Below are 451,818 nucleotides of genomic sequence, written 5' to 3' on the forward strand. Positions count from 1 at the left end.
GACACCACAAAACACGGACGAACTGGCCAGCCCCGGTAAGAACATCGTCTTCACCGATCCGGCCGAAGCCGTTCAAGGCGAAGTCGACAAGCTGACTGCCGAAGGCGTGAACAAGATCATCGTCCTGTCCCACTCTGGCTATGCTGTCGATCAGGCAGTTGCGGCGAACACCACGGGCGTTGACGTTATCGTTGGTGGCCACACGAATACCTTGCTGTCCAACACCTCGGACCGCGCGGAAGGGCCGTACCCGACAATGGTTGGCGATACAGCCATCGTTTCGGCCTATGCCTATGGTAAGTTCTTGGGCGAGCTGAACGTGACCTTCAACGACGAAGGCGTGATCACCGAAGCCGTGGGCGAGCCGATCATCATGGACGCCGCCGTGACCGAAGATGAAGGCACCGTTTCGCGGATCAGTGAACTGGCCGCGCCGCTGGAAGAAATCCGCCAGAAGGTTGTTGCCGAAACTGCCGAAGCCATCGAAGGCGACCGTTCTGTTTGCCGCGCGCAGGAATGCCCAATGGGTAACCTTGTGGCAGACGCGATGCTGGCCCGCGTAAAGGATCAGGGTATTCAGGTTGCCATCCAAAACGGTGGTGGCCTTCGGGCCTCCATCGACGCGGGTGAGGTGACGATGGGCGAGGTGCTGACCGTGCTTCCGTTCCAGAACACGCTTTCCACGTTCCAGACAACTGGCCAAACCATCATCGACGCGCTTGAAAACGGCGTTAGCCAAGTGGAAGAGGGCGCAGGCCGTTTCCCACAGGTTGCCGGTATCAAATTCACATGGACTGCCGATGCTGAACCCGGTTCCCGCGTGAAAGAGGTTATGGTGATGGAAGGCGACAGCTTTGTCGCAATCGACCCTGCCAAAACTTACGGCGTTGTGACCAACAACTATGTTCGTAACGGTGGCGACGGTTACAAGATGTTCTCGACCGACGCGACAAATGTCTATGACTTCGGTCCGGACCTTGCCGACGTGACGGCAGAATTTCTGGCCGCTGATGGCCCTTATACACCGTACACCGACGGTCGTATCAGCCAGTAATGGCAGCGTAATATGATGACAGGCCGGGTGTTTCGCCCGGCCTGTTTTCGTTAAGCCATGGGCCAAAACTCAGGGTGCTATGATCAAGCCAGCGTTCAAACGCACAGCAGAAATTTTGCGTGCTACGCCGGACAGCCCCACTTGACGCTCCGCGGGGCATGGCTTAGGTCATCTTCACTGCGCGGGTATGGTGAAATGGTATCATAAGACCCTTCCAAGGTTAAGGCGCGGGTTCGATTCCCGCTACCCGCTCCAGTCCTTCCTCAGACAGCGACGAACTGTTCCTTGTTCCAACGCGCCCAAGGTTCTATGACGGGCCAAAATGGTGGGGAGCGCTGACATGGCAGGACGAAACAGCCAATCTGTTGAAGAACGCGAAAAGTCCAAACGTGTGGGTGCCCTGCGCGGATTGGCGCCGTTCGTTTTTCCTTATCGTCTGCTTGTCGTCCTTTCCGGTATGGCGCTGGTCCTTACGGCCTGTGTGTCGCTTGTTCTGCCGCTGGCGGTGCGCCGCGTGGTGGATGGGTTCGAAACCGAAAACGCCGAACTTCTTGATAGCTATTTTATGGCCGCGCTGGGCATTGCTGCGCTTTTGGCGGTTGGCACGGGGCTTAGATATTACCTTGTGACGCGACTGGGCGAACGGGTGGTGGCAGACATTCGCAAGGCCGTGTTCAACCGCATGATCGGGATGAGCCCCGCGTTCTACGAAAAAGTCATGACTGGCGAAGTGCTTAGCCGGATTACCACCGACACCACGCTGATCCTTTCGGTCATCGGATCGTCCGTTTCTGTGGCGCTGCGTAATGTGCTGATCTTCTTTGGCGGTATGGTCCTTATGCTGCTGACCTCGGCCAAGTTAAGCGGGCTGGTTTTGCTGCTGGTGCCGGCGGTCGTTGTGCCGATCATCGTGTTGGGGCGCCGTCTGCGTGCGCTTTCGCGCGAGAACCAGGATTGGATCGCCGCGTCGTCTGGGTCCGCGTCCGAAGCCCTGCTTTCAGTTCAAACCGTCCAGGCCTTCACGCACGAGACGCAAAGCCGTGACAGTTTCGGCACCGTGACAGAGCGCGCCTATACCTCGGCCAAAAAACGGATCGGTACGCGCGCGGTGATGACGGTTATTGTGATTGCCTTGGTCTTTTCCGGGGTTGTGGGCGTGCTGTGGATCGGCGCCCGCGATGTTCGCGCTGACCTGATGAGCGTGGGCGAACTGGTACAGTTTGTGATCTATTCGGTGATGGTCGCAGGGGCCGTTGGCGCGCTGTCGGAAATCTGGGGCGAACTGCAACGCGCCGCTGGCGCGACAGAGCGTTTGGTCGAACTGCTGAACGCCGAGGACAGCGTCCGTGACCCAGATCAGCCTCAGTCCCTGCCAGCGCCTGTCGCGGGCGCGATCAACTTTGAAGGGGTGACGTTCCATTATCCCACACGGCCTGACCAATCGGCGTTGGAAGATATCAACCTAAGCATCGAAGCGGGCGAAACCATTGCGTTGGTCGGCCCTTCGGGTGCTGGCAAGTCGACAATCATCCAACTGCTTTTGCGGTTCTATGACCCGCAGTCCGGCAGCATCACGCTGGACGGTGTGCGGTTGGACAGCGTCCTACGCTCTGATTTCCGCCAGCACGTGGCGCTTGTGCCGCAAGACCCGGTGATCTTTGCCGACACGGCGCGTGAAAACATTCGTTTTGGCCGCCCCGGTGCCACAGATGCAGAGGTCGAAGAGGCCGCAATTGCCGCCGCCGCGCATGAATTCTTGGTCAAACTGCCGGATGGGTACGACAGTTATGTTGGTGAGCGTGGCGTGATGCTGTCTGGCGGGCAGAAGCAGCGTATCGCGATTGCGCGTGCGATTCTGCGCGATGCGCCGGTTCTGTTGCTGGACGAGGCGACATCGGCGCTTGACGCTGAAAGTGAGCGCGCGGTTCAGGGGGCCGTGGACGAGATGTCGGCAAACCGCACCACAATCATCGTGGCGCACCGTTTGGCGACCGTGAAAAAGGCCGATCGGATCATCGTATTTGAAGATGGTCGCATCGTTGCAGAAGGCACGCATGATGCGCTGGTCGCCGAAGGCGGCCTTTACGCACGGCTTGCGCGTTTGCAATTCACCGCTGGGGTGGAAGAAGCGGCGTGAATTCCCCCTAACGGACCGTTTGACATAGGGCTAACCTCCGGTACGCACTGATATTTTATTCGGAGGAACCGAAATGGGTTTGTGGAGTTTCATCAAGGGTTCGGGCAAAAAGCTCGTTGGCGCGGCAGAAGCATCTGAGGCACCGCCCGAAGATGCACTCAAAAAAGAAATTGATGATCTGGGGCTGGATCTAAGCGGGCTGGATATTTCAGTTGAAGGTGACACGGTCAAAGTAAGCGGTGCCGCCATTAGCCAAGAAATGAAAGAAAAGGTCATTCTGGCCGTCGGTAACGTCGAAGGCGTTGCATCGGTTGATGACAGTTCTACGGGCAACGAACCGGTGTTCCACACCGTCGAAAAGGGCGACACGCTTTGGGCGATTTCGTCAAAGACGCTGGGCAGCGGCGCACGCTATAATGAGATTTTTGAGGCCAATAAGCCGATGCTATCCCATCCAGACAAAATTTATCCTGGTCAGGTTCTACGTATTCCGCAGGGCTGATTTCTGTTAATTTACTTGGGGAAGGGCGCTTTGGTGCCCTCCCGCACCCAGTTACGTTGCGTTTTTGTCTTCGCGTAAAGCTTGCGCCCAAAGTCATTTCTTCTCATTTTTCAAAGAAGCCTAGCCCGGGAGAGGCTAGCGGGGAGGAGACACAATGGGGACCACCACACCGAATAATACCCACCGCCAAGTTGAAGCGGAAGGGCCATGGGAGGGTAGAGACCTTCCTGAAACGATTTACCAAATGCTGTCGGGAACGGCCGACAAGTTCGGGTCGCGCAACGCGCTGACCTTTCAGATGTTCTCGGGGCCGCAAGACAAGGCCGAGACGCTGAGTTGGAACCAGCTTCGTGCCAGCGTGACACAAGCAGCCAATATGTTCCGTTCGCTTGGGATCGGCGACGATGATGTTGTCGCCTATGTTCTTCCGAACTGTAATGAAACCGCGATCACGCTTCTTGGTGGTGCGACGGCGGGTATCGTTAACCCGATCAACCCATTGCTAGAGCCAGAACAGATTGGCGCGATCCTTCGCGAAACGAAGGCCAAAGTCGTCGTCACGCTGAAGAGCTTTCCCAAAACCGACGTCGCGCAAAAGGTGGCCGAGGCTGTAAAGCACGCGCCCAAGGTCGATACCGTGCTTGAGGTTGATCTGCTGCGTTATCTGACGCCGCCTAAGAAATGGATCGTTCCCTTCATCCGTCCGAAAAACCCGGGCGGGCATCACGCGGACCTGATGGATTTCGCGACCGAAATGGCCAAGCACCGTTCAGACGCGCTTGATTTCGTTGAACCCGGCGATCGTGTATCGGCCTTTTTCCACACCGGCGGTACAACCGGTATGCCGAAAGTGGCGCAGCACAAGCATTCGGGCATGATCTATAACGGCTGGCTTGGGCAGCGCCTGTTGTTCACCGAAGAAGATACGCTGATCTGCCCGCTGCCGCTGTTCCACGTGTTCGCGGCCTATCCGACGCTTATGTCGGTGCTGGCATCCGGCGCACATGTCGTGTTCCCGACGCCCGCGGGGTATCGCGGTGATGGTGTGTTCGACAATTTCTGGAAGCTGATCGAACGTTGGAAAGTTACCTTCGTTATCACCGTGCCAACAGCGATTGCCGCCTTGATGCAGCGCCCTGTCGATGCGGATGTGTCGTCATTGCGTATCGCGTTTTCGGGCTCTGCCCCGTTGCCTGTTGAGCTTTACAACCGCTTTGAAAAAGCAACCGGGGTTACGATCTGCGAAGGCTATGGCCTGACAGAGGCGACATGTCTGGTTTCGATCAACCCGCCGGATGACGAAAAGAAAATCGGCTCTGTCGGGATTCCGTTCCCTCATACAGATGTGCGCATTCTGCATTGTGATGCCGATGGCAACGTGAACCGTGAATGCGGTGTCGATGAGGTGGGCGAGATTTGCGTGTCCAACCCCGGCGTTTTTGACGGTTCGACCTATACGGAAGAAGCCAAAAACCTTGGTCTGTTCGCCGAAGGTAAATACCTTCGCACGGGCGATCTGGGTCGTTTGGATGCAGACGGTTACCTGTACATCACGGGTCGCGCAAAAGACCTGATTATTCGGGGCGGTCATAACATTGACCCTGCCGAAATCGAAGAAGCGTTGGCCGGTCACCCCGCCATTGCATTCGTCGGTGCCATCGGTCAGCCCGACAGCTTCGCAGGCGAACTGCCTTGCGCCTATGTTGAACTGGTGGACGGGGCCGAGGTTACAACCGACGCGCTGATGGAGCATGCAAAGGTTCACATCCACGAACGCGCAGCATTCCCGAAATACATCGAGGTTCTGGACGAATTGCCCAAAACCGCCGTGGGCAAAGTGTTCAAGCCAGAGCTGCGGAAGAAGGCGATCACTCGCATTTACAACGATGCGTTGGCGAAGGCCGGGCACGCCGTTCACGTTGGCGAAGTTGCTGAGGATAAGAAACGCGGCCTCGTCGCGCGCCTTGTTCGCGACGGGGATGTCGATGAAGAGGCGGTCAGCCACGTCTTGGGCGAATTCACGCGCCCTTGGGAATGGGCCGACGACTAAGACACGTTGAACGACGAAGAGAACGGAGCGGGGCGGTTGCCTCGCTCTTTTCGTTTCTGAAACCTTTATCTATTTGAGACGTATTAGGGCGTTCGCTGAAATGATGGCAGTTTCTAAGCGGGTTACCGTAGTTCTGGGAACGTATAGCTGTCGCAAAATTCCCAGTTAAGGGTTAGCCCCTCTTCCAAGAACTCAAAAAGCGCGGGGTCATAGCTCTGCGCGGATGAAAAATCTGTCACACCGCGTTTTTGTGCCTCGGTCTTGGCAGCCTCGTAGAGAGCGCCTTGCTTGCGATGCTCGGTCAGAAGGGTCGGCTCGGTCGAAGGGTACAAAAGGCCGACATTGTAGTGATACACCGGTATGCCAAATTTATATCGCGCGGTCGTATTGCAGAACTGCTTGGTTTCCGCGCCGCCAAAGGGTGGTTCGATGACCTCAACATCCAGAATTGAGCCGTTGTCGACCTTAGTGTTGTACTGATGCTTGAAGGCACCATCCGTCACATGGGTAAATACCTCTCCGTCCACGCGTGCGCGTTGGATTGCGTGATACGCGAGGCCATCCTTATCAAGGTTCGCAACTTCTATCTGCGATACCACGACCTTCAAATTGCCGAACTGATAGACCTGAGAGCTGATCGTATTTGCGGATGAACGCAGCCCTAGTTTGATCATGAGGCTGTCAAAGTTTTCCGCCCCTGTCAGAAACACGAGCAACGACAGCAAGCCCCCGATTGATATTGCACTGACCCACGAAAAGAATGGTATTCTACGTTTTCGGGTGGTCTCGCTCATATAAACTCTCAGTGTTCGTGGTCTTGCTGAAGATGCAACTTTAGCGGTGCGTGTAATCGGTGTAAATGACGGAAAAGTATGAAGGAATTGATTGCATGGGCCGTTAACCCAACGCGAAAAGTGACACTTTTACCGCCTCTGCAAACCGTGCGCCGGTGCCCACGAAAAGGGTGTTGTTCACCCACGCGTAACGCGGATCGCCCGTTTCAAGCCGCGCGTGGGTGCGCATGTAATAGGCGTCCGGTGCCACGTCTTGCCCGGCGGCGACTGCGGCCATCACATCGGCGGGGCCGTGGCGAAAGCCGTAGTTCTGAATCTCAATCAACGCGCCGTCGTCGGTTTCGAAGGCATAGCGTGTGTCAAGTTCGGCCAACCCATCGTCAAAAATCGTCTGCCAATCCGCGCCTAGGTTCAGGATGCGGCCGTTCAGCCGTGGCCCTGCGACGGTACCGCCCACGATCGGAATGATGCGCCGCTTTCCAGCACGCCCCGCCCCCATTTCACGAATGGGGGCCAGTTCAACGGTCAGGTCGCAGACATGGGTCAGTGTTGGTGCGGTTAGTGTGGTCATTGTTCCCTCGGTTGGCTGGCATTTGGTGGTTGATAAAACTATTTAGTCAGCAGTATTGTTCGGAGTTAGAACTATCCAGCTCCACTTGGCAAGTGCCCCGCCAAGGCAACTCAGAAGGATTAGAACATGAGCGTGCCGCAAAACAAGCGACGGGCCAATGATGAAGATCGTGTCGTAAAGCAAACCGACCTGTACGGGCTGATCGGCTACAACATCAAGCGAAGCTACATGCATATCCACAAGGATTTCAAAGCAACGCTGGATGAATTCAACCTGACGCAACGCACGTTTTCCGTTTTGTCGGTGGTGATCGAAAACCCGAATATCAGCCAAAGCGATGTTGGTCGTGCGTTAGCGATTGAACGTTCGGGAACGGTCGTGATTGTCGACGAATTGGAACAGCGCGACCTTATCAGCCGCGACAAGGCCCCCGGCGACCGGCGGGTTCACGCGCTGAATGCCACGGACAAAGGTCGCGCGTTTTACGCCAAAACGCTTGAGGCCGTGTACGGGCACGAAAAACGGGTTTCAAAACGGCTGAGCAAGGAAGAGCGCCTGACGCTCATCTCATTACTTGAAAAGATCCAAGGGGAGGAAATCTGATTATGGAAATCAACACATCGCGCGTGGCGATTGTTACTGGGGGCGCGTCTGGCCTAGGCGCGGCTGTCGCAAAAGAGCTGTCTTCAGCCGGTGCCAAGGTCACGATCTTTGACATGAACGCCGAACAGGGCGCCGCGATGGCCGAAAGCATCGGGGGGGCTTTTCAACAGGTCGACGTAAGTGACCCGGCAAGCGTGGCAAGCGGCGTGGCGGCCGTAAAAGATGCGCAGGGCGGGATCAACATTCTGGTCAATTGCGCGGGCATCGGCCCTGCGGCGAAAACCGTTTCGCGCGGCGAAGCACATGATCCGGCGATGTTTGACAAGACTATTCGCGTGAACCTGATCGGGACATTCAACTGCGCCTCGCAAGTGGCAGCGGTGATGGCCGAAGGGGACCCTGTCACGGCTGATGGAGAGCGTGGAGTTATTGTGAACACGGCGTCGGTCGCTGCCTATGATGGGCAGGTCGGGCAGGTGGCCTATGCGGCGTCTAAGGGGGGTATCGTTGGGATGACCCTTCCAATGGCGCGGGATTTGTCGCAAATCGGTATTCGCGTCTGCACCATCGCGCCGGGCATTTTCATGACACCACTTTTGGCTGGCCTGCCGGAAGAGGTTCAAACCTCTTTGGGGCAACAGGTGCCGTTTCCGTCGCGCCTTGGCGATCCGGGCGAATTCGCTTCTCTCGCTCGCCACATCGTCGAAAACGCGATGCTGAACGGCGAGGTTATTCGCCTTGATGGCGCCATTCGGATGGCACCGCGGTAAACCATGATGCAGCAAAGCGGAGGCGCAAAGTTCTGGACGCCGACGTTCCAGACCGAACGGCGCGACGACGGAACGATCATCATGCAACAGGAAGGCGCGTTGAGCGATGTCGCGCGCAGCCTTCCTGACCGCTTGGTGCATTGGGCAAGCGAAAGGCCGGATACTGTGTATCTGGCCGAACGCGATGAAAACGGTGACTGGCGCAAGCTGACTTATGCGCAGGTCCTGAGCACGGTGCGTGCCATTGGGGCTGCGTTGTTGTCGCATGGTCTGGGGCCGGATCGCCCTGTGTTGATCCTATCTGAAAACAGCATTGATCACGCGCTTCTTGGCTTGGCCTCGCAATATGTGGGCGTACCGTATTCGCCAATCTCGACCGCGTACTCTTTGGTTTCAACGGACCACGCGAAGTTGAAAGATATCGTGGCGTTGCTGAAGCCGGGGCTGATCTATGCGTCGGACGGTGCGGCCTATGGCAGGGCGTTGGATGCGGTTGGGGGGGCTGGGCACGCCGTCGCGGTCAGCCGTAACCCGCGTGCGGGTGACGTTCTGTTTACCGACATGATGAACGCAGCACCTTCGGACGACGCTGAGGCTGCGTTCGCTGGGCTAACGCCGCAAAGTGTTGGGAAATACTTGTTCACGTCAGGCTCCACCGGGAAGCCGAAGGCAGTCATAAATACCCAAGAGATGATGATGGCCAATCAGGCGATGATTGCGGACTGTTTTCGCTTTCTTGCCGATCACCCGCCTGTGGTGGTCGAATGGGCCCCATGGAACCACACGGCGGGCGGGAACAAGGTCTTTAACATGGTGCTGAACAACGGTGGCACCTTTTACATCGACGAAGGGCGGCCAACGCCAAAAGGCATGGCGGCCAGCATTCGCAACCTGAAAGAGGTTGCGCCGACGTGGTACTTCAACGTGCCGGTCGCTTATGAAATGCTGGTCAGCGCGTTTGAGGCTGACGATGCTCTGCGCCAATCCTTTTTCAGCAGGCTTGATATGATGATGTATGCGGGGGCCGGGATGGCCCAGCATACGTGGGACGCGCTGTTGCGCCTGTCGCGCGAAACAATAGGGCGCGAGGTGTTGCTGACGACGGGCCTTGGCGCGACTGAAACCGGGCCGTTTACGCTGATGTGTACCGAACAACAGGCGCAGGCGGGGAATATCGGTGTGCCAGCCAAGGGCGTCACGTTGAAACTTGTCCCCAACGGCGGCAAGCTAGAGGCGCGCATCAAAAGCCCGTCGATCAAGCAGGGGTATTACGGGGACCCGGACCTTACGGCGGCTTCGCGCGACGAAGAGGGGTTTTACCGCCTTGGCGATGCCTTGCGTCCGGCGGACCCCGACGACCTGAGCAAGGGCTTTTTCTTTGATGGTCGCACGGCTGAAAACTTTAAGCTGGCAACTGGAACTTGGGTGGCCGTCGGTGCGCTGCGCGCGGCCATGGTGAACCATTTTGGCGGCTTGATCCGCGATGTGGTGATCGTTGGCGAAAACCGGGATTACCTTGGCGCGATCGTTCTGTTGAACGCCGACACAGGGCAGGGCAGTGCAGACACCCTGCAAGAAAGGCTGAACAGCTTTGCTGCGGGCGCGACGGGGTCTTCCAACAGGGTGCGGCGAATGGTGGTGATGCAATCGCCACCCGACCTCGATAAGGGAGAGATGACAGACAAAGGCTCTATCAACCAACGGGCGGTGATTGCGAACCGGCCAGAGTTGGTAGAAGCGATTTATGCTGGGGAGGCTGGGGTCTTCGAAGCGCGCTAAGACGCGGGCGATACGGAGACCTGAAAGAGGTGCCAGGGCAAATGCCCCGGCACCTTTTTTGTTAGTAGATGAGCCAGACCAGACCAAGGGTCAGGGCAGGGAACATCGTAAGCAGAACAACCCGCACCAGATCGGCCAACACAAAGGGGAAGGTGCCCTTGAACGTTTGGCTGATTGGGATGTCCTTAGCCATGGAGTTGATGACGAACAGGTTCATCCCCACGGGCGGTGTTATCAATCCAACCTCGACCACGATCAGAACGAGGATACCGAACCACAGACCAAACTCGGTCGGGGTAAGGCCGAAATCCAGTGCCGACATGATCGGAAAGAAGATTGGAACCGTCAGAAGGACCATGGAAAGGCTGTCCATCACGCAGCCGAACACAAGGTACAGCAGCAGCACGACGGTCAACACGAACCACGGGCTGTACCCTTGTTCCGACACCCATTGAGCAGAGGTCTGCGGAAGCTGCGTCAGCGCAAGGAAGCTGTTGAACAGGCCCGCACCCAGCACGATCAGAAAGATCATCGCGGTAGAGCTGGCCGTGGTCAGGATGGCCTCGCCCGTCTTTTTCCACGTTAGCCCACGAGAGATCAGCGCCACAATACCGGTACCCGCTGCACCAACGGCGGCAGCTTCTGTCGGGGTGAAGATACCCAGATAGATACCACCAACCACCATCAGGAAGATGACGATAACAGGCCAAACCGCAATTAATGCCCGGAAACGTTCGCCATAAGGTTTGCGTTCCAGCACGCCGCCGGATTCAGGGACGATCCGCACGTAAATCGCGATGGTGATCATATAGCCGATAGCGGCCAAGATGCCGGGAATGAACGCCGCAGCGAAAAGCTTGGCGATGTTTTGTTCCGTCAGGATGGCGTAGATCACCAGAATGACCGACGGCGGGATCAAGATGCCCAGCGTACCGCCCGCTGCCAAAGCCCCCGTGGCCAGTGGCCCCGAATAGCCATAGCGGCGCAGCTCTGGCAAGGCGACCTGACCCATGGTGGCTGCCGTTGCAAGGGATGAGCCGCAGATCGCGCCAAAGCCCGCACAGGCACCGATGGCCGACATTGCGACGCCGCCCTTACGGTGACCCAGCCATGCCTCTGCTGCTTTGAACAGGCCCGCAGACATGCCGCTTAGCGTGGCGAACTGGCCCATCAGCAGGAACAGCGGAATAATCGACAACGAGTAGTTAGAGAATGTGCCGAAAACCAGATGCTTTAGCTGCCCCATCGTCATGAGGGTAGAGCCGTTTACGATATAGGTTCCGCCAAAGCCCACGGCCAGCATCGCCAGCCCAATTGGGATGCGCAAAAAGATGATCGCAAGCAGGACAGGAAAGGACCACAGTCCAATTTCAATATTGGTCACTTGTGGAACCTCGTAGATTGCGCGCAGAGCGTAGAATGCAGAACGCCGATACGATGACAAAGGCCACCGCGCCCAAAAGGCCTGCGGCGTATGCGATCCATGTCGGGAACTGCAGGATGAATGTGGTTTCGGTATAGGATTTCTTATCCAGCATCCCCAGCCACAGCCGCCATGCGATGATGGACGACGCCGCAAACATCATAAGGTCAGCGATCAAGTCGATCATGCGGTTCATGGTTTTGCCAAATGCCGGTGTGAACAAATCCACACGGGCATGGCCGCGCGCGTATTGCGCCCATGGCAGGAAGCTGAAGATCGCAAATCCGACGCCAAGTTCCATCCATTCGAAGTCACCCTTTACGGGGGACAATCCAAGCGGAACCAGTGTCCGCCCGATAATGCTGATACACGTCATCGCGATCAGCGCAATTAACACCGTGCCGCCAAGCAAGGCCATCGCCTTTGCCAGCCACCCGATGCTGTTATCTATGTGTCGGTACAAGTCACCCACCCCTGCTCAGTCGTTATTTTCGCCCTGGGGACATTGGTCATATGGAAAGGCCCCGAAGCATCTTTGCCCGGGGCCTCCATACTTACATCGCAGATTTTTCCGCGATCAGTGCTTTGGCTTGATCGATCAGCGCTTGGCCGTCGATGTCGCGTTTTGCCATGTCATCAACCCAGCGGCCAATGACGGGCTGTGCAGCCTCTTTCCAACGGGCCACTTCTGCTTCGTCCAGAACGGTGATCTCATTGCCGTTCTTTACAGCGATCTCACGGCCAGGCGCATCATAGTCATACATGACTTTGGCGGCGAAACCGGAAAGCTTGGCACCGGATTCCGCATCGATGGCTGCTTTCACATCGTCAGGAAGCGCGTCGTACTTGGCCTTGTTCATGACCAGAACGATCGTGGCGGTATAAAGCGCCTCGTCACCCGAAAATTCGGTGTGCTTGCCAACCAGTTCGGACAGTTTGATCGCTGGGGTAACTTCCCATGGGATCACTGTTCCGTTGATCACGCCCTTGGACAGACCTTCGGGAATCGCAGGAAGTGGCATGCCAACTGGGGTCGCGCCCAGTTCGGTCAGCATGTCGTTGATGACACGAGTCGGGCCGCGCATCTTTTTGCCAGCCATATCTTCCAGTTTGGACACACCGTCTTTGGTGTGAACAACGCCGGGGCCGTGGACCCATGCACCCAGAACCTTCAGGTCTTTGTATTCGTTGGACTGAAAGTCATCTTCGACCATCTGCCAGAACGCCAGCGATGTGCCGACCGGGTCGGTCATCATGAACGGCAGTTCGAACACCTCGGTGCGTGGAAAGCGGCCAGGGGTGTAGCCAACAACCGTCATCGAAATATCGACAACGCCGTCACGTGCTTGGTCCATCAGTTCTGGTGGGCGGCCACCAAGGGACATGGCATCAAAATGGTCGATCTTGACCTTGCCGCCAGATGCTTCTTCCACGGCTGTCGCCCATGGCTTCAGGATGTGCTTTGGCACTGTTGCCACAGGCGGCAGGAACTGGTGCAGACGCAGTGTTACGTCTTGCGCAGATGCTGCGACGCCGGAAAGGCCCAGCGATGTCGCTGCAACCAGACCGGCTGCTGCGAAGTTGATAAGTGAACGTCTTTTCATGTTTCCTCCCAAAAAAGTTTCAAGCAGGCTCCCTCCCGCTTGTAACATCCCCGACGTGTCAGGGGTTTCCGCCAATACTCCGCTTAACGGAATACCGGCGCACGCTTTTCAAGGAAAGCCTTTAGGCCTTCCTCGGCATCTGGTGTCGACTGCGAGATAGCAGCGCTCAGACTCTCGACGAACAGTCCGTCAGAACGGCTCATGTCGTCAATCCTGCTTAAGCTGTTTATCATCAAATAGTTGGAAAGCGGAGCGTTACGCGCAATCTTGCCCGCAAGTTCCATTGCCAGCGGCAGGGCCTCGCCTTCGCCGACACTGTAATGGGCAAGGCCAAGCTGCTTACCTTCGTCAGCATCGAACTTGCGCCCGGTTAGCATCATTTCCGTCATTCGGTCCGCCCCAAGGATGCGCCCAACACGCACCGTCGCGCCACCGCCAACAAAAATACCGCGCCGCCCCTCGGGCAGTTGGAAAATTGTCGATGGTTCGGCAATGCGCACATGCGTTGACGTCGCAAGTTCTAGCCCGCCACCGATAACGGCACCAAACATCGCGGAAATCACCGGGACGCCGCCATGCTGGATCGAATCCATGATGCGGTGCCAGTTGCGCGAATGATGCAGCGTTTCTTCGGTTGAACGTTTCACATGCTCGCTCAGATCAAGGCCCGAACAATAGTGACCGGCAGTCCCGGTCAACACGGCAACGCGGACGTCTTTCGGCGGCTTGGCAAAGAATGCATCAAGCGCATTAAGCAGCCCGTCATTCATTGCATTTCGTTTGTCAGGGCGGTTCATGGTCAGAATGGCAATCTGACCCTCCACCCGGATCTGAAGCTCGTCCGAAATTGCCGTGCCGTCGTTCATTTCGCCTGTCCATTCCCGTCATGTGCAGAGATATGTCTGCAATATGATTGTTCTGTAACATAGCAATATTGTTTGCCGACGAAGAGTCAAGCTGTTCAGGCGGGCAGGGGCGGTTTGGGGAACGTGCGAATCGAAACAGTTCGCCCTGCGCAACGCCGTCGGGCATGCACATTAGGCAGGTTTGATGATTTTGGTGGATGGTGCTGCTGGAGAGAATCGAACTCTCGACCTCTCCCTTACCAAGGGAGTGCTCTACCTCTGAGCTACAGCAGCTAACTGTGGGCGGCTGATTAGACCCAATTGACCTAGGACGCAAGCGCTATCTGGACGGTTTTTTACTCCTGCGTTAGAGAAGGGGGCATGGATAACAAACCCCATAAATCAAAAGCTGAAAAACCGGCGAAAAGCCGTGAAGATCGGTTGAAACAGGCGTTGAAGGCAAACCTTAGCCGCCGTAAGGCACAGGCAAGGGCGCGTAAGACAGGCGAAAGCCAGGATTGAAAGGCAGAGCAGATGGATTCGATTATTGTACGGGGCAATGGCCCGCTTAACGGTGAAATTCCGATTGCTGGCGCGAAAAACGCCGCTTTGACCTTGATGCCTGCGACGCTGCTGAGTGAAGAGCCGCTAACGCTGACCAACGCGCCGCGCCTGTCTGACATCCGCACGATGACGACCCTGCTGCAATCCCTAGGGGCCGAGGTATCGAGCCTGCAAGACGGTCAGGTGTTGGCGTTGTCGTCGCACAATATCCACAACCACACTGCCGATTATGACATCGTGCGCAAAATGCGCGCGTCGATTTTGGTGCTTGGCCCGATGTTGGCCCGTGACGGTCATGCGATCGTTTCGCTTCCCGGCGGCTGTGCAATTGGGGCCCGCCCGGTCGACCTGCACCTTAAGGGGCTAGAGGCGCTGGGCGCTGATCTGGAACTGAAAGACGGATATGTGCATGCCGAAGCACGTGGCGGCCTGAAGGGCGCGGTTTACGAATTCCCGTTCGTTTCAGTTGGTGCGACAGAAAACATTCTGATGGCCGCGACTTTGGCCAAGGGCACAACAGTTCTGAAAAACGCGGCGCGTGAACCAGAGATTGTCGATCTGGCCGAATGCCTGCGCAAAATGGGCGCACAGATCGAAGGCGAGGGTACCAGCACGATCACCATCCAAGGTGTCGATCGTTTGCACGGGGCGACGCATCCGGTCGTAACGGACCGGATTGAACTGGGCACGTATATGCTGGTTCCGGCGATCACCGGCGGCACGATTGAGTGCATTGGCGGGCGGATGAACTTGGTCTCTGCCTTCGCGGAAAAGCTGGACGCGGCAGGTGTCAGCGTCGAAGAAACAAAGCGGGGCCTGAAGGTTTCCCGCCGTAATGGCCGGGTGAATGCGGTGGATGTGGTCACAGAACCCTTCCCAGGTTTTCCAACCGACCTTCAGGCGCAGATGATGGCCCTGCTTTGCACGGCAGAGGGCACCAGCGTTCTGGAAGAGAAGATCTTTGAAAACCGGTTCATGCACGCGCCAGAACTGATCCGCATGGGCGCGAACATTGACGTTCATGGCGGCACAGCCACGGTGACGGGTGTTGATCAGCTGAAGGGCGCGCCGGTTATGGCAACGGACCTTCGCGCGTCGGTTTCGCTTATTCTTGCTGCGCTGGCAGCAGAAGGTGAAACCATGGTCAGCCGCGTTTATCACCTTGATCGTGGGTATGAGCGGGTTGAAGATAAGCTTAGCGCGTGTGGTGCACATATCGAACGGGTTCAGGAATAATGACCGGTGACGCAACCTACGAAGACGGAGGGGAGAAACCTCTCTTCTTGAAGGCAATGGATGGTGAAGGGCTGGAAGTGATTTCCAGCCTTTCCCAAGATTCCGTATTTCCGGTCACCGAAATGGTCTGGAAACGTCGTGAACGTCGTTTTGCGATTTTGCTGAACCGTTTTCGCTGGGAAGATAAGCTGGCGGCAGAGCGTCGTGGCCGCCCATTTGAACGGGTTCAGGCGCTGTTGGCGTTTGACGACGTCCACGGGGTTTCCACACAAGGCGTCGACCGCAGCGATAAGGATACGGTTCTGTCATTGCTGGCCGTGACGTTTGAGCCCGGCGAAGATGGAACCGGACGGGTGATTTTGACGCTGGCGGGCGACGGAGCAATCGCGCTGGATGTTGAATGCCTTGATGCGACGCTGAAGGATGTCACGCGCCCCTATGTCGCGCCGTCCAGAAAGGCGCCACAGCACCCATAGGTGCTGGCTTTCTGGGGGAACTCTCTTTTTTGATATGGATATCATTCTTAAGGGTTCTTCACCCTTCCGGGAAATGGGATTAAACAGGGCCTAATGCGCAACAAGGGGCTGTTATGCCAAGTTTCCTGGATACCACCGACGCCGATTTCGAAGCCAGTTTTTCGGCGCTTTTAACGGCCAAGCGCGAAGACAGCCCCGATGTCGATGACACCGTAGCCGCAATTATTGCCGATGTGCGTGCGCGCGGCGACGAAGCTGTGATTGAGCTGACGTCGAAATTCGACCGGCTTGACCTGACCCCTGAAACATTGGCCTTTTCGCCCGACGAAATTGATGCCGAATGCGCGAAGGTCGATGCCGAAGATCGCGCCGCCTTGGAATTGGCGGCAGAGCGTATTCGCGCCTATCACGTGCGTCAAATCCCCGAAGATCAAAGCTGGACCGATCCAGAAGGCGCAACACTTGGCTGGCGCTGGACCCCGGTTTCCGCGGCAGGCCTGTATGTGCCGGGCGGTCTGGCCTCTTACCCGTCATCGGTTTTGATGAACGCTATTCCCGCGAAGGTCGCTGGCGTTGAACGTTTGGCGATTTGCGCGCCGACGCCTGATGGCGTTTGCAACCCGCTGGTTCTGTTGGCTGCGCGCCTGTCCGGTGTCGAGACGATTTACCGGATCGGCGGCGCGCAGGCGATTGCGGCGCTGGCCTATGGGACCGCTACGATCAAGCCGGTCGATAAGATCACGGGGCCGGGCAATGCTTTTGTCGCGGCTGCCAAACGGCGCGTGTTCGGTAAGGTCGGTATCGACATGATCGCTGGCCCGTCCGAGATTTTGGTGATCGCAGACAAGAACAATGACCCAGACTGGATCGCGGTTGATTTGCTAAGCCAAGCTGAACATGACGAAAGCGCGCAGTCGCTGCTTATCACCGATGATGCGGCCTTTGGTCGTGCGGTTGCAGACGCCGTTGAAAAGCGTCTTGAAACGCTTGAACGCCGTGCGATTGCGGGGGCCAGCTGGCGCGATTTTGGTGCTGTTATCACGGTGCGCGATCTGGACGAAGCCGCAGAGCTTTCGAACCGTATCGCGCCTGAGCATCTTGAATTGTGCGTGGATGACCCTGACGCGTTGTCGGAAAAGATCACCCATGCTGGCGCCATTTTCCTTGGCCAATGGACGCCCGAGGCCATCGGCGACTACATCGGTGGGCCCAACCACGTTCTGCCGACGGCGCGTTCGGCGCGGTTCTCATCCGGGCTTTCGGTGATGGACTTTGTTAAGCGCACCACGCTTGCCAAGATGACGCCGCAAGCGTTGCGCGCCATCGGCCCTGCGGCCGAACGGCTGGCGATTTCCGAAAGCCTAGAGGCACACGGCCTGTCCGTTCGCGCCCGGCTTGACCGTCTGAACGAGGGGGCAGAATGACCCTATCCCGCTTAACTCAAGTCGATATCGACGACAGTGGCCTTGCGGCCCCAACGCCCGAAATCGAACAAGAGCGTAAAGTCGCTATCTTTGACCTGCTTGAGGAAAACTCTTTCGGGTTGCCGCCGCGCGAGGGGCGTGCTGCCCCGGATGGGCCATATCACCTGCACCTTGCCATTCGTGAAAAGCGGCTGGTGTTCAGCGTATCGACCGAAGCCGGTGAACTGGTTGCCGAATTCCACCTGTCGCTTGGTCCGTTCCGTCAGGTCGTAAAAGACTATTTCCAGATCTGCGAAAGCTATTTCGACGCGGTGAAAAAGCTGCCTCCCGCCAAGATCGAGGCCATCGATATGGCCCGGCGCGGTATTCACAACGAAGGGGCGCGCGTGCTGCAAGAGCGGTTGGAAGGCAAAGCCGAACTTGACTACGACACCGCCCGCCGCTTGTTTACGCTTATCTGCGTATTGCATTTCGGGGGCTGAGCGCGTGGACAAGAGCCTTCCTAGTTCAGTGCTCTTTTGTTGCGACCATAATTCCGTGCGCTCGCCTATGGCCGAAGGGATTGCAAAGCAGCTTTATGGCCACAAGTTTTATGTGCAATCCGTTGGCGTGCGTAATGATCGCGAGATTGACGGGTTTGCCATCGCTACCTGTGCTGAAATTGGTGTGCCGCTTGAACGCCACCGTTCCCGATCATTCGATGAGATGGAACAATGGGGCGACGATTTATCCAGCTTTGATCTGGTGATTGCGCTGTCCCCGGCCAGCCAGCGCCGCGCGCTTGATCTGACGAGGTTCTATCATCTGGATGTTGAATACTGGCCGATCCTTGATCCGACCGGCCTTGGCGAAACCCGCCCAGCAAAGCTTGACGCCTATCGCCAGACGCGGTCCCAAATACGGGACCGGCTGATTGAACGTTTCGGCCCCCCGACGGAGAAAATATAAGATGTCGATTGATGTAATCACCCGGTATTTTGCAGCCTTCAACGCGGGTGACGTGGATGGGATGTTGGCAGAATTGTCCGACGACATCGCGCACCATGTAAACGAAGGCAATGTGCGCCATGGCAAAGAGCTGTTCCGCGCGTTTTGCGATCATATGAATGAAAGCTACCGTGAAAACCTGACCGACATCGTGGCCTTTGCCACCCCCGACGGAACGCGGGGCGCGGCGGAATTCACGGTGAACGGCACCTATCTGAAAACCGATGAAGGCCTGCCAGAGGCGAAGGGGCAGACCTATGTGTTGCCGGCAGGGTCTTTCTTCACGCTCAAAGATGGCAAGATCTGCCGGGTCACGACCTATTACAACCTTGCGGACTGGGTGCGGCAGGTTTCATGACCCTCACGCTGCGCCCACTGACCGGACAGGCCGTGGACGACGCGCTGGATGATCTGGCGCAGCTTCGCATCATGGTGTTTCGTGCGTGGCCCTACCTTTACGACGGCGATCTGGATTACGAGCGGCGCTATATGGCCAGCTACCGCGACAGCGCGGATGCCATTCTGGTTGGGGCTTATGACGGCGACACGCTGGTCGGCGCGGCCACCGGCACGCCGATGGCCGACCACGCGGATGATTTCACCGAAGCGTTTGCCAGCACCAACTATCCGCTGGAACAGGTGTTTTATTGCGCCGAAAGCGTTTTGTTGCCCGCCTACAGGGGGCAGGGTGCTGGCCATGGCTTTTTCGACGCGCGTGAGGCGCACGCCCGCGCGCTTGGGTTCAATTACTGTGCTTTCTGCTCTGTTATGCGGGCTGATGATCACCCAATGCGCCCCGATGGATATCGCCCGCTGGATGCGTTTTGGCGCAAGCGCGGGTATGCACCACTGCCGGGTGTGATTGCCACGTTCGAATGGAAAGATGTTGATGAGGCTGGGCAGTCCCAAAAGCGGCTTCAATTCTGGATCAAAGCCCTATGAAAATCGCCGCAGCCGCATATCCGATTGATTGGCACGATACGTGGGACAGCTATGAAGAAAAGCTGACCCGCTGGGTGGTGGATGCGGCAGGGCAGGGTGCCGATTTGTTGGTCTTTCCCGAATATGGCGCGATGGAGCTTTCCTCCCTTGCCGGGGCAAAGGTGGCTGGCGATCTAGAAGAGTCGCTTCATGCCGTTTCGGGGGTGATGGACCGCGTCGATGCCCTGCATCAGACATTGGCGTGCGAACATTCACTGCACATCCTTGGCGCGTCTGCCCCGATTTGGCACGGCGATCGGCCGGTAAACCGCGCAAGGTTCTTTGCCCCGGATGGCAAAAGCGGCTTCCAAGACAAGCAAATCATGACCCGGTTTGAGCGCGAGGAGTGGGATGTTCACTCTGGCGGTCCGCTAACCCTGTTCGACACTGCACTGGGTAAGATCGGCGTACTGATCTGTTATGACAGCGAATTTCCATTACTGGCACGCGCATTGATCGACGCGGGGGCGGAAATCATTCTGGTGCCATCGTGCACCGATGCCTTGGCCGGTTATTGGCGTGTTCGCATTGGTGCAATGGCACGCGCGTTGGAAGGGCAGTGCATTGTCGTGCAGTCCCCAACCGTCGGCGATGCATCGTGGTGCCCCGCCGTTGACGAAAACGTAGGTGCCGCAGCGATATTTGGCCCGCCAGATCTGGGTTTCCCCGCAACCGGAGTTTTTGCCGAAGGTGACCTAAACGTCCCCGGCTGGACCTTCGCAGAGGTCGAAACAGACGCGGTTCGAACCGTCCGTTCCAAGGGCCAAGTGTTGAATTTGACCCACTGGTCAGAGCAGCCAGAAAAGGCTCTTCAGGTAACTGAAACGTGCTTGCGCTGATTTAACCCTTGAAAATCAGCGAAACCGGGCGCATTTAAGGCCACGCTCGCGTTCTGGCGGGCAAAACAACTCAGGAGTGACCATGGCCAAGGAAGAACTGCTCGAATTCCCCGGCGTCGTGAAGGAACTCCTGCCGAACGCGACATTCCGGGTCGAGCTTGAAAACGGCCATGAAATCATCGCGCACACGGCAGGAAAAATGCGTAAGAACCGTATCCGGGTTCTCGCAGGTGACCGCGTACAAGTCGAAATGACGCCGTATGATCTGACCAAGGGTCGGATCAACTACCGCTTTAAGTAATCAGCTGATGAGGCTGATTCTGGGCTCTGCCAGCCCGCGCCGGAAGGAACTTCTGGCGCAAATCGGAGTCGTGCCAGACGATATCCGCCCGCCCGATATCAACGAAGATCCGGCAAAGGGGGAGCTTCCGCGCCCCTATTGCGCGCGGATGGCCATTGAAAAAGCGCGGGCTGTCCAAGCCAGTGACGATGAATTGGTGCTGTGCGCTGATACCACCGTCGCGCTTGGGCGCCGCATCCTTGGCAAACCCCGCGACGCTGGCGAAGCTGCAGAGTTTTTGCTGGCCCTCGCCGGGCGTCGTCACAACGTAATCACCGCTGTCGCCCTGCGTTTGGGGGATCGCGTGTGGGAACGTGATGTTGTGACGGCTGTGAAATTCAAGCGCCTGTCCGATGAAGAACTGAACGCCTACCTCCGTTCCGGCGAATGGGACGGAAAGGCGGGCGGTTACGGCATTCAGGGCATGGCGGGCGCATTCGTGCCGTGGATAAGCGGCTCATTCTCGGCTGTGGTCGGGTTGCCCTTGGCGGAAACGGCCGGGCTTTTGCAAGGGGCCGGTTTCCCCGTCTATCAGGAGGCACCATGAAAGGTCGCATCGTTATTCTGGACCATTTGGCCGGCCGCCCCGCGGCTGCGCTTATGGTTGACGGAAAGCTGGAAGATCTGTTGATCGACCCGCCCGAAGATGTCGTTGCCCCGGGTGCGATCTACCGCGCTGTGGTGGATCGTCAGGTCAAAGGGCAGGGCGGGGTTTTCCTTAAGCTGCCAAATGGCAAAGGATTCCTAAAACAGGCGAAGGGCCTTGCGCCGGGCCAAGCGTTGCTTGTTCAGGCCTCGGGGTTCTCCGAGCCGGGCAAGGCGGTTCCGGTAACGCCCAAGTTCCTGTTCAAAAGCCGCTATGCCATCGTAACGCCTGGCGCGCCTGGCCTGAATATTTCCCGTTCGATCCGTGACGACGATGAGCGAGACCGCCTGTTGGAAATCGCCCACGAAGCGATGGGCGAGGCTGACGATTCCTTGGGTCTGATCCTGCGCTCTGCCGCTGAGTCGGTGGAGGAGGAGGCGATCCTTGAAGACATCGCAGCCATGTACGAGCTTGCCGTTGGGGTGATGTCCGAAACCACTGGCGAGCCTGAACTGCTGCTGGATGCGCCCGATGCCCATACGCTTGCGTGGCGCGATTGGTCAGACCCTGACCCGGACGAAGTCGTTTCGCATGACGGCGCGTTCGAAGAGTTGGGTGTTCTGGATGCAATCGATGCGCTTGATGGCCCCACCGCGCTGTCAGGTGGTGGTTCGATCCACGTAGAACCGACGCGCGCCTTGGTGGCTGTGGACGTTAATACAGGCGCCGATACCTCGCCTGCTGCGGGGCTGAAAGCCAACATCGCAGCGGCACGTGATTTGCCGCGCCAGCTGCGCCTGCGCGGCCTCGGTGGCCAGATCACCATCGATTTCGCGCCTATGCCCAAAAAGGATCGCCGCCAGTTAGAGCAGGTGCTGAAGGCCGCGTTCCGCTATGACGCTGTCGATACGACACATGCGGGCTGGACGCCGCTTGGCAATTTTGAACTTCAGCGCAAGCGAGAGCGTTTGCCGCTTAGCGAAAGTCTGAAAACATGAGCTGCCCAATGTGCGGTAAAGACGCCGTTCAGAAATACCGCCCGTTCTGTTCGGGCCGTTGCGCGGACCTTGATTTGGGCAAGTGGCTGACAGGCGAATACGCCATTCCCGCCGACGATGCAGAGTCGATGGAAGAAGCCGCAGAAGAAAGCGCGCGGCAGGAACAGAAGCCAAACTAGAACCGATACGGGTGAGAATTCAGAGGTTTGTAAAAAGAGGTGAAAAATATCCCCTCCCCCTCTGGACACCGCCCCGCCCCGCGTCTAGAAGTTCGCAGCCCGAACGGAAGCGGCCTCATGGCCAACAACCCGTTCACCCGTGCCCGGGTAGCTCAGGGGTAGAGCAGTGGATTGAAAATCCTCGTGTCGGTGGTTCGATTCCGCCCCCGGGCACCACTTTTACCAAGTGAACTCAACGCATTGTCAGTTAGCCAACTGGCATGACCGACCTGATTTTCGTTTTCTGTTGTTTAGCAAAATCCGACAGTCTTGGCCTGACCTAACTTCTGCATAGGCGCGGTGCGGCAGACGGCGTCACCACTCTTATTCTCGTGGTGCTTTGTGGCGGTTCCGCGTGGGATTGTTTGAAAGCTGTACGCCCTTGGGGCCAAAATGACGCCGCCGCCAAGAATGGCGGCGGGTTCTAGGTATTGTGGACAATAGCGGGCGGCCCCGACCGTGTTGTCCTAGATAACCTCGTTGTGGAGGCGGGTTACGACGCGGTAGGGCGCGAGTTGCGTCTTTCGGCCTCGGATATAAAAGCCGGTACCTGCAGATATTTTTAGCGTCGAGGTCCCCCCGACAAGCGCCTCAAGTTCTGGCAACGCGTTCTGTGAGCCCAGCTGCGCGCCAAGCGATCCATCGTCAATCATATTTCCGGATTCGGACTTCACCGAGAAATTGATCTTCCAATCAGATAGCTTGAACGGAAGTTTGGCCTCTTTGGCCACCTTCATGACGTTCGCGCAGCGTTTTTCGATTTCGTTCTTGTGAAGCTCAAGCGCGGCGGCTTTGTTGTCAGCAGCCGCGATCTTGTGGAACATTTGGTCGATTTCGTAAGACAGCAATCGGACTTCGTCAGACCGCTTCCGTTTGAACTCTAGCACGTCGTCAAGTTTGGCATCTTCCGTCGGGATCGGTATCGCGCGGTAAAGCTCCATCAAGACACCTTTGCCGACCGAAAAATGCTGATCTTTAAGCAGCATTGAGTAGGGGCCTTCAGACATGCACCACAAGCCCGGTTCGCCGCTCTCTCGCTTCAGGAAGGTCTTGATGTGGCCCTCAGCGATCAAGTGGCCAAGGGTATTGGCGTTCTTGGTCACCTTACCAGGCGACAGGGTAAGCATCTTTTCCTTGACCAGAAATTTGATGTCGGGGTGGCTCTCTCCACCCTCGGCAAGGTTGTTTTTGGGGTATGCGATGCGATCCCAGAACAAAACGGCGCGACGCAGTTCTGTGGGGTCCATCATGCCTTTTGTTGTTAGCGAATCCCCTGCCACGCTTACCGGATTACTGATAACCAGCCCGCGCCCTGCCTTGGGCATTTTGCCGTATAGGGGGTCGGTTTGTTTGCGGCGCTTTGCTTCACCCATCGTGTCACTGTACTCTTACTGTTGTTTTTTGTCGGTCCACTGCGGAAGGGGCACCCGTTTCAGAAGATGCCTTCCACCACTAATTTTTATCCGCACTACTTTGGCGTTTAGTCGCCGGGAACTTCGAACGCATAGTCGTTCTAAGTGCCAGAACTAGGCTGCCAAAGGCGTCGGTTGGCGGCGGCTAACATGCATTCATGGCGAAATGTGGGTGAACCACGTCACTGCTGTGTTGACGTTGCGGCACTTATGGGGCCGACCTGTTTTAGAACTTTTTCGACACCGTCGCCTGACACTCTGTCGTACTGTAGTCGTAGAAGGCTACGTTTGAGTGGTTGGCAATGAACGAGCAGGAAAGGCGGGGGGTGAAACCTTTGACCTCGATGCGTGTGTTGTAGATGGTCGCGCTAATTCCATGGAACGTGTCTTTCCTTGGCGCGGTCGTCAGAGGAAAGTCCCCAACAAAGCCCCGCGCGCCGGCTTCGATGCCTACGACCGTGTTCAGCCCACCTTCCCATGCTTTCGAAACGCCGGCGAAAATTCGGTTGCCGTGGTATTGCAGGTGGGGCGAGGATGGGCGGCCCTGTTCCAGCCCCAGCCCAACGTTTAGCGATAGGCTTGGATCCACCTGATGGATCAAGCTAATGGCAGCGGCCTCAAAGTTGCCGTTGTTATAGCTTTGGTTTGGATAGTGGCGGTATTCATGGCTGACCGAGAAGCCCAGTTGGTTCTTATCGGAAAGCCGCCGCGCGATGCTGAACGAAAGGCCCGTAACATCGCTGTCGGCATCATCCTCGCGCCATGTTGAGCGAAGATAGGGGCTTATGGACCACTTCGTATTTGTGCTGCTCCGCTCATAGGCAAGCGAAAGCGAACCTGTCGCGTAGTTATAGATGGTTTCCTCGTACTGCGTGCCAGAAAGGTTCCAGTTCACGCTGACGCGACTTTTGGGGCCGGTTTGTTTGCGGAAGTACCCAGCAATGCCAACCTGCGCACCAACGCCCGAGTTCGCCTTGGAACTGGGGTCGATCACATAGACGCCGCTTGTTGTGTCAAAGATGGCGTTCGTCGTGCCACGGTTGATATTGCTTGATGGGATCAGCGAAAAATACCCGCTCAGCCCAACGGGCTTATTCCGATCAATCACGTTCAGAAAATCGCGATAACCCTCTCGAAGCTGCGGGTTTGGATCAATGTCGAGGAGGGCGTTGAAGTGATATTCGGCCACGTCGAACTGTTGATCCAATAGCAGCGTGTGTGCCAGTTCGCGCCGTGCCTGAATATATTCGGGGTCGATCTGAAGCGCGGTCCGAAACGCCTTTATTGCTTCGGCCAGGCGGCCCTGAACCTTCAACGTGCGCCCTTCAAAAAAAGCGTATTCCGCTTCGGATGGGTTCTGCGTTTCAAACAGGGTACGGGCGGCTTCAAACTGGCCCGCGTTGATCAAGCGCAGAACCTCGTCTTCGGATGTGCCTTGGGCTGATGCGGCGGTTCCAACAGACAGAAACAACACGCATGCGCATCGTGAAAGGGTGGTCGCGGCAATGCGCGGCGCCGTTGCCAATTTCATCATATCGCTGCCAGAAAACACCATGCCGCCGTACGCCCCCGCACTCATAATCGCTTAAGATAGGGCTGCACCTTCCGCAGTCGGCGCGTCGAAAGCAAGGGGGCATATACCGCACCTGTTGACGCAGTGGGCGTGTGTGTCTGGCAAGTCAGCCAGAAAATTGACCCTGCCCAAGGTGATATTGTTGAAGATTTGCGCGGCCGAAGCGTTGCTATTTGATCACGTATATTCGGGTCTGCCTGTTCGCATAGATGTGCGTTTTTCGGCGCGAATTGTCGCCTACTCAGACCCAGTGTCCGGGCGTGCAAATGCGCGCGGATCCATTTTTTCGAAATATTTTAAGAAATTGATCCGGATCAACCCCCGTGTGCCGCGAACGTATTACGAATGATGAATGCAACCGCATTGTGAGGAACTTTTTGCCCACAATCCTGATCGCATTTGGAGGACTAGGTAAATGGCAACACCAATCGACATTAATAACACGCAAGACTTTGATCAGCCGCTGAACACGGATCCCGATTTTTCGGCGACCCACGTTTTCAGCACGGCTGACATCACCGGCACGTTCAGCGGCACCACCCAAGGCACCGATGGCGGAGTAATTGATTTCAGCGGTGCAAGCGGGATCAAAGAAACCAAAGAAGGGGTCACCCTTTACCCGATCGACAGTGAATTCGGCTTTGTCGTTTCCGACTTTGAGGGTGCGGTCGAAAAAGAGGTCGACGGTATTTATGCCGAAGGTTGGGCAGGCGATTTGTTGATCGCTGGCCAACAGGCGGGGCTTGTCGTCTCGGACGCGCCGACGGACACATTCAAGACACCTGCAGTTCTGGGAACATGGCTGTCAGGGTTGGGTGGGAACACCGTAAAGGCGTCAACCGAACATTACGTTGTGATGCAGCACGTGCTGTCGGATCAAAAGTTCCCCGGCGACCCGGATGCGCTGTATCCGCTGGATGATGACCTGATCCTACTAAGCTTAAACCCAGCCTATGATGGGCAGTATGTTTCTGATCTGGTGAACGGAACGGCGATGTATGATGGCGAGCTTGTCGTCGTGCCAGACGTCAACCAAGATGGCGTTATCGACATCAAAGATTTGCTGAACCCGAACGAAAGCTCGATCGAATACGACATCGCGTATAGTTCGGATTATTCGGTCACGATGAAAGATGACGGTAAGCTGCTTTATCGTTGGGGCAACTCCGTCAAGCGGCCGAACGATGTGCGCATCGAAACGCATATCGACACGCCGGATGAGTGGAAAGAACTGGATCCATATAGCTCTCTCAAGTCGCTTTATGAAATCACGTCGGCGGAACTGGTGGTGCACCACACGATCACCAACAACCCGAACGATCAGATTCGCCCCGAAGATCTGGAAAACGAATCCGCGATCGGCACATTGCCGACCTACGAAGTGATCGAAAACTATAACGGCGACATTGGCCGCACTGTTTGGGCCAGCACCGATGATTACTATGCGGGTGACGGCACGCTGTATCCAGCAGGAACCATTCTGCGCGATACGATGCTGGCGGACGCTGTAACGGGTACGATCCCCGATGAGATCGGTACGATTTCCGAAGACTTGGAGCTTGGCTTTACGAATGCGTGGTACACCACCATGGATCGTGAACCTTTCGAACCGGTCTTGAACGAAGACGGCACCGAATACATCACCGGTCCGCGCTGGCGCCTACAGCCCGATAAATACGGGCAAGACCTGCCAAGCGTTACAATCCCGATCGACCCAAGTGACGAGCTTCCTGTGACGCAGGGCGAAGAAAAGTACGAAGTTGGTGCAGAAACCCAAACTGTCATCAACCTGCTTGACTGGGAAACAGAGATTTCCCCGCTGTCGATCAGCGCAGGCTGGCAGGACGGCGCAGGGACTGTGTCCGCGAACGGCCTGAACATGACCGACGATCTTGATGTGGCCTTCTACATCAAGGGCGATATCAAACCGGCCACGATCTACAGTGCGGAACTACTTGTCGATTACGAAGAAATCCCAATTCACGACGAAGGGGACACCATCACCGGTACAGCCGAAGATGATTATCTGGTTGGCGTTGGTAACAACGAATTCACCGGCGGCGACGGTGCAGATTTGTTCGTTGTGTCCTACGGCACCTCGGTCACAGATGTGATCACGCAAAGTGTCATCACGGACTTCGAGGTTGGGAAAGACAAGATCGGCCTTATCGGCTTTGACTCTCTCGTTGATTTCGATGCCGACACCGTGGAAGCACTTGATCTGATTACCCAAGGCGTGGATGGCGATGATCTTACCATCTACGTTGATGATCAGCTTGTGGCGACTTTGACAGGCGTCGCGGCTGAGCTGGGTATCGGCACAGAGGTTGACCCCGGCGAGGGGCTTAGCTTGCTTCACAGCTTCATCGTTTCCAACCCATCGCCAGGCGTGGATCCCGGGCCGGTCGAACCCAACTTGATTGTTGGCACCAACGCGTCCGAGACACTTGAGGGCACTGTGGGTGATGACATCATCACAGCCTTGGGAGGTGATGACTATCTCTATGGTCTTGCTGGGAATGATGTTCTGGACGGTGGTGCAGGGCTTGACCGGATGTACGGCGGGATGGGCGAGGACACGTTTGTCTTTGCGACCAACACTGGCTTGGACTTTGTCTATGACTTTGAAGACGGCATTGACCAGATCCAGCTTGATGGCATCGACTTTGCTGACGTCGAAATCACGGCTTATCGGACAAAGGATGTCCTGATCTCTGCTGGCGAAGACTTGATGATCCTGCGTGGGGTCAATGTTGCCGACATTACAGAAGAAGACTTCAGCGTCGACAGCGGGCTTATGGTCGCCTGATGGCGTCGCAGTATATTGAATTGAAAGAGAAAACCATGAAACACTATGCAACACTTACAATGTGCGCTGCGTCGCTGGCGCTTGCGGGATGCGGCGGCGGTTCTTCTTCGCCGACCGCGGCACCGCCAACCGGTGTGACCCCTGCATCTTACGCAACTGTCGATGCAGCTGCGGTGGCAATGCAAGATACTTATACCGATGCAAACGGTGACGTTCTTGCCGGCGTAACGGTTGCCAGCGAGACTGAGGTGATGAACGCCGCGAATGCGACCTATTCGGGGTATGTTGGCGGTGACCTGACGAGCGGCGGCAGATTAGTTGGTGAGCTTAGTATCGCCGCTGATTTCGCCAGTGAAACAGCCACCAGCACGGCAACCAATTTCTTCCATGATACGGATGGAGCTTACGCGGGAACGCTGTCGGGGGCTGGCATCATTGTGCCGGGGGCCCCAGGTGCTGTTCCACAGCTCTCCACCACGATTGCGGGTGACCTGACAAACGGCGGGTCCACACACGCAACCTCAATTGGCTTGGAGGGTGATTTCATCGCCAGCGGTGGCGATGTGGTCGCTGTTGCGGGTCTTGCTGACGGAACGGTGGGTGCGGGCGTGTTGTTCACCGGCACGTTTGCTGCCGAAAAATAACACTCAGACTGTTCTCGAACATGACGCCAGCGCTCAATTGAGCGCTGGCGTTTTGCGTTAGAGGTAGCCCGCGCTGTTGGGCCATCCGATAAGTGGCACAAGGGGAATGGTTCAAGCCCCGCATCATCACAGCCCCAAACGATCCCCTCCGAGCCAAGCCGCTGATTGTCGGTGCAACCTTTCCTCACCTTTGGTGTGCGTGCAGGTTCCATTTGGCGCAAACCGACATCCCCAAATACGTGATGGCACGGAGCAAAAGCTCCGCGCCATCACAGCGATAACTAGTTCTGTGCCGAGGGCCATGGTGGCCCCCGTGCTTAGGTTTTGAACACCCGATAGATCGCCGGGATGACAAGCACCGTCAGCAACGTCGATGACAACAGCCCGAACAGAAGCGATATCGCCAAGCCTTGGAAGATCGGGTCGCTTAAGATCACGACCGCGCCGATCATGGCGGCGATTGCGGTCAGCAGGATCGGTTTGAACCGGATCGCGCCAGCCTCGATCAGAATATCGACCTTTGACTTACCAGTTTCGTCCGCATGCCGGATGAAGTCCACCAACAGGATAGAGTTGCGCACGATGATCCCGGCCAGCGCGATGAACCCAATCATCGATGTCGCCGAAAACGGCGCGCCCCACAGCCAGTGTCCGAACATGATGCCAAGGAAGGTCAGCGGCACCGGTGTTAGCACCACCAGCGGCAATCTGAACGACCCGAACTGGGCCACGACCAGAATATAGATGCCGACCAAGGCAATGCCAAAAGCCGCGCCCATATCGCGGAAGGTGATCCATGTGACCTCCCACTCTCCGTCCCACAGCAGGGTAACGGTGCTTTCATCCTCGGGCTGGCCGTTCATGCGGATTGTCGGTTTTGTGCCGTCTTCCCATTCCATCGCATCAAGCGCATCAGCGACGGCAAGCATGCCATACAGCGGTGCTTCGAATGTGCCGGCAAGTTCGGCCATCACCATTTCAGCGTCCCGCCCGTTGTGCCGGAATATCGGGAACGAGGCGCGCTCTTCCTCAATACGGATCACATCGCCCAGTTCAACGACGCCGCGCGCGCCCGGCAACACGTTGGCCGGGATCGGGGTGGACAGGAACCGTTCGTCCAACAGCTTGTCACCATCCGCGCGTTCCACGGTGATCGGGATTGGATTGCGCCCATCGCCGCGATGGGAATAGCCGACTGTTTGCCCGGCATTCAGAAGGGACAGCGTGTCAAACACATCGCTTTCCTCAACGCTGAAAAATTCCAGATCATCGGTCGAGATGGTGGCCCGCAGCCTGCGTGGTTGAGTGCCGAAACTGTCATCCACATCCACGATGAAGGGCACGCCCTCAAATGCCTCGCGGATTTTGGCGGCAGCGGCGCGGCGCGTATCCGCGTCGGGGCCGTAAACCTCGGCCAGAAGGGTCGCGATAACCGGGGGGCCGGGGGGCGGTTCGACCGTTTTCAGGTTCGTGCCGACGGGTGTTTCAACCTGTTCTAGAAGCGTGCGTATTTCCAACGCGATTTCGTGGCTGGGGCGGTCGCGATGGGTTTTGGGTGTCAGGTTGATCTGAACTTCACCCAAATTCGGTTCGTTGCGCAGGTAATAGTGGCGTACAAGCCCGTTGAAGTTAAACGGCGCGGCCGTTCCCGCGTGGGTCTGGGCCGATACGACCTCTGGCAGGTCCATCACCACCTGAGCAACCTGTTGCGCGACGGCGTCTGTTGCCTCTACCGGTGCGCCTTCGGGTAGGTCGATGATCACAGCAAGCTCTGACTTGTTGTCGAAGGGCAGCAGTTTGACGGTCACGTCCTTGGTATAAAGCAAGGTGAGAGAGCCAAAGGAAAGCACGGCCGTGACCAGCAGGAACACAAGGCTGATGCCTTTGCTTGCCAATAAAGGGCGGGCGACGGCGGAATAGATGCGCCCAAGGGTGCCCCCCTGTGTATCGCCATGGGCATGGTCACTAACCGGCGCACGGCCCGCAATTTTGATCATCAGCCAAGGTGTGATGATCACCGCCACGAAGAACGAAAAGATCATCGCGGCGGATGCGTTGGCCGGGATCGGGCTCATATACGGGCCCATAAGCCCCGAAACGAACAGCATCGGCAGCAGCGCAACAACAACCGTAAGGGTCGCGACGATGGTGGGGTTGCCCACTTCGGCGACGGCCTCAATCGCACTGGCGACGCGGCTTTTCTTTGGGTCCAACGCCCAGTGTCGCGCGATGTTTTCGATGACCACAATCGCGTCATCCACCAAGATACCGATGGAGAAAATCAGCGCGAACAGGGACACCCGGTTCAGGGTGTAACCCATGATCCACGCAGCAAAGAGGGTCAGCAAAATCGTGACCGGGATCACGATGGCCACCACGATGCTTTCGCGCCAGCCGATGGCGATCAGCACAAGCCCGATGATGGAAACCGTCGCAAGACCAAGGTGGAACAGCAGCTCGTTCGCCTTTTCATCTGCGGTTTCGCCATAGTCACGCGTGATTTCAACGTGGATGGTTTCGGGGATCAGGTCGCCCTCTAACGCGTGGACCTTGTGAATAATTTCTTCGGCCACAAGAACGGCATTGGCGCCCGCGCGTTTGGCGACGGCAAGCGTTACGGCAGGTGCGCGGTGCACCGTTCCATCCGCGGCGCGGGTGACGTTAGCGACGAAATGATCGCTGGTGTCATCAATGAACGCGATGTCGGCCACGTCAGACACATACACCGCACGTTCATCGCGCGAGGTCAGCAAAAGGTTGGCGATTTCGGCGGGGGCCGTCAGCGTTTCACCGGCGACAAGGTCGATCTGTTCGCGCCCGTCGCGCAACTTTCCGGTGTTGAATGCGCGGTTCGCATTGGCCACTTTCCCGGCAAGCTGCTGCAAGGTGACACCAAACAACGCCAGCTTTTCAGGGTCAGGCGCGATGCGCAAAGCCTCGGGTGCTTCGCCGACCAGATAGGTCAGCCCGACATTGTTGATCTTGGCGACCTCGGCGCGGACCTGACGTGCGACGCGGGTCAGATCGTTGGCGGAAACGCCGCTTTCATGTTCGGCGGCAAAGGTAAGCGAAACAATCGCGACATCGTCGATCCCACGCCCGACAATCAGCGGTTCGGGGATCCCGATGGGGATGCGGTCAAGATTGGCGCGCACCTTGTCATGCACGCGCAGGATGGCCGTGTCGGCGGGTGTGCCAACGACAAACCGTGCCGTGACCATCGCCGCATCATCGCGGGTGGAGGAATACACATGTTCCACCCCATTGATGCCTTTGACGATGGTTTCCATCGGTTCCGTGACCAACTTCACGGCATCTTCGGCCTTTAGGCCCGCGGCCTGAATGTGAATATCAACCAAGGGCACCGATATCTGCGGCTCTTCTTCCCGAGGGAGGGAGACCAGCGCGATCATACCCACGGCCAGAGCCGCCAAAATGAACAGTGGGGTCAGCGCCGACGATACAAACGCCTTGGTCAAGCCGCCCGCAATTCCCAGCGGGGTGGGGGTCTTGGGATCAGTCATGGTGCTGCACAACGCTTTCGCCGGCCGTTACGCCAGCAACAATTTCAACCATGTCCACGCCGTCGATCATATGGTGTTGACCAAGCAGGACAGTGCGATGCGCCACGTCCTCGCCCGCGCCGACCCAGATGAAATCAAGGCCCGATTGGGTGGTGACGTAGGACGCTGGCACAAGCAGTGCGTCGCGTTCCCGGATGGGCAAACGCACCAGCACGCGGGCGTCTACGAACGCATCGCTCAGGCCCGCGACTTCGACATCGGCGATCACGCGGCCGTTTTCGATCTGTGGGTAAACCCGCGCCAAACGCCCTTCTTTCAACGCGCCGCCTTCTTCGATCTGAATGACCGCCCCTTCGCTAAGGGTGCTTGCGTGACGTTCAGGAACGGCCAACCGCAGGAAAAAGCCACCGCCACCGATCATGGCAATGACCTCGCCCGGCATGACCACCGCGCCAGCCGCGACCGGGACATCAAGGACGCGCCCGCCAATGGGGGCCAGCACCGCACCTTCGGCGCTTTGTTGTTCCACCACCCTGCGTTCAGCGCGCACAGACTCGATCTGGTTGGTCATCACGTCCACTTGCGTGCGCAACCCATCAAGCCGCTGAACGGTCGTCACGCCCCGTTGAAGCAACTCTTCGCCGCGCGTCAGTTCCGTCTGCGCGTTTTCCAGCTGCGAGTTCAACGCTTGAAGCTGCGCGTCCAGCGCGGCCAGTTGAAAGGCCAGTTTTTCATCGATGACCTCGGCCAGCACCTGCCCGGCGTCAACCTGCGCGCCTTCGGTTATGGTTAAGGACGTCATGGTGCCGCCCAGCCGCGCCCGTGCGGGGATGCGGTCACGCGCTTCGATCCGGCCATAGACCGCTTTCCATTCGGTCAGCGGAACCAGTTCTGCGGCGAACGGTTCCTGTGCGTGCAGCGGAGTCAGCGATAAAAGGGTGGCGACAAGGGCCCAGCGAAGCATGGCGTGCTCCTTTCATAAGGATACCTTCACCTCTGACGAACCAGATGTGACAGGCGTGTTCGATGCGCAATTGGCGCGGCGTTTTGGGGCATTTAGCGGAAAAAAATCGGCTGGGGCCTTGATATGCGTCAAGGCTGGGCCGCGTTGCTAACGCAGGCGCCGGGTCAGTTCTTTGTCCAATAGATCGAAGACCAGGCGGACGCGGCGGCTGGTTTTCAGTTCGCGATGGGCGATCAACCAAATCGGGAATGTGATTGATGGAAAGTCGGGCAGGGCGCGTTGCACCAGCGGTTCTGCGTCACCGACATGTGTCGGGACAACGCCAATTCCGATGCCGTGTTTCACCATTTCCCATTGGACCAAATGATTGGCGCTGATTACCGGGAAATTGCGGCGGGTCAGGTTTAGCCCGTGCGCGTTCAGACCGTTAATCAAAACGTCATTCTGATCAAAGCCAATGAAATCGGCGTCGGACGGATCGCCCATTTTGCGGATATATTGCGGCGTCGCGTAAAGCTGCGCCTCGTCATCGACGATCTTCTTCGCGATCAGGTCAGGATGCGTGGGGCGGGCGCTGCGGAGCGCGATGTCAGCCTCGCGGCGGCGCAGGTCGCGCACGTCGTTGGTGGCGACGACCTCTACGTCAATTCCGGGCGCGATTTGGCGAAGTTTGGCGATGATGGGCGGCAACAGGAAGGCGGAATAAACCTCGCTTGCTGTGATGCAGATCGACCCTTCGATGGATTGCGCTTGCCCCGAAGCCGTAAGCGAAACACTGGCCGCCGCCGCGCCCATTTCGCGCACATGTTCCACCAGTTCAAACCCACTTGGGGTTAGCTGCAACCCGCGCCCAACCCGTTCGAACAGGACCACGCCCAGTTCTTGTTCCAGCGCGCTGACTTGGCGGCCCAAGGTCGGTTGCGCAACGCCAAGCGCACGAGCGGCAGCGGAAAGCGAGCCCTCTTCGGCGGTGACAAGGAAAGCCCGCGCGCGGTTCCAGTCAAATTTAACAGAACGCCAATCCATGCTAAAATGCATACCAATACTGCGATTTTGGTCAATTTATTTAATAAACCCGCATGGGTATCACGCCGCTGAATTGGAAAAGGACATAGACCATGAAAGCGATTGTATATGAAAACTACGGCCCAGCGGATGTGCTGGCCGTGAAAGAACTTAGCACGCCCACCCCGAAAGACGGAGAGGTCTTGGTTCAAGTTCGCGCAACATCGGTGACGACGGCCGATTGGCGAATAAGGGCGGCGGCGTTCCCCGGAATTTTCGCGATCTTCGGGCGTTTGATGTTTGGGGTCTTTAAGCCCAAGGTCAAAGTGCTTGGCAGGGATTTCGCCGGCGTGGTCGCGGCCGTCGGTGGCGGCGTTGCGAATTTCGCCGTTGGAGATCAGGTATTCGGTGTCAGCGACATGGGGTCCCACGCTGAATACGTGGTGGCGCCAGCAGATGGGGCGGTCGTAACCTTGCCCAAAGATCTGACGTTTGAACAAGCCGCGGCCCTGCCGTTCGGCGCACTTTCGGCGCTGGTGTTCTTGCGGGACTTCGCGAAGGTGACAAAGGGGCAAAAGGTTCTGATCATCGGCGCGTCTGGCGGGGTGGGGGCCTATGCAACGCAGATCGCGCGTGTTCTTGGTGCGCAGGTGACTGGGGTAAGCAGTGCCGCCAATATTGATCTGGTCAAGTCGCTGGGGGCCAGTCAGGCCATCGATTATGCGACCGAGGATTTCACCCAATCCCAACAGCAATTCGATGTGATCCTTGATACGGTCGGGGTCACCAATTTTCGGCGCAGCAGGCGGGTTCTTTCGAAGAACGGGGTGTTCATCCCGCTGAACTTTGGCCTGCGAGAGGTGTTCCAATCCGTGTGGACGCGGGCATTTGGCGCGCAAAAGGTGCTTGTGGGTGTCAGCGGCGATACCAAAGCTGACCTTGAGGAGTTGAAGCAGATGATAGCGCAGGGCCAAGTTGCCCCAATCATCGACCGGGTCTTCCCGTTGGATGAGGTGCCAGCCGCCCATCGATATGTCGAAGGGCGGCACCGGAAGGGAAGCGTTGTCGTTTCAGTGCCTTAGCTAAACGCGTCTTTGTACTGGTCGCGCAGGATGTTTTTCTGGACCTTGCCCATCGTGTTGCGCGGCAACTCGTCTGCGATCACCAGCTTTCGCGGGTGTTTGAAACGCGCAAGGGACGTGCTGATGGCGGCCGCGATGGCGTCCAGATCAGGGGTTGCGCCGGTTTCCGGCACGACAACGCCAACGACTGTTTCACCAAAGTCGGGGTGCGGCACGCCGATCACAGCGCTTTCAAGGATGCCGGGTTGGTCATCCAGCACCAGCTCAACCTCTTTGGGATAGATGTTGTAGCCGCCGGAAATGATCAGGTCTTTGTTGCGGCCCACGATCTGGACGTAGCCATCAGGGTCGATCACGCCAAGATCGCCGGTGATAAAGAACCCATCCTCGCGCAGCTCTTCACGCGTTTTTTCGGGCATCTGCCAATAACCTTTGAAGACGTTGGGGCCGCGCACTTCGATTTGGCCGATCTCTCCGTCCGGAAGGGTCGCGCCGGTGGCTGGGTTGGTGATCTTCAGCTCAACACCGGGCAGTGGGAAGCCAACCGTCCCCGCGCGGCGTTCGCCGTCATAGGGGTTGGACGTGTTCATGTTGGTTTCGGTCATACCATAGCGTTCAAGGATGCGGTGGCCTGTGCGTTGTTCGAACTGAACGTGGGTGTCGGCCAGCAAAGGCGCGCTGCCAGATACGAACAGCCGCATGTGGCGGGTCAGTTCGGGCGTAAACCGGGCATCGCTAAGCAGCCGGGTATAGAAGGTCGGCACGCCCATCATCGTTGTCGCCCGCGGCATGAAATGCACAATCGCATCCTGATCGAACTTGGGCAAAAAGATCATCGCAGCACCGCAGTGCAGGCAGACATTGGTTGCCACAAAAAGCCCATGCGTGTGGAAGATCGGCAGGGCGTGCAGCAGCACATCGTCTTTGGTGAACCGCCAGTGTTCGACCAGGGTTTCTGCGTTCGACAACAGGTTGCCCTGCGTCAGCATCGCCCCCTTGGATCGCCCCGTGGTGCCAGAGGTGTAAAGGAACGCGGCCAGATCGTCGGCCGAACGTTCGACGGTATCGAACACGTCAGGCTGACCCGCGGCCTTGTCGCTTAGCGTGCCGGAGCCATCGGCGTTCAGCGTTTCCAACATCGCGTTACAGGCGGCTGCCACCGGCTCTAACGCCGTGCGCTTTGCGCCGTCGCAGACAAACACGCGCGCGCCGCTGTTTTCCACGAAATAGCTGACCTCATCCGCCGTGTAGGCGGTGTTCAGCGGCAAGAAAACAAAACCTGCTTGGGCGCAAGCGGCGTAGATGGCCAATGACCCTGCCGATTTTTCCACCTGAACGGCAACGCGGTCGCCCGCTGTCAGGCCAAGCCCTGAAAGGACATTCGCAAATCGTGCGGCCATTTTCAGGAACGCATCATGCGTTATCGTCTTTTCATCCGCCGTAATCAGGAATGGCGTGGTCTGCCCAGCATGGCGACCAAACAGGGTGTCATAAAGTGGATTTGCCATTGTCAAAAAAGCCCTTACGCGTCTGATTTCACAGCCGATTTGCTTAGGTTACGCACCTCGGTCGAGGCGGCGATTTTCTGAGCATCGGCAAATTGTTCGTGGTTTTGCGAGATTTTGGGAAGGTCGTAAAGATAGTTCACCATCGCCCCGCCTGACTGCGCCATTCCGTTTTCGGAAAGATCAGCGCCCGCATGAACCGCTTTGATCTGCGCGCCGTTGCCAAGGTGGAACCGCGCGACCGGGTCATAGGGGCTGCCATCTGGGCGCTTGGCGTTCAAAAGGTAATGGGCGGCCAGTTTTTGCAGGGCAGTGTCATTGTCTGCTTGTTGCCCTGTTTCAGCCATCCAGCGTTTCAATCCGGGTATCGGAGAGAGGGTGACAAAGGTCTTCAGCCCCGGCATCTCGCGCGACAAATCGGCGACCACCTGTTTGATAAGCGAGTTGCCAAAAGAAATCCCCGCAAGCCCCGATTGACAGTTCGAGATGGAATAAAACACAGCGGTGTCCGCCTGATCGGCCGCGATTACATCACGTTCTTCCGCCAGCACCGATTGGATGGAGCCGGGGATGCCTTTGGTCAGCGCCACCTCGACAAAGATCAGCGGCTCGTTCGGCATTGAGGGGTGGAAAAACGCGAAACAGCGCCGGTCTGATGGTCGCAGCCGCGCCCTTAGGTCATCCCAGCTTTCAATGGCATGGACGGCCTCATAGGCAATGATCTTTTCTAGCAAATGCGCCGGGGTTTCCCAACTGACAGGTCGCAGGACAAGAAAGCCGCGATTGAACCACGATGCGAACAGGTGGCGGAAATCCAGATCAACGGCTGCAAGTTCTGGGTGGTCCTTGGTGAACCGCAAAAGATCGCGACGCATTGCCACCAACTGGGCGGTTGCGCCGGGCACTTGGTTCAGGCGGCGTGCCAGTTCCTGACGTTGGGGTTCGGATGCGGCCATAAACGCGCGATAGGTTTGCTTGGACGGCTGCTGTTCATATGCCGAAAGGGTTTCGCGAACCTGTTCAGGGTCAATGCCCATGCGGCTGAACAGATACTCGAAAAATGCCAGCTTTTCGTCGTCCTCCATCGCGCCGTAGCGGTCCAGAATCTGACGCGCCAGAGCCGCGCCAGAAACTTCGCCTTTGCTGCCCAGCAGGTCACTGGACAGCGCTTCGATAGAGCGCCGTTCCCACGCGCCGCTTTCAGCGCGTTTATAGCGCCGGTCGAAAACGGTCGACAGAAGGTCGGCCAGTACGCTCATATGCTTGCCCCCATAACTGCGTTGGGCAACCACGTAGCCAGGCCCGGAAACAGGCACAGCAAGACGATCGCCAACACCATGCAGGCCACGAATGGAAGCGAACCCGCCAGAATGGTTTTCAGCGAAATGTCAGGCGCGATACCGTTGATCACATACAGGTTCAGCCCGACCGGCGGAGAGATCAGGCCGATCTCCATGTTGATGGTCAGGACAACCGCGAACCAGATCGGGTCGAACCCTGCCGAGGTGATGATCGGCAGCAGGATTGGCGCTGCCATCAGGATCACCGCAACCGGTGGCAAGAAGAAGCCAGCGACCAGCAGAAACAGGTTGATGGCGATCATCAACCACCAACGGTTTACATCCAGCGTGCCGATCCATTCCGCAATGGATTGGGTGATGAACAGGCTGGACAACATGTAGGAAAACACCCCGGCCGCCGCGATGATGAACAGGATCATCACGCTTTCTTTGGTGCTGTCGCGCAAGACGGCCCACAGGTCACGCGGGTTCCACAGTTTGTAGATGACCATCGCGATAATCAGGCACAGCAGGGCACCCACAGCCGCGGTTTCCGATGGCGTCGCGATGCCGCCGTACATGGCGTAAAGCACGCCCAGAATGATCGCGAGGAAGGGTAGAACGCGCGGCAAAATCTCAAACTTTTCGCGCCAAGTGTAGCTGCCGGAATTCAACAGCGCCGTATCGCCCGAACGCCATGTCGAATAAAGTGACCAGATCATAAACAGCACCACCAACAGCAGGCCGGGAATGACGCCCGCCAAGAACAGCCGCCCGATCGAAGTTTCGGTCGCGATGCCATAGACGATCATCGTGACAGAGGGGGGGATCAGAATACCCAAGGTACCGCCCGCCGCGATGGAACCGGCAGCAACCCCATCAGGATAGCCACGCTTGCGCATTTCCGGGATGCCCATTTTGCCAATCGCTGCACAGGTTGCCGGGCTGGACCCCGACATCGCAGCGAACAGGGCGCAAGCCCCAAGGTTTGAAATGACCAGCCCACCGGGAACGCGTGTTAGCCAACGCTCCAACGCTTCGTAAAGGTCCGCGCCAGCACGGGTTGAGGAAATGGAGGACCCCATGATGATGAACATCGGGATCGACAGAAGGGCAAAGTTATCAAGTTTTCCGAACAGGATTTCGGGCATCAGCTCCAGTGAACGCATGCCGTCAAACACCATCAGGAACCCGGCAGAGACGATCAGCAAACCAATCGCCACAGAGACACCGGAAAACAGCACGATGATCGTGGCCATCGCCACAAGGGCACCAAGAAGAAGCGGGTCCATTATACGTCCTCCAGCCCGAAGGGCGCGTCAATTTTCAGAATGACGGCAACAAGGTCAGCGATCAGTTGCAGCAGCAAAAGGGCAAGGCCCACGGGGATTGAAAGGTACGGAATCCACAGCTTTACGCCCCATACGGTGTCAGACCGCCACCCGCGATCCCACGCGAAATGCCAGTATTCGTAACCGTACCAAAGCATCACAGCGATGATCAGGGATGACATGCTGAGCGTGAAAATTGCCATGTAGTAACGCGCACGTGGTTTCAGCATCAGCGGGATCAGGTCAACATTCACGTGCCCGCGCAGGCGTTGAACATAGGACAGCCCGATCAGCGTGGCAGAGATCACCAGATAGATCACGGCCTCTGTCTGCCAAACGGTGGAGCCATTCAGGACAAAGCGGATAAAAATCATCTGACATGTAATCGCGACGGCGATCACGATCATTGCGGATGCGCACCATCCAGCGACTGTCGAAATTGCGGCGACGGCGCGCAGAAAGGGGTTGTTCCCCACATGCGCGACGGCGGCGGAGCTGTGGCTCGCCATTTGGTATTCCTTTGGTAGAGCGTTTGGTCAGTAAGGGGGCGGCGATGGTTTTCGCCGCCCCGACAGGATCATTCGACGGCAAGAGCCATATCAAGCAGCGCCTGACCATCTGGCACTTCTTCGACGAACGCTTTGTACGATGTATCCTGCGCAATCGCGCGCCAAGCGGCGAAATCTTCGGGCGACATCTCGGCAATCTCGACGCCTGCTTCGCTGAATACGGCTACGGATGCCGCGTCCTGCTTCTTGGCTTCTTCAAGATAATAGGCTTCGGCCTTTGCAGCACCTGCGCGCAGGGCGGCCTGTTGATCGGCTGTCAGACCGTCGAACGTGGATTTGTTCATCAAAAGAGGCTGATACATGAACCACAGCGCAACATCGCCCGCCGGGGTATAGCATTTCGCCTGCTCGTAAATCCGGTACGAAACGAACGACGAGGATGACGTGTTCGCCGCGTTCAAAACGCCGGTCTGCATCGCGTTATAGATTTCGGACGACGCCATGGATGCGATGGATGCACCTGCGCCTGCGAGCATTTGTTCAAATGCCTTACCTGCTGCGCGGGTTTGCAGGCCCACAACGTCTTCTGGCTTAGTGATACACTTCTCTTTGCCGACGAAACCGCCCGCCAGATAGCCGTGCACCAGAACCATCACGTCGTCATCCGCCATCTTCGCTTCAAGCGCTTCCATGAACGGTGATGCGCTTAGACGTGCTGCGTGGTCGTGGTTTTTCACCAGACCGGGCATCAATGTCAGGTTAAACGCGGGCTGCTGCCCACCAGCATAGCTAAGCGGCAGAACAGTCATATCCAACTGGCCGCGGCTAAGGGGTTTGTATTGCTCACGTGGTTTGAAAAGTGATTTTGAGCCGAAAATCTTGATCTCAAGATCTACGTCAGCGGCAGCGACTTCGTTCGCGACGATCTCTGCCACTTTGTGGCGGACATCTTGGTTCGACCACTGGTGTGACAGACGCAATTCGGTCGCGTGGGCCATCGTGCCCGCGGCGGCAATCGCGATCGCAGCTGCTGCGCTCAGCAATTTATGTTTCATGAATTCCTCCCAATTCATTTGTTCCCGAATTGATTCCGGGTGACGTGGGGGAGCTTCGCGATGAGTGCATCCAGAGTCAATGTTTTTGTATACAAGAATTGCGTGATTGCACATAAGGGGGCTGGGCGTTAGGACAGTAGTATGGAAATTCGTCGCGCAGATCACATCGCTGACCAGTTGGAAGAGTTCATCTTTACCGGTGCATTCGGTGACGGTGATCGCTTGGATGAAATCCGTTTGGCCGAACGGTTCGGCGTGTCGCGTACACCTGTCCGCGAAGCGTTGCAGAAACTTGTCGTTTCCGGCTTGGCCGAACAAATCCCACGTCGCGGTGTGTTTGTGCGTCAGCCCGGCCCGGTCGAACTGGTCGAAATGTTTGAAGTCATGGCCGAGATCGAAGCGATATGCGGCAGCCTTGCTGCGCGTCGTATTTCGGACACCGCGCTTGAGGCGCTGAAAAAGGCGAACGCGAATTGCCAAGCCGCCGTCGATTGCGGGGATTCAGACGCGTATTACCGCGAAAACGAAAAGTTCCATCACCTAATCTATAAGCATTCTGGCAATGGCTTTCTTGAACAAGAAGCTTTGCGCCTTCACCGCCGGCTAAAGCCGTTTCGCCGTTTGCAGCTACGCTTGCGGGGGCGCTTGGCGCAGTCGATGGCTGAACACGAGGCGATTGTTCAGGCGTTGCAAGCGGGCGATCAGGCGGGCGCCGCGGATGCGCTGCGTGGGCATGTGGCGGTTCAGGGGGAAAAGTTCCACCACCTGATGGCAAGCATTAAGACCGCAGCGGAATAAGACGGATGGCGCGGCAAGAAAGAACGCCGCGCCCCATCTTTCACAACTGCGCCTTTAGGATCATTGCTGAACTAGGCGTACCTACACTAGTTTCCGAGGATGATTAACTCTCTCAGAGTGCGCCTTGCCCTTGGCGCGGGGCTTACTGCCGTGGTTGCCGTGATCGCCAGCCTGCTGACGATCTATGGGGCGCAAGTTACGCAATCACGTTTAGGCACCGCGTTAGAAGCGCAGGCCCGCCTAGAACAGTATTCAGCGCTTTCCGTTGAACTTAGCCGGTTTGGGCTGGTTGCCACGGCGGCCGCGCAACCGGATGCGGACCCCGCACTGTGGGAAGAGCGCCTGAACGCGCAGATCGGGCTGGTGCAAGCCGCGTTTAACCGTATCGAGGCCGGGTTGGAACGTGATGTGGCGCAGGCCGAAGGGCTTGGCCTGAACGAACAATCCCGCCGCGCAAGCCGCGGCATCGTTGTGGCGCGGATGCGGGCCATCTTTGGTCCTGTCGCGAATGCGTTTTCTGATGAAAGTACAAACCGTGATCCGGCGCGTTTGCAGGCGGAACTTAACGTGTTCTCCAGCCGGTTCGCGCCGTTGTTGGGCGAACTGATTTCCGAAGACAACCGCGTGCGCCTGAATGCGTTCGAAGAGGTGGAGCAACTTCGCGGGCGGCTTGTCGGTTGGGCGGTTGGGGTGGCAGCTGCGGCGCTGGCCATTTTCGCGCTGTTCTACGTCAAAGGCGTGCGCCCCCTGTTCGCGCGGCTTGATCTGTTGCGCCGGGCCTCTCGTCAGATCGCAGAAGAAGATTTCAAGATTTCCTTGCCCGAGGGACGCCCTGACGAGGTTGACCAGCTGTTCGCCGAAACGCGGCGCATGGCGGATGCATTGGCGCAACGCAAAGCCACCGTTGAAAGCGATTGGGCCCGACTGAATGACATTATCAAAGAACGGACCGGTGAACTTGTCGAAGCCAACAACCGGCTGGCCCAAGTTGACGAAGATCGCCAAAGCTTTTTCGCGGGTTTCAGCCACGAGTTACGCACGCCCCTAACCGTTATCTTGATCGAAGCTGAACTGGGCATCAAACGCGGCGAGGCCGTCGAAGGGTTCGAAGTAATCCGGACGCGCGCCGAACGGCTGAACCGAAAGATCGACGATCTGCTGCGGTTGGCGCGGTCGGAAAACGGGCAAATCACGATCACGCCCTCCCGCTTTGATTTGGCAGAAGCCGCGAAAGAGGCAGTGACCGATATTCGCCGAATGGCTGAACGGGCCGAAATGAGCGTGGATGTTGTTGCCGATGACAATGTCTTCGTCTGCGCCGATCGCAACTGGACCCGGCAAGTGATCGAAGGGCTGATTGAAAACGCACTGCGTCACGCCAAAGTTGGCGGCAAGATCGCCGTGCGCGTGCAAGCCGACGGCGAGGTGGCGCGCTTTATGGTTATCGACAATGGCCCCGGCCTTGGCGACCTGCAGCCCCAAGAACTGTTTCGCCGGTTTGAACAGGGCCGCGATGCGACCCGCCGGGGCGGGTTTGGCTTGGGGCTTGCGTTGGCGAAGTGGGTTGTAGAAGAGCAGGGCGGTGAAATCGCTGTTCTTAGTCCGGTCCCAAGCCCACTGGCGCTAGGGGATAATCCGGGAATGCTGGCCGACGTGCGAATTCCGATGTGGAAGGAAAATTCAGATGGCTGATACAGGCCGCCCAACGGTACTGGTCGTCGATGATGACCCTGATATTGCCTCTGTCATTGTGCGGGGTTTGGAACTGCACGGGTATGACGCAATTGTCGAAGATCGCCCCGCCCAAGCGCGCGAAGCTTTCCGCCGCCCAGACATTCGTGCGGCGATTGTTGATGTGATGATCGGTATGGACAACGGGCTTGATCTGGTGCGCAAGATCAGGGCCGACGGAAACCGCAAACCCATTCTGGTGCTCAGCGCTTTGTCCGAGGTTGATGACCGCGCAAAGGGCCTGAAGGCGGGCGCGGACGATTATGTGGTGAAGCCTTTCGTGTTGGATGAGTTGGTCGCACGATTGAAGGTTCAGGAAAGCCGCATGGATGACCGTGGCGCGCTTAGTATCGTTCTTGAACGCGATACGCGCACGGTGCGGGCGGGGGAACTTTCCGTTGCGCTGACAGAACGCGAATGCGGTGTTCTTGAAATCCTGATGGAAAACGCCGGCCACACGGTGACGCGGGGCGAATTGTTCGACCGACTTTGGACAAGCGATGGGACCACATCTGAAAATATCGTTGATGTTTACGTGGGTTACCTGCGTAAAAAGCTTGCCCCCGCAGAGGCGTTCGGGGTGGAGATTAAGACCATTCGCAGCCGTGGTTTTGTGCTTTCGCCGATCGGTTCTTAGAATCTTCTTATGACATAGGTTTTGACGAAACGCGGTTAGCGCAGTCTACTCTATCTACTGACTTAACGTGAGGAGGACACGATTATGGCTTGGAAGAAACCAACACTGCGCGAAGTGAACTGCGGCATGGAAATCAACATGTATGGCCCTGCTGACGATCAGGACGGCACGCTGTTTTAATAATACCTGCGCGGAGGGTCATAGATGGCGTTCCGCGCGATCGTTTTAGGGGCTGCGGCCGGTGGCGGACTTCCCCAGTGGAATTGTGGGTGCCCGAATTGTTGTTTGGCGCGCGCAGGTAAAATACCATCACTGACGCAGTCATCACTTGCTGTTAGTGCGGATGGTCAGAACTGGGCGGTTCTAAACGCCTCACCCGATATACGAATGCAGATCGCGGCAACGCCGCAATTGCACCCGACTGATTTGCGCGAAAGCCCAATCAAGTCGGTGTTGGTCACCAATGGCGATATTGACCACGTCGCGGGCTTGCTAAGCTTGCGGGAACAACAGCCCTTTGATCTGTTCGCAACTGGAGAGATTCATTCGGTTCTGGCAGACAACCCGCTTTTTGCAGCGCTTGCCGCTGACAAAGTGCCGCGTGCGCAAGTTACGCTTGGTGCAGCCGTGGAAATCGTTCCAGGTTTGACCGCAGAGTTGTTTCCAGTGCCGGGCAAAGTTCCGCTGTACCTGGAAGGGGAAACCGTTCAGACCGATCTGGAAGGCGAGCAAACCGTTGGCGTTCATCTACGGTGCGATGGGCAGGATATCTATTACATCCCCGGCTGCGCGACTGTGACAGATCGCTTGGCCAAGCGCATCAAGGGGGCCGCGATGGTGTTCTTTGATGGCACGCTTTGGCAGGATGATGAAATGGTCTTGGCCGGGCTGGGATCGAAAACCGGGCGGCGTATGGGCCACATTTCGATGAGCGGGCCGGAGGGATCCATCGCTGTATTTGAAACCTTGGACATCGGCGAAAAGATTTTTGTTCACATGAACAACACCAACCCGGTACTGCGCCCAGACTCGCAAGAGCGCGCGGATGCTCAGGCCGCCGGGTGGCGGATCGCACAAGACGGAATGGAGATTGCGCTATGACTGCGTCGCGTGAAGAATTCGAAGCCCGCCTGCGCCAGATCGGCGCTGAGCGGTATCACGACAAGCATCCGTTCCATCACTTGTTGCATTCGGGCGGTTGCACGCCTGATCAGGTGCGCGCGTGGGTTATCAACCGATACTACTACCAATCGCGCATCCCGATGAAAGACGCCGCTTTTATGAGCCGCGTGGAAGATCCGGCGCTGCGCCGTGCGTGGCGTTCGCGCATCGAAGACCATGACGGTCGGGATGGGAATGAGGGCGGCATCCGCCGCTGGTTGCGTTTGGCCGAAGCCGTGGGGCTGAATGCGGACTATGTTGCCAGTGCCCAAGGGGTGCTGCCTGCTACACGGTTTGCTGTTGATGCTTATGTGCGCTTCGTGCGCGACAAGACGTTGCTAGAGGCGGTGGCGGCCTCGCTTACTGAACTCTTCGCGCCCAAAATTCATGCGGCGCGGATTGAGGGGTTGCTGGCCAACTATGCCTTCGCGGATGACAGCAGCCTGTCTTATTTTCGCAACCGCCTGACCGAAGCACCAAAGGATGTAGCCTTCGGTTTGGAATGGGTGCTGGATCATGCCGACACCGCCGAAAAGCAAGACGCGGCCGCCAATGCGTTGATCTTTAAGACCGATGTCTTGTGGTCACAGCTTGATGCGCTGCACAGTGCCTATGTCGACCCGGCGCGGATTCCCCCTGGTGCGTGGCAGCCTGGCACCGGCCTGATGGCGCAGGCCGCGGAATGAGCGTGGACCCAAACGAAAAACCCTTTCTTCCGCGCGGTGTCCGTTTGCATTTCGACAAGGTGCGCGATGACTGGGTGCTTTTGGCCCCTGAGCGCGCCATTCGGTTGGATGACATTGGCCTTGCCATTCTGAATGAACTGGATGGCGAACGCAGCCTGTCCATGATCGCCACTTCGCTTGCCGAAAAATACGGTGCCCCTGCAGATCAGGTGGCGACGGACTGCGTTGAATTTCTGCAGTCCCTTGTTGATCGACGTTTCGTGGAGCTGCGCCAATGACCGCAAATCCCCCCATCGCGATGTTGGCAGAATTGACGCACCGGTGCCCATTGTCATGCCCCTATTGTTCGAACCCGGTTGAACTGGCGCGGATCGATAGCGAGCTTTCGACCGAAGAGTGGGTTTCCGTTTTCCAACAGGCCGCGGCGCTGGGCGTGTTGCAGTTGCACCTGTCAGGGGGCGAACCCGCATCACGGCGCGATCTGACGGATCTGGTGAAAGCCGCGCGGGATGCTGGGCTTTACACAAACCTTATCACGTCAGGCATTGGCCTGAACGAACGGCGCTTGAAAGAGCTGGACGCCGCCGGGTTGGACCATGTGCAGCTATCGCTGCAGGGGACCGATGCGGAAATGGCCGATCGGATTGGCGGGTATAAGCGCGGGTTCGAACGAAAGATGGCCGTATCTGAATGGATCAGCGCGATCGGCTTTCCGCTGACGCTGAACTTTGTGATGCACCGCCAGAACCTTCACCAACTGGAAACGGCCATTCAGATGGCTGTTGATATGGGCGCCCGGCGGATTGAGGTAGCGACCGTTCAGTTCCACGGCTGGGCCATGCAAAACCGTAACGCCCTGATGCCAAGCCGCGATCAGGCCCGCGAAGCCAGCCGCATCGTGGCAGAGGCCCGCGCGCGCCTTAAGGGCACCCTTGTGATCGACTATGTGCCGGCGGATTATCACGCGAATTACCCCAAGCCTTGTATGGGCGGGTGGGCAAGCACCGGCATCAACGTCGCCCCCGATGGTATCGTGCTGCCGTGCCACGCGGCGCAGACCATTCCACACCTAAAGTTTGATAATGTCCGTGACCTGCCACTGGCCGAGATTTGGCACAACGGTTCTGCGTTCAATGCTTATCGTGGGACAGATTGGATGCCAGAGCCGTGCCAGTCGTGCGACCGCAAGGAAATCGACTTTGGCGGGTGCCGCTGTCAGGCGATGGCGCTTCTTGGCGACCCTGCGGCCACCGACCCTGTTTGCGTGAAATCCCCCCGCCACGAAGTTGTCGCGCAACTGGCCGAGGGGTTTTCGTCTAGCGGGTCAGACGAACTGAGCTATCGCGCGCAGCCTCCGAAACTGGAACCAACGACGCAGTAAGACGGTTCAGGGCTGTTGGCATGACGGGTTGATCAGCAGCGCCTTCAGCCCGGCGGGGAAAAGCTCAGGGCCATCATCCCGGTCCAGATCATTCAGATCGTACCAATGTGCGACACAGGCAGCGCCACTGTCTTCGTAGAATTCGACACGCTCTTGCCCATCGAATGCGCCGGCGGGAAAGGTTACCTCGAAAATGAACAGGACTTCGTGACCGGCGGAACCTTCGTGGGCGTAAAGGTTCTCCATCACCAATGGCTGGCCACGAATGACGACATCTAGCCCCAGCTCTTCTTTGAACTCGCGCAGGACGGCGACGTGCGCTGGTTCGCCAAACTCAACACTGCCGCCAAGCGGGCGCACGCCCTTAAGCTTGCCAGCGTCGTCGTAGACTTCGGATGCCAGTAACCTGCCGTTGCGCCAATGCAGGCCCAACGCCTTTACGCGGATCATCGAAGCAGGGCGCCATGTGTTCATTCGGCAGATATACCGCTGGGTCCGGCGGGGCACAATTGGCGCGCAGTTGCCTTCAAAAGTCACAGTTGCGACGGCTTGGCGCAGTTGCCTCACGAAAATGTGGGCACCTGAATGGGAAAACTTTGGGTTATGCTGTGTCGCAACTTTAGTAGGCTAAAGGCAGTGTACGTGTGACGAGTGTTTTGGGACTGAGGAAATGGCGGCGGGCCTTGCTGGCAGTCTGTTGTGCTGCCTTGGGTTTTGCGCAGCCCATTTGGGCAGAGCCGACTAAAACCGACTTTTTGGCTTTGGCGCAAAAAGGCTGGGTCTATGAGTTGCGCAACTCGGTGAAACGGCGTGACGCATCCATGCCGGCTGTACGTATCGACAGCAAGGAAATGGCCAAAGGCTCCATCTGCGTCATTGGTGAACAGCCCCACGCCATCACCCAAGGCGTACTGAGGGCATTTCAGAACTTGATCGCATCGGTCTATGGGCCGGTTGGTACGGTCACGTGGGGCGGGGCGACGGCGGCCAGCTGCCATGGGCCGCACCGGACCTATATCCGGTTGTACAGCGGGCGCCCGCCACATCACGCCTATAATCGCGATCTGCGGATGCTGGATCAGATATACCACATTGGCCTGCCGAAAGATCGGGATCAGTTCGTGCGGTCCCCGGCGCAGGCGTCTACGTTTTTTGGCCGCGAAGGGCTGGCCTCGCATTTGCTGATCAAACAACCCAGTGCGATGCCGCTTTCACCGTTAGAGCGGGGGTTCTATGCCTCCATTCTGATCGAAGAGCTGTATCAAGCTTTTTCGTTCGGCATGGATGTCTTGCACTTTGATCGTCAGAAGGCGTTCCTTTCAAAGATCGAGGAGTATCCGGTAAACCTTCGCAACCTTGATTGGGACTCTCCGCGGTTCATGCAGGGGCTGCTAACGTCGAACCCGCGTGGGCTGTGTGCATTTGATGTGTTCATGCTGCATGCCCTTGCGACGTCTGAGTTAGAGAACGTCAATTCAAACGCATTTCTAGAGTATCTGGATCACCACTTTGATGAACTGGTTCAGCAGACCCGCGCCACCGTTCAAGAACCCGAATTCGCGGGTATCATCGATAGAAACTGCATGGATGCCCCCTGATCGGCGACCAGAAAAGGTACCAAAAACTGAGTCTAATGGCTGAATTGCCTAAGCCGCCTCAACAGGCGAGCATTTGACCCACTACAGGCAAATCTGAATTTCATAATAATTGCCTTGGGAGGATCAAAAAATGGGACTTTTTTCTAGCTTGTTTGGGGGCGGCTCAACTGCCACTGCGGCCCCATCGTATAGTTCGGTTAAAATTCATCCATCAGTGGATGGCGGTGTAAAGCCCGGCGCGCCTGGATTTTCGGGCGGAACACTTAAATGCAAATGCGCGACCAATCCGGTCACGGTTGAAGTGTCGGCACAGACGGCACACAATCACGTCTGTGGATGCACCAAATGCTGGAAGCCTAAAGGCGCAATCTTTTCGCAGGTCGCCGTTGTTGGCCGTGACAGCGTCAAGGTGACATCGAACGGTGAAAAACTTGATATCGTTGACCCAAGTGCCGCGATTCAGCGCCATGCCTGCAAGGATTGCGGCGTTCATATGTATGGGCGCATCGAAAACAAAGACCACCCGTTCCACGGGCTTGATTTCGTTCATACGGAACTGTCCGATACATCCGGTTGGTCGGGCGCAGAGTTTGCAGCTTTCGTTTCTTCGATCATCGAATCCGGTGTCGATCCATCGCGGATGGATGGCATTCGGGGCCGTCTGCGCGAACTGGGGCTAGAGCCTTATGATTGCTTGTCGCCACCTTTGATGGACGCCATCGCGACGCATATCGCAAAAAGCACTGGCGCGCTGAAAGCCTAAGCTTTTCTGTGCGACAAATCGCATGATTGTGCTTGCGGTAAAAAACTGACGGCTCCGAACTTGCGAAACACTCGGATTGGTTGTTAACTCAACAACGGGAGGCAATCTGGATGTTAATGAACGCAGAATCGCAAGGTTCGGTGCCTATAAGGTCGATTCTCGTGATCGATGATCACCCGCTTTATTGTGACGCACTGGCATCGACGCTTGAACATATCTTCGAAGCGAAAACCATCAAAACAGCGACCACCCTCAGCGAAGGGTTAAAGCTGATCGGAGCACGGTTTTCGCCAGATTTGGTCATGCTTGATCTAAAGCTGCCTGATGTCACAGGAATTAGTGGTTTCTTGCGATTGAAAAGCAAAATTCCAGACGTTCCGGTCTTGGTCATTTCGGCGCTAACCTCGGTTGAGGTTATTCAGACGCTGATGACAGCTGGGGCGGCTGGGTTCATTCCAAAGGATGTTTCTGCCAAGGTGCTGCAATCTGCGCTGATTGATGTGCGCGAAGGCCGCAAATTCCTGCCGCCGGGTTACAAACAGTCCAGCCGCGAACCAACGGATGAACCGACAGCACAACAGATCGCCCAGAAAATCGCGGATCTTACACCGCAGCAAAGCCGGATCATGAAACTGATCTGTGCAGGCAAGCCCAACAAACAGATCGCCTATGAGCTTTCGCTGGCCGAGGCGACCGTGAAGGCACATATCACGGCGCTGCTGCGTCGTCTGGGTGTGCAGAACCGCACTCAGGCGGCTGTGTTGGTGGAAAGTGCCAGCCTTGAAGGGGCAGCCGGTATTTCTGACGCGGATGCTCGCGCCTTTCTAAGTCAATAATCGTGAAGGATCTGGCGCCAAACCTTCCTCAATCCGTTGGCGTTGCCGTGTCCTACGCGGCAGACGCAGCCACAGCGGTAGAGGAGGCCGTTTCCCAACTTGATGTGGATGGAACCCGGTTCATTCTGGTGTTCGTTCCCGACTGTCTGCCGCTTGACGATGTTGGGCCGGCTTTGACGCAGCACTTGTCTGCCACGTCTGTATTTGGCTGCACCACGGCGGGCCAAATCACGCCGGAAGGTTACGAAAACAACGCTCTGTTGATGATCGCCTTCCCGAAAGAGCATTTTCGCTGCTCTTCCATGTTGATCCACCCGCTTAAGCCGGTTTCGATCGAAGAAACGGCAACAAATGCGCGGCGGTTGGCGACTCAATTTCAGCGGACGGCGGAATGGAACCGGCTGGCGCTGATCTTTGCTGATGGGCTGTCCAAACAAGAAGACGTTCTTGTTGCCGCGTTAGAGGCGGGGCTGGACGATCTGCCGGTGTTTGGCGGCTCTGCCGGGAATGGGCTGAACTTTGACGAAACCTTCGTGCTGCACGCGGGCGAATTTCACACGGATGCGGCGCTTCTGATCCTGATGGAAACCGACCTGATGTTCGCGGGCATTGGGTTCGATCATTTCCTACCCACAGAAAAGCGGATGGTCGTGACGCGCACGGTTCCCGATGAACGGTTGGTGCTGGAAATCAACGGTGCACCTGCGGCGGCGGAATATGCACGGTTGATTGGCCGCGACATAGAGGACCTGTCCCCACGTGTCTTTGCCGAAAACCCGGTGCTTGTGCGCAATAACACAACCTACCACGTGCGCGGCATTCAGCAGGTGGCCGAAAACCAAGCGCTTTCGTTCCTGTCCGCGATTGATGACGGCCTGCTGCTGACCCTTGGCCGCGGGAAAGAGATTTTGCGAACGCTGGATCAGGGCCTGACCATGCCCGAGGATTTCGGCGAACAGCCTGATTTCATCCTTGGGTTCGACTGTTTCTTGCGCAAACTAGAGATTGAACAAAACCAGCTTGTCGCCCCGGCGTCTGAAATCTTGCGGGATCGGCGGGTGCTGGGGTTCAATACCTATGGCGAACAGCACTGCGGCGTTCACGTCAACCAAACCTTCGTCGGCGTGGCGTTCTTCCGGCCAAAAGAGAGGAAGTTGTTTTGATCGACCCGAGCGATCCGCTTGAACTTCAGGTCGAAAAACAGGCCAAGATAATCGAGGCCCTTCTTAAACGTGCCAACCGCGAACATGACGTTGGTGGCTCGGCCTATACGTTGTTCCAATCTGCCATCGCTTTGCAGGGCGAAGTTTGGGAAAAGACCCGCGATCTTGAACGTGCCTTGGATACGCTTGGCCAAGCGTCACACGAACTTGAAGTGGCGCGTTTCGCACGCGAGCAGACCCAGAAAAACCTAGCCGTCGCTCTGGACGTTATGGAAGGCGGCTTTGCGCTGTTCGTCGAAGAAAAGATGCAGGTCTGTAACGACCTTTTCAAAAACCTGCTGCCCGATATCGCCGAGAAGATCACGCCGGGCCTAGAGCTTGAAGAGTATTTTGACGTGCTGGATCACAGTACGTGGCTCGAAGACAACGGCGAAGGCGTGCGTCGCCCGGTTAGTGACGCGGGGCCAACGCAGGCTTCCGGGGCTGGGGCTTCCTTTGTTTTGGAGCTGCGAAATGACCGTTGGTTCCAGATCAGCCAACAGCGTACCAGCCCAGACAATATCATCGTTCTCCAGACCGAAATCACCGAAATCGTTCGCAAAAACCGAAGCGAAAAAGATCAGCTGATTGATCAGCAGGCGCATTTTTTGCAGGCCGCCTTCGACCACATGAGCCTTGGGATTTGCACCTTTTCGGCCGACGGGCGGCTGCTGTTGCATAACGCCCGTTTCGGAGAGCTTTTGGCCCTGCCGTACACGCTTGTTCAGAAGGGCACGACATTTCGGCAAATCCTTCAGTTCATTAAGAAAAATCAGCTTCTTGTGAATTTCGCCACCTATTCAGACATCGACGGCTGGATGGATCGCCTTCGCTATGACGGGTCGTTGCAAGAACGTATCCGGCACGCAAACGGGGCGGTGGTTGATTTGCATGTTCACTGGCTGCCGGACGGTGGGTTTCTGGTCAACATCATGGATGTGACTGTCGAATCCCAAACCACTGAAATGCTGGAAAAGCGCGTTGAAGAACGGACCTTCGAACTGACCGAAGCCAACAAACGCCTGCGCGCTCAGTACGAAGAACAGGCCAAAGTCGAAGAGGAACTGCGCCTTGCAAAGGAAGAGGCTGAATCAGCAGTGTCTTCCAAGACCCGCTTTTTGGCCGCGGCCAGCCACGATCTGTTGCAGCCGATCAATGCGGCCAAGCTGTTCATTTCGACCCTGATGGAGTTTTCACGCGGCACCAACCTGTCCGAAACGGTGGAACGGTTGGATGGCTCGTTCACGTCGATTGAATCGTTGCTGCACGCCTTGCTAGACATTTCGCGCCTTGATTCCACCGGGACCGAGATTTCGGTATCCGAGTTCGGGATCGGAGAGTTGCTGCACTCGGTCAAAGAAGACTACGCGCCGCTGGCCGAAAAGAAGGGTATCCGGCTGGATATTGTGCGGTCTTCGATTTGGGTGCGCAGTGATCAGCGGTATTTGCTGCGGTCGGTTCAAAACCTGATCGTCAACGCGATTCAATACACCGACACCGGTCGTGTTCTGGTTGGGTGCCGACGGCGCGGTGATGTGGTCGTGTTAGAGGTTTGGGACACCGGGATTGGGATATCGCGCAAAGATCAGAAGCGTGTGTTCAACGAATTCACACGTGCCGATAACGTTCAGTCCGGTACCGGTATGGGGCTTGGCCTTTCGATCGTGGAGCGGGCCTGTCGGCATTTGGGGCATAAGATCCACCTGCGTTCTAAGCCGAAGGTCGGTTCAGTGTTTTCCATCGAAATGCCCATCGCCGCGCGGCCCGCTGATTTGGCGGCCCCTGAACCCGCCGATGCGCGCTACACGGCCGAAGCGGAAATGGATCTGATCGTGGTGATCGTCGAAAATGATGCGGACGTTCTTTTCGCGACGACGCAGCGGCTTGAAAATTGGGGGGCCAGCGTTCTTGGCGCGTCTTCCACGTTGGAGGCGGTCGCTTTGGTGCGCGATATCGGAATGGCACCCGATATCATCCTTGCTGATTATCAGCTGGATGATGATGACACCGGAATAAAGGCGATCACGGCCCTGCGGCAAGTCACGGGGGCGGATATTCCCGCGATTATGATCACCGCCGACCGGGGCGAGTCATTGATAAGCGCCGGGGTGGAGCATGGTTTCACGGTGCTGACCAAGCCTGTGCAACTGTCCCGATTACGCCCCTTGATCGATTGGAAAACCCGGCCCGGCCCGCGCGAAGCGATACCGACTACAGACAAAAGTATCGAATGACAGGTGCCGTGGTTGCAATAGGCTTTGCTTGAATTGGGAGGGACCACCACATGCGATTTTTCGTCTATTTTCTGCTATGCGCTGGATTGTTGTTCCATGCGCCAGCGCACGCGCAGGAAACCTATGATCTGATTTTCAAAACCGGGACACTGGATGAACTTCAGCGCGATAGTAAACTGACTTATGAGCGGGCAGTGGAAACCCCCACCAAGCCCGAAGTGGCCGAGGCCGCGAATGGCAAGGTTGAGATGGTGTTCGACAGCGACGAGCTGGTGAACCTGAAATTCCTGCAAGGCGAAAAATACCGCAAAATCGGAGAGTTTCCGGCGAATGTTGGCAATCCGGTAATCATGTATTTCGTCGAAACGGTTGTGCGCGACATGGCGCAGACCGCAGGCGGAAGCCCGTTTTACATCCGCAATCGGGTGAAGGATTCGCTTGTTCAATTTGCCGAAATCGAAAGTGGCACTGCCACGTTCGATGGCGCAGAGGTTGCAGTTCAGGAAATAACCCTGCGCCCCTTCCTGAAAGACCCAAACAAGGACCGTATGAAGGGGTTTGGCGAGCTCGCGCTGACGATCACGATGTCAGATGATGTACCGGGCTGGTACCATTCGCTAAGCGCCTATGTGGATGCCGCCCCGGGTGCCGAACCGGTTTATTCCAACACGCTGACCCTGATGCCGCTGGAGCAGGTGGAATGAGCGGGCGCAAAACCCTTTGGGCTGCTTTGATGCTGCCGCTTATGGCGCTTGGCCTGAACGCGCAAAGCGTTCAGGACCGGCTGAATGACTACCCGACCGCGGCGCGGGCCGATTACGTGTTTGGGTGTATGGCCACGAACGGGCAGGGGCGCGACGTGCTGAACAAATGCGCCTGTTCGATTGATGTGATCGCCTCCATCCTACCTTACGAGAAATATGTAGAGGCAGAGACCGTGCTGTCGATGCAGCTGGTCGGCGGAGAGAGAATGGCGATCTTTCGCACGGCCCAAGCCGCAAAAGTTCTTGTCGCCGACCTGCGCCGCGCGCAGGCCGAGGCTGAAATTCTGTGCTTCTAGCTTAGCTTTGGGCGTTCTTAGGCAGGGTCTGTTCGAACACATTCCCTTCTGTGTCTTGCGCGCGAACCCTAAACGCCGGGTCGCCGTTGTCGGTGTAATCAAACCGGAAAACCGGATTTTCACTTACCGAAATCCCGCCCTCTAGGGTGAACAGCATTTCATCCCCTTGGAAGACTTCAAGCTTGTCGATGAAATGCGCAGAAATAAACAGCTGCGTTATCTGATCGCGTTGCAGCCCGGAATAGTTCGGGTGGCGGATCATGATTTGAGCCTCGCGCCGGGGCGTCGACATTTGCGGCGTGTCGCCAAAGTGCTTTAGCCGCATCTGCCCCATCGAATTCAGTGCAAGTGACGGGTCTTTCGTGGCGGGCGCGGAACACCCGCCCGATGCTTTGACAAAACGACCGTTCATGAAGTCGCCGTCAGTCGTGGTCGCGATGACGCGGACATTGGAGTATTGGTTCACGCGCACGCGCAGCTCAAAATTCAGCGGGGCCATCGCCGGGCCAAAGGTCATGTCTGCGGCCATCGGGGCGGGGTTTTCATCGATCACGACCATTGCTGACGTGATAGGCGCGGCCGTCAAATCGGTCTGCCGGATAACAATCGGAACCGTTGCAGCATCATGGGCGCGATAGGGTGCGTCGACCGTGAAAAGCGTGGCCCCGTCGGCGAGTGTGACATCCCCGATCAGATCTTCGCGCAGTTCGGTCCAACTGCCCGTATCGGTAAGTGGGTTGTCGATCACTTCCGTGGCAAAGACGGGCTGTGAAATCAGCGCGGCAAAGGTAGCGGCAACAAGGATTTTCATATTCCCAGGCTCCAATAACAACCAATATGCGGACTGCGTATGCCACAAAAATGGGCAAAAATACACTAATCCCTATGTATCTATGGTTCACGAAATCGTTGGCGCTAGCTTATTGGCGGCGGAAAGGCGGGGGACGACATGTTCGAAGCGGTGATACTTTTGTGTCTTGAAGCGGCCCCTGATAGCTGCCGTCAGGTGATGGTGCCGGGGTATGAGGCGGCCCAGCTTGCGACCTGCCAAAGCCATCTTGCGACCGCTGAGGCGCTTCGGTTCAATGGCCCGGCTGACTGCGCAGATCAGGGGCCGGTTGCTGAATTCCACGAAATTGCGGACGGCGTTTTTGCCCATCGTGGGATCATCAGTGATGCCGACAGGGCGAACAAAGGTGATGTTGCTAACATCGCCTTTGTTCTTGGCGACACCGCAATCGCGGTGATCGACAGTGGTGGTTCCCGTTTGGTTGGTGAAAAGGTGTACCGTGCGATCCGCGCAAAAAGTGGGCTGCCGATCACGCATGCCATCCTGACACATATGCACCCGGATCATATGCTTGGTGCCACGGTATTTGAGGATGCCGGCGCGCAGGTGGTGGGGCATACCAATCTTGGGCGGGCCTTGGCGGACCGTCAGGAAAGCTATCTTTCCAGTTTCGGCGGCCTGATCGGGCCGGACTTTATCGGCACGCAGGTTCCCGCAACGGATATCGAAGTTGCGCAAACCCTTTCTGTTGATCTGGGCGGGCGCACTCTGGAACTGACAGCGTGGCGGCAGGCACATACCAGCACCGATCTAACAGTGCGCGACAGTAAGACGGGTGTGCTATTTTCAGGTGATCTGGTCTTTGCGGAACACGCGCCAGCGCTGGATGGGTCATTGGTTGGCTGGCAAAGTGTCTTGGATGAACTGGTGTCGCAACCGGCGTCGGGTGTGGTGCCCGGGCATGGTGGCCCGTATCTGCCCTGGCCCCAAGCAGCGGCGATGTTGCAGCATTATTTGGATGTGTTGGCGCAGGAAACGCGCGCCGCAATCGCGGCCGGTGAAAGCCTTGGGAATGCGGTTGAGCATATCGCAGAGGGCGAAGCGGAAAATTGGCAGTTGTTCGACCTGTTCAATCCCCGAAACGCAACGGTCGCCTACACCGAGCTTGAGTGGGAATAGCTATTGCGGGGCGACCTGCAAAAGCGATTGGGCAATCGCATAGATGCGTTTTTCCAACAGAACCGGGGTTTCACAGACATAGGTAAGCGATTTGGCGCGATCCCGATAAATCCGTTCGTCCCAGTCCAGCTTTTCTTCCAGTTCGTCGACCTTGTCGAAGTCCGGTTCGCTGGCGGCCATCAGTGTGGTCATCTGACTGCGCGTGTCGTCGATCTGTTGCGACAGCGCGAGCTGCGAGATCGAGTATTTTCCGATTCCCTGAATAATCGCCTTACGGTCTTGGCCAAGTTTGTCGAACACGCGTTTGAAAACATTGCCCAGCAAATCGATCGTCAGATCTGGCGTATCGGCGGCGAAGTCCCGGATCAGCTGATCCGCTTCTTCCAACGTGACGCGGCGAAGTGAAAGCCGGTCAACAAGGTCGTTGACCTGCGCGGCTTGATCGCCCGACAATTTGATATCTGGCACCGGGTGTGGCCACATAATGCCAAGGGAAAGATCCTCGACCTTGCGCTGAATGCACGGCCAAGTCGGGTCCGAAAAGTCAGCCGCTTGGGCCGGCGCCGCAAGGGCGGCACAGGATATAGCCAGACAGATGGCGGTCTTTCGCAGCATGATGTTCCTCCCGCATACCATTGTATTCACAATGCACGCAGAGTCCACGAAGCCGAACACAGCCTAATGTCTTAATTGTGCGTTTGAGGTCGGCATTTATAGTTTTCTTAATCGCCGCTATGAGCGTGGAAGATTTACTTATTTAGGGAGGACGCCAATGCGCACACGCGCTGCAGTGGCTGTTGAAGCTGGTAAACCGCTAGAGGTGATGGAAGTTAATCTTGAAGGGCCGCGCGAAGGTGAGGTTCTGGTAGAGATCAAGGCGACAGGCCTTTGCCACACTGATGAATTCACACGTTCCGGTGCTGACCCCGAAGGGTTGTTTCCTGCGATTCTGGGCCACGAAGGTGCCGGCGTCGTTCTGGAATGCGGGCCGGGTGTGACCACGTTGAAGCCAGGCGATCACGTGATTCCGCTTTACACGCCAGAGTGTCGGGAATGCGAATACTGTCTGAACCCGAAAACCAACCTGTGTCAGTCGATCCGCACGACGCAGGGGCAGGGGCTTATGCCCGACGGGACCAGCCGTTTTTCGATGTTGGATGGCACGCCGATCCTGCACTACATGGGCTGTTCGACCTTTGCGAACCACACCGTGATGCCAGAAATCGCATTGGCAAAAGTGCGCGATGACGCGCCGTTCGACAAGATTTGCTATATCGGTTGTGGCGTGACCACCGGCATTGGCGCAGTGATCAACACGGCTAAGGTCGAAATCGGGTCGCGCGGTATCGTGTTTGGCCTTGGCGGCATTGGTCTGAACGTTATTCAGGGGCTCCGCCTTGCTGGTGCGGATCAGATCGTTGGTGTCGACCTGAACGACGAAAAGATCCCGATGGCTAAGCATTTCGGCATGACCGATTTTGTGAACCCCAGCAAAGTAGATGGCGACCTTGTGGCCCATCTGGTTGAGCTGACGAACGGCGGCGCGGATTACACGTTTGATGCGACAGGCAACGTTGGCGTCATGCGGACTGCACTGGAAGCAGCACACAAAGGGTGGGGCGAAAGCATCATCATCGGTGTGGCTCCCGCTGGCGCAGAAATCAGCACGCGGCCCTTCCAACTGGTCACCGGCCGCAGCTGGCGCGGCACCGCGTTTGGCGGCGCACGCGGGCGCACAGACGTACCCAAGATCGTTGACTGGTACATGGACGGCAAGATCGAGATCGATCCGATGATCACGCACACGCTTACGCTGGACGAGATCAATAAAGGTTTCGACCTGATGCACGAAGGCAAAAGCATCAGAGCGGTCGTGGTGTATTAAGGGGTTGAACATGGAAATCGTGTCGCAAAACAAATGTTTCGGAGGGGTGCAGACAGTGTACTCGCATCCGTCTGAAACCTGTGGCGTCGACATGACGTTCGCTGTGTTCATGCCTCCGCAGGCGCGCAAGCAGTCGGTCCCGCTTCTTTGGTATCTGTCGGGGCTGACCTGTAACCACGAAAACGCCATGACGAAGGGCGGTTTTCAGCGCTACGCGGCAGAGCACGGTCTGGCCGTTGTTTTCCCGGACACCTCTCCGCGAGGAGAGGGCGTTTCGGATGATAACGCTTACGACCTTGGGCAAGGTGCTGGGTTTTACGTCAATGCCACACGTGCGCCTTGGAAGCCGCATTTCCAGATGTACGATTACATCGTCAACGAACTGCGCGAGAAGCTGCAAGAAGCTTTGCCCATCAATGGCCGTCACGGAATTACCGGTCATTCGATGGGCGGGCACGGGGCGCTGACAATCGCACTGCGCAACCCATCGCTTTATGAATCGGTTTCAGCGTTTGCACCGATTGCGAACCCCACGCAGTCAGATTGGGGGCGCAAACAACTAAGCGCTTACCTGGGCGATGATGAGGCAAGCTGGGCCAGCTACGACGCGTCCATTTTGCTGAATGATCTGGGGTGGAAGGGCGACATTCTGATTGATCAAGGGGCCGACGACCAATTCCTTGATCTGCTGCGCCCCGAAGCGCTGACAGATGTCATCGCGAAGAAACGCCAACCTGCAATGATCCGAATGCAGGATGGATATGACCATAGCTACTTTTTCGTTTCGTCGTTCGCCGAAGATCATGTCGCTTGGCATGCGGAACGGCTGCACGGAAACGGAAACTAAGAAAGGTACATGATGAAGTTTAAGGTTCTGGGATCTGCTTGCGCCCTGATCGTAACGGCGAACATGGCGATGGCCACGGATGCAACTGCCACCGAAGAGGCCGCAGCGGCCGAAGAGGTGACGTTTGAAATTACGGGTGACGCTGCCGCCGGTGAAAAGGTTTTCCGCAAATGTAAGGCATGCCATGCCGTTGGCCCTGATGCGAAACCCAAAGCTGGCCCTGTGTTGAACGGCATTGTCGGCCGCGTCGCTGGCAGCATCGAAGGCTTTGGCTATTCCGATGCGATGGTGGCCGCTGGTGCGGACGAGGGCGTGATCTGGTCGCCTGAGAGCCTGGATGCATTCCTTCTTAAGCCCAAAGAGTTTGTCGAGGGCACCAAGATGTCATTCGCGGGTCTTCGTAAAGAGGACGATCGCGTCAACCTGATCGCTTATCTGGCGAGCTTTGAAACCGAATAAGGAGGCTGAATTACTGAACCTGCATCCGTCCGGGGGAGAGCTGTGGGGGGATGCACGTCGGCGATACCAAGTGCGTGAAGTTGCAAAGAGTCTTTTTAAAAGTCCGTCGTGTGCTTGGAAATTTTAAACTATCCAAAAGGGAGTTGGAAATGAAGAAGCTACTTGCTTTGACCTCTGCACTTGCCTTGTTCTCGGCCGGATCGGCCATGGCGAACTCGGAACTGCAGACAATGATGGAAGACCCAAATCAGTGGGTCATTCAGACCGGTGACTACAAGAACCAACGGTATTCTGCCCTAGATCAGATCAACAAAGACAATGTCGGCGACTTGCAGGTTGCTTGGACATTCTCGACAGGTGTTCTGCGCGGGCATGAAGGTTCGCCACTTGTTATCGGCAATGTGATGTATGTGCATACACCGTTCCCGAACATCGTCTACGCGCTGGACCTTGCCAACGAGGGCAAGATCATCTGGAAGTACGAGCCTAAGCAGGATCCGGACGTTATTCCGGTGATGTGCTGTGACACCGTGAACCGTGGTGTCGCTTATTCCGATGGCAAAATCTATCTGCATCAGGCTGACACGACTGTTGTTGCCCTGAACGCCGACACCGGCGCAGTAGAGTGGAGCGTCAAGAACGGCGACCCAGCAATCGGTGAAACCAACACTGCAACCGTTCTTCCGGTGAAAGACAAAGTGATTGTCGGCATCTCGGGCGGTGAATTCGGTGTTCGTGGTTCGGTTACGGCCTATAACTCGGCTGACGGTTCGCTTGCATGGCGCGCCTATTCCATGGGCCCAGACAGCGACATCCTGGTTGATCCAGCAACAACGACCCACCTGGGTACGCCTGTTGGTGAAAACTCTGGTACGAACACCTGGGAAGGTGACCAGTGGATGATCGGTGGCGGTACGACTTGGGGTTGGTATTCCTATGATGCCGAAGAAAACCTCATCTACTACGGCACTGGTAACCCATCCACTTGGAACCCTGCACAGCGCCCTGGTGACAACCGTTGGTCCATGACCATCATGGCCCGCGATGCGGACACTGGTATGGCGAAATGGTTCTATCAGATGACCCCTCATGATGAGTGGGACTATGATGGCATCAACGAGATGATCCTGACCGAGCAAGACATCGACGGGACATCGCGCAAACTGCTGACACACTTCGACCGTAACGGTTTCGGCTATACGCTGGATCGTGTGTCGGGTGAGCTGTTGGTTGCTGAAAAGTTCGACCCAAAGGTCAACTGGGCAACCGAGGTGAACATGGATCCAAACTCGGATCAGTATGGTCGCCCACAGGTCGTAGCTGACTATTCGACCGAGCAGAATGGCGAAGACGTAAACTCTACCAACATCTGCCCGGCCGCTCTTGGCTCTAAAGACCAACAGCCAGCTGCATACTCGCCTGAAACTGAACTGTTCTACGTTCCTACAAACCACGTTTGCATGGACTACGAGCCGTTCCGCGTCAGCTATACCGCTGGTCAGCCTTACGTTGGTGCAACGCTTGCGATGTACCCAGCTGGCGACAGCCACGGTGGCATGGGTAACTTCATCGCTTGGGACAACGTCGCAGGTGAGATCAAGTGGTCCATCCCCGAGCAGTTCTCGGTATGGTCCGGTGCTCTGGCAACTGCTGGTGACGTCGTATTCTACGGCACACTGGAAGGTTACCTGAAGGCTGTTGATGCAGCGACGGGCGAAGAACTTTACAAGTTCAAAACCCCATCCGGCATCATCGGTAACGTGATGACCTACACCCAAGGCGACAAGCAGTACGTTGCCATCCTGTCGGGTGTTGGCGGTTGGGCCGGTATCGGTCTGGCAGCTGGTCTTACAAACCCGAACGACGGTCTGGGTGCTGTGGGCGGTTACGCCGCGCTTAGCGACTATACCGCGCTTGGTGGTCAACTGACTGTGTTCGCCCTGCCGAACTAATCGGTAATACTTGAACCAAAGCTAAGGATTGGCGCAGTTTCGACTGTGCCAATCCGATCTTTGAACTCCAGAGGAAAGTCGATGCGGAAACTGGGAATTCTGTTGGCAGCAGGCGCGATTGTTGGGTTTGGTGAAGCCACATATGCGCAGGACAACAGTGAAGAGAAACCTGACAACATAACGGTCGCGTACAGCGAAGACGGTCGTTATTTCACCGAAGATGATATCCCGACATACAACATTGCCGAAGATGGCACGATCGACTGGCTGACTTATTCGGGCTTCCGTCGTTACCATTCGGAATGTCATGTTTGTCATGGGCCCGAGGGCGAAGGTTCAACCTATGCGCCCGCCCTTAAGAATTCGGCGCTGGAAATGGATTATTACGACTTCTACGATGTCGTAACCAATGGGCGCAAAGTGATCAGCAACTCGGAAAATTCGGTGATGCCGGCCTTTGGCGATAACCCGAATGTCATGTGCTATCTCGACGATATCTACGTCTATCTAAAGGCGCGCGGTACCGAAGCTGTGCCACGCGGTCGCCCACGCAAGAAAGAGGCGAAATCAGACGTGATCCGCGAGGATGAAAATGCGTGCTTGGGCTAAAAAGGCCCTTCTGCCAATAGGCACAGTCATGCTTGCCCTTGTGGTGGGGGCAGCATCGGCGCAGACGTCGGACCTCGTTTCTAAAGCGGCGTTCCGCGTCTGCGCCGACCCGGCCAACCTTCCGATGTCTGACAAGGATGGGAACGGGTTTGAAAACAAGCTGGCGCAGATGTTCGCCGCCAAGCTTGAACTGCCATTGGAATACACGTGGTATCCGATGGCGACGGGGTTCATCCGCAACTCTCTCAGGGCCAATAAATGCGATGTCGTGATCGGCTATGCACAAGGCCACGAGATGGTGCTGAACACCAACCACTACTTCACCTCTGCCTATACGTTGATCGTGCCAAAGGATGGCCCATTGGCCGATGTTGAGGCGTTGAACGATGAACGCTTGCAGGGCACCAAGCTGGGCATTATCGCGGGCAGCCCGCCTGCGACCCACATGGCGCGTAACCGGCTTTTGCCGCGCGCCAAGGCGTATAATTTGGTGGTTGATCGCCGCCATGAATCGCCCGCGGTGGATATGCTGAACGACCTGCGTGACGGTGAAATCGACGGCGCCCTATTGTGGGGCCCGATCGGTGGGCCGCTGGTGAAAGCTGATTACCCAGAGTTCAGGGTGATACCCCTGCTGAAAGAAACCCTTCCGCCGCGCCTTCACTTCCGCATCACAATGGGCGTGCGTCAGGGTGAAAAGGTCTGGGCGCGCAAGCTAAACTCCCTCATTCGTCGCAATCAGGGGGAGATCAACGCCATCCTAGAGGAGGCAGGCGTTCCCCTTATGAACGACATGGGGACCGGCCTGCTGGGTGAGCCGAATTGATACGCGCGGCGGCAATAGCACTTTGTCTGTTGCCGCCGGCGGCCTTTGGCCAATCGATCACTGAACCTGATGACTACCGCCACCAAGAATACCGCGCCCCTGTGCCGGTGTCCTTGAAAGGCGGGATCGTGGTGAACACTGAAACGGCCTTTGCGCTTTGGAAAACGGGCCGCGTAGCGTTCGTTGACGTGCTGCCGCGTCCGCCCAAGCCAAAGAACCTGCCCGAAGGTACGATCTGGCGCGATCAGCCGCGCCATTCGATACCGGGCTCCATCTGGCTGCCCAATGTCGGCTACGGCGCGCTGGCAGAGATCACGCATCAGTATTTCAAGGACGGGCTGGTCAAGGCCACGGGTGGGGATACAGATTACCCGGTGGTTTTCTTCTGTCTTGATGAGTGCTGGATGTCGTGGAACGCCGCGCGTCGTGCGCTGGAATATGGGTACCAGCGCGTCTATTGGTTCCCCGAAGGCACCGACGGGTGGGAATTTGAAGATTACCCCACAGAGGTTCTGGAAGCGGAGCCCGAACCTTAGAACCCCGAAAGCGCGCGGCTGGCGTGAGTTACCGTGCCATCGGTGTCGGTCATCGTCACATCGACGGATCGTGTTTCATTGGGAACTGACAGGCTGATTTGTGGGTTCTCGCTTAGCGAAATACTGCCTGTGACATCAACATAGCCTTCGCCGTTCAGGTCCACCTCTACGTTCTCGACGTAGCGCATGGGGATGAACAAAAGCGAGATCTGATCCATTTGCATGCCGGAATGGCTGGGATGGCTGATATCAAGATCAAGTTGCTTGTCCCGCGCCGCCAACGTGCCCAGCTGATCAGAAAGCGACGCCGTGCGCGCGCCCTCCTGTATGCCGATCAGCATCTCGCCAAGGGATTCCAGCGCCAGCTTGGGGTCCGTCCCTGGCGGAGCAGAACACGCCCCCTGACCAGAGGTTTTCACGTAACCTTCGGCCACATACAGCTGCCCGTCGGTGGTTTCAGCGATCACATGCAGTGGTGTTGGCCCGTTGATCCGCATCGTGACATCGAAAAAGAAGCGCGGCAGCGGTTGGTCGAATTTGAAAACTGCGGAAACCGGCATCGGGTTTTCATCAAGGATAAGCGTCACGCTGTCCAACATGCGCCCACCGGGGGGCTGGATGCGCGCAGCAACCTGTGTGCGGGCGTCATCGGGGGTGCGATAGGGCGCGTCGATCAGAATAGAGTTTTGGGCCTCTATCAGTTCGCGTTCACCGTAAAGCGCGTCGCGCAGGTCCGGCCAACTTGGCTCGGCTGCAAAAACCGGTGCGGTGCTGCTTAGCAGGATGGACGTGATTAGTGCCGTAATACGCATTAGTCGCTCCTCTCAGCCGTGATGAATTTCCCGAAAGCTCTGGGGCCATCGCCTGTCTCGATCTCTCCCACGACTTCCAAAGTCTGGGCATCGATCACGCTGACGGAATTTGAAAACCAGTTCGCCACGACAACAAAGGCGCCGTCTGTGGTGGCATCAATCCCTTCGGGGTATTCGCCGACATCAACCGACGATATCACCTTCAGCGTCTTTGCGTCAAAAACACTGACGGTATCTGCGTATTGGTTGGTCACAAAACCGCGATCCATCGCGAAGGCAATGCCATAAGGGCGCGCGCCGACGGGGATGGTGGCCAGTACCGCGCCTGTTTCAGGTGACACAACGGTTACGTCGTCGCTTCCGACGTTGCCGACGAACAGACGCCCATCGGACGAAAAGCTAAGGCCGAACGGGCGGACGCCAACGCCGATGCGCCGACGCAACTGCAAACTGTCCAGATCGAAGATGGAAACCTGATCGGCGTCGCGATCCGCCGAGGCCAGCGTTTGCCCGTCAGACGAAATGGCAATGCCCGCTGGGGCGCTTCCGCTTTCAAGGGTGCCGATCAATGCCATGGTCGCGCTGTCGATCACCCAGATACGCGCGTTGTACCAATCGGACACAAACAGACGTTTGCCAGAGGGTTCGACCGCGATGCCGATTGGGCCACCATCAAGCGCAAGCGCGTGTTCCATGTCGCCGGTTTTCAGCGCATAGCGGCGCACGGTTTTGCTGTCTGGGCTGACGGTGAAAAATTTGCCGGACCCGGCGTGAACGGCGACCCCGGCAGGCTTGCCGGGAACAGAGACGCGCCGTTCCTCCGCCCCTGTCGCGATGTTCAAGATGCTAAGATCGTCGCTATTCTGGTTGGTTACAAAAGCAAAATCCCCTGCTGCGGCCGAAGCCGCAACAAGGGCTGGGAAGACCCAATGAAGAAGATGCCTAGTTGCTGGCAAACCGCGCGACCAAGGCGTCCAAACCCGCTTGATAAACGCCAGTTACGGCAGCAATAGCGGCTTCGTCGCTTAGTTCTGCGGGGGGATCATTGTTTGGGTAGCCGCGATAAAACGCGCCGCGCCATTCAACCGTGGAACCGCCATTGTCCGCAGGCTTTACCGTCAGGTGGGACGAGTAGTTGGTGACCGGAAGAACCTCTACCAAGACATCGGTGATGCGGTAGGAATAGCTCATCTTTTCGTCGCTGAACTTGTACAGAATTTCGGCGATGGTCGGCCCGTCCTCGGCACCAAGAACCAACAGGCGCGTGGCGTCGATGTCGTTGCCGCCTTCACCCGTGGATGAATGAACAGCCGGGTGCCAGCTCATATCTTGGAAATTGCCGACAACGGCCCAAACTTCTGCGGGGGGCGCTGCGACGTCGGCTGTTAGGGTTACTTTTTGACGGGTCGGCCCGTGGGCAAAAGCCAAGGCCGGCGCAATCATCGCAACGATGGTGATCAGGTTTCTTAGAAGGCGCATAAGGCTCCTCATATTTTGAAGAAGTGGTTCTTTAGATTGTAGCGCGATGCCCTGAGCCACGTTTCATCAGTGTTTGTTCGAAGCTCGACAGATTGCCCTTGCCCCAGAGACTTGGTCGGTTGCGTGGTGAAAGCCAAAGTCACGGGCAGGGCAAAAAACACGAAGATTAGGGATATCAAAAGCCGCATAGTGGAACCATGGTATGGCAGGGGCATGTTCGCGCAATTGATCCATAAGTATCGGTTCCAATTGCATGGGGAACATTGGCAAGCTTCGCATGATCCTTCAGGGAGGAGGGAGCAACAATTGCTTAGTCTGCAAAGAATTTTGACCGCGGCACTGACCTTTACGGTTTGGGCCGGGCAAGCGCATGCGCTTGAAGTGAAGACGGCCGTTTTGCGCGTTGATTACCCCAAGGTTTTGCCGATCTCGCGGCTGGATCATCCGGTTGATGATCTGGGTTTTGCCGGGGCGGTTCTGGCGAACGAAGACAACCGGACCACGGGTTCGTTCCTAGGGATGGAGTTCAGCGCCGAGTTCGTTGCGGCCCCTGCGGGCGAAGCGTCTGACGCGATGGCCAAGCTGCTGGCCGATGGTTACGATCAGGTCATTGTGATGGCCAACGCCGAAGATACGCTTTCACTGGCAGATCAGGCTGGTGATGGCGTACTGGTCGTGAATGCCTTGGCGCGCGAAACCGCGTTGCGTGATGACCAGTGCCGCGCAAACCTGCTGCACGTGGTGCCAAGCAACGCAATGCTGGCCGACACGGTCACGCAGTTCGCGATGTGGAAAAAGTGGGACCGATGGTTCCTGATCTATGGGTCAAACCCCGAAGATACGGCCCTTGCAGAAGATTATCGTCGTTCGGCCAAGAAATTCGGTGCCAAGCTGGTTGAAGAACGCGAGTTTGAGGACACTGGCGGATCGCGCCGCACCGACACGGGGCATGTGTTGGTTCAGCGTCAGATTCCGGTGTTCACCCAAGACGCGCGCGCCCATGACGTGGTGATCGCCGCAGACGCATCAGAGGTATTTGCGAACTATCTTCCGTTTCACACATGGGAACCGCGCCCGGTAATGGGCTCCGGCGGATTGCGCCCGGTTACGATACATCCCGCCCACGAAGCCTGGGGCGCAACCCAGTTTCACACCCGATTTGAAAAACTGACCAAGCGGTTCGTGCGCGAACAGGATTACCAAGCGTGGCTTGCCCTGCGCGTAATCGGAGAGGCCGTCATTCGGACCAGCAGCAACGACGTTGCGGTGCTGCGCAATTACATCCTTGGGGACGCTTTCGAATTGGCGGCGTTCAAGGGGCAAAAGGTTACGTTTCGCGATTGGAACGGACAGTTACGCCAACCAGTCCTTCTAAGTGATGGGCGCATTACGATTAGCGTTTCACCGCAAGAGGGCTATCTTCACCAACGCTCGCTTCTGGATAGTCTGGGACTTGATAAGCCAGAATCCAGATGCACCGCATTTAACTAGGGGGTTTTACATGAAGACCATTGTCACGGCTCTTGGGCTTAGTTGTCTCATGGCTCCGGCTGCGATGGCCAACAAGGTCTATGTCAGCAACGAAAAGGGCAACACGATCTCTGTGATCGACAGTGAGACTTGGGACGTGGTGGATACCTTTCATGGGGGTAATCGCCCGCGTGGTATCACCATCAGCCCCGACGGCAAGCACCTGTATGTCTGCGCGTCGGACGACGACACCGTACGCGTCTTTGATGCCGTAACCTATGAAGAGCTGTGGACCCTTCCATCTGGCCCTGATCCGGAGCTGTTCGTGCTGCACCCATCGGGAAACCCGCTTTATATCGCGAACGAGGATGACAACCTAGTGACGGTCGTCGATACGGCCAGCCACACGGTTGTGGCCGAAATTCCGGTTGGGGTTGAACCCGAAGGGATGGCGATTAGCCCCGATACCAAATACGTCGTGAACACGTCAGAAACGACGAATATGGCGCATTTCATCGACACGTCTGATTACAAGATCAAACACAACGTACTGGTTGATCAGCGCCCGCGTTACGCGCTTTACACGGATGATGGCAGCAAGCTGTTTATCAGTTCGGAAATTGGCGGGACGATCAGTGTGATCGACCCAAATGCCGAAGGCGGACCGAAAACCACCACGAAAATCACCTTTGAAGTGCCGGGGGTGCAGCCGGAATGGCTTCAGCCTGTGGGTATGAAGGTGACGTCAGACAACAAGTGGTTGTTTGTAGCGCTTGGCCCGGCAAACCGGATTGCGGTGATCGACGTCGACCAGAACGAAGTCGTTGATTACATTCTTGTGGGGCAGCGGGTTTGGCAACTTGCCTTCACGCCGGATCAGAAGTTCCTGATCACCACCAACGGTAATTCCAACGACATCACGATCATCGATGTTGATGCGAAAAAGGCGATCAAATCGGTTCAGGTGGGGGAACAGCCGTGGGGCGTTGTCGTTGCGCCGGACTAACGTGCCCCTTTGGTCGCGCTTGATCGACCCGGAGCATAGAATAAGCTTCTAAAAAATCGTCAAGCTGCCAGGTCTTCGCGCCCAGCTAGAGGCTGACAAAACTCTGCGGTGGCCGCGCCGCGCAGACCTATGAATGACTGTTTGGGAGGATAGTATGAAACACGGTTTTAAGATTGCCTTGGCATTTGCGGGCGCATTGGCCGCCGCACCAAGTTTTGCCCATGATCTGGGCTTTGCCGGCCTTTTATCCAACACCAATATGGAAGAACTGCCAGAGATTACATTGTCGGTTGGCAAGCCCTTGGCCGACGGCCCGCTGGTGCTGAAATCTGGTTCTGGATACGAGATTGAGATTACATCGGACGGTTCCGGCGAGCTGGCTTTGGAAGGGCCGGGTTTTTTCCGCGCGATTTGGGTGAACGAGGTGGTCGTGAACGACCTTGAAATCCGCCCCTATGGCTTGGAAAGCCTAGAGTTTGACGACGAAGGCACGATGGAAATCGAATTCATCGCCATCAAGCCCGGCAACTATTTTCTGCGCATTCCTGGATCAACCGGCGAAGGGCAGCGGTTGGATATCACCATTCAATAAGGCGAACCCGATTGCCGCTGAAACAAAGAAGCGCCGCCTTTCTGGGCGGCGCATTTGTGTTTGAGGGCGTTATACGGACACCGCCGCCATCAGCGCGTCCTCAGAAATGTCGGTCTTTTCACCGCTTAGCGTCACCCGGCCTTGGTTCAGCACATAGAAGCTGTCGGCAAGGCCATAGGCGAAGCTAAAGAACTGTTCGACCAGAACGATTGCCATGGTGTTTTGATCGCGTAGGTATTCGATCACGCGGCCGATTTGCTGAATGATGTTGGGCTGAATGCCTTCGGTCGGTTCGTCCAACAGCAACAGCTTGGGCTTGGTGATCATCGCACGGGCAATCGCTAGCTGTTGCTGTTGCCCGCCCGATAAATCGCCACCGCGCCGGTTCTGCATTTCCTTCAGGACCGGGAACAACTCATAGATCTCATCGGGTACCATATGTTCGCTGCGTGGAAGGCAGGCATAGGCGGTTTCCATATTCTCTTTCACCGTCAGCAGGGGAAAGATCATGCGCCCCTGCGGCACGTAACCAACGCCCTTGTGCGCCAATACATGTGCCGGTGGTTTGGACAGGCTTTCCCCGTTCAACAGCACGCTGCCAGCTGTGCGATGATGCGTGCCCGACAGCGCCTTTAGCAGGCTTGTTTTGCCCACGCCGTTGGTGCCCATCACACAGGTGATCTTGCCCGCAGCGGCCTCCATATCGATCCCGTACAGGATTTGAGAGCCACCATAGTGAAGCGTAAGGTCTTTTGTTTCCAGCATCTTAGCGCCCCAAATATACGTCGATGACTTCTTGGTTGGCGGTCACGTGGTCAAGACTGCCCTCGGCCAGAACGGACCCTTCGTGGAATACGGTCACTTTGCAGTCCAACCGCCGCACGAATTCCATATCGTGTTCCACCACGACAACGGCGCGGGTCTTGGCGGCCTCTTTCAGCAGGTTGGTGGTGTGCTCCCTTTCCGCAGGGCTCATCCCGGCGGCGGGTTCATCGACCAGCAAAAGGCGCGGTTCCTGCGCCAGCAACATCCCGATTTCCAGCCATTGCTTTTGCCCATGCGCCAGCTCGCCCGCCTTGCGGGGAAGTTCGGCGCTTAGCCCGATTTCATCCGCCAAGGCATGCACCTTGTCCCGATCCTGTGCGGACCGGCGGTACAACAGCACGTCAAACGGCCCGCGCTCTTTCTTCAGTGCCATCAGCAGGTTGTCGAAGACCGACTGATCCTCGAACACGGTGGGGCGCTGGAATTTGCGCCCGACACCGGCGCGCGCGATCTGACTTTCCGACATTTTCAGAAGCGAGATGTTCTTTTCGCCCCAAATCACGCGCCCCTCGTCGGGGCGGGTTTTGCCGGTGACAATGTCCATGAACGTGGTCTTGCCCGCGCCGTTCGGCCCGATGATCGCCCGCAACTCGGCGTTGCCGATATTGAAGCTAAGGTTGTTGATCGCACGGAACCCGTCGAACGTGACCGAGATGCCGGATACCTCTAACAGGGTGCTCATTGCTCGGCCTCCTTTTCGCGGAACGAACCTTGGTCGGGGCCAAGATCGGCACCGTGGCGTTGTGGGGCCAAGCGGCCCGACAGCATGTCGAACAGCCCGCCGATGCCTTTGGGAGCGAACAGGGTGACGGCGACAAAGCTTAGACCCAGCAGAACCAGCCACCAATCGACCCATTTGACCGTGTAGAACCCAAGCGGGATGTCGGGGGCCTGACCGCCGGTGAACCAAGTGGACACAAGGCTAACAAAGGCCGCGCCGATCACCGCGCCATAAAGCCGCCCACGCCCGCCAATGGCCACCCAAACCGCCAAGTAGATGGAGGCAATGGGCGCAATTTCGGCAGGGTTGATGATGCCCGCCTGTGGGTAATACAGCGCCCCGGCGATGGCGGCGATAATGGCCGTGACGGTAAAGACGAACAGCTTGTACCCTTCGACGTGATAGCCAAGGAACCGTACGCGCGCCTCGTCATCGCGAATGCCGCGGATCACGCTGCCGAACTTGCCGCCCACGATCCATGCCGCCAGCAAATACCCCAGCGCAAGCGCGGCCGCCGATGCCCACAGGAAGTAGATAGAGATCAGCGATTGCGGAACGTTTTCCGCACCGGGCAGGTTTTGCAGGCCAGACAGGCCGTTATTGCCGCGCAGGCCGCTGTCGTTCTGGAACAGGTACAGCGACAGGGCCAACGTCATCGCCTGTGTCAGGATGGACAGGTACACGCCCGTCACGCGGCTGCGGAACGCGAGCCAGCCAAAGACCAGCGCCAACAGGCCGGGGATCAGCACGACCAGCGCCAGCTGCGCAAACAGGCTGTCAGCGAAGTACCAGATCGGCGGAATTTCAGCCCCGCCAACGACGCCGAAAATCTGTGTGCCGATACCGTCGCGAATTTCCTGTGGGGTGGGGGGCAATGGTGCGCCCGCCGTGGCAGAGACGACAATCGCTTTGGTGCGTTCGTACATCAGCCACATGCCGATCATATAGCCGCCCAAGCCGAAGAACGCGAAATGCCCAAGGCTTAGGATGCCGCAATAGCCCCAGACCAGATCCATCGCGATGGCGATCAGGCACAGGCACAGCGTTTTGCCCAATGTCTTGACCATCGAGGTAGAGATGACATCGACGCCCAAACCTTCGCTTAGCAGGGTCACGCCAAGGGTGAACACCGCAAGGATCGTGATGAAGATCAGTGTGGATGGGTTGCGTGCGAAAAAGCTTCGTTCCATCGATCAATCCCCCGCCGCGCGGCCTTTAAGGGCAATGATGCCCTTTGGCCGGAATTGAATGAATATGATGATGAAGATGATCATATAGGTCTGCGCGGCCAGCGTGTTGGACGGGTTCAACCACTCGATCCCTTTTTGCAGCGACCCGATCATGGTGGCGCCCAGTAGCGTGCCCCAGATGTTGCCGACGCCGCCCACGACCACGGTCATGAAGCTTTGCACGATGTAATCCGCGCCCAGTTCCGACGTGACCTTGGCATAAAGCCCGATAGCCACCCCAGCAATCCCGGCGATGCCTGAACCAAGCCCGAAGGTCAGCATGTTGATGCGGTCGGGATTGATGCCCATCGATGCCGCCATGCGTGGGTTTTGCGTCACTGCGCGTACCTCTAACCCCAGCCGGGTTTTGTTCAGCACGAACAGCAGCAGGAACAGGAAGATCACGCTTAGCACGAAGATGGCGATACGGATGTAGCTGATCGATACCACGTCGTTGAACACCAGCGCACCGTCCAGCCACGCTGGGGAGGTCAGCGGGCGGGCCTGTGTGCCGAAGATGTTCTTGGCCAACTGTTGCAGCGCGATAGAGATGCCGAAGGTCGCCAGCAAGGTTTCCAGTGGTCGGTTATAGAGCCAGCGGATCACCAAGCGTTCCATCGCCACACCGGCTGCGAAGGTGATGGCGAAGGCCAGCGGCAGCGCCACGATGATCGACACGGTGTAGTCGGGGATCACCTGTTGCACGACATAGCCGGTGTAGGCGCCCATCATGATGAATTCGCCGTGGGCCATGTTGATAACGCCCATCACGCCAAAGGTAATGGCAAGCCCGATTGCAGCCAGAAAATAGATAGATGCAAGCGACAGGCCGTCCAGCGCAAGGTCGAACATTTGGTTCACGCCAACCTTGGTGGAAATTGATGTCAGCGCCTCTTGCGCGGCGTCTGTCACGTTCGCGTCGGGTTCGTCGTATTGGTCAAAGAACACATGTGCGGCAAGCGCGGCATCCACGTCAGCGGCCGTAACCTCGGCCGGGACGGTGCCTGCGGCGGCCAGCGTGGCATATGCCTGCGTGCGTGCCGCATCCGTATCAAGCGTGTGGATGGGGGTGCCAGCCACGCTGCCTTCGACGATATTTGCGATAAGGGCGTCTTTCTTTTCCGCAGCCGTGATGCGGGCGGGCGCAAGCTCAGCCGCCACCAAAAGGGCGTATGCCTGATCGCGTGACAGGCGCGCGGTGCCGGGTTTGATCACCGCTTTGATATTCGCATTCGTGGGAAGTTCAGCCGCTGCTTTGCGCGTGGTGCTGGTCAGCGGGTTCAGCGCGGCGCGGGCGTCTACGCCAAGGTCGCCAGTGAAGCTTTCAATCGCGGCCACACGGGCGGCGCTGTCTTCGTCGTAAGAAATGGTCAGCAACCGCTCCAACCGCTGCTTACGGGCCAGCAGGGCAGGGTCATCCTCTCCCTCAAACGCGGCGCGTAGGGCGGCAAGGTGGGATGCCTCTGGCCCGCGTTCAATCGCGCGCAATCCTTCGGCGCGCTTGCGCGGGTCGGGGTCGGTCAGTTGATACCGAACCAACGCGGTTGCAATCACGCTGCGCACGCCGCTGTTGGGTTTAAGCTGTTTCACGGCTTTCTTATCGAATTCGCCAACGGGATCGCCCGTTTCGATATCGAAAAGCTGAATATTCTTGTTGGGCAGCGGCTTGGCGAAAAAGAACAACCCATCCTCTTTGCGCTGCCAAATCTCTTTCTCGCGCCACTTGGCCAGAACTTCGCGCGTTTGCGGAAGGCCCGAGGCAAGCAGTTCGTCGATCACCCCATCGATCGTCTTGCGAGAGGCCTTTTCGACCGCCGCGCGGTTTTCTTGAAGAAGATCTTGGATGGGGCTCTGGGCGTTCACGGCTATCGCAGCCATCAGCCAGAAAAGTGCCGCGCGAAGCGCGAGTATAACGGTGCGTGTCATTCCTGCCCGAACCGGAGGGGGCGCGGGGCCCCCTCCTTTTTTAGTGTCATTGGGAACTAAGCCAAGATCGGCTTAGTAGTTCGATTTGATCTGAACACAGGTGCTGGTGTCTGTGTTGTACATACCGCAATCGAGGTCTTTCCAATCGGACTTCAGTACGGCGGATTCAGCCAAGAAGTCTGTCCAAGCGTCGCCCGCTACTTCTTCGGTTTGGCTGATGATGTCGAACTGACCGTCTTCTTGGATTTCACCGATCAGAACCGGCTTGGCCAAGTGGTGGTTCGGCAGCATCACTGCTGTACCGCCTGTCAGGTTCGGCGTTTCAAGGCCGTACATTGCTTCGCGAACGGCATCCACATCGGTTGTACCTGCTTTTTCAACGGCCTGTACCCACATGTTAAAGCCGATAACGTGTGCTTCCATCGGGTCGTTGGTCACACGATCTTCGCCCATCTTGGCTTTCCAAGCCGCGATGAATTCGTCGTTCAGGTCGGATTCAGCGGACTGGAAGTAGTTCCAAGCAGCCAAGTGGCCAACAAGGTTGGTTGTGTCGAGGCCCGAAAGCTCTTCTTCACCAACCGAGAATGCAACAACCGGAATGTCGTCAGCCGAGATGCCAGCAGCAGCCAGTTCTTTGTAGAAGCCGATGTTCGCGTCACCGTTGATGGTGGAGATCACGCCAACCTTTTTGCCGTCCGCGCCAAGCGCGACAACGTCAGCAACGATCTTGGACCAGTCAGAATGGCCGAACGGGGTGTAGTTAACGAAAATGTCGTCAGCCGCGATGCCTTTGTCCTTGAGGTACTGTTCAAGGATCTTGTTGGTGGTCCGTGGGTAAACGTAATCGGTGCCAAGCAGCGCGAATTTCTCTACGCCCAGCTCTTCTAGGAAATAGTCAGTCGCCGGAATGGCCTGCTGGTTCGGGGCCGCGCCGGTGTAGAATACGTTTTTAGAGCTTTCTTCGCCCTCGTACTGAACGGGGTAGAACAGCAGGCCGTTCAGTTCTTCGATGACTGGCAGAACGGATTTACGCGAAACCGATGTCCAGCAGCCGAACATCACGTTAACGTCTTGTACGGTGATCAGCTCACGCGCTTTTTCAGCGAACAGTGGCCAATCGGAAGCTGGATCAACGACTACCGGAACGATCTCTTCGCCCAACAGGCCGCCCTTGGCGTTCTGCTGTTCGATGAGCATCAGCATCGTGTCTTTCAGCGTCGTTTCGGAAATAGCCATGGTCCCAGAGAGGGAGTGCAGAATGCCGACCTTAATTTCGGCATCAGCGGCGCCAGCAAATACGGCCGACAATACAGCAGCGGAAAGAATTCGTTTCATCATGTTCAGATAGTCCCTGTTGCGTCCTCGCGGGACTATTCCGTCCCACCGGGCAATAGGGTTGTGAAAAAAATGTGTTGCTGTCTTCTGCAAAAAACGCGCATGCATGATGCAAATATTGCAACGCGTGACGGAAAACATATGCGACATCTACAGCTTTATCGCGCTTTACAGGCGGTTGTTCGCGAAGGCTCGATACGTAAAGCCTCTGAATTGTTGGCAATTTCGCCCTCTGCGCTGAATCGGCAGATCCTAGGCTTGGAGGAAGAGCTTGGTGTCCCATTTTTTGAGCGTTTGCCCTCAGGCGTGCGTTTGTCCACGGCGGGTGAAGTGTACTTTAGCCACTTTATTAAGCACCTTGCTGAAATTGACCGCGCTGAGGCAACGGTTGCCGATTTATCAGGCTTGCGAATTGGGCACGTAAAGGTCGCCGTGAGTCGTGAGTTGGAGGCTGGCTTACTGTCTGCAAACATCCTGTCATTCCGGCGAGAGCACCCGCGTGTCACATTTTCGGTGGTGCCGGTCTTGTCCGCAGACTTTTCGGCGCGGCTGATTTCTGGGCAGGCCGACATCGCGTTGATCGCGCAACCGCAGTACCACGATGGCATCGAAACCGTGTTTTCGACCGATACAGCGGTGCATGCAATCGTTGCGCGTGGGGCTGTGCCAGAAAGGGCCACGTTGCGCCCTGATACGCTGGCAGACATGGATTTGGTGCTGCCGGCAGATGGCGTGGGGTTTCGCACCCACCTTGATCAGGGGCTAAAGCGTTTGCGCATCGATACCGGGGCCGCGGTCGAAAGCGCGGGCCTGATCGCGCCGTGGGTCAACGAAGGAGGGCGCGCCAGCGCGCAGTTCGTGTTGGCGCCGGCAATAGATGACAACTGGCTTTCCGCATGTTCCGCATCGCTTCACCCGGTTGCGCGTATCGCGTCTGTGAACGTCGTGATGTGCAAGCGCGCGGGCCGGATTCTTCCGATTGCTGCGGAAAAGTTTGCCCAGCAACTGGCCGCGTCACTGCAACAGACCAGCGCGGATGCTATTCAGGCTGCAGTTTGAATTCGGGCAAACTGTCAAAGGCAAGCTTAAGCGCATCGCCCCAACCCGCTGAGATGGTCTGGAAATACATGTCGTCGGATTCGATCCTGTTGATCTTGCCGGGTTTTAGGCTGTTTGCGTTGTAGACCTGAAAATCCAGCGGCAAACCCACCGAAAGGTTCGCCTTAATGGTGCTGTCAAAAGACACCATCAACAGCTTCACGGCATCCGCAAAGCTCATGTCAGGGTCAAAGGCGCGCACAAGGATTGGGCGGCCATATTTCGTTTCGCCGATCTGGAAGAAGGGCGTGTCATCGGACGCTTCGATAAAGTTGCCCTCTGGGTAGATCAGGAAGAGCCGCGGCTCTCCGTCGCCGACCTGCCCGCCGACGATCATCGTGGCGTTAAACGCAGCATCGGCGCGCTGACCTTCGTCCGCGTGTTCGCCAATCACCTCGCGCAGGGTGTCGCCAACAAGGCTGGCGACCTGAAACATCGAAGGTTGTTCAAGGATGGAAGGGCTGCGTTCGCCGTGCGCCTTGGTGCGTTCGTCCAGCAGGCTGATCACAGCCTGTGTCGTGGCAAGGTTCCCGGCGGTCATGATCGTAATCACGCGTTCACCCGGAACAGACCAGCACTGCATCTTGCGGAAGGTTGAAATGTTATCAACGCCCGCATTGGTGCGGGTGTCGGACATGAAGATCAGGCCTGAATTCAACCGTAGGCCAACACAATAAGTCATGGAACGCTCCTGAACGCGGATGGCGGCGGTTTATTGTTGCTGCACCTGAATGTCTACTGCCAGTGTTTCTTGACCGTGGTCGCCCATGCGCAGCCCGGAAATAGGGGCGGCTTCGCGGTAATCAAGGCCAGTGGCGACCCGGACGTAACGTTCATCAGGCGAGATGCCGTTCGACACGTCAAATCCGACCCATCCGATGCCATCAACATGGGCTTCGACCCATGCGTGGCTTGCGTCTTGTTCGTCAGTGTCGTTCAGCATCAAATAGCCCGACACGTACCGTGCGGGCACACCCAAAGCGCGGGCCGCGGCCAAGAAGACATGCGCATGGTCCTGACATACGCCGCGCCCGGCGGCCAAGGCGTCTTCGGCGCTGGTTTGGATGCCGGTGTGACCAATCATATAGGCCACATTATCCAGCACGCGCGCGGAAAGGGCGTGAAGCCGGGCGAGGGGGTCGTCAATTTCGCTCAACAAACCTTTGGTCAGCTTGCGAGTCAGGTTCCCCGCGCGCGTCAGATCGGTCGGCTGTTCAAAGTACCAAAGCGGCGCAAAGCCCGCGTGCTTGCCAATCACGCCGGTGGTGTCGAAGGTTTCAACCTCGCCACTGCAAATGATCGAAATCTCATGGCCGTCGCCATCGAAGGACAGCAGGGCCACGTGGTTCATGTGATGGTCATCGAATTCCAGTTCTTTGTTGCCGCCTTGGACGCTGACATCCCAGCTATGCACGCGTTGGGATGGCCGGCTTTTGGGCGTCAGGCGCAGTTCCTGAAGCCCATAGGCAACAGGGCGCTCGTAGGAATAGGTTGTCCGGTGGGATATTTTGAGGCGCATTCAGGTCATCCGTAAAAGCGGAAGTCTTGTTCAATCTGCGCACCTAAAGCGGCATTGTCACGCAGGAAATCCGTTAGGAATTCGTGCAGGCCGGTTTCGAACACACCTTCGATCGACGTTTCGGACAGCTCTGCCCCAAGCTTTTCGACAAGCTCCACACAGGCGTAGTCATGGCCGTATTGCTTTTTCAGGTAGCTAAGGTTGCCCGAAAGCTTGGACACGCAAAAGGCAAGCGACCGCGGCATGCGACCGTCAAGGACCAGAAACTCGGCGATGCCGCGCGGCGTGATATCGGTGCCGTTCAGCCATCGGTAAGACCGTTGCCCAGCGACTGAACGCAGGATGGTTTCCCACTGAACATTGTCCAGTGACGACCCGATCTGGCTGATCGAAGGCAGCAGCACATAGTATTTCACATCCAGAATACGCGCGGTGTTATCGGCGCGTTCCAGAAAGGTGCCGATGCGGGCAAAATCGAAAATGTCGTTTCGTAGCATGGTGCCGTGCAGGGCGCCACGGACCAAGGCGCTTTGACGCCGGATCAGGCCCAGAATTCCGGGCAGGTCAGCCTCGCGCACGGGGCGGCGCAACGCTTCTTTAAGCACCATCCAGCTTTCGTTGACGGCCTCCCACACCTCGCGGGTTAGGGCGGTGCGCACCAGCCGGGCGTTGTTTCGCGCTGTTTCAATGGCAGACAGGACGGAGGATGAGTTCGCCTTGTCGCGCAGCAAAAAGTCGATCACCGACGCCCCATCGAAATCGTCGTGCCGTTCCAGAAAGGCCGTACGCACACCTGCGGTTTCAACGACTGACGCCCATTCATCTTTAGCCGCGTCGGGGCGGGTCAGCGCGATGCGAAAGCCAGCTTCGATCAGGCGGGCCGTGTTTTCGGACCGTTCAAGGTAGCGGAACATCCAGAACAGGCCGCCAGCGGTTTTACCTAACATCGCGTTATTCCCCCAGAACCCAAGTGTCTTTGGTGCCGCCGCCCTGGCTGGAGTTGACCACAAGCGAGCCTTTCTTCAGGGCCACGCGTGTCAGGCCGCCGGGGGTGATGTCGATCTTGTCGGGTGACACCAGCACGAAAGGGCGCAGGTCAACATGGCGGGGGGAAAGCCCTTCTTTCGCCAGGATCGGCACGGTCGAAAGGGCCAGCGTGGGTTGCGCGATATAGTTGGACGGCTTGGCCATCAATTTCGCGCGGAACTTGGCAAGTTCGCGTTTTGAGGCCGCAGGCCCAACCAGCATGCCGTAACCGCCTGAACCGTGAACCTCTTTCACGACAAGCTCGTCCAGATTGTCCAGAACATAGGCAAGCGAGTCGGGATCGCCACAGCGCCATGTCGGGACGTTTTGCAGGATCGCCTTTTCACCGGTGTAAAACTCGATGATATCCGGCATGTAGCTATAGATCGCCTTGTCATCGGCAATGCCCGTACCCGGCGCGTTGGCGATGGTGATCCCGCCAGAACGGTACACATCCATGATACCCGGAACGCCCAACAGGCTGTCAGGGTTAAAGGTCAGCGGATCAAGATAATCGTCATCCACGCGCCGGTACAACACATCGATGGGGCGGTATCCGCGTGTGGTGCGCATGGCGATGCGGCCGTCAATGACGCGCAGGTCGTGCCCTTCGACCAATTCGGCCCCCATGTGATCGGCCAGAAACGAGTGTTCGAAATAGGCTGAATTGTGGATGCCGGGTGTCAGCACAGCCACCACGGGCGCGCCTTCGGTTTTCGAGGGTGGACAAGCCGACAGTGAACGACGCAGGCGCGTGGGATAGTTGGAAACCTCTTGCACCTTAATCTTGCTGAACAGCTCGGGGAACATCTGAAGCATGGTTTCCCGGTTTTCCAACATATAGGACACGCCCGATGGCGTGCGGGCGTTATCCTCTAGCACAAAGAACTCATCTTCGCCGGTGCGCACCAGATCGACGCCCACGATATGCGTGTACACATTGCCCGGCGGTGCCACGCCAATCATCTGGGGCAAGAACGCATCGTTTTCCGAGATAAGCTCTTGCGGGATGCGCCCGGCGCGCAGGATTTCCTGACGGTGATAGATGTCATAAAGGAACGCGTTGATGGCGCGTACGCGTTGTTCAATCCCTTTGGTAAGGCGTGCCCATTCACGTTCCGAAATGATGCGCGGAACGATGTCAAAAGGGATCAATCGTTCGTCGGCTTCGGCTTGCCCGTAAACATTGAATGTAATCCCGGTACGCCGAAAGAAAGTTTCGGCCTCGCGTGACTTGGTTTTAAGCCGTTTGATGTCTTCGTTTGAAAACCAACCGCAGAATTCTTCGTATGGCCGCCGTGGCGTTCCATCGTGTTTGCGGAGCTCGTCGAAAAAGCGTGCACTATCATCCATATGAATACGTTACGAAAATATGAATCCTCTGCAACCAGTTGCGAACCTGCGCGAACGAACTGTCGGTGAATATTTGATCGGTTGGTCCGATATGCCTATTTATTGAGCGGTCAGATATCCAGCCACAGCGTGACGGGCCCATCGTTGGTCAGCGAAACCTTCATGTCAGCACCGAATTTTCCGGTTTGGGTTCCGATACCTTCGGCCTGCATTCTTTGCACGAAATAGTCATACAGCTTTTCACCTTCGGCCGGGGTCGCCGCCGAGGAAAAGCCGGGCCGGTTACCACGAGAGGCATCGCCGGCCAGCGTGAACTGACTGACGACCAAGGCGCTGCCGCCAGTGTCACGCAGGCTAAGGTTCATCTTGCCCGCGTCATCATTGAAAATCCGCAGCTTCGTGATCTTAGCGGCCAGTTGGTCGGCCTGTTTTTCGGTATCGCCCTGCATCGCACAGACAAGGATCAGCAGGCCGGGGCCGGTTTCGCCGATGACGGCTCCGTCCACGCGGACGGATGCCTCAGTGACCCGCTGAATAAGCGCCCTCATGCAAGTTCTTTTGCCCAAGGCGGGTTCGCCCCTGCGCGGGAAACCGTTATCGCGGCGGATCGAATGCCAAGCGACAGTGCCTTTTCCATCGCGTCGGTGCCGATGTTGGACAGGGCGGTTTTGTTCAGCTTGCCGTCTTCATGCAGCGCCGCCAACACACCTGCGTTGAACGTATCGCCAGCACCGACTGTGTCGACCACCTCGACCGCATTGGCGGGCATGAATACGTGATCTTTCGATGTGAACGCGCTGGCCCCTTTAGAACCTTCGGTGATGAATACCAGCTTTGGACCCTTGGCCAGAATGCCATGGGCCAGCTCTGCGATATCGCCTTCGCCCTCAAGCCAATGCAGATCTTCGTCCGACAGTTTCACAATATCGGCCAGCGCGATCAGCCGGTCTTGCCGGGCGCGATAGGCGGCTTCGTCGGTAATGAAAGACGTGCGGACATTCGGGTCGATCATCGTCACACGTGCCGCAGATTCCCGCGCCATCAGTGCTTCGTACGTGTCACCGCAGGGTTCGACGACCAAGGAAATGCCGCCAAAGAACAGCGCGTCAACATCGTCAGGCAGGTCGGGAAGGTCATCTTTGCCCAGCATCCGTCCAGCGGTGTTTTCATCATAGAATGCGTATTTCGCCTGACCGTTTTCCAACTTAACGAATGCCAGTGTTGTGGGGCGGTCTGCACGAACGGACAAGTCGCTAGCGACGCCCGATTCAGCAAGCGAGTCGCGCAGCAGCTGCCCGAACATGTCGGATGACAGCCCCGAGAAGAAACCGGTTGGTGCGCCCAAGCGACCCAACGCAATTGCCGTGTTGAATACCGCCCCGCCCGGGTAGGGCGCAAAGGCGTTTTCGCCTTGGCCTGTCTGGCGTGGCAACATGTCGATCAGCGCTTCACCGCAGCACAGGATCATCTGCAATTCCCCTCATGTTAGCGTATGACAGCAATAGCGACGGTTCTTTTACAAAGCAATCAGATCGGTCGAGTTTTTGATCCGCATCAACGACCGAATCTCACCCCAGTGGCATTGCTGCGCAGTCGGATGGATTTTTACACAGGAGGCCCTGACATGGTTGAAAAATCTCACACGACTGGCTTTTGGCCGTCGCTCTATGATCCCTTTCGCAATGTAAGCACGCGGATGGCAGATTGGTTCGCCCCCGCGTCGGAGGCATCGGCAAATGGTGATGGGTACTCAATCTCACTTGAGCTGCCCGGCGTCGCTGAAAAAGATGTTTCAGTGACCGTTGATGACGGCGTCGTCACCGTAAAAGGCGAAAAACATTCCGAGAAGGAAGAAAAGGGAGACAGCTGGTATTTCAGCGAACGTCAATTTGGGTCGTTCTCTCGTAGTTTCCGGCTGCCGCCCGAGGCCGATCCGGCAGCGGTGCGCGCTGATCTGAAAGATGGTGTTTTGTCTATCTCCATCGGTAAGAAACAGGCCGCCCCAGAAAAAGGCGCGACCGAGATTCCGATTTCGGTGAAATAGATTATCAAGGCCCCAATGCGGTGCTTTGGGGCCTAATACTGCTGATTTATCGCAATCAAATAGCCAGCGATGCCCGCCGCGATTGCACCAAGCACGACGGCGATGGCGATTTTCCACGCAGAATAGGGACGTTCCCCCTGAACGCGTCCGGTGCGCCCGTTCACCACAAAGCGATAGGTCTTTCCACGGTATTTATAGGCGGCAAGCCAAACCGGAAGCAGGACATGTTTGAAGGTCACGTCTGACAGCTGTGAGTCAACCGCGTGCACACGCTGACGGTCACCGCCGATGTCGAACTTTACGTCCCTTTCAATGACCCGGTCCATATGATGGCGGGCCTCGGTGAAACCGTCTGTCAGCTCTACGGTGTAGCCTTCGGCGCGGAACCCCGCGAGGTATTCCGGGCGGTAAGGTTCCAGCGCGGAAAGATCCCAAGGTTCAAGCGCATCGGTAAACCGTTTGGGCAACGAGCGTGACGCAAGCACCAGCACATCGTCAAAGAACCGTGCGACACCGCCCGACACGTTGCGCCAGCGGACCTTTTGAACGCGAATGGTTTCGCGCTTGCCATCCCGCATCACGGTGCGGTTTTCGTAATAAACCGTGCCGCGTTCGCCGCGATAACGTGATTTAGTATCGGCGTCGAAGGTCCAGTAGGGAACATATATCCCATCCATCCGCCGCCCTTTGCGCGCGTATTCCTTCAACCCGTTTGGCGCGAACCAAAGACCGCCCAGCCAATTCGTCATCGCGTTACGCGCCGCGCCTTCGTCCATGGCGAAGGGCAGGACGCCGCGTGGTTTTATGTGCCGGTGCGTTCCGGTGTCGGTGACAACCGGGGTGGCGCAAAACGGGCATTCAGCCGCGTGGGTGTCGCTGTCAAATTCGACCTGCGCGCCGCAATTTGGGCATTGAAGCACGCGGGTTTCTTCAATCTCGGCCTCGGGAAGCTGGGCTTCCAATGCGGCGCGAAAGTCAAGCTCGCGGATGGGGGCCGCAGTGCGCACCGCCCAATCGATAAGCTGTTCATTGCCGCAGTGATCGCACACCAATTTCCCCGCGCCCGGTTCAAAGCGCAGGTCTGCGCCGCATTGGTCGCAGGGAAAGCGGTGTTCCTCCATCACATCGGATGGGGGCGCGGGGGGCTGGCTTTGCGCCATAAGTTTCTTGCCTCCGGCGAAGATATTTAGCGAAGCAGAAAGGGGCGATTATGCGCCGGGTGGTGGGGGTGGAAGAATGGTGAACAGCTGAGCAAGTTCAGCCACGTCTTCGGCTTTCATCCATCCATCCTGACCTGGGGTCCAGACATATGTTTCGCGTGTCAGGCCGCCTTCTGTTGCCATCCGGCCAAGAGCGGCTTTGGAAAACGGGCCTTTGGTCTGGCCATTTTCCGCTGTGTGCCAAACGTGTTCGACGGGCGGAGGCGGGGGCGGTGTAACGGCGGCAGGTTCGGCAGAGCGCGCGCCCCACGGGCCAGGTTGCGCCATTTGGCCAGCCATCGCCATGCCCATTCCCATACCAAGCCCGGCACCCATGCCGCCACCACCCGATGGGTTCTTGGCGGCTGCGGTCATTGCCTCGGCAGCGGAATATTGAGTGAACTTACCCAGATCACCCGCAAGCCCCATCGAGGTACGCTTGTCCAGCGCCTCTTCCACCGCCGGCGGAAGAGAGATGTTTTCGATGTAAAGCTCTGGCATCGACAGACCGTATCCTTCGAGTGTCCCAGAGATTTCAGCCGCGACCAGTTTGCCCAGATCAGCCGTATTCGCCGCCATATCCAGAACCGGAATGCCAGAAGACGCGATAACACGAGAGAATTCCTGAACGATGATATTGCGGATCTGAAAGCTGATTTCGTCCATCGTGAATTCGCCATCGGTCCCGACGATTTCCACAAGGAAGCGCGCCGGGTCGGTCACGCGCACGGAATAAGAGCCATAAGCGCGAATGCGGGTCGGTCCGAATTCGGGATCGCGCAACATGATCGGGTTTTTCGTACCCCACTTCAGATCGTTGAAACGCGTCGTGTTGACGAAATAGATTTCAGACTTGAACGGGGACTTAAAGCCATGGTCCCAGTGCTGAATTGTCGTCAGCACGGGCATGTTGTTGGTTTCCAACATGTAAAGGCCGGGTGTGAAGACATCGGCCAGCTGGCCTTCGTGCACGAACACGGCTGCTTGGCCTTCGCGCACCGTCAGCTTGGCGCCGTACTTGATCTCATGGCCTTCGCGTTCGAAACGCCAAACCATCGTATCGCGCGTGTCGTCCACCCAATGAATGACGTCGATGAACTCTCCGGACAGGAAATCAAAAATACCCATGTGAATACCCTTTGGGTCTGTAGTCAGCCGCGGTTGGCGCGGCACGGTTACTGGAAACTATGATATCGCAAGGACACCATAGGCGCTGTTCAGCTTTCGCCGCCCAGCAATTCATCTGCGATCTCACGCACGATCGGGCGTGCCTCCATCGTGCGGATGCCGATTTTCAGGCGTGGATCGTATAGCATTTTTAGCAACAACTCATCATGCCTTGTCAGAAGCGCGAATTCTTCGTCATCGTTAAAGATGGACGGTCGCGCATCCGGGCTGTCGTTGGCTAGGCCCAGGCCCTGTGCCAGTTCCTCGTGAATACACGAAAGACGCAACAGGTCAGGATGTTCTGCCCGGATAACGGCAACTGCGCGCGTATAGGTGGGGTCATCAGTGCGTGTAAAAGCAAAGACGATGCACAGCGTGGACCTTGGCAGTGACGTGACAGTACGCACAGAGGTTGCGTCAATTCCGGGGGCCAGTTCGCGCAGGCGTGGTCCAAAGGCGCGGCGTTCATCCTCGTTCAGCATAAGGACGTGAAAGTTTGCCGTTTCGGGCGACGCAGGTGTAATGGGCAAGCCGGTGATACGAGACAGACGGCTTGCATACTCTTTGATGTTTTGATGGTCTTTGCGGCGCTGATCTTCTGGGACGGTGTCACCGAAAATAACGCTTAGTGTGATCGGTTTTTCCCACCGTCGAATAGGGCTTTCGGTGGGGCGGGCGACCAGCCTGCCGGTGGTTGTCACATATTCATCGTGCAATGCGATCTGAACGAAGTTTTCGACCAATTGGCGTTTGGAAAAGGGCGTATCGGGCCCGCCGCCATCCGTTCGCAACAACCCGCGCGCCTGCAAGTCCGCCTGAACGCGGGCGAAATGCTTGGCGACAAGTATGCTTTCATTGGATTGCTTTGGCGGCTCTGGGGACGCAACCGGGCGCGCGGGTGGGGGCGCCACCGGTTCAACAACCGGTGGCGTTTCACACCCCGACAGCCCAAGGGCCATCAAAGCAGCAATCGAAAACTGAGCGGATCTGCGAAGGATGATGAAACCCTCGCCTTAAGCGTTTGGAACGGAGGTGCCAGCGTTGTCGCCAACACCGTCGCGCCGTGCTTTGGCCGAAGCCAGCGTATCGCGCAGTTCCACTTCCATTTTCTTCAGCTCTTCCTCTGCGGCGGCCCGTTTGGTTTTGCCTTCGTCCGCGATCTGCAGGCTTTCCTGAATTGTTGCGATCAGGGTGGCGTTGGCGGACTTGACGGATTCGATGTCAAACACGCCGCGCTCCATTTCCTCGCGGACAACGCGGTTGGCTTGTTGCAGGTTTTCAGCGTTAGCCGTCAGCAACTCGTTCGTCAGGTCAGCGGCACCGCGCACGGCTTCGGCTGCTTCTTTCGAACGCTGGATGGTCACGGCCTGTGCCAGCTGGGTTTCCCACAGCGGAACGGTGTTCACGAGGGTCGAATTGATCTTGGTGACCAGCGATTTGTCGTTTTCCTGAACCAGACGGATCGACGGCAGCGACTGCATCGTGACCTGACGGGTCAGCTTAAGGTCGTGAACGCGGCGTTCCAGATCGTCGCGTGCAGCGCGCAGATCGCGCAGTTCTTGTGCCTTGATGACCTGATCGGCCTCTGGCGTGGCCTGAACCTCTTTTTCCTTGGCGGGGATGGTGACGCCATCCAGCTCTTTCAGCTTCTCTTCGCCAGCGGCGATATAAAGCGCCAGCTCGTCATAAAAATCGAGCGTCTTTTCATAAAGATTGTCGAGCGATTTGATGTCTTTCAACAGCTTATGCTCGTGGTTCAGCAGGTTGTCGGTGATCTTGTCGATCTGGTCTTGAACGGTTTCAAAACGCGACAGGAATTTCGCAAAGGGTGCAGAGCGGCCCAAAAGTTTTTCCCACCAACTGCGTTCACGGCGCACATCCAGTTCGGAAACCGAAAAGCCGCGGATCGTGGTGACGATGTTCTGAAGGCTGTCACCCGCAGGGCCCACATCTTTGCTGCGCACGTCTGTCAGCATCGCTTGGCTGATCTGCTGCAATTCGGCCTGTGCCGAGGATCCGAACCCAATGATCGAATTGGTGTTGCCCATATCGATTTCGTCCATCCGCTTGCGGATTTCAGCGGCGACGGGTGCCTCTGCGGCTTCCAGCGGGACGATTTCGCCAACGGGTTCCGGCAGGATTACGGCTGTCACCTTCTCGACCTCGGCAAGATCCTGAGCGGCCTTTTCACGGATGCTTTCAGACATACGGGTACTCTCCATTTTACGCGTTGCTTACGAGCGAACGCCTTCACGCTGCAATCTTTCGCGCAGCACTTCAATTTCCACATCAAGATCGGAACGATCATCCAGCAGCAACTTTTCCGTCCGAGCGGCAAAATTTTGTTCCAGATCGCTTAACAATTCTTCGTAATCCGCACGCGCTTTGGCATCGCGTGTGCGGGAATAGATATCGGCGAATTTCGCCGTCGCATCGCGCGCACCCAGCAAATAAACGCCAAGGTATTTACGCGCCGCCGTCAGGTCGCGCGGGTCTTCTTCGACGGTGCGGAACATTTCGCGCGCCGTGGTTTGAAACGCATCGACACGGGCTTCCAACTGGCGGTCTTCGGCGCGCAGAATTGCGTCTTTCATTGCCTTCAGGTGGTTTTCTGCTTCATCCACCACACGGGCGACGCGATCCTGTTGGAAGGTATCGACACCTTCCATGCCTTTGTCCTTTAGCGGGTCAAAGCCGAACGCAAAGCTGTGCAATACGGTGCCCAGAACCGCAAAGATGATCGGGTTCAGCAGGCTCGCGTCACCGCCGAAGCCTGCCAGAAACAGGCCAACGCCGGTCAGGACCGAGGCAAAGATTTTGCGCGGGATGGCGGGGCGGCGGGCGACGCGGCGCGCATCATACGCCTCTTGTGCTTTGACGCCTTCGCGGGTCAGCCACGCGGCAAGGATCAGCGTGCCAAAGGCCGCCAAATCCATCGCCAACCCCACGGGGTTGGACGTGAACGCCGAAATCAAAAGCGGGAAGGGGGCGATGAACAGAAAGTTCACGCGCCCGCCAGCACGGGTTCGCTTTTTGCCATGGAATGGGTTCTTAGGCGGCTGGCTGGCATCCGATTGGCTGCCTTGCGGGCTGAATTTTCCACCGTAACGCTGAGCCATCACGCGCCTCCGCTGACCGAAACGTAAAGGATCAGCGCGACCAAAAGGAAAAAGGCCATTTTTTGAAGGCCGGTATCTGTCATTTTGTCCCCGACTGCTGCGCCGCACCGCGATATATACGCGATGCGACTGTATCGTGAAAGCTTAGGCCTTGTGGCTTTGCTCTGCGCGGCGTTCGGCCGCCAGTTTACGTGAATAGCCCGATTGCAGAATTTCCACCGCAAACAGAACGATCACTGCGAAATAGAAGGTCGATTTCGACATCGGGATGATTTCGTACCCGAAGACCTTCAAGGCCAAGCTGTCGTCATGCATCGCGTGGGCCGCCGCTGGGCCAGCTTCGCCCAACAGAACCACACCGACGATCAGCAGGATGAACAGGCCCAACACCTCGTACATGCGGTTTTTCTGAATGAAGTTGGTAACCCCATCCGCCAGCAAAAGCATCGCCGCACCTGAAAGAAGGATCGCTGCGGCAAGGATCGGGAAGACATCGGTGATGGCCAGCGCCGAAAGGATCGAATCAAAGCTGAAGATCAGGTTCATCGCGACGATCATCAAGATCACCTGAAGCCCGGACTTGCCGCTTTTGCCTTCGATATCATGGTCTAGGTGTTCGACCGACAACATGTGCCCGATCTCTTTCACCGCGGTATAGATGATGAAAATACCGCCCAGAATGAACACGATCGTCGAGAAGTTGACCCCGCCTTCCAGCACACCGACCCAATTCAGGATGAAGAATGGTTCGGCCAATGCATCGATTAGGCGGATCATGACGAACAACAGGATCACCCGCAGCGCCACCGCCACGATGATTCCCCAGAACCGAACTGCCTTTTGTTGCGCAACAGGGGCGCGTTGGCTTTCGATGCTGATGTAAAGAAGGTTGTCGAAACCCAATACCGCCTGCAAGAAGCAAAGCATCAGCAGGTTTCCTAGGTTTTCGATGGTAAGAAGATCCGCCATCTGATTGGGCTCCAGTAACAAATTCGTTTGTCGCAGGAAGCCATAGAGCGGCGGATACAGCAAGGTGCCTTACGCTAACGTTTTCCCCGTGGGCGACGTTTTACAGCCGGACGAGGGGTCGTGGTGGGTTTGAAATCCTTATCCAGCCCCAATTGATCGCGCAGAACCCTTGATTTGATCTCTTCCACGGTGCCTTGTTTCAGGTCGCCAAGCTGGAATGGGCCATAGCTGACACGCAAAAGCCGGTTCACGGTTAGGCCGACTGCCTCCATCGCGCGGCGAATCTCTCGGTTGCGACCTTCGCGGATGCCAATGGTCAGCCACGCGTTGGCCCCTTGTTGGCGATCAAGCGAAACTTCCATCGGTTGGAATTTCTCGCCGTCGATGGTGATGCCTTTGCGCAGCGGTGAAAGGGTGTCTTCGTGTGGGTTGCCCTTAACGCGAACGCGGTATTTGCGCAGCCATCCAGTCGAGGGCAGCTCTAACCGGCGCTTAATCTCGCCATCGTTGGTCAGCAGCAGCAACCCTTCGGAGTTAAGGTCAAGCCGGCCAACCGACATCACGCGCGGCAGATCTTCGGGAAGGTTGTCAAAGACGGTCTCTCGGCCTTTTTCATCCCGTTCGGTTGTGACCAGGCCGGTGGGCTTGTGGTACAGCCAAAGGCGCGGTGGTTCCGGTTCGGATACCGGTTTGCCGTCTACCTCGATCATGTCTTTGGTTGTGACGTTCAACGCGGGGCTGCTGATTTGCTTGCCGTTCACGGAAACGCGGCCAGCTTCGATCATGCGTTCGGCCTCCCGGCGCGAAGCAACGCCCGCGCGGGCCAGAACTTTGGCGATACGGTCGCCGGGGGGTGTGTTTGTGCTCATGTAGTTCGTTTACGCCGTTGCGGGGCAAAGCGAAAGCCGCTTGCGCAGTGCAGGGCCCACAGGGCAAGAGAAAACCATGAGCCCGTTCAAAAGCTATATGGAAATCGCACTGGAAGAGGCGCGCGCTGCCGCCAAACGCGGAGAGGTGCCCGTTGGTGCTGTTATCGTTTCGCCCGATGGGGATGTTGTCGCACGTGCTGGAAACCGCACGCGCGAACTGCATGATCCAACCGGCCACGCGGAAATTGTCGCGCTGCGTGCGGCCTGCGCCCACGCAAAGTCAGAGCGACTGCCCGGTTACGACCTATACGTGACGCTTGAACCGTGTCCAATGTGCGCCTCTGCCATCAGTCAGGCGCGCGTCGCGCGGGTTTATTATGGTGCTTCCGATCCAAAATCCGGCGGGGTCGCCCACGGCCCGCGTGTTTTCGATCATCCGCAAAGCCACCATGTGCCCGAAGTATATGACGGGATTTCTGCGGATGATGCTGAGGTTCTGTTGAGGGAATTCTTCGCCAAACGGCGGTAAAAGTTGGGGAATTTTATTGCTTGGCCAACCCCGACCCCTCAGAAAAAGATTTGGTGCTTAAACGATAAAGTTTCCACTCACGGAAATCGGGCCGGGGCTGTATGACGCCAAGCAGCGTCTATAAATGTATAACCTAGGACGATTTTCTGCTACACCCCCCTCAATGGGGGGGGATGATTTGAACAAGCTGGCTTTACTTGGTGATATGCTGGAACGCGGGGAAACGATCTCTGAGATCTGGCAGGGAATGCTGGACGGGCTTGCACCATACGGCATCGAATTTGCTATTTACCTTACAGTAGACGCGCAGTGGGCGAACCCATTTTTGCTAACAAATGTTGCGCAAATGCGGGATGGCATGCCCCTTCATGAAGATCCGTTTTTGCTTCATTGCTGCGAATCCTATGCGATAACCTGTACTGGCCCTGCTTTTCTTCAGACCCATGATTACCTTAGCGAAGACGACCGTGAGTTCATCCGCCAAGCGGGGGAAAGCGGGTTTTCAACCGGGTTGGGGATACCGATGCGGTTGACCGGCTCTGAACGTTTCGGCGGTTTCAATTTGGGCACGCGCATGGATCGCGTGCAGTTTGAAAGCGATATTTTACCTATCGCCGAAGGACTGCGTTTCTTGTGTTTGCTTGTTCATCGTCGGATTGAAGAGCTGTCATCGGAACAAGAGGTCCACGAAGACGGAGAGTTCCGTAAGTTCATGATCGCCCCTGAAAACTCTGCAGAAGGGCCTCTGGATCAGCTTAGCCCGCGAGAGCGTGAGGTCATTTTTTTAGTGGCGCAGGGGCTATCGCGCAAAGAATGCGCGCGGCTTTGCGCGATCTCTCAGCATACCGTGGCGGAATACGTGAAAAATGCGTACCGGAAACTGGGAATACGCAACCGCGTCGAAGCGGCGCGGATTGTGTCTGGCGTTTCCGACAGGCCCTTTCCCGCAGAGGTTTTCCTGCGCTCTAAAGAGTAATTGGCGCCAATACCTCGGGTTCGATTACGTCCACACCGGGCAGGTTATCCTTTAGCACCGCAGCCGACTGTTCCAGCAGTGGGAAGGTGCGGTAATGGCATGGGATGATGGTTTTGAAGTCAAAAAACTCTTTGGCGGCATAAGCGGCGCGGCGCATATCCATGGTGAAGTGGCCTCCGGCACACAGCAGGCCAATTTCGGGATGATGTAGGTCTTGGAATATTTTCATATCGGCTGTCACGTCGGTATCGCCGGATACATAGATGGTGCGCCCCGCGTGCGAGATCATGAACCCAGCCTCGGCCCCGCAGTAAATCGGTTCTTGCGCGCCAGCGGTCGAAGACGAGTGGACGGCGTTGACCATTGTGACCCGCACGTCGCCAAGCGTGACCGTTCCGCCTTTGTTAAAGCCGATCGTCGAAACGTCTTGTTGTTCTTCCCACCAACTCATCAAATCATAGATACCGACCAGCGGCGCGCCAAGTTCGCGTGACAGGGCAAGCGCGTCGCCCGTGTGATCGCCATGGCCATGGGTGATCAGGATGTGCGTCGCCCCCTGAATGGCTTCGGCGCGGCGGTCTTCGGGGAACATCGGGTTGCCGGTTAGCCAAGGGTCGATCAGCAAAATCTGATCGCCAATCTCGATACGAAAGCCTGAGTGGCCAAGCCATGTGATTTTCATGTCGCTCTCCCTATCTGCTTGGGGCAAGCTTAACGCAGCAACAGGGGATGTCACATGAATTGGACGCAACAGGTTGACGCATATTGCGAGCGGGTCGATCCCAGCTATTGGTCAGAGCCGTTGAATGCGCTGACGAATGCGGCGTTTCTGATTGCGGCGTTCATCATGTGGCGGCGGGTTAGGGGGCAGGGGCTGCCATTGGCCAACGCGCTGTGCGCCGTGTTGGCCGTGATCGGAATCGGCTCGTATTTGTTTCACACCCACGCGACGAACTGGGCATCGACGGCGGATGTTTTGCCGATCTTGGCTTATATCTTGCTGTTTATCTTCGCCGCGAACCGGCACTTTTTGAATTTGGGCCGGTGGCCCGCGCTGGGGATGACGGCGCTGTTCATTCCCTATGCGGCGGCAACGGTGCCACTGTTCGCGATGCTACCATGGCTGGGATCATCCGCAGGATACGCGCCAGTGCCGTTGTTGATTTTGATCTATGCGCTGATCTTGCGCCGCACTGCGCCAGAGACGGCGAAGGGGCTGGCAATTGGCGTCGGTATCCTGATCCTCTCGCTTACATTCCGCACTGTGGATGAGCCACTTTGCGCCAGCTTTCCGCTGGGAACGCATTTCATGTGGCACATCCTGAACGGCGTCATGCTGGGCTGGATGATCGAAGTCTACCGGCGTCACATGGTGGCTTAGGCTTGCGAGAAGACGATCGTTTTAAGCCCATTGGGCAGAACCCGGCGTTGTAGGTGCAGGCGAACCGCGCGCGCCAGAACGCGGCTTTCGATGTCGCGGCCCACGGCAACGTAATCTTCGGCCGTCATCGCATGGCTTACGCGTTCGGTTTCCTGTTCGATGATCGGGCCTTCGTCCAGATCAGCCGTCACATAGTGCGCCGTTGCGCCGATCAGCTTCACGCCACGCTCATGTGCCTGATGATAAGGCTTGGCCCCTTTGAACGACGGCAGGAAAGAGTGGTGGATGTTGATCACACGGCCCGACAACGCGGTCGAAAGCTCGTTTGAAAGGATCTGCATATAGCGGGCCAGTACGACCAGCTCGGCCTCTGTTTCTTCGATCAGGTCCAGCAGCTTTTGTTCTTGTGCTGCCTTAGTGTCCTTCGTCACGGGCAGATAGTGGAAGGGGATGCCCTCAATCTCTGCGATGCGGGCGGCTTCTTCGTGGTTGGACACGATGGCAACGACTTCTGCGTTCAGCCAGCCGACGTTGATCTGGTACAAAAGGTGCAACATCGCGTGGTCGAATTTGGACACCATAAGAATGATCTTCGGTGTGCGGTCTGCGTCAACGATTTGCGCGTCCATGTCATAGGCCGTCAAAACCGGCGCAAGTCGGGCAGTCAGTTCTTCTGCGTCATCACGACCGTCGGTCGCGAATGCGACGCGCATGAAAAAGTCGTTGTTCAGCGGGTCGCGGTATTGGTTGCTTTCAAGAATGTTGCCACCAAGTGCCGAAATCGCGCCAGATACAGCGGCCACAATGCCGCGTTTGTCGTCGCATTTTAGAGAGAGAATGAATTTCTTATCTGTCATTTCTAGGCCCGATTGATTCTTTCAGCGGAGGTCTCTGGAGGACGTTTAGGTGACAAATGGTACAAAGGGCCACCCGATTACGACGTCACAGGCCAACAACGCGCCACCGGCGACTTGCAGCCCGCCTTATGCAAGGCTAAACCCAAGTCCGACCTCTTTGACGGAGCCGCATAATGTCCATCGACATCGATACCGCCCGGCGCGTCGCCCATTTGGCGCGCATTGCCGTAGATGAAAACGACCTGCCAGCACTGGCCGGCGAACTTTCGCAAATCCTGACCTTTATGGAACAGCTGAACGAGGTGGACGTCGACGGCGTTGAGCCGATGACCTCGGTCACGCCCATGCGCCTTAAGCGCCGCGAAGACGTGGTGACCGACGGCAACATGCAAGACAAGATTTTGGCGAACGCGCCCGACGCCCGTGAAGGGTTCTTTGCCGTGCCGAAGGTGGTGGAATAATGAGCGAGCTTTCAAAACTTACCATTGCTGAAGCCCGCGATGCGATGCGCGCTGGCGATGTGACCTCGGTCGAAATTACCGAAGCATGTGTTTCTGCAATCGAAGGCGCCGACGCGCTGGGTGCGTTTGTACACAAAACGCCCGAAATCGCATTGGAACAGGCCAAGGCCGCGGATGCGCGGATCAAGTCGGGCGATGCGCCTGCCATGTGCGGTATCCCGCTGGGCATCAAGGATCTGTTCTGCACCAAAGGCGTGGCTTCGCAGGCGGCATCGAACATCCTTGAAGGATTCAAGCCGGAATACGAATCCACCATCACCCAAAACCTGTGGGATGCAGGCGCGGTGATGCTGGGCAAGCTGAACATGGACGAATTCGCCATGGGCAGCTCGAACGAAACATCGGCCTATGGCAACGCGGTGAACCCGTGGAAGCGTGCAGGCGACGACGCGGAATTGACCCCGGGTGGTTCGTCCGGTGGTTCGGCTTCGGCGGTTGCGGGCGATCTGTGCCTTGCGGCGACGGGCACCGACACCGGCGGTTCGATCCGTCAACCGGCCGCGTTTACCGGCATCACAGGGTTGAAGCCAACCTATGGCCGCTGCTCGCGTTGGGGCGTTGTGGCGTTTGCGTCTTCGTTGGATCAGGCTGGCCCAATGACCAAGACTGTGCGCGATGCGGCGATCATGCTGCAATCGATGGCGGGTCACGATGCAAAAGACAGCACCAGCGCCGACCTGCCGCTGCCCGACTTCGAGGCTGCGCTGACCGGCGACATTCGTGGCAAGAAAATCGGTATCCCCAAGGAATACCGCATGGACGGTATGCCCGAGGAAATTGAAAAGCTGTGGCAAGAGGGGACAGAAATGCTCCGCTCCGCCGGGGCCGAGATTGTCGATATCTCGCTTCCGCACACGAAATACGCGCTGCCCGCTTATTACGTGATTGCCCCGGCAGAAGCTTCTTCGAACCTGGCCCGCTATGACGGTGTTCGTTACGGCCACCGCGCGAAGCTTGCCGAAGGCGACGGCATCGAACAGATGTACCAGAAAACCCGCGCGGAAGGTTTCGGGCACGAGGTTAAGCGCCGCGTGATGATCGGCACCTATGTTCTGTCGGCTGGTTTCTATGACGCCTATTACAACCGTGCGCGGCGTGTGCGGGCGTTGATCAAGAAAGACTTCGACGATGTGTTTGCTGCCGGGGTCGATTCGATTCTGACACCCGCAACGCCTTCGGCGGCGTTTGGCTTGGGTGAAATGGCGGATGCCGACCCGGTTCAAATGTATTTGAACGACGTTTTCACCGTGACCGTGAACCTTGCCGGGCTTCCCGGTATCGCTGTTCCGACAGGCGTGAACGCGCATGGATTGCCGCTTGGCCTTCAGTTGATTGGTCGCCCGTGGCAGGAAGATGAGCTGCTGAACGCTGCCTATGCGCTGGAGTCCGCCGCCGGGTTTGTTTCCAAACCCGCGAAATGGTGGTAAAAACGGCCAAAATGCTAATGAGCAGGGTTTCGTAATGCGGTTTGTTCTTCCAGCGATTGGTCTTTTGGCCATTTCAGCCTGTGCGCCAGCGGTGCCTGATTCTGCGGCTGGTGTCGGCTTTGGCGACTATGACAGCTATCAGCAGCAACGCTATGCGCGTGACGTTGAATTGTCGGGGGGAACAAATGTGATTCCGCCACAATACGCGCCCGACGGCACCCCGGTTGTGACTAATATCACGCCTGTTGCGACCGCCCCGCTGCCGCAACAGCAACAAACGGCCCCTCTGCCGCAACAGCAACAACCGGTTGCGACCGCAACCAACAACGTTGGCATTTCGGACGAACAAGACTTCTCTGCGGTGTCCTCGCGTGAGACCATCCAAAGCGACCGCCAGCGGCTAGAGCAACAGCGCGCGCAGTACGAATTTATCGAACCGACAGCCGTGCCAACGCGCACCGGTTCAACCGGCCCGAACGTCGTTGACTATGCGCTTTCCACGACAAATGTGGTTGGCCAAAAGGTTTACCGCCGCTCTGGGCTGGTCAGCGCGGCGTCGATGGCCCGCAACTGTGCGAAATACCCATCTTCTGATCAGGCGCAAATCGCGTTTCTAGAAGCGGGCGGGCCAGAACGCGACCGCAAGGGGCTTGACCCTGATGGGGACGGGTTCGCCTGTTATTGGGATCCTGCGCCATTCCGGCTGGCCGTAAACGGCTGAGGGAAGGGTGGGCAAGTTGACCCACCCGTCGCCTAACTTTGGCGACCGTCGCGGCGGCGTGCGCCCCGACATGATCGTTATTCATTATACTGCTATGGCCACCGCCCAAGACGCGCTGGAACGCCTGTGCGACCCCGTGGCCGAGGTGTCGGCGCATTACCTTATCGATGCCGACGGAACCCTTTGCCAGTTGGTGGACGAGGACAAGCGCGCTTGGCACGCCGGGGCAGGGGCGTGGGGCGGCGTGACGGACGTTAATTCACGTTCTATCGGGATTGAATTGGCGAACAACGGCCTGACACCCTTTTCAGAGCCGCAGATGGCCGCGCTGGAGCGGCTGTTGGCAGGCATCATGGCCCGTTGGTCCATTCGGCCGGAACGGGTCATTGGGCATTCGGATATGGCGCCCACGCGCAAAGGTGACCCCGGCGCGCGTTTCGATTGGCGGCGTTTGGCGCGGCTGGGTCTGTCCGTTTGGCCCGCAGGCGCACGTGTGGGTGACTTCGCGGCTGATGCCAAAGCCTTTGGTTACACCGCCCCTGAAGGGGCCTGTGACCCGGATGGCGCGGTGCTGAATGCGTTTCGGCTTAGGTTTCGCCCGTGGGCCAGTGGTCCGCTGGATGATGCGGACCGTGCGATCATGCATGACCTTGCCCGCCGCTTCCCCGTTGACCGCACCCCGCCCAGCACCTAAATGCGTCTGGCGCGGATGGCTGGGTGATCGCGGGTGGCAACATCCGAGGAAAGTCCGGACTCCATGAAGAAACGGTGCCGGGTAACGCCCGGCTGGGGAAACCCAAGGGAAAGCGCCACAGAAAACAGACTGCCTGTATGCAGGTCGGGCAACCGATACCGCACGCAGGTTAAGGTGAAACGGTGGGGTAAGAGCCCACCGCGGGTCTGGCAACAGAACCGGCACGGCAAGCCCCACCGGGAGCAATGCCAAATAGGGACCTTGCCGGGGTACGCCCCGAGGCATCTTCAGCCCAGAGGTCCGGGTTGGCAGCTAAAGCCCGTCGGTAACGGCGGGCGTAGAGGAATGATCATCCAGGGGTGGCAACACCCCGGACAGAATCCGGCTTACAGGCCGTCCGCGCACATATATCCCGGCTTTGTTTGCGTAACGTGGCGCGACAAAGGGAAATCGCGGCAAAAGCAGTTGACTCGGCCGGTGCATTCCTTAAAAGGCGGGCTTCAAGGATTTTCACGGGTGGATGCGTTTACCCGGGTGACGGAGAGAAGCAATGGCGAAACCTACCACAATCAAGATCCGCCTGAACTCGACCGCGGGTACTGGCCACTTCTACGTGACCAAGAAAAACGCCCGTACCATGACCGAGAAGATGGTGGTGAACAAATACGATCCCGTACTGCGTAAGCACGTTGAGTACAAAGAAGGCAAAATCAAGTAAGCCTTTCTTGATCGACAGAATGACAGGGCCGTGCAATTTGCGCGGCCTTTTCTTTTGGTCGCCACGCGCTGTTGGGCGTTGTGCGCGCAATGGCCAAAGACCCTCCGCTTAGAAAATGCCGGGAATCGTTATCTGGTTGGCCGACGCCGGCGCAACGAAATGCCCTCGCCAAATAAAAAGGGCCGGCGCAATGGCCAGCCCTTTCGTTCGATATGTTTCGCCAATTACTCGCGGTTGCCGAGGAACTGCAGCAGGAACATGAACAGGTTGATGAAGTCGAGGTACAGGTTCAACGCACCCATGATGGCCGATTTAGCCAGCCATTCTTCATCCATCGCATGTGCGTGCGCCAGATAGTCGGTTTTGATCTTTTGCGTGTCATAGGCTGTCAGGCCCGCAAAAATCAGAACACCCAAAATGGAAATCGCGAACATGATGGCTGGCGAGCCGAGGAACATGTTCACAATGGACGCCACGATCAGACCGATCACGCCCATGATCAGGAAGGAACCCCAACCAGAGATGTCTTTCTTGGTGGTGTAACCCCACAGCGAAAGCCCCGCGAACGAGATGGACGTCACAAGGAACGTCTGCGCGATCGACATGTCGGTGAACGCTTTGAAGATCCACGCGATCGAAATACCCATCGCGGATGCGAAGGCGTAAAAGAACAGCTGTGCGCCAGCGGCGGACAAGCGATTGATCGCCGCGCCAAAAGCGAAAACCATGATCAGCGGCAAGAACATCGCAACCCAGCCAAGGATATTCGGGCTAAGCGTGATTGGGTCGCGGAAAATGCTAAGCAGCGCGTCGTTTGAGCCGATGGCCCAGGATACGCCTGCCGTCACCGCAAGACCCACGGACATAGTGCCGTAGACTTTGTTCATGTGGGTACGAAGACCCTCATCAATCTGCGCGGTGCGGACACCAGCCTGGCCTGCGCCGATTGTTCTGTAGTCAGCCATTAGATGCCTCCAGTACGTGACTAAGTGGCGGCACCGGGTATTGGGCCGCTCTCGCCTGTAAATATCGGCAAGTACGGCCCAGTTTTCAAGGCTTTCCGGTGCGAACAAGGCGCATTCGTTCGCGGGTGGGGCTATTCGCTTTTCCAACCGACCGGTACGTCCCACGCGCGTTTGGGCGATTTTGCGGGGCGTTGGTCGGGCAAAACGCGGAAACTAGGGCGTTTTGTTTGATCCCGATCATCCAATTTGTGGCGTGGTTTGGTGAGGCCAAGCAGGCTAAACGCTAAGGAAAATAGGCCTTTTTCTGGTTTTTTATGGTGCGCGGCCCCGATGTTTGCAGTCATGTTCGTCATGATGTCCGCCCTTCGAAAATTGTGAAGTGTCACGCGCCTCTAATCAAAGCGCTTGATGATTTTGGTTCGCTATGATCAATTCTTCAAACGAATGATTGTCATCAACTTCATCACGGAAAGTGATATGCCGCGAAATTTGGACATGACTGCACTAAGATCGTTTGTCGCTGTGGCCGAAGCGGGCGGGGTGACGCGTGCCGCAGGTTTTTTGAATTTGACCCAATCTGCGGTGTCGATGCAGTTGAAGCGGCTTGAAGACGCGTTGCAGCTTCAGTTGCTTGACCGTTCCTCGCGCCAGATTACGCTGACCGGTGCGGGAGAGCAGCTGCTTGGATATGCGCGCCGCATGATGGACTTGAACGACGAAGTCTTCGCCCGCCTAACCGCGCAAGAATTCGAAGGCGAGGTTCTTCTGGGCGTGCCGCATGACATTGTCTATCCGGTGATTCCAAAGGTCTTGCAGCGGTTCAATGCCGAATACCCGCGCGTCAAAGTGCAGCTTTTGTCATCGTATACAATGCGGTTGAAAGAGCAGTTCGCGAAAGGCGAGGTCGATATCATCCTCACGACCGAAGACAGCACGGACGCTGGCGGCGAAACGCTGGCGGAACTGCCTTTGGTGTGGGTCGGTGCGCCCGGCGGAACCTGCTGGAAAACGCGGCCGCTTCGCCTTGCTTATGAACGGAATTGCATCTTTCGCGGGTCGGTTCAGGCGGCGCTGGACAAAGTTGGGGTGCCTTGGGAAATGGCCGTCGAAAGCAACTCTACCCGTACAATCGAAGCGACCGTAAGTGCAGATTTAGCCGTTCACACAGTTCTTGCGGGGAGCGAGCCCCCACATGTTGAACGCATCAAACACGGTGGAATGTTGCCAGAGCTGCCTTCGAAGCAGATCAATTTGTACCGGTCGGATGTCACCGGTGGTGCCGTCGCAAGCGACTTGGCGGCGCTGATCCGCCAAGCCTATAGGGTGTAAACCCGCTGGTTAGTCCATCGTGACAACGACCTTGCCGGTGGATTTGCGCGTGCGCAACAGTTCCAAAGCTTCGCTAGCGCGTTCCAATGGCAGCGCGTGGCTGATGTGGGGCGAAAGCCGTCCCTCAGAATACCAGGCGAACAGTTCTTTCAAGCTGTCGGTCAAGACGTTCGGCCGGAAAGCCATGTAACCGCCCCAATAGTGCCCGATGACCGAGATGTTCTTGACCAGTAGGTGGTTGGCCGGGATCTGGGGCACATCACCGCTGGCAAAGCCTATCACGATAATACGGGCTTCGGGGTTGCATGCGCGAAACGCGGCCTTGAACAGGTCGCCGCCGACGGGGTCATATATAACGTCAGCCCCACCAAGTGCTTTGATCTGTCCGCGCACATCGTCTGAATCGCTGTCGATCAGGTGGTCCGCGCCTGCGGCCTTCGCGACGGCGAGCTTGTCGGCCCCGCGCGCACACGCGATGACCGTTGCGCCCATCTGCTTGCCGATCTCGACCGCCGTTAGCCCAACACCGCCAGCCGCGCCAAGCACCAGCAACGTCTCGCCGGGTTGAAGTCTGGCTTTATGGTCTAGCGCGACATGGGATGTGCCATAGGCCACCAAGAATGCGGCAGCATCCTCAAACCCCATTGCGTCGGGAAGGGGGACGCAACGATCAGTGGGGACGCACCCATAGTCGGCCAAGCCGCCCGAGCCGGTAAATGCGGCGACGCGCTTGCCGACCAATGCGGTGTCAACGCCGGGGCCGACGGCCTCTACCGTGCCAGCCAATTCAAGGCCCAGCGTCAAAGGCAGGGCGGGCTTTTCCTGATACTGGCCCTTCATCATAAGGAGGTCGGCGAAATTCAGCCCGCAAGCTGCGATTTTAACCAGCACCATACCCTCGTCGGGGGTGGGTATGTCACACTCCCTAATGCTTGGTGGTTGTCCAATCGTTTCGACCTGATAGGCGCGCATGATATCCCTCTCCTTGCTTCGGGGCCGAACGTAATCCGGTGGAGAGAGCTTGGCTAGCATTTCGAAAATGCAAAACGCACAGGCCGTTCGGTCAAATAAATTGCAAATTGCAAAGAGATTCCCAAAACACGCATGGGTAGAGTGACAAATCTGAGGTTCTTGTTAATGTATGGATGCGCACATAGGTGGCTAATTCGAGGGGTCGAAATAAAAGTGAGACAAAAAACAGCAACTTAACGATTAAAATGTAATTTTCTGTGTCAATCATATGAACTTGGCACGATAATTGCTTTGTAGTGAGTAGTAAATTAGGAGTGTGTCTATGAAACATCCAGTTGACGTTCACGTCGGCAAACGCGTTCGCCACCGCCGGTGGATGGTGGGGATGACCCAGCAGCAGCTTGCAGAGCGTGTAGGTATTAAATTTCAACAAATTCAAAAGTACGAAACCGGTATGAATCGCGTTAGCGCATCCCGTCTGTGGGATATTGCTGATGCACTTGAAGTGCCGGTAAGCTTTTTCTTCGAAGGTCTTGATCAAAGCCAGGCACCAGAAGTAGCAAACGAAAGCGCGCCCGCCGATATTCTGACGGATAAGGAAGCGCTGGAACTTGTACGCTCTTACTATGCGATGCCTGAAAATCAGCGTCGCCGCCTGTTCGAACTGGCGCGTGTCCTAAGCGACGCGGCCTGAAAGGCCTGACTTGACGCGCGTTCCACCGGGTTATACCGCGGTGGAACTGGCGCGGGGCAGGCCCGGCCGCAATGCCGGGACATGCCGATGCAAGACCATGATCACGACGCGCTGAAAGCCACAGCAAACGCCCTTGCCGATGCGGCGCGGGCTGAAACGCTTGCGTATTTTCGCGGCGCTTCTCTAGGTATCGAAAATAAAGCGGGTGACGGGTTCGATCCTGTCACTGTTGCTGACCGCGCCGCCGAAAAGGCGATGCGCGCGGTTTTGGCTGACCGACGGCCGAATGACGCGATCCTTGGCGAAGAATTTGGAAACACCGCAGGTGACAGTGGGCTGACTTGGGTTCTTGATCCAATCGATGGCACGCGCGCCTATCTTTCCGGTACACCAACCTGGGGCGTGTTGATCGCGTTGTCTGATGACACCGGCCCACAATTCGGAATCATTGACCAACCCTACACCGCCGAACGTTTCATCGGCGGGCTGGGCGAAGCGCGCCTGATCGGCCCGCACGGCGAGCAGGTGCTTAGAACCCTGCAACCGCGCCCGCTATCCGACTCTATTCTGTTCACCACCTTCCCCGAAGTGGGTTCGCCCGATGAAGAGGCAGCCTTTAATAGCCTTTCGCAACAAGTGCGTTTGACCCGTTACGGCATGGATTGTTATGCCTACGCCTTGCTTGCATTGGGGCAGATTGACCTAGTGGTCGAGGCTGGTTTGCAGGCTTACGATATCCAAGCGCCGATCGCTGTGATCGAAGCTGCGGGGGGCGTTGTCACAGACTGGAAGGGTGGCCCGGCCCATCAAGGCGGTCGCGTTGTTGCCGCCGCGAATGCCGAAATCCACGCCGCCGCGCTTGAGGTTCTTTCAAAAGCACCGGAATAACGCCATGAGCCACGTCCTAATCCAAAACGCAGACGCGCTGCTGACGATGGATGACAACCGGCAAGAGCTGTCGGGCTGCGACGTTCTCTTGAAAGACGGCATCGTCACCGAGATCGGGCAGGGGCTGGACCCATCAGGGGCAGAGGTTGTTCTTGCCGATGGTTGCGTCGTGACGCCGGGTCTGGTGAACACCCACCACCACCTTTACCAAACGCTGACCCGCGCGGTGCCGGGTGGGCAGGATGCATTGTTGTTCGGGTGGCTGAAAACGCTCTATCCCATCTGGGCGCGCTTTGGTCCGGAAGAAATGCGCATATCCGCATCGGTCGGGTTGGCCGAACTGGCGCTTTCTGGATGCAGTATGAGTTCGGACCATCTGTATCTGTTTCCCAACGGCGCGCGGTTGGAGGATACGATCGACGCCGCAACGGAAATCGGGCTGCGTTTTCACCCCACACGCGGCGCGATGAGTATTGGCGAAAGCGCGGGCGGCTTGCCGCCGGATCATTTGGTTGAACGCGAAGCGGATATCCTGAACGACTGTATTCGTGTGATCGACGCCTTCCACGACCCGCGCCCCGGCGCGATGGTTCAGGTGGGCGTTGCGCCCTGTTCCCCGTTTTCGGTCAGTCGCGAATTGATGCGCGACGCGGCCCTGTTGGCGCGTGACAAACGGGTCCGCCTACATACGCATTTGGCCGAAAACGAAGAAGATATTGCCTATTCTCTGGCTCAGTTCGGATGCAGGCCGGGCCAATATGCAGAAGATTTGGGGTGGGTCGGCGATGATGTCTGGCACGCCCATTGCGTAAAGCTGGATTGTTCGGAAATTGAACTTTTTGCTTGTACTCGAACGGGTGTTGCCCATTGCCCTTGTTCGAATTGTCGCCTCGGCTCTGGTATCGCTCCGGTGCGGCAAATGCGTGATGCTGGCGTTCGTGTTGGGCTTGGGGTGGACGGATCGGCCTCTAACGATGTCGGGAACCTGATCGGCGAGGCGCGCCAGACCATGCTGTTGCAACGCGTCGCAAATGGTGCAGACGCGATGAGCGCGCGTGAGGCGCTGGAGATTGCAACGCGCGGCGGTGCAGCCGTTCTGGGGCGCGATGATTGCGGACAGATTGCCGTTGGAAAACGCGCCGATGTTGCGATCTGGGATGTGTCAGGTGTTGAAAGCGCGGGAAGCTGGGACAAGGCGGCGCTGCTGCTGGCCGGACCAACCCGCGTGCGGGATCTGTTTGTCGAAGGGCGGCAGGTCGTGCGCGATGGTCAGCTTGTGACGATTGATTTGCCACGGGTTGTCGAACATCAGAACAGGTTGGCGGCAAAGTTGGCGAACGGCTAAGCCGCCTTTTCACCACCCAGCCAGACAGATTTGATCGCGCGGTCGTCGCCCATCATGATGGTGGGGAAAAGAGCCTCCCAAAAATCATTCGCCTGTGCCGCCCGCTGCGAGATCGCGGGGGTCGAGGATAGGTCGATGATGGCAATGTCTGCTTCCATCCCCGGCGCAAGGTTTCCGATCTTGTCGTCCATCCTTAGGGCGCGGGCCGATCCCTGTGTCGACAGCCACCACAGTTCGGACGGGTGCAAGGCCCGGTTGCGCAGTTGCGCAACTTCATAGGCCGACGCCATGGTGCGCAGCATCGAAAAAGATGACCCGCCGCCGGTGTCGGTTGCCAGCCCTATCCGATGCCCTTCGGCAGTCAGGCCATCCATATCGAACAGCCCCGAACCGATAAACGTGTTAGAGGTGGGGCAATGCACGATGCTTGCGTCGGCCTCTTTCAAGCGGGCGTGCTCGCGGCCTTCAAGGTGGATGGCATGGCCGAACACGGCACCGGGGCCCAGCAGGCCGAACCGTTCGTAAGTGTCCAGATAATCACGCGCGTCCGGGAACAGCGCCTTTACCCACGCAATCTCGTCCACTTGTTCGCTGAGGTGGGTTTGCATCAGGCAGTTCGGATGTTCCGCCCACAGCGTGCCCAATGCCTCTAACTGTTCAGGGGTCGAGGTGGGGGAAAAGCGTGGGGTGATGACATAGGAAAGGCGACCAACCCCCAGCCATTTTTCCAACAGGGCCTTGCTGTCATCATACGCTGATTGCGCGGTGTCGCGCAGGCCGTCTGGTGCGTTGCGATCCATACAGGTTTTGCCGGCCAGAACGCGTTGGTTGCGCTTCTGTGCCTCGGTAAAAAGAGCATCCACGCTTTCGGGGTGGATCGTGCAGTACGAACAGATGGCCGTGGTTCCGTTGGCGCGGGTCAGATCAAGATATCGGGCAGCGGTTTCGGCGGCATAGTCGGCATCGCCAAACCGCATCTCTTCGGGGAAGGTATAGGTGTTTAGCCAATCGATCAGCCGCTTGCCCCAGCTGGCGATGATCGCTGTCTGGGGGTAATGGGCGTGCGCGTCGATGAAGCCAGCGCTGATCAGGGCATCGCCATAGTCGTGGCGTTCGGCATCGGGAAAGCGGGCGCTTAGTTCATCCCCGGTGCCAATTGCATGAATCAGCCCATCCTGAATTGCGATGCCACCCCGGCGTTCGTGCTTTGCGGCGCTGGGGCCTTCAATAAAAGGATCGCCAGAAAAGGCGAGCGTTTGTCCAAGAAGAAGCTTTAGTTTGCTCATATCTGCACCCGTTTGTCGGACCCACCGTATGCGTATGGGCGACGCGCGTAAATCATTCAACTTGTGCTGTTGCTTGTTAGGGGCTTTGGGTAAGGTCGGGCCAAATCGCACGGGGGCAGGCCATGGCGGAAGACATCAACGATACGGTCGAACGCGAAGAAGACGGCTATGAGCTGGATAATCGCAAGGTCTCTGCCGTGCGGCTTGCCGTGGCCGCCGGTGACGCCGAACGCCTGTCCGAAGTTCTGGACCCACTGCACGCCGCCGACATCGCCGACCTTCTGGAACAGGTGGACAGCGGCCATCGCCGCGAAATCCTGCTGCTGGGCGCAACTCATATTGATGGTGAGGTGCTTTCGGAACTTGACGAAAGCATTCGCGATGAGGTCATCGAGTTTCTGCCCAAAAACGTTCTGGACGATGCGGTCCGGGATCTGGAATCGGACGATGTTGTCGATCTGATCGAAGACATGGAGGAGCCGCAACAGGCGGCGATTCTAGACGTTTTGACAGATGCGGATCGGGTCGCCGTCGAACAGGCTCTTGCCTATCCGGAATATTCCGCCGGTCGTCTTATGCAGCGCGAAGTTGTTGCCGCGCCCGAGCATTGGAATGTTGGTGACGCGATTGATTTTCTGCGTTCCAACAAGCGGGAATTGCCTGAACAGTTTTACCACGTCTTTGTTGTGGACCCGAAGATGAACCCAATCGGGTATGTCACCTTGGGCAAGTTGCTTTCCACCAGCCGCGATGTGCCCATGACCTCGATCCTAGAGGATAGCTTCAAGGTCATCCCTGTCACGCAGCCGGAATCCGAAGTGGCCTATGCGTTCAATCAGTACCACCTGATTTCTGCTCCGGTCGTCGATGACGAAGGGCGTCTGGTCGGGATGATCACGATTGATGACGCGATGATCGTTCTGGACGAAGAACACGAAGAAGACATCCTGCGCCTCGCCGGTGTTGGCGAAGGCAGCCTTGCCGACCGCGTCATCGACACAACGAAACAGCGGTTTCCGTGGCTGTTTGTGAACCTGATCACGGCGATCCTGGCCTCGCTTGTGATTTCGCAATTTGAAGAAACCATCGCACAGTTCGTTGCGCTGGCCGTTTTGATGCCAATCGTTGCGTCGATGGGGGGGAATGCGGGCACGCAGTCCCTGACCGTTGCGGTGCGCGCAATTGCGACCAAAGACCTTACGGGCTCCAACGTCTGGCGTGTTGTCCGACGCGAGGCGCTGGTGGGGTTGGTGAACGGATCCATCTTTGCAGTCGTGATGGGGGTTGTCGGGGTTGTTTGGTTCGGCACGCCGATGCTGGGCGTTGTGATTGCCGTTGCGATGGTGCTGAACCTTGTGATCGCGGGCTTGGCGGGTATCCTTATCCCTGTCACGCTTGATAAATTCGGGATCGACCCGGCGCTTGCGTCCGGTGCTTTTGTAACGACTGTCACGGATGTGGTCGGTTTCTTTGCCTTCTTGGGGCTTGCTGCGGCGGTGCTGATATGACCGATTTGACTGAACAAAAAACGGCCGCGCGTAAGGCCGCATTTGAGGCGCGCAAAGCCGCCCATGGCAACGGGCTTAGCGCGGTTGCCGCTGGCCATCTGTTGGATGTGCTGCGCCCGCACGCTGGGAAGGTAATTTCTGGCTATATGCCAATCCGCACTGAAATTGATCCCCTCGCTGCGATGCTGGGGATGATTGGGCAGTCTCGTGTCACGGTGCCTGTTATTCAGGGCGATGGTCTTCCGCTGATCTTTCGGGAATGGCATCCTGATGCAAAAATGATCGACGGCCCGTTCGGCGCACTTGTCCCGGCAGAGGGCGATTTTCTGGAACCTGAGGTTCTGATCGTACCGCTGTTGGCGTTTGATCGTCGCGGGTATCGGCTGGGCTATGGTGGTGGGTTCTATGATCGCAGCCTAGAGGCGCTTCGCGTCGCCCGCCCGACGATTGCCATTGGTTTCGCCTATAGCGCGCAAGAGGTGAAAGAGGTGCCAACAGAGCCCACAGATCAGCCGCTGGATGTGTTGGTGACAGAAAACGGACCATTGGAACTTGGCGGCGGGGTATCCGTCTAAAGACGCCCCGCACGTTTGCCTATTCCGCTGGCGTTGCGTTGCGTCCGCTGAACCACCCAAGGCGGTGGAAAAGCAGCCAATCCAGCGCCAGCGCAAGCGCCAGTGACGCCCCTATCAGCGGTAGGAACACAGCCAAAACTACGATCAGAATGACCATCCCGCGGCCAAGTACGGCTTCGGGTGCCTGAGGCACACCTAAGCTTCCCACAGGGCGTCGCATCCACCACGCAACACATCCCGATATCGACAGGATCACGCCCAACGCCGCTGCCATTGTGTTCAGCGCCAAATTTAGCCTGCCAAACAACTCTCCCTGATGAAGGGAAATGCCAAGCGACACCGCCTTTGCGACGGGTGGGTTTTCAGCAAAGTCGTGGCGTTTCACCGCATCCGCCGCGTTGTGTTTCGATGTCATTCTAATGTGTCCTAGACAGTCTGGTTTAAGGGTTCATCTCAGACGGTCTGGAAGGGGGGCGCCCGGGCGAGACGCCGCCGGGCAAAGTCTTTTTCGGGCTGGGTTGGAAGCGAACGGGGTAGTTGAATGCCAGACGCGTGCGCCAGTGCTTGCCAGAATTGGTCGGGAAGGGCGGGCGTTAGAGATGCTTTGAAAAGCGTACAATTTTCGGGGGCTTGGTCCGTTGTTTCGATGGGGGCGCCATCGGGACCAAGGGTGATCGTTTGCAACCCGGCGCCCGTACAGATGACAATTGTCTGGAACGCGCCGGGTATCATTGCGGCCAACACTGCGCTTGCCTTTGGCAAAAGCAGCGCCGCAAAAAGCATAGCGAATATTAAAGCGCGAACCGCCATCGTCATGCCGCACCCTAACCAGCGGCTTGTCGCGATTAAACATGCCACAAAGCCGCAATACCTGCTTGCCCTTCAGCGGCGTGCGAAATACCCATAAATCATGAAAATCCTATTCCTTGGCGATGTGATGGGCCGCGCTGGGCGCGCCGCGATCACTGAACGCTTGCCCAAACTGCGCGATGACTGGAAGCTCGACTTTGTTGTGGTGAACGGCGAAAACGCGACCTCTGGTGCGGGGCTGACTGCGGCCCACGCAAAATCAATTCTGGAAGCTGGTGCAGATTGCATCACGTTGGGCGACCACGCGTTTGACCAGAAAGAGATGCTGAGCTTTATCGAGCAAGAGCCGCGCATCATTCGCCCGATAAATTATGCCAAAGGAGCACCTGGCAAGGGTCATCGGCTGTTCACCGCGACGGGTGGGCGCAAGGTTCTGGTCACGCAGGTGCTGGGGCAGGTGTTTATGAAACGCCCGTTTGATGACCCGTTTTCGGCGGTCGATCAGGTGTTGAAGGCGCACCCGCTTGGCGGAAATGCACAGGCCATTCTGGTTGATGTTCACTGCGAGGCGACGTCGGAAAAGATGGCGATGGGCCATTGGTGTGATGGCAAGGCCAGCGTTGTGGTTGGCACGCACACACATGTGCCAACCGGGGACGCGATGATTTTGCCCGGTGGGACGGCCTATCAGTCTGACGCGGGCATGTGCGGTGATTACAATTCGGTAATCGGAATGGACAAAGCCGAGCCTATGCGACGGTTCATCACCGGAATGTCCAAGGGCCGCTTTTCGCCTGCCGACGGCGAAGCAACGCTGTCAGGTCTGTATGTGGAAACCGACGATCGCAGCGGTAAGGCAACCAAGGTGCGCATGATCCGCGAAGGTGGGCGGCTTGAAGCGTCTGTGCCCTAGGTCATTGTTCACGTCGGGCGATGGGCGACAAAGGGTTTGGCCAAGACCGTTCTACTTTGGTCCAATAGGCAGCTTTGACAAGCATATCAGGCGATGGGTGCTGGGGGTTGTTCTAAACAACACTCTTGTGCCCGCGTCGCCTGTCGCTAATGATACGCCCTGATCAGGCAACAGGTCCAGACTGGATGTTCGCACTAAATCTTTCTCCGACGATGATGGCCTTCTTGGCGTTGGGCGTCGTTCTTATCATGTTCGTACTGTTCGTACGCGAGAGTTACCCGGCAGAAGTCATTGCTATTGCTGGGGCGTCATTGATGCTTGTCTTGGGCATTTTGCCTTACGACACGGCGCTTGATGTTCTTTCGAATCCAGCACCTTGGACGATTGCAGCAATGTTCATTGTCATGGGTGCCCTTGTTCGAACGGGCGGGTTGGATTGGTTTACCCAAATCGCTGAACGAAATGCGCAGCGCAGCCCGATGATTGCCGTTGGGGCGCTGCTTTTGTTCGTGATTGCGGCATCGGCAGTGGTTTCCAACACCCCAGTCGTGGTTGTGATGATCCCGGTGTTTGTGCAGCTTTCGCAAACGTTGGGTCGGTCGGCCTCTAAGTTGTTGATTCCGCTTAGTTATGCGGCGATCCTTGGTGGTACGCTGACGCTGATCGGGACCTCGACCAACCTCTTGGTCGATGGTGTGGCGCGCGCCCAAGGTCTGAAGCCGTTCACGATTTTCGAGGTAACGCCGCTGGGCCTGATCCTTGTGGCGTGGGGCATGATCTATATCCGCATCTTCGGGCCACGGCTGTTGCCGGACCGTTCTTCGATGGCGAATTTGATGTCCAACAAATCGAAGATGAAATTCTTTACCGAAGTCGCGCTTCCAGAAGACAGCGAACTTATCGGCCGCAATGTCACCGAGGTTGAACTGTTCAAACGCGAAGGCGTCCGCCTAATCGACGTTTTGCGCGGCGATGCATCGCTGCGGCGTGATCTGAAGTCTGTGGTCTTGGAACACGGTGATCGCGTCGTTCTGCGTACCGAAATGACAGAGCTGTTGGGCCTTCAGCAGAACAAAAGCCTGCGTATGGTGGATAAGCTTTCTTCGGTCGCCACGTCGACTGTTGAGGTGCTGATCACACCGGGTTGCCGCATGGTGGGGCGCAGCCTTGGGGCGCTTCGTCTGCGCCGCCGTTATGGTGTTTATCCATTGGCGGTGCATCGGCGGAACCAGAACATCGGGCGCCAACTTGACGATTTGGTGGTGCGCGTCGGTGATACGCTTCTACTGGAAGGCTCGCCTGAAGATATCCAACGACTTGCCACTGATATGGAGCTGGTGGACGTTACCAAACCTTCGGCCCGTGCGTATCGGCGCGGACATGCACCGATTGCCATTGTCGCGCTGATTTCCATCGTGCTGCTGGCCGCACTTGGGGTTGCACCGATCTTCATGCTTTCGGTGTTCGCTGTCGCGCTTGTTCTGTTGACCCGCTGCATCGACGCGGAAGAGGCGTTTTCCTTCGTCGATGGCCGCCTTTTGGCGATGATCTTTTCGATGCTGGCGGTCGGGGCCGCGCTTGAAGCTTCGGGCGCCGTGGCGATGATTGTGAATGCGATATCGCCAGCGTTGATGGGGCTGCCGCCGTTCCTGATTATCTGGGCGATTTACCTGCTGACCTCTATCCTGACAGAGCTGGTGTCGAATAACGCGGTTGCAGTTGTGATTACGCCCATCGCCATTGGCTTGGGCCAAGCGCTGGGCGTCGATCCGCGCCCGTTGGTGGTGGCTGTTATGGTGGCCGCGTCGGCCAGCTTTGCGACGCCGATTGGCTATCAGACGAACATGCTGGTTTATGGCCCCGGCGGGTACAAGTTCACCGATTTCATGCGCGTCGGTATTCCGCTGAACCTAAGCATTGGTTTGCTTGCCTCTGCCATCATCCCCTTTCTCTGGCCTCTCTGACGCCGTATCATCGAACGCCAAGGAGGAGTCCCATGTTCCGCTTTCTGTTGCCCGCTGTTTTGTTCGTAGGTGCCTGTGGGGTCGAATCTGGCAGCAGGCCCGAGGCCGTGCTGTTGGAACGGGACCGGGTCACCGTCAGTATGAGCAGCGGCTGGCCTTGCCTTGGCTTTCGCACCGCAGAAACGCGCACGGCCGATGGTTGGGCAGGGCGGCTGGAAGGGTGTCCCGATGCATATGCGTACAAGGTGACCCTGCAAAAAGGTAGCAATCCGGTGCGCACCGTATTGGTCGAGGTCTTGGGGGCCTTGGGCGGCGAGGATTTGCTGAGGCCCGCCGCATTGGTAGAGATTACCAGTGACAGAAACCGGGTCTATCGCTTCCGCACGCCTTAGTAGAGGCCGCCGGGCTTGCAGCCCCATGCGCGCCTGACATATAGAGGCTTCCAAACAAGGCATTAGGTTCGGAGAGTTTCATGGCAGGCCACTCAAAATGGGCGAACATCCAACACCGCAAAGGGCGGCAGGATGCTGCGCGGTCCAAGTTGTTTTCAAAACTGTCCAAGGAAATCACGGTTGCCGCGAAGATGGGCGACCCTGACCCCGAAAAAAACCCGCGTCTGCGGATGGCCGTGAAAGAGGCGAAGTCGAATTCGGTTCCTAAGGACGTGATCGACCGCGCCATTAAAAAGGCAGTTGGCGGCGACGCAGAAGCGTATGACGAAATCCGTTATGAAGGATACGGCCCCGGCGGCGTTGCTGTGATCGTCGAAGCGATGACAGACAACCGCAACCGGACGGCATCGAACGTCCGTTCGACTTTTTCGAAAAACGGCGGCAACCTTGGTGAAACCGGCTCGGTTGGCTTTATGTTCGACCGTAAGGGCCAAGTGTCTTACCCAGCCGAGGTTGGCGATGCGGACACCGTTATGATGGCCGCGATCGAAGCGGGCGCCGAGGATGTCGAAAGCTCGGAAGATGGGCACATCATCTATTGCGCTGATACCGATCTGAACGACGTTTCCAACGCGCTTGAGGCTGAGCTTGGGGAATCTGAATCCACCAAGCTTGTCTGGAAACCGCAGACCACCACCGAGCTTGACCTTGAAGGCGCGCAAAAGCTGATGAAGTTGATGGACGCGCTGGAAGATGACGATGACGTGCAAACCGTCACCGCGAACTTCGAAATCTCGGACGAGGTGATGGCCCAACTGTAATTGGGTTTGAACATGTAATGCCGGGACGGTGGGGCAGCCACCATCTCGGCATTTTCTATTCTGGGCACCAATAAAAGTTAGACGAAGACCAAGTCATCGACCAGATCGTTGGCATTGGCGACGCCGACCAGAACGATCCGTTCTTCATCAAACCTTAGGATCGTATGGCCGTTAAAGGTTACGGCGTATTCGTCGATCAGTTCGGCCGCTGTCATGACGCCAGACAGCATATCCTGATCAATTTGAAGTTCGTCGACATCGTCTTCGAACCCAATCAACAGATCAGTCCCGCCGCCAGCACCAAAGATAAATTCATCGCTGCCACCGCCGCCGATCAAGAAGTCCTTGCCGCTGCCGCCGATCAGGATGTCGCTGCCGTTCTGGCCGATCAACAGGTCATCACCCGCGCCACCGTCCAGCAGGTTGTTGCCAAATCCGGCAAAGACAATGTCGTTCCCTTCACCGCCGAACATCTCGTCGTTGCCTGCGCCACCGGAAAGCGTGTCGTTCCCATTGCCGCCGAACAGGAAGTCGCTACCGCCGCCGCCTGAAATGTCGTCATCGCCTTCCAGCCCATAAATGCCGTCTTCGCCATCTGTCCCGATAAGGGTGTCGGCAAAGTCGATCAGGTTAGGGGCTTCGTCACCGATGATGGTATTCGCAAACAGGCTGCCTTGGTCGACGACATCTTCGATGCTTGCGATGATGTTGGCCAGCTGAGTTGTGACTTCGTTCATCGCAGCGTCCAGCGCGTCCAGCACGGGCTGGAACGTATCTAGCAGCGCGTCAATCGCGTCGAAGACAGGATCAAGCGGAGAAAGAAGCAGATCTTTTAGGTCATCAATTGCGCCGAAAAGGTCGAACCCCAGCGCGTTGAGGATAGAGTTGATGGTGTTTTCAACAAAGTCCTGCACCACGCCAACGGCGTTGCCGATATCATCCAGAATAGAGCAGACATCGACCACAACGGCCGGGATGGTGTAGCCCGGGATCGTGAAGCCCGGCGTGATCGTAACACCAAAGACCACAACGGGCGGCACCACGATTGGCGGGATGACAATCGCCGGGGTGATGGTGAAGACCACGCAAAGCGCATCTTCCAGCGCGGCTGCGGCATCTGCAAGCGGTTGGAACACGTCGCTGATCGTGTCGAACGTATCGTCCAGCAACGACAGGTCCGGCACCAAGTTTTCCACGCTGTCGATTGCGGCTTCAAACGCTGTTAGCGCGGCCTGAAGCGGTGCAAGAAGCGTGTCGCGCACCATGAACCAGCTGTTGGCCGAAAGGCTGTAGCTTTCAAGCCGCGTGGCCAGTTGGGACCCTGAATGGATTTCCTGATCGCCAAGGCTTTCGACCAACAGGCCAGCCTCGTCCAGACGGATCGCATTTACGGTGCCAAGCGCCGAAAGGCCATTCCCGGCCACGTCGTTCCCGGCTTGCGCAATGTCGACCAGATTGCGCGGCTGCGCCCATGCGTCATCCAGCGCCCCCATAATGTCGGCCTGTTCCTCGATCACATCGGCGGTTTCGCCTGCGATGTTGTCTAAGGTTTTGATTGCGGTGCCGATGCCGAAAGGTGCGAAGCTAAGCGCCGTCACCACCGCAGACGGCAGGTTCAAGGTGTCAGCGCCCGATCTGAGTTTTTGTTCAATCTTGCCGGGCAATGCCAGCACGGTTTCGCTTGCACTTAGCGCAATGTCGAAGCCCTCTGAAAAACTGCTGATCGCATTAATGTCGTTTTGCACTTGGTTGACATTGGATAGGTAAGAGGTTGCCGTAGTCATAACCGAAATCCCTTCAAATACGCGGTCTTTCTGGAATGCCTTGAAAAATGCAAATTGCCCGTGAAATGGGCGACCGCTTAATGTTTCATAAAAATGTTTCGAAATTATATACCCCCTTTACGCTACGGCAAGCTTTGGGTGTTGGTTAGGGGTGTGGCCCACACGCTAAGCGGGAATCGCGGTCTTCGGAGGGTGTGTCGGGGTGGATTAGTGTCGGGTAGCTGACACTCAAAAAACGGGTGGCATTAGAATGCGAGCAGCGCGTCGCGTCGCGATGAAGGGCGATTCTAACAAGACAGCTCTGCCAAAAGGCGCATTGGGTGTGCGTCCAAGTCACTTGCCCTTGGCGCGGACTTGGGATCAAGTCCCGGCATGTCTGAACCGAATTCTCGCACAGCACAGCCACTCGTCGGTGTTTTCTGGATGCTTGTCACGGGCGCGCTATTTGTGGCCGTTACTGCGGTGGTCAAACACGTCGGGGACGGGGTTCCCGCGCCACAGGCCGCTTTCTTGCGATACGCGCTGGGGTTGGTGTTCTTAGTGCCCATGTTGGGGCCGCTTTTTCGTACTGGCCTGACGCGGCGAACTTTGGTTCTGTTTTCGGCACGGGGCTTGGCGCACGGTGTTGGCGTGATGTGTTGGTTCTTTGCCATGACGCAGATTTCCATCGCCGAGGTGACGGCGATGAATTACCTGAATCCCGTCTACGTGACACTTGGCGCGGCCTTCTTTTTAGGTGAACGTTTGGCTGCGCGTCGGATCATTGCGGTTCTAATGGCCTTGATCGGTGCGCTGGTAATCTTGCGGCCAGGCGTTCGCGAAATATCGCCGGGGCATATCGCGATGCTTGTAACGGCGGTTTTGTTCGCCTGCTCTTACCTGATCGCTGGTATCATGAGCATGGAGGTCAGCCCCGCCGTGGTTGTCGCGATGCTGTCGATCACGGTTACAATCGTGCTGGCACCGTTTGCCTATGCCGTGTGGGTGCCGCCGACGCTTGCTCAGTTGGGTCTGCTTTTCTTGGTGGCCGCTTTTGCCACCACCGGGCACTACACCATGACGCTAGCGTTCGCCGCCGCGCCATTGACGGTCACCCAGCCGGTTACGTTTTTACAGCTGGTTTGGGCAACATTGCTGGGATGGCTTGTTTTCGACGAGTCCGTCGATAGATGGGTCGTGATCGGCGGCGCAATTATCCTTGGCTCGGTCACGTTCATCACATGGCGCGAAGCCGTCTTGAAACGCCGTGCCGTGACGCCGCCAGACCTTGCCACCAAAGTTTAAAGCCGGGCGTTCCCGCGCCCTTAGGAGAAGACAGAGCCGCATGACCGATAAGACTGAATTAGCCCAACGTGATGGCTTGCCTGATGCGCTGCGTGTTCTGCTTTCGGAATACCCGCGTGATATGTGGGAAAGTCACCGGAATTTTGATGGCCTGACCCGGTTCTGGCTGGAGCGGCACCTGATGTTTCGCGACACATTGGCCCGCCTTCAAACGGAGGCAGAGGCGATGCTGGATGGCAAGACGGATGGCCGGCGTTATCAGCATCAGACGCAGCGGTTGGCAGGGTTTTTCCTGAACCAATTGCACGGCCACCATCAAATCGAAGACCATCACTATTTCCCGCAACTTTCGGCGTTGGAAACCAAACTGGAAAGCGGGTTTGAGATTTTGGATGCGGATCACCACGCGTTGGATGGGTATATTCATCGGATGGCCGACACGACCAATGCTTTGCTCCAAACGGACCCGGCCAACTTGACCGACGCCGCCGGAGAGATGCACAAATCACTGCTGCGCTTTGCGCCGTTTCTTGACCGCCACTTGATCGACGAAGAAGAACTGATCGTGCCGGTTATCCTGAAACACGGGCAAAAGCTTGAGGGCTAAATTTCAGCCGTGAGTGTGCAAAAAACTTGCTTCTTCGCTGTGTGATTTGATCGGGGTCAAAGTTCTGTATCTGCCTGGCCTCTAAGGTCTTGGGGAACATACAGGAAGGAAACCGCTATGTCGCATACACCTCATGAACTGTCCGAAGAGTTTCCGGATAAAACTGACGCGATTCATGCGCTGAAATTGAACGACGCTCATTTTGCGAAGTTGGTCGATGACTACCACGAAGTGAACCGGGCGATCCATCGGGCCGAAACGAATGTAGAGCCAACTGAAGAGTTGCACGAGATGGAAATGCGCAAGCGTCGTCTTGCGTTGAAAGACGAAATCGCACGTTTGCTTGCGGCCCCGGCAGAAGGCTAGGGCGCTGCGCCCCGGCGGCTGATCTGCCGGGGCGTTTCTTATTCCGCGATTTCGTAAGGCAACACGCCGCGGTGGTTCGGGTTGACGTTCAACCGGCGTTCCAGCGGTGGAACAGAACGTTGATGGCATGATTTACGTTCGCAGATCCGACAAGAGATACCGATAGGCTCAAACGCCGCTTTTCGCGCAACGTCCAGATCATCGGCATAGACCAGCTGGTCCGCGTGGCGCACTTCGCATCCCAAACCAATTGCAAACCGCCGAACAGGTGCGCCCCAAGCGCCACCTTGTTTCGACACATCCCGCGCAAGGCAAAAGTAACGCACGCCGTCGGGCGTTTCGGCCAGTTGTCGCAAGAAACGGCCGGGCGTTTCAAAGGCGCGGTGAACGTTCCACAACGGGCACGCGCCCCCGAAACGGGCGAATTGCAGGCGTGTGGCCGAATGGCGTTTTGTAATCGTTCCGGCCTGATCGACCCTGACAAAAAAGAACGGCACACCCTTTGCGCCGGGACGTTGAAGTGTGGAAAGCCGGTGGGCGACCTGTTCGATTGATGCGCCAAATTGATCTGCCAGACGCTCTAGGTCGTGGCGGGTGCTTTGGGCTGCTTCAAGGAACGGCCGATAGGGCAGCAATGCCGCGCCAGCGAAATAGTTGGCCAGACCGATACGCGCAATCGCGCGTGCCTCGTTGCTTTGGAAGCGGGCGAAATCAAGCGTGGCGTCCAACAGTTTGGACTGGGTCAGCAGTGCAACCTGATGCAGCAGTTGGAACCGTTGCGTGGCTAGATCCGCGCGGGACGAAATCCGCAGGATCCGGGTATCCGCATCATAACCGCGCAACTCTCCGTTGTTGCTGTTTTCGACGCTCACTCCCTCGGCCTGCAGGGCCTCGATTGCCAGCGTCATGGCGTCTTTGCTTTGACCATCGGGGCAGGAAAAATGTTCGGCGGCACGATCGACCGCGTCGATATAGTTGTCGCAATAGTGGAAGAAATCGCGAACCTCTTCCCATGGCGAAGGTTGCACGCGTCCGTCTTCCCGACCCAACGCCTCGTCCAAAGATGCCAGGCGTTCGTGGGTCTGGCGATAGGCCCGGTGAAGGTCGATGAAGGCGCGCGCAAGGGCAGGGGCGTTAGAGGCCGCAAGGCGTAAGTCTGCCAGCGGCGGGGTTGCTTCGGCAAAGACGGGGTCGGCCAAGGCTTCGCGCATGTCGGTTACCATGCGTTCCGCGTCGCCGACGGAAAGTTCGGTCACGTCGAAACCAAATTCCTGGGCCAGCGCCAACACCACCCCGGTCGACACGGGGCGGTTGTTGTTTTCCATCTGGTTCAGATAGGGCAGCGAGACGCCAAGCTTGGCCGCGAATTCTTTTTGCGTCAGGCCAAGCCGTGTTCGGGTTTCACGCAGTTTGACCCCGGCATAGAGTTTTTGGTTGGCCATTGTTGCTACCTTTGCAGTTTTGCTGTCGGCATTTCTGCCCTTTGCAAAGCGGCAAATCAAGGTTCACTCTGTCGCGCCGCCGTCCAGCTCTCCAGCGATGCGGTTGATGTGCAGCACGTAAAGCACCGACAAAATCGCCGCGGCCGAGGTTGCAAGCATGATCGCCAACAGGGGGTAGACGCCTGATCCCGGTACCAGAAGCGCCCCGGCTAATGCAGAAAGGGCGGCGCCGCCGCCAATCATGATGGCGCCACCAAGGCCGCTGGCGGTGCCTGCAAGGTGGGGGCGGACAGATAGCATGCCGGCCGTCGCATTCGGAATAACCATGCCATTGCCAAGCCCGACGAATGAAACCAGCCCAAAAAACGCCATGGGGTGTGTGGACCCCAGTAGGATCAGGAGGAACGAGCAAGTCAGGCCCGCCGTCACGGCAATCGTGCCATATAGGATCATCGGATTGATCCCAACGCGAACAGAATAGCGCCCCGAAAGGTAGTTCCCCAGCATGTACCCCAAGGCGGTCAGGCCAAAGTAAAGCCCCAGTGTAGATGGCGATAGGTTATAGACCTCGGTTCCGACAAAAGGTGCCCCACCAAGAAATGCAAAGAACGCGCCCGATGCGAAGGCCGCGGCAAGGGCGTATCCCCAAAACCGTCGAGAGCCTAAAAGTTCGGGGTATTCGCGGAACTGCGCGCCAAGGCTGTTGCCTGATGGTTTTGCGGTTTCGCCCAGATCGAACCAGACCAGCACCAGAATGGCGACCCCGGTGAAGATGAGCATGCCGAAATTTGCTTGCCAGCCGAAGGCCTCGTCAAGGATGCCGCCAAGGGCGGGGCCGATCATCGGAACGACAGACATACCCATCGTGACATAGCCGATCATCGATGCGGCCTCGTCCTGCGAAACCATATCGCGCACGATGGCGCGGCTTAGCACCATGCCGGTTACGATCACGGCCTGCGACATCCGGAAGATCAGGAACATCTCTACCGATGTGGCAAAGATACAGCCCAGCGTGGCAATTAGAAATAGAACGATGGAAACAAGAAGGATCGAACGCCGCCCGTATTTGTCCGACAGGGGCCCGACGATGATCTGCAAAACGGCGTTCACCCCCAGATACAGTGCGACCGACAACTGCATCAGCCGGTATTCAGTATCGAAATGCGCTGTCATATTCGGCAGCGAGGGCAGGAAGATGTTCATCGTAAGCGCACTGAGCCCGGCAAGCAGGACAAGTGTTACGACATGAGGTGGGGTGGTGCGGTCAAATATCCGCACAATGGGTTTTTCACTCATAGGATAGCTGTAGGTCTTAGTACGCAAGTTGTCCATAAGGTCAAAAATGCGGCTTGGTTTGCTAATTTGCAATTCGCGAGGACGTGCTTGCCAAAAATTTGCAAATATTCCGAAATTCGCTTTGTGCTGCGGGGCAGCAAGAGTAGGTTGCCCTCAAATCCGCTAGGGGAGAGCTGCCGTGAAAGATATCCTGCAAGAACTGAACGACCGCCGTGAATCGGCCAAACTTGGCGGTGGGCAAAGACGGATCGACAGCCAGCACAAGAAGGGCAAGTTGACCGCGCGCGAGCGTATTGACCTTTTGCTGGACGAAGACTCGTTTGAAGAATTCGACATGTTCGTTGCGCACCGTTGTACCGAATTCGGGATGGAACAGGATCGCCCAGCGGGCGATGGCGTTGTGACCGGATGGGGTACGATCAACGGCCGGATGGTTTACGTCTTTTCGCAGGACTTCACCGTGTTTGGTGGTTCGTTGTCCGAAACGCATGCTCAGAAAATCTGTAAGATCATGGATATGGCCGTGCAGAACGGCGCGCCGGTGATCGGGCTGAACGATTCCGGTGGGGCGCGTATTCAGGAAGGCGTTGCCTCGCTTGCCGGATACGCCGAGGTATTCCAGCGTAACATCATGGCATCAGGCGTTGTGCCGCAGATCAGTGTTATCATGGGGCCGTGTGCCGGTGGTGCGGTGTATTCGCCCGCGATGACCGACTTTATCTTCATGGTGCGTGATACGTCTTATATGTTCGTGACCGGCCCGGATGTTGTGAAAACGGTGACCAACGAACAGGTAACAGCGGAAGAATTGGGTGGCGCGTCGACCCACACCAAGAAGTCATCGGTCGCCGATGGCGCGTTCGATAATGATGTTGAGGCGCTGACAGAAGTGCGCCGCTTGGTTGATTTCCTGCCGCTAAATAACCGTGAAAAACCGCCGGTGCGCCCATTCTTTGATGCGCCAAACCGGATCGAGGACAGCCTTGATACGCTGATCCCGGAAAACCCAAACCAGCCCTACGACATGAAGGAGCTGATCCTGAAAACCGCGGATGAGGGCGATTTCTACGAAATTCAGGAAGACTACGCCAAGAACATCATCACCGGCTTTATCCGGCTTGAAGGTCAGACCGTAGGCGTCGTGGCGAACCAGCCGATGGTTCTGGCCGGTTGTCTGGATATAGACAGTTCACGCAAGGCCGCGCGGTTTGTCCGTTTCTGCGATGCGTTTGAAATTCCGATCCTGACGTTGGTTGATGTTCCAGGCTTCTTGCCCGGCACGTCGCAGGAATACGGCGGGGTTATCAAACACGGTGCGAAGCTGTTGTTTGCTTATGGCGAAGCTACCGTGCCAAAGGTGACGGTGATCACGCGCAAGGCTTATGGCGGTGCGTATGACGTTATGGCGTCCAAGCACCTGCGGGGCGATTTCAACTATGCATGGCCAACGGCGCAGATCGCTGTGATGGGCGCCAAGGGCGCGACCGAAATTCTGTATCGCTCGGAATTGGACGATGCAGAAAAGATCGCCAAGCGTACCGAAGATTACGAAGACCGTTTCGCCAACCCGTTCGTCGCGGCGGAAAAAGGCTTCATCGATGAGGTGATCCAACCGCGTTCAACGCGGCGCCGTGTTGCACGCGCCTTTGCGTCGTTGCGCGGAAAGAAGTTGGAAAATCCCTGGAAGAAACACGACAACATCCCCCTTTAACGCGGGTTTTAGGGCGAATAACCGATGCGAAATCAGTGGCATATCATCCGGGAGGGCGGCGCGTTGACTTTGGCGCGTCAGCTGCCACCGCGCTTTGACGTGGTGGCAGAGGTTGAGTTGCCGGCGGCCCGAAAGGGGCGTCTAGCACAGCAGATCCGTCAGGATCTTTGGCGTGCACTGCAGGGTGTTCGGGGCTTTTCGCCCGTCGTGCGGATCGAAGAGGACGGTTCGCACTTGAGGGTCCGGGCGGGCGGTTCGGTTAACGCCCGGACCTTTCCCAAGGCCGATATCGAAAGCCGTATTGCGACGCTGCTAAGCGATACAGCGCGTCAATCGCGCTGGCTTGCCCATGCGAGGCCGGTCAAATGACGCGCCCGATCGCTACTTCGGCAATTATCGGCCTATGCGCCTTTCCGGCGCTGGCAGACGACGCGGCGCTGGCTGTTCCGTCTGGGCAGCCGGTGACCTTTCTGGATGCAATCTGGGCAGAGCAGGGGGGCACTGTCCGGTTTCGGTTCGTTGCGCCGAAAATCGCAAAAGAAGCGCAATCCATCGACTTTGCAGAAGCAGAGCAAGATATGGCGTTTCTTTGTGAAAATTATGCTTTGCCGAAGGTGGCGGGGGTAAATCCCGCTGTGTCTCAGGTCATTATCTCGCTTTCGGATCGGCCGGTGGCGTTCGGGCAATCAGCGCCGGATGCGACTCAGTTCTTCGAAGCGTACCAACCGGTTGGCGATGACTGCGTGTGGGAGGGCTTGTAAGCATGCTGCAAAATGTTGCGCCTTGTCTGCCCAATGATGCTTTGGCACCACAGAATACCCTTGCTACGCAGTTGGGGCGTGCATCCAATGCGCTATCCGCTATCATCACTCGTGGTCACAACGATGTGAACCTTTCGATCAGACAATCCGGGCTGGCGATATTAGGTCGGACCCCGGTGCATGTCAGGAACAGGAGTGAAATATGTCAAAGTCAGTTAAAACCCTCGTTGCAGTATGCCTCGTTGCTTTCACCGCAGCATGCGCAGCTGAAGAAGAAGTCGTGTACGTTGAGCCTGTCGTGGAAGAGCCCGTGTACAGCAAATACTAATTCGGTTTCGGGGCAGGTCATTGGACTTGCCCCGCTTCCAGCGGCCAATGCCGCGCTTTCCCCCCTTGTCTTTGAATGCAGATTTTCGCCCTGTGACGGTGCAATCGGACGGGTAAAACATGTATTCAATAAACATATTGCGAGGGGAAATTCTCCAAAGTACTCTTTTTTCAGAAAAACTTTAGGAATTTGGAGGGACCAATGCCCAACTATATTAAATACACTGCTTTCGTCGTTTGTGCTGCAGCTTTGGCAGCCTGTACGCCCGAGCCAGAACCAATTCCGCAAGAACCCGTTTACAACAAATACGGCGAACTCGTCGGTATGGTCCCAGCAGGCGGTTCAACCGATGTTGTGGTCGTGGATGAAAACGGTAACCCGGTCGATCCCGGTGATATCCCTACAGAACCAGTTGATCCTGTTGACCCGGTTGATCCAAACGGGCAAGGCACAACAAACCAGAACCAGAATACCAACCAAAACACTAATCAGAACACAAACCAGAACACGTCTGGCCAATAACGCAAGGCGCGGTTTTGAAAACAGCATGGGCGCCTCGCGCAGGAGGTGTCCATGCTAAAATACAAAGGGTTTCCCGGCCGTCTTCCGGGAACTGATTTCCAGTTCACAATCCGCCGCGAGAACAAGAAGGGTATCACCCCGATTGTTTCTAGAGAGCGCTATGCAGATCGCCGTCCGGCAGATCGCCGCGCCGATGCGGGCTTTATGGCGGCGTTATGGGAATACTTCGGAGAAGAGCCGTTTGAGCGCGGAAACCTTGATGCCGGCCGCCTGTCTTGGCTGTTTGGCCGCGAGGTGGTCGCAGCCGAAGATCCGTTTGATCCAGCAAGTTATGATGCATTGCTGAAAATCGATGTCGGTCGCGCCCGCGCGTCCTTTCCAGACGTGTTTGGAGAGGAATCGGCATGATTTTGCCTGCACTTACACGCTTTGGGCGAAAAATGGCCCAACTAGACGCCTCGCAACAATCACGCTTTGAGAGCCAGGATTGTTGCGTCAGTGTCAACCACGGACAAGCGCACTGCATGCGTCGTGGTGTGCGTGTCCGTGCAAACCGTTACCCTTCCCCTTCCCTCTGGTCTGACTCATTACGGGTCAGACCAGACCTTTTTCGCCGAGGGGTGAATCGGCGAAGCTCTGCCGACCACAGAATCGTTACTATTTCCAACTTGGCAACAATGCCGGGCTGGCCTCATAGTGTGGCATCTGACAATCCAAATGGAGGCGGAGCAGTATGCGTGAATTCAAAATCCTTGCGGCACCTTTGCTTGTCCTGGCCCTTGCAGGCTGTCTGGACACTGATGGTGAACGCGCTTTGGCCGGTGCGGCTGGCGGTGCAGTCGTTGCTGACGCACTTGGCGGAAGTGCCGCGGCTGGCGCTGTCGTCGGTGGTGCAGCAGGTTTGCTGTGCGACGACGCAGGCGTTTGTAACTAATCAAATCGCATCGCGGGCCTTGGTGCCTGCGAAACTTAAACACGAAGCCATCGGGGCCATTGGCCCGGGTGGCTTTTTTCATGTTCAGGCCGGGGACTTTAGACCGCGCCTGACGGATGGAAGGGACGGAGCATGTTTAAAAAGATCCTGATCGCGAACCGGGGCGAAATTGCCTGCCGGGTTATCAAGTCTGCGCGTAAGATGGGCATTCAGACGGTCGCGATTTATTCTGACGCTGACAAGCACGCACTGCATGTGCAGATGGCGGACGAAGCGGTGCATATTGGCCCGCCCCCTGCGAACCAGTCCTATATCGTGATCGACAAGGTGATGGATGCCATCCGTCAGACCGGCGCCGAAGCTGTGCATCCCGGTTATGGCTTCCTGTCGGAAAACAAGCTGTTTGCTGAGGCGTTAGAGGCCGCAGGCGTTGCATTCATCGGCCCACCAGCTGGCGCGATCGAAAGCATGGGCGACAAGATCACATCCAAGAAGATCGCACAGGAAGCCAACGTTTCTACCGTGCCGGGCTATATGGGCCTGATCGCGGATGCAGACGAGGCGGTGAACATCTCGAACGAGGTGGGCTATCCGGTGATGATCAAAGCCTCCGCCGGGGGCGGCGGTAAGGGCATGCGCATCGCGTGGAACGATCAGGAAGCGCGCGAAGGGTTCCAATCGTCCAAGAACGAGGCTGCCAACAGCTTTGGTGACGACCGGATTTTCATCGAAAAATTCGTGACACAGCCGCGTCACATCGAAATTCAGGTTCTGGCCGATCAGCACGGCAACTGCATCTATCTGGGCGAACGCGAGTGTTCGATCCAGCGCCGGAACCAAAAGGTCATCGAAGAGGCACCATCGCCGTTCCTTGACGAAGCCACGCGAAAGGCGATGGGCGAACAGTCTGTCGCGCTGGCCAAGGCCGTGGGCTATACCAGCGCCGGTACGGTCGAATTCATCGTGGATGGCGACAAGAACTTCTATTTCCTTGAAATGAACACCCGCCTTCAGGTGGAACACCCGGTGACCGAATTGATCACGGGCGTTGATCTGGTGGAACAGATGATCCGCGTTGCCAATGGCGAACCGCTGACCATCACACAGGATGACGTGAAGCTGAACGGCTGGGCGATGGAAAGCCGCCTTTATGCTGAAGATCCGTATCGCGGGTTCCTGCCGTCCATCGGGCGCTTGACCTCGTACCGTCCGCCCGCCGAAGAGGCGACGGCAAGCGCTGTCGTGCGCAACGATACAGGCGTCTATGAAGGCGGCGAGATCAGCATGTATTACGACCCCATGATCGCCAAACTGTGCACATGGGGCCCCAGCCGCGCCGACGCCATCGAAGAGATGCGCAAAGCGCTGGACGGGTTCGAAGTTGAAGGTATCGGGCACAACCTGCCGTTCCTAAGTGCCGTGATGGACCACCCGAAATTCGTGTCGGGCAACATCACAACGGCCTTCATCGAAGAAGAATACCCCGAAGGGTTCGAAGGCGTTACACTGCCCCAAGAGGCGCTGCGCAATGTCGCGGCGGCGGCGGCGGCGATGTATCGCGTTGCTGAAATTCGCCGCACGCGCATTTCTGGGCGCATGGATAACCACGAACGTAAGGTCGGGACCGAGTGGGTGGTGACGTTGCAGGGCGAAAGCTTCCCTGTGTCGATTGCGGCTGACCATGACGGTTCGACCATCAAATTCGCCGATGGTTCGTCCAAGCGGGTGACATCAGACTGGACACCGGGGCAAAGCTTGGCGCGGTTGAACGTCGATGACGAAGAACTGGTACTGAAGGTCGGCAAGGCTCCGAACGGTTACCGGCTGCGGACGCGTGGCGCTGACCTGAAGGTGAATGTCTATACGCCTCGTCAGTCGGAACTGGCTGCGCTTATGCCTGAAAAGGTTGCGCCTGATACGTCGCGTCTGCTTCTCTGCCCGATGCCGGGTCTGATTGTGAACGTCAACGTCCAAGAGGGCGAGGAAGTGCAGGAAGGTCAGGCGCTTTGTACTGTCGAAGCGATGAAGATGGAAAACATCCTGCGCGCTGAAAAGAAAGCTGTCGTCGCCAAGATCAACGCGGCGGCGGGTGACAGTTTGGCCGTGGACGACATCATCATGGAGTTTGAGTGAGCCTTAGCGCCACATATCACTCTTGCGGCAGTCGGCGGTCCCGTATCTCCTGCTGCCGCATCGGCATTTTGTCGATGGAACGTGAAAGCTCGCGCACATCCCACGGAAACGGTTTGCGCAGCTTAACGCCCCCGTCTTTGCCGATCAGGACCAGCATGAACCCACGTGGGCGCAGCTTTTGGCGGGCCGATGACTTCGCCGCCGGGTCGGTGTCAGTGATGACCACAACATCGCGTTCGGCCAGTTCTTCCATGCGGTCGGCAAGCAGTTCCATCTGCTGCTGGAAACGTGGGTCGGCGGGCGTGTCGGCGAAAATGACGACAGGGCGGGCAAGCCATTGGAAGTCGGCCAGATCCAGTTCTGGGGCGTCCAGAACCACGGTCATATCTGCCTGCCATCGGGCCAGCGGCGTGTCTTGTGGTGCCTCGGTTGCGGATACGGCCAAGGGCGCAAGCAATGCGGCAAGCAGCGGTGCGAATGATTTCATGGTGCCTCCTGTTCTGAAACATATAGGCGGCGGCGAACAGATTGCGAAGGTCGAACCTGCATTTGCGGTGTTCACCATCACGAAAAACGAGAGGACGATCCGATGACGGACAAGACCAAATCCTGGGCCGAAATGGCCGAGAAAGAGCTGCGCGGCCGTCCGCTGGACGACCTGACATGGCACACGCGCGAAGGTATCGACGTAAAGCCGCTTTATACAGACGCTGATACCGAAGGGTTGGAACACATGGGATCGGTCCCCGGTGAACAGCCGTTTACCCGTGGCCCCAAGGCCACCATGTACGCAGGCCGCCCTTGGACGATCCGCCAATACGCGGGTTTTTCCACGGCCGAAGAATCGAACGCCTTCTACCGCAAAGCCTTGGCTGCCGGTCAGCAGGGCGTATCGGTCGCCTTCGATCTGGCGACGCACCGTGGGTATGACAGTGACCACCCCCGCGTGGTCGGCGACGTCGGTAAAGCCGGTGTGGCCATCGACAGCGTCGAGGATATGAAGGTGCTGTTCGACGGTATCCCGCTGGACAAAGTCTCTGTTTCGATGACGATGAACGGTGCGGTGATACCAATCTTGGCGAATTTCATTGTGACCGGGGAAGAGCAGGGCGTGGATCGCGCGCAGCTGTCCGGAACCATCCAGAATGACATTCTGAAAGAGTTCATGGTGCGCAACACCTATATCTATCCGCCGGAACCATCGATGCGGATCATCAGCGACATCATCGAATATACCTCGACCGATATGCCGCGCTTCAACTCGATCTCGATCTCTGGCTATCACATGCAAGAGGCCGGCGCGAACCTTGTGCAAGAACTTGCCTTCACGCTGGCCGATGGCCGCGAGTACGTGAAAGCCGCCCTGTCACGCGGGCTGGATGTGGATGCCTTCGCTGGGCGCCTTAGCTTCTTCTTTGCCATCGGCACGAACTTCTTCATGGAAATCGCCAAGCTGCGCGCCGCGCGGTTCCTGTGGCACAAAATCATGAGTGAGTTTAAGCCGAAGAACCCCAAATCCCTGATGTTGCGCACCCATTGCCAGACGTCCGGCGTGTCGCTGCAGGAACAAGACCCCTACAACAATATCGTCCGCACCGCCTACGAGGCGATGAGCGCGGTTCTGGGCGGCACACAGTCGCTTCATACGAACTCGTTTGACGAAGCAATCGCGCTGCCCACCGAATTTTCGGCCCGCATCGCGCGTAACACGCAGTTGATCCTGCAGAACGAAACCAAGGTGACCAAGGTCGTCGATCCGCTGGCTGGGTCATATTACGTTGAAAAGCTGACCTCTGATCTGGCCGATGCGGCGTGGGAAATCATCAAAGAAGTCGATGAAATGGGCGGCATGACCAAAGCGGTCGCTACCGGCATGCCCAAGCTGCGCATCGAAGAGGCCGCCGCGCGTTTCCAAGCCGCCGTCGATCGCGGCGAAGAGGTGATCGTTGGCGTCAACAAGTTCCGACTGGAACAGGAAGACCAGATCGACATTCTTGATGTGGACAACATGGCCGTGCGTGACAGTCAGATCGCCCGGATTGAAAAGACCCGCGCCGAACGGGATCAGGCCGCATGTGACGCGGCGCTGTCGGCTTTGGAACAGGCGGCTTCAAGTGGTGAAGGTAACCTGTTGCGCCTTGCGGTCGAAGCCGCCCGCACCCGCGCAACTGTTGGGGAAATCAGCATGGCGATGGAAAAAGCATTCGGGCGTCACCGCGCCGAGGTGAAGACGTTGGCCGGTGTTTATGGCGCGGCTTACGAAGGCGACGAAGGCTTCGCCGCCATCCAGAAGTCGGTCGAAGATTTCGCCGAGGACGAGGGCCGCCGCCCCCGTATGCTGGTCGTCAAGATGGGCCAAGACGGCCACGACCGCGGCGCCAAGGTCATCGCCACCGCCTTTGCCGATATCGGTTTTGACGTTGACGTTGGCCCGCTGTTCCAAACCCCGGAAGAGGCCGCGCAGGATGCGGTTGATAACGATGTGCACGTGATCGGCATCAGCTCTCAGGCGGCGGGTCACAAAACGCTGGCCCCGAAGCTGGTCGAGGCGCTGAAAGCCGCCGGGGCAGGGGACATTATCGTAATCTGCGGCGGGGTGATCCCGCAGCAGGATTATCAGTTCCTTTATGATAACGGCGTTAAGGCGATCTTTGGCCCCGGTACCAACATCCCAGAGGCAGCCCAAGACATCTTGCGTCTGATCCGCGAGGCGAAAGCCGGCTGATACGCCCACAAACGTTCAAAACAACAGCAAACCCTGCACTTCGGTATGGGGTTTTCTTTTTGGTCAAATTTTTGCGCCGCAAGGGGTTGAGACTGGCGCGCATCCGCCTAATCTGACGTCCTTGATGCAGGTATCCGGGGGCTGAAAGACAATGTTCACATTGGACCATCTTGTGATCGCGGCGAACACGCTGGACGAAGGTGTGCGCTATGTCGAACAGGCGCTTGGCGTTCCGCTGGCCAATGGCGGCGAACACGCGGCGATGGGCACGCATAACAAGCTGCTACACCTTGGTCCCGGCGTGTATCTAGAGGTGATCGCGATCAACCCCAAGGCACCCGCACAGCCGCATGCGCGCTGGTATGATCTTGATTGCTTCACAGGTGCGCCGCGTTTGACGAACTGGGCGGCGCAGGTCGATGATCTGGACGCGGCCATTGATGAATCGCCGTCTGATGTCGGTGCGCCGATGGATTTGGTGCGCGGTGATCTGCGCTGGCGCATGGCGGTGCCGGGCGATGGCAAGCTGCCCTTTGATGGTGCGTTCCCCGGCTTGATCGAGTGGAAGGGCGCGGCGCATCCGGCCGAACGCTTGCCCGACGTGGATTGCCGCCTGAAGGGCATGGAAATCGCGCATCCAAAGGCTTCGGAGTTGCGCCTTGCCTTGACTGGGCTGCTTGATGATCCGCGGGTTGCGGTCGTTGACGGACCCGCAATGGAAATTCGCGCCCACATCCAAACCCCAGCAGGAGAAGTCGTTCTTTCATGATCTTACGCGATGTTGTTCACGCCGACATTCCGGCACTGATCGCAATAATGGCCCCTGTCATCCGCGACACAACCGCAAGCTTTTCTGACGAGGAGCGCGACGAAGCCGGTTGGAAGGCCATGATCGCCGCCCGCCACGCCGCAGGGCGGGCGTTCCTTGTGGCCGAGGCTGATGGCGTTGTGCTTGGCTATGGCACCTACGATCAATTCCGCAGCAACAACGGCTATCGCCTGACGATGGAACATTCGATCTATCTGTCACCCGAAGCGCAGGGGCGCGGGCTTGGGCGAAAGCTGATGGTCGCGCTAGAAGATCACGCGCGCGCGGCGGGCGTTCATTCCATGTTTGGTGGGATCGACGCCGACAATGCCTCGTCCATCGCGTTTCACGAGGCTGTGGGCTACGCGCAGGTCGCGCGCTTGCCGCAGGTTGGGTTCAAATTCGACCGCTGGCTTGATCTTGTCTTGATGCAAAAAATCCTCTGATCACGGCCTGACACTCCGAACGTATCCCGATAGGGTGCCGACATGTCGATTTGGTCCCGCATTGCCGACGCGTTGTCGGCCCTTACCAGCGGCGAAGCCCTTTCCGAGGTCTTCGACCGTTTGCGCACGCCGCCCGAACGTTCTGTTGCGTTTGCAATTGCGGTGATTGCGTTGGGGGCGAAAATGGCCAAGGCGGACGGGCAAGTGACCCGCGACGAAGTCACCGCCTTTCGAGAGATTTTTACAATCCCCCAACAGGACGCTGCGAATGCCGCGAGGGTCTTCAACCTTGCACGGCAGGACGTGGCAGGCTTTGAGGAATACGCAAAACGCATTCAGCGTATGTTCTCGGACGACAAGGGAACGCTGACGGACCTGTTGGAAGGCCTGTTTCACATCGCCGTGGCCGATGGCGAATACCACCCGAACGAGGATGAGTTCCTGCTGCGTGTGTCCGAAATCTTTGGCCTAAACGGGCCTTGTTTCCGGTCCCTTCGTGCGCGGTTCGTGGGGGACGTGGCGCCTGACCCCTACAGCGTTCTGGGCGTGGAGGCGGGTGCATCCATGGAGGAAATCCGCGCGGCATGGCGTGCGGCGGTGCGTGAAACTCACCCGGACCGCATGATCGCGCGCGGCGTCCCGGAAGAGGCGGTCAAACTTGCTGAGAAGCGTCTGATTGCGATCAACAAGGCGTGGGAAGAAATCAACATGGAAGCCCCACAGTGAGAATTGCAACCTACAATGTCGAATGGTTCAACAACCTCTTCGACGATGACGGCGTGCTTTTGGACGACGACGGTTGGTCCGGTCGGTGGGACGTGAAGCGCAGCGAACAAATCGAAGCCTTGGGTATCGTTTTCACGGCGCTGGATGCCGATGGCATCATGATCATCGAAGCGCCTGATGAAAATGGCCGCCGTGCGACGGTGCCCGCATTGGAAGCCTTCGCCAAACAAATGGACCTTCGCGCGCGAAAGGCGATCGCGGGTTTTCAGAACCATACGCAGCAGGAAATCGCACTGCTCTATGATCCTGATGTGATGACACCGCGCCATGATCCGCAGGGTGACCAGACCGGGAAGAAAGGGTCAGATGATGCGCCGCGTTTTGATGGCGTGTTCCGCTGGGACCTTGATATCGACTCCGCCCCTGAACTGATCAAGTTTTCCAAACCACCACTGGAATTGGCGATTGATACACCCGGTGGCAATTCGTTTCGGATGATTGGGGTGCACGCCAAATCAAAGGCGCCCCACGGCGCAAAGAACCCGGCCGAGGTGACCCGCATTGCCATTGCCAACCGGCGCAAGCAATTGGCCCAGTGTATTTGGCTACGGCAGCGGGTAGAGGGGCACCTTCAACAGCGTGATCCGTTGATCGTGTTGGGTGATTTCAACGATGGCCCCGGACTTGATGAATACGAAAAGCTGTTTGGGCGTTCGGGGGTGGAAATCGTTTTGGGAACGGACGATGACGACGAAGCGTTGCGAATGTTCGACCCAAACGCGCGCGAAGCGTTGCAAGGCCGCCTGTGCGCCCAACCGTCAACCGCGCGGTTCTTCGTTACACATGAAAACAGGTATCTTTCGGCGCTGCTTGATTATGTGATGGTGTCGCCGGACTTGCGCCAGCGTGACCCGCGGTGGCGTATCTGGCACCCGTTTGACGATCCGGGATGTTACCGGATCCCTGAATTGCGCGATGCGTTACTGACTGCGTCAGATCACTTCCCGGTTTCTGTTGATTTGGATCTGTGATCTTCAAACTGTCATCAACCGTGCTTATGTTCGGGTCATGAAACGGATCGCCGCATATACACTGTCCGCCGCCCTTATCGCCACGCCAGCTTTGGCCGAGGATGATATGCAAGATGGGCTAAGCCTGCTTGAAGAAGGGGCCAAGCTGTTTTTCAAGGGATTAGCCGATGAGATGGAACCCGCGCTAAGGGACTTCGCGGATGCGGTGGAACCCTCGATGCGTGAATTGATGCGCTTGATCGACGATATGGATGCGTATCACCTGCCAGAGAGGTTGCCGAACGGCGACATCATCATGCGCCGGAAGACGCCGATCGAAACACTTCCCGAAACAGATGAGGTTGAGATTTAGCCGCGCTTTGTCACGCGCTTGGTCTTAACATTGGTTTCCACGTCCAACGCTTTGGCAAGCGATGCAAACCGTGCCTCGGCCACTTCGCCGAACAAGCCTTCGGAACCGGGGGTCAGGCGCAGTTCCAGCTTTTTCATCTTAGGGAAATAGCGCAGTTCGGCCAACTGATCGGGGGCTTCGGACGAAAACATCGCACCAAACCGCATGGCCTTACCCAACACTTCGGCGTCTTTAAGCTGCCGCTCACTTAGCAGCCCAAAGAGCGGTTCAAACCTGCTGCCGGAACGGTTGTTTTTGTAACGATGCAAAAGCGCGAGCCCAAGGAACACGCGGCCCTCGTGATCCAACCCGCCCAGATTGGCGCGGGTCGCGTTGTCAAAACAGACCTCGTGGCGATAATCCGGATGCGCCCGCCACGCGGTGTCGTGCAGCAAACACGCCGCTTTGATCAGCCGCTTTCGTTCGTCGGACACCGATGAAAACAGCGGCGAGACGAAATTGTACAAGCGTCGCCCAAAACCCGGAATACGGGCCGAACTGGCCTCGGCAAAGCGGCAGGCTTCGATCAACGGGTCCCGTTGGCGCAGGCGTTCAGGCATTTGTTCGTACAAAAGCCCTTCGCGGATGCCATAGCTGGACACGAAAATCTCTTTTGGTTTCAGTGTGGAAAGCAGCTGTTTTAACACTTGGCAGGCGATGGGAACCAACGCCATCCGGTCCGCTGAAATCCCTGTGCGTGCGCGCAATTCGCTTAGATCTTTGTCAGCAATCCATTTGATCGTTTCCGAAATGGATTGGCGCGTCATCTTATATTCGTGCTGCACCAAAAGCGGATAACCGCGCCGGTCCATATCCAGACGCGCGATTGCCCGCCATGACCCGCCGACAAGGAACAGCCGTTTGTGGCCGGTGCCCATCTTTTCGGCCAAGTTGTTCATCGTGGCCGCGATGTATTTCGTTAGCCCCTTTTTGCCGCCCTTAATATCGCGCAGCTTAAGCGGCCCCAGCGCCGAGGTTACACGCTTGCCCACGCGCCCTTCAGAAAGTTCGGCAAGTTCCAGCGAAGAGCCGCCAATGTCGCAGACAAGCCCGTCCGCGCCCGGCCAGCCCAACAGAACGCCCTGCGCTGAAAGCCGTGCTTCTTCTTCGCCGTCGATCACCCAGAGTTTCAGGCCGGTTTCGGCCTCAATCTCTTTTCGAAATTCAGGCCCGTCCGTCGCGTCGCGCACGGCTGCGGTTGCAACAACGGTGAGCGGCGTTGCCCCCATACCTTCGGCAAGCAAAGCAAAGCGGCGTAGCGCAGACAGCGCGCGGCGGCGGCCTTCGGGGTTCAGGTGGCCGGTTTCACCCAATCCGGCGCCCAGACCACACATAAGTTTTTCGTTGAAGAAATAGGCAGGGCTGCGCGCCGCACCGTCAAAGACGACCATCCTGACAGAGTTGGAGCCGACGTCCACCACGCCGACGCGCGACAAGGCCCGCGCCGAAGGGTCTTCGAACAAGGGGCGTCCAAACGGCCCCCATTCATCCGAGCGCTGTTCTGCACTTCCATCCATCAGCTTATCCCCGCTGCTTTACCGGACATTGCCAACAGCTTGGCCCCAAGGTCAATCCTTGGAATGCGCAAGCTGTGGCACATCTGCGGCACCTGCGGTGCCTCGGCCCGACAGCGATGGGTTTTCCATAAAGAAGCGGTGGCAGCTAAAAGCGCCGTCTTCGACGGGGTAACGGGTGAAGCTGTTGTCGGCATTCATGACCCAACTTTGGGCGGTGTCGGCAAGGTTCGCGGCCATGATTTGGTTCACGATCTGCTCTTTCACCGTGTCATTTTTGATTTCCACCAACGTTTCTACGCGCCGGTTCAGATTTCGCCCCATCCAGTCAGCAGAAGAGATGAAGACTTTGGCTTTTTTCGAAGGCAGCCCATGACCGTTGCCAAAACAGGCGATGCGCGAATGTTCAAGAAAGCGGCCAACGATGGACTTAACGCGGATATTTTCCGACAGCCCTTTGATCCCTGGGCGCAAGCCGCAGATGCCGCGAACGACAAGGTTGATCTTAACGCCTGCCTGGCTTGCCGCGTAAAAGGCATCGATGATGTCGGGTTCGATCAGGGCGTTGACCTTGCCCCAAATTTCGGCCGGGCGGCCTTGGCGCGCGAACTCGACCTCTCGTGCGATGCTATCCAGAAGGGTGTTCTTCATCGACAGGGGCGAGATTGAGAGGTTTTCCAGGCCCTCAGGTTCGGCATAGCCGCCGACATAATTGAATACCTTTGTCGCATCGCGTCCAAGGGCCGCATCGCAGGTGAAAAAGCTGAGGTCAGTGTAAACTTTCGCCGTGATCGGGTGATAGTTGCCGGTGCCGTAGTGGGTGTATGTAACCAGTTGGTCACCTTCGCGCCGCACAACCGCGCTGATCTTGGCGTGCGTTTTATACTTGATAAAGCCATAGATCACATGCGCCCCGGCGCGTTCCAACCTGCGCGACTGGCGGATGTTCGCGGCTTCGTCAAAGCGGGCTTTCAGCTCTACCAATGCGGTGACCGATTTGCCGTCTTCGGCAGCCTCGCACAGGGCGCTGACGATCGGCGAGTCTTTCGATGTGCGATAAAGCGTTTGCTTGATGGCAACGACGTTCGGATCATGCGCCGCCTGCTGCAAGAAGCGAACCACCATATCAAAGGATTCATAGGGGTGGTGAAGCAGCATGTCTTTTTGGCGGATCGCGGCGAACATGTCGCCTTCATGGTCCTGCACACGTTCGGGAACGCGCGAAGTGAACGAAGGCCACAACAGATCGGGGCGTTCATCCAGAACCATGTCTTTCAGGTCGGCCACACCGATTAGGCCGCGTACTTCGATGACTTGGGCTTCGGTGATGTGCAATTCGTCCATGATGACGGAACGCAACGCTTCTGGCGCGCCCGACGAAATTTTCATCCGCACCACTTCGCCGCGACGGCGGCGTTTCAGGGCGGTTTCGAATTCACGAACCAGATCTTCGGCCTCTTCTTCGACTTCTAGGTCACTGTCACGCAGCACACGGAAGGTGCAGCTGCCCGTCGCCTTGTAACCGGGAAACAGAAAGTTGAGGTTGATTAGCAGCAGTTCTTCCAACGGCAGGAACCGGTGCCCGCCTTCTTTCGCAGGAAGCGGGACAAAGCGCTTGATCTGGTGTGGGATTGGCAGAAGGGCCTGCAATGGCCGCCCGTCTTTTTCACGCTCTAGCTGCAGAGCAAGGCAGAACCCTGTGTTTGGAATGAACGGAAACGGATGCGCCGGGTCGATGGCAAGCGGGGTCAGAACTGGGAAGACCTTGTTCAAGAAATATTCTTGAAGATGGGTCTTGTCGCGTTTCGTCAGCTTGGAACGGGTGAGGATGTGAATGCCCTCATCCTCAAGCTCGTGCTTTAGGTGGTTCCACACGGTTTGCTGTGCTTGCAGAAGTTTGCGCGCATCCCGATCAATCAGCAAAAGCTGTTCAGCTGGCGTCAGCCCATCGGCGGCCGGGGTCGTGATGCCACCCTTTGCCAATTCACGCAGGCCCGCCACGCGGACCGTATAAAATTCGTCTAGGTTCGTGGCCGAGATTGAAACAAACCGCACACGTTCCAGCAGCGGAACTTGTGGATTTCGCGCCTCGTCAAGCACACGCCAATTGAAACCAAGCCAGCTTAGTTCGCGGTTGCAAAACCGTTTTGGCCCGGTGCGACTTATCGCCGAGACCTCAACAGGTGGGGGCGTAGGGCTTTTCAGAAAATCGGCGGGGTTCATCGGGGAACTTTAACATCTAAGTGGTGTGACTGTCGCAATTATTGCGGGTCATCGGGAAGGGTGTCCAGCACCTCGGCGGCAAGGCGTGCGCTTATCTTGCGGCCCGTCGATAACGCGCGGGTATCGAGCAGCGTAACCATTTCCTGTGCAGCCGCAAAAGAGCGTTCCATCCGGCCCACAAGATAGGGGATGGTTTGGGGGGCGACCGAAATCTGGCGATCCGCGAACAGCTTTACCAGAACCGCCGACAGAAGTGCATCGTCAGGTGGGTCTAGCGTGGCTGTTGCTGTTGCCTCCATCCGGCTTTTCAGGTCGGGCAGGGACAGTGGCCATTGCCGGGGCGCGGATTGCGCGGTCAGAAACAGGGTTCCACCTTCGGCCAAGGTGAGGTTGTGCAGGTGAAAAAGCGCCTCTTCTGCGCTGCGATCTCCGGCGATGCGGTCCGCGTTTTCCACCGCAATGGCGGGCTGTGCGGCAAGGGCGGGAATGTCCGCCGCTGTCAGCGCGGCGGCCTCTATGATTGTGGCACCGCTGAGGGCGGCCCACACGTGGGTGATGTGGGTTTTACCTGCGCCCGAAGGGCCGACCAGAACAAGCTTACGCTGTGGCCAGTTGTGCCACCCTTCGACTTGGGCGACGGCCAGCGCATTTGCGGGTGCTACAAAGAAATCTTCGCGCCCCTGCGCCGCCCGCAGGGGAAGCTCAAACGTTAACTGTTCTGCCATTACTCTTCCGCGTCTCCGGCAAGGCCTTTGTAAAGCCGGCTGTCCATATATTGCCCTATGCCATACCGGGCGAGGACGCCAATGGCTGCCGCGACGGGAACCGCGATAAGCATCCCGACAAAGCCAAACATTGTACCAAAGGCCGACAGGGCAAAGATCAGCCACACAGGGTGAAGCCCAACCGAGCCGCCGACCAGATTGGGGGTCAAAACGTTGCCTTCCAAGACTTGGCCAGCAAAGAAGATTGCTGCGATGATGCCGATCATCCACCATTCACCCCAGAACTGGAACACGGCCAAGCCAAGGGCCAGCGCCCCGCCAACAAGCGCGCCCACATATGGAATGAACGAAATAAGGCCTGCCAAAAATCCGACAACCAACCCGAATTGCAGCCCGGCCAGCATCAGCGCGACCGCGTAATATGTGCCAAGGATGACGCAGACAGTACCTTGCCCGCGAATGAAAGAGGCCAGCGTTTTGTCGATTTCCCCGGCCAGACGGCGCACAACGGGGGCATGATCGCGGGGCAGAAGTTTGTCGATCTCTGCGACCATCCGATCCCAGTCAAGAAGCAGATAGAAGGTGATGACCGGTACCAACACAATCAACGCGACCACATTCAGCAGAGACATGGCAGAGGTTACAATGCCTTCCAGCAGCGCGCCGCCCTTGGACTGGATCGTTTCACCCAGTTGCATAAGGGACTGTCGCAAAGTGGAGGTTTCGTCCATCAGCGATGGAAAGCGCCCGTTCAGGAAAGTCTGCAGGTTCTGAAGAATCTCGGGCGCTGAATTTACCAGCGCGATTGCTTGTTGCGAAATCTCAGGCAGCACCAGCAGCGCCATCAGTGCAAAGACGACCAGTGCAATCAGCGTAATGGTAACGGTGGCCCAGACGCGCGAAAAACCGTTGTCTTCCAGCCGGTCGGCAACCGGATCAAGGAAATAGGCGATTGCCATTCCCAAGATGAACGGCAGCAAAGCCCCACCCAGGAACCAGAAAATGGCCAGAAACAGGGCGCCAGCAACGCCCCAATACTTCAATTGTTCTTTAACTGGCAGCGCCATTTCGCCTCCTGTTGGCTGTTGATCAAGTCTTCGCCCATGCGCGCGGGCGTTGCAAGGGGCGCGAGGCGCTTGTCTGGCAGGCTGTGATGGCATAGACGAATGCGAAACGTTTTCACCCAAGAGGCCCGCCCGAACATGCGCTTGTCCCGCTATTTTCTGCCCGTTCTGAAAGAGACCCCCGCCGAAGCGCAGATCGCAAGCCATCGGCTGATGCTGCGCGCCGGGATGATCAAACAATCCGCCGCCGGGATTTATTCTTGGCTGCCGCTGGGCTTTAAAGTGCTCAAGAAAATCGAAAACATCGTCCACGAAGAACAGCAGCGCGCGGGCCACATTCCGATGCTGATGCCAACGCTGCAATCAGCAGACCTGTGGCGCGAAAGCGGCCGTTACGATGACTATGGCGAAGAGATGCTGCGCATCACCGACCGCCACGGTCGCGACATGCTGTACGGCCCCACCAACGAAGAGCTGATCACCGATATCTTCCGCAGCTATGTTGGCAGCTACAAAGACCTGCCGCTGACGCTTTATCACATCCAGTGGAAGTTCCGGGACGAGATCCGCCCACGTTTCGGCGTGATGCGTGGCCGCGAATTTTATATGAAAGACGGCTATAACTTTGACCTGACCAAAGAGGATGCGCTGCACGCGTATAACCGCCATCTGGTCAGCTATCTGCGGTCTTACGAACGGATGGGCCTTCAGGCGATCCCGATGCGCGCTGATGGCGGCCCGATCGGTGGTGATTATACGCACGAATTCCTCGTGCTGGCCGAAACCGGTGAATCCGAGGTGTTCTATGACAGCGAAGTCACCGATCTGACCTTTGGCGACCGCGAGATCGACTATGACAACGTCGAACAGTGTCAGGGTGTGCTAGAGGAATTCACCAGCCGCTATGCGCGTACCGACGAAACCCACGAAGAGGCGCTGTTCAACGAAGTACCCGAAGAACGCCGCCGTACCGCGCGTGGCATCGAAGTTGGTCAGATATTCTATTTCGGTACCAAGTACTCCGAAGCGATGAACGCCACGGTCGTTAACGACAAACAGGAACGCGTTCCGGTTCATATGGGCAGCCACGGCATCGGCGTTAGCCGCCTGCTGGGGGCCATCATCGAAGCCAGCCACGACGACAAAGGCATCATCTGGCCCGAAGGCGTGACGCCGTTCCACGTTGGCATCGTCAACCTTAAGCAGGGCGATGACGAAGCGGATGCCGCGTGCGAGGCGCTGTATAAAAGCCTGACGGCGCTGGGCCTTGATCCGCTTTATGACGACCGCAAAGAACGCGCGGGCGGCAAGTTCGCGACGATGGATTTGATCGGTCTGCCATGGCGCATTACCGTCGGCCCACGCGGGCTGAAGAACGGTGTCGTGGAACTGACATGCCGCAAGACCGGTGAAAGCGAAGAGCTGTCGCCAGAACTGGCCGTGCAAAAAGTCGCAGAGATTTACGCCGGTATCTAACTATCTGACCCCGCGCGGCGGTAGCTGCGCGGGGCCTTGGCGCTAAAGCGTACCGCGCAGCGCAAAGCCCAACAGGGCAACCACCCCCAACAGATTGACCAGAATAAACGCCACCCAAACGCGTTTGCGGTTGGGGATTTTGATGTGGTTCTTAGTCATAGCTAAACCGCTCCGATAGGATCTGTGCGGGGGCAACGCCAATGTCGATCAACGCGTCTTCGACTGCTTCCAGCATTTTGGGCGGGCCGCACAAGACATAGACCCAGTCTTTGTGCTGTGGCTGGCCGAAATGCGCGCTCAAAACCTTGGGTGAAACGATGCCAGTCTCGCCTGTCCAGCCTGCGGGTGGGTCTGACAATATATGAACGATGTTGGTGTTCGCGCGCTTGGACATCTGCTCCAACTCTGCGCGGCAGGCGATTTGGTCTTCGACGCGATTGCCATACAGCAGGGTCACTGGGCGTTTGTCGCCGGTTGCCCCCAACTCTCGCATTATTCCTATCATCGGGGCGATCCCCACGCCGCCCGCGATAAGCGCAACACCCGGCGCATCGTGCCCTGCGATTGTCAGATGGCCATGCGGCCCATCGATATAAGCGCGGGTGCCGGGGCGAATGCTGCCGACGGTATTGGTGAAGTCGCCCAGCTCTTTGATGATAAAGCTGATCTTGCCGGTGTCCGAGGGGGCAGAGCTGATGGAAAACGGATTTTCATTCAGCGAAAATGCGCTGTGCCCGACATTAAGCCACGCAAACTGCCCCGCACGAAACGGGAAGGTGAATTTGCGGGCGGGCTTCAGGCTCAATTCCCACGTTTTCAGGGCGACGGGTGTGACGGATTGCACGGTCCATGGATGGCGCAATGTCAGCAGCGGCTTCAGGACATAGACATAGGCCAACGCCGACAACGCGACCACCAACATGCCAATCCAGACCGCAGCCAAAGTGGGGTCATCGCTGTACCGTCCGGCGCGCAAAGCATGCAAAACGCCGAACGCCGCGATCAAGGCGGCACCGAAGCCGTGCAACATCCGCCAGATTTCGTATCTGGATCGAAGATGTGAGCGCGCAATCGCCGTGGCGACCAATGCGGGCAGCAATAAAAACGCCACGATACCTGGCCAAACTTCGACAAAGTCATACGAGATGCCCATGTGCCGCGTTTGGTAACCGGGGATGGAGGGCGGTTGATTGGGGCGGTAAAGAAACGGATGCACCATCGCGAGCACCAGCGCGCTGCGCGCCAATAGCTGATGGGCGCGCATAACCACGTCTGTGCCAACCCGCGTTGTGACCGAACGAAAACGACCCAGCAGCAGAAACTCGGCCAGAATGATCGACAAGGCCAACAGGCCTGCACCGGTGGCGAGTTCGTCAAGCATCGGCCGGGGGCGACGCCCCTGTGCCCATGCCAGTGCAAGCGGCAGAAACACGACCGACAAATAGATTGGGATCAATAGAATTGCACGCATGCCAAACGACCCTTCTTCGCCAAAACCCTAACAGAGCAGCACGTTAACGATACTGTTTTTACGCGATGGGAAATTGATCTAGGCCAAAGCGCGAAACTTTGCTGGTGGATCATGCGTTAAGCCTGCAACCGGGTTGACCCTGCGCGGTGATCAAAGCACTGTCCGCAGCAAGAATTAAAGGAGCAGACGTGGCCAACCGCACCGCACCCTTTGCTGGTTTTGAATGGATGATCGCGTGGCGCTATTTGCGCGCGCGTCGCGCCGATGGTGGCGTTAGTGTCATGACCGTAATCTCGCTTGTCGGGATCACCTTGGCGGTCTTTGCGCTGATCGCGACGCTGTCTGTCCGGGCCGGTTTCCGGGCAGAGTTTGTTGATACGATCCTTGGCGCCAACGCGCATGTCACGGTTTACAACACGCTGCATGTCACCGAAACGGGCCAATCCACCCGCACGATCAGCGACTTTGATGCGGTAAAAGAACGCGTGGCCCTTGTGCCCGGCGTCACCCGTGTTGCGCCTTTGGTTAAGGGGCAGGTGATGGCGAACCGGCGGGACAACAACGCCGGTGTAGAGGTGTTCGGCATCACGCTGTCCGATCTGAAAACGATCCCGCGTATTGCCAATTCGGAAGAGGCGCTTGGCGATATCGACCGGTTTGATGATGGCATCGCCATCGGTTCGGGCGTTGCGCGGCTGTTGGGCGTTGGTGTGGGGGATATGGTCAAGCTGATCTCTCCCAACGGGGTAAAAACGGCGTTCGGGACGTCGCCGCGGGTGAAGGCCTATGAGGTGACTTATATCTTCACCGCTGGGCGTTACGACATCGACCGGACCCGCGTTTATATGCCGTTTTCCGAAGCCCAGGCCTATTTCAATCGCGAAGGCGTGGCTGATGAGCTGGAGGTCATGGTCGCAGAGCCCGAAAAGGTTGATGAACTGGCAATTGCGCTGCTTCGTGCCAGTGGGGATCACGCGTTGTTGTGGACGTGGCGCGATGCGTCAGGCGCGTTTCTGCGCGCACTGGATGTAGAGGACAACGTGATGTTTATCATCATGGCGATCCTTGTGCTGATCGCGGCGATGAACATTATCTCGGGCCTGATTATGTTGGTGAAAAACAAAGGTCGTGATATCGGTATTCTGCGCACGATGGGCCTAAGCGAAGGGTCCGTTTTACGAGTGTTTTTCATCTGTGGCGCATCGATTGGGATGATCGGCACGCTGGCGGGGGTTATCCTTGGCTGCCTGTTCGCAATCTATATCGACCCGATATTTTCGTTCGTGAACTACGTTGCGGGTGGCGGGGTTTGGGACCCGTCCATTCGGGGGATCTATAACCTGCCTGCGAAGCTCCAGATGGGCGACGTGATATCGGCCATCGCGCTGTCGCTGGGCCTGTCGTTCATCGTCACGATCTTTCCCGCCCGCCGTGCGGCGCGCATGAACCCGGTGGAGGCGCTGCGGTATGAGTGAGTTGGTGCTGGGGCTAGAAGGCGTCGATAAAGCCTATAACAAAGGTAAGCCGAATGAGGTGACCGTGCTGCGCGGTGCTTCGCTTGCCGTTAAGCCCGGCGAAGTGGTGGCGCTGGTTGCGCCATCCGGGGCGGGCAAGTCCACGTTGCTGCACATCGCGGGGCTTCTGGATACGCCCGACGCGGGCAGTGTTGCGATCAACGACCAGGATATGACCAAGCTTTCCGATAAAAAGCGCACGGCGGTGCGGCGGGATTCTGTTGGGTTCGTCTATCAGTTCCATCACCTGCTGCCGGAATTCACTGCGCTGGAAAACATCGTTTTGCCGCAGTTGGCGAATGGCACCAAGCAGGCCGAGGCCGAAGCCCACGCACAAGAGCTTTTGGCCCGTGTCGGCATCGCGGCGCGCGCGGATCATCGCCCGGCTGCGCTGTCGGGTGGCGAACAACAGCGCGTCGCTTTTTGCCGGGCGCTGGCGAACAAGCCGCACTTGTTGCTGGCCGACGAACCCACGGGCAATCTGGACCCAGGCACATCGGACACGGTGTTTGCGGCGCTGATGGAGCTGGTGCAGGGCACCGGCCTATCCGCGTTGATCGCCACGCATAATATGGAACTTGCCGCACGGATGGATCGCACGCTGCATCTGGAAGACGGCCGCTTGGTTTGATCCGGGTCAAGGTTCCCGCGACCTTCGGGCACTAGGGTTTAAGCAGCTTAGCCGCCGGAGGTTTAGATGCGCGCCTTTTGCCCGATTGCCACCCTGTCCATCATGCTGTGTTCGCTGCCTGTCGCAGCTCAGGAAACCGCAAGCGGCGTGTTGTTCCGCGATCACTGTGCCACATGCCACGGCCTAACCGCGCGGGGGGATGGGCCCATGGCGGCGATCTTGGCCATACCGGCCACCGACCTAACCCAACTTGCCGCGGTAAACGGCGGTGTGTTTCCGCTGAGCGACGTGATTTCCAAAATCGACGGCACAGTAGAGGTTTTGGCCCATGGCGGGCCGATGCCGATTTTCGGTCACGCCTTGGAGGGCGAAAGCGTGCCGCTGGACGGGCCAGATGGCAGCGTAACCTCCACAACCGCAGAAATCATGGCGATCGCCACGTGGCTGGCCAGCGTTCAGTCCAACTAATTGCTAAACCTGTTGGGTCACGAACACGCCCGCGGCCATCAGCGCGATACCTGCGGCACGTGTCAGTGTAAGGGGCTGGGGCAGGGCACCTGCCAGACCGAAATGATCAATCGCGGCGGCAGAAATCAGCTGCCCCAAAAGAACGAAAAACACCGCGTTCCCAACGCCAAACTTCGGAGCAATCCAGGTTATCGTCAGAACGTAAAACGCGATAAGCAGCCCGGCCGCGAACAGGTGTTTGGGCGCAGAACTGGCCGCCATGATCGCGCCGGGCCCTGATATCAGCAAAACCGTCAGCGCACTTAACAGGGCAACCGTGAACAGACAGGTCGCAGCGGCGGCGGGATTACCCAGCCGGACACCAAGCGCTGCGTTTAACGCGGCAAGAATGGGCACGCCAAACCCCGCCGCCAGCATGATGGCCGCATATTTCATCGTGGTAATTTCCATCAACCTCTCCTGTCAGATCACCCGGAAAGGGCACCCGTTCTATTTCATCTGCGCCAGCTTTTGTGCGGGCATCTGGCCTGAAATCTCTAGTATCAGCTTGCGGCGCACGGCATCCGCAAAGCTTTCATCGTTTTCGGCGGTCACGACGAATGCCCCATGCCCGCCGATGATCTGTTCGGCGTAGATCTTTTCCAAATCCGCTGTCGACGGGCGCCCGTTGCAACGGCGGCACAGAATGGGCAATCCGTTGATGGTAATGCCTGCGGCCAACACCTCGGCGCGGGCATCTTCGATGCTGGGGCCGCTCCAATTGCGGGCGCTGTCGCCGGAAAAGTCGATAACTTTGCGCCAACTGGTAATGTCATTGCCTTCGATCAATCGCATCCCCGTCAACAGGGCAGAGCCGATGGCGTTGCTTCCAAAGGCGGTGCGCGGCGGCAGGAACAGCGCCTTGGCGAACGCTTCGGCGGTCGCGGCGCTGTCGATGATTGTCCATGGCACGACAACCTGTTCTTCGCCGGCGCTGGCCCATTCGACATAGGTCACGGCGATGTTGCCAAGCGACGTGTCGGTAATGGCCTTCAACACGCGCGGGTCGGTGATTGCTTCGGCATAACCCTGACGTTGAAACGTGATTTCCGCGCTATCGATAGAGCCGGATGCGTCGGCAAGCAGCACCAACTCCAACTCGACGTCTTGCGCGTGGACAGGTGCGGACAGCAGAAAAAGGGCGAAGATCAGTCGGCGCATTGCAGCCTCCCCAGTGCAATAAGTTACGCAAAGGATAGCGAGGATTTGGCCGATTGATAGAGGGGCGTTGCACAGTCTTTGAACCCGTGCGAGGCTTGCATCACACCGTTTTCAAAAAGGGGCTTTCCATGCGGCGTTTAACTGGGGTGGCGATGCTTGTGGTTCTGGCTGGCTGCGTTCAAAATGAGGATGTCGGCCGCGCTAATTTTGAGGCTTATTGCGCCGGTTGTCACGGCACCAACGCACGCGGCAATGGCGCGCTTGTGCCCGACCTGACCCAGATCGCGGCGCGAAACGGCGGCGTCTTTCCCAAGGCGCGCGTGATGTCGGTGGTCGATGGCTATACCCGCGTCAATCAGCACGGCAGCACCATGCCCGAATTCGGCGCGCTGTTAGAAGGGCCGACCGTTCTGGTGGAATTTGAAGACGGCGCCATGACGCCAACGCCCGCGCCTTTGGTTGCGCTGGCGGACTATTTGGAAGGTATTCAAGAGGAGTAATCGCCATGCCCGCCATTGACCTGTTGAAACGTGCATCCGCGCTGGCCCTTTGCCTTTTGCCGCACGCAGCCTTGGCGCAAGACCCCGAACGAGGGGAAGAGGTATTCCTATCCTACTGCGCCGCCTGTCATGGGCTAGAGGGGCGGGGCGATGGGCAGATGGCCGCAATCCTTGAAATCCTGCCCGCCGACCTGACCCAGCTGTCTGCCAACAATGGCGGCGTGTTTCCCCTGTTTGACGTGCTGCGCAAGATCGACGGCCGCGACCCGGTGCTGGCCCACGGCGGTGTCATGCCACTCTACGGAGATTTCTTCGAAGGGTTCGACACCGCCCTGCAAACACCCGGAGGCCAGCCGATCTTGACCAGTCAGCCATTAGCGGACGTAGCGGCGTGGTTAGAGAGGGTGCAGGAGTAGGGGCAGTCAAGTTTGGTTTGGAGCTATTTGCGAGTTGAATATTTCCCACCGCCAATTGAGGTGGGCCTGATTGGCTGATGGAAGTTTGACTGTCATGTTCTCCAAGTTTTTATATGCTGCCAGAACTTCGCTAGCCACTTTGACTACCAGTTTTTGCGGGCAAATCGCTACCAAGTGAAGGTCATAAAGACGGTGCAGGTCCGCCCTGAGGAGAATGCCATTATCAACATCATCTGGGCCGCCACTTTTAATGGGCAAAATGTGGCATGCTTCCAATGCAGGACGAACTCCATTGTCAGTTAAGGCGCATTTCCAATCAAATGCCTCTCCAACACGATATCGGAACTGTGTTTGGTTCGGTCGGGCTAAGACACTTATGAGGCTACGTTGGCGTTCGACTTCATTGATAGTTTCTGCATGTGTGGATTCGATCTGTTCCCACTCAAACCCTAACTTTTCCAACCACGCACGGCCACGATGAGATGTGAAGCCCTTTCGATCAAGCGAGGCTGGATCGATTGCACTGAGCTCCATCGCTTTTTTTATGACGGCTTTCAAAGGGTGCAATTCGCCATCGTACCAAATGTAATGATCTTTCGGCACGCCTGCACTCTTAGTCACAGTGTGCAGCTCAACCCCCTGAGATTTTAGCTGAGCAGAAAGTCTTAGAGCGTCTTCTATTTTCTCTTTGGTCAGGCCGCTAAAATAACGATGGTCCCCACTCAAATATCCAGTTCCTCCACGAACTTCGCGTTCTCTTGAATGTACTGGAACCGCATCTCAGGCTTTTTACCCATCAGGCGTTCCACAAGGTCGCCGGTTTCACCGGGCTCGTCCTCGTCAATCGTGACGCGGATCAGCTTGCGGGTTTCTGGGTTCATCGTGGTGTCTTTCAGGTCTTTTGCGTCCATCTCGCCCAGACCTTTGAACCGGGAAACGTCGATCTTACCCTTGCCGCCAAGGCCCTTTTCCAACCATTCGTCCCGTTCACGTTCATCCAGGCAATAGACGCGCTTTGACCCTTGGGTCAGGCGATAAAGCGGCGGACAGGCGAGGTAGAGGTGACCGGTGTCGATCATCGGGCGCATCTGGGTAAAAAAGAACGTCATCAGAAGCGACGCAATATGCGCCCCGTCGACGTCCGCATCGGTCATGATGATGACCTTGTCATACCGCAGGTCCTCGACGTTGAACTTGGTGCCCATGCCCACGCCAAGTGCTTGGCAAAGATCGTTAATTTCGGCGTTCGTGCCCAGTTTGGAGGACGCAGCCCCCAACACGTTCAGGATTTTACCGCGCAGCGGCAACAGCGCCTGTGTCTTACGATCCCGCGCGGCTTTGCCCGAACCACCGGCCGAGTCACCCTCGACGATGAAAAGTTCGGTGCCCTCGCGGTTGCTGGCCGAACAATCGACCAGCTTGCCCGGCAGGCGCAGCTTCTTGGTGGCGGATTTGCGGGCGGTTTCCTTTTCCTGACGGCGGCGCAGACGCTCTTCGGCCTTCAGGACAAGATAATCGAGGATCGCGCCAGCCGCTTTCGTGTCGGACGCCAGCCAGTTGTCAAAGTGGTCGCGCACCGCGCCTTCGACCATCTTTTGCGCGCTTTCGGTGGATAGCCGGTCTTTCGTCTGCCCCACAAAGCTGGGATCGGCGATAAAGCACGACACCAACGCACAGCCGCCGGTCATCAGATCGTCACGCGTGATCTGCGCGGCCTTTTTGTTGTTCACCAGTTCGCCGTAAGCACGGATGCCTTTTAGAACGGCCGACCAGAACCCGGCGACGTGGGTGCCGCCTTCGGGCGTGGGCACGGTGTTACAGTAAGACTGGATGAACCCATCGCGGCTGGGCGTCCAGTTGATGGCCCATTCCACGTTACCGGGTTCACCGTATTTTTCGCGAAAATCGACTTTGCCCGCGAAGGGGCTGTCGGCATAGGTGGCCGATTTGCCCAGCGTTTCTTTCAGGTAATCGGCAAGGCCACCGGGGAAGTGGAAGGTTGCCTCGGTCGGGGTTTCGCCGTCGTCGATGTGGGATTTCCAGCGGATCTCCACGCCCGAGAACAGGTAGGCCTTTGACCGCACCATGGTGAACAGGCGCTTTGGCTTGAACCGGTGCGCGCCGAAGATTTGTTCGTCTGCGTGGAAGGTGACCGTGGTGCCGCGCCGGTTGGGGGCTTGGCCAACCTTTTCAACAGGGCCAAGCGGAAGGCCGCGTGAAAAACGCTGTTCAAACAGTTCCTTATTGCGCGCGACCTGAACCACCAAGGAATCCGACAGGGCGTTCACAACCGACGAGCCAACGCCGTGCAGACCGCCCGAGGTCTGGTATGCCTTGCCGGAGAATTTGCCGCCCGCGTGCAGGGTGCAAAGGATCACTTCCAGTGCGGATTTGTCGGGGAACTTGGGGTGCGGATCAATCGGGATGCCACGCCCGTTGTCGCGGATGGTGACAGAGTAATCTGCGTTAACCTCAACCTCGATCCGGTTGGCGTGGCCAGCGACAGCTTCGTCCATCGAGTTATCAAGGATTTCAGCCACCATATGGTGCAGCGCGCGTTCGTCGGTGCCGCCGATGTACATACCGGGGCGTTGGCGGACGGGTTCCAGCCCTTCAAGCACCTCAATGGATGAGGCGTCATATTCTTCGGGGCCGTCCCCGCTTAGAAGGTCATCGGCTGACATGATGGATGCTCGATTCTTGTTGCTCTTGGCGTTTTCGCCATTAGACCACTCGGTGGGGTGGGGGGCAATATCTGGTATGTCCTGATTGACAGAACGCTTCGCGGGGGGGGGTTAGCCCTCTATGCCGCGTACGATATTTGGGATGCCTGCGATGGTGACATATTCTTCGCCCGCGTTGGTTGCCCAAAACATCCCGCCATGGTCCCGGATGTGTCGTGCCGCAATGTCATAGTGGCAGCCTATCGGGGTCGACATTTTTTCGGTGAACTCTAGATCGCGTAACAGTTCGGCGCTGCTTTGCACGGAATTTTGGCACGCGATAAACCAGCTGCCGGCGGCGTTTTGCCCAGCCGTGCAATATCGTATATCGATCATGCTGTTCCACCCCCTTGATCGCAGCCGCGGGTCGGTTCTGTTTCCCTTTGCACACAAGCATTACGTTACGTCACCCAGTGTGGGGCGTCTTTGGCGTTGATGCAAGCTTTCTGTACTTAACGGTTCAGTTTTCTTGTTTGACCTCAATCAAGGTGCTTTGGCGCGAAATGCGCCATTGTCTGCGAATTCAGACAAAGGAGTTTGCGATGCGCGACGACATTACCCAGCCGGTTGAGGAAAAGAGCAAGGCACCAAAAGTAGCGTCACAGTCAGTCGCAGCCCCGCCGTCGCCTGCCTCAATCGTGCATGCGTTTGAAACCGGCGAATATCCTTATTCCGAAAAGCTTTCGCGCCGGACCTATGAAAGCCAAAAAGCGAAGCTGCAGGCAGAGCTGTTGAAGGTTCAGCTGTGGGCACAAGAGACCGAGCAGAAGTTCGTCATTCTGTTTGAAGGGCGCGATGCGGCCGGCAAGGGCGGCACGATCAAACGATTTATGGAACATTTGAACCCACGTTCGGCCCGTGTTGTGGCGTTGAACAAACCCACGTGGGAAGAAAAGGGTCAGTGGTTCTTTCAGCGGTATATTTCCGAACTTCCGACCGTGGGGGAAATGGTTTTTTATGACCGGTCTTGGTACAATCGTGCCGGTGTGGAACGGGTCATGGGGTTCTGTACGCCCAATGATTATCTAGAGTTTATGCGCCAAACTCCAGAGCTTGAACGGATGTTGGTGCGTTCGGGTATTCGCCTTTATAAATATTGGTTCTCCGTCACGCAGGACGAACAGCGCACCCGTTTTGACGCGCGTGAAACCGACCCGCTAAAGCGTTGGAAGTTAAGCCCAATCGATAAGGCAAGCCTTGGAAAATGGGATGACTACACCGAGGCGAAAGAGGCGATGTTCTTTTACACAGATACCGCCGATGCCCCTTGGACGATCATCAAGTCGAACGACAAGAAACGCGCGCGGCTGGAATGTATGCGCCATTTCCTAAGCGGCATTGATTATCCCGGAAAAGACCCAAAGATCGCCCATGCGCCCGATCCGCTTATCGTTGGGCGTGCCGAACATGTGCTTCACAGCTCTGACCATATATTAGGCACGTCGTTGCACCCCGATCATCGGCGAAGCAAAGACTAGAAACACCAAACGCCCCAGAGTTTCCCCTGAGGCGTTGGCGTGAGTGGTCGTCAGAATTAGCTGTAAAGTGCGGGCACGCCCAGTTTGTTGTGGATCGCATTCACCGAGCGTTGGTCCAGCCCCATCGCCGTGGCGAACTGGTGCAGGTAATTTGCTTCGGCGCGGTTATCCAGATCGATGCCCATGACGGACATTAGGTAAACTTGCCCTTCCATGCCGCGCGGAACAGACCGTGCCAGCCCGTCAACATCGACAGGGGCGGCAAGTTCGGCGTTTACGAACTCCATTTCGGCGGGAGAGATATCTCCTAGATGGCCAAGCAGTTTTTCTTTTTCAGCGGCGTCAATCTTGCCGTCGGATTTCGCGGCCTGAAGCATTGCCTTCAGCATCAGCGATGCCGTGTCTTCCTGTGCTTGGCTAGGCGCGGTTTCGGGCTCTCCGAAGCGCTGAAGGGATTGGTTCAGAAGGTCACCAAGGCTGCCGCCGCTGGGCTGTGCGGTTCCGCCAGTAGGGCGCGAGGCATTGGAAAGCCCTTCCAATAACCCGCCAAGACCGCCGCCTTGCGTGCTTCCGCCGGACAGAACGGAACCCAGCATATCTTGCAAACCGCCACCAGAAGGGGCCGCCGCACCAGTGTTGGCCGAGAACGCGTCACCAAATACCGAACCAGATCCTGCGCTTGTTTGGCCAGATGCTTGTTTTCCAAGGCTAGACACGCCCTTTGCAACGGCAACGCCAACTGCGACTTTGGCCAATGTACTTAGTAAACTCATTCTGTCCTCCTGAATAACTTTCACCACTCTATGACGCGGACGTAAGCCTGTGGCAGGGGGAAAACCGCGGGATGGTTCCCTTTGCTTGCTGGGTTGGGGGGAAATAACGGCGCGAAGCAGGGCGGGCTATAAGCAGCGTTCGGCGGGTCGGGCAGGGGGAATTGAAACGGACTTGCTGTGGCGAAGTCGCTCGCCTAATGGGGTATATGGCTGCTGAACTAACATACCCTCAACATCTGCGCGCGCTTCTGGTGCTGGGGCTGCCCTTGATCGGCAGCAATCTGGCGCAGTTCGCCATCTCGCTTACGGATGCGGTGATGTTGGGCTGGTATGATGTTGAAGCGCTGGCGGGCCAAGTGCTGGGCAGCACTGTCTTCTTTATCTTGTTTCTATTCGGGTCAGGGTTTGCATTGGCGGTGATGCCGATGATCGCAACGGCTGCGGCCTCGGGCGAGGAACGGCAGGTCCGGCGCGTGACCCGGATGGGGCTTTGGCAGGCCGCAGCGTTTGGCGTGCTGACGCTGCCTGTGTTTTTGGCATCGGGCCCGCTGTTACGCGCCGCAGGGCAAGCAGACAGCGCGGCCCAACTTGCGCATCAGTATCTGGTGATCAACGGTTGGGCGATGGTGCCCGCGCTGATCGTGATGGTCTTGAAAAGCTATCTGGCCGCACTGGAACGGACCCGCGTCGTGCTGTGGGTTACGCTGGGCGCGGTCGGTGTGAACATCTTGGTCAACTATGCGCTTATCTTTGGCAATTGGAACGCGCCAGAGTTGGGCATACGCGGCGCAGCAATTGCATCGTTGGTTGTGCACATCGCATCGATGCTGGCGCTGGTTGCCTACGCGGCCTGGGCCACGCCGGAACACACGATATTTCAACGCCTGTGGCGGCCCGACTGGGAAGCGGCGGTTCAGGTTTTTCGGTTGGGGTGGCCCATTGGGCTGACCAGCTTGGCAGAGGTGGGGTTGTTTGGCGCGGCATCGTTGATGATGGGATGGCTGGGGACATTGCCGTTGGCGGCCCATGGTATCGCCCTGCAAATCGCGTCTGCGACCTTCATGGCGCATCTCGGGCTTTCCAGCGCCGTAACTGTCCTTGCAGGAAAGGCGCTGGGGCAGCGGAACGAGGCGAACCTGCGCCGCACCGCCATCGTGGGCATCACGTTGTCGATGTCCCTTGCCGGGGCGACGATGGTTCTGTTCTTTGCGATGCCTGAAACGCTGATAGGGTTATTCCTTGATCCGGCCGATCCTGCCCGTTCCGATGTTATGGCAATTGCAGTTGGGCTGCTTGCTGCTGCGGCGGTGTTCCAAGTGGCGGATTCGGCGCAGGTTATGGCGCTGGGGCTGTTGCGCGGGGTTCAGGACACGCGGGTGCCGATGGTCATGGCCGGGATCAGTTATTGGTTGGTCGGCATGCCCGTGGCCTATGCGCTGGGCTTCGTTTTGGACATGGGCGGGGTGGGGATCTGGCTGGGCCTTGCCGCCGGTCTGGCCCTTGCCGGTGTGTTGATGATGACCCGTTTCTGGCGAGGTCGGGCGCGGTTGGCCCGGTCATAGCGTTTGGGGCGCATCGGTTGACAATGCGCGTTTGTCAGAGCTGGTTATGAAAACCGGAAATTGAGAAGAGCGTGATTTATGACGGACGGTTCAACCACTCCCGAACAGACGGGGGCTGACGCGACACACTCTCTTCCTTCCGACTGGCAACCAGAACTGCGCACTTTGCGGTATTTCCTGTGCGTGGCCGAAGAAAAGAACATGACCCGCGCGTCAGAAAGGTTGCGCATCGCCCAGCCCGCGCTAAGCCGTCAGATCGCGCGGCTTGAGGCAGATCTTGGTCTGAAAGTGTTTAACCGCACCGCACGTGGCATGGATATTACCGAAGCTGGCGAAATTCTTCAGCGGCGCGCTTATGCGATTATGGCGCAGTTGGCACAGGCCCATCACGACGTCACTGCGCATGTGGATGTTCCGCGTGGTGTGGTCGTTGTCGGGATGCCGCCAACCCCGGGTGAATTCATCGTTCCCCCGTTGTTGGAGAGGATAAAATCCGACTATCCCGAAATTGAATTACGTTTTGTCGAAGGCTTCAGTCGTGAGCTGGAGACAAAGCTTCAACGCGGCGAAATCGGGGTTGCCGTCATGCACGAGGCCCCCGTCGGCGAGGATATCGTCAGTTCGCCACTGTTGGTCGAACATTTATATGTCGTCGGCCCCTGCGGCGCGTTGAACAAAGCAAGCTACCCCCTGTCCGAGGCATTAAGCCTGCCGTTGATCATGCCAAGCCGCCCGAATTTCTTGCGGATACTGGTGGATAAACATGCCGATATGATCAACGCGGATTTGAACATCGTTCAGCGCGCCGACGGTGTTTGGCACCTTAAGGCGTTGGTGCGTCACGGGCATGGTTTTACCATTCTGACCTATGGCGGCGTGCTTTCAGAAATCCAGAATGGCTCGTTAGAGGCACGGCCAATAACGGATCCGCAAATTGAATGGACGCTGTGTATTGCGACCAAATCTGACCAACGCAGCAAAAAGGCCGTTCAAGTTGTAGAGGCGGTCACAAAAGAGATCGTCGATAATTTGGTGTCGCGGGGCGTCTGGCGCTAAGTCATGCCTAAATGGTATTGATCTGATATCTCCATAGTATTGGAAGCATGTCTTTCCAGAACATAGGGTGGCCGTGGGCTGGGAGGACGGCCCCCGATTTCTGGGAGGAAAAATGAAACACACACATTTCTTGCGCACGACGTTTCTTGCGCTTGGTGCTTGCGCTGGGCTTGCTGGTGAAGCTGCTGCTGAAACCTACAAATGGATTACCTTTAAGCCGCAGGGCGCAGGTGATGCGCAGGCCGTGACCACGCAGTGGCTTGTTGACGAATTCGCCGCGCGCACCGGTGGGGAACATAAGATCGAGGTATTTTGGGGCGGTTCCGTCGCGAAAACGCGCGAAATTCCCGAAGCGCTTGCCGCAGGTGTTGGCGATTTCGGCGATGTCATTACGCCGTACTTTCCCGACATGATGCCCCTGAACAACGCGGTCGGGTTCTTCATTCCCCAGCCGATGGGAACGGCCGAGGTTGGGCATTTCATTGAGAATTTGCACGCGACCTATCCTGAATTCAAACAAGAGCTGGCCGATCACAACCTTTATGCGTTTGGCTTTCGCCCACTCGAAGCTTACGGGCTTTTGTGCACCAAGCCTGTGAACAGCTTGGCTGATATGGCGGGTCTGCGGGTTCGTTCTTATGGCTTTGCCTATCCCAAACTTATCGAAGCAATGGGGGCGACGCCGGTGTCCATCGCGACCTCGGAAACCTACGAGGCATTGCAGCGGTCTATCGTTGACTGCACGCCCATTGGGCCTGCTTTGGCGCGCGGTTGGAAGTATGACGAAGTCGCCAAGTATTATATCGAAGTACCGCTTGGCGCGTCCTTCGGGCACCTGCTGGCGATGAACCTGGACAGTTACAACAATATGGATGCGGAAACCCAAGCGGTCGTTGATCAATTGGGCCGGGACTATCTTGTGGAATACGCCCGTGTGCTTGACGAAGACGCCGCGCGTGTGCGCGATCTTTGGACCGGCGATCTTGGCGTCGAGGTGATCGATTTCCCTGTCGCTGAACTTTACGACCTGATCGACGATGCAGGCATCCAAGGTGTGCGGGCCGAGTGGATCGAAAAGGCGAATGCCGCAGGGCTTCCAGCGGACGAAATCGTCAAAAGCTTGTCCTTCGCCGAATAAGCCCAACCGACAATCGAAGAACAACTTCGCAGGCCGCCCAACCATTTGGGAGGGCGGCCAAGCGACTGCTTGAAAGTACGAAAACATGCAAAGAATAGAGACCTTGGGCAGGCACTATGGGGCCTTTTTGACCCTGTGTGGCACTGTCGCTGGGGCGCTGACCTTTGGGGTTATGTGCCTTGTCGTGGCCAACGCGGTTATGCGCTATGGGTTTAACCGTCCGATTGCGGGAACGCTGGAACTGACCGAAGGCGCGCTGCCTTTCATGATCTTCTTATCGCTCGCGCTGACCCAGTTTCATGGCGGGCACATCAAGGTGGTGTTGCTGACTCAGGCGCTTTCACCGGCTCTGGCACGCGCGGCAAAGGTCTTTGCGATGTTGCTGGGGGCGGTGCTTTTTGCATGGGCGGCCTACGCGGGCTGGCTGATGGCGGTGAAAAGCTTCGCGATGGGCGAACTTGAACGCGGGTCTATCCGCTTTCCGATCTGGCCGGTGAAGTTCGCTGTTTTCTTCGGCCTTATGCTGCTTTCGATCCAATTTTTTCTGGATGCCATCTATTGCGCATTGGGCGGCAACCTAGACGAACCAAGCCAAGAGGTGACGCCATGAGTTCGCTATTGATTGGCGGTATCGGGGTCGGTGGGCTATTCGTTCTGATCCTGCTTGGTGTGAACGTGATGGTTGCTTTGGGCACCGTTGGCGCCCTTGGCTTGGCCGCGATTGTGGGCACGACCGGCGCGACGGCAATGCTTGGCACGGTGTTTTTCGACACGACCCACAGCTTTCACTTCTCGGTCATCCCTCTGTTCTTGTTGATGGGCTTTTTCGCGATGCGCGCTGGCCTTGGTGAGGACCTGTTCGAGGCAACGACCCGCTGGTTCGGAAATCTGCGCGGCGGTCTAGCCATTTCCACGACATTGGGGGCGGCGGCGTTCGGCGCGGCTTCGGGGTCTTCTGTTGGAACGGCGACGGTTTTCACCAAGCTTGCACTGCCGCAGATGCTTTCACGCGGGTATGACAAAAGCCTTGCGTCGGCCTCTATCGCGATTGCGGGCACGTTGGCTGTGATGATCCCTCCGTCCGCCTTGGTGGTTGTTTACGGTATTCTTACGGACAGCTCGATCGGGTCGCTGCTTATCGCTGGCTTCATTCCGGGTATCGTCTTTGCGATCATACTTTGCGGGGCGATCTGGATCACCGTGTGGCGCAAGCCCGAGCTTGCCCCGATTGAGGTTCAGACCTTTACCTTGCGCGAAAAACTATCGTCGCTGCGGCTGGCTGGTCCGTTGGTTTTGATCATCATTTTGATCGTGTCGGGGCTTTATCTGGGTATCTTTACCCCGACCGAGGCAGGCGGCGTCGGCGCATTCACGACGCTAATTCTGGCAGTGATCCGTCACCGTGGTTTCAAAGGGGTCGAACTGAAAAAGACCCTTCTAGAAACCATCCAGACCTCGGCGATGATTTTCGGGATCCTGATCTGCGCCCTTGTGTTTTCCAAGTTTCTTGCGCTGTCGGGCGTTGCAAATACCGTTGGTGGGTATCTTGTTGGGCTGGATGTGAACCGTTGGGTCATCGTTCTTCTGGTGTCACTTATCTACCTTGCGCTTGGGATGATGATGGATGCGCCCGCATTGCTGGCGATTACACTGCCAATCACGCATCCGGTGATGATGGACCTTGGCTTTGATCCAATCTGGTTCGGGATCTACGTAGTTCTGCTGGTCGAAATTGGCGCTGTAACACCACCGGTTGGGATCAACTGTTTCGTAGTTCAGTCCGCTTCTGAAGGGCGCGTCAAGCTTGAGGAGGTGTTCAAAGGCCTCGTTCCGTTTGTGCTTGCCGGTTTTGCCATGCTGATCTTGCTGTGCGTCTTTCCGCAGATCGCGCTTTTCCTGCCGGAGACGATGCGATGAAGCAGCAGAAACCCTTATCATCTGGTCCGGCGCTTTGCGGTGCCGGTACCGGGGGGCGCGCGATCCTGCGTTCGACGCTGACGTCGCCCTATGGGCGTAAGGTACGCATGGCCGCGCATACGCTTGGGCTTTTCGACAAGATCCAAGTTGTTCCGGGCGATACGCGTGATCCCAACGATGATCTGCGTGTTCAAAACCCGTTGGGCAAGATGCCTTGTCTGCTGACTAACGACGCCACGTTGTTCGATAGCCGCGTGATCCTAGAATATTTGGATGCGCAGGCAGGGGGTGCACGCATCATTCCGGCAGATGGAATAGCGCGCTATCGCTGTTTGACGCTGGCGGCACTGGCCGACGGGGTCACGGATGCCGCCCTTTTGATGGTTTACGAAGGCCGGTTCCGCGACAGGGATCAGGTCAGCCAAGTTTGGCTGGACCATCAAAGTGACAAGATCGCCCGTGCGCTTAGCGCGCTGAGCGTTGCGCCACCTGCGCCAGAGAAAACTGATGTTGCCTCTATCTCGTTGGCTTGCGCGCTTGGGTACCTTGATTGGCGCAAGTCACGCGCTTGGCGCGAAGAATGGCCCCAACTTGTCGCGTGGCTTTCCCGGTTTTCGGCAAACGAGCCGGCTTTTAACCTAACGGAGCAACCCAATGACTGACTGGCCCAAGCAACGGCTGGCCGCGCCCGATCCTGAAAGCTATTCGGATCGACAGCGCGAAATCCACGACGCAATCGCAAGCGGCCCGCGCGGTGGCGTGCGTGGGCCACTTGCCATCTGGCTGCATCGCCCAGAACTGGCGGCGAAAGCACAGGACCTTGGCAGATACTGCCGCTATGACAGCGCACTTGAGCCACGGCTTTCAGAACTGGCGATCCTGACGATGGCGCGCCACTGGGGGGCTGAATACGAATGGTTCGCGCATAAACCCGCGGGGCTAAAGGCAGGCCTATCTGCTGACATCGTCGAAGCAATCCGCACCGGCCAAACACCGCAGTTCGCCTCGGACGAAGAGCAAGCCGTTTATGATGTGTCATTGTCCGTGCTGGAAACGCGTGGGGTCAGCGATGACCTTTTCGAACGCGCGAAAGCGGCACTTGGCCAAGATCGCCTTGTCGATCTGATCGGTGTGCTTGGCTATTATTCGTTGATTTCTATGACACTTAATGTGTTCCGGATCTCTCCGCCACGCACGGCTGGGCGAGAGCTGACATGAACGACGCGCCTATTACGTGGAACCCATCGCCATCTAAACCCAAACTCAAGCTACCGACTGGCGCGACGGATACGCATGTGCATGTCTTCGGCCCAACCGACAGATTTCCATACCCGGAAACCAGCAAGTTCAAGCCGGGCGATGCGCCAAAGGAACGCCTGTTTGCGCTTCACGAAATGCTTGGCATTGATCGTTGTGTCATCGTGCAATCGGGGTGTCATGGGTATGACAATTCGGCCGTTGCGGATGCCCTGGCTGCGCGTCCGGGGCGGTATTTGGGCATCGCACTTGCGCCGCACGACATTTCGGGGGCTGAAATCAAGCGCCTGGATGGGCAGGGCTTTCGGGGTGTCCGGTTCAACTATATGTCCCACCTTGCCCCGGGCGCAGGCCCTGACGAATTACGGGCCCTTGCCCCACGTCTTGCAGATGCGGGGTGGCAGCTTCTGGTCCATATGGAAGCTGGACTGATTGCAGAAATGGCTCCGGTCTTGGCGCAACTACCTTGTCCTGTTGTGATCGATCACATGGGGCGCATTGATGCGTCTCTTGGGTTTGATCAGGCCCCGTTCAACGCATTGCTTCGACTGGGCCAACATGATCACATCTGGCTAAAGGTTTCGGGTTCCGAGCGTAGCTCTGTCCAAGAGCCGCCATATGCGGACGCGACCCCGTTTGCCGCGAAACTGGTACAGACCTTTCCGGACCGGACGATTTGGGGCACCGATTGGCCGCACCCCAATTTCCGCGCGGCGCCGCCGGATGATGGCGTGCTTGTCGATCTGCTTTCAGACATCTGCACGGACGACGCAGCACTTAAACGGGTGTTGGTTGATAATCCTCAACGCCTCTATAATTTCGGGAATTCGGTATGACTGGGCGCTTGGAAGGCAAAGTCGCGATTATTACGGGCGCGGGGTGTGTCGGCGCGGGCTGGGGTAACGGGCGCGCGGCCTGTGTGCGGTTCGCACAGGAAGGCGCAAAAATATTCGCGGTTGATTTGAACAGTGCGACGATGATTGAAACCGTGGAACGGACCCGTGCAGTTGGCGGCGATATCGAAACGCATTTGTGCGATGTTACAGACCGAAGCGCGGTGGAAAACATGGTCGCGGCCTGTATCGACCGTTTCGGCAGGGTGGATGTGTTGGTCAATAACGTCGGTGGTTCGGCCAAGGGCGGCCCCGAAGATCTGGACGAAGAGGTTTGGGACAAGCAGGTCGATTTCAACCTCAAGTCGGTCTATTTGACTTGCCGGTCCGTCCTTCCACATATGGCGGCGCAGGGCAGCGGTGCGATCGTAAATACATCTTCGACTTCGGGTCTTCGGTGGACGGGCGCCGCGCAATGCGCCTATGCCGCGACCAAGGCCGGGGTGATCCAGTTCAGTCGTGTCGTTGCCGTTGAATACGCAGCAAAAGGCGTGCGGGTGAATACCGTCGTTCCCGGGCAGCTCCACACACCCATGGTTGAGGCGCGGCTTGCCGGGCAGCGCGCGGGCGGCGACGTGGATGCATTGTTGAAAACGCGCGTTTCCCGCATTCCAATGGGGTGGATGGGCGATGGGCGTGACACCGCCAACGCGGCTTTGTTTCTAGCGTCGGACGAGGCACGCTTTGTCACCGGTACAGAAATTGTCGTCGATGGCGGGATGAGCGTGCGGTGCGATTAAGTACGCACAGATTGATCCCCCGGCATAGCCGGGCGGATCGGTATGTTAGTCTTTGTTGGCCTTCATCAAACGGTCGGCCTTTTTGCGAACCAGCACCGTGCGAAGGTCGTGCATTGCCAGCAAAAGCGCGTCTGTGACGGTTTCAAGCTGATCGTCTGTCGCGCGGGACTGTGCCCATTGCGTGGCAAGGTTCATATGGTCCACCGCGCGCAGGATATCGTCAACGTCGCGTTCTTCCAGAACTTCGCGGCGGTCGTTAATCCAGCCTTGGATCACTTCCATGTCTTCGTCGGAAAGAGAGCGGTCGCCGTGCGGCTTAATCTCGCCGTTGCGAATGTTCACAACGGCGATCTGGTCCATGTCGATGCGGCGCTGGCGGTTTTCGGTATCAATCCGAAACACCAGCGCCCCGTTTTCGCGGACGCGGAAGTAATAGTCGGGCAGGTCGCCGGACATACGAAACCCCTTAGGTCAGCGAGGCGCAGAAGGTTTGGATGCGTGTGCATGCCTCTTTCAGCGCTTCGTCAGATGTGGCGTAGCTGACGCGGAAGTTGGGGGAAAGGCCGAAGGCCGCGCCAAACACAACCGCAACGCCTGTTTCTTCCAACAGGGCTGTCGCGAAGATTTCGTCGTTTTCGATCTTCACGCCTGCTGGGCTGGTCTTGCCGATGCAGCCAGCGATCGAAGGGTACACATAGAATGCCCCATCTGGAACCGGGCAGGAAATACCTTCGGCGGCGTTCAGCATATCCACGACCATGTCGCGACGACGCTGGAACATCTTGTTGTTCTCAGCAATGAAATCCTGCGTGCCGTTCAGCGCCTCGACCGCGGCCCACTGGCTGATGGAGCAGGGGTTCGACGTGCTTTGCGATTGGATCTTGCGGATGGCGCCAATCACGTTTTCCGGGCCTGCCGCGTAACCAATGCGCCAACCGGTCATGGCATAGGCCTTGGACACACCGTTGATCGTCAGCGTGCGGTCATACAGGCGCGGTTCAACCTCTGCCGGGGTGCAGAATTCGAAATCGCCATAACGCAGGTGTTCGTACATGTCGTCGGTCATCACCCAAACGTGGGGGTGACGCATCAGAACGTCTGTCAGTTCTTTCAACTCGGCATGGGAATAGCCCGCGCCGGTTGGGTTGGATGGCGAGTTAAAGATCAGCCATTTGGTTTTCGGCGTGATCGCTGCTTCCAACTGATCAGCGGTCAGTTTGTAACCGGTCTGGATCGAGGCTGCGGCGATAACAGGCTCACCACCCGCCAGCAGCACCATGTCGGGATAGCTGACCCAATAGGGGGCCGGAATGATCACTTCGTCGCCGGGGTTCAACGTGGCCATCAGGGCGTTGTACAGAACCTGCTTGCCGCCGGTTCCAACGGTGACTTGGCTTGGCTTGTAATCAAGGTTGTTGTCGCGCTTGAACTTGGCGCAGATCGCCTGCTTCAGTTCCGCGATACCGTCAACGGCGGTGTATTTCGTCTTGCCCTCATCAATGGCGCGCTTCGCAGCCTCTTTGATGTTTTCGGGTGTGTCAAAGTCAGGTTCGCCCGCGCCAAGGCCGATAACGTCCTTGCCTGCGGCCTTCAACTCCTGTGCCTTGTTGGTCACGGCAATCGTGGGAGAGGGTTTAACACGTGAAAGTGTGGCAGAAAGGAAAGACATCGTCGCCTCCGGTTTGAAAACGTTCGGGTTCTCTCATAGGGTGCGGGCGAGTGCCGTTCAAGCAGGTTCGGCACAAACCCGGAGGTGAACGTGGCTGAGACGGCAGATGAGGTTGATTGGTACTCTGATCAAGCGGCGACATTCGGGGACCGGATGGCAGGCGCACGCGAGACGTTGGGCATGTCCCAATCTGATCTTGCACGACGCTTGGGTGTGAAACTAAAAACCGTGCGCGCGTGGGAAGAAGACCTGAACGAACCGCGTGCGAACAAGCTGCAGATGGTGGCGGGCGTCTTGAACGTGTCCATCATGTGGTTGCTGAACGGCGAAGGCGATGGCCTGGACGGCCCGGCGGAAGAAGCAGAGCTTTCGGTCGACATTCGCGCGGTTCTAACTGAAATCAGGCAGGTCAAGACAGAGATGGGCCAAATGGCCGACCGTCTGGGCCTGCTAGAGAAACGCCTGCGGGCGACTTTGAAGGAAGAGTCTTAATGGCCGAAACGCCAGAGAACCGTCTGAAGCGCATGAAGATGCGCGCGTGGCATCGCGGAATGAAAGAAATGGACATCATTCTTGGCAACTTCGCTGACGCATCGCTTAACGTGATGAGCGGCGAAGAGCTGGACGATCTGGATGCGTTGATGGAAGAAAACGATCAGGATCTTTATCAGTGGGTCACAGGGCAGGTGCCAACACCAGCACAGTTTGTGACGCTGGTCGAACGTATTGCCCAGCACGCTGGTGCGCGCTGAACGCATTGATAAGGCGGCCTTAACCGAATCTTTGAACCTGATGCTCTATCCAATCTCTTACGAGTGACGGATGGAGCATATCATGAGCATTCAGGCCCCAATTGCGGCGCCTACACGGCAGATTTACATGTCTGGATATCTAGAAGCGCTAGCGCTGGTCGAACGACTGCACCGGCTGCTTCTTGATGTTATCAAAGACGAATTTGAACGCGTAGGCATTCTTGAAATTAACCCGGTGCAGGCGCTTTTGCTGTTTAACGTCGGCGACAACGAAGTCACCGCCGGAGAGCTGAAAAGCCGAGGCTATTACCAAGGTTCGAACGTTTCCTATAACCTGAAAAAGCTGGTCGACAGCGGTTATATGCACCACCAACGGTGCGAAATTGACCGCCGGTCGGTGCGGGTGCGGCTTACAGCTAAGGGGCGTGATATCCACACGCATGTGACCGAACTTTTTGCACGCCACGCCGATGGTTTGGAAGAAAAGGGCGTGATCAACCAAGAAGGTCTGGAAGATATCACTTCGTCCCTGCGCCGGATGGAACGGTATTGGACCGATCAAATCCGATATATCTATTGAGGGGCGGTTAGGGTCGCGAGGTTCAGGCCTGACAGTTCCTTTAACAGTTTGCGCACCATGGCGGCCTCAAATTCGTCAAAGCCGTGCGCGACCTCGACAAAGGCGTCAGGGCCACTGATCACCTCGGCGCGGAAATAGGCGGATAGCGCGGCGGCGCTTTCACCGTGGTCTTCGCCGATGACCAACGCGTTGACGGTGATCTGGGCCAAACCTGCACCTTCCTTCACATCGCGCGGGCGGGGGCCTTCGTTCGATTTGCCGTCGCCGGAAAGATCAAGCGTGCGTTTCCAGCAATGCGGCATGGTGTTAAGAAGGTCGCGACCAGTAATCAGCGCGGTTCCCAGCGCCGTTGCTTGCCCCTTAAGCTGCCGTTGCGCGGTTCTGAGTTTGGTGACGATGCTGTTCAGCGCATTGCCGTCTGAAACTGCTGTCCACGGAACGATGATCAACTGATCTTGCGCGCCGCTCCATTCATAGACGGCAAGCGAGACCGGGGCGTCGGGCAGGGAAAACAGGGCGGCTTGGACGTTCTCGTTCAACAACGCTGCTGCCAGCCCATCAAGTTGCAGGCGGTATTCACGTTGATCGACCGACCCCGAAACATCTAACCCAATGGCCAAGGCCTGACGGCAAGTCGCTTGTCCAAGGGCTGGCATTGCACATATCGCGGCGACAAGCGCGATGGAAATGGCGCGTAGCAGTCTAACCATCTGAATTCTCATGACTTGGGGCAATGTCACCGACGACATGAACCTTAACCTCGCGCAACAATTTGCGGCGCATTGCGCGCTCAAAATCGTCGAAATCATTTGCGGTTTCGACGAATGAACCGTGCCCGCGGATTACCTTATCCCGATAATAGGCAAAGACCATCTGATCGTCCGAAGTTGCGCCACCAATCACCAGCCCGTTCACGGTCACCCCGTCCAGCGGAAAGTTCCTGAAGGCAAGCGCGGGGCTGAACCCGTCGTTGTTCACACCGTCGCCCGAAATATCCAGCGTGCGAAGGGGGCAATCTGGCGCAGTGCGGAAAACCGTTGCCGCATAACCGATGCCATAGCCAAGCGCGGTGGGGAATTGGGCGAATGAGCGTTCGCTGCTGCTTATCTTTTCGGCGGCACCGGCGATGGCGGCGGGGTCAGACAGCACAACCCAATCAAGGACCATGGTTTGCTGGTGTCGCCCGCTCCACTCATAAACGGCAAGGGCAACGTGGTTTTCTTCTATCGCCAATAGCGCCTTAACGACCGAAGGGGACGAAAGCGCGTTGGCAAGCCCTGAGCGTTGAAGCGCATCCTCGTCTGCGTCCACCGACGACGAAATATCAAGCGCCAGTAATAGGGCCAGCCGACACGATGCATCGGCGGCCCCAGCCGTTAGTGCCATCACAAGGGCAAGCGCCCTTACCAATGGCCGGTGTTTTCCATGCTTGCCCAAGGTTCTGCCGGTTCTTTTGAGTCACCCGCCTGCAAAAGCTCAACAGAAATGTTGTCGGGGCTACGCACGAATGCCATATGCCCGTCGCGCGGTGGGCGGTTGATGATTACGCCGTTGTCCATCAGATGCTGGCACGTGGCATAGATGTCATCGACCGCATAAGCGAGGTGCCCAAAATGGCGGCTGTCTGACGGCAGTTCATCATCGCCATCCCAGTTCCAAGTCAGCTCTACCGGGGAATCTTCTTGGCCGGGGGGCGCCATGAAAACCAACGAGAACCGCCCGCCTTCGCTATCCATACGGCGGGTTTGTTTCAGGCCAAGCAGTTCGAAAAACGCCATGGATTTCTCAAGGTCTTTCACCCGAACCATGGTGTGTAGGTATTTCAGCGGCATTTTCGTCTCCCCATTGATAGGCAAAGCTTAGCATAAGGAATGACTAGGGCGAGGGGGCGCCGGAAAAAAGTGGCTTAGAAAACCGATTTGAAATTGATCGAAACGCCATATTCTTCGGTTTCGTAAAGCGGCACATTTGAACGGTTTTGAATCAAGGAAACGCCAATTTCTGGGGCAAAGCCGTAAAGCTCTAGATTGTAAAGGAAGGCCGATACTTCAAAGATATTTTTTTTGTCTTCGCGCGGCGTCGTTGAATAGAGTGGTTGATCATAGGCACGGCTTTCAAACGTATACGACAAGCCAATTCGGGCCCCCGCAATAGGTTTGCCAAAGCTGTACCTAATGCCCGCAATTCCTGCTTCGTGCGCAATTGCCGGACCATCCGATTGCGTATCGCGATAGGCAAGGTTCAGTTGTGCCGTGTCACCATTTTCCAACCGCTTGCTCCAAACGGCTTGGCCAGTCCAGGACACGGATGAATTTATCTCGGCGTCTTTGCGCCGCTGGTCTTCGACACTCAGCCCAAAAGTAAACCTGTGCGGCCCGACCCGTTTGAAATGCTGAAGGTTGGCGCGTGCATAATCTGATAGTTCCTGTCCGCCCGACCAAACCCGCCCAAAGGACATTGACGCATCAATTGGGCCACCGTTCGGATGCGGGAAGAATGTTGTGCCAAAGGTTAGTTCTGCTTCGGCGTAGCTAAGTTCGCTTTCGTCGATGTTTGGTGCCTGTTCGACGGCCTTCGATGATAGGCTGTATTCCTTGCCTTTCGCCGATGCGCCGACATAAAGCCACGTGTATTCAGATATTTTCCTGCTGTATTCCGTTTCGACGCCAAGCTTGTATTCAACGCCAGACAGGGCGCGCGCGTCACCACTTAGGACATAGGGAAGCCCGTCAATTTCCATCGTTTCGGACTTGGAACCGTTGTTCACGTTTGAAGAGGGGGTAATCCCGAATTCAAATTGCGTGGTCCACGGGTTGCGATCCCGCACATACCGAAAGTCGCGGATGGCGATTGATTTTAAACGCTGGTCTGGGGCCACGTCTGCCGCACGCCTTAACCAAAATTGCGACGATGTTCGTGCGCCATCAGATGACAACGCTTGTGCTGTCGCAAGGGCCGCCGCAAATTTAAGAACGTCTGTTTCGGCATGTGCCCACGCGCGTTTTCCATAGTCTTTGGCTTGCTCATAATTGCCAAAATCCCGTTCCGCGCGGGACAAGATGATCAATGCTCGTACGTCGTTTGGATCGCGCTGCAACAACGCCAATGAGATTTCTTTGGCAAGCATTATGTTCCCGGCGTTCAGAGCTTGGGACGCTGAACGGCGGGTTTCATCAACGCTTAGTGTGAGTTCGTCACTAAAGGCAGGGGATAGGTTTAGGGCCAGTGCAGCCAAGCAAAGCGCCAGCAGGCGTTTTGCTTTAGGTGGCGCGATCACGGCGTTTCGTAAACGATAAACGCACCCGTTTCTTGGATGGTTACGTTGTCCCGGTCTGGATCGTCAGCGGTAACGACAACAACCCCGACAATTTCGTCAGCTTCTGCTCCGCCGATGATTGCGTAGTAGTTGCCCGTTTCGAAATCAACAATCTCGCCAGAGTCGACATCGAACCGGTCGCTTGACGCAACGCCAGAAATCTCTCCTGCGTCCGTGATTGAGCCGGTCGAGAAGATCAGCGTTGGCAATGTGTCGATAACAGCGCCAGATTGGTTGAGCACTTCGCGGTTGGTAAGGAAACCCTCTACCGCGCGGGTCGCGTCAAAATCTTCGAAGTCGACGATCAACTCAGCGTCGGCCTGCGTATACTGCAAGCCGCCTGCGCCATTGAAGACACGCATCCCAGCATAAGCGCCGGTAAACGTTGCCGAGCCAGTGGACGGAAGATCAACGCCGCCGTCACGCGCATAGACAAAGCCGCCAAAGCCAAACCCTTGATAGCTACCCGTGCGCACGATCGCGACGCGAGACAGGCCACTTGTGCTTTCAAGATAAAGAGCCTTGTAGGCACGGCGTTCGGTTGTGTTGTTGTTTTCGTAAACGCGGAACGAGTTCACTGTTGGAACCACGTTGTCACGTTCGTAGACGCCGCTGCCGTCGAACGCCAAGTTATCGACAATGAAGGTGTCGTCGTCGGCGTTATATAGGATATCGCGTGCTTGGCCGTCATCCTCGTAGCGTTCAATTGATGCGTTGGGCGATGCGTCATCGTCGCCAATGCCGCCGGTCCCCCCGGTCGAGCCGCCACCGCTTGATCCGCCATCACCGTTGATGGGGTTTGTACCGTCGCCGCCACTGCAGGCTGTCAAAGCCGTGCAGGCCATTAAGATGGAGAGAATACGCAACATGAAATGCTCTTTTTTGGCTGCCCGTTTTGGCGCAAGGTCCGTGCTGATTGATTGAAAGTCAATTCCCGAACGAGGGCTTTTTGTAATCCGTTGCTGAAAATCCCGTTGCAGATATATGCAAGATTTACCCCATATCGCGGTTCCGTGCATGCGTTGCCATATATATAGTGGGCTGCGACTCATTCGATGAACGTAAAGGACCATGCCCATGCCGCTGAGCCCCGAGCAACAGGCCGAGATTGACGCACTACGCAGCGCGCCCAAACCCACGCTTCGGGCTGTTTCCGAAGGGATGGAGGCGCATCTTTACAACGCCATTCCGGTTCTGGACCACGGCTTTGTCCGCGTCATCGACTATATGGGCGACGATGCCGCCATCTGTCAGGCCGCACGGGTTTCATATGGCAAAGGCACAAAATCGGTCAGCAATGACGAAGGCCTGATCCGTTATCTGATGCGCCACTGGCATTCGACCCCGTTTGAAATGTGCGAGGTAAAGCTGCACGTCAAACTGCCCGTGTTCGTCGCCCGTCAGTGGATCCGCCACCGCACGGCCAACGTCAACGAATACTCGGCCCGCTATTCGATCTTGGACCGCGAGTTTTATATTCCAGAACCCGATGCGCTGGCTGCGCAGTCCACGGTGAACAACCAAGGCCGCGGCGCGGTGTTGGAAGGCGAGGAAGCCGCGCGGGTGTTGGAAATTCTGAAATCCGACTGCAACCGGGCCTATGACAACTACGAAACCATGATCTCGGACGAGGGGCAGCAAGGACTGGCACGCGAATTGGCGCGGATGAATCTGCCTGCGAACATCTATACCCAGTGGTACTGGAAGGTGGACCTGCACAACCTGTTCCACTTCCTGCGGCTTCGGGCCGATGCCCACGCGCAATACGAAATCCGCGTCTATGCCGATGCGATTTGCAAGGTCGTGGCCGACTGGGTGCCCGCCGCGTACTCCGCGTTCGAGGATTACCGCATGGGCGGCGCTACGCTGTCTGGCAAAGCGCTGGATTGCCTGCGCCGCATGCTGAAGGGCGAAGAGGTGACACAAGAAACCTCGGGCATGAGCAAAGGCGAATGGCGGGAGTTTATCGGGGTCGTCGGCTGAAGTCGGGCAACCGGCTCTGATTGCCCATGATGCGCACGTACAGCGCTCGGCCCGCCAACGGGGCGGGCGCGATCCTTGGGTCAATAGGCCCTTTGTTCCTTGATCTCCGTCAACGCCCGCAAGGGTAGCCTTGGCTATGGTTCCGCCTATTGGTTCATATCCGCAAAAGGCGTCCTTCCATGCGACAATTGCTTCTTATCGCCGTCTTGGGCCTTACAGCCTGCACGCCTTACAGCACGGTCGTTTATCCCCCGAATGTGGTCCTTACGACGTCGGTGCGCCCGCATGTCCATGCGGTTTCGGTTCTTTCCGATGACAGGCTGCTTGTCCGCTATGTTCCGGGCACAGTGACGGAGGTGCAGATCGTCGCCTCGCTGCAATCATATTGCGCCAGCTTGGGTAAAACCGCGTACCGCGCGCCCGGCGCGACCTATCAAGAGACAGTGCGCAGCCGTCGCGGGCAGCCAAAAAGCGTTTTGGCATTTACGGTTGAGTGTCGCTGATCTTTGACCAACGGCTCTGCGCCGCACGGCCTCAACGGCGGGGCGCGGTGCGGGCCGTTTTTGCGAACTCTACACAGGTCACAGTCTCTTTATTGGCCTCGTCTGCGCAGAAACGCAGCACCGCAAGCCGCTTCTTTTCAGCCAAAGACAGAATCTTTTCGGGGACTTTGGCCGAATTGTCCGCGTCGTCCTGCGCAAGGGCAGGGGGGGCAGTGGCCAGAACGCCCGCCAGACACATAAGGCGGAACCATTTACGCGTCATTCTTTACCCTCCGCAGGTCTGGCCACAGGGGATGGGCATCCGTTCCGTCACGGAGCCGGTGTAGGTGTCCACCGTTTCCTTGTAACACTGCCCGCCAACGCGGATGTGGCGCACAAGGGTGCGATCGCCCACAAACTCCTGACACTCCACAAAGGCCACCTGGCCCTGCGCCAATTCAACATCTGGGGTTGATTGCGGACCGATGGGCCGTGGGGCTGTCATCCCCGTCACGGCGGCATGGGCCATCAGCCCAAGGTCGCGCGACTGAACCTCTTTGTATTTTTCGATCAGGCGATCAATCTCAACAAATTCAATGTGTTCAGCAAAAGTCAGGTCAGAGTCCGGCGAAATCGTCGTCCCGGTTGGCCCGGGCATCCGCACCCGGATAAACACATCGCCTGATGGGCAGATGGTGCCGTCCACATGCACTTCGCTTACAGCGACCCAGTCATAGGGGGCAGCGATGCAATTCACGTTTTTGCGGATCAAACCGTCCAGCCGCTGCGCCTCTTCCAACGAGGTTTCGCGCAGGCCAAGGATGAATTCCTGTACGCTGGTCGCCCATTCCGGCACAGCCGTGAACAGGGTGATCGCAAGGGTTGGATAGATAAAGAACCACTGCCACCACTTACGCGGAGCGGGTTCTGCGGCACGTGCCGCAGGCTGAGGTTTCTGCGGCTTTTCGGGGGTAACGGGCGTCGTGCCCAAACTGTCTTCGGCGTTCGACATAGCGGCACCTACAAATACAAAGATTGAAAAAAATCAAAAACAATTCCCGGAATATAGCACAATTGTTCACTTTTCTCAACTGCGCTGGGGGTCCCTCCGGGGTGGGATACGCCGGAAAGCATGTGATCCTGCCAAACTGGTTATCCACAGGTATTCATAAATCTGTTACAGTCGGACGAGCAGCAACAAGAAAGAATTGAACGATCCTGTGAAACGGTTTTGCCTGCCTCTTCTTTCCCTTTCGCTGGCATCCTCGGCCAACGCGGCCTCGCCCATTAGCGAGATTATCTGCGCCCCGCGCGAAGAGATGACCAGCAAACTGACCCACCAATTCGGTGAAACGCGCGTCGCGACCGGCGTGCGTGATATTGAACGGGTGATGGAAATCTGGACGTCGGAAAGTTCGGGCGATTGGACGATGCTGATGACCTATGCGGATGGCAACAGCTGTATCGTGGCAATGGGCGAACACTGGAACGACCTGCGTCCCGCATCAGAAAAAGACCCGACCTAAGCGTTCAAGGTCAGCCATTCTGGAAAACACGGCGCCGCTAGGTGGGGCCAAGCGACGCTGTCTGTTGCTGCGGATTGACGCTTACAGCGCTTTCAATTCGCCTGCGGACTCGCGCCCGTCGCGCCCTGCAATCATTTCATAGGCAATTTTCTGATTGTCGGCCAAGCCCGTCATGCCTGCGCGTTCTACTGCAGAAATATGCACGAAAACGTCGTTGCCGCCGTCATCCGGCGCGATGAAGCCAAAGCCTTTGGTGGTGTTGAACCATTTCACGGTGCCTGTTGGCATATCCGTCTCTCCTCTGTTCAAGGCCCGTCCGCGTTATTGCTACGGGCAGGTCACAGCCAGGGTCTTCCAAGTCTTCCGGCTGCCCCTAAAGGAGGAGCGGTCGTCATAGAAACTCTGTCGTCACGTGTGAAGGATGGGGGGCGAATCAATTTAAAAGCAAGAACGAAGTCTAGATGCCTCTTTGGCTTGCCTGTAATCTGCGAAAAAAAGGGGGCGATATGCGCATTTATGGACTCAAAAACTGCGACACCTGTCGCAAGGCGATGAAAACCATTTCAAATCAAGGGGTTGATGCGGCGTTCGTCGATGTGCGTGCGGATGGTGTTTCGCCCGCAGATCTTGCGCGGTTTCATGCCGAATTTGGCGAAGATTTAGTGAATCGAAGATCCACGACTTGGCGCGGTCTAAGCGAGGAAGAACGCTTGGAAGACCCGATAAAGCTGTTATCGGACCATCCGGCACTGATGAAGCGGCCAGTGATCGAAACTGGCGGACGGTTGTTCCTTGGCTGGGGAAAAGATGTCCAAGCTGCGGTGTTGGGCTAGGCCTTGCTAAGCAGGCGGTCCAGCGAAAGCGGGCCGCCGCCACGCAGGACCAGCGTGACAAGAACGGTCAGCCAAAACAGCCGTTGATCTAGGATCAAGCTGTCAGGAAAGCGATCAAACCAAGCGCCAACCGTTTCGGCGTGCGCAATCGCGCCGTGGCCAAATAGGTCGGTCAGTGTCTGCACAGTGATAAAGCCGATCATTCCAAGGGCGGCCAGTCGTGTGGCAAAGCCAACAACCAGCAGCAGGGGCAAGACGAATTCAGCATATGTGCCTGCCATCACGACCAGCCGGTGAAACAAGCCAAGTTTGCTAATGTCATATCCAACGGCTTCCAACGCTTTGGGGAAGATTTGGCCGTATGCCCCTAACGAGGGGGTGAAGATTCCGGAAATCCCGTCGCCAAGCTTTGTCATGCCTGAATTCCAGAAATAGAAAAGCAGGGTGGCCGCGAAAGCAAAACGCGCCAGAGTTGGCAAAAGCCAATCGGCGGTCTTGTGTTCGATCCAATCAAATACAGCGTTATGTGTGTTGATAAGGGCGTTCATTTTACACCTCTTCTTCTGTCCCAATGATCGCTTGCCCGCCGATCAGCAGCCCAAGCGTTTGTGTTAAGTCAAAGTCTTCTGCAGCCTCTTCAGCGGCCGCGACGGCACCGCCAAGCTTGTTACCGTTCATCAAAGCGCCGATAAACGCCGCGCCTCCGGGGGGAAGGCGATGAACTGTCGGGTCGTATTCTGGCCGCATAATCAAAGCGTCCTCAGCTCTCATCTGCGGCTTTTCGGCGGCGGGGTCGTGATGCGCACGCCATATTGACGTGATCGGATAGGCAGAGCGTACCAGCCTGACGGCAGGGGACAGCCGCAACCGAGTTTCCATCAGGCGGTCTGGCGGTAGGTTGACCAGCGTTTCAGGGTCCATCGGCGCGGCATCCGCCGCGTGATAGCTTTCGCGCAAGGCCAGTTCCAATCGCGCGGTATCGGGCAAGTAGCCAAGGTGTTTTACCGGTTCAAAGTCGGCCAAAAAGTCGGCCATCTCTGTTCCGTAGAACATCATCAACGGCGACGAGGGCGGGTGCGCACGTAGGAAGACCCCGGCCATTGCTTTGAAAAACTCCTCGCCGACCAGTGCGTGTATCACCGGGAACGCGGTTTCCAGGGCGCTTGTCAGGCTGACCACCACATTGTTGCGATAGACGGAAAAGCGTTTGCCAGCAGGGCGGCCTTCGGGGTCCGTCAGCCCTGCCGGGGCAGCGGTTTCCGGATCCAGAACGGCCGTGGTGAAGGTGGCCTGGTTTACGTTCATGCGGTCACCTTATCCAACACGGCAGCGGCGCGCGTGGCTTCGGCAGCTAGCGTCGGCCAATCCGGGACGTCGTTGTCCCATTCGATCAGCGTTGGACGAGGCCCGGCCTTTTCGATCGTGTAATCGTAAAGCGCCCAGACTGGGTCCACTACCTCGGCGCCGTGGCTGTCGATTAACAGAGGCGCACCATGATCGTCTTCATCCTCGTCGTGGCCGCCCAGGTGGATTTCACCCACGGCGTGCATGGGGAAGGCATCGATGTAAGACTTGGGGTCGGTTTTTTGGTTCGTGGCGGACACGAAGACGTTGTTCACATCCAGCAACAGCCCACAGCCGGTGCGCCGGGCGATTTCGGCAAGAAAGTCGGTTTCGGCCATCTGGCTTTCAGCAAAGGCCAGATAGGTGGACGGATTTTCCAGCAGCATTTGCAGCCCCAGAACGTCCTGAACCTGAATGATATGTTCGCAAACCCGCGCCAGCGTTTCTTCGGTATAGGGCAGGGGCAGCAGATCGTTCAAAAAGTGGCTGTCGTGGGTGGACCAAGCCAGATGTTCGGAAAATTGAGCAGGCTGAAGCCAGTCGATCAGGTGTTTCAGTCGGGCAAGGTGTTCGCGGTCCAACGGGGCTTCGCCGCCGATGGATAGGCCAACACCGTGAACCGATATCGCAAACCGTTCTGCCAGATGGCGCATCTGCGCAAGCGGGCGACCTCCGGCCCCCATATAGTTTTCGGCGTGAACCTCTAGCCACTCAACCGGGCGCGCATCTTCCATGATGGCGTTGAAATGCTGCGGTTTATAACCAACACCGGGCCGGTTTGGCAGGCGGTCGCGGCGATTGGGGGTGGCGTCAAGCATTGGTCATCCTCCGAAAACGGAAAAGGCCCCCGACGGATGCCGGGGGCCATTTGCATTATGCGGGCAAGTCACGATCAAGTGCTTCCAGCGAACCCATGCGGCCTTCTGGCAGTTCCATGGTTTCGCAGGTGCCAGCAGGAACCATCTTCCAAGCGTTGCCTTGGTAATCAACTTTGGACGTACCGGCGCAAGTTGTGCCTGGGCCAGCAGCGCAATCGTTCTGACCTGCCAGCGAAACGCCGAAGCACTTAACCTGTTCCTGCGCCTGAGCAGGGCCAGTGGTGTGTGCGGTCAGAGCGGCAGCCAGAGCACCAGCAACGGCGAGCGATTTGACGTGTTTGGACATGAGACTTTCCCTTGTAAATGTTTTCGCAATCGTCGCGTCTTGCGACAGGGCAAGTCGTAACCGGGGTTGTCGATCAACTGCCAATAACATGGATGTGTTGCACAGGGGCGTTATGGATTGAAACATTTCGCCGATTGGAATGTTTGCGTCGCAACAAACGAAAAAAGCGCCGGAAAACCGGCGCTTTTAAAGGGTTTTGAGGTTTCGCCTAGGCCAGATCGGGCGCTTTGGCGGCTTGGCCCAGCTCTTCGACGATGGCGTCCAATGTTACAACGCTGGTCTGTTTTTCGCCCAAACGGCGAACTGTTACAGTGCGCTCTTCCACCTCTTTCTGACCGATGGCCAGAATGACCGGCACTTTTCCAACCGAATGTTCGCGGACCTTATAGTTGATCTTTTCGTTGCGAACGTCAGCTTCGGCCAGAACGCCAGCCGCCTTCAGCTCTGCCACGACTTCATGCACGAACGGGTCGGCGTCCGAGATGATAGAGGCGACAACAACCTGACGCGGAGCCAGCCAGAACGGGAACTTGCCCGCGTGTTCTTCGATCAGAATGCCGATGAAACGTTCGAACGATCCCAACAGCGCACGGTGCAGCATCACAGGGCGGTGCTTTGCGCCATCTTCCCCGATGTAATTCGCATCCAGCCGTTCGGGCAGAACAAAGTCCACCTGATGGGTGCCACATTGCCAGTCACGGCCGATCGCATCCGTCAGAACGAATTCCAGTTTCGGGCCATAGAAGGCGCCTTCGCCGGGGTTCAGTTCAGGTTCGATCCCCGCCGCGCGGGTTGCGGCCAACAGCGCGGCTTCGGCACGGTCCCATACCTCGTCCGAACCGGCGCGGGTTTCAGGCCGGTCAGAGAATTTGACCTTAAAGGTCTCGAACCCAAGATCTTTGTAGACAGCAGACAGGAAGGCGATGAACTCTTTCGTTTCGCTTTCGATCTGATCTTCGGTGCAGAAGATATGCGCATCATCCTGCGTAAAGCCTCGCACGCGCATGATGCCGTGCAATGCGCCCGATGGTTCATACCGGTTACACGACCCGAATTCGGCCATGCGCAGCGGCAGGTCACGATAAGATTTCAGACCCTGCTTAAAGATCTCAACGTGGCAGGGGCAGTTCATCGGCTTCAGCGCGTTGATGGCCTTTTCGCGGGCATGCTCTTCGTCCACTTCGACGATGAACATGTTTTCCTGATACTTTTCCCAGTGACCCGAGGCTTCCCACAGTTTGCGGTCAACCACTTGCGGTGTGTTCACTTCGACGTATCCACCCGCGTTCTGCTTACGGCGCATGTAATCCTGCAGCGTGGTAAAAACGCGCCAGCCGTTGGGGTGCCAGAAAATCTGACCGGGCGCCTCTTCCTGCATATGGAACAGGTCCATCTCGCGGCCCAGCTTTCGGTGGTCGCGCTTGGCGGCCTCTTCCAGCATGTGCAGGTGCTTTTTCAGGTCTTCTTTATTCTTGAAGGCCACGCCATAGATACGCTGAAGCATCTGGCGGTCACTGTCGCCGCGCCAATAGGCACCCGCAACGTTCATCAGTTTGAACGCATCCGCCGGAACCTGCCCGGTGTGCTGAAGGTGCGGACCACGGCAAAGATCCTGCCAGTGGCCGTGCCAATACATGCGGATCGGTTCGTTGCCGGGAATGGCCTCGATCAGTTCAACCTTATAAGGCTCGTTGTTGGCCTCATAGAACTTCACCGCCCGGTCACGGTCCCACGTTTCGGTGGTGACTGCATCACGCCGGTTGATGATTTCCTTCATCTTCTTTTCGATCGCGCCAAGGTCTTCGGGGGTGAAGGGCTCTTCGCGGTCAAAGTCGTAATACCAGCCGTCTTTGATGACAGGGCCGATGGTGACTTTGACGTCGGGCCAGATTTCCTGAACGGCGCGCGCCATGATGTGCGCACAGTCGTGCCGGATCAGTTCCAGCGCCTGCGCGTCGTCTTTCATGGTGTGGATGGCAACGCTGGCATCTGCATCAATCGGCCACTGCATATCCCAATGCGCACCGTTCACGGTGGCAGAGATCGCCTTTTTCGCCAGAGATGTTGAAATGTCTGCTGCGACTTCGGCAGGTGTTACACCAGCCGCATATTCGCGTGCATTGCCATCGGGGAATGTAAGAGAGATTTGGGCCATGTTGGCTCTCCTCGTCAGTTTGGCGCCCACGGAACGCCCGGTTGCGGGTTTATGTTGCGCGGTTCTTGTGACGAGGTGCCCCGGCGAAGTCAATCCGCCGGGGACTTTTTCTGTTAGCCCAGTTCGGCCAAACGCTTAAGCGCGGCGTTCAGGCGTTCGGTTTCTTCGACCTTCACGCCGACCAGCTCTTTGGTTTCTTCGACAACCTCAGGCGGGGCGCTTGCCACGAACTTGGGGTTCTTCAACCGGCCCTGCAGGCCGCCCAGTTCTTTGGCCAGCTTTTGCAGTGTCTTTTCAAGCCGCGCCTTTTCTTCGGCCACGTCGATCACATCAGCCAGCGGCAGGGCGAAGGTGCCCCCTTCAACCGCAATGGTCACGCAACCCTTGGGCAGGGCATCGACAATGGTCAGGCTTTCGATACGGGCCAGACGTTGGATCAGCGTCGCGTTGCGTTCCCAAGCGGCTTGGCCAGCCTTGTCCAGTTCAAGCTGCAGCATTGGCAGCTTAAGCCCAACCGGCACATGCATCTGCGAACGGACCGAACGGATTTCTTCGATCAGGCCAATCGCCCAGTTCATTTCGCGATCGGCTGCCTGATCGACAAGGTCGGTGCCATAGGTCGGCCAATCGGCGTGAACCAGCATCTTCTGACGCTCGCCCAATGTGCCCCACAGCTCTTCGGTGACGTAGGGCATGATTGGGTGCAGCAGGATCATGCATTGATCCAGCACCCATGCCATCGTCGCGCGGGTTTCGGCCTTGGTGGCGTCATCCCCGTCCAACAGCAACGGCTTAGAGAATTCGACGTACCAGTCGCAGACCTTGCCCCAGACGAACGCATAAAGCCCGTTGGCGGCATCGTTGAAACGATAGTTGCTGAGCGCCTCATCCGTGGCTTCGCGGATTTTGGCGGTTTCGCCGATGATCCACTTGTTCACTGTTTTGGTCGGCTGCGGGATCGTGCCGTCGGGCGCGTAGCCTTCGAACACCTCGTTCATTTCAGCGAAACGGGCGGCGTTCCACAGCTTGGTGCCGAAGTTTCGGTAACCGGCAATCCGCTGGGTGCTAAGTTTCAGGTCACGCCCCATCGCGGCCATCGCCGTCAGGGTAAAGCGCACAGCGTCGGTGCCGTAGTCATCGATCAGTTCCAGTGGGTCCAGAACGTTGCCGGTGGATTTCGACATCTTCTTGCCCTTCTCGTCACGGACGAGGGCATGAACATAAACCGTGTGGAACGGCACGTGATCAACCACGGCAAGCTGCATCATCATCATCCGGGCAACCCAGAAGAAGATGATATCGAACCCGGTGATCAGAACGTCCGAGGGGAAGTATTTCTTCAGCTCTTCGGTATCTTCGGGCCAACCCAGCGTGCCGATGGGCCAAAGCCCGGAGGAGAACCATGTGTCCAGCACATCGGGGTCGCGCCAGACCGGGTAGACCAGTTTGGTCGGATCCTGACCGATGTTATATTCCGCCAGGCTTGCCGCCAGCTGTTCCAGAGCTTCCTGTCTGTCCGCGACTTCGATGATCCGGGCATGGTTGAGTGGTGTGGGAGTATCGGCGATCTCGTCGCGGAACGCCTCTTCGACCGAGTGGAAATCAGCTGCGCAGTGGTGCACATCGCCCGCATGGACCATGCCATCCAGAAGCAAGCGGCCCAGATCCACCTCATCCAGTGCGCCATCGCCCTCATCGTCGCGGAAATCGGGGGCCGATAGGTCCAGCCCGTACCAAACCGGGATCTGGTGACCCCACCACAGCTGGCGGCTGATGCACCAAGGTTCGATGTTTTCCAGCCAGTGGTAATAGGTTTTGGCGTCGCGTTCCGGCAGGATACGGGTGTAGCCGGCGTTTTCGTCAAATTCGCCAGCTTCGTGCGCGGCCATGCCTTTGCGCACTGCATCCAGCGCCGGGTCAACGATTTGCGGCGTGTCAACGTACCACTGGTCCGTTAGCATCGGTTCGATCACAACCTTTGAACGGTCGCCGAACGGCTGCATCACCGGCTTGTTCTCAACGTAGGGCACCAACGATGTTGTCTCTTCGCCAGTCTCTTTGTCGGTCGTGGTTTCCTCGACCATCACGGCAAGGCCAGCGGCGGAGATGTCTTCGATCACCGCTTTGCGCGCGTCAAACCGATCCATGCCGCGGTATTTTTCGGGCACAAGGTTCAGCGTGTCGATTTCTGCGCCATCAGCCGTTGCGCCGTCCGCGATTTCGCGGGCGCGGGCGACGGCATCGTCATAGGGCGCACCATCAGCACGCATCGCGCCTTTGGTATCCATCAGGCGGTACATCGGCAGGCCACCGCGTTTCGCAACCTGATAGTCGTTGAAGTCATGCGCGCCGGTGATTTTTACCGCACCCGAGCCGAAGTCCTTATCGGGGTATTCATCCGACACAATGGGGATCAAACGATCGCACAGGGGCAGGTGAACCATCTTGCCCACGATGGGGGCGTAACGTTCGTCCGACGGGTGAACCGCAACCGCGCCATCGCCCAGCATGGTTTCCGGGCGGGTCGTGGCGATAGAGATATAGTCGCGCGTTTCGCGAAGGGTGACGTTGCCGTCCTCGTCCTTCTCGACATACTCGTAGGTCTCGCCACCGGCGAGTTTGTATTTGAAGTGCCACATGTGACCGGCAACTTCGATATTCTCGACCTCTAGGTCGGAAATCGCAGTTTCAAAATGCGGGTCCCAGTTAACCAAGCGCTTGCCGCGATAGATCAGGCCTTTGTTGTACATCTCAACAAAGACTTTGATGACGGCATCGTGGAAATTGCCTTCCTCGCCTTCGGGCGCGCCGGGGGCACCTGACATGGTGAAGGCATTGCGCGACCAATCGCAGGACGCGCCAAGGCGTTTCAACTGATTGATGATCGTCCCGCCTGAGTGCTGCTTCCACTCCCACACTTTTTCAAGGAACGCATCGCGGCCCATTTCGGCGCGGGTGGCGTTGGATTTGTCCTTGGCCAGTTCACGTTCTACCACCATCTGGGTGGCGATGCCCGCGTGGTCTTGGCCGGGCTGCCACAGGGTGTCGAACCCGCGCATCCGGTGCCAGCGCACCAAAATATCCTGCAGCGTGTTGTTAAACGCGTGCCCCATATGAAGGCTGCCCGTCACGTTGGGCGGCGGGATCATGATGCAGAACGTCTCTGCGCCGGGCTTGGCATTCGCCCCGGCCTTGAAACACCCAGATTCCTCCCAGGCGGCGTAAAGGCGCGCTTCGGCTGCGGTCGCGTCGAAATTCTTTTCCATCGGCATGCTGTCGGTCCGTCAAAAACCCATATTTGACGGGCTGTTTAACGCGGCGGCTGGGTAAGGGAAAGCCTGTGTGCCGGATTATTCCCGCGCCGGCCAAATCAGCGCAAACCAAAGGCCGCTTCGCCATGCGTCCATTGGGGGATGAGTGCGCTAGACAGAGCGGTCAATTTTCGTGGACAGGTGGATCAGGCTTTCGGACGAACGCACGCCCGGAATCTCGCCCAACTTATCAAGCATGGCGTCCAAATCGGCGGTGGTTTTGGTTACCACCAACAGGCTGATGTCAAAGCGGCCGCTGGTCGTGTGGGCGACCTGCACTTCGGGAATGGCCTTTAGGCGGGTCAAAACTGGGGGCTGAGCACGCGGTTCAACAGACAACAACACGGTGGCGCGAATGTGCCCACCTTTCGCGGTTTCGCCCAGCCTAAGAGTGTATCCCGCAATGACGCCAGAGGTTTCCAAACGCTCAAGCCGCGCCTGTACGGTGGACCGCGCAACGGCAAGTTTGCGCGCCATCACAGCCACAGACATGCGCGCGTCGCCCGCCAGAAGGGAAAGAATACGTTCGTCTAGATCATCCATGTCATTTTGCCCGTTGGTTGCGCCATTTTAACGAAGATATCGGGCATAACAACATATCTGATCGGTGATATCGCCGGAAATTCCCCGCACGCTATTGAAAAGGCATCATAAAAACGAGGGCTCCAATGGGGTTACAGCAGGAATTCTGGGAAACACCGTCAGCACATATTCGCGCGACCCGGCCTGATCATCCGGTCATCTATGCCGCGCCTGAAATGCTTCAGGCCAGTGCGCGGCGGTTTATTGATGGGTTCCCCGGCCTTGTCAGTTACGCGGTTAAGGCCAACCCTGATCCTGTGGTGCTGGCCAATCTGGCGGCGGCAGGTGTGGTGACCTTTGATGTCGCGTCCCCCCAAGAAATGGCGATGGTGCAAAGCGCCGTGCCGGGGGCCGTGATGCATTACAACAACCCCGTGCGGTCCGTCGATGAAATCGCGCAAAGCGTTGCTTTCGGCGTCACGTCCTATTCCATTGATTCACTAAGTGAACTGGCAAAGCTGGCCCCCTCCGTGTCCCGACGATGCGAAGTGGCCGTGCGGTTCAAGCTTCCTGTTGCGGGGGCGGTCTATGACTTTGGTGACAAATTCGGAGCAACCGCCGATCAAGCCGTTGTGCTGCTGCAAGAGGTTGCCGCGCTGGGCTTTACCCCGGCGATGACCTTTCATCCCGGCACCCAATGCACCGACCCGGCGGCGTGGCGCGCCTATATCCTAGCCGCTGCAGATATCGCGAAGGCGGCTGGGGTGAAGCCTGCGCGCCTGAATGTCGGTGGCGGGTTTCCATCGCATCGGCAATCGGGGAATGCCCCACAGCTAGACGTTATTTTCAGCGCCATCAAAGCGGCGGGCGTGCAGGGCTTTGGCCCCGATCATCCCGTGCTGCTGTGCGAACCGGGCCGCGCCATGGTCGCCGAAGGGTTCACCCTTGCGACCCGTGTCAAAGCGATCCGCGATGGGGCGCATGTCTTTCTGAACGATGGAATTTACGGAGGCTTGGCCGAGGCGCCTTTGATGGGCACTATTGATCGCACCACGGTTATTCGCCCCGATGGCATGCCACGCACGGGCCCGGTGCTAAACCGCGTCGTGTTCGGCCCGACCTGTGACAGCCTTGACCGTCTGCCCGGCACCTTGCGCCTGCCGTCTGATATGGTCGAAGGCGATTATGTCTTATTTCACGGCGTCGGGGCCTATTCCACGGCGACCGTCACGCGGTTCAACGGATACGGCGCATTGGAACAAGCGGTTGTGTTCGCCTTGTCGGTCTAGGGGCTGGACAGTCCGGGACGAACGGCTACTGTCCCTTCGACAAAGCGTGCGGAGGGCATCATGGATAAGTTCGGAAAAAGCCAAACTGTCACACGGTTCGAAGATCCCCGTTTGTTGAAGGGTGAGGGGCGTTACGTCGATGATATCGCCCCCGATGGCGCGCTGTTTGCGTTTTTCCTTCGGTCTCCGATTGCGCATGCGAAGATCACCACGCTTGATACCTCTGACGCACGCGCGGCGGATGGTGTTCATCTGGTTCTAACGGCTGCGGACCTAGAGGATGCAGGCGTTCGCCTGAACCTTGCGGCGGCGCTTGTGAAGAACCGCGATGGCAGCAAAGGCGCGGCACCGGCCCGTCCGATCCTTGCAAAAGACCGTATCTGTTTTGTGGGCGAAGCGGTGGCTCTTGTTGTGGCTGAAACCCTGCACCAAGCCCGCGACGCGGCAGAGCTGATCGAATTCGATTACGAAGAACTTGAACCCGCTTTGGCCCTTGCCGAAGGTGGCCCTGAAATTCACCCCGAAGCGCCCGGTAACCTGGCCTATGACTGGGCGATGGGCGACGAAGCCGCGACAGATGCGGCCTTTGCCAATGCTGCGCACACCGTTTCGCTGGATGTGGGTGACAATCGGATCATCGTCAATTCGATGGAGCCGCGCGGGATGTATGCCGACTGGTCCGATGGTCGGCTGCATGTTTGTTACAACGGGCAGGGCGTTTGGGGGCTGAAAACGCGTCTGGCCAAGCACCTTGGCCTAACCGAAGAACAAGTCCACGTAACAACGCCGGATGTCGGCGGTGGTTTTGGGATGAAGGGGTTCACCTATCCCGAACATTACGCAGTTGCCCAAGCCGCGCGTCAGTTGGCTAAACCCGTGCGCTGGATGTCTGACCGGACAGAGGCGATGCTGACAGATAACGGCGGGCGCGATCTGACATCGGTCGCTGAACTTGCGTTTGATGCCGATTACAAGATCACCGGGTACCGGGTGAATAACATCTCTAATCTTGGGGCGTATAATTCGGAATTCGCGCAGAATATTCAGTCGGTTCTGTTTTCGAAGGTGTTGACCGGGGCGTATGACATTCCGACCGCGTTTCTGGCCACCAAGGGCGTGTTCACCAACACCGTTCCCATCGACGCCTATCGCGGCGCTGGTCGCCCCGAGGCGATTTATGTGCTGGAACGTGTGATGGATCATGCCGCGCGGGTGCTTGGCATTGATCCGTGGGACCTGCGCCGCCGTAACCTTATTCCGGCCGATGCGTTCCCGTACCGCACAGTGTCCGACCAACTTTATGATGTGGGCGATTTCCACCGCGTACTGGCGCGAGTTCAGGACGTCGCCGATGTCACGGGGTTTGAGGCGCGCAAGAAGGCGAGCGAAGCGAATGGGAAACTGCGTGGGCTTGGCCTTTGCTATTACATCGAATCCATCCTTGGCGATCCGACCGAAGGCGCGAAGATTGAATTTTGCGAAGATGGCACGGTTAACCTCTACGTCGGCACTCAGTCCAACGGGCAGGGGCATGAAACCGTTTACGCACAGTTCTTGGCTGACCAGTCCGGCATTCCGGTTGAACACATCCGCATCATTCAAGGCGACAGTGACCTGATCGCCAAGGGGGGCGGGACGGGCGGGTCACGCTCTGTCACCATTCAAAGCGCGGCAACTTTGGTAACTGTGGAAGAAACCATTCGCGCCTTCACCCCATTCATCGCCGGTGAAATGGGCGTGGGGGAAGAGGCCGTTCGTTTTGACGATGGCACGTTCCGCGCCGAAGGTTCCAACCAATCCCCAACCCTGATGGAGGCCGCAGAACTGGCCCGTGCCAAAGGGCGCGAAGACCTTCTGGTCCATCAGGCCGAATATGAATTGGAAGGCCGGTCTTACCCCAACGGGGCCCATGTGGCAGAGGTTGAGATTGACCCAGAAACCGGCGTGACCGAAGTGGTGAAATATTCGGTGACAGATGATTTCGGGAACCTGATGAACCCCATGCTGGCCGAAGGGCAGGTGCATGGCGGTATCGTTCAAGGGATCGGGCAGGCCATTAACGAACGTGTCGTTTACGACGAAGATGGCCAGTTGCTGACCGCCACCTTTATGGACTATGCCGTGCCGCGCGCGCGGGAAATTCCGCAAATTACATTCACGACCGAACCTGTGCCCTCTACTGCGAACGCGCTTGGCATGAAAGGTTGTGGCGAGGCTGGGACCGTGGGCGCGTTGGCCGCCGTTACCAATGGCGTGTTGGATGCGCTGTGGGCAAGGGGCGTGCGACATGTCGATATGCCATTCACGCCCAACCGGGTCTGGTCAATGATAGAAGAGGCGGCAGGTGCGGCTGGCTAAAAACATATGGTCATGGCTTCGTGGGTTCGGCGCGACCGAGGCCCACAAGCGGACCTTCACCCGTGGCCCCGTCACGCATGTGGTTATCCTTGATGGCACCATGTCTTCGTTGGCGGATGGGAATGAAACACACGCCGGTACGACATATAAGCTTTTGAACGCACTTCCGGCCTCAGCGCGCGTGTCGCTTTATTACGAGGCGGGGATACAGTGGCGTGATTGGAAACGGGCCCATCACGTTGCGATGGGGCGTGGGATCAACCAACAGATCCGCCGCGCCTATGGTTATTTGGCATCACGGTACCGGGGCGGTGATCGGATTATCCTGATGGGATATTCGCGCGGGGCCTATGCTGTTCGGTCGTTGGCCGGCGTGATCGATAGCGTCGGGCTGCTTCGGGCAGAGCACGCAACGGTGCGCAACATCCGCCAAGCCTATCGCCACTATCAAAACGAAACCGATGAACAGGTCGTTTCGGCCTTTGCCGCCGAACATTGCCACCCAAGAACCGAGGTGGAGATGATCGGCGTTTGGGATACGGTAAAGGCGCTTGGCTTGCGCCTGCCATTTCTGTGGAAGCTAACCGAAGCCAACCATGCCTTTCACGACCACACGCTCAGTTCGATTGTGAAACACGGGTATCATGCGCTTGCCCTTGACGAAACGCGCGAGGTTTACCGGCCCATCATGTGGCACTGCCCCCCAGACTGGAACGGGCGGGTGGAACAGGTGTGGTTTCGCGGCTCGCACGGGGATGTCGGGGGGCAGCTAAGCGGGAATGAGGCCGCCAGACCGTTGGCCAATATTTCGCTCGTTTGGATGCTGGAAAAGCTGGAAGCATGCGGCGTTGAACTGCCCGAAGATTGGCGTGATCGGTTCCCCTGCGACCCCACGGCTGTTTCGGTGGGTACCTTACGTGGTTGGAGCAAGCTGTTCCTGATCCGCAAACGCCGCCCCGTCGGGCTTGACCCGTCAGAGGCGCTTCACCCCACCGCAACGGTTAGCCCGCGCGAGGTGGACCTGCCGATATATGACCCAAGCGCGGTGCACAGCACCTAAGGCTTAGCGGCCTTTCATGATCAGGCAAGTGGTAGAGCCGGTGGCATATAGCTTGCCATCCGCAACGCCGCGAATTTCCCCCATCGACACGCCGGTGGACCGGCCCGCGTGTTGGATCGTTCCCACGGCTTCCACTTCCATACCCATCGGGATCGTGCGGGTGATGTTAATCTTGTATTCTAGGGTGGTGTAAAAGCTGCCTTTTGGCACGGTGGTCATCACGGCGCAGGCCATGCAGCTGTCCAACAGGGTGCCATACCAACCGCCATGAAGCGTGCCCATCGGGTTGGTGTATTCAAACTGCGGCGTGCCACGAAATGCAACGCGGCCTTCTTCGGCCGAATATGCGCGATAGTTCAACACGCCCGAAATCGGCGGCGCGCTTAGTTCTCCACGCAGCATGGCTTGCATGAATTCAAGGCCCGACATCGACAAAAGATCTTCCTGGCTAGGAAGATCATTAGGGGTTTCGGCGATTTTCAGATTGGTCATTCAGCCCTCCCTGGCTGGTTCAAGTAAACCAGCCGGGCAGGGTGTCGACAAGCTTAGGCGACGTCTTCCAACGTAACGTCAGGTTGCGCGCCAAGGGCGTGGCAAATGTCGCGTGTCAGGTGCGGTTTATTCAGCGTGTAGAAGTGCAAATCTTCGACGCCACCGTCGATCAGGTCTGAACACAGTTCTGTCGCGATGGCGGTGGAAAGGATCTCTTCCCGGCCGTCACGTTTGGCCGCTTCGAACGCTTCGTCCAACCATGTCGGGATGTGCGCGCCGCAGCGGGCTGCGAATTTGCGCACGCCAGCCCAGTTTTCAATCGGCAGGATGCCGGGGATGATCGGCGCGTCGATGCCTTCTTTTTCGCAGGCATCGCGGAAGCGGAAGAACGTGTCGGCCTCAAAGAAGAACTGAGTGATTGCCGAAGATGCGCCAGCGTCAATCTTGCGCTTCAGCCATTTCACGTCATCGCCAGCGCCGTTCGCTTCGGGGTGCGGGTCAGGGTATGCGCCGACGCGGATGTTGAACTTGCCGGTTTCGGCCAGTGCTTCGACCAGTTCGCAAGAGTTCGCGAAACCATCGGGGTTCGGTGTGAACCCGCCTTGGCCCTTGGGCGGATCGCCACGCAGGGCAACGATTTCACTTACGCCAGCTTCGGCATAGGCGTTCACAATTTCCATTGTTTCTTCGCGGGTCGCATCAACGCATGTTAGGTGCGCGGCCACGTTCAGCCCGTAATTCTTGTGGATGGTCGCCACAGCTTCGTGGGTCAGCTTGCGGGTGGTGCCGCCAGCGCCATAGGTCACAGACACAAAGCCGGGGTTCAGCGGGGCCAGCGTTTGCACGGTATCCCAAAGCCGAAAGCTTGCCTCCAGCGATTGCGGGGGGAAGAACTCGAAAGAGATGCGCGGGGCGGACATGTGATTTTTCCAGATTTGACTGCGGGTTTCCCTCTTGTCGCATATCGCAGTGTGTGAAACAAATTCATAATTCTCATCATCAATATGAATGCGATGACAGTATGCACCTAGAGCTTCGCCACCTGCGCACGATCAAAGCAGTTCATGAATCCGGCGGTCTGGCACGTGCGGCCGACCAGTTGAACATGACGCAATCAGCCTTGTCCCATCAGGTGAAAGGCCTTGAAGATCAGGTTGGGATGGAACTGTTCGTGCGCCGGTCCAAACCGCTGAAACTGTCGGCGGCTGGGACCAAGCTGTTGCGCCTTGCTGAAAAGGTGCTGCCCGAAATCGCCGCGACCGAGGAAGAGTTCAAAGCCCTTCATTCCGGTAAATCGGGCCGGTTGCATATTACGATGGAATGTCACGCCTGTTTTGACTGGCTGCTGCCGGTGCTGGGCGACTTCCGCAAAACCTGGCCCGAGATTGACGTTGATATCCGCCCCGGCTTGTCGTTCGATGCGTTACCAGCGTTGACGCGGGAGGAGGTTGATCTGGTGATATCCTCTGACCCGGAGGATATCGACGGCATCACGTTCACCCCACTGTTCGATTACGCGCCATCATTCATCTGCGCGGCGAACCACCCGCTTGCCGCTAAACCGTATATCGAGGCCGAGGATCTGCGCGATGAGCTGTTGATCACCTATCCGGTGGATCGTTCGCGCCTTGATGTTTTCAAGGAACTGCTGACGCCAGCCAAGGTTGAACCCCGCGCGATGCGGCAGGTCGAATTGACGGCGGTGATCCTAATGCTTGTTGCATCGAACCGCGGTGTTACCGTTTTGCCCGACTGGGTGGTGCGCGAAGCGCGCGACAGTTCCGATCTGGTGGTTAAGCCGCTGACCAAGACCGGCGTCACCCGCCGCATGTATGCTGCCACCCGTTCCGAGGATGCGACTAAGCCATTTATGGCCCATTTCATGCGTCTAGCCCGCACCGAACCGGTGAAACTGCAACGCACATAATAGGTTAGGCGTCAATCCAAAGGTCCGCATCGGACCTATATTCGAATCGAGACCTGTGGTACCCTCTGTCCACTATTTTAGGACTAAATTTTTAGAGGTGTATTATGAGTTTGACCCAAACTTCTGGGGCTTTTGCAGGCGTGCATGAAGATGGTTTTAACGACTTCGTGTCCGCTTTTTTCCAAGCACGGCCAAGATACCTTCACTGGGGTTCCCCGGCGTTTGTATCTGCGACCACGGTGACCCAGACACAAATTCCAGCTATCCCGCCTTTCGGCATCGAATACCGTTTGTTTTTCCAGCAGCCGGTGATCGACCTTCACCCCGATACAAAAGGGTTCGCCCTGCCGCCGGGGCCGGGGCAGTTTTCGCTGCAGACAGAGGTGCGGCTGACCGTCGGGTGCCAGAACAAACCGTTCGATCCCAAGGACGATCAACGGCCCATTCTTGACCCGATCTCGACCACACTAAAGGTCTGCGCACGGGGGCAACTTGTGCGTGTTGGCAATGAGCTGGCCCTGCAGGTGGACGACGTGATGGTGAAAGACATCCGCCCCGAAACGCTTGGCGCGGTTCTGTCCTGCATTCTGAAGATGATCCTGCGAGAGATGCTTCAGGATCTGCGCATCCCGTATCGTTCAATCTTTATTCAGATTGGCACTTTGGTTCCGGTCGGCGGCATTACCGTCGAGGATGACACGGCCAAAGCTTTCGCCAACATTATTTAAGGAATTTCAAAATGGATGATATTCAAGTCGCCGTGGACGAAGCACAGGCGGGGCTTTTGGTGTCCAACGCCCAAGCGCTTCTAGGCACGTTAGCCGATTCCGGGACAAGCAGCCTTGGCCCCTTCAACATGAACTGGAACGCCAGCACGTTCTTTTCCGGGGGCAGTGTCGATTTGCGCACGCCCGACATCGTGCGTATTGCGAATATGGACATGAACTTTACCGTTGGCATCGGGTTTTCGATCGACATCGGTGATTTCCTGCCCGATTTCTGCATCCCGCAAATCTGTATCCCGATCCCATTCTTTCCTGATATCTGCACCCCAGAAATCTGCATCACATGGCCGACGATCCCGGTGGGTCCGATCAGCCATTCCGGCACGGTGTCTGCCACCGCTGATTTCAGGTTGTTGGCGATGCAGGACGGAACCGATTGGCTGATCGAGATAGAGATCGTCGATATCCCCAGCCTTTCTCTGGATGCGGCCTCTACTGCTATCGGCACTGCGTTGATTGCGGCGCTGTCACTTGCGCTGCTTCAGGTGCCGTTTATCGGGCCGTTCCTAGCGGGGCTAACGGTGGTGCTGGGCGCGATATTTGCGGTGTCAGCCATCACCGGCCTTTTGGGGCCGATCCTGTCGCTGTTCTTGGCAGGGCTGACCTTTGAAATCTATCGCCAGCCGCAGGTGCAGCAGGTGTTGCCGCCAATGGGCGCGTTTGATCCGGCCGTCAGCATCCGCATCGATACGCTTGGCGCGGATGTTCAAGCAACGGACGAAGATGAACTGGTGATCAGCGCCAACATCTCGGCCGCGTAATTATTGAAAGGAGTTTTAAGATGTATGCTTTAGACAGCCGCGTTCTTGGCCCGTTGAACTGCTATATGCAAAAGGTGACCGAGCCCGGCGAATTCGTGTTCGAAATTCGAATGTCCGCTGGTGGCTTTCTGCCAATGGCGGATGCTAGCGCCAACCGTATCAAGGTGAAGGCGAACAAGGCCAACGCCGCGAAACTGCGCAGCAGTGGCAAGCAGCATATGGTGCCGCTGAAACATGCCGATGGCGGCTTTCAGGTTGGTGACATGCCTAAAGAGGTAGAGCAGGGCGACGCGATCCTGTTTCACCAACCAGACCGTAACGCGCCTGCGTTTTCTGTGGCGGGACGAGTCGGTAAAACGACCTTCTCCTCGACCGAGCTGCGCGATCAGGTCGTCTATACCCACGCTTTTGGTTTGCCGGGGCGGTATGAATGGGTGGATGCGAATGGATCAGGCGTTGGTGGCGTGATCATCGTGGAAAACGAACCCGCCGAAGGTAAGGATGGGGCCGAACGCGCGATGAAGCGAATGGGCGAAGGCGTTCTGGTTCACATCGTCGGCAATAAGGTGAAGCCAAAAGAGGTTCGGATCGCCACAGGTCAGACCGTCTTTTTCGCGGTAGAGGACGCTGATGGCATCACAATTACCGACAAAACTTTGCTGCGTCGTGGCAAGGCTGACAAATAAGTGACGTACCGGCCCTGTCATTGCAGGGCCGGTCTGCATCACTCGCCCCTTGGAATCCCTCGCCTATGCCCGTAAAGGGAGGGCGAATAGGAAGGGACAGCCATGCAAGGCAGTGCAAATCTCAACGTCATGGTCAAAGCCGCGCGTAAAGCGGGCCGGGGCCTTGTGAAGGATTTTCGTGAAGTCGAAAATCTTCAGATTTCGGCAAAAGGGCCGGGGGATTTTGTCTCGCGCGCTGACTTGGCCGCTGAAAAGATCATCCGCGATGAGCTGATGACCGCGCGCCCCAACTACGGTTGGGTGGGCGAAGAAAGTGCTGCGGTCGAAGGTGTGGACCCGACCCGCCGCTGGATCGTTGATCCGCTGGATGGGACCACAAACTTCCTTCACGGCTTGCCGCACTGGGCGATTTCCATCGCGCTGGAACATAAGGGCGAGATCGTCGCCTCCGTCATCTTTGACGCAGCAAAGGACGAAATGTTCGTTGCTGAAAAAGGTGGTGGTGCATGGATGAACGGCACCCGCCTGCGTGTTTCGGGCCGTCACCGCATGATCGAGGCGATCTTTTCCACCGGCCTGCCATTCGGTGGGCGCCCTGATCTTCCTGCGACGTTGCAAGACTTGGCGCGCCTTTTGCCCCAGACAGCTGGCGTTCGCCGCTGGGGCGCTGCCGCGCTTGATTTGGCATACGTTGCTGCGGGCCGATACGACGGCTTCTGGGAACGTGGGTTGAACGAATGGGATATGGCGGCTGGCCTGCTGTTGGTCCGCGAGGCGGGTGGCCTGATCGCGCCAATCAATCCCGAAGGCAATATCATGGACGACGGCGAAGTCATCGCCGCGAACGAGCCGATTTTTGATAGCTTCGCAAAAGTTATCAGAAACGCCTAAGGCGCCTGCCTGTCGGACGGATGGTTAAGGCCATCCGCCCACGGGACTTTTCATAAATCACGGGATGTGACCCCTTCAATCGCGCCGCAGCGATTGATCACTTACGTCTTACGACGGGAATGCTTGTGCGGCGGTACTGTGCCTCGGGGTGGGGTGGGTGCCCGTGGGTTTGGGTCCAATACGCTTGGCCGCCGCGTGCCATCCACACTGGCAGCATAAGCAGCAGCCCGGCAACAAATCCACCTGCATGCGCCCAATAGGCGACCCCGCCGGTTTCAGGATCGGCCAGCGCGCCACTGACAAGTTGCAGCCCGAACCAGACGCCCAGCATGACCCATGCAGGCAGCGGGAAGATGCGGAAGAAGATGATGAAGATAAAGAGCACGTCGACCCGCGCCTTTGGGAACATCAACAGATAGCCCCCCATGACCCCGGCAATCGCGCCCGATGCGCCAACCATGGGCACCATCGATTGTGGTTCGGCCGCGTATTGCGCAAAGGCGGCCGCGAAGCCGCTTAACAGGTAAAAGCCTAGGAACCTGACGTGACCAAGTTCATCTTCTAGGTTGTCGCCGAAAATCCACAGGAACAGCATGTTTCCCGCCAGATGCATGAACCCGCCATGCAGGAACATGGAGGTCAGAAAACCATGCCACATCTGCCCGTCCGAAACCGCCGCCGGAATCATTGCCCAGTTAAAGAAGAAACTTTGCAGTTTCACCGGCTCTGAAAACAGTGGCCAATAGCTGACAAACACCAAAATATTCACCGCAATCAATGCGTAAGTGACATAAGGTGTGCGTTCTGACGGGTTGTGATCACGTATAGGAAACATGCCGCCACGCTAACCTTCCGGGACGGCAGGTCAAGACAAAGCGACCTCTGCCAGCAACGCGGCGTTGCCGCCTGATGCGGTTGTGTCAACGCAGACGTGGCGCTCTAACTGGACCCGCGATGGGGTGATTGCCTCTGTTATCAGGGGCAGGATCGGCCCCGTTCGGTTTGCGAGTGCCTGTTCGTATTGGCGGGCGGTGTCGTCGCCGCCCCAAAAGACCGCGCCGCCGAACCCTTGCAGCGTTTCCAGCGCCTTTGGCGAAAGGCCGGGGGCCGCAATGGCATGGCCGCCGTAGGAAAGTGCAGCGTTCACCTGACTTTGGGCCAACGCCGCGCCGGGGCCCAGGCACAAAAACGGTGCCCGCGATGTGGTGCTTAGCCTGTTGGATTCCCCCGTGGGGCCGGGCAGGGCGTGCGTTTCGGCCGGTGCCGTCTGCGCGGATGCGCCTGTCAGGCGCTTCTGAACATCTGTTGGGATGTCGCCGTTTTCATCGGGGGCATGGATGCGTTCGCCCTGTGTAAACCGCTGCAGATAGTTTGGCCCGCCTGCTTTGGGCCCGGTACCTGACAGGCCTTCGCCGCCAAACGGCTGACTACCGACAATCGCGCCGATCTGGTTGCGGTTTACATAGATGTTCCCGACCTCCAGCCGTTCAATAACCTGCTGAACCCGATCATCGATCCGTGTGTGAAGGCCAAACGTCAGCCCATAGCCCGTGGCGTTGATTGCATCCACGACCGCGTCAATCTGATCTGCCTTGAATGTCGCGATGTGCAGGACAGGGCCGAATACCTCTTGGCCAAGGGTGCCAATTCCCGGAACGCTGATCGCGGTGGGCGACAGGAAATACCCGCCACTTGGCGTTGCCTGTTCCCACAACAGGCGGCCTTCAGTTCGCGCCGCGGCGATATAATCTGAAATCGCGCGATGGGCCTCTGCGTCGATCAACGGGCCACAGTCCGTGGGCAGTTCCCACGGGTTGCCCATGGCAAGTTCGCTTATCGCGCCGAACAGCATGGCATTGAAGGCGTCGGCAATGTCTTCCTGCACATAAAGGCAGCGCAGGGCGGAGCATCGCTGCCCCGCAGATTGAAACGCCGATTCCACGACGTCCCGCACGGCCTGTTCTAACAGGGCGGTGCTGTCCACGATCATGGCGTTCAGCCCGCCGGTCTCTGCGATCAAAGGAGTTCCGGGGCTTAGGTGCTTCGCCATGGATTTTCGGATGGTTTGCGCCGTGGCGGTGGAGCCTGTGAAGGTCACGCCACCCACCCGCGCATCCGACACAAGTGCGCCACCAACGCGCGCACCGTCGCCCGGCAAAAGCTGAAGCGCAGCACGCGGAACGCCCGCACGGTGCAGCAACTCGACCGCGAAACCTGCGATAAGGGGTGTTTGCTCTGCTGGCTTTGCCAACACGGCGTTCCCTGCAGCCAAGGCTGCCGCGATCTGCCCTGTGAAAATCGCCAAGGGAAAGTTCCATGGCGAAATGCAGCTGAAAACACCGCGGGCAGGGGCGGTCAGGGTACCAACCCGGCTGGCATAGTAGCGCAGAAAATCGACCGCTTCGCGCAGCTCTCCGACCGCGTCGGGCAGGGTCTTTCCGGCCTCGCGCGCCAAAATTGCGAAAATCTTGCCGAAGTCGGCTTCGAAAAGATCCGCCGCCCGCAAAAGAGTTTCAGCACGGGCCGCTGGTGATGCGCCCCATGGGGTTGCCGCATCCAAGGCTGTGGCGATGTCAGCATCCGATGCGGGTTCAACGGTTCCCACCACGTCTTCAGGCGCGGCCGGGTTCAAAACCGGCAACGCATCCAGCGGCGCGACTGACCCCGCCAAGTTTGGCCCTGCCTGAAACTGCGCGGTCGCATAAGGCATACGCGCTTTGTCAATTTCAGCCAGCGTCGGGCCATGCGACAAATCCCACCCCTTAGAGTTCGTGCGCTTGGGCAGGTACAGCGCTGGCCCCTTGGTCACCACATTGCTGATCGTCCGCCCAATTGCATCAAACGGATCAGCTGCGACAACAGCAGGGGGGACATCTTCGTCAACGATCTGATTGACGAACGAGCTGTTCGCGCCGTTTTCCAACAACCGCCTAACCAGATAGGCCAGCAAATCACGATGCGCGCCTACAGGCGCATAGATCCGGCAGCGAGCGCCTTGGTGTTTCTCCATGACGATGTCGTAAAGACGTTCGCCCATGCCGTGCAAGCGTTGGAATTCGAACGCATCGCGGTCAGCGTCCATGTGCAGAACCGCCGCGACCGTATGCGCGTTATGGGTGGCGAATTGCGGATAGATCCGATCGGTCATTCCCAGCAGTTTGCGGGCGTTGGCGATATAGCTGACGTCTGTCGCGGCCTTGCGGGTGAACACCGGGAAACCATCAACACCCGAAACCTGCGCGTGCTTGATTTCGCTGTCCCAATACGCGCCCTTCACAAGGCGCACCATGAACCGACGATCCAGCCGCTGCGCCAATGCATAGACCCAGTCCAGAACCCCGGCGGCGCGTTGGCCATAGGCCTGAACAACCACGCCAAACCCATCCCAGCCAGCAAGTTGAGCGTCGCTGGCGACGGCTTCGATCACGCGCAAGGATAGGGTCAGCCGGTCAGCCTCTTCCGCATCGATGTTGAACCCCATTCCGGCGGTCTTCGCCTGCAATGCAAGGGCCACAACACGCGGTACCAGTTCACCCATAACGCGGGCTTCTTGTGCCACCTCGTAACGCGGATGCAGGGCAGACAGTTTGACCGAGATGCCGGGGTTTTTTCGCACGTCTGGCGAATGGCAGCCCTTTGCGATGGATGTAATCGCATCGCTGTAGGCATCGAAATATCGCTTCGCGTCGTTGCCGGTTCGCGCGGCTTCGCCCAGCATGTCGTAGGAATAGGTATAGCCTTTCGCCTCCATCCCTTTGGCGCGCTTCATTGCTGCGTCGATGTCTTCGCCCAAGACGAACTGACGGCCCATTTCGCGCATCGCGCGCCCAACGGCGGTGCGGATCACCGGTTCGCCCAACCGCTTCACAGCCGCCCGCAGGGTTCCGATAAGGCCGGGGTCAGAGTCTTCCAACACCTTGCCCGTCAGCATCAGCCCCCAAGTCGAGGCATTAACCAACGGCGAAGAGGAATGCCCTAAATGCTTGCCCCAATCCGACGCGGCGATCTTATCTTCGATCAACGCATCCACCGTTTCAGCATCCGGAACGCGCAACAGGGCTTCGGCCAAACACATCAAGGCCACGCCTTCGTCGGTCGAAAGACCGTACTCGGCCAAGAACACTTCCATCAAACCGGGTTTCGCGCTTGATCGGATGTCGCGGACCAACTCGCAGGCGGTTTGGCAGATTTGGGCGCGTTGGGTTTTGCTTAGATTGGCTTGTTCAACCAGCCGCTGAACAGTGGCTTCCTCGTCAGCGTAGGTGTCAGTTTCGATCCGGTTTAGGTCAAGGTTTGACATGGTTCGCTCCAATCTTTTTGCAAAGTATATGGCGAAATGTTGGGATTAAATGACCTCAAGTTATCAAACCGAATGTCAGGTTGGCTAAATAATTGGGCAAAATTGGGAAGAGTGTCTTTTTGACGCTGGATGCAAAGATCGGACGATTCTAGACGGTGCACTCGTATGGGGGCCGCTGGCGCGTGCGCTGATGAACCAACGCGGTTGATGTGCTTTCTTAAACGTGAATTGACGTATTTCGCAGTCGTGGCACCCTTAGGGCATGCGACTGATCATAGCCCTTACCGCGATTGCGATGCCCGCCTACGCCAATTCCTGCCCACCTGTTCCCGAGCAGGAGCCGCGAAAATCAGAGCTGATGGCAGAAGTTCGATCCGCGCCGGATGAACGTACGGCGAAGTTGTTGACGAATGAGTTGTGGGGAATCTGGGCGACCGCGCCGGACCCCCACGCCCAAGAGATTCTGGACGAAGGGCTTGAACGCCGTGCCGCATATGACTTTGTCGGTGCGATCAAGGCGTTTGATGCGTTGATCGAATACTGTCCCGACTATGCCGAAGGGTACAATCAGCGTGCTTTTGTTGCATTTATCCGACAGGACTATCATGCCGCTTTGGCTGATCTAAATCGCGCGCTTTCACTTGCCCCGGATCACATCGCCGCCCTTGCAGGTAAGGCGCTGACGCAGATCGGGCTGGGGCGCGTTGCGGCGGGGCAAAAGACGCTTCGCAAGGCGCTTAAGATGAACCCGTGGCTGCCAGAACGACACATGCTGGCCCTAGAACCGGATAAAGATATCTGAGCCTTCTTTACACGCCCTCGCCAATGCCTATTGTCGCCGCACCAATGGCCCGCGTGGTGGAATGGTAGACACAGGGGACTTAAAATCCCTAGGCAGGAATGCCGTGCCGGTTCGAATCCGGCCGCGGGTACCATTGGTAATATGTGTTGCGTGACTTAGAGCACGAAAAAATCGGCTGTCAGATCATCTAACGATAGGCCAGACAACAGAATTTCGCCATCTTCAAATGGTATGACCAGCGCGCTTGATGTTTCGTAAGATGCCGTAATCGCGGCCTGCACGTCAGCATCCGTAAGGCCCAGCATCAGAAGCTGATCTTCGTTGGCGTCGAAGTCCACAACGGTGTCGGTGCCGAAGCTGTCGGCAAAAACGAAAGTGTCTGCGCCACTACCACCGACCAACAGGTCATTCTCGGCCCCGCCGAACAGGGTGTCATTTCCCGCGCCGCCAAACAGACGATCCGCACCGTCGCCCCCGGAAAGGTAATCATCAGCGTTGCGGCCGAACAGGCGGTCCTCTCCGGTGCCGCCGACCAGAATGTCGGCGTTTTGGGTGCCGGTAATCGTGTCGTTCCCGGCAAGGCCAATGCCGAACAGCCCGTCAGCGGGTGTTAGGTAATCAAGCGCGGATGACAGCAGGTCATCGCCCTCCGTACCGATACCCCCGTGGAATGCCTGACTGTCGGCCAACAATATGCCAAACGCATCTTCATCCACGGTTTCCGCAATCGCGGTTACGGTTTCAAGGTATAGAACCATGCTGTGTTCTGCGGCGCCGGGGCCCGCGTCGGCTGTTAGCTCTAGTTCAAGCACCTGACCTTGATGCCAGCCCAGCCCAAGCTCTTCTAAGCTGACAACAGGGTCGTCGCTGTGCTGAACGTTAAGAACATGTTCGGCGACCCCGTTGTCGGCCGTTAACGGAGCGTCCAGCCCCGGGGACCCGAAGGTGGCGATTTGGAACGACATCTCGGCCACGGCTGGGTTTTCGGCGATGTAGTCATCCAGCAAATAGGCGAACCTTTCGGCCATCGCCCCGCCAAGGCTGTGCCCTGTAACAACGATTTCGGTAATGCCGTTCGCGGCGGCGTAGTCAAGCGCGGCTGTGAACAGCGGGTCCAGCAACGCATAGTGGCGTTCTTGGGCAAAGGCGGCGTCGATATAGTCGCCGATGTCAAGCGGGTCCGGTTCACTGCCCCGAATGCTGATGGCTAGGGTGGTGCCGTCTTCGCTGATGGCAACAAAACCGAACGCCCGCCCGCCGATCAGGCCAGCGTTGGTGAAATAGCCCGGCTCGGACGTGGGGGTATAGCTGACCTGACCGTCCGCAAAGCCCTTACGGAAGTAGAACCCGAACCGGCCAGCGGCAACGTTCAGGTCGTCAGCACCCAGAACGGACCAGCCCGTATCGGCCAAGCGGTCCTCTAACGGAATGCCGCCAGCATAGGCGTTGAGTGAAAGTTCAGCCAAAATCTGAAGGTCATCGGGGGAAATGGGGGTGAACGAAGGCACGGCCGCTCCTGACTTAAAATATGAATGTCAGGTTCTGTTTATCCTCTGTCCCGTATTTCCCAAAGGGTTCATTCGCTAAAAGACTTTGTCGAACGATTGCTTAAGCTTGCTGACAACCTCATCAATATGGGCATCTGTCAGGATGAACGGCGGTGCAAGCAGGATGTGATCGCCGTTGCGCCCGTCGATGGTGCCGCCCATGGGATAGCAGATCAGACCGGCGGCGAAGGTTTCACGCTTCAACACTTTGTGGATGCTGCGGTCAGCCGCGAAGGGGCGTTTGGTTTCGCGGTCTTCAACGATTTCAAGCCCGCGGAACAGGCCGCGCCCGCGGATGTCTCCGATGTGAGGGTGCTGGCCGAACGCATCTTCCAGCGCTGATTGCAGCTTTGCGCCCATCACCTGCGCCCGCTTGGCAAGCCCGCCATCGGTCAGCTTGGTGATCACGGCAAGCGCGGCGGCCGCCGCAACCGGGTGCCCGATATAGGTATGCCCGTGCTGGAAAAAGCCGGACCCGTCTTCGATTGCGCGATAAATTTCGGCCGAACACAGCATTGCGCCGATCGGTTGATACCCGGCACCCAGCCCCTTGGCGATGGCGGTAATGTCGGGGGCAACGCCGTCTTGTTCACACGCGAAAAACGTGCCGGTGCGCCCCATGCCGCACATGACTTCGTCCAGTATCAGCAAGACACCGTATTGATCGCAGATCTCGCGGATACGTTTGAAATAGCCGTCAACAGGGGGCACTGCGCCAGCGGTCGCGCCGACAACGGGTTCGGCAACGAAGGCCATGACCGTTTCGGGGCCAAGGCGCAAAATCTCTTGTTCGAGTTCATTCGCGACGCGCTGGCCGTAATCGAACGCAGTTTCACCGGTGGCTTGCCCCCGATAGGCATAGCAGGGCGCGATGTGCGTGGTTTCGATCATCATCGGGGCAAATGGTTCGCGGCGCCACATGTTGCCGCCCGTCGCCAACGCACCAAGGGTGTTGCCGTGGTAACTCTGGCGTCGTGCGATGATGCGGTGGCGTTCCGGCTGACCAATTTCGATGCAATACTGACGCGCGAGCTTCAGCGCGGCCTCCATCGCTTCCGATCCGCCCGAAACCAGATAAACCCTGTCCAACCCTTCTGGGGCGTTGGCGATCAGCTTGTCGGCCAACGCTTCGGCCGACGCAGAGGTGAAAAAGCTGGTGTGGGCGAAGGCAAGTGTTTCAAGTTGGGACTTGATTGCGGCCGTTACGTCTGCGTCGCCATGGCCAAGACATGAAACAGCTGCCCCGCCAGAACCATCAAAATACTGTTTTCGATCAGTATCATAAAGATATACGCCTTCACCGCGCGCGGCTGTCGGCAAATCTGATTTTGTGTGGCGTGGGAAAATATGAGACATCAGGCGACCCTTTCACGCGGGTTCCCTCGCGGAACCCTCGCATGTCAAAGCATGAAACATACGTTTCAGTAATTGACAAGATTTAAAACGCATGAAACGTTCTGTTTCAATGATTCCATTGGGGTGAGAATGCCGCGCGCTTCGTCGATCGAAGAAAAAATCGCCGCCGAATACGTTGGCCTTAGCGCAAAGCTAAAGGACGCGGCCGATTATGTTGCGGCCCACCCCGTTGACGTGGCCACACGGTCGCTGCGTTCAATCTCTACATCATCCGGCCTTGCACCAGCGACGTTTTCGCGGCTTGCGCGCGCTTTGGGCTTTGAAAGCTATGAAGCCCTGCGGGAACTTTCGCGCAGCGCGATAGGCCGCAGGCATGTCAGCTTTTCAGAGAAGGCCCGTCGCCTTCAGGCCGAATCAGAAAGTGGCTCACAGCCACCGTTTCTTCAACGGCAGGCGGCCGCCTGTATCGCGAATATCGAAGCGACTGCGCAACTTATCGAACCATCACGGCTTGAAGCCGCTGTCGAACATTTGCACAATGCCGAACGTGTCACTGTGTATGGGGCCTTCGGGTCCACAGGGATCGTTGAATACCTTGGCTATATGGGGAGCTATTTCTCTGCAAATTGGCGCATCGCCGGGCGGTTAGGGGCATCTGTCTCTTCTGCGCTGACGGACCTTGCCAAGACCGATGCCGTGATCATAATAACCAAGCCGCCATTCGCCCGACGGGCGATTTTGGCAGCGGAAATGGCCAAAGAAAAAGGCGCGTATGTAATTGTCTTTACGGACAGTCATACATGCCCGGCCTTGCAACATGCCTCTGTGGGGTTCATCCTGCCATCAGAAAGCCCGCAGTTCTTTTCTTCATATGCGGCCACACTTGTACTGCTTGAGACAATCATCGGTATGCTTGTGGCACGTTCTGGCCCCAAGGCCAAAGCGCGCATAGAAGAAGTGGAGGCCAGCAATCACCGTCTGGAAGAGTTCTGGCGTGTGTAACCTTGAGTAAAAAGACGAAGATCCAACTAACGGGAGTATAATATGTTTGCCAAATTCAAATTCACAGCCGCTGCAGTTGCAGTGGGCATGATGGCCGCACCAGCGGCAATGGCTGAAGAATTCATCACCATCGGCACAGGCGGTGTAACTGGTGTTTATTACCCAACAGGTGGCGCGATTTGCCGTCTGGTAAACAAAGGCCGCAAAGAGCACGGCATCCGCTGTTCGGTCGAATCCACAGGTGGTTCGGTCTATAACATCAACACCATCCGCGAGGGTGAGCTTGAGTTCGGCGTTGCTCAGTCTGACTGGCAGTATCACGCGTATAACGGTACTTCGAAGTTCGAAGAGCAGGGCCCATTTGAAGGTCTGCGCGCTGTATTCTCTGTTCACCCAGAGCCGTTCACAGTTGTTGCACGTGCTGACGCTGGCATCACCAACTTTGACGACCTCAAAGGCAAGCGCGTGAACATCGGTAACCCAGGTTCCGGTCAGCGCGGCACGATGGAAGTTCTGTTGGCTGCCAAAGGCTGGACAACCGATGATCTTGCACTGGCGACAGAGCTGAAAGCGGCTGAACAGTCCGCAGCGCTTTGCGACAACCAGATCGACGCGATGGTTTACACGGTTGGTCACCCATCCGGTTCCATTCAGGAAGCCACCACAGCCTGTGACTCGGTTCTGGTAACTGTAGACGGCGAAGCAGTTGATCAGCTGATCGCTGACAACTCGTTCTACCGTTCGGCAACGATCCCTGGCGGCATGTATCGCGGTTCCGATGCTGACGTTCAGACTTTCGGTGTGGGCGCGACCTTCGTCACGTCTGACGCAGTTTCCGAAGACGCTGTTTATGCGGTTGTAAAGTCGGTGTTCGACAACTTTGAAGACTTCAAAAAGTTGCACCCTGCGTTCGCAAACCTGAAGCCAGAAGAAATGGCGACCGCTGGTCTGTCCGCTCCGCTGCACGCTGGTGCTGCGAAGTACTACAAAGAGATGGGTTGGATCGAATAATCTGATCTAAAGACCTAGGGGCGGGGGCGCTTTAGCCCCCGTCTTGCTGTGTTACGGGAAAACCCGAACCAAGGCGCAATTATAAGCGCTATGTCGAATTGAAAGCCGTGCGACGACACGGCATCATCAGGGAATTTGTGATATGTCGGATAGACGATCCGAAGGCCGAGCGCTTTCAGAGGAAGAACTTCAAGAACTCGTCGCTGCAAGTGATTCAGGCGCACGCAACCCAATCGGGCCTGTCGGCACGTTTCTGGCGGTTGTGGCGGTTGTCTGGTCCGTGTTTCAGGTGGTTCTGGCTTCGCCCATTTCGAATGTGGTTTTGCCGGGAGACATCATTAACAACTCTCGTCAGATCCATTTGGCATTCGCCATGTTCCTTGCCTTCACCGCCTACCCAGCGCTGAAATCGAGCCCGCGCCACTTCATCCCTATTCAGGATTGGATCATGGCAATCGCAGGGGCTGCGATCGCGCTTTATGGTTATATTTTCTACCAGAAGATCGTCAATTCCGGCGGCTTGGCAGATGATATGGACAAGTGGTTTGCGCTTGCTGGCCTGCTGCTGCTTTTCGAAGCTGCGCGCCGCGCGCTTGGCCCCGCGATGGCAATCATCGCGACGATTTTCCTGATGTATGTCTTCTTCGGCTCGTCCGAATGGGTGCCTGATGTCATCCGTTGGAAGGGTGCTTCGCTTAAGAAGGCGATGAGCCATATGTGGATCACATCCGAAGGCGTGTTCGGCATTGCCTTGGGCGTTTCCACCAAGTTTGTGTTCCTGTTCGTGCTGTTCGGTGCCTTGCTGGATAAGGCCGGTGCCGGGAACTATTTCATCAAAATGGCCTTTGGCGCACTTGGCCACCTGCGTGGTGGTCCCGCCAAAGCGGCTGTTGTTGGTTCTGCTGCGACTGGCCTGATTTCCGGTTCGTCCATCGCAAACGTTGTGACGACGGGCACGTTCACCATTCCGCTGATGAAACGGGTTGGTTTCAGCTCGGAACAAGCGGGCGCTGTTGAGGTTGCATCCTCGGTCAACGGGCAGATCATGCCGCCCGTCATGGGCGCGGCCGCGTTCCTGATGGTTGAATATGTCGGCATTTCGTATGTCGAGGTGATCACCCATGCATTCCTGCCTGCGATCATTTCCTACATGGCGCTGGTTTACATCGTGCATCTGGAAGCCGTGAAACGGAACATGCCAACCCTTGGCAACCGGATCACATCGTTGGGCCGGACGATTGGCGGTATGGCACTGTTCTTCGCAGGCTTTGCGGCGCTGTGTTACGGCGTGCAGTATCCTGTGGCTTTGGTTGCGGCGATGGTGCCATCGGGTGCGGGCTGGGTTCTGGCCCTGCTGGTATTCCTGTCTTACGTTGTGCTGCTGTGGCTTGCCGCGCAGGTTCCTGACCTAGAGGCAGACGACCCCAACGCGGAACAGGTTGAACTGCCTGTCGTGGCCGAGATTTATAAGGCTGGTCTGTACTTCCTACTGCCAATCATCGTCTTGGTGTACTTCCTGATGATCGAACAGAAATCGCCGGGTCTATCGGCGTTCTGGGCGACCGCGCTGCTGTTCGCCATTCTGCTGACGCAACGCCCGCTGAAATCGATCTTCCGTGGTGAAAGCGAAACCGCCAATGCATTCCGCGATGGGGTGAAAGACCTGATCGCCGGTCTGATTGACGGTGCGCGCAACATGATCGGTATTGGCCTGGCCACCGCAACTGCGGGCGTCATCGTCGGCACCGTTACCTTGACCGGTATCGGGCAGGTGATGGCCGATCTGGTCGAATTCGTTTCGGGCGGTAACCTGATCCTGATGCTGATCTTCGTTGGTATCTTGTCCCTGATCCTTGGGATGGGCCTGCCGACTACGGCGAACTATATCGTCGTCAGCTCGCTTATGGCGGGGGTCGTGGTGGAACTGGGCGCGCAATCGGGCCTTATCGTTCCGCTGATCGCGGTCCACCTGTTCGTGTTCTACTTTGGGATCATGGCGGATGTGACGCCACCCGTGGGTCTTGCCAGTTTTGCGGCTGCTGCGGTTTCGGGCGGCGATGCGATTAGAACGGGCTTCATCGGCTTCTTCTATTCGCTGCGCACCGTTGCGTTGCCGTTCATGTTTATCTTCAACACGGATTTGTTGTTGATCGACGTGGGCTGGCTGCAGGGCATCCTTGTGTTCATCATCGCCTCTATCGCGATCTTGGTCTTCACGGCCGGTACGATGGGGTATTTTGTAACCCGTTCCAACATCGTGGAAAGCGTCGCGCTGGTGCTGATCGCGTTTGTTCTGTTCCGGCCTGATTTCGTAATGAACCGGATCGTGCCACCCTTCGAAAACATCGCACCTGCGCAACTTAGCCAATCCATCGGCGCGATGGAGGCAGGCAAAGAGGTGCGTCTTGTCGTAAGCGGCCCAGACTTTGACACCGGAGAGCCGAAGGAAACCACGCTTGTGGTGCCCGTGGGTGCAGAGGCGTCCGGCGACGAACGCCTTGCCGCATCCGGCCTGACCGTGTTCGAAGAAGACGGTGCGTTGAAATTGGACGAACCGTTCCCCGGTACGCCTTTCTTCGACACGATGAGCTCGTTTGATTTCTACGGTGATGCGCCGGTTACGGTCGCATCGGTTCAGGCCCCGGCAAAACAGCCTTTGAAAGAACTGGTGTTCATTCCCGCGCTTCTTCTGTTGGCGGGTGTGGCCTTTATCCAAAGGGCACGTGCCCGACGTCAGGAAGGAGTAGCAGCATGAGCAGTTCTGTTTTGTGTGCCATCGATGTTAGCCAGCCCGGTGTTGACCGGAACGTGTTGATGGAGGCCCATAAGCTTGCGCAGCTTGACGATGCGCGGCTTGATGTCATCACCGTCGTCCCCGACTTCGGGATGAGCGTTGTTGGAGGCTTCTTTGATCGCAACTTCCACGACAAAGCAGTGGCCGAAGGGCGCAAAATTCTGAATGAATTTGTGACCGAAACGCTGGGGGCAGAGGTCAACAAAGAGGTCCGCCATGTGGTTGCAACGGGCAAGGCTTACGCCGAAATCCTGCACGCCGCGCGCGAGGCTGGAAGCGACCTGATCGTTATCGGATCGCACAAGCCAGAGCTTAGCGATTACCTGCTGGGTCCGAATGCCGCGCGTGTTGTGCGGCATTCGAAATGTTCAGTCTACGTGGTGCGTTAAGCGTTACTTAAAGGCCGGCTTGCGCTTTTGCAGGCTGGCCATCACCGCTTCCATCTGGTTCGGGCCACCGATGATCTGGGCCTGAAGCTCTGCCTCTAGCGCCAGCCCTTCGGCGGCTGTGGCACCCCAAGCGGTATCCACCAACACCTTCGCCCGTTGCACCGCGTCAGGCGCGCGTTCGGCCAGCGTTTCGGCCAATGCGCGGGCTTCGGCCAGCGGGTCATCGGCCAAGCGGGTGACAAGCCCCATGGAAAGCGCCTCGGCCCCGTCGAAGATACGGCCTGTCATAACCAGCTCTTTGGCGACATCCGGGCGTACAAGACGGGGGAGGGATTGGCTGATACCCATATCAGGGATCAGGCCCCACTTTGCCTCCATGATTGAAAGCTTGGTGTCAGGCGCGGCGATGCGGAAATCGGCACCAAGCGCCAGTTGCATACCGGCACCAAAGCACACGCCATCCAGCGCGGCGATAACGGGCAGCTGAAGTTCCTGCCAGACAGTGATGGGCTTTTGAAACAGGTTCGCAACTTCGCCTTCGGGCGGGTTGCGCATCTGTTGCTTGATTTCGTCCAAACGCGTCGCAAGGCTTTGCAGCAGCATCAGGTCGATACCTGCCGAAAACGCGCCGCCCGCGCCGTGCAGAATGACGGCGCGGATGTCTTTGCGCGTTTTCAGATCTTCGCCTGCTGCCGTCAGTGCGTCCAGCAGGTCAAAGTTCAGCGCGTTTTTCTTTTCTGGCCTGTTAAGGCACAGTTCGGCCACATGGCCGTTTGTTGTGATGGTTAGCAGATCGCTCAATCCCGTCCTCCCGCGAATTTTGCCTCCCACTCTACGCGTTCGTCGTCGGTAATCTTGCGGAACGTAACGTCGGGCACGGTGAATTCGTGGCCAACGGGCAGGGCGGACAGGGCGGCGGCCACATCATCTGGCCAGCTGTCATCGCCGGTTTTCAAGGCTTCCATCAGCGCGGCAGAGGCGTCGGGGATGAACGGGCGCGACAGAACCGCATACACGCGGATCAGGTTCAGCGACAGGCGGATAACGGCGGCGGCGGCCTCCGGGTCGGTCTTGAACTTGGCCCAAGGCTCTGCGCTTTGCAGGTATTCGTTGCCAGCAACCCAGATCGCGCGCAACTCTCCGGCGGCTTTGCGAACTTCCATCGCTTCCATGTGTTCTTCGTAGGCGCGGATGCGGGTGGTCAGTTCAGCGATCAGCGCGTCTTCTTGTGCGCCGAACGCACCGCCATCGGGCACCACTTCGCCGAACTTGGACCGGCAGAATTTGGTGACGCGCGATACGAAGTTGCCCAGTACGTCGGCCAAGTCTTTGTTGACCGAAGCTTGGAAGTTTTCCCACGTGAATTCGCTGTCCGAATTTTCGGGCGCGTGGGACAAAAGCCACCAGCGCCAGTAGTCGGCAGGCAGGATCGCCAGCGCCTGATCCATGAACACACCGCGCCCTTGGCTGGTGCTGAACTGGCCGCCGTCATAGTTCAGATAGTTGAACGATTTGATGTAATCGACCAGCTTCCACGGTTCGCGCGAACCCATGATCGTGGCCGGGAACGAAAGCGTATGGAACGGCACGTTGTCTTTGCCCATGAACTGAACGTAACGCACATCATCCGCGCCTTTGTCGGTGCGCCACCAGCGTTCCCAATCAGCATCGGTTTTACCGTTCGCATCGGCCCATTCCGCCGTCGCCGCGATGTATTCGATGGGCGCGTCGAACCAGACGTAAAAGACTTTGCCTTCCATGCCCGGCCAATCGTCGCCGCCCTTTTTCACCGGCACACCCCATTTCAGGTCACGCGTGATGCCGCGATCCTGTAGGCCGTCGCCATCGTGCAGCCACTTCTTAGCGATCGAGGTTGTCAGAACCGGCCAACCCTTTTGGCTGTCGATCCACTGATCAATTTCGTCCTTCATCGCAGATTGGCGTAGGTACAGGTGTTTGGTTTCGCGCACCTCAAGGTCGGTCGAGCCAGAGATGGCCGAACGAGGATCGATCAGATCGGTCGGGTCCAGCTGCTTGGTGCAGTTTTCGCATTGGTCGCCGCGCGCACGGTCATAGCCACAGTTGGGGCAGGTGCCTTCGATATAGCGGTCCGGCAAGAAGCGGCCATCGGCGTTGGAATAAACCTGCTTTTCGCTGACTTCCTGAATGAAGCCATTGTCGGCCAGTTTGCCTGCGAAATGCTGGGTCAATGCGCGGTTCTGGTCGGATGACGAACGGCCATAGTGATCGAAGGATAGGCGGAAACCGTCAGCCAATTCAGCCTGTTCACCATGCATGCGGGCGCAGTAATCCGCGACCTCTTCGCCGGTTTTGGCTGCGGCCAGTTCAGCGGGCGTGCCGTGTTCGTCGGTGGCACAGATGAACATCACCTCGTGCCCGCGCTGGCGCATGTAGCGCGCGAACAGGTCTGCCGGAAGCTGAGAGCCGACAAGGTTGCCCAGATGTTTGATGCCATTGATATAGGGCAGGGCCGAGGTGATAAGGATGCGTGCCATGCGATGCGCCTTTTTCGTCGTTTCGGGGCACGTTTAACGCAGGGCTTGAGCGATGGCTAGCATATGTCTTGAAAGCGTGCATATGGCACAGTGTGTGAAGGGTGGGCCCGTTCGGTCAAATCAATTCAAAGTTATGCATGTCTTGGGCGGAAACTCTGTTAGTTTGGCCCGGTAAATAGGGAGAGACATCACATGAAAAACGTTCTACTTGCCGGGGTCATTGCCCTTGGGTCCGCCACTGCCTGCCTTGCCGAAGGTGTAACCCACCACATCGCGGTTCACGTTGATGAGAACGACCCACAGGTCATGAATATGGCCCTGAACAACGTCCAAAACGTCACCGCCTATTACAAAGAACAAGGCGATGAGGTTGTCGTAGAAGTCGTGGCCTATGGCCCGGGCCTGAATATGTACGTTCCCGGCAAAAGCCCGGTCGCCGACCGCATATCGGCCATGTCATTGGAAATGGACAACCTGACCTTTGCTGCCTGTGGAAACACCTTGCGCAATATGAGCAAGAAACTTGGCCATGATGTTGAACTGATGGACGAGGCGAACGTCGTGCCGTCGGGTGTTGTTCGTCTGGTAGAGTTGCAAGAGCAAGGTTTTGCTTACATTCGCCCCTAGTAGGGGTTGCCCTTTGGCGTTAGCGCTATAACTCTGCCTCCAAACGTTCAACATCGGGGGCAGAGAATGCGTAAGACGAAACTTGGCCAAAGTAATATCGAAGTTACAGAGATTTGCCTCGGCTCTATGACATGGGGTTCGCAGAATACGCTGGACGAAGGTCATGCGCAGATCGACATGGCGTTGGATCGCGGCGTGAATTTCATCGACACCGCAGAGATGTATCCGGTGAACCCGGTTAAAGCGGAAACCGCGGGCCGTACCGAAGAAATCATTGGCGCGTGGTTCGAAAAGACCGGGCGCCGGGACGAGGTTGTACTTGCTTCAAAGATCACAGGTGAAGGGCTGCAAACACGCCGCGATGCGGGGCTCATTAACCGTGCATCGATCAACGAAGCCGTCGAGGGGTCGCTCAGCCGGCTAAAGACCGATGTGATCGACCTGTATCAATTCCATTGGCCTAATCGCGGCTCTTATCATTTCCGCAAAAACTGGGCGTACGACCCATCCAAACAAAACCGCGCCGAAACCATCGACCACATGGAAGAGGCGCTGGATGCGCTTCAGGATCTGGTTAAGGCGGGTAAAATCCGCGAATTCGGGCTTTCAAATGAAAGCGCGTGGGGGACGGCACAGTGGTTGCGACTGGCCGAAGCCAAAGGTGCGCCACGGGTTCAGGCCATTCAGAACGAATATTCTCTGCTGTGCCGCCTATACGACACCGATCTGGCAGAGCTTGGCGTGAACGAAGACGTGACGCTGTTGGCATATTCCCCACTTGCGACCGGGTTGCTAAGCGGCAAGTACGCGGGCGATGTGACCCCCGAAGGGACGCGCCGTGCGGTGAACCCGACATTGGGCGGGCGGATTTCCCCGCGCGTCTGGGAGGCCGTTTCGGCCTATCTGCGCATTGCGAACGAACACGGGCTGGACCCAGTTCAGATGGCGATTGCCTTTGTCTTGTCGCGCCGTTTCCCAGTGGTCCCGATCATTGGCGCAACATCGCTGAAACAGCTGGACACCGTTATTGGTGCTGCGGACGTAACGCTTAACGACGATGTATTGGCTGAAATCGAGGCGGCGCACAAAGCGCACCCAATGCCGTACTAAGCAAACAATACTGCTTGCGCCGCGCGTCTCCTTAAGGTCCCCTGACACGAAGGAGGCGCGCGATGTCACTTAACATGAACCGCGAGGTGTTTATCACCTGCGCTGTCACCGGAGCCGGGGCAACTCAGGACCGGTCTCCATATGTGCCACGCTCGCCAGCGGAAATCGCGCAAAGCGCAATCGACGCGGCCAAGGCTGGCGCGGCGGTGGTTCACTGCCATGTGCGAGACCCGGAAACCGGGGCCCCGTCGCGGGATCTGGCGCTATACCGAGAGGTGACAGATCGTATCCGGGACGCAGACGTGGACGTGGTGTTGAACCTGACGGCGGGTATGGGGGGCGATATCGTCTTCGGGCCGACCGACGCTCCGTTACCGATCAAATCCGACAGCAGTGACATGATCGGCGCGGCCGCACGGGTGGCGCATATCGTTGAATGCCGCCCTGAAATTTGCACGCTTGATTGCGGCACGATGAACTTTGCAGAAGCTGATTATGTGATGGTCAACACGCCAGGTATGCTGCGTTCGATGGCCACCATCATGCGTGACGCTGGTGTGAAGCCCGAAATCGAGGCCTTTGATACAGGCCATCTTTGGCTGGCCAAACAACTGGTCGCAGACGGGGTAATCAACGACCCCGCATTGGTTCAGCTGTGCATGGGGGTGCCGTGGGGCGCGCCGGATGACCTGAATACCTTCATGGCGATGGTTAACAATGTGCCAGCGGATTGGACCTTTTCCGCCTTTGGCTTGGGGCGCCATCAAATGCCCTATGTGGCGGCGTCGGTTCTGGCCGGGGGCAACGTAAGGGTGGGGTTAGAGGATAACCTGATGCTTGATAAAGGAGTGTTCGCCACGAACGCGCAATTGGTGGCGCGTGCTGTGACGATCATCGAAAACTTAGGCGCCAAGGTGATTGGCCCGGCCGACGTGCGCGCGCGCCTTGGCCTTCAGAAAAGAGAACCTGTATGAAGTGGATGGTTATATGTGCGGCCGTGTTGGCGGGCTGTGGTGCCTCTGGGCCAGAGGGGGCGTCGGTGATCCGCGATGCCGCGTCCCCGATCAGTTCGATGGCTGCGATGGAGGGCGCGCGTTTTGCCGGTGATTGGGTGATCGTCGCCGCCTTCGAAAACGGAGAGATGGGCAAGGCGGGCGACCGCGTGACAATCGGCGCGCAGGGGGATGCTTATTCCATGCAGATCGCACGCGCGGGAAACGTTCCGCTGACGCGCACGGGGGCGGGCCGTTTTGTGCAGAGTAAGCCCAAGCGGGAATTCTGGGTGCTTTGGGTGGACGCAGATTACCGCACAGCCGTGATTGGCAGCCCTTTCAACCAGCTTGGCTGGATCATGGACAGAACAGCCAGTGGTGCATCCGACCGCGTGGCTGCCGCGCGTGAGATATTGGATTGGAACGGCTATGACCTGCGCCAACTGACGCCGCTAACACCATGACCAAGACAGCAGCGATCATCGGTGGCGGGGTTATCGGCGGCGGCTGGGCGGCGCGTTTCCTGTTGATGGGTTGGAACGTTCGCGTATTCGACCCCGACCCAGAAGCAGAACGCAAAATCACAGAGGTATTGGAAAACGCCCGCGCCGCAATGCCGGGCCTGTCTGATCGGATGCTTCCAGACGAAGGGGCGCTGAGCTTTTGCAGCTCCATCTCATCCGCGGTCAAAGGGGCCGATTGGATACAGGAAAGCGTGCCTGAGCGGCAGGAGCTGAAACGCACGCTGTTCCAGAAAATTCAGGCCCATTGCGATGATAATGCGATCATCGGTTCGTCAACCTCGGGGTTTATGCCGTCCACACTTCAAAAAGGTGCGACACGCGGCAGTCAGATCGTCGTGACGCACCCGTTCAACCCGGTCTATCTGTTGCCATTGGTAGAGCTGGTCGCAAGCCCGGCGAACCCGCCCGACCTTGTCGAAAGGGCCGAAGAAACCCTTCGCAGCATCGGAATGTACCCGCTGAAGGTGCGCGCCGAAATTGACGGCCATATCGCGGACCGGCTGTTGGAAGCCGTCTGGCGCGAGGCGCTGTGGCTGGTCAAAGACGGCATCGCCACGACGGCAGAGATAGACGAGGCAATTCGTATGGGTTTTGGGCTGCGCTGGGCGCAGATGGGTCTTTTCGAAACCTATCGGATTGCGGGCGGAGAGGCGGGAATGGCGCAGTTCCTTGCGCAGTTTGGCCCGTGCCTGAAATTGCCATGGACCAAGCTGACCGATGTGCCGGACCTGTCTGAGGCACTGATTGAAAAAATCACCTCGCAGTCTGACGAACAGTCCGGTGCGCATTCGATCCGAGAGTTGGAGCGGCAACGTGATACCAACCTTGTGGCGATGATGCGCGCGCTGAAATGGGCCGATTGGGGGGCGGGGGCGCATCTGAATATCGTCGATGCGGCGCAGCCCGCGCCGGCGTGGGATATTTCAAAACCCATCCGCATCATTCAACGCGCCGTCCCATTGGATTGGACCGATTACAACGGCCACATGACCGAAGCGCGCTATCTTCACGCGTTCGCGGAGGCGACCGATCGGTTCATGGAGTTCATTGGTTGCGATTCTGATTATATCGCTGCGGGGCAAAGCTTTTTTACGGTGGAAACCCATATCCGGCATTTGGACGAAGTTCTGGCCGGTGCGAAGATTCACATCGACACGCAGTGCTTGGTTGGCAAGGGAAAGAAGATGCACCTGTTCCACCGCATGTACGAAGGGGACAGGCTGCTAGCAACCGGGGAGCATATGCTGCTTCATGTCAGCCTAGAGACACGGCGCAGCGTTTTGCCCACCGGCGCGATCAAGGAAAAGCTGGAACAGATTGCACAGGCCCATGCCGCGCTGCCATGGCCAGATGGCGCGGGCCGGGCTGTTGGGCAGGGGGCTAAGTAATCTCGGCACGCAGGGTGCGCAGATAGGCGGGCCAGTCGCGGTCAGACAGGCTGGCCTCTCTCACCAAACCATCGAAGTGCCGCGTGAACGCCTCCACCCGGATGGTATCGCGAAACGCAAGATAGTTGCGCCCAAGATAGATCACCGCCAGACGCGGACCGAAGATGGTGATGGGTGCCGAAAACAACCTGCGCGCGTCGAAGAATGTAAGGCGCAGGGCAGGGAACAGCTGTTCATGCAAGTTTAACAGCCGGTCGATCTGTTCTAGTCGTGTGTCGGCACAGAGGCCCGCATAATACCCTTCGGCCCGCGCAAAGCTGTCCAATTCGTGCAGTGGCATCGCGATTTCATAGTCCGACCTGGCACCGCGCATCCATTTCAGCCGATCTTCGGACGCGCCAATGGCTTGTTCAGTCGTGCGCCCAAGGTGCGGTTCATATTCCCACTGAAGCATCGCACGGGTTTTCAGCATGTCGGGAAGCGAGGCTGGGACGTGGCGAATTTTGAAACCGGCCGCTTCCTGATGCCACTCAAATATCTGCTCGTCGATCAGGGCGCGCTGGGCGTCAGTCATGGCAAAGCTTGTAGCCAGCAAATCGGCGGCACTTTCCGGACGGTCGCTTAACCCAAGAAGCCAGTCCGCCGACACGCCAAGGGCGCTTGCACAGGCACCAACAACATGTGCATTGGGCAAACGCGCGCCGTCGCTGGTTAGCAGTTGAGAAATCGTGGACCGATCAACGCCGGTTTCACGCGCAAGGGCGCTTTGGCTTTTTGAGCGCATCTCCATCGCGGCCAACAGGCGTTTGCGCAGCATGCGCGCGCGGCTCAACTTGTCGATATTTGTGTCCATTGGTTACTAAATACAGCATTCGCAGACTAATGTTAATCATTTCCAGAATGTGACGTCCCGGGCTGTTCGACTACACATCGGATAAACCCGTTTCGGAAGGATATAAGGAAGTGCGGCAACCTGCTGTCAGCAAATACTTTTTGGCGATTTATACGCGCAAAACCTGCGGTATGTGTAATGAGTGACGGGAGAAAATTTCGCGGGCTGGTCGAGTGGCCGACCTTGGCGCTTTTGGTGGTTTGCTATGGCTTGTGGGTACTTGGAACGACGATTATCGCGATGTGGTCTATCACACTTGGGGTCATCGTAACGGCCGTTGCGATTGCCCTGCATTCGTCGCTGTCGCATGAAATTATCCACGGCCACCCGTTCCGCAACAAGCGCCTGAACGAGGCATTGGTCTTTCCTGGGGTGACGCTTTGCATCCCGTTTTTGCGGTTTCGTGACACCCATCTGGCCCATCACAAGGATTCAATCCTGACCGACCCCTATGACGACCCCGAGTCGAACTATTTGGATCAGGGCGTGTGGGATCAGCTTTCTGGCGTCAGGCGGGCCGTGTTGGCCTTCAACAATACATTGGCCGGGCGTTTGCTTATCGGCCCGTTCGTTGGCCAAATCGCGTTTATGGCTGCGGATTTCCGGGCCGTGAAAGCCAGAGAGCCCGGAGTGTTGGCCGGATGGCTTTGGCACGTTCCTGCGGTCGTTCTTGTTCTGCTGTGGCTTTGGCTGTTTGGCGCAATGCCGCTGTGGGCGTATCTGTTGTCGGCTTATATCGCGTTGGCGGTGCTGAAGATCCGGACGTTTCTGGAACATCAGGCCCACGAGCGCGTGCGTGGAAGAACCGTGATCATCGAAGACCGCGGCCCCTTGGCGTTTTTGTTTTTGAACAACAACCTGCACGTTGTTCATCACATGCATCCGGCTGTGCCGTGGTACAGGCTGCCAGCCCTCTATTTCGGAAACTCAGAACGTTATCTGAAGCGGAACGAGGGGTATTTTTATCGCTCTTACGCCGAAGTGTTCCGGCGCTATTTCCTGAAAGCGAAAGACCCGGTGCCGCATCCTCTTTGGCGGCGCTAACGATCGCTCGACGGGGGGGATGGCACGTGGCATCAGGGTGGCATGGAAATCTGGATCCTCGTTACCCTTGCCGCCGCTGCGGTGCAGACCGTGCGCTTTATGTTGCAAAAGCAGCTTCAGGGGGCGGGGCTTAGCACCGGCGGCGCGACGTTTTCACGGTTTCTTTTTGCCGCCCCTTTGGCGGTTGCCTTGGCATCGGTGCTGATTTGGCGTTCAGGCGAGGCTGTGCCGGGTATGCCGCCGCGATTTTGGGCCTTTGTGCTAACCGGGGGCCTGTTTCAGGTGGTCGCGACCTTCGCCCTTGTCGCCTTGTTTGCCGAGCGGAATTTCGCGGTGGGGATCGCGTTTACCAAAACAGAGACGGTGTTGGTGGCTCTCTTTTCTGCCGTCATTCTGGGCGAGGCCGTCAGCCTATGGGGTTTTGCCGCCATTTTGGTCGGGGTGGTTGGCGTGATACTGCTGTCTCAACCGCCAGGGGCCGCGTTTGGGCGCAATTTGTGGAACCGCGCGTCGGCCCTTGGGGTGTTGGCGGGCGCTTGTTTCGGGGTGTCCGCAATCGGGTATCGCGGTGCGTCCCTTTCCTTGGAAAGCGGTGAATTCTTCCTGCGTGCAGCACTTTCGTTGGCGGTGGCCACGACGTCGCAAGCAATTGGGATGGCAGTCTGGCTGCGTTTGAAAGAGCAGGGCACATTAACCCGCGTTCTAAAGGCTTGGCGCAAAATGGTGCTGGTGGGGGTTACCGGCATGTTGGGAAGCCTTGGCTGGTTCACGGCGTTCACGCTGCAAAACGCGGCCTATGTGCGCGCCCTTGGACAGGTAGAGCTGGTGTTTTCCGTGTTGGTCACATGGCTTGTCTTTAACGAACGTTCCAGCCTTCGCGAAACCGGTGGCATCGCGTTGATCGCGGTATCAATCATCATGATCGTGCTGTTGACCTAGCGCAGGCGCAGAAATTCAGACGTGGCGTCGTGATTGTTGAAAAACGGCACGCTTGCGGGGGGCAGGCCTGATTGGATCAGGCCCCAAACTTCGGCCAGAACCACTTCGGTTATGAACGGCATGTTGAACCCGCGTGCCTTGTCCAGCGGCACCCATTGGAGGTGGCGCAGTTCGTCCTCGGCCCCGGAAAAATCATCGATATCGCTGGCGGACTGATCGGCATCGACCAGAAAGAAACGCGCATCAAAGCGGCGCGGGCGACCGGGGGGCGTGATGGCCCGGAAGATGAAATGGAACCCTTCGGGGCAGGGCAGGTGGCCGGATGCCGCGAAACCGCGCCAGCCCTTGGGGGCAGGGTCAGGCCACGTGCCGGGCGTGCCAAGGATCAGCCCGGTTTCTTCCCACACCTCGCGAATACCAGCGGCAACAAGCGCCGGGGCAAGCGCGGGGTCTGCATGCGCACATAGGCGCGCGTTGCATTCGTTGTTTAGGGCCGGGGACAGCGGCACCGTTGCATCCACCGCGTCAACTGCGCCGCCGGGAAAAACAAATTTGTCTGGCATAAACGCGGCAGATGATCCGCGTTGCCCCATCAAAACCTTCGGCTCTGTCTGGGCATCCCTTAGCATGATGACGGTCGATGCGTCGCGCAGCGCTGATTTATCTGGCTTGTTCAGCTCTTCGCCCCGAAGCCGTGCATTCTTTTCGCCCATTGTAACGCCACCAATAGCCCCTTCAATCTAGGAAGAAGGTAGAGCGAGAGTGCGACGCAGCCAACAGTGAAGATGGATGCAAGCACCAATGGGTCCGGTCGAAAGCTGGTAAACGCAACATGAATAAGCGGTGCCATCAGATGCCCAACCACCAAAATCGTCAGATAGGCCGGGCCATCATCGGCGCGGTGATGGTGAAGCTCTTCGTGGCAGACGGCGCAATTGTCGCGTACCTTTAAGTATCCGCGCAGCATCGGGCCCGCACCGCAATTCGGGCAGCGCCGACGCCATCCGCGCCACAGTGCCGGCTTCACGGGCCGATCCGTCATTTTACTCATACTGTAGAATCCCAATTTGGACCGCGGTTCTTCCCGCGATCGATACTTTAGTAGGATAATGGTAGCGGCAACAGAAAACAGCGGGACAAAGCGCCTTGCGTCGGGATGTCGCAAAAATCTTTCACAAAAAACGACGGAAGTGCGCAGGTGGCGCGTTTTTATATCAGAACGCAGGAAATGAGCCTGCGTCGCAAACGACGACCTGAAAGCAGGAGATATAAGAATGACACGCAAGTTTCTAACGAGCACCCTGACCGCACTGACCCTTGGCGCTGTTGCGCTTTCCGTGGCAAGCCCGGCTTCCGCATTTGGTAAGCATGGCGGCGACCAGGGGCGGCGTGGCCAGATGATGTTCGACCAGCTTGATGCCAATTCTGATGGCGTTCTGACTGCGGATGAATTCGAAGCCCGCATGAAAGAGCGTTTCGCCACCCTCGACGCAGATGGCAACGGCGAGATTTCGGCCGAAGAACTGGCAACGGGCCAGCCAAAGCGGCAAATGGCCGATGGCCATAAGCGTGGATTTGGCAAAGGCAAAGGCTTTGGTGATCGCGCGGCACCGACAGCCGAGCAGCGTCAGGCCTTTGCTGAGCGTATGATCGAGCAAAAAGACCAGAATGACGACGGTCTGCTAAGCGTCGAAGAACTCGCCGCAGCACCAAACGGTGACGCGATGTTCAAGGGCATGGATACAGATGGAGATGGCTCCATCTCGCGCGAGGAATTCGATGCAGCCCGTCAGGACAGGGCAGCCCGGATGCCGAAAAACATGCCGCTTCCTCAGAATTGATGGCAGTTGGTTTAATCGTTGGTCGCCCCAGTGAAAGGGGCGGTCGACCCGCCAGTTCGATTGTGAATTCTAGTAAAACAGGCTAGGCCTTTTTCGGGATGGATATGGCCTTTGATGTGCAAAATGAGGTTTCTGACGAAACCCTTCTGGTGCTGTACGGCAACGGCGATGCTGCGGCTTCGCGGGCGTTGACGTTGCGCCTGACGCCGCGGGTGTTGGGGTATGCGTCCAGAATACTAAATGATCCGGCCGAAGCCGAGGATGTGGCGCAAGAGGCTATGCTGCGGCTGTGGCGCATCGCGCCAGAGTGGCGGCAAGGCGAGGCGAAAGTCTCTACTTGGCTTTACCGCGTGGTGGCGAACCTATGCACTGATCGGTTGCGAAAGCGCCGGAGCGTGGACATAGACAGCATCGCCGAGCCCGAGGATGATGCGCCCGGCGCAGAAGCCCAGCTTCAGGCGGCATCGCGCGCGAAGGCGTTGGAAGAAGCCCTGCAAACACTGCCAGAACGGCAGCGGCAGGCGGTGGTGCTGCGGCATATCGAAGGGTTGGGGAACCCGGAAATAGCCGAAGTACTGGAAATAAGCGTTGAGGCGGTGGAAAGTTTGACCGCCCGAGGCAAACGGATGCTGACGGCCGCACTGTCGGGTCGGCGGGAAGAATTGGGGTATGGTGATGGTTGATATGCACGATAAAGATCAAGAGCTTGAGCTGTTCTTCGCTGCGGCGCGCGACGACGCGCCGGTGCCGTCTGATGACTTGATGGCGCGGGTGTTCGCGGACAGCGTCGAGAACATGCCAAGCGGCGCTGGGATCGTTCCCGCGCCTTTGGTCAAGGATGGCGTTGTCACGCGTTTCCTGAAGGCTATCGGCGGTTGGCCAGCGCTTGCGGGGTTGGCGACGGCCACGATGGCGGGCGTCTGGATCGGATATAGTGCGCCTGCTGGTTTGGCCACGGTCACGGGTGGGGTTCTTGCCTCTTCGGATACTGGATATGACATTGTCGATCTGATCCCCTCGATGGATGGATTTTTGATGGAGGGAGGCGCGTGAGCGATCTGGATACTCAAAAACCGCGCAAGCGTTTTACTTGGGGGCGTGCTCTGCTTGGGGCGTCGCTTGCGATGAACTTGTTGGTTGTTGGGGTGGTTGCGGGATCTATCTTGAACCATGCGAAGCCGCCGAAAAGCGCGCCGTTGCCGGGCGGGGATATCATTGGGTACGGGCCATATACGCAAGCATTGACCGCCGAAGACCGTGTGGTTTTACGCGATGCGATGAAACGCAAGGCGCCCGAGCTGCGCAGCAATCGAAAAGAAGTGAAGCGCGACTTTGACCGCCTGCTTGTGACACTGCGCGCGCAACCGTTCGATAGGGCCGCTGCCGAGGCAATCTTGGGGGCGCAACATGCGCGTGTCGAAGGGCAGGTTGTCTTGGTGCGCAGGTTGCTTATGGATCATATTGAGCAGATGGAACCCGCAGAGCGTGTTGCCTTCGCTGAACGGCTAACGGACGCTATTCGCCGCGGCCCGAAATCCCGGAAACCGGCGCGTGACTAAGTAGGGGTGGCCCCGTTTAGGGGCTGACCGTGACGGTGTTTCTGCCCTCAGCTTTTGCAGCGTAAAGGGCCGCGTCAGCGCGCGCCATCAGGGCATCAATGGCGACGTCGCGCCCGTCACTGATCGCAAGCCCAATGCTGACCGAAACTGAAAGCGAGCCCATCGAACCGGGAAGCGTGACAGGCGTTTGGTTAATCCGCTCGCGCAGCCGTTCGGCCGCCGAGGTGGCCTTGGTTAGGCTGGTTTCCGGCAGGGCGACCAAGAACTCCTCCCCTCCGATCCGCGCGACAAGGTCAACGGCGCGCAGTTCACCGGTCAGCATATGCGCGACCTGTTCTAAGACCGCATCGCCACTGGCGTGGCCAAAACGGTCATTCACCGTTTTGAACCGATCCAGATCAAGCAACATAATCGCGAACGGACGGCGGGTTTCGGTTGCGCGTTCGGCGATGCGGGCAAGATGCGGCATCGCGTAGCGACGATTGAACAAGCCCGTCAACGGGTCCGTAACAGCCAGCCGCAACCCATCCTTGACCGAAGCGCGCAGCCGGTCTGCCTGATATTTGCGGGTCAACTGCGTTTCAAGGCGCAGCGCCATTTCGGCGGGATCAAACGGGGCAGTCACCAGATCGTTGGCGCCAAGATCAAGGGCCATCGCTGCAGAATCTTGTGCCCGTTCGGGAACCACGACAACAACCGCTGAATTTCGCGTCGCCGCGCGGGAACGCAGTTCTGACAACAAGCGGAGCCCACCATCACTGCGGTCAACGTCAACCGATATGACAAAAAGATCAGGGGCTTTTTCCGCGTTGGGCAATGCCAACGCTTCGGCCCGCGTCATGACCTTCATCGCACCATTGAACCGACCGCTAAGCTGGGCCTTCCATTCGACGGCCAGCTCTCTCTGAGAGGCAATAAGGGCGACCTTTCCCTTTTGCAGATAGGTTTGGGCGGCCTCGGAAAAACCAAGTGCGCGCCGGGTTCCATCACGTAGGGCAAGTTCTTTTGCGGTTTCACGAGCGCGCAGCAGGCTGCGAACGCGGGCTAGCAGGGTAACCTCATCCAACGGTTTAGAGAGGAATTCTTCAGCGCCAGCCTGCAAAGCACATAGTTTTTCATCCGCGTTTCGGCCAGCCGTCACCATGATGACGGGAATTTCAGCCGTTTCGGGATCGGCTTTCAGGCGGCGGCAGACTTCTATCCCATTCAGATCGGACATAACCACATCAAGGAGGATAAGGTCCGGCCGTTCCTGACGGGCCACATCTAGGGCGGCAAGACCGCCATCTGCCTGCAGCACGTCGTAACATGCCTCAGACAAGCGTACCTTCATAACAATCCGGTTCGTCGCGACATCATCGACAACGAGGATTCGACCGGGCATTAAAGCCACTCCCTAACCTGTGTGAATGGAATTAGGTTCGGGTTTAGTATTGGGCAAGAAGTGTTAACAAACCCTTTAACGAAGCGGGATTGGATCTGAAATGAAGCAAGAACAGGCCGAAACCTTAGCGCTTGGCGCCCTTGGTTGGTTGGTTGGAAACGAAGAGCTTTTGCCCATTTTTATGGGCGCATCAGGCGCGTCCATCGATGACATCAAGGCCCGCGCAGCAGAGCCAGAGTTCTTAATTTCCGTGCTTGATTTTCTATCGATGGATGACGCGTGGCTGATGGAGTTCTGCGACGCTTCGGGGCTTTCCTATGAGGCACCATTGCAGGCGCGCCAGTCGTTGCCTGGCGGGGCCCAGATGCATTGGACCTAGAGCTTTTTCAGGGCCAGCTCTTCGCCTTTCAGCATTTTTAAGAGCAGCTGTTCAAGCTGCTGCTTATCCGCGCCCGAAAGCTTTTCGGCGATCAAACGGTTGTTTTCTTCGGCAAGCGGGGTGCCCTCTTTGACCAGTTCGCGACCCTTGTCGCTTAGCGTAACGTCGGTCATGCGCCGATCCGTAGAGGCAGAACAGCGCGTAATCAGGCCTGCTTCTTCCATTTGACGCAATGCGCGAGAAGTCGCCGTGCGATCAATTCCGACGAAATCGGCAATCGCTGATGGGCGCGCAAGCCCTTCATTTTCTACAGCTAATAGGATGCACCACGTGATCCGGGTCAGCCCCAACGGGCGCAACCAGTCATCAAGGCGCCGCTCTTGCATCCGTGCGACCAAAGAAAGGTGGTAGCCAAGAGACTGGTGAAGGCGGTATCTTTGGGTCCTGTTCATCGGGGGGAACTTTCGGTCGCGAGGGCGGACAAGTCAATCTTGCGCGGCGTATTCTTACGAACTTGCCGTGTTGCACGCATTAACGCTACGGGGAGGACAATTCAAATGACAGTGATTGGCGGAATACTTTTTGACAAAGACGGCACGCTTTTTGATTTCCACGCGACTTGGGGCGCTTGGGCAAGTGGCTTCTTGGCAGAGCTGTCTGGCGGCGATCAGTATCAGGCCATAAAGCTGGGCGCCGCGATCGGATATGATTACGCGGGCGAACGGTTTGAAATCGACAGCCCGGTTATCGCGGGAACGCCTGCGGAAATTGCTGGGCAGCTTTTGCCCTTGCTGCCGGGGACAACGCCGGCTGCATTGATCACGCGTATGAATGCCGCGGCGGCGAACGCGCCGATGCGCGAAGCAACCGCATTGATGCCGTTGTTAAACCTGTTGGCGTCACAGGGGCTTAAGCTGGGCGTTGCAACCAACGACGCCGAAGGGCCAGCCCGCGCACATCTGGACGGTGTCGGCGTGACCGACATGTTCGACTTTATTGCCGGCTGCGATTCTGGCCATGGTGCGAAGCCGGGGCCGGGGCAGTTGTTGGCGTTTGCCGATACCATGGGTTTGGCACCTCAGCATGTGCTGATGGTCGGGGACAGCCGACATGATCTGGTGGCAGGTCGCGCAGCAGGGATGGGGACGGTTGGCGTGCTGACAGGTTTGGCAACGGCCAGCGATCTGGACGATCTGGCAGATGTCGTTTTACCGGATATCGGCCACATTCCAGCCTATCTGATGGCTAAAGCCGCCTAAGGACTCTCAAAAAACGACCTGATTACGTCGCTTTCATCGCGGAAGCGGCGTGATTGCGGGTGTCTCCTGTCATTATCTTAGGAGGCATGCCATGGCTGATACGGTTATACGCAAGCGCCGCTCGGGTGGGCGTTCAGGCAATACGCGTCGCCACGCGGTTAGCGTGATTGAGCAAATGCCGTGGCATATTCCCCAGAACAATGATCGCCCGACGGAACCGTTGGATGATGCGGGGGTCGCTGCCATTCACGACGGTGCCATGCGTATCCTTGAAGAGGTCGGAATTGAGTTTCTGAATGACGAGGCGCTGGCAATTCTGCGCGAAGCAGGATGCACCATCGACGGGCACAACGTTCGCATGGGCCGCGATTTCGTGATGGAGATGGTCGCCAAAGCCCCATCCAGTTTCACGATCACGCCCCGCAATCCTGACCGCGAGGTGGTGATCGGCGGCAAGAGCATGGTGTTCGTCAATGTCTCGTCTCCGCCGAACTATTGGGACTTGGAAACCGGCAAAGTGCCCGGCACACGGGAGCAGTGCCAGAACCTGTTAAAGCTGACCCAGTATTTCAACTGCATCCATGTTGCCGGTGGTTATCCGGTGGAGCCTGTGGATGTTCACGCCTCTGTCCGTCACCTTGACGTGCTTTTTGACAAGCTGACCCTGACCGACAAGGTCTGCCATGCCTATTCCCTTGGAAAAGAGCGTGTCGAAGACGTGATGGAAATGGTGCGGATCGCGGGTGGCCTAAGCGAAGAGGAATTCGAGGCCAAGCCGCATATGTACACCAACATCAACTCCACCTCTCCGCTAAAACACGACATTCCGATGCTGGATGGCTGGATGCGTTGTACGCGGCGTGGGCAAGCGGTGATCGTGACCCCCTTTACGCTGGCTGGTGCGATGGCCCCCGTTACGATGGCGGGTGCTGTGGCGCAGTCCTTGGCCGAGGGGCTGTGCGCCATTGCGCTGGCCCAGTATATCCGCCCCGGCACGCCTTGCGCGTTCGGCACGTTTACATCGAACGTCGATATGAAATCAGGCGCGCCAGCGTTCGGAACACCAGAATACATGCGGGCGACACAGATGAGCGGTCAGATGGCGCGGTTCTATGGGCTGCCCTTGCGTGCCTCTGGGTCTTGCGCGGCCAACGTGCCCGACGGGCAGGCGATGTGGGAAACATCAAACGCCCTGTGGTCGGCCGTGCAGTCGGGCACTAATTTGGTTTATCACGCGGCTGGCTGGTTAGAGGGCGGGCTGATCGCCAGCCCCGAAAAGTTCATCATGGATTGCGAGGTGCTTCAGCACATTCAGCGCTATTTCGATCCTGCACTAACCGCAACCACCCCGGATGACATCGCGTTAGACGCCATCAAATCAGTTGGGGCCGAGGGCCACTTTTTTGGCTGTGACCACACGCAGGAACGTTACACGACCGCCTTCTATCAGCCCTTCCTTTCGGATTGGCGGAACTACGAAGGCTGGGCGCTGGACGGTGGCGTTTGGACCGCAGAGCGCGCACATCGGATGTTCAAGGAAATCATCGGAAGCTTTGAGCCCCCGCCGATGGACGAAGCCATCCGCGAAGAGCTGGAAGCCTTCGTCGCCAAGCGCAAAGAGCAGGGCGGCGCCCCGACCGACTTTTGACACAGATCGGCGCACAGCGGAAAACCAGACTGGAGAGATCACGCCCTTCGCCCTAAGCTGCGATAAAACAGCAGGGGCACAGGCATGACCGAACGCGAGATTTCACCAACCCTTGGACGGTTAATTCTGGGTGCAGTTGGTGCATTGGCGGGCCTGTCGTTTTGGGGGCTTGTGGATGTGCTGCCCGATCTTATCGAACGAACCGAATGGCCATACCTGTTCCTAACGTCTTTCACGGCCAGCTTTTTCATCGCCTGCCTTGCGTTGATCGGCCCGGTGCCCGCGGCACGTGCGGCGATTGCCTCTGCTGGGTTGGGGCTTGTCATTGCGACTTTGCTGACGTGGGCGGGGCAGCGGTTTGAGGGCGTCGATGCGTTTATGCAAACCGGGCATCCGCTGCCGATCTTTTTCTTGCTGACCTTTACCCCGCTGCCATTTTTCATCGCCAAGATCCGGGAAGGGCGGTGGGATGACTATTCTGCCTTATTCGCCCACTCGTGGGATATTGTGGTCCGCTATGCGGCTGCGTTGCTGTTCGTTGGTATCGCATGGGGCGTGCTGATGCTGTCGGATGCCATGCTGCAGTTGGTTGGTGTGACGTTCATCCAACAGCTGCTTCGGATCGATGTCGTGCCATATGTCTTGGTTGGCACGGTCTTGGGCGTCGCACTGGCCGTGGTGAACGAGCTTTCGGAATATGTTTCCCCATACCTGATCTTGCGCCTGCTGCGGCTGTTGCTTCCGGCTGTGCTGGTGGTTGTGTCGGTGTTCCTTGTGGCTTTGCCGTTTAAGGGGCTGTCGAACCTGTTCGGAACGCTTTCTGCCGCGGCGACGCTGATGGCGATGGCGATGGGGGCGACAACCTTGGTCACGACTGCGCTGGATGCCGACGGGCAAAGCGCGGTTCAGGGCCGGGTGATGCGGTTGCTGACACAGGGCCTTGCGCTGGTGTTGCCAGCTTTGGGTATATTGGCTGGCGTCGCGATCTGGCTTCGGGTCGATCAGTATGGCTGGACGCCTGATCGGCTTGCCGCTGCAACCCTTGCGGCGTTGGTGCTTGGGTATGGCGCGTCCTATGCGGTGGCCGTGATCCTGCGTAGGGATTGGGCCGAACGTATACGCCGTATCAACGTTGTGATGGCGTTGGTTGTAATGGCAGTTGGCATCGCTTGGCTGACCCCTTTGCTGAACCCGCAGCGCATCGCCACGGCAAACCAAGTGGCGCGGTTTGAGGCAGGCAAGGTTTCGGCGGAAAAACTTGACCTATGGTCCATCGGGCGTGAATGGGGCCACGCCGGCGTGGCTGGTTTTGAACAGCTTGCGGAGATGCAAGTTCACCCCGACGCTGCCCTTTTGGCAGAACGGATTGAGAAGGTGAAAAACACCACGTCGCGATATTCATGGCGGGACACCGAGAACATCTCAGCACAGGGCCGCTTGGCGGAGGAGTTGCAAGCGGTTCTGCCGGTGCTGCCTGTGAACGTCGCGTTGCCAGATGGTGTGCTGTCGGCCATGGGCGAGTGGAGACTTCGGATGGCCACCGAGGCTTGTGGTCGAACAACGCCGGCAGGAAACCCGGAGTGTCTGGCGCTGGTTGTGGAACTTGTTCGGGACAACGCAGGGCCCGAGGTGGTTCTATTCTACGTATTATCAGACGGTCGCCTATGGTCAGACATGCTTTCCACGCGGACGAATGGGGATGCTTATGTTGTGGCCCCCCGAATGAATGGAAACTTTGCTGTTCAGTCACGCGAAGGCGCAGAACATCTGGACGCGCTTTTTAGTGGAGAGTTCGAAACCCCATCGGCGGGCATCAACTATCTTGATTTCGCGGGGCAGCGCCTTTTTTTCGCGCCATGAACGCGTTTGGGGGTTGTTAACCCTCGGTCCCTAATCTGGCCCTGTTGATAATAAGGGGCCGGTTCCGTGCATGGTTTGATAAACCGTTCGATCCAATGCTTTGTGCATGACACCTATGGCGCAGACATCTGGGCGGCTGTGGCTGACGCATCGGGGATTGGCCCCGATGGTTTCGAAGCGATGCTAAGCTATGACGACGCACTGACAAAAGAACTGTTAAGTGCCGCGTCAAGCCGGTTAGACAAACCGCGCGAGGTGGTTCTGGAAGATTTGGGAACCTTCCTAGTATCGCACACGAAGTTAGAGCCGATCCGCCGATTGCTTCGCTTCGGCGGGGAAAGCTTTGTTGAATTTCTTCATTCCCTTGATGATCTGCCGGGGCGGGCGAAACTGGCGGTCCCCGACCTTGAATTTCCAGAGCTTGAGTTGGTTGATGACACCTCCCAGACCTTTCGTCTGATCTGTCGATGGCATTTTCCGGGTGCCAGTCACGTCATGCTTGGCGTGCTGCGCGCGATGGCTGACGATTATGGCGCGCTTGCACTGCTTGAACATGTTGGCGGGACAGCATTCGAAGGCACCATCCGCGTAGAGCTGTTGGACAGTAGTTTTTCAGCTGGGCGCAGTTTTGAACTTGCCGTGCGCGCGGGGTAAGGCTGTGGATCAGACCACCTTTTCAGCCGCCGCAATGGCGCGCCTTATGCCAATGCATGTGATGATTGACCCGGCTGGGGATATTCGTGCGATTGGGCCGACGTTGCAAAAAATGCGCCCGTCCGAACAAATGGTGGGGCGTAAGTTCCTTGATGTTTTCGCGCCGCGCCGTCCGCGCAACGTAAGCACCCTTGAACAGCTTCTGATGGCCGAAGGCGAACGGCTTCAACTTTCGTTTCGCCAACCGCCGCAGACTGACCTGAAGGGTTTAATCATCCATTTAGGGGACGATATCGGTGCGCTGGTAAATCTGTCCTTTGGGATTTCGGTTGTCGATGCCGTTGCGGATTATGGGCTGACGGTGGGCGATTTCGCGATCACCGATCTAACGGTCGAAATGTTGTACTTGGTCGAAGCGAAAACGGCGGTGATGGATGAGTCTCACAAGCTGAACCAACGCCTGCAAGGCGCAAAGAACGAAGCAGAAGAACAGGCCTTTACCGACACGTTAACGGGGCTGAAGAACCGACGCGCGATGGATCACCAGCTTATCCAATTGATTGATGACGGGCGGCCCTTCGCGTTGATGCATCTTGATTTGGATTACTTCAAAAAGGTGAATGACACCTACGGGCACGCGGCTGGCGACCACGTGCTTCAGCACGTCGCCCGTGTTTTGGTCGATGAAACCCGCAGCACTGACACAATTGTACGCGCCGGTGGTGACGAGTTTGTTTTGATTTTTGAGGGGCTGATAGACACAAAAAGGCTGAACGCGATCGCTTATCGGATTATCGCGAAACTTGAACAGCCCATTACCTTCAACTCTCACCCGTGCGAAATTTCGGCAAGCATCGGAACGACGATCTCAAGCAGCTATGACGCGCCTGAGATTGAGAAGATGTTATATGACGCGGACGCCGCGCTTTATGCATCCAAACGTGCGGGGCGCGCGCGTGCGACGATTGCCGGTGATTGGCACCTTAGCGATGAACGCGAACGGCCAGAAACGCCACGATGATGGTGTTTGGCTTTGGTTCACTTGGGATCGCGAAATGATGATGGTGGCGCACCAAAATACTTTCTGAAGGCGGCAATGAACGCGCTGGGATTGGAATAGCCAAGCCCAGCGGACAGGGCCGCACTCGTTTCGCCCTGCGCAAGTTGCTCGATGGCATACATAAAGCGAAGCCTGCGGCGCCAGTCGCTGAAGGTCATTCCGGTCTCTTTCTTGAAAAGCCGTGCAAGTGTTCGTTCGCTGGTGCCAAACGCTTGTGCGATTTCGGAAAGGCTCCGCCGTTCTTGGGGGTGAAGAACAAGATGATCCATCACACGCGTCAGCCGTGGGTCATGCCCGCCAGGTAACCTTAGATCGGGGTGATCAAGCCGGGCGATTTCATCGAACGCCACATGGGCAAGTCGGCGTATCTCACTGGGCGTTAGGCGCATGCTTCCCTGCGAGGCGAGCCGTTGCGCAATGCCGCCCAACAGGGGGGTGGCCCGCACGACGGTCGGCTTTTGCAGCAGGTTCATACGCTGCACGGTGCGCGCGTCGACATAAAGGCGATGGATCTCAACCGTGGTTTGCGCACTTAGGTGAAAATCCCGCCCGCTTGGAATCCAGATCCCATGTTTTGAAGGAACAAACCACGCATCGTTGCCAACCTGAAACCGTGCGACCCCATTATCGCAAAGCGCCAGTTGGGCGTCCGACTGGGCGTGCAGAAAGGCCGATGTGCCCTCTGCCATGGTTTCGATTTCCGCCCCAAACGGACGTCGGATGTGCGGGAGTGAGGATTTATCACAGTGTGGCGGATTTTCGACATTATCTGGCATAGTGTCGTTTTAGTGCCAGGTGCTGTCGAAGGCTATATCTTTCACTGCGGCCTATCGCGGGACGGCTTGTTGGCATTGGAAAACTGGGCGAACGGGATATTCCCGTTGAAGGAGGAGCCAGTGTCGCGATCTTGGCGGATCACCTTAATTGGCGGTTATCCAAGCCCGGACCACGAATGCAAGAAACGGTCTGCCATGACGGCGGCGGAGGTCCGATTGTCTACGCCCATTTTCTGAAACACCTGCTCAAGGTGCTTGTTCACGGTACGAGAGCTGAGCGAGAGTATTTCCGCAAGATCCCGGTTGGTCTTTCCGCTGGTCAGCCACAAAAGCACTTCGGACTCGCGGTCGGTCAGGCCGAAGTAATCCGCCAGCCGTGTCTGACCATTCGTGTCGTCTTGCGCGGTCATCTTCAGCAGAATTTCCTGCGCGGAGGTCATGCCTGCGTAATGCAGTTGCAGGCCGCCAGACTGATACGGGCCAGTTTGCGACAGCGGGCGGGACTGAAGCCCTGACAACCACTGGGCAAAGGGTGGTTGTGCCTTTCGGTTTACCAGCAGCGGTTCGTTGGCCCCGTTCAGTCGCTGCAACGCCTTGGGCGATCCCCAGACAAGGGTTCCATCTGCATCAAACGCCAGAACCAGCCGCCCAGAACTGTCCAGCGCGTCATGGGCGCTGCGGATCAGGCGAGAGTTGATGACATGCGTAGTGATGCGGGCGATTAGTTCTTCGATGACCACGGGTTTGGTGATGTAGTCCACCCCGCCCGAATTTAGGCCGTTCAGAATATGCTCGGGTTCGGTCAGGCCGGTCATGAACAGGATCGGTGCGGCGATGGGGTCTGGCATTGCCTTCATCCGACGGCAGGTTTCAAATCCGTCCATCACTGGCATAACCGCGTCCATCAGAATGACATCAGGCTGTACGCGTTCTGCAAGTTCAAGCGCGGCGTGGCCATCGCGCGCAATCAGAACGGTCATCCCGTTTTCTTCCAATGCGGAAGAGATAAAGCCGAGCGTGTCTGGATTGTCATCGACCACAAGCGCGATGCTTCTTTGCGTCCGGTCAGGCGGCATCTTTGTAAAGCTCCTCAAGTAAACGGGTGATGCCGGGCATGTCGAAATCATCCAATCTGGATAGCAGCTTTGACAGGGTCGGTTCGGGTACGCCGGTGCTTTCACGCAGTTCATCAAGTTTGCGCCTGACCCCCGTCGCATGGCCGATACGCGCATCTTCCAAAAGTGCGGTGATGTCTTTGGCGGCGATGGGGCGTTGAGTGGCGCGTGGGGGTGAGGGTTCGCGATTAAGTTCAAGGCGCAGCAATTCACCGATGCGGAACACCAGATCCTCCAGATTGTAGGGCTTGACGATGAACGCATCGAACAGCCCGCCACGCGCATCGGGTTTGCGGGCTTCCAGCGCGTGCCCACTTATCATGATGATCGGCGTCGCGCGGTGGCCCTGTTCCCGCAGACATTCAGCCAGTTCCCAACCGTCGCGGCCCGGCATGTCGATGTCCAGAATGAAGATGTCCGGGGTGATATCGCTTAGCATATCAAGGGCGGCGTCGGCGCTGTTGGCGACCAGCACAAGAAAGCCCAGCGGCTCCAGAAAATGTTCGGTCAGCGTCAGGTGATTGCGGTCGTCATCCACCACCAGAACGGTTTTGCGCGAGCCAGTATAGCCGGTAACGCCAACGATGTTTAGCGTCGGTTCGCGGTTGCGGGCAGGGCGTTCGCCATCCATGATCGAAGGCAACATCAGGCGCACTCTGAATGTGCTGCCCTTGCCGGGCGTGCTTTTTACGGTGATCTCGCCGCCCAGAACCTCAACCAACAGTTTGGTGATCGTCAGCCCCAAACCGGACCCTTGGGTGCCGCTGTTTGTCAGGCGTTCGAATGGCTTCCAGATGCGGTCAATTTTTTCAGGGTCAATGCCGCGCCCGGTATCGGATACCTCGATCACGGCAACTTCGTTTCGATAGGTCACAGAAAGGCTGATCGCGCCTTGCTCGGTATAGTTGATGGCGTTGGACAGCAGGTTGATGATGATCTGACGCAGCCGTTTTTCATCAAACGAGACCCAGTCCGGCAAATTGCCGGACGTCGTGATTTTGAATGACAGGTTCTTTTCTTCGGCGGCAGCGGCAAAAATGCTGGCGACCTGACGCAGAAACGCGGGCAGGTTGATGCGATCGCGAAACAGCTCCATCCGGCCGGCTTCGATTTTAGAGATGTCCAAAAGCCCCTCGATCAACCCGGCAAGGTGTTCGCTGCTGCGGCGGATTGTGCTGACGGCATCTTTGCGATGCGACGGAATGCGCGGATCGGTTTCCAGAATTTGTGCGAACCCATAGATGGCGTTTAAGGGGGTACGCAATTCGTGGCTGATACCGGCCATATAGCGGGTCTTGGCAAGGTTCGCGGCCTCGGCTTTTTCCTTGGCTTCTTGCAAGGCAAGGTCGGTGCGTTTGTGGGCGCGAACCTCTCGTAATAGGCGCTGGGTTTGGGTGCTGGCCTCATCCCGCGCTTTATGCTGGCTTTCGGCGGCCAAAATAAACGCCCAGACCGCAACGCCGATCACCACAAGCCCTGATGCAAAGATGGCGGCCAGAACAGCGTCCAGTTCGGGCGCGGCGGCGTAGCTTCGGATTACGATCAGCATGATGCCGAAAAAGCCGGCGGGAATGATGGTGGCGATTGCAAAGATCGAAAGCCGCGACATCAGCGCATCAGCGACAGTGCTGGGCAACTGATTGCGGATCAACCGTGTCACCATGGAATCCAGCCGGGCATGGGGTTTACAGCTGTCGCGGCAAGAACTGTCGAGCGTGCAGCAAAGCGAACAGATCGGGCCGGAATAAAACGGGCAATCGGTCATGTCTTCGGCATCGAAACGATATTCGCAGACACAACATTCTTGCGTGGCCTGCGGCGGCGTCGTCGCGGGGCGGGCGATGTAGTATTTTCCGCCAGTGCGCCACGCGATCACGGGCGAAATGCAAAAGGCGGTCAGCAAAGCGATGAATGACGAAAGCGCGTGCGCGACGTCGCCCATTACCCCCGCATAGGCAAGCAGAGAGATCAGCACGGCGCTGCACATCGCCCCAATGCCGACGGGGTTGATATCGTAAAGGTGGGCGCGGCGAAATTCGATCCCGGGGGGGCTGAAGCCAAGCGGTTTGTTGATGACCAAATCGGCGGTCAGCGCCCCAATCCATGCCAGCGCGACATGGGAATAAAGGGCCAGGATTGCCTCTATCGAATGGAACACGCCCAGTTCCATCAGCATCAGCGCGATGGCGACATTGAAAACAAGCCAGACGACCCGCCCGGGGTGGCTGTGCGTCAGGCGGGAAAAGAAGTTCGACCACGCGATCGACCCCGCATAGGCATTGGTGACGTTGATCTTTAGCTGCGACAGGATCACGAAAGCCCCGGTTAGAAATAGAACCAGCGCGGGCGAGGTCAGCACCTGATCGAACGCTGTGAAATACATCTGTGTTGGGTCGGCGGCTTCCCGTGCGGGAACGGCGTCATTCAGTGCAAGCGTCACAAGGAACGATCCCGCGATCATCTTTAGGACCCCAAGGATCGACCAGCCGGGCCCGGCCATGACCAATGCGGCCAGCCATTTTCGTTTTTCGCCGCGGGTTTTGGGTTCTGGCAGGAAGCGCAGGAAATCGACCTGTTCGCCAATCTGCGCAATCAGCGAAAACACCACACCAGAGGCAGCACCGATCATCAGCAAAGTGGCGCCGTCTTTTCCACGTTCGTCGATCCCGTCAAAGCTGGTCCATAGTTCTGTGTCCATGCCCGCGAACCCCATCAGCGCGAAGGGCAGGATGTGCAGGATCACCCAAAACGGCTGGCTCCACGCCTGAAAGACAGAGATTTTTGAGAACCCGTTGATCACCAGTGGGATCACAACAAGCGCACTGATCAGATATCCGATGGAAAGCGGGATGCCGAAGCAGAACTGAATTGCAAAGGCCAGAATTGCGGCCTCAAGCGCGAAGAATATGAACGTGAACGACGCATAGATCAGTGAGGTGATGGTTGATCCCAAATAGCCAAACCCGGCACCGCGTGTCAGCAGATCGATATCCACACCATACCGCGCGGCGTAATAGCTGATCGGAAGGCCAGTCAAAAACAGAAGAAGTCCGACCAGCATGATCGCGATGATGGCGGTATCAAACCCGTAGCTAAGGGTGATCGCGCCGCCGATCGCCTCTAGGGCAAGGAACGAGATTGACCCAAGCGCGGTATTGGCCACCTGCCCATACCCCCAACGCCGCGCGCGTCGCGCGGTAAAGCGCAATGCAAAGTCTTCTTTGGTTTCATTGGCGACCCAGCGGTTGTAATGCCGTCGTTCGCTGGTCGCACTATATGGCACGCTCATATCCACCCCTGTCGGACCGGCCGTGCAGCGCGCCAATTCTTGCTGAGCAGCAGCTTGGCTGGGGCGCAGGTGCACGGTTGCAGACGCGATGACGCATCCATCCCTCGGAAATGATCATAGGCGTAAAAACGCGCAGTCATATACGTCATTCGACGTATACTGCACTGCAGCAATCCCTGCAAATCTTACCGTCGAAGCAGGTGCCCGAACGGACCTGCCAATCGTTCCAACGCACACAATGCACATGGAGGTGAGATGTCTAATTCTGAAAAACATAATGGTGCCAATGGGGTAAACCGGCGCGCCGTACTTGCAGGTGGGGCGGCGCTGACCGCTTCGCTGTTCACGCCCAAATTGCTGCGCGCGCAGGATTTTCCGACCGCTGCAGTGAACACAACCGGGCTGGCCGTTACTGATGATACGGTCACGGTCGGCATTCTGCATTCGGTTACCGGCACAATGGCCATTTCTGAAACCGGGTCAGTTCAGGCTGAAAAGCTGGCCATTGAACAGATCAACGCCCAAGGCGGGGTTCTGGGGCGCAAGATCGAATATATTCAAGAAGACGGCGGGTCCGATTGGCCAACCTTCGCCGAGAAAGCCAAGAAGCTGTTGGTCAGCGATAAGGTTGCTTCGGTGATGGGTTGCTGGACATCTGCCAGCCGCAAAGCCGTGCTGCCTGTGTTCGAACAGTATAACGGCATGCTCTATTACCCGACCTTCTATGAGGGGCTCGAGGAATCTCCGAACGTGATCTACACGGGCCAAGAAGCCACGCAGCAGATCATCGCCGGGATCGACTGGGTCACGCAGACGAAAGGCGCGAAAAGCTTTTACCTGCTGGGGTCCGATTACATCTGGCCGCGCACATCCAACAAGATCGCGCGCAAGCATATCGAAAAACTGGGCCTGAAGGTCGTGGGCGAGGATTACTATCCGCTGGGCCACACGCAGTTCAATTCGGTCATCAACAAGATGAAGCTGAAGAAGCCCGACGTGATCTATGCGATCGTCGTGGGTGGTTCGAACGTGGCATTCTACAAGCAGCTTAAGGCCGCTGGCATCGACATGACCAAGGAAAAGCCGCTGCTTCTGACCATTTCGGTGACCGAAGACGAAATCCTTGGCATCGGTGGCGAAAATATCGAAGGCGCTTATGCCTGCATGAAATATTTCCAAAGCCTGACCAACGAAAACAACATGGCCTTTGTCAAAGCCTTCAAGGAAATGTGGGGCGATGACATCGTGATCGGCGATGTGACACAGGCGGCCTATCTGGGTCCGTGGCTGTGGAAAGCGGCGGTGGAAAAAGCTGGCTCGTTCGACGTCGACAAAATCCGCGAAGCCAGCCCAGGCATCGAACTGACCACAGCCCCCGAAGGCTATGTGAAAGTGCACGAAAACCACCACCTATGGTCCAAGACACGCGTTGGGCACGCCAAGCGTGATGGCCAATACGAAGTGGTGTTTGAAACCGCTGACCTTGTTGAGCCCGATCCATTCCCAGACGGTTATCAATAAGCGACGCGTTTCGCGGGCGGCCCGAATGCGTCCCCGGGTCGCCCCCATCTTCTTCCACATATGGCCACAGCAGGAGGGTCTGCGATGTTCTCCGATTATTCGATGGGCGAGTTAGGCGCGATTTTCGCCATGCAGGGGTTCGCAGGGCTGATCCTGTTCTCTGTCTTCGTTCTTATGGCGCTTGGGCTGGCGATCATCTTCGGCCAGATGGGTGTCATCAACATGGCCCATGGCGAATTCATGATCCTTGGCGCTTATGTGACCTACCTGACGTCAAACGTTTTTGCCGATTTCCTGCCGGCACTTTTCAGCATCTATTTCTTCGTCGCGATGATCCTTGCGTTCATCGCGTCAGGCCTTTTGGGGATGTTCGTTGAATGGGCGATGATACGGCACCTTTACAAACGCCCGCTGGACACATTGCTGGCGACGTGGGGGCTTAGCCTGATCCTGCAGCAAGTTTACCGTTCGGTATTCGGTGCGCGCGAGGTTGGCGTGACCATCCCGGATTGGATCATGGGGTCGCTGCCGATGACCGACATGATCGAAATCCCGATCAACGGCATTTTCGTCATGGTTCTGGCCGTCAGCATCTCAATTGCGCTGTACATCCTGATGTATAAATCGGGCTGGGGCCGACAGGTCCGTGCGATCAACCAGAACCGCATCATGGCTGATGCTGTGGGCATCAACACGGCCTGGACCGACCGCATGACCTTTGGGATCGGCTGTGGGGTTGCAGGGGTTGCTGGGTCTGCGTTCACCATGATCGGCTCAACCGGGCCAACCGCCGGACAGCTTTATATCGTCGACACATTTCTGGTCGTGGTCTTTGGCGGCGCGGGCAGCCTTTTGGGCACAATCGCCAGCGCGTTTTCGATCAGTCAGGCCCAGTCGATCCTTGAATTCTTCCTCTCGGGGTCAATGGCCAAGGTTCTGACGCTTCTGACCGTGGTTGGCATCCTGATGCTTCGGCCGCAGGGCCTCTTTGCCCTCAAACTGCGCAAGTAAGGACATGGCAATGACCACCGCACCTTCCAACAGACTATTCACCAAATCCGAGGCTATAGGCTTTGTCATCCTTGCCGTCATCGTCTTCGCGATCCTGCCTCTGGCGCTTGATACGTTCCGCCTGAATCTTTTCGGAAAGTATCTGACCTATGCCTTCGTCGCGGTCGGGCTGGTCCTGTGCTGGGGCGCGGGGGGCATCCTAAGCTTGGGGCAGGGCGTGTTCTTTGGGCTGGGTGGGTATTGCATGGCGATGTACCTGAAGCTTGAGGCTTCGACGCCGGAAAATACCTCTATCCAATCGACGCCGGGCATTCCTGACTTCATGGATTGGAACCAGCTGACGGCGCTTCCGTGGTGGTGGGAACCGTTCCACAGTTTCAGCTTCACCCTGTTTGCGGTGATCGCGGTTCCTGTGGTCTTTTCCTTCATCATCGGGGTGGCGATGTTCCGGCGCAGGGTGGGGGGCGTCTATTTCGCCATCATCACGCAGGCGGTGGCTGCGATCCTGACGATCCTGATCATCGGGCAGCAGGGGTTTACCGGCGGGGTCAACGGCATCACTGATCTGCGCACGCTTAAGGGCTGGGATATCCGCACCGACAGCGCGAAAGAGATCCTGTATTTCGTGAACGGGATCATGCTGTTCGCCTGTCTTTTGACCGCGCAGTTCATCCGCAAGTCCAAGCTTGGCCGGCTGCTGATCGCCATGCGTGATCAAGAAGATCGGGTGCGTTTTTCCGGCTATGATGTGGCGAATTTCAAAATCTTCGTCTTCTGCATTGGCGCGGCTTTTGCGGCCATTGGGGGGGCGATGTTCACCCTTCAGGTCGGGTTCATGTCGCCCAGTTTTGTCGGGATCGTGCCATCCATCGAAATGGTAATCTTTTGCGCGGTCGGCGGGCGGCTCTCTATCCTTGGCGCGGTCTACGGCGCGCTTTTGGTGAACTGGGCCAAAACGACATTCTCCGAAAGCTTTCCAGAGCTGTGGTTGCTGGGTTTGGGGGCGCTGTTCATCGCGGTGGTGATGGCGTTCCCGGATGGGCTGGCGGGTGTTTACACCGACAAGATCGCGCCGCGTATTCGCAAATTGCTTAAGCGCGGGCCGCCCGCGCTGCCCGCTGCAAACGCGCAAGAAACTGCTGCGGAATAGGAGGCTGCAATGACCATTCATAACCCCAATTTCGTGCTGATGGTTGAGGATCTGACCGTATCTTTCGACGGGTTCAAGGCGGTGAACGACCTAAGCTTCTACGTCGAGCCGAACGAGTGCCGCGTGATTATTGGCCCCAATGGCGCAGGTAAAACCACGGTGTTGGATCTGATCTGCGGGCGCACCAAAGCCACCTCAGGGTCGGTGAATTTCAAGGGGCAGGAACTTTTGAAAATGCGCGAGGATCAGATCGTGCATGCCGGGGTGGGGCGCAAGTTTCAGACGCCGTCGGTCTATGAAGATCTGACCGTATTTGAAAACCTTGAACTGTCTTACCCCCAGGGGCACGGCGTTTTCGGCGCGCTTTTCTTTCAGCGTGACGACCCGGTGAAAACACGCATTCAGGAAATCGCCGAAACGATCTTTCTTGAAGATCACCTGTCGGAAAAGGCGGCCTATCTAAGCCACGGGCAAAAGCAATGGCTCGAAATTGGGATGCTGCTGATTCAGGATCCCGAATTGTTGATGCTGGACGAACCCGTGGCTGGCATGTCGGTGGCTGAACGTAAGAAAACGGCCGAACTTCTGAACCGCATTATCAACGACCGATCTGTGATCGTGATCGAACATGACATGGGGTTCGTCGCCGATATCGCCACGCGAGTCACCGTTCTGCATCAGGGCAAAACCCTGTCCGAAGGGTCGATGGAGCGTGTGCAGAACGATCCGAAAGTCATCGAAGTTTATCTGGGGCACTAAGGAGGGCGGCATGCTCAACGTGAAAGAACTGCGCGCGGCCTATGGCGAGTCTGAGGTGTTGCACGGGATCGACCTGAATGTGGCGCCGGGCGAAATCGTCGCGATCATGGGGCGCAACGGCATGGGTAAAACCACGCTGATGAAGACGCTGATGGGGATCATGCCGGAAAAGGCAGGAACGGTCAGCATCGGGGAAACGGACCTAACCGGGTTCAAGCCGCATAAACGGGTGGCCAGTGGCGTTGCCTATGTGCCGCAAGGGCGCATGATTTTTTCGTCGATGACCGTCGAAGAAAACGTCGAAACCGGCCTGACCGTTACCGGATCGAACACCGTGCCCGACAGCATTTATGAGCTGTTCCCGGTGCTGCTTGAGATGAAGTCGCGCCGGGGTGGGAACCTGTCTGGTGGGCAGCAACAGCAATTGGCGATTGCGCGGGCGTTGGCCTCGAACCCCAAAGTTCTGCTGCTGGATGAACCGACCGAAGGCATCCAGCCCAGCATTATCCGCGAAATGGGCCGCACCTTGCGCCGCATCCGCGACGAACGCGGCCTGTCGATCATCGTGTCTGAACAGGTGCTGAGCTTTGCCCTGGACGTCGCTGACCGGGTGCTGGTGATCGAGAATGGCGATTTTGTTCACGACAGCCCGCGCGACGGCATCGACGAGGCCAAGGTCTCGAAATTCCTATCGGTATAATTTGCAATCAAGGAGAACCCCATGGCCGATACGCTGATCTCAGTCGATCTGAGCGAAAGTCCTCATACCAATGAAAACATCCACAACCGCTGGCACCCCGATATTCCGATCGCGGTCTGGGTTGATCCGGGTGATGAGTTCAAGATCGAAACCTATGACTGGACCGGTGGGCAGATCGCCAACAATGACGACGCGTCTGACGTGCGTGATGTGGAGCTTGAACAGGTGCATTACCTGTCTGGCCCAATCGGCGTCACGGGGGCCGAACCCGGTGATCTTTTGGTCGTCGAAATTCTGGACATCGGCGCGAAAGAGGAAATGCAGTGGGGCTTTAACGGGTTCTTTTCAAAACAGAACGGTGGCGGTTTTCTGACCGAACATTTCCCCGAGGCGCAGAAATCCATCTGGGATTTTCACGGCATGTTCACCAGTTCCCGCCACGTGCCCGGCGTGAAATACGCGGGCCTTATCCACCCCGGCTTGATCGGCTGTCTGCCCGACCGCAAAATGCTGGATATGTGGAATACCCGTGAAAAGGCACTGGTGGATACTGACCCACATCGCGTCCCTGAACTGGCGACGCTGCCCAACACGCAATCCGCGCATATGGGCCGCATGACTGGCGACGCCCGCGATGCTGCCGCGGCCGAAGCCGCCCGGACCGTTCCGCCGCGCGAACATGGTGGCAACTGTGACATCAAGGATCTTAGCCGCGGTTCGAAGATCTATTTCCCGGTCTATGTCGAAGGCGCAGGCCTTTCGATGGGGGATTTGCACTTTAGCCAAGGCGATGGCGAGATCACCTTTTGCGGCGCCATCGAAATGGCCGGTTGGCTGCAGCTGAAGGTCGAACTGATCAAGGGCGGGATGGAAAAATACGGGGTTAAAAACCCGATTTTCAAACCTTCGCCGATCACCCCGAAATACGATGACTACCTGATTTTCGAAGGTATCTCTGTCGATGAAGAGGGCACGCAGCACTATTTGGATGTTCACATCGCCTATCGTCAGGCCTGTTTGAACGCGATCGAATATCTAAAGAAATTCGGCTATTCGGGCGCGCAGGCCTACGCAATTCTGGGCACGGCACCGGTGCAGGGGCATATTTCGGGGGTTGTCGATATTCCGAACGCCTGCGCGACGCTTTGGCTTCCGACCGACATCTTTGAATGGGACATGATGCCCAACGCAACGGGGCCGACCAAGTTCCTTGACGGATCGGTCGACATCCCGCTGGCGCCCGACCTCTAGAGCAACTTGCAGGCGGCCCTATCTTTGGGGCCGCTTCTTCGTCCCAAGTTAAGGAACTTACGATGCCGATCTATGATTACGTCTGCAAGGATTGCGGCCCATTCACCGATTTTGCCCCGATGGCGCAGTTCGCCGCCCCGTGCAATTGCCCGGACTGCGACGCGCTGGCGCCCCGTGCCATCCTAAGCGCGCCAAAGCTTGCCATCGTTGGAGGTGGGGTCCGCAAAGCCCACGAAACCAACGAACGAAGCGCAGATAGCCCGCGTAAATCGACGCACGGGCCGGGGTGTTCCTGTTGCAGCGCTGGCGGCAAGAAACGTTCGTCGGGCACCTTGCACCGGCCGGATGGTTCGAAAAGCTTTCCGAACAAACGGCCGTGGATGATTTCGCACTGACCAGCACCGGCTGGTCAGCCAGACTTAGATGTCGAAATTCGTCGGCAAAACGATCATGTCGCGGATCGTAACGTTCCGCCCGCGTGTCAGCGCAAATATCAAAGCATCGGCAACTTCGCTCGGTTCGATCAAAGACCCGCTTTCTTTTGCTTTGCGCAGGTTTTCTTCGGGCCAGTCGGCAAGCAGGGCGGAAACGACCGGACCCGGGGAAACCTGCCCGACGCGAATGCCGTGTTCGCGAAGCTGGCGACGCATCGTCTGAACAAAACAGGTGATTGCCCATTTTGAGCTGGAATATACCGGCTCCCACGGGATGGCGGCGTGCCCGGCGACCGAACAGGTGACCCAGATGTCTCCGATGGCGCGGCTTTTCATATGTGGAATGACGGCGTGAACGTTTTTCATCACCGCGTTGACGTTAAGGTTCAGCATCCGGTCGATGGTGTCTGCGTCCGTTTCATCCAAGTCTCCACCGATATAGGTGCCGGCATTGCAATATAGGATGTCGATATGGCCGACCTTTTCCAAAATCTCGGGCACCATCGCCTTAGAACTGTCGATGTCCAAAAGGTTGGTGGCTTGCGCGATTGCGCGTTCCCCCAACCGGGCGGTCAGCGCTTTCAGGGCGTCTTGGTCCCAGTCGACCATGACAACGGTCGCGCCTTGGGCCAAGAGCGCCTCTGTCGCGGCCAACCCGATGCCTGAGGCGGCACCAGTAACTGCCGCGATCTTTCCGTTCAGTGAGTCTGCCATGGCTCGTCTCCTCAAACCTGTCAAATGTCTTGTGTGAATGGGTCAGACGGCCAAAAAGCCGCCATCTATAGGAAGCACAGCACCGGTAATCATTGGCGCATCGTCGCTTAGCAGCATGATGATGGAACGGGCGACGTCTTCGACCTCGGCAAAGCGTCCGATGGGGTGGCGGGCCATCATCGGATCTTTCTTGGCAGGGTCCGACCACGCATCAGCAGCCAGCTCCGTCATCGTGACGGTCGGCGCAACCGCGTTTACCCGTATCCCGTGGCGGCCAAGTTCTTTGGCCATGACGCGGGTTGCGCCCTCCAACCCGGCCTTCGAGGCGGCATAACACATGTGGTCTTCGAACCCGCGGTGCCCAGCGATTGAGGTAACATTCAGGATCACGCCACCGCCACCTGCGGCCACCCGGGCGCGGGCGAATTCTTGGGCGCAGATCAGGGCGGCGCGCAGGTTGATGCCCATGACGGTTTCATATCCCGCATCCGTCATCTCAAGCACGCTTTCCAACACATTGGTGCCCGCGCAGTTGATCAGGTAATCGCAGGTTCCGGCCGCCTTCATGGCGGCTCGCGCGGCATCGCCATCCTGCAGGTCCACCTGAATAGGGGTGCAGCCGGCATCCTTGGCCAAGCTGTTCAAATCACTTTCCGTGCGGGCCATCGCGATGACCGTCGCGCCGCGACGTGCCAATTCCAGCGCGGTCGCCCGGCCAATGCCTTTTCCTGCACCGGTGATGATAACGCGTTTGCCTTCAAATCCTGTGGTCATTTGGATCGGCTCCTGTGGGTTATGACGCGGTGCAAGCGGTGTGGTAACAGTCCAGCGTGCGGATAATGCGTTGTATGATGATGTCTTCGGGGTCGAACGGGGCATCGGCAAACGCCTGGGCATCTGGAAGGAATTGCCAGAACAGGGTCACCGGCACACGCGCGCCTTTAAGGGCTTTGATCAGCTCGCTAACGGCTGCTTTGGCCGGGGCAGACGACCAATAATATCGAATGCGGTCAGAAAGGGAGTAATGGCGCAACATGCGCTGTTCGGTTTCACCACCTGCATAATGGCGCGCCCAGTGTGTTGGGTGTTCGGTCATCAGTGCTTCTAGGGTGCGGTAAAGCGGTCGATCACCATAGCCGGGCACCAGTTCCGTGGCGATCAGGTCTAGCCCATACAAAGCTTCGCGCAGTGCGAATGTCAGTTCGGGGCCAACCTTAAGGATGGGGAAGCCGTCTTTGACCAACTGCGAAAGGGGCAGGGTGCCCTGATAATCGGTCGAGTGGGCCTCGAAAATGAAATGGGGTTCGTCTTTCAGAACGCCTCTAAGGGCCTGCGCTTTGGGGGCGTCATAGAAGATTATGTTGTGATTTCCAAACTCCACACCGGGTTGCACGACCAGACCCACGACGCGGGCAAAGGCGTCCGTCAGGCCCAGTTTTTCGAACGCTTTGCGGTGAATATCCAAGGTGCGATGGGCGGCTGACCCGGTGGTCGGTTCCAGCGTGGTTAGGGTGTGGTCGGCCCCGCCGGGGGGCGGTACTTCGGTTCCGATGATATAGGTGGGGGGCGTCAACCCGCAGGCAGATGCCGTATCTTCGGCCACACGTGCCAATCGGGCGGCGCGTTCTGCGGTGATGGTGTCGTCAAGTGCCGCCGCTTCGCCTTGGCACCCCATAGAGGCATCAAGATGGATCTTGCTGAAACCTGCGGCAGCATAGGCCGCGATCATCTTTTCTGCTTCGGCCATTGCGGCGTCGGCAGGTTGGTCGCGCCATGGGTTGGGCCCCAAATGATCACCGCCCAAAATGATCTGATCCTTGGGGCAGCTCTCTAGCTTGGCCAGCGTGCGAACCAGTTTGGCAAAGTCCGCCGGTGTCATATCGGTATAACCGCCACGGTGGTTCACCTGATTGCAGGTTGCTTCGATCAACACGGTTGCGCCGGTTGCGCGCCCGTGGCGAAGGGCCGCCCGCAGCACCAGCGGATGCGCCGAACAGACAGAGGTGATGCCCTTGGGCGTTCCACGTTGATAAAGTGGGGCGAGATCGGTGAGAGCGACACTCATGTGGTCCTCGCTTTTGTCTCGTTGATAAGGTTATCCAGTTCTTCCCGCGTGCCTGCGCCTTCCATCGGGCCGCGCATGGTTACGTTGCGCGCGCCTGCCGCATTCGCGTAGATCAGCGCCTGTTTGATCGGCATTCCCAAGCGCCGACAGGCCACATAGGCCCCGCCAAAACAGTCGCCCGCACCGGTTGGGTCGATCTCTGTCACTGTCAGGCCGGGGGCGTGGTTGGTTGTTCCATCCGCCGCGAAACAGATGGACCCGGCGGCGCCCTGTTTCAGGACAACCTCGCTGATACCACGTGCAAACAGGGCATCTAATGCCGCAGTTTGGGCGGCGTCGGGGGTAATGTCAGCGGCCAGAAACAGTTCGTCGCCCGAAGGCAGCAGCACGTCGGTCAGCGCCACCATTTCGCGCAGCCGGGCACGGGTGGTGGCGTTGGTTGTCAGCTCTTTTCGTAGGTTCGGATCAAGGGAAACCGTGCCGCCGCGCGCCTTGATCTGCTTCGCTGCGCGTTGCGTCAGTTGCCACATGTTTTCTTGCGCCAAGAGGGTGCCCATCACATGCAGGTGGCCCGCGCGCGCGACCAAGGCGGCCACTTCTGGCGTCCATGACGCGTCGCCGGCGGCCGAGCTCCACATATTAAAGATGAAATCCCGCGATCCGTCGTTTTGGTAACGCACGAAGGCGGTGCCTGTCGGAAGGTCGGGATGGATCCGCACGGCGGATACATCAACGCCATTGCTTTGCAGGCGATCTATGTTCAGCCGCCCAAAGGCATCATCGCCTACCGTTCCTATCATTGCGGCCGATCCACCGATCCGCCCGCATTGCGCAACAAAGATCGCAGGGGCACCGCTGGGATAAGGGCCAGACAGCGGCTGCGTTTCGCCAAGCCCGTCACCAACTGTCGTACCAACGATTTCGGCAAGGATTTCGCCGATAGAGACCGTTGGGCCAAGTGTGTCGGGCGCAAGTGTCATTGGGCAGCGTTAACTGACTGGCCGCGATACCTTTCAAGGATAAGCGACGCGGTAACATCATCAGTCACCAGCGTGTCGACCAAACCCCGGTGACACGCGGCGCGGATGATATCAACCTTGTGTGGCCCGGCCGCTGCCATGATCTTTTCCGGCACGGCTTGAACGCTGTCCAGTGGCATCCCGATTGTCCGGTCATCCACGTATTTCGAAACTGAATTGCCGTCCTTATCAAGAAACTGCCCCAGCACGTCGCCGATAGCGCCTTGTTCGATCAACGCTTCGGGTTCCATTTCTTTCGGCAAACCGTGGGACACAAGGAACGACTTGTCCGACACGTTTGAACAGGTCAGCAGAACCGCGTCGAGAGACTGAAATTTCTGAAAGTGCTCTTTCAGCGAGGTTTGAGACAGGAAAAGATCACGGTCGATACCGTCGGAAAGATAGATCGGTGCCGTCAGGATCGAATAATGCGCGCCCAGAACATCCGCAAACCCCGAGGCGATGCCAAACGCGTTGAACGTAGACCCTTGCGCGGTGCCGCCCAAGATCGAAACGACCTCTAGGTCGGGGTGTGACTGTCTGGGCAGCCGGCGGATCGCCGTATCAAGCGTCAGCCCCCACGACACGCCGATTGATTTCCAAGACGCGGTGCGCACCCGTTCGGTGATCAGCGCGGCCAACGCGGCACCTGTGGGGCGGTGATAGTCATAGCCGCCTGAATTCGCCGGGGCGACGACGGCACGTTCGATGCCCAACACGTCTTTCAATTCGCTCTGCATTTCGGTGCGCGCGATAAAGGGGGACTCGATCTGTATCTTGACGATGCCTTGCGCTTTGGCTCGCTGAATCGCCTGATTTACGCGAAGGCGGGTCACGTCCAGCATCTTTGCGACTTCGGCCTGCGTCATCTCATTCATGAAATAGTGCCAGCAAACCTCGGCGATGAAGGCCTCGCTGTCTTCGATAGTTTCGCGTGCCACAGATTAATTCCTCCCTGAAGGCGTGCGTGTTAAAGGGGGTCATGCCATACGATACATATGTATGGCAATACAAACTTATGAAAAATTACAGTTGAATAAATGAAGTTACAAATGCATATTCGCGCCGGGAGGTGACGCGAGTCGGCTTTTTATTTGTGGTGCTGTCTGTATGCGGATCGCTTTCCATCAAAACCTTTTGGGAGGAAACCAAATGAATTTTGCACTTAAGCTTGGTACATCTGCGCTTGCGATTTCTGTCGTGGCGACGTCCGCTTATGCTGACGATGCGTTTTGGCGCAAAGCTGCAGAGCCATATCAGGGTGTGACGCTGCGTGGCGTTACTGAATCGTCGCCCCCTTCGCTTTACATCCGTGAGGTGCTTGCGCCGCAATTCGAAGAACTGACCGGCATTCGCGTCGATGTTGAAACGACGTCATGGGACCAAATGTTCGACAAGGCTATCAAGGATATGGAGGCCGGCACCGGCATCTATGACATGGTCTATATCGAACAGGACATTATCTATTCCTATCTGGCGCGTGATTTCCTTGTCGATACGACCCAGCTGCTGGCCGACAACCCGGCGTTGAAGGCCCCGACTTATGACGAGGCGAACTTCACAACATTCGCAGACTATTTCGAAGACGCCGAGGGGCACCTATATGGCATCCCGATGGAGGCCTTTATCAAGGTGTACCTGTACCGGACCGACCTGTTCGGTGACGCGGAAATTCAGGCGGCATTCAAAGCAGAAACCGGCCGTGACCTTGTTCCTGCCACGACGCACGAAGAATACGCCGAAATCGCGCGCTTCTTTACGAAGTGGGGCGAAGATCACGACTTGGATCTGTGGGGCACAACGGCGCAGGCGCATACCGGCCACGTCGCGTCATGGTATGAGTACTACGAGTCAATCGCGCCGACCTTTGGTGTTTATAATTGGGGTATCGACGCTGCTAACAACTATGCTGCGTCTGTCGCCAATGGTGGCACCATGAACAGCGATGAAGCCAAGGAAGCGATGACTTGGTGGTTGTCTATGCGTGATATCGCGCCGCCTGAAAGCCCTGCATCAACTTGGACAGAGGTCGGGACGACCTTCGGCGCAGGGCGCGCTGCCCAAGGCCTTGTCTATGGTGAAAATGCGGGATGGATCGCGGCCGACAAAGAAAAGTCGTTGGTCGTTGGAAACGTCGGAGTCGCGTTGCCGCCGTTGGCAGAAGGGGTGATGGAGGCCGCCGAAGCCGGTGAAGGTTACATCGGCTACTATGATGGTGGGGCTTTCGGATTGCCGTCGACCTCTAAGCAGAAAGAGGCGGCAATGCTGTTCTTGCAGTATATCGGCCAGAACGAAGTTCAGCCTGATTGGGCTGTTGCTGCTCCGCGTGTGACAAACAAGAACACGTATGATGACCCTAAGGTTCAAGCGATGAACGAAGAACTGGGCGGTTATTACGACATGCTTAAGGACAAGGGTTACCTGTTCGCGGGCGCGCCGGCCTATCCGTTCCACGCACAGGTTCGCGAAGCAACCGCGCCGACATTCTATAAGATCCTGATCGGTGATTTGGGCGTTTCCGAAGGCCTTGATGAGATGGCTGCCAAAGCGGAAGCTGAACTGACCAATCTGGGCTATCGTAAGTAATCGACATTCCCTGTCGCACTTAAGGGTCGCCACCAGAATCTGGTGGTGGCGACCCGCCACACCTTCTTCGAGGCCATACTGCGCCCCGAAGCGATCAAACCGGTCAAATAGAAACAGAACTGGGAACGGGACGATGCAATCCAACAAATTGGGGTGGATACTTCTGGCGCCAACGCTGGTGATCCTCTTCTTCTTCGGCGTGCTGCCTTTTATCTATGTGGTCTATGTGTCGTTCCATTCTTGGAATCCCTTTGCCGCTAACCCCGATATGGTCTTCAACTGGGCGGATAACTTTCGCCGGATCGTTTTTGACGAAGAGTTCCTGAATTCGGTTGGCGTGACGGTGATGTTCGTCTTTTTCGCTGTTCTGTCAGAGCTGATCGTTGGGTATTTTCTGGCCCAAGCCTTCATGAAAGAATTCCCCGGAAAGGCAATTTTCCGAACCATTCACACGCTGCCTTTGATCATGGCACCGATCATCGTCGGGTCTGTGTGGAAACTGATGACCACGCCGTCGATTGGGATCATCCCCCATTACCTTGATGAATGGTTTGGGATCAGCATGAACATCGGTACATCGGCCCCCACAGCATTCGCGACGATCGTGCTGATGGATGTTTGGCACTGGACCCCGCTGGTGACGCTGACGCTGATCGCCGCGCTTGTATCGCTGCCGCCTGATCCGTTCGAACAAGCCCAGATCGACGGCGCCAACAAGCGCCAGATATTCTGGCACATCACGTTGCCAATGATCGCGCCGGCCGTCGTTGCCACCGTCTTTATTCGCCTGATGGATGCGCTGCGCACCGTGGACGAAGTGTGGATGCTGACCGGCGGCGGGCCCGGCTCTGCGACCCGTTTCGTTGGGGTTCATATTTTCAAGGAAGTCTTCCCAAAAACGAACTATGGCTACGGATCAACCATCTCCGTCATCGTTCTTTATCTTACCATCGTCGCTTGTTGGCTGCTGTATGTCACCATGCTGGCCCCACGCACCAAGAAGAAGGGATAAGGCCATGAAAAAGCAAAACCCTATCATCGGCATTATTTTCTGGACCCTTGTCAGCTTCCTGACGCTGTTCCCGATCTATTGGCTGTTCGTCATTTCGGTGAAGCCCGCGGTGCAGCTGTTTTCGACGCCTGATCTGATCCTAAGCGATCCGTATTGGGGCAACTATGCCAAGGTGTGGGGCGACAGGTTGCTGCGCAGCTATATGGTCAACTCTTTGATCATCTCTTCGGGCAACGCGATCCTTTGCACAATTCTGGGCTTCTTCGCGTGTTATGCGCTGTCGCGGTTCAACATGAGCGGCAAGGAAAGCATTTTCTTCTGGACCATCACAAACCGAATGGCGCCTCCGGCTGTGTTTCTGTTGCCGCTGTTTTTGCTGCTGACACAGGTCTATGCGGTGGGGGAATGGAACCTGCTGGATACGCGGATCGGTATGATCTTGGTCTATTGTACGTTTAACCTTCCGTTCGCGATCTGGACCCTGCGCCCCACGGTGGACGGAATTCCTAAAGAGTTGGACGAGGCCGCCTATGTCGATGGCGCAAGCGCATGGAAAGTTATCACCGAGATTGTCTTCCCTCTGTGCCGTCCGGGGCTGGCGGTGACGCTTATCCTGACATGGGTTTTCGCGTGGAACGAATACCTTCTGGCGGCGACCCTGACCAACTTCAACGCCCGGACATTGACCACCGGACTGTCGGAATACGTAACCACGACAGGAACAGAGTGGGGCATCATGGCGACGATTTCGGTCTTCACGCTGATCCCGGCACTGATCGTTTTTGGCCTGGTGCAAAAGCACATCGTTGCGGGCCTCACCTTTGGCGCAGTGAAAGGGTAAAGGGATGAGTGAACTTCAGGAAACTCCGCTTCTTTCGACCCATTTGGAAGGCGACGAAGCGCCAGATTTCGAGGCCCCAAAACACGGGTTTCTACCGATCGAAACAAACTGGTTCGACCGGCTGTTTATTTCCGTCGTGATTTGGGTCGCAATGTCACTGTTCTGGTTCCGGTTCATAGAGCCGTTGGGGCCGTCTATTTGGCTGTCGAATGCCGTCGCCCTCGGCCTTGCCGTGTGGATTATCAAGAAAGGTTGAGTGGATGAGAGCTTTGGTTTTGGAAAAGAAAGACGAACTCAACCTGCGCGACTTCCCGGCGATTGACCGCGAAGAAGCGGTGCTTGGCCCGCGTGATGTGCGCATCAAGCTGCATACCGTTGGTATCTGCGGGTCGGATGTTCACTACTTCACGCACGGCCGGATTGGTCCCTTTGTGATCAATGAGCCGATGATCCTTGGCCATGAAGCGTCCGGAACAGTGATCGAGGTTGGGTCTGACGTCACGACGTTGAAGGAAGGGGATCGCGTCTGTGCCGAACCGGGTATCCCGGACCCCAACAGCCGGGCGACAAAGATGGGGATGTATAACATCGACCCCGCCGTGCGTTTCTGGGCGACGCCACCAGTGCATGGCGTTTTGCGCCCAACCTGCGTTCACCCAGAGGCCTTTACCTTCAAGTTGCCCGACAACGTCAGCTTTGCAGAAGCCGCGATGGTTGAACCGTTGGCCGTGGGTGTACATGCAGCGACCAAGGCGCGGGTTAAGCCCGGCGATAATGCCGTCGTGATGGGGGCAGGGCCCATCGGTTTGGTGACCGCGTTGTCCGCCTTGGCCGCCGGATGCGCCCGGGTTTATGTGACTGACCTTTCCGAAGCAAAGCTGGAAATCGCGGCGGGGCTTAGCCCAGCGATTACGCCGGTCGATGTCAGATCGCAAAACATCACCGATCTGGTCAAGCGTGACACAGACGGTTGGGGCGTGGACCTTGTGTTCGAAGCGACCGGCAGCCCACAGGCCGCCGCAGCCGTGTTTGAACCGCTGGCCCCCGGCGGGTGCGTTGTCATGATCGGCGGGCAGCCCGATCCAATTAGTTATGACGCGGGTGCCGCCATGGTGCGCGAAGCAAGGGTCGAAAACATTTTTCGCTACGCGCATGTCTTTCCGCGATGTGTTGGGATGATCAGCTCTGGCGCGATCGACGTGAAACCCCTCATCACCAGAACATTCAACTTCGAAGAAAGCGTGCGCGCGTTCGAAATCGCCGCATCCGCCCCACCGGCAGATGTGAAGATGCAGATCGAATTGCCGCAATAAGGGAGGCGGGCCAATGGCCAACGTAACAATAGACAACGTCGTCAAAAGATATGGCAGCGTGCAGGTCATGCACGGCGTGAACGTGGATATCGAAGACGGCGAATTTGTCGTTCTGGTCGGCCCGTCGGGCTGTGGCAAGTCCACCCTGCTGCGGATGCTGGCAGGCCTAGAAGAGATAAGCGCCGGGGCCATCTCGATCGGTGACAGGGTCGTCAACGACATTCCACCTAAAGAGCGTGACATCGCGATGGTTTTCCAAAGCTATGCGCTTTATCCGCATAAGACGGTGGCGGATAACATCGGGTTTCCGCTGAAGATGGCCAAGCGTCCCAAAGCCGAAATCGACGAAAAGGTGGATAAGGCCGCCGCAGTGCTGGACTTGACCCCCTATCTTGCGCGTTACCCCAAAGAACTGTCGGGCGGGCAGCGACAGCGTGTTGCCATGGGGCGTGCCATTGTCCGCGATCCTCAGGTCTTTTTGTTCGACGAACCGTTGTCCAATCTAGATGCCAAACTGCGCGTGACGATGCGGGTCGAAATCAAGGAACTGCATCAGCGACTTGGTACGACCATCGTTTATGTCACCCACGATCAGATCGAAGCGATGACAATGGCGGATAAGATTGTTGTCATGCGCGACGGGCGGGTTGAACAAATCGGGTCGCCGCTTGATCTTTATGACAACCCCAACAACGTCTTTGTGGCTGGCTTTATCGGCTCGCCCTCGATGAACTTTGTCCATGGCATGGTCGGGATGAAGGATGGGCAGAAGCGGTTCGTGTCTGATGGCGGCACGGTGCTTCCTCTTCCGGAAACCGACGCGCAGGAGGGGCAGCAGGTTATCTATGGCATCCGCCCCGAACATATCACGGTCGGCGACGGCGGTGTCCCGATGAACGTGGTGGTGGTAGAGCCGACAGGGTCAGAAACACAGATATTCGCGAAATCCAGCGGCGACCTGATCGACGCATTGGTGAAAGACCGGATATTTGCGCGCCCGGGTTCCGAAATCGGGTTCGTTATCGACCCGGTGAACGTGCACCTGTTCGACCGCAAAACCGAAGAACGCATTTAACGCATATGAGGACATTAATGCAGTCTTTGCCTGCCGCCGTGATTTTTGATCTGGATGGTTGTCTTGTCGATAGCGAACCCCTGTGCATCCGCGCCATCGCGCGCGAGATTCAAGCATTGGGGGTCGGTGACATAAGCCCCGAAGATATCCGCGCCCGGTTTCTTGGTGTTTCGATGCGCGTCATCTGTGATGAGGTCGCAAAGCAGACGGGCAAAAGTTGCCCCGATGATTTCGTGGAGCGCGTCGAATCCCAGTTGTTCGTCGATTATCAAAACCGTTTGAAACAGATCGATGGGGCCGCAGTGATGCTTGCCACGTTGCGCAAGCAGGGCGTGAAGATGGCAATTGCCACGGGTGGATCTGTTAAGCGAATGACCCAAACTTTGACGATGGGTGGGCTTTCGCAGTGGTTCGCCGGGCGCGCGTTCAGCGCCGATCAGGTGGCCAACGGCAAACCCGCGCCGGACCTGTTCCTGCTGGCGGCTGATGAAATTGGCGTGCCCCCTGAATCTTGCGTGGTGTTAGAGGATTCACCCCACGGTATTCAGGGTGCGGTTTCGGCGGGTATGCGGGCGGTCGGCTTTGTTGGTGGCGCGCATTTAGAGGGCATCCGCGACGCACACGCCGAAAAGCTGCTTGGGAAAGGCGCAACCACGATTGCGCATGACATGACCGAAGTCACACACGCACTTCTTTCGGCGGCCCCATGTTCGGACGATTAAGCGGCTAGCGAGAGAGGGATCAACATGATTACGCTTTGTAACGCCGCGCTGGCGAACTTGCCCGATGACGTGGCGCGCCCGGTCTATGATCGCCGCGCCTTGCGGCCGGGGATCGTACATATCGGCTTGGGGAATTTTCACCGCGCCCATCAGGCGTGGTATTTGCACAGGTTGATGCAACAGGGGCTTGCGCAAGACTGGGCAATCATCGGCGCCGGCATTCGGCCCAATGACGAAGAAATGCGCCAGACGTTGGCAGCACAGGATTATCTGACCACATTGGTTGAGCTGGACCCCAAAGGCCGCTCTGTCGAAGTGGTTGGGTCCATGATCGGCTACGTTCCGGTGGAAAAGGGCAACGGCCCCCTGATCGTACAGATGGCGGAGCCGGGCATACGCATCGTTTCGATGACAGTGACCGAAGGGGGCTATTTCGTCGATCCTGTCACGTCTGGGTTTGACGCGTCGCACGCGGATATCATTCACGATGCCGCCCATCCGGCGACGCCAAGAACGGCGTTTGGTGCGATTATCGCTGCTTTGCGCTTGCGTCGGGAACGGGGCGTCGGGGGCTTTAGCTGCCAAAGCTGCGATAACCTTCAGGGCAACGGGGCGATACTGCGGCAAACCGTCTTGTCGCTTGCACGCCTGTCTGACCCAGTGTTGGCAGCTTGGATCGATGCCAACTGCAGCTTTCCCAATTCGATGGTGGACTGCATCGTGCCAGCGACTGGCGCAAAAGAACGCGCCTTGGTGCAAGAGATCGGGATCGAAGACGCAGCACCTGTCACACACGAAAATTTCCGCCAATGGGTGATCGAAGATGATTTCTGCGCGGGTCGTCCAGACTGGGACAAGGTCGGCGCGACCTTTTGTGACGATGTGCATGGATACGAAGTGCAGAAGATCCGCATCCTCAACGCTGGCCACCAGATACTGGCAAATGCGGCCGAGGTTTTGGGTATTCAAACCGTGGCTGAAAGCATGCAGCATGACCTTATCCATGCGATGTTTCGCAAAGTGGCGCTGGAAGAGATCGCGCCCCACGTCAGCCCAGTGCCGGGGATGACGCCCGCGCAATATGTCGATCTTGTTGATCGCCGCTTTGCCAACCCAGCCATTGTCGACACGATCAGAAGGGTGGCGTTTGACGGCTCTTCTCGTCATCCAGGGTTCGTGCTGCCGACGGTGCGTGACGCATTGCGCAGCGGCGCGCCAGTGGATGGGCTTGCGCTGGTTGAGGCTGCTTGGGCGCGCATGTGTCAAGGAACTCGGGAAGATGGTTCCCGGATAGAGAGTAACGACCCACATTGGGCGCAACTGAAGTCACGGGCTATCGACGCCCAGAAGACACCGATGGTCTGGCTTGGCATGTCGCAGATTTACGGGAACCTTTCCGATGAATCGCGGTTTTCCACGCCGTTCTGCCGGTGGCTGACAATTATTAACAAAGACGGCATCGAAGCCGCGATCTGCGAATATCTGGAAGGACGCTGAATGACCTTTATTGGAATCGACCTAGGAACATCTGGGCTGCGGGTTCTACTTGTGGACGAGGCTGGCAAGCCTCTTGGTGCCACGGAACGCCACTATGAAATGTCTCACCCCCACTCGGGCTGGTCAGAACAGGACCCGGCAGATTGGATCGCTGCGCTTGACGACGCCGTTGCCGAACTGCGCGTCAGCTGTGATCGCTTTTCCGAGATTCAGGGGATCGGGGTCGCGGGGCATATGCATGGGGCCACGCTTTTGGATCGGGACGGCGAGGTTCTGAGGCCATGTATTTTGTGGAACGACACGCGGTCGCACGAACAGGCCGCGCGGCTTGATGCGACAGATCAGGTGCGTGCCTTGTCGGGAAACATCGTATTTCCGGGTTTCACCGCGCCAAAGTTGGAATGGGTGCGCGAAAACGAGCCTGAAATCTTCGACCGGGTGGCCAAGGTTCTTTTGCCTGCGGCTTATCTGAATTTCTATCTGACTGGCGAATATGTGGCCGACATGTCAGATAGCGCCGGCACCTCGTGGTTGGATGTGGGCAACCGCGACTGGTCTGACAAATTGCTTGAGGTCGGGCATATGCGCCGCGATCAGATGCCCAGACTGGTGGAAGGTGCTCAAGCGGCGGGCGACCTGCGCGCGGAGTTGGTCCAGAAATGGGGCCTGTCCGGGCGTGTCACCGTGGCGGGCGGCGCAGGTGATAACGCCGCAGCGGCATGCGGCATTGGCGCATTGCACGAAGGGCAGGGGTTTGTCTCGCTTGGCACATCGGGAGTTTTGCTGTCGGCGCGCGACGGATATCGCCCAGCACCAGAAACCGCTGTACACACGTTCTGTCATGCGGTGCCGGGGCGTTGGTATCAGATGGGCGTGATGCTGTCGGCAACGGGCAGCTTGAATTGGCTGGCCAGTATGACGGGCGCGAAACCGTCCGAGCTGACCGCGGGTCTGCACGACACGCTACGTCGCCCGGGGCAGACACGTTTCCTGCCCTATCTGTCGGGCGAACGCACACCGCATAACGATGCCGAAATACGGGGCAGTCTGACAGGGTTGTCCTCGGACATGACGCGTGATGATCTGGCCGTCGCGGTGCTTGAAGGGGTGGCCTTTGGGTTGCGCGACAGTTTCGAAGCGTTGGTCGCGACAAACGCCAAGCTGGAACAGTTAAGCGCAATCGGCGGCGGAACGGCGTCGCGGTATTGGCTAAAGCTTATCGCGACGGTGCTTGGTGTGCCGCTGAACTTGCCCGCAAGCGGCGAATTTGGTGCGGCGCTGGGCGCAGCGCGGCTGGGGCAGGTTGCCGCCACAGGAAGCGCGCCAGACGACATCATGCAAGCGCCGGTTATCCGCGAAACGATTGAACCCGACAGGGACCTTCAGGCCGCATATGATGATGCCTATCGCGGTTTCCGGGCTGCGTATCACGGGATCAAAGCGGTGCAGTGATCTGCCAAACGGGTGCCCCTTGTCGATCTGACAGGGGGTACCCGTGCCTCAAGACGGTCCGAGGGCGCGCCGCCTGAATCCGCTGTGGGGTAATGTGTGATCGCGTGCCGCATGCTTGGTGAATAACACCAAGATCGCGAACCGGATTTACACTGAGCCAAAGCGCCCGATGCCAAGCAATATAACGGGTTGATCCGCTAGCTGCCGTATCCATCAATGTCTGGGATTTAGCGAAGGAAGTGGCAGCCCGTAGGGGAATCGAACCCCTCTTTCCAGGTTGAAAACCTGGCGTCCTAACCGATAGACGAACGGGCCATCTCTTCGCGTGAGGCGTTAACTAGGGAAAACGAGCGGGGTGCGCAAGAGGGTTTTTTGCAAAAACTTTCGTTTTTTTTCCGCGGGGCAATTGGCATCGCTAAATCGGGAAATTCACAAGGCTTTTACGGCCACGACAAGCTGTTCAACGCAGCTTTCAATCGAACGATTGGCGGTATCGATCCGTAGGTCAGGATTCGGAAAAACATCGTATTCGCGGCGGGTTACGGCATTCCAGTCCGGCACGCGCTGCCCAGCGATATCTGCCGTGCGGTTTTCGACCCTGTGGCGGTGTTTGCCAAGGTCCGAACATACCACTTCGACGTTCAAAAGGGCAGCATTGCCATCCACCGCCGCGTCGTTCCACGCGTGCCGTGTCAATGGAACGGGGTTTACGGAATCGCCGATAACGATGTGACCCAACCGTAAATTGTCGGCCGCGATGCCATAGGCCGCCCAGTATCCACCATCTTTGGCGTTTTTGATGGAAAGGGCGGATTGCCGTAGGGCGGCTTCGATTGTGTCGATCCGCAAATGGACCGCGCCAAGCGTTTCAGCGGCTGATCGGGCAAGGGTTGTTTGCCAACGCCGGGTAGGCCCGACAGTACGATCAGCACGCCGCGTTTCATGCCGGGGCGGCGTCTTCCAATCGAAGTTGCACCCTTTGGCGCCCACCCCAATTGTTAATCTCTAACCGTCCGGCCAGATGGAAACGCGCACCGCCATGCCCCTCTAACAGGGGGCCCATCGGCCCGTCGAACGCGCCAAAGGCGATGGCGTCGATTTTCGCGCCCATGCCGTCGCCGAAAGTGATCTTCAAATGGCTGTCGCCCACTCGTTTGGCAAAGTTTATCGCCACGTCGGGAAAGGCAAATCGCGGGGCAGGGGCACCGGCACCAAAGGGGCCGGCGGCCTCGATCTGGTTGATCAGCTCAACAGTGGCGGCGCCGGGCATAAGGATGCCGTCCAGCCGCAAATCTGACGGGCCAATTTCGGCAGCACCCTGTTTTGCCAACAGCTCTGACAGGCGTTCCATGGCGGGTTCAAGTTTGTCACGGGCAACGGTAAGGCCTGCGGCCATTTTGTGGCCGCCGCCCTTGATCAACAGCCCCTCAGTCGCAAGCCGTTGGATTGACGCACCCAGATCAATCCCCGCGACAGAGCGGCCAGATCCTTTGCCTTCGTCGCCATCAAGGCCGATGACGATTGCGGGGCGGTTTGTCGCCTCTTTCAAGCGTGAGGCAACGATGCCCACAACGCCGGGGTGCCAGCCTTCGCCCGCAGCCCAAACCAGCGGCGCGTCGAAGCCACGCTCTTCTGCTTGGGCCAGCGCCGCGTCGCGCACAGCGGATTCGACTTCGCGCCGTTCAGTGTTCAACTGATCCAGTCGTTCGGCCAAAGCGGCGGCTTCGGATGGGTTATTCGTTGCCAAAAGGCGTGCGCCAAGGTCGGCCTTGCCGATGCGGCCGCCCGCGTTCACGCGCGGCCCCAAAAGGAAACCTAGGTGATAGGTCGATGGGGCTGTATCCATGCGCGACACATCGGCCAAGGCCACAAGGCCGGGGCGGTTGCGCCGGGCCATGATGGCAAGCCCTTGTCGCACCAGCGCGCGGTTCACGCCGATAAGGGGCGCAACATCGGCCACAGTTGCCAGAGCGACCAGATCAAGGAAATCAAGAAGGTTCGGCCCCTTCACGCCCGCTTCGCGAAGCTGACGCCCGGCTTCGACCAGCATCAGGAACACAACGCCAGCTGCACACAGGTGCGCAAGGTCGCCGGTTTCATCTTGCCGGTTCGGGTTCACCACGGCCAGCGCGTCGGGCAGGGTTTCACCGCCAAGGTGATGGTCCAGAACCACCACATCCGCGCCCTTTGCTGCGGCGATCGGTTCGTGGCTAAGCGTGCCGCAATCAACGCAGATGATAAGGTCATGCGCGGCGGCCAGTTCCTGCATCGCAGGGACGTTGGGGCCATAGCCTTCGTCGATACGGTCAGGGATATAAAGCGTCGCATCGTGGCCCATCTGGCGCAGCCACGTCAGCAGCAAAGCCGCAGAGGAGCCACCGTCGACATCGTAATCTGCGAACACCGCGATGCGTTCGCGGTTTTTCAGGGCTTGCAAGAACCTCTCGGCTGCTTTGCCCATGTCACGCAGGGTCAGCGGGTCGGGCAGCAGGTCACGCAGGGCTGGTGCAAGGAAGCTTTCGGCCTGTTCGGGTGGGACACCGCGGCGGGTCAGCACACGACAGACAGAGGCGGGCAGGCGGGTTTCCTGCTCCATCGCTTCGGCCATGCGGTCATCAGCAGCGCTGGGTCCAACCCAGCGCCGCCCTGTGGCCGAGCGTTCGACGCCAAGAAAAGAGGCGGGCGTGCTCACTTCACCGGGTTACGGTAAATCATCCGGCGCACCGAACCAGTTTTCGAACGCATCAGGATGGTTTCAGTTGTCAGGTAACCGGGCTCACGCTTGATGCCCTGAACGATGGACCCGTCTGTCACGCCGGTCGCGGCAAAAATCACGTCTTGGGTGACCATGTCGTCGCGGGTGTAAATGCGGTCAAGATCGGTGATCCCTGCCTTAGCTGCGCGGCCGCGTTCGTCATCGTTGCGGAACAACAGCTTGCCCCACATCTGACCGCCCATGCATTTCAGGGCCGATGCCGCCAGAACACCTTCGGGTGCGCCGCCAGAGCCCATGTACATGTCGATGCCCGTGATATCAGCTTCGGCGCAGTGGATAACGCCAGCAACGTCACCGTCGGTGATCAAGCGGATCGCCGCGCCGGTTTCGCGCAGTTCGGCAATCATGTCTTCGTGGCGCGGGCGTTCCAGGACGCACAGGGTGATGTCCGACATCGCGCAACCGCGTGCCTTCGCCAAAGCAGCCACACGTTCGGAAGGGGACATATCCATCGATACGACGTCTTTGGGATAGCCCGGCCCAATCGCCAGCTTTTCCATGTAAACATCGGGCGCGTGCAGCAGGGTGCCGCGTGGTGCCATGGCGATGACGGTCAGCGCGTTTGGCATGTCTTTCGCGGTCAGCGTCGTACCTTCGAGAGGATCAAGCGCGATGTCCACAGCAGGGCCTTGGCCGTTGCCGACCTCTTCGCCGATGAACAGCATTGGGGCTTCGTCGCGTTCGCCTTCGCCGATAACCACAACGCCTTTAATGTCGAGCATGTTCAACTGATCGCGCATCGCGTTCACAGCCGCTTGGTCGGCGGCTTTTTCATCGCCGTGACCGATCAGCTTGGCCGAGGCCATTGCTGCAGCTTCGGAAACACGGGCAAGACCAAGCGAAAGCATACGGTCACTAAAATCGGCGGGTTGAGACATGACAAAATCCTGTGGGTGTAAGGCAAAACGCCCCATACACCTACCCGGTGACGGGGCAATGACACAAGCTGTGGTTCAGACAGCCTCGATCCGTATTGCAACGGGGTCACCCACAACAACGCCGGTCGCGGCAAAACCCGTCATCGCGTGATCCAACGCGTCGCGGGTTGTTTTGTGGGTAACGATCAAGACTGGCGCGGTGGTTTCCGCGTGGCCGTATTGGCGCATCCGGTCGATGGAAATTCCGGCCTCGCCCAGCACAGTCGCGACTTTGGCCAGCGCGCCGGGTTTGTCCTGCAATTCCATCCGCAGATAATAAGGCGCGGCCGCGGTTGCCTTGGCAGAGACAACGTCTGTCAACGTCGAAGCAGGGCGGCCAAAGGTGGACACGCGGAACCCGCGGGCAATATCCAGCACGTCAGACATCACCGCACTTGCAGTTGGGCCTTCGCCAGCACCTGCGCCGCGCAAAACGATCTGACCTGCGGCGTCGCCTTCCAGCACAACCATGTTTGTCGCGTTTTCCAACTGACCAAGCGGCGAGGATGCGGGCACAAGGCATGGGGACATGCGTTGTTCCAGCCCACGACCGGTCATCTGGGCAACGCCCAACAATTTGATGCGGAAACCCATGTCGGCGGCTTGGCGGATATCTTCGATCGAAATGCGCTCGATGCCTTCTAGTTCGACATCCTCAAAGGCAACCTTGGTGCCAAAGGCGATGGCAGACAGCAGGGCAAGTTTGTGCCCGGCATCGATGCCGCCAACGTCCAGCGTTGGGTCCGCTTCCAGATAGCCAAGAGCGTTGGCTTCCTCAAACACTTCGTCGTAAGGCAGGCCCGCGCTTTCCATCCGTGTCAGGATGTAGTTGCAGGTGCCGTTCATAACGCCCATCACGCGCAGGGTTTTGTTACCTGCCAGACCTTCGGTCAGCGCTTTGACAACCGGGATGCCACCTGCGACGGCGGCTTCGAACCGGATGACGGCACCTTTTTCTTCAGCAGCTTCGGCAAGGTCTTGGCCGTGGATAGCCAGCATTGCCTTGTTCGCGGTCACAACATCTTTGCCCGCCGCAATCGCGGCTTCGGTGGCGGCCTTGGCCGGGCCATCTGCGCCGCCCATCAGTTCGACAAACACATCCACGTCTTCGCGGGTGGCAAGGGCGACTGGGTCATCCTCCCACGCGTAGCCGGACAGATCGACGCCGCGATCTTTGTCACGTGTCCGCGCCGAGACAGCGGAAATCGTAATTGGGCGCCCGGTGCGGTCGGTCAGCAAGTCAGCATGTTTCTGAATAATCTTGATGACGCCGGTGCCGACGGTGCCAAGCCCGGCAATGCCGAGCCGCAGGGGGGTGGACATGGGCGAATTCTCCCGCATGTAAGGCCGCAATCGATCCGGGTGTTACAGCGTTGCGCGCGCGCTTGCAACGCGCCAAAGCGTTACTGTTGATGACGTTCGACAGCTGCCGTTAGGCGACGACGCTCTGCACGGGTCAGAATGGGGCGGGTCAGGGCGCGCGCTTTTTGGCGCAAGGCAGCGGCACGGTCGGCCAACGCCTGGCCGGTTTCTTCGCTGATATTGGTTTGGGCGGCGTTTTCCAAAACCCCTTCGATGGGCAACACGCGTGGATAGGCTGCGTTTTTTGCGCTGTCGCCAACAGCGGCATCCAGATCAGGAAAGTCGGTGCAGCCCGAAACAAGGGCAACGCAAAGAAAAAGGGCCGCGCGTGTCATGGAATCCCGTGTTCAAAACCTGCGCGACCATAGACCGGGCGGCCAAGTAACGGCAAGCGGGTGACGCTTGGCTATTGAAGTGAACGTATGTTCAGATAGTTTGCGCCCATGGCACGTAAGACAGGCTCTCATTCCGGCATCACAGGCCCCGCGGTTCGCGAAGCGGCGCAGCGGCTGTTCGCGCAACATGGATTTGCGGCGGTTTCCATGCGCCAGATCGCGGCAGATGTGGGGGTGCAGGCGGGCGCGCTTTATAACTATACGCCCGACAAGCAGAGCTTGCTGTTCGATCTGATGAAAACCCATATGGATGAACTGCTTGAGGCCTGGCAAGCAGAGAAAAGCGACGGTACGCCGCTTGACCGGCTAGAGGTTTTTACCCGGTTTCACATCCGTTTCCACCTTGATCGCCCCGACGCGGTGTTCATTGCCTACATGGAATTGCGCAACCTAAGCCCCGAAAACTTTGCCGCCATCGAAGCGTTGCGCAAACGCTACGAGGACGAGCTTGAGCAGATTTTGAGCGACGGCAAACAGGCAGGGGTGTTCCACCAACCCGACACTAAACTTGCCACGCTGGCACTGATCGCGATGCTAACCGGCGTTACGACATGGTATCGCGGCGACGGGCGCCTGACGCGCGAAGGTGTCGCTGATTTGTATTGGGATATGGTGCGCAAAGCTGTCGGCGCCTGAAACGCTGCTTTCCAAGAATCGCATGGGCAGTCAGAATGTGGGTGTTTTAGAGGACCACATTTATGCCAAAGCACTTTTCCCCCGCCGAATGGCAGACCATCAACACCCATTTAGACCAGAACCCAACCGCGTACGGAATGCCGGAACGCCGCGATGACTCGGTTATTTTGGCGTCTTGGAACATCCGGAAATTCGGAACCCTAGCGGACGAAGACGGCCCGCGGAAATCCCCCGGTGCCTTTGCCATGATCGAGCGGTTTTGCAGCGCCTGTGACCTTGTTGCGATACAAGAGGTGCAGCCCAATACCGCCTCTCTCTATGAATTGCGGGATCGGTTGAATGCGGCGGGTGGAACGTTTGACGTTATATATTCTGACATTACCGGGCGCGCGCCGGGCCAAATGGGCATGGCCGAACGAAGCGGTTTTTTATTTAACACAGCGCGGGTGCGCCGGGGGGATCTGGCATCGGACCTTTCGTTTGACCGGTCGGCCGTCGTGAAAAATATGAACAAGGCGCTAGCAGAGTCTATTGCGAAAGAACTGCCGCCATCTGACGATCCAACGTTCATGGAAAAAGTGCAGCACTGGCTTTCTGGCGCAACGCAGATGGCAGGCGCGCGTTTGAAGAAATTCGTTCAGTTCATTCGGGCGCCTCATTTGGTGGAGTTTGTGATCGAAGGGCCGGGCGGGGATTACCAACTTTACTGCGTGAATGCGCATTTGGTGTCAGGGGACAGTAAACGCGAACGTCAGCAGGAATTTTTTGCGCTGCTGGAATGGTTGCTTTTAGATAGCGAAAGCACCGTCGCCGAAGACGGAAAGATTTTTCTTCTGATGGCAGACCTGAACCTTGATTTTGAATCCAGCGTCGACAAGCGAAAACGTGGGGTCGAGGCGTATCTGACGGATCTGAACAGCGAACGGAACTTGAGGGCGAAGGTGAACTTTCCATTCTTGGATGGCGGTTTTCTGACGAACGCGCGCCGGGATGAAACATACGATCACATCGCATGGATCGCACAGGACGAGCGGCTTCCGCGTGGGCGGCACAACGCGCTGGCCGGGACGTTGGGCGCAAATCAGTTTGATTATGGCATGTTCGATTTCACTCAGCTTTTCGTTGATGCCGGCCCCGCGCAAGGGCAGGGCACAGACCCCGACTATTCCAAGTTCGAACATGACTTTTCTGATCACATGCCGATCTGGGTGCGCTTGCCTATTCCGTCAAATGGTCAGCATCGTTTCACGGTGGATTGATGCGGCGCTAGTACTTTGGCGCGCGGGCGGTTAAAGCGGTTGGCAGACCTTTTAAGGAGTTTGCCATGACCGAGGTACTTGCCACCGTTTCTGCTTCTGCGCCGCGCCGTCTTGTCGGCGTGTCGGTGCTTTTACTTCTGGGCGGGCTGTTGATCTATCTCGCTTTGGCGCGCCCACACGAATCCTTGGGCTGGCAAGTCTTTCTGTTGATTTTCGGGGCGATTGTTTTGTGGGTGGCTGAAACGATGCGCCGTGCAACCTCGCATACGCTGACGCTGACAGAAGATGGTATCACCGCTTCGGATGGGCAGCTTCTGGCGCGGATCGAAGATATCGATACGGTCGTGCGTGGAACTTTTGCGATGAAGCCATCGCATGGCTTTGTTCTTAAGCTTAAATCACCAATGGGGCGGGTGTGGGCGCCCGGTCTTTGGTGGCGTTTTGGCCGCCGTGTCGGGGTAGGGGGCGTAACCGGCGCTGGTCAGACAAAGTTTATGGCCGAGATGCTGACCCTCATGTTGATGGAAAAGAAAAAAGCGGGGTCGTAACCCCGCTTTTTCATATTGATCTGCTGTCTAGGTGATCAGGCATTTGGATCCCACGGGATTTGCGGGAGGAACCGCGGCCGGGTGACAATCACGTTGTCAAAATCCGTCGGGTCCACAATGCCAACTTGCCACGCAGGGTCATAGTCGATGAAGGTTTCCGCCAAGATGACCCAGTCGCCCTTGGCCATCACGGGAATGTATTTTTGGTAAGCGTCGAGGTCACCATCAGAAAGTGGCGCCAGATCACCGGTGCCTTCGGACCAGCTGCGGACAAGCTCTCGTGAGGTGCTGCCAGCTTCGCAGTCGTCGTTACACTTAACCATTGTGACGCGAATTTTAGAGCCGGTGCCATGGCCCGCCGTCAGATACCCATAAACGTTATCCAGACCTTGGATGTAGTTCGGCCCGGCGCTTGCCAATTCGCGGCTAAGCATATCGCTGATGGTGTAGGCGGCTTTCAAGTTTACGTTGCGTGCCTGATAGGCGTCAAAAAACACCAAGCTGCCAACGTACCACCAAACCAACACTGGCATGGCCAGCACGGCTTCTGCGGTGATCAAGCCGCTTTCATCGGACCGGAAACGAGCAATCGCGTTCTTCAGAGTGTTAAACATCTTAGCTATTGCTCCCTGCGCCGGGTTCGTTGACGAAGCCAGAGGTTGCGATATGTGCAAACCCTTCGCCAGTGTTCTGAACGAGGATCAGTGCAAGCTGAGTGCCGGGGAAGAACGGGTCGACCAATACGCATGCACGCAGAATGACCATTTCATTCTCTGCACCTTCCTCAAACTTGGTAACAGGCTGAACTTCAGTGGTTCGATCGCGGCACTTTGCGCCGGGGTCTGGCACGGCCCATGTGTTCCGGCTGATCGCGCGCATGTCCAGCATGATGTTGCCTTCGCAATCCCCCATCATGCTACCCACGTTCTCGCAAATTGAATCCCGAACGGTATCCGCTGATACGTCGGCCCAGTTGCCAAGTCGAACGTTACGCACAGTGATATCGACAGCGCGTTCCAAGAACATTTGACGCGTCATCAGCATTGCCAGCTCAAACGCCGAAATCCAAATGGTGATGAAGACTGGGAACAGGATCACGAATTCCATCGTGGCCAGCCCGTCTTCGGACTTGCGGAAGCGGCGAACCGCGCCCGCAAAACGCCCAGAAAGGCTCTGCAAACGGTTCATTGTGTCAACCTCAACTGGTTAATAGAACTGGCGATCGTGCCGAAAATCTCAGCCAAATCCGAACCCGTCGCCGGGAAGAAGTGGCTGGGTGAGCTTGCACAGCCGCTCATGACTGAATCGTTCGGGTCGGTCTCAAAACCAATCGTGTAAACGATGACGCCATTGCTCTTGGCTGCCGTACATGCCTCGCTCAGGCGAGCGTTCTTGTCGGTGTTGCCATAGTTGCTTTCAGCTGTCTCAAGCCACGAAAACTGGTTGTACCAAGAAGTTGGGAATTTTTCGAAGACTTCTTGGAAAGTCATCTGAACAGCCGAACCAGGCTCGCTCTGGGTTTCAGTCCAGCAGCGTGTTCCGTACCACCAAGACTTCTTACAATATTCCACTTCAACGTCGTCGCCATCGCCATAGGGGTGGTCGTTCCACGTGTTATTGTGAGTGTGGTAGTATTTATCGGTCGCAGGGTTGTAGACAGAATAGCGGTTTGAATCTGCCGTGTTGCGGAAGACTTCCGAAGGGCCCGAACGGAAACCTTCGTTCAGGTAATGCTGATCGGTGTTAACACCATCCGTCATCAGCACGATCACTTTCATCGAGTAATCTTGGGTATAGCTATACGGGCGGCCAACGAATTTCGTGTCAACGAAGGTCCCGCCGTCAGGCGTGTTGGTCGTTGTAAGATTGGTGAGGCCGATCCGGAACGCTGGATCCAGCAGGCCAAGGCCCCATTTCATACCCACATCAATCGATGTGTTCCCGCCAGCGGAAAGCGCGTTGATATAGGTTTCCATATCGGTGTGTTTGGCCACAAATGGGCGGATTTCACGCCAAGAGTCTGTACGACACGTCCGGCTTCTGGGTGACTCGTTGGCGTCGCTCCACGGGTCAAAGTGCCCGGTCCGCAGCAATTCGATATCAAGCGGGATGTCCGGATAAACGAAGTCGTCGGGATCAAAGGTTACACAATGAGAATCTTCATGTTCGTCGGTGACCTTGAACTGGTCCAACAGTGTTTTGCCAACTGTAACTTGCTCGGCGTAGGGGACCAAAGTGATGGAAACTTTGCCCTCTTCAACGGTGCAGCTTGCGTTGTCAGGATAATCCGAACGCTTTGCCTTGGGGTTACACTGCATGTAAAACGAGAAGTCTTTGGCCGCTTTGCGCAGCTCGTAAATCTTTGATTTTCCGGTGCTGGAGTCCCAGCCCATCGAACCCGAAACGTCCACTACGAGCGAGATTTCAAGGTCGGTGATGCCTTCTTCTGCGGCACCAGCGCCAACAGCTGCCAGCGATTTAATGCCAAGCATGGGAAGGAAAATCGTATTAACGTCTGCTCTGGCCGTTGCCGAAACGCGGCGGAAGCTGAATTCGCCCGATGCTTTCGTTTCGTTAATCTTAATATCGTCGGCAGAGATGTAACTGCTTAGCCCCGCCTTAGCGAAGTAGTCCAGAACGACCGCCTTCGCGTCTTCGGTTTGGTCAAGGTCAGCGGCGGCAAGGACGGCGCGATCAAGTGTGTTTTGAATGGTGGTGCGCGTGTATTCCGTGCGCATCGCGTCAACCGCCAAGCCACCCGCAAGCAGCATCATCACCAAAATAAACATGGCGAAGATCAGCATAGAACCATCTTCGTCACGTCTGAACGAAGAGGCACGGCTAGAGAAAGCCGCCTTCGTGTTTTTCATCTGATATTTCAGCTTTTCGTACACGTTCATTAATACCACCATCACCAAATCAATTCTGGGAGCGACCCAGAGAAGGAGAGTCACCCTTAGGACGGATCACCGCAAATGTCTTGTCTTCTATTCCTGTGGTCAAAATGGGGCATCACTAAGTCCAAGAATCGAAAAAAAAGCAGAAATTTAAGATCAACGAAGGGGGAAATGGTTAATTGGTGTAATATTGGCAACAATCGAATTCCAGCAAAGCTTCCGTTTCAGTGAGGGCATCAAAGCGTCGTCGGTAAATCAGGTGTTAGTCTTCAATAAAATATAGGTGAGTCGCCAGAAACGTTCTTCAGGGAGGAAGAATGATATGAACCCGACCAAAGAGCCCAGTTTTCGTGAATCTGTTGATCTTATGTTCAATCATGCCGTTGCACTGATGGACTTGCCGCCCGGGTTGGAGGAGAAAATAAGGGTCTGCAACGCGACCTATACGGTGCGGTTCGGCGTGCGACTGCGCGGGCAGCTTCATACCTTTACCGGCTATCGCTCTGTCCATTCTGAACACATGGAGCCAGTCAAGGGCGGCATTCGCTATGCCTTGGCGGTGAACCAAGACGAGGTAGAGGCGCTTGCCGCGTTGATGACCTACAAATGTGCGCTGGTCGAGGCACCGTTTGGCGGGTCCAAAGGCGGGCTTTGCATCGACCCGCGCGAATGGGATGAGCACGAGCTTGAACAAATCACCCGCCGGTTTTCATACGAATTGATCAAGCGCGACCTAATTCATCCGTCGCAAAATGTGCCTGCGCCCGACATGGGCACGGGCGAGCGTGAAATGGCGTGGATTGCGGACCAATACAATCGGATGAACACCACCGACATCAACTCGCGTGCCTGTGTTACGGGCAAGCCGCCGCACGCAGGTGGCATCGCGGGGCGGGTCGAAGCCACGGGTCGCGGCGTGCAATATGCGCTGCGCGAGTTCTTCCGCCATCCCGAAGACATTGCCGCGGCTGGCCTGTCGGGCACGTTGGATGGAAAGCGCGTCATCGTTCAAGGGCTGGGTAATGTGGGCTATCACGCCGCGCATTTCTTGACCGTCGAAGATGGCGCCAAAATCATCGGGATCGTTGAACGTGACGGCGGGCTGTACAGCGAAACTGGCCTGAATGTAGAGGCCGTGGCCAAGTGGATCCGTGCACATGGTGGCGTTAAGGGGTGTACCGAAGGCACCTATGTCGAAGATGCCTCTTCGCTGCTGGAAGAGGATTGCGACATCCTGATCCCCGCGGCGATTGAGGGGGTGATAAACCTCGGCAATGTCGAAAGGGTGAAGGCACCATTGATCATCGAGGCGGCGAACGGCCCAGTCACGGCTGGCGCGGACGCATTCCTGCGTGAACGCGGCACGGTGATCATTCCCGATATGTACGCAAATGCGGGGGGCGTAACGGTTTCCTATTTCGAATGGGTCAAAAACCTGTCGCATATCCGGTTTGGCCGGATGCAACGCCGCCAGGAAGAGGCGCGCCATCAACTGGTTGTTGACCAGTTGGAAGACTTGTCAAACGCCTTGGGGAAGACGTGGTCACCCGCACCTGATTTCAAAGAGAAATACCTGCGCGGCGCGGATGAGTTGGAGCTGGTTCGTTCAGGTCTTGATGACACCATGCGCGTTGCGTACCAGTCCATGCGCGAAGTGTGGCACGGGCGCGATGACGTGACCGACCTGCGCACCGCCGCTTATCTTGTTTCCATCGGGCGGGTGGCTGAAAGTTACCGTGCAAAAGGGCTTTAGGCCGCCATTCGAATTGTCGCGAATTGGCCTGTTCTTGTCGTCACCAGAACGGGCCGGTGAACGGCGCCATTGAATACTGATCCGCAAGTTGCTTTGCTACACCCACTGGTAGGGAGAGGTGCATGCGCTATTCGGGCTTACGGGTGATACAGCAGGGTTTGACCGGAAATCGCGGTTGGAAACCGGTTTGGCGTAGCCCTGAACCCAAGCCCGAATATGACATCATAATAATTGGCGGCGGCGGGCACGGCCTGTCCACGGCCTTTTATCTGGCGAAAAATCATGGGCTGAAAAACATTGCCGTTCTAGAGAAGGGCTACCTTGGCGGCGGCAACGTTGGGCGCAATACGACAATCGTGCGCGCGAACTATTTTTTACAAGGAAACTCAGAGTTCTACAGTCACTCCCTAAAGTTGTGGGAAGGGCTTGAGGATGAGCTGAATTACAACATCATGCATTCGCAACGCGGGCTGATTAACCTGTTCCATTCCGATGGGCAGCGGGATGCCTTTGTGCGGCGCGGAAACGCCATGATCAACCAAGGCGACGATGCGATTTTATTGGACCGTGAAGGGGTTCGCGCGCATCTGCCCTACCTTGACTATGAACAAACCCGTTTTCCGATTTATGGCGGGTTGTATCATCCGCGGGGGGGAACCGCGCGCCACGATGCCGTCGCGTGGGGGTATGCTCGCGGTGCGGATGCGCGGGGCGTTGATCTTATTCAGCAATGTGAGGTTACGGGGATTGACGTTCAGAACGGCAAAGTGACCGGCGTGCAAACCACACGTGGGGCGATCCGGGCGAAAAAGGTGGCGATGATCACTGCCGGGCGTTCAGGCCAAGTTGCAGCGATGGCAGGGCTTCGATTGCCGGTGGAAAGCCATGTTTTGCAAGCGTTTGTCACCGAAGGGCTGAAGCCCGTCATTGACCATGTCGTAAGCTTCGGGATGGGCCATTTTTATATCAGCCAGTCCGATAAGGGTGGGTTGGTCTTCGGCGGTGATCTGGATTTTCATGCTTCTTACGCACAGCGGGGGAATCTTCCGATGGCCGAACATGTGATGGAGGCGGGGATGACGCTGATGCCAATGATCGGGCGGGCGAAAGTGCTGCGGTCATGGGGCGGTATCATGGACATGACGCCCGATGGTTCGCCGATTATCGACAAAACGCCGATTGAGGGTTTGTTCATCGATTGCGGCTGGAACTACGGCGGGTTCAAGGCCGTTCCGGCATCTGGCTGGGCGATGGCGCATTTGATGGCGACGGGCCAACCTCATGAAACGGCTGCGAAATTCAGGCTGAACCGCTTTGCCACGGGTCATCTGCTGGATGAAGAAGGCACCGGCAGCCAGCATAACCTGCATTAAGGAGGGAAGGATGAGATTGAACTGCCCCCTCTGTGGCGAACGCGATCGGCGCGAGTTTTATTACATGGGCCATGCCGATTACCTGAACCGTCCCAGCGAAGGGGCGGCGCCAGATGCTTGGGATGCCTATTTGCATTTGCGCGACAACCCAGCCGGCCTCACCCGCGATTTGTGGTTTCACGAAATGGGCTGTTCCGCGTGGTTGGTGGTTGAGCGGAATACGGTGACCCACGAAATCCTCTCAACCACGTTGGCCACTGATGTGAAGGAGGCCGGGGAATGAGGGTTGCTGGGAAAGGGCGCGTCAACCGGCATGTGACGGTCCCGTTTACATTTGACGGCAAACGCTACAGCGCGTTTGAGGGGGATACGCTCGCCTCGGCTTTGCTGGCCAACGATGTGCGACTTGTGGGGCGGTCGTTCAAATATCACCGTCCGCGCGGCATTTTCAGCGCCGGATCGGAAGAGCCGAACGCGTTGGTCACAATCGGCCACGGCGCGGACCGAACGCCAAACGTGCGCGCGACCATGCAAGAGGTTTACGAGGGGCTTTCCGCGCGAAGCCAGAACGCCTGGCCCAGCCTGCGCTGGGATATGCTTGCAGTGAACGACAGTTTCGCGCCGTTTCTGGGGGCCGGTTTTTACTACAAGACCTTCATGTGGCCGAAAGCGTTTTGGGAACGCGTCTATGAACCCGTAATACGGCGTGCGGCTGGGCTTGGCGCGCTGTCGGGGCAGCACGACGTGGGGCGATACGATAAGGCGTTTGCCCATTGCGATGTGTTGGTGATCGGTGGCGGGCCAACGGGCCTTATGGCGGCGCTGGTCGCCGGGCGTGCCGGGGCCGATGTCATTCTGGCCGACGAAAACAGTGAATTCGGCGGCCGCCTTACCGGTGAGGTTGAAGAGATTGACGGCCAGCAAGGCCATGCGTGGGCCGATCGTGTGGTGGCAGAGCTGGCGCAAATGCCCAACGTCCGGCTGATGCGGCGCACCACCGTTACAGGCAGCTATGACCAAGGCAGCTTTGGCGCGTTGGAACGTGTGTCGCTGCACCATGCGTGCCCGCACCCGGACGCACCGCTTGAAACCTTTTGGCGCATCACGGCCAAGCGCAGCATCCTGGCGGCTGGCGCGTTGGAACGGCCAATTGCTTTTCCGAATAACGACCGGCCCGGCATCATGCAGGCCGGGGCGGTGCGCACCTATTTGAACCGTTGGGGCGTTGTGCCCGGGCGCAAGGTTGCAGTGTTTACCAACAACGACAGTGGCCACCGCACAGCGCAAGATTTGCACGACGCCGGTATAGAGGTCACAGGCATCATCGACGCGCGGACAGATGTGGGCTCTGTTGTGGGTGTTCCAACGTTCAATGATGGGCAAGTCGTTGCGACAGCCGGGCGGCGGGGTGTGGAGCAGGTCACCTTCACGCATTCGGGCGGGCAGAAAACCATTGCCGCCGATTGCCTTGCGGTTTCGGGCGGGTGGAACCCCTCTGTCCATCTAAGCTGCCATATGAATGCCCGCCCACAGTGGCGCGAAGATATCGCGGCCTTTGTTGCCGCAGATGGTGCTGTTCCGGGGATGTCCATCGCGGGTGCGGCGGCGGGGGCTTTCACGACAGCTGCTTGCCTTAGCGGCGGGGCGAATACGGCGCTGGGCGTGCTGGCTGATTTGGGCTTTACCAAGCCCGAAGTCGCCGTTCCTAAAGCGCAGGACGGAACGTATGACATCACGCCGCTATGGTCGGTTGCCGGAAACGGACGAGCGTGGCTGGATTTTCAGAACGACGTCACGGTTAAAGACGTCTCCCTTGCGGCGACAGAGAATTTCGCCTCGGTCGAACATATGAAGCGTTACACGACCCAAGGGATGGCACCTGATCAGGGTAAGAACTCTAACATCGGGGCGTTGGCGGTATTGGCGGATGCGACTGGCCGCACCATTCCGGAAACCGGAACGACTACCTATCGCCCGCCATATACGCCGGTGTCGATTGCCGCGATGGGGGCAGGGGCGCGCGGCAAAGGGTTCGCGCCCGAACGGTTTACAACCTCTCACACCGCAAGCGTTCAACGCGGCGCACCAATGATCGAAGCAGGGCTGTGGTACCGCCCTTCGTATTTTCCGGCGCGCGGGGAAACCACGTGGCAGGAGGCGTGCGAGCGGGAAGTCAGAATGGTCCGCAATGCAGTGGGCATTTGTGATGTGTCGACCCTTGGAAAGATCGACCTTCAAGGCCCGGACGCTGGCGCATTCCTTGATCTGGTTTATACGAACACGTTTTCGACGCTAAAGCCGGGGCGGGTGCGCTATGGCGTAATGCTGCGCGAAGACGGGCATGTGATGGACGACGGAACCGCCGCACGGTTGGGGCCGGATCATTTTGTGCTGACAACGACGACCGCCGCCGCCGGGCAGGTGATGCGCCATCTGGAGTTTGTGCATCAATGCATCGCCCCGCAGATGAATTTACGCCTAGCTTCGGTCACCGAACACTGGGCGCAATTTGCGGTGGCGGGTCCTAACGCGCGCGAAGTGTTGAATGCGGTGGTGGATGACCCGATCACGGAGGAGGAGTTTCCGTTCATGGCCTGCGGCGCGGTCGCGATCTCGGGCGTTGAAGGGCGGTTGTTCCGCATCTCATTTTCCGGGGAGCATGCGTATGAGGTCGCCGTTCCTGCGCGCTACGGTGACGGCCTGTTTCGCATGCTTTTGAGTGTGGCCGAGGCCCTTGGCGGTGGCCCCTATGGGATGGAGGCCCTGAATGTGCTGCGCATCGAAAAAGGGTTCCTGACCCACGCTGAATTGCACGGGCGCACGACGGCGTTTGATTTGGGGCTTGGCACCATGATCGCCAAGAAAGACTGCATAGGCAAAGCCGCCGCCCGACGGCCGGGCCTGACCGGACCAGAGCGAGAGCAGTTGGTCGGGCTAAGGGCGGTAAAGGCAGGCGATGAAATCACGGCCGGAGCGCATCTGTTCCGCGAAGGGGCAAAGCCGATACGTGAGAATGGCTTGGGCTATGTCACGTCGGCCTGCTATTCGCCCACGATGGGCAATACACTGGCGCTGGGCTTTCTGCGAAACGGTAGGGCGCGGCATGGGAAACGAGTGTTGATGGTGGATCATTTGCGCCAAATCTCTACCGTGTGTGAGGTCTGCGACCCTGTTTTTTTTGACCCTGAGGGGAGGCGCGCCCGTGGCTAAACTGATTGCCAAACCGGCCTTGGAAACAGGAATGCCGTTTGCAGCAGGCGATGCGCAGCTTTCGATGCCGGACTTGGGCTGCCTGACCTCTATCGCGCCGTTTGATGGGGCCTTAGCTGCCGTCGCGGCCTCGCTTATGGCAGCGCATGGTCTTGGCTTTCCCGAACCCAGCAAGATGACGGTGGCGGAGAATGCACAGTGCATTTGGTGGGGCCGTGGGCAGGCGATGTTGGTTGGGCCAGCCGTGGACGATGGATTGGCCAAGCACGCGGCGCTGACGGATCAAAGCGATGGCTGGGTGGCGTTTCTGCTGGACGGGGCGGGCAGTACAGAGGTTCTGTCGCGGCTCACGCCGATAGATATGCGCCTTTCGGTTTTTCCAGACGGGCACACCGCCCGCACGCAGCTTGGGCATATGATGGCATCGATCACGCGGACAGGGGCGCAACAGTTTCGGATCATGGTCTTTCGTTCCATGGTGCAGACCGCGTTGCACGAATTGCAGGGCGCGATGAAAGCTGTCGCTGCGCAAAGCTGAAAACTCGCATTCAAATTTCGCAAGGGCGCTGGACAGCACCGGTGTGAGGCCCGATATTATGGTCTATGAGTCTGCCCCCCGGTTTCCTTGATGAACTTCGCACGCGCACGTCCCTGTCTCAGGTCGTCGGGCGCAAAGTCATGTGGGATGCGCGCAAGTCCAATCAGGGCAAGGGCGACATGTGGGCGCCGTGCCCGTTCCATCAGGAAAAGTCGGCCTCGTTCCATGTGGATGACCGTAAGGGGTATTATTACTGCTTCGGGTGCCACGCGAAGGGGGATGCGATTTCCTTCGTGCGAGAAACCGAAAACGTTGGCTTCATGGAAGCGATCGAAATTCTGGCCGGTGAGGCTGGCATGCAAATGCCTGCCCGTGATCCACAGGCTCAGCAAAAGGCCGACCGGCGCACCCAATTGGCCGAGGTCATGGAGCAGGCGGTCCAACACTATCGCCTTCAGTTGAAAACCGGGGGCGCGGCGGCTGCGCGCGATTATCTGGTGCAACGCGGGCTTTCCGAAGCCGCGCAAGAGCGTTGGGAGATTGGGTTTGCCCCAGATCACCGCCAAGGCGTGTTTTCGCATTTGACGGGCAAAGGCGTTGCGGCTGATCTGGTCGTGGATGCTGGGCTGGCGGCCAAGCCCGATGGTGGCGGCGCACCTTATGATCGCTTTCGCGGGCGCATCATTTTCCCGATCCGTGATGCGCGTGGCCGTGCGATTGCGCTGGGCGGGCGGGCGATGGACCCGAACGCACGCGCGAAATACCTGAACTCCCCAGAAACGGAGCTGTTCGACAAGGGGCGTAGCCTGTTCAACCAAGGCCCGGCGCGCGAAGCTGCGGGCAAGGGCCAGCCGCTGATCGTTGCCGAAGGGTACATGGATGTGATCGCGCTAAGCGAGGCCGGGTTTGGCGCTTGCGTTGCGCCGCTGGGCACTGCCGTCACGGAATCTCAGCTTCAGATGTTGTGGCGCATTCACCCCGAACCGATTGTTGCGCTTGATGGTGATACCGCGGGCTTACGCGCCGCGATGCGCCTGATCGATCTGGCGCTGCCGCTGCTTGAGGCCGGTCAATCATTGCGCTTTGCGCTGATGCCTCAGGGGCAAGACCCCGATGATGTTATCCGTTCCGGCGGGGCGGGGGCCATGCAAAAGCTGTTGGATGCGGCGCAGCCCATGGTGCAGCTTTTGTGGCAGAGAGAGACTGAGGGCAAAGTTTTTGACAGCCCCGAACGCAAAGCCGCGTTGGACAAAGACCTGCGCGCGGCGATTGCCAAAATCAAAGACCCGTCGATTCGTGGCCACTACGGCGAAGAGATCAAGAACCTGCGCTGGGAGCTGTTTGGCGCGCAGCGCAGTAAAAAGAAAAGAACCAGCAACTGGAAATCGCGCGAGGCTGACCTGCGCGCAAAGCCAACCACCAAGAATTCCGCGTTGGTTGCCGCGCCGCCCCAGTTCGAAGAAGAACTGCGCGAAGCCGTCATCCTTGCGACGCTGATCACTCACCCCACTTTGCTGCCCGGCTTTGAGGGAGAGTTGGAGCAGTTGGAGTTTGTGGTTCCCGAACACCGACGTCTTCAAGGGGCGCTATTGACCCATTTGAACGAGTCCGATCCGGCTGTTCTGCAAAAGGCAATTGAGGGGACGATAGGGCCTGCGCCCCTTGAAAAGCTGTTTTCGCTTAGCCATGTGCAAATTGCACCGCCCCTTCAAAACCGCGCGGATTCGGAAAAGGCATTGATGTGTATTGCCGAAGAACTGGCCAAGCTTGAAGCCGCAAGGGGCGTCACGCGTGAGATCGAAGATGCCGTTCAGGACCTTGCAGGTCTGGCCGACGAAGGCCTGACCTGGCGCCTTAGTCAGGCCGCCGAGGCCTACAGCCGGGCGGGCCGTGGAGATACCGAAGATACAGGTGAATATGACATCGGACCAAATGGCGCGCGCCTAAGCAGGGATGAGCGCAGCGCCTTCGATCAATTGCTAGAACAAATCGAGTTTTCTAAGGCATCGAAGAGACCTTCGTGACGTTGGAGAGACGATTGGGTAAAGAAACAGAGCTAAACGGGTGTGCAGGCGCGTGATTCGCGCTATTGATTCGTTCTAACCGAGGGACCGAATCAGCTTCCCCGCGCAAGGAGCAGAGAATGGCCGCTAAAGACAACGACGACCGTAAACAAGACGATCAAGACTCTGAGATGACTCTGGATATGAGCCAAGCCGCCGTCAAAAAGATGATCGGCGAAGCGCGCGAGCGCGGCTATATCACCTATGAACAGCTCAATCAGGTGCTGCCACCTGATCAGGTTTCGTCCGAACAAATCGAAGACGTGATGTCGATGCTATCCGAAATGGGCATCAACATCATCGAAGAGGAAGAGGCCGAAGAGGAAGAGCAAAAAGGCTCTACCGACCTTGTCGAAACGTCGACGTCGCGCGAAGTTGCGGTTGCTCAGACAGAAACCGAAAAGCTGGATCGCACCGATGATCCAGTGCGCATGTATCTGCGCGAAATGGGGTCTGTCGAACTGCTAAGCCGTGAAGGCGAGATTGCGATCGCCAAGCGGATCGAAGCGGGCCGCAACACGATGATCTCGGGGCTTTGTGAAAGCCCACTGACCTTTCAGGCGATTACGATTTGGCGGGACGAACTTCTTAGCGAAGACATTCTGCTGCGCGATGTGATCGACCTTGATGCCACCTTCGGGCGCACGCTTGAAGAAGATGGTGACGAAGTAGAGCCGGTTGTCGGTGCTGTGAACGTCGAAGCGGGTGCCGCCCCGGCCAAGCCAAAAGAAGAACAGCAAGAGCTGGATGCCGATGGCAACCCGATCAAAGCTGAGGACGACGACGACGAAGACGAGCAGGCCAACATGTCGCTTGCTGCGATGGAAGCTGCGCTGAAGCCTCAGGTTCTGGAAACGCTGGACCTGATCGCGCACGACTATGCCATGCTGGCAGAGATGCAAGATCTTCGGATGTCGGCCACGTTGAACGAGGACGGCTCGTTCACGACGAAAGAAGAAGAAGCCTATCAGAAGCTACGCTCGGAAATCGTGGTTCTGGTGAACGAGCTTCACCTGCACAACAACCGTATCGAAGCGCTGATCGATCAGCTTTACGGCATCAACCGCAAGATCATGTCGATCGACAGCGCAATGGTAAAGCTGGCAGACCAAGCCCGCATTAACCGCCGCGAGTTCATCGACGAATACCGCGGGTACGAATTGGACCCGACTTGGCTTGACCGTATGGCCGAAAAATCCGGCCGTGGTTGGCAGGCGTTCTGCGAACGCTCTGGCCCCAAGATCGAAGAACAGCGCGCCGAGATGGCGCAGGTTGGCCAATACGTTGGTGTCGACATCTCTGAATTCCGCCGGATTGTTCAGCAGGTTCAGAAGGGTGAAAAAGAGGCGCGTCAGGCCAAGAAGGAAATGGTCGAAGCCAACCTTCGCCTCGTGATCTCGATCGCCAAGAAATACACCAACCGTGGCTTGCAGTTCCTTGATCTTATTCAGGAAGGTAACATCGGCCTGATGAAGGCGGTGGACAAGTTTGAATACCGCCGCGGTTACAAATTCTCGACCTATGCAACGTGGTGGATTCGTCAGGCGATCACCCGGTCCATCGCGGATCAGGCGCGCACGATCCGTATTCCGGTGCATATGATCGAAACGATCAACAAGCTGGTCCGGACGGGCCGTCAGATGTTGCACGAAATCGGCCGCGAGCCGACGCCGGAAGAGCTGGCCGAAAAGCTGCAAATGCCGCTTGAGAAGGTCCGCAAGGTGATGAAAATCGCTAAAGAGCCGATCTCTCTCGAGACACCAATCGGTGACGAGGAAGACAGCCAGCTTGGTGATTTCATCGAAGACAAGAACGCAATTCTTCCACTGGATTCCGCCATTCAGGAAAACCTGAAGGAAACCACGACCCGCGTTCTGGCGTCCCTTACACCGCGCGAAGAACGCGTTCTGCGGATGCGTTTCGGCATCGGCATGAACACGGACCACACGCTGGAAGAAGTGGGTCAACAGTTCAGCGTGACCCGCGAACGTATTCGCCAGATCGAGGCGAAAGCGCTGCGAAAGCTGAAGCACCCAAGCCGCAGCCGCAAGCTGCGCAGCTTCTTGGATCAATAAGAAAAAGGCGCCTTCGGGCGCCTTTTTCTTTGGGTGTGTCGGCTATGTCATGACCATTCCTGCCGTCCCTGTCTTTTGGGGAAACAGCGGAAACATTGCTTTTTTTCAAGGCGACACGGTTGTGGATTGTACCATTTCGATCAGTTGGATCAGGTTCCCGCATGTGTCATCAAAGACCGCCATACGGACTGGTCCGGCGTCCATCGGTTCTTGAACAAATGTAACTCCTAAACCGACCAACCTTTTCCACTCGGCGTCGAGTGCCTCCACTTGAAACGAATGTGCCGGAATACCATCGGCAACTAATGCGTCTTTATAGGGCTTAACCGCGCGATGGTCGCTAGGCTCTAGAAGCAACTCTGTTCCTTCTGGGTCTCGGCTGGACACTACGGTTAGCCACCTATGTTCGCCCACGGGGATGTTGTTTTTGACCTTGAAGCACAACACATCAGTGTAGAATTTCTCTGCCTTGTCCTGATCATCGACGAATATGCTTGTGACATAAATTCTCATGCTTTTTCCGTACTCGATTGACTGATTGATCGACGTAACGCTGTGAACAGGCATTACCTTTGATCGAATGCTATCTGAGGTGGTCTGCTGAAAACAACCGCCATGCTGACATTCAGGTGGCATGAAGTTCTGCGTCTGAGTGCCCGAAGCATAGTAACCAGTAGCAATGCAATTGAAAGAATAACGGCGCCCGCAGGCGCCGCCTTTTATTGGCCGGGGATCAGTGATCTAGTGTCAGAGCTGCCTCTGGGCGTGGCGCCGCCTGCGGGGCCTCGGTTGCGCATGCCGGTGGCGGAAACGGCATCCGGGTTCACGCCAACGACCAGCGCGGCTGTGTATTTGTTGGCTTGTTCGCGTATCGCTGCGAACGCGCCGTCGCCTGCTTGCGCGGCGATCCAGTCGTTGCTGTTCACCGTGTCGCGCGCGCCAGAGCGGGCGTTGTAGGGCGCGACCGTGTCGAACAGATATTGGCTTAGTGCGTCGGGAAAAAAGATCTGACTGGTGAGAACCGTCGTTTCATCCAGAAATACCTTATAGTGGATGTGCGTCGTGCGCCCGCGGTACCAGCCGGGATAGATGGTATCGAATGTCACCAACCCGCCGTCGCCCGTGAACTGGGTGCCGCGCAAAAACGTTTCGCCCTGCGTGTCATTCACGCTGTCGCTGCCTTGGCCGGAATAACCGGAATAGTTGCCTTCGGCATCGCAATGCCAAATGTCTACGCGTGCCCCTGCGAAGGGGGCGCATTGTGCGTCGACCACCTGCATTGTCAGCTTTAACGGGATGCCCGTTTTTCCTTCGGTGATATCCGCGCGGATAAGGCCGGGGTCTAGGTAATAGGGGCCTTCGGTTACTTCGGGCATCACCATGCAAACGTTGGGCGTGACAAGCCCTGCGGCGCTGGCTGCAGATTGCGCCCATGCCGGTGCAATGCCAAGCGCGGCCACCGGTGCGGCCGCAAGGGATTTCAAAAGGGTGCGGCGGCTGACGTCAGTGGTGACGCGGGTCATTGGTATTCTCCTGGTCGTTATTCAGGTGATACGTGGGGGCTGGTAGGGTTTTATGGGGTGACGTGGGTGGTGCCAGTCGCAGGGGCAGCGTATGACTTTGCCCATGCAAACGACCTTTACCATTTCGACATCCGGCGCGGGGCTTTACGAATTTACCCGCGATGTGACCCGTTGGTGTGCGGGGCAGGGCGATGGGCTGCTGACGCTTTTTGTGCGCCATACCTCTTGTTCGCTGCTTATTCAGGAAAACGCGGACCCAGAGGTGCAGACCGATCTGCGCGCATTCTTTCACCGGCTTGTGCCGCCCACGACCGATCCGTCGATGGCCTATCTGACGCATACATATGAAGGGCCGGATGACATGCCCGCGCATATCAAGGCGGCGATGATGCCGGTGTCGTTGTCCATTCCGGTTACCAATGGGCAGCCGACCCTTGGCACGTGGCAGGGGATATACCTGTTTGAACATCGTCAGGCGGCGCATCAGCGCCAAGTTGTGGCGCATCTTTCCGCCTGACGGTTTTGGGTCAGCCTTCCAAGACGAAGGTCACCATCATATTGACCTGATAGGCCGTGACCTTGCCGTCTTTCACGACGACTTTCTGTTCCTTGACCCAAGCGCCGGTAACCCCGCGCAGGGTTTGGGCGGCCCGTTCAACACCGATCTCTACGGCGTCATCAAAGCTTTTGGTGGAGGTGGAGGAAATTTCGGTAACGCGTGCTACGCTCATTGTCATTCTCCCTTTATATGTGTGCTGCAATGATGCCACCGAAAGTGCCGTGCCATAAGGGGTGGGTTGCGGCATATTTTCCGGAAATAACCTCAGTATATGGTGTGGGCAAATCACCACTACCCATACGCTAGCGGCTGTCCTATAGTGCCTGTGGATAACTGGTGCTTTGGACCAAGGGGAAGGCAATGCGCTGTCCGTTTTGCGGAAATATTGACACTCAGGTGAAAGATTCACGCCCGGCCGAAGATCACGTCGCTATTCGGCGTCGGCGGTTCTGTCCGGCATGTGGCGGTCGCTTTACAACATACGAACGCGTCCAACTGCGCGATCTTGTTGTGATTAAATCAAACGGTCGGCGCGAAGACTTTGATCGCGATAAGCTAGAGCGTTCCATCCGGATCGCCTTGCAAAAACGCCCGGTAGAGCCCGAGCGGATGGACCAGATGATTTCTGGCATCGTGCGCCGGTTGGAAAGCATGGGCGAAACCGACATTCCCGCCAAAACAATCGGCGAGATTGTGATGGAGGCATTGGCCCGGATCGACACCGTCGCTTATGTGCGGTTTGCCAGCGTCTATCGGAATTTCCAGGAAGCAGGCGATTTCGATAAGTTCGTCAGCGAACTGCGCCCACCCGTCCAGCCGGAAGAGTGACCCAAGCCGAGAAGGACCAGCGCTTTATGGCGCTTGCCTTTTCGCTTGGCGCGCGGGGGCAAGGCCAGTGTTGGCCGAACCCTGCTGTGGGTTGTGTTCTGGTAAAGGATAAGCGGATCGTCGGGCGGGGCTGGACCCAACCCGGTGGTCGTCCGCATGCTGAAGTGGTGGCGTTGCAGCAGGCCGGTGAACAGGCACGCGGTGCAACCGCCTATGTTTCGTTAGAGCCGTGCGCGCATCACGGGAAAACTCCGCCCTGTGCTGATGCGTTGATCGACGCCGGGGTGGCCCGCGTTGTTAGTGCAATCGAAGATCCTGATCCGCGCGTCGCTGGCACCGGCCACAAGAGGCTACACGATGCTGGGATTGTTGTGGAAACCGGCGTGATGGCCAAGCAGGCCGCCGTCAGCCATCGCGGCTTTTTCCTGAACCGGGTCGAAGGGCGTCCAGCGCTGACCTTGAAACTTGCCACGTCTTTTGATGGGCGTATCGCGACGGCGACCGGTGAAAGCCAGTGGATCACAGGGCCAGAGGCGCGGCGTGTCGTTCATGCGATGCGGGCTCGTCACGATGCGGTTCTGGTCGGCGGCGGCACCGCCCGCGCGGATGATCCGATGCTGACGGTGCGCGGCATGGGGGCAGGGCATCAACCGGTTCGCGTGGTGTGTTCGCGTCGGCTTGACCTTCCGCTGGATGGGAAGCTGGCCCAATCGGCTTCTGAAATCCCGCTGTGGCTGTGCCATGGAGAGAACGTTACGGACGCCACCCGCGCCGCATGGGAGGCGACGGGCGCGCGTTTGATCCAAGTGCAGATTGGCCCCGGTGGTCAGTTGGAACCGCTTTCGCTGTTGCAAGCCTTGGGCGAGGCTGGGTTAACCCGCGTTTTCTGCGAGGGGGGCGGCGCGCTTGCTGCCTCGTTCCTGATGGCGGGGCTGGTTGAAGAACTTGTCGGGTTTACCGCAGGCGTTGCATTGGGCGCCGAAGGCTATCCCGGGATCGGTGCAATGGGCATTGATACCCTAGGCGAAGCGCCGCGGTTCACTTTGGTGGAAACGCGCGAAATTGGCGGTGACGTGCTGCACCGCTGGGAACGCGCCTAACGCCAGAACGGCGCAAAGCTGGCGAAGAGCCCTTGCAGTTTCGACAGGCTTCGACTTGCCCAGCTTGGCTTGGGAATATCGCCCGTTTGCAGACGTTCAACCGCGACTTCCGGGGGGCAGGCCTGCCCGGTTTGCGGGTCGAAATACCGCGGATACCCAATCAACGCTGCATGCGCGAGCTGCCAGAGGGACGGGCGCGCGATACGTCGTTGCGGCGCTGTCACAAGATCCCGCGTCAGACCCCAGCCTGCATAAAACGGTAAGCCTAGGCAGGTCACCTTTTTGCCCCGCACCAAGGCTTCGAACCCGAGAAGAGAGGTCATTGTCCAAACCTCTGCAACGGCATTGATCAGCGTGGCCGGGGCGGCATTGGCCACCACAGCGTCGGCAAGTTTCAATGCCTCGTCAGTCGGGATCGCGCCGGGGCGCAGGCCCGCTTCGACATCTGGGTGGGGTTTATACAGGATAACAGCATCCGGGTTTTCCTGCCGGACCCGTGCCAAAAGCGCCAGATTGGTGTTTTCGGCTGGGCACCCTGTCAGGATAGAGGCGTCATCTTCCACTTGGCCGGGCACCAGAATGCGATGGCCGGTTGGCAGATCAGGCAGTTCATCGCCCTGCAAATTGTATTTCGTTACGCCAGACTTGTTCAGCCGCGCCAACAACCTTTCTGCCCGATGAACTTCGGCTTCGGGCAGCTTGACGCTTGCAGATATAAGTCGTTCCAGCCGGCTTTCGTTGGTGGGGTCGTAATAAATCCCAAGGTCGTCGGTCACCAGTGATAGGGGCGGCACCAGTTCAGCGCCCAACCCGTGCGAACGTAGAAATCCATCTTCGACCCGGTGTGTGCCTTTTTCCGCGCGGTTCGCCCAAGCCATGACAGGGGTGCCGTGCTTGTGGCCATAGGCCATCGCGCGGGGCAGCGAGTTTGTGAATTTCACTCGCCCGTGCGTGCCAAAGAACCGTTTCAGCGGCTTTCGCTTCCACAGCCGCATGCCCACCGCGACCCATCCTGCGTTGTCTTCGCGCCAAGCGCGCGATTGGGCGGCAAGGTTGTCGATTACCTGTTCCAACTGACAAAGCTTGTCGCGATAGGGGTCATACCATGTTGGGGCAAGGATCATCGACGCGGCAAACAGTTGCGCGCGGGTCAGGTTCCGGGTGCGGCGCGGCAAGGGGTTTTCGTCCTGCGTAAGCCCCCAGCCGGCATAGAACGGATGGCCAAACACACGGGGTTTGTGGCCTGCCATGATCGCTTCGAACCCCAGTTGCGATGACACGGTGTAAACAGCCACGGCACCTTCCAGCAGGTGCCAAGGCGATACCGGGGCGTCGAATATCTCTGTTCGTTCATCGGTGTTGGCGCTGGAGTAATATCCGGGCCGGTGCCCTTGCGCTGTTTCCGGGTGGGTTTTGATTAAGATGCGCGCGCCGGGATTTTCGATCTGTGCGAAGGCAAGCATCTCGGTAAAGGTTGCTTTGCTGGCCCCCGATGCCGTGACGGATGCATCGCCCTCTGTCTGGTCAATCACCAGCACATAGCCCGGGTCCGGAACAGGGGCTTTGTCGTCGAACATATTGTATTTCGACAGGTGCAGATATTTCAGCCGCTCAACCGCAGCACGGGCGCGGTTCAACAGTGCGGTATCGTCCAGCGGATGGGTTGCCAGCAACGTTTCCAGATCGGACGGCTGGGACGGGTCAAAATGGACCCCGCTTTTGTCCAGCATCAAACCCATCGGAGGTTCGCCCTCGCGCCCCGGTTTTACGGATCGCAGAAACGCATCTTCGACACGCAGCAGCGGCGCGTCAGTATGGCGGGCCACCGCTTCGCCGCGAGGCGCAGTAGGGGACATGCCCCAAACGCCAATCCTGTCATCCGGCCCCGGCTTGCCAAGGCGAATGTCATAACCAGACAGTTCCAGAATGCGCCGCACGCGCCCTTGGGTCAGAAACCCGCCATTGAAAACGAAAAGCCGCCGGGGGGAATTATCCCGCCCGGCGGCTGATTGATTGTCCGGCTCAAGGCCCGGCATGTCTGGCATCACTTGACGAGGCTGTTCAGACTGTCAGCAGATGCGGCTGCGCCGGTGATTGCGCCCAGCGTCTTGTTCCATTGAACGAACGGCGCTTCGGTCACGTAAACCGTGTCACCGTCACGAATGCTGAAATCACGGGCCATGAACATGCCGGTCGGTTGGGTCAGGTCCAGAATATATGCGATGCGTTGGTCGCCCTGAAGGTCAGACCGGCCCAACACGTCGTTGGCGATATGGGCGGGCTCATTGCGAAGGATGAACACACCAGTCGGATCTGCAAGACCAGAGCTGAGGCCGCCAACTTGCGCAATCGCTTCAATCGCTGAAAGGGTCTGTTTTTCGAACGGCACCCGGTTCTGAGAGCCTGTTGCACCAAGCGCGGTAAAGGCGCGTGTGTCTTCTTCAACCAGAATACGGTCGCCAGCACGCAGGGCGATATCGTTTCCGGGACCACTGAACAGATCTTCGAACCAGATCTTTCCACGGTATTTGCCACGAATAACGGTGACCTGAGCGATCTCGGGTTCGATGGAAACACCACCTGCCGCGGCCAGCATAGAGGATAGGGTACGTGTCGGACGCTCAATCGGGTAAACGCCTTGCGCCCCAACGCTGCCTACGATCGACACAGCGGCACCATCGCCAGCGGCGCGGCGAACAAGGACCTGTGGATCGGGCGTTTGCGCGTCCAGTTTTTCGGTGATGATCTGGCGTAGACGCTCTGGCGTGTTGCCAGCGGCACGAATGCGGCCAGCGTATGGGATGAAGATGTACCCTTCGCCGTCAACCTGAACTTCTTCCAGAATGCTGGCATTCACGCCTTCACCGGCCAGAAGCCCGTCATCGACGTTCTCATAGATTGTCAGGCCAATGGTATCGCCAGCCTGGATTGTGTCGGAACCGACGACGCCAGCCTGCAGGAACGACTTGGAAAAACCCAGCCCGGGGGAAACGGTCGTTGCGCGTGTCACGCGGTCATTCACTGCGACGACAAACGCGTCACCAGCTTCCAGAATCGACCCTTCGAAAATCTCACGTTTGTTGGGGCCAGAACGCGGAAGACCGCAGGCTGCAACACTTGCCGCAAGCGCAAGCATAACCAATACCCTAGCGTGTCGGGAGGTCTTGGATGTCACTGCTCTGACTCCTTGATAAGAACAATCAGCGTATTTTTGAGGGAAGTTAAATAGTTCGTGAACAAAAGACCAGCACAGCGTGCATCAGGCTATTCCACCAGTTTTAACTGTTGCCGAGGAGCCGCGTTACCGCTGCGCAGGGCGTCATATGGGTCATCTTCTGCAAGAATCAGATCGACCAAGTGCCGCATTAGGTGCCGCCGCCCGCGCGCAGAATAGAAACCGCCGGGAAGTTGAGACGTTTCAAGAAGAAAGGTCCGATAGTCCCGATAGGCACGGCTGTCGGGGCGCACTGGTTTGGCAAAGAAGTCTTCCAATGGCAGCTCTGACACGAATTCGGGCTTTGAATAGACGGCCGTTCCGAAGACCTTCAGCGGGATACCGCGCCACAAGACCTGTTGCGCCGCAGTCGAATTGACGGTGACCGCGCTGCGAGCGTGGTTCAGCAAGCGGGCAAGTTTGCCGCCACGAACATAATGAACCCGATCTTCGACGCCGTGTTCCTTTGCAAGGCGGCGGATTTCGGTGCGCAGGGGAACGCGGCCATCCTCTAGCGGGTGTGCTTTGAACACCAAATGATGATGCTGCGGAGCGCCTGCGGCAAACCCAGCCATGCAAACGCTCAGAAACTCGGACATCGTCTTGAATGGGCTGTGCATGCGAAAGCTTGCGTCATGTTCCAGCTGCAACAGCACCAGATGATACGGGAAACCGCCGAATTTTATGCGCTGAGTTGCCCTGAAACGATCCATCGCGTGATAGGGCATCAACAACAGCCGACGCAGATAGAGTTTAAATTCTTGCGTGACCGTCAGATCGCGATGTGGGCGAAAGTTCCGGTATTTTGCGTTCTTGAACATCACAAAGAAATGGTAGAGCGCGCCGTAAAAGATGTGATGGCGCATGTCGCCCCATTGGGCTGGCGCGTCGGGATGTTCGGTGTCTATCTGCGCCAGCGTTGCGCGCATGTCTTCAACGCTTAGGTCCATCAGGCGCGAATGGCCGTTTGACCCATCGCGTTCATACGTTACCCAATAGGGGCGCAGGTACCCTTCTTCGAAGACGTGAACACGCAGGCCAAGTTCATGTGCCTTGGCAATGGCTTGGGCGTGGATAGGACGCGTATCACCGTAAAGCGCGATGTCGGTGATCTGATGCTCAGAAACAAGCTTTTCAAACGTGGCCGGCCATTCTGCGATCTGCGCCTGAAACCGAATGTAGTGGCGTTTGTCGTTCCAGAACACTTCGTCGCCAGCATTGAACCCAACACGCCAGACCTCTGCCCCGGCCGAACGAAGCATTCGTGCCAGCCGATCAAAGAATGGTCCGTGGGGGCCCTGAAGAAACAGAAACCGCCGATCCTGACCGAGCGCGTTCGCCATGCCACCGTCCAATTAAGTTCGTTTCGCCGCCGTGGCTGTGATTTGCCCGCAATTCGCGGGCCTGTCACGTTAATTTACATATATTTAACCCTAAAAGCGGCTGTTTTGGGGCGTTTGTGGTGATTGCGTTGGTTTGCGGGCTTGTCTTGCCCTTAAGCGCGGCGAAGTCTAACTCAGAAAGGGAAGACGAAAGGCACGTATATGTTCACAGGCATCATCACTGATATCGGCACTGTCCGTTCACTACAGCAACAGGGCGATCTGATTGCGCGCATTGGCACCAGCTATGCCCCTGACGGCATTGCCATCGGTGCTTCGATTGCGTGCGATGGTGTTTGTCTGACCGTCACAGATCGCGGCACTGACGCGCAGGGCAGTTGGTTTGACGTCGACATCTCGGCCGAGACGGTTTCGAAAACCAACATCGGGGACGGCGGCTGGCAGGTTGGCAAGCGTCTGAATTTGGAACGCGCCCTTAAGCTTGGGGATGAACTGGGCGGGCATATCGTTTCGGGCCATGTGGACGGCGTGGCCGAGGTCGTTGCCATGGCAGACGAAGGTGACAGCACGCGTGTGACCTTGCGCGCGCCGGATGCGTTGGCAAAATTCATCGCGCCGAAAGGGTCCGTGGCGCTGAACGGCACATCCCTTACCGTGAACGAGGTGAATGGCGCAGAGTTCGGCATCAACTTCATCCCGCACACCAAAACCGCCACAACGTGGGGCGATGCCAAGGTCGGGGATAAGGAGAACCTCGAAATTGATACCTTGGCGCGGTACGTTGCACGGCTGGCCGAATGGGATGCCAAATGAACATGCTGGGGCACAACAACGGCCCAACGATGGCGGGTGGCACAGCGTGGCGCACCCATTGTTGGACAAAGGCACGGCAATCGCTTTTGCCGACCTTGCCGTTGGAAATTGTGCGCCAACGTGTTCGGCGGGCCAATGAGATCGGCCTTGATTACAAAACCTACGCCACTGTGCGTGCCACGACAGGCCGCGATATTGTGGCGTTTTTGTTTTCCTCAAACGCGCTGGATCTGCGCAAGCCTTCAGATGTGGTGCCGGATGATCGCGCGGCCAAGTTGAAGGCGATCCAAGGGTGCGGGCGGTTGTTGGCGGCGCATCAGCCCTTGGACCCGGCAACCGTTGCTGAACAGTTGGCTGCGATGGGTATCGTGTTTCATCACAGCGTCGCGGCCCCAACATTCACCGAAAGCTGGAGCCAGATCAAAACCCGGATGGACGCGGCATTGGCCCACCGCAAGCTTCCCGGTGCGGGTGTTTTGATGGTGGGCGACACAGAGTGGGAACGCGATTGGTCTGTTGCCGGTCGCATGGCTGGTTATCTAAGCGCCCAACGTTACTTCGGCTAATGCGGCAAACGGATGCTTTCAATCAGCGCCACATCGGGATAACAGACGTTCTCTGACAAGGTTGGACGAGATGACCGAACGCAAAGACACCAATTACAGCGATGCGATTTCTTCCGTGGAAGAGATCATCGAAGATGCGCGCAACGGGCGCATGTTCATTCTTGTCGATCACGAAGATCGCGAGAATGAAGGTGATTTGGTGATCCCCGCGCAGATGGCCACGCCCGAGGCCATCAACTACATGGCGACCCACGGGCGCGGGCTGATCTGCCTGACCCTGACGGGCGAGCGGATCGACGCGCTTGGCCTGCCGCTGATGGCGTCTAACAACTCGTCCCGTCACGAAACGGCCTTTACCGTGTCCATCGAAGCACGCGAGGGGGTTTCAACCGGTATTTCGGCGCATGATCGCGCCCGCACCGTCGCTGTTGCGATTGACCCGTCTAAGACCGAAGCCGACATTGCGACGCCGGGCCATATCTTTCCGCTGCGCGCGCGCAATGGCGGCGTTTTGGTCCGCGCAGGCCACACCGAAGCCGCGACAGATATCAGCCGTTTGGCCGGGCTTATGCCCGCTGGTGTGATTTGCGAGATCATGAATGAAGATGGCACCATGGCCCGCCTTCCTGATCTTGTTGCCTTTGCCCAAAAGCAAAACCTAAAGATCGGTACGATCTCTGACCTGATCGCCTATCGCCGCCGTCACGACAATTTGGTGCGGGAAACCGCAGTCAAAACCGTGACGTCGGAATTTGGCGGCGAATGGCAGATGCGCGTCTTTACCGATGAAACCCACGGGGCCGAACATATCGTTCTGACCAAGGGTGACCTTGCGGGGGATGCGCCAGTGTTGGTGCGGATGCACGCGCTGGACCCGTTGAAAGATGTGCTTGGTATCGGCGGTCTGCCCAATGAATTGGGCGACGCGATGAACATCATCGCCGCCGAAGGGCGCGGCGCGATTGTCTTGCTGCGCGATACCACGATGAAGCTGATGACCGATGGGGCCGCTTCGCCGCAGAAACTTCGCCAATATGGCCTTGGCGCGCAAATCCTTGCCGCCCTTGGAATGACGCGCCTAACGTTGCTGACCAATTCACCCACGCCCAAAGTTGTTGGGCTTGATGGGTATGGTCTAAGCATCGAAGGCACCCGTAAGATCACGCAGGAGGGCTGAAAATGGCCGGTTCCGAAACGCACCATACCTTGCCACTGCCAACGTTTGATAAGCCCACCAAGGTGCTGATCGTCGTTGCGCCGTACTATAAGGACATCGCAGATGACCTTATCGCAGGGGCGCGCACCACGCTTGAGGAGGCGGGCGTGGCGCATGAAACCGTTGAGGTGCCGGGCGCATTGGAAGTGCCATCGGCCATCGCCCTTGCGCATCGCCAGTCGAACTTTGACGGCTATGTTGCTTTGGGCTGCGTGATACGGGGGGAGACCACTCATTATGACACTGTCTGCAACGACAGTTCCCGTGGACTGACCCTTTTGGGGCTTCAGGGCGCGTGTATCGGAAACGGAATTCTGACCGTGGAAAACCGCGATCAGGCCGTCGTGCGCGCAGAACCTGACGGCCAGAACAAAGGGGGCGGTGCCGCCGCCGCGGCCTTGCACCTGATTGCGTTAAGTCGCAAATGGGGGCGCGAGACGAAAGGTATCGGCTTTAAGCCTACGGGAAGTTTCCAGATTGCAGGCGATAACGAAGGACCGGCCACCGCATGACCACCGCCCCTAATAAACGCCAGATGAAATCTGCCGCGCGTCTTTACGCCGTTCAGGCCCTGTTCCAGATGGAACAATCGGGCCAGTCGGTCGATAGCGTTCGCGCCGAATTCGAAGACCACCGTATGGGTGCCGTCTACGAAGGTGAAGAAATGGCCGAAGCCAACATCGACCTGTTCCGCGACACGCTGGAAGCAGCAGTGAACTGGCAGGCCAAGATTGACCAGATGACTGACCGTGCGTTGGTTGCCAAATGGCCGATCGCGCGCATCGACCCGACTTTGCGTGCGCTGTTCCGCGCGGCAGGTGCCGAACTGACAGAAGGAAACGCACCGCCCAAGGTCGTCATCACCGAATATGTTGACGTGGCTAAGGCGTTCTTCCCCGAGGGCCGCGAGCCGAAGTTCGTGAACGCCGTATTGGACCACATGGCCCGCGAGGCGAAACCAGAAGCGTTCTAGCGCAGCGTTAAATCTGCCCAGATCGGCAAATGATCAGAGGCGCGAGCGGACAGCTTTGTTTCGCTCACGCCCGCATCCCGAAGTTCCGTCTTGTCGCACAGCGCGATCCGGTCAAGCCCGGCCACAGGGCGCGAGGCATGGAAGCTTCGACCGGGGGAATGCACGGTGAAGTCGCCTTCCAACTCTTCCATCCCGTCGGTTTTTGACCATTCGTTGAAGTCGCCCATGATAATGGTCGGACGCGGTGCCATCTGCGCCAGCGCCGCGCGTATCGCGGCAAGTTGGCGGTGACGGTGACGGCGCATTAACCCCAGATGTGTGGCAATCACCCGAATGGCCTGACCGTTCCGCGCCAAGTCCGCGACAACCGCACCGCGCGGTTCCATCGCCGGCAGGTCAAGGCGGGTAATCGCAGTGACCTCTACGTTTGGGCGCACCAATATGGCGTTGCCGTGCCAGCCCAGGCTGACCTCATTCGTTGCCACGCCGACTGGAACCAGATCAGTACGCGCCTGAATTTCGTTCATCGGAAGGGCAGAAGGGCGGGGGCCAAGGCGGCGGTCGGCCTCTTGCAACGCAACGATATCCGCCTCTAGCCCGGCAACGACATCAAGCGTGCGCTCGGGGCTGCGTTGCCAATCAAGGCCAACACATTTTCGAATGTTGTAACTGGCCACCCGCAAGGGCGGCGATTGGGGGGCGTCAAGGGACATGAAATCGATATGGGGCGCGGCAATGGGTTTGAAAAGGTGGCGCCATTGTCGCGGGGGGCTTTGCCGGGTAAGTTTACGCCCTATGAAGCTGCGCCATCATTCTAAGATCATATATGCGGTTTGGGCGATCTTGCTGGTCGCCTGCGCAATGGCGCTGTGGAATGGGCGTTGGTCGGTGGCGTTCGTATCCATCGCGACGCTGGGGCTTTCCCTGTTGCCCGAAGTTGTCGTGCGCCGTTTCAATGTGCGCCTGCCCGTCAGCTTTTACATCGCGATCACGCTGTTTCTGTTTGCGACGCTGTTTCTGGGCGAGGTGTTTGATTTTTACGAACGCTATTGGTGGTGGGATGTGCTTTTGCATGGCGGTTCGGCCATGGGGTTTGGTCTTCTTGGCCTCATCTTCGTGCTGTTGCTGTTCGAAGGGGACCGGTACGCCGCGCCGCCACTGGCGCTGGCAATCATCGCTTTTTCCGTTGCTATGACCATCGGCGCCCTGTGGGAGGTGTTTGAGTTCGCGATGGACCAGAGCTTTGGCATGAACATGCAGAAATCCGGCCTCGTGGATACGATGTGGGACCTTATCGTCGATGCAATCGGTGCGACGGCCGGTGCGACGGCCGGTTTTCTTTACCTCAAGGGGCGGGAAAGACGCGGGGCTTCGCGCCTGATCGGGGAATTTGTAAACCTGAACCGTCGCCTGTTTCGAAAGTTTCGCTAAGGCGACCGGACTGCGACGAGATACCCAATTTGATTTTCCGGGGCGCGGCCTATCTTTGAATCAGAAAGCGCGCGCTTCTTTTCGGAGGTTTCGATGCCGAAACTTATTCGACTTTATATCACTCAGATCATCATAGGCTTTGCAATATCGGCGGCCTTCGTTGTGATGTTGCTGGCGTTCGATATCGCAAATTTGCGGGGCTTGGTCACGGGTTCGTCTTCTGGGTATCTTGCCGCGTTCCTGTTGTTCATGTTCAACGGAATTGTCTTTTCTGGCGTTCAATTTGGTATCGCAATCATGCGGATGGCCGAGCCAGAGAACGGCGGCAAAGGCGGGCGACGCACCCCCATCACACCAGCGGAGCTTTTGCCGATCCCGGTTCATAAGGACCGTTCATAATTATGATGTTGGGGTGTGGCGGGACCACCAAACAACCGTCGAGGTAACTAATTCCCGAGGACCTGTATATACAGGTGGGCGCCAGGTAACCGAGCCAGGGCCCGGACAGAGCCAGCTCCCTCGGAATTGCTTAAGGCCACTGGAATTTGACCTCGGAGCACGAGAAGGGCAGAACCCGCCATCCCGTTACCTAGGTGGCGGGTGGCCCAAGGGCAAGGGCTTAACCGTCAGCCATGCAAATTGTGTAGGTTCAGCAGGAAGCCGTGCCAGCCTTTATCAAGCGCGATGACCAGTCCGAACCCTTCGCTGCCTTGGGGCAGGCCGCTGTGTGTTAGGCTTAGACGGGTGCCGCCGGGAACATCCTCTAGCCGCCATTCGACCGTGGACATTGATCCTTGCATCGGCCCAACGGTGAACGACCAGCGCAAATAGTCATGCGGATCGGCCTTTTCGACGGTGCCCCAACACATCCGGTCACCGTCTTTTTGGCTGGTCAAAAGGTAATCTTCGCCTTCGGCCAGATCGGCCTGCGCGGGATGAAACCATTGGCCCAGCTTTTTGGCATCGGTGAGGAACGCCCAAACATCGGGTTTGTTTGCGGCAAGGAAAACGGTCTTTTCAATTACGGTGTCAGTCATCGGAAGTGTCCTTTGTTTCAATTGCGTTTTTCAATGCGGAAAGCCGGTCGTCCCAGAAACCATCGAAATATCCCAGCCAGTCGAAGACGGGTTTAAAGCCCTCTGGGTGAAATCGGTTGATGCGTTCACGGCCACTGGTGCGAACGGTGATCAGTTGCCCTTGTTCAAGAACATTCAGGTGCTTCTTTACGGCGGCTCTAGTCATGTCGAAGTGACCTGCGACTTGTGCAATGGTCATGTCTTCGTGGCTGAGCATGTTCAGGATATCGCGCCGCGTTGGGTCGGCGAGGGCGCGAAAGGTTTCTTGAATGTCTGTGCCCATGGTCTGCGCCTGTTTGGATGTTAAAGTGATACCTTGAAGTATCATTTTAAATAGATACCAAAAGGTATCATGTCAATAGGGACTCGAAAAACTGGCTTGCCATGTGTTCACCTATTGTTCACACTTGCTGGATGATCGATGATCTTCAACCTGGGCAGCTTTTGGCCCGCGGCGTGTGCCGCCACCTTCGTTCGCACGACTTTGTCAGCGTCGAAGAACTGGTGCCTACATCCGGCTTGCGGGTTGATGTGATGGCGCTTGGCCCCAAAGGCGAGGTGTGGGTGGTGGAGTGTAAATCATCCCGCGCTGACTATCAGTCAGACAGCAAATGGCAGGGGTATTTGGAATGGTGCGACAGGTTCTTTTGGGCCGTCGATGCCAGCTTCCCAACAGAGCTTTTGCCCACAGAAACTGGTCTGATCATCGCCGACCCTTACGATGCTGAAATTATCCGCATGTCGCCGGAAACCAAACTGGCCCCGGCGCGTCGCAAAGTGATGGTTCAGAAATTCGCCCGCCATGCCGCATTGCGGTTGCAGGCGTTTCGTGACCCTCGGGTGACCCCTAGCGGGATCCCTTCTTCGTCGACATAGCACGAGCGGCTACGGCGGCTGCGCGAATTTCTTCGGCAATCTCTTCGGCCTCGTCTGGATCGAAGTCCAGTGGCAGATCAACGCCTTCAGCCTCTAGATAGATGCGCACCATGCCAAGCGTGGTCGGGCCGATCTGCAGATTGGCGGCGATGTCGCTTTCGTTATCTATGCCCATTATGGCCTCCTTCATCGGTGGGCGCGGGGTATCGGTTTGCACGGGCTATGGCAAGGGGTGGCTTGACGGGGTGGGCCAGCGGGGCTTTGCTTTTGCGATGAGTGATGACATCAAATTTCGTGATCTTCAGGTCGGCGATGCCGGTTGGATCATTCAACGCCACGGAGAACTTTATGCGGCGCACGACGGGTTTGACGCGACGTTCGAAGCCTTGGTCGCGGAAATTTTGGCGGCCCATATGCGCGATCATGATCCATCTTGCGAACGTGCGTGGATCGCACATCGTGGGGATCAGCGGGTAGGGTCAATCTTTTGCGTCAAAGAGGGCGGGCCGGGTATCGCCAGGCTTAGGCTGTTTCTGATCGAGCCGACGGAAAGGGGCCATGGTTTGGGGCATAAGTTACTGGCCAAGTGCATCAATTTTGCCCGTGAAGCAGGGTATCAACGTTTGGTGTTGAACACCCACGAAAGCCACAAGGCCGCTTGCGCCCTGTATGCCGCCCATGGGTTTCGGATGACGATGGCTGTGCCGGTTCATTCCTTCGGCCAAGATCTGGTGGAACAAAGCTGGCAGATTGATCTTTAATCCAATCAAAGCATTTTCACGGCCTTCCCCCCCTTGCAATTGCAATTCCACGGCGCTAAATCCAGCGCCAGTGCCGCCTTAGCTCAGTTGGTTAGAGCGCTTGATTGTGGATCAAGAGGTCCCCCGTTCGAACCGGGGAGGTGGTACCATCCTAACCCATCCGTCAAAATCTTCGTTATCTGCCTTGTGCCGATCGTCCGTTTGCATGAAATCATTCACGCAGGGGGATGGGTAATGCTTGACGCAGCCATGCGAAAATTGATCGATCCGGCGCTGAACCGGATAGGGGCCGGGCTGGCGCGGCGTGGGGTGTCGGCAGATTCGGTTACGGCCGTTGGGTTGGCGCTTGGCCTGTTATCGGCTGTGGTGATTGCGCTGGGGGCGCCGTTCCTTGCGCTGGTGCCGTTATTGGCAAGCCGCTTGGCCGATGGATTGGATGGTGCAATTGCCCGCGCAACGCGCAAGACCGATTTCGGCGGATATTTCGATATCGTTTCGGATTTCGTATTTTACGGCGCGGTGCCTATGGCGTTCGTTTGGGCCGATCCCGCGCAGAACGGTGCCGCGGGCGCGTTTCTGTTAACCAGCTTTTATGCCAATGGGGCCAGCTTTCTGGGCTTTGCCATTCTGGCCGAGAAACGAAAGATGGAAACATCGGCCCGCGGCGTGAAATCGCTGTATTTCACCGGCGGATTGCTGGAAGGCACGGAAACCATCGGATTCTTCGTCGCGCTGTGCTTGTGGCCCGCGTGGTTTGCACCGTTGGCATGGGCCTTCGGCGCGTTGTGCTTTTTCACAGCCGCATCGCGGGTTTTGCTGGCGCGCAAAGTGTTTCCGCCCGCCGACTAGTGGCTGATCGCGATTTCTTGGGTCATCGCGCCGCTGGCGATATCAAAGATTAGAATGCGCTGATCAGCGGTCACAACCGCGTACCAACCCGCACCTTGGGTAAAGGCTGTGGCGGTTGCACCGTCGGGTAAGGTTATCTCGTCGGGCAAGGATACGCGGGATTCGCCAGAGAAGCGGATGACAATCAGCGCGATGATCACTAAAAGGCCCGCAATCATCGTGGCGGTAAGGACCGTCACAAGGATGCGCAAAAAACGCAGGTTGGGGGGCTCTTCCCCCGGTATCGGAGCTTCGTTCATGTCCACGTCTCGCCGCCTTTCGGTGGTCATCGGGCCAAATCCGCCCGCTCGTCTTGATAAGGCCCTTTCGCGCGACGTGCCAGAGGGGGAGGGGCTTTCCCGTTCCCGTTTGGCCAAGTTGCTTGCCGATGGCAGCGTCACGATGGCCGGGCAGGTCATAACAGACCCGCGCGCTAAGGTCGCCGAGGGGGACGTGTTGGACATTACCTTCGCCGAGGCGGAGGAGGTTGAAACCCGCCCCGAAGATATCCCGTTGGATGTCGTCTATGAGGATGCGCATCTGATCGTCGTGAACAAGCCCGTTGGCATGGTTGTGCATCCCGCACCCGGAACGCCCTCTGGCACGCTGGTGAATGCGCTGTTGGCGCATTGTGGCGATACGCTGTCTGGCATTGGCGGGGAAAAACGCCCCGGTATCGTTCACCGAATCGATAAGGATACATCGGGCCTGATTGTCGCGGCGAAATCAGACAAGGCCCATACCGGCCTTGCGGCGCAGTTTGAGGCGCATACCGTCAAGCGGCACTACAACGCGATTGTGTATGGGGTTCCTGACGCGGGCGATCCGCGTTTGCGCGGCGTGCGGGGCACCAGTTTTGAACCTGGGAATATCCTGAAAATCACCACTCAGCTGGCGCGCCACAAAACGGACCGCCAAAAACAGGCGGTGTTGTTCCATGGTGGTCGCCACGCAGTGACACGCGCACGTATCTTAGAGGCGTTTGGCAAGCCGCCGGTTGCCTCGCTGATCGAATGCTGGCTTGAAACCGGGCGCACACACCAGATCAGGGTGCATATGGCCCATGCGGGCTTTGGGCTGATCGGCGATCAAACCTATGGTGGACGCCGGAAATTGGCGGAAAAATCGGTTGGGCAGGCGGGCGCTGCTGCTGCAGCCTCGTTCCCGCGGCAGGCTCTTCATGCGGCAACTTTGGGCTTTATTCACCCGGAAACCGGCGAAGAATTATCGTTCGAAGCACCTTTGCCCGACGATATGTCCCAGCTGATCGCGGCATTGCGGGGGTGAAACACGCTGCACAAAACTGTGAAATTTAGACATATTCACAGAATTTCGACGGAAATCCTCTTATCTGGCGTTTAATGGATGTTAGCGGGAACTTGAACCAATCGGTTTAGTTCCTATATCTATCCCAACGTAAAGGGAATTGAGGGACCGAAATGAGCAACTACGCAAATCTTCCCGCACCGAGTCCCGAAGGGGGCATGAACCGGTATCTTCAGGAAATTCGCAAATTTCCTCTGCTAGAGCCGGAAGAAGAATATATGCTGGCGAAACGCTGGGTCGATCATCAGGATACCGACGCAGCGCACCGTATGGTGACGTCGCACCTGCGATTGGCGGCCAAGATCGCCATGGGTTATCGCGGCTATGGCTTGCCACAGGCCGAAGTGATTTCCGAAGCAAACGTGGGCCTTATGCAGGCTGTGAAACGATTTGACCCGGAAAAAGGCTTCCGTCTGGCGACCTATGCGATGTGGTGGATCCGCGCCTCGATTCAGGAATACATCCTGCGGTCGTGGTCGTTGGTAAAGCTTGGCACGACGTCGGCGCAAAAGAAGCTGTTCTTTAACCTGCGCAAAGCAAAAGCCCGTATCGGCGCGTTGGAAGAGGGCGATATGCGCCCCGAAAACGTTGCCAAAATCGCGAATGATTTGAACGTGACAGAGGCCGAGGTTATTTCGATGAACCGTCGCCTGTCGGGCGGGGACGCGTCGCTGAATGCGACCGTGGGTTCAGATGGCGATACCACGACCCAGTGGCAGGATTGGCTGGAAGATGAAGACGCCGATCAGGCCGAGGCCTATGCCGAAAAGGACGAACTGGAAAGCCGCCGCGAGATGTTGGTTGAGGCGATGGGCGTCCTGAACGATCGCGAAAAGGACATCCTGATGCAAAGACGTCTTCAGGATCAGCCTGTCACGCTTGAAGACCTATCCGGGGTCTATGGCGTCAGCCGCGAACGTATCCGCCAGATCGAAGTGCGGGCGTTCGAGAAGCTGCAAAAACGCATGACCGAACTTGCACGCAGCAAAGGCATGGTCCCTGCCTGATTAAAAATTGGGCAATCTGAGAAAAGAGGAAGCCCCGCAACTTGTTTTGCGGGGCTTTTTTCAACTTGTCGTCGAATTTTTGAAAATCGCGTATACTGTTGTCTCAGGCCAATATGCTTGTTTTTGGATTGGTCGGTGTTTGGGAATGGTGTGTGTGGAATGCATAGGGACGATGAAGCAAAGGCTGTCCGTGCGGCCGACGCTGTGTTGCGGCGGGCGATGCTTGCTGCGATGGGGCAAAACGGCGACGTTGACCGGCTGAAATATGAAGAGCAGTTGGATATGGCGCGTGCGCTGATGCGCGGGAACCCAGACGCGCTGATCGAACTTGAAAAGAACGCGCTGTTCAGGATTGAAACAGAAGGGCATTTGCACTTCTCAGATTCCGCTGGTGTGACCACTGCGACGTCGGGAACCGTCGCGTTGAACGAGCCACCCATCGCCGCCGCCTTTGCCGAGGATGGTCTGGATCCGCGCTATATCGGCTTGCGTGACGCGATAAAGGGCGGTGTTCTTCTCAGGGTCGAGGCGGAACTCCCAGGGCTTGATCTTAACCTTTGGCACGGTGCGATGGCCCGCGCCCCATTGTTCTGGGCGGTCGAGGCTGAAACACGATCTGCACCAATCGTGCGGTTGCTTTTGGAACATGGGGCCGATGCCGCGCTAATTGATGATGCTGGGCGCAGCACGCTTCAAATTTGTGCCGAGGCCGCCGCGTGGGGCGATACGACGGAGGAGCTGCGTGAAATCATAATTCTGCTTGTCCACTCAGGTGCAGCGCCTCGTTTGAAGGCACGGGATGGGTTCAGCCCGTTGGCGGCCTTTACGGCCATTCTAACGGCGGCACAGTCGACCTCTCGAAAAGACGAAGATTCGATTCACCGACGGATTAGTTGGCTGTCGGAAATCTGTGCTCTTCTGGAACGTGGTGATCGTGACGAACAGGACTGGCGAAGCAGGTTTCAATCGGTCTAGGTTGCCCGAAACTGGGAGGAAACGATGACTGATCCGATACGCTGGGGTATTCTGGGCGCGGCCAATTTCGCGCTGAAACATATGGCACCCGCCATTCACACCGCGAAGGGGGCGAAACTGGCTGCCCTTGCAACCAGTTCTGCGGAAAAGGCTGACCCGTTCCGCGAATTTTGCCCCGATTTGAAGGTGTATGAAAGCTACGACCAGTTGCTTGCAGACCCTGATATCGATGCGGTTTACATCCCGTTGCCCAATTCGCTGCATGTTGAGTGGGCGAAAAAGGTTCTGAACGCGGGCAAGCATGTACTGTGCGAAAAGCCGATTGCGATGAAGGCCGATGAAATTAATGAATTGATCGCGTTGCGTGACGCCACGGGCCTTTTGGCAGCAGAGGCTTACATGATCGTTCATCATCCCCAATGGCAGCGCGTAAAGGAATTGGTGGCGGAAGGGGGCATTGGCGAACTGCGCCATGTGAATGGTTTGTTTACTTATGACAATTCCGCTGACCCCGGGAATATCCGGAACAAGCCCGGAACTGGCGGCGGCGGCATTCCGGATATTGGCGTTTACACCTTTGGATCGACCCGGTTTGTCACCGGGCAGGAACCGCAAAGTGTTTCGGCCCATGTCACTTGGGAAAACGGCGTCGATGTGAAGGCTGAGGTTAACGCTCAATTCAACGGGTTCAGCTTCTTCTCGGTTCTGTCGATGCGGATGCAGCCTTGGCAAGAAATGGTGTTTCACGGCACGAAGGGTGTAATTCGCCTGTCCGCGCCCTTTAATCCGTTGGTCTTTGGCGAAGCGCGTATCGAACATCGCCGCAACGATGGTTCGACCGTGGTGGAAACCTTCCCCAGCGCCAATCACTACGTTCTGCAGGTTGAGGCATTCTGCAACAGCGTGCGCACCGGGGCACCCTATGCTTGGACGTTGGAAAACGCGCGTGGGACGCAGAAAATGATCGATCAGGTGTTCGCAGCCGCAAACTAAAGGTTTGCGATGGGTCAAGGCATCCTCTTTTGGCTTGTGGCACGGTGATCCCGTGAAACAAGCCTTTGGAGGGGCCGATGAAAGCCAAACGTACATTCCTTTTGCTGGCCAATGAACACGAGGCCCGGTTTTTTGAAAACGATGGTCCGGGCCACGGACTAACCGAACTTGGCGGCATGAAGCACGGCGAGCCTGTTCGCTATGCTGATATTCCGGGTCGCTCTCAAGGGTCGGGCGGAATGGCGCGCCACGGGTTTGATCGTGCTGCGTCCGAACGCGAACAGGGACGCGCCGCATTTGCCGTCGAAGTATTAGAAGCGGTAAAACAGTTCTGGGACGATGGTCGTTTCGATCAGTTTATTATGTCGGCATCGCCCAAGATGCTGGGCGAACTGCGCAGCGACCTTAGCGCCGATATGCGCAAAGTCTTGCTTGGTGACAAAGACAAAGACCTGTTGAAACTTGCACCTTTGGATCTGCCCGCCCATTTCGATGATATGATCGTATTTTGACGGAGAGCATTATGAATGACGAAACCATCCCACCCGAAGACGAACCCGTTCCTTTAACAGAAGAGTCAAAGCCGCCCGAATATGCCAAACGCGACGGTATTTGGTTGCGCGGGCTTTGGATGATCATCCTTGCGATATTGTTCGCCGTCGCCGAGACCATTTTGTGGGTTTGCGCTTTGGTTCAATTCGGCTGGTTGCTGTTCACCAAGGAACGCAATCAGTTCATCGTTGATTTTGGCAAGCAACTGGGCAGCTGGTTGACCAAAACGGCTGAATTTCAAACCGGGGTGAGCGAGGAAAAACCCTTTCCTTGGACCGCTTGGAAATAAGGTCAGTTGGGCAGGCGTGCGCGCAGGACGCTTGCGCACCTGCGCCTTGGCGGAAACGGGGTAGGGCGCGCGCAGCGCAACCGCGTTACGACCCTTTTCGACGATAGAGGGTACAAACAGGAAACAGCCCGCGATGCCGGTCACCGCGGCAGCCAGAATGATTCCGAATAGCCATTTGACGATTTTGATCCTGCCCGCCCAAGCTGTTTCATTCAGCAGCTTAAACTGGGAACTCTAAAACGGGCTCGTCGGACGTTAGGGAAAAGGCGTTGTTGCTGTCAAAACGCTTCTCACAAACGGTTGGGCGGACTGCGCCGCCCGCATAGCGAGATGACCCAAAGGGGCAGAGCGGTACAGCGCGGGCGTGCCGCGCTGTACCGGGTGATCAATCTTCCATCGCTTCCAGTTCGTCGATCATACCTGAAATCATGCTAAGACCCTTGTCCCAGAATTTGGGGTCCGACGCGTCAAGGCCGAACGGGGCAAGCAGTTCTTTGTGGTGCTTGGATCCGCCCGCTTTCAGCATGGCGAAGTATTTGTCTTGGAAGTCTGCGTCGCCCTCTTCGTAAACGGCGTAAAGCGCGTTCACCAAGCCGTCGCCGAACGCGTATGCGTACACGTAGAAGGGCGAGTGGACGAAGTGCGGGATGTAGGCCCAGAAGGTTTCATACCCGTCCATGAAGTTGAATACAGGGCCAAGGCTTTCGGCCTGAACGCTCATCCACAGGGCGTTGATGTCGTCCGGCGTCAGCTCTCCGGTGCGGCGGGCGTCGTGCAGTTTGCATTCGAAGTCATAAAACGCGATCTGGCGCACGACCGTGTTGATCATGTCTTCGACCTTGCCAGCCAGCAGGGTCTTACGCTCTTCCTTCGTCTTGGCGTTTTCCAGCAGCTTGCGGAAGGTCAGCATCTCGCCAAACACCGAAGCCGTCTCGGCCAGCGTCAGTGGGGTGGAAGCCAGCAATTCACCCTGACCTGCGGCCAGAACCTGATGCACGCCGTGGCCAAGCTCATGCGCAAGGGTCATGACATCACGCGGTTTACCAAGGTAGTTGAGCATCACATAGGGGTGCACATCGACAACCGTGGGGTGGGCGAATGCGCCGGGGGCTTTGCCCGGTTTCACGCCCGCGTCGATCCAGCCCTTGGTAAAAAACGGCTCTGCGATTTCGGCCATTTTGGGAGAGAAGTCGGCATAGGCGTCCATCACTGTTTTCTGCGCGGTTTCCCAGTCAACAGTCTTGGGCTCTTCGATGGGCAGGGGCGCGTTACGGTCCCATACTTCCATCGTGTCCAGGCCCATCCACTTGGCTTTCAGCGCATAATAGCGGTGGGAAAGCTTTGGATAGGCGGCAACAACGGCGTTGCGCAGTGCTTCGACCACTTCTGGTTCTACATGGTTGGACAGGTGGCGGCCGGTTTGCGGTGTGGGCATGCCGCGCCAGCGGTCTTCGACCTCTTTTTCCTTGGAAAGCGTGTTGTGGACGCGGGAAAAGAGTTTGACGTTCTCGCCGAATACCTCGGCCAGTTCGCGCGCGCCTGCCTCGCGCTTTGCGCGGTCGGGATCGGTTAGCAGGTTCAGCGTGCCTTCGATGTTCAGCTCTTCGCCGTCTACGTTAAAGGTCAGCCCGGCGATGGTTTCGTCAAACAGCTTGTTCCACGCGGCGGCCCCGACGACCGATTGGTCATGCAGGAACTTTTCCAACTCATCCGACAGCTGATAGGGGCGCATGGCGCGCAGGCGTTCGAAGATCGGCTTGTAGCGGGCCAGATCGCCATTCGCATCGAACAACGCATCAAGCTGTTCGTCGGGGATGCGGTTGATTTCAAGCGTGTAAAAGACCAGCGGCGTGGTGAACGTGGTGATCTTGTCCTGACAATCTGAAAAGAACTTCGCCCGTTCGGCGTCCGTGGTGTTCTGATAATAACGCAGGCCCGCGAATGACATGATGCGCCCGCCAATCACATCGATCCGTTCATAACGCAGCACACAGTCCAGCATGCCCTTGGCATCCAGACCGGCCAGCTTGCCTTCGTAATCTGCGGCGAAATCGGCGCAGGCTTTTTCCAGCCAGTCCATGTCACGTTTCAGTTCGGGGGCGTCTTCGCTTTGGTAAAGGTCGGTCAAATCCCATTCGGGCAGATCACCGAAGCTGGCGCCCGACGAAGCATTGGCATCAAAGACGGGGGTAGGGTGGGTGAAACGCATGACGAACCTCTTTTTCCGTTTGTCCATGACATATGCAGGTGAGGGCCGGGTATTCAAGCGGAAGAGGTCGAAACAGGCGTTGCGGGCACCGGGACGCGCGTTGTCGCGCTTCAGAATAGTCGAAATAGCGGAAACGTGCGCTTAGCCCATGATGTGGCGCTTTCGCTCGGCTGGGGTCTGAATGTATTGGCCGCCTGTTAGGCGCTGGCCCGCAAACCTGCGCCGGTCTCGGGGCTGTCTTCGAAGAAGGCCGTCATCTGATCAAAGAACTGCGTCCGTGTGCCAGTCTCTTCCATGATGACCTCATGGCGGGCATTGGGAAAGCCGACCAGTTTACCGTTTGGCCACCGGCGCATACGGTCTTCGATCGCAGTCGGGCAAACGATGCTTTCTTCGCCCCCCAGAAACGTAATCGCCGGGGTCGCAGGCGACGCACGCCGAGAAAGCTCTGCGTTTTCACGCAAAGCTTCGTGCAGCCACCGCAGGCTTGGCCCGCCTAGCGAAAGCTCTGGGTAGGTCGAAATCTGCGTTTTCATATAGCTGAACATGTCGGCGTCGGTTGTCAGGTCGTTACCTTCGAACGGGGCCGCCGCCACATATGAGATAGCTTTTGTTCCCGGTGCAAAATTCGCGCCAAGGCCAAGGGGGCGGCTAACATAACCAATCACCCGCGCAGCGGGGCGCACCAGTGTGGACATTTGGATATCCCACATGGGTGCAGAAAAAGCAGCTGCGCGAACATCCATGCCGTCCATCAAGGCGCGCAAGCCAATGCAACCGCCCATAGAATGGGCAATCAGATAGTGCGGACCCGGTAGGTTAAGCGCCGGAAGTGCGGCATTTAGCGCGGCGATATCAAGTTGATAGTCCTGAAACCGACCAACAAAGCCAACAGCGCGTTCGGGTACCAGCCTGTCGGCCAGCCCTTGCCCGCGCCAATCAATCGCGACGCAGGAATAACCGCGCTGACGAAGATCCTCAGCAGCGCGGCCATATTTTTCGACATATTCGGTGCGGCCAGGGAACAACAGAACCGTTCCCCTATCCCCACCATTCCAAACGGCAATGCGAATACGCACGTCGTCTGACGTTGAAAGCCAATAGGCGCTTGCGCCCTCTGGCCCGTCGGCCACATCCTTGAAAAACGGTGCAGCCTCCATGACTTAGCCGATCACTGTGCCAAGCTTCATGGCCAAGCCCATGTCGCCATCAACCGAAAGTTTGCCGGTCATAAAGGCGGCAGTCGGGTTCAAGTCGCCCGTCATCATCGCCTGAAATGTTTCCGCGTCAGCAGTCAGTGTTACTTCGGCGTCGTCGTCGCTAGCGCGCGCGCCGCTTTCATCCACAACGATGGCACCTTCGCCTTCGATCATGAATTTGGCGGTGCCGTCAAAGCCACCATCCATCTTTTCATTAAGCGCTTTTACTGCTGCTTCGATCACATCACTCATGCCGTTCCTCCAATTGTGAGCTGCGGAGCTCTTGGTTTTCTCCGCCAATGTATTACTCTTCTAAGTGTTATGGTATCCCTTCGATTCATTCTCAATTGTATCGTAGCGGCATTTTTGCTGCAGGGGCTGGCGATTGTGCCGGTTTCCGCCGACGAGTCACGGCTTGATGAGCTGTTTGATACCCTGCGTGAACCTGACTTGCCCAACTGGCAAATGGTCGAAGATGAGATTTGGTCAGAATGGTCCAAATCCGGCTCTGCCTCGATGGATCTGTTGTTGCAACGGGGCCGCGACGCGATGGAGCAGGAGAACTTTGTTCTCGCGATTGAGCATCTGACAGCACTGACAGACCACGCGCCCGATTTCGCCGAAGGTTTCAATGCGCGGGCAACCGCGTATTTCCGTCACGGTCTGTTTGGCCCTGCCATGGCAGATATTGAGCGTGCCCTAAGCCTGAACCCCAATCACTTCGGCGCGATGATCGGTTTAGGGGCCGTCATGGAAGAGCTTGGCTATCCAGAAAAAGCCTTGGCTGCGTTCCGCGCTGCCCACGCTATACATCCCAACGAGCCCGACATAAAAGATGCGGTCGAGCGGTTGGAAAAAAGCGTTTCCGGCATCACAATTTAAAGGGCCACCACAATGCGGCAGGACGGGAGGATCACAGCGGTCCTCGGGCCGACGAATACCGGCAAAACGCATTATGCGATCGAGCGGATGCTGGCGCATCGGACAGGCGTGATTGGCCTTCCGCTGCGACTTTTGGCGCGCGAGGTTTATGACCGTATCGTCGCCCTGCGCGGCCCGTCGGTGGTTGCGCTGGTCACCGGTGAAGAACGCATCGTACCGCCACGCACCCAGTATTGGGTGTGCACGGTTGAGGCGATGCCGACAGATATCGGCGCGGATTTTCTGGCCATTGACGAAATTCAGCTATGCGCGGACCCGGAACGCGGGCACGTGTTTACTGAACGGTTGCTGGGTGCGCGTGGCCTTCATGAAACGCTGTTTCTTGGCGCAGAGACAATGAAAAGCGCAATCGCGGCAATGGTGCCTAAAGCGCAGTTCATGCGACGAGAACGGTTTTCAGAACTGACCTATGCCGGGTCGAAGAAGATTTCCCGGATGCCGCCACGCTCTGCGATTGTCGGGTTTTCGGTCGAAAACGTCTATGCGATCGCGGAACTAATCCGCCGTACGAAAGGTGGCTGTGCCGTTGTTATGGGGGCGCTTTCGCCGCGTACGCGAAATGCGCAGGTGGACCTCTATCAAAACGGCGAAGTCGACTATTTGGTTGCGACCGATGCAATCGGGATGGGGCTGAACCTTGATATCAACCACGTCGCGTTTTCCGGCCTTAAAAAGTTCGATGGCCGCCGGATGCGGCTGTTGCAGCCCAACGAACTTGCCCAAATCGCGGGGCGGGCAGGGCGGCACATGCGTGATGGTACGTTTGGCGTAACAGGCGAAGCCCCACCCTTGGATGAAGGGCTGGCCGACGCAATCATGAGCCACCGGTTCACGCCGATCAAAAAACTTCAGTGGCGCAATGCGTCGCTTGATTTCGGCACGGCTGACCGGTTGATACGCTCATTGGAAGAACCGACAGCGGATGAATGGTTAAGTCGCGCGCGCGAAGCAGATGACCTTCATGCGCTGCGCAGTCTTTCCGAAATTCCTGATATTCGCGATCAAGTCACCAGCGGTGCAAGTGTGCGTTTGCTGTGGGATGTTTGTCGCATCCCCGATTTTAGGGGGATTTCCGCCGCCGAACATGTCAGTATGCTAGAACGTATTTTCGGCTTCCTTCACGAAGGCGGAACCGTGCCGGATGATTGGCTTTTAAGGCAAATTAAGCGGATAGATCGTACTGAAGGCGACATTGACACATTGTCGAAACGTCTGGCCTATATTCGCACATGGACTTACGTGGCGCAGCGCAAGGGCTGGGTCAGTGACGAATCTCATTGGCGCGGGGCGACCCGCGCTGTAGAAGATCGCCTGTCGGATGCGCTGCATGGCGCACTGACCCAAAGATTTATTGACCGGCGGACAAGTGTTCTTCTTCGCCGGTTGAAGCAGAAGGAGGGCCTTGTGGCCGACGTGAACGATAAAGGTGAAGTGACGGTCGAAGGGCAATTCGTTGGCCGTCTTGAGGGGTTCCGATTCCGGCAGGATGCCAGCGGCAGCGCGGATGAGGCGAAAACATTGCGGCAAGCAAGCCTTGGCGCGCTGAAGCCCGAGTTCCACCTGCGTGCGGACCGTTTCTACAATGCCCCCGATACGGAGATTGATTTCACCGAACAGGGCGGCCTGATGTGGGGCGAACATGCAATCGGGAAACTGGTTGCGGGCGCCGAGGCGCTTAAGCCGCAGGTCGAAGCATTCGTGGACGAAGAAGCCGGCACCGATGTGGCCGAAAAGGTGAAGCGCCGCTTGCAGCACTTCATCGACCGTAAGGTTGCCACGTTGTTTGAGCCGCTGATGGCTATGCAGCGTGATGAAACGTTGACTGGCCTTCCGCGTGGGTTTGCGTTCCGTATGATCGAAGCGCTGGGTATCATCCCGCGGGATCAAATCGCCAACGAAGTGAAAGAGCTGGATCAAGACGCTCGTGGCGCGCTGCGCAAGCACGGCATCCGCTTTGGTCAGTTCACGATCTTCATGCCACTGCTTCTTAAGCCCGCGCCGACCCGTCTGCGCCTGGTGCTTTGGTCCTTGGCGCAGGGCCTTGACGAATTCCCAGAAAGCCCGCCCCCCGGTCTGGTCACCATTCCGTCGGTTCCCGGCATTCCGAACGGGTATTACACCCTGTCCGGCTATCGCGAAGCAGGCACCCGTGCGATCCGCATCGATATGCTGGAACGCTTGGCTGATCTGCTAAGGGCACAAGACAGCCGTGGCGGGTTCGAAGCTAACCCAGATATGCTGTCCATCACGGGCATGACGCTGGAACAGTTTGCGGATCTGATGCAGGGGCTTGGCTATAAGGCCGAAAAAGGCGAACGCTCTAAGGTCAAAGCGGCCTCAGACGCACCGGCGACGGAGCCGCAGCCAGACGCAGCCACACCAGAAGCTGAAGGCGCAGGCGACGCAGAGCCAGCACCAGAAGCTGCCGAAGAAGCCGAGCAGGAAGTGTTTTACACCTTCACTTGGGCCCCGAAACGTCAGGGCGGTGGCAAGCCACGTGGCGATCGCCCGCAAGGGCAGGGCAAAGGCAAGCCAAAGGGTAAGGGCAAGCGTCCACCACGCGACAGTGGTGCCAAAACCTATCAGGCGCGTCCACCGCGTAAGGAAAAGCCGATTGATCCCGATAACCCGTTCGCCGCTGCGCTGATGGGACTTAAGGACAAGAAGTAAAGTGACCGAACCGCGCGCGCTGATCCGGCTGGACAAATGGCTGTGGCACGCGCGGTTCTTTAAAACCCGTACATTGGCGGCCAAGGTTGTTTCCGGCGGCCACGTGCGGGTGAATTCAAGCAAAGCCGCAAAACCGGCGCATAAAGTTGGCGCTGGCGACACGCTGACGTTCCCCCAAGGCTCGCAGATTCGGATTGTGCGCATCATTGCGCCCGGTGAACGCCGTGGACCCGCGCCAGAGGCGCAAACATTATACGATGATCTGACCCCCAAGCGGGACGATGTTCCACCATCGCCCCGATATGACGGAAAAGGGCGTCCTACGAAGAAAGAACGCCGCAGTCTCGATCTTAACCGCTTTGGGCCGCTTGAATGATGCTGCGCGCTGGTCTAGCTAAGCCCTGTTAAGAGAAGTGAGGCAAACCGCATGACCTATGTCGTCGTCGACAACTGCATAGCCTGCAAATACACCGATTGCGTCGAAGTATGCCCGGTGGATTGCTTTTACGAAGGCGAAAACATGCTGGTCATCCATCCGGATGAATGCATCGATTGTGGTGTATGTGAGCCTGAATGCCCCGCCGATGCCATTCGCCCGGACACAGAGCCGGACATGGAAAAGTGGGTGGAGTTCAATCGCAAGTACTCTGAAGCATGGCCTGTGATCATTTCGAAGAAAGATCAGCTGCCCGAAGCAGAAGAGCGTGATGGCGAGACTGACAAGCTGAACAAGTATTTCTCGGAAGCACCGGGCGAGGGCGGTTAACGCCTGATTCGGTTCTGCCGGTGATCCGCAACCCAGAAGTGGTTGCAAATTCGGCACAATTTTTGCATTAAATTCAGTGGCTTGCTGCTGCTTCTGCGGCGCGGCGCTTTAAAAAGGCTGAATTTTTTGCTACATTATTGTGACAAGAGATCTTTCAACCTGATCGCCACACGCAGTTACACTCAGCTGCGGGGTGGTTTTCTAGCGACTAAGGTAACCTGACGCCGGAAATGCGACGTTTTCGGCCGGATGCGTGTCGCCAAGTGAGTCTGCGAGGAAGCGACTACATGAGCAAGACTAAAAAATGGGATTTCCGCCCGAACGAATATGTTGTGTACCCTGCCCATGGTGTGGGCCAGATCGTTTCGATCGAAGAACAAGAGATTGCTGGCATCGCGCTAGAGCTGTTTGTCATTTCCTTTGAGAAAGACAAAATGACCCTGCGCGTCCCAACGAACAAAGCAACCGAAGTTGGTATGCGTTCTCTGTCTTCGCCTGATGTTGTGTCCAAAGCGATGACGACGCTGAAGGGCAAAGCAAAAGTTAAGCGCGCCATGTGGTCCCGTCGGGCGCAGGAATACGAACAAAAAATCAACTCTGGTGATCTGATCGCCATCGCAGAAGTTGTTCGTGACCTGCATCGCACCGATGACCAGCGTGAGCAGAGCTATTCCGAACGTCAGCTTTACGAAGCCGCGTTGGAACGCCTGACCCGTGAAGTTGCCGCTGTTAGCGGCATGGACGAGGTTAAAGCGCAGGAACAAGTGGGTGAGGTTCTGATCTCGCGTGCTGCTGCGGCCTGATCCATTCACGACGACTTAAAAAGGCCGCGCCCCTTGGGGCGCGGTTTTTTATTTGCCGGTATCTTTCGCCACGTCCTGCCTGACCAGCGCGGTTTCAAGTTCGCGGTTCAGTTCTTGAGCGCGGGCCAGATACTCTTTGTTCTGATCCAGCGGCACGCCCGGTTTCCAAAGCTCTGCCAGATCGCGTAGCGCCATACGGTCATGTTTGTAAAAGGCGGTTTCCATCTCGTTCGCTTCGAAATCCGTCAGGCCAAGATCTTCCAACACATAGCGCCCGGCACGAAGCGAGCTATCGAACATCTCGCGTACGATGTGATCAGCGCCAGCGCGGTAAAGCTCGTAGACATGCACACGGTCACGGGCACGCGCGACGATGTTCAGATCGGGCCGTTCATGTCGCGCGTAGCGAACAAGCCGGGTGTTGGCGTCTTTGTCATCCAACGCGGCCACCAGAACCTTGGCTTTGTCCAAACCCGCTGCATGAAGCAATTCGGGGCGCGTCGGGTCGCCAAAGAAGCTTTTGAACCCAAACTTCCGCATCAGTTCAATCGTTGGCAGGTCATGGTCAAGAACGGTGGCGCGGAAGCCCGACATCTGAAGCATGCGGTTCACCACCTGCCCAAAACGCCCGATCCCAGCGATGATGATCGGCTGCTGTTCGTCGATTTCGTCAGCTTCCAACTGATGCGTTGGCCCTTCGGCGGCGCGGCGTGACAGATAGTCGTGCAGGATAAAGAACAGCGGCGTCAGCAGCATTGATAGCGCGATTACCAACAGCAACGTCTGGCCGATGGATTGCGTCAGAACATGGGTTTGCAGGCCAAAACTGATCAAGACAAAGCCGAACTCGCCCGCTTGTGCCAGCGCCAGTGTCAGCAGCCATTTGTTACCGTCGCGCAGTTTGAAAGCGGTGCCCAAACCGTAAAGAATTGTGCCTTTGATAACCATCAACGCCAATGTCAGACCGATGATTTTGAACGGGTCACCAAACAGAATGTGAAAGTTGATGCCCGCGCCGACGGTCATAAAGAACAGGCCAAGCAGCAAGCCCTTGAACGGTTCGATGTTGCTTTCCAGTTCATGGCGAAATTCAGAGTTGGCCAAAACCACGCCAGCCAAGAACGTGCCAAGCGCAGGCGACACGCCAACCAGATTCATCAAAAAGGCAATCGCCACGACGATCAACAAAGCGACCGCAGTGAACATTTCATGCAAACGCGCGCCGTGGATGAACCTGAACAAAGGCCGAGTTAGATAGTGCCCGACAAGGATGATCGACACGATTGCGCCGATGGTAACAAGCGTCACGCCCCAGCTTGGCAAATCTGCGATCAACGAAATAGAGGTGGCGTGGTCGTCGACGCCGGCGCTGTTTGCGCGTGTCACCGAACCATCTGGCGCCAAAGAAGGCTTTTGACTGACCGCCAATAGGGGCAGGAGGGCAAGCATCGGGATCACCGCGATGTCCTGCGTCAGAAGCACAGCAAACGTCGCCCGCCCGCCAGCCGTGCGGGTCAGACCTTTTTCAGAAAGCGTTTGCAACACGATGGCGGTCGAGGACAGAGCAAGGGTTAATCCCACGGCAAGGGCCGTTTGCCAAACCAAACCCAACCACATCGCGCCAGCCATGACCGCACCCGTCGTCAGCGTAATTTGCAGCCCGCCGACTCCAAGCAACCTGTGCCGCATGTCCCATAATGCGCGCGGCTCTAACTCCAACCCGATCAGGAACAGCATCATGACGACGCCAAATTCTGCGAAATGCTGAAGGTCGTTTGCCTGCGTATCGCCGACCAGGCCAAGGACTGGGCCGATCAGAATGCCCGCCAGCAAATACCCCAGTACCGACCCAAGCCCCAAGCGTGCAACGATGGGCACTGCGACAACGGCGGCGGTCAGGTACAAAGTCGCGAGAAGTAGGAAGCCTTCCATTCTTGGTCCTTAAGTCGGTAGCGGCGCGTCGGCCTTAAACTGGTTCATAACGATCTGGCTGTGAACACGTGACACTGCCGTATGTGGTAGCAAAATATCGTGGATGATATGGTTCAGCGCAGGCAAATCTTCGCAGACAACGCGCAGCAAATAGTCGGCGTCGCCGGTCATCGCCCAAGCGCCGGTAACGGCAGGTAGCTTGGCCAACATCTCTTTTAATTCGTTTGCGGCGTCCGGCGCGTGGGTTGCCAGTTGCACCTGCAAGAAGGCCTGCACGCCAAGCCCCAATTTTTCAGCGTCCAGTCGCGCGGCATAACCGGTGATATAACCTTCGCATTCCAGCCTTTGCCGTCGTCTTCCGACCTGACTGGGCGAAAGCCCCAACACCTCTCCAAGTTCTTGGGATGTCAGATGTGCATTGGTCTGGAGAGCAGATAGCAGCCGTCCATCCGTTTTATCGAGCTCCATGCGCGTTCTCCGCGTTTTTTTTAAATATAGTGCGGCAGTTGATGGTTTTTTACCCTTTGGCTGCGAATGAAATGTGTCAGATCCAATAATAATGCGCGAAATTTGCAAAATTTTCCAGTCAGCCTAGAATTTGGGCGGATTGCGGACGAAATGCTCTTTCAAAGTCTGTCAATCTGGCGCAAATTGAAAGCGACGGGTACCGAGCCACCGTGTAATGCGGTTGGTCGGGAGGAGGACGCGCGCTTTAGATCAGATCTGAGGCGCGCGTTTGCACATTCATCAGCCTTTCGGCATTTCCAGAATGATATTGCGGCCATTCTTAACATAGCGCAGTTCGTCTTCGCCGATGGCAGCGACTTTGCCGCCGTCAATCTTGTCGCCGACCTTCACTTTAACGTAGCGCCCCGATGATAGGCGCACCAAAGCCCGCCGATTTGAACTGGAGCCATATACGCCAATCAGGTTCAGCTTTCGCAGGTTGATCGCGTTTTCAAGCGTCGCCTGTTTCGCCACCGAAGCAGACGAGGGCAGGCGCGGTTGGATCACCGATTTGGCAGGCACGGCGGCGGCGACTTGGGTGGTTTCGCTGGCGCGCGCTTTTTCTGCGGCAGCGGCAAGGCTGGCGGGGCGGCCAAGCGGCTTGGGCGAAACTGGCACTGTGCCAGCTGTCGCAAGCGGCGCCTGTTCTTGCACGGGCTGCTCGGCGGGCGCTTCGGCTTCTTGCACTTCCTGAACGGATTGAGGGCGGGCACGAGGTCTGATCGCGGCCAATTCGGCGCGGCTGAAGCCGCCACCGGTTTCCGCGCGTTCCAGACGGTCGGCTAGGTTTGAAGGGCGTTCGCGCGGTTTGAACGCGGCCAGCCGGTCAAGTTCAATTTGGGCGGCGTCCAGCTCTGGTTGCGAGGGAGCGTTGGCCGCTTCGGGGCGCGCGGGCGGAACCTTTGGGGGCTGGCCTGCAAAGACAACCACACCCGAAGGGGTCAATGTGCCCTCGGTCGTGGGTACGACCCGGCCGTTGCCGTCAAACTGAAACTCAACCCCGGGGCCCAAGGGCAGGGTCTGAGGCGAAAGTGCTGCATCGTTGATCAAGCTGTCGGCGGGTGGCAGCGCGACTGCATCTTCCCCGGGAATGACGGGATCAATTGATGCGATATAGAGGTCGTCCAAACCATCAACGGTTGGCGCAATTGGGACAGTTGGCGCCGGGCCTGCTGTGTTGTTTGGGGCCGGCTCAACAGTCACTTCGGGGGCATCGGCCAGTTCTTCAGGGTCCGGGGCCGCCGTTTCGATAGGTTGCGGAACGGGCACTGCCAGGGTTGCCGGGGCTTCGACCTGAGGTGCCGCAACCGTTACCGCTTCGTTGGTCTCGGCAACGCTGTCTTCGGTGGCAAACAGGGACACCCAAAGGGCGTAGGCCCCCATCAGCGCCACAAGCGCCACAGTTAACATCAACCCTAGCGACCGGGACTTGCGCGGTGCTGGCTGTTCCTTACGTGCACCGAATACGGTCAGCGCGTCAGCCTCGTTCGCGGGCGGTAGCGCGATCGGGGTGGCGGTGATGTTCGGCTTGATCTCCACCTTCGGGCTTGCCTTGGCCGCCTTGCGCCCCTTCTTGGCGCTGGGTTTACGCTTTTTCTGGCTGGTCTTGGCTGGCGCGATTGGTTCCGGTTCTGGTGCCGGGGACTCTACGTATTCGGGTTCAAGCATCGGCGCGGCGGACGATGTTACGCCGACATTGCGCGTTGCCGCCCCCAAGGAGGGCGGGGTGACGCTTGCCGGTTCGCTCATGTGAATGCGCGGGGCGGTAGTGATCTGCGCTGCTGTAACTGTGTCGGGGGTGCCGCTGCGCGTGGTCAGAAACGTCGGGCGCACCTCGGGTGGGGTTAGCGGCGTAATTTCTGGCGCGGCCGGGGTGAGTTGGAGCGGCGCATCAGGTTCCGCTTCGACGGACTCTTCCAAAAGATGGTCAAAGTCGTCCTCGGCCGCCTGCGCCGCCGGGGATGGTTTGGGGGTGTCAATTTCGGGCTGCGGGGGCTCTTCGGATTTCTCTGGGAATGCGAAGGGCGGCAGGTTATCCCGCTCCAGTGTTTCGTCGTCGGGGATAAGGTCTGGGGCCGCTTTGGTGGTGCCGAACCATGGGGCGCGTGGGACAACGTCGCCATCTGGGGCAGCCACAAACGCAACCGGGTTAAACCGATGCTCTGTCGCGAAAGCCTCGGCCTCTTCCAGCGTTTCGCGGGCGACCACGGCGACCTTGGCGGTATCACCTTCGACGTTATAGTCGAAAACCAAGTCTGCCACGTCATAAGGGGTCAGCCCGGTCAGCCCATCACGGACTTCCTTGGGGTGGGCTTCGCTATCGGTGCCTACGGAAACATCCGTGTAAAGAATTTGATCGTCCGGGATGATCAGCGCGCTAAGCACGCCGCCGCTTTCCAGCCCGCTGGCAGTGCTGCGCAGCATCTTTAGCTGATCATCAAGGTCGGGTGCGTCCAACGCCACTTCGCCGACAAGATTCCAGCGGCCGGTGTTCCGGTGGAACAGGCCAATACCATCAGGCGAAAGGTTTAGAGCGAAACGAGGTTTCATTACATTCGTTTACATCAGCAGCAATAAAAACGGCAGACCAGCACGCGCCTATTGTCAGAGTATAGCAGTTTTTCGCCGAGGAGGAGGGGCATTCCCAAGGAATTCCTTGTGTGGCGCGTCAAACAAGCGAACCTTGACCCCGAAGAAGGAGAAATTCATGCGTTTTCTAAGTGTTCTGTTCATCGGCTTGACCATCGCCTCATCTGCCCTTGCCGAAGCGCCAGTGCCCACAATTACAGTGGTCGGCACGGGCGAAGTTGCGGGCGAACCCGATATGGCGACGATTATCTTGGGTGTGACCAACGCCGGCAAAACCGCTGCCGAAGCGATGGATCAGACATCGGCAAGTACGGCCGATATTCTGGAGGCCCTGCGCAATGCGGGTATCGCGCCCCGTGACCTACAAACACGTGATCTAAGCCTGAACCCCAACTGGAACAATCGAAGCAGCACCCCGGGTGCCCCAACGATTGACGGGTTTATCGCCTCAAACACCGTGATGGTGCGCGTGCGTGATCTGGACAGCCTAGGGGGCGTTCTGGATCAGGTGCTTAACCTTGGCGCCAACACGTTCCGGGGGCTGAGCTTTGGGTTGCAAGATCCCAAACCGGCACAAGACGAAGCACGCAGAGCAGCCGTCGGCGATGCGATGGCTAAGGCCACGCTTTACGCACAAGCGGCTGGCTTGAACCTTGGTCAGGTCATTTCGATCAGCGAAGCGGGCGGCAACGTACCGATGCCATTGATGATGGAAAGCGCACGTATGTCGGCGGACATGCCCGTCGCCGCCGGAGAGGTCAGCCTGTCGTCCTCTGTCACGATGGTGTTTGCAATCGCGCAATAACCATTTCGGATATGGGCCCAAACAGCCGCACCGTGGCGGCTGAGTAATCAGATGTCTGGCTTGTTCAACATAAGCCAGACAATCGCCAACACAGCCGTGAAAGCCGGAAAGCCGAAGGCGAACCACCAACGATAAAGCCGGTCATAGGCGGCGGGCAGCGCAGCCCCGGTATCGCGAGCTTGCCGTGCGACGTTCCGCATTCGGATCTGCATCCAAACCACAGGAAGCCAGAACAGGCCCACAAAGACGTAAAGCAGCAGTGACACGGCGACCCAGCCTTCAAAAATTGGCCAGCCGACCTCTTTGGCCAGAAGGTACCCGGTGATCGGTTGAAGCCCCGCCGCAGTTGCCGTGAAGACCGTATCGGCAAGCACAACGATGCCCGCGACATGGGCAATCAGTCTGGGGTCACGGCTTCGGTTGGAAACGACCATGAAAAAGGCAATGCCTGCACCGGTGCCAAGCAAGACGCAGGCCCCGATCACATGCAGGAAGATTAGGACATCATAGCTCATCTTTCTTCCATCAGCATCCAGACCACCGCAGCCAAGGCAATACCGGGAAGAACTTTCACCATCGGCCCCAGCGGGTCGAGCCACAGCTGAGGAGCCGCAAGCACGCTTCCCCCCAAATATGCCAGCGACAGCGCAATCATGCTAAGCGCGGCTCTTTTCGCCCACGGTCGCCAAAGGATCAGCAGCCCGAGAGTGATGTCCGCCACCGCGCCGCCAACGACGACGACACCGGCGGGCATGGCGTCATCGGCCAACACGGCCATCGCCCCACGCACATCAAAAAGCGCGATCAGGCCAGACAGAACCCAGAAAAGGGCAAGCGTACCAATCGCCAGTGGCATGGTCAGATTAGCACGGGCGAAAAGGCGTTCCTGTCGGGTGGCGGGAAGCTGCGATAGCGTTTCTTCCAGAGGGCGGCAGGGGGCACCTCCGGCGACCTCCCAGGCGGTTGGATCGCCACGTATCCCATCGCCAAGCGCCTTGAGCGCTGTGGTGCGCAGAGGAGAGCGCCACCCAAGATGACCAAGCAAGTCGGCAATACGCCCTATAAAGCCAAGGGCAGCTCTTGGCACCTTTGGCGTGAACACCGGGGCAGGAAAGCCCAGCCAACGCCGCATGGTCGCCGTTAGGTCCGGGAATGAATGGGTTTTGCTTTCGGTCAAGTCGGCAACGGTACCAGAGGGCACTTTCCCATCGGCAGCGGCAACAACAGCCGCAGCAACGTCACCAACAAAGACGGTCTGGATCTGCGCATCTGGCAAAACGACTGGAGCCAACAGCGGTATGGATGCCGCGGCCCTCAGCAGGGCTGTGCCGCCATAGGCATCGGCAGAAAGCACAAGGGTGGGGCGCAGGATGACCCAGTCTTTTGCATGCGTTGAAACGACGGCATCACCACGCGCCTTCGTGCGGAAGAACTTGGTCGACGCGGTGGCAGACACGCCTGCCGCTGAAATCTGCACAATACGGCAGGGCAGGGTTTGGGCGGCTTCGACCAACCGCTCAACAGCGGTTACGTGGATCGCGCCCAGATCGTCGCGGGCCCCATTCTGAAGCGCGCCGGATGCGTTCACGACCACGTCCACACCAGCAAGATGTGTGCGCCATTCGTCGGGGGTGATCGATGGGATATCACGGATCAACCATTGAGCCGCCGGATCGGCCGCTTGGGCCGAACTGTGCGACCTGCCGACGCCGATGACCTGATAACCCGCGCTGCGCAGGGATCGCATACAGGCGGACCCGATTAGTCCGTACCCTCCGAGAACGACAGCTTTAGGCATAGAAAGACCGATCTGGTATAATAACTGGGCCGCCGTTGCGGCGACCCAAAGGTTAGGTTGCGGTCTTTGACAGGGCCTGATCTAGATCGGCGATCAAATCGTCTGCATCTTCGATCCCGATGGAAACACGTACCATGTTCGGTGCGGCACCTGCGGCCTCTTGCTGTTCTGGCGACAGCTGCCGGTGCGTGGTCGATGCCGAATGGATGATAAGCGACCGGGTGTCGCCAAGGTTGGCAACATGGCTGAAAATCTCGACTGAATCGACAAGCTTGACGCAGGCTTCGTAGCCGCCCTTTACAGCAAAGGTGAACAGCCCACCCGCGCCCTTGGGGCAAATGGTTTCGACCCGGTTGTGATAGGGGCTGGACGGCAAGCCAGCATAGGTCACGAAATCAACCCGCGGATCATTTTCCAACCACGTGGCAACCTTGACGGCGTTTTCAACGTGGCGCTCCATGCGCAGGCTTAGCGTTTCGATCCCCATCAGCGTGTAGTGGGCGGCTTGTGGGTTCATCGTCATCCCCAGATCGCGCAGCCCAATTGCGATACTGTGAAACGTGAACGCCAGTGGCCCAAACGTTTCGTGGAACTTCAGGCCGTGATACGCAGGCTCGGGTTCGCTGAGGGATGGGAATTTGCCAAGGGCGGACCAGTCAAACTTGCCCGAATCCACGACAGCGCCGCCGGTGACAGTGCCGTTGCCGGTCAGGTATTTGGTTGTCGAATGAACCACCAACGATGCGCCGTGTTCGATCGGGCGGCACAGATAGGGCGTGGCCGATGTGTTATCGACGATCAGTGGTACACCTGCCTCGTCCGAGATGGACGAGATCGCATCCAGATCGGTGATATAGCCGCCGGGGTTCGCGATGGATTCGCAAAAGACGGCGCGGGTGTTTTCGTCGATGGCGCGGCGCACTGCGTCCAGATCGTCGAAATCTACGAAAGTGGCGGACCAGCCAAAGCGTTTGATGGTTTGGCTGAACTGGGTGACCGTGCCGCCGTAAAGACGGGTCGAGGCAACCACATTGCACCCCGGTGCCATAAGTGGGAACAGCGCCATGATCTGGGCGGCGTGCCCCGATGAACAGCAGACCGCACCAACCCCACCTTCCAGCGTTGCAATCCGTTCCTGAAGAACAGCAACCGTTGGGTTGGTCAGGCGGGAATAGATATATCCAACCTCTTGCAGGTTAAACAAAGCGGCAGCGTGATCCGCGTCGCGAAAGACGTAAGCAGTTGTTTGGTAAATCGGTGTTTGGCGTGCACCTGTGGCCGGGTCAGGGCGTGCGCCAGCGTGAATTTGCAGCGTGTCGAAGCCGAAATTGTCGGACATAAAATTTCCTCCCTAAAGTCATTAGAGAGGAGCGTAGGCGATTGCTTAACCCTGCACAATCACGACAAGCGACGGCTGATTTCCTTTCAGGCGCGGGGCATTGATACAATCTGTGTGCCGCGCTGGGGCGCACCTTAGCGCAGCCAAAGATTGGCGCGGCGAATCTGATTTCTGATCATCTGTTCGCGCCGCGGCAAATCGTTGCGATCAAACATGGCGCGCACTTTGTGACCCTTGCCCTGATAGATCAGCCGCTTGAACGGTTCGTATTGCTTTAGAACCTTTTTGATCTTGTTGGGGGCGGTCACGGCTTCCAACACCTCAACGGCCTTGTCGCTTTCGCGGGCGTAAAGCAGGGGCAAGACGCGCCAGTGGCAACTTACATCGCCGTCCAGCCCGTCAAGCTCGGGCCCGGGTCGGCCACCGCCGAAGGATTTGATGACCAGTGGCAGGGCGACCTGATCCAGCCAAGGGTCAAGGTTTTGGCAGACCATTGGTTCAGGGCCATCATCACGGATGGTGGTGGCGTATTGCACGAACCGTTCGCCAAATTCGCGGGGACAGCGGTGAAAAAACCAACCAGCGTTAAAGTACATGTATCGCTGCCAGTATTCGTCAGGCTGTGACAGATCGAGGGTCGATTCATAATCCAACCCGAACTTGTCATAAAGCGAGCGCCAGATATCGCCGTAGCCCGGGCCATAAAGTTCAATCTGTGGCCAAGTCCCCTCGCGCCGCATGGAGGCTGAGGGACGGTCAAAATCAAACGGGACCTCTGACAACTTGCCAGTGATCAGCGTGTCGGTGTCGAAAAAGACAAACGGCTCGCCTTCGGGCAGGGCGCTTAGCCCTTCGATTTTGTTTCCGTAGGGGTAGTAGGACCCAAAATGGTGGTTCTCAAACGGAACGATTTCTGCGCCCAACGACTCAAGCAGGTTACGCACTTCGGCGTTGGCCATGCGCGGGTTATTATCCCAACGATCACCGGGCCGTGGTTCACCAATAATGAGTCGGCCCTGAAAGTCAGGGTCCGAATGGCGCAGCGACGCGGCGAACATCAGCGCCTCGTATTGCAGCCGACCGTTCTGTCCGATGATCAGAATATTGAATTTTTTGCGCGTCATGCTGATTGCGGCCAAGCCCTTGGTGTTTCGTGGCTTAGTATAGGTATCATTGGTCGCGGTCAAAACCCCGACTGCAAGACGGGCAAACGCCCGGTTCCTGCTTCGCGTGAAGCACCAATTCAGTGTTTTAACTGAGGGGGTGTTGGTGGGCGACCCTGGAATCGAACCAGGCGTGCGTCTCCGCGAGGGAGTTACAGTCCCCTGCCACACCTTGCGGCCTGTCGCCCAACGAGGAGGGGGGATATAGCCACCTTTAGGGGCCGTCAACAGGAAAATCTCTTGCGAAGTGATTGCCGACGCTGCATGTTCCGCGCTCTGCATCGAAGGGGCTTGTTGCCATGAAAAAACCGACCTGGGTAATCGACAAAGAACGCGCCAAACGCGCGGCTGCCGCCGAGACGGTTTGGCTGTTCGGGCTTCACGCGGTGCGCGATGCGCTGATGAACCCCAGACGGGAGCGTTTGCGGCTGATCGTTACGAAGAACGCCGCCGATAAACTGGCCGATGCGATTGCGCAAAGCGGGATGGAACCCGAAATGTCAGATCCGCGCCGGTTCGCCGCGCCACTGGATTCGGGTTCGGTGCACCAAGGGGCCGCGTTGGAAGTAAAGCCGTTGGATTGGGGCAAGGTCGAAGATGTGTGTGAACCGGGGCAGGGATCGCCTCGTGTTGTTTTGCTGGACCGGGTGACCGACCCGCATAACGTTGGCGCGATTCTGCGATCTGCCGAGGTGTTCGGTGCCTGTGCCGTTATCGCGCCCCACCGTCATTCTGCGCCTGAAACAGGTGCCCTTGCCAAAACCGCGTCTGGCGCGTTGGAACGGCAGCCTTATCTGCGGGTCAAGAACCTTGCCGACACGATGGAGGTGCTGCGCAAGATGGGCTATATCCTGTTCGGTCTTGATGGCGAGGCAGAGGTGACGTTGGATGCCGCGGTTGGAACGTCACGTGATTTGCCGGTCGGATTGGTGTTGGGGGCTGAAGGGCCGGGCCTGCGGGAACGCACGCGCAACACATGCGATACTTTGGTGAAAATTCCGTTTTCAGGGGAGTTTGGTTCACTTAACGTCTCGAATGCGGCGGCGGTGTCCCTATATGCTGCACGTAACTACACAGCAGAGTAACCAATGCCCAACACGCCTAGAATCGCCACTTGTTGTTATTGCGGCACGCGCGCCGCACTGATCTTGAAGGGCGACGTGCGGCACGAACTTAGTTGCAGTGCATGTGGCGCGCCGCTTCATGCGATGAAGCGATTGAAAGAGGCTGAGGGCACTCACAAAAACGTGAAAGCGCCGGTTCGGTCGGCCAGTGTGCAGCACACGTCGGAACCGAGAAAACGCAAAAAGAAGAAAAAGCCCCTTAAACGGCGGATTTTAAGCGAAGTGTTCGACATCATCGAAGACATTTTCGACTAGGCCGACGTTCATCTGTTGTTCACAGATATATTACATCCCCTAGGCATTCAGGTTTCTATACCTATCTGAATATGAGTAGGCGCGACACCGGAACTGTCGCGCTTCACTTCACTGTCCCTCGTTCCGTGACTGGCGCCCGGCCTAATTGGCCCGGGCGCTTTTTTGTGCTTAGGCTGCGCCATGGCAGATTATTCCGACGAGTTTCTGAAAACGATTCTGACGCGTGCAAAGGTGATTGCCGTGGTTGGGGTTTCAACGAATCCGGTGCGCCCCAGCTATTACGTTGCGCGGTATCTGAAATTGCGTGGCAAACGCATCATCCCGGTCAATCCCGGCCACGCTGGGAAAGAACTGTTCGGAGAGATGATTTACCCCGATCTGGAAAGCATCCCAAAGGATATTCCCGTCGATATGGTCGATATCTTTCGCCGTTCAGAACACGTGTCGCCGATTGTGGAACAAGCAATCGCGCATCTTCCCGCGCTGAAAACCGTTTGGATGCAGATAGGCGTAGAAAACGCTGACGCGGCCGAAGCGGCGCAAAACGCTGGGGTGGACGTGGTGCAAAACCGCTGCCCCAAGATCGAGATGCAGCGCCTGTTTGGCGAACTTCGCATGGGCGGTTTTGCCACCGGCGTTATTTCATCCAAGCTTTAGGAGCTATTTCCGCGCTGCTTTTTCCGCGATGCCGGATGTGCCTTCGCGCCGTTCCAGTTCGCCCATAACATCCGCCAGGCTGACATCGCGCGCAGCCAGCATGACCAGCAGGTGATACAGCACATCCGCCGCCTCGCTGGTCAGTTTGGCGGTGTCGCCTTTAGCGGCTTCGATGATCGCCTCAATCGCTTCTTCACCGAACTTTTCGGCGCATTTCTCAGGGCCTTTGGCCAGCAACTTGGCCGTCCAAGAACTGTCAGGGTCGGCGCCTTTGCGGGACTCTATCGTTTGGGCCAGTTTTTCTAGTGCGTTCATGACACCCTCATCGGGATACCGGCGTCGGCCATGTGTTTCTTGGCCTCGCCAATAGTGAAGTCACCGAAGTGAAAGATGGAGGCTGCAAGTACCGCGCTTGCGCCGCCCTTGGTGACGCCTTCGACCAAGTGATCCAGCGTGCCAACCCCACCCGATGCGATGACCGGAATATCGACCGCGTCGGAAATCGCACGGGTCAGAGGCAGGTTAAAACCGGCCCGCGTGCCGTCCCGATCCATCGAGGTTAGCAGGATTTCACCAGCACCTTTTTCAGCCACCAGCTTGGCAAATTCGACCGCGTCAATGCCGGTGGGTTTGCGACCGCCGTGTGTGAAAATTTCCCACTTGCCAGGGGAAACGGTTTTCGCGTCGATGGCAACAACGATGCACTGGCTGCCGAACTTTTGCGCGGCTTCGCGCACCACATCGGGGTTGGCCACCGCCGCAGAGTTGAAGCTGACCTTATCCGCACCGGCCAGCAACAAGGCGCGCACATCATCCGTTGTGCGAACACCGCCACCCACAGTCAGGGGCATAAAGCATTGTTCGGCTGTGCGGCGCACAAGGTCAAACATCGTGCCGCGGTTTTCGTGGGTCGCGTGAATATCAAGGAAACACAGTTCGTCCGCGCCAGCGGCGTCATAGGCCTTCGCAGCCTCAACCGGGTCGCCTGCATCAATCAGATCGACAAAATTCACACCTTTGACGACGCGCCCGTCGGCCACATCAAGGCAGGGGATGATCCGTGTTTTAAGCATTCTGCGCGGTCCTTCGCTGATCACGGGATGTTTTATGGGCAAACGCGCCCAGTGGCCAGAGGATTGGCAACGTTCCATTTTCAATACGGAGAATGCACCATGAAGCCATTTCTTTTCTTCATTCTAACCGCCCTTGGCGCCGTGCCCGGGTTCGCGGACGAAATCGTGCGCGTAAAGGCCACCGGCGACGTCACACAAACGATGAACGCGTTAGAGGCCGCCGTGACGGGGGCCGGCGCAACCGTATTTGCGCGCGTGGATCACGCTGGCGGTGCGGCGTCTGTGGATATGGAGTTGCCGCCGTCAGAGCTGTTGGTGTTCGGCAATCCAAAACTGGGCACCCCGGCGATGATCGACGACCCGCTGGCGGGGCTTTTCCTGCCGCTTAAGGTGCTGGTCTATGAAGACGCCGACGGTGTCTGGCTGGCATATGAGGCACCGGCCGAAATGCTGGATGACCTGAACATCAGCGATGACGCCACATACCTTTCGGTTATGGCAGGGGCACTGGACAAACTTACCGCTAAGGCCGCAGGCGGCTAAGCGGCGCGTTCAATCCGGCCCACCAAGCTGCGCACGATCAATATGTGGAACGGCATAACCGCCGCCAAATAGGCGCGGCCACCCAAGTTGTGGCAATGCACCCATGTACCAAGATGGCAGCGGCCATTGCTGTTTAGCACCGAGATGCGGAAGTTCAGGTGCCGGTCATCGGTGCCGAGGATAAGTTCATCTTCGGTTTCCGATAGAATTGGAAAGGCGCCGACCTTTATCCCCTCTGCCTCGGTCTTTAGTCCGAACGGGGCCATCAAAGCGTTGCGTAGCTTCAGCAGGGCGCTGGCCCACCAAGGGAACTGCATCGCAACCTCGGCCGCGTCGCGTGCGGAAAGCGTGGTTGGGCAAGAATAGCTGTCAAAGAAATCGCCTTGGGCGACGTTGGGCCAAAGGGCACTGTCTTGGGGGTGTTCTGACTTTAATACGGCCATGGGAATGCTCCGATCTAATAAAGATCAGCAAACCCTTTGGCCGTATCAAATGCGATGCGACGAATTAACCTTTAAGCGCCTTCAGCGCCCCGGCCAGATCAATTGCCCCATCGTACAAAGCCCGGCCCGAAATCGCGCCGTTCAGGGATGCGCCGCAATCGCGCAGGGCGATCAGGTCATCCAATGAAGATACCCCGCCCGAGGCGATAACTGGGATGGAAACCGCACGGGCCAGATCGGCCGTTGCCTCAATATTCGGGCCCTGCATCGCGCCGTCACGGTTGATGTCGGTATAAATGATCGCGGCAACGCCTGCGTCCTCAAACGATTTGGCCAGGTCGGTGACCATCACATCAGTTTCTTCGGCCCAGCCCTTTGTTGCGACGCGGCCATTGCGGGCGTCGATACCAACGGCAACCTTGCCGGGGAACGCTTTGGCGGCCTCGCGCACCAGATCGGGGTTTTCAACGGCGACTGTGCCAAGGATGACGCGGGCCAGACCCTTGTCCAACCAACGTTCAATCGTAGCCATATCGCGGATGCCACCGCCCAGCTGCGCGGGCACGTTGGTTTCGGCCAAAATCGCCTCAACCGCGCCGCCGTTTACCGGTTCACCTGCAAAGGCGCCGTTCAGATCAACAAGGTGCAGCCATTCGCAACCGGCATCCTGAAATGCCTTGGCTTGGGCGGCGGGATTGTCGCTGAACACGGTGGCCTGATCCATTTCGCCTTTGTAAAGGCGCACGCATTGCCCATCTTTCAGATCAATCGCGGGATAAAGGATCATTTGCGGCTACTCCTGTCTGGTTTTGGCGCTTTATGCACGGTGCAGCGGGGAATGCAACGCGGCGTGTGAACCTTACGTTACCCTTGCCTGAACGGCAGGGGCTGCGTCAGACTAAGTCAGCAACAGGGAGGATATGATGAAAAAACTCGGTCTTATCGCCGCGCTGAGCATGGCCTTGGCCACACCCGCGCTGGCTGATCCAGTACTGGGCACGTGGAAAACGCAGGTTGATGATGGGTCCTACGCCTATGTCAGCATGAAAAACTGCGGTGCCGCAATCTGTGGCGCAATTTCACGGACGTTCAATTCAGACGGCGAATACAAATCCGGCAATATCGGCAAGCAGTTGGTCTGGGACATGGTTCCGGGCAAAAGCGGCAGCTATGGCTCGGGTAAGATTTGGCAGCCGTCCACCGGCAAGGTCTATAAGTCCAAAATGTCGCTGTCTGGCGATACTTTGAAGGTTTCCGGCTGCGTTGGCCCGATCTGTAAGAAACAGACGTGGAGCCGCGTTAAGTAAGCCGCGACCCAGACTTTGATGAAAGGCGGCCCATGGGTCGCCTTTTTCGTTTTAGGGGGCCCATTTCAGGAAGTTGCCGATCATGCGCAGCCCGTTTGCCTGACTTTTTTCGGGGTGAAACTGCATCCCGATCAGGTTGTCGCGCCCGATGATCGCGGTGATATCGCCAGCATAATCAACATGGGCCAATCGCTGCGCTGGGTCAGCAACCCGGAAGTGGTACGAATGCACGAAATAGGCGTGATCGCCTGTCGCCACACCATCCAAAACCGGGTGCGGGTTGTCGATCACCAGATCGTTCCAGCCCATATGCGGCACCTTCATCGCCGGATCGCTGGGCGCGATTTTCACAACCTCGCCGCCGATCCAGTCAAAACCGGGGGTGTCTTCGTATTCCAGCCCGCGGGTGGCCAGCATTTGCATGCCTATGCAGATCCCCAAGAAGGGTTTGCCGCCCTTGATGACAGCGTCTTCAATGGCTTCGAACAGGCCGCGATGGTCAAACAGCTCTTTACGGCAAGCAGGGAACGCACCGTCGCCGGGCAGCACGATACGGTCCGCCCCACGAACGGTGTCAGGGTCAGAGGTCACGATGACATCGCCCGCGCCGGTTTCCTGCGCGACACGTTCAAACGCCTTCTGGGCCGAGTGCAGGTTGCCCGACTCGTAATCTACAATGGCTGTCAGCATCGGCGTTACAGGGCCCCTTTGGTGGAAGGGATCGCATCGGCCTTGCGCGGGTCAGTCTCAACCGCTTCACGCAGCGCGCGGGCGACCGATTTGAACGCCGCTTCGGCGATGTGGTGGCTGTTGAAACCGTGCAGTGCATCAATGTGCAACGTGATCCCGCCGTGCGTGGACAGCGCCTGAAAGAATTCGCGCACCAATTCGGTGTCGAATGTGCCGATCTTGGCGGTCGGGAAATCGACGTTCCAAATCAGAAACGGGCGCGCCGAAAGGTCCAGCGCGGTGCGTATCTGTGCATCATCCATTGCCAACAGGCACGAACCATACCGGCGGATGCCCGTTTTGTCGCCCAACGCCTTTACCAAGGCCTGACCAATGGCGATGCCGGTATCTTCGACCGTGTGGTGATCATCGATATGGTAATCACCCGTCGCGCGGATGGTCATATCAATCAGTGAGTGGCGCGAAAGCTGATCCAGCATGTGGTCAAAGAACCCAACGCCGGTCTGGTTGTCGTAAACACCTGTCCCGTCGAGGTTAATCTCGACGTTGATTTCGGTTTCGGCTGTCTTGCGTGTGATGGTTGCCGTGCGCATGGCCCACTCCTGACTATTCTTCGCGCCTTATAGGCGAGGGGGCAGGGGCCGCCAAGCCCCGCAGGGCGCAAACGAAAAAAGCACACCCGAAGGTGTGCTTTTCGTCATCCCCCAAAAGGGAGGAAATTGGAGCGGGCGAGGCGATTCGAACGCCCGACCCTAACCTTGGCAAGGTTATGCTCTACCCCTGAGCTACGCCCGCATCCTTGGGTGAGGCGGGGTTTACATCCTGCCGCGCGGGGCTGCAAGGGGGAAGTTGCGGAAATTTTCAGAGAGGGCGGTGGCAGCCCGTGTTCGACAGTTGGGGGCTTGGAACAGACCACGATAACTTAGATTTGGGCAGCGATCGCTGCCTTGTCGATTATGGACCAGACATCCTGAATTTTGCCATTTTTGAATTCGTAAAACACATTCTCTTCGAACTGAACCCGCGTTCCGTTAACGGGTAGGCCAAACAAGTTTCCGATCGGCGTGCAATCAAACGTCAGGCCGCTGGCGATCATTGGGGGCTCACAAACAAGACGTGTGATGTTGAAGGAAAGATCGGGGATCGCTTTGAAGTCTTCAACGAGCATGCTTTTGTACCCGCTCAGGCCGATGCACTTTCCGTTGTGCTGGACGTCGTCGGCCACATAGCGATGTAGGTTCACCCAATCTTGGGAATTCAGGCAGGCGATATATCCACGATAGAGGTCTGCAATTTCGTCGTGCGTCATCAAATTACCTCGGTACTTCAGCGCTATAGGTTAACAAAGCCGCGTAAGGCAATAATCGCAAGTGCACTGGCGCACGGGCATCCCCGGGTAATGGTTTAATCGCGCTGAACTATGCGCACGTCGTTCTGCGGGTCAGTTCGCTGGTCAAGCTCATAACGCCGGTAGGGAATGCCGCGATCTTTCAATTCGTCAAAAACGCGATGCGGGTTGATGCCTGCGGTCTCTTGCGTGATGGTTTGATGCCCCCCGTCGTGGAGGTGGATTTCAAACGTCGTCTCGACCGTCGTGCTTTCGTCCGTCCCTTTGGTCATCGTTTCAAGCCTGACGAGCTCGGCTATGTTGCTAAGTGGGATGTCCAGAGGGAACTGTTTGTTCGGAACTGCGGTTTCCCAGATCAGCCTGTCCTCGCTGATCGAAACTCTCCAGCGCCCCTTGGTTGAAAGCACGCGCAGCATTTTAAACAGGGTCAAAGCAAACAGAACCGCGCCGAAGATTGCCGCGATCAGAAAGACGCCGTTGGCCCACGTTGGCAAATTCTCAGCCGGGCGAATTCCGAAAAAGTAGACGGCAGGAAATGCGCATCCCGATAACAAGCTCGGGATGTGATACGCCGCGACGCGTCCACGTGATGCTTCAATGGTCGTCATGAACTTCCTCTGGCGCGTTGCCCGAACCCCAATTTACTCACTTCCTTGATGGTAAGTCATTGAAAGGGCAAACATCATTCTCGAACGGGACATGGCGTTGCCGAAACGGCGCGCCTTCGATGGTGACGGGTTTGCTGATCCGGTCCATCCGGAAGTGGCGGAAATCTTCGCGCGCGGGGTCCCATGCCACCAAATACCACAATGGCGAAAGGATGAGCATGGCTTGCGGCTCCACCTCGCGGTTGGTCTTTGCTCCTTTGGCATCGCGATATTCAAACCGAAGGTGAAACCGTTGAAGAAACGCCGTCTCGAAGGCAGGAAGCAACGCGGGATCAATCGGTTTTATATCCGATATGTCCTGTTGCGGTGACAGCCGACCAATATGCAAACAATCAAGGAACCGGCGCAAATCACGCACTTTGTCCGACGGCAGGGCCTTTTCGATCTTCGCAAGCCCCGAATCCGCCAGATCGGAAAACGGAAGGCTTTGCGCAGCACGCATCGCGGCAACGCTGATCAGAAGAGCAAACACCTCGGCCACTGACAGCCGCGCCTTGGTTTGTACCGACTGCGGGTCAAGCTGCACGCCGCCGCCGCGCCCGCTTTCGGAATGGATGACGAAGCCTTCGTCGCGCAATGCGCCGATGTCGCGCAGGATCGTGCGCCGCGAGGCGCCGACCTCTGCGGCCAGCGCGTCGATTGTTGACGTTCCATTGCGGCGCAGGCTGCGCACAATTGCATCATGGCGAAGGCGAATATTCATTTCTACAGACTAACACATTTGGTGACAAAGTTTGGCACCATTTCGTTCTATCCGTTTTTCAGGCTTTTGAAAGAAGGAGATAGCGACGATGCAACGTACCGCAGTAAACCCTTGGAACTGGTCCCTAAATCTTGGTTACAACCAAGCCGAGATTGTTACCGGTACATCGCGACAGTTGATCTGTGCTGGCCAAACGTCCGTTGATGGCGAAGGCAACCCTCAGCACCTTGGTGACATGCGCGGTCAGATCGGCTTGGCCTTGGATAACCTAGAGGCTGTGCTGCATGGCGCGAATATGGATCTAGGCAACATCATTCGGCTGGGCGTCTTCGCAACCGATGTGGATGAGGCGTTGAAGAATTTCGATCTGCTGGGGATGCGTTTTGGTCCGATCCAATGCGCGCCACCGATGACATTGCTGGGCGTTACTCGGCTTGCCATCCCCGGTTTGCTGTTCGAAATCGAGGCCACCGCAGCAGCCTGATTGGGCATCTGATGCAAACAGCCATTCAGCGATGGGCGCTGGATGGCTGCATCGCCGCAAAGCTGTTCCCGAAACGAAAAAAGCACACCCGAAGGTGTGCTTTTCGTCATCCCCCAAAAGGGAGGAAATTGGAGCGGGCGAGGCGATTCGAACGCCCGACCCTAACCTTGGCAAGGTTATGCTCTACCCCTGAGCTACGCCCGCATCCTTGGGTGAGGCATCATCTAGTAATTCAGCCGAGGGGCTGCAAGTGAAAAATGCGCCCCTCGTGCAGAAATCTGTCACCTTGCCCGTCGCTTTTGGCGAAGCAGGTTCAGCACCTCAACCGCGCCGGCGAAAACCATCGCGGCATAGATGAAGCCACGTTCGATGTGATGATGCAGCCCGTCGGCAACCAGTGCCATGCCGACCATCACCAAAAACGCCAACGCAAGCATCTTGGTCGAAGGGTGATCCTCGACGAATTTCGCAATTGGTTCTGCGGCAACCATCATTACCAAAATGGCAACGACAACGGCGGCGACCATGACTTCCAGATGATCCGCGATGCCGACGGCGGTGATGACGCTGTCCAGTGAAAACACAAGGTCCAGAACCATGATCTGAGCGATAACGGCCATGAACGAGGCCGCCACGATGCTTGAACCATGCTCTTCCTCGCCCTCAACCTCATCAAAAATCTCGGTCGCGGCCTTCCAGATCAGGAACAAGCCACCGGCCAGCAGGATCAAGTCGCGCCACGACAGGTCGAACCCGGCGACGGTGAAAAAAGGTTCTGACAGGGAAACGATCCAAGCGATCGAAAACAGCAACGCAACGCGCAGTACCAACGCGCCGGTCAGCCCGATAAAGCGTGCGCGCGCGCGCTGTTCGTGTGGAAGGCGCTGTGCGGCGATGGAAATGAAGATGACGTTATCAACGCCCAGTACGATTTCTAGCACCGTCAGGGTCAGGAAAGACGCCCAGACAGCCGGATCCGAAAAAAGCTCAATCATAATTGACCTCAGAAAAGGGCGTGGCCGATGTTGGCCAACGCAGCAATGATAATCATCAAAAAGGTCAAAACCATACCCACAATACGCGCGTTCATCTTTTGTGGCGTCGCGCCAAGGCCGATTGGGTGAAGGATCCGGCCCCCCAACAGCATTAGCCCAAGCAAATGGACGACCCAATGTGGCGCGCCCTGAAGTTCGGCCATGCCCATCAGGATCAGCGCAAGTGGCGCGTATTCGGCGCAATTGCCTTGAACGCGGATGCGTTTGCTTAGCTCTGACTGATCACCATCCCCGATCGAAACCTGTTTTTCCCGCCGGACCACAACCACGCGTGCGCTGAGGAAAACAAACAACAGGCCGATAAGGCCCGCGTACAGCGGTGTGACAGAAATCATGTGCGAGTCTCCGGTAGGGTATGTTCCTGATCGCCGGATAACGGGCATTCTGTCGGAAAACGGGGGCCCGAAGGCCCCCATCTTGTCGGTGTCGTCATAGGTTTGGCCCTTGGGCGGGCTATCTATTCGAACTCTACCAACAGGTCTTTGGCGTCGATCTGTGCGCCGGGCGTAACGTGAACGGCTTTCACCACCGCGTCGCGCTCTGCGTGGATGCCGGTTTCCATCTTCATCGCTTCGATGGTCAGCAGCATGTCGCCTTCTTTTACCTTTTGGCCGGGTGTCACAGCGACACTGGCAACCGAACCGGGCATCGGCGCGCCGATGTGACTTGGATTGCCAAGTTCCGCCTTAGGACGTTTGGCAACGGTCGCCTTGGCTTTGCGGTTGGTCACACGGATAACGCGAGGCTGGCCGTTCAGTTCAAAGAACACCTTGGCTTCGCCGTCGTCGTTGGTTTCACCAACCGCCTGCATCCGAATTTCCAGCGTCTTGCCGGGGTCGATTTCGGCGGTAATCTCTTCCCCAGGCTCCATGCCATAGAAGAACGTGCGCGTCGGCAACGTGCGCACTGGGCCATACTGTTCATGGCGCGTTGCGTAATCCGTAAAGACCTTTGGGTACATCAAGTAGCCGTTCAGGTCTTCGTTATCGATGGCCTGACCGTCCAGCTTTGCCGAAAGCTCTGCCCGGGTTGCTTCCAGATCAACCGGCTTCAAGTGCTTGCCGGGGCGGGCGAGGTTCGGTTTTTCATCCTTCAGGATCTTTTTAAGGATCGAAGCAGGGAACCCACCGGGAGGCTGGCCAAGGTTGCCGCGCATCATGTCGATCACGCTGTCTGGGAAGGACACATCGCTTTCAGGGTCTTCGACCTGCGCGCGTGTCAGGCCCTGACTGACCATCATCAGGGCCATGTCGCCAACCACTTTGGACGATGGCGTTACCTTTACGATGTCACCAAACATCTGGTTCACATCGGCATAGGTCTGCGCCACTTCGTGCCAGCGATCCTCTAGCCCCAATGAGCGTGCTTGCGCTTTCAGGTTGGTGAACTGCCCGCCGGGCATTTCGTGCAAGTAAACCTCGGATGCTGGGGCTTCCAGCCCGCTTTCGAACGCTGCGTATTGCGCGCGAACGCCTTCCCAATAGGTGCTGATTTCGCGGATCGCGCCGATATCCAGCCCGGTGTCGCGGTCAGTGTTGCGCAATGCTTCGACGATAGAGCCAAGGCAAGGCTGCGATGTCCCGCCCGAGAATGCGTCCATCGCTGTATCAACCGCATCAACGCCAGCCTCAGAGGCCGCCAAGATCGTCGCGGCCGCAATGCCCGATGTATCGTGCGTGTGGAAGTGGATCGGCAGGCCAACCTCTTCCTTCAAGGCGCGGACCAGTTGGCCAGCGGCGGCGGGTTTCAGCAGGCCTGCCATGTCTTTCAGGCCCAGAATATGCGCGCCAGCGTCCTTAAGCTCTTTACCCATCGCGACATAGTATTTCAGGTCATACTTGGCGCGGTTCGGGTCCAGAATATCGCCGGTGTAACAAATGGTGCCTTCGCAGACTTTGCCACTTTCGATCACTGCATCCATCGCGACGCGCATGTTTTCAACCCAGTTCAGGCTGTCAAACACGCGGAAGACATCAACGCCGGTTTCAGCGGCTTGTTTCACAAACGACTGCACCACGTTGTCAGGGTAGTTGGTATAGCCGACCCCGTTGGACGCACGCAAAAGCATCTGCGTCATCACGTTCGGAAGCGCACGGCGCAGGTCGCGCAGACGCTGCCATGGGCATTCCTGCAAGAAGCGATAGGCCACATCGAACGTCGCACCGCCCCAGCATTCAACGCTGAACAGGCCCGGCAAGTTGGCGGCATAGGCAGGGGCCACCGCGATCATATCAAGCGACCGCATGCGTGTGGCCAGCAAAGACTGGTGCCCGTCGCGCATCGTGGTGTCGGTCAGCAAAAGCTGCTTTTGCTCTGCCATCCAATCGGCAACGGCTTCTGGGCCGAATTCCTCGAGGATGGTGCGCGTGCCGGGAACCGGAGAACCCGTGCGCAATGCCGGAGGCTTCGGCGCCTTCAGTTCCGCTGCGGGCAGGGCGCGTCCTTCGGTTTCCGGGTGACCATTGACCGTGATGTCCGCGACATAGGTCAGAATCTTGGTCGCACGGTCTTTGCGACGCTCAAACTGGAACAATTCAGGCGTCTGGTCGATGAATTTGGTGTGGTATTCGTTGTTCAGAAACGTCGGATGTTTCAGCAGGTTTTCAACAAAAGCGATGTTGGTTGAAACCCCGCGAATACGGAATTCACGCAGCGCGCGATCCATCCGCGCGATGGCGGCTTCTGGCGTTGGGGCCCATGCTGTGACCTTGGTCAGCAGGCTGTCGTAGTAGCGCGTGATAACTGCGCCGGAATACGCCGTGCCACCGTCCAGACGAATGCCCATACCCGTGGCAGAACGATAAGTTGTGATCCGGCCATAGTCGGGGATGAAGTTGTTCATCGGGTCTTCGGTCGTGACGCGGCACTGCAGCGCGTGGCCCGAAAGTTCCACATCATATTGGGTTGCGACACCCGTCGCTTCGACCAAGGACTTCCCTTCGGCGATCAGAATTTGCGCGCGAACGATATCAATGCCGGTGACTTCTTCGGTGACGGTGTGTTCAACCTGCACACGTGGGTTCACCTCAATGAAGTAAAATTCGCCGGTTTCCATATCCATCAGGAATTCGACGGTGCCCGCACATTCGTAATTCACATGCTCGCAAATCTTTTTACCCAGATTACACAAGCGTTCGCGCTGGGCTGATGACAGGTACGGGGCAGGGGCGCGCTCAACCACTTTCTGGTTGCGGCGCTGAACGGAACAGTCACGTTCCCACAGGTGATAGATGTTGCCGTGGCTATCGCCCAGAATTTGCACTTCGACGTGGCGGGCGCGTTGGATCATCTTTTCCAGATAGCCTTCGCCGTTGCCAAATGCGGCTTCGGCTTCGCGGCGACCTTCGCGCACTTTTTCTTCCAACTCGTCCGGGCCTTCGATCGGGCGCATGCCGCGGCCACCGCCACCCCAGCTGGCTTTCAGCATCAGGGGGTAACCAACCTTTTCAGCTTCGGCGCGGACGACATCCATGTCATCGCCAAGGACTTCGGTCGCGGGAATAACGGGTACGCCTGCTTCAATCGCGACGCGGCGCGCGCTGGCCTTATCGCCAAGGGCGCGCATTGTTTCAGCTTTGGGGCCGATAAAGGTCAGGCCAGCTTCTTCGCAGGCTTCGACGAAATCAGGGTTTTCCGAAAGAAGGCCGTAACCGGGATGGACAGCGTCGGCGCCTGACATCTTGGCGACGCGAATGATTTCTTCGATCGACAGATAGGCGGCAACAGGGCCCATGTCTTCGCCGATGCGGTACGCCTCGTCGGCTTTGAAGCGGTGAAGGCTAAGCTTATCCTCTTCGGCATAGACCGCTACGGTCCGTTTCCCCATCTCGTTGGCTGCTCGCATAATGCGGATTGCGATTTCGCCTCGGTTGGCGATGAGGATTTTCTTGAAATCGGGCATAGCAGTCCCTCCTGTTTGCACGCGCAGCGAATTAGTATGAAGTTTCTGTAACCGGAACAACCAGTAGTAATGGGTATGCGCAGCCTTCTGTTAGCGATAACGGGCGGCGGTTGCAATGCGACCCGTTCGACAAGTGGCAATGTGGCGCGCAAATTTCATCAAGGAACATAGTGTGAACACCTCTTTTCCTTGTGCGCAAAGCGCGTTAACTTGCCCGCATGAATAGTTATGACGAAGATGACGCCTTCGAGGCGGGGGAGAAGCTTTCCCTAGCCGCGCGCGCGATGGCCGCGCGCCCGACGCCCTATCTGGATGAGCTGAACCCAGCTCAACGTGCCGCGGTTGAGGCATTGGATGGCCCGGTCTTGATGCTTGCCGGTGCAGGGACGGGGAAGACTAAGGCGCTGACAACGCGGATTGCTCATCTTTTGACAACGGGCAAGGCCCGCCCCAATGAAATCCTTTCGGTGACGTTTACCAACAAAGCCGCACGCGAAATGAAAGAGCGTGTCGCCCGCCTGTTGGGGCAAACCGTTGAGGGGATGCCATGGCTGGGCACCTTCCATTCGATCTGCGTAAAGCTGCTGCGCCGCCATGCGGAACTTGTTGGGTTAAAGTCCAATTTCACGATCCTTGATACCGATGATCAGATCCGCCTTTTGAAGCAGCTGATCGTCGCCGCCAACATCGATGAAAAACGCTGGCCTGCCAGGGCTTTGGCTGGCGTTATTGATAACTGGAAGAACCGTGCGTGGACGCCTCAGAACGTCCCGGCTGGCGAAGCTTCGGCGTTCAATCAACGCGGCGTGGAATTGTACGCTGCCTATCAGGAACGCTTGCGCACGTTGAATGCCGTGGATTTCGGCGACCTGCTTTTGCACATGGTCACCATCTTTCAAAAACACGATGACCTGCTGGCCCAATATCAAAGCTGGTTCCGCTATATTTTGGTGGACGAGTATCAGGATACGAACGTCGCCCAATACCTTTGGCTTCGCCTGCTGGCGGGGGGGCATAAAAACGTCTGCTGCGTGGGCGATGACGATCAGTCGATCTATGGCTGGCGCGGTGCAGAAGTCGGCAATATCCTTCGGTTTGAAAAGGATTTTCCCGGCGCGACGGTCGTTCGGTTGGAGCAAAACTATCGCTCTACCGCACATATTCTGGCGGCTGCATCTGGCGTGATCGACGCCAACAAAGGTCGCCTTGGCAAGACCCTCTGGACTGCGGCTGAGGGCGGCGAAAAGGTGCGCCTGATCGGCCATTGGGATGGCGAGGAAGAAGCGCGTTGGATCGGCGAAGAAGTCGAGGCAATGCAATCGGGCACGCGTGGGTTGGACCCATTTTCGCTGGATGACATGGCGATTTTGGTTCGGGCATCGCATCAAATGCGCGCGTTTGAGGATCGTTTCCTGACCATCGGCCTGCCATATCGCGTCATTGGCGGCCCTCGTTTCTACGAGCGGTTAGAGATTCGCGATGCCATGGCGTATTTCCGTATCTCAGTGTCGCCAGAGGATGATCTAGCGTTTGAGCGTATTGTGAACACGCCCAAACGCGGCCTAGGCGATAAGGCGCAACAAAAGATTCAGGCGATGGCGCGGGCGAATGGCGTGTCATTGGTCGAAGGCGCGCGGCTTTTGCTGGCGGCGAAAGGGCTTACCGGCAAAGGCGCGGCCGAACTTGGCAAGTTGTTGGATGGCATTGGCCGCTGGCATGGCGCAACGCTGGACGACACGGCCAGTCATGTCGAACTGGCCGAGGTGATTCTGGACGAGTCGGGATACACGACCTTCTGGCAGAACGACAAAACTCCCGAAGCACCCGGGCGTCTGGAAAACCTGAAAGAACTTGTGAAAGCGTTGGAGCAGTTCGAAAACCTTCAGGGTTTCTTGGAACATGTCGCGCTGATCATGGATAATGAAACGGAAGAGGCCGGCGCGAAGGTTTCAATCATGACGCTTCATGCGGCTAAGGGGCTGGAATTTCCCGCCGTTTTCTTGCCCGGATGGGAAGATGGCTTGTTCCCAAGTCAGCGTTCCATGGATGAAACCGGCCTGAAAGGCGTCGAGGAAGAGCGCCGCCTTGCCTATGTGGGCATCACAAGGGCCGAAAAGCTATGCACGATCTCTTTTGCGGCCAACCGGCGTGTCTATGGTCAGTGGCAATCGGCCCTGCCGTCGCGATTCATTGATGAATTGCCCGAAGCCCACGTAGATATTCTGACCCCGCCCGGCCTTTACGGCGGCGGGTATGGCGCGGCGGGCATGGCGAATAACATCGAACAGAAGGCCGCCTCGGCGAATGTTTACAATTCGCCCGGATGGAAACGCCTTCAGGAGCGCAGCCAATCACGCCCGACCAGTCAGCCAAAGGAAAGCCGTGGCATCGTCATTGATGCCGAGGCGGTTTCAAGCTTTACGGCTGGCAACCGGGTGTTCCATCAGAAGTTCGGATATGGAACGGTGATGGGCATCGAAGGCGACAAGCTGGACATCGAATTTGAAAAGGCGGGCGCGAAAAAGGTTGTCGCGCGCTTCGTTGTTGCCGCAGAGCGTGCGGACGACGTGCCGTTCTAACGTCTTAAGTTAACTAAGGGTTTTCGGCCCAACGGGTCAGTGCTCCGCCTTGGCTGGGCATTTCTTTTGCGTGGGGTCCAGAAAAAGAAAAACGGCGACGCCAGGGAGGAGGAGGGCGTCGCCGTTCTTTTAAGCGGGAGACCTCAGGGAGGAGGAGGAAGTCTGCCGCATCTCGGTGGAGCGTTTGCTCCGTTGTAAAAGGGCGGCGACATCAGGGAGGAGGAAGATGTCGCCGCTAAAAGCAGAAAGCCCAGGGAGGAGGAAGGACTTTCTGATCCGTATTCTTATGCGCCGTAAGCTGTTTCCTTTGCCAAGCTGCGGATCATCGAGCGGGAGATGCCCAAGTCTGCAAGCTCGCGGTTGCTTAGCGCGCCCAGTTCAGAAACAGTCTGACGATAAACGCGGCGGCGCTCCAAAGCATCGCGGGTTACCGCGATCACTTGGCGAAGCCATTCGCCGAAGCCGTTGTGCGCAACTTGGATGTGCTGTGCGTGTGCCATTGTCGTTTCCTATTCGTTTAAGCGGCGTTTGTTGTGTCGCTCGCTGTTGATCCAAAGATACGATTTTTCTGCGACTGCACAACGAATGTTTGGACAATGCCGCCATGCAGCAATTGCATAAGTGTTGCTGACGTAATATTGGGCGCATCGCTTGAGATCAGTGCAGGAATAGTTTGCTCTTGCCCTTGGTTTCGCGGTGGCCATGTTACAGGTAACCAAAAGGAGCCTATGCGATGTCGATCTCTCGTGACGTCATTCTTGACACATTGAAACTGTTATCACTGCCCGGCGGGGGTGATTTGGTGTCAAACGACATGATCCGCGCGCTTACGATCGAAGGTGAATCGGTGCGGTTTGTGATTGAGGTTGCGGATCCAGAAGCGGCTGTTGCAATGGATTCGGTGCGCAAGGCCGCGGAAGAAGCCATTCGTCGGTTGCATGGCGTTTCGGACGTGTCCGTCGTGATGACCGCGCATGGCCCAGCCAAAAAGGCGGCACCACCCGCTGCCGAGGCACCCAGTTTGAAAATTGGACGCCATCCCACCCAAGGCGGCGTGCAGAAGGTCAGTGGCGTTGATCGCATTCTGGCCGTTGCGTCCGGCAAGGGTGGTGTGGGCAAGTCCACGGTGTCGTCCAACCTCGCGGTGGCTTTGGCCAAGCAGGGGCGGCGGGTCGGTTTGTTGGATGCCGATATATATGGCCCCTCGCAGCCGCGCATGATGGGTGTCTCCAAGCGCCCCGGTTCGCCAGACGGGAAAACCATCATCCCACTTCAGGCGCATGGCGTGACAATGATGTCCATCGGCCTGATGGTTGACCCGGATCAGGCTGTTGTTTGGCGTGGCCCGATGCTGATGGGCGCGTTGCAGCAGATGCTGGGTCAGGTGGAGTGGGGCGAGTTGGACGTTCTTATTGTCGATCTGCCACCGGGCACTGGTGACGTGCAGATGACGCTGTGTCAGCGGACCCAGTTGACGGGGGCGTTGGTCGTGTCCACTCCGCAAGATGTGGCGCTGCTGGATGCGCGCAAGGCAATCGACATGTTCGCAAAGCTGAAAGCCCCGGTTCTGGGGCTGATTGAAAACATGTCTATGTATATATGTCCCAGCTGCGGGCACGAGGCGCATATCTTTGGCCACGGCGGTGTCCGGGCGGAGGCTGAAAAGATCGGCGTGCCTTTCTTGGGCGAGCTGCCTTTGGACATTGAGGTTCGTCAAGCGGGTGACGCAGGCGTGCCTGTCGCGGCGGGTGATGGCCCCTTGGCAGAGGCTTACGCGGCCTTGGCGGCGCGGCTGGTGGCGGGCGGCATGGCCTAAGCGCACATTCAGTGGGAATTTGTGGGAGCGGCGGTCAATTTGGCCGCCGCTTTTCCGAATCAGCTGAAATCCTGTCTGAAAATGGTGGGAAAACGGTCGTTTGTCGGCTTGCGAGTCGGGTTCTCTGGGCCACGATCTGAAAATTTTTGAAATTTTTGGGAATTTGTGGGAACTGCTGCGCCGGCTGGCGCTTGTCTATATCTAGCGGAAGCTTGTTCATTGTAGCACTAATTGAGCCAAGGTTTGTCGATTTGAGCCACAATCCCTTGTGTTGGGGCGCCTAGCAAAACAGCATGTAGTGGTGAATTCCCGTGAAAATCTGTTGATTTCCATGAATTCCCATGGCATCCCTAGTTCATCGGATGAGAACGGGCTTATAGGGGCAAATAAAGAACCCCGAACAAAGGCACCAAGTCAGGTTTCATACAGGCACCCGCTTTCACCGAACTAAAAGATCCGGCGCGTGAGCGAGCAGACATCCCCCCAGGTGGCATGCGCAGTCGGGCACCCAGTGATGGGACGAGGGCGGCGGATTGGGCAGTGGCAGCAGCTCAATCCGCCGTTTTCGTTTCCGGACCGAAAAGTGGCAATTTGATAGGAGCGTCGGGACAGTGGCGCGCAGGTTCAGAGGCGAATACACCTTTAAGGTGGACACGAAGGGCAGGGTTTCGATCCCAGCCCATTTTCGCCGTGTGCTTGAAGCGGGTGATCCAAATTGGACCGATGGTCTGCGTCCCGAATTGGTCATCGTTTATGGTGACCACCGCCGCAAATTCCTGGAAGTTTACACAATCGAAGCGATCGACGAGGTCTCTGATCAGATCGAAGACATGCAGCGCGGTTCGCCAGAACGCCGTATGTTGGAACGCTTGATCAACGGCCAATCCCACCCGACAGAGGTTGATGGCGATGGTCGTCTTGTGCTGCCCCAAAAGCTCCGCGAGAAAATTGGCCTTGAAAAAGAGGCGTTCTTTATCGCATCAGGCGACACTTTCCAGATTTGGAAGCCTGAAACCTTTGAAGCAGAGAATGCTGTTTATATGGATGCGCTAGAGGATGAATACCCAGAGGACTTTGATCCACTGACCCTTTTGCCGCCCAAGAAGAAAGGGGACTAGGCGATGGCCGCAGATGCCCGCCCCGTTTCCGATGACCGCCCTCATGTCCCAGTCCTATTGCGCCCGCTTTTGGCGGCTGTCGCGCCAATCGAAGGTGTTTGGCTGGATGGCACATTCGGGGCGGGGGGATATTCCATCGGGTTGCTAGAGGCCGGTGCCGAAAAGGTTATCGGCGTTGATCGTGACCCGGCCGTGTTCAAGATGGCCGAAAAATGGGCCGCCGAATACGGTGATCGCCTGCAACTGGTCGAAGGCACGTTTTCGCAGCTTGATACATATAGTGACGCGCCCTTGGATGGCGTGGTGCTGGATCTTGGTGTTTCGTCCATGCAGCTGGATCAGGCCGAGCGTGGCTTTTCGTTTATGAAAGACGGCCCGCTTGATATGCGGATGAGCCAATCCGGCCCCTCTGCTGCCGATCTGGTGAACGAAGCGGATGAAAGCGCCTTGGCTGACATTCTTTATCATTATGGCGAAGAACGCGCATCCCGCCGGATTGCGCGCAAAATCGTTGAGACACGGAAAACCGAACCATTTGAAACAACCGCGCAGCTTGTTGCGGTGATCGAACGGTGTTTGCCGCGCCCCAAGCCGGGGCAAAGCCATCCGGCCACACGCTCTTTTCAGGCGATCCGTATCGCGGTGAATGACGAACTGGGCGAACTGGTTGAGGGGCTGTGTGCCGCTGAACGCGCGCTGAAGCCCGGCGGCAAGCTGGCGGTTGTGACGTTCCATTCTATCGAAGACCGGATCGTAAAGCGGTATCTTCAGGCGCGGTCTGGCGGGGGCGGGCGGGCCAACCGCTATGCCCCAGAGATTGAACAAGAAACGCCACAGTTCAAATTGTTGTCACGTCGGGCAATCGGCCCGGATGACGAAGAGTTAGAGGTGAACCCAAGGGCGCGTTCGGCGAAGCTGCGTGTGGCAGTGCGTACCGAAGCCCCCGCAGGGGATGTGGACCGGGCAGGCCTTGGCCTTCCGGGGGTTATGGCAGGGGGTAAAAGGTAATGCGCAGCCTGTTTTACGTGCTTTCCGCGCTGGCGGTCATGGGGCTGGCCTTCTGGGCCTATCGTGAAAATTACGAGACCCAGCAAGCGATGAAAGAAACCGACGCATTGCAGCGTGATATCGCGCGGATGCGGGCCTCTCTTGCGATGCTGCGCGCCGAATGGGCGTATCTGAACCGCCCTGATCGGCTGCGTGAACTGGCGGATCTGAATTTCGAACGGCTTGGCCTGCTTCCGCTTATGCCAGAACAGTTCGGCCTAATTGATCAAGTCGCGTACCCTTCGACAGAGCTGCCTCCGATTGTTGATCCGATCGACGTGATTGGCCTGCGGGAGGATTACCCATGATCCGCACCCCCCTTCGCCCACTGGCCCGTATTCTAGAGGCGCGCGCAAAAGGGGAGAACCCCGACGCGATTGAGCGTGAAAACCTGCGCCTGCGCCACGAACAAATGCGCGACCAGTCGCGCAGCCGTGCCGAAGGGCGTTTGCTGATCTTGGGCGTGCTGTTCTTTTGCGCCTATGCCGCCGTTGGTGCCCGTATGGGGGTTTTGGCTGCGTCGGAACCGCATGAACCGCGCGCGGCGGCCTCGGGTGCGGCGATCACCGCGCAGCGCGCCGATATCACTGACCGGAACGGGCGCATTCTGGCGACCAACTTGGCGACTCATTCGCTTTATGCGCAGCCGCCGATGATGATCGACAAAGAGCGCGCGGCGAAAGCTTTGGTCGCGATCTTCCCGGACCTGAAAGAAGAAAAGCTGCTGGAGCAATTTACGGGTAAGCGTAAGTTCTTGTGGATCAAAAAGAAAATCAGCCCCGAGCAGATGCAGCTTGTGCATGACATCGGTGATCCCGGCCTTCTGTTTGGCCCGCGTGAGATGCGGCTTTACCCGAATGGCAGGCTTGCCGCGCACGTGCTTGGTGGTTTCGGCTTTGGCCGTGAAGGCGTGCATTCGGCCGAAGTGATTGGCACCGCCGGTGTGGAAAAGGCGTTCGACGATTACCTGCGTGACCCGGCGAACGGCGGGCAAGCGCTTCGCCTGTCGCTGGACCTGTCCGTTCAGGCGGCGACGCGCCGTGTTCTTTACGGCGGCATGAAACTGATGAACGCCAAGGGTGCGACCGCCGTCATGATGGACGCGCACACCGGAGAGATCATCACCCTTGTTTCGTTGCCCGACTTTGACCCGAATGATCGTCCTCGTCCGTTGTTGGAGGGGGACCAGTCCGACAGCCCGCTGTTCAACCGCGCGGTTCAGGGCGTGTATGAGCTTGGCTCGACCTTCAAGATCTTTACGGCCGCGCAGGCGATCGAACTTGGCTTGGCCAACGCCAACACGCTGGTTGATGCAGATGCGCCGATGAAATGGGGCAAGCACAAGATCCGCGAGTTCCAGAACAAGAACTATGGCCCGCTGCTGTCCGTTACAGATGTGATTGTGAAATCGTCGAACGTGGGGACCGCAAAGATGGCCCTGCAAATTGGCGCACAACGCCAGCAGGATTTCCTGCGCGAATTGGGTTTCTTTGAGGCCACGCCGGTTGAATTGGTCGAAGCGCCGGGTGCCAAGCCACTGTTGCCGCAACGCTGGGCCGATATTACCACCATCACCGCATCTTACGGTCACGGCCTTTCGGCAAGCCCGCTTCACCTTGCGACGGCCTATGCGTCGCTGCTGAATGGTGGGACCAAGGTCAAACCGACGCTTCTGGCCGGTGGTCGCCCCGCAACGGGTGAACGGGTTGTGTCAGAACAAACCTCTGCCGCGTCCCGCGATATGCTGCGTGCTGTCGTTTCCCGTGGGACTGCCAGCTTTGGGGACGTGCCGGGATATTCCGTGGGTGGCAAGACAGGAACCGCCGACAAGCCAAAGCCGCGTGGCGGGTATTACAAAGACAAAGTCATCGCGACCTTTGCCAGTGTCTTCCCAACCGATGATCCCAAATATGTTCTGGTGGTAACGCTCGATGAACCCGAAGAAACCTCGGGCGCGAAACCACGCCGTACAGCAGGTTGGACAGCTGTTCCCGTGGCCGCGGAAATCATTCGCCGCACCGCGCCGCTGCTTGGACTAAGACCAGAGATTGAACCCCAGCCCGGCTTCGGGGTAACACTCACCGGCAACTGACAAGCCTTGGGGACAAAGATGGCGCAGCAGGCACAGGCAAAATCACTGGCACAGCTGGGCCTAACCGCCCAGGGCGGGCGAGAGGTTCAGGTTACTGGTCTTTCGGTCGACAGCCGTTTGACGAAAGAGGGCCATCTTTTCGCAGCCCTTCCCGGAACACGCGTTCATGGTGGCGAGTTCATTCAATACGCCTTGCGCATGGGCGCCGGCGCCATCCTGACCGACGCCGAAGGCGCGAAGATCGCAAAACAGGAATTGGCTGATTCCGGTGCTGCCCTGATTGTTGCAGAAGACCCGCGTCAAACGCTGGCCTACACCGCTGCGCTTTGGTTCGGTGCGCAGCCTGATGTGATGGTGGCGGTGACTGGTACCAACGGCAAAACCTCGGTGGCGACATTCGCGCGCCAGATATGGTCGTTGCTTGGCCTGCAGGCGGTTAACCTTGGCACGACAGGTGTCGAAGGGGCTTATTCCGCGCCATTGAACCACACAACGCCAGAGCCGATCACGCTGCATCGCCTGTTGGCCGAAATGGCCGAAGCCGGGATCACCCACGCCGCGATGGAGGCTTCTTCGCACGGTTTGGCACAGTGCAGGCTGGATGGGGTTGCACTGAACGCGGCGGCGTTTACCAACTTCAGCCAAGATCACTTGGATTATCACGCCAATTTTGATGAATACTTCGCAGCCAAGGCCGGGTTGTTCGGGCGGGTTCTGCCCGAAGACGGTGTGGCGGTGATCAATCTGGACGATCCCAAAGGTCCTGCGATGGCAGAGATTGCGCGTTCGCGCGGTCAAACGCTGTTGACCGTGGGGCGCGCGGAAGATGCGGATATACGCATCTTGGCACAACGATATGATGCGACGGGCCAAGAGTTGCGGTTTTCATATAACAAAGTCACCCGGCAAGTGCGCATGCCGCTGATCGGTGGGTTTCAGGCTGAAAACGTTCTGCTGGCTGCGGGGCTGGTTATTGGCGGTGGGGCCGAGGCCTCGCAGGTTTTTGAAACCCTTCCCAATCTTTCAACCGTTCGGGGCCGTATGCAGTTGGCCGCGACGCGGGAAAACGGTGCGGCGGTATTCGTCGACTACGCCCATACGCCTGATGCGCTTAAAACCGCGCTGACCGCACTGCGCCCCCATGTGATGGGGCGTTTGATTGTGGTTTTTGGCGCGGGCGGGGATCGCGACACAGGCAAACGCCCGTTGATGGGTCAGGCTGCGGCCGAACACGCCGATGTGGCATTTGTGACGGATGACAATCCGCGCAGCGAAGACCCGGCGACGATCCGTGCGGCCATTTTGGCGGCTATGCCCGAAGGGGTGGAAGTGGCCGACCGCGCCGAAGCAATCTTGCGCGGCGTGGACGCATTGCAGCCCGGGGATGCTTTGTTGATAGCTGGCAAGGGCCATGAAACAGGCCAAACCGTAGGGGACGACGTGTATCCGTTTGATGATGTGGAACAGGCCAGCGTTGCGGTTGCCGCGCTGGGTGGGTTGCTGTGATGGGCGCGCTCTGGACCTCGGCCGCGGCAGAAGCGGCGACAGGCGGAAAATCCACGCAAGCGTGGGAGGCCAACGGCGTTTCGATCGATACCCGCAGCATCGCGCCCGGTGATCTGTTCGTTGCGCTGAAAGATGTGCGTGATGGCCATGACTTCGTCGCTCAGGCGCTGGAAAACGGTGCCGCCGCCGCGTTGGTCAGCCGTATTCCCGAAGGCGTGCCAGCGAACGCGCCGCTGCTTGTCGTCGATGACGTTCTGCCCGCGCTAGAGGCATTGGGCCGCGCCGCCAGAGACCGGACCACGGCAAAGGTTGTGGCGGTGACGGGGTCGGTTGGTAAAACCTCGACCAAAGAAATGCTACGCGCTGTGTTGGCAGGGCAGGGCACGGTGCATGCCGCTGAAAAGAGTTTCAATAACCATTGGGGCGTGCCGATCACGTTGGCACGCATGCCGCAAGATGCTGACTTTGCGGTTATCGAGATTGGGATGAACCACCCGGGCGAAATCGCCCCGTTGGCGCAAATGGCGCGCCCGCATGTGGCAATGATCACAACCGTTGTGGCGGCCCATCTTGAAGCCTTCGAAAACGTGGCCGCGATTGCGCATGAAAAGGCCAGCATCCTTGATGGGCTGGAACCGGGCGGCACCGCTGTCTTGTTGAATGATCTGGATGTTTCGCCAATCCTTTTGGCTAAGGCGGATCAAGTCGGCGCTAAAACCCTTACCTTCGGCGCGTCAGCGGGCTGTGATTTCCGCCTGACCGAGGTGACGTTAAAGGCCGATGCAACAATCGCGCACGCAGCGGTTGGTGGAAACGACCTTCTCTTCAAAATTCAGACCGCAGGGCGACATTTTGCGATGAACGCCCTTGGTGGCTTGGCTGTGGCCGATGCTGTGGGCGCGGATCTGGCGGTTGCGGCCTGTGATCTTGTGAACTGGGCTCCTCCAGCAGGGCGCGGAGCGCGCGAAAAGCTGTTGCTGGACGATATCGACGATCGCATGGCCTTTGACCTGATCGATGATGCGTTCAACGCAAACCCAGCCTCGATGGAGGCCGCGCTGGATGTGCTTGCGGCCGCCGAGCCAGAAGATGGCATTGGCCGTGTTGCCAAAGGCCGCCGGATCGCGGTTCTGGGCGATATGCTTGAGCTGGGCCCGACCGAGGAGGCGTTACATCGCGCGATTGCCGACGATCCCTCGCTTCGCGGTGTGAGCCTTGTTCATTGCGTCGGCCCGCGTATGCGCGTGCTTTACGATGTATTGCCCCGCCACCAACGCGGCGAATGGCATGAGACAGCAGCCGAACTGGCGGCACGCGCACGATCTTTGGTGGATGCGGGCGATGTGGTGCTTGTTAAGGGCTCAAAAGGCAGCCGCGTTTCGCTTGTGGTTGACGCCTTGCGCAAATTGGGACAAGCGGTCCCGAATGACTGATCTGAGGAACTGAACGTATGTTGTATTGGTTGGCCGAGTTTTCTGACGGTGGCGGCATCTTTAACTTGTTTCGCTACATCACGTTCCGGGCCGGCGCGTCATTTTTCACGGCGCTTATCTTTGGCTTTATGTTCGGCCGTCCTCTGATCAACCTGCTGCGCAAGCGCCAGCGCCACGGTCAGCCTATTCGCGATGATGGCCCACAAAGCCACCTTGAAACCAAGGCCGGCACCCCAACCATGGGGGGCGTTTTGATCTTGGGCGCGGTGATCGTGTCCACGCTTTTGTGGGCGCGGCTTGATAACCCTTATGTATGGATCGTTTTGTTCGTCACCGTGGCCTTCGGTGCCATCGGGTTTGCCGATGACTATGCCAAAGTTTCGAAAAACAACACAAAAGGCGTTTCCGGGAGTGTCCGGCTGGCGCTTGGGTTGATGATTTCGGCGGCGGCTGGGTTTGCGGCCTCTGTCTATCACCCCGAAGCCCTGACCAATCAGCTTGCGCTTCCTGTGTTTAAGGACACGCTGATCAACCTTGGCTTCTTGTTCGTGCCGTTTTCGGTCCTTGTGATCGTCGGTTCTGCCAATGCGGTGAACCTGACCGATGGTTTGGACGGGTTGGCCATTATGCCGGTGATGATCGCTGCGGGTACCTTGGGCGTGATCGCCTATGCCGTTGGGCGCGTCGATTTCACCGAATACCTTGACGTGCACTATGTGCCCGGCACAGGGGAAATTCTGATCTTTACCGCAGGCTTGATCGGCGGCGGGCTGGGGTTCTTGTGGTACAATGCTCCGCCAGCTGCAGTGTTTATGGGTGATACAGGCTCTCTTGCCCTTGGCGGTGCGCTGGGTGCTATTGCTGTGTCCACTAAGCACGAAATCGTTCTGGCCATTGTCGGTGGTCTGTTTGTGATCGAGGCGCTGAGCGTTATCATTCAGGTTCTTTACTTCAAACGTACCGGCAAGCGGGTATTCCTGATGGCTCCGATCCACCACCATTTCGAAAAGAAAGGTTGGGCAGAGCCGCAGATCGTGATCCGGTTCTGGATTATTTCGCTGATCCTTGCGTTGATCGGCCTTGCAACACTGAAACTGCGGTGATGGAAAACACATGATCCCCGTTCGCGGATATGAAGGCGCGCGCGTCGCGGTGTTGGGGTTGGGTCGGTCGGGCCTTGCCACGGCAAAAGCATTGAAGGCGGGCGGGGCAGAGCCACTGGTGTGGGATGACAGCCCAGATGCCCGCGCACGGGCCGAAGCAGAGGGGTACACCCTTCACGATCTGACCCGTGCGGATGCATGGGGCGGTATCACGGCGCTGATCGTTTCACCGGGCATTCCGCATCTTTACCCCACACCGAACCGTATCATCGCCGCCGCTTGGAACGCTGGGGTTCCGGTGGACAATGACATCGGGCTATTCTTCCGCTCGTTCGCGTCGGGGGAATGGGACCACTACGACTCCCCTCCGCGGGTGATTGCGGTGACGGGGTCGAACGGCAAATCCACCACGTCGGCGTTGATCCACCATGTGCTGAGCGAAGTCGGGCGCGACAGTCAATTGGCCGGCAACATTGGCCGCGGCGTTCTGGATATAGACCCGCCCGGCGATGGCGGCGTCGTGGTGTTGGAGCTTTCAAGCTATCAAACCGAACTGGCGCGCGCACTGACACCGGATGTGGCGATCCTTACCAACCTTTCGCCAGACCACCTTGACCGGCATGGCGGGTTGGGCGGCTATTTTGCGGCCAAGCGCAGGTTGTTCGCCGAAGGCGGCCCTGACCGTGCGATCATTGGCGTGGATGAGCCCGAAGGCCAGTATCTGGCCAATCAGATGGCCGAAGGGCAAGCAGATGATCGGCTGATCCGCATCTCGGCCGCGCGCAAGTTAGAGGGCGTGGGCTGGTCCGTTTTCGCGCGCAAAGGGTTCCTGTCAGAGTACCGCAAAGGGCGTCAGGTTGGGTCGATTGACCTGCGCGCGATCGCGGGGCTTCCGGGTGCGCATAACCACCAGAACGCCTGTGCTGCCTATGCGGCGGTGCGCACGCTTGGCCTTGCGCCGAAGGTGATCGAAAAAGCGTTCCATTCCTTCCAAGGGCTGCCACATCGCAGCCAACTGGTGGCCGAGTCCGGCGGCGTGCGTTTCGTGAACGACAGCAAAGCCACCAACGCCGACAGCGCGGCAAAAGCACTTGCCGCGTTCAAAAACATCCGTTGGATCTGCGGCGGTTTGGAAAAAGACGGCGGGCTGGGGCCGGTGGCCGCGCAGCTTGGAAACGTCAGCAAGGCCTATGTCATCGGGCGCGAGGCCGCGAATTTTGCGCTTCATCTGGGCGACACCCCGCATGAGGTGTGCGAAACGATGGAAAAAGCGGTGGCCCAAGCGGTGGCGGATGCTCAAGAGGGGGACATCGTCCTGCTGGCGCCAGCGGCGGCGAGTTTCGATCAATACGACAACTTCGAAAAACGCGGCGAGGATTTCATCGCCGAGGTGACGCGCGCCATCGCAACCTAACCTAACGGAGCGGGGCATACGCCCCGCACACCATTCGTTTGATTGGCGCCCGTGGCGGCGTGTTTATTCCCTTTCACAGCTCCACTGCATCCGCTGTAGATTGCAGCAACGTAGCGCTTTCCTTTAGGGCGCGCGCTTCGTCGTCTGTCAGGTCGGGCATCAGATCAGTTCGCACACCGGCAGCGCCAACGATGCGGGGCAGGGAGAGTGCGACGTCTTTCACGCCCAGCACCTCGTCTGTTGCGATAGAGACTGACAGCACTGCCTGTTCGTCTTGGACAATCGCGCGCACGATCCGGGCAAGTCCTGCGCCAATGCCGTACCACGTGGCGCCTTTGCCGTTGATGATCGTATAGGCCGCGTTGCGCACCCCGTCGTCAATCTGCGCGCGCACGTTTTCGGTAATGGGCGAGCCGACCTGAGCCGCAAAAGACATCAGCGGGACCGACCCAGCGCGGGCGCTGGACCATGCCAGAACCTCGCTGTCGCCATGTTCGCCCAGCACGTAGGCGTGCACAGAGCGCGGGGAAATGTCGAAATGCCGCCCCAGAAGACTGCGAAAGCGGGCAGTATCAAGGATCGTGCCAGAGCCGATCACGCGTTCAGCAGGCAGGCCAGTCAGGCGGGTGGTGATCTGCGTCATCACATCAACCGGGTTCGACGCGACCAGCAAGATCGCATCTGGCGCGTGGTCCAAGACACGTGCGGTTACATCCCGAAACACCGCAGCGTTGCGGCTGAGCAGTTCCAGCCTTGTTTCACCGGGTTTCTGGCCGACACCCGCCGCCAGAATGACAACGCCCGCGCCGGCCAGCGCAGGATAGTCGCCATGCTCAACAATCGTGGAAGAGGCGAAGGGGACCGCATGGGCGATATCTTCTGCCTGCGCCTGCGCGAGGGCGGCGTTTTGGTCGACCAAGACAACACGGCTGACCGTTCCTGTCAGGGCCAAGGCATAGCCCGCCGCGCTGCCCACCATTCCTGCGCCAACGATCCCGACTTTCATGTTTTGATCCTTTTCAAGCCAACGGGGTCAGGTTAGCGGAAATCGCGATTTCAGAATGTGATTTGCGTCAATTGGGTGTCGCAAAAAGACGACCAACTTATCCGCTGCATCAAAAAGTTGCGTGGTTGAAAAAATTTAGTCTTGTCACGACTCATTTGTGCCCCTATCTGCCCCGCTCAAGACGCCAACGCACGCGCCTCTGGCCGGGCCTCAAAGCCCCGCGTTTATGTAGCGACGGTAACGTCTCCCTTGGAAGTGAGCGGTCATATATGGCCGGGTCTATTGGAGATGACCATGAACGCTACGATCACCGATTTTGTCGGTCGCCCCGCAGTTGCACCTGTTTCCCGCGTGGAAGCCTTCATTCGGGCAAACGAGTTTGACCGCCCAACGCTGGTTCTGGATACGAAAGCCGTTGCCAATCAATACCATGCCCTGAAGGCAGGGTTGGGCCGCGCGCACATCCATTATGCGGTGAAAGCGAACCCGGCGCGTGAGATCGTGGAAGAGCTGGTCAATCTTGGCTCTCATTTCGATGCTGCGTCGCGCGGCGAGATTGAGCTGTGCCTTTCCCTTGGCGCGGCACCTGAAACCATTTCCTTTGGCAACACGATCAAACGCGCCTCGGATATCGCGTTCGCATACCACGCAGGTATCACCCTGTTCGCGGCCGATGCCGAAGAAGAGCTTGAGAAGATCGCCGAGCATGCGCCGGGTGCCGAGGTTTACATCCGTCTGATCGTTGACGCATCCGAAGCCGATTGGCCGCTGTCGCGCAAGTTCGGTTGCGCCCGCGACAAGGCATTGGATCTGCTGGCGATGGCAACCCGTCTTGGGCTGAAACCTGTTGGGTTTTCATTCCACGTTGGCAGCCAAACGCGCCGCGCTGAAATGTGGACCACCACGTTGGACCAGATTGCTGAGATCTGGCACCGCGCCCATGCGCAGGGGCATCAGTTGACCCTGCTGAACATTGGCGGTGGTTTCCCAGCGTTCTATGGCGAAGCGATTGACCACCCCACCAAATATTCCGCGCGCGTGATGGCGCTGGTGACAGAGCGTTTCGGCGATGTTGAGCGTGTGATGGCAGAGCCGGGCCGTGGCCTGGTGGCCGAAGCAGGCATGATCGCGGCCGAGGTTCTTTTGGTGTCGCGCAAGTCCAACGACGACGCGCATCGCTGGGTGTATCTGGATATCGGCAAATTCTCGGGTCTTGCGGAAACGATGGATGAAGCGATCCGTTATCAGTTCATCACCGACCGCGACGCAGAACCAACAGGGCCATGCATTCTGGCCGGGCCATCCTGTGACAGCGCCGATGTTCTGTATGAAAAACGCCCGGTGCAGTTGCCGGTTGGGCTGAAAGCGGGGGATCGGTTTATTATCCGCAACTGCGGGGCCTATACCTCCAGCTATTCATCGGTTGGCTTTAACGGCTTCCCGCCGCTGGATGTCATCGTGATCTGAACAGAATGCCCCGCCACTTGGCGGGGTTTTCGTTTTCCGCCTGAAGGCCACGAAACTGTTGAAACGCGCCACTAGCGTAACGCAATAAGTTTCGGTATTGTTAAAGGTAGACCCGGAAAACCGGGCAGTACGAGGCAGTCGAGGCGGTATTTTATGACGGAAATGGTGTTTGGCACCGTGCCCATGCGGGCAGGTGAACCCGTTCTTCCACGTTGGTGGCGGACGATCGACAAATGGACGATGTCCTGCATCCTGCTTTTGTTTGGGGTCGGGCTTCTTCTGGGGCTTGCATCCTCGCCTCCATTGGCTGCGCGGAATGGGCTTGCGCCGTTCCATTATGTTGAACGGCAGGCGTTCTTTGGTTCGGTCGCGTTGATGGCGATGTTCCTAACGTCGATGATGTCACCCGATCTGGTCCGCCGCCTTGGCGTGATGGGCTTTTTCGCAGCATTTGTGGCGCTGGCGCTGTTGCCGGTATTGGGCACAGACTTTGGCAAGGGCGCTGTGCGTTGGTACAGCTTTGGCTTTGCATCGGTGCAGCCCTCTGAGTTCTTGAAACCCGGCTTCATCGTTCTGGCCGCATGGCTTATGGCCGCCAACCAAGAGGTTGGAGGCCCTCCGGGTAAGGCGTTTTCCTTTGCCATTGCCGTAGTTGTCGTTGGTTTCTTGGCGATGCAGCCCGATTTCGGTCAGGCCGCGCTGATCCTGTTTTCTTGGGGTGTGATGTATTTCGTCGCTGGCGCGCCGATCCTGTTGCTGATCGGTATGGCGGGGCTGACGATATTCGGCGGCACGGTTGCCTATCACAACTCGGAACACTTCGCGCGCCGGATTGATGGGTTCCTATCCCCCGATCTGGACCCGCGCACCCAGCTTGGCTACGCGACCAACGCGATCCGCGAGGGCGGTTTCTTTGGCGTCGGCGTGGGCGAGGGGCAGGTGAAACAATCGTTGCCTGATGCGCACACCGACTTCATCATCGCCGTCGCAGCCGAAGAATACGGCCTGCTGTTGGTGCTGGCGATCATTATGATCTACGCCGCCATCGTCGTGCGTTCTTTGTTCCGCCTGATGAAAGAGCGTGACCCGTTCATTCGCCTTGCCGGAACTGGCCTTGCCTGCATGTTTGGTGTTCAGGCGCTAATTAACATGGGCGTCGCGGTTCGTTTGTTGCCGGCCAAGGGTATGACCCTTCCGTTCGTAAGTTATGGCGGTTCGTCGCTGATTGCGGGTGGCATTGCCGTTGGCATGCTGTTGGCGTTTACACGCACACGGCCGCAGGGCGAAATCGGTGATATTTTGATGCGGAAGGGCCGGTAATGGCAAATGACGCTCCGCTTCTTGTGATTGCTGCTGGCGGGACCGGCGGCCACATGTTCCCGGCCCAAGCGCTGGCCGAGGCGATGATCCGCAAAGGATGGCGCGTGAAGCTTTCGACCGATGCGCGCGGTGCGCGTTATACGGGCGGATTTCCGCATGTCGTTGAGGTTGAAGAGATGTCTTCGGCCACCTTCGCGCGTGGCGGCCTGTTGGCAAAAGCGGTTGTCCCGTTTCGCCTGATTGGCGGCGTGGCGTCGGCGGTTTCGAAAATGATGCGCGACAAGCCCAGCGTCGTCGTTGGCTTTGGCGGTTATCCGGCGATCCCTGCGGTTGCGGCTGCAACGATCCTGCGCTTGCCCCGGATGATCCACGAACAGAACGGTGTGCTTGGCCGGGTGAACCAGTTGTTTGCCAAGCGTGTGCATACGGTAGCTTGTGGCACATGGCCGACGGAATTGCCGGCAGGGGTCGAAGGGTTCCACACAGGAAACCCCGTACGCGGTGCCGTGCTGGAACGTGCTGGTGCGCCCTATATTCCGCCCGGTGATTACCCGATGTCGATCCTTGTGATGGGGGGCAGTCAGGGCGCGCGCATCTTGTCGGATGTTGTTCCGTCTGCGATTGCCGCACTGCCGGAAGATATCCGGCGGAACATCCGCGTGGCCCATCAGGCGCGGGATGAAGACGGCGAGCGGGTGACGCAGTTCTATGCCGAAAACGGCATCACCGCAGATGTTCAGCCATTTTTCACCGACGTGCCCAGCCGGATGAGCGAGGCGCAATTGGTGATCTCACGCGCGGGGGCCTCTTCCGTTGCCGACATCAGCGTGATCGGTCGCCCGGCGATCTTTGTGCCGCTGGCGGCCGCCATCCGTGACGAGCAGACAGCCAACGCGCGCGGCTTGGTGGAAGCGAACGCCGCGATCCTTATTCCGGAATCCGCCCTTGAGCCTATCGCTCTTTCAGAGCAAATAAGCGCGGTTCTGACCAATCCCAAAGGGGCGACACGCATGGCCAACGCGGCTCTTGCTGCTGGCCTTCCTGACGCGACGGATCGGTTGGTCGAAATTGTTGAGACGCTGGCTGGCGAGGGACAAGTGTAATGAATGCAGCGACGAAACTACCCACCGATGTGGGCCCAATTCACTTTGTGGGTATCGGTGGTATCGGCATGTCCGGCATCGCCGAGGTTCTGTTGAACCTTGGCTATACGGTGCAGGGATCCGATCTTAAGGCATCGAAGATCACCGATCGCTTGGCCGGTTTGGGTGCCAAGGTCTTTGTCGGCCAAAAGGCCGAGAACCTTGAAAACGCCGCTGTTGTCGTCATTTCGTCTGCCATTAAGCCGGGCAACCCGGAACTGGACGCCGCGCGGCTTCAGGGGCTGCCGGTTGTGCGTCGCGCCGAAATGCTGGCCGAACTGATGCGGATGAAATCCAACATCGCTGTTGCCGGTACGCATGGCAAAACGACGACCACCACGATGGTCGCGACCTTGCTGGATGCGGGCAATATTGACCCGACCGTTATCAACGGTGGGATCATCCACGCCTATGGTTCGAACGCGCGGATGGGGCAGGGCGAATGGATGGTGGTTGAGGCCGACGAAAGCGACGGCACGTTCAACCGTTTGCCCGCGACCGTTGCCATCGTCACCAACATCGACCCAGAACATATGGAACACTGGGGCGATTTCGATACCCTGCGCCAAGGTTTTCTGGATTTCGTCTCTAACATTCCATTCTACGGCCTTGCCGTTTGCTGCACTGACCACCCAGAGGTTCAGGCGCTGGTCGGTAAAATCACCGACCGCCGCATCGTGACCTTTGGCTTTAACGCTCAGGCCGACGTGCGGGCCGTGAAGCTGACCTATGAAAACGGCGTGGCGCATTTTGATATCGCGCTTCAGAACGAAGATATGGTGATCGAAGGCTGCAGCTTGCCGATGCCGGGCGATCACAACGTTTCCAACGCATTGTCTGCCGTTGCGGTTGCGCGCCATCTGGGCATGAAAGCCGATGAAATCCGCGAGGCTTTGGCAAACTTTGGTGGCGTGAACCGCCGCTTTACCAAGGTTGGCGAAGTCAACGGCGTGACCGTTATCGACGATTACGGCCATCACCCGGTTGAAATTGCTGCTGTGCTGAAAGCCGCGCGTCAATCGACCAAGGGCCGTGTTATCGCCGTGCATCAGCCACACCGCTTTTCGCGCCTTCATTCGCTGTTCGATGATTTCTGTTCATGCTTCAACGACGCCGATGTCGTCGCAATCGCCGAAGTGTTCGCCGCTGGCGAAGACCCGATCGAAGGGGCAGGGCGCGATGATCTGGTTGCCGGGCTTATCCGCCACGGCCACCGCCACGCCCGCGCAATCGTAAGCGAGGAAGATCTAGAGCGGCTGGTCCGCGAGCAGGCCGGGCCGGGTGACATGGTTGTCTGCCTTGGTGCCGGTACGATTTCCACTTGGGCCAATAACCTGCCCGCGCGTTTGGAAAAGGCGTAAGTGTCATGCCCGACCAGCTTCAAAGGCGGATCGGGCTGGGGCTTTTAACGGCTTATGGTGTCGGCGTCATGGTTGGCGCCGGCATTTATGTTTTGGTAGGGGCGGTTGCCGGGGCTGCGGGCGTCTATGCCCCTGTGGCGTTTCTATGCGCCGGGCTGATCGCGGCCCCATCGGCCTTGTCCTATGCGGAACTTTCCACCCGTATTCCCGAAGCAGCAGGCGAAGCGGCCTATGTCGATCAGGGGCTAAAACTGCACTGGCTTTCTGTGTTGATCGGCTTGGCCATCGTTCTGGCCGGAACGATTTCGGCCGCTGCGGTGTTGCGTGGTGGCACGGGGTATCTGACCTCGGTGGTGGATTTGCCGTTTAATTGGGTCGTCATCGGGCTTGGCGTTGTGTTGATCGGCGTCGCGCTGATGGGCGCGTTAGAAAGCCTTAGTGTCGCGGCGATCTTTACGGTGGTCGAACTTGCCGGGCTTGGCCTTGTCATATGGGCGGGGTCCAACGCCACCCCGGTAGAGGCGTGGGTCGCACCGCCACCGATCATCTGGTCGGGCGTTGGCCTTGCCGCTGTGTTGGCCTTCTTCGCGTTCATCGGGTTTGAAGACATCGTAAACATGGCCGAAGAGGTCGCGCACCCCGAACGAAACCTGCCACGCGCCATCCTGCTTTCGCTGATCATCACCTCACTTATTTACGCCGGCGTCAGCCTTGCCGCCGTGCGCGCGGTGCCCGCTGAGCAACTGGCGGGAAGTGACCGCCCCCTTGCCTTGGTGTGGGAGGTAGGCTCGGGCAAAAGCTCTCAATTCCTGTCGCTGATTGCTGTGGCGGCTGCGCTAAATGGCGTGTTGGCACAGATCGTGATGGCGGCGCGGGTGTTGTTTGGGCTTGGGAAGCGTGAAAAGCGGCTGGCCATGTTCCATCACGCGCACCCGACGCTGGGTACGCCAGTTAAGGCGACCGTCTTGGTCGGCGCGGCAGTCATTGCCGCCGCCTTGGCTCTTCCGGTTGCAGCACTGGCCGAGGTTACGTCTTCGGTCCTTTTGGCGGTGTTTGCGGTGGTGAACCTGTCGCTGATCGCGTTGAAACGCAAAGCGCCCTTTGCACCCTTCCGCGTGCCGACGTTCGTTCCGTATTTCGGCCTGTTCGCATCGCTTGCCGCACTTGCCCTAACATTGGCGGAGTCCGCATGACGCTTTCTCTGACATTGGCCTGTTTCTGGACCCTTGCCGCCGCGATCACCGCGATGTTGCCGATGCGGATGCAGTACCCTCCGGGGCTGACGCTGTTGATCCTTGCGCCAGCGGTGATCGGATTTCTGGCATGGCAGCATAATGTCTGGGTTGTCTTGCTGGCCGTGGGCGCATTCGCTTCGATGTTTAGGAACCCATTGATCTATCTCTATCGCCGTGCGCGCGGCTTGCCTGCGCGGCGCCCAGAAGAAAAGGAAAACCGATGACACCTTCGTTGGCGCTTGCCTGCCTTTGGGTTGTTGTGGCGAATGTGATCGCCATGTTTCCAAGCCGCCACCACCACTGGCCGGCCGCGTATGTTCTGATTGCGGTTGGAATTCCGCTTTTGGGGTTCGTGACCTACCAGAACGGCCCGGTTTGGGGGATGGTGGTGTTTGCAATCGGGGCGTCGGTTCTGCGTTGGCCTGTAATTTATCTTGGCCGCTGGTGTGCGCGGCAGTTGCGCGGTAAACGGTCCTGAAACGAAGGGCAGAGTATTTCATGAGTGATCAGACCACATCGGCAGCGATGCCAGCGGTGCGCGGCACGTTAACCCCAAATCGCGCGCTGAATGACCTGACTTGGCTGCGCGTAGGCGGGCCTGCTGATTGGTTGTTTCAGCCTGCGGATGTGGATGACCTTGCTGATTTCCTGAAAGCGCTTCCTTCCGACGTGCAGGTGTTTCCGATCGGGGTCGGTTCTAACCTGATTGTACGTGATGGCGGGCTGCGGGCGGTTGTTATCCGGCTTGGGCGTGGTTTCAACGGCATCACAATTGACGGCACAACAGTCACGGCGGGCGCTGCAGCGCTGGACGCACATGTCGCGCGCAAGGCGGCGGCGGAGGGCGTTGATCTGACTTTCCTGCGGACCATTCCCGGTGCTGTGGGCGGTGCAGTGCGGATGAACGCCGGGTGTTATGGCACCTATACGGCAGACGTTTTTGTCAGCGCAAAGGTTGTCACCCGCGCGGGCGAGGTTGTGACGCTGACGGCGGATGACTTGAACTTTCAGTACCGCCAGACGGAGCTTCCCGAAGGCTGGGTGCTGATCGAGGCGACCTTTGAGGGCGAAAAAGGTGATGCTGAGGCGCTGGAAGCGCGCATGGCCGACCAGTTGGCCAAGCGTGATGCAACGCAGCCGACGAAAGACAGAAGTGCAGGATCAACATTCCGCAACCCGGCTGGGTTCAGCTCTACGGGGCGGGACGATGACGTGCATGATTTGAAGGCATGGAAGGTGATTGACGATGCTGGAATGCGCGGCGCAACGCTGGGCGGCGCGCAGATGTCGGAAAAGCATTCCAACTTTCTGATCAACACAGGCACAGCCACTGCCGCTGACCTAGAGTCGCTTGGTGAATTGGTGCGAAAAAAGGTTTTCCAAAACAGTGGAATAGATTTACACTGGGAAATTATGCGGGTCGGCGAACCGACCCCGGATTGATACTAAAAAACAAGGGGCCGGCAAAAAGGCCCTGAAACGAGGCACAAGTGACGGGTATGTCGAGCAGGGCAACCCCGAAAGTGGCGGTACTGATGGGTGGACCTTCCGCAGAGCGGGAGGTTTCGCTGGTGTCGGGGCGTGAATGCGCCGCCGCCCTTGGGGACGAAGGGTTTGACGTGGTGTTGATTGACGCCGCGCCGGATCTTGCCGCGCGTCTTTCGGAAATCAAACCTGATGTTGTTTTCAATGCTTTGCACGGGCGTTGGGGTGAAGATGGTTGTGTGCAGGGTTTGCTAGAGTGGATGGGTATTCCTTACACCCACTCAGGTGTTCTCGCGTCCGCATTGGCGATGGATAAGCAGCGGTCCAAGCTGGCCTATAAGGCTGCCGGGCTTCCGGTTGTTGAAAGCCGCTTGGCCAGCGCGGACGAGGTTCGCGCAAAGCATGTGCTGACGCCGCCCTACGTCGTGAAGCCTAACAACGAAGGCTCATCGGTGGGTGTGTACATCGTACACGAAGCCGCCAACGCGCCGCCTCAGCTTTCCAACGATATGCCAGATGAAGTCATGGTCGAGGCGTTCGCGCCCGGACGTGAGCTGACCACCACGGTTGTTGGTGATCGCGCGCTGACTGTCACCGATATCCTGACCGATGGTTGGTACGATTACGATGCGAAGTACAAAACAGGCGGGTCGCGCCATGTTGTGCCCGCTGACGTTCCGCAACAGATTTTCGATGCCTGCTTGGATTATGCCCTGCGGGCGCATAATGCGCTTGGCTGCCGCGGTGTTTCGCGCACTGATTTTCGTTGGGATGAAAGCAAAGGGATCGACGGGTTGATCTTGCTTGAAACCAATACGCAGCCGGGGATGACGCCGACCTCTCTTACCCCAGAGCAGGCGGGGACATGTGGGATGAGCTTCGGCGCATTGTGTCGCTGGATGGTGGAGGACGCATCATGCAACAGATGAGCGTTCCGCCAAAACGTGATCCCGCGCCAACGCGGTTAGCCTATCGCATGAACCGGCTGTGGCTGACGCCAGTGTTTCGCGCGCTTTTGCGTGTCGGGGTGCCGTCGTTCTGCGTTGTCTTTTCGGCGGGCTGGTACTTTTCCGATCAGGATCGTCGCGATGCCGTTAACTTGGCATTCGTAGACATGCGCCGCGCCGTTGAAGAACGGCCAGAGTTCATGGTCAAGTTGATGGCCGTGGATGGCGCATCGGTCGAGGTTGACCAAGATATTCGCGAAGTGGTCCCGCTGGATTTCCCGATCAGCTCTTTCGATCTGGACTTGGAAGAAATGCGCGAAACTGTTTCGGGGCTTGATGCTGTCGCGCGGGCTGACATCCGGGTGAAGGCGGGTGGTATCCTGCAGATTTCGATCGTCGAGCGCGTTCCGACCGTCATTTGGCGCAGTCGCCACGGGTTGGAGTTGTTGGATGACGAAGGGCACCGTGTTGCCCCATTGGCCAGCCGCGCCGATCGCCCCGATCTTCCGATTATTGCGGGTGAGGGTGGCGAAGACAACGTGGCCGAAGCAATGAAGCTGTTGCAGGCCGCTGGTCCGATTTCGGATCGGGTGCGCGGTTTGGTGCGTATGGGCGAACGGCGCTGGGATGTGGTGCTTGACCGGGGGCAGCGCATTTTGCTGCCCGAACAGGGCGCACTTGCTGCGCTGAACCGGGTGATCGCGCTTAGCCAAGCCGAAGAGATGCTGGAACGGGATTTGGTCATTGTGGATATGCGCAATGCGGCCCGCCCAACACTTCGCATGGCTGAAGAAGCGGTCGAAGAATTAAGACGAATTAAGACACTTGAGTCAGGAGCGACCAACAGATGACCGATCTCTATCAATCGCAGCGCGCCATGCGGCGGATGCGCAAACAAGCGATGGACCGGGGCGTGATCGCAATTCTGGATGTGGGCAGTTCAAAGATTGCCTGCCTTGTTCTGCGGTTTGACGGGCCTGACCGGTTTCGGGGCGGCGACGGTGTTGGGTCACTTGCGGGGCAATCCTCGTTCCGGGTGATCGGTGCTGCAACAACGCGGTCGCGCGGTGTGCGCTTTGGCGAAATCGAAGCGATGCAGGAAACAGAGCGCGCCATTCGGACGGCCGTTCAGGCCGCGCAGAAAATGGCGAACCTGCGTGTTGATCATGTGATCGCCTGTATGTCGGGCGCTCAGCCACGGTCATATGGCCTTGATGGCGATATCGAACTGGCCGACAGCGTCGTAACAGAAGATGACGTGGCCCGCGTGCTGGCCGCGTGCGATGTCCCCGATTTCGGGGATGGGCGCGAGGTGCTGCATGCGCAGCCGGTAAACTTTGCGCTGGATCACCGCACGGGTCTAAACGATCCGCGTGGTCAGATCGGGAACCGGCTTGCCTGTGATATGCACCTGCTGACCGTCGAAACCGATGTGGTGCAGAACCTTTTGTACTGTATCAAACGGTGTGACCTTGAATTGGCCGGGCTTGCGTCTTCGGCCTATGTGTCAGGCATTTCCAGCCTTGTCGAAGATGAGCAAGAGCTTGGCGCGGCCTGTATTGACCTTGGCGGCGGGGCGACGGGCGTTTCGGTCTTTATCAAAAAGCACATGATCTATTCCGACAGTGTGCGCATGGGCGGGGATCACGTAACGCAGGACATTTCTAAGGGGTTGCAGGTTCCGCTGGCTACGGCAGAGCGGATCAAGACCTTTTACGGCGGCGTTGTGGCCACAGGCATGGATGACCGCGAGATGATCGAGATTGGCGGCGACACCGGCGATTACGAACACGATCGTCGCACTGTCAGCCGAGCAGAGCTGATCGGCATCATGCGTCCACGGGTCGAAGAAATCCTGGAAGACGTCCGTTCACGCCTTGATGCGGCCGGGTTCGAACATCTGCCCAGTCAGCAGATCGTGCTGACAGGTGGCGGCAGCCAAATACCAGGCTTGGATGGGCTGGCCAGCCGTATTTTGGGCCAGCAGGTTCGTCTGGGCCGGCCGCTGCGTGTGCAGGGCTTACCACAGGCGGCGACAGGGGCTGCGTTTTCCAGTGCGGTCGGGCTTTGCCTGTTCGCGGCGCACCCGCAGGACGAATGGTGGGACTTTGACATTCCCGCTGAACGATACCCGGCGCGTTCTCTGAAGCGGGCGATGCGTTGGTTCAAGGATAACTGGTGACGCAAGATGCTGCGAGTTGGGCGAAATACCGCTGAAACACTGAACAAAACAGCAAGATTTTGTGGTGTTTAAACGTTTTTTTCGTGACCTCAGGCGGTTGAGGCGATAGAATCAGACCAAATTGGGGGCCGAGCTGCGCTAGGCTGAACAAAGAAAAAACAGGCGGACAGACCATGACATTGAACCTTATGATGCCAGAGCATGACGAGCTAAAGCCACGGATCACCGTATTCGGTGTGGGCGGCGCAGGTGGGAATGCTGTCAACAACATGATCGAAAAGCAGCTTGAAGGGGTCGAGTTCGTTACCGCGAACACCGACGCGCAAGCGCTTCAGCAATCCGACGCTCCGGCGAAAATTCAGATGGGCGTCAAGGTTACCGAAGGTCTGGGCGCTGGGGCGCGACCAACTGTTGGTGCCGCCGCTGCCGAAGAAACAATCGAAGAAATCGTTGATCATCTGGCCGGCGCGCACATGTGCTTTATCACCGCCGGTATGGGCGGTGGCACTGGTACGGGTGCTGCGCCGATCATCGCACAAGCCGCACGTGAGCTGGGCGTTCTGACGGTTGGTGTTGTGACCAAGCCGTTCCAGTTCGAAGGCACCAAGCGTATGCGCCAAGCCGAAGAGGGCGTTGAAGCCCTTCAGAAGGTTGTGGACACGCTGATCATCATTCCAAACCAGAACCTGTTCCGTCTGGCCAATGAAAAGACCACCTTCACCGAAGCGTTCAGCATGGCAGATGACGTGTTGTATCAGGGTGTTAAAGGTGTGACTGACCTGATGGTTCGTCCGGGTCTTATCAACCTCGACTTTGCTGACGTTCGCGCCGTGATGGACGAAATGGGCAAAGCGATGATGGGTACGGGCGAGGCTGAGGGCGACGATCGCGCAGTTCAGGCCGCTGAAAAGGCCATCGCGAACCCGCTGCTGGACGAAATCAGCTTGCGGGGCGCGAAGGGCGTTCTGATCAACATCACCGGTGGTTACGACCTGACGCTGTTCGAACTGGACGAAGCTGCGAACCGCATCCGCGAGGAAGTGGACGCAGAGGCGAACATCATCGTCGGCTCCACGCTGGATACAAGCATGGAAGGCGCGATGCGCGTTTCGGTTGTTGCCACAGGTATCGACGCCAAAGAAGTCGCCTATGAAACACCGGTTCCACGTCGCCGTATGGCAGAGCCACTGGCACAGGCCGCTCAGGCAGAGGCAGTAGAAGAGCCAGTCGTAGCAGCGCCAGCACCGGCAATGGAAGCACCAGAAGTGGTTGCGGAAGAAACGCCAGAGCCCGGTCTTTTCACGGCAATGGAAGAACCGCAGCCAGTTGAAGAGCCAACATTCGACGAAGTAGACGATGTTCCTCCTCCGGCGTATCGCCCACAGGTCGCGCAAGCCGCACCTTATGAGGCTCCGCAGGACTATCAGGAAGAAGAAGAGTTCGTCGCGCCAAGACCACGTTCGCCGGGCACACCATCGCCCGAAGCACTGGCACGGCTGCAAGCCGCGGTTGCGAAAACACCGCGCGGTCACGAAATGCCAGCACGCGCGCAGGCTCCTACTTCTGACCCAGCAGCAGCCGACAAGGCACGGTTCGGGATCGGTTCTTTGATCAACCGGATGGCTGGTCACGGTCAGGAAGCACAGGCACGCGCAGCGCAGCCAGTGCGCCAGCAGCCGCCAGTGCACAGCAATCTGGAAGATCCAGATCTGGAAGCAGATCAGGACCGGATCGAAATTCCGGCCTTTTTGCGCCGCCAAGCAAACTAAACTCTAACGCTTCTATCAGCGGAAAGGGCCGGTTTTCCGGCCCTTTTTTTATTGTAATTTCAGATGGTTGCGGGTTCGTGGGGCGCATTGGGCGGGATACTGCCTATCTGCCACACCCGTATGTTTCAGAACGTTGCAATGTTTGAGTTGAGCTTACGCGTACCCCGGCTTACCTCATATTTGCCGGCGTTGGGGGACGGGCGGCGTAACAGAACGGGTGCAATTTGCAGACAACGATCAAGTCACAAGCAGTCTTCACGGATGTTGGCCTTCACTCTGGCCAGCCGGTTCGAATGGTTGTTCGACCTGCCTCTGCTGAATATGGGATCTGGTTCCGCCGCACGGATGTCGTGGGCGTGGATCCGTTGATCCCTGCGCGTTGGGATGCTGTGACCCCCTCTAAGCTTTGTACACTGTTGGTGAACGACGCTGGCGTTTCGGTTTCGACGGTTGAACATGTCATGGCGGCGCTAGCTGGCTGCGGCATCCACAATGCGTTGATCGAGATTGATGGCCCCGAAGTGCCAATTCTTGACGGCTCTTCTGCGCAATTCGTTTCGGCGTTTATCGCCCGCGGCTTGCAACAGCTTGACGCGCCAAACCGCGCGTTGGAAATTCTGAAGCCCGTTGAATTCCGCGAAGGCGACGCTTGGGCGCGCCTCACACCAGCCGAAACGCTTGAGATTGATTTTCACATCGATTTCGCGGACCAAGCGATTGGTGTTCAGGATAAGCAACTGAATATGGCCAACGGCGCCTTCGTTCGTGAACTGTGCGACAGCCGCACATTCTGCCGTCAGAGTGATGTTGACGCGATGCGCGCCAACGGTCTGGCGCTTGGTGGCACGCTTTCCAATGCCGTTGTGGTCGAAGGCGAAAAGATTCTAAGCCCTGGCGGCTTGCGTCACGATGACGAAGCAGTTCGCCACAAAATGTTGGACGCCTTGGGTGACCTTGCGCTGGCCGGAGCACCGATTTTGGGGCGCTACACGGGCCATCGGGCAGGGCATGCAATCACGAACAAGCTGCTGCGGGCCTTGTTTTCACAGCCTGACGCCTATCGGATGGTTACTTGTGATGAACAGATGGCGCTTAAGTTGCCGGGTGTTGGCGTTAAGCCCGCAGATTTGCGCGCCGTCGCTTAGTCACTGAAAAACTCTCCAAAGGCGTTTTGCACCGGATTTTTCTGTGCTAGAAAACGTTTAGGCCGCGCCGGGTTGATCCAGGTGTGGGAACAGACGATGGGGTAAAGCGGTTCATGGGCATTAGCAGGTCGCGCACGGGGCTTGTCGGGGCGATTTCGGCGTTAGCCGTCTTGGCCGCTTGTGGTGGTGGTTCCAATGAAGCGCCACTGGAAAGTTTCACCGCAGAAGAGATATACCGCCAGGCTGAGTTTCAGCTGGAAAATAGGCGCCGGGCGGATGACGCCGCGGCACTGTTTGCGGATGTTGAGCGGCTGTATCCTTATTCGGAATGGGCCAAACGCGCGCTCATCATGCAGGCATACGCGTTTCATCAGGATAAAGACTATGAAAGCAGCCGTTCAGCGGCACAGCGCTACATCGACTTTTATCCAGCCGATGAAGACGCGGCTTATGCGCAGTACTTGTTGGCGCTTAGCTATTACGACCAAATTGATTTGGTCGGGCGGGATCAGGGCCTGACCTATCAGGCGCTGCAGTCTTTGCGCACAGTGATCGAACGCTATCCAGACAGCGAATATGCGCAGTCGGCGATTTTGAAGTTCGACCTTGCGTTTAACCACCTTGCCGCCAAAGAGATGGAGATCGGCCGCTATTACCTAAAGCACAGCCACTTCACCTCGGCGATCAATCGGTTCCGTGTTGTGGTTGAGGATTTCCAAACCACGACCCACACCGCCGAAGCGCTTTATCGTTTGATCGAAGCGTATCTGTCCCTTGGTCTGGACCAAGAGGCGCAGGCGGCAGGCGCGATTCTGGGATACAACTACCAATCCACCGAATGGTACGACGATGGCTTTAAGCTGCTGCAGGGGCAGGGGCTGAAGCCGGAAATTCTGGGAACAGGCTGGTTGCAAACCGTCTATCGTCAGATGATCCGCGGCGAATGGCTCTGACCTTGGGGCAGCAGGGGGGCTTGCGATGCTGCGCAGTCTCGATATCCGGGATCTGCTGATCATTGACCGGTTGGAGCTTTCATTCCAGCCGGGGCTAAATGTTCTGACAGGCGAAACCGGGGCAGGGAAATCCATCTTACTTGATGCGCTTGGCTTTGTGCTGGGGTGGCGGGGGCGTGCCGAATTGGTGCGCACCGGCGCCGAGCAGGGCGAAGTGGTCGCCGTCTTTGACTTGCCAGAGGCGCATCCCGCACGAACCGTTTTGGCTGACGCAGGATTTCCCGTTGATGACGAACTTATCCTGCGCCGGGTGAATACGGTTGATGGGCGCAAAACCGCATGGGTCAATGATCGCCGTGCCAGTGGCGAGGTGCTGCGCGCACTGTCTGACACATTGGTCGAACTTCACGGGCAGCACGATGACCGGGGGCTTCTGAACCCGCGTGGGCATCGCGTGCTTCTTGACGAATTCGCGGGGCTTGCCCCGCAGGTGTCCAAAACGCGCGCGGCGTGGCGCGACGTATCGGATGCGCGCCGTGCCCTAAGCGCCGCTGAAACCGCCCTTGCCGCGATGAAGGAAGAAGAGGATTTCCTGCGCTACGCCGTTGGCGAGCTGGACAAGCTGGACCCGCAGCCGGGCGAAGAGGCGGATCTTGATACCCGCCGCCGCATGATGCAGGCCGCCGATCGCATCCGCGAAGATATCGTGCGTGCTTTGTCGGCGCTAAGCGGTGATGGTGCCGAAGGCATGATGGGGGACGCGGTTCGCTGGCTTGAGGGGGCATCAGATAAGGCAGACGGTCAGCTTGACGGCGCGATTGATGCGCTTGGCCGTGCCATGGTTGAATTGGGCGAGGCACAGCAAGGCGTGGAAACGTGCCTGTCGGCGCTTGCGTTCAACCCTGCCGAGTTGGAAGAGACAGAAGAACGGCTTTTTGCCATCCGTGGGCTGGCGCGTAAACATGGTGTGCTGCCTGATGAACTGGGCGACTTTGCCAACGACCTGCGCGCCAAGCTGGCGACCCTTGATGCGGGCGAGGGCGACATGGCCGCGCTGCGTTCGGCTGTTTCGGCTGCCGAAGGTATCTATCTGAAGGCCGCTGATGATCTGACCGCGCGGCGGGTAAAGGCCGCCAAGTCCTTGGACAAGGCGATGGCCGCTGAACTTGCCCCGCTAAAGATGGAGCGCGCGGTATTCGCCACGGAAATCACGCCTGCAGATGCCGGGCCGGACGGTCACGATGCGGTGGCCTTTACGGTGGCAACGAACCCCGGCGCGCCGTCGGGGCCGATCAATAAGATTGCGTCAGGCGGTGAACTTAGCCGTTTCCTGTTGGCGCTTAAGGTATGCCTGACCAGCGGGACCAGTGGCCTGACGATGATCTTTGATGAGATTGATCGGGGTGTCGGCGGTGCAACGGCTGATGCTGTGGGGCGCCGTTTGGCCGCGTTGGCGGCTGAGGGGCAAGTGCTGGTCGTCACCCACTCTCCTCAGGTGGCGGCGAAGGGCACACATCACTGGCGCGTCGAAAAGCGGGTGACAAAGGGCGTGACCCTGTCAACGGTGACGTCCGTCGCAGAAGATCACCGGGTCGACGAAATCGCGCGTATGCTTGCCGGTGACACGATCACGGATGAAGCCCGCGCCGCTGCCAAGGCACTGCTGCAAAACTGACCGGTTATTCCGCCCGATAGTCGGCGGTATTCAGCCCCGCAGCAGTTGCCACATGGGTTTCTGCGCCCGGAACGATATCGGTGTTGTGCGCTGATACGGCCAACCATCCGCCGCCGCGTCTTTCAAGAACCACAGACATCAGCGTTGCCCGACGGCCTGTTTCAGTACCCGTTGGCGAAAGCTGCCCGGTTAGAATGAACCGCTGATGAACCAACACGACATCATCGCCCAGTGGGCGGAGCTTGGCCTTGCCCAGCACCAGCGTAGAGCGGGAAAAGAAGCTTTTCAGCGCATAGTCGTGGGCCTTTGCGATGGCGGCGCGATCTTCCCACCACAGCCCGACGACATTCACAAAATCCGCATCCTCGGCAAACAGGGCGGCAAGGGCTGCACCGTCGCGCGCCATCCACGCATCGACGAAGGCTTGGCCAAAATCCTGTGGCTGGGCCAGCATCAGTTGCCGCGCACCATTTTACCGGGGTTCATGATCCCATCTGGGTCTAGGGCGCGTTTGATCTGGCCCATTACATCCCACGCCTCGCCATGTTCGCGTTCCATATAAGGCAGCTTGCCCACACCCACGCCGTGTTCCCCCGTCGATGTGCCACCAAGGGCCAGCGCACGCTCGACCATACGGTTTGACAGGGCCTTGGCCTCTTCCATTTCGGCGGCGTTGCCGGGTTCGACCAACAGGATCGCGTGGAAGTTGCCGTCGCCCACATGCCCAAGGATCGGCCCGGGGATGGAGGCCTTTTCGATATCCGCGCGGGTTTCCTCAACGGCTTGCGCAAGGCATGAGATTGGCACGCAGATATCCGTGACCAGCGCAATCGCGCCGGGCCGTGAGGCCAAGCAGGCCCAGTGTGCCTTATGCCGCGCATCCCACAGCTTGGTGCGTTCTTCGGCTTTGGTGGACCAGCGGAAGCCAGTGCCGCCGTTTTCGCCCAAAATCTCGCCAAAGCGTTCGGCTTGTTCCGCGACGCCCGCGTCGGACCCGTGGAATTCCACCATAAGATGGGGCATTTCGGGCAGGTCGGTGCCCGAATAGGCGTTCACGGCAGCCACTGTGGGCGTATCCACAAATTCGATCCGGGCCATGGGCACGCCCATCTGGATGGTCTGGATAACGGTTTCAACGGCCGCACCGATGTCTTCGAACGCGCAAACGGCGGAAGAGATCGCCTCGGGCTGGCCATGCAGGCGAACGGTCAGTTCGGTGATCAAACCTAACGTCCCTTCAGAGCCGACAAACAGCCCGGTCAGGTCATACCCAGCCGAGGATTTGCGCGCGCGCGTGCCGGTGCGGATGATCCGCCCGTCGGCCAGAACGACCTCTAGCGCCAGAATATTGTCGCGCATCGTGCCATAGCGCACGGCTGTTGTTCCGCTGGCGCGTGTGGCGGTCATGCCGCCAATTGATGCGTTCGCGCCGGGGTCAATCGGGAAGAACAGGCCGGTCGCCCGAAGTTCTTGGTTCAGCTCTTCGCGGGTCAGGCCGGGTTGAATGACGACGTCCATGTCCTCGGGGTTTACCGACAGAACTTTGTTCATCCGCGAAAAATCAACGCAGACGCCGCCGCGCACTGCCAATGCGTGCCCTTCAAGGGATGTGCCTGCGCCCCATCCGATCACCGGGCACCCGTGGGCCGCACAGATTTTCACAATTGCTGAAACCTCTTGCGTATCGTTCGGATAAGCGACGGCATCGGGCGGGGTTAGTGTGAAATAGGTCTCGCTTTGGCCATGTGCTTCCAGATCAGGCTTGGACAGGCTTAGCCGATCGCCTAAGAGGGAAGACAGGGCGTCAATCGCTTCGGGGACGGGCAAAGTTTGCTTCCTTCTTCGGGTGTTGGCGTTTCTGGGGCACCCTATGCCAGACGGGCGGCACAGGGAACTGCCTGAGGGGTAATTTGCCTGTCTGGATGGACCGCGTGGGCGAGCGGCTTACAGCGCTGTTGGGACGGCATCGCGATGATGTCAAAACCGCATGTCGGACCGGTTGGTCCGTGCTGTTGCGTGCTGGTCCGTCAAAAATCCAGTTTTGGTTCATTGCGCTTTTAATCGGGATCGCCGCGGGCTTTGCCACGCTGGCTTTCCGTCATGCGATTGATTTTCTTCAGCGCGCTTTATACGGCGTCGATGATCCGCGCATGCTGCACAGCTTTGCCGCGTCGCTGCCGTGGTACTGGATCTTGTTGATCCCGATTGTGGGGGGGCTGGCCGTAGGGCTGTTGCTGAACCGCTTTACCGACGATGGCCGTGTGTGTTCGGTTGCAGATGTGATCGAAGGGGCCGCATTGCGCGAAGGGCGTGTGGAAAAGAAGGCGGGTATTGCCTCTGCCTTCGCATCTTTGATCACATTGTCATCGGGCGGCTCCACTGGGCGCGAGGGGCCCGTGGTGCATATGGCGGCGATGATTTCGTCGTGGGTGTCCACACGTATTCAGGCCGATGGTATAACCGGGCGCGACTTGCTGGGTTGCGCTGTCGCCGCAGCCGTTTCGGCGTCGTTTAACGCGCCCATCGCTGGGGCCTTGTTCGCGCTAGAGGTGGTCTTGCGTCACTTCGCCGTTCACGCCTTTGCGCCCATCGTGATCGCCAGTGTGGCGGGTACAGTGATTTCGCGTCTAAGCTTTGGCAATGTCACCGAATTTTCGCTGCCTGTCGAAAGCAGCCTTGTTTTCTATGTTGAATTGCCTGCGTTCCTGATCCTCGGTCTTTTGTCCGGGCTTGTCGCTGTGGCGCTGATGCGTGCTATCTTTTGGGCGGATGACATCGGCAACTTTGTGCAAGAGGAAACCGGGCTTCCACGCTGGCTGCGCCCCGCGATTGCGGGCGGGATGCTGGGTGGCATCGCCATCATGTACCCGCACATCATTGGTGTTGGATATGAAACCACCTCGGCTGCGTTGACGGGGGAGTTGGTGTTTCATGAGGTGGTGATTTTTGCCGTCCTCAAAGCCGTGGCCGTGGCCATCACCATGGCGGGGCGGATGGGCGGCGGGGTGTTTTCACCGTCATTGATGATGGGCGCGCTGACGGGCTTGGCCTTTGGCATTGTCGCGACATCGATCTTTCCCAATATTTCTGGCAACGAAACGCTGTATGCCTTGGCCGGGATGGGCGCCGTTGCAGCCGCCGTACTGGGCGCGCCGATTTCCACGACGCTGATCGTGTTTGAACTGACAGGGGACTGGCACACCGGTCTGGCGGTGATGGTTGCGGTGTCACTGTCCACCGCGTTGGCGTCGCGATTGGTGAACCGGTCGTTCTTCCTGACGCAGCTGGAAAGGGCAGACAAACACGTCGCCGCGGGGCCGCAGGCCTATCTGTTGTCGTTGTACAAAGCGGTGGTGGTGATGCGCGGCAAAGACAGCCCCGGCGCGGCCTCGCGCGATGCCTGTCTGGAAATGATGGAGATGGGGGTTTTCATCGAACCCGAAGCAACATTGGAAACCGCTTTGCCGATTTTCCAACGCACCGGATACAGCTTTTTGCCAGTTGTCGCCCCCGCCACGGATGAGGGGGAGGCGACGTTATTGGGCGCATTGTTCCATGTGGACGCGCTAAGCGCTTATAACCGCGCCTTGGCCGCGACAGCAGCCGAAGAGCATTCCTAGACGGTCAAAGCTGTTCTACGGCGACTTTGCCGGAAGGATAGAAGGCAAGGTGATCTTTGATCCGTGCAACTTCTTCCTTTGGGGCTTCGTATGACCAAGCGGCATCCTCAAGCGTTTCGCTTTTCGTCTGGATCGAAAAGTAGTTGGCTTCGCCCTTGTGTGGGCATGTTGTGCGCTTGTCGCTTGCATCAAGAAAAGCCATCGCGACATCGCCGCGCGGGAAATAGATAACCGGCGAATACCCGTTTTCTTCCAATTCAAGCGCGTTCACGCTTTCGGCCAATACAGCGCCACCCGCGCGGACCACCCATTTTCCATCGGCTTTTCGGATTGTGATGTGGTTCATCATGGCGTTTTCTCCCCAGAAGTATTGCGGCTGCATACTAGCCTTAGCTTCATGACAGTTCCATGTCGCAAAATCTACCTTACAGACTGTCACAGGGGCGCGGTCGCGCCCTCCAGCCAAATTCGTGCAGTTGAAGTAACGCGCGGGGCAATCTTTTCAAAGACCTGTGCGTGGTATGCGTCAACCCACGCACGCTCATCGTTGGTCAGGTTTTCCGTTAGGATAAGGCGGCGGTCGATGGGCACGAAGGTCAGCGTTCTGAAGGATAACATCGTGCGTGCATCAGCGCCGGGCAGGGCGGGCGCGTCCTCTACAACGATCAGGTTTTCAATACGGATGCCAAAGGCCCCTTCGCGGTAATAGCCGGGTTCGTTTGACAGGATCATGCCCGTTTGCAACGGAACATCCGACACTTTTGAAATACGCTGGGGCCCTTCGTGCACGCTTAGAAAAGCGCCGACACCGTGGCCCGTGCCGTGGTCGTAGTCTTGCCCGGCCAGCCACAGCGGATAGCGGGCCAATGCGTCAAGGTCGCGCCCTGCCAACCCTTTGGGCCAGCGCACGCGAGAGATGGCAATCATGCCCTGAAGCACGCGGGTGAAGCATTCTTTTTCGTCCTGCCCGATATCGCCCACGGCGACCGTGCGGGTGATGTCGGTCGTTCCATCGACATATTGGCCACCGCTGTCGATCAACAGAAGTTCGCCGTTCTTAACCTCGCGGTTGGTATCTTTCGTCACGCGGTAATGGACTATGGCGCCATTCGGCCCGCTGCCCGCGATGGTTTCAAAACTGATTTCCCGCAACGCGTTTGTGGCGCGACGGCAGACTTCCAATTCGGTCACAACGTCGATTTCAGTCAGGCGCGAGTTCGGAGCAGTCGCGTCGAGCCATGTCAGAAACTCAACCATCGCGGCACCGTCGCGCAGATGCGCCTCGGCCGAGCCTGCGATTTCGGCGGCGTTTTTGCACGCTTTGGGCAAGATGCAGGGATCTTCGCCATAGGCAGTATTGGCGGACCCTTCGGCCAGTTGCTGCGATATGGCCAATGGTGCGCTGGCCGCGTCGACGCGCATCGTGCCCGAAAACGCCCTAAGCGCGGCATGAAACTCATTGACCGGCTGCACTTGGAATCCTGTGCCAATATGAGAGGCCACATCGGAATAGCGCGCCGGGTTTGCATCATAAACGATGATCGACCCGTCGGCCTGCAAGATTGCAAAGCACTGCATCACCGGATTGTGGGCCACATCCGAGCCCCGGATGTTCAGCAGCCAACAGATTGAATCGGGCAGGGTCAGAACAACGGCGTCTTGACCAGCCTCCTTCAATACGGCCCCAAGGCGGGTGCGTTTGGACGTTGAACTTTCGCCTGCAAGCCCTTCTGAATGCGCTGAAATTGGTTTGGAAGGGGGCGGCGGGCGATTGTCCCATATCGCGTGAACAAGAGAGCCGTTCATCGGCTTAAGCCCGATACCCGATCCCGCCAGACGCTTTTCAAGCTCGTCAATTTCCTTCTTCGTATGAAGAAGGCTGTCAAAGCCGAAAGTACCGCCGTTTGGCATGTTGGTCCGTAACCACGCGGCAAGGGTCACCTCGGGCCAATTCACGGGGGTGAACGCTGTTGGATCGATTTGTGCGTGAACCTGCACCCGATAGCGGCCGTCGACGAACACGCCCGCCACATCATTCAACACCGCGCAAAACCCCGCAGAACCGGTGAACCCGGTTAGCCAAGCCAGACATTCGTCTGCGGGCGCAACATACTCGCCCTGATGCACGTCTGACCGAGGTACCAAGTACCCATCAAGCGCATGTTTCGCCATTTTCGCGCGCAAAGCGGCCAGCCGGGGTGGGCCGTTTTCGGGGCGGGTTGCTGTTTCAAAAGTCTGGAACATCGGCGGCCTTTTCAGAAGACGGCGAATATGCCGTTTCGCCGAGTTTTGACGCCCCGCCAAAGAACTGCAATGCCTTGGGCGGGGATATTTATTTCAACGCTCTAAGAGGCGCGCTTGATGCCCGCGAACCGGGCGCGGGCCCGTGGGTCGCTGTCAAACAGGCTGGCAAGCTGTTCGGTCATTGCACCCGCCAGTTGTTCGACATCGGTAATCGTAACCGCGCGGTCGTAATAGCGGGTCACATCGTGGCCAATGCCGATGGCGATCAGTTCAACCATCTTGCGCTTTTCGACCATCGCGATCACATCGCGCAGGTGCTTTTCAAGATAGTTCGCAGGGTTCACCGACAGGGTGCTGTCATCCACCGGTGCCCCGTCTGAAATGACCATCAGGATCTTGCGTGCCTCGTGACGGGCGGCCATGCGGCGGTGGGCCCATTCCAGCGCCTCGCCATCAATGTTTTCTTTAAGCAACCCTTCCTTCATCATTAGGCCAAGGTTGGCACGGGCGCGACGCCATGGGGTGTCGGCCTGTTTATAGATGATGTGGCGCAGGTCATTCAGGCGGCCTGGTTGTTGCGCGCGCCCTTCGGCCAGCCAACGTTCGCGGCTTTGCCCACCTTTCCAAGCGCGTGTCGTGAAGCCAAGGATTTCGACCTTGACCTGACACCGTTCCAACGTGCGGGCCAGAATATCGGCGCAGATGGCCGCGATGGAAATCGGACGGCCCCGCATAGAGCCGGAATTATCCAGCAGTAAGGTCACGACCGTGTCGCGGAATTCGGTGTCTTTTTCGATCTTGAACGACAGCGGGGTTGTGGGGTTCGCCACAACGCGGGCCAAGCGGCCTGCATCCAAGATGCCTTCTTCCAGATCGAATTCCCAACTGCGGTTTTGCTGTGCCTGAAGGCGGCGTTGCAGTTTGTTTGCAAGCCGGCTTACAGCGCCCTTCAGCGGGTCAAGCTGCTGATCCAGATACGCGCGCAGGCGTTCCAGTTCGGCGGCTTCGGCCAAATCTTCGGCGCGGATCTCTTCGTCATACTCGGTCGCGAAAACTTCGTAGTTTGGATCCGCGTCAGAATGTGCAGGTGGGGCAGGCGGTTCCAGTGGTGCTTCGCCATCTGGCAGCTCTGCCTCATCCGACATTTCCATGTCGGCCATGTCATCCATCGAAACCTGCGCTTCAGCGGAATCGTGGGTTTCATCCTGACTTTGTTCCGGGCTGGCGTCGCTTTCGTCCGAGGATTGATCTTCGTCGTTGCCAGTGGAGTCCGGCTGATCGTCGTCTTGATCTTCTTCGGCGGTCTGATCTTCGGACTCTTCGTCTTCCATGTCTGGGTCGTCGCCCAGCTGGTCGCCATATCCAAGGTCCGAGATCACCTGCCGCGCGAATTTGGCGAAAGCGGCCTGATCGCTCAGCGTGTCCTGAAGGTCATCAAGCGTGCCACCCGCCTGTTCTTCGATGAAACCGCGCCACAGTTCCATTACGTTTTGGGCACCAGTTGGAAGATCGCGGCCAGTGGCAAGATGGCGGATCAGATATCCGGCAGCCGTCGCAAGGGGCGCATCTGAGGCCGCGGTGATTTCATCGTACCCTTTGCGGGTCGCATCCGCGTCAATCATCGCGTCGATGTTCCCGGCGGTTCCGGGCATCGCGCGCGCGCCGACGGCTTCGCACCGGGCGGTTTCCATCGCCTCATAAAGGTCACGCGCCATTTCGCCTTGCGGCTGATAACGATTGTGCGTTGCCGCATCGTGAAATTTGCGACGCAGGGCGTATGCGTCCGCAGTGCCACGGGCCAACAGCACCTCGTCCCGAGTCATCCGGCGTGAAATTTGCGGCAGGCGCACGCTGTCGTTGGTCATGCCGGGGGGATCAACAGAATAGGTTACGCCCAATTCAGGTTCATCGGCCATAACCTTGGTCGCTTCGGCCAAAGCCTTTTTGAACGGATCGGCGGGGTTGTCGGATTTCTGGGTCATATGGCCTGTGACTTCGCGCTAGCAATGCACGGCCAATCTAGGGCCATTCAAATAGGATGACCATAGGGGCGCGGGCAAAACCGGTGGCGATAGGTCCCCGTTACAGGATCAAGGCGCTACAATCATCGATCCGCTGTTCGATCGCATCTTTTGCCCGCTGGGCGCGGATTTCATCGTTGCTGTATTGTATGTCAGCCAAAAGATAGGCGATTTCGCTCCAGCCGCTGGCGTGCCACAGGATCGGTTTAGATGTGGGCACACCCCGTTCAATGGCATCTGGAAGCGTCGCGCTTAGCATCATTTCAAAGTTTTGATGCGCCCGCTCTGTCGTTGAAACATCGGGATTTTTAAGCGCCCGTTGGTTCGTCGCAAGGGCCGACAACCGCCCCGAACACTTCGCGAAAACTTCGGCCCGTTCGTGGGCCGTAGAGGGCAGGGTAAGCGCGGCGGACGCGGTCAAAGCCGACAGCGCCACGCCGCGCACGGTGGAGAACGCTGTAACTGTCATGTAACAAATGTATGACGGAAAGATATCAAGCGTCAATACATCGTATATACATACAGGTCATCGTGGCGCGACGTTAGAAACGAAAACGGCCGGGCAGGTGCCCAGCCGTATGATAGCTAAAGAAGTGTGCTACTTAGCAGGAAAGTTCGACCCGCAGGTAAGCGGCAGACCCAAGTTTTTCCAGCGGTATAACCGTATCGACGTCGCCATTGGATAAACGCGCCAATGGGCGCGATGCATCTGCGGCACATCCAGAAACTGCACGCGCTGCTGCTTCGACTTCGCGTTGGGTTACGCCAAGATTGACCTTGCGAAAGCCGACAAGCGCGAATTTCTTAAACTCGCTGACACCAACTTCATAGCGATCGCCGCCCACCGTAACCGGCCGACGGCTTTTCCAGATATCGTCGGTTTTGTTCGCGTTGACTTCCGCCATCTGAATTTGGGCCGGCGTGCGCGTTTCCTCTGTGCAGGCAGAAAGGAGCACGGACGCGGCAACCAGAATTGATGCGGAAAGCCTAATCATCAACCCAAGCTCATGCTTGCTGCGCTTTCGGGCAGTTCTTCGTCAAAACAGCGCTGATAGAACTCGGCGACGGTCTGACGTTCCAGCTCATCACATTTGTTAAGGAACGTCAGGCGGAAGGCATAGCCCACATCGCGGAAGATCGTGGCGTTCTGCGCCCAGGCGATAACCGTCCGTGGGCTCATCACGGTCGAAAGGTCGCCGTTCATGAACGCGGTACGGGTCAAGTCTGCGACTGTCACCATCTGGCTGACGATCTTACGACCCTTTTCGGTGTTGTAGGTCGCGTTCTTTGACAGAACGATATTGGTTTCCGCATCATGGCTTAGATAGTTCAGCGTCGCGACAAGCGACCAACGGTCCATCTGGCCTTGGTTGATCTGCTGCGTGCCGTGATAAAGCCCGGTCGTGTCCCCCAAACCAACGGTGTTGGCCGTGGCAAACAGGCGGAAATACGGGTTCGGCGTGATCACTTCGTTTTGGTCCAGAAGGGTCAGCTTACCGTCAACTTCCAGCACACGCTGGATCACGAACATAACGTCAGCCCGGCCTGCATCGTATTCATCGAACACAATCGCGGTTGGGTTGCGCAGGGCCCAAGGCAGGATACCTTCTTGGAATTCGGTGACCTGAACGCCATCACGCAGCTTGATCGCATCCTTACCGATAAGGTCGATCCGGCTGATGTGGCTATCAAGGTTTACGCGCACACAAGGCCAGTTCAGGCGGCTTGCGACTTGTTCGATGTGCGTCGATTTACCCGTGCCGTGATACCCTTGGATCATCACGCGGCGGTTGTGCGAAAAACCGGCAAGGATGGCCAATGTCGTATCAGGGTCGAACTTGTAAGTGCTGTCGTTTTCGGGCACGCGGTCGGTACGATCGGCAAACCCTTTGACCACCATATTGGAGTCGATCCCGAAGACTTCGCGGACCGAGATTTCTTCGGTGGGTTTAGCGTTAATATCCATCGTTCCGTCCGCCATAAATCGCCTCGCATCTTTCGCGGTCAAATAGTCCCGCGTGTTTTCAGCCGATTTAGTGGAACATATCGCGCAGGGGTGCAAGGGGAACGCCGCTTTGTTGGCGAAATCTGCGCAGCCTCATTCGCTTTCACAGCCAAACCGGCCAGGCCTGTTCGACCTGACCAACAGGAGGGGGGAGGGCGTTAAAAACGAAACGCGACATGCCCACCTGACAAGTCACAGGCTTGTGAGACAGCGTAATTTTGCACTTTGGCGTTAGGGGCTTATCAATGTTGACAAGTAAGGTGCACACAACAACCGCAAACGCCCAAACCCGTAAGCGACGACATGATACTTGCGCGGGGGCGTTTGGCCAAAAGGATCGGAAGAAAACGATGAAAAGGCGAAATCTGTTGAAGGGGGCGACCTCTATCGCGTGTCTGGCGGCACTCCCGCGCAGCGCAGTTGCCAAGGCATTTGAGGTGACTCGGACCGACGCGGAATGGAAAGCGCGGCTAACCGACCTTGAATACAAAGTGATGCGCAAAGAAGGGACAGAGCGCGCGTTTTCCAGCCCCCTAAACGACGAAAAGCGCGCGGGCGTCTTTGCGTGCAAGGGCTGTGATCTTCCGCTTTATGATGCGTCTACAAAGTATGACAGCGGTACGGGCTGGCCCAGCTTTTGGCAGCCATTGGAAAACGCAGTGGAAACCAAACCCGACCGAAAGCTGCTGGTTGTCAGAACAGAAGTGCATTGTCGCCGCTGTGGAAGCCACTTGGGCCATGTGTTCAATGACGGCCCGCCACCGACCGGAAAACGCCATTGCCTGAACGGTGTCAGCCTGGTTTTCAAAGCCGCTTAGCCCAAAATCCCATCCCCTGACGTAGCGTAAAAGCGCAAATCCCCGAAAATGACGCGTTTCGGGGATTCTTCCCGTTTAAATTTTTCCGTTCGGTCAATTATTTCAGGGCCAGCTGGCATGAACCCGCAATTTTGAACGGGTTTCTGAAAAATCATGATCAGCAAACTTTTGACGGTTTGGCCTTCGTGAATAACTCGACGGGCCGGGCGGTGGGACTTGTTTGAAGAGCAAGGTTAACGGGGGCTACATGACGCATGACAATGAAACCGGTGTTCCTAGAACACACCGGCAAATGGTTCTGGAACGTGTTGTTCAAGAACTTAAGAAACTTACAGAGGGTTGGCCGCGCGGTTCGTGCGATGCCGTGGCGTTGGAGCTGGCATCACGGTTGTCGGAAAACGTGGCCTTTGATGGGGCAGGGGTACGCCCCAATGATGTTCTAAGCGAACTTATCACAATCGCTGCGCGGCTTGATCGCATCGCCAGCGCAGAGGAGCGGAATGGTGCGCAGCCCGGCTGATACCGGGCCGCGATTAGTCTTGGAAGCTACGGCTTTCCTTGATCTGATCCCACGCCCAGACCACCTCTTGCAGGCGATCCTCGTCATCACGGTTGCCGCCGTTCATGTCTGGGTGCAGATCCTTAACCAAGGATTTGTACTGCTTCCGGATTTCAGCCTTGGTCCAGTGATCCCGGGCTTCCAGGATATCCAGCGCCTTACGCTCGGTGGGCGGCAGGCGGCGCGTGGTGCTGCCGGTTCCGCCTTTGCCACGGTTTTGCGTGGCGTTGTCACCCAACACCTGATGCGGGTCATCCACGCCAAGCCGCGCCCAAGCGCGCTGTTCCTCTGATTTCTTGAAGGGCTTGGTTTCGCGTTCCCAGACGCGATCTTTTTCCATCTGGGCTTCCATTTCTTCTTCGGTCGTGCCGTTGAAGAAGTTCCACTTCAAATTGTACTCGCGCACGTGGTCTTTGCAGAACCACAGATACTCATCCAGATGATCTGGTGATTTGGGCGCACGATATTGGCCCGGCTCTTCACAGCCAGGATGCTCGCACTTGCGTTTCGAGGTCTCAAACGCCCCCGACATACCGCGCCGCCCACGCGTGCGCTTTTTCTTGTCCGCCGAAACGGAGATATCGAATCCGAACGGATTGCTCTTAGTCATTGCCAGCCACCTTTTCGACTCGGACGTGAGAGTTTAGAGCTTTGGTCAGAGGAATGAAGGGGGAGAGAGCCAAAAAATGACTGTCGCTGAAGAAATTCACACAAAGCTTACAAACGCGTTCCATCCAACGCACCTGAGTGTTGTTGACGAAAGCGAACAACATATAGGGCATGCGGGGTATCAGGAAGGGGGCGAAAGCCATTTTCGTGTAGAAATCAATGCGCCGGAATTCGCCGATATGTCGCGTATCGCGCGCCACCGCGCGGTTCATGCGGCGATTGGCCCTGAATTGGTAGGTCGCATTCACGCGCTTGCCCTAAAGATCGACGGTTGACCGCTTACTCTGCGGCCATCCCGTTTTGCTGTTTTTGGGCATCATCTGCCACAGCTGCGGGCCCAAGGGCGGGCGCGTTGCCTTCTTCAGCAGCCTCGATCGCTGGTGTCGCACCTTCGGGCGCATCAACGGTGAGAGAGGCAACTGCCGCTGCCGCCAGCGCCTCGGGGCGCTTTTCTGCAAGCGTCGAGGTTGCCACGGGCGCCTCAACATTTTCGCCAGCAAGGGTGCGGCGGAAGACGAGCATGTTCTGGAACGTCGTGGTCTTTCCGGTCAGGCCCTGACGTTCTTCACACGGCAGCGTGTCGGTGCGTTGGTATTCCCAACCGTCCTGACCCATGTCGTTCATCAGCTTGGTCAGAGCATGGGCAAATCTTGCCTGCGTGCCCTTCAGACCTTTGGCTTTTTCACCGCGAACTGGCGCGGGAATCACTTTGTATTCGAATCGCGGCATCACACATCGCCCCCGTTTACTACGTTCGGAACCCTAGCGATTCGACGACGCAGAGTCCAAGCCCACTGAAAAATTAACAGATGTCGCGGCGGCGGTGCCACATTCGGCACCGCCCAAAACGTTGGCTTACGCCAGTTTCTTGGCCACAATTTCGTTCACGGCCTTCGGGTTGGCTTTGCCGCCCGTGGCCTTCATCACCTGACCAACAAACCACCCGGCAAGTTTCGGGTTCTGCTTGGCCTTTTCGACCTGCGCAGGGTTGTCGGCGATGATTTGTTCGACAGCGGCTTCGATCGCGCCCAAGTCGGTAACCTGCTTCATGCCGCGGTCTTCGACGATCTGCGCGGGGTCGCCGCCTTCGGTATAGACGATTTCAAACAAGTCTTTCGCGATCTTGCCGGAAATGTCGCCCTTTTTGATCAGGCCCACAATCGCGCCCAGCTGATCCGGGGATACCGGGCTGTCGGTGATGTCTTTGTCGTCTTTCTTTAGACGGCCAAACAGTTCGTTGATCACCCAGTTGGCGGCCAGCTTGCCGTCGTTGCCATCGGCGACCTTTTCGAAATAGGCGGCGTTTTCAGCCTCGGCCGTCAGAACAGAGGCGTCGTATTCGGTCAGGCCGAATTCGGTGACAAACCGCGCCTTCTTTTCGTCGGGCAGTTCGGGCAGGGTTTTCGCGATGTCGTCGACCCAGCCTTGCTCAATCTCTAGTGGCAGCAGGTCGGGGCAGGGGAAGTAACGGTAATCATGCGCTTCTTCCTTGGACCGCATCGAACGCGTTTCGCCCTTGTCGGGATCGTACAGGCGGGTTTCCTGCACCACTTCACCGCCGTCTTCGACGATTGCGATTTGGCGGCGGGCTTCGTATTCGATCGCCTGCTGGATAAAGCGCATGGAGTTCATGTTCTTGATCTCGCAGCGCGTGCCAAGGTGGCTGAAATCCTGCGTTTCCTGATACTTTTCGTATGCACCGGGGCGACAGATCGAAACGTTCACATCTGCGCGCAGGTTGCCGTTTTGCATGTTGCCGTCACAGGTGCCCAGATAGCGCAGGATCTGGCGCAGCTTCACAACATAGGCGGCGGCCTCTTCTGGGCCACGAATGTCGGGGCGGCTGACGATTTCCATCAACGCGACGCCGGTCCGGTTCAGGTCCACGAAGGACATGTTCGGGTCCATGTCGTGGATTGATTTACCGGCATCCTGTTCAAGGTGAATGCGTTCTACACGCACTTTGCGCGCAACGCCGGGGGCCATATCGACGATGATTTCGCCTTCGCCCACGATGGGGTGATACAGCTGCGAAATCTGATAACCCTGCGGCAGATCTGGGTAAAAATAGTTCTTACGGTCAAAGGCTGAAAACAGGTTGATATCTGCCTTCAGACCAAGGCCGGTGCGCACGGCCTGCTCTACGCAGAATTCGTTGATGACGGGTAGCATGCCGGGCATCGCCGCGTCCACGAAGGCTACGTTGGAATTTGGTTCCGCGCCGAAAGTCGTCGAAGCGCCGGAAAACAGCTTGGCGTTAGAGGAGACCTGCGCGTGCACCTCTAGGCCGATCACAAGCTCCCAATCGTGCTTGGCGCCGGCGATTACTTTGGGTTCGGGTGCGGTAAAGCTAAGATCAAGCATCTTTTTGCGTCCTGTCAGGGGTCGAACAGCGTTCTAAGACAGACCCCGGAAGGGGGCAAGGGGCCGATGCCATTGGCGGGCTACCGCGCATGGAAAATTGCCACGATTGCCGGGTTTGGCGTTTGCAGGCATCTTTTTCTGGATGGGCGCACTGGGCCCATTGTCACCCATTCGTGGATCACCATGAAAAACGTAGTACTTATCGTCGCCCTGTTAATGCTGCCCGCCGGATGCGGCGCCCGCGAAGCGCAAGTGGAGGCAGAGGTTGTAACAATGGGCACCTCTGTCAGCCCGACTTTGCCCGTCATGCGCTGGGATGCGCAGCGCCCTTCGGCGCAGGCCGAGGCGTGGACACGTGCATCGCTGAAGGCGCTGGAAACCCATGGCGCAGAGTTGGCAGAGATTGTTCCTGCCGACATTGAAAACTACTGCCCGGCCTACGTGGATGCGCCAATGCCGAACCGGCGTGCGTTTTGGGCGGGCCTATTTTCTGCGCTGGCCAAGCATGAAAGCACGTGGAACCCCAAGGCCGTCGGTGGCGGTGGGAAGTGGTACGGGCTGGTGCAGATTTCACCGGCCACAGCACGTGGTTACGGTTGTGCGGCAAGAACCGGCGACGCCCTGACGGATGGGAAGGCCAACCTGTCCTGCGCTATTCGGATCGCGGCGCATACAGTGGCACGTGATGGCGTGGTGTCTGCCGGTGGGCGTGGCATTGCCGCCGATTGGGGGCCGTTCCACAGTCAGCGCAAGCGGGCCGACATCATCAAATGGACCAACGCGCAGGATTACTGCCAAAGCCCCGGTTAAACGCCCCCGACCAAGGATCGAGCCCAACTTGGGCGGCGCGTGCTGTCAACCAAACTAACGGTTGGCGCGTGCCGTCCGCCAAGGGCCAAGGTGGCGCTGCGCAGCAGTTTGATCCCTTCTTCCGATTTAACGGGCAGGGCTGATGGTGAAATCGGCTCTCCGACTGTCATGCGATAGGGCTGGCGGTGTTTGTTCAGTGTTTCATGGAACAGCGTAATGTCGCGCAGCGTTGGGTGGATCAAATCAAATAAATAAAACAGCACAGAATTTCGCGCGCGGATGTTGATCGGAATAACGGGAAGATCGAACTTTCGCGCAATCATCGCAGCAGATGCCATCCACGGTCGTTCATGCAGTTTCAGCCCGCGCCGTTTGGCCAAGCGGCCAGACGGGAAGATCACGCCAACGCGCCCTTGGTCGATTGCGGTACGGGTATAGGCCATGGTTTCGCGGGTCTTGCCGTGGCTGCGCTTTTCGGGGCGCCATTCGACCGGGGCGATCATGCTTTCCATTTGTGGCAGCACGCGCAGGATGTCGTGGTTTGCATAAAAGAACAGATCGGGGCGGATTTTTGAAAGGCAGCTCCACAGCATGATCCCGTCAGCAATGCCGGTGGGGTGGTTCGCAACCACAAGCGCGGGGCCGGTGCGCGGGATGTTTTCAAGCCCGAACACATCCACATCGCGCGCAAGAAGCCGCGCCATTTCATCCATGATCAAAGGAGATGGGTGATGCTGCAAAGCTTGACCAAGCGCAACAGTTCGGGGATAGCCCAAAAGGCGCGTCAGAACGTTGCGGGAGGGTGCCGCCAGCGGATGCTGGGTAAACAGCCAAGGCGCGCGTTCCTCGATTAGTGGGTCGATTCTTTCCTGCATGCGCTTTGTCACCATATCGGCGTGACAGTTACGTAACATCTAGGCGGGTAAACGGCTTTTTGGCGAGTCCATTTTTTGGGCATGACGCCGCACCGGCGGAGTCATGCCAACATTTTGTGCGGGTTAGGAGCCCAACATTCGCCCAACCATTTCGCCCATATCCCGCGACAGACCGCCCTGTGCGGCGATGCGTTCAAGCTGTGCCCGGATCATGCCTTGACGGTCTGCATCATACCGCCGCCACGTTTCAAACGCGGTGGACATACGCGCAGCGGTTTGCGGGTTCGCGCCGTCCAGTTTGATCAGCCAGTCCGCAAGGAAGGTATAAGAGGCCCCACTTGGGTCATGGAAACCCGCCGCGTTCATCGACAGCGCACCGATAACAGACCGGAACCGGTTCGGGTTCTTCCAATCGAAATCCTTATGCGTGGTCAGTTCGCTGGCCAAAGCCGCAGTCTTTTCCGGCGCGGCATATGAAACCTGAAGCGAGAACCACTTGTCGATGACAAGCCGGTCATCCTTCCACTGGTCATAGAAAGACGCGACAGCATCGTCGCCCGCGCCGACCGACAGCAGGCTTGCGAAGGCACTAAGCTGATCGCTCATGTTGTCGGCAGCTGCGAATTGCACAGCGGCCTGCGCGCCGCCATCCGTTTCCGACAGCAATGACAGAACGGTTTCGCGCAACGCACGGCGCCCTGCATCCTTTGCGTCAGGCGAATAGGGGCCGGGGCAGGCCATCTGGCCGTAGAGGTTGGGAAGGTCTGCCAACAGGTGCTGTGCAGCCGCGCGTTTCAGGCGCTTGGCGGCACGATAGATCGCGTCAGGGTCAGGTGTAACGCCGCTGTCAAACAGCGACTGCGCGATATCATCCTGCGACGGAAGGCCCATCGCCAAGGCGCGGAACGCCGGGTCCAGTGTCTCATCAACGGCAACTGCCCGCAGCGCATCCAGATAAGCTGCCGACGGTTCGGTGTTTTCGCTGACCATCCGCATCAGCACGTCTTTGGCCAGGGCGCGGCCAGCCTCCCACTTGTTAAAGGGGTCGGTATCATGGGCCAAAAGGAACGCGCGTTCATCGGCGCTGGTATCGCGGTTCAGGATGACGGGCGCGGAAAAGCCCCGCAGGATCGATGGGACGGGACGCGTGGACAGGCCGGTGAAGGTAAAGCTTTGCTCGGCGTCGGTCATTTCTAGAACGGTGGTGGGCTGCACCTCGTCCCCGTTCGGGTTCAGCAGACCCACGGCGATGGGAATAACCTGCGGCTCTTTCTGATCCTGCCCCGGGGTCGCGGGCGTTTTTTGTTTGAACGAAAGGGTATAGGTGCCGTCGTTGAAGTCATCCGACACGTCCAGCCGCGGTGTGCCGGCCTGCGAATACCAGCGTTTGAACTGGCCAAGGTCGCGCCCTGTGGCATCTTCAAAAACCTTGATCCAGTCTTCGATGGTGGCGGCGTCGCCGTCGTGGCGGTCAAAGTACAGATCCAGCGCCTTGGCATAGCTGTCATCGCCGACAAGCTGCTTCAGCATGCCAATCACCTCGGCGCCTTTTTCATAGACGGTCGCGGTATAGAAATTGTTGATCTCGACATAGCTTTCGGGGCGCACGGGGTGGGCCAGCGGGCCATTATCTTCGCGGAACTGACGGGCGCGCAGCATCAAGACATCTTCGATCCGCTTGACCGCGTGGCTGCGCATGTCGCCCGAAAATTGCTGATCGCGATACACGGTCAGCCCTTCCTTAAGGCACAGCTGGAACCAGTCGCGGCAGGTGATGCGGTTGCCTGTCCAGTTATGGAAATATTCATGCGCGATGATCGCTTCGATCCGGGCATAATCCAAATCCGTGGCTGTTTCGGGCGAGGCAAGCACATAGCGGGAGTTGAAGATATTCAGCCCCTTATTCTCCATCGCGCCCATGTTGAAATCATCCACGGCGACGATGTTAAACACGTCCAGATCGTATTCGCGGCCATAGACGTCTTCGTCCCATTTCATCGACCGTTTCAGGGCGTCCATCGCATAGTCGCATTTTTCAACGTCGCCAGGGCGTACCCAGATGTTGAGGTCAACATGCTTACCAGACGCGGTCGTGAAGCTGTCGGAAAACGCTTCCAACTGTCCAGCGACCAGTGCGAACAGATAGGCAGGCTTGGGCCATGGGTCGGTCCATTCTGCCCAGCCGTCACCTTGGGCTGACGGGTTGCCGTTTGACAGAAGGACGGGCAGGTCGCCTTCGACCCGGACGGTGAACGGGGCCATGACATCGGGGCGGTCAGGATAGAAGGTGATCTTGCGAAAACCTTCGGCCTCGCACTGGGTGCAGTACATGCCGTTTGACATATAAAGGCCCTCCAGCGCGGTGTTGCCTTCGGGGGCGATTTCGACCTCTGCCTCCCAAATGAACGCGCCTTGAGGCACGTCGCAGGTCAGGCCGGTTTCCGAGAGGGTAGGCGTGACAGTTTCCCCATCAATCTTGGCCCAGATCAGTTTCACCTGTTCGCCGTGCAGAAAGAATTCCTGCGAAGGGGCGTCCGCGTTGGGCACGAATGAGATCTTAGAGGTGACGCGCGTTGCCTTGGGGGCAAGTTGAAACGTCAATTCAACCTGCGAGATCTGCCAGCCAAACGGGGTATAGTCAGACAGGTGAATGGCCTTGGCTGTGTCGCTGCTCATCGCGGGGAATCCTTTGGGCAAATTGGATTGTGTGTGACGGCGGTAAACTTAGGGCCAGCCGTCAGGGGGTACAAGGTGGCGCACACACGTCGCTGGGGGTGCCTGTTTGGCACAGTCAATGTGCGCATTGGTGCTCTTCACGTGTTCAAATATTGCCTATACTGTTAGTGTGACGAAGAAAGAGGACGGACATGGCGCGCCCAATTGTCGGCATTATCGGCAACCACCACTTGATCAACGACAGCTATCCGACCCATGCGGGCGGTACGATGAACTCCGAAGCGATTGCACAGGTGTCCAATGCGATACCGCTGCTAATCCCGGCTGATCCTGCCTATGTCGCGGTCGATGAGTTGCTGGAGGTTTGCGACGGCTTTCTGTTCACGGGCGGCCGCCCCAACGTCCACCCAGAAGAATACGGTGAAGACCCAACAGAGGCGCACGGCGCATTCGATCGCGCCCGCGACGCGATCACCTTGCCGCTGATCCGGGCATTGGTTGAACGCGGCCAACCGTTCCTTGGAATTTGCCGCGGCTTTCAAGAAGTGAACGTGGCGATGGGCGGCACGCTTTACCCCGAAATCCGCGATCTGCCAGGGCGCATGAACCACCGGATGCCGCCCGACGGAACGTTGGAAGAAAAGTTTGCACTGCGCCACGTTGTTGAGTTCACCGACGGCGGCCCGTTTGAAAAGTTGTTCGGCGCGCGTGAAGTGATGACCAACACGCTGCACGGGCAGGGGATCAAGACGCCCGGTACGCGCATCGTGATTGATGGTTTTGCCCCCGACGGAACGCCCGAGGCGATCTATGTCAAAGACGCACCCGGCTTTACGTTGTCGGTTCAGTGGCACCCTGAATATAACGCCGCATGCGACCCGGTTTCGCGCCCCTTGTTCGAAGCTTTCGGCGTCGCGGTTAAGGCGTGGGCTGATGGGCATCGGGCCCCGGTTTTGAAAACGGCCTGACGGGCGGCATTTACTGTCCCGCAACTTCGCGCCATGTTGCGCGCAGGAGGTGCCACATGAAACGTTCGCGCATCAATCAGATCATGGCCTCGGCGGATGAGTTTATCCGCTCGTTTTCATTCACTCTGCCACCGTTCGCCTATTTCACACCGGATGAGATGCGCGCCCGCAAGGCGCAGCTTTCGCGGGTGATCGACGCGCGGATGGGGTGGGACATCACCGACTATGGTGAGGGTGATTTTGACAAAACCGGCCTGTTCCTGTTCACGCTGCGCAATGGCCAGCTTGACGATCTGAAGCGCGGGCAGGGCATGTGTTACGCTGAAAAGCTGCTGATTTCACGGCAAGATCAGCTTAGCCCGATGCACACCCATGTCATCAAAGCCGAAGATATCATCAACCGCGGCGGCGCTACGCTGGCTGTTCAGCTTTACGGCGCTGACGGGCAGGGCGGGTTTGATGAAAGCGCGGGTGGTACAGTGGTGTGCGATGGTATTGAACGCGCGTTCGCACCCGGCGAGGTTCTGAAACTAGCACCGGGCGAAAGCGTGACCCTTATGCCGGGTGATTGGCATGCTTTCTGGGGCGAAGGTGGCGACGTTCTGGTCGGCGAGGTGTCGACGGTCAACGACGATATGACCGACAACATCTTCCGCGATCCCATCGGTCGCTTCGCCGAGGTGGAGGAGGATGTGCCCCCCCTTCACCTTCTTGTTTCGGATTACGAAAAGCTTCTTTAAGCCGCGGTTAGCGCCCGCGCTTCGTGCTTTTTCAAGCATAGGCGCGAGGTCGGGCCGTAAGACCCGATATCGCTGCGCAGTTCCGGAAAGACGCGGAACAGCTCTTCGCGGGCTGGGTCAAGGATACCGTCCAGACCAACGTGGCCGGGATGATAGCTTTCGCTTGCTGCACCTTCTGCAAAGATGACCTCGTGGTGGTCAAACAGCAGGTGAACATAGGTCACGGTGCCGCCTTCTTCGCGCATAACATCGGTGCCGTTCAGCATGTGAACCGCTGGGATCAGCACTTCGTTCTGGCCAAACAAAAGCTCTGTGTCGAAACCAGTGCGCAACATCCGGTGCTGTGGGGAAACCAGCAGGTCGCGGTCGTTGCCCAGCACGTTCTTGCGAATACGGATAGGGGCCAATTTGCCGACAGCCGGAACTTCGCGTTTGCCGACCCAACGGATCGGCTGAAGGCCGTTGTCCGCCGTGATGACCAAATCGCCCTGCTTCAGGCTTTCGACAGCCCGTTCACCATAAGGCGTCAGGATGCGTGTGCCTGTGGCAAAGCAGATGATAACATTCTCAATCTCAGAGAAGTTGACGACCGAACCGTCAGCCATCGTGGCAAAACCGCTTAGGCCGCCCGCGCTGTCATCCGTGTTGGTATAGGTAACGTCGCCAAACCCAATTAGGCCTTGGAAATCAAGCGTATCGCCTGCGGTTTCGTCACCTTCGCCGCCGACGATCGTGATGTCTGCGGCCCCGGCTTCGCCCAGATCGCTTAGCAGGAACAGATCGTCGCCGTCGCCACCAGTTGCTGTATCGCCTTCGGCGACGTGCAGGGTGTCGTTGCCAATGCCACCGCCCAGCGTGTCAGCACCGGTGCCGCCGATAATCGTATCGTTGCCCGCGTCGCCATAAAGTTCGTCGGCGCCACCTTTACCGTCCAGAAGGTCGTTACCTTCCCCGCCGTAAAAGATGTTGGTGTATTCGGAACCCGGTGTCGTGCTTTCGCCATCAAAACCGATAAGCGTATCGTCAAAGGCAGAACCGATAAGACCGTCGACACCCGAACCACTGTCGTTCGCAGCGTCGCCACCGGCATATGTGCCAGCACCCAAGTCAACCGAAACGGGGCCTGTTGATGCGCTATAGTCGACTGTATCTTGGCCCGAGCCCGCATTGAACGTGTCAGCGCCTGCGCCAGCGATAAACGTATCGTTGCCCGCACCGCCGTTCAGCGAGTTTACGCCCTCGCCACCGGTAAGGGTGTCAGCACCGTCGCCGCCCCAAAGGGTGTCATTACCTGCGCCGCCATCAAGAATATCGTCGCCCGTGCCACCATCGATGACATCGTTTCCGGTGCCGCCGGTGATCACATCATCGCCGCCACCGGCGTTGATCGTCGTGCCTAAGGTATCAGCAGAGGCATCAATCACGTCGTCATGGTCGGTCAGGTCAAGAACTTCGACTTCAGAGAAGCTGACCGTGTTCGTGCCTTGTGTGACGCTACCTTCTTCGTCGCCAGAATACGTACCTGTGACGCCTGCAGTTAGGGCGGACATGTCCAGCGTGTCGGTGTCCGTTCCGCCTTCGCCACCGATAACCGTGTCGGTGCCGTAATTATCTGTCAGGACAATCGTATCCGCGCCGTCGCCAGCGTTGATTATGTCATCGCCGGTGCCGCCGTTGATCGTATCATCGCCGCCTTGGCCATAGATCAGGTCGTTTCCAGCGCCACCATTAATGATGTCGTTGCCAGACGCAGTTTCGGCAGGCAGCAACAGCGAACTGGTTGCCAGATCCTCGGTCGTGCCAGAGGGGCCCGTGACGGTGCCCTTAAGAACGTTGCCGCCACCGTTTTCCCAATAGCGAACTTCGATCGTGTAAACTTGGCCCGCTTCCAGCGTGACCTCGCCCGACCGGGTTGTTTCACCTTGGTGATAGTCGTTGTTCAGATATGTGGTGACAGTGCCGTCGCCGTTCACCACAGCAACAGGATTGCCATCGGCATCAAAAATCTGAAGCGTCGAACCATCGTCCGATGTCAGATCAAAGCTGTAAGTACCCGTTTCGTTAGGGGCGATGGTCGACGTCAGCAGAATACCAAAGTCGTTGGGGTCGCCCGCCGTGCCGCGCGTCTCATGGATCAGCGATGCAACGTCGAAACTGTCTGTCGTTCCAGTGCCCGACACGGTGCCATTTTCCATGTCGAAGGCTTGGCCGTTGGCGTCGGTGAAGTCATAGTCATAGGCCGTGTAGGACCACGCGGGTTCACCCCCGACGTCGCCGCGAATAACATCGTCGCCCGACCCACCGGTGATCGTGTCGTTACCCGCGCCAGCGTCGATATCCACGCCGACGCTGTCAGCGGATGCATCGATCGTGTCGTTCTGCGCGGTCAATACCAGATGCTCAACTTCGGTGAAGCTGACACTGCTGGTGCCATCGCTTATCGTTGCGGCCTCATCCCCTGAATAGGTGCCTGAGACAGCCGCGGTAAGGTTAGAGAAATCAAGCGTATCGTAATCGGTGCCGCCTTCGCCACCTTCGACGGTGTCATTGCCGAAACCGTCGCTAAAGGTAAATGTGTCAGCTCCGTCACCGCCAAACATGGCGTCATCACCCGCGCCGCCATCAATGATGTCCGCGTCGCCAGTCATCGGGGTGGCATCAAAATAGATGTCACTGACCCACAGGGCGTGTTCGCCCGGAAAACCGCCACTAGGTGCCAGCGGGTTGCTATAGATGATCTCGATTTTCGATACGGGGCCCGCGATCTGGACCAACGCAGAACCCGCAGCGTCTGACTGAGCCTGGCTGGTGTTGTCGGCCGTAACGGTATAGCCCGAATTCGCATCGCCAGAAAGCGTGTCACCAGCACCCGGGGTAATGGTTACTTCAACAGCATTACCTTCGTCGTCATAGGCCTTTACGGTAACGACATCACGGTGGTTCTGATCACCCCAGTCAATGTCGTTGATGCGGAATTGAACGTTTTCCACTTCGCTCGACATACCGCTGCCGGTGCTTGCCGAGAAGTCGATCGTGGTTTTCGATGTGTCGCCCTGACCCCGCCCGAAAAGGCGAAGGTTCGATTTGGGGTCCATCGGATCACTGCCGCTGACATAAGCGGTGTCAGTTGATTCAACTGCGTATTCCGGGGCGTTGTCGCCAGTGCTTTGGAACGAAACCGACACATTCATCGTGCCGGTGTCTTGGGTCAGGCCCTGCGAAAGATTGAAACCGTCGCCTGCGATTTTCGACCAGTTAAGGCTTTCTTGAACAGCCGTAGCTTCTGGGCCGTCACCATAAATGGTGTCGTTGCCAGCGCCGCCGCTGATCGTGTCCTTATCTTCGCCACCAAAAATGAGGTCTGCGCCAGCACCGCCCGCAATGGTGTCATCGCCTGCGAAACCGTCGATGATGTCATCATAGCCGTCTGGGCCACCGCCGCCGTTATCGTCGGGCGCGTCGCCTTGTGGATCGCCAAGATAGCCAGAGGTGATGCTTTCGCCTTCGGACGTGCCTTCAACGACGCGCGCGAAGTCTTCGTTTGCGAAATTCTGGATGTGATCGTCGTAGCGGAAGTTGGATTCAGCCGCGTTTGCCGCGTTGGGGTTGCTGTTGTGGTTCAGGACTTGATATTCGCGGCCGAACACCAGCGGAACTTCGGACAGGGTATATTGTCCGGCTGCGCCTTGCTGTTCTACGTCCAGCTGGACGATTTGAAAGATTTCACCGGTGACGGTGTCACGGACAGTCCAGACAATCTCTGCATCCACGGGGGAGGAGCCAGAGGTAAGCCCGTTGATCTGAACATTTGTTGCGCTTGCTGTTTCGCCACCGTTGCTATCGTCATCCAGCGTCTTGCCTTGGATGCCGTTTTCTTCATCCAAGATGGTGGCTGTGCCGGTCGCGGTTGTTGCGCCGGACCAAGTGAACGTGCTCCCCTGAGCTGTCGTCAGGATGTTAGCAGGGTTATCTGCGTAAAATTTTACGTCGTAAGTAGGCATACTCTATACCGCTCGCTCAAGGCTGGCTGTTGAGCGGCCGGATCAAGGCCAGACCACTGCGTGGCCTGCGTCGATGTCCTACGAACCGTGCCTCAACAGCAATTTCGCTGTCTGCTTCCCCATCCCGCCTAAACGGAACCTATTAAGGTGCGGTGTTTAAGAACCTCACCCCCTCTTCCACAGTGATCAAACTAATTGCTGATCTTGACCGGGGAAGGGGTCGGCTGAGGCGTTTCGAAGGTAACAATGTGGCAGAAATAAGGCAAGCGCTCAAAAAAAGATCGTTTAATAGTAGGGGGTTAAGATTTTTCAACCTATGGTAATGCCTTGGACATGCGGAAGTTGGTAATGGTGGTGCTTGAACGAATCACGTTCTGACGCGCGTCTGTTTGCCAACCGTTTCGGGTCAGGAAACGTTGCGCCAGATAGCTTGCTTCTGTTGATAAAATGGCCATGTTTTCGCGCCGCGCGATCCGTTCAATTTCGTCGTAAATCGCGGTTGCGACGCCTTTGCCCATCCATGCCGGGGCGACATAGGCGAAATCCAGATAGCCATCTTTGCCCAGCGTCATGAACCCGATCATGTCAGCGCTATCATCTTCGCCAATAATGCAGTGACCGGATAGTAACCGGGCCTCCCAATCGGGGGCGGGACACGGCGGGGCCCAAGCTGCGCGTTCCTTTGGTTCATAGAACGCGGCCGCGCCTTTGTGCACGGCTTGATAAAACAATGCATATGCGGCTGGTCCGTCGCCCGGCTTGCCTTTGCGGATGGTCGGAGGGGTCATGTGACTTTGGCGCGCTTCTTGAATTCGGGGTGGTCCCATAGGCGCTGTTCGATCACGTCGCACAGATGGTTTGCCGCCTGCGCGACGTCTTGTTCATCAATATACAGCGGCGTGAACCCAAACCGCATGATGTCAGGCGCGCGAAAATCCCCGATGACACCGCGCGCGATAAGGGCCTGCACCACGGCATATCCGTCTTCGAAATGAAACGAGACTTGGCTGCCGCGCCGCGCAGCATCCGGTGGGGAGGCAAGGGGCAAGTCGGGGCAGCGCTCATCAATTATTTCGATGAAAAGCTGCGACAGTTCAATTGAGCGCGCGCGCACATCGGCAATATCGACCATGTCCCAGACGTCTAGCGCGGCCTCTAGGGCGGCCATCTGCAAAACGGGCGGTGTGCCGACGCGCATCCGTTCAACCCCGGTGCCGGGACGGTAATCTGGATCGAAGGCAAATGGCGCTTCGTGGCCCAGCCAACCAGACAGGGCAGGGCGCGCGGTGTCAGCGTGACGCGGCGCAACATAGATGAATGCCGGGCTGCCCGGGCCAGAGTTCAGGTATTTATAAGTGCAGCCCACCGCGAAATCCACGTCACAGCCCGCCACGTCAACCGGGATAGCGCCAGCGGAATGGGCCAAATCCCAGACCGTGATCGCGCCCACATCGCGGGCCTGTCGGCTAAGCGCGGCCATGTCGTGCATCCGGCCCGTGCGGTAATCCACTTCGGTCAGCATCAGTACGGCGACTTCATCGGTCAGATGCGCGGCGACATCTGCTGGGGCAACGACCTTGAGCGAATAGCCATCGCCAAGCGTGCGCACCAACCCGTCCGCCATATAAAGGTCGGATGGAAAGTTCCCGCTGTCGGACAAGATCACCTTACGATCTGGCCGCATCTCTATTGCAGAGGCGACCGCCTGATAGACCTTAATAGAAAGCGTATCGCCCAAGACCACGCTGCCGTCCGGTGCGCCGATCAGCTTTGCGATGCGGTTGCCCAACCTCATCGGCTGCTCCATCCAGCCGGCCTTGTTCCAGCCGGTGATCAGCAGCTCCCCCCATTCTTGGGTGACGGTTTGGCTTACCCGCTGGGCGGTCGCCTTGGGCAAGGGGCCAAGCGAGTTTCCATCCAGATAGATAACGCCTTCGGGAAGGTGGAACATCGCCTTAGTTGCTTTGAAATCGCTCATCCAGTTGCCTTTGGTCTTTTCGTGAAATCCTACGCTACTGTTTAACGTAGGGGTTGCAATCGTCTTTCACCCCGCGATGATCTGGCGGGACGGCTGTAATTACTGGCGTATCGGGGAAGAAATGCGGTTTCTGCTGAAGTGGCTTGATTTGCCACCTATCTGGTTGGCCTTTTTTGGCGTCACCGCATGGGGGCAGTCGCGGCTGCTTCCGGCGTTCAGCTTTGGGAAATGGGCCGATTGGGTTGGAACCGCATTGGTTGGCGCGGGCGTGCTGATCGCGGTGTCCGCAATTCTTCAATTTTTCGGAAACCGAACAAGCGTCATCCCGCGCCGGACACCCCGCACACTAATACGAACTGGTATCTATCGGCTGACACGCAACCCGATCTACTTAGCGGATGCCATGGTGTTGGGCGGTCTGATCCTGCGTTGGGATGCCGTTCTAAGTGTGGTGCTGGTTCCGGTATTCATGGCGGTGATCCATCGCCGATTTATCAAAGGTGAAGAAATGCGAATACGTGAAGAGTTCGGCGAGGCGTTCGATGCATACGCGTCGCGCGTTCGACGTTGGTTGTGAGACGCGTCGCCGCACAATTAGGAAAAGCAACAGATGTGCTTGTGAAATAATCTTACGCAATGGTATTAGTCCGGCGTCTGTTTGTGCCAAGTGTAGCGGCAGGCGCGATAGAGAGGGATTTAAGACGTGAAAATCGGGGCACCGAAGGAAGTATTTGAGGGGGAAGCACGCGTTGCGATGACCCCCGAAAGCGCCCTTCAGCTGCAAAAGCTGGGGTATGAATGTGCGATCGAGGCAGGCGCGGGGGCTCTTGCTGGGTTCTCAGACGCAGCTTACGAAGCCGCCGGGGTTGAGGTGATCAAAACACCTGCCGCGCTGTGGAAGGCTGCTGACGTTGTCGTCAAGGTTCGCGAACCAAACGAGACCGAAGCAAAACGCTTGACCAAGGGCCAAACGCTGATCTCTTTCTTCTGGCCCGCCCAGAACGAAAAGATGATGGAGCTGTGCAAATCCAAAGGCGCCAACGTGATCGCCATGGATATGGTGCCGCGTATCAGCCGTGCGCAGAAAATGGATGCGCTGTCATCCATGGCAAACATTGCCGGTTACCGCGCCGTTATCGAAGCGGGTAACAATTTTGGCCGGTTCTTCACCGGGCAGGTAACTGCGGCTGGTAAAGTTCCGCCCGCGAAGGTTCTGGTTGTTGGCGCCGGTGTTGCCGGTCTGGCCGCGATTGGTACCGCAACGTCGCTTGGCGCGATCACCTATGCGTTCGATGTTCGCCCCGAAGTGGCCGAACAGATTGAATCGATGGGCGCGGAATTTGTGTTCCTCGACTTTGAAGAGCAGGCACAAGACGGCGCGGCGACGGGCGGCTATGCAGCCCCATCCAGCCCAGAGTTCCGGGAAAAGCAGCTGGAGAAATTCCGCGAGCTTGCCCCCGATATGGATATCGTCATCACCACCGCCCTGATCCCGGGCCGCGACGCGCCCAAGCTGTGGCTTGAAGATATGGTCGCCGCGATGAAGCCGGGTTCGGTTGTGGTTGACCTTGCTGCTGAAAAAGGCGGCAACTGTGACCTGACGGTCAAAGACGAAAAAATCGTTTCGGAAAATGGGGTTACCGTCGTTGGTTACACCGATTTCCCAAGCCGGATGGCCGCACAAGCCTCTACGCTTTACGGTAACAACATCCGCCACATGATGAGCGACCTGACCCCTGAGAAAGACGGTCAAGTTAATCACAACATGGAAGATGACGTGATCCGCGGCGCGACCGTGACATACGAAGGTGAAATCACGTTCCCACCACCACCGCCCAAGGTTGCTGCAATCGCAGCCAAGCCAAAGGAAAAGGTGAAGGAAAAGACACCGGAAGAGATTAAGGCCGAAGAAGCGGCTGCTTTCCAAAAGCAGACGAAAACTCAGGTTGGTCTTTTGGCTGCTGGTGGTTTGCTGCTTTTGGCGGTTGGTCTGGTTGCCCCGGCCAGCTTCATGCAGCACTTCATCGTGTTTGTTCTGTCGGTCTTTGTCGGTTTCCAGGTGATCTGGAACGTCAGCCACAGCCTGCACACGCCACTGATGGCGGTCACCAACGCGATTTCGTCGATCATCATTCTGGGCGCGCTGATGCAAATCGGCTCTGGCTCGTTCCTGGTGATCCTCCTTGCCGCGCTGTCGGTCTTTATGACCGGGATCAACATCTTTGGCGGCTTCCTCGTGACACGGCGCATGCTCGCCATGTTCCAGAAATCGTAAGGGGTAGGGGACAATGGATTACGGATTTACAACAGCGGCCTATGTGGTCGCGGCGGTCCTCTTCATCCTTTCGCTTGGCGGCCTTTCGGGGCAGGAAAGCGCGAAGCGGGCAGTATGGTACGGCATCGTCGGCATGGCGCTGGCAGTGTTTGCAACGCTTATCGGGCCGGGTTCCGGGCTGTGGCTGCTATCGGTTATTCTGATCGCGGCAGGTGGTGCCATCGGTTTCATGGTCGCCAAGCGCGTTCAGATGACAGAGATGCCGCAGCTGGTTGCTGCCATGCACTCCCTTGTTGGTCTGGCGGCTGTGTTTGTGGGCTTTATCGCACACATCGAAATGGGCCGCGTTGCGGGCATGGATGACACGGCGCGCAAAGCGTTGGACGGTTTCGCGGCGTTGATCGCCAAGAAAGAGCCTGTCGAACTGGCGATCCTGCGGGTCGAGCTGTTCCTTGGCGTCTTTATTGGTGCAGTCACGTTCACCGGTTCGGTCATCGCTTATGGCAAGCTGGCGGGTAAGGTTACCTCGTCCGCGACCAAGCTGCCGGGTGGTCATATGCTGAACGCGGGTGCGGCGATCCTGTCGGTGATCTGCTTGATCTGGTACTGCAACACCGGCGGTTTCTTCCCGCTGTTCCTGATGACGTTGGCAGCACTGTTTATCGGTTATCACCTGATCATGGGGATCGGTGGGGCGGACATGCCAGTGGTTGTTTCGATGCTGAACTCTTATTCGGGTTGGGCAGCGGCAGCGATTGGTTTCAGCCTTGGCAACGACCTTCTGATCGTTGTTGGCGCGCTGGTTGGTTCGTCTGGTGCGATCCTGTCTTACATCATGTGTAAGGCGATGAACCGGTCGTTCGTCAGCGTGATCTTGGGCGGCTTCGGCGGTACCACTGGCCCGGCGATGGAAGTCGAGGGTGAGCAGGTTGCGATTGAAGCTGACGGCGTTGCCGCCGCGTTGAATGACGCGGACAGCGTTGTCATCATCCCCGGTTACGGCATGGCGGTTGCCCAAGCACAGCAGGCAGTTTCCGAACTGACAAAGCGTCTGCGCGACAAGGGTAAGAACGTTCGTTTCGCCATTCACCCTGTTGCCGGGCGTCTGCCGGGCCACATGAACGTACTGTTGGCCGAAGCGCGGGTACCTTACGACATCGTGTTGGAAATGGACGAGATCAACGACGACTTCCCGGAAACGGATGTTGTGATCGTTATCGGATCCAACGACATCGTAAACCCTGCGGCGCAGGAAGATCCGAACAGCCCTATCGCGGGTATGCCGGTTCTGGAATGCTGGAAAGCCAAGCAGGTGTTCGTTTCCAAACGTGGTCAGGGCACCGGGTATTCCGGTATCGAGAACCCGCTGTTCTATAAAGAGAACACGCGCATGTTCTATGGCGACGCGAAAGAGTCGGTGAACAAGCTGCTTGCGATGATCGATTGATCTGACGTCACACTATAGAGAAATTGAAGCCCCGCCATTTGGTGGGGCTTCAATTTTTTTGACACCAAAGATATCCCTGAGGCTGTAACGCTTTAGGAGAAATTTATGCGATCAGTAATTTTGGGCATTTGCCTTTTGTTTGCGGCATCTATGGTGTCTGCGCAAAATCTAGGTATTCAGTTTGACAAGATGCCTGTCGGTGCAAAGCTGTACTATAAGAATTCGCAGAACGAGACATGGGTTCAAACCTATAAGGGTAAGTCCGGGAAATTCTACATCGTTTCGGAAAAGTGGGATGGCTACAACTCTCCCCGCACCCATTATTACAATAGTGACGGCCACAGGGTGAAAACGCGATATAAAAGCGGGGGTACCGTTAAGTATACGCCAATGAACTGCGAGCGTGTGGTTGGAAGCTGCACCTATCGATACAATGGAAACCCTAAGTATAACGGGATGTACCAAACCAGTCTGGTCAAAGAAGGTAGTTCGTATCGCTATTTCTGGTCAGAACAGAAAACCAGCGAGAAATACGAATATCTTGTGACATTCGGCAAATATAATGTCCTGCAAGAGGAAAGCTGGACTTTGTCCAGTGGCCGGAAACGTTGGAGGAAACTGCTTCGGATTGAATAGATTTTCTGACCACCGATGAAAAAGACGCCCGCCTTTTTGGCGGGCGTTTTGTTTTGTTGGGGGCGTGATCTGATTGAGGTGCGTTCCGCACCACGCCTTCTGGCACTGCGTGCGATTGGCGCTTTGTCTTGATGTCGCACAAAAAACGCGCCCGGTGTGGCCGGGCGCGTTTGTCATAGGGGGAAGAACGGATCAGGCGAATTCGATGCCGTTTTCCCACATTGGCAGCTTCGTCACCCGCGTTCCCGTTGCCGCAGCAATTGCGTTGGCTAGGGCGGGGCCCGCCGGTGGAACGCCGGGTTCGCCGACGCCGGTTGGTGCCTCGGTCGAGGGAACGAGATGCACGTCGATTGATCCGATGTCATAGATGCGCAGCGGTTCGTAGTCAGGGAAGTTGGCCTGATCCACCACGCCGTCGGTCATCGTGATTTGGTTGCGCATCACGTGGCCAAGGGCATAGCCGACGCCGCCTTCCATCTGAGCTTTGATCACATCAGGGTTCACCGCGACGCCGCAGTCCACGGCACAGGTGACCTTTTCGATCTTCACCGCGCCATCGTTGGTCGAAACCTCGATCACTTCGGCGACGTAGGTGTTGAACGACTTGTGCACCGCGACTCCGCGTCCGCGCCCTTCGGGAAGGTCGCCGCCCCAGCCGGACTTTTCGGCCACCAGTTCCAGCACGCCACGTAGGCGTTTGTGGTCGGCGTTGGTATCGTCGCCCAGCAGGGAAAGGCGGAACTCGATCGGGTCACGCCCCGCCGCAGTTGCCGCCATGTCGATCAGGCTTTCCTTAACGAACGCTGTGTGGCTGTGCCCAACAGAGCGCCACCAGAGCACCGGCATGGGCGAAGTCCAGTCGCTGAGGCCAACCGAAAACGCCGGGATGTTATAGGGCGTATCGGCAATCCCTTCGACAGAGCCGTGATCAACCCCGTCATGCACAATGACCGCTTCGAAGGGCGTGCCCTTGAAGATCGGCTGTGCCGCGACGCGGTGATCCCACCCGGTGATATTACCATCCCCGTCAATGCCGATCTTGGCGCGGTGTGCCGCCATCGGGCGATAGAACCCACCGGCAAGGTCATCTTCGCGGGTCCAGACCAGTTTCACAGGGCGTTCGCGGCCAAGGGCATCGAACACCAGCGCGGCCTCTACGTGATAGTCAGACACGGTGTTGGCGCGGCGCCCGAACGAGCCACCGGCGTAAACAGTCACGATTTCGACCTGCGATGGGTCCAGCCCCAATGTTCCCGCAACGAAGGGGCGGGTTAGGGTGGGGAACTGGCAACCGTCATGTACGCGGACGCCGTTTTCAGTTGCCTCGATGGTGCAGTTCAGAGGCTCCATCGGGGCGTGGGCGAGGTGGGGGAGAAGGAAGTCGGCCTCGACCACTTGCGCGGCGCCTTCTAATGCGGCCGTGCTGTCGGCAAGGGTTGCGCCTGGGCGCGCCTCGTACGTTGGGGTATCAAGAAGGGCGATGTGCTCTGCCTCGATATCCGGGGTGGAGCGTGTTTCGGCGGCAGAGAAATCCCATTCAGCCGTGATGGCATCGCGGGCACTGATCGCGGCCCATGTGGATGTCCCATAAACCGCAACCCCAGCGCCGTTGGCAATCGCGCGGGCATCGACGAAACCTTGAATATCTGCCGCCGCGGACGCATCAAAGCTGGTCAGCTTGCCGCCGAATTTCGGCGAACGCAGCAGCACGGCGTAGACCATATCGGGCAGGCGCACGTCGATTGCGAAGGTGGCGGTGCCATCGGTTTTGGCCGCGCTGTCTTTGCGGGGCAGACGGGCGTCGCCGATCAGGTTAAAGGCAGATGCGTCCTTTAGAACGGGTTCTGCGGGGGGTGTCATTTCAGCAGCGGCAGCGGCGAATTCGCCATAGTGCCCGGTCTTGTCGCCCGATTTCAGCATGCCTTTTTCAAGGGTAATGTCGCTTTCAGCCACACCCCATTGCTTGGCCGCAGCCGCAACCAGAACGGCCCGCGCAGCCGCGCCAGCCTGACGGTATTGCATGAACGAGTTCGCAATTGCGGTAGAGCCGCCCGTGCCTTGGCCGCCAAAGAACAGGTTGGCGTATTTGCTGTCATCGGCGGGGGCGAATTCGATGGCGACGGCATCCCAGTCGGCGTCCATTTCTTCGGCGACAAGTGTTGTCAGCCCGGTGGTGGTGCCTTGGCCCATTTCAAAATGCTTTAGCACAACCGTCAGCGTGCCATCGGCATCCACTTTTACGAACGGGTTGATCTCTGCCCCGCCGTGTCCGGCTGCAAGTGCGCCTTTTGGGGTGAAGCCGACGACAAGGGCCGCGCCCGCCGCCAGACCGCCGGCAAGGAAGCCACGACGTGTTGTTTGAACAGTCATTGCTTAAGCCTCCATCTTTTCGGCGGCGACATGGATGGCCGCGCGAATGCGTTGGTAGGTTGCGCAGCGGCAGGCGTTGCCCGCCATGTAGCCATCGATGTCTTCGTCGGTTGGTTTCGGCGTTTCGGTCAATAGACCGACGGCCTGCATGATCTGGCCCGATTGGCAGTAACCGCACTGAACAACATCCAGTTCGCGCCATGCAGCCTGAACCGCGGCGGCGGCTTTGCCTTCGATTGCTTCGATGGTTGTGATTTCGGCGCCTTCGACATCTTCGATATAGGTCTGGCACGACCGGACGGGCGTGCCATCCATGTGAACGGTGCACGCACCGCAGGACGCAACGCCGCAGCCAAATTTCGTTCCGGTCAGGTTCAACTCATCCCGGATCACCCATAATAGGGGCGTGCCGGGGGCGGCCTCGACGCTTCGCGTTTTGCCGTTGATGGACAGTTCGATTGTCATGGGGGTCTCCCGTTTCCTGTTCGAATGCTGGAAAAGCCGTTCATTACGAACGGCTTGCACTACGACTTGGGTACAAGTGAGTGACCGAATATGTGGGGTCGGTAAGGCAAATATTCCCTGTTCGCCTAGGGTAAGTATAGCTTCACGGATTGCCAAAGCAATGTGCATGGCTGCACATTAAAATTTCTGCACACAATGGTGTACCGCTAAGTTGCGGGTTTCATTGTGTTTTTTCTTTTAAATGCATAGCCAATCCGTTACCAAGGGCGGAGATTATACAGGCAAGTGATATGAGCCCTATTGAAGATCACCCGCTGCGTTACCAGCTGGCAAACGAATTGCATGCCCGCCCGTTTCCGGCGTTGGAAACGCCATGTCACGCGGCATACCTTGCCATCAAGCAGCCTCATGATGCCGCCAACCGTGACCGCGCGGCGGATCACGCGCATCTGCTGGATCTGTTGGACCGTTTCGGCGCGCAACACCCGCAACCGGGCGCGACCCACTATTTTGGGCCAATCGGACGGCACAAGCTGAAATGGGAAAGCCACACGGAATTTGTGACTTACACGATCTTCAGCAACGGCGTTGCGGATCGACCGTTTGACCCCAACGCCTTTGATGTATTTCCGGAAGACTGGCTGGAAAAGGCACCGGGAAAACGCATCACCTCAGCCCTTGTCCGGATGGAGCAGTTGCGCGAACCCGGCGAAGATATTGTGCGCAGGTTGAACGATTGGTTTGTGCCGGAAAGCTTGGCGTGTTCCAGCGTGTTGGACGACAGCGCGGTGATGGCCTCTGATTTTCGGATCGACAGTGCGGGGCACATGCGGTTCGCGCTGTTTGTGCGCCCCGAAACCGGCGCGCGCCGCACGGGCCGAATCGTTCAGCGCCTGACCGAGATTGAGACCTATAAGGCCATGTCCATGCTGGGCCTGCCACGCGCACATGCGTTATCGGCGCGGATGGGCGAAATCGACCCTAAGCTTGTATCGCTGGTCGGTGGCCTGACAGAGGTCGGCCACACGCCGGAACATGCGCTGCAGGATCTTTTGGCGATCTCGGCAGAGTTGGAAAACATGACGGCGCAATCGTCGTTCCGGTTCGGCGCGACAGGTGCTTATGAGGCCATCGTGCATCAACGTATCGAGGTGCTGCGCGAAAACCGGTTCGAAGGGCGCCAGACGTTCCGCGAATTCATGATGCGCCGGTTTGATCCGGCGATGCGCACCGTGAAATCAACCGAGCGCCGTTTGGAAAACATGACCGAACGTGCCATTCGCGCGGGCGAGCTGCTGCGCACGCAGGTGGATGTTGATCGTTCGGCGCAGAACCAGCGTTTGTTGGAAAGCATGGATAAACGCGCCGATATGCAGCTTCGTCTGCAAGAAACGGTCGAAGGGCTTAGCGTTGTCGCGATCAGCTATTATGCGGTCAGCCTTGCATCTTATGTGGCGTACCCCTTTGCCGAGCCTTTGGGGCTGAGCAAGGGGTTGCTTACAGCGATGCTTACTCCGCTGGTTGTGCTGGGCGTTTGGCTGATGATCCGGCGTATCCGTCGCGGGATGGAATAAGCACCCGGTCCGTCAGGACGCCACCCGCCGCAATTGCGACGATCGCAAGAAGGGCTGCAACGCTAAGCGTTGGGATGCCCGACAGGCCTGCGCCAACCGTACAGCCACCCGCCAGAACGCCGCCGACGCCCATCAGAACCGCACCGGCCATATAACGCCCGGTCTGTGCGGGGCTTTCAAAGCTTTGCCATTGGAACCGCCTGCCAAGGACAGAAGCAACCAGCGCACCGGCCAACACGCCACCTATAAGGCCAACGCCAAACCGCGCGGGGATAGAGGTGGAGGCAACGCCCCAGAACAGCGTGTCTGCTGCGGGAGAGGTGAACGAAAGGCTTTCCAGCGCGACAGGGTCGAAGTCGTCAAACAATACGTAACCTGTGCCAACCCACCCAGCTGCAGCCAGCAGGCCAAGCGGCACAGCCAGCGCCAGCGTAACGCGCGACGCACCAGAACGGGCGGCGACCAGCAGGGCAGGGATCGCCAAGATCGCCGTCCAGATCCACGCGCCACCGGGCAGCGCCGACAAGGCCACGGTATCGCCCAGTGAAACAGTGGCGCCACCAAGCGCCACACGGATCGGAGCAAGCACACCTTTCAGCGTTGCATGCGCGACGATGGCAAAAACCACCAGCACCAGAAGCGCGCGCAAGTTGCCGCTGCCCGTCAGAACGGTCAGGCGTGAAACACAGCCGCGCGTCAGGACCATGCCTGCGCCAAACAAAAGGCCACCAATCACGATGGCAAGGGCCGGCAGATCGGCAACCATAAAGCGATGGTCGTCGAATGCGATCAGGCCCGCGCTTACTGCGGCCTGTGTGCCGATCAGGGCTGCAACAACCGCCACAAGCCATACGCCCAAGGCAGAGCGTCTCTCGGCCACTGGGCCGGCCACGGCGCGGCGAAAACAGAAACGCGTCACCTCGGCCAGCGCGCCGAACGCAACGCCAAGCGCAAGCCCAAACCAGATGGAAACCTCTGGGGCGGTCAGGTTTTCAAAGCCAAGTTGTTCAAACATATCTGCATCCTTGCAACTGTGTTGGTCCCGATCTGGCGCGATTCAGATATCCGATCAAGGGTAAGGGGGCAGGTGCGGGCTGGCCGTGGGTGGAACGAATTTTTTGCGGCTGATGGTATGGGTGGAAAATTTTCCCAGCGCCCCCAAAAACAAAAAACCCCCGCCTTGGCTGCTGTGCCGGCGGGGGTTCTGGTTCTTATTTACGGTTTGGCGCTTATCGGCCGCGAATGCGGGGGTCTAGCGCATCGCGCAGGCCGTCCCCGATATAATTGACGCTAAGCACAGTCAGTGAAATGGCCAGACCGGGCCAGAACACGCGTTCTGGGTATTGGTTCAGGTAATCCACGGCATCAAACAGCAACCGCCCCCAGGTTGGGAAATCCGGCGGAAACCCAAGCCCAAGGAAAGAGAGGGAGCTTTCTGTGATGATGGCGCTGGCGATGCCAAGGGTTGCCGACACCATAACCGGCGACATCACGTTGGGCAGGATATGGCGCAGGATCATCCGGTAAGACGGTGTGCCGATGGAACGTGCGGCCAGAACAAATTCCCGCTCTTTCAGGGCTAGAACGTCACCGCGCACGATGCGGGCGGTTTGCATCCACGATGTGATCCCAATGGCCGTGACCATCAGGATGAAGATGCCAGTTTCAGGCCCGAAGCGTGATGAAAGCGCCTCGCGGAACAGCATCACCATGACCAACAGTAACGGCAGCAGGGGCAGGGCAAGGAACAGATCGGTAAACCGCATCAACGGCCCGTCGAGCTTTTTGAAGTAGCCCGCCAGAACGCCGATCAACGTGCCAAGGATCAGGCTCAGCGCCATGGAGGTCACGCCCACAGCCACCGAAACCTTGCCCCCCGCCATCATGCGGGCCAGCATATCGCGGCCCAGCTGGTCGGTGCCCAGCGGGTGCGCAAGTGTCGGCCCCTGATTACGGGCGCGGATGTCGATATAGCCGGGGTCGATCGTCCACAGGTAAGGGCCGATCAACACGGCGACCATGATCGTGATGAAGATGATGAACCCGACAAGCGCCCCTTTGTGGGTGCGGAACTGATCCCATACATCCCACCACTGGTTGCGCGGGCGGCGAAACGCCTCTTCTGTGATTTGTGGGGCGGTGTCAGTCATAGCGGATCCTCGGGTCAAGGATGCCGTAAAGGATATCGGCAATCAGGTTGAACAGAACGATAAGCACGGCGAAGATGAAGGTCAGCGTCTGCACCATCGGGATGTCGTTGGCATAGATCGCAGTGATCAGAAGCTGGCCAAGGCCGTTCACCTTAAACACTTGTTCGGTGATGATGGCGCCGCCAAATATCTGCGGCACGCCAAGCGCGATAACGGTGATCACAGGGATCATGGAATTGCGCAGCACATGGATCAGCACAACAACCTTTTCCGACATGCCCTTGGCCCGTGCGGTGCGCACGTAATCCTGCCCCAGATTATCCAGCATCGAGGCGCGCATGAACCGGCTGATCTGCGCGGCATTATAGAGGGCCAGAACCATGACAGGCATGATCATCTGGCGAACCTGGAACACGAAGGCATCCCAACTGTCCACCACATGCGTCGTGTCATAGATCGATGGGAACCAGCCAAGGTTCACCGCGAAGATCACGATCAACAGAACGCCGGTAAAGAAGGTTGGCACCGAAAAGCCCAGCATCGAAATGAACGTGCCGATCTGATCGAACCAACTGTATTGTTTATAGGCAGAGATGATGCCGATCGGCAGCGCAATAAGCACGCCCACGACATAAGACATGCCCACCACCCACAGGGTTTGCGGCAAACGCTGAGCAACGATATCGGCGACCGGGCTGCGGGTCTGCCAAGAGATCACGCGCTGCATCCCGTCTGCGAAATGGGTGCCGAAAAGGTTGTCGAAAACGTGCAGGGGCTCGGCGACCAAGAACTGCTTTAGCCACAGGAAATAGCGCACGTGGATGGGCTCGCCCAAGCCAAGGCTTTGGCGAATTTTCTCTTTCACCTCGGGCGGAATGGTCAGCGGAAGCTGCGCAGTTGGGTCGCCCGGCGCAAGGTCAAGCAACAGGAAGATGATCAAGCTGATGATCAAAAGGGTCGGTATGGCAAGCAGCAAGCGGCGGACCGTATACGTGAACATGATGGGCGCCTCTAGACAGCGATCAATGGGGTGCGAAAACGGCCCCGGACACTTGATCCGGGGCCGCAAAGCGATGGTGGATTAGTCGGCGCGCGACCAGTCCTTGATGTTCCAGATTTCGCTATCCCAGTCGTTCATGCGTACGCCTTCCAGCGAGTTTGCATGTGCCGAAGGGTTGCCGCGGTGGATCAGTGGGATGATCGAATAGGACTTCATCAGCATATCGTTCATCTCTTTCACGATTGCTGCGCGTTCCTCCAACGGGGCGGTCTGCGAAAGCTTATCGACCAGCGCGTCATAGGCCGGTTCACAGAAACGCTGCATGTTGGACCCTTGCCACTGTGTTTTGGGGCTTGGGATTTCCGAACAACGCCAGTTCGCCATATAGGCTTCTGGGTCCACACCAGAGAAGTTGTTGGTGTACATTTCGATGTCGGCAAAGAACTTCTGGAACGTGTCCGGGCTGCCCGGGTCACCCCCGAAGAAGACGGATGCGTCGATGTTCTTCAGCTCTGTCTCGACGCCGATATCAGACCACCACTGTTTGATCAGCGCCTGAGTATCCTGACGCACAGCATTGGTAGAGGTTTGGTATAGCACCGACAGGCGCACACCGTCTTTTACGCGCACGCCATCGCCACCGGGAACCCAGCCAGCTTCGTCCAGCAGGGCCTTGGCACCTTCGACATCCTGAACAAGGCAGTCATCATTGGCGGTGGATGCATAAAGAGCAGGGGCAGGAAGCACGTTACAGGTTGGAACACCACCCGCGCCGTATCCGATTTCTGCGATCAACGAACGGTCAATGGCCATAGACAGGGCTTTGCCGATACGTGGGTCCGTCAGGAATGGGTGAGGGTGCTCCAACGTTGCGCGCCCTTCGCCAAGCGATGCGCTTGGGTCGGATTGGTTGACGTGCAGACGTTCGACCGAGGTTGCAAAGGCGACGACGACCTTGCCCAGACCTTTTGCTTCCATGTCGCTTAGGACGTTCGGGTCAATTTGCAGGTTCCACGCATAGTCAAATTCGCCTGTTTCCATAACGGAACGGGCTGCAGCTGTTGCATCGCCGCCCCCTTTGAACAGAACGGTGCCAAAGGCGGGCTTGTCCGCTTCGCGGAACAGGTCGTTCGCTTTGAACTGCACAACGTCGTTCGGGCGGAAATCGGTGACGACAAACGGGCCAGTGCCGATGGGGCCAAAGTTTGCCTCGGTACATTCGGGGGCTTTCGCGCCAAGGCAGTCAGCGAACTGTGCCTTTTGGATGATCGGGCTCTCGGAGCCAACAAAAGCAGTATAGGGGAATGGTTTGGGAGCGGCGAAGTTAACCTGAATGGTCGTGTCATCCACCGCGACAACGCTTTCAACGCCATCAAAATACGACGATTGCGCACAGCCGCCTTCGGGGTGGGTGCAATATTCCCACGTGAACACAGCGTCAGCTGCGGTCAACGGTGTGCCATCGGACCAAAGAATGCCCGGTTTTAGCTTCCACGTGATCTGGGTCAGTTCGGCGTTCACGCCGCCGTTTTCGACCGTTGGGATGCCTTCGGCAAGCCACGGTTGCATCTCGCCGGTTTCGTCAAAACGGACCAGCGGTTCTAGGATCAGTGACGCACTTTCAACCTCTTTCGTGCCGCCAGACAGGAACGGGTTCAGCATTGACGGCGCTTGCCAATAGATAATGTTCAACTGGCCGTCCGAACCACGTTCGGCCATCGCTTGGGGTGCCAGCGCAAACGCGGCGGCAGCGCCCAATAGGACTGTCTTAAGTTTCATTTCACTCTCCTTGTTGGATGCTCTTATTGGCCTCTGATGCCACCATATTTTTGGTGGTCGGTTTTGTTGTCGGGGGGTAAAGGTGGCAGGCAACGAAATGGCCCGGCTCAACCTCTTGCATGTCGGGGTCTGACTGGTGGCAGATGTCCATCACTTTGGGGCAGCGGGTGGAAAAATTGCACCCCTGCGGCGGATGGGCGGGCGAGGGGACATCGCCGCGCAGAATGATCCGCTCTCTGCGGGTTTCCACGTTGGGGTCCGGTTCTGGGACCGCCGACAAAAGCGCCTCGGTGTAAGGGTGCAGGGGCTTGGAATAGAGCGCATCGCGCGGCGCAAGTTCAGCGACCTTACCCAGATACATCACAGCCACACGATCAGCGATATGGCGGACCATGGACAGATCGTGGCTGATAAACAGATAGGTTAGGTTGAACTTGTCCTGAAGCTCTTCCAGCAGGTTCACGACCTGCGCCTGAATGGAAACATCCAGTGCGGCGATCGGTTCGTCGCAGACGATGAACTTGGGGTTCAACGCCAAGGCCCGCGCGATGCCGATACGTTGGCGTTGCCCACCGGAAAATTCGTGCGGATAGCGGTTGGCAAAGTCACGGTTCAACCCGACCGCATCCATCAATTCATAGACGCGTTCCTGCTTTTCGGCTTTTGACAGGGTTGTATGTTCGTCCAGTGGTTCGCTGATGATGCGCGCCACCGTCATGCGCGGGTTCAGGCTGGCCTGAGGGTCTTGAAACACCATTTGCATCTGCGGGCGCATCGGGCGCAGCTTTTGATAGCCTGCATCGCCGATTTCTTGCCCATCAATGCTGATGGACCCAGAGGTGATATCGTAAAGGCGCAGCACGGCCCGCCCGCATGTGGATTTGCCACAGCCAGATTCCCCGACAAGGCCAAGAGTTTCGCCTTCGATAATGTCGAAGCTGACACCATCGACGGCCTTAACTTCCCCAACGCGGCGCCGGAATAGGCCAGCAAAGATAGGGAAGTGCATCTTTAGGTCGCGGACCTTAACCAGCGTGCGGGGCGTATCATCCAGCATTGGGCGCTCCTGTGTGGGTCGGCTCTGTATTGCGCGGCTGTCCGGTTGCGGGGTCCCAGAAACAAGCGGCATCATGGGCGGGACCAACCGTCAGGCGCGGCGGGTTTTCACAGGCGCACCGATCAGATGCATAGACGCACCGCGCCCGAAATGTGCAGGCTGATGGAGCCGCCGCAAGGATCGGCGGCTGCCCTTCGATCACATGCAGCCGTTCGGTGCGTTCCCCCGTCACGGATGGAATGGTTTCCAACAAGGCCCGCGTGTAAGGGTGCTGCGGGTTTCCAAACAGCTCTTTAACGGGGGCCTGTTCGACGACCTGCCCACCATACATCACCATAACACGATCAGCGATTCCCGCGATCACACCTAGGTCATGCGTGATCCAGATGACGGCCATGCCCAACTTGTCGCGCAGATCCTTCATCAGCTCCAGAATCTGGGCTTGAATGGTGACGTCCAGCGCGGTCGTGGGCTCGTCGGCGATCAACACTTCGGGATCACAGGCCAACGCGATGGCGATCATCACGCGCTGTCGCATACCGCCGGAAAACTGGTGGGGGTAGTCTGACAAACGCTTGTCCGCGTCCGGGATGCCCACAAGCGCCAACAACTCGGCGGCGCGCACACGGGCCTGCCGCTTGTCCATTCCCATGTGCTTTCGCAGCGGTTCCATAATTTGATAGCCGACCGTGAACACAGGGTTCAGAGAGGTCATAGGGTCCTGAAACACAAAGCCGATCCGGGCACCGCGCAGTTCACGCAACCGTTCTTCGCGGACATTTAGCAAATCTTCGCCATCAAACAGCACGCGTCCGCCCCGCACTTCTGCCGGCGGAGAGGGCAGCAGGCCGATCAACGACATCATGGTTACAGACTTGCCAGAACCGCTTTCACCAACCACGCCCAGAAGCTCCCCTGGACGCAAATAGAAGCTGACTGAGTTCACTGCATGAACTTCGCCCGACCGAGTGTGAAACACGGTTTTCAGGTCCTTGACGTCAAGGACGGGCACACCCTTGTTGGGCATGACATCTCCCCAAGTTATTGTTTTATCGTTCTTTTTCACCTTGTTGGGCCGTTGAGTGGCCCGGGGGTTTCCAAATTTTCTATCACGATTATTGAATGCGGCAACCTCAAACTGGTCGGTTTTCGGGCGACAACGCAATTTTTTTGACCAACCGATCAATCTGTAGGCGATGTTGCTTGACGTCTGCTTCATCCGGCATCACGTTGTCGTTCAGCAAGCATCAGGAGCGCCCCATGGGCAGTCAGTTGACGCCGCGACAACTACTTGAAAAGTTGGTCTCTTTCCGGACTGTAAGCCGGGATAGCAACCTTGATTTGGTCGACTGGGTCGAAGCCTATTTGGCTGGCTTTGGGATCAGCTGTACCCGTGTGGTGAATGACACAGACGCGGGCAAGGCCAGCCTTTATACCCATGTGGGCCCGCTGATCGAAGGGGGCGTGGTTCTGTCGGGGCACACGGACGTTGTGCCGGTTGATGGGCAAGATTGGAAGACCGACCCCTGGCAGGTGACCGAAGCCGACGGTAAGCTGTTTGGCCGGGGTACGTGTGACATGAAAGGGTTCGATGCGCTTGCCATCTGGGCGTTGGTGCGTGCGCATGTCGAAGGCGTAAACCGACCGCTGCAAATCGCGCTTTCCCATGACGAAGAATTCGGCTGCATCGGTGCGCCGCCAATGATCGATCATATGGTTGCGAATACTGGCCTTCCGCGTGCTTCGACCGTTTTGGTGGGGGAACCTTCCGAAATGGGGGTGGTGACGGGGCACAAAGGCGGCCAAGGCTACGGCGTGCATTTCAAAGGGTACGAAGTGCATTCATCCATCATGCATCGCGGTGTCAGCGCGATCATGGAAGGGGCCAAGCTGATCGACTGGGCTAACCGTCAAAATGCGGAAAGCCGCGCGCGTACACCGCGCGCACAGGATGCCATTTTCGACCCTCCGTTCACGACGATCCATGTTGGCACCATTTCTGGCGGGACCGCGCATAACATCACCGCCGGCGATTGCCGTTTCAGTGTCGATTTCCGGTTTGTACCGGGTGATGACGCGAACCAATGGCGCGCGGCGTTCTTTGAAGAGGTGCGCGTGATCGAAGCCGGGATGAAAGCGATCCACCCCGACGCCCATATCGACGTTAAAGAACGCTTCGGCCTTCCTGCGCTGTCGCCCGAGGATGATGGCAGCGCAGAACAGCTTGCCCGCAGGCTAACCGGTGATAACGCCACCCATGTTGTCAGCTATGGCACCGAAGCAGGGCAATTTCAGGAACGTGGGTATTCCGCCGTGGTCTGTGGGCCGGGGAATATCGAACAGGCGCATCAGCCAAATGAATTCATCACAATCGCACAGTTCGAGCAGGGCACGCAGTTCATGGACCGCCTGCTTGACGAACTAAAGGAGTAAGCCGACATGCCAGTTAAGAACCGTTTCGCCGAGCTGCATGATGAAATCGCAGGTTGGCGCCGTGATTTTCACGAACACCCCGAGCTGCTTTTTGATACGCACCGCACCTCGGCACGAGTGGCGGAGCTGTTGAAGGAATTCGGTTGTGACGATGTTGTCGAAGGCATCGGCCGCACCGGTGTGGTGGGTGTCATCAAAGGCAAATCCGACACGTCGGGAAAGGTGCTGGGGTTGCGCGCCGATATGGATGCTTTGCCGATCCTCGAAGCGACGGGCGTTGAATACGCATCAAAAACGCCGGGTAAGATGCATGCCTGTGGCCATGATGGCCACACCGCCATGTTGCTGGGCGCGGCGAAATACCTTGCTGAAACCCGCAATTTTGACGGCACCGCAGTGGTCATCTTCCAGCCCGCCGAAGAGGGCGGCGGCGGTGGCAAAGAAATGTGCGAAGATGGCATGATGGAACGGTTCGGCATTCAGGAAGTCTATGGCATGCACAACATGCCCGGCTTTCCTGTCGGGGCATTCGCCATTCGTACCGGCCCGATGATGGCCGCAGCGGACGAGTTTGAAATCACGGTAACGGGCAAAGGGGGGCACGCCGCCAAACCGCATGACTGCATCGATACAACGTTGGTCGCCTCGCATATCGTGATTGCGCTGCAATCCATCGCCAGCCGCAATGTGGACCCGCTGAAAGAGGTCGTGGTGTCCGTGTGCACCTTCCGCACTGAAAGTGAGGCCCATAACGTCATTCCGCAAACTGTGCTGTTGCGCGGCACTGTCCGCACGATGGATGACGCGGTTCAGGACTTCGTGGAAGAGCGTGTAAAGCAGGTCGCCGAAGGAACCGCCACCGCTTACGGCGCGACGGTCGAGGTTGAGTATACGCGCGGCTATCCGGTCACTGTGAATGCGCCCGAACAGACCGAATTTGCCGCCGAAGTCGCCCGCAAAGTTGCCGGCGTTGTGGATGAAGACACCGCGCCGCTGATGGGGGCTGAAGATTTCAGTTTTATGCTGAACGAACGCCCCGGTGCTTACATATTCATGGGGAATGGCGACACGGCCATGGTGCATCACCCGGAATATAACTTTGACGATAACGCGATCCCGGCGGGCTGTTCATGGTGGGCCGAAATCGTCGAAAGCCGGATGCCAGCGGCCTAGCGGCAGTCTAGCCCTTTCCTATTTCTAGATTTGCGGGGCTTTATGATTAAGCCTCGCGGCTAGGGATTGGGGCAATTTTCGCCGAACCAGTTGAAAAGCGATTTTTCGCTCGTTAAAGTTGCACCTGCAGCCAATTATTTTAACTAGAAAAAAGAAAGAAATCCCCTTTGAATAAGTCGTTTGTGAAGGCTCTGCTTGTTGCAGGTGCCATGTCCGTTTTCGCCTCAGCCAGCTCTGCAGCAGATATTTCCCGCCAAATTCCCGTTGATGAAGAATTCGTTCCCATGGAATTGGGCGGTGGTTCAATCGCGCCTTGGTATGTCTTTCGCATCAAGATCATCGAAGTGAACGGCATGTTCGAAGTCTGCGGTGCTGGCCGTTTTTCCAATGCGCAGGTGCGCGGTCAGGCGCGTCGTTTCTTGCGTCATAGCGGGATGAAGGTTAACGGCAAGAAATTGATCCAAGACCTTACCTATTTCTCGCGCGTGAAAAAGATTTCGCAACTGGATACAGCGCAGGCAAACTGCCGTGCCACGAACGTGAAGGCACCAAAAGGCGAAGCCAATTTCGAAATGGATTGGTCGTCAAAGACTTACTATTACTGACGCAATAGAGAGGGGCGCGGCGACGCGCTTCTTACCCGCCGGTGTGGCTCATGTGACGGGAAACCTGACCATCGGCGCGCTGGCGGGAATAGTCGAAATCGTGGCCTTTAGGCTTGATCCCAATCGCTTTGTGAATTGCCTCAATCAGCGGTGCGTCGTCGTTGGGGTGATCGCGTAGCGGCGGGCGCAGATCGGCCATATCTTCCTGACCAAGGCAAAGGTACAGCTCTCCGGTGCAGGTCATGCGCACGCGGTTACAGCTTTCGCAGAAGTTATGGGACAGCGGCGTGATAAAGCCGATCTTCTGCTTGGTCTCTTCCAGCCGCACATACCGCGCTGGGCCGCCGGAACGTTCTGCCAGATCGGTAACGGTGTAATGGTCGGCCAACTGTTTGCGCACGTCCTTAAGCGACCAGTACTGCCCAACCCGGTCTTCGTTTCCAAGGTCGCCCATCGGCATCACCTCGATGAAGGTCAGATCCATGTCGCGTGATGCGCACCATTGCGTCAGCGCAAACAGCTCATCCTCGTTGAAATCTTTCAAGGCGACGGCGTTGATTTTGACGCGCAGCCCGGCGTTTTGTGCGGCATCAATACCGCGCAGAACTTGGGGCAGGCGGCCCCAGCGGGTGACGCGCGCGAATTTGTCTTCGTCCAGTGTATCCAGCGATACGTTCACGCGGCGCACACCAGCGGCGTAAAGATCATCCGCGTAACGTTCCAACTGTGACCCGTTGGTCGTAAGCGTCAATTCCTTCAGCGCGCCCGATTCAAGATGGCGAGTCATCGATTGAAAAAAGGTCATGATCCCTTTGCGCACCAACGGCTCTCCGCCTGTGATGCGCAGCTTTTCGACGCCAAGCCCGATAAAGGTCGAACACATCCGGTCAAGCTCTTCCAGCGTCAGAAGCTCTTTCTTAGGAAGGAACGTCATGTTTTCGGCCATGCAATACACACAGCGGAAATCACATCGGTCAGTGACCGAAACGCGCAGATAGTTGATGGCGCGGGCGAAGGGATCAATCAGCTTTGGTGTCATGCAGATTAACGTAGGCGTGGACTTGCGTTGCGGCAAGCGCCATTCGATGTAATTGATCACCAACGGGCCAGAAGTTAGGCTAAAGTATAACGCGTAATGAGGTGGGTAAATGTCGACAATACAGAAATCCTTTGGTGTTGTGGTGCTTCTAACCGGGATGGCAGGGTGTACATTACCGCCCGAGCAGGCGGTTGAACCGCCCATGGAAGAGGTGGCGCAGCCCGTCACCGAAGATACCCAGCGCCCCAAAACCCGCCCCGATACCGCTGTTGCCCCGCCGGTAAGCGCCCGCACGGTGGAAGAGTTCGACACGACTTCAAAGGAAGAGCGGGTCGCGGCCACCCAAGCAGCTGAAGAAGAAGCGCCCGAGCGACTGTTGGGGCGCACGATCGCATCGCTTGGGTCGCCGACTGATCCGGGGTTCTGGGCCAAGACACCGCTTGTGAAAACGGTTCAACAGGGGCGTCTGGTTTATCCCGCAACCGGAAGCTCGGTTGTGGTCGAATTGCGCCCGTTGGATGCAGAGCCGGGGGCAGGAAGTCAGGTATCCCTGCCTGCGCTTCGGGTTCTGGGCGCGCCCCTGACCGCATTGCCCGAGCTAGAGGTTTATGCCCGCTAGCGCCGCTTGACATCCGCGCTTTTCCCACCTCAAATGAACAAGTGTTCAATTCATGTGAGGGGAGACGCATGGAGAGACGACTGGTTCCGATCCACGAAAGTTGGGAAAAGATGCGCAGCGCGTTCCATTGGGATGTGCCAGCGCGGTTCAATATCGCCGAACGTTGCTGCGATAGCTGGGCATCGGAAGACCCGGACAAACTGGCAATTATCGACGCGTCGGATGGCGATAAACACTGGAGCTTTGGCGCGCTAAAAGATGCGTCTGACAAGCTTGCCACCGTGTTCAGACTGCTTGGTGTAGAGCAGGGGGACCGGGTGGCCGTGCTGCTGCCCCAAGGTCCGGCGGTGATGATCGCGCATTTCGCGGCCTATAAGCTGGGCGCGGTCGTGTTGCCGCTGTTTACGTTGTTTGGCGCGGATGCCTTGGAATACCGGTTGGCCGACAGTGGAACCAAGCTGGCCGTGACGGATCGTGAAGGTGCTGAAAAGCTGGCCGGATTGCGCCACCGACTTCCAGAACTGGTTGATGTGATTTCGCTGGATGGTGGTCCGGCGCGTGCCTTCTGGGAAGATATCGCCGCTGCTCCGGCGCTTGAGGCGCCGGTGAATACGCGGGCCGATGACCCTGCGGTTCTGATTTATACCTCCGGCACGACGGGCCCGCCCAAAGGCGTGCTGCATGCGCATCGGTTTTTGATGGGGCATCTGCCGTCGGTCGAACTGCACCATCGCTTTTTCCCACAGCCCGGCGATTGTGGCTGGACCCCTGCAGATTGGGCCTGGATCGGTGGCCTGATGGATTTGGCGATGCCCTGTCTTTACTACGGCGTTCCACTGGTCAGTCGTCGCATGCGGAAATTTGACCCGACCGAGGCGTGGGATCTGATCGCACGGCACAACATCCGCAACCTGTTTTTGCCGCCTACAGCGCTGAAAATGATGCGCCTAGCGCCTGTTCCCGAAGGGGTCAATATTCGTTCCATCGGGTCGGGCGGAGAGAGCCTTGGCAGCGAATTGCTGCAATGGGGCCGCGAAAAGCTGGGCACTGATATTTCCGAGATTTACGGCCAGACAGAGTGCAACCTTGTCATCGCCTCGGTCCCCGGCCTGATGGCGGCGCGGCCCGGCGCGATGGGCCTACCGGTGCCAGGGTTTGATGTGGCGGTATTACGCGCTGATGGGGCGGTTGCCGCCCCTGACGAGTTGGGCGAAATCTGTGTGCGACGCGGAACGCCGGTGATGTTCTTGGAATACTGGGGAAAGCCGGAAAAAACCGCCGAGAAATTCATGGGCGACTGGCTGCGCACCGGCGATTTGGGAACCTGCGGGGCGGAGGGGTTGTTCACCTATGTATCGCGCGATGACGATGTGATTACGTCGGCCGGTTATCGCATTGGCCCCTCTGAGATAGAGAATTGCCTGCTTGCGCATCCAGACGTGGCCACCGTAGCTGTCGTGGGGCAGCCTGACCCAGAGCGGACCGAAATTGTGGTCGCCCACGTCGTACTGCGTGAAGGCGCGCAGTGGGAGGGGCTGGAAGACGCGCTAAAGCAACTGGTGCGTGACCGGGTCAGCCCTCATGTCGCCCCGCGCAAAATTATCCGCGCCGACAGCCTGCCGATGACTGCGACGGGAAAGATTTTGCGCCGGGCGCTACGGGGTTAAAGGTACTTCGCCGCTTCTTTCCGGGCGAAGTTTTTCATCTGGTCGCCATGTTCGGCCAGAAACGCCTTAACCCGATCCGGGTCGTGCTTTGACAGGTCACGCAACCACCATGCGACGGCTTTTTGAATGTACCAGCGCTGGTCATCGACATAACCAGCGGCCCATCCAAGAACGCGTTCGCGAATGGCCAGATCTTCGGGCTTGGGGTGGTTTTGTTTGGTCCATGGCAGTGTAATCACAAGGGCCGCACGCTTGGTCCACATGTCGTCAGAAGTGGTCCAGGCTTCAACCTCGTCAATGCGCGCGGGGCCGGCGACAAGGCGCTTCATGCCGGCCATGCAGACGTGATCGGCAATGGCCCAGCTGTCAAACTGCGGCACCCATGATTTGATCAAATCCCAAACCGCATCGTCCGCTTTGATCCGCGCTTGGGTCAGCAGCTTCGCAGCCGCCAACCGGGCCTCAAAGATATCGGTGTCCCAAAGGGCGCTGGCCAATGCGACGCGGTCTTCAACGCTTAGCGATTGGCGCCATTCTTTGGCCAGATCGTTAATCACAGGGTTGGTAACCCCCAGATAGACGCGCGCGACTTTATGATACTCAGCCGCGCCTTCTGCGCGACCGGGAACTTGTTGGGATTTTAGCGCCGCAAGGGCGTCATCAAGGGTCATTCGACGGTCACAGACTTGGCAAGGTTGCGCGGCTGATCAACGTCGGTGCCCTTCGCAACCGCCGTGTGATAGGCCAAAAGCTGCGCTGGAAGCGCATAAAGGATTGGTGCCATCAGGTCGGATACCTCGGGCAAGACAATCGTTTGCCACACGCCGTCGCTTGCGATCTTGGCACCCTGCGCATCGGTGATCAGGACCACTTTGCCGCCGCGAGCCAGAACCTCTTGCATGTTGGAAACGGTCTTGTCGAACAGGCGGTCATGAGGGGCCATAACGATGACCGGGACATGTTTGTCGACCAAGGCAATGGGGCCGTGCTTTAGTTCGCCAGATGCATAACCTTCGGCATGTATATAGCTGATTTCTTTAAGCTTTAGCGCGCCTTCCAATGCCAGAGGGTACATCGCGCCGCGCCCAAGGAACAACACATCGCGCGCTTCGGCCAGTTTGGCAGCGACATCTTTGATGTCGCCGCTAAGACCAAGGGCGATGTTCATCAGGCCGGGTAGGTTTTGCAAGGAAACCAAATGCTGGGCCAAACCTTCGGCATCCAGCCGGTCTTTCGCAACGGCGGCTTTCAGCGCCATCAGGGCCAGAACGGTCAGCTGACAGGTGAACGCTTTTGTCGATGCAACGCCGATTTCGATACCTGCGTGGATCGGGAAGACAATATCGCTTTCCCGCGCGATCGAACTTTCCGGCACGTTCACGACTGCGGCAATCTTGTCGGCCTTGCCTTCAGTATAGCGAAGGGCGGCCAGCGTATCTGCGGTTTCGCCAGATTGGCTGACAAACACGGCCAAGGTGCGCGCGGGCACTGGGGGTTCGCGGTAACGGAACTCTGACGCGACATCCACATCTACGGGAATGCCTGCAAGCTGTTCGAACCAGTATTTAGACGTCAGGCAGGCCAGATAGGCGGTGCCGCAAGCAACCATCGTGATGCGGTCATAGGCAGTGAAATCAAGGCCATCGGCAGGGAAGTTCACATCCAGCCCGTCGTTGGACAAATAGTGCCCAATCGCATCACCAAGCACGCCGGGTTGTTCGGCGATTTCCTTGGCCATGAAATGCTTGTGACCGGCCTTTTCGACGCGTGCCGTGTCGACCTGAATGGTCTTGATTGCGCGGTTTGCACGACGACCGGCGGCGTCGAACACTTCGGCGCCTTTACGGGTGATGATGGCGCGGTCGCCTTCTTCAAGATAGGTGATTTTGTCCGTCATCGGGGCCAGCGCGATGGCGTCAGAGCCGACAAACATTTCCCCGTCGCCATGCCCGATTGCCAGCGGAGATCCTTTGCGCGCGGCGTAAAGCAGATCTTCTTCGCCGTCGAACAGGAAACACAGGGCAAAAGCGCCCTCTAGCCGTGCAATCGTCTTTTCCGCAGCATCGCGCGCCGACAGGCCCTGATTCATATAGTGGTGCGCCAACAGGGCAACGGTTTCAGTGTCCGTTTCGGTTTCAAAGCCAATGCCGCTTTCGGCCAATTCGGCCCGCAAATCACGGAAGTTTTCGATGATGCCATTGTGAACGACCGCAACTGGCCCAGCCTTGTGCGGGTGCGCGTTCCCGACGCTTGGCGCGCCGTGCGTGGCCCAACGGGTGTGGCCAATACCGGATTTTCCGGCAAGCGGTTCGTGGACCAGCAGGTCTGACAGGTTCACCAGCTTGCCAACCGCGCGGCGGCGGTCAAGCACGCCATCGTTGACGGTCGCAATCCCGGCGCTGTCATAGCCGCGATATTCAAGCCGCTTCAGTGCCTCAACCAGAATAGGGGCCGCTTCGTGGCTCCCAAGAACACCCACAATACCACACATTATTTGGACTCTTTCTGTTTCAATAGCTTTGCAGACTTCAATTTCTCAAACAATCTTCGTGCCAATTCCGGTTTCACCGACTGTTTCGCGCGGGCAATTGCCATAGCTCCGTCTGGAACATCCGACGTGATGACCGACCCCGAGGCTGTCATCGCGTCAGCCCCGATTTTCACCGGTGCCACCAGCATCGTATCCGAGCCGATGAACGCGCGCGCGCCGATTTCAGTCCGGTGTTTGAACACGCCGTCATAGTTGCAGGTCACAGTGCCCGCGCCAAGGTTTGCGGCTTCGCCAACCGAGGCATCGCCGACATAGCTTAGGTGATTGACCTTCGCGCCCTCGGCGATGGTGGCGTTTTTGACTTCGACGAAATTGCCAATGCGTACGTTTTCAGACAGTTCGGCACCGGGGCGCAGGCGGGCATAGGGGCCCACGATTGCACCGCGCGAAACATGGCACCCTTCCAGATGCGAAAAGGCACGGATGGTGGCACCGGATTCAACGGTAACGCCGGGGGCGAAAACCACGTTTGGTTCGATCACCGCGTCGCGACCAATGATGGTGTCATAAGCAAAGTACACCGTGTCGGGTGCCATCAAGGTAACGCCATCTTCCAACGCAGCAGCGCGAGCGCGTTTCTGAAACGCGGCGTCTGCGCCGGCCAGTTCGGTGCGGGTGTTTACGCCAAGGGTTTCAGCCTCGTCACAGGTTACGACAGTCGCGCTTAGGCCGCGGGCGTTGGCAAGGCCAACGATGTCCGTCAGATAGTATTCTTCGGACGCATTGTCGTTTGAAACATCGTCGATCAGGCTGAACAGGGTCGCGCTGTCGGCGGCAACGACGCCGCTGTTGCATGTGGTGATCGCGCGTTCTGCTTCGGTGGCGTCTTTGAATTCGACGATCTTTTGCAGGCTGTCGCCGTCTTTCACCAAGCGGCCATAACGGCCGGGGTCGGCGGCTTCGAACCCCAACACGACAACATCGTGGGTTTTACGCGCCGCGATCATATCCGTCAGGGTTTCGGGGCTGATGAATGGTGTGTCGCCGTACAGAACGATTGCATCGCCAGTGAACCCGGCCAAAGCATCGCGCGCCTGCGCAACGGCATGTGCTGTGCCCAGCTGTTCGTCTTGGCGCACAACGACCACGTCTTCGTCATGGGCGCGGGCGGCTTTTTCCACCACCTCTGCACCGTGGCCAGCCACAACCACTGTTTTTTCAGGCGCAAGGGACGCGCCTGCGCGCATGGCATGCACCAAAAGCGGGGCGTGCGCGATAGGGTGAAGAACCTTCGGCAGGTCGGAGTTCATCCGCGTGCCTTGGCCCGCGGCGAGGATAATAAGCGCTGTTGGCATGCGTTCCGCTCTTTCAATCTGTTGTTGCTCCTTTTATCGGGGAATGGCTCAATCGCAAGGGTGGGCAGGATCAAAAGGCATTTCGTCAGGTTTCAGGCCTCGGCGGAATGATGCCGAAATGGGGGATGTATGCGTACAGTTATCTTTGATTTGGACGGAACACTGGCCGACACAAGTCGTGATCTGATCGCCGCCGCGAATGCGTGTTTTGATGGCCTTGGCCTTGGCGCGCCGTTGGACCCGGCACAGGATCAGTCCACTGCCTTTCACGGTGGGCGGGCGATGTTGAAGCTGGGCTTTGAACGGGTGCGCCCGAACTGGACCGATGCGGACATTGACGCGCAGCACCCGATTTTGTTGGCGTCTTACGCAGACAATATCGACCGGCATACCGTGCTTTACCCAGGCGCGTTGGATGCTGTGGTGCAGTTGCGCGATGCTGGGTTCGCGGTTGGGATTTGCACCAACAAACCCGAAGGGCTGGCCGAAACGTTGATGCAGCGTCTGGGCGTGCGCGATCATTTTGCGTCGTTGGTGGGGGCCGATACATTGCCTGTGCGCAAACCCGACCCCGCGCCCTATCGCGCAGCGGTTGACCGGGCGGGCGGGGCGATTGAACGCTCCATCCTGATTGGGGACACGGTGACAGACCGTGAAACAGCGCGCGCCGCTGGGGTGCCTTGCGCCTTGGTGACGTTTGGCCCAGATGGGCGCGGCGTGGCCGATTTGGCGCCCGAGGCATTGCTGGATCACTATGATGGGCTGTTCGATCTGGCCAACCGCCTTTTGCCTGCGTGACGTAAGGCAAAGTTCAGCCCCGGATTGACGTGAGCGGAATTGGCCCACAGGGTGATCATATGAGCGATGATTTCAAAGGCAGCTTCACCCAGCAAGAGCCGATCCCTGAAGAGGGGATCGCCGCCGCGCTGAAGGTTATGCGCCATGGCCGCCTTCACCGCTATAATGTGGTGGAAGGCGAGGTCAGCGAAACCGCATTGTTAGAGGAAGAATTCGCCGCCTTCACCGGCGCGCAATATTGCTTGGCCGTTGCTTCGGGCGGGTATGCGATGGGCTGTGCGTTGCGGGCCTTGGGTGTCAGCGCGGGCGACAAGGTTCTGACCAACGCCTTCACATTGGCCCCTGTGCCCGGCGCGATTGCCAGCGTCGGTGCGCAAAGCGTGTTTGTCGAGGTGACAGACGCGCTGACCATCGATCTGGACGATCTTCGCGAAAAGATCACGTCATCCGGCGCGCGGGTTCTAATGCTAAGCCACATGCGCGGGCATATCTGTGACATGGACGCATTGATGGCGATCTGTGATGCGGCGGATGTGCAGGTAATCGAAGACTGCGCCCACACGATGGGGGCCGCGTGGAACGGTGTGCCGTCGGGTCGCCACGGTGTGATCGGCTGCTATTCCACCCAGACCTACAAGCACATGAATTCGGGCGAGGGCGGGTTTTTGATTTCCGACGATGCGGATGTGATGGCGCGTGCCGTGATTTTGTCAGGCTCTTACATGCTGTATGACCGCCACCGCGCAGCACCCCTCGTCGAAGCGTTTGAACGCGTGAAATACGACACGCCGAACGTGTCAGGCCGCATGGACAACTTGCGCGCCGCGATCCTGCGCCCGCAATTGAAAGCGTTGCCGCAACAGTGCGCCAAGTGGAACGCGCTGTATCGCGCGGTCGAAGGTGGGCTGGAAAACACGCCGGGGCTGACGTTGATCGCACGTCCCGCGGCTGAGCAGTTCGTGGCGTCCTCGTTTCAGTTCCTTCTGAAAGGGTGGGCGGCCAGCGGCGTGCAAGAGGTGCTGCGCCGATGTGCCAAGCGCGGTGTCGAACTGAAATGGTTCGGAGCCGATGAACCGGCGGCGTTTACCTCGCGCTATGATCACTGGCGCTATGCCGCGCCGACACCATTGCCGCAGACCGATGCGGTACTGGCCGGTTTGGTCGATATGCGCCTGCCGCTGACGTTCACCATTGCCGATGCGGAACACATCGCCCGCATCATCCGCGCCGAAGTGTCCGCTGTTTTTCAGGCCAGCGCCTAGTTGCCCGGTACATACAGCGGCACGGTAGAGATCGACATTTTGGCCGACCCTTCGGTCAGTTCCCGTGCATGGGCCAGATAGATCAGCGTTTGGTTTTCCTCGTCGAAAATCCGTTTGATCCGTAGAGATTTCAGAATGATCGAGCGGCGTTCACGAAACACCTCTTCGCCGCTGTCGCTTCGGTCAATATCACCCATCACGATCGGCCCGGTCTGACGACACGCGATTGATGCGTTTGACGGGTCTTCGAACCAGTTTCCTTGCGATAGTCGGTCCAAAACGGATCGGTCGAAATAGGCGATGTGACAGGTGACGCCCTGAACCTGGGGGTCCGATATCGCCTCGATCACGATGTCATTTCCCACCCAGTCAACGCCGACTTTACCGACCTCTTCAGCATTGGCAGCCATACCAATGGAAAGGGTAAGCGCAGCAAATAGAATTCGTTTCATAACGCAGCCTTTTAAGTTGATGCACCCGAACCAACGCGCGAACGCTAGGTTTGGTTCACGGTTTTTTCCAATACTTGACCCGACTCGCGCAAACTGATTAACTGAACAAGCGTTCAATAAAGCGCTAGGGGAGGAAACCGGCCATGTTTAATGCAACGATGAAGTTCGACCTTGGTGAAGAGGTGAACGCCCTTCGCGACATGGTGCACCGCTGGGCGCAAGACCGCGTGAAGCCGATCGCGGCTGAAGTTGACAGCAAGAATGAGTTCCCCGCCGCGCTGTGGCGCGAAATGGGCGATCTGGGTCTTCTGGGCATTACCGTGGATGAAGAATTCGGCGGCGCCGGGATGAGCTATCTTGCCCACACCGTCGCGGTTGAAGAAATCGCGCGGGCATCTGCCTCGGTCTCTCTGTCGTATGGGGCGCATTCCAACTTGTGCGTAAACCAGATCAAGCTGAACGGCACGCCCGAGCAGAAGGCAAAATACCTGCCGGGTCTGATTTCCGGTGAACATGTCGGCGCGCTTGCCATGTCCGAAGCGGGCGCTGGGTCTGACGTTGTGTCGATGAAACTGCGCGCGGAAAAGAAGAACGGTTATTACACGCTGAACGGCACGAAGTTCTGGATCACGAACGGCCCGGATGCGGACACGCTGGTCGTATATGCCAAAACCGACCCCGAAGCGGGAAGCAAAGGCATGACCGCGTTCATCGTTGAAAAGTCGATGAAGGGGTTCAGCACCTCCACCCATTTCGACAAGCTGGGGATGCGCGGGTCCAACACGGCCGAGCTGATCTTTGAAGACGTCGAAGTTCCGTTCGAAAACGTTTTGGGGGAAGAAGGCAAGGGCGTGCGCGTTCTGATGTCGGGCCTTGATTACGAACGGGTCGTTCTGTCGGGCATCGGCACTGGCATCATGGCCGCCTGTCTGGACGAGGTGATGCCGTATTTGGCAGAGCGCAAACAGTTCGGCCAACCCATCGGGAATTTCCAGCTGATGCAGGGCAAGATTGCCGACATGTATACCAAGATGAACTCGGCCCGCGCCTACGTTTACGAGGTCGCGAAAGCCTGTGATCGCGGAGAGGTCACGCGCCAAGATGCGGCCGCCTGCGTTTTGTATGCATCAGAAGAGGCGATGGCCGTTGCCCACCAAGCGGTCCAAGCGATGGGCGGCGCGGGTTTCATGAACGAAACGCCCGTTAGCCGCATCTTCCGCGATGCCAAGTTGATGGAGATCGGCGCAGGTACCAGCGAAATCCGACGGATGTTGATTGGGCGGGAAATGATGGGGGCAATGGGCGGATGAACCCCGAAACCAGCGGCGCAAGCTTGTTCGGCAATGGTGTCGAAGCAACCGAAGGGTTGCTGCACCGCGAACTGGCGGGCGTTGTGAATGTTTTGGAATGGGTCGGTGCTGGTGTCGATCTTTTCGCCATTGCGGTCATGCTGATCGGGGCAATGCGGTTTGTCATTGGCTTCGTAAGGGCGGAATTCAACCGCAAAGAAAATGACCGTGCTCGTCAGATCAATCACGAACGGGTTGAGCTGGGGCGTTACATCCTTTCGGGGCTGGAACTGTTCATCGTGTCCGACATCATCCATGCGGCGCTAAGCCTTGCGCTGTCCGATCTGGTGTTCCTTGGCCTGTTGGTGGTGATCCGGTCCGTTATCAGCTTTTTCCTTGATCGCGAGATCCGGGAAATCAGGGAAGACCCTGAGAAATGACAAAAAGAAATTCGATAACCGCCAAGGGCTTTCCTTGTTGGGCGGAAAAGGGGACGCGATGAAACTTCAATCTCAGGCCATCGTTGGATCGGAAGGCTTTTCGGCCAACCGTGCGGCGCATTTGGAAGCGTTGAAGGTTGCCTCGGCAGCGGCGGAAATGGCTGCGGCCGGGGGCGGCGAAAAATCCCGTACGCGGCATCTGTCGCGTGGGAAAATGCTGCCACGGGATCGGGTTGCGAACCTTCTCGACCCCGGCTCTCCATTTCTTGAGGTCGGCGCGACGGCGGCCCATGGCATGTATGGTGGCGCGGCCCCCTGTGCGGGTGTGATTGCGGGTATTGGCCGTGTGCACGGGCAAGAGGTGATGGTTGTCTGCAACGACGCGACCGTCAAAGGCGGCACCTATTACCCCGTTACCGTAAAAAAGCATCTGCGCGCGCAAGAGATCGCAGAAGAATGCAATTTGCCCTGCGTCTATCTGGTGGATAGCGGTGGCGCGAACCTTCCCAATCAGGATGAGGTGTTCCCCGACCGCGACCATTTCGGGCGGATTTTCTATAATCAGGCACGGATGAGCGCGAAGGGTATCCCGCAGATCGCGGTCGTTATGGGGTCATGTACGGCGGGCGGGGCCTATGTGCCCGCCATGTCAGACGTCACGATCATCGTGAAAGAGCAGGGGACGATCTTCCTTGCTGGCCCACCTTTGGTGAAGGCCGCAACTGGCGAAGTCGTTACAGCCGAAGATCTTGGCGGCGGCGATGTCCACACGCGCCTGTCCGGCGTCGCGGATTACCTGGCCGAGGATGACGCGCACGCGCTGGCGCTGGCTCGGCGCGCGGTTTCGCATTTAAACCGGGCAAAGCCGCAAACCGTTCAATGGCAGACGCCGGAAGACCCGGCCTATGACCCGGATGAGCTGTTCGGCGTCGTTCCCGCCGACTTGCGCACGCCCTATGACATCCGCGAGGTGATCGCCCGCGTCGTCGACGGCTCGCGTTTCGATGAGTTTAAGCCGCGGTTTGGTGAAACACTGGTCACCGGCTTTGCGCATTTGCAAGGGTGCCCAATTGGGATCATCGCAAACAATGGCGTTTTGCTGTCAGAGGCCGCGCAAAAAGGCGCGCATTTCGTAGAGCTTTGTTCGCAGCGCAACATCCCGCTTGTCTTCTTGCAGAACATCACCGGCTTCATGGTTGGGCGCAAATACGAAAACGAAGGCATCGCGCGCCACGGCGCAAAGATGGTGACGGCGGTTGCCACCACGAACGTGCCCAAAATCACTATGGTGGTTGGCGGGTCTTTCGGGGCGGGCAACTACGGCATGGCAGGCCGCGCGTATCAGCCACGGTTTATGTGGAGCTGGCCGAACTCTCGCATCAGTGTGATGGGCGGCGAACAGGCGGCGGGCGTTCTGGCCACGGTCAAACGTGATGCGATTGAACGGGCGGGCGGTGAATGGTCGGCTGACGAAGAGGCCGAATTCAAACGCCCCACGATTGAGATGTTCGAAGAACAGTCACACCCTTTGTATGCCTCGGCCCGTTTGTGGGATGACGGCATCATCGACCCGCGCAAAAGCCGCGAGGTTTTGGCACTGTCGCTATCCGCAGCGCTATGCGCACCAATTGAACCCACGCGGTTCGGCATATTCCGGATGTGACGTTGAACTACACCATGGTCACATATGTCTTCCTGACGTTGCTGGGGTTGTATTCTATTGCCACCCGGCTGGCCCCTTACCATGGCCTATCCGAAGGTGGCTGCCGGTTGGGCTATGTCTATGACGGTGACACCGCCGAGCTGATCTGCGGAGAGAATGTCAGAACCGCGCGTTTTGTCGGCTTGGATACGCCAGAAACCAAATCGCCGGGCTGTCGGGCAGAGCTTGATCTGGGGAAACGCGCGACTGAACGCATGCGGGCGCTTCTTCGCTCGGGGATTGTCGAATTGTCGGATGAAGGTTTTGACAAATATGGGCGGGCACTGGTGAGGGTCTTCGTTGATGGCCGCGACGTGGCCAAGACCATGGTCGCAGAAGGCTTGGCCGTTACCTATCAGGGCGGGACGCGCCCAGATTGGTGCGCGAAATTGGAGCGATAGGCATGGCCACAAATCATATATTTGCACCTGACGGGAGGGGCTAAAATGTTCCAGAAGATCCTTATTGCTAACCGGGGCGAGATTGCCTGCCGGGTGATTGAAACGGCCCGCTCGTTAGGGGTCGCCACCGTGGCGGTTTATTCTGACGCGGATAACGCGGCCAAGCATGTCGCCATGGCGGATGAGGCCGTGCACCTTGGGCCGCCGCCACCCGGCGAAAGCTATCTTAAGGGCGACGCGATTATTGCGGCCGCCAAGGCGATGGGCGCGCAGGGGATCCATCCCGGTTATGGCTTCCTGTCCGAAAACCCCGATTTCGTCGCAGCGGTTGAGGCTGCGGGGCTGACCTTTATCGGGCCATCGGCTGATGCGATCCGGGCCATGGGGCTTAAGGACGCCGCCAAGAAACTGATGGAGCAGGCGGGCGTGCCTGTTGTTCCCGGCTATCACGGGGACAATCAGGATGGCGAACATCTGTCTGGTGCGGCTGATGCCATCGGCTATCCGGTGCTGATCAAGGCCGTGGCGGGTGGCGGCGGTAAGGGGATGCGCAAAGTTACCTCGCCCAAGGATTTCGCCGATGCTCTGGCCAGTGCGCGCGGCGAGGCGAAGACGGCCTTCGGCAACGATGCGGTATTGATCGAGAAATTCGTCGAAAAGCCCCGCCATATAGAAGTGCAGGTGTTCGGGGATGGCACCGATGCGGTGCATCTGTTCGAACGCGATTGTTCGCTTCAGCGGCGCCACCAAAAGGTGATAGAAGAGGCTCCGGCCCCCGGCATGACCGCCGAAATGCGCAAAGCGATGGGGGAAGCCGCTGTGAAGGCCGCGAAAGCCATCGGATACAAAGGCGCGGGCACGGTAGAATTTATCGTGGATGCCAGCGACGGCCTGCGTGCCGACCGGTTCTGGTTCATGGAGATGAACACACGCCTTCAGGTCGAACACCCCGTGACCGAAGCGGTGACAGGTGTTGATCTGGTGGAATGGCAGTTGCGCGTTGCCTCGGGCGAGGCTTTGCCGGTTCGGCAAGATGATCTGTCGATAACCGGTCACGCGTTCGAAGCGCGTCTATATGCCGAAGACGTGCCCGCCGGTTTCCTTCCCGCAACGGGCACGTTAAGCCATCTGCAATTCAGCCCTGCCGCCCGCAATGACAGCGGCGTTCGGCAGGGGGATGCGATCAGCCCGTTTTATGACCCGATGATCGCAAAGGTCATCACTCATGGCCCGACGCGCGAAATCGCGCTGGCCCGCCTAACCCGCGCCTTGGCCGAAACAGAGGTCGCGGGCAGTGTCACGAACCTTTCCTTCCTAGGTGCGCTGACCCGGCATCAAGGGTTCGCAGCAGGTGACGTGGATACTGGCCTTATCGAACGTGACCTTGATGCGCTGGTCGCCAGCAGCGACGCGACGGCGCAGGCCAAGGCGCAAGCGGCCATGGCGGCCGCCGGTGTGTTGGACGGTGGCGATGGCATGGCGGGTTTCACCCTTTGGGCACCGCTGTCCCGTACCGTTTCCCTTGGCGATGACATGGACGCCATTATCCAGATGACTGGGGCAAATGCGGCGACCGTCACGATGGATGACACGACTGTCCGTGCCGACCGTGATGACAACGGATGGCGCTTTGACGGCATGCCCGCCGCGCGCTGGGCGGTGGCAGGCGGACAGGTTACCATTTTCGGTGCCGAAACGCACAACTTCACGATCACGGACCCGTTGGATCGCGCGGGCGATGATGCGTCGGGCGGGAACCTGATCGAAGCACCGATGCCGGGGCTGGTGAAGGCCGTGTTCGTTGCGCCCGGCGATACGGTGGAGCAGGGGCAGCGGCTGGCCATTCTGGAAGCCATGAAGATGGAACATACCCTGACCGCCGGTCGCGATGGCACCATCGCCGAAGTACTGACCCACGATGGCGCGCAGGTAGAGGCCGGCGCCGCACTGATCAGGTTAGACGATGAAGAGGAAGCCGCCGCATGATCCGCCTTCACCATTGTCATCAAACCCGCTCCATGCGGTCACTGTGGGTGCTGCATGAACTTGGCGTTGATTTTGAGATCGTCCTTCATGCTTTCGACAAAACGCTGCGCGCACCTGAATATCTGGCGCTGAACCCCGCTGGCCGGGTGCCCGCGTTGGAAATTGACGGCGAGGTGATGTTCGAAACCGCCGCTATCACCGAATACCTGTGCGAACGCTTTCCGGACAAAGGGCTCGGTCGACTGCCCGGCGAGATTGAGCGGATGGATTGGCTGACGTGGGTTCATTTTGCCGAAACGATCAGCCAGCACGCCGCCGCGCTGACCCAGCAGCACGTGGCCCTTTACGATGATAGCATGCGCAGCCCCATCGTCATGAAGCTGGAGGCGAAGCGGTTGGAAAAATGCTATGCCGCGATTGAGACGCGGCTGAACGCCAATTACGACCGCGCGCCGTATCTGTTGGTGGGGGGCTTTTCCGCAGCGGATATTAGCGTTGGGCAGGCGATCTACATGTCGCGCCACTTCGCGCGGATCGAACCGTTTCCTGCCCTAAGCGAATGGTATGGCTTGATAACCGAACGGCCGGGGTTCCAAGCCTCGCTTCCGCCTGAGGGGGCTGAACTGTTGTATCAAAAAGAGTTCTATGAGGCGTGGGATGGTTGATTTCGTCGAGATATTTGAGGTTGGCCCGCGCGATGGGTTGCAGAACGAAAAACGGATGATCCCGGCGGCGGAAAAGATCAAGCTGATCGATACGCTGTCGCAGGCCGGTTTCCGGCGGATAGAGGTGGCAAGCTTCGTTTCCCCCAAATGGGTGCCGCAAATGGCCGACAGCGGAGAGGTTCTGGCCGGGATCACCCGCGCGCCCGGTATTTCCTATGCCGCGCTGACGCCCAACATGAAGGGGTATGAACGCGCCCGTGATGCCCGCGCGGACGAGGTGGCGATTTTTGGCGCTGCGTCCGAAGGGTTCAGCCGCGCCAATATCAACGCCTCGATTGACGAAAGCCTTGAACGGTTCGCGCCTGTGGCAGAACAAGCGAAACGGGATGGCGTTCCGGTACGCGGCTATATCTCTTGTGTGACGGATTGCCCGTATGACGGCGCTACCCCGCCCGCCAAGGTGGCCGAAGTCGCGGCAAAGCTGTGGGCCATGGGCTGTTATGAAATCAGTCTGGGCGACACGATCGGGCAGGGCAGCCCCGAAACCATCACCGCCATGCTTGAGGCTGTGTTGAACGAGGTGCCGGCGCAAAAGCTTGCCGGGCATTACCACGACACCGCAGGACGGGCGCTGGCGAATATCGAAGCCTCGGTTGCGCTGGGCGTGCGGGTGTTTGATGCGGCAGTGGGTGGCTTGGGCGGTTGCCCTTATGCGCCCGGTGCTGCGGGCAATGTCGCGACCGAGGCGGTGAATAAACGCCTGACAGATTTGGGTTACCATACGGGGCTAAACGCCGGTGTGTTGGACAAGGCCGCACAGATGGCACGGGATATGCGAGAGGGCAGCGATGTTTGAGACGATCAGAATAGATGTGGATGAACGCGGCGTTGCTGGCCTGTTGTTGAACCGTCCTGAAAAGCGCAACGCACTGTCGGCGCAAATGATCGCTGAACTGACACAGGCGGCCAAACAGTTGGGGGATGATCCTGCTGTTCGGGTTGTTGTGCTGTCGGCGGCGGGCAATGTGTTTTGCGCGGGCGGCGATCTGCGGTGGATGCAGGAACAGATGGCCGCCGATCCGCAAACCCGCGCGGTCGAGGCGCGCAAGCTGGCCGAAATGCTTCAGGCGTTGAATACGATGCCAAAGCCACTGATCGGGCGCATTCAGGGGAACGCGTTCGGGGGCGGGGTCGGCATGGCCTCTGTCTGTGATGTGGTGATCGCGGATAAGGACGCGCAGTTTGGGCTGACGGAAACGCGCCTTGGCCTGATCCCAGCAACCATCGGCCCCTATGTCATCGCCCGGATGGGCGAAGCGAACGCGCGGCGGGTTTTCATGTCGGGCCGCATCTTTGGCTGTTTCGAAGCGGTGGACCTTGGCCTTGTGGCCCATGCGGTTCCTGCGCGCGACTTGGACGAACGCATCGAGGCAGAGGTCGCACCCTATCTGTCCTGTGCCCCCGGCGCGGTTGCGTCCGCCAAGGCGCTGGCGCGCCAGTTGGGCCCGCGTATCGACGACGAAGTCATCGATTCCACAATCGCCGCCCTTGTCGCCTGTTGGGAGGGCGAAGAGGCGAAAGAGGGGATCGGGGCGTTTTTCGACAAGCGTAAACCGGCGTGGGCGTCTGATATCTGACCATTGTCTGGGTTGCGCGCGCTGCCCGCGTCGCCGGGCCATAGATGGAATCTGTGGCCTGCTGCGACTCAGTTCCTGCGACCATCTGGCACTATCTTGGTGAACGTCGCGGTATAGATTGCCAAAAATATGTTGTGAATAAGGGGTTTCTGCAATGCGGCGTTTGGTTGACCCCGTGCCGCACCAGAGGTAAACCCTGCTTAGCCACAGGACCGCGTCATTTCGGCGCGCGCAAGAGGAGCCATGCCATGGACGATCTTCTCAGAGAATATCTGCCGATTATCATTTTCTTGGGAATGGCCGTTGCGCTTGGTCTGGTACTTATACTGGCCGCCGTCATCGTTGCCGTTCGCAACCCTGACGCAGAAAAAGTGTCAGCCTATGAGTGCGGGTTTAACGCATTCGACGATGCACGGATGAAGTTTGACGTTCGCTTCTACCTTGTGTCGATCTTGTTTATCATCTTCGACTTGGAAATCGCCTTCTTGTTCCCATGGGCCGTTGCATTCGGCGACCTGGGTGATGTGGGCTTTTGGTCGATGATGGTTTTCCTTGCCGTGCTGACCATCGGCTTTGCCTATGAGTGGAAAAAAGGAGCCCTGGAATGGGAGTGAGCACCGCCGCAAACACCGCCGGGGTTGACCGCGAGCATAGCACGCAGGTTCTGAACAAAGAGCTGCAGGATAAGGGTTTCCTGCTGACCTCGACCGAAGATTTGGTGAACTGGGCCCGTACCGGTTCGTTGCACTGGATGACCTTTGGTCTTGCCTGCTGCGCGGTTGAGATGATGCACACCGCCATGCCACGCTATGACGTAGAGCGTTATGGCTTTGCGCCACGCGCCTCTCCACGTCAGTCGGACGTGATGATTGTTGCGGGTACTTTGACCAACAAAATGGCCCCCGCGCTGCGCAAGGTTTACGACCAGATGCCAGAGCCGCGTTATGTGATCTCTATGGGGTCCTGCGCGAATGGTGGCGGTTACTATCACTACAGCTATTCCGTTGTGCGCGGCTGTGACCGGATCGTTCCGGTGGATATCTACGTTCCCGGCTGCCCGCCCACGGCAGAGGCGCTGGTTTACGGTATTCTACAGCTGCAACGCAAAATTCGCCGCACCGGCACGATTGTGAGGTAACCCCATGACCGAGGCCCTGAACGAGCTTGGCGCACATATCAGCCTGAAACGCCCCGATTGCGTTATTTCGTATTCCATCGCGAACGACGAACTGACGCTGGAGGTCGCGCCGACATCGCTGGTTGGCTTGGCCGAGTTTCTGAAAACGGACGCGACATGCCGGTTTTCGACCTTGGTCGACATCACGGCAATCGATTACCCCGAACGTGCTGCGCGGTTCGACGTGGTTTACCACTTCCTGTCGATGTACCAGAACCACCGTATCCGCCTGCGCTGTGCGGTGCGCGAAGAAGACATGGTGCCGTCGATCATCGATGTGCATCCTTCGGCGAACTGGTTTGAACGCGAAGTGTTCGACATGTTCGGCATTTTGTTTTCGGGCCACCCGGATTTGCGCCGCATCCTTACGGATTACGGCTTTCGCGGTTACCCGCTGCGCAAGGATTTCCCGACAACGGGCTATACCGAAGTACGCTATGACGAGGCGCAGAAGCGCGTTGTTTACGAACCTGTCAGCCTTGTTCAGGAATACCGCCAGTTTGATTTCATGAGCCCATGGGAAGGTGCCGAATACATCCTTCCCGGTGATGAAAAAACTGACGGCGCGAAAGGGTAATCTGACGATGTCGGAGGCGACTTTGATGTTCGGGATTGGCGCGACGAAAGCGGGGACCAGTTGGCTCCACCGCTATCTTGCTGCGCATCCTGACTGTCATGTTCGCTCCATCAAGGAATTGCACTTCTTTGATACGATCGACAAAGGCCGGCAGAACGCGCAGTTGAGCGCGCTTCAGCGGAACCTGCAAAAGCTTCAGCGTCGTCAGAAAAACGGCGACCCGGCGAACGCGATCACCCGCGCCCACCGCATGGCGGATATTGAACAGTATTCGCGCGTGCTGAAAAAGGGCGACGAGGCTGAATACCTTGCGTTTCTGGACGAGGGACGGGACGGGCAACGCCTTATTGCTGACATAACTCCATCCTATGCCCTGTTGTCAGAGGGGCGCATGGAGAAGATGGCCAATATGGCCGCCGATGTGCGGTTCGTATACCTCCTACGCGACCCCGTGGCACGTTTGTGGAGCCATGTGCGTATGATTGCTAAGCGCCGCACAGATGCGGGGAACGATATCGCTGAACGCGCTCGGGAGATTCTTGAGCGCGCCCTTGGTGGTTTCGAAGTGCAAATCACCAACCGGGGTGACTATCGCGGAACGCTTGAACGGTTGAATGCAGCAGTCGATCCGTCGCGCCTGTTCTTGGCATTCTACGAAGACCTGTTTTCGAACACGACGATCGCGCGCTTGTGTGCCTTTCTTGGGATCGCCAACAAAACGGCTGATTTCGGGAAACGGGTTCATGAAGGCGTGCCTGTTGAACTGACCATGGCGCAACGGGGCCGCGCAGCTGCGTTCCTGAAACCGCAATATGACTATGTCGAGGCCAGCCTTGGCCAGCTTCCCGCCGCATGGGAAGCAAACAGGGTGGGGGTATAAGATGATGGACGGCAATTTTGACGACGCTCTGACGGGCGAGCAGAAGATCCGCAACTTTAACATTAACTTCGGGCCTCAGCACCCGGCGGCGCACGGCGTGCTTCGTATGGTGCTAGAGCTTGACGGTGAAATCGTTGAGCGCGCTGACCCGCATATCGGCCTGCTGCATCGCGGCACCGAAAAGCTGATGGAAAGCCGCACGTATCTGCAAAACCTGCCGTATCTGGACCGGTTGGATTATGTGGCACCAATGAACCAAGAACACGCTTGGTGCATGGCCATCGAAAAGCTGACCGGCACCGTTGTACCGCGTCGCGCCAGCCTGATCCGGGTTCTTTATTCGGAAATCGGTCGTATCCTGAACCACCTGCTGAACGTCACCACACAGGCGATGGACGTTGGCGCGCTGACCCCGCCACTGTGGGGCTTTGAAGAGCGTGAAAAGCTGATGGTGTTTTACGAACGCGCCTGTGGCGCACGTTTGCACGCGGCCTATTTCCGCCCCGGCGGTGTTCATCAAGACCTGCCACCACAGTTGATCGAAGACATCGACGACTGGGCCGATGAATTCCCGGCCGTGCTGGACGATATCGACGGCCTGCTGACCGAAAACCGTATCTTCAAACAGCGTAACGCCGATATTGGCATTATCAGCGAAGATGACATCCTTGATTGGGGTTTTTCGGGCGTCATGGTGCGCGGCTCTGGCCTTCCTTGGGATTTGCGTCGTTCGCAGCCCTATGAGTGCTATGACGAATTCGAATTCCAGATTCCTGTGGGTAAAAACGGTGACTGCTATGACCGTTACCTGTGCCGGATGGCCGAAATGCGGGAATCTTTGAAGATTATCAAACAGGCATGCGAAAAGCTGCGTGTTGAAAAAGGCGACGTGCTGGCCCGGGGCAAACTAACGCCCCCCGCACGCGCAGAGATGAAGACATCGATGGAAGCACTGATCCATCACTTCAAGCTCTACACCGAAGGCTTCCACGTACCAGCAGGCGAAGTTTATGCCGCAGTCGAGGCACCTAAGGGAGAGTTCGGCGTGTACATGGTTTCTGATGGTTCCAACAAACCTTACCGCGCCAAGTTGCGCGCGCCGGGTTTCCTGCATTTGCAGGCGATGGATTACGTGGCCAAGGGCCACCAGCTGGCCGATGTTGCTGCGATCATCGGCACGATGGATGTTGTTTTCGGGGAAATCGACAGATGACCCCTGCGTACATGGTATACGAGTTTCTGGGTGGGGACCCATTAGTGAAGGGCGCGGTGCCCTTGGCTTTCTTTTTACGGCCGGATTTTCCGGCAAAACGGAGTACCACCCATGAAGAATACACTTAAAATTACTGCAATTTGCGCTCTGCTTGCACCTATGTCTGCGTTTGCGACTGAAGTTGTTGACGTGACAGAAGAGCAGCTGGAATCGTTCCGCGTTGCGATCACCGCCACCGGCTGCACGATCGACGACGATGAGAGCGCGGCTGCTGTTGAAAGCGCAACCAAATATGACGAAGAAACGCTCAAAGCCATCGTAGAGCAGCTTCGTGTTTATGACGAAATCGTAGATGCTTCCCAAGAAGGCGGCATCACCCTCGTATCGGGAGAATGTGCTAGCTAATGCTTCGCCGTCTGCATCATGAACAGCCAGAGTCCTTTGCTTTTGCGCCAGATAACCTGGCCTGGGCGAAGGCTCAGCTGACAAAATACCCCGAAGGGCGCCAAGCCAGCGCCATCATCCCGCTATTGTGGAGAGCACAAGAGCAGGAGGGCTGGCTTTCGCGTCCGGCGATTGAATACATCGCTGATATGTTGGACATGGCCTATATCCGGGCGTTGGAGGTTGCGACCTTCTATTTCATGTTCCAGCTACAGCCTGTGGGTTCTGTCGCGCATATTCAGATTTGTGGCACGACGTCGTGCATGATCTGTGGCGCCGAAGACTTGATCGGTGTGTGCCGGGAAAAGATTGCAGACAAGCCGCACGCTCTTTCCGCCGACGGTAAGTTCAGCTGGGAAGAGGTTGAATGCCTTGGCGCTTGCGCCAATGCGCCAATGGCGCAGATCGGCAAAGATTACTACGAAGATCTGACAACCGAAAAGCTGGCCGAAATTATCGATCGGCTTTCAAAAGGCGAGGTTCCGGTTCCGGGGCCTCAGAACGGTCGCTATGCTGCAGAACCTTTGGGCGGTCTGACCAGCCTGAAAGAGTTCGACAGCGGGCACACCCAATATAACGCTTCTGCTCAGGCGGCTGTCGATATCGGCGATACCGTGAAACGTATCGACGGGACCGAGGTGCCGTTGCTAACCCCATGGGGCAAGCAAAGCGGTGGCGAAGATGTTGCTGCACCAAAAGCCCAGCCTGCGAAAAAGGCAGCTAAAGCCCCCAAGGCCAAAGCAAAGCCCGCAGCAAAAAGTGAACCCGTTTCGGCAGCTAAGGCTGATGCCGGCGCTTCCGCAGATGCCGCAAAGACAGATGCGAAACGCCCCAAGGCATTGAACGAGGCACGCGAAGGCGGCCCGGACGACCTTAAGCTGATCAAGGGCGTGGGTCCAAAGCTGGAACTGCTTTTGCATGTTCTGGGTTTCTACCATTTCGATCAAATCGCAGCCTGGACATCGGAGGAGGTGTCTTGGGTCGATGACAACCTGACCGGCTTTAAAGGGCGTGTGAGCCGTGACAATTGGGTTGACCAAGCCAAGGTTCTTGCCGCGGGTGGCAAGCCTGAATAGTGGAACGAGTGAATAGTAGTAACGTGTTATAAAACACGCACGTAAGTAACAGGGGACGAGGAATATGGCGGATAATTCTAACGGGCTTGGATGCCCTATGAAATGCTGGCTTGCGGCTGGCGTCGTTGGTCTTGTGGTTATGTTTGGTTTGCTTATGGGCACCCACACATTTCTTTCGGCTCTGTTCCTTGGCGTAGTAACCGCTGTTCTGATCGGGCTTCTTTTGAACTGGTTGGTCTGCACCCCAGCACAAAGCGCGCATGATGACAGCATTCAAACAGCTGCGCCCGCTAAGGCCGCTGCACCTGCCGCAGCCGCTGCGGCGGTGACGACGCAGGCCCCAAAAACGAGCGTTTCTGACGCGGCTGCGCAGACAGCCAAAGCACGTGCAGATGCGGATGCCGCAGAAGCCAAAGCCGCAGCCGACGCAAAAGCTGCTGCTGATGCAAAAGCTGCTGCTGATGCGAAAGCGGCTGCTGATGCGAAAGCGGCTGCTGATGCGAAAGCGGCTGCTGATGCGAAAGCGGCTGCCGATGCCAAAGCGGCTGCTGATGCAAAAGCGGCTACAGACGCTAAGGCTGCTGCCGATGCGAAAGCCGCGGCGGATGCGAAGGCTAAAGCGGATGCTGACAAAGCCGAAAAGGAAGCCGCAGCGAAAGCAGCAGCCCTGCGTGAGGCTGGCGACTATGACGGCGACGGAGTAATCGAAGGCACAGACGAAGGCGTTAAGCCTGCGACACTGGACGGCCCGCGTGGCGGTACAGCGGATGATCTGAAGAAGATCAAAGGTGTTGGGCCGAAACTGGAACAGCTTTTGTTTGATCTGGGCTTCTATCACTTCGATCAGGTTGCAGCCTGGTCGGCGGATGAGGTCGCTTGGGTTGATGCAAACCTTAAGGGCTTTAAGGGCCGCGTAAGTCGCGATGAGTGGGTCAAACAGGCCGGTCTCTTGGCGTCGGGCGGTGATACAGAATTCTCGAAGAAGGTCGACAAGGGCGGCGTTTACTAAGGGTGAACATGTCACGGGGGCACAAGCAGGAAGAAGCCGATGCACGGCAGGGTCGCGTTGCGGCGCTGGTGATTGCTGGCACGATGATCCTGTGGGTTGGCGCCCAATGGCTGGGGGGCCAACTTGGCCTTCCGACGCGCTTTGCCTTCTTGTTCGACTTGGCCGCAATGGCTGCGCTTTTCTGGGCGCTGGTGGTGACATATCAGATCTGGCGACGACGCCGGGACAATTGAGGTAATACAATGCTGAAGGACGAAGACCGTATCTTCACCAACATCTACGGCATGGACGAGCGCACGCTTGCGGGCGCTCGCCGTCATGGGCATTGGGATGGGACCGGCAACATCATCAAAAAAGGTCGCGACTGGATCATTGATGAGATGAAAGCCAGCGGCCTGCGTGGTCGTGGTGGTGCGGGTTTCCCGACCGGTTTGAAGTGGTCCTTCATGCCAAAGGAAAGCGATGGTCGCCCACACTATTTGGTCGTCAACGCAGATGAATCCGAACCGGGCACCTGTAAAGACCGCGAAATCATGCGCCACGATCCGCACACGCTGATCGAAGGCTGTTTGATTGCCGCGTTCGCGATGCAGGCGCATGTCAGCTATATCTATCTGCGCGGTGAATACATCCGCGAGCGTGAGGCGCTTCAGGCGGCGATTGACGAGGCCTATGACGCGGGTTTGCTGGGCAAGAACGCCGCTGGTTCAGGTTGGGATTTCGATCTTTATCTGCACCACGGGGCAGGGGCCTATATCTGTGGTGAAGAAACTGCGCTGCTGGAAAGCCTTGAGGGGCGCAAAGGGATGCCGCGGATGAAACCGCCATTCCCTGCTGGTGCTGGTCTTTATGGCTGCCCAACGACCGTGAACAACGTTGAATCAATCGCGGTGGTTCCGACCATCCTGCGCCGTGGCGCGTCTTGGTTCTCGGGCTTTGGCCGTCCAAATAACGCGGGCACCAAGTTGTTCGCGATTTCGGGCCATGTGAATAACCCCTGTGTCGTCGAAGAGGCGATGTCGATTTCGTTCGAAGAGCTGATCGACAAGCATTGCGGCGGCATCCGTGGCGGTTGGGACAACCTGAAAGCGGTTATTCCGGGCGGTTCGTCCGTTCCGTTGCTGCCTGCCGATATCGCCAAAGAAGCGATCATGGATTTCGACTGGCTACGCGAGCAACGCTCGGGTCTTGGAACGGCGGCTGTGATCGTGATGGATCAGTCCACCGACGTGATCAAAGCGATCTGGCGCCTGTCCAAATTCTATAAGCACGAAAGCTGCGGCCAGTGTACGCCGTGCCGTGAAGGCACAGGTTGGATGATGCGCGTGATGGATCGTTTGGTGAAGGGCGAAGCCCAACCCGAAGAGATCGACATGCTGCTGGACGTCACCAAACAGGTCGAAGGTCACACGATCTGCGCCCTAGGCGATGCGGCGGCTTGGCCGATCCAAGGTTTGATCCGCCATTTCCGTGACGAGATCGAAGATCGCATCAAGCACAAGCGCGTCAGCGCGGTTGCGGCGGAGTAATCGATAACCATGCAACCCCAAGGCCACCATCTTGCGGAACTGAACGTTGGGCGCCTGATCGCGCCCACCGATGATCCGCGCGTGGCCGAATTTATGGGCGCGCTTGACCGGATCAATGGTCTGGGCAAGCGGATGCCGGGGTTTGTTTGGATGATGGAAGGCTCGGGTGAACCGGGCACGGGAAATACAGATAACAAGATAGGCAACGACGCTCAGTTCGTTTCAAACCTGACGGTTTGGGAAGATGTCGTAAGCCTTGAAAGCTTCGTCTGGAACACGGTTCATCGCACGTTTTATGAACGGCGCGCGGAATGGTTTCAGGTGTTGGGGAAGATGCACTTTGTCATGTGGTGGGTGCCCGAAGGGCATGAACCCACCCTTGATGAGGCGTTGGGACGGCTCGATCACCTTCGCACCCATGGCGCATCGGATGATGCGTTCGGGTGGGAGTATCTGAAAGAGGCGCAGTCGTGGAAGACACATGGCTGCACTCAAGTAGCCGCGGAGTAGTAACGATGTTCAAGATTAATTCCACAAACCGCTTGCGTCATGCGGGCTTTGGCTTTGCGATATTGGCTGGGCTGTGCGTTGGCACAGCAAACGCCAGTGTCCATGGTGGTCTAAGTACCCACAAAGAGATCAACGAGGGGCTGACGGTCATCGCCGCCGGAGAAATGATTCAGGATAAATGCAACAGCATTACACCCCGAATGATCCGGGCCTATAGCTTTGCCAAAAGCCTTGAATCCATGGCGCATCAGGCGGGTTATAACGACAAACAGATCGAAGAGTTTGTCGAAGACAAGAAAGAAAAAGCGCGGGTTAAAGACGCCGCGCGGGCCTATCTTATCAGCAAAGGACTGGACCCCAAGCGGGCAGAGTCCTATTGCGAGGTCGGGCTTTATGAAATCGAACGAAACAGCCAGATCGGCGTTCTACTGAAAGCGAAGTGAGAGCTTATGGCGGACCTGCGCAAAATCATCATTGATGGCAACGAGATCGAAGTAGATCCGGCCATGACCCTGATCCAGGCCTGTGAGCAGGCGGGCATCGAGGTGCCGCGCTTTTGCTATCATGAGCGTCTAAGCATCGCCGGCAACTGCCGCATGTGTCTGGTCGAGGTTGTGGGCGGTCCGCCCAAGCCCGCCGCGTCTTGCGCGATGCAGGTCAAAGATTTGCGCCCTGGCCCCGAAGGGCAGCCACCGGTTGTGAAAACCAACTCGCCCATGGTCAAGAAGGCCCGCGAAGGCGTGATGGAATTCCTGCTGATCAACCACCCGCTGGATTGCCCGATCTGCGATCAGGGTGGCGAGTGTGATTTGCAAGACCAAGCAATGGCTTACGGGGTGGACTTCAGCCGTTATCGCGAACCAAAGCGTGCGACGGATGACCTTGATCTGGGGCCGCTGGTCGAAACCCACATGACACGCTGCATCAGCTGTACCCGTTGCGTGCGCTTTACCACCGAAGTTGCAGGTATCAGCCAGATGGGCCAAACCGGCCGCGGCGAAGATGCAGAGATTACTTCCTACCTTGGCGAAACGCTCGACAGCGAATTGCAGGGCAATATCATCGACCTGTGCCCCGTTGGTGCGCTGGTTTCCAAGCCTTACGCCTTTACCGCGCGCCCATGGGAACTGACCAAGACTGAATCTATCGATGTGATGGATGCGCTTGGTTCGAACATCCGCGTGGATACAAAGGGGCGCGAAGTTATGCGGTTCTTGCCGCGTAACCATGACGGCGTGAACGAAGAGTGGATTTCCGACAAAACGCGTTTTGTTTGGGATGGCCTTCGCCGCCAGCGTTTGGACAAGCCTTACATCCGCGAAAACGGCAAACTGCGCCCGGCCACATGGGGCGAGGCGCTTTCCAAAGCCGCTGACGCCATGAAGGGTAAGAAGGTTACCGGTCTTGTTGGCGATCTGGCCCCTGTTGAGGCTGCGTTTGCCCTGAAACAACTGGTTGAAGGTCAAGGCGGCAAGGTTGAATGCCGCACCGATGGCGGCAAGCTGCCAGCAGGCAACCGTTCGGCTTATGTCGGCACGGCAACGATCGAAGACATCGACAACGCGAAGATGATCCAACTGATCGGCTGTAACCCACGCGCAGAAGCGCCGGTGTTGAACGCGCGCATCCGCAAGGCATGGCTGAACGGCGCGACCGTAGGCTTGATCGGTGAAGCGGTTGATCTGACCTATGACTATGTTCACGTCGGCACGGATCGTAAGGCGTTGGTGGATACCGCCGCCAAAACGATGGGCGAAGTCAAAGACTTGGACAGCGTTGTTATCATCGGCGCAGGCGCATTGAACGAAGCCGATGGTGAGGCTGTTCTGAGCCAAGCAATGGAACTGGCCGCGAAGTCCAACAGCAAATTCATGGTGCTGCACACTGCTGCGGGCCGTGTTGGCGCGATGGATGCGGGCTGTGTCACCGAAGGCGGCATGGAAAAGGCGCTGGACGGGGCAGAGGTTATTTACAACCTCGGGTCCGATGAAATCGACATCGCTGCTGGCCCATTCGTTATCTATCAAGGTAGCCATGGCGACCGTGGTGCACACCGCGCCGACCTGATCTTGCCAGGCGCTGCTTATACGGAAGAGCAGGGGCTGTTCGTGAACACCGAAGGCCGCCCGCAATTGGCACTGCGCGCCAGCTTCCCTCCGGGCGAGGCGAAAGAAAACTGGGCGATCCTGCGGGCGTTGTCGGCTGAAATGGGTGCGACCCTGCCGTTTGACAGCATTGCGCAGCTTCGTCAGGCATTGGTGGCCGAGGTTCCGCATCTGGCGAAAATCGATCAGGTGGCAGAAAACGAATGGCAGCCGTTGGCGGTGAAGGCCCCAGCGAAAGCTAATTTCCGTCAGTCGGTTCAGGATTTCTATTTGACGAACCCAATCGCGCGCGCTTCGGCCCTGATGGCCGAGCTGAGCGCGAATGCAAAAGCGCGGCGTGAAGCGCCGATCGCGGCGGAGTAACGCGGCTATGGCGCAAACGCGACTTCTGGCGGGTGATCTGATGAATTCCATCGTCAAGATGGGGTTCGCTGCGGGTCAGCAGAATACGGATTGCGCAGCGGCGCAAGACGCGCCGTTCCGCGGGTACGGATTTGCACGTTATGTGCGTACTAAAGTCGAACAAGAGGGTGGTCTTTGGCGGGAGGATGCTGTTTACACACACTCGCCCGCGCTGCCACGCGGAGTGCGGAAAAACGACGCTAACGAAGTCGTCGCGAACGCATGGATGAAGGGCGACCGACGGTCTGAGGGTATGGGGCAAGAATGGCTGAATTTCTAAACACTGGCTTCGGAACGTTCGTGTTGATCGCGGCGCAATGCCTGCTGGTCATCGCGTTCGTGATGATTTCGCTTCTATTCCTCGTCTATGGCGACCGGAAGATCTGGGCAGCGGTACAAATGCGCAAAGGGCCAAACGTTGTTGGCGCCTTTGGTTTGCTGCAATCCGTGGCGGATGCGCTGAAATACGTCGTGAAAGAGGTGGTTATTCCCGCCGGTGCCGACAAGACGGTTTTCATGCTGGCGCCGCTGGTGTCTTTCGTGCTGGCGATGATCGCTTGGGCCGTTATCCCGTTTTCGGATGGCTGGGTTCTTGCAGATTTGAACGTGGCGATCCTGTATGTTTTCGCGGTGTCCTCGCTTGAAGTATACGGCGTGATCATGGGCGGTTGGGCATCCAACTCCAAATACCCATTCTTGGGCTCGCTTCGCTCTGCCGCGCAGATGATTTCTTACGAAGTGTCGCTGGGCCTGATCATTATCGGCGTCGTGCTGACCACAGGTTCCTTGAACTTCAGCCAAATCGTTGCGGCGCAAGATGGCAATTATGGGCTGTTTAGCTGGTACTGGCTGCCGCACTTCCCGATGGTCTTCTTGTTCTTCATCTCGGCGCTGGCCGAAACGAACCGCCCGCCGTTTGACCTTCCCGAAGCGGAATCCGAACTGGTTGCGGGGTATCAGGTTGAATATTCTTCCACGCCGTTCCTGTTGTTCATGGCCGGTGAATACATCGCCATCTTCCTGATGTGCGCGCTGACATCGCTGCTGTTCTTTGGCGGCTGGCTGTCCCCAATCCCCGGTTTGCCAGATGGCGCGCTGTGGATGGTTGGCAAGATGGCATTCTTCTTCTTCCTCTTCGCGATGGTGAAGGCGATCACGCCGCGCTACCGCTATGACCAACTGATGCGCATTGGCTGGAAAGTGTTCCTTCCGCTGTCGCTGATCTGGGTCGTGCTGGTGGCATTCGCCGCGCATTTCGAACTCTTCGGCGGTGCGTATGCCCGCTGGGCAATCGGAGGCTGATATGGCAATCGACTACACCCGCGCCGCGAAATACTTCTTGCTGTCGGACTTTATCGGCGGCTTCAAGCTGGGCCTGAAATACTTCTTCGCGCCCAAAGCAACGCTGAACTACCCGCATGAAAAGGGGCCTCTGTCGCCTCGTTTCCGCGGCGAACATGCGTTGCGCCGTTACCCGAATGGCGAAGAGCGTTGCATCGCCTGTAAACTGTGCGAGGCCGTGTGCCCCGCGCAGGCGATCACGATCGACGCTGAACCGCGCGAGGACGGCTCGCGCCGGACAACGCGCTATGACATCGACATGACCAAGTGCATCTATTGCGGTTTCTGTCAGGAAGCCTGCCCGGTGGATGCGATTGTCGAAGGCCCGAACTTCGAATTCTCGACCGAAACCCGCGAAGAGCTGTTTTACAACAAGGACAAGCTCCTTGAAAACGGCGAACGCTGGGAGGCCGAGATTGCGCGCAACCTTGAACTGGATGCGCCGTACCGATGACCGATTTCAGCAAACTCTTTGAGCAGATGATGGAGCAGAGCCACGCCATGGCCAAGGCTTTCAACCCCGCGTTGGAAAGCTTTCAGGTGACAGGCTTTGACAAAATCATGCCGACCATGCCGAAGAATTTCATGGACATGATGTGGGGCAACGCCTTCAACAAAGACGGGTTGGATTCCAAAACGCGCCTATTGGTCGTTTTGGCTGGCCTGACAGTGTTGGGTGCGCAGGCTGAACCACAGTTCAAGCTGACAGTTCGCCATGCGCTAGAAGCGGGGGCAACCCAGCAAGAGATCGCTGAAGTGATTTATCAGATGGCAATGCTTGGCGGCATTCCTGCAATGACCCACGCCTTGAACCTGGCTCAGGACGTGTTCAAAGAATCCGAGGAGGACGACGCATGAGCGTGGCCGATCTAGCATTTTACGCTTTCGCGATCACGGCTGTAGCAGCCGGTCTTTTCGTTGTTGTATCAAAAAACCCAGTCCATTCGGTTCTGTGGTTGATCCTAGCATTCCTAAGCGCGGCTGGCCTGTTCGTGCTGCTGGGCGCTGAATTCGTGGCGATGCTGTTGATCATCGTTTACGTGGGCGCGGTGGCGGTTCTGTTCCTGTTCGTCGTGATGATGCTGGACGTTGATTTCGCCGAACTTAAGGCCGAAATGGCGCGATATGTGCCGCTGGCGGCGCTTATCGGTGTCGTGTTGCTGATGCAGCTGGGCATGGTCTTTGGTGTTTGGCAGTTTGCCGATGACGCGCAAAGCCTGCGTGCGTCTGTGACCCCTGATGCGACCGAGGTGCACAACACCGCCGCACTGGGGCAGCTGATCTACGACGATTACATCTATCTCTTTCAAGCTGCGGGTCTGATCCTGTTGGTTGCCATGATCGGCGCCATTGTTCTGACCCTGCGCCACCGCACGAACGTCAAACGCCAGGATGTATTGGCGCAGATGTATCGTGATCCGGCCAAGGCAATGGAATTGAAAGACATGAAACCGGGGCAGGGGCTCTGAGCCTCTGGCTGATCATAGGGGTCGCAATGATCGTTGCGGGCCTGGCACTAAGAAAAAGACGTCATCGAAATGACGTCAACAATGACTGAGGGACGACATGGTCGGACTTGAACACTACCTAGCTGTCGCTGCGGCACTGTTCGTGATCGGGATTTTCGGGATTTTTCTGAACCGGAAGAACGTGATCGTCATCCTGATGTCGATCGAACTGATGCTTCTGGCGGTCAATATCAACTTCGTCGCGTTTTCGTCCTATCTGGGCGACATGGTCGGGCAGGTGTTTACACTGTTCGTTCTGACCGTTGCCGCGGCCGAAGCTGCCATTGGCCTTGCCATTCTGGTCTGTTTCTTCCGGACGCGTGGGACGATCGCGGTCGAAGATGTCAACGTGATGAAGGGGTAAGCAACCATGACAAGCATCATCCTCTTCGCTCCGCTGGTCGGGGCCATCATCTGCGGCTTTGGCTGGAAGATTATCGGTGAAAAGGCCGCCATGTGGGTCGCCACCGGGTTCCTGTTCCTTGCTGCGTTTCTAAGCTGGGTCGTGTTCCTGTCTTTCGACGGGCACATGGAGCAAATCCAGATCCTGCGCTGGATCGAAAGTGGCACGCTGTCGACCGACTGGTCCATCCGTCTTGACCGCATGACCGCGATCATGCTGATCGTTGTGACGACCGTGTCTTCCTTGGTTCACCTCTATAGCTTTGGCTACATGGATCACGATCCACAGTGGGGCGAGGGCGAGACTTACAAGCCGCGCTTCTTTGCCTATCTGTCGTTCTTTACGTTTGCCATGCTTATGCTGGTGACGTCTGACAACTTGGTTCAGATGTTCTTTGGCTGGGAAGGCGTTGGCGTTGCCTCGTATCTGTTGATTGGTTTCTACTGGAAGAAGCCATCGGCGGGCGCGGCTGCGATGAAAGCGTTCATTGTGAACCGGGTGGGTGACTTCGGTTTCGCGCTTGGCATCTTTGCTCTCTACTTCCTTGTCGACAGCGTCGCGTTTGACGATGTGTTCGCGGCGGCCCCGGCTTTGGCTGAGATGCAGCTGACCTTCTTGTGGAGAGACTGGAACGCGGCCAACGTGATTGCATTCCTTCTGTTTGTCGGCGCGATGGGTAAATCGGCTCAGCTGATCCTGCACACATGGTTGCCTGACGCGATGGAAGGCCCGACACCTGTGTCGGCTTTGATCCACGCGGCGACGATGGTTACTGCTGGTGTCTTCCTGGTGTGCCGCATGTCGCCACTGATGGAATACGCACCTGAAACGATGGCGTTTGTGACCTTCCTTGGCGCAACCACCGCGTTTTTCGCGGCGACCGTTGGCCTTGTGCAGAACGACATCAAACGCGTGATCGCATATTCAACCTGTTCGCAGCTTGGCTATATGTTTGTGGCGGCTGGCGTCGGTGTTTATTCGGCCGCGATGTTCCACCTGCTGACGCACGCGTTCTTTAAGGCGATGTTGTTCCTTGGCGCGGGTTCGGTCATCCACGCGATGCACCACGAACAAGACATGCGCAACTATGGTGATCTGCGTAAGAAGATTCCTTATACCTTCTGGGCGATGATGATCGGTACGTTGGCTATTACCGGCGTTGGTATTCCGCTGACGACAATCGGCTTCGCGGGCTTCCTATCTAAAGATGCGATCATCGAAAGCGCCTATGCTGGTACCCAAGGTGGCTACGCGTTCTGGATGTTGGTTATCGCCGCACTGTTCACCAGCTTCTATAGCTGGCGCCTGATGTTCATGACGTTCTATGGCAAAGCCCGTGGCGACAAGCACACGCACGACCACGCGCACGAAAGCCCGAAGGTCATGTTGATCCCGCTGGGTGTTCTGGCGATTGGCGCTGTCTTTTCTGGCATGGTGTTCTATGGCGGGTTCTTTGGCGACCACGATAAGGTCAACAAGTTCTTCGGTATTCCTGCCCATCATGAAACTGCTGATGCAGGTCACGGTGCCGAAACGGATACTCATGGTGCGGTCGAAACCCATGCGGTTGCTGACGACCATGCTGTGGCCGACACGCATGCGGATGACGCGCATGGTGATGATCACGCAACGACGATGGCAGACGAAGGTCATGCTGTGGTTGCTGCGGCCCATCACGGTACGGCACCCGTCGGCGCGATTTATATGAGCCCGGACAACCACGTGATGGACGACGCGCACCACGCCCCGAAATGGGTTAAGGTTTCGCCGTTCATCGCAATGCTGATCGGTCTGGCAACAGCCTATCTGTTCTATATCGTGAACCCGGCGCTGCCCAAGCGCTTGGCCGAAAGCCAGCGCCCGCTGTACCTGTTCCTGCTGAACAAATGGTACTTTGACGAGGTGTACGACTTCTTGTTCGTTCGCCCCGCTAAATGGCTTGGCGACTTCCTGTGGAGGAGGGGCGACGGAAACATCATCGACGGGTCGATCAACGGCGTGGCGATGGGGATCATCCCTTTCTTCACACGGCTCGCGGGGCGCGCTCAGTCTGGCTACTTGTTCCACTACGCGTTCGCGATGGTTATCGGAATTGCAGTCCTTGTCACTTGGATGTCTATCAGCGGAGGGGCTGAGTGATGGAAAACCTTCTTTCTATGATCACCTTCATCCCGCTGATCGCGGCACTTGTGCTGGCGTTCTTCCTGCGGGGTGATGATGAGGCTGCACAGCGTAACGCCAAGTGGGTCGCGCTGATCACTACGTCTTTTGTCTTCTTGGTATCGCTTTTCGTGCTGTTCGGGTTTGACCCGGCAGACACCGGTTTCCAGTTCGTGGAAGAGCGTGACTGGCTGATGGGCATGAAATACAAGATGGGTGTCGATGGAATCTCTGTCTTGTTTGTGATGCTGACGACCTTCCTGATGCCGATCACCATTGCGTCGTGCTGGAGCGTTACGTTCCGCGTTAAGGAATATATGATCGCCTTCTTGCTGCTGGAAACGCTGATGCTTGGCGTGTTCTGTGCGCTGGATCTGGTACTGTTCTATCTGTTCTTCGAAGGCGGCCTGATCCCGATGTTCCTGATCATCGGTATCTGGGGCGGTAAGAACCGCATCTATGCGTCTTTCAAGTTCTTCCTCTACACCTTCCTTGGTTCGGTTCTGATGCTGGTCGCGATGATCGCGATGTTCATGGAGGCCGGAACAACCGACATTCCAACGCTGCTTACTCACGAATTCTCATCCGGCACGATGAGCGTGATGGGCTGGCAGATTGTTGGTGGCATGCAAACGCTGCTGTGGTTGGCCTTCTTCGCAAGCTTTGCGGTAAAAATGCCGATGTTCCCAGTGCACACTTGGCTGCCCGATGCGCACGTTCAGGCTCCGACAGCGGGTTCCGTTGTTCTGGCCGCGATCCTGTTGAAGATGGGCGGCTACGGCTTCCTGCGCTTCAGCCTTCCAATGTTCCCGATTGCCTCTGACCTGTTGGCACCGCTGGTTCTGTGGATGTCTGCCATCGCCATCGTCTACACCTCGCTTATCGCGTTGGCGCAGAGCGATATGAAAAAGCTGATCGCTTATTCGTCTGTGGCTCACATGGGTTATGTGACGATGGGTATCTTCGCGGCGAACCAGCAGGGCATCGATGGCGCGATCTTCCAGATGATTAGCCACGGCTTTGTATCTGGCGCGTTGTTCCTGTGTGTTGGCGTGATCTATGACCGTATCCACACACGTGAGATTGACGCCTATGGCGGCCTTGTGAACCGCATGCCGGCCTATGCGCTGATCTTCATGCTGTTCACGATGGCAAACGTTGGCCTTCCGGGGACCTCGGGCTTTGTGGGTGAATTCCTGACGCTGATGGGTGTGTTCCAGGTCAACACTTGGGTTGCGGCTGTTGCGACGTCGGGTGTTATTCTGTCGGCCTGCTACGCGCTTTGGCTGTACCGCCGGGTCGTGTTTGGCGACCTGATCAAGGAAAGCCTGCGTTCGATCACCGATATGACAACGCGCGAACGTGCAATCTTTGCACCGCTTGTCTTCATGACACTGCTTTTGGGCGTCTATCCCAGCCTTGTGACCGATATCATCGGCCCCTCGGTTGAGGCGCTTGTTTCTAACCACCAGACGGCCGTCCTGCACAGTGACGCTGCTGTCCAGCTTGCTCAGCACTGAAGGGGAGAGTGATGATCTCTGCCGATATCAACGTCGTTCTTCCTGAAATTCTGCTGGCGCTATTTGCCATGGCGGCTCTGCTGTTTGGCGTCTACACGGGCAAGGACAAGACCGCGCCGTTGCTGGTCTATCTTACGTCTTTTGTCCTTGTCGCGCTGGCCATTTGGGTTGGGTTTAGCGGTGCGGGCACCGAAACCGCATTCAACGGTGCATTCATCGATGATGGCTTCGCACGGTTTGCAAAAGTTGTGATCCTGCTGTCGGGCGCTGCGGTGCTTTTGATGGCGCAGGAATACATGCTTCGTCAGGGCCTGCTCCGGTTCGAATACCCCGTTCTCGTTTCGCTGGCGATTGTCGGCATGATGATGATGGTGTCCGCGGGCGACCTGATGGCGCTTTACATGGGGCTAGAGCTTCAGTCGCTGGCGCTTTACGTCGTTGCATCGCTGCGCCGCGACAGTGCCAAGTCGACCGAGGCAGGTTTGAAATACTTCGTCCTTGGCGCGCTAAGCTCGGGTATGCTGCTGTACGGTGCATCGCTGACCTACGGTTACACCGGTACGACGCTGTTTAGCGGCATCATCGGTACCATCGGCGAAGAGGGGATCTCCCTTGGTCTGCTGTTTGGTCTGGTGTTCCTGATCACTGGCCTTGCGTTCAAAGTGTCGGCTGTGCCGTTCCACATGTGGACACCTGACGTTTATGAAGGTTCGCCCACCCCGGTCACGGCGTTCTTCGCGACCGCACCTAAGATGGCTGCGATGGGCCTGTTTGCACGCGTCATGTTCGATGCGTTCGGTAATGCGACTCATGACTGGGGGCAGGTTGTTGCCCTGTTGTCGGTTCTGTCGATGTTCCTTGGTGCGGTTGCCGCTATCGGCCAGACCAACATCAAACGCCTGATGGCCTATTCTTCGATTGCTCACATGGGCTTTGCGTTGATGGGGCTTGCTGCGGGCACCGCTGGTGGCGTTCAGGCGATGCTGATCTATATGGCGATCTATGTGACGATGAACGTCGGCACATTTGCCTTTGTCCTGAGCATGGAAAAAGACGGCCAGCCGGTGACCGACATCGCGTCGCTGAACATGTATTCCAAACGCGAGCCGCTTCGTGCGCTTGCGATGCTGGTGCTGTTGTTCAGCCTTGCCGGTGTTCCGCCAATGGTGGGTTTCTTCGGTAAGTTCTATGTGTTGATGGCTGCCGTTGACGCCGGGTATATGTGGCTGGCGATTGCTGGTGTTATCGCGTCCGTGATTGGCGCGTTCTATTACCTGCGCATCGTGTTCTACATGTATTTCGGAGACGAGCAGAAAGCCGGCCTTGATGGCACGATGAACCCGGTTCTGTGGGGCTTTCTGATGGCATCTGCCGCTGTCATGCTGGTTGGTGTGATCAACCTGTTCGGCATCGAAGGCCTAGCGCTGAGCGCGGCAGAGACCCTTGTCAATTGATCCTTGGCCTGCAGGCTATGCCCGGGTTGAGCTGCAAGAGATTGACAGCACCAACGCCGAGGCTGCCCGCAGGGTCCAAGACCTGACTGGCCCAACATGGATACTTGCCCATCGTCAGACCGCCGGGCGCGGTCGGCGAGGGCGGGCTTGGGCCGACCCCGCAGGCAACTTTTCCGCAACATTGGTGCAACGCCCCGGCGGCCCGCCTGAACAGGTGGCGTTACGCTCGTTCGTGGCTTCTTTGGCGTTGTTTGACGCCTTTGTTGCTGCGACTGGCCGTGCGAATTCCTTTTCACTGAAATGGCCCAATGATGTGCTGCTGAATGGCGGCAAAGTCGCAGGTATCCTGCTGGAAAGCGTGGGCAACAGCGTCAGTGTTTCCCATCTTGCCATTGGCATCGGGGTGAACTTGGCGAACACGCCCACCGGCCCGCAAGTTGAGGCCCGCGCGGTTCCACCCGTTAGCCTGCTGTCAGAGACGGGCTCCGTTGTCACACCGTCTGAATTTCTTGATCTGCTCGCCCCGGCCTATGCGCGTCACGAACAGCGCTTTTCGACATATGGCTTCGCCCCGATCCGCGAGGCGTGGATGCAACGCGCCGCCAAAGTGGGCGAAGTGATCACCGCGCGCACCGCCACGGAAGAGTTTACCGGCACCTTTGAGGCAGTAGACGAAACCGGCAATCTGATACTAAAGACAGCGCAAAGCCGCCGCGCCATCGCTGCTGCGGATGTGTTCTTTTAAAGGAGGGGCCCATGCTGCTCTGTATTGACTGCGGAAATACCAACACCGTCTTTTCGATATGGGATGGGACGCAGTTCCTGTGCACCCTGCGGACCTCAACCGAACATCAGCGGACGGCGGACCAATATTACGTATGGTATTCCACGCTGATCGAACATCACGGCATCCCTGCGGACATTACGGATGTCATCATCTCGTCCACGGTGCCGCGCGTTGTGTTCAACTTGCGGGTTTTTGCGGATCGGTATTTCAACACGCGCCCGATCGTCGTGGGGAAGGCTGAATGTTTGCTGCCACACGATCCCCGCGTGGACGAAGGCACCGCAGTTGGCCCCGACCGGCTGGTCAACACCGCCGGGGCGTTCGATCGCCATGGCGGCAATTTGATCGTCGTCGATTTCGGCACTGCGACAACCTTTGATGTGGTGGCCGAAGATGGGGCCTATATCGGTGGGGTGATCGCCCCCGGCGTAAACCTAAGCCTAGAGGCCTTGCACATGGCCGCGGCTGCCTTGCCCCATGTCGATGTGACGAAGCCGCCTGCCGTAATCGGAACCAACACCGTGGCCTGTATGCAATCCGGTATCTTCTGGGGCTATGTCGGTCTGGTTCGCGGCATCTCCGAGCAAATTCGCGCGGAATATGATAAACCTATGAAAGTCATCGGGACTGGGGGCCTTGCGTCATTGTTTGCGCAGGGCGACGGGCTATTTGACACAATCGAAGATGATCTAACGATGCACGGTCTAACCGTGATTCACGCCTATAATGAGGAAAACGGGGCGCTATGAGCAGCAACCGACTAATTTACCTTCCCCTCGGCGGTGCCGGGGAAATTGGGATGAACGCCTATGTCTATGGCTATGGCCCAAAGGATAATGAGCGGCTGATCCTCGTCGATCTGGGCGTGACTTTTCCCGACATGGAAAGCAGCCCCGGCGTCGATCTGATCTTCGCCGATATCGCCTGGCTGGAAGAGCGTGCAGACCGTTTGGAAGCCATCTTTATCACCCACGCCCATGAAGACCACGTTGGCGCGCTGGGGCATTTGTGGCCGCGTCTGAAGGCGCCGGTTTATACGCGTGCGTTCACCGGCAACATCGCCGTGCGCAAGTTGGAAGAGCGCGGCGTTGACCCGGCCTGCGTGAATATCGTGACGGCCTATCCCGAAACGATTGAGGCAGGGCCATTCACGGTGTCGTTCTTGCCTGTGTCCCATTCGATTCCGGAAAGTTCGGGCATGGTGATCGATACGCCAGCGGGCCGTATCGTGCATTCCGGCGATTTCAAACTGGACCGTAACCCAGTGGTGGGCGAGGCATTCGATCCCGATTTGTGGGCCTCAATCGCGGGCGATGGCATCAAGGCGCTGACATGTGATTCCACCAACGTGTTCTCACCCGCTGCGGGCCGCTCGGAATCGACGGTTGGCCCGGCGATCCGCCAGCTTGTTGAAAAGTCATCGGGTATGGTGGTTGCCACCACATTCGCATCCAACATCGCACGTGTGAAAACCTTGGCCGAGGCCGGGCGTGATGCGGGGCGTTCCATTGTTCTGCTGGGGCGCGCGATGCGCCGCATGGTTGAGGCGGGCGTTCAAAGCGGTGTGTTGAACAATTTCCCCACAACCGTGTCACCCGAAGATGCCATCAGCATTCCGCGCGAAAACCTGATGCTGCTTGTCACGGGCAGTCAGGGCGAGCGGCGCGCAGCCTCCGCGCAGCTAAGCCGGGGCAAATACCTTGGCCTGACGATGAAAGAGGGGGACACGTTCCTGTTTTCATCCAAGACCATTCCGGGGAACGAACGTGGGGTGCTGAGCATCGTTAACGCGTTCAGCCAGATGGGCGTGGATGTCGTGGATGATGCGGCTGACCTTTATCACGTGTCGGGCCATGCAAACCGCCCCGACCTTGAGGCGGTTCATAAAATCATGAAACCTCAGATGGTTATCCCGATGCACGGCGAACACCGCCACCTGCGAGAGCACGTGAAACTGGCCGGCGAAAACGGATTTCCAGCAATTATCGCCACCAACGGCACAATGCTTGACCTGACCGGTGATGAGCCGCGCGTGGTTGAACATATCGAATCCGGGCGGACCTATCTGGACGGCAAAATCCAGATCGGCGCGTTGGACGGTGTCGTGCGGGATCGTATCAGAATGGCGCTGAACGGCCTGATCCTTGTCACGCTGATCGTGGACGAAGACGACGAGCCGCTGGGCGAACCATGGGTGGAAATCAAAGGTCTTCCGCAGCAGGGCAATTCAAACGCGCCGCTGGCTGAAGTGCTGGAAGGGGATCTGGCCCAGCTGCTTGGCCGTGCCGACGACAAAACGTTGCGCGATGACGACAAGCTGGAAGAGGCCCTGCGCCGCCGTACGCGTCAGGTGGCATTGGATGAGATCGGGCGTAAGCCTGAAGTCATCGTCGTTGTCAGCAGGTTGATGGCTTAAGAAGAATAGGGGCTGAGGCGCAAGCGCCTCAGTCCATCGCTGGCGCCTTGAACGAACGCGTCAGGAATGCGGGCATGTGATCGCCCATTCCCACAACAGGTTCATCACGGCGACCGCCGGAACGACCGTTCTGCGACTTCCCGCCGTTGTTGCCACGCGGTTGCTTTTTCTGGCCACCGCTGCGTTCGCTACGCTCTGCTTTCTTGGCAGGCGCTTTTTCCTCTTTCACCTTCGGAGCTTCTGCTTTTTCAGCAGCTGGCTGCGCAGCGGGTGCTTCGACTGTTTTCAGCGGGTTGTCGAGGCGCGGGATTTCTTTCTTCACCAAGGATTCGATGTCGGCGAAGTTCTTTTCGTCGTGGGGCACGCAGATCATCATCGCCTTACCCTTACGGCCTGCGCGACCTGTACGGCCAATGCGGTGCACGTAATCTTCGGCGTGGCTTGGTACGTCGTAGTTGAACACGTGGCTAACGGCGGGCACATCCAGACCACGCGCAGCAACGTCTGACGCGACGAGGAAGCGCAGCTTGCCTTCGCGGAAAGCCTCCAGCGTTTTCATGCGTTGGGATTGGTCCAGATCGCCGTGAATAGGGGCGGCGTCATAGCCGTATTTGTTCAGCGACTTAGCAACGATATCAACTTCGGTCTTCCGGTTGCAGAAGATGATGGCGTTGCTGCAAGCGTCGCCTTCTTCTTTGATCAGGGCGCGTAGAAGTTCGCGTTTTTCTTTGGCCTGACGGTCCTTGCGCGATGCTTTGAACAGGATCACGCCTTGTTCAATATTCTCACTCGTCGTCGCGGCGCGCGCGACTTCGATTTTGACCGGGTTGGAAAGGAATGTGTTGGTGATACGCTCAATTTCAGGGGCCATCGTGGCCGAGAAGAACAGCGTCTGACGCGTGAACGGTGTCAGCTGAAAAATGCGTTCGATATCGGGAATGAAACCCATATCCAGCATACGGTCGGCTTCGTCCACCACCATGATCTGAACGCCTGTCAGCAACAGCTTGCCACGTTCGACATGGTCCAGCAGGCGGCCGGGGGTTGCGATCAGAACGTCAACGCCGCGGTCGATCAGGGCGTCTTGTTCTTTGAACGAAACACCGCCGATCAGCAAAGCTTTCGTCAGCTTGGTGTTCTTTGCATATGTATCGAAGTTTTCGGCAACCTGAGCAGCCAGTTCGCGCGTCGGCGCCAGCACGAGGCTGCGTGGCATACGTGCCCGTGCGCGGCCCTTGGACAGAAGTGTGATCATCGGCAGCGTGAAGCTGGCGGTTTTACCGGTGCCGGTTTGGGCGATGCCCAATACGTCTTGGCCCTTTAGGGCGGGGGGAATCGCACCTTCCTGAATAGGCGTTGGCGTTTCATAGCCAGCTTCGGAAACGGCGGAAAGTACTTTGGGATCAAGCCCCAAGTCTGCAAATTTGGTCATAAAGGCCCTTTGGGTTGGCGGCGTCTGAAACGACCGCAACTCCACGCGGCCTGACCGGCCGTATTGCCGATCCTTCAATTAGGCGCGATGATTAGGGTAAAGCGCCCCAAACGTCAAGAAATCCAAATAGCTAGGGCCAAAGCCAGAACATCAAAATAACCTCTGGCAGAATTGCGACCATCCCAAACAAGGTGATCAGCCCATCACGCCCCGTCAATCCAAGCCCAAGAAGCAATATGTGGAACGACATGACGAAGGGAAAGCCGGGGATAAACCCGATGATCAGAACGACAGTTCCGGTTCCCAGCACTATGAGGCCAATAAGGCGTATTATCAGCGGGCTTTCCACGATGCCCACCAGACGCGGTGCAAGCAGCGGGCGAAGCCGTTTGGCGACCGGTCTGGCCTTGTCTACAGATCCGCGGATCAGCTTGCCCGAGATGTTGATCCGTTGCAGCCGTGAAGGCAGCCAAAGATGGGTTCGCCGCATAAGCATATGCGCGCCGATAACGATAAAAAATCCGGCGACGATGCCCGGCATTCCGGGCACCATGCCGATTGGCAGGATCAAGAACGTGGCCAAGGTAACCAGAAGGGGGCCAAAACCGCGCGCGCCCAAGGCCGTAAGAAGATCGCCAAGCGACAGGGAATCTTGCCCATCGCTTAGCTGTTCCAGCCTGTTAATCAGGCTGGCAAGGTGATCCGCGCCTTGTGATGGCTGGCTCACGTTGCGCCCCTTAGACCTGCATTTCTTTGGTTGCGCTTAGGGTCAATTCGGGATGGTCGCGGACGATCCGGTCGATGTCCCATTGCAGACGAGTCATATAGACGATGTCGCCATCGTGGTCGTAGGAAATATGACCCTTGTTCGCGTTGACGAACTTGTCCACCGCATCTTTCGGGCCGGTAACCCAGCGCGCCGACGTGAATTGAGAGGCTTCGAACCGAACGGGCAGGCCGTATTCCATCTCGATCCGGCTGGCGAGCACTTCGAACTGAAGCTGCCCCACAACGCCAACGATGAAGCCTGAACCGATCATTGGTTTGAAAACCTTGGCGGCACCTTCTTCCGCGAATTGCATCAGCGCCTTTTCAAGGTGCTTGGCCTTCATCGGGTCGCCCGCACGCACGGTTTGCAGCAGTTCCGGGGCGAACGAAGGGATGCCTGTCACACGGATCGCCTCGCCTTCGGTCAGGGTGTCACCGATGCGTAGCTGGCCGTGGTTCGGGATGCCGATGATGTCGCCAGCCCACGCTTCGTCCGCAAGTTCCCGGTCGGATGCCAAGAACAGAACCGGGTTCGAAATCGCCATCGGCTTTTTCGTGCGCACGTGGGTCAGTTTCATGCCACGCTTAAAGTGACCCGAGGCCATTCGCAGAAACGCGACACGGTCCCGGTGCTTGGGGTCCATGTTTGCCTGAACTTTGAAGACAAAGCCGGAAACCTTTGTTTCCTCAGGGGAAATCTTGCGCGGCTCTGCTGCTTGGATCTGCGGTTCGGGGCCGAAATCACCGATGCCGTCCATCAGTTCTTTCACCCCGAACGAATTGATGGCGGACCCGAACCAGATCGGTGTCAGGGTGCCATCCAGCAGGGCTTGGCGATCCATCGGTGGCAGCAATTCACGTGCCATTTCGATTTCTTCGCGGAACTTTTCCAGAAGCTCGGCAGGGATGTGTTCCTCTAGCTTCGGATCGTCCAACCCTTTGATAGAGATGCTTTCGGCGACCTTGTTCCGGTCTGCGCGGTCCATCAGCTCCAGCCGGTCGCGCAACAGATCGTAACAGCCAACGAAATCGCGCCCCATGCCAATGGGCCAGCTGGCTGGCGTCACGTCGATGGCAAGGTTTTCCTGAATCTCGTCGATAATTTCAAAGGTGTCGCGGCTTTCCCGGTCCATCTTGTTACAGAAGGTCAGGATCGGCAGATCACGCAGGCGGCACACTTCGAACAGCTTTTGCGTCTGGCTTTCCACGCCTTTCGCGCCGTCAATCACCATGACAGCCGCATCCACCGCCGTCAGCGTGCGATAGGTATCTTCGGAAAAGTCGCTGTGGCCGGGGGTGTCCACCAGATTGTACCGGTAGTCGCCATAGTCAAACGACATAGCCGACGCCGACACCGAAATGCCCCGGTCTTTTTCCATCTGCATGAAATCCGACCGTGTTCGCCGTGCCTCGCCCTTGGCGCGCACTTGGCCAGCCATCTGAATCGCACCGCCATAAAGCAGAAACTTTTCAGTCAGCGTCGTTTTACCCGCATCTGGGTGCGAGATGATGGCAAACGTGCGCCGCCGAGCGACTTCGGCGGGCAGGTTAGGGCGGTTGGTAGGTGCGTCCAGCATGTGGGGCATATAGCGCCCGCATCGTCCAAGCGAAAGGGGCTGTGATATCTGACGTTCAGATTCCTAATGCATCGCCTGACTAGTCGCGGCGCACCGCACGGCGCAGTGCGTTGGGGCCAACTTTGCTGAACTGGCTTTTTTCTGCTTCGGCCCTGAAATCGCGTTCCGCTGTAGTGTCTGACATTCGCGAAGAGGCGTCTTTGGCAAGGTCATCGGGAAGGCTCGCCAACGTTGTTTCGTTGATCAGCAAACTTTCCGTCGGTGTGCATTCGGCATAGATGATTTCATGCTGATCGAAGGCCAGATGGAAGTATTGGACATAGCCGCCTTTGCGGATGAAGACTTTTTCACCGTCCACAAGGTTGCGTGCTTTTACCAACAACTCGGCGCTTCCCGTCAGAAGCTGCTGATTGCGATTATAGATGAACAGCCGCTGGTGCTGACTGACGATCATGTCGCTTTCGTTGAACAGCGTTCCACGCTTGATAACCACGGGGGCGTAGGGGCCGATGGCACGCACGGTGCGCTGGCCGATCCACCGCAAGGGCTGTGCACCACCATCGCGCGTCAAGATGCGGTCGCCAATGGTCAAGTCTTCGATTGCGCGCTGCACCCCATCGGCAAGCGTGATCATGGTTCCGCGGGTGAAGGCGACGGGGGTAAGATCCGCCACCCGGATCTCGCCCGGGTCATCGGTGTGGGACAGCAGCGTGTATTCCACGGCCGGTTCAATCGGGCTTAGCGGAGCGAAGTAAAGCATTTGACCCGCCTGGGTCGCATGATGGGCGATTAGCAGAATTTCGACCTTGTCGCCGTCGGGAGCCATAAAGGTCAGCCGTCCGTGCAGGAACAGCGCGTCACCGGTGGTTCCAACCTCGGATCCGTCGGCCACGAATTGCCCCTTCGCTGGGGTCTGCAGGCACTGCCCGTCGTCGGTCGTGCTGGCATCAGAAATTGCCAGCTGAAGCACCTCAGCGTCGAGAGCCAAGCGATAACCGTCGCCCAGGCACTGCTCTTCTAATGAAAGAAGTGGGTCGCCGATATTCGCACCTGAAACCACAACCAAATCAGTCGCCGGAAACACATGGGCGGAATAGCTGACTGAATTGCCCCGTGGCGCGGTTTGGTTCATGGCAGTGGCTGTCCCCCGTTTGGGAATTTGGCGCATTGGTGGGTGGCGTCACGACCTGACAAATATCATTCGCGATTTGAAGTTTAATTACGGTTAAGCTGGGCACAAGGTCAACGGCTTGCCCGTTTGCATGCTATCAGGTTTGCGCGATCAATTGGTACACAATGATTATTTACGCTGCGGCCTTTTCGCGGGCGTTGCGCGATGCTAGCGACAGTAAACGACAAAATTGGGAGTGGCTCTATGGATTTGGGAATTGCTGGAAAACGCGCATTGGTTTGCGCTTCGTCCAAGGGTTTGGGGTTGGGCTGTGCCCAAGCATTGGCCGAAGCTGGCGTAAACCTTGTGATGAACGCACGCGGGAAAGAGGCGCTGGAACTGGCGGCTGAGGGTATTCGCACCAAATACGGCGTCGATGTCGCCACTGTGGCTGCGGATATCACCACCGAAGACGGGCGCAGCGCGGTTTTGGAAGCGGCGGCCAGTGTTGATATTCTGGTGACCAATGCCGGTGGTCCGCCTCCGGGGATGTGGACCGACTGGGAACGTGACGATTTTATCGCGGCGCTGGATGCTAACATGCTGGCACCGATCGCGCTGATCAAAGCGCTTGTTCCGGGCATGATCGACAAAGGCTGGGGCAGGGTGGTGAACATCACCTCGCAATCCGTGAAGGCTCCGATTGCTGTTCTTGGGCTGTCGAACTCTGCGCGGGCCGGTTTGACTGGTTATGTCGCGGGCACCGCGCGTCAGGTCGCGCCGCATGGTGTTACGATCAACAACATGTTGCCGGGTATCCATGCGACGGATCGCGCGGTATCGCTTGATACAGGTGTGTCGCAGCAACAAGGCATCACGCTGGACGAGGCGCGCCAGCAGCGCGAGGCGACAATTCCTGCCCGCCGCTATGGTACGGCCGAGGAATTCGGCGCGATGTGCGCGTTCTTGTGTTCGCAACGCGCTGGTTTCATTGTCGGCCAGAACATCCTTCTGGATGGCGGCGCAGTGAACGCGACCCTTTAAGGAACGTCTGATGACTGAGGAACGGTTCAGCCTGAAAGATCACCTGTTCAATCGCGAAAGGGTGCAATATCTGGCTGGGCTGTTCCAGGCCTCGGCGCCTTCATTCGATGCGGCGCTCTTTACCGATCAGGTCATGGCGGATCTTGCCCCGTTAGAGCTGAAACAGCGCATCACCTTGATCGCCGAAGTGTTGGAACGACACCTGCCGCGCGAATTTGATCAGGCCGCCGGCGCGATCACCGCCGCGTTGCCGCCGCCGCTGGACCCAACCAAAACGGATGATGATTTCGGCAGCTTCATCTTTGCGCCCCTTGGCGAATACGTTGTGCGCAATGGGCTAAGCGAACGACATTTCGCCACCTCCATCGCGTTGCTGAAAGAACTGACACAGCGGTTTTCCGTTGAATACGCGATCCGGCATTTTCTGAACGCGTTTCCAGCCGAAACCATGGCGGAACTTGCGCAGTGGGCCCGTGACGATCATTACCACGTGCGCCGATTGGTCAGCGAAGGCACGCGGCCCCAGTTGCCGTGGGGCAAGAAAATATCGCTTTCAGTGATGGCGCCTTTGCCGCTGTTGGATGTGCTGCATGCGGACGGAACACGCTTTGTCACCCGGTCCGTCGCCAATCACCTGAACGATATCGCAAAGACAAATCCTGCGCTGGTGATCGCCACGCTGGAAGGCTGGCACGCGCTAGAGCGTCAGCAACCCGAAGAACTGAACTGGATGACCCGACACGCGCTTCGGACCTTGATCAAACAGGGGGAGCCGAACGCGATGGCGCTTCTTGGATATTCGACAGACCCCGCCGTGGTGGCTGGACCGGTCGAAATGAATGCGCGGTCAGTAAAGATAGGCGAAAGTGTTGAGTTTGAAATCACGCTAAAGGCCACAGAAGACGCGCCCCTGATCGTGGATTTCGTGATCGATCTAGTGAAATCAAACGGAAGCTCTGCGCCCAAGGTTTACAAGCTGAAGCAACTTGAAATGCAGGCCGGGCAAAGCATTACACTGCGCAAACGGCACAAGTTCGTTAAGGGGGCCACGACCTTCACCTATTATCCGGGCGCACATAGCTTGCACATTCAACTGAACGGAAAACGCGTGGCGACCGGTCACTTTGATCTTGTTGACTAAGCGGGCGCGCCGGGCTTGCAGGCTGACACATGGGTTGGTATCTGCGTTCAAATCCCGATTACTTCGCTCGGGAAAAAGGTGAGACAGCAGTGACCGACGCAACTCCGAGGTTGGAAGTTCAACATATCAGCCGCCGCTTTGGTGGCCGGGCAGTTGTGGATGACGTGTCGCTGAAGGTGATGCCGGGGCAGGTGACTTGCCTTCTTGGTCCATCGGGCTGCGGCAAGTCCACGACCCTGCGCATCATCGCGGGCGTGGATATGCAGGACGAAGGCAAAATCTTTGTCGATGGCCAATTGGTTTGCGATACCGTGCACCGCGTCCCGCCAGAGGGGCGTTCGGTTGGCCTGATGTTTCAGGACTTTGCGCTGTTTCCGCACCTGACGGTTGCCGACAACGTGGCCTTTGGGCTGAAAGGCAGCAAAGCAGAAAAGCGCGCCCGCGTTGAAG

450 protein-coding genes, 9 tRNA genes and 1 other RNA gene (2 of these 460 running past the window's edge) are annotated in these 451,818 nt (G+C 57.6%); 280 read left to right on the forward strand and 180 right to left on the reverse strand.

What is annotated here, in order from left to right; genetic code table 11:
• From COL8621_RS03605 to COL8621_RS03625, 5 genes are all read left to right on the forward strand, one after another.
• Nucleotides 1-1,054 carry the 3' portion of a bifunctional metallophosphatase/5'-nucleotidase gene (locus COL8621_RS03605; protein WP_093965947.1) on the forward strand. Its footprint begins 521 nt before the window's first position, so 1,054 of the gene's 1,575 nt are visible here — the last part of the coding sequence; its start codon lies off the left edge, out of view; it ends in the stop codon at nt 1,052-1,054.
• 181 nt (nt 1,055-1,235) lie between these two features.
• Nucleotides 1,236-1,309 (forward strand) — tRNA-Gly (locus COL8621_RS03610).
• 85 nt (nt 1,310-1,394) lie between these two features.
• The gene (locus COL8621_RS03615) at nt 1,395-3,191 is read left to right on the forward strand and encodes an ABC transporter transmembrane domain-containing protein (RefSeq protein ID WP_093965948.1); all 1,797 of its coding nucleotides are present in this window, start codon (nt 1,395-1,397) and stop codon (nt 3,189-3,191) included.
• Between the two features lie 73 nt (nt 3,192-3,264).
• The gene (lysM, locus tag COL8621_RS03620) at nt 3,265-3,693 is read left to right on the forward strand and encodes a peptidoglycan-binding protein LysM (RefSeq protein WP_093965949.1); all 429 of its coding nucleotides are present in this window, start codon (nt 3,265-3,267) and stop codon (nt 3,691-3,693) included.
• Between the two features lie 154 nt (nt 3,694-3,847).
• Nucleotides 3,848-5,743: an acyl-CoA synthetase gene (locus COL8621_RS03625; protein WP_093965950.1), complete on the forward strand. Its 1,896-nt coding sequence runs from the start codon at nt 3,848-3,850 to the stop codon at nt 5,741-5,743.
• A 122-nt stretch (nt 5,744-5,865) separates the two neighbouring features.
• On the opposite strand, the gene COL8621_RS03630 is transcribed toward COL8621_RS03625, so the two are convergent.
• Nucleotides 5,866-6,417: a hypothetical protein gene (locus COL8621_RS03630; protein ID WP_141137824.1), complete on the reverse strand. Its 552-nt coding sequence runs from the start codon at nt 6,415-6,417 to the stop codon at nt 5,866-5,868.
• 223 nt (nt 6,418-6,640) lie between these two features.
• Nucleotides 6,641-7,108 carry a DUF3237 domain-containing protein gene (locus COL8621_RS03635; RefSeq protein WP_093965952.1) on the reverse strand — a complete coding sequence of 156 codons (468 nt, stop codon included), beginning with the start codon at nt 7,106-7,108 and terminating at the stop codon, nt 6,641-6,643.
• Nucleotides 7,109-7,234: 126 nt separating this feature from the next.
• Here COL8621_RS03635 and COL8621_RS03640 point away from each other — a divergent pair, with 126 nt between their 5' ends.
• From COL8621_RS03640 to COL8621_RS03650, 3 genes are read left to right on the forward strand one after another with little or no spacing between them, the layout of a single operon-like run.
• Nucleotides 7,235-7,711, forward strand: a complete 477-nt coding sequence (locus COL8621_RS03640) for a MarR family winged helix-turn-helix transcriptional regulator (protein ID WP_093965953.1) — start codon at nt 7,235-7,237, stop codon at nt 7,709-7,711.
• Between the two features lie 2 nt (nt 7,712-7,713).
• Nucleotides 7,714-8,481 (forward strand): SDR family NAD(P)-dependent oxidoreductase, encoded by a 768-nt coding sequence (locus tag COL8621_RS03645; RefSeq protein ID WP_093965954.1) that lies wholly within the window; start codon nt 7,714-7,716, stop codon nt 8,479-8,481.
• Between the two features lie 3 nt (nt 8,482-8,484).
• Nucleotides 8,485-10,260, forward strand: a complete 1,776-nt coding sequence (locus COL8621_RS03650) for a feruloyl-CoA synthase (RefSeq protein WP_093965955.1) — start codon at nt 8,485-8,487, stop codon at nt 10,258-10,260.
• Between the two features lie 61 nt (nt 10,261-10,321).
• Here COL8621_RS03650 and COL8621_RS03655 read toward each other — a convergent pair whose 3' ends face one another.
• From COL8621_RS03655 to COL8621_RS03675, 5 genes are all read right to left on the reverse strand, one after another.
• Nucleotides 10,322-11,644, reverse strand: coding sequence for a TRAP transporter large permease (locus COL8621_RS03655; protein WP_093965956.1), 1,323 nt, complete (start codon nt 11,642-11,644; stop codon nt 10,322-10,324).
• Nucleotides 11,631-12,146, reverse strand: a complete 516-nt coding sequence (locus COL8621_RS03660) for a TRAP transporter small permease (protein WP_235823719.1) — start codon at nt 12,144-12,146, stop codon at nt 11,631-11,633. The genes COL8621_RS03655 and COL8621_RS03660 overlap by 14 nt, the downstream gene beginning before the upstream one ends.
• A 91-nt stretch (nt 12,147-12,237) precedes the next feature.
• Nucleotides 12,238-13,287, reverse strand: coding sequence for a TRAP transporter substrate-binding protein (locus COL8621_RS03665; protein WP_093965957.1), 1,050 nt, complete (start codon nt 13,285-13,287; stop codon nt 12,238-12,240).
• 83 nt (nt 13,288-13,370) lie between these two features.
• A complete protein-coding gene (locus COL8621_RS03670; RefSeq protein WP_093965958.1) occupies nt 13,371-14,153 on the reverse strand; it encodes a crotonase/enoyl-CoA hydratase family protein in 783 nt (260 codons plus the stop codon).
• Between the two features lie 198 nt (nt 14,154-14,351).
• Nucleotides 14,352-14,426, reverse strand: a tRNA-Thr gene (locus COL8621_RS03675).
• Nucleotides 14,427-14,513: 87 nt separating this feature from the next.
• Here COL8621_RS03675 and COL8621_RS19075 point away from each other — a divergent pair.
• From COL8621_RS19075 to COL8621_RS03740, 14 genes are all read left to right on the forward strand, one after another.
• Entirely contained in the window at nt 14,514-14,654 is a 141-nt protein-coding gene (locus tag COL8621_RS19075) for a hypothetical protein (RefSeq protein WP_176438428.1), read from the forward strand.
• A 12-nt stretch (nt 14,655-14,666) separates the two neighbouring features.
• The gene (murA, locus tag COL8621_RS03680; RefSeq protein WP_093965959.1) at nt 14,667-15,932 is read left to right on the forward strand and encodes a UDP-N-acetylglucosamine 1-carboxyvinyltransferase; all 1,266 of its coding nucleotides are present in this window, start codon (nt 14,667-14,669) and stop codon (nt 15,930-15,932) included.
• On the forward strand, nt 15,932-16,408 hold the full coding sequence (locus COL8621_RS03685; protein WP_093965960.1) for a DUF2948 family protein: 477 nt from the start codon (nt 15,932-15,934) through the stop codon (nt 16,406-16,408). Before murA ends, COL8621_RS03685 begins: the two co-directional genes overlap by 1 nt.
• 113 nt (nt 16,409-16,521) lie before the next feature.
• Entirely contained in the window at nt 16,522-17,832 is a 1,311-nt protein-coding gene (gene hisD, locus COL8621_RS03690) for a histidinol dehydrogenase (protein ID WP_093965961.1), read from the forward strand.
• A complete protein-coding gene (locus COL8621_RS03695) occupies nt 17,829-18,314 on the forward strand; it encodes a UPF0262 family protein (protein WP_093965962.1) in 486 nt (161 codons plus the stop codon). The genes hisD and COL8621_RS03695 overlap by 4 nt, the downstream gene beginning before the upstream one ends.
• Nucleotides 18,315-18,318: 4 nt before the next feature.
• A complete protein-coding gene (locus COL8621_RS03700) occupies nt 18,319-18,780 on the forward strand; it encodes an arsenate-mycothiol transferase ArsC (RefSeq protein WP_093965963.1) in 462 nt (153 codons plus the stop codon).
• Between the two features lies 1 nt (nt 18,781).
• A complete protein-coding gene (locus COL8621_RS03705; protein ID WP_093965964.1) occupies nt 18,782-19,177 on the forward strand; it encodes a ketosteroid isomerase-related protein in 396 nt (131 codons plus the stop codon).
• Complete coding sequence (locus COL8621_RS03710) at nt 19,174-19,761, forward strand: GNAT family N-acetyltransferase (RefSeq protein ID WP_093965965.1); 588 nt, start codon at nt 19,174-19,176, stop codon at nt 19,759-19,761. The genes COL8621_RS03705 and COL8621_RS03710 overlap by 4 nt, the downstream gene beginning before the upstream one ends.
• Nucleotides 19,758-20,639 (forward strand): carbon-nitrogen hydrolase family protein, encoded by an 882-nt coding sequence (locus COL8621_RS03715; RefSeq protein WP_093965966.1) that lies wholly within the window; start codon nt 19,758-19,760, stop codon nt 20,637-20,639. Before COL8621_RS03710 ends, COL8621_RS03715 begins: the two co-directional genes overlap by 4 nt.
• A gap of 82 nt (nt 20,640-20,721) precedes the next feature.
• Nucleotides 20,722-20,940 carry a translation initiation factor IF-1 gene (gene infA, locus COL8621_RS03720; RefSeq protein ID WP_021097168.1) on the forward strand — a complete coding sequence of 73 codons (219 nt, stop codon included), beginning with the start codon at nt 20,722-20,724 and terminating at the stop codon, nt 20,938-20,940.
• Between the two features lie 7 nt (nt 20,941-20,947).
• The gene (locus COL8621_RS03725; protein ID WP_093965967.1) at nt 20,948-21,526 is read left to right on the forward strand and encodes a Maf family protein; all 579 of its coding nucleotides are present in this window, start codon (nt 20,948-20,950) and stop codon (nt 21,524-21,526) included.
• Nucleotides 21,523-22,563 (forward strand): ribonuclease E/G, encoded by a 1,041-nt coding sequence (locus COL8621_RS03730; RefSeq protein ID WP_093965968.1) that lies wholly within the window; start codon nt 21,523-21,525, stop codon nt 22,561-22,563. The genes COL8621_RS03725 and COL8621_RS03730 overlap by 4 nt, the downstream gene beginning before the upstream one ends.
• On the forward strand, nt 22,560-22,742 hold the full coding sequence (locus COL8621_RS03735) for a DNA gyrase inhibitor YacG (RefSeq protein ID WP_093965969.1): 183 nt from the start codon (nt 22,560-22,562) through the stop codon (nt 22,740-22,742). The genes COL8621_RS03730 and COL8621_RS03735 overlap by 4 nt, the downstream gene beginning before the upstream one ends.
• A 141-nt stretch (nt 22,743-22,883) precedes the next feature.
• A tRNA-Phe gene (locus COL8621_RS03740) sits at nt 22,884-22,958 on the forward strand.
• Between the two features lie 290 nt (nt 22,959-23,248).
• On the opposite strand, the gene COL8621_RS03745 is transcribed toward COL8621_RS03740, so the two are convergent.
• Nucleotides 23,249-24,154: a DUF6236 family protein gene (locus COL8621_RS03745; RefSeq protein ID WP_093965970.1), complete on the reverse strand. Its 906-nt coding sequence runs from the start codon at nt 24,152-24,154 to the stop codon at nt 23,249-23,251.
• Between the two features lie 265 nt (nt 24,155-24,419).
• Nucleotides 24,420-25,772: a surface lipoprotein assembly modifier gene (locus COL8621_RS03750; protein ID WP_093965971.1), complete on the reverse strand. Its 1,353-nt coding sequence runs from the start codon at nt 25,770-25,772 to the stop codon at nt 24,420-24,422.
• Nucleotides 25,773-26,181: 409 nt separating this feature from the next.
• Between COL8621_RS03750 and COL8621_RS03760 the strand changes: the two genes are divergently transcribed.
• The gene (locus tag COL8621_RS03760; RefSeq protein WP_093965973.1) at nt 26,182-28,575 is read left to right on the forward strand and encodes a calcium-binding protein; all 2,394 of its coding nucleotides are present in this window, start codon (nt 26,182-26,184) and stop codon (nt 28,573-28,575) included.
• Nucleotides 28,576-28,610: 35 nt separating this feature from the next.
• Entirely contained in the window at nt 28,611-29,219 is a 609-nt protein-coding gene (locus COL8621_RS03765) for a hypothetical protein (protein WP_141137825.1), read from the forward strand.
• 317 nt (nt 29,220-29,536) lie between these two features.
• Here COL8621_RS03765 and COL8621_RS03770 read toward each other — a convergent pair whose 3' ends face one another.
• The 3 genes from COL8621_RS03770 to COL8621_RS03780 all read right to left on the reverse strand — a co-directional run bounded on the left by COL8621_RS03770 (nt 29,537) and on the right by COL8621_RS03780 (nt 34,733).
• Nucleotides 29,537-32,743 carry an efflux RND transporter permease subunit gene (locus COL8621_RS03770; protein WP_093965975.1) on the reverse strand — a complete coding sequence of 1,069 codons (3,207 nt, stop codon included), beginning with the start codon at nt 32,741-32,743 and terminating at the stop codon, nt 29,537-29,539.
• Entirely contained in the window at nt 32,736-33,707 is a 972-nt protein-coding gene (locus COL8621_RS03775) for an efflux RND transporter periplasmic adaptor subunit (RefSeq protein ID WP_093965976.1), read from the reverse strand. Before COL8621_RS03775 ends, COL8621_RS03770 begins: the two co-directional genes overlap by 8 nt.
• A gap of 147 nt (nt 33,708-33,854) precedes the next feature.
• Complete coding sequence (locus tag COL8621_RS03780) at nt 33,855-34,733, reverse strand: LysR family transcriptional regulator (RefSeq protein WP_093965977.1); 879 nt, start codon at nt 34,731-34,733, stop codon at nt 33,855-33,857.
• 92 nt (nt 34,734-34,825) lie between these two features.
• Between COL8621_RS03780 and COL8621_RS03785 the strand changes: the two genes are divergently transcribed.
• Entirely contained in the window at nt 34,826-35,794 is a 969-nt protein-coding gene (locus COL8621_RS03785; protein ID WP_093965978.1) for an NAD(P)-dependent alcohol dehydrogenase, read from the forward strand.
• On the opposite strand, the gene COL8621_RS03790 is transcribed toward COL8621_RS03785, so the two are convergent.
• From COL8621_RS03790 to dctP (COL8621_RS03810), 5 genes are all read right to left on the reverse strand, one after another.
• Complete coding sequence (locus tag COL8621_RS03790; RefSeq protein WP_093965979.1) at nt 35,791-37,302, reverse strand: malonate--CoA ligase; 1,512 nt, start codon at nt 37,300-37,302, stop codon at nt 35,791-35,793. The genes COL8621_RS03785 and COL8621_RS03790 overlap by 4 nt on opposite strands.
• A 14-nt stretch (nt 37,303-37,316) precedes the next feature.
• Nucleotides 37,317-38,558, reverse strand: a complete 1,242-nt coding sequence (locus COL8621_RS03795; RefSeq protein WP_093965980.1) for a malonyl-CoA decarboxylase — start codon at nt 38,556-38,558, stop codon at nt 37,317-37,319.
• Nucleotides 38,555-39,871 (reverse strand): TRAP transporter large permease, encoded by a 1,317-nt coding sequence (locus tag COL8621_RS03800; protein WP_093965981.1) that lies wholly within the window; start codon nt 39,869-39,871, stop codon nt 38,555-38,557. Before COL8621_RS03800 ends, COL8621_RS03795 begins: the two co-directional genes overlap by 4 nt.
• The gene (locus COL8621_RS03805) at nt 39,871-40,419 is read right to left on the reverse strand and encodes a TRAP transporter small permease (protein WP_093965982.1); all 549 of its coding nucleotides are present in this window, start codon (nt 40,417-40,419) and stop codon (nt 39,871-39,873) included. The genes COL8621_RS03800 and COL8621_RS03805 overlap by 1 nt, the downstream gene beginning before the upstream one ends.
• Before the next feature lie 68 nt (nt 40,420-40,487).
• On the reverse strand, nt 40,488-41,474 hold the full coding sequence (dctP, locus tag COL8621_RS03810; protein WP_093966897.1) for a TRAP transporter substrate-binding protein DctP: 987 nt from the start codon (nt 41,472-41,474) through the stop codon (nt 40,488-40,490).
• A 141-nt stretch (nt 41,475-41,615) separates the two neighbouring features.
• Here dctP (COL8621_RS03810) and COL8621_RS03815 point away from each other — a divergent pair, with 141 nt between their 5' ends.
• The 8 genes from COL8621_RS03815 to pqqE all read left to right on the forward strand — a co-directional run bounded on the left by COL8621_RS03815 (nt 41,616) and on the right by pqqE (nt 47,868).
• The gene (locus COL8621_RS03815) at nt 41,616-42,272 is read left to right on the forward strand and encodes a GntR family transcriptional regulator (protein WP_093965983.1); all 657 of its coding nucleotides are present in this window, start codon (nt 41,616-41,618) and stop codon (nt 42,270-42,272) included.
• 99 nt (nt 42,273-42,371) lie between these two features.
• Nucleotides 42,372-43,964, forward strand: coding sequence for a sensor histidine kinase (locus COL8621_RS03820; RefSeq protein ID WP_093965984.1), 1,593 nt, complete (start codon nt 42,372-42,374; stop codon nt 43,962-43,964).
• On the forward strand, nt 43,957-44,640 hold the full coding sequence (locus tag COL8621_RS03825; protein ID WP_093965985.1) for a response regulator transcription factor: 684 nt from the start codon (nt 43,957-43,959) through the stop codon (nt 44,638-44,640). The genes COL8621_RS03820 and COL8621_RS03825 overlap by 8 nt, the downstream gene beginning before the upstream one ends.
• Before the next feature lie 84 nt (nt 44,641-44,724).
• Entirely contained in the window at nt 44,725-44,820 is a 96-nt protein-coding gene (pqqA, locus tag COL8621_RS03830) for a pyrroloquinoline quinone precursor peptide PqqA (RefSeq protein WP_093965986.1), read from the forward strand.
• A gap of 24 nt (nt 44,821-44,844) precedes the next feature.
• Nucleotides 44,845-45,741, forward strand: a complete 897-nt coding sequence (gene pqqB, locus COL8621_RS03835; RefSeq protein ID WP_093965987.1) for a pyrroloquinoline quinone biosynthesis protein PqqB — start codon at nt 44,845-44,847, stop codon at nt 45,739-45,741.
• A complete protein-coding gene (pqqC, locus tag COL8621_RS03840) occupies nt 45,738-46,487 on the forward strand; it encodes a pyrroloquinoline-quinone synthase PqqC (RefSeq protein ID WP_093965988.1) in 750 nt (249 codons plus the stop codon). The genes pqqB and pqqC overlap by 4 nt, the downstream gene beginning before the upstream one ends.
• A complete protein-coding gene (gene pqqD / locus COL8621_RS03845; protein ID WP_093965989.1) occupies nt 46,484-46,765 on the forward strand; it encodes a pyrroloquinoline quinone biosynthesis peptide chaperone PqqD in 282 nt (93 codons plus the stop codon). Before pqqC ends, pqqD begins: the two co-directional genes overlap by 4 nt.
• Nucleotides 46,762-47,868 carry a pyrroloquinoline quinone biosynthesis protein PqqE gene (gene pqqE / locus COL8621_RS03850; RefSeq protein ID WP_093965990.1) on the forward strand — a complete coding sequence of 369 codons (1,107 nt, stop codon included), beginning with the start codon at nt 46,762-46,764 and terminating at the stop codon, nt 47,866-47,868. Before pqqD ends, pqqE begins: the two co-directional genes overlap by 4 nt.
• Before the next feature lie 6 nt (nt 47,869-47,874).
• Here the strand turns inward: pqqE and COL8621_RS03855 are convergent, their stop codons facing one another.
• Nucleotides 47,875-48,342: an NUDIX hydrolase gene (locus COL8621_RS03855; protein WP_093965991.1), complete on the reverse strand. Its 468-nt coding sequence runs from the start codon at nt 48,340-48,342 to the stop codon at nt 47,875-47,877.
• A 209-nt stretch (nt 48,343-48,551) separates the two neighbouring features.
• Between COL8621_RS03855 and COL8621_RS03860 the strand changes: the two genes are divergently transcribed.
• The 7 genes from COL8621_RS03860 (at nt 48,552) to COL8621_RS03890 (ending at nt 55,561) form a co-directional block, all read left to right on the forward strand.
• On the forward strand, nt 48,552-49,466 hold the full coding sequence (locus COL8621_RS03860) for a hypothetical protein (protein ID WP_141137826.1): 915 nt from the start codon (nt 48,552-48,554) through the stop codon (nt 49,464-49,466).
• 130 nt (nt 49,467-49,596) lie between these two features.
• Nucleotides 49,597-50,229 (forward strand): S-(hydroxymethyl)glutathione synthase, encoded by a 633-nt coding sequence (gene gfa / locus COL8621_RS03865; RefSeq protein WP_093965993.1) that lies wholly within the window; start codon nt 49,597-49,599, stop codon nt 50,227-50,229.
• Nucleotides 50,230-50,390: 161 nt separating this feature from the next.
• A complete protein-coding gene (locus tag COL8621_RS03870; protein WP_306345707.1) occupies nt 50,391-51,065 on the forward strand; it encodes a LuxR C-terminal-related transcriptional regulator in 675 nt (224 codons plus the stop codon).
• A 2-nt stretch (nt 51,066-51,067) separates the two neighbouring features.
• Complete coding sequence (locus tag COL8621_RS03875; RefSeq protein ID WP_235823723.1) at nt 51,068-52,228, forward strand: FIST N-terminal domain-containing protein; 1,161 nt, start codon at nt 51,068-51,070, stop codon at nt 52,226-52,228.
• Nucleotides 52,225-54,501 (forward strand): ATP-binding response regulator, encoded by a 2,277-nt coding sequence (locus COL8621_RS03880; RefSeq protein WP_093965995.1) that lies wholly within the window; start codon nt 52,225-52,227, stop codon nt 54,499-54,501. Before COL8621_RS03875 ends, COL8621_RS03880 begins: the two co-directional genes overlap by 4 nt.
• Nucleotides 54,502-54,551: 50 nt before the next feature.
• Nucleotides 54,552-55,205 (forward strand): hypothetical protein, encoded by a 654-nt coding sequence (locus COL8621_RS03885; protein ID WP_093965996.1) that lies wholly within the window; start codon nt 54,552-54,554, stop codon nt 55,203-55,205.
• A 29-nt stretch (nt 55,206-55,234) separates the two neighbouring features.
• Nucleotides 55,235-55,561: a hypothetical protein gene (locus COL8621_RS03890; protein WP_093966899.1), complete on the forward strand. Its 327-nt coding sequence runs from the start codon at nt 55,235-55,237 to the stop codon at nt 55,559-55,561.
• 1 nt (nt 55,562) lies between these two features.
• Here COL8621_RS03890 and COL8621_RS03895 read toward each other — a convergent pair whose 3' ends face one another.
• Nucleotides 55,563-56,372, reverse strand: coding sequence for a quinoprotein dehydrogenase-associated SoxYZ-like carrier (locus COL8621_RS03895; RefSeq protein WP_093965997.1), 810 nt, complete (start codon nt 56,370-56,372; stop codon nt 55,563-55,565).
• A gap of 138 nt (nt 56,373-56,510) precedes the next feature.
• Here COL8621_RS03895 and COL8621_RS03900 point away from each other — a divergent pair, with 138 nt between their 5' ends.
• A complete protein-coding gene (locus COL8621_RS03900) occupies nt 56,511-57,530 on the forward strand; it encodes a quinoprotein relay system zinc metallohydrolase 2 (RefSeq protein WP_093965998.1) in 1,020 nt (339 codons plus the stop codon).
• Here COL8621_RS03900 and COL8621_RS03905 read toward each other — a convergent pair whose 3' ends face one another.
• Nucleotides 57,531-58,145: a hypothetical protein gene (locus COL8621_RS03905; RefSeq protein ID WP_093965999.1), complete on the reverse strand. Its 615-nt coding sequence runs from the start codon at nt 58,143-58,145 to the stop codon at nt 57,531-57,533.
• Between the two features lie 157 nt (nt 58,146-58,302).
• On the opposite strand from COL8621_RS03905, the gene COL8621_RS03910 reads away from it, so the two are divergent.
• The 7 genes from COL8621_RS03910 (at nt 58,303) to COL8621_RS03940 (ending at nt 64,644) form a co-directional block, all read left to right on the forward strand.
• Nucleotides 58,303-59,415 carry an S-(hydroxymethyl)glutathione dehydrogenase/class III alcohol dehydrogenase gene (locus COL8621_RS03910; RefSeq protein WP_093966000.1) on the forward strand — a complete coding sequence of 371 codons (1,113 nt, stop codon included), beginning with the start codon at nt 58,303-58,305 and terminating at the stop codon, nt 59,413-59,415.
• A 10-nt stretch (nt 59,416-59,425) separates the two neighbouring features.
• On the forward strand, nt 59,426-60,262 hold the full coding sequence (gene fghA / locus COL8621_RS03915) for an S-formylglutathione hydrolase (RefSeq protein ID WP_093966001.1): 837 nt from the start codon (nt 59,426-59,428) through the stop codon (nt 60,260-60,262).
• A 9-nt stretch (nt 60,263-60,271) separates the two neighbouring features.
• Complete coding sequence (locus tag COL8621_RS03920; protein ID WP_235823724.1) at nt 60,272-60,721, forward strand: c-type cytochrome; 450 nt, start codon at nt 60,272-60,274, stop codon at nt 60,719-60,721.
• Nucleotides 60,722-60,870: 149 nt separating this feature from the next.
• Nucleotides 60,871-62,673, forward strand: coding sequence for a lanthanide-dependent methanol dehydrogenase XoxF5 (gene xoxF5, locus COL8621_RS03925; protein ID WP_093966002.1), 1,803 nt, complete (start codon nt 60,871-60,873; stop codon nt 62,671-62,673).
• Between the two features lie 81 nt (nt 62,674-62,754).
• On the forward strand, nt 62,755-63,282 hold the full coding sequence (locus COL8621_RS03930) for a c-type cytochrome, methanol metabolism-related (RefSeq protein ID WP_093966003.1): 528 nt from the start codon (nt 62,755-62,757) through the stop codon (nt 63,280-63,282).
• Entirely contained in the window at nt 63,266-64,108 is an 843-nt protein-coding gene (locus COL8621_RS03935; protein WP_093966004.1) for a substrate-binding domain-containing protein, read from the forward strand. The genes COL8621_RS03930 and COL8621_RS03935 overlap by 17 nt, the downstream gene beginning before the upstream one ends.
• Entirely contained in the window at nt 64,105-64,644 is a 540-nt protein-coding gene (locus tag COL8621_RS03940; protein WP_093966005.1) for a PQQ-dependent catabolism-associated CXXCW motif protein, read from the forward strand. Before COL8621_RS03935 ends, COL8621_RS03940 begins: the two co-directional genes overlap by 4 nt.
• Here COL8621_RS03940 and COL8621_RS03945 read toward each other — a convergent pair.
• Genes COL8621_RS03945 through COL8621_RS03955 form a run of 3 tightly spaced genes read right to left on the reverse strand, consistent with a single transcriptional unit; the run spans nt 64,641 to nt 66,935 of the window.
• A complete protein-coding gene (locus tag COL8621_RS03945) occupies nt 64,641-65,456 on the reverse strand; it encodes a quinoprotein dehydrogenase-associated SoxYZ-like carrier (RefSeq protein ID WP_093966006.1) in 816 nt (271 codons plus the stop codon). The genes COL8621_RS03940 and COL8621_RS03945 overlap by 4 nt on opposite strands.
• Nucleotides 65,456-66,412 (reverse strand): YVTN family beta-propeller repeat protein, encoded by a 957-nt coding sequence (locus COL8621_RS03950; RefSeq protein ID WP_093966007.1) that lies wholly within the window; start codon nt 66,410-66,412, stop codon nt 65,456-65,458. Before COL8621_RS03950 ends, COL8621_RS03945 begins: the two co-directional genes overlap by 1 nt.
• Entirely contained in the window at nt 66,399-66,935 is a 537-nt protein-coding gene (locus tag COL8621_RS03955) for an SRPBCC family protein (protein ID WP_093966008.1), read from the reverse strand. Before COL8621_RS03955 ends, COL8621_RS03950 begins: the two co-directional genes overlap by 14 nt.
• A 327-nt stretch (nt 66,936-67,262) precedes the next feature.
• Here COL8621_RS03955 and COL8621_RS03965 point away from each other — a divergent pair, with 327 nt between their 5' ends.
• The 3 genes from COL8621_RS03965 to COL8621_RS03975 all read left to right on the forward strand — a co-directional run bounded on the left by COL8621_RS03965 (nt 67,263) and on the right by COL8621_RS03975 (nt 70,003).
• Nucleotides 67,263-68,426 (forward strand): lanthanide ABC transporter ABC transporter substrate-binding protein PedA1, encoded by a 1,164-nt coding sequence (locus tag COL8621_RS03965; RefSeq protein WP_235823729.1) that lies wholly within the window; start codon nt 67,263-67,265, stop codon nt 68,424-68,426.
• A 10-nt stretch (nt 68,427-68,436) separates the two neighbouring features.
• Complete coding sequence (locus tag COL8621_RS03970; protein ID WP_093966011.1) at nt 68,437-69,411, forward strand: YVTN family beta-propeller repeat protein; 975 nt, start codon at nt 68,437-68,439, stop codon at nt 69,409-69,411.
• 154 nt (nt 69,412-69,565) lie between these two features.
• Entirely contained in the window at nt 69,566-70,003 is a 438-nt protein-coding gene (locus COL8621_RS03975; RefSeq protein ID WP_093966012.1) for a cupredoxin domain-containing protein, read from the forward strand.
• 69 nt (nt 70,004-70,072) lie between these two features.
• Here the strand turns inward: COL8621_RS03975 and urtE (COL8621_RS03980) are convergent, their stop codons facing one another.
• The 5 genes from urtE (COL8621_RS03980) to urtA (COL8621_RS04000) all read right to left on the reverse strand — a co-directional run bounded on the left by urtE (COL8621_RS03980) (nt 70,073) and on the right by urtA (COL8621_RS04000) (nt 76,039).
• On the reverse strand, nt 70,073-70,768 hold the full coding sequence (urtE, locus tag COL8621_RS03980; RefSeq protein ID WP_093966013.1) for an urea ABC transporter ATP-binding subunit UrtE: 696 nt from the start codon (nt 70,766-70,768) through the stop codon (nt 70,073-70,075).
• 1 nt (nt 70,769) lies between these two features.
• The gene (urtD, locus tag COL8621_RS03985) at nt 70,770-71,510 is read right to left on the reverse strand and encodes an urea ABC transporter ATP-binding protein UrtD (RefSeq protein ID WP_093966014.1); all 741 of its coding nucleotides are present in this window, start codon (nt 71,508-71,510) and stop codon (nt 70,770-70,772) included.
• On the reverse strand, nt 71,507-72,739 hold the full coding sequence (gene urtC / locus COL8621_RS03990) for an urea ABC transporter permease subunit UrtC (RefSeq protein WP_093966015.1): 1,233 nt from the start codon (nt 72,737-72,739) through the stop codon (nt 71,507-71,509). The genes urtD (COL8621_RS03985) and urtC (COL8621_RS03990) overlap by 4 nt, the downstream gene beginning before the upstream one ends.
• Nucleotides 72,740-72,742: 3 nt before the next feature.
• On the reverse strand, nt 72,743-74,704 hold the full coding sequence (gene urtB / locus COL8621_RS03995; protein WP_093966016.1) for an urea ABC transporter permease subunit UrtB: 1,962 nt from the start codon (nt 74,702-74,704) through the stop codon (nt 72,743-72,745).
• Between the two features lie 72 nt (nt 74,705-74,776).
• Complete coding sequence (urtA, locus tag COL8621_RS04000; protein ID WP_370804585.1) at nt 74,777-76,039, reverse strand: urea ABC transporter substrate-binding protein; 1,263 nt, start codon at nt 76,037-76,039, stop codon at nt 74,777-74,779.
• 141 nt (nt 76,040-76,180) lie between these two features.
• On the opposite strand from urtA (COL8621_RS04000), the gene COL8621_RS04005 reads away from it, so the two are divergent.
• On the forward strand, nt 76,181-77,098 hold the full coding sequence (locus COL8621_RS04005) for a LysR family transcriptional regulator (RefSeq protein WP_176438429.1): 918 nt from the start codon (nt 76,181-76,183) through the stop codon (nt 77,096-77,098).
• Here the strand turns inward: COL8621_RS04005 and COL8621_RS04010 are convergent.
• The 6 genes from COL8621_RS04010 to COL8621_RS04035 form a co-directional block, all read right to left on the reverse strand.
• A complete protein-coding gene (locus COL8621_RS04010) occupies nt 77,079-77,819 on the reverse strand; it encodes a proteasome-type protease (protein ID WP_093966019.1) in 741 nt (246 codons plus the stop codon). The genes COL8621_RS04005 and COL8621_RS04010 overlap by 20 nt on opposite strands.
• Before the next feature lie 30 nt (nt 77,820-77,849).
• Entirely contained in the window at nt 77,850-78,656 is an 807-nt protein-coding gene (locus COL8621_RS04015; protein WP_093966020.1) for a transglutaminase family protein, read from the reverse strand.
• 5 nt (nt 78,657-78,661) lie between these two features.
• Complete coding sequence (locus COL8621_RS04020; protein WP_093966021.1) at nt 78,662-79,603, reverse strand: alpha-E domain-containing protein; 942 nt, start codon at nt 79,601-79,603, stop codon at nt 78,662-78,664.
• Between the two features lie 4 nt (nt 79,604-79,607).
• On the reverse strand, nt 79,608-81,035 hold the full coding sequence (locus tag COL8621_RS04025; RefSeq protein ID WP_093966022.1) for a circularly permuted type 2 ATP-grasp protein: 1,428 nt from the start codon (nt 81,033-81,035) through the stop codon (nt 79,608-79,610).
• Between the two features lie 110 nt (nt 81,036-81,145).
• Nucleotides 81,146-81,583, reverse strand: a complete 438-nt coding sequence (gene dtd / locus COL8621_RS04030) for a D-aminoacyl-tRNA deacylase (RefSeq protein ID WP_093966023.1) — start codon at nt 81,581-81,583, stop codon at nt 81,146-81,148.
• On the reverse strand, nt 81,580-82,503 hold the full coding sequence (locus COL8621_RS04035; RefSeq protein WP_093966024.1) for a carbohydrate kinase family protein: 924 nt from the start codon (nt 82,501-82,503) through the stop codon (nt 81,580-81,582). Before COL8621_RS04035 ends, dtd begins: the two co-directional genes overlap by 4 nt.
• A gap of 156 nt (nt 82,504-82,659) precedes the next feature.
• Here COL8621_RS04035 and COL8621_RS04040 point away from each other — a divergent pair, with 156 nt between their 5' ends.
• Nucleotides 82,660-83,079, forward strand: coding sequence for an Hsp20/alpha crystallin family protein (locus tag COL8621_RS04040; RefSeq protein WP_093966901.1), 420 nt, complete (start codon nt 82,660-82,662; stop codon nt 83,077-83,079).
• A 32-nt stretch (nt 83,080-83,111) separates the two neighbouring features.
• Here the strand turns inward: COL8621_RS04040 and COL8621_RS04045 are convergent, their stop codons facing one another.
• The 7 genes from COL8621_RS04045 to COL8621_RS04075 all read right to left on the reverse strand — a co-directional run bounded on the left by COL8621_RS04045 (nt 83,112) and on the right by COL8621_RS04075 (nt 90,402).
• Nucleotides 83,112-84,239, reverse strand: a complete 1,128-nt coding sequence (locus COL8621_RS04045; protein WP_093966025.1) for a TFIIB-type zinc finger domain-containing protein — start codon at nt 84,237-84,239, stop codon at nt 83,112-83,114.
• Nucleotides 84,240-84,287: 48 nt separating this feature from the next.
• Nucleotides 84,288-85,406, reverse strand: a complete 1,119-nt coding sequence (locus tag COL8621_RS04050) for an SPFH domain-containing protein (RefSeq protein WP_093966026.1) — start codon at nt 85,404-85,406, stop codon at nt 84,288-84,290.
• An 89-nt stretch (nt 85,407-85,495) separates the two neighbouring features.
• Entirely contained in the window at nt 85,496-86,404 is a 909-nt protein-coding gene (locus COL8621_RS04055) for a DUF2927 domain-containing protein (RefSeq protein WP_093966027.1), read from the reverse strand.
• A 54-nt stretch (nt 86,405-86,458) separates the two neighbouring features.
• Nucleotides 86,459-87,652, reverse strand: coding sequence for a toxic anion resistance protein (locus COL8621_RS04060; RefSeq protein ID WP_093966028.1), 1,194 nt, complete (start codon nt 87,650-87,652; stop codon nt 86,459-86,461).
• A gap of 27 nt (nt 87,653-87,679) precedes the next feature.
• A complete protein-coding gene (locus tag COL8621_RS04065; RefSeq protein WP_093966029.1) occupies nt 87,680-88,564 on the reverse strand; it encodes a 5-bromo-4-chloroindolyl phosphate hydrolysis family protein in 885 nt (294 codons plus the stop codon).
• 144 nt (nt 88,565-88,708) lie between these two features.
• Entirely contained in the window at nt 88,709-89,533 is an 825-nt protein-coding gene (locus COL8621_RS04070) for a TerC family protein (protein ID WP_093966030.1), read from the reverse strand.
• Between the two features lie 74 nt (nt 89,534-89,607).
• Nucleotides 89,608-90,402 carry a pseudouridine synthase gene (locus COL8621_RS04075; protein ID WP_093966031.1) on the reverse strand — a complete coding sequence of 265 codons (795 nt, stop codon included), beginning with the start codon at nt 90,400-90,402 and terminating at the stop codon, nt 89,608-89,610.
• Between the two features lie 76 nt (nt 90,403-90,478).
• Here COL8621_RS04075 and COL8621_RS04080 point away from each other — a divergent pair, with 76 nt between their 5' ends.
• The gene (locus COL8621_RS04080; protein WP_235823730.1) at nt 90,479-90,931 is read left to right on the forward strand and encodes a nucleoside deaminase; all 453 of its coding nucleotides are present in this window, start codon (nt 90,479-90,481) and stop codon (nt 90,929-90,931) included.
• Between the two features lie 178 nt (nt 90,932-91,109).
• A complete protein-coding gene (locus COL8621_RS04085; RefSeq protein WP_176438430.1) occupies nt 91,110-91,907 on the forward strand; it encodes a helix-turn-helix transcriptional regulator in 798 nt (265 codons plus the stop codon).
• Here the strand turns inward: COL8621_RS04085 and COL8621_RS04090 are convergent.
• On the reverse strand, nt 91,897-92,589 hold the full coding sequence (locus COL8621_RS04090; RefSeq protein WP_093966033.1) for a metal-dependent hydrolase: 693 nt from the start codon (nt 92,587-92,589) through the stop codon (nt 91,897-91,899). The two genes, COL8621_RS04085 and COL8621_RS04090, sit on opposite strands and share 11 nt — an antisense overlap.
• A gap of 54 nt (nt 92,590-92,643) precedes the next feature.
• Here COL8621_RS04090 and COL8621_RS04095 point away from each other — a divergent pair, with 54 nt between their 5' ends.
• The gene (locus COL8621_RS04095; RefSeq protein WP_093966034.1) at nt 92,644-93,288 is read left to right on the forward strand and encodes a ceramidase domain-containing protein; all 645 of its coding nucleotides are present in this window, start codon (nt 92,644-92,646) and stop codon (nt 93,286-93,288) included.
• On the opposite strand, the gene purU is transcribed toward COL8621_RS04095, so the two are convergent.
• Nucleotides 93,285-94,145, reverse strand: a complete 861-nt coding sequence (gene purU / locus COL8621_RS04100) for a formyltetrahydrofolate deformylase (protein ID WP_093966035.1) — start codon at nt 94,143-94,145, stop codon at nt 93,285-93,287. The two genes, COL8621_RS04095 and purU, sit on opposite strands and share 4 nt — an antisense overlap.
• Before the next feature lie 173 nt (nt 94,146-94,318).
• On the opposite strand from purU, the gene gatC reads away from it, so the two are divergent.
• The 6 genes from gatC to rpmG all read left to right on the forward strand — a co-directional run bounded on the left by gatC (nt 94,319) and on the right by rpmG (nt 98,226).
• A complete protein-coding gene (gatC, locus tag COL8621_RS04105) occupies nt 94,319-94,606 on the forward strand; it encodes an Asp-tRNA(Asn)/Glu-tRNA(Gln) amidotransferase subunit GatC (protein ID WP_093966036.1) in 288 nt (95 codons plus the stop codon).
• Nucleotides 94,606-96,093, forward strand: a complete 1,488-nt coding sequence (gene gatA, locus COL8621_RS04110) for an Asp-tRNA(Asn)/Glu-tRNA(Gln) amidotransferase subunit GatA (RefSeq protein WP_093966037.1) — start codon at nt 94,606-94,608, stop codon at nt 96,091-96,093. The genes gatC and gatA overlap by 1 nt, the downstream gene beginning before the upstream one ends.
• A gap of 34 nt (nt 96,094-96,127) precedes the next feature.
• The gene (locus tag COL8621_RS04115; RefSeq protein ID WP_093966038.1) at nt 96,128-96,814 is read left to right on the forward strand and encodes a hypothetical protein; all 687 of its coding nucleotides are present in this window, start codon (nt 96,128-96,130) and stop codon (nt 96,812-96,814) included.
• 70 nt (nt 96,815-96,884) lie between these two features.
• A complete protein-coding gene (locus tag COL8621_RS04120) occupies nt 96,885-97,508 on the forward strand; it encodes an N-acetylmuramoyl-L-alanine amidase (RefSeq protein ID WP_093966903.1) in 624 nt (207 codons plus the stop codon).
• 11 nt (nt 97,509-97,519) lie between these two features.
• Nucleotides 97,520-97,913, forward strand: an RNA gene (gene rnpB, locus COL8621_RS04125) — RNase P RNA component class A.
• Between the two features lie 145 nt (nt 97,914-98,058).
• Nucleotides 98,059-98,226 (forward strand): 50S ribosomal protein L33, encoded by a 168-nt coding sequence (gene rpmG / locus COL8621_RS04130; protein ID WP_093966039.1) that lies wholly within the window; start codon nt 98,059-98,061, stop codon nt 98,224-98,226.
• 224 nt (nt 98,227-98,450) lie between these two features.
• Here rpmG and COL8621_RS04135 read toward each other — a convergent pair whose 3' ends face one another.
• Nucleotides 98,451-99,191 (reverse strand): Bax inhibitor-1/YccA family protein, encoded by a 741-nt coding sequence (locus COL8621_RS04135; protein WP_093966040.1) that lies wholly within the window; start codon nt 99,189-99,191, stop codon nt 98,451-98,453.
• Nucleotides 99,192-99,668: 477 nt separating this feature from the next.
• On the opposite strand from COL8621_RS04135, the gene COL8621_RS04145 reads away from it, so the two are divergent.
• Nucleotides 99,669-100,520, forward strand: a complete 852-nt coding sequence (locus tag COL8621_RS04145; protein WP_093966904.1) for a LysR family transcriptional regulator — start codon at nt 99,669-99,671, stop codon at nt 100,518-100,520.
• 9 nt (nt 100,521-100,529) lie between these two features.
• Here COL8621_RS04145 and COL8621_RS04150 read toward each other — a convergent pair whose 3' ends face one another.
• Complete coding sequence (locus COL8621_RS04150; RefSeq protein ID WP_093966042.1) at nt 100,530-101,492, reverse strand: NADPH:quinone oxidoreductase family protein; 963 nt, start codon at nt 101,490-101,492, stop codon at nt 100,530-100,532.
• A 322-nt stretch (nt 101,493-101,814) separates the two neighbouring features.
• On the opposite strand from COL8621_RS04150, the gene COL8621_RS04155 reads away from it, so the two are divergent.
• From COL8621_RS04155 to COL8621_RS04165, 3 genes are all read left to right on the forward strand, one after another.
• On the forward strand, nt 101,815-102,186 hold the full coding sequence (locus COL8621_RS04155) for a helix-turn-helix domain-containing protein (RefSeq protein WP_093966043.1): 372 nt from the start codon (nt 101,815-101,817) through the stop codon (nt 102,184-102,186).
• 81 nt (nt 102,187-102,267) lie between these two features.
• Entirely contained in the window at nt 102,268-103,074 is an 807-nt protein-coding gene (gene hisN, locus COL8621_RS04160) for a histidinol-phosphatase (protein WP_093966044.1), read from the forward strand.
• Nucleotides 103,075-103,078: 4 nt separating this feature from the next.
• Nucleotides 103,079-104,419, forward strand: a complete 1,341-nt coding sequence (locus tag COL8621_RS04165; RefSeq protein ID WP_093966045.1) for an 8-oxoguanine deaminase — start codon at nt 103,079-103,081, stop codon at nt 104,417-104,419.
• On the opposite strand, the gene guaD is transcribed toward COL8621_RS04165, so the two are convergent.
• Entirely contained in the window at nt 104,416-105,705 is a 1,290-nt protein-coding gene (gene guaD, locus COL8621_RS04170; protein WP_093966046.1) for a guanine deaminase, read from the reverse strand. The two genes, COL8621_RS04165 and guaD, sit on opposite strands and share 4 nt — an antisense overlap.
• A gap of 122 nt (nt 105,706-105,827) precedes the next feature.
• Between guaD and mgtE the strand changes: the two genes are divergently transcribed.
• Complete coding sequence (gene mgtE, locus COL8621_RS04175; protein WP_093966047.1) at nt 105,828-107,213, forward strand: magnesium transporter; 1,386 nt, start codon at nt 105,828-105,830, stop codon at nt 107,211-107,213.
• Nucleotides 107,210-107,788, forward strand: a complete 579-nt coding sequence (locus COL8621_RS04180; protein ID WP_093966048.1) for a 5-formyltetrahydrofolate cyclo-ligase — start codon at nt 107,210-107,212, stop codon at nt 107,786-107,788. The genes mgtE and COL8621_RS04180 overlap by 4 nt, the downstream gene beginning before the upstream one ends.
• A 19-nt stretch (nt 107,789-107,807) precedes the next feature.
• Here the strand turns inward: COL8621_RS04180 and COL8621_RS04185 are convergent, their stop codons facing one another.
• Nucleotides 107,808-108,203, reverse strand: coding sequence for a PepSY domain-containing protein (locus COL8621_RS04185; protein WP_093966049.1), 396 nt, complete (start codon nt 108,201-108,203; stop codon nt 107,808-107,810).
• Nucleotides 108,204-108,698: 495 nt separating this feature from the next.
• Between COL8621_RS04185 and COL8621_RS04195 the strand changes: the two genes are divergently transcribed.
• The 4 genes from COL8621_RS04195 to COL8621_RS04210 all read left to right on the forward strand — a co-directional run bounded on the left by COL8621_RS04195 (nt 108,699) and on the right by COL8621_RS04210 (nt 112,688).
• Nucleotides 108,699-109,511, forward strand: a complete 813-nt coding sequence (locus tag COL8621_RS04195; RefSeq protein WP_093966051.1) for a TIGR00282 family metallophosphoesterase — start codon at nt 108,699-108,701, stop codon at nt 109,509-109,511.
• A 185-nt stretch (nt 109,512-109,696) separates the two neighbouring features.
• Nucleotides 109,697-111,475, forward strand: a complete 1,779-nt coding sequence (locus tag COL8621_RS04200) for an SLC13 family permease (protein WP_093966905.1) — start codon at nt 109,697-109,699, stop codon at nt 111,473-111,475.
• Nucleotides 111,476-111,507: 32 nt separating this feature from the next.
• Nucleotides 111,508-111,867 (forward strand): hypothetical protein, encoded by a 360-nt coding sequence (locus COL8621_RS04205; protein ID WP_093966052.1) that lies wholly within the window; start codon nt 111,508-111,510, stop codon nt 111,865-111,867.
• Between the two features lie 80 nt (nt 111,868-111,947).
• A complete protein-coding gene (locus COL8621_RS04210) occupies nt 111,948-112,688 on the forward strand; it encodes a YebC/PmpR family DNA-binding transcriptional regulator (protein WP_093966053.1) in 741 nt (246 codons plus the stop codon).
• 77 nt (nt 112,689-112,765) lie between these two features.
• Here COL8621_RS04210 and COL8621_RS19400 read toward each other — a convergent pair whose 3' ends face one another.
• A complete protein-coding gene (locus COL8621_RS19400; protein ID WP_093966054.1) occupies nt 112,766-114,472 on the reverse strand; it encodes a calcium-binding protein in 1,707 nt (568 codons plus the stop codon).
• Nucleotides 114,473-114,844: 372 nt separating this feature from the next.
• Here COL8621_RS19400 and COL8621_RS04220 point away from each other — a divergent pair, with 372 nt between their 5' ends.
• The 3 genes from COL8621_RS04220 (at nt 114,845) to COL8621_RS04230 (ending at nt 116,729) form a co-directional block, all read left to right on the forward strand.
• Complete coding sequence (locus tag COL8621_RS04220; protein ID WP_093966055.1) at nt 114,845-115,756, forward strand: DMT family transporter; 912 nt, start codon at nt 114,845-114,847, stop codon at nt 115,754-115,756.
• Nucleotides 115,757-115,796: 40 nt separating this feature from the next.
• Nucleotides 115,797-116,363 carry a hemerythrin domain-containing protein gene (locus COL8621_RS04225; protein ID WP_093966056.1) on the forward strand — a complete coding sequence of 189 codons (567 nt, stop codon included), beginning with the start codon at nt 115,797-115,799 and terminating at the stop codon, nt 116,361-116,363.
• Nucleotides 116,364-116,480: 117 nt separating this feature from the next.
• Entirely contained in the window at nt 116,481-116,729 is a 249-nt protein-coding gene (locus tag COL8621_RS04230; protein ID WP_093966057.1) for an HP1242/YdcH family protein, read from the forward strand.
• 38 nt (nt 116,730-116,767) lie between these two features.
• On the opposite strand, the gene COL8621_RS04235 is transcribed toward COL8621_RS04230, so the two are convergent.
• Together COL8621_RS04235 and COL8621_RS04240 are read right to left on the reverse strand one after the other, a co-directional pair.
• Complete coding sequence (locus COL8621_RS04235) at nt 116,768-118,171, reverse strand: helix-turn-helix domain-containing protein (protein ID WP_093966058.1); 1,404 nt, start codon at nt 118,169-118,171, stop codon at nt 116,768-116,770.
• A 63-nt stretch (nt 118,172-118,234) separates the two neighbouring features.
• Complete coding sequence (locus tag COL8621_RS04240; RefSeq protein ID WP_093966059.1) at nt 118,235-119,470, reverse strand: multidrug effflux MFS transporter; 1,236 nt, start codon at nt 119,468-119,470, stop codon at nt 118,235-118,237.
• A gap of 178 nt (nt 119,471-119,648) precedes the next feature.
• Between COL8621_RS04240 and COL8621_RS04245 the strand changes: the two genes are divergently transcribed.
• The 7 genes from COL8621_RS04245 (at nt 119,649) to COL8621_RS04275 (ending at nt 125,859) form a co-directional block, all read left to right on the forward strand.
• Nucleotides 119,649-121,181, forward strand: a complete 1,533-nt coding sequence (locus COL8621_RS04245) for an acyl-CoA carboxylase subunit beta (protein WP_093966060.1) — start codon at nt 119,649-119,651, stop codon at nt 121,179-121,181.
• A 24-nt stretch (nt 121,182-121,205) separates the two neighbouring features.
• The gene (locus tag COL8621_RS04250; RefSeq protein ID WP_093966061.1) at nt 121,206-121,550 is read left to right on the forward strand and encodes a hypothetical protein; all 345 of its coding nucleotides are present in this window, start codon (nt 121,206-121,208) and stop codon (nt 121,548-121,550) included.
• Nucleotides 121,547-121,942, forward strand: a complete 396-nt coding sequence (locus tag COL8621_RS04255) for a DUF6497 family protein (protein ID WP_235823733.1) — start codon at nt 121,547-121,549, stop codon at nt 121,940-121,942. The genes COL8621_RS04250 and COL8621_RS04255 overlap by 4 nt, the downstream gene beginning before the upstream one ends.
• 529 nt (nt 121,943-122,471) lie before the next feature.
• On the forward strand, nt 122,472-122,792 hold the full coding sequence (locus tag COL8621_RS04260; RefSeq protein WP_093966062.1) for a hypothetical protein: 321 nt from the start codon (nt 122,472-122,474) through the stop codon (nt 122,790-122,792).
• Nucleotides 122,793-122,843: 51 nt separating this feature from the next.
• Complete coding sequence (locus COL8621_RS04265; RefSeq protein WP_093966063.1) at nt 122,844-123,200, forward strand: hypothetical protein; 357 nt, start codon at nt 122,844-122,846, stop codon at nt 123,198-123,200.
• Between the two features lie 325 nt (nt 123,201-123,525).
• The gene (locus tag COL8621_RS04270; protein ID WP_093966064.1) at nt 123,526-123,726 is read left to right on the forward strand and encodes a hypothetical protein; all 201 of its coding nucleotides are present in this window, start codon (nt 123,526-123,528) and stop codon (nt 123,724-123,726) included.
• A gap of 132 nt (nt 123,727-123,858) precedes the next feature.
• The gene (locus COL8621_RS04275; protein WP_093966065.1) at nt 123,859-125,859 is read left to right on the forward strand and encodes an acetyl-CoA carboxylase biotin carboxylase subunit; all 2,001 of its coding nucleotides are present in this window, start codon (nt 123,859-123,861) and stop codon (nt 125,857-125,859) included.
• A 16-nt stretch (nt 125,860-125,875) separates the two neighbouring features.
• Here COL8621_RS04275 and COL8621_RS04280 read toward each other — a convergent pair whose 3' ends face one another.
• Nucleotides 125,876-126,346 (reverse strand): DUF4174 domain-containing protein, encoded by a 471-nt coding sequence (locus tag COL8621_RS04280; RefSeq protein ID WP_093966066.1) that lies wholly within the window; start codon nt 126,344-126,346, stop codon nt 125,876-125,878.
• 102 nt (nt 126,347-126,448) lie between these two features.
• On the opposite strand from COL8621_RS04280, the gene scpA reads away from it, so the two are divergent.
• The 6 genes from scpA to COL8621_RS04310 all read left to right on the forward strand — a co-directional run bounded on the left by scpA (nt 126,449) and on the right by COL8621_RS04310 (nt 131,947).
• Nucleotides 126,449-128,584: a methylmalonyl-CoA mutase gene (scpA, locus tag COL8621_RS04285; RefSeq protein ID WP_093966067.1), complete on the forward strand. Its 2,136-nt coding sequence runs from the start codon at nt 126,449-126,451 to the stop codon at nt 128,582-128,584.
• A gap of 151 nt (nt 128,585-128,735) precedes the next feature.
• On the forward strand, nt 128,736-129,353 hold the full coding sequence (locus COL8621_RS04290; protein ID WP_093966068.1) for a VOC family protein: 618 nt from the start codon (nt 128,736-128,738) through the stop codon (nt 129,351-129,353).
• Complete coding sequence (locus COL8621_RS04295) at nt 129,350-129,838, forward strand: GNAT family N-acetyltransferase (RefSeq protein WP_093966069.1); 489 nt, start codon at nt 129,350-129,352, stop codon at nt 129,836-129,838. Before COL8621_RS04290 ends, COL8621_RS04295 begins: the two co-directional genes overlap by 4 nt.
• Before the next feature lie 42 nt (nt 129,839-129,880).
• Nucleotides 129,881-130,564: a molecular chaperone DjiA gene (locus COL8621_RS04300; protein ID WP_093966070.1), complete on the forward strand. Its 684-nt coding sequence runs from the start codon at nt 129,881-129,883 to the stop codon at nt 130,562-130,564.
• Entirely contained in the window at nt 130,561-131,595 is a 1,035-nt protein-coding gene (locus COL8621_RS04305) for an endonuclease/exonuclease/phosphatase family protein (RefSeq protein WP_093966071.1), read from the forward strand. Before COL8621_RS04300 ends, COL8621_RS04305 begins: the two co-directional genes overlap by 4 nt.
• Nucleotides 131,596-131,632: 37 nt before the next feature.
• Entirely contained in the window at nt 131,633-131,947 is a 315-nt protein-coding gene (locus COL8621_RS04310; RefSeq protein WP_093966907.1) for a hypothetical protein, read from the forward strand.
• Here the strand turns inward: COL8621_RS04310 and COL8621_RS04315 are convergent.
• The 4 genes from COL8621_RS04315 to COL8621_RS04330 are packed head-to-tail and all read right to left on the reverse strand — an operon-like array spanning nt 131,944 to nt 137,515.
• Complete coding sequence (locus COL8621_RS04315) at nt 131,944-133,503, reverse strand: Ppx/GppA family phosphatase (protein WP_093966072.1); 1,560 nt, start codon at nt 133,501-133,503, stop codon at nt 131,944-131,946. The genes COL8621_RS04310 and COL8621_RS04315 overlap by 4 nt on opposite strands.
• 51 nt (nt 133,504-133,554) lie before the next feature.
• The gene (locus tag COL8621_RS04320; RefSeq protein WP_093966073.1) at nt 133,555-135,723 is read right to left on the reverse strand and encodes an RNA degradosome polyphosphate kinase; all 2,169 of its coding nucleotides are present in this window, start codon (nt 135,721-135,723) and stop codon (nt 133,555-133,557) included.
• 38 nt (nt 135,724-135,761) lie between these two features.
• Entirely contained in the window at nt 135,762-136,448 is a 687-nt protein-coding gene (locus COL8621_RS04325; RefSeq protein WP_093966074.1) for a P-loop NTPase family protein, read from the reverse strand.
• Entirely contained in the window at nt 136,448-137,515 is a 1,068-nt protein-coding gene (locus tag COL8621_RS04330; RefSeq protein WP_093966075.1) for an AI-2E family transporter, read from the reverse strand. The genes COL8621_RS04325 and COL8621_RS04330 overlap by 1 nt, the downstream gene beginning before the upstream one ends.
• A gap of 135 nt (nt 137,516-137,650) precedes the next feature.
• Between COL8621_RS04330 and proS the strand changes: the two genes are divergently transcribed.
• On the forward strand, nt 137,651-138,988 hold the full coding sequence (gene proS / locus COL8621_RS04335) for a proline--tRNA ligase (RefSeq protein ID WP_093966908.1): 1,338 nt from the start codon (nt 137,651-137,653) through the stop codon (nt 138,986-138,988).
• Between the two features lie 151 nt (nt 138,989-139,139).
• On the opposite strand, the gene COL8621_RS04340 is transcribed toward proS, so the two are convergent.
• On the reverse strand, nt 139,140-140,459 hold the full coding sequence (locus COL8621_RS04340; RefSeq protein ID WP_093966076.1) for a ferredoxin reductase family protein: 1,320 nt from the start codon (nt 140,457-140,459) through the stop codon (nt 139,140-139,142).
• Between the two features lie 188 nt (nt 140,460-140,647).
• Here COL8621_RS04340 and COL8621_RS04345 point away from each other — a divergent pair, with 188 nt between their 5' ends.
• The 3 genes from COL8621_RS04345 to COL8621_RS04355 all read left to right on the forward strand — a co-directional run bounded on the left by COL8621_RS04345 (nt 140,648) and on the right by COL8621_RS04355 (nt 143,072).
• Nucleotides 140,648-141,934 (forward strand): lipoprotein-releasing ABC transporter permease subunit, encoded by a 1,287-nt coding sequence (locus COL8621_RS04345; protein WP_093966077.1) that lies wholly within the window; start codon nt 140,648-140,650, stop codon nt 141,932-141,934.
• Entirely contained in the window at nt 141,927-142,604 is a 678-nt protein-coding gene (locus COL8621_RS04350; RefSeq protein WP_093966078.1) for an ABC transporter ATP-binding protein, read from the forward strand. Before COL8621_RS04345 ends, COL8621_RS04350 begins: the two co-directional genes overlap by 8 nt.
• A 66-nt stretch (nt 142,605-142,670) precedes the next feature.
• Nucleotides 142,671-143,072: a c-type cytochrome gene (locus tag COL8621_RS04355; protein ID WP_093966079.1), complete on the forward strand. Its 402-nt coding sequence runs from the start codon at nt 142,671-142,673 to the stop codon at nt 143,070-143,072.
• 3 nt (nt 143,073-143,075) lie between these two features.
• On the opposite strand, the gene COL8621_RS04360 is transcribed toward COL8621_RS04355, so the two are convergent.
• Together COL8621_RS04360 and COL8621_RS04365 are read right to left on the reverse strand one after the other, a co-directional pair.
• Complete coding sequence (locus COL8621_RS04360; protein ID WP_093966080.1) at nt 143,076-143,522, reverse strand: DMT family transporter; 447 nt, start codon at nt 143,520-143,522, stop codon at nt 143,076-143,078.
• 39 nt (nt 143,523-143,561) lie between these two features.
• Nucleotides 143,562-144,272: a DUF1194 domain-containing protein gene (locus COL8621_RS04365; protein ID WP_093966081.1), complete on the reverse strand. Its 711-nt coding sequence runs from the start codon at nt 144,270-144,272 to the stop codon at nt 143,562-143,564.
• A 128-nt stretch (nt 144,273-144,400) separates the two neighbouring features.
• Here COL8621_RS04365 and COL8621_RS04370 point away from each other — a divergent pair, with 128 nt between their 5' ends.
• Together COL8621_RS04370 and COL8621_RS04375 are read left to right on the forward strand one after the other, a co-directional pair.
• Nucleotides 144,401-144,772, forward strand: a complete 372-nt coding sequence (locus tag COL8621_RS04370) for a c-type cytochrome (RefSeq protein ID WP_093966909.1) — start codon at nt 144,401-144,403, stop codon at nt 144,770-144,772.
• A 5-nt stretch (nt 144,773-144,777) separates the two neighbouring features.
• Nucleotides 144,778-145,188 carry a c-type cytochrome gene (locus COL8621_RS04375; RefSeq protein WP_093966082.1) on the forward strand — a complete coding sequence of 137 codons (411 nt, stop codon included), beginning with the start codon at nt 144,778-144,780 and terminating at the stop codon, nt 145,186-145,188.
• A gap of 6 nt (nt 145,189-145,194) precedes the next feature.
• Here the strand turns inward: COL8621_RS04375 and COL8621_RS04380 are convergent, their stop codons facing one another.
• The 3 genes from COL8621_RS04380 to COL8621_RS04390 all read right to left on the reverse strand — a co-directional run bounded on the left by COL8621_RS04380 (nt 145,195) and on the right by COL8621_RS04390 (nt 148,247).
• Nucleotides 145,195-145,914, reverse strand: a complete 720-nt coding sequence (locus tag COL8621_RS04380) for an HNH endonuclease (RefSeq protein ID WP_093966083.1) — start codon at nt 145,912-145,914, stop codon at nt 145,195-145,197.
• Nucleotides 145,911-147,872, reverse strand: a complete 1,962-nt coding sequence (parE, locus tag COL8621_RS04385; protein WP_093966084.1) for a DNA topoisomerase IV subunit B — start codon at nt 147,870-147,872, stop codon at nt 145,911-145,913. Before parE ends, COL8621_RS04380 begins: the two co-directional genes overlap by 4 nt.
• A gap of 111 nt (nt 147,873-147,983) precedes the next feature.
• Entirely contained in the window at nt 147,984-148,247 is a 264-nt protein-coding gene (locus COL8621_RS04390; protein WP_093966085.1) for a hypothetical protein, read from the reverse strand.
• Nucleotides 148,248-148,453: 206 nt separating this feature from the next.
• On the opposite strand from COL8621_RS04390, the gene ppk2 reads away from it, so the two are divergent.
• Nucleotides 148,454-149,389: a polyphosphate kinase 2 gene (gene ppk2, locus COL8621_RS04395; RefSeq protein ID WP_093966910.1), complete on the forward strand. Its 936-nt coding sequence runs from the start codon at nt 148,454-148,456 to the stop codon at nt 149,387-149,389.
• Between the two features lie 56 nt (nt 149,390-149,445).
• On the opposite strand, the gene COL8621_RS04400 is transcribed toward ppk2, so the two are convergent.
• Complete coding sequence (locus COL8621_RS04400) at nt 149,446-150,162, reverse strand: DUF533 domain-containing protein (RefSeq protein WP_093966086.1); 717 nt, start codon at nt 150,160-150,162, stop codon at nt 149,446-149,448.
• Between the two features lie 206 nt (nt 150,163-150,368).
• Between COL8621_RS04400 and COL8621_RS04405 the strand changes: the two genes are divergently transcribed.
• The 9 genes from COL8621_RS04405 to COL8621_RS04445 all read left to right on the forward strand — a co-directional run bounded on the left by COL8621_RS04405 (nt 150,369) and on the right by COL8621_RS04445 (nt 158,725).
• Entirely contained in the window at nt 150,369-151,724 is a 1,356-nt protein-coding gene (locus COL8621_RS04405) for an MATE family efflux transporter (RefSeq protein ID WP_093966911.1), read from the forward strand.
• Between the two features lie 78 nt (nt 151,725-151,802).
• The gene (locus COL8621_RS04410) at nt 151,803-152,780 is read left to right on the forward strand and encodes a LysR family transcriptional regulator (protein WP_093966087.1); all 978 of its coding nucleotides are present in this window, start codon (nt 151,803-151,805) and stop codon (nt 152,778-152,780) included.
• Nucleotides 152,781-152,892: 112 nt separating this feature from the next.
• Nucleotides 152,893-153,918 (forward strand): TRAP transporter substrate-binding protein DctP, encoded by a 1,026-nt coding sequence (gene dctP, locus COL8621_RS04415; RefSeq protein ID WP_093966088.1) that lies wholly within the window; start codon nt 152,893-152,895, stop codon nt 153,916-153,918.
• Nucleotides 153,919-154,003: 85 nt separating this feature from the next.
• The gene (locus tag COL8621_RS04420; RefSeq protein WP_093966089.1) at nt 154,004-154,528 is read left to right on the forward strand and encodes a TRAP transporter small permease subunit; all 525 of its coding nucleotides are present in this window, start codon (nt 154,004-154,006) and stop codon (nt 154,526-154,528) included.
• Nucleotides 154,525-155,835, forward strand: a complete 1,311-nt coding sequence (locus tag COL8621_RS04425) for a TRAP transporter large permease (protein WP_093966090.1) — start codon at nt 154,525-154,527, stop codon at nt 155,833-155,835. The genes COL8621_RS04420 and COL8621_RS04425 overlap by 4 nt, the downstream gene beginning before the upstream one ends.
• Nucleotides 155,832-156,497 carry a glutathione S-transferase family protein gene (locus COL8621_RS04430; RefSeq protein ID WP_093966091.1) on the forward strand — a complete coding sequence of 222 codons (666 nt, stop codon included), beginning with the start codon at nt 155,832-155,834 and terminating at the stop codon, nt 156,495-156,497. Before COL8621_RS04425 ends, COL8621_RS04430 begins: the two co-directional genes overlap by 4 nt.
• Nucleotides 156,490-157,053 (forward strand): carboxymuconolactone decarboxylase family protein, encoded by a 564-nt coding sequence (locus COL8621_RS04435; protein WP_093966092.1) that lies wholly within the window; start codon nt 156,490-156,492, stop codon nt 157,051-157,053. Before COL8621_RS04430 ends, COL8621_RS04435 begins: the two co-directional genes overlap by 8 nt.
• Nucleotides 157,050-157,928, forward strand: coding sequence for an amidohydrolase family protein (locus COL8621_RS04440; RefSeq protein WP_093966093.1), 879 nt, complete (start codon nt 157,050-157,052; stop codon nt 157,926-157,928). Before COL8621_RS04435 ends, COL8621_RS04440 begins: the two co-directional genes overlap by 4 nt.
• A complete protein-coding gene (locus tag COL8621_RS04445; protein ID WP_093966094.1) occupies nt 157,925-158,725 on the forward strand; it encodes an SDR family NAD(P)-dependent oxidoreductase in 801 nt (266 codons plus the stop codon). Before COL8621_RS04440 ends, COL8621_RS04445 begins: the two co-directional genes overlap by 4 nt.
• A 45-nt stretch (nt 158,726-158,770) precedes the next feature.
• On the opposite strand, the gene COL8621_RS04450 is transcribed toward COL8621_RS04445, so the two are convergent.
• Together COL8621_RS04450 and COL8621_RS04455 are read right to left on the reverse strand one after the other, a co-directional pair.
• Nucleotides 158,771-159,181 (reverse strand): hypothetical protein, encoded by a 411-nt coding sequence (locus COL8621_RS04450; protein WP_093966095.1) that lies wholly within the window; start codon nt 159,179-159,181, stop codon nt 158,771-158,773.
• A 10-nt stretch (nt 159,182-159,191) separates the two neighbouring features.
• Complete coding sequence (locus tag COL8621_RS04455; RefSeq protein ID WP_093966096.1) at nt 159,192-160,394, reverse strand: pyridoxal phosphate-dependent aminotransferase; 1,203 nt, start codon at nt 160,392-160,394, stop codon at nt 159,192-159,194.
• Between the two features lie 153 nt (nt 160,395-160,547).
• On the opposite strand from COL8621_RS04455, the gene COL8621_RS04460 reads away from it, so the two are divergent.
• The 3 genes from COL8621_RS04460 to COL8621_RS04470 all read left to right on the forward strand — a co-directional run bounded on the left by COL8621_RS04460 (nt 160,548) and on the right by COL8621_RS04470 (nt 161,726).
• Nucleotides 160,548-160,886: a helix-turn-helix domain-containing protein gene (locus COL8621_RS04460; RefSeq protein ID WP_093966912.1), complete on the forward strand. Its 339-nt coding sequence runs from the start codon at nt 160,548-160,550 to the stop codon at nt 160,884-160,886.
• On the forward strand, nt 160,886-161,146 hold the full coding sequence (locus COL8621_RS04465) for an FAD assembly factor SdhE (RefSeq protein WP_093966097.1): 261 nt from the start codon (nt 160,886-160,888) through the stop codon (nt 161,144-161,146). Before COL8621_RS04460 ends, COL8621_RS04465 begins: the two co-directional genes overlap by 1 nt.
• 82 nt (nt 161,147-161,228) lie before the next feature.
• On the forward strand, nt 161,229-161,726 hold the full coding sequence (locus COL8621_RS04470; protein ID WP_093966913.1) for a MarR family winged helix-turn-helix transcriptional regulator: 498 nt from the start codon (nt 161,229-161,231) through the stop codon (nt 161,724-161,726).
• Here COL8621_RS04470 and COL8621_RS04475 read toward each other — a convergent pair.
• The 5 genes from COL8621_RS04475 to COL8621_RS04495 all read right to left on the reverse strand — a co-directional run bounded on the left by COL8621_RS04475 (nt 161,720) and on the right by COL8621_RS04495 (nt 165,911).
• Nucleotides 161,720-162,436: a DUF1194 domain-containing protein gene (locus tag COL8621_RS04475; RefSeq protein ID WP_093966098.1), complete on the reverse strand. Its 717-nt coding sequence runs from the start codon at nt 162,434-162,436 to the stop codon at nt 161,720-161,722. The two genes, COL8621_RS04470 and COL8621_RS04475, sit on opposite strands and share 7 nt — an antisense overlap.
• On the reverse strand, nt 162,429-163,112 hold the full coding sequence (locus COL8621_RS04480) for a DUF1194 domain-containing protein (RefSeq protein ID WP_093966099.1): 684 nt from the start codon (nt 163,110-163,112) through the stop codon (nt 162,429-162,431). Before COL8621_RS04480 ends, COL8621_RS04475 begins: the two co-directional genes overlap by 8 nt.
• 17 nt (nt 163,113-163,129) lie before the next feature.
• On the reverse strand, nt 163,130-163,558 hold the full coding sequence (locus COL8621_RS04485; protein ID WP_093966100.1) for a VOC family protein: 429 nt from the start codon (nt 163,556-163,558) through the stop codon (nt 163,130-163,132).
• Between the two features lie 74 nt (nt 163,559-163,632).
• Nucleotides 163,633-165,003, reverse strand: coding sequence for a tetratricopeptide repeat protein (locus tag COL8621_RS04490; protein WP_093966101.1), 1,371 nt, complete (start codon nt 165,001-165,003; stop codon nt 163,633-163,635).
• Entirely contained in the window at nt 165,000-165,911 is a 912-nt protein-coding gene (locus COL8621_RS04495) for a hypothetical protein (protein WP_141137830.1), read from the reverse strand. The genes COL8621_RS04490 and COL8621_RS04495 overlap by 4 nt, the downstream gene beginning before the upstream one ends.
• Nucleotides 165,912-166,119: 208 nt before the next feature.
• Here COL8621_RS04495 and thyX point away from each other — a divergent pair, with 208 nt between their 5' ends.
• A complete protein-coding gene (gene thyX / locus COL8621_RS04500) occupies nt 166,120-167,025 on the forward strand; it encodes an FAD-dependent thymidylate synthase (protein WP_093966103.1) in 906 nt (301 codons plus the stop codon).
• A 179-nt stretch (nt 167,026-167,204) separates the two neighbouring features.
• Complete coding sequence (locus COL8621_RS04505) at nt 167,205-167,528, forward strand: hypothetical protein (RefSeq protein WP_093966104.1); 324 nt, start codon at nt 167,205-167,207, stop codon at nt 167,526-167,528.
• A 31-nt stretch (nt 167,529-167,559) separates the two neighbouring features.
• Here COL8621_RS04505 and COL8621_RS04510 read toward each other — a convergent pair whose 3' ends face one another.
• Together COL8621_RS04510 and COL8621_RS04515 are read right to left on the reverse strand one after the other, a co-directional pair.
• Entirely contained in the window at nt 167,560-167,790 is a 231-nt protein-coding gene (locus COL8621_RS04510; RefSeq protein ID WP_093966105.1) for a hypothetical protein, read from the reverse strand.
• 3 nt (nt 167,791-167,793) lie between these two features.
• Complete coding sequence (locus COL8621_RS04515) at nt 167,794-168,519, reverse strand: hypothetical protein (RefSeq protein ID WP_093966106.1); 726 nt, start codon at nt 168,517-168,519, stop codon at nt 167,794-167,796.
• Between the two features lie 196 nt (nt 168,520-168,715).
• Here COL8621_RS04515 and COL8621_RS04520 point away from each other — a divergent pair, with 196 nt between their 5' ends.
• Nucleotides 168,716-169,033 (forward strand): hypothetical protein, encoded by a 318-nt coding sequence (locus COL8621_RS04520; RefSeq protein WP_235823735.1) that lies wholly within the window; start codon nt 168,716-168,718, stop codon nt 169,031-169,033.
• An 81-nt stretch (nt 169,034-169,114) separates the two neighbouring features.
• Here COL8621_RS04520 and COL8621_RS04525 read toward each other — a convergent pair whose 3' ends face one another.
• Nucleotides 169,115-169,321: a cold-shock protein gene (locus COL8621_RS04525; protein WP_093966107.1), complete on the reverse strand. Its 207-nt coding sequence runs from the start codon at nt 169,319-169,321 to the stop codon at nt 169,115-169,117.
• Between the two features lie 218 nt (nt 169,322-169,539).
• Here COL8621_RS04525 and COL8621_RS04530 point away from each other — a divergent pair, with 218 nt between their 5' ends.
• The gene (locus COL8621_RS04530) at nt 169,540-169,866 is read left to right on the forward strand and encodes an ArsC/Spx/MgsR family protein (RefSeq protein WP_093966915.1); all 327 of its coding nucleotides are present in this window, start codon (nt 169,540-169,542) and stop codon (nt 169,864-169,866) included.
• Here COL8621_RS04530 and COL8621_RS04535 read toward each other — a convergent pair.
• From COL8621_RS04535 to COL8621_RS04565, 7 genes are all read right to left on the reverse strand, one after another.
• Complete coding sequence (locus COL8621_RS04535) at nt 169,863-170,414, reverse strand: DoxX family protein (RefSeq protein ID WP_093966108.1); 552 nt, start codon at nt 170,412-170,414, stop codon at nt 169,863-169,865. The genes COL8621_RS04530 and COL8621_RS04535 overlap by 4 nt on opposite strands.
• 1 nt (nt 170,415) lies before the next feature.
• Nucleotides 170,416-171,171, reverse strand: a complete 756-nt coding sequence (locus COL8621_RS04540; RefSeq protein ID WP_093966109.1) for an HvfC/BufC N-terminal domain-containing protein — start codon at nt 171,169-171,171, stop codon at nt 170,416-170,418.
• Nucleotides 171,168-172,028 carry an MNIO family bufferin maturase gene (gene bufB / locus COL8621_RS04545; RefSeq protein WP_093966110.1) on the reverse strand — a complete coding sequence of 287 codons (861 nt, stop codon included), beginning with the start codon at nt 172,026-172,028 and terminating at the stop codon, nt 171,168-171,170. The genes COL8621_RS04540 and bufB overlap by 4 nt, the downstream gene beginning before the upstream one ends.
• Before the next feature lie 55 nt (nt 172,029-172,083).
• Nucleotides 172,084-172,374 (reverse strand): BufA1 family periplasmic bufferin-type metallophore, encoded by a 291-nt coding sequence (locus COL8621_RS04550; protein WP_093966111.1) that lies wholly within the window; start codon nt 172,372-172,374, stop codon nt 172,084-172,086.
• A gap of 208 nt (nt 172,375-172,582) precedes the next feature.
• On the reverse strand, nt 172,583-174,529 hold the full coding sequence (thrS, locus tag COL8621_RS04555; RefSeq protein ID WP_093966112.1) for a threonine--tRNA ligase: 1,947 nt from the start codon (nt 174,527-174,529) through the stop codon (nt 172,583-172,585).
• Between the two features lie 113 nt (nt 174,530-174,642).
• Complete coding sequence (locus tag COL8621_RS04560) at nt 174,643-177,801, reverse strand: valine--tRNA ligase (RefSeq protein ID WP_093966113.1); 3,159 nt, start codon at nt 177,799-177,801, stop codon at nt 174,643-174,645.
• Nucleotides 177,802-177,951: 150 nt separating this feature from the next.
• Nucleotides 177,952-178,383 (reverse strand): Lrp/AsnC family transcriptional regulator, encoded by a 432-nt coding sequence (locus tag COL8621_RS04565; protein ID WP_093966114.1) that lies wholly within the window; start codon nt 178,381-178,383, stop codon nt 177,952-177,954.
• A 125-nt stretch (nt 178,384-178,508) separates the two neighbouring features.
• Between COL8621_RS04565 and COL8621_RS04570 the strand changes: the two genes are divergently transcribed.
• Genes COL8621_RS04570 through COL8621_RS04580 form a run of 3 tightly spaced genes read left to right on the forward strand, consistent with a single transcriptional unit; the run spans nt 178,509 to nt 183,069 of the window.
• Nucleotides 178,509-179,651 (forward strand): type III PLP-dependent enzyme, encoded by a 1,143-nt coding sequence (locus COL8621_RS04570; RefSeq protein WP_093966115.1) that lies wholly within the window; start codon nt 178,509-178,511, stop codon nt 179,649-179,651.
• 60 nt (nt 179,652-179,711) lie between these two features.
• Nucleotides 179,712-182,009, forward strand: coding sequence for a xanthine dehydrogenase family protein molybdopterin-binding subunit (locus COL8621_RS04575; RefSeq protein ID WP_093966116.1), 2,298 nt, complete (start codon nt 179,712-179,714; stop codon nt 182,007-182,009).
• Nucleotides 182,002-183,069 (forward strand): T6SS phospholipase effector Tle1-like catalytic domain-containing protein, encoded by a 1,068-nt coding sequence (locus COL8621_RS04580; protein ID WP_370804586.1) that lies wholly within the window; start codon nt 182,002-182,004, stop codon nt 183,067-183,069. Before COL8621_RS04575 ends, COL8621_RS04580 begins: the two co-directional genes overlap by 8 nt.
• Nucleotides 183,070-183,072: 3 nt before the next feature.
• Here the strand turns inward: COL8621_RS04580 and COL8621_RS04585 are convergent, their stop codons facing one another.
• A complete protein-coding gene (locus COL8621_RS04585; protein WP_093966117.1) occupies nt 183,073-183,561 on the reverse strand; it encodes a PaaI family thioesterase in 489 nt (162 codons plus the stop codon).
• Between the two features lie 53 nt (nt 183,562-183,614).
• Complete coding sequence (gene metF, locus COL8621_RS04590; RefSeq protein WP_093966118.1) at nt 183,615-184,481, reverse strand: methylenetetrahydrofolate reductase [NAD(P)H]; 867 nt, start codon at nt 184,479-184,481, stop codon at nt 183,615-183,617.
• A 101-nt stretch (nt 184,482-184,582) separates the two neighbouring features.
• On the opposite strand from metF, the gene COL8621_RS04595 reads away from it, so the two are divergent.
• The 5 genes from COL8621_RS04595 to COL8621_RS04615 all read left to right on the forward strand — a co-directional run bounded on the left by COL8621_RS04595 (nt 184,583) and on the right by COL8621_RS04615 (nt 188,611).
• Nucleotides 184,583-185,488: a LysR family transcriptional regulator gene (locus COL8621_RS04595; protein WP_093966119.1), complete on the forward strand. Its 906-nt coding sequence runs from the start codon at nt 184,583-184,585 to the stop codon at nt 185,486-185,488.
• A gap of 239 nt (nt 185,489-185,727) precedes the next feature.
• A complete protein-coding gene (locus COL8621_RS04600; RefSeq protein ID WP_141137831.1) occupies nt 185,728-186,216 on the forward strand; it encodes a hypothetical protein in 489 nt (162 codons plus the stop codon).
• Between the two features lie 11 nt (nt 186,217-186,227).
• Entirely contained in the window at nt 186,228-187,034 is an 807-nt protein-coding gene (locus COL8621_RS19080; protein ID WP_093966121.1) for a hypothetical protein, read from the forward strand.
• A gap of 20 nt (nt 187,035-187,054) precedes the next feature.
• Nucleotides 187,055-187,720 carry a hypothetical protein gene (locus COL8621_RS04610; protein ID WP_093966122.1) on the forward strand — a complete coding sequence of 222 codons (666 nt, stop codon included), beginning with the start codon at nt 187,055-187,057 and terminating at the stop codon, nt 187,718-187,720.
• A gap of 102 nt (nt 187,721-187,822) precedes the next feature.
• Nucleotides 187,823-188,611 carry an inositol monophosphatase family protein gene (locus COL8621_RS04615; protein ID WP_093966123.1) on the forward strand — a complete coding sequence of 263 codons (789 nt, stop codon included), beginning with the start codon at nt 187,823-187,825 and terminating at the stop codon, nt 188,609-188,611.
• Between the two features lie 97 nt (nt 188,612-188,708).
• On the opposite strand, the gene COL8621_RS04620 is transcribed toward COL8621_RS04615, so the two are convergent.
• Nucleotides 188,709-189,446, reverse strand: a complete 738-nt coding sequence (locus COL8621_RS04620; protein WP_093966124.1) for a rhomboid family intramembrane serine protease — start codon at nt 189,444-189,446, stop codon at nt 188,709-188,711.
• 30 nt (nt 189,447-189,476) lie between these two features.
• A complete protein-coding gene (gene putA, locus COL8621_RS04625) occupies nt 189,477-192,911 on the reverse strand; it encodes a bifunctional proline dehydrogenase/L-glutamate gamma-semialdehyde dehydrogenase PutA (protein WP_093966125.1) in 3,435 nt (1,144 codons plus the stop codon).
• A 262-nt stretch (nt 192,912-193,173) separates the two neighbouring features.
• Here putA and COL8621_RS04630 point away from each other — a divergent pair, with 262 nt between their 5' ends.
• The gene (locus COL8621_RS04630; RefSeq protein ID WP_093966126.1) at nt 193,174-193,713 is read left to right on the forward strand and encodes a tetratricopeptide repeat protein; all 540 of its coding nucleotides are present in this window, start codon (nt 193,174-193,176) and stop codon (nt 193,711-193,713) included.
• Nucleotides 193,714-193,760: 47 nt separating this feature from the next.
• Nucleotides 193,761-193,846, forward strand: a tRNA-Leu gene (locus tag COL8621_RS04635).
• A 22-nt stretch (nt 193,847-193,868) separates the two neighbouring features.
• Here COL8621_RS04635 and COL8621_RS19250 read toward each other — a convergent pair.
• Together COL8621_RS19250 and COL8621_RS04645 are read right to left on the reverse strand one after the other, a co-directional pair.
• Complete coding sequence (locus tag COL8621_RS19250) at nt 193,869-195,221, reverse strand: alpha/beta hydrolase family protein (RefSeq protein ID WP_093966127.1); 1,353 nt, start codon at nt 195,219-195,221, stop codon at nt 193,869-193,871.
• Nucleotides 195,222-195,296: 75 nt separating this feature from the next.
• Entirely contained in the window at nt 195,297-196,616 is a 1,320-nt protein-coding gene (locus COL8621_RS04645; RefSeq protein ID WP_093966128.1) for an aspartate aminotransferase family protein, read from the reverse strand.
• A gap of 129 nt (nt 196,617-196,745) precedes the next feature.
• On the opposite strand from COL8621_RS04645, the gene COL8621_RS04650 reads away from it, so the two are divergent.
• The 4 genes from COL8621_RS04650 to COL8621_RS04665 all read left to right on the forward strand — a co-directional run bounded on the left by COL8621_RS04650 (nt 196,746) and on the right by COL8621_RS04665 (nt 201,812).
• Nucleotides 196,746-197,618, forward strand: a complete 873-nt coding sequence (locus COL8621_RS04650; protein WP_093966129.1) for a MurR/RpiR family transcriptional regulator — start codon at nt 196,746-196,748, stop codon at nt 197,616-197,618.
• Nucleotides 197,619-197,660: 42 nt separating this feature from the next.
• On the forward strand, nt 197,661-198,629 hold the full coding sequence (locus COL8621_RS04655) for a TAXI family TRAP transporter solute-binding subunit (protein ID WP_093966130.1): 969 nt from the start codon (nt 197,661-197,663) through the stop codon (nt 198,627-198,629).
• 142 nt (nt 198,630-198,771) lie between these two features.
• Nucleotides 198,772-201,384 carry a TRAP transporter permease gene (locus COL8621_RS04660; protein ID WP_093966131.1) on the forward strand — a complete coding sequence of 871 codons (2,613 nt, stop codon included), beginning with the start codon at nt 198,772-198,774 and terminating at the stop codon, nt 201,382-201,384.
• On the forward strand, nt 201,381-201,812 hold the full coding sequence (locus tag COL8621_RS04665; RefSeq protein WP_093966132.1) for a universal stress protein: 432 nt from the start codon (nt 201,381-201,383) through the stop codon (nt 201,810-201,812). Before COL8621_RS04660 ends, COL8621_RS04665 begins: the two co-directional genes overlap by 4 nt.
• 3 nt (nt 201,813-201,815) lie before the next feature.
• On the opposite strand, the gene COL8621_RS04670 is transcribed toward COL8621_RS04665, so the two are convergent.
• A complete protein-coding gene (locus tag COL8621_RS04670) occupies nt 201,816-202,613 on the reverse strand; it encodes a crotonase/enoyl-CoA hydratase family protein (protein ID WP_093966133.1) in 798 nt (265 codons plus the stop codon).
• Nucleotides 202,610-204,328 carry a methionine--tRNA ligase gene (metG, locus tag COL8621_RS04675; protein ID WP_093966134.1) on the reverse strand — a complete coding sequence of 573 codons (1,719 nt, stop codon included), beginning with the start codon at nt 204,326-204,328 and terminating at the stop codon, nt 202,610-202,612. Before metG ends, COL8621_RS04670 begins: the two co-directional genes overlap by 4 nt.
• Nucleotides 204,329-204,520: 192 nt before the next feature.
• On the opposite strand from metG, the gene COL8621_RS04680 reads away from it, so the two are divergent.
• From COL8621_RS04680 to COL8621_RS04700, 5 genes are all read left to right on the forward strand, one after another.
• Entirely contained in the window at nt 204,521-204,955 is a 435-nt protein-coding gene (locus COL8621_RS04680; protein ID WP_093966135.1) for a DsrE family protein, read from the forward strand.
• Between the two features lie 66 nt (nt 204,956-205,021).
• Entirely contained in the window at nt 205,022-206,065 is a 1,044-nt protein-coding gene (locus tag COL8621_RS04685; protein WP_093966136.1) for an aldo/keto reductase, read from the forward strand.
• Nucleotides 206,066-206,127: 62 nt separating this feature from the next.
• On the forward strand, nt 206,128-207,039 hold the full coding sequence (gene bcoG, locus COL8621_RS04690; RefSeq protein WP_093966137.1) for a 3-dehydrocarnitine:acetyl-CoA trimethylamine transferase BcoG: 912 nt from the start codon (nt 206,128-206,130) through the stop codon (nt 207,037-207,039).
• Nucleotides 207,036-207,521, forward strand: a complete 486-nt coding sequence (locus tag COL8621_RS04695; protein WP_093966138.1) for a lipocalin family protein — start codon at nt 207,036-207,038, stop codon at nt 207,519-207,521. Before bcoG ends, COL8621_RS04695 begins: the two co-directional genes overlap by 4 nt.
• Entirely contained in the window at nt 207,518-208,969 is a 1,452-nt protein-coding gene (locus COL8621_RS04700; protein ID WP_093966139.1) for a carnitine 3-dehydrogenase, read from the forward strand. The genes COL8621_RS04695 and COL8621_RS04700 overlap by 4 nt, the downstream gene beginning before the upstream one ends.
• Here the strand turns inward: COL8621_RS04700 and COL8621_RS04705 are convergent.
• On the reverse strand, nt 208,962-209,822 hold the full coding sequence (locus COL8621_RS04705; protein ID WP_093966140.1) for a helix-turn-helix domain-containing protein: 861 nt from the start codon (nt 209,820-209,822) through the stop codon (nt 208,962-208,964). The genes COL8621_RS04700 and COL8621_RS04705 overlap by 8 nt on opposite strands.
• 177 nt (nt 209,823-209,999) lie before the next feature.
• On the opposite strand from COL8621_RS04705, the gene COL8621_RS04710 reads away from it, so the two are divergent.
• On the forward strand, nt 210,000-210,905 hold the full coding sequence (locus COL8621_RS04710; RefSeq protein WP_093966141.1) for a fatty acid desaturase: 906 nt from the start codon (nt 210,000-210,002) through the stop codon (nt 210,903-210,905).
• A gap of 42 nt (nt 210,906-210,947) precedes the next feature.
• Nucleotides 210,948-211,844 (forward strand): DMT family transporter, encoded by an 897-nt coding sequence (locus COL8621_RS04715; RefSeq protein WP_093966142.1) that lies wholly within the window; start codon nt 210,948-210,950, stop codon nt 211,842-211,844.
• Here COL8621_RS04715 and COL8621_RS04720 read toward each other — a convergent pair.
• On the reverse strand, nt 211,841-212,557 hold the full coding sequence (locus COL8621_RS04720; protein WP_093966143.1) for an NUDIX hydrolase: 717 nt from the start codon (nt 212,555-212,557) through the stop codon (nt 211,841-211,843). The genes COL8621_RS04715 and COL8621_RS04720 overlap by 4 nt on opposite strands.
• Nucleotides 212,518-212,895 carry a DUF983 domain-containing protein gene (locus COL8621_RS04725; protein ID WP_093966144.1) on the reverse strand — a complete coding sequence of 126 codons (378 nt, stop codon included), beginning with the start codon at nt 212,893-212,895 and terminating at the stop codon, nt 212,518-212,520. Before COL8621_RS04725 ends, COL8621_RS04720 begins: the two co-directional genes overlap by 40 nt.
• Before the next feature lie 223 nt (nt 212,896-213,118).
• On the opposite strand from COL8621_RS04725, the gene COL8621_RS04730 reads away from it, so the two are divergent.
• From COL8621_RS04730 to COL8621_RS04745, 4 genes are all read left to right on the forward strand, one after another.
• Nucleotides 213,119-213,685: an EF-hand domain-containing protein gene (locus COL8621_RS04730; protein ID WP_093966145.1), complete on the forward strand. Its 567-nt coding sequence runs from the start codon at nt 213,119-213,121 to the stop codon at nt 213,683-213,685.
• 98 nt (nt 213,686-213,783) lie between these two features.
• The gene (locus COL8621_RS04735) at nt 213,784-214,368 is read left to right on the forward strand and encodes an RNA polymerase sigma factor (protein WP_093966146.1); all 585 of its coding nucleotides are present in this window, start codon (nt 213,784-213,786) and stop codon (nt 214,366-214,368) included.
• Nucleotide 214,369: 1 nt separating this feature from the next.
• A complete protein-coding gene (locus tag COL8621_RS04740; protein WP_176438431.1) occupies nt 214,370-214,738 on the forward strand; it encodes a dihydroorotate dehydrogenase in 369 nt (122 codons plus the stop codon).
• A complete protein-coding gene (locus tag COL8621_RS04745) occupies nt 214,735-215,244 on the forward strand; it encodes a periplasmic heavy metal sensor (protein ID WP_093966148.1) in 510 nt (169 codons plus the stop codon). The genes COL8621_RS04740 and COL8621_RS04745 overlap by 4 nt, the downstream gene beginning before the upstream one ends.
• Nucleotides 215,245-215,260: 16 nt before the next feature.
• Here COL8621_RS04745 and COL8621_RS04750 read toward each other — a convergent pair whose 3' ends face one another.
• On the reverse strand, nt 215,261-216,628 hold the full coding sequence (locus tag COL8621_RS04750) for a diguanylate cyclase (RefSeq protein WP_093966149.1): 1,368 nt from the start codon (nt 216,626-216,628) through the stop codon (nt 215,261-215,263).
• A gap of 100 nt (nt 216,629-216,728) precedes the next feature.
• On the opposite strand from COL8621_RS04750, the gene COL8621_RS04755 reads away from it, so the two are divergent.
• Nucleotides 216,729-217,007 (forward strand): DUF3572 domain-containing protein, encoded by a 279-nt coding sequence (locus tag COL8621_RS04755; RefSeq protein ID WP_093966150.1) that lies wholly within the window; start codon nt 216,729-216,731, stop codon nt 217,005-217,007.
• On the opposite strand, the gene COL8621_RS04760 is transcribed toward COL8621_RS04755, so the two are convergent.
• A complete protein-coding gene (locus COL8621_RS04760) occupies nt 217,004-217,459 on the reverse strand; it encodes a MarR family winged helix-turn-helix transcriptional regulator (protein WP_093966151.1) in 456 nt (151 codons plus the stop codon). The two genes, COL8621_RS04755 and COL8621_RS04760, sit on opposite strands and share 4 nt — an antisense overlap.
• 105 nt (nt 217,460-217,564) lie before the next feature.
• On the opposite strand from COL8621_RS04760, the gene COL8621_RS04765 reads away from it, so the two are divergent.
• The 5 genes from COL8621_RS04765 to COL8621_RS04785 all read left to right on the forward strand — a co-directional run bounded on the left by COL8621_RS04765 (nt 217,565) and on the right by COL8621_RS04785 (nt 223,449).
• A complete protein-coding gene (locus COL8621_RS04765) occupies nt 217,565-218,266 on the forward strand; it encodes an HAD family hydrolase (protein WP_093966152.1) in 702 nt (233 codons plus the stop codon).
• 91 nt (nt 218,267-218,357) lie between these two features.
• Nucleotides 218,358-219,914, forward strand: a complete 1,557-nt coding sequence (locus COL8621_RS04770; RefSeq protein ID WP_093966153.1) for a trimethylamine methyltransferase family protein — start codon at nt 218,358-218,360, stop codon at nt 219,912-219,914.
• A gap of 84 nt (nt 219,915-219,998) precedes the next feature.
• A complete protein-coding gene (locus COL8621_RS04775) occupies nt 219,999-221,774 on the forward strand; it encodes a DUF4153 domain-containing protein (protein ID WP_093966154.1) in 1,776 nt (591 codons plus the stop codon).
• Between the two features lie 66 nt (nt 221,775-221,840).
• Nucleotides 221,841-222,428: a heme NO-binding domain-containing protein gene (locus COL8621_RS04780; protein WP_093966155.1), complete on the forward strand. Its 588-nt coding sequence runs from the start codon at nt 221,841-221,843 to the stop codon at nt 222,426-222,428.
• 4 nt (nt 222,429-222,432) lie between these two features.
• Nucleotides 222,433-223,449, forward strand: a complete 1,017-nt coding sequence (locus COL8621_RS04785) for a diguanylate cyclase domain-containing protein (RefSeq protein WP_370804561.1) — start codon at nt 222,433-222,435, stop codon at nt 223,447-223,449.
• 17 nt (nt 223,450-223,466) lie between these two features.
• Here COL8621_RS04785 and COL8621_RS04790 read toward each other — a convergent pair whose 3' ends face one another.
• The 3 genes from COL8621_RS04790 to COL8621_RS04800 all read right to left on the reverse strand — a co-directional run bounded on the left by COL8621_RS04790 (nt 223,467) and on the right by COL8621_RS04800 (nt 228,668).
• Entirely contained in the window at nt 223,467-224,177 is a 711-nt protein-coding gene (locus COL8621_RS04790; protein ID WP_176438432.1) for an AraC family transcriptional regulator, read from the reverse strand.
• Between the two features lie 242 nt (nt 224,178-224,419).
• Nucleotides 224,420-225,340 carry a response regulator transcription factor gene (locus COL8621_RS04795; RefSeq protein WP_093966157.1) on the reverse strand — a complete coding sequence of 307 codons (921 nt, stop codon included), beginning with the start codon at nt 225,338-225,340 and terminating at the stop codon, nt 224,420-224,422.
• Nucleotides 225,330-228,668, reverse strand: coding sequence for a hybrid sensor histidine kinase/response regulator (locus COL8621_RS04800; RefSeq protein WP_093966158.1), 3,339 nt, complete (start codon nt 228,666-228,668; stop codon nt 225,330-225,332). The genes COL8621_RS04795 and COL8621_RS04800 overlap by 11 nt, the downstream gene beginning before the upstream one ends.
• Before the next feature lie 255 nt (nt 228,669-228,923).
• Between COL8621_RS04800 and urtA (COL8621_RS04805) the strand changes: the two genes are divergently transcribed.
• The 7 genes from urtA (COL8621_RS04805) (at nt 228,924) to COL8621_RS04835 (ending at nt 235,455) form a co-directional block, all read left to right on the forward strand.
• Nucleotides 228,924-230,189: an urea ABC transporter substrate-binding protein gene (urtA, locus tag COL8621_RS04805; protein ID WP_093966159.1), complete on the forward strand. Its 1,266-nt coding sequence runs from the start codon at nt 228,924-228,926 to the stop codon at nt 230,187-230,189.
• 84 nt (nt 230,190-230,273) lie between these two features.
• The gene (gene urtB / locus COL8621_RS04810; protein ID WP_093966160.1) at nt 230,274-231,200 is read left to right on the forward strand and encodes an urea ABC transporter permease subunit UrtB; all 927 of its coding nucleotides are present in this window, start codon (nt 230,274-230,276) and stop codon (nt 231,198-231,200) included.
• Between the two features lie 10 nt (nt 231,201-231,210).
• Complete coding sequence (urtC, locus tag COL8621_RS04815) at nt 231,211-232,350, forward strand: urea ABC transporter permease subunit UrtC (RefSeq protein WP_093966918.1); 1,140 nt, start codon at nt 231,211-231,213, stop codon at nt 232,348-232,350.
• 9 nt (nt 232,351-232,359) lie between these two features.
• Nucleotides 232,360-233,109, forward strand: a complete 750-nt coding sequence (urtD, locus tag COL8621_RS04820; protein WP_093966161.1) for an urea ABC transporter ATP-binding protein UrtD — start codon at nt 232,360-232,362, stop codon at nt 233,107-233,109.
• Nucleotides 233,110-233,119: 10 nt separating this feature from the next.
• Nucleotides 233,120-233,809: an urea ABC transporter ATP-binding subunit UrtE gene (gene urtE / locus COL8621_RS04825; protein ID WP_093966162.1), complete on the forward strand. Its 690-nt coding sequence runs from the start codon at nt 233,120-233,122 to the stop codon at nt 233,807-233,809.
• A 21-nt stretch (nt 233,810-233,830) separates the two neighbouring features.
• The gene (gene fmdA, locus COL8621_RS04830) at nt 233,831-235,060 is read left to right on the forward strand and encodes a formamidase (protein ID WP_093966163.1); all 1,230 of its coding nucleotides are present in this window, start codon (nt 233,831-233,833) and stop codon (nt 235,058-235,060) included.
• Nucleotides 235,061-235,122: 62 nt separating this feature from the next.
• Nucleotides 235,123-235,455, forward strand: coding sequence for an FmdB family zinc ribbon protein (locus COL8621_RS04835; protein ID WP_093966164.1), 333 nt, complete (start codon nt 235,123-235,125; stop codon nt 235,453-235,455).
• A 24-nt stretch (nt 235,456-235,479) separates the two neighbouring features.
• Here the strand turns inward: COL8621_RS04835 and COL8621_RS04840 are convergent, their stop codons facing one another.
• Genes COL8621_RS04840 through COL8621_RS04860 form a run of 5 tightly spaced genes read right to left on the reverse strand, consistent with a single transcriptional unit; the run spans nt 235,480 to nt 240,233 of the window.
• Nucleotides 235,480-236,208 carry an SDR family oxidoreductase gene (locus COL8621_RS04840; protein WP_093966165.1) on the reverse strand — a complete coding sequence of 243 codons (729 nt, stop codon included), beginning with the start codon at nt 236,206-236,208 and terminating at the stop codon, nt 235,480-235,482.
• Nucleotides 236,209-236,250: 42 nt separating this feature from the next.
• Nucleotides 236,251-236,982, reverse strand: a complete 732-nt coding sequence (locus COL8621_RS04845) for an SDR family oxidoreductase (RefSeq protein WP_093966166.1) — start codon at nt 236,980-236,982, stop codon at nt 236,251-236,253.
• A gap of 19 nt (nt 236,983-237,001) precedes the next feature.
• Complete coding sequence (locus COL8621_RS04850) at nt 237,002-238,273, reverse strand: D-tagatose-bisphosphate aldolase, class II, non-catalytic subunit (RefSeq protein ID WP_093966167.1); 1,272 nt, start codon at nt 238,271-238,273, stop codon at nt 237,002-237,004.
• Entirely contained in the window at nt 238,270-239,253 is a 984-nt protein-coding gene (locus COL8621_RS04855; protein ID WP_093966168.1) for a tagatose kinase, read from the reverse strand. The genes COL8621_RS04850 and COL8621_RS04855 overlap by 4 nt, the downstream gene beginning before the upstream one ends.
• Nucleotides 239,250-240,233: a sugar-binding transcriptional regulator gene (locus tag COL8621_RS04860; protein WP_093966169.1), complete on the reverse strand. Its 984-nt coding sequence runs from the start codon at nt 240,231-240,233 to the stop codon at nt 239,250-239,252. Before COL8621_RS04860 ends, COL8621_RS04855 begins: the two co-directional genes overlap by 4 nt.
• A 211-nt stretch (nt 240,234-240,444) precedes the next feature.
• On the opposite strand from COL8621_RS04860, the gene COL8621_RS04865 reads away from it, so the two are divergent.
• The 9 genes from COL8621_RS04865 to xylB all read left to right on the forward strand — a co-directional run bounded on the left by COL8621_RS04865 (nt 240,445) and on the right by xylB (nt 249,790).
• Nucleotides 240,445-241,878, forward strand: a complete 1,434-nt coding sequence (locus COL8621_RS04865) for an extracellular solute-binding protein (protein WP_093966919.1) — start codon at nt 240,445-240,447, stop codon at nt 241,876-241,878.
• 133 nt (nt 241,879-242,011) lie between these two features.
• Complete coding sequence (locus COL8621_RS04870; RefSeq protein WP_093966170.1) at nt 242,012-242,890, forward strand: carbohydrate ABC transporter permease; 879 nt, start codon at nt 242,012-242,014, stop codon at nt 242,888-242,890.
• Between the two features lie 4 nt (nt 242,891-242,894).
• Complete coding sequence (locus COL8621_RS04875) at nt 242,895-243,731, forward strand: carbohydrate ABC transporter permease (protein ID WP_093966171.1); 837 nt, start codon at nt 242,895-242,897, stop codon at nt 243,729-243,731.
• A gap of 4 nt (nt 243,732-243,735) precedes the next feature.
• A complete protein-coding gene (locus COL8621_RS04880) occupies nt 243,736-243,987 on the forward strand; it encodes a DUF2160 family membrane protein (protein WP_093966172.1) in 252 nt (83 codons plus the stop codon).
• A gap of 4 nt (nt 243,988-243,991) precedes the next feature.
• The gene (locus COL8621_RS04885; RefSeq protein ID WP_093966173.1) at nt 243,992-245,044 is read left to right on the forward strand and encodes an NAD(P)-dependent alcohol dehydrogenase; all 1,053 of its coding nucleotides are present in this window, start codon (nt 243,992-243,994) and stop codon (nt 245,042-245,044) included.
• A 13-nt stretch (nt 245,045-245,057) separates the two neighbouring features.
• Nucleotides 245,058-246,119: an ABC transporter ATP-binding protein gene (locus COL8621_RS04890; RefSeq protein ID WP_093966174.1), complete on the forward strand. Its 1,062-nt coding sequence runs from the start codon at nt 245,058-245,060 to the stop codon at nt 246,117-246,119.
• A gap of 17 nt (nt 246,120-246,136) precedes the next feature.
• Complete coding sequence (locus tag COL8621_RS04895) at nt 246,137-246,841, forward strand: HAD family hydrolase (protein WP_093966175.1); 705 nt, start codon at nt 246,137-246,139, stop codon at nt 246,839-246,841.
• A 24-nt stretch (nt 246,842-246,865) separates the two neighbouring features.
• Complete coding sequence (locus tag COL8621_RS04900) at nt 246,866-248,338, forward strand: mannitol dehydrogenase family protein (RefSeq protein WP_093966176.1); 1,473 nt, start codon at nt 246,866-246,868, stop codon at nt 248,336-248,338.
• Nucleotides 248,339-249,790, forward strand: coding sequence for a xylulokinase (xylB, locus tag COL8621_RS04905; RefSeq protein WP_093966177.1), 1,452 nt, complete (start codon nt 248,339-248,341; stop codon nt 249,788-249,790). It abuts the gene before it with no gap.
• 240 nt (nt 249,791-250,030) lie between these two features.
• Here the strand turns inward: xylB and COL8621_RS04910 are convergent.
• From COL8621_RS04910 to COL8621_RS04935, 6 genes are all read right to left on the reverse strand, one after another.
• Nucleotides 250,031-250,105, reverse strand: a tRNA-Glu gene (locus tag COL8621_RS04910).
• A 114-nt stretch (nt 250,106-250,219) separates the two neighbouring features.
• Complete coding sequence (locus COL8621_RS04915; RefSeq protein WP_235823738.1) at nt 250,220-250,639, reverse strand: adenylyl-sulfate kinase; 420 nt, start codon at nt 250,637-250,639, stop codon at nt 250,220-250,222.
• A gap of 91 nt (nt 250,640-250,730) precedes the next feature.
• Complete coding sequence (recJ, locus tag COL8621_RS04920; protein WP_235823739.1) at nt 250,731-252,482, reverse strand: single-stranded-DNA-specific exonuclease RecJ; 1,752 nt, start codon at nt 252,480-252,482, stop codon at nt 250,731-250,733.
• Nucleotides 252,479-253,444 carry a class II fructose-bisphosphatase gene (gene glpX / locus COL8621_RS04925; RefSeq protein ID WP_093966921.1) on the reverse strand — a complete coding sequence of 322 codons (966 nt, stop codon included), beginning with the start codon at nt 253,442-253,444 and terminating at the stop codon, nt 252,479-252,481. Before glpX ends, recJ begins: the two co-directional genes overlap by 4 nt.
• Nucleotides 253,445-253,519: 75 nt before the next feature.
• The gene (locus tag COL8621_RS04930) at nt 253,520-254,806 is read right to left on the reverse strand and encodes a homoserine dehydrogenase (protein ID WP_093966178.1); all 1,287 of its coding nucleotides are present in this window, start codon (nt 254,804-254,806) and stop codon (nt 253,520-253,522) included.
• An 80-nt stretch (nt 254,807-254,886) separates the two neighbouring features.
• Nucleotides 254,887-255,180 carry a hypothetical protein gene (locus tag COL8621_RS04935; protein WP_093966179.1) on the reverse strand — a complete coding sequence of 98 codons (294 nt, stop codon included), beginning with the start codon at nt 255,178-255,180 and terminating at the stop codon, nt 254,887-254,889.
• A 108-nt stretch (nt 255,181-255,288) separates the two neighbouring features.
• Between COL8621_RS04935 and COL8621_RS04940 the strand changes: the two genes are divergently transcribed.
• The 3 genes from COL8621_RS04940 to COL8621_RS04950 all read left to right on the forward strand — a co-directional run bounded on the left by COL8621_RS04940 (nt 255,289) and on the right by COL8621_RS04950 (nt 257,683).
• Nucleotides 255,289-255,876, forward strand: a complete 588-nt coding sequence (locus COL8621_RS04940) for a TetR/AcrR family transcriptional regulator (RefSeq protein ID WP_093966180.1) — start codon at nt 255,289-255,291, stop codon at nt 255,874-255,876.
• A gap of 62 nt (nt 255,877-255,938) precedes the next feature.
• On the forward strand, nt 255,939-257,135 hold the full coding sequence (locus COL8621_RS04945) for an exonuclease/endonuclease/phosphatase family protein (RefSeq protein ID WP_093966181.1): 1,197 nt from the start codon (nt 255,939-255,941) through the stop codon (nt 257,133-257,135).
• A gap of 65 nt (nt 257,136-257,200) precedes the next feature.
• Entirely contained in the window at nt 257,201-257,683 is a 483-nt protein-coding gene (locus COL8621_RS04950) for a hypothetical protein (RefSeq protein ID WP_093966182.1), read from the forward strand.
• Between the two features lie 35 nt (nt 257,684-257,718).
• On the opposite strand, the gene COL8621_RS04955 is transcribed toward COL8621_RS04950, so the two are convergent.
• From COL8621_RS04955 to COL8621_RS04965, 3 genes are read right to left on the reverse strand one after another with little or no spacing between them, the layout of a single operon-like run.
• Nucleotides 257,719-258,297: a TadE/TadG family type IV pilus assembly protein gene (locus COL8621_RS04955; RefSeq protein WP_093966183.1), complete on the reverse strand. Its 579-nt coding sequence runs from the start codon at nt 258,295-258,297 to the stop codon at nt 257,719-257,721.
• 1 nt (nt 258,298) lies between these two features.
• Entirely contained in the window at nt 258,299-258,871 is a 573-nt protein-coding gene (locus COL8621_RS04960) for a TadE/TadG family type IV pilus assembly protein (RefSeq protein WP_093966184.1), read from the reverse strand.
• Nucleotides 258,868-260,583: a TadE/TadG family type IV pilus assembly protein gene (locus COL8621_RS04965; protein WP_176438433.1), complete on the reverse strand. Its 1,716-nt coding sequence runs from the start codon at nt 260,581-260,583 to the stop codon at nt 258,868-258,870. Before COL8621_RS04965 ends, COL8621_RS04960 begins: the two co-directional genes overlap by 4 nt.
• Before the next feature lie 319 nt (nt 260,584-260,902).
• Here COL8621_RS04965 and COL8621_RS04970 point away from each other — a divergent pair, with 319 nt between their 5' ends.
• From COL8621_RS04970 to rpoD, 7 genes are all read left to right on the forward strand, one after another.
• Entirely contained in the window at nt 260,903-262,333 is a 1,431-nt protein-coding gene (locus COL8621_RS04970; protein ID WP_093966186.1) for a Glu/Leu/Phe/Val family dehydrogenase, read from the forward strand.
• A 122-nt stretch (nt 262,334-262,455) separates the two neighbouring features.
• Nucleotides 262,456-263,706 carry a sarcosine oxidase subunit beta family protein gene (locus COL8621_RS04975; RefSeq protein ID WP_093966187.1) on the forward strand — a complete coding sequence of 417 codons (1,251 nt, stop codon included), beginning with the start codon at nt 262,456-262,458 and terminating at the stop codon, nt 263,704-263,706.
• Between the two features lie 10 nt (nt 263,707-263,716).
• Complete coding sequence (locus COL8621_RS04980; protein ID WP_093966188.1) at nt 263,717-263,989, forward strand: sarcosine oxidase subunit delta; 273 nt, start codon at nt 263,717-263,719, stop codon at nt 263,987-263,989.
• Nucleotides 263,986-266,916 carry a sarcosine oxidase subunit alpha family protein gene (locus tag COL8621_RS04985; protein ID WP_093966189.1) on the forward strand — a complete coding sequence of 977 codons (2,931 nt, stop codon included), beginning with the start codon at nt 263,986-263,988 and terminating at the stop codon, nt 266,914-266,916. The genes COL8621_RS04980 and COL8621_RS04985 overlap by 4 nt, the downstream gene beginning before the upstream one ends.
• Nucleotides 266,909-267,454, forward strand: a complete 546-nt coding sequence (locus COL8621_RS04990; RefSeq protein WP_235823740.1) for a sarcosine oxidase subunit gamma — start codon at nt 266,909-266,911, stop codon at nt 267,452-267,454. Before COL8621_RS04985 ends, COL8621_RS04990 begins: the two co-directional genes overlap by 8 nt.
• 65 nt (nt 267,455-267,519) lie before the next feature.
• The gene (dnaG, locus tag COL8621_RS04995) at nt 267,520-269,478 is read left to right on the forward strand and encodes a DNA primase (protein WP_093966190.1); all 1,959 of its coding nucleotides are present in this window, start codon (nt 267,520-267,522) and stop codon (nt 269,476-269,478) included.
• Nucleotides 269,479-269,597: 119 nt separating this feature from the next.
• Complete coding sequence (gene rpoD, locus COL8621_RS05000) at nt 269,598-271,592, forward strand: RNA polymerase sigma factor RpoD (protein ID WP_093966191.1); 1,995 nt, start codon at nt 269,598-269,600, stop codon at nt 271,590-271,592.
• Nucleotides 271,593-271,697: 105 nt separating this feature from the next.
• Here rpoD and COL8621_RS05005 read toward each other — a convergent pair whose 3' ends face one another.
• Together COL8621_RS05005 and COL8621_RS05010 are read right to left on the reverse strand one after the other, a co-directional pair.
• Complete coding sequence (locus tag COL8621_RS05005) at nt 271,698-272,105, reverse strand: VOC family protein (RefSeq protein ID WP_093966923.1); 408 nt, start codon at nt 272,103-272,105, stop codon at nt 271,698-271,700.
• 206 nt (nt 272,106-272,311) lie between these two features.
• Nucleotides 272,312-273,115: an intradiol ring-cleavage dioxygenase gene (locus COL8621_RS05010; protein WP_093966192.1), complete on the reverse strand. Its 804-nt coding sequence runs from the start codon at nt 273,113-273,115 to the stop codon at nt 272,312-272,314.
• A gap of 103 nt (nt 273,116-273,218) precedes the next feature.
• Here COL8621_RS05010 and COL8621_RS05015 point away from each other — a divergent pair, with 103 nt between their 5' ends.
• Nucleotides 273,219-273,632 carry a secondary thiamine-phosphate synthase enzyme YjbQ gene (locus COL8621_RS05015; RefSeq protein ID WP_093966193.1) on the forward strand — a complete coding sequence of 138 codons (414 nt, stop codon included), beginning with the start codon at nt 273,219-273,221 and terminating at the stop codon, nt 273,630-273,632.
• A gap of 10 nt (nt 273,633-273,642) precedes the next feature.
• On the opposite strand, the gene COL8621_RS05020 is transcribed toward COL8621_RS05015, so the two are convergent.
• A complete protein-coding gene (locus tag COL8621_RS05020) occupies nt 273,643-273,846 on the reverse strand; it encodes a dodecin family protein (protein ID WP_093966194.1) in 204 nt (67 codons plus the stop codon).
• 188 nt (nt 273,847-274,034) lie between these two features.
• On the opposite strand from COL8621_RS05020, the gene nrdR reads away from it, so the two are divergent.
• Both nrdR and ribD read left to right on the forward strand, forming a co-directional pair.
• Nucleotides 274,035-274,502: a transcriptional regulator NrdR gene (gene nrdR / locus COL8621_RS05025; RefSeq protein WP_093966195.1), complete on the forward strand. Its 468-nt coding sequence runs from the start codon at nt 274,035-274,037 to the stop codon at nt 274,500-274,502.
• Complete coding sequence (gene ribD / locus COL8621_RS05030) at nt 274,499-275,602, forward strand: bifunctional diaminohydroxyphosphoribosylaminopyrimidine deaminase/5-amino-6-(5-phosphoribosylamino)uracil reductase RibD (protein ID WP_268875508.1); 1,104 nt, start codon at nt 274,499-274,501, stop codon at nt 275,600-275,602. The genes nrdR and ribD overlap by 4 nt, the downstream gene beginning before the upstream one ends.
• On the opposite strand, the gene COL8621_RS05035 is transcribed toward ribD, so the two are convergent.
• The 3 genes from COL8621_RS05035 to COL8621_RS05045 form a co-directional block, all read right to left on the reverse strand.
• The gene (locus tag COL8621_RS05035; protein WP_093966924.1) at nt 275,599-277,638 is read right to left on the reverse strand and encodes a capsule polysaccharide biogenesis protein; all 2,040 of its coding nucleotides are present in this window, start codon (nt 277,636-277,638) and stop codon (nt 275,599-275,601) included. The genes ribD and COL8621_RS05035 overlap by 4 nt on opposite strands.
• Nucleotides 277,639-277,646: 8 nt before the next feature.
• Nucleotides 277,647-278,738: a polysaccharide biosynthesis/export family protein gene (locus COL8621_RS05040; protein WP_093966197.1), complete on the reverse strand. Its 1,092-nt coding sequence runs from the start codon at nt 278,736-278,738 to the stop codon at nt 277,647-277,649.
• Nucleotides 278,739-278,866: 128 nt separating this feature from the next.
• On the reverse strand, nt 278,867-280,159 hold the full coding sequence (locus COL8621_RS05045; RefSeq protein WP_093966198.1) for a capsule polysaccharide biogenesis protein: 1,293 nt from the start codon (nt 280,157-280,159) through the stop codon (nt 278,867-278,869).
• A 201-nt stretch (nt 280,160-280,360) separates the two neighbouring features.
• Here COL8621_RS05045 and COL8621_RS05050 point away from each other — a divergent pair, with 201 nt between their 5' ends.
• The 5 genes from COL8621_RS05050 to nusB all read left to right on the forward strand — a co-directional run bounded on the left by COL8621_RS05050 (nt 280,361) and on the right by nusB (nt 283,727).
• Nucleotides 280,361-280,972: a riboflavin synthase gene (locus COL8621_RS05050; RefSeq protein WP_093966199.1), complete on the forward strand. Its 612-nt coding sequence runs from the start codon at nt 280,361-280,363 to the stop codon at nt 280,970-280,972.
• Nucleotides 280,969-281,538: a hypothetical protein gene (locus COL8621_RS05055; RefSeq protein WP_093966200.1), complete on the forward strand. Its 570-nt coding sequence runs from the start codon at nt 280,969-280,971 to the stop codon at nt 281,536-281,538. The genes COL8621_RS05050 and COL8621_RS05055 overlap by 4 nt, the downstream gene beginning before the upstream one ends.
• 70 nt (nt 281,539-281,608) lie before the next feature.
• Complete coding sequence (gene ribB / locus COL8621_RS05060; protein WP_093966201.1) at nt 281,609-282,715, forward strand: 3,4-dihydroxy-2-butanone-4-phosphate synthase; 1,107 nt, start codon at nt 281,609-281,611, stop codon at nt 282,713-282,715.
• 2 nt (nt 282,716-282,717) lie between these two features.
• A complete protein-coding gene (locus COL8621_RS05065; protein ID WP_093966202.1) occupies nt 282,718-283,266 on the forward strand; it encodes a 6,7-dimethyl-8-ribityllumazine synthase in 549 nt (182 codons plus the stop codon).
• On the forward strand, nt 283,263-283,727 hold the full coding sequence (gene nusB, locus COL8621_RS05070) for a transcription antitermination factor NusB (RefSeq protein ID WP_093966203.1): 465 nt from the start codon (nt 283,263-283,265) through the stop codon (nt 283,725-283,727). The genes COL8621_RS05065 and nusB overlap by 4 nt, the downstream gene beginning before the upstream one ends.
• Here nusB and COL8621_RS05075 read toward each other — a convergent pair.
• Entirely contained in the window at nt 283,724-284,440 is a 717-nt protein-coding gene (locus tag COL8621_RS05075; RefSeq protein WP_093966204.1) for an endonuclease/exonuclease/phosphatase family protein, read from the reverse strand. The genes nusB and COL8621_RS05075 overlap by 4 nt on opposite strands.
• An 82-nt stretch (nt 284,441-284,522) precedes the next feature.
• Here COL8621_RS05075 and COL8621_RS05080 point away from each other — a divergent pair, with 82 nt between their 5' ends.
• A complete protein-coding gene (locus COL8621_RS05080) occupies nt 284,523-285,158 on the forward strand; it encodes a DUF2238 domain-containing protein (RefSeq protein ID WP_093966205.1) in 636 nt (211 codons plus the stop codon).
• Between the two features lie 93 nt (nt 285,159-285,251).
• Nucleotides 285,252-285,557, forward strand: a complete 306-nt coding sequence (locus COL8621_RS05085) for a hypothetical protein (RefSeq protein ID WP_093966206.1) — start codon at nt 285,252-285,254, stop codon at nt 285,555-285,557.
• Nucleotides 285,558-285,784: 227 nt separating this feature from the next.
• Here the strand turns inward: COL8621_RS05085 and COL8621_RS05090 are convergent, their stop codons facing one another.
• On the reverse strand, nt 285,785-286,195 hold the full coding sequence (locus tag COL8621_RS05090; protein WP_093966207.1) for an SRPBCC family protein: 411 nt from the start codon (nt 286,193-286,195) through the stop codon (nt 285,785-285,787).
• Nucleotides 286,188-286,517, reverse strand: a complete 330-nt coding sequence (locus tag COL8621_RS05095; protein ID WP_093966925.1) for an ArsR/SmtB family transcription factor — start codon at nt 286,515-286,517, stop codon at nt 286,188-286,190. The genes COL8621_RS05090 and COL8621_RS05095 overlap by 8 nt, the downstream gene beginning before the upstream one ends.
• 131 nt (nt 286,518-286,648) lie before the next feature.
• Between COL8621_RS05095 and COL8621_RS05100 the strand changes: the two genes are divergently transcribed.
• A complete protein-coding gene (locus COL8621_RS05100) occupies nt 286,649-287,110 on the forward strand; it encodes an MmcB family DNA repair protein (RefSeq protein ID WP_093966208.1) in 462 nt (153 codons plus the stop codon).
• On the opposite strand, the gene COL8621_RS05105 is transcribed toward COL8621_RS05100, so the two are convergent.
• A complete protein-coding gene (locus tag COL8621_RS05105; RefSeq protein WP_093966209.1) occupies nt 287,082-287,285 on the reverse strand; it encodes a DUF6324 family protein in 204 nt (67 codons plus the stop codon). The two genes, COL8621_RS05100 and COL8621_RS05105, sit on opposite strands and share 29 nt — an antisense overlap.
• Here COL8621_RS05105 and COL8621_RS05110 point away from each other — a divergent pair.
• The 3 genes from COL8621_RS05110 (at nt 287,278) to COL8621_RS05120 (ending at nt 288,720) form a co-directional block, all read left to right on the forward strand.
• Complete coding sequence (locus tag COL8621_RS05110; protein WP_235823741.1) at nt 287,278-287,871, forward strand: GNAT family N-acetyltransferase; 594 nt, start codon at nt 287,278-287,280, stop codon at nt 287,869-287,871. The two genes, COL8621_RS05105 and COL8621_RS05110, sit on opposite strands and share 8 nt — an antisense overlap.
• 72 nt (nt 287,872-287,943) lie before the next feature.
• Nucleotides 287,944-288,020: transfer RNA gene (locus COL8621_RS05115), tRNA-His, on the forward strand.
• Nucleotides 288,021-288,105: 85 nt separating this feature from the next.
• A complete protein-coding gene (locus COL8621_RS05120) occupies nt 288,106-288,720 on the forward strand; it encodes a CDP-alcohol phosphatidyltransferase family protein (protein ID WP_093966210.1) in 615 nt (204 codons plus the stop codon).
• Here COL8621_RS05120 and COL8621_RS05125 read toward each other — a convergent pair.
• Nucleotides 288,717-289,019, reverse strand: a complete 303-nt coding sequence (locus COL8621_RS05125; RefSeq protein ID WP_093966927.1) for a DUF6476 family protein — start codon at nt 289,017-289,019, stop codon at nt 288,717-288,719. The genes COL8621_RS05120 and COL8621_RS05125 overlap by 4 nt on opposite strands.
• On the opposite strand from COL8621_RS05125, the gene COL8621_RS05130 reads away from it, so the two are divergent.
• The 6 genes from COL8621_RS05130 to COL8621_RS05155 all read left to right on the forward strand — a co-directional run bounded on the left by COL8621_RS05130 (nt 289,018) and on the right by COL8621_RS05155 (nt 293,901).
• Nucleotides 289,018-290,046, forward strand: a complete 1,029-nt coding sequence (locus COL8621_RS05130; RefSeq protein ID WP_093966211.1) for an RluA family pseudouridine synthase — start codon at nt 289,018-289,020, stop codon at nt 290,044-290,046. The two genes, COL8621_RS05125 and COL8621_RS05130, sit on opposite strands and share 2 nt — an antisense overlap.
• 152 nt (nt 290,047-290,198) lie before the next feature.
• Nucleotides 290,199-291,092 (forward strand): RNA polymerase sigma factor RpoH, encoded by an 894-nt coding sequence (gene rpoH / locus COL8621_RS05135; RefSeq protein WP_093966212.1) that lies wholly within the window; start codon nt 290,199-290,201, stop codon nt 291,090-291,092.
• A 159-nt stretch (nt 291,093-291,251) separates the two neighbouring features.
• Nucleotides 291,252-292,067, forward strand: a complete 816-nt coding sequence (locus COL8621_RS05140) for an ankyrin repeat domain-containing protein (RefSeq protein ID WP_093966213.1) — start codon at nt 291,252-291,254, stop codon at nt 292,065-292,067.
• A 24-nt stretch (nt 292,068-292,091) separates the two neighbouring features.
• Nucleotides 292,092-293,060 (forward strand): Gfo/Idh/MocA family protein, encoded by a 969-nt coding sequence (locus tag COL8621_RS05145; RefSeq protein ID WP_093966214.1) that lies wholly within the window; start codon nt 292,092-292,094, stop codon nt 293,058-293,060.
• A 77-nt stretch (nt 293,061-293,137) separates the two neighbouring features.
• Nucleotides 293,138-293,572, forward strand: coding sequence for a host attachment protein (locus COL8621_RS05150; protein ID WP_093966215.1), 435 nt, complete (start codon nt 293,138-293,140; stop codon nt 293,570-293,572).
• An 11-nt stretch (nt 293,573-293,583) separates the two neighbouring features.
• Nucleotides 293,584-293,901 (forward strand): DUF4389 domain-containing protein, encoded by a 318-nt coding sequence (locus COL8621_RS05155; RefSeq protein WP_093966216.1) that lies wholly within the window; start codon nt 293,584-293,586, stop codon nt 293,899-293,901.
• A gap of 385 nt (nt 293,902-294,286) precedes the next feature.
• Here the strand turns inward: COL8621_RS05155 and COL8621_RS05160 are convergent, their stop codons facing one another.
• The 3 genes from COL8621_RS05160 to COL8621_RS05170 all read right to left on the reverse strand — a co-directional run bounded on the left by COL8621_RS05160 (nt 294,287) and on the right by COL8621_RS05170 (nt 297,561).
• Entirely contained in the window at nt 294,287-296,110 is a 1,824-nt protein-coding gene (locus tag COL8621_RS05160) for a M3 family oligoendopeptidase (protein WP_093966217.1), read from the reverse strand.
• Between the two features lie 197 nt (nt 296,111-296,307).
• Nucleotides 296,308-297,270: an alpha/beta fold hydrolase gene (locus tag COL8621_RS05165; RefSeq protein WP_093966218.1), complete on the reverse strand. Its 963-nt coding sequence runs from the start codon at nt 297,268-297,270 to the stop codon at nt 296,308-296,310.
• A 3-nt stretch (nt 297,271-297,273) separates the two neighbouring features.
• On the reverse strand, nt 297,274-297,561 hold the full coding sequence (locus tag COL8621_RS05170) for an SCP2 sterol-binding domain-containing protein (protein ID WP_093966219.1): 288 nt from the start codon (nt 297,559-297,561) through the stop codon (nt 297,274-297,276).
• Between the two features lie 135 nt (nt 297,562-297,696).
• Between COL8621_RS05170 and COL8621_RS05175 the strand changes: the two genes are divergently transcribed.
• The 5 genes from COL8621_RS05175 (at nt 297,697) to COL8621_RS05195 (ending at nt 302,490) form a co-directional block, all read left to right on the forward strand.
• Nucleotides 297,697-298,191 carry a tetratricopeptide repeat protein gene (locus COL8621_RS05175; protein ID WP_235823742.1) on the forward strand — a complete coding sequence of 165 codons (495 nt, stop codon included), beginning with the start codon at nt 297,697-297,699 and terminating at the stop codon, nt 298,189-298,191.
• A gap of 12 nt (nt 298,192-298,203) precedes the next feature.
• Nucleotides 298,204-300,921, forward strand: a complete 2,718-nt coding sequence (locus tag COL8621_RS05180) for a helicase-related protein (RefSeq protein WP_093966220.1) — start codon at nt 298,204-298,206, stop codon at nt 300,919-300,921.
• A 1-nt stretch (nt 300,922) separates the two neighbouring features.
• A complete protein-coding gene (locus COL8621_RS05185; protein WP_235823744.1) occupies nt 300,923-301,297 on the forward strand; it encodes an RNA-binding S4 domain-containing protein in 375 nt (124 codons plus the stop codon).
• A 51-nt stretch (nt 301,298-301,348) separates the two neighbouring features.
• Nucleotides 301,349-301,687 carry a ferredoxin FdxA gene (gene fdxA, locus COL8621_RS05190; protein WP_093966221.1) on the forward strand — a complete coding sequence of 113 codons (339 nt, stop codon included), beginning with the start codon at nt 301,349-301,351 and terminating at the stop codon, nt 301,685-301,687.
• A gap of 287 nt (nt 301,688-301,974) precedes the next feature.
• The gene (locus COL8621_RS05195) at nt 301,975-302,490 is read left to right on the forward strand and encodes a CarD family transcriptional regulator (protein ID WP_093966222.1); all 516 of its coding nucleotides are present in this window, start codon (nt 301,975-301,977) and stop codon (nt 302,488-302,490) included.
• A 48-nt stretch (nt 302,491-302,538) separates the two neighbouring features.
• Here the strand turns inward: COL8621_RS05195 and COL8621_RS05200 are convergent, their stop codons facing one another.
• The 3 genes from COL8621_RS05200 to COL8621_RS05210 form a co-directional block, all read right to left on the reverse strand.
• Nucleotides 302,539-304,422 (reverse strand): monovalent cation:proton antiporter-2 (CPA2) family protein, encoded by a 1,884-nt coding sequence (locus COL8621_RS05200; protein ID WP_093966223.1) that lies wholly within the window; start codon nt 304,420-304,422, stop codon nt 302,539-302,541.
• A gap of 9 nt (nt 304,423-304,431) precedes the next feature.
• Nucleotides 304,432-304,890: an Lrp/AsnC family transcriptional regulator gene (locus COL8621_RS05205; protein ID WP_093966224.1), complete on the reverse strand. Its 459-nt coding sequence runs from the start codon at nt 304,888-304,890 to the stop codon at nt 304,432-304,434.
• Nucleotides 304,891-305,169: 279 nt separating this feature from the next.
• Entirely contained in the window at nt 305,170-307,479 is a 2,310-nt protein-coding gene (locus COL8621_RS05210; RefSeq protein ID WP_093966225.1) for a hypothetical protein, read from the reverse strand.
• A gap of 157 nt (nt 307,480-307,636) precedes the next feature.
• On the opposite strand from COL8621_RS05210, the gene COL8621_RS05215 reads away from it, so the two are divergent.
• Nucleotides 307,637-308,323, forward strand: coding sequence for an SIMPL domain-containing protein (locus COL8621_RS05215; protein ID WP_093966930.1), 687 nt, complete (start codon nt 307,637-307,639; stop codon nt 308,321-308,323).
• Between the two features lie 47 nt (nt 308,324-308,370).
• Here the strand turns inward: COL8621_RS05215 and COL8621_RS05220 are convergent, their stop codons facing one another.
• The 5 genes from COL8621_RS05220 to COL8621_RS19090 form a co-directional block, all read right to left on the reverse strand.
• Complete coding sequence (locus COL8621_RS05220) at nt 308,371-308,838, reverse strand: DUF2269 family protein (RefSeq protein ID WP_093966226.1); 468 nt, start codon at nt 308,836-308,838, stop codon at nt 308,371-308,373.
• Nucleotides 308,835-310,121: an SDR family oxidoreductase gene (locus COL8621_RS05225; protein ID WP_093966227.1), complete on the reverse strand. Its 1,287-nt coding sequence runs from the start codon at nt 310,119-310,121 to the stop codon at nt 308,835-308,837. The genes COL8621_RS05220 and COL8621_RS05225 overlap by 4 nt, the downstream gene beginning before the upstream one ends.
• A gap of 52 nt (nt 310,122-310,173) precedes the next feature.
• On the reverse strand, nt 310,174-311,460 hold the full coding sequence (locus COL8621_RS05230) for an O-acetylhomoserine aminocarboxypropyltransferase/cysteine synthase family protein (protein WP_093966228.1): 1,287 nt from the start codon (nt 311,458-311,460) through the stop codon (nt 310,174-310,176).
• Between the two features lie 134 nt (nt 311,461-311,594).
• Complete coding sequence (locus COL8621_RS05235; protein ID WP_093966931.1) at nt 311,595-312,584, reverse strand: GT-B fold glycosyltransferase domain-containing protein; 990 nt, start codon at nt 312,582-312,584, stop codon at nt 311,595-311,597.
• A gap of 143 nt (nt 312,585-312,727) precedes the next feature.
• A tRNA-Tyr gene (locus COL8621_RS19090) sits at nt 312,728-312,811 on the reverse strand.
• Nucleotides 312,812-312,922: 111 nt separating this feature from the next.
• On the opposite strand from COL8621_RS19090, the gene rlmB reads away from it, so the two are divergent.
• The 3 genes from rlmB to COL8621_RS05250 all read left to right on the forward strand — a co-directional run bounded on the left by rlmB (nt 312,923) and on the right by COL8621_RS05250 (nt 314,659).
• On the forward strand, nt 312,923-313,708 hold the full coding sequence (rlmB, locus tag COL8621_RS05240) for a 23S rRNA (guanosine(2251)-2'-O)-methyltransferase RlmB (protein ID WP_093966932.1): 786 nt from the start codon (nt 312,923-312,925) through the stop codon (nt 313,706-313,708).
• A gap of 3 nt (nt 313,709-313,711) precedes the next feature.
• Nucleotides 313,712-314,002, forward strand: a complete 291-nt coding sequence (locus tag COL8621_RS05245; protein WP_093966229.1) for a hypothetical protein — start codon at nt 313,712-313,714, stop codon at nt 314,000-314,002.
• A 180-nt stretch (nt 314,003-314,182) separates the two neighbouring features.
• A complete protein-coding gene (locus COL8621_RS05250; protein WP_093966230.1) occupies nt 314,183-314,659 on the forward strand; it encodes a CoA-binding protein in 477 nt (158 codons plus the stop codon).
• 3 nt (nt 314,660-314,662) lie between these two features.
• Here the strand turns inward: COL8621_RS05250 and COL8621_RS05255 are convergent, their stop codons facing one another.
• Nucleotides 314,663-314,974: a phosphoribosyl-ATP diphosphatase gene (locus COL8621_RS05255; protein WP_093966231.1), complete on the reverse strand. Its 312-nt coding sequence runs from the start codon at nt 314,972-314,974 to the stop codon at nt 314,663-314,665.
• Nucleotides 314,971-315,732: an imidazole glycerol phosphate synthase subunit HisF gene (gene hisF, locus COL8621_RS05260; RefSeq protein ID WP_093966933.1), complete on the reverse strand. Its 762-nt coding sequence runs from the start codon at nt 315,730-315,732 to the stop codon at nt 314,971-314,973. Before hisF ends, COL8621_RS05255 begins: the two co-directional genes overlap by 4 nt.
• A 99-nt stretch (nt 315,733-315,831) precedes the next feature.
• Here hisF and COL8621_RS05265 point away from each other — a divergent pair, with 99 nt between their 5' ends.
• Nucleotides 315,832-316,275: a DUF302 domain-containing protein gene (locus tag COL8621_RS05265; RefSeq protein ID WP_093966232.1), complete on the forward strand. Its 444-nt coding sequence runs from the start codon at nt 315,832-315,834 to the stop codon at nt 316,273-316,275.
• On the opposite strand, the gene COL8621_RS05270 is transcribed toward COL8621_RS05265, so the two are convergent.
• Nucleotides 316,272-316,718 carry a DUF2867 domain-containing protein gene (locus COL8621_RS05270; protein WP_093966233.1) on the reverse strand — a complete coding sequence of 149 codons (447 nt, stop codon included), beginning with the start codon at nt 316,716-316,718 and terminating at the stop codon, nt 316,272-316,274. The genes COL8621_RS05265 and COL8621_RS05270 overlap by 4 nt on opposite strands.
• Before the next feature lie 64 nt (nt 316,719-316,782).
• On the reverse strand, nt 316,783-317,505 hold the full coding sequence (gene hisA, locus COL8621_RS05275; RefSeq protein WP_093966234.1) for a 1-(5-phosphoribosyl)-5-[(5-phosphoribosylamino)methylideneamino]imidazole-4-carboxamide isomerase: 723 nt from the start codon (nt 317,503-317,505) through the stop codon (nt 316,783-316,785).
• A 136-nt stretch (nt 317,506-317,641) separates the two neighbouring features.
• On the opposite strand from hisA, the gene COL8621_RS05280 reads away from it, so the two are divergent.
• Complete coding sequence (locus tag COL8621_RS05280; protein ID WP_093966235.1) at nt 317,642-318,025, forward strand: DUF2147 domain-containing protein; 384 nt, start codon at nt 317,642-317,644, stop codon at nt 318,023-318,025.
• A 51-nt stretch (nt 318,026-318,076) separates the two neighbouring features.
• Here the strand turns inward: COL8621_RS05280 and hisH are convergent, their stop codons facing one another.
• The 6 genes from hisH to COL8621_RS05310 all read right to left on the reverse strand — a co-directional run bounded on the left by hisH (nt 318,077) and on the right by COL8621_RS05310 (nt 321,434).
• Nucleotides 318,077-318,715: an imidazole glycerol phosphate synthase subunit HisH gene (gene hisH, locus COL8621_RS05285; protein ID WP_093966236.1), complete on the reverse strand. Its 639-nt coding sequence runs from the start codon at nt 318,713-318,715 to the stop codon at nt 318,077-318,079.
• Nucleotides 318,716-318,720: 5 nt separating this feature from the next.
• On the reverse strand, nt 318,721-319,308 hold the full coding sequence (gene hisB, locus COL8621_RS05290) for an imidazoleglycerol-phosphate dehydratase HisB (RefSeq protein ID WP_093966237.1): 588 nt from the start codon (nt 319,306-319,308) through the stop codon (nt 318,721-318,723).
• A gap of 127 nt (nt 319,309-319,435) precedes the next feature.
• Nucleotides 319,436-319,510 (reverse strand) — tRNA-Gly (locus COL8621_RS05295).
• 127 nt (nt 319,511-319,637) lie between these two features.
• On the reverse strand, nt 319,638-320,024 hold the full coding sequence (locus COL8621_RS05300; protein WP_093966238.1) for an ester cyclase: 387 nt from the start codon (nt 320,022-320,024) through the stop codon (nt 319,638-319,640).
• A 95-nt stretch (nt 320,025-320,119) separates the two neighbouring features.
• On the reverse strand, nt 320,120-320,671 hold the full coding sequence (locus tag COL8621_RS05305) for a hypothetical protein (protein WP_093966239.1): 552 nt from the start codon (nt 320,669-320,671) through the stop codon (nt 320,120-320,122).
• 37 nt (nt 320,672-320,708) lie between these two features.
• Nucleotides 320,709-321,434, reverse strand: coding sequence for a helix-turn-helix transcriptional regulator (locus COL8621_RS05310; RefSeq protein ID WP_093966240.1), 726 nt, complete (start codon nt 321,432-321,434; stop codon nt 320,709-320,711).
• 88 nt (nt 321,435-321,522) lie between these two features.
• Between COL8621_RS05310 and COL8621_RS05315 the strand changes: the two genes are divergently transcribed.
• Entirely contained in the window at nt 321,523-321,918 is a 396-nt protein-coding gene (locus COL8621_RS05315; protein WP_093966241.1) for a RidA family protein, read from the forward strand.
• Between the two features lie 129 nt (nt 321,919-322,047).
• Here the strand turns inward: COL8621_RS05315 and COL8621_RS05320 are convergent.
• The 4 genes from COL8621_RS05320 to COL8621_RS05335 form a co-directional block, all read right to left on the reverse strand.
• Nucleotides 322,048-322,122: transfer RNA gene (locus COL8621_RS05320), tRNA-Gly, on the reverse strand.
• A 77-nt stretch (nt 322,123-322,199) separates the two neighbouring features.
• The gene (locus COL8621_RS05325; RefSeq protein ID WP_093966242.1) at nt 322,200-322,913 is read right to left on the reverse strand and encodes a TerC family protein; all 714 of its coding nucleotides are present in this window, start codon (nt 322,911-322,913) and stop codon (nt 322,200-322,202) included.
• Nucleotides 322,914-322,921: 8 nt separating this feature from the next.
• Nucleotides 322,922-323,308 carry an MAPEG family protein gene (locus COL8621_RS05330; RefSeq protein ID WP_093966243.1) on the reverse strand — a complete coding sequence of 129 codons (387 nt, stop codon included), beginning with the start codon at nt 323,306-323,308 and terminating at the stop codon, nt 322,922-322,924.
• Nucleotides 323,309-323,430: 122 nt separating this feature from the next.
• Complete coding sequence (locus COL8621_RS05335) at nt 323,431-326,874, reverse strand: pyruvate carboxylase (protein WP_093966244.1); 3,444 nt, start codon at nt 326,872-326,874, stop codon at nt 323,431-323,433.
• Between the two features lie 218 nt (nt 326,875-327,092).
• On the opposite strand from COL8621_RS05335, the gene COL8621_RS05340 reads away from it, so the two are divergent.
• A complete protein-coding gene (locus COL8621_RS05340; protein WP_093966245.1) occupies nt 327,093-329,453 on the forward strand; it encodes an ATP-dependent helicase in 2,361 nt (786 codons plus the stop codon).
• Nucleotides 329,454-329,737: 284 nt separating this feature from the next.
• Here COL8621_RS05340 and COL8621_RS05345 read toward each other — a convergent pair whose 3' ends face one another.
• Nucleotides 329,738-329,953: a DUF1127 domain-containing protein gene (locus COL8621_RS05345; RefSeq protein ID WP_093966246.1), complete on the reverse strand. Its 216-nt coding sequence runs from the start codon at nt 329,951-329,953 to the stop codon at nt 329,738-329,740.
• A 233-nt stretch (nt 329,954-330,186) separates the two neighbouring features.
• Here COL8621_RS05345 and COL8621_RS05350 point away from each other — a divergent pair, with 233 nt between their 5' ends.
• The 9 genes from COL8621_RS05350 to murD all read left to right on the forward strand — a co-directional run bounded on the left by COL8621_RS05350 (nt 330,187) and on the right by murD (nt 340,982).
• Complete coding sequence (locus COL8621_RS05350) at nt 330,187-331,269, forward strand: Mrp/NBP35 family ATP-binding protein (protein ID WP_093966247.1); 1,083 nt, start codon at nt 330,187-330,189, stop codon at nt 331,267-331,269.
• A gap of 611 nt (nt 331,270-331,880) precedes the next feature.
• Nucleotides 331,881-332,387: a division/cell wall cluster transcriptional repressor MraZ gene (gene mraZ, locus COL8621_RS05355; RefSeq protein ID WP_093966248.1), complete on the forward strand. Its 507-nt coding sequence runs from the start codon at nt 331,881-331,883 to the stop codon at nt 332,385-332,387.
• Nucleotides 332,388-332,390: 3 nt separating this feature from the next.
• Nucleotides 332,391-333,395 (forward strand): 16S rRNA (cytosine(1402)-N(4))-methyltransferase RsmH, encoded by a 1,005-nt coding sequence (rsmH, locus tag COL8621_RS05360; RefSeq protein ID WP_093966249.1) that lies wholly within the window; start codon nt 332,391-332,393, stop codon nt 333,393-333,395.
• Entirely contained in the window at nt 333,395-333,742 is a 348-nt protein-coding gene (gene ftsL / locus COL8621_RS05365) for a cell division protein FtsL (RefSeq protein ID WP_093966250.1), read from the forward strand. The genes rsmH and ftsL overlap by 1 nt, the downstream gene beginning before the upstream one ends.
• Nucleotides 333,739-335,526: a peptidoglycan D,D-transpeptidase FtsI family protein gene (locus tag COL8621_RS05370; RefSeq protein WP_093966251.1), complete on the forward strand. Its 1,788-nt coding sequence runs from the start codon at nt 333,739-333,741 to the stop codon at nt 335,524-335,526. Before ftsL ends, COL8621_RS05370 begins: the two co-directional genes overlap by 4 nt.
• Before the next feature lie 18 nt (nt 335,527-335,544).
• Nucleotides 335,545-337,032: a UDP-N-acetylmuramoyl-L-alanyl-D-glutamate--2,6-diaminopimelate ligase gene (locus COL8621_RS05375; RefSeq protein ID WP_093966252.1), complete on the forward strand. Its 1,488-nt coding sequence runs from the start codon at nt 335,545-335,547 to the stop codon at nt 337,030-337,032.
• Entirely contained in the window at nt 337,032-338,465 is a 1,434-nt protein-coding gene (locus tag COL8621_RS05380; RefSeq protein WP_093966253.1) for a UDP-N-acetylmuramoyl-tripeptide--D-alanyl-D-alanine ligase, read from the forward strand. The genes COL8621_RS05375 and COL8621_RS05380 overlap by 1 nt, the downstream gene beginning before the upstream one ends.
• A gap of 17 nt (nt 338,466-338,482) precedes the next feature.
• On the forward strand, nt 338,483-339,568 hold the full coding sequence (mraY, locus tag COL8621_RS05385; protein WP_093966254.1) for a phospho-N-acetylmuramoyl-pentapeptide-transferase: 1,086 nt from the start codon (nt 338,483-338,485) through the stop codon (nt 339,566-339,568).
• Nucleotides 339,569-339,578: 10 nt separating this feature from the next.
• Nucleotides 339,579-340,982 carry a UDP-N-acetylmuramoyl-L-alanine--D-glutamate ligase gene (gene murD / locus COL8621_RS05390; RefSeq protein WP_093966255.1) on the forward strand — a complete coding sequence of 468 codons (1,404 nt, stop codon included), beginning with the start codon at nt 339,579-339,581 and terminating at the stop codon, nt 340,980-340,982.
• A gap of 73 nt (nt 340,983-341,055) precedes the next feature.
• Here the strand turns inward: murD and COL8621_RS05395 are convergent, their stop codons facing one another.
• Nucleotides 341,056-341,988 (reverse strand): L-lactate dehydrogenase, encoded by a 933-nt coding sequence (locus COL8621_RS05395; protein WP_093966256.1) that lies wholly within the window; start codon nt 341,986-341,988, stop codon nt 341,056-341,058.
• Between the two features lie 294 nt (nt 341,989-342,282).
• On the opposite strand from COL8621_RS05395, the gene COL8621_RS05400 reads away from it, so the two are divergent.
• The 15 genes from COL8621_RS05400 (at nt 342,283) to recN (ending at nt 358,669) form a co-directional block, all read left to right on the forward strand.
• Nucleotides 342,283-343,455, forward strand: coding sequence for a type III PLP-dependent enzyme (locus tag COL8621_RS05400; protein ID WP_093966934.1), 1,173 nt, complete (start codon nt 342,283-342,285; stop codon nt 343,453-343,455).
• A 153-nt stretch (nt 343,456-343,608) separates the two neighbouring features.
• A complete protein-coding gene (gene ftsW, locus COL8621_RS05405; RefSeq protein ID WP_093966257.1) occupies nt 343,609-344,775 on the forward strand; it encodes a putative lipid II flippase FtsW in 1,167 nt (388 codons plus the stop codon).
• Nucleotides 344,775-345,878 carry a UDP-N-acetylglucosamine--N-acetylmuramyl-(pentapeptide) pyrophosphoryl-undecaprenol N-acetylglucosamine transferase gene (locus COL8621_RS05410; RefSeq protein WP_093966258.1) on the forward strand — a complete coding sequence of 368 codons (1,104 nt, stop codon included), beginning with the start codon at nt 344,775-344,777 and terminating at the stop codon, nt 345,876-345,878. Before ftsW ends, COL8621_RS05410 begins: the two co-directional genes overlap by 1 nt.
• Nucleotides 345,878-347,278 carry a UDP-N-acetylmuramate--L-alanine ligase gene (murC, locus tag COL8621_RS05415; protein ID WP_093966259.1) on the forward strand — a complete coding sequence of 467 codons (1,401 nt, stop codon included), beginning with the start codon at nt 345,878-345,880 and terminating at the stop codon, nt 347,276-347,278. Before COL8621_RS05410 ends, murC begins: the two co-directional genes overlap by 1 nt.
• A 5-nt stretch (nt 347,279-347,283) precedes the next feature.
• Nucleotides 347,284-348,471 (forward strand): APC family permease, encoded by a 1,188-nt coding sequence (locus COL8621_RS05420; protein ID WP_093966260.1) that lies wholly within the window; start codon nt 347,284-347,286, stop codon nt 348,469-348,471.
• On the forward strand, nt 348,468-348,737 hold the full coding sequence (locus COL8621_RS05425; protein ID WP_093966261.1) for a DUF2484 family protein: 270 nt from the start codon (nt 348,468-348,470) through the stop codon (nt 348,735-348,737). The genes COL8621_RS05420 and COL8621_RS05425 overlap by 4 nt, the downstream gene beginning before the upstream one ends.
• Nucleotides 348,734-348,991 carry a DUF2484 family protein gene (locus COL8621_RS05430; protein ID WP_093966262.1) on the forward strand — a complete coding sequence of 86 codons (258 nt, stop codon included), beginning with the start codon at nt 348,734-348,736 and terminating at the stop codon, nt 348,989-348,991. The genes COL8621_RS05425 and COL8621_RS05430 overlap by 4 nt, the downstream gene beginning before the upstream one ends.
• Nucleotides 348,992-349,011: 20 nt before the next feature.
• Nucleotides 349,012-349,956, forward strand: coding sequence for a UDP-N-acetylmuramate dehydrogenase (murB, locus tag COL8621_RS05435; RefSeq protein WP_093966263.1), 945 nt, complete (start codon nt 349,012-349,014; stop codon nt 349,954-349,956).
• Nucleotides 349,957-350,048: 92 nt separating this feature from the next.
• Nucleotides 350,049-350,927 carry a D-alanine--D-alanine ligase gene (locus tag COL8621_RS05440; protein ID WP_235823746.1) on the forward strand — a complete coding sequence of 293 codons (879 nt, stop codon included), beginning with the start codon at nt 350,049-350,051 and terminating at the stop codon, nt 350,925-350,927.
• A complete protein-coding gene (locus tag COL8621_RS05445; RefSeq protein WP_093966265.1) occupies nt 350,915-351,796 on the forward strand; it encodes a cell division protein FtsQ/DivIB in 882 nt (293 codons plus the stop codon). Before COL8621_RS05440 ends, COL8621_RS05445 begins: the two co-directional genes overlap by 13 nt.
• On the forward strand, nt 351,793-353,127 hold the full coding sequence (gene ftsA / locus COL8621_RS05450; RefSeq protein WP_093966266.1) for a cell division protein FtsA: 1,335 nt from the start codon (nt 351,793-351,795) through the stop codon (nt 353,125-353,127). The genes COL8621_RS05445 and ftsA overlap by 4 nt, the downstream gene beginning before the upstream one ends.
• Nucleotides 353,128-353,300: 173 nt before the next feature.
• Entirely contained in the window at nt 353,301-354,896 is a 1,596-nt protein-coding gene (ftsZ, locus tag COL8621_RS05455; protein WP_093966267.1) for a cell division protein FtsZ, read from the forward strand.
• A 224-nt stretch (nt 354,897-355,120) separates the two neighbouring features.
• Nucleotides 355,121-356,041, forward strand: coding sequence for a UDP-3-O-acyl-N-acetylglucosamine deacetylase (gene lpxC, locus COL8621_RS05460; protein WP_093966268.1), 921 nt, complete (start codon nt 355,121-355,123; stop codon nt 356,039-356,041).
• Between the two features lie 113 nt (nt 356,042-356,154).
• Nucleotides 356,155-356,994, forward strand: coding sequence for an outer membrane protein assembly factor BamD (locus tag COL8621_RS05465; protein ID WP_093966935.1), 840 nt, complete (start codon nt 356,155-356,157; stop codon nt 356,992-356,994).
• Between the two features lie 25 nt (nt 356,995-357,019).
• Complete coding sequence (gene recN, locus COL8621_RS05470) at nt 357,020-358,669, forward strand: DNA repair protein RecN (protein WP_093966269.1); 1,650 nt, start codon at nt 357,020-357,022, stop codon at nt 358,667-358,669.
• A 4-nt stretch (nt 358,670-358,673) separates the two neighbouring features.
• On the opposite strand, the gene COL8621_RS05475 is transcribed toward recN, so the two are convergent.
• Together COL8621_RS05475 and COL8621_RS05480 are read right to left on the reverse strand one after the other, a co-directional pair.
• Nucleotides 358,674-359,123, reverse strand: coding sequence for an SgcJ/EcaC family oxidoreductase (locus COL8621_RS05475; RefSeq protein ID WP_093966270.1), 450 nt, complete (start codon nt 359,121-359,123; stop codon nt 358,674-358,676).
• Complete coding sequence (locus tag COL8621_RS05480) at nt 359,123-360,496, reverse strand: FAD-binding oxidoreductase (RefSeq protein ID WP_093966271.1); 1,374 nt, start codon at nt 360,494-360,496, stop codon at nt 359,123-359,125. The genes COL8621_RS05475 and COL8621_RS05480 overlap by 1 nt, the downstream gene beginning before the upstream one ends.
• Nucleotides 360,497-360,600: 104 nt before the next feature.
• Between COL8621_RS05480 and COL8621_RS05485 the strand changes: the two genes are divergently transcribed.
• Complete coding sequence (locus COL8621_RS05485; protein WP_370804563.1) at nt 360,601-362,289, forward strand: chloride channel protein; 1,689 nt, start codon at nt 360,601-360,603, stop codon at nt 362,287-362,289.
• A gap of 4 nt (nt 362,290-362,293) precedes the next feature.
• On the opposite strand, the gene COL8621_RS05490 is transcribed toward COL8621_RS05485, so the two are convergent.
• From COL8621_RS05490 to cobS, 6 genes are all read right to left on the reverse strand, one after another.
• On the reverse strand, nt 362,294-362,638 hold the full coding sequence (locus COL8621_RS05490) for a DUF427 domain-containing protein (protein ID WP_093966936.1): 345 nt from the start codon (nt 362,636-362,638) through the stop codon (nt 362,294-362,296).
• A gap of 86 nt (nt 362,639-362,724) precedes the next feature.
• Complete coding sequence (locus COL8621_RS05495) at nt 362,725-364,533, reverse strand: aminopeptidase P family protein (protein WP_093966273.1); 1,809 nt, start codon at nt 364,531-364,533, stop codon at nt 362,725-362,727.
• A gap of 101 nt (nt 364,534-364,634) precedes the next feature.
• On the reverse strand, nt 364,635-366,515 hold the full coding sequence (cobT, locus tag COL8621_RS05500) for a cobaltochelatase subunit CobT (RefSeq protein WP_093966274.1): 1,881 nt from the start codon (nt 366,513-366,515) through the stop codon (nt 364,635-364,637).
• Nucleotides 366,516-366,615: 100 nt separating this feature from the next.
• Nucleotides 366,616-367,023, reverse strand: coding sequence for a hypothetical protein (locus tag COL8621_RS05505; RefSeq protein WP_093966275.1), 408 nt, complete (start codon nt 367,021-367,023; stop codon nt 366,616-366,618).
• Nucleotides 367,024-367,156: 133 nt separating this feature from the next.
• Nucleotides 367,157-367,549: a hypothetical protein gene (locus COL8621_RS05510; protein ID WP_093966276.1), complete on the reverse strand. Its 393-nt coding sequence runs from the start codon at nt 367,547-367,549 to the stop codon at nt 367,157-367,159.
• The gene (gene cobS / locus COL8621_RS05515; RefSeq protein ID WP_093966277.1) at nt 367,549-368,535 is read right to left on the reverse strand and encodes a cobaltochelatase subunit CobS; all 987 of its coding nucleotides are present in this window, start codon (nt 368,533-368,535) and stop codon (nt 367,549-367,551) included. Before cobS ends, COL8621_RS05510 begins: the two co-directional genes overlap by 1 nt.
• Nucleotides 368,536-368,909: 374 nt before the next feature.
• On the opposite strand from cobS, the gene msrB reads away from it, so the two are divergent.
• Complete coding sequence (gene msrB / locus COL8621_RS05520; RefSeq protein WP_093966937.1) at nt 368,910-369,377, forward strand: peptide-methionine (R)-S-oxide reductase MsrB; 468 nt, start codon at nt 368,910-368,912, stop codon at nt 369,375-369,377.
• Between the two features lie 247 nt (nt 369,378-369,624).
• Complete coding sequence (locus tag COL8621_RS05525) at nt 369,625-369,897, forward strand: hypothetical protein (RefSeq protein WP_141137835.1); 273 nt, start codon at nt 369,625-369,627, stop codon at nt 369,895-369,897.
• 13 nt (nt 369,898-369,910) lie between these two features.
• On the opposite strand, the gene COL8621_RS05530 is transcribed toward COL8621_RS05525, so the two are convergent.
• On the reverse strand, nt 369,911-370,546 hold the full coding sequence (locus COL8621_RS05530; protein ID WP_093966279.1) for a J domain-containing protein: 636 nt from the start codon (nt 370,544-370,546) through the stop codon (nt 369,911-369,913).
• 76 nt (nt 370,547-370,622) lie between these two features.
• On the opposite strand from COL8621_RS05530, the gene COL8621_RS05535 reads away from it, so the two are divergent.
• Nucleotides 370,623-370,880 carry a BolA family protein gene (locus tag COL8621_RS05535; protein WP_093966280.1) on the forward strand — a complete coding sequence of 86 codons (258 nt, stop codon included), beginning with the start codon at nt 370,623-370,625 and terminating at the stop codon, nt 370,878-370,880.
• 4 nt (nt 370,881-370,884) lie between these two features.
• On the opposite strand, the gene COL8621_RS19275 is transcribed toward COL8621_RS05535, so the two are convergent.
• Together COL8621_RS19275 and gatB are read right to left on the reverse strand one after the other, a co-directional pair.
• Complete coding sequence (locus COL8621_RS19275; protein WP_235823748.1) at nt 370,885-371,334, reverse strand: DUF4177 domain-containing protein; 450 nt, start codon at nt 371,332-371,334, stop codon at nt 370,885-370,887.
• Between the two features lie 126 nt (nt 371,335-371,460).
• Nucleotides 371,461-372,969 (reverse strand): Asp-tRNA(Asn)/Glu-tRNA(Gln) amidotransferase subunit GatB, encoded by a 1,509-nt coding sequence (gene gatB, locus COL8621_RS05545; protein WP_093966281.1) that lies wholly within the window; start codon nt 372,967-372,969, stop codon nt 371,461-371,463.
• A 183-nt stretch (nt 372,970-373,152) separates the two neighbouring features.
• Between gatB and COL8621_RS05550 the strand changes: the two genes are divergently transcribed.
• Nucleotides 373,153-373,779: a transglycosylase SLT domain-containing protein gene (locus COL8621_RS05550; protein WP_093966938.1), complete on the forward strand. Its 627-nt coding sequence runs from the start codon at nt 373,153-373,155 to the stop codon at nt 373,777-373,779.
• Here the strand turns inward: COL8621_RS05550 and COL8621_RS05555 are convergent.
• Together COL8621_RS05555 and pepN are read right to left on the reverse strand one after the other, a co-directional pair.
• Nucleotides 373,776-374,654 (reverse strand): lysophospholipid acyltransferase family protein, encoded by an 879-nt coding sequence (locus COL8621_RS05555; protein ID WP_093966939.1) that lies wholly within the window; start codon nt 374,652-374,654, stop codon nt 373,776-373,778. The genes COL8621_RS05550 and COL8621_RS05555 overlap by 4 nt on opposite strands.
• A 123-nt stretch (nt 374,655-374,777) precedes the next feature.
• Nucleotides 374,778-377,330 (reverse strand): aminopeptidase N, encoded by a 2,553-nt coding sequence (gene pepN, locus COL8621_RS05560; protein ID WP_093966282.1) that lies wholly within the window; start codon nt 377,328-377,330, stop codon nt 374,778-374,780.
• 191 nt (nt 377,331-377,521) lie between these two features.
• Here pepN and COL8621_RS05565 point away from each other — a divergent pair, with 191 nt between their 5' ends.
• Both COL8621_RS05565 and COL8621_RS05570 read left to right on the forward strand, forming a co-directional pair.
• Complete coding sequence (locus COL8621_RS05565) at nt 377,522-378,298, forward strand: gamma-glutamyl-gamma-aminobutyrate hydrolase family protein (protein WP_093966283.1); 777 nt, start codon at nt 377,522-377,524, stop codon at nt 378,296-378,298.
• A gap of 56 nt (nt 378,299-378,354) precedes the next feature.
• Complete coding sequence (locus COL8621_RS05570) at nt 378,355-379,038, forward strand: D-lyxose/D-mannose family sugar isomerase (protein WP_093966284.1); 684 nt, start codon at nt 378,355-378,357, stop codon at nt 379,036-379,038.
• On the opposite strand, the gene COL8621_RS05575 is transcribed toward COL8621_RS05570, so the two are convergent.
• The 3 genes from COL8621_RS05575 to kynU form a co-directional block, all read right to left on the reverse strand.
• The gene (locus tag COL8621_RS05575) at nt 379,035-383,039 is read right to left on the reverse strand and encodes a Hint domain-containing protein (RefSeq protein ID WP_093966285.1); all 4,005 of its coding nucleotides are present in this window, start codon (nt 383,037-383,039) and stop codon (nt 379,035-379,037) included. The genes COL8621_RS05570 and COL8621_RS05575 overlap by 4 nt on opposite strands.
• 314 nt (nt 383,040-383,353) lie before the next feature.
• Nucleotides 383,354-383,827, reverse strand: coding sequence for a GNAT family N-acetyltransferase (locus COL8621_RS05580; protein WP_176438435.1), 474 nt, complete (start codon nt 383,825-383,827; stop codon nt 383,354-383,356).
• Complete coding sequence (gene kynU, locus COL8621_RS05585) at nt 383,824-385,017, reverse strand: kynureninase (protein ID WP_093966287.1); 1,194 nt, start codon at nt 385,015-385,017, stop codon at nt 383,824-383,826. Before kynU ends, COL8621_RS05580 begins: the two co-directional genes overlap by 4 nt.
• A 121-nt stretch (nt 385,018-385,138) precedes the next feature.
• Between kynU and COL8621_RS05590 the strand changes: the two genes are divergently transcribed.
• The 4 genes from COL8621_RS05590 (at nt 385,139) to COL8621_RS05605 (ending at nt 389,375) form a co-directional block, all read left to right on the forward strand.
• Complete coding sequence (locus COL8621_RS05590; protein WP_093966940.1) at nt 385,139-385,594, forward strand: methyltransferase family protein; 456 nt, start codon at nt 385,139-385,141, stop codon at nt 385,592-385,594.
• Nucleotides 385,595-385,720: 126 nt separating this feature from the next.
• Nucleotides 385,721-387,292 (forward strand): Re/Si-specific NAD(P)(+) transhydrogenase subunit alpha, encoded by a 1,572-nt coding sequence (locus COL8621_RS05595; protein ID WP_093966288.1) that lies wholly within the window; start codon nt 385,721-385,723, stop codon nt 387,290-387,292.
• Between the two features lie 13 nt (nt 387,293-387,305).
• Nucleotides 387,306-388,739 carry an NAD(P)(+) transhydrogenase (Re/Si-specific) subunit beta gene (locus COL8621_RS05600; RefSeq protein ID WP_093966289.1) on the forward strand — a complete coding sequence of 478 codons (1,434 nt, stop codon included), beginning with the start codon at nt 387,306-387,308 and terminating at the stop codon, nt 388,737-388,739.
• Nucleotides 388,740-388,844: 105 nt separating this feature from the next.
• The gene (locus COL8621_RS05605) at nt 388,845-389,375 is read left to right on the forward strand and encodes a hypothetical protein (protein ID WP_141137836.1); all 531 of its coding nucleotides are present in this window, start codon (nt 388,845-388,847) and stop codon (nt 389,373-389,375) included.
• Between the two features lie 192 nt (nt 389,376-389,567).
• Here the strand turns inward: COL8621_RS05605 and COL8621_RS05610 are convergent, their stop codons facing one another.
• Nucleotides 389,568-391,745 (reverse strand): xanthine dehydrogenase family protein molybdopterin-binding subunit, encoded by a 2,178-nt coding sequence (locus tag COL8621_RS05610; protein WP_093966291.1) that lies wholly within the window; start codon nt 391,743-391,745, stop codon nt 389,568-389,570.
• Nucleotides 391,746-391,748: 3 nt separating this feature from the next.
• Nucleotides 391,749-392,210, reverse strand: coding sequence for a (2Fe-2S)-binding protein (locus tag COL8621_RS05615; protein WP_093966292.1), 462 nt, complete (start codon nt 392,208-392,210; stop codon nt 391,749-391,751).
• Between the two features lie 290 nt (nt 392,211-392,500).
• Here COL8621_RS05615 and COL8621_RS05620 point away from each other — a divergent pair, with 290 nt between their 5' ends.
• A complete protein-coding gene (locus tag COL8621_RS05620; protein ID WP_093966293.1) occupies nt 392,501-393,784 on the forward strand; it encodes a DUF3422 family protein in 1,284 nt (427 codons plus the stop codon).
• On the opposite strand, the gene COL8621_RS05625 is transcribed toward COL8621_RS05620, so the two are convergent.
• The 6 genes from COL8621_RS05625 to COL8621_RS05650 form a co-directional block, all read right to left on the reverse strand.
• Nucleotides 393,720-394,799, reverse strand: coding sequence for a YeeE/YedE family protein (locus COL8621_RS05625; protein ID WP_093966294.1), 1,080 nt, complete (start codon nt 394,797-394,799; stop codon nt 393,720-393,722). The genes COL8621_RS05620 and COL8621_RS05625 overlap by 65 nt on opposite strands.
• 214 nt (nt 394,800-395,013) lie before the next feature.
• Entirely contained in the window at nt 395,014-395,934 is a 921-nt protein-coding gene (locus COL8621_RS05630) for an ABC transporter permease (protein WP_093966295.1), read from the reverse strand.
• Nucleotides 395,927-396,934 carry an ABC transporter permease gene (locus COL8621_RS05635; RefSeq protein WP_093966296.1) on the reverse strand — a complete coding sequence of 336 codons (1,008 nt, stop codon included), beginning with the start codon at nt 396,932-396,934 and terminating at the stop codon, nt 395,927-395,929. The genes COL8621_RS05630 and COL8621_RS05635 overlap by 8 nt, the downstream gene beginning before the upstream one ends.
• An 81-nt stretch (nt 396,935-397,015) precedes the next feature.
• A complete protein-coding gene (locus COL8621_RS05640) occupies nt 397,016-398,713 on the reverse strand; it encodes a peptide ABC transporter substrate-binding protein (RefSeq protein ID WP_093966297.1) in 1,698 nt (565 codons plus the stop codon).
• A gap of 1 nt (nt 398,714) precedes the next feature.
• Complete coding sequence (locus tag COL8621_RS05645; RefSeq protein WP_093966298.1) at nt 398,715-399,770, reverse strand: ABC transporter ATP-binding protein; 1,056 nt, start codon at nt 399,768-399,770, stop codon at nt 398,715-398,717.
• A complete protein-coding gene (locus COL8621_RS05650; RefSeq protein WP_093966941.1) occupies nt 399,760-400,797 on the reverse strand; it encodes an ABC transporter ATP-binding protein in 1,038 nt (345 codons plus the stop codon). Before COL8621_RS05650 ends, COL8621_RS05645 begins: the two co-directional genes overlap by 11 nt.
• 233 nt (nt 400,798-401,030) lie before the next feature.
• Between COL8621_RS05650 and argE the strand changes: the two genes are divergently transcribed.
• The 3 genes from argE (at nt 401,031) to COL8621_RS05665 (ending at nt 403,981) form a co-directional block, all read left to right on the forward strand.
• Nucleotides 401,031-402,203, forward strand: coding sequence for an acetylornithine deacetylase (argE, locus tag COL8621_RS05655; RefSeq protein WP_093966299.1), 1,173 nt, complete (start codon nt 401,031-401,033; stop codon nt 402,201-402,203).
• A gap of 6 nt (nt 402,204-402,209) precedes the next feature.
• Nucleotides 402,210-403,376 (forward strand): M20 aminoacylase family protein, encoded by a 1,167-nt coding sequence (locus COL8621_RS05660; protein WP_093966300.1) that lies wholly within the window; start codon nt 402,210-402,212, stop codon nt 403,374-403,376.
• Nucleotides 403,377-403,585: 209 nt separating this feature from the next.
• Nucleotides 403,586-403,981: a hypothetical protein gene (locus COL8621_RS05665; RefSeq protein ID WP_141137837.1), complete on the forward strand. Its 396-nt coding sequence runs from the start codon at nt 403,586-403,588 to the stop codon at nt 403,979-403,981.
• Between the two features lie 31 nt (nt 403,982-404,012).
• On the opposite strand, the gene moaA is transcribed toward COL8621_RS05665, so the two are convergent.
• A complete protein-coding gene (gene moaA / locus COL8621_RS05670; protein ID WP_093966302.1) occupies nt 404,013-405,020 on the reverse strand; it encodes a GTP 3',8-cyclase MoaA in 1,008 nt (335 codons plus the stop codon).
• Nucleotides 405,021-405,129: 109 nt separating this feature from the next.
• On the opposite strand from moaA, the gene COL8621_RS05675 reads away from it, so the two are divergent.
• Both COL8621_RS05675 and COL8621_RS05680 read left to right on the forward strand, forming a co-directional pair.
• Nucleotides 405,130-405,639: a hypothetical protein gene (locus tag COL8621_RS05675; protein WP_093966303.1), complete on the forward strand. Its 510-nt coding sequence runs from the start codon at nt 405,130-405,132 to the stop codon at nt 405,637-405,639.
• A 68-nt stretch (nt 405,640-405,707) separates the two neighbouring features.
• Nucleotides 405,708-407,306, forward strand: a complete 1,599-nt coding sequence (locus COL8621_RS05680; protein ID WP_093966304.1) for an AMP-binding protein — start codon at nt 405,708-405,710, stop codon at nt 407,304-407,306.
• Here COL8621_RS05680 and COL8621_RS05685 read toward each other — a convergent pair.
• The 3 genes from COL8621_RS05685 to glmU are packed head-to-tail and all read right to left on the reverse strand — an operon-like array spanning nt 407,303 to nt 411,152.
• Nucleotides 407,303-407,977, reverse strand: coding sequence for a DNA alkylation repair protein (locus COL8621_RS05685; RefSeq protein ID WP_093966305.1), 675 nt, complete (start codon nt 407,975-407,977; stop codon nt 407,303-407,305). The genes COL8621_RS05680 and COL8621_RS05685 overlap by 4 nt on opposite strands.
• Complete coding sequence (gene glmS / locus COL8621_RS05690; RefSeq protein ID WP_093966306.1) at nt 407,974-409,797, reverse strand: glutamine--fructose-6-phosphate transaminase (isomerizing); 1,824 nt, start codon at nt 409,795-409,797, stop codon at nt 407,974-407,976. Before glmS ends, COL8621_RS05685 begins: the two co-directional genes overlap by 4 nt.
• Nucleotides 409,797-411,152, reverse strand: coding sequence for a bifunctional UDP-N-acetylglucosamine diphosphorylase/glucosamine-1-phosphate N-acetyltransferase GlmU (gene glmU, locus COL8621_RS05695; RefSeq protein WP_093966307.1), 1,356 nt, complete (start codon nt 411,150-411,152; stop codon nt 409,797-409,799). The genes glmS and glmU overlap by 1 nt, the downstream gene beginning before the upstream one ends.
• Nucleotides 411,153-411,281: 129 nt before the next feature.
• On the opposite strand from glmU, the gene COL8621_RS05700 reads away from it, so the two are divergent.
• Nucleotides 411,282-411,950, forward strand: coding sequence for an HAD-IA family hydrolase (locus COL8621_RS05700; protein ID WP_093966308.1), 669 nt, complete (start codon nt 411,282-411,284; stop codon nt 411,948-411,950).
• Between the two features lie 59 nt (nt 411,951-412,009).
• Nucleotides 412,010-413,212 (forward strand): DegT/DnrJ/EryC1/StrS family aminotransferase, encoded by a 1,203-nt coding sequence (locus COL8621_RS05705; RefSeq protein WP_093966309.1) that lies wholly within the window; start codon nt 412,010-412,012, stop codon nt 413,210-413,212.
• On the opposite strand, the gene COL8621_RS05710 is transcribed toward COL8621_RS05705, so the two are convergent.
• Nucleotides 413,209-413,664, reverse strand: a complete 456-nt coding sequence (locus tag COL8621_RS05710) for a CreA family protein (RefSeq protein ID WP_176438436.1) — start codon at nt 413,662-413,664, stop codon at nt 413,209-413,211. The genes COL8621_RS05705 and COL8621_RS05710 overlap by 4 nt on opposite strands.
• Before the next feature lie 143 nt (nt 413,665-413,807).
• On the opposite strand from COL8621_RS05710, the gene COL8621_RS05715 reads away from it, so the two are divergent.
• The 33 genes from COL8621_RS05715 (at nt 413,808) to COL8621_RS05875 (ending at nt 444,295) form a co-directional block, all read left to right on the forward strand.
• The gene (locus tag COL8621_RS05715; RefSeq protein WP_093966310.1) at nt 413,808-414,974 is read left to right on the forward strand and encodes an isovaleryl-CoA dehydrogenase; all 1,167 of its coding nucleotides are present in this window, start codon (nt 413,808-413,810) and stop codon (nt 414,972-414,974) included.
• Nucleotides 414,971-415,393 carry a DUF1622 domain-containing protein gene (locus COL8621_RS05720; RefSeq protein WP_093966311.1) on the forward strand — a complete coding sequence of 141 codons (423 nt, stop codon included), beginning with the start codon at nt 414,971-414,973 and terminating at the stop codon, nt 415,391-415,393. The genes COL8621_RS05715 and COL8621_RS05720 overlap by 4 nt, the downstream gene beginning before the upstream one ends.
• Nucleotides 415,394-415,451: 58 nt before the next feature.
• Complete coding sequence (locus COL8621_RS05725; protein ID WP_093966312.1) at nt 415,452-417,056, forward strand: carboxyl transferase domain-containing protein; 1,605 nt, start codon at nt 415,452-415,454, stop codon at nt 417,054-417,056.
• 2 nt (nt 417,057-417,058) lie between these two features.
• Nucleotides 417,059-417,496, forward strand: a complete 438-nt coding sequence (locus tag COL8621_RS05730; RefSeq protein WP_141137838.1) for a thermonuclease family protein — start codon at nt 417,059-417,061, stop codon at nt 417,494-417,496.
• 45 nt (nt 417,497-417,541) lie between these two features.
• Complete coding sequence (locus COL8621_RS05735; RefSeq protein WP_093966314.1) at nt 417,542-419,482, forward strand: acetyl/propionyl/methylcrotonyl-CoA carboxylase subunit alpha; 1,941 nt, start codon at nt 417,542-417,544, stop codon at nt 419,480-419,482.
• Nucleotides 419,479-420,147: a glutathione S-transferase family protein gene (locus COL8621_RS05740; protein WP_093966315.1), complete on the forward strand. Its 669-nt coding sequence runs from the start codon at nt 419,479-419,481 to the stop codon at nt 420,145-420,147. Before COL8621_RS05735 ends, COL8621_RS05740 begins: the two co-directional genes overlap by 4 nt.
• Nucleotides 420,140-421,003, forward strand: coding sequence for a hydroxymethylglutaryl-CoA lyase (locus COL8621_RS05745; RefSeq protein ID WP_093966316.1), 864 nt, complete (start codon nt 420,140-420,142; stop codon nt 421,001-421,003). The genes COL8621_RS05740 and COL8621_RS05745 overlap by 8 nt, the downstream gene beginning before the upstream one ends.
• A complete protein-coding gene (locus COL8621_RS05750; protein WP_093966317.1) occupies nt 420,996-421,784 on the forward strand; it encodes a crotonase/enoyl-CoA hydratase family protein in 789 nt (262 codons plus the stop codon). Before COL8621_RS05745 ends, COL8621_RS05750 begins: the two co-directional genes overlap by 8 nt.
• Before the next feature lie 248 nt (nt 421,785-422,032).
• Nucleotides 422,033-422,398, forward strand: a complete 366-nt coding sequence (locus tag COL8621_RS05755) for an NADH-quinone oxidoreductase subunit A (protein ID WP_093966318.1) — start codon at nt 422,033-422,035, stop codon at nt 422,396-422,398.
• Entirely contained in the window at nt 422,389-422,922 is a 534-nt protein-coding gene (locus COL8621_RS05760; RefSeq protein WP_093966319.1) for a NuoB/complex I 20 kDa subunit family protein, read from the forward strand. Before COL8621_RS05755 ends, COL8621_RS05760 begins: the two co-directional genes overlap by 10 nt.
• Nucleotides 422,923-422,926: 4 nt before the next feature.
• Nucleotides 422,927-423,538, forward strand: a complete 612-nt coding sequence (locus COL8621_RS05765) for an NADH-quinone oxidoreductase subunit C (protein ID WP_093966320.1) — start codon at nt 422,927-422,929, stop codon at nt 423,536-423,538.
• 7 nt (nt 423,539-423,545) lie between these two features.
• Nucleotides 423,546-424,418, forward strand: coding sequence for a sulfotransferase family protein (locus COL8621_RS05770; protein WP_176438437.1), 873 nt, complete (start codon nt 423,546-423,548; stop codon nt 424,416-424,418).
• Between the two features lie 4 nt (nt 424,419-424,422).
• Complete coding sequence (locus tag COL8621_RS05775) at nt 424,423-425,631, forward strand: NADH-quinone oxidoreductase subunit D (RefSeq protein WP_093966943.1); 1,209 nt, start codon at nt 424,423-424,425, stop codon at nt 425,629-425,631.
• A 111-nt stretch (nt 425,632-425,742) separates the two neighbouring features.
• The gene (locus COL8621_RS05780) at nt 425,743-426,036 is read left to right on the forward strand and encodes a hypothetical protein (protein ID WP_141137839.1); all 294 of its coding nucleotides are present in this window, start codon (nt 425,743-425,745) and stop codon (nt 426,034-426,036) included.
• Nucleotides 426,036-427,151, forward strand: a complete 1,116-nt coding sequence (locus COL8621_RS05785; RefSeq protein WP_093966323.1) for an NADH-quinone oxidoreductase subunit E — start codon at nt 426,036-426,038, stop codon at nt 427,149-427,151. The genes COL8621_RS05780 and COL8621_RS05785 overlap by 1 nt, the downstream gene beginning before the upstream one ends.
• Before the next feature lie 64 nt (nt 427,152-427,215).
• Entirely contained in the window at nt 427,216-428,160 is a 945-nt protein-coding gene (locus COL8621_RS19280; protein ID WP_235823751.1) for a helix-hairpin-helix domain-containing protein, read from the forward strand.
• 8 nt (nt 428,161-428,168) lie between these two features.
• Nucleotides 428,169-428,393: a DUF5337 domain-containing protein gene (locus COL8621_RS05795; RefSeq protein WP_093966324.1), complete on the forward strand. Its 225-nt coding sequence runs from the start codon at nt 428,169-428,171 to the stop codon at nt 428,391-428,393.
• Between the two features lie 9 nt (nt 428,394-428,402).
• On the forward strand, nt 428,403-429,689 hold the full coding sequence (gene nuoF / locus COL8621_RS05800) for an NADH-quinone oxidoreductase subunit NuoF (protein WP_093966325.1): 1,287 nt from the start codon (nt 428,403-428,405) through the stop codon (nt 429,687-429,689).
• 9 nt (nt 429,690-429,698) lie between these two features.
• Nucleotides 429,699-430,199 (forward strand): DUF3291 domain-containing protein, encoded by a 501-nt coding sequence (locus COL8621_RS05805; RefSeq protein WP_093966326.1) that lies wholly within the window; start codon nt 429,699-429,701, stop codon nt 430,197-430,199.
• 5 nt (nt 430,200-430,204) lie between these two features.
• Complete coding sequence (locus COL8621_RS05810) at nt 430,205-430,642, forward strand: DUF5333 domain-containing protein (RefSeq protein WP_093966327.1); 438 nt, start codon at nt 430,205-430,207, stop codon at nt 430,640-430,642.
• A gap of 6 nt (nt 430,643-430,648) precedes the next feature.
• A complete protein-coding gene (gene nuoG / locus COL8621_RS05815; protein ID WP_093966328.1) occupies nt 430,649-432,667 on the forward strand; it encodes an NADH-quinone oxidoreductase subunit NuoG in 2,019 nt (672 codons plus the stop codon).
• Nucleotides 432,668-432,674: 7 nt separating this feature from the next.
• Complete coding sequence (locus COL8621_RS05820; protein ID WP_093966329.1) at nt 432,675-432,986, forward strand: YNQ4 family lipoprotein; 312 nt, start codon at nt 432,675-432,677, stop codon at nt 432,984-432,986.
• Nucleotides 432,971-434,008 carry an NADH-quinone oxidoreductase subunit NuoH gene (gene nuoH / locus COL8621_RS05825; RefSeq protein WP_093966330.1) on the forward strand — a complete coding sequence of 346 codons (1,038 nt, stop codon included), beginning with the start codon at nt 432,971-432,973 and terminating at the stop codon, nt 434,006-434,008. Before COL8621_RS05820 ends, nuoH begins: the two co-directional genes overlap by 16 nt.
• A 1-nt stretch (nt 434,009) precedes the next feature.
• Nucleotides 434,010-434,501, forward strand: a complete 492-nt coding sequence (gene nuoI, locus COL8621_RS05830; RefSeq protein WP_093966944.1) for an NADH-quinone oxidoreductase subunit NuoI — start codon at nt 434,010-434,012, stop codon at nt 434,499-434,501.
• Complete coding sequence (locus tag COL8621_RS05835) at nt 434,498-434,905, forward strand: carboxymuconolactone decarboxylase family protein (RefSeq protein WP_093966331.1); 408 nt, start codon at nt 434,498-434,500, stop codon at nt 434,903-434,905. The genes nuoI and COL8621_RS05835 overlap by 4 nt, the downstream gene beginning before the upstream one ends.
• Nucleotides 434,902-435,516 carry an NADH-quinone oxidoreductase subunit J gene (locus tag COL8621_RS05840; protein WP_093966332.1) on the forward strand — a complete coding sequence of 205 codons (615 nt, stop codon included), beginning with the start codon at nt 434,902-434,904 and terminating at the stop codon, nt 435,514-435,516. The genes COL8621_RS05835 and COL8621_RS05840 overlap by 4 nt, the downstream gene beginning before the upstream one ends.
• 97 nt (nt 435,517-435,613) lie before the next feature.
• On the forward strand, nt 435,614-435,919 hold the full coding sequence (nuoK, locus tag COL8621_RS05845) for an NADH-quinone oxidoreductase subunit NuoK (protein WP_093966333.1): 306 nt from the start codon (nt 435,614-435,616) through the stop codon (nt 435,917-435,919).
• A 6-nt stretch (nt 435,920-435,925) separates the two neighbouring features.
• Complete coding sequence (nuoL, locus tag COL8621_RS05850; protein ID WP_093966334.1) at nt 435,926-438,097, forward strand: NADH-quinone oxidoreductase subunit L; 2,172 nt, start codon at nt 435,926-435,928, stop codon at nt 438,095-438,097.
• Complete coding sequence (locus COL8621_RS05855; protein WP_093966335.1) at nt 438,097-439,638, forward strand: NADH-quinone oxidoreductase subunit M; 1,542 nt, start codon at nt 438,097-438,099, stop codon at nt 439,636-439,638. Before nuoL ends, COL8621_RS05855 begins: the two co-directional genes overlap by 1 nt.
• 11 nt (nt 439,639-439,649) lie before the next feature.
• Complete coding sequence (nuoN, locus tag COL8621_RS05860; protein ID WP_093966336.1) at nt 439,650-441,092, forward strand: NADH-quinone oxidoreductase subunit NuoN; 1,443 nt, start codon at nt 439,650-439,652, stop codon at nt 441,090-441,092.
• Nucleotides 441,088-441,837: a biotin--[acetyl-CoA-carboxylase] ligase gene (locus COL8621_RS05865; RefSeq protein WP_093966945.1), complete on the forward strand. Its 750-nt coding sequence runs from the start codon at nt 441,088-441,090 to the stop codon at nt 441,835-441,837. Before nuoN ends, COL8621_RS05865 begins: the two co-directional genes overlap by 5 nt.
• Nucleotides 441,838-441,848: 11 nt before the next feature.
• Nucleotides 441,849-442,628, forward strand: coding sequence for a type III pantothenate kinase (locus COL8621_RS05870; RefSeq protein ID WP_093966337.1), 780 nt, complete (start codon nt 441,849-441,851; stop codon nt 442,626-442,628).
• Nucleotides 442,625-444,295 carry a ribonuclease J gene (locus COL8621_RS05875; RefSeq protein ID WP_093966338.1) on the forward strand — a complete coding sequence of 557 codons (1,671 nt, stop codon included), beginning with the start codon at nt 442,625-442,627 and terminating at the stop codon, nt 444,293-444,295. Before COL8621_RS05870 ends, COL8621_RS05875 begins: the two co-directional genes overlap by 4 nt.
• Nucleotides 444,296-444,323: 28 nt before the next feature.
• On the opposite strand, the gene COL8621_RS05880 is transcribed toward COL8621_RS05875, so the two are convergent.
• From COL8621_RS05880 to COL8621_RS05895, 4 genes are all read right to left on the reverse strand, one after another.
• Nucleotides 444,324-445,727: a DEAD/DEAH box helicase gene (locus COL8621_RS05880; protein ID WP_093966339.1), complete on the reverse strand. Its 1,404-nt coding sequence runs from the start codon at nt 445,725-445,727 to the stop codon at nt 444,324-444,326.
• A 130-nt stretch (nt 445,728-445,857) separates the two neighbouring features.
• Nucleotides 445,858-446,454, reverse strand: coding sequence for an exopolysaccharide biosynthesis protein (locus COL8621_RS05885; protein ID WP_093966340.1), 597 nt, complete (start codon nt 446,452-446,454; stop codon nt 445,858-445,860).
• 10 nt (nt 446,455-446,464) lie between these two features.
• On the reverse strand, nt 446,465-448,072 hold the full coding sequence (locus COL8621_RS05890; RefSeq protein ID WP_093966341.1) for a peptide chain release factor 3: 1,608 nt from the start codon (nt 448,070-448,072) through the stop codon (nt 446,465-446,467).
• 79 nt (nt 448,073-448,151) lie between these two features.
• The gene (locus COL8621_RS05895; protein WP_093966342.1) at nt 448,152-449,204 is read right to left on the reverse strand and encodes a Hint domain-containing protein; all 1,053 of its coding nucleotides are present in this window, start codon (nt 449,202-449,204) and stop codon (nt 448,152-448,154) included.
• A gap of 243 nt (nt 449,205-449,447) precedes the next feature.
• On the opposite strand from COL8621_RS05895, the gene COL8621_RS05900 reads away from it, so the two are divergent.
• From COL8621_RS05900 to COL8621_RS05910, 3 genes are all read left to right on the forward strand, one after another.
• A complete protein-coding gene (locus COL8621_RS05900) occupies nt 449,448-450,227 on the forward strand; it encodes an SDR family oxidoreductase (protein ID WP_093966343.1) in 780 nt (259 codons plus the stop codon).
• Nucleotides 450,228-450,237: 10 nt separating this feature from the next.
• Nucleotides 450,238-451,368: a DNA alkylation repair protein gene (locus COL8621_RS05905; RefSeq protein ID WP_093966344.1), complete on the forward strand. Its 1,131-nt coding sequence runs from the start codon at nt 450,238-450,240 to the stop codon at nt 451,366-451,368.
• Between the two features lie 89 nt (nt 451,369-451,457).
• Nucleotides 451,458-451,818, forward strand: partial view of an ABC transporter ATP-binding protein gene (locus COL8621_RS05910; protein WP_235823753.1) — the beginning only. It continues 743 nt past the right edge of the window; only the first 361 of its 1,104 coding nucleotides appear in the window; the start codon lies at nt 451,458-451,460; the stop codon falls past the right edge of the window.

This window comes from Actibacterium lipolyticum (genome assembly GCF_900184935.1).
Taxonomy (GTDB): Bacteria; Pseudomonadota; Alphaproteobacteria; order Rhodobacterales; family Rhodobacteraceae; genus Actibacterium_A; species Actibacterium_A lipolyticum.

Bases quoted from the DNA above. Each gene is read 5' to 3' on its own strand.
- fghA (WP_093966001.1), top strand. From the start codon at position 59,426: ATGGAAATCGTGTCGCAAAACAAATGTTTCGGAGGGGTGCAGACAGTG.
- COL8621_RS05245 (WP_093966229.1), top strand. From the start codon at position 313,712: ATGCCCAACACGCCTAGAATCGCCACTTGTTGTTATTGCGGCACGCGC.
- COL8621_RS04470 (WP_093966913.1), top strand. From the start codon at position 161,229: ATGAGCATTCAGGCCCCAATTGCGGCGCCTACACGGCAGATTTACATG.
- COL8621_RS05425 (WP_093966261.1), top strand. From the start codon at position 348,468: ATGACGCTTTCTCTGACATTGGCCTGTTTCTGGACCCTTGCCGCCGCG.
- glmS (WP_093966306.1), bottom strand. From the start codon at position 409,797: ATGTGTGGTATTGTGGGTGTTCTTGGGAGCCACGAAGCGGCCCCTATT.
- COL8621_RS05305 (WP_093966239.1), bottom strand. From the start codon at position 320,671: ATGACGACCATTGAAGCATCACGTGGACGCGTCGCGGCGTATCACATC.
- COL8621_RS05430 (WP_093966262.1), top strand. From the start codon at position 348,734: ATGACACCTTCGTTGGCGCTTGCCTGCCTTTGGGTTGTTGTGGCGAAT.
- COL8621_RS03825 (WP_093965985.1), top strand. From the start codon at position 43,957: ATGGCTGATACAGGCCGCCCAACGGTACTGGTCGTCGATGATGACCCT.
- COL8621_RS03920 (WP_235823724.1), top strand. From the start codon at position 60,272: ATGATGAAGTTTAAGGTTCTGGGATCTGCTTGCGCCCTGATCGTAACG.
- COL8621_RS04270 (WP_093966064.1), top strand. From the start codon at position 123,526: ATGCGTGAATTCAAAATCCTTGCGGCACCTTTGCTTGTCCTGGCCCTT.
- COL8621_RS04645 (WP_093966128.1), bottom strand. From the start codon at position 196,616: ATGTCTCATATTTTCCCACGCCACACAAAATCAGATTTGCCGACAGCC.
- COL8621_RS04795 (WP_093966157.1), bottom strand. From the start codon at position 225,340: ATGCCGCCTGACCGGACGCAAAGAAGCATCGCGCTTGTGGTCGATGAC.
- COL8621_RS05495 (WP_093966273.1), bottom strand. From the start codon at position 364,533: ATGTTCCAGACTTTTGAAACAGCAACCCGCCCCGAAAACGGCCCACCC.
- recN (WP_093966269.1), top strand. From the start codon at position 357,020: ATGCTGCGCAGTCTCGATATCCGGGATCTGCTGATCATTGACCGGTTG.
- COL8621_RS04295 (WP_093966069.1), top strand. From the start codon at position 129,350: ATGATCTTACGCGATGTTGTTCACGCCGACATTCCGGCACTGATCGCA.
- COL8621_RS04180 (WP_093966048.1), top strand. From the start codon at position 107,210: ATGACCGATTTGACTGAACAAAAAACGGCCGCGCGTAAGGCCGCATTT.
- murA (WP_093965959.1), top strand. From the start codon at position 14,667: ATGGATTCGATTATTGTACGGGGCAATGGCCCGCTTAACGGTGAAATT.
- COL8621_RS05660 (WP_093966300.1), top strand. From the start codon at position 402,210: ATGCCAGTTAAGAACCGTTTCGCCGAGCTGCATGATGAAATCGCAGGT.
- COL8621_RS04705 (WP_093966140.1), bottom strand. From the start codon at position 209,822: ATGGACACAAATATCGACAAGTTGAGCCGCGCGCGCATGCTGCGCAAA.
- COL8621_RS04400 (WP_093966086.1), bottom strand. From the start codon at position 150,162: ATGAGTTTACTAAGTACATTGGCCAAAGTCGCAGTTGGCGTTGCCGTT.
- COL8621_RS04320 (WP_093966073.1), bottom strand. From the start codon at position 135,723: ATGAACCCCGCCGATTTTCTGAAAAGCCCTACGCCCCCACCTGTTGAG.
- COL8621_RS03695 (WP_093965962.1), top strand. From the start codon at position 17,829: ATGACCCTATCCCGCTTAACTCAAGTCGATATCGACGACAGTGGCCTT.
- dctP (WP_093966088.1), top strand. From the start codon at position 152,893: ATGAAACACACACATTTCTTGCGCACGACGTTTCTTGCGCTTGGTGCT.
- COL8621_RS03710 (WP_093965965.1), top strand. From the start codon at position 19,174: ATGACCCTCACGCTGCGCCCACTGACCGGACAGGCCGTGGACGACGCG.
- COL8621_RS05875 (WP_093966338.1), top strand. From the start codon at position 442,625: ATGAGCAGCAACCGACTAATTTACCTTCCCCTCGGCGGTGCCGGGGAA.
- COL8621_RS05160 (WP_093966217.1), bottom strand. From the start codon at position 296,110: ATGCGTTTCACCCACCCTACCCCCGTCTTTGATGCCAATGCTTCGTCG.
- COL8621_RS05335 (WP_093966244.1), bottom strand. From the start codon at position 326,874: ATGCCCGATTTCAAGAAAATCCTCATCGCCAACCGAGGCGAAATCGCA.
- COL8621_RS04115 (WP_093966038.1), top strand. From the start codon at position 96,128: ATGCGGTTTGTTCTTCCAGCGATTGGTCTTTTGGCCATTTCAGCCTGT.
- COL8621_RS04630 (WP_093966126.1), top strand. From the start codon at position 193,174: ATGCGACTGATCATAGCCCTTACCGCGATTGCGATGCCCGCCTACGCC.
- COL8621_RS04840 (WP_093966165.1), bottom strand. From the start codon at position 236,208: ATGGCAGACTCACTGAACGGAAAGATCGCGGCAGTTACTGGTGCCGCC.
- COL8621_RS04900 (WP_093966176.1), top strand. From the start codon at position 246,866: ATGATTACGCTTTGTAACGCCGCGCTGGCGAACTTGCCCGATGACGTG.
- COL8621_RS05555 (WP_093966939.1), bottom strand. From the start codon at position 374,654: ATGCAGGAAAGAATCGACCCACTAATCGAGGAACGCGCGCCTTGGCTG.
- COL8621_RS05315 (WP_093966241.1), top strand. From the start codon at position 321,523: ATGCAACGTACCGCAGTAAACCCTTGGAACTGGTCCCTAAATCTTGGT.
- COL8621_RS05755 (WP_093966318.1), top strand. From the start codon at position 422,033: ATGGACGATCTTCTCAGAGAATATCTGCCGATTATCATTTTCTTGGGA.
- COL8621_RS04950 (WP_093966182.1), top strand. From the start codon at position 257,201: ATGACCGAGGTACTTGCCACCGTTTCTGCTTCTGCGCCGCGCCGTCTT.
- COL8621_RS05785 (WP_093966323.1), top strand. From the start codon at position 426,036: ATGCTTCGCCGTCTGCATCATGAACAGCCAGAGTCCTTTGCTTTTGCG.
- COL8621_RS19080 (WP_093966121.1), top strand. From the start codon at position 186,228: ATGGATGATATTCAAGTCGCCGTGGACGAAGCACAGGCGGGGCTTTTG.
- COL8621_RS05345 (WP_093966246.1), bottom strand. From the start codon at position 329,953: ATGGCACACGCACAGCACATCCAAGTTGCGCACAACGGCTTCGGCGAA.
- COL8621_RS04770 (WP_093966153.1), top strand. From the start codon at position 218,358: ATGGCTGATACGGTTATACGCAAGCGCCGCTCGGGTGGGCGTTCAGGC.
- COL8621_RS04535 (WP_093966108.1), bottom strand. From the start codon at position 170,414: ATGAACGCCCTTATCAACACACATAACGCTGTATTTGATTGGATCGAA.
- COL8621_RS03750 (WP_093965971.1), bottom strand. From the start codon at position 25,772: ATGAGTGCGGGGGCGTACGGCGGCATGGTGTTTTCTGGCAGCGATATG.
- COL8621_RS04435 (WP_093966092.1), top strand. From the start codon at position 156,490: ATGACTGACTGGCCCAAGCAACGGCTGGCCGCGCCCGATCCTGAAAGC.
- COL8621_RS04585 (WP_093966117.1), bottom strand. From the start codon at position 183,561: ATGACCAATCTGAAAATCGCCGAAACCCCTAATGATCTTCCTAGCCAG.
- COL8621_RS04850 (WP_093966167.1), bottom strand. From the start codon at position 238,273: ATGAGTGTCGCTCTCACCGATCTCGCCCCACTTTATCAACGTGGAACG.
- COL8621_RS05370 (WP_093966251.1), top strand. From the start codon at position 333,739: ATGATCCGCACCCCCCTTCGCCCACTGGCCCGTATTCTAGAGGCGCGC.
- COL8621_RS05325 (WP_093966242.1), bottom strand. From the start codon at position 322,913: ATGATTGAGCTTTTTTCGGATCCGGCTGTCTGGGCGTCTTTCCTGACC.
- hisF (WP_093966933.1), bottom strand. From the start codon at position 315,732: ATGCTTAAAACACGGATCATCCCCTGCCTTGATGTGGCCGACGGGCGC.
- COL8621_RS04260 (WP_093966062.1), top strand. From the start codon at position 122,472: ATGCCCAACTATATTAAATACACTGCTTTCGTCGTTTGTGCTGCAGCT.
- COL8621_RS04410 (WP_093966087.1), top strand. From the start codon at position 151,803: ATGACGGACGGTTCAACCACTCCCGAACAGACGGGGGCTGACGCGACA.
- COL8621_RS05805 (WP_093966326.1), top strand. From the start codon at position 429,699: ATGCAACCCCAAGGCCACCATCTTGCGGAACTGAACGTTGGGCGCCTG.
- COL8621_RS05605 (WP_141137836.1), top strand. From the start codon at position 388,845: ATGCGATCAGTAATTTTGGGCATTTGCCTTTTGTTTGCGGCATCTATG.
- COL8621_RS05750 (WP_093966317.1), top strand. From the start codon at position 420,996: ATGTTTGAGACGATCAGAATAGATGTGGATGAACGCGGCGTTGCTGGC.
- hisD (WP_093965961.1), top strand. From the start codon at position 16,522: ATGCCAAGTTTCCTGGATACCACCGACGCCGATTTCGAAGCCAGTTTT.
- COL8621_RS03625 (WP_093965950.1), top strand. From the start codon at position 3,848: ATGGGGACCACCACACCGAATAATACCCACCGCCAAGTTGAAGCGGAA.
- COL8621_RS03650 (WP_093965955.1), top strand. From the start codon at position 8,485: ATGATGCAGCAAAGCGGAGGCGCAAAGTTCTGGACGCCGACGTTCCAG.
- COL8621_RS04755 (WP_093966150.1), top strand. From the start codon at position 216,729: ATGAAGCAAGAACAGGCCGAAACCTTAGCGCTTGGCGCCCTTGGTTGG.
- COL8621_RS03640 (WP_093965953.1), top strand. From the start codon at position 7,235: ATGAGCGTGCCGCAAAACAAGCGACGGGCCAATGATGAAGATCGTGTC.
- thrS (WP_093966112.1), bottom strand. From the start codon at position 174,529: ATGGCCCAAATCTCTCTTACATTCCCCGATGGCAATGCACGCGAATAT.
- COL8621_RS04070 (WP_093966030.1), bottom strand. From the start codon at position 89,533: ATGGCGGATCTTCTTACCATCGAAAACCTAGGAAACCTGCTGATGCTT.
- COL8621_RS03855 (WP_093965991.1), bottom strand. From the start codon at position 48,342: ATGAACACATGGCGCCCTGCTTCGATGATCCGCGTAAAGGCGTTGGGC.
- COL8621_RS05640 (WP_093966297.1), bottom strand. From the start codon at position 398,713: ATGAAACTTAAGACAGTCCTATTGGGCGCTGCCGCCGCGTTTGCGCTG.
- COL8621_RS04290 (WP_093966068.1), top strand. From the start codon at position 128,736: ATGTTCACATTGGACCATCTTGTGATCGCGGCGAACACGCTGGACGAA.
- COL8621_RS04090 (WP_093966033.1), bottom strand. From the start codon at position 92,589: ATGAAAATCACATGGCTTGGCCACTCAGGCTTTCGTATCGAGATTGGC.
- COL8621_RS05110 (WP_235823741.1), top strand. From the start codon at position 287,278: ATGCCCATTATGGCCTCCTTCATCGGTGGGCGCGGGGTATCGGTTTGC.
- COL8621_RS04735 (WP_093966146.1), top strand. From the start codon at position 213,784: ATGGATATGGCCTTTGATGTGCAAAATGAGGTTTCTGACGAAACCCTT.
- fmdA (WP_093966163.1), top strand. From the start codon at position 233,831: ATGGCCGATACGCTGATCTCAGTCGATCTGAGCGAAAGTCCTCATACC.
- COL8621_RS03760 (WP_093965973.1), top strand. From the start codon at position 26,182: ATGGCAACACCAATCGACATTAATAACACGCAAGACTTTGATCAGCCG.
- COL8621_RS05340 (WP_093966245.1), top strand. From the start codon at position 327,093: ATGAATAGTTATGACGAAGATGACGCCTTCGAGGCGGGGGAGAAGCTT.
- proS (WP_093966908.1), top strand. From the start codon at position 137,651: ATGCGCTTGTCCCGCTATTTTCTGCCCGTTCTGAAAGAGACCCCCGCC.
- COL8621_RS04960 (WP_093966184.1), bottom strand. From the start codon at position 258,871: ATGAACCGTTTGCAGAGCCTTTCTGGGCGTTTTGCGGGCGCGGTTCGC.
- COL8621_RS05045 (WP_093966198.1), bottom strand. From the start codon at position 280,159: ATGGCGAACGCGCTCGGTCAGGATCGGCGGTTTCTGTTTCTTCAGGGC.
- rlmB (WP_093966932.1), top strand. From the start codon at position 312,923: ATGAAAAAACCGACCTGGGTAATCGACAAAGAACGCGCCAAACGCGCG.
- COL8621_RS04445 (WP_093966094.1), top strand. From the start codon at position 157,925: ATGACTGGGCGCTTGGAAGGCAAAGTCGCGATTATTACGGGCGCGGGG.
- COL8621_RS04720 (WP_093966143.1), bottom strand. From the start codon at position 212,557: ATGGGCGAAAAGAATGCACGGCTTCGGGGCGAAGAGCTGAACAAGCCA.
- COL8621_RS05735 (WP_093966314.1), top strand. From the start codon at position 417,542: ATGTTCCAGAAGATCCTTATTGCTAACCGGGGCGAGATTGCCTGCCGG.
- COL8621_RS05050 (WP_093966199.1), top strand. From the start codon at position 280,361: ATGTTCACAGGCATCATCACTGATATCGGCACTGTCCGTTCACTACAG.
- putA (WP_093966125.1), bottom strand. From the start codon at position 192,911: ATGTCAAACCTTGACCTAAACCGGATCGAAACTGACACCTACGCTGAC.
- COL8621_RS05530 (WP_093966279.1), bottom strand. From the start codon at position 370,546: ATGACTAAGAGCAATCCGTTCGGATTCGATATCTCCGTTTCGGCGGAC.
- cobS (WP_093966277.1), bottom strand. From the start codon at position 368,535: ATGGCGGACGGAACGATGGATATTAACGCTAAACCCACCGAAGAAATC.
- murD (WP_093966255.1), top strand. From the start codon at position 339,579: ATGATCCCCGTTCGCGGATATGAAGGCGCGCGCGTCGCGGTGTTGGGG.
- COL8621_RS05255 (WP_093966231.1), bottom strand. From the start codon at position 314,974: ATGAACGCACTAGAAAAACTGGCCCAAACGATAGAGTCCCGCAAAGGC.
- COL8621_RS05125 (WP_093966927.1), bottom strand. From the start codon at position 289,019: ATGAACGAAGCTCCGATACCGGGGGAAGAGCCCCCCAACCTGCGTTTT.
- COL8621_RS04075 (WP_093966031.1), bottom strand. From the start codon at position 90,402: ATGAGCACAAACACACCCCCCGGCGACCGTATCGCCAAAGTTCTGGCC.
- gatB (WP_093966281.1), bottom strand. From the start codon at position 372,969: ATGCTTGATCTTAGCTTTACCGCACCCGAACCCAAAGTAATCGCCGGC.
- COL8621_RS05795 (WP_093966324.1), top strand. From the start codon at position 428,169: ATGTCACGGGGGCACAAGCAGGAAGAAGCCGATGCACGGCAGGGTCGC.
- COL8621_RS04340 (WP_093966076.1), bottom strand. From the start codon at position 140,459: ATGCGTGCAATTCTATTGATCCCAATCTATTTGTCGGTCGTGTTTCTG.
- nrdR (WP_093966195.1), top strand. From the start codon at position 274,035: ATGCGCTGTCCGTTTTGCGGAAATATTGACACTCAGGTGAAAGATTCA.
- COL8621_RS04195 (WP_093966051.1), top strand. From the start codon at position 108,699: ATGAAAATCCTATTCCTTGGCGATGTGATGGGCCGCGCTGGGCGCGCC.
- COL8621_RS04120 (WP_093966903.1), top strand. From the start codon at position 96,885: ATGATCGTTATTCATTATACTGCTATGGCCACCGCCCAAGACGCGCTG.
- COL8621_RS03735 (WP_093965969.1), top strand. From the start codon at position 22,560: ATGAGCTGCCCAATGTGCGGTAAAGACGCCGTTCAGAAATACCGCCCG.
- COL8621_RS04050 (WP_093966026.1), bottom strand. From the start codon at position 85,406: ATGGGTATTTTTGATTTCCTGTCCGGAGAGTTCATCGACGTCATTCAT.
- COL8621_RS03895 (WP_093965997.1), bottom strand. From the start codon at position 56,372: ATGAAAATCCTTGTTGCCGCTACCTTTGCCGCGCTGATTTCACAGCCC.
- COL8621_RS05810 (WP_093966327.1), top strand. From the start codon at position 430,205: ATGTTCAAGATTAATTCCACAAACCGCTTGCGTCATGCGGGCTTTGGC.
- purU (WP_093966035.1), bottom strand. From the start codon at position 94,145: ATGACAGATAAGAAATTCATTCTCTCTCTAAAATGCGACGACAAACGC.
- COL8621_RS05180 (WP_093966220.1), top strand. From the start codon at position 298,204: ATGCGGCAGGACGGGAGGATCACAGCGGTCCTCGGGCCGACGAATACC.
- COL8621_RS05625 (WP_093966294.1), bottom strand. From the start codon at position 394,799: ATGTTTGAACAACTTGGCTTTGAAAACCTGACCGCCCCAGAGGTTTCC.
- COL8621_RS05575 (WP_093966285.1), bottom strand. From the start codon at position 383,039: ATGCCTACTTACGACGTAAAATTTTACGCAGATAACCCTGCTAACATC.
- COL8621_RS03795 (WP_093965980.1), bottom strand. From the start codon at position 38,558: ATGAGCGTACTGGCCGACCTTCTGTCGACCGTTTTCGACCGGCGCTAT.
- COL8621_RS04200 (WP_093966905.1), top strand. From the start codon at position 109,697: ATGTTCGCACTAAATCTTTCTCCGACGATGATGGCCTTCTTGGCGTTG.
- COL8621_RS04970 (WP_093966186.1), top strand. From the start codon at position 260,903: ATGAACCCGACCAAAGAGCCCAGTTTTCGTGAATCTGTTGATCTTATG.
- COL8621_RS04370 (WP_093966909.1), top strand. From the start codon at position 144,401: ATGCGGCGTTTAACTGGGGTGGCGATGCTTGTGGTTCTGGCTGGCTGC.
- rpmG (WP_093966039.1), top strand. From the start codon at position 98,059: ATGGCGAAACCTACCACAATCAAGATCCGCCTGAACTCGACCGCGGGT.
- COL8621_RS19400 (WP_093966054.1), bottom strand. From the start codon at position 114,472: ATGACTACGGCAACCTCTTACCTATCCAATGTCAACCAAGTGCAAAAC.
- COL8621_RS04375 (WP_093966082.1), top strand. From the start codon at position 144,778: ATGCCCGCCATTGACCTGTTGAAACGTGCATCCGCGCTGGCCCTTTGC.
- COL8621_RS05205 (WP_093966224.1), bottom strand. From the start codon at position 304,890: ATGGAGCTCGATAAAACGGATGGACGGCTGCTATCTGCTCTCCAGACC.
- COL8621_RS04740 (WP_176438431.1), top strand. From the start codon at position 214,370: ATGCACGATAAAGATCAAGAGCTTGAGCTGTTCTTCGCTGCGGCGCGC.
- COL8621_RS04275 (WP_093966065.1), top strand. From the start codon at position 123,859: ATGTTTAAAAAGATCCTGATCGCGAACCGGGGCGAAATTGCCTGCCGG.
- COL8621_RS03930 (WP_093966003.1), top strand. From the start codon at position 62,755: ATGCGGAAACTGGGAATTCTGTTGGCAGCAGGCGCGATTGTTGGGTTT.
- COL8621_RS05610 (WP_093966291.1), bottom strand. From the start codon at position 391,745: ATGACTGTTCAAACAACACGTCGTGGCTTCCTTGCCGGCGGTCTGGCG.
- COL8621_RS05620 (WP_093966293.1), top strand. From the start codon at position 392,501: ATGAGCCCTATTGAAGATCACCCGCTGCGTTACCAGCTGGCAAACGAA.
- COL8621_RS19275 (WP_235823748.1), bottom strand. From the start codon at position 371,334: ATGCCGCGATTCGAATACAAAGTGATTCCCGCGCCAGTTCGCGGTGAA.
- COL8621_RS04440 (WP_093966093.1), top strand. From the start codon at position 157,050: ATGAACGACGCGCCTATTACGTGGAACCCATCGCCATCTAAACCCAAA.
- COL8621_RS05590 (WP_093966940.1), top strand. From the start codon at position 385,139: ATGCGGTTTCTGCTGAAGTGGCTTGATTTGCCACCTATCTGGTTGGCC.
- COL8621_RS05535 (WP_093966280.1), top strand. From the start codon at position 370,623: ATGACTGTCGCTGAAGAAATTCACACAAAGCTTACAAACGCGTTCCAT.
- infA (WP_021097168.1), top strand. From the start codon at position 20,722: ATGGCCAAGGAAGAACTGCTCGAATTCCCCGGCGTCGTGAAGGAACTC.
- COL8621_RS05380 (WP_093966253.1), top strand. From the start codon at position 337,032: ATGGGCGCGCTCTGGACCTCGGCCGCGGCAGAAGCGGCGACAGGCGGA.
- COL8621_RS05765 (WP_093966320.1), top strand. From the start codon at position 422,927: ATGACCGAGGCCCTGAACGAGCTTGGCGCACATATCAGCCTGAAACGC.
- COL8621_RS03780 (WP_093965977.1), bottom strand. From the start codon at position 34,733: ATGGATTGGCGTTCTGTTAAATTTGACTGGAACCGCGCGCGGGCTTTC.
- COL8621_RS05890 (WP_093966341.1), bottom strand. From the start codon at position 448,072: ATGCTGGACGCACCTACCAACCGCCCTAACCTGCCCGCCGAAGTCGCT.
- COL8621_RS04940 (WP_093966180.1), top strand. From the start codon at position 255,289: ATGGCACGTAAGACAGGCTCTCATTCCGGCATCACAGGCCCCGCGGTT.
- COL8621_RS04685 (WP_093966136.1), top strand. From the start codon at position 205,022: ATGCGTAAGACGAAACTTGGCCAAAGTAATATCGAAGTTACAGAGATT.
- COL8621_RS05725 (WP_093966312.1), top strand. From the start codon at position 415,452: ATGAAACTTCAATCTCAGGCCATCGTTGGATCGGAAGGCTTTTCGGCC.
- COL8621_RS05840 (WP_093966332.1), top strand. From the start codon at position 434,902: ATGAGCGTGGCCGATCTAGCATTTTACGCTTTCGCGATCACGGCTGTA.
- ftsA (WP_093966266.1), top strand. From the start codon at position 351,793: ATGACCGATCTCTATCAATCGCAGCGCGCCATGCGGCGGATGCGCAAA.
- COL8621_RS05650 (WP_093966941.1), bottom strand. From the start codon at position 400,797: ATGCCCAACAAGGGTGTGCCCGTCCTTGACGTCAAGGACCTGAAAACC.
- pqqC (WP_093965988.1), top strand. From the start codon at position 45,738: ATGACTGCGTCGCGTGAAGAATTCGAAGCCCGCCTGCGCCAGATCGGC.
- COL8621_RS04350 (WP_093966078.1), top strand. From the start codon at position 141,927: ATGAGTGAGTTGGTGCTGGGGCTAGAAGGCGTCGATAAAGCCTATAAC.
- COL8621_RS05680 (WP_093966304.1), top strand. From the start codon at position 405,708: ATGGAGAGACGACTGGTTCCGATCCACGAAAGTTGGGAAAAGATGCGC.
- COL8621_RS04965 (WP_176438433.1), bottom strand. From the start codon at position 260,583: ATGAACGTGTACGAAAAGCTGAAATATCAGATGAAAAACACGAAGGCG.
- COL8621_RS05040 (WP_093966197.1), bottom strand. From the start codon at position 278,738: ATGCTTGCGCTTGCGGCAAGTGTTGCAGCCTGCGGTCTTCCGCGTTCT.
- xylB (WP_093966177.1), top strand. From the start codon at position 248,339: ATGACCTTTATTGGAATCGACCTAGGAACATCTGGGCTGCGGGTTCTA.
- COL8621_RS05250 (WP_093966230.1), top strand. From the start codon at position 314,183: ATGGCAGATTATTCCGACGAGTTTCTGAAAACGATTCTGACGCGTGCA.
- COL8621_RS04775 (WP_093966154.1), top strand. From the start codon at position 219,999: ATGACCGAACGCGAGATTTCACCAACCCTTGGACGGTTAATTCTGGGT.
- COL8621_RS19280 (WP_235823751.1), top strand. From the start codon at position 427,216: ATGGCGGATAATTCTAACGGGCTTGGATGCCCTATGAAATGCTGGCTT.
- COL8621_RS05580 (WP_176438435.1), bottom strand. From the start codon at position 383,827: ATGACCCCTCCGACCATCCGCAAAGGCAAGCCGGGCGACGGACCAGCC.
- COL8621_RS04865 (WP_093966919.1), top strand. From the start codon at position 240,445: ATGAATTTTGCACTTAAGCTTGGTACATCTGCGCTTGCGATTTCTGTC.
- COL8621_RS05230 (WP_093966228.1), bottom strand. From the start codon at position 311,460: ATGTCCGACAATTTCGGCTTCGACACGCTGCAAATTCACGCTGGCGCA.
- COL8621_RS03715 (WP_093965966.1), top strand. From the start codon at position 19,758: ATGAAAATCGCCGCAGCCGCATATCCGATTGATTGGCACGATACGTGG.
- COL8621_RS05235 (WP_093966931.1), bottom strand. From the start codon at position 312,584: ATGACGCGCAAAAAATTCAATATTCTGATCATCGGACAGAACGGTCGG.
- COL8621_RS03615 (WP_093965948.1), top strand. From the start codon at position 1,395: ATGGCAGGACGAAACAGCCAATCTGTTGAAGAACGCGAAAAGTCCAAA.
- glmU (WP_093966307.1), bottom strand. From the start codon at position 411,152: ATGCCAACAGCGCTTATTATCCTCGCCGCGGGCCAAGGCACGCGGATG.
- COL8621_RS05020 (WP_093966194.1), bottom strand. From the start codon at position 273,846: ATGAGCGTAGCACGCGTTACCGAAATTTCCTCCACCTCCACCAAAAGC.
- COL8621_RS05710 (WP_176438436.1), bottom strand. From the start codon at position 413,664: ATGAAACGAATTCTATTTGCTGCGCTTACCCTTTCCATTGGTATGGCT.
- COL8621_RS04325 (WP_093966074.1), bottom strand. From the start codon at position 136,448: ATGGCAGAACAGTTAACGTTTGAGCTTCCCCTGCGGGCGGCGCAGGGG.
- COL8621_RS05870 (WP_093966337.1), top strand. From the start codon at position 441,849: ATGCTGCTCTGTATTGACTGCGGAAATACCAACACCGTCTTTTCGATA.
- COL8621_RS05270 (WP_093966233.1), bottom strand. From the start codon at position 316,718: ATGGCCGTATTAAAGTCAGAACACCCCCAAGACAGTGCCCTTTGGCCC.
- urtE (WP_093966162.1), top strand. From the start codon at position 233,120: ATGCTCAACGTGAAAGAACTGCGCGCGGCCTATGGCGAGTCTGAGGTG.
- COL8621_RS03970 (WP_093966011.1), top strand. From the start codon at position 68,437: ATGAAGACCATTGTCACGGCTCTTGGGCTTAGTTGTCTCATGGCTCCG.
- COL8621_RS05780 (WP_141137839.1), top strand. From the start codon at position 425,743: ATGAAGAATACACTTAAAATTACTGCAATTTGCGCTCTGCTTGCACCT.
- COL8621_RS05105 (WP_093966209.1), bottom strand. From the start codon at position 287,285: ATGGGCATAGATAACGAAAGCGACATCGCCGCCAATCTGCAGATCGGC.
- COL8621_RS05130 (WP_093966211.1), top strand. From the start codon at position 289,018: ATGTCCACGTCTCGCCGCCTTTCGGTGGTCATCGGGCCAAATCCGCCC.
- COL8621_RS04355 (WP_093966079.1), top strand. From the start codon at position 142,671: ATGCGCGCCTTTTGCCCGATTGCCACCCTGTCCATCATGCTGTGTTCG.
- COL8621_RS05170 (WP_093966219.1), bottom strand. From the start codon at position 297,561: ATGAGTGATGTGATCGAAGCAGCAGTAAAAGCGCTTAATGAAAAGATG.
- COL8621_RS04575 (WP_093966116.1), top strand. From the start codon at position 179,712: ATGGATAAGTTCGGAAAAAGCCAAACTGTCACACGGTTCGAAGATCCC.
- COL8621_RS04135 (WP_093966040.1), bottom strand. From the start codon at position 99,191: ATGGCTGACTACAGAACAATCGGCGCAGGCCAGGCTGGTGTCCGCACC.
- COL8621_RS04020 (WP_093966021.1), bottom strand. From the start codon at position 79,603: ATGTTAGGTAAAACCGCTGGCGGCCTGTTCTGGATGTTCCGCTACCTT.
- COL8621_RS03745 (WP_093965970.1), bottom strand. From the start codon at position 24,154: ATGGGTGAAGCAAAGCGCCGCAAACAAACCGACCCCCTATACGGCAAA.
- COL8621_RS05685 (WP_093966305.1), bottom strand. From the start codon at position 407,977: ATGACCCTTGATGACGCCCTTGCGGCGCTAAAATCCCAACAAGTTCCC.
- rpoD (WP_093966191.1), top strand. From the start codon at position 269,598: ATGGCCGCTAAAGACAACGACGACCGTAAACAAGACGATCAAGACTCT.
- COL8621_RS04210 (WP_093966053.1), top strand. From the start codon at position 111,948: ATGGCAGGCCACTCAAAATGGGCGAACATCCAACACCGCAAAGGGCGG.
- COL8621_RS05665 (WP_141137837.1), top strand. From the start codon at position 403,586: ATGTCCGTTTTCGCCTCAGCCAGCTCTGCAGCAGATATTTCCCGCCAA.
- COL8621_RS04505 (WP_093966104.1), top strand. From the start codon at position 167,205: ATGCGACAATTGCTTCTTATCGCCGTCTTGGGCCTTACAGCCTGCACG.
- COL8621_RS05090 (WP_093966207.1), bottom strand. From the start codon at position 286,195: ATGACTGACACCGTAATTGAAAAGACCGTTTTCCTTGCCGCAAACAAA.
- urtA (WP_093966159.1), top strand. From the start codon at position 228,924: ATGTCTAATTCTGAAAAACATAATGGTGCCAATGGGGTAAACCGGCGC.
- urtD (WP_093966161.1), top strand. From the start codon at position 232,360: ATGACCATTCATAACCCCAATTTCGTGCTGATGGTTGAGGATCTGACC.
- COL8621_RS04895 (WP_093966175.1), top strand. From the start codon at position 246,137: ATGCAGTCTTTGCCTGCCGCCGTGATTTTTGATCTGGATGGTTGTCTT.
- COL8621_RS04315 (WP_093966072.1), bottom strand. From the start codon at position 133,503: ATGGATGGAAGTGCAGAACAGCGCTCGGATGAATGGGGGCCGTTTGGA.
- COL8621_RS04360 (WP_093966080.1), bottom strand. From the start codon at position 143,522: ATGGAAATTACCACGATGAAATATGCGGCCATCATGCTGGCGGCGGGG.
- COL8621_RS05400 (WP_093966934.1), top strand. From the start codon at position 342,283: ATGAACGCTACGATCACCGATTTTGTCGGTCGCCCCGCAGTTGCACCT.
- COL8621_RS04515 (WP_093966106.1), bottom strand. From the start codon at position 168,519: ATGTCGAACGCCGAAGACAGTTTGGGCACGACGCCCGTTACCCCCGAA.
- lysM (WP_093965949.1), top strand. From the start codon at position 3,265: ATGGGTTTGTGGAGTTTCATCAAGGGTTCGGGCAAAAAGCTCGTTGGC.
- COL8621_RS05195 (WP_093966222.1), top strand. From the start codon at position 301,975: ATGAGCAAGACTAAAAAATGGGATTTCCGCCCGAACGAATATGTTGTG.
- COL8621_RS04560 (WP_093966113.1), bottom strand. From the start codon at position 177,801: ATGCCGATGGAAAAGAATTTCGACGCGACCGCAGCCGAAGCGCGCCTT.
- COL8621_RS05100 (WP_093966208.1), top strand. From the start codon at position 286,649: ATGATCGATGATCTTCAACCTGGGCAGCTTTTGGCCCGCGGCGTGTGC.
- COL8621_RS05700 (WP_093966308.1), top strand. From the start codon at position 411,282: ATGCGTACAGTTATCTTTGATTTGGACGGAACACTGGCCGACACAAGT.
- COL8621_RS04225 (WP_093966056.1), top strand. From the start codon at position 115,797: ATGACCGATAAGACTGAATTAGCCCAACGTGATGGCTTGCCTGATGCG.
- COL8621_RS04650 (WP_093966129.1), top strand. From the start codon at position 196,746: ATGCCGCGCGCTTCGTCGATCGAAGAAAAAATCGCCGCCGAATACGTT.
- mraY (WP_093966254.1), top strand. From the start codon at position 338,483: ATGTTGTATTGGTTGGCCGAGTTTTCTGACGGTGGCGGCATCTTTAAC.
- fdxA (WP_093966221.1), top strand. From the start codon at position 301,349: ATGACCTATGTCGTCGTCGACAACTGCATAGCCTGCAAATACACCGAT.
- gatC (WP_093966036.1), top strand. From the start codon at position 94,319: ATGTCCATCGACATCGATACCGCCCGGCGCGTCGCCCATTTGGCGCGC.
- COL8621_RS04460 (WP_093966912.1), top strand. From the start codon at position 160,548: ATGGCAGGCGCACGCGAGACGTTGGGCATGTCCCAATCTGATCTTGCA.
- COL8621_RS05510 (WP_093966276.1), bottom strand. From the start codon at position 367,549: ATGATTAGGCTTTCCGCATCAATTCTGGTTGCCGCGTCCGTGCTCCTT.
- murC (WP_093966259.1), top strand. From the start codon at position 345,878: ATGAATGCAGCGACGAAACTACCCACCGATGTGGGCCCAATTCACTTT.
- COL8621_RS05775 (WP_093966943.1), top strand. From the start codon at position 424,423: ATGGACGGCAATTTTGACGACGCTCTGACGGGCGAGCAGAAGATCCGC.
- COL8621_RS04615 (WP_093966123.1), top strand. From the start codon at position 187,823: ATGCAAGGCAGTGCAAATCTCAACGTCATGGTCAAAGCCGCGCGTAAA.
- COL8621_RS04565 (WP_093966114.1), bottom strand. From the start codon at position 178,383: ATGGATGATCTAGACGAACGTATTCTTTCCCTTCTGGCGGGCGACGCG.
- COL8621_RS05720 (WP_093966311.1), top strand. From the start codon at position 414,971: ATGAACCCCGAAACCAGCGGCGCAAGCTTGTTCGGCAATGGTGTCGAA.
- COL8621_RS05465 (WP_093966935.1), top strand. From the start codon at position 356,155: ATGGGCATTAGCAGGTCGCGCACGGGGCTTGTCGGGGCGATTTCGGCG.
- COL8621_RS04975 (WP_093966187.1), top strand. From the start codon at position 262,456: ATGCGCTATTCGGGCTTACGGGTGATACAGCAGGGTTTGACCGGAAAT.
- metG (WP_093966134.1), bottom strand. From the start codon at position 204,328: ATGGCACGCATCCTTATCACCTCGGCCCTGCCCTATATCAATGGCATC.
- COL8621_RS04010 (WP_093966019.1), bottom strand. From the start codon at position 77,819: ATGACTTATTGTGTTGGCCTACGGTTGAATTCAGGCCTGATCTTCATG.
- COL8621_RS05525 (WP_141137835.1), top strand. From the start codon at position 369,625: ATGACGCATGACAATGAAACCGGTGTTCCTAGAACACACCGGCAAATG.
- bufB (WP_093966110.1), bottom strand. From the start codon at position 172,028: ATGCTTGACGCCACCCCCAATCGCCGCGACCGCCTGCCAAACCGGCCC.
- COL8621_RS04425 (WP_093966090.1), top strand. From the start codon at position 154,525: ATGAGTTCGCTATTGATTGGCGGTATCGGGGTCGGTGGGCTATTCGTT.
- COL8621_RS04040 (WP_093966901.1), top strand. From the start codon at position 82,660: ATGGTTGAAAAATCTCACACGACTGGCTTTTGGCCGTCGCTCTATGAT.
- COL8621_RS04760 (WP_093966151.1), bottom strand. From the start codon at position 217,459: ATGAACAGGACCCAAAGATACCGCCTTCACCAGTCTCTTGGCTACCAC.
- COL8621_RS03975 (WP_093966012.1), top strand. From the start codon at position 69,566: ATGAAACACGGTTTTAAGATTGCCTTGGCATTTGCGGGCGCATTGGCC.
- COL8621_RS03955 (WP_093966008.1), bottom strand. From the start codon at position 66,935: ATGCGCCTTCTAAGAAACCTGATCACCATCGTTGCGATGATTGCGCCG.
- COL8621_RS05420 (WP_093966260.1), top strand. From the start codon at position 347,284: ATGCCCGACCAGCTTCAAAGGCGGATCGGGCTGGGGCTTTTAACGGCT.
- COL8621_RS04310 (WP_093966907.1), top strand. From the start codon at position 131,633: ATGAAACGGATCGCCGCATATACACTGTCCGCCGCCCTTATCGCCACG.
- COL8621_RS05145 (WP_093966214.1), top strand. From the start codon at position 292,092: ATGACTGATCCGATACGCTGGGGTATTCTGGGCGCGGCCAATTTCGCG.
- pqqB (WP_093965987.1), top strand. From the start codon at position 44,845: ATGGCGTTCCGCGCGATCGTTTTAGGGGCTGCGGCCGGTGGCGGACTT.
- hisB (WP_093966237.1), bottom strand. From the start codon at position 319,308: ATGCGCACGGCAACCATCACACGCAAGACAGCCGAAACCGAAATCAAC.
- COL8621_RS03900 (WP_093965998.1), top strand. From the start codon at position 56,511: ATGTTCGAAGCGGTGATACTTTTGTGTCTTGAAGCGGCCCCTGATAGC.
- pepN (WP_093966282.1), bottom strand. From the start codon at position 377,330: ATGAGCAGCGACACAGCCAAGGCCATTCACCTGTCTGACTATACCCCG.
- COL8621_RS04240 (WP_093966059.1), bottom strand. From the start codon at position 119,470: ATGAGTGAAAAACCCATTGTGCGGATATTTGACCGCACCACCCCACCT.
- COL8621_RS04835 (WP_093966164.1), top strand. From the start codon at position 235,123: ATGCCGATCTATGATTACGTCTGCAAGGATTGCGGCCCATTCACCGAT.
- COL8621_RS05155 (WP_093966216.1), top strand. From the start codon at position 293,584: ATGAATGACGAAACCATCCCACCCGAAGACGAACCCGTTCCTTTAACA.
- COL8621_RS03635 (WP_093965952.1), bottom strand. From the start codon at position 7,108: ATGACCACACTAACCGCACCAACACTGACCCATGTCTGCGACCTGACC.
- COL8621_RS04945 (WP_093966181.1), top strand. From the start codon at position 255,939: ATGCCAAAGCACTTTTCCCCCGCCGAATGGCAGACCATCAACACCCAT.
- nuoH (WP_093966330.1), top strand. From the start codon at position 432,971: ATGGCTGAATTTCTAAACACTGGCTTCGGAACGTTCGTGTTGATCGCG.
- COL8621_RS04710 (WP_093966141.1), top strand. From the start codon at position 210,000: ATGAGTGACGGGAGAAAATTTCGCGGGCTGGTCGAGTGGCCGACCTTG.
- urtC (WP_093966918.1), top strand. From the start codon at position 231,211: ATGACCACCGCACCTTCCAACAGACTATTCACCAAATCCGAGGCTATA.
- COL8621_RS05550 (WP_093966938.1), top strand. From the start codon at position 373,153: ATGAAAAACGTAGTACTTATCGTCGCCCTGTTAATGCTGCCCGCCGGA.
- COL8621_RS04725 (WP_093966144.1), bottom strand. From the start codon at position 212,895: ATGAGTAAAATGACGGATCGGCCCGTGAAGCCGGCACTGTGGCGCGGA.
- COL8621_RS05880 (WP_093966339.1), bottom strand. From the start codon at position 445,727: ATGACCAAATTTGCAGACTTGGGGCTTGATCCCAAAGTACTTTCCGCC.
- rpoH (WP_093966212.1), top strand. From the start codon at position 290,199: ATGAGCAACTACGCAAATCTTCCCGCACCGAGTCCCGAAGGGGGCATG.
- COL8621_RS05150 (WP_093966215.1), top strand. From the start codon at position 293,138: ATGAAAGCCAAACGTACATTCCTTTTGCTGGCCAATGAACACGAGGCC.
- COL8621_RS04300 (WP_093966070.1), top strand. From the start codon at position 129,881: ATGTCGATTTGGTCCCGCATTGCCGACGCGTTGTCGGCCCTTACCAGC.
- COL8621_RS04680 (WP_093966135.1), top strand. From the start codon at position 204,521: ATGAAAAACGTTCTACTTGCCGGGGTCATTGCCCTTGGGTCCGCCACT.
- COL8621_RS04930 (WP_093966178.1), bottom strand. From the start codon at position 254,806: ATGTCCACCCCCCTGCGGCTCGGCATTGCCGGGCTTGGCACCGTCGGC.
- COL8621_RS05615 (WP_093966292.1), bottom strand. From the start codon at position 392,210: ATGACAATCGAACTGTCCATCAACGGCAAAACGCGAAGCGTCGAGGCC.
- COL8621_RS05820 (WP_093966329.1), top strand. From the start codon at position 432,675: ATGGCGCAAACGCGACTTCTGGCGGGTGATCTGATGAATTCCATCGTC.
- COL8621_RS04665 (WP_093966132.1), top strand. From the start codon at position 201,381: ATGAGCAGTTCTGTTTTGTGTGCCATCGATGTTAGCCAGCCCGGTGTT.
- urtB (WP_093966160.1), top strand. From the start codon at position 230,274: ATGTTCTCCGATTATTCGATGGGCGAGTTAGGCGCGATTTTCGCCATG.
- COL8621_RS04015 (WP_093966020.1), bottom strand. From the start codon at position 78,656: ATGCGCCTCAAAATATCCCACCGGACAACCTATTCCTACGAGCGCCCT.
- COL8621_RS04595 (WP_093966119.1), top strand. From the start codon at position 184,583: ATGCACCTAGAGCTTCGCCACCTGCGCACGATCAAAGCAGTTCATGAA.
- hisH (WP_093966236.1), bottom strand. From the start codon at position 318,715: ATGCTGACAGCCATTGTAGATTACGAGTCGGGCAACCTGCACTCGGCC.
- COL8621_RS05035 (WP_093966924.1), bottom strand. From the start codon at position 277,638: ATGCCGGGCCTTGAGCCGGACAATCAATCAGCCGCCGGGCGGGATAAT.
- murB (WP_093966263.1), top strand. From the start codon at position 349,012: ATGAGTGATCAGACCACATCGGCAGCGATGCCAGCGGTGCGCGGCACG.
- COL8621_RS03905 (WP_093965999.1), bottom strand. From the start codon at position 58,145: ATGCTGCGAAAGACCGCCATCTGTCTGGCTATATCCTGTGCCGCCCTT.
- COL8621_RS03775 (WP_093965976.1), bottom strand. From the start codon at position 33,707: ATGCTTCGCTGGGCCCTTGTCGCCACCCTTTTATCGCTGACTCCGCTG.
- COL8621_RS03785 (WP_093965978.1), top strand. From the start codon at position 34,826: ATGAAAGCGATTGTATATGAAAACTACGGCCCAGCGGATGTGCTGGCC.
- COL8621_RS05200 (WP_093966223.1), bottom strand. From the start codon at position 304,422: ATGGAAGGCTTCCTACTTCTCGCGACTTTGTACCTGACCGCCGCCGTT.
- COL8621_RS04145 (WP_093966904.1), top strand. From the start codon at position 99,669: ATGCCGCGAAATTTGGACATGACTGCACTAAGATCGTTTGTCGCTGTG.
- COL8621_RS05280 (WP_093966235.1), top strand. From the start codon at position 317,642: ATGAAAAAACTCGGTCTTATCGCCGCGCTGAGCATGGCCTTGGCCACA.
- COL8621_RS03815 (WP_093965983.1), top strand. From the start codon at position 41,616: ATGGAAATTCGTCGCGCAGATCACATCGCTGACCAGTTGGAAGAGTTC.
- COL8621_RS04540 (WP_093966109.1), bottom strand. From the start codon at position 171,171: ATGAACGTAAACCAGGCCACCTTCACCACGGCCGTTCTGGATCCGGAA.
- COL8621_RS04475 (WP_093966098.1), bottom strand. From the start codon at position 162,436: ATGGTTAGACTGCTACGCGCCATTTCCATCGCGCTTGTCGCCGCGATA.
- urtC (WP_093966015.1), bottom strand. From the start codon at position 72,739: ATGGAACGAAGCTTTTTCGCACGCAACCCATCCACACTGATCTTCATC.
- COL8621_RS04570 (WP_093966115.1), top strand. From the start codon at position 178,509: ATGGGGTTACAGCAGGAATTCTGGGAAACACCGTCAGCACATATTCGC.
- COL8621_RS04530 (WP_093966915.1), top strand. From the start codon at position 169,540: ATGCGCATTTATGGACTCAAAAACTGCGACACCTGTCGCAAGGCGATG.
- urtB (WP_093966016.1), bottom strand. From the start codon at position 74,704: ATGACACGCACCGTTATACTCGCGCTTCGCGCGGCACTTTTCTGGCTG.
- COL8621_RS04790 (WP_176438432.1), bottom strand. From the start codon at position 224,177: ATGGCAGAGGGCACATCGGCCTTTCTGCACGCCCAGTCGGACGCCCAA.
- scpA (WP_093966067.1), top strand. From the start codon at position 126,449: ATGACGGACAAGACCAAATCCTGGGCCGAAATGGCCGAGAAAGAGCTG.
- COL8621_RS03725 (WP_093965967.1), top strand. From the start codon at position 20,948: ATGAGGCTGATTCTGGGCTCTGCCAGCCCGCGCCGGAAGGAACTTCTG.
- ppk2 (WP_093966910.1), top strand. From the start codon at position 148,454: ATGCGCGACGACATTACCCAGCCGGTTGAGGAAAAGAGCAAGGCACCA.
- COL8621_RS05310 (WP_093966240.1), bottom strand. From the start codon at position 321,434: ATGAATATTCGCCTTCGCCATGATGCAATTGTGCGCAGCCTGCGCCGC.
- COL8621_RS04800 (WP_093966158.1), bottom strand. From the start codon at position 228,668: ATGAGCGTGCCATATAGTGCGACCAGCGAACGACGGCATTACAACCGC.
- COL8621_RS04065 (WP_093966029.1), bottom strand. From the start codon at position 88,564: ATGGCTCAGCGTTACGGTGGAAAATTCAGCCCGCAAGGCAGCCAATCG.
- COL8621_RS05475 (WP_093966270.1), bottom strand. From the start codon at position 359,123: ATGCTGGCCCAGCCACAGGATTTTGGCCAAGCCTTCGTCGATGCGTGG.
- urtE (WP_093966013.1), bottom strand. From the start codon at position 70,768: ATGCTGGAAACAAAAGACCTTACGCTTCACTATGGTGGCTCTCAAATC.
- nuoK (WP_093966333.1), top strand. From the start codon at position 435,614: ATGGTCGGACTTGAACACTACCTAGCTGTCGCTGCGGCACTGTTCGTG.
- COL8621_RS04080 (WP_235823730.1), top strand. From the start codon at position 90,479: ATGAGCCCGTTCAAAAGCTATATGGAAATCGCACTGGAAGAGGCGCGC.
- COL8621_RS04610 (WP_093966122.1), top strand. From the start codon at position 187,055: ATGTATGCTTTAGACAGCCGCGTTCTTGGCCCGTTGAACTGCTATATG.
- COL8621_RS05095 (WP_093966925.1), bottom strand. From the start codon at position 286,517: ATGGGCACAGACATTCAAGAAACCTTTCGCGCCCTCGCCGACCCAACG.
- guaD (WP_093966046.1), bottom strand. From the start codon at position 105,705: ATGAGCAAACTAAAGCTTCTTCTTGGACAAACGCTCGCCTTTTCTGGC.
- gatA (WP_093966037.1), top strand. From the start codon at position 94,606: ATGAGCGAGCTTTCAAAACTTACCATTGCTGAAGCCCGCGATGCGATG.
- mgtE (WP_093966047.1), top strand. From the start codon at position 105,828: ATGGCGGAAGACATCAACGATACGGTCGAACGCGAAGAAGACGGCTAT.
- COL8621_RS04885 (WP_093966173.1), top strand. From the start codon at position 243,992: ATGAGAGCTTTGGTTTTGGAAAAGAAAGACGAACTCAACCTGCGCGAC.
- kynU (WP_093966287.1), bottom strand. From the start codon at position 385,017: ATGAGCGATTTCAAAGCAACTAAGGCGATGTTCCACCTTCCCGAAGGC.
- COL8621_RS05410 (WP_093966258.1), top strand. From the start codon at position 344,775: ATGGCAAATGACGCTCCGCTTCTTGTGATTGCTGCTGGCGGGACCGGC.
- COL8621_RS05140 (WP_093966213.1), top strand. From the start codon at position 291,252: ATGCATAGGGACGATGAAGCAAAGGCTGTCCGTGCGGCCGACGCTGTG.
- COL8621_RS03805 (WP_093965982.1), bottom strand. From the start codon at position 40,419: ATGGCGAGCCACAGCTCCGCCGCCGTCGCGCATGTGGGGAACAACCCC.
- COL8621_RS05570 (WP_093966284.1), top strand. From the start codon at position 378,355: ATGAAACGTTCGCGCATCAATCAGATCATGGCCTCGGCGGATGAGTTT.
- COL8621_RS04025 (WP_093966022.1), bottom strand. From the start codon at position 81,035: ATGGATGATAGTGCACGCTTTTTCGACGAGCTCCGCAAACACGATGGA.
- COL8621_RS04510 (WP_093966105.1), bottom strand. From the start codon at position 167,790: ATGACGCGTAAATGGTTCCGCCTTATGTGTCTGGCGGGCGTTCTGGCC.
- COL8621_RS05065 (WP_093966202.1), top strand. From the start codon at position 282,718: ATGGCCGGTTCCGAAACGCACCATACCTTGCCACTGCCAACGTTTGAT.
- COL8621_RS03935 (WP_093966004.1), top strand. From the start codon at position 63,266: ATGCGTGCTTGGGCTAAAAAGGCCCTTCTGCCAATAGGCACAGTCATG.
- bcoG (WP_093966137.1), top strand. From the start codon at position 206,128: ATGTCACTTAACATGAACCGCGAGGTGTTTATCACCTGCGCTGTCACC.
- COL8621_RS05600 (WP_093966289.1), top strand. From the start codon at position 387,306: ATGGATTACGGATTTACAACAGCGGCCTATGTGGTCGCGGCGGTCCTC.
- COL8621_RS04405 (WP_093966911.1), top strand. From the start codon at position 150,369: ATGGCTGCTGAACTAACATACCCTCAACATCTGCGCGCGCTTCTGGTG.
- COL8621_RS05760 (WP_093966319.1), top strand. From the start codon at position 422,389: ATGGGAGTGAGCACCGCCGCAAACACCGCCGGGGTTGACCGCGAGCAT.
- COL8621_RS04495 (WP_141137830.1), bottom strand. From the start codon at position 165,911: ATGTTGCGTATTCTCTCCATCTTAATGGCCTGCACGGCTTTGACAGCC.
- COL8621_RS04455 (WP_093966096.1), bottom strand. From the start codon at position 160,394: ATGTCTTTCCTTTCTGCCACACTTTCACGTGTTAAACCCTCTCCCACG.
- nusB (WP_093966203.1), top strand. From the start codon at position 283,263: ATGACCACCGCCCCTAATAAACGCCAGATGAAATCTGCCGCGCGTCTT.
- COL8621_RS05080 (WP_093966205.1), top strand. From the start codon at position 284,523: ATGAAGCTGCGCCATCATTCTAAGATCATATATGCGGTTTGGGCGATC.
- pqqD (WP_093965989.1), top strand. From the start codon at position 46,484: ATGAGCGTGGACCCAAACGAAAAACCCTTTCTTCCGCGCGGTGTCCGT.
- gfa (WP_093965993.1), top strand. From the start codon at position 49,597: ATGGGACTTTTTTCTAGCTTGTTTGGGGGCGGCTCAACTGCCACTGCG.
- COL8621_RS04620 (WP_093966124.1), bottom strand. From the start codon at position 189,446: ATGTTTCCTATACGTGATCACAACCCGTCAGAACGCACACCTTATGTC.
- dtd (WP_093966023.1), bottom strand. From the start codon at position 81,583: ATGAGGGCGCTTATTCAGCGGGTCACTGAGGCATCCGTCCGCGTGGAC.
- metF (WP_093966118.1), bottom strand. From the start codon at position 184,481: ATGTCCGCCCCGCGCATCTCTTTCGAGTTCTTCCCCCCGCAATCGCTG.
- COL8621_RS04035 (WP_093966024.1), bottom strand. From the start codon at position 82,503: ATGATCCTGTGCTGCGGTGAAGCGCTGATCGACATGTTGCCACGCCAG.
- COL8621_RS05395 (WP_093966256.1), bottom strand. From the start codon at position 341,988: ATGAAAGTCGGGATCGTTGGCGCAGGAATGGTGGGCAGCGCGGCGGGC.
- COL8621_RS03885 (WP_093965996.1), top strand. From the start codon at position 54,552: ATGCGATTTTTCGTCTATTTTCTGCTATGCGCTGGATTGTTGTTCCAT.
- COL8621_RS03705 (WP_093965964.1), top strand. From the start codon at position 18,782: ATGTCGATTGATGTAATCACCCGGTATTTTGCAGCCTTCAACGCGGGT.
- COL8621_RS04390 (WP_093966085.1), bottom strand. From the start codon at position 148,247: ATGATCGATATACGATATTGCACGGCTGGGCAAAACGCCGCCGGCAGC.
- COL8621_RS04055 (WP_093966027.1), bottom strand. From the start codon at position 86,404: ATGGCCCTTGGGCTGTCGGGGTGTGAAACGCCACCGGTTGTTGAACCG.
- COL8621_RS04980 (WP_093966188.1), top strand. From the start codon at position 263,717: ATGAGATTGAACTGCCCCCTCTGTGGCGAACGCGATCGGCGCGAGTTT.
- COL8621_RS03645 (WP_093965954.1), top strand. From the start codon at position 7,714: ATGGAAATCAACACATCGCGCGTGGCGATTGTTACTGGGGGCGCGTCT.
- moaA (WP_093966302.1), bottom strand. From the start codon at position 405,020: ATGACACCAAAGCTGATTGATCCCTTCGCCCGCGCCATCAACTATCTG.
- urtD (WP_093966014.1), bottom strand. From the start codon at position 71,510: ATGAGCACCCTGTTAGAGGTATCCGGCATCTCGGTCACGTTCGACGGG.
- COL8621_RS04750 (WP_093966149.1), bottom strand. From the start codon at position 216,628: ATGCCCGGTCGAATCCTCGTTGTCGATGATGTCGCGACGAACCGGATT.
- COL8621_RS04430 (WP_093966091.1), top strand. From the start codon at position 155,832: ATGAAGCAGCAGAAACCCTTATCATCTGGTCCGGCGCTTTGCGGTGCC.
- COL8621_RS03630 (WP_141137824.1), bottom strand. From the start codon at position 6,417: ATGATCAAACTAGGGCTGCGTTCATCCGCAAATACGATCAGCTCTCAG.
- COL8621_RS05740 (WP_093966315.1), top strand. From the start codon at position 419,479: ATGATCCGCCTTCACCATTGTCATCAAACCCGCTCCATGCGGTCACTG.
- COL8621_RS05225 (WP_093966227.1), bottom strand. From the start codon at position 310,121: ATGCCTAAAGCTGTCGTTCTCGGAGGGTACGGACTAATCGGGTCCGCC.
- COL8621_RS05165 (WP_093966218.1), bottom strand. From the start codon at position 297,270: ATGGAGGCTGCACCGTTTTTCAAGGATGTGGCCGACGGGCCAGAGGGC.
- COL8621_RS03730 (WP_093965968.1), top strand. From the start codon at position 21,523: ATGAAAGGTCGCATCGTTATTCTGGACCATTTGGCCGGCCGCCCCGCG.
- ribB (WP_093966201.1), top strand. From the start codon at position 281,609: ATGACCGAACGCAAAGACACCAATTACAGCGATGCGATTTCTTCCGTG.
- COL8621_RS04715 (WP_093966142.1), top strand. From the start codon at position 210,948: ATGGAAATCTGGATCCTCGTTACCCTTGCCGCCGCTGCGGTGCAGACC.
- hisA (WP_093966234.1), bottom strand. From the start codon at position 317,505: ATGATCCTTTATCCCGCGATTGATCTGAAAGATGGGCAATGCGTGCGC.
- thyX (WP_093966103.1), top strand. From the start codon at position 166,120: ATGCCGCTGAGCCCCGAGCAACAGGCCGAGATTGACGCACTACGCAGC.
- COL8621_RS05445 (WP_093966265.1), top strand. From the start codon at position 350,915: ATGCAACAGATGAGCGTTCCGCCAAAACGTGATCCCGCGCCAACGCGG.
- COL8621_RS05855 (WP_093966335.1), top strand. From the start codon at position 438,097: ATGGAAAACCTTCTTTCTATGATCACCTTCATCCCGCTGATCGCGGCA.
- nuoG (WP_093966328.1), top strand. From the start codon at position 430,649: ATGGCGGACCTGCGCAAAATCATCATTGATGGCAACGAGATCGAAGTA.
- hisN (WP_093966044.1), top strand. From the start codon at position 102,268: ATGCCGATGCAAGACCATGATCACGACGCGCTGAAAGCCACAGCAAAC.
- COL8621_RS04235 (WP_093966058.1), bottom strand. From the start codon at position 118,171: ATGGCCAACCAAAAACTCTATGCCGGGGTCAAACTGCGTGAAACCCGA.
- COL8621_RS04845 (WP_093966166.1), bottom strand. From the start codon at position 236,982: ATGACCACAGGATTTGAAGGCAAACGCGTTATCATCACCGGTGCAGGA.
- COL8621_RS04550 (WP_093966111.1), bottom strand. From the start codon at position 172,374: ATGTCCAAACACGTCAAATCGCTCGCCGTTGCTGGTGCTCTGGCTGCC.
- nuoF (WP_093966325.1), top strand. From the start codon at position 428,403: ATGCTGAAGGACGAAGACCGTATCTTCACCAACATCTACGGCATGGAC.
- COL8621_RS04265 (WP_093966063.1), top strand. From the start codon at position 122,844: ATGCTAAAATACAAAGGGTTTCCCGGCCGTCTTCCGGGAACTGATTTC.
- COL8621_RS03890 (WP_093966899.1), top strand. From the start codon at position 55,235: ATGCTGCCGCTTATGGCGCTTGGCCTGAACGCGCAAAGCGTTCAGGAC.
- COL8621_RS04205 (WP_093966052.1), top strand. From the start codon at position 111,508: ATGTTCCGCTTTCTGTTGCCCGCTGTTTTGTTCGTAGGTGCCTGTGGG.
- msrB (WP_093966937.1), top strand. From the start codon at position 368,910: ATGAAAAGGCGAAATCTGTTGAAGGGGGCGACCTCTATCGCGTGTCTG.
- COL8621_RS04420 (WP_093966089.1), top strand. From the start codon at position 154,004: ATGCAAAGAATAGAGACCTTGGGCAGGCACTATGGGGCCTTTTTGACC.
- urtA (WP_370804585.1), bottom strand. From the start codon at position 76,039: ATGAAACGAATTCTTTCCGCTGCTGTATTGTCGGCCGTATTTGCTGGC.
- COL8621_RS04155 (WP_093966043.1), top strand. From the start codon at position 101,815: ATGAAACATCCAGTTGACGTTCACGTCGGCAAACGCGTTCGCCACCGC.
- COL8621_RS03820 (WP_093965984.1), top strand. From the start codon at position 42,372: ATGATTAACTCTCTCAGAGTGCGCCTTGCCCTTGGCGCGGGGCTTACT.
- COL8621_RS04935 (WP_093966179.1), bottom strand. From the start codon at position 255,180: ATGACACGCGCGGCCCTTTTTCTTTGCGTTGCCCTTGTTTCGGGCTGC.
- COL8621_RS04985 (WP_093966189.1), top strand. From the start codon at position 263,986: ATGAGGGTTGCTGGGAAAGGGCGCGTCAACCGGCATGTGACGGTCCCG.
- COL8621_RS05630 (WP_093966295.1), bottom strand. From the start codon at position 395,934: ATGACTGACACCGCCCCACAAATCACAGAAGAGGCGTTTCGCCGCCCG.
- COL8621_RS04875 (WP_093966171.1), top strand. From the start codon at position 242,895: ATGAAAAAGCAAAACCCTATCATCGGCATTATTTTCTGGACCCTTGTC.
- COL8621_RS03770 (WP_093965975.1), bottom strand. From the start codon at position 32,743: ATGACTGATCCCAAGACCCCCACCCCGCTGGGAATTGCGGGCGGCTTG.
- COL8621_RS04465 (WP_093966097.1), top strand. From the start codon at position 160,886: ATGGCCGAAACGCCAGAGAACCGTCTGAAGCGCATGAAGATGCGCGCG.
- COL8621_RS04700 (WP_093966139.1), top strand. From the start codon at position 207,518: ATGACCAAGACAGCAGCGATCATCGGTGGCGGGGTTATCGGCGGCGGC.
- COL8621_RS04365 (WP_093966081.1), bottom strand. From the start codon at position 144,272: ATGCGCCGACTGATCTTCGCCCTTTTTCTGCTGTCCGCACCTGTCCAC.
- COL8621_RS05220 (WP_093966226.1), bottom strand. From the start codon at position 308,838: ATGAGCTATGATGTCCTAATCTTCCTGCATGTGATCGGGGCCTGCGTC.
- COL8621_RS04480 (WP_093966099.1), bottom strand. From the start codon at position 163,112: ATGGCACTAACGGCTGGGGCCGCCGATGCATCGTGTCGGCTGGCCCTA.
- COL8621_RS04870 (WP_093966170.1), top strand. From the start codon at position 242,012: ATGCAATCCAACAAATTGGGGTGGATACTTCTGGCGCCAACGCTGGTG.
- COL8621_RS05015 (WP_093966193.1), top strand. From the start codon at position 273,219: ATGCAAACGACCTTTACCATTTCGACATCCGGCGCGGGGCTTTACGAA.
- COL8621_RS04165 (WP_093966045.1), top strand. From the start codon at position 103,079: ATGAGCCACGTCCTAATCCAAAACGCAGACGCGCTGCTGACGATGGAT.
- COL8621_RS05490 (WP_093966936.1), bottom strand. From the start codon at position 362,638: ATGATGAACCACATCACAATCCGAAAAGCCGATGGAAAATGGGTGGTC.
- COL8621_RS05375 (WP_093966252.1), top strand. From the start codon at position 335,545: ATGGCGCAGCAGGCACAGGCAAAATCACTGGCACAGCTGGGCCTAACC.
- COL8621_RS04330 (WP_093966075.1), bottom strand. From the start codon at position 137,515: ATGGCGCTGCCAGTTAAAGAACAATTGAAGTATTGGGGCGTTGCTGGC.
- COL8621_RS05330 (WP_093966243.1), bottom strand. From the start codon at position 323,308: ATGATTTCTGTCACACCGCTGTACGCGGGCCTTATCGGCCTGTTGTTT.
- COL8621_RS03910 (WP_093966000.1), top strand. From the start codon at position 58,303: ATGCGCACACGCGCTGCAGTGGCTGTTGAAGCTGGTAAACCGCTAGAG.
- COL8621_RS05120 (WP_093966210.1), top strand. From the start codon at position 288,106: ATGCTTGACGCAGCCATGCGAAAATTGATCGATCCGGCGCTGAACCGG.
- COL8621_RS04280 (WP_093966066.1), bottom strand. From the start codon at position 126,346: ATGAAATCATTCGCACCGCTGCTTGCCGCATTGCTTGCGCCCTTGGCC.
- glpX (WP_093966921.1), bottom strand. From the start codon at position 253,444: ATGTCTCAACCCGCCGATTTTAGTGACCGTATGCTTTCGCTTGGTCTT.
- COL8621_RS04045 (WP_093966025.1), bottom strand. From the start codon at position 84,239: ATGGCGCAAAGCCAGCCCCCCGCGCCCCCATCCGATGTGATGGAGGAA.
- COL8621_RS05635 (WP_093966296.1), bottom strand. From the start codon at position 396,934: ATGTTCACGTATACGGTCCGCCGCTTGCTGCTTGCCATACCGACCCTT.
- COL8621_RS04250 (WP_093966061.1), top strand. From the start codon at position 121,206: ATGCGAAATCAGTGGCATATCATCCGGGAGGGCGGCGCGTTGACTTTG.
- COL8621_RS04660 (WP_093966131.1), top strand. From the start codon at position 198,772: ATGTCGGATAGACGATCCGAAGGCCGAGCGCTTTCAGAGGAAGAACTT.
- COL8621_RS03665 (WP_093965957.1), bottom strand. From the start codon at position 13,287: ATGAAAAGACGTTCACTTATCAACTTCGCAGCAGCCGGTCTGGTTGCA.
- COL8621_RS05745 (WP_093966316.1), top strand. From the start codon at position 420,140: ATGGTTGATTTCGTCGAGATATTTGAGGTTGGCCCGCGCGATGGGTTG.
- COL8621_RS05675 (WP_093966303.1), top strand. From the start codon at position 405,130: ATGTCGACAATACAGAAATCCTTTGGTGTTGTGGTGCTTCTAACCGGG.
- pqqE (WP_093965990.1), top strand. From the start codon at position 46,762: ATGACCGCAAATCCCCCCATCGCGATGTTGGCAGAATTGACGCACCGG.
- dctP (WP_093966897.1), bottom strand. From the start codon at position 41,474: ATGAAACATAAATTGCTGAGCGCAGCAGCTGCGATCGCGATTGCCGCC.
- dnaG (WP_093966190.1), top strand. From the start codon at position 267,520: ATGAGTCTGCCCCCCGGTTTCCTTGATGAACTTCGCACGCGCACGTCC.
- COL8621_RS05565 (WP_093966283.1), top strand. From the start codon at position 377,522: ATGGCGCGCCCAATTGTCGGCATTATCGGCAACCACCACTTGATCAAC.
- COL8621_RS05215 (WP_093966930.1), top strand. From the start codon at position 307,637: ATGCGTTTTCTAAGTGTTCTGTTCATCGGCTTGACCATCGCCTCATCT.
- COL8621_RS04655 (WP_093966130.1), top strand. From the start codon at position 197,661: ATGTTTGCCAAATTCAAATTCACAGCCGCTGCAGTTGCAGTGGGCATG.
- COL8621_RS04255 (WP_235823733.1), top strand. From the start codon at position 121,547: ATGACGCGCCCGATCGCTACTTCGGCAATTATCGGCCTATGCGCCTTT.
- rsmH (WP_093966249.1), top strand. From the start codon at position 332,391: ATGGCCGCAGATGCCCGCCCCGTTTCCGATGACCGCCCTCATGTCCCA.
- COL8621_RS05075 (WP_093966204.1), bottom strand. From the start codon at position 284,440: ATGTCCCTTGACGCCCCCCAATCGCCGCCCTTGCGGGTGGCCAGTTAC.
- COL8621_RS04880 (WP_093966172.1), top strand. From the start codon at position 243,736: ATGAGTGAACTTCAGGAAACTCCGCTTCTTTCGACCCATTTGGAAGGC.
- parE (WP_093966084.1), bottom strand. From the start codon at position 147,872: ATGTCAGCCGATGACCTTCTAAGCGGGGACGGCCCCGAAGAATATGAC.
- COL8621_RS05895 (WP_093966342.1), bottom strand. From the start codon at position 449,204: ATGAACCAAACCGCGCCACGGGGCAATTCAGTCAGCTATTCCGCCCAT.
- COL8621_RS05505 (WP_093966275.1), bottom strand. From the start codon at position 367,023: ATGACAGTTACAGCGTTCTCCACCGTGCGCGGCGTGGCGCTGTCGGCT.
- ftsW (WP_093966257.1), top strand. From the start codon at position 343,609: ATGACGGAAATGGTGTTTGGCACCGTGCCCATGCGGGCAGGTGAACCC.
- COL8621_RS04485 (WP_093966100.1), bottom strand. From the start codon at position 163,558: ATGCCGCTGAAATACCTACACACCATGGTTCGGGTGAAAGACCTTGAG.
- COL8621_RS19075 (WP_176438428.1), top strand. From the start codon at position 14,514: ATGGATAACAAACCCCATAAATCAAAAGCTGAAAAACCGGCGAAAAGC.
- argE (WP_093966299.1), top strand. From the start codon at position 401,031: ATGGGCAGTCAGTTGACGCCGCGACAACTACTTGAAAAGTTGGTCTCT.
- COL8621_RS04150 (WP_093966042.1), bottom strand. From the start codon at position 101,492: ATGCGCGCCTATCAGGTCGAAACGATTGGACAACCACCAAGCATTAGG.
- COL8621_RS04525 (WP_093966107.1), bottom strand. From the start codon at position 169,321: ATGCCAACAGGCACCGTGAAATGGTTCAACACCACCAAAGGCTTTGGC.
- cobT (WP_093966274.1), bottom strand. From the start codon at position 366,515: ATGACCCAGAAATCCGACAACCCCGCCGATCCGTTCAAAAAGGCTTTG.
- COL8621_RS05055 (WP_093966200.1), top strand. From the start codon at position 280,969: ATGAACATGCTGGGGCACAACAACGGCCCAACGATGGCGGGTGGCACA.
- COL8621_RS05905 (WP_093966344.1), top strand. From the start codon at position 450,238: ATGACTGAGGAACGGTTCAGCCTGAAAGATCACCTGTTCAATCGCGAA.
- COL8621_RS04855 (WP_093966168.1), bottom strand. From the start codon at position 239,253: ATGACACTTGCGCCCGACACACTTGGCCCAACGGTCTCTATCGGCGAA.
- COL8621_RS04230 (WP_093966057.1), top strand. From the start codon at position 116,481: ATGTCGCATACACCTCATGAACTGTCCGAAGAGTTTCCGGATAAAACT.
- nuoI (WP_093966944.1), top strand. From the start codon at position 434,010: ATGGCAATCGACTACACCCGCGCCGCGAAATACTTCTTGCTGTCGGAC.
- COL8621_RS03670 (WP_093965958.1), bottom strand. From the start codon at position 14,153: ATGAACGACGGCACGGCAATTTCGGACGAGCTTCAGATCCGGGTGGAG.
- ftsL (WP_093966250.1), top strand. From the start codon at position 333,395: ATGCGCAGCCTGTTTTACGTGCTTTCCGCGCTGGCGGTCATGGGGCTG.
- COL8621_RS05645 (WP_093966298.1), bottom strand. From the start codon at position 399,770: ATGCTGGATGATACGCCCCGCACGCTGGTTAAGGTCCGCGACCTAAAG.
- COL8621_RS04730 (WP_093966145.1), top strand. From the start codon at position 213,119: ATGACACGCAAGTTTCTAACGAGCACCCTGACCGCACTGACCCTTGGC.
- COL8621_RS04450 (WP_093966095.1), bottom strand. From the start codon at position 159,181: ATGTCCGGCGACCTGCCCGACTATTACTTCCGCGTCCGCGAAAACGGG.
- COL8621_RS04095 (WP_093966034.1), top strand. From the start codon at position 92,644: ATGAATTGGACGCAACAGGTTGACGCATATTGCGAGCGGGTCGATCCC.
- COL8621_RS04695 (WP_093966138.1), top strand. From the start codon at position 207,036: ATGAAGTGGATGGTTATATGTGCGGCCGTGTTGGCGGGCTGTGGTGCC.
- ftsZ (WP_093966267.1), top strand. From the start codon at position 353,301: ATGACATTGAACCTTATGATGCCAGAGCATGACGAGCTAAAGCCACGG.
- COL8621_RS05900 (WP_093966343.1), top strand. From the start codon at position 449,448: ATGGATTTGGGAATTGCTGGAAAACGCGCATTGGTTTGCGCTTCGTCC.
- COL8621_RS05300 (WP_093966238.1), bottom strand. From the start codon at position 320,024: ATGACGCACGACGAAATTGCAGACCTCTATCGTGGATATATCGCCTGC.
- COL8621_RS03790 (WP_093965979.1), bottom strand. From the start codon at position 37,302: ATGGCAAATCCACTTTATGACACCCTGTTTGGTCGCCATGCTGGGCAG.
- COL8621_RS05715 (WP_093966310.1), top strand. From the start codon at position 413,808: ATGTTTAATGCAACGATGAAGTTCGACCTTGGTGAAGAGGTGAACGCC.
- COL8621_RS04890 (WP_093966174.1), top strand. From the start codon at position 245,058: ATGGCCAACGTAACAATAGACAACGTCGTCAAAAGATATGGCAGCGTG.
- COL8621_RS05265 (WP_093966232.1), top strand. From the start codon at position 315,832: ATGAAGCCATTTCTTTTCTTCATTCTAACCGCCCTTGGCGCCGTGCCC.
- COL8621_RS05440 (WP_235823746.1), top strand. From the start codon at position 350,049: ATGGGTGGACCTTCCGCAGAGCGGGAGGTTTCGCTGGTGTCGGGGCGT.
- COL8621_RS05010 (WP_093966192.1), bottom strand. From the start codon at position 273,115: ATGACCCGCGTCACCACTGACGTCAGCCGCCGCACCCTTTTGAAATCC.
- COL8621_RS03945 (WP_093966006.1), bottom strand. From the start codon at position 65,456: ATGCGTATTACGGCACTAATCACGTCCATCCTGCTAAGCAGCACCGCA.
- nuoN (WP_093966336.1), top strand. From the start codon at position 439,650: ATGATCTCTGCCGATATCAACGTCGTTCTTCCTGAAATTCTGCTGGCG.
- COL8621_RS05210 (WP_093966225.1), bottom strand. From the start codon at position 307,479: ATGAAACCTCGTTTCGCTCTAAACCTTTCGCCTGATGGTATTGGCCTG.
- COL8621_RS04005 (WP_176438429.1), top strand. From the start codon at position 76,181: ATGCGACATCTACAGCTTTATCGCGCTTTACAGGCGGTTGTTCGCGAA.
- COL8621_RS05350 (WP_093966247.1), top strand. From the start codon at position 330,187: ATGTCGATCTCTCGTGACGTCATTCTTGACACATTGAAACTGTTATCA.
- pqqA (WP_093965986.1), top strand. From the start codon at position 44,725: ATGGCTTGGAAGAAACCAACACTGCGCGAAGTGAACTGCGGCATGGAA.
- COL8621_RS05770 (WP_176438437.1), top strand. From the start codon at position 423,546: ATGTCGGAGGCGACTTTGATGTTCGGGATTGGCGCGACGAAAGCGGGG.
- COL8621_RS03685 (WP_093965960.1), top strand. From the start codon at position 15,932: ATGACCGGTGACGCAACCTACGAAGACGGAGGGGAGAAACCTCTCTTC.
- COL8621_RS03800 (WP_093965981.1), bottom strand. From the start codon at position 39,871: ATGGACCCGCTTCTTCTTGGTGCCCTTGTGGCGATGGCCACGATCATC.
- COL8621_RS05085 (WP_093966206.1), top strand. From the start codon at position 285,252: ATGCCGAAACTTATTCGACTTTATATCACTCAGATCATCATAGGCTTT.
- COL8621_RS05705 (WP_093966309.1), top strand. From the start codon at position 412,010: ATGAGCGATGATTTCAAAGGCAGCTTCACCCAGCAAGAGCCGATCCCT.
- COL8621_RS04060 (WP_093966028.1), bottom strand. From the start codon at position 87,652: ATGTCTGAAAGCATCCGTGAAAAGGCCGCTCAGGATCTTGCCGAGGTC.
- COL8621_RS05835 (WP_093966331.1), top strand. From the start codon at position 434,498: ATGACCGATTTCAGCAAACTCTTTGAGCAGATGATGGAGCAGAGCCAC.
- COL8621_RS03765 (WP_141137825.1), top strand. From the start codon at position 28,611: ATGAAACACTATGCAACACTTACAATGTGCGCTGCGTCGCTGGCGCTT.
- xoxF5 (WP_093966002.1), top strand. From the start codon at position 60,871: ATGAAGAAGCTACTTGCTTTGACCTCTGCACTTGCCTTGTTCTCGGCC.
- COL8621_RS04765 (WP_093966152.1), top strand. From the start codon at position 217,565: ATGACAGTGATTGGCGGAATACTTTTTGACAAAGACGGCACGCTTTTT.
- COL8621_RS05005 (WP_093966923.1), bottom strand. From the start codon at position 272,105: ATGAGAATTTATGTCACAAGCATATTCGTCGATGATCAGGACAAGGCA.
- nuoL (WP_093966334.1), top strand. From the start codon at position 435,926: ATGACAAGCATCATCCTCTTCGCTCCGCTGGTCGGGGCCATCATCTGC.
- COL8621_RS04185 (WP_093966049.1), bottom strand. From the start codon at position 108,203: ATGACATCGAAACACAACGCGGCGGATGCGGTGAAACGCCACGACTTT.
- COL8621_RS04220 (WP_093966055.1), top strand. From the start codon at position 114,845: ATGTCTGAACCGAATTCTCGCACAGCACAGCCACTCGTCGGTGTTTTC.
- COL8621_RS04955 (WP_093966183.1), bottom strand. From the start codon at position 258,297: ATGTTTAACACTCTGAAGAACGCGATTGCTCGTTTCCGGTCCGATGAA.